We start from the raw sequence: 461,373 nt of genomic DNA on the forward strand, positions 1-461,373 counted from the left end.
GACCCTGGACTGCGGTCGATGAGTTGATCATCGGCTTGTTCGAGCGTCACCTGGTCCGGGCGGGCGGTCTGAGAGCCGCTGGGGCGCTCCCCGGACTTGCCATCCTTGAGCCTCTGCCAGACACGGAGCCAAACTTCTTGCTCCGGACCTGGCAGGTCAGCGGCGATGAGGAAGCTCTCGACTAGCTTGCGGCTGGGTAGGCTCGTTCGCTGCAGGGCAGCGCACAGCGTCGATGGAGCTACGCGCTTGGGGAGATGCTCCGTCCGCTGGGCGACCTCCCGGAAGGAGAGGCCTGACCACTCGCGAAGCTTCTTCAGCGCGTCCACATACTCATCCGGAGTAGAGGCTTCAGCCGGATCAGGGGCAGGCAGGTCTTGGCTACGAGGCATCTGGCGCTGGTTCGCCCCCCGGCCTGCTTCGGCGCCGGCGAGGGTATTCCTGCGAGCGATCCACTCGTCTGGGTCACCACCACAGGCCGTCACGAAGGCTTTCAGGAGGTTGGGTGATGGGAGGTTGTGGCCCTGGTCGGCGCCCCAGACTGCGCTCTTTGAGTAGTAACTGCTGAGGGCGATAGCGCCGTAGCTGAGCTTGGCCTCTTGACGCAGCTTGCGGAGGTCGTACCCAAACTGGGCGATCGCGCTAGTCTCCGGGCTGGCCGGATGCTGTTCTTGATTTTTCATTGTAGTTGCCGCCATACGCAGGGTGACCCTCTGTCGCCCTGGCGCAGCGGAGTCAGTCCTCCCGTGTCCGACGGCCGGGCTGACTGGTGGCACCGCCCTGTCGGTGAGCCATGCGTCGGCGCTCCAGAGCGAGACGTGCCGGCGCGCGAAGCGTCACGGAGAGGTTCTGAAGCGGGGAGGCGAGATGACCGTTGGTCCCGGTCATCCGGTTGGGAACCGCAGTGCCGGAGCCCGCCAACTCCTGCCACCGACGGTACGGGTTGCGCTGTACAGGCGACAACGCTGTCTCCTTCGGATGTAGTGGAGGGCTGAGGGATGCACGCTCCGTAGTACTCCGCCCTGCGGTGGTTGGTCCTCCGCTGCAGGGTGAAGTGGTGCCCCGGTAGATAGAAATAGCAACGTGAGGACTGGTCGGGTAGGTGTTCACCGTTCGTAAACAGTTGTACGAGCCGTAAATGACAGTTTTGTCCGTTATGACCTGCCTGTGTTGTAGGTCCGTAACCATCGCTGCGGAACGCTCCGGGTGAACGCCGTGTCGTTCAGGCCGGTGTTCCGAACGCCCACTTCGAACCGGTTGACTACTTCCGCCGGGCGGAACCTTGACTTGAGAATTGCAGCGCGCTCAGGTGCGCCGTTCGTTGCATGCACAGGCGGCATGTTCCGGTCGGCCTCCTGTCCAGCAAGTGGAGGTAGATGAGCGCGGTGGGCAGCTGTTGGTCCCAGCTGCCCGTGCGGAGCGTGACGGATGCTTCCGGGGAGGGCAGTCCGTCGAAGACGTTCCGGCAGTCTACGGTCGGGAAACCACCCCCCGCTCGACCGCAGTCGCTGTCCGCACCCCATTCCTCGGTCGCCGTGCCTGGGTCGACGTCGGGTGGAAGCCCAGGCCCGGCGGCGACCCCCGGATCGCCTCGTTGGCGGCCCACTTCCGGCCACGCACCTCACCCCCAGGGTGGTCCGGTAGAGACAATCGATCAATCGGCCATTGATCAAGTGCAGTGTTCCGGACTGTACTGCCTGGTCAACCGACCGCACCAGTCACGAATGACCCTCTCGTTCGCTGGTGCCCTACCTGGACCTTTCCGTCCGAATAGGCGCTGGGCGGTTGCGTGGAACTTCCATGCGGATCAGGGCGCGAGTCCGTCCTCTGAGTGCTTGACGACACGGTGGCGGCTCAGGCGCTATGCACCGCAACTCGATGCTTGGTTGTAGCCGTGGCCCGCACGAGGGTGTAAGCAGCATCCGTGAGCAGCAGTGGCGGTCGCGGATGGAACCTCGGAGTGAGGCAACGCCGGCTGGTATGTGCGAACCTGATCATGTCCGAGCCCTGGGCAGACGGTCACCTCGTTCGGCCGCTCGCCGGTTCGCCCCGAACCAGGCACGGGGTAGGCCAGCGGCCATCCGCATCTACCGCGTCCAGCCACCACCAAGATCAACCTATGTCAACGGCGGACTGGGACTGGCTCTGGCGCACATTTTGTGATTGCTCCTGGCCGTCGCTCAGACTGCTGCGAGGACGCGTTTGCGGAGGAGGTCGAGGTTCGCGCGGCCGTACATCTGCCGTTTGATCGTCTTGATCCGGTTGACCTGGCCTTCGACTGGGCCTGAGCTCCAGGGCTGGGTGAGGCCGGCGACGACGGCGTCGCGGTCGCTGACCAGGCCAGCGGCGAAGCCGCGGAGTTCGGGGTATCCGCAGTTCCGGGCGCGGTCGATCCAGGTGTCGAGGTGGTGTCCGGTGCCCTGGTGGCGGACCAGTGCGGCGAACCCTCGGGCGAGGTCGGCGATGGTGTCGAGGTCCGGGCAGCGGCTGCGGGCGTCGGCGAGATCAGCGCGGTCGTCGTCGGTGAGTTTGTGGCCGGGTCGCATGATCCAGCCGGTGATCCGCCGGGCTGACGGCACCCGGACGGTCACGGGGGTGGGTCGGGTGCGATTCGTGGCGAGCCAGTCCCGTAGTACGCGCAGGCTGCCCTGGTAGCCGCGGGCCAGGATCTCGGCGTGCAGGTCGGCTGTCTGGTGGACGCCGTCGGTGAGTCGTTGCCGCAGGTAGGGGTGGAACGGGGCGAGGACGCTGGGTCGGCTGCTGGTGTTCGGGCCGATCAACGCCTCAGCGGTGGCGGCGCGGGCGTACCTGCGGGCGGTCCTGACGTTCATGTCGAGCCGGCGGGCTGTCGCTTTGATCGAGAGTCCTTCGGCTCGTAGGGCGTGTACGGCGGCGTGGCGGTGGCGGGTGTTGTCCGCCCGGCGTCCCGTCTTGGCCGGCTCGCCCAGGGCGGCAGGTGCGGCCAGGGCAGGTGTCGGGTCGGTGTGTGTCTGCAGGCACCGGCGGTGTCCACGGACGACCTTCTCGACGGTGTCGCTGAGGTTTTTGAGCAGGTGCCAGCGGTCGGCGATCTGGATCGCGTCCGGCGCACCCTTGCGGGCGCCCTCGGCGTAGCTGCCCCCACGATCCCGGCAGATGGCCTGGACTCCGGGGTGCTCGCGCAGCCAGTCGGCGAGGATGTCGGCGGTGCGGTCGGGCAGCACGTCGATCGGTCGGCGAGTGTGCATGTCGAGCAGCACGGTGGCGTAGCGGTGTCCACGACGGCGGGCGAAGTCGTCCACGCCCAGCACCGTCGGGGTGACCAGTTGCGGGTCGGGCATCCGCCGGATCATCCGGATCAACGTCGTACGGGACACGGACACCGTCAACCGCTGCGCCAGTCGGCTGCCCGGCCGGCCACCCAACGCCACGGCGACCGCTTCCAGGTCGCCTGCCGCCTCGACGGTGTGCCGGGCGTACCGTCGGGTCAACCCGGGCACCTGCTCGACGAACGTCCGCCGCCGACACCCGGCGTTCATGCAGGCGAACCGGCGGACCGTCAACGCGACCAGCACCTCGTGGCCGCCGAGTCTGACATCAGCCAACCGCCGCAGGTAGCGACCGTGCACTGTGGTCGACCATGTGCCGCAGGCTCCACACGCCGCCCGTACCGTTCGCGTCGCCGCGTTGATCCTGACTCCGGCGGCCCGGACCACCACCGCCTCCAACCGCAGACCAGCCAGATGCGGGAGCAACGCCGCAATGATCTCCACCCGGGCACCCAACCCGACCTACCAGCGAGCACGACTCACAAAATGTGCGCCAGAGCCAGTCTCAGCGCGTCGTCGACAACCTAAGCTGCGTGGCATTGAGGCCAGCATCGCCCGGGATCGAACATGACTTCGCGGTGGTTGCGCCTGCCGATTGCCGGCAAGGAGCGGTGGCCTTGTCGCATCGGCCCGCCACTGTGACGAGCATGGCGGCTGTTCGGGTGCGACGCCTGGTATGCCCCACCCACGGCTGCCGACAGACCTTCCGCGAGCAGACCCCCGGAATCCTGGCACGCTACCAACGACGCACCAACCGGCTGTCCCAGCACGTCAAGGCCGTCGTCACCGAACTGGCGGGCCGAGCAGGGGCACGACTACTCGCGGCCCTCACCATGGGGCTGTCCCGCCACACGGCCCTGTGGACCCTGCTGCGCATCCCGCTACCCACCGCACGCACGCCCCGGGTGATCGGCGTCGACGACTTCGCCCTCCGCCGCAGGCACCGCTACGCCACCGTCATCATCGACGCCGAGACACACGACCGCATCGACGTACTGCCCGACCGCGCCGCCGACACCCTGGAAGCCTGGCTGCGCGAGCACCCCGGGATCGAGGTCGTGTGCCGTGACGGCTCCGCCACCTACGCCCAGGCCATCCGCCGCGCCCTGCCCGACGCGGTGCAGGTCACGGACAGGTGGCACCTGTGGCACAACCTGTGCGAAGCCGCCCTCAGCGAGGTGAAGGCGCACAGCACCTGCTGGGCCGCCGTGCTGGACGCACCGGTGTACGACGGGCCCCGCGCGCAGACGACCCTGCACCGCTGGCACCAGGTCCACCACCTGCTCGACCAGGGCGTGGGCCTGCTGGAATGCGCCCGCCGCCTCCAACTGGCGCTCAACACCGTCAAACGCTACGCCCGAGCCGACCGACCCGAACGGATCCTCCGCGTCCCCAAGTACCGGCCCAGCCTCGTCGACCCCTACCGGGAGCACCTGCGTACCCGCCGGGCCGAGGACCCCGCCGTCCCCGTTGCGCACCTGTGCGACCAGATCAAGGCCCTCGGCTTCACCGGCTGCCTGAACCTGCTGCACAAGTACATCAACCAGGGCCGCGCGGACGCCGACCGCAGTCACATCTCCCCACGCCGGCTCGCCCGGATGATCCTGACTCGACCCGCCACCCTCACACCCGACCACCGCGACCTGCTGGCACGGCTGACCGCGGCCTGCCCCGAGATGACCGAACTCGCCGCCACGGTCGGGCGCTTCGCCGCACTCCTGACCCCTCACGCAGGAAACACCGACCGGCTCTCCCGCTGGATCGACCAGCTCCGCACCGTCGACCTGCCGCATCTGCACTCCTTCACCCGGGGCCTGGACCGCGACCGCGACGCCGTGAACGCCGCGCTCACACTGCCGTACAGCAACGGCCCCACCGAAGGCGTCAACACCAAGACCAAACGCATCGCACGCCAGATGCACGGACGAGCAGGCTTCACCCTGCTCCGCCACCGCATCCTCCTCGGATAGCGAACACGTTCCGTCACCACCGGATGTAAGCCAGGGCCGTTGTTCTTACAGACCCGTGACCTCAGACTGAGGTCCACGCCTGGTAAAGGCTGCCGTTACAGTCCATCACGCGGACGCCCTGCGAGATGCTGCCATCGAGGCAGCGGCCACTTTGCACGTGGCGGACGGGAGAGTTGGTGGATCCCCTGTCCCAGCGCTGGTAGACGCTCCCATTGCAAGTGATCACCCGGAGTCCCTGCGAGACGCTGTAGTCAAGGCACCGTCGGGTCTGCTCGTGCTGTAGCTCCAAGGTGATCCCCCATCCCTGGTACGTGCTCCCATTGCATGTATTGAGGCGGAGTCCTTGTGAGGCGCTGTAGTCCAGGCACCGCCCGCTTTGTGAATGGATCTTGGGGACGAAGACGGGTCCAAGACGCTTGGCCGCCGTCCACCCAGGAGACGCGGTGAGCGGGGTTACGGTCGTGACTTGCCACTGCTGGTACAAACTGCCGTTGCAGGTGATCAGTCGGATGCCCTGCGAGACGCTGCCGTCCAGGCATCGCCCGCTCTGGACGTGCCGGAGCTGCTGGCTGGTGATGCTCCAACGCTGGTAGGTGCTGCCGTTGCAGGTGATCAGTCGGATGCCTTGCGAGACGCTGCCGTCCAGGCATCGCCCGCTCTGGACGTGCCGGAGCTGCTGGCTGGTGATGCTCCAACGCTGGTAGGTGCTGCCACCGCTGCAGACGTTCAGTCGCACGCCTTGCGAGACGCTGCCGTCCAAGCACCGTCTGCTGCTTTGCGGTTGGCTGATGTACGAGAAGGGCGCGGCCTGCGCCTGCGGCGCAAGGTGGTCGCCTTGAGACGAGGCCCGTGCGGGTGTGTTACCGGCGACCAGTGCCGTGATGATCGACAGGGCCAAGATGCCCCAGCGGGTGAAAGTCTTTGACATGGATCCTCCTTGTTAATCATGGATTTTGTCTGAGGTCAACAGGATGCGGGCATACCCTGGCAGCGCCATCAACCTTGGTTGGGGCAGGCCGTATATGGTCCGCCGTCGTCCGACATTTCGGTGGTCATTTGAATGGCGAGCTCGGATGGTCACAAGCTAGAGACCTGTCTCACTCGGTGCCTTTGGCTCAGCGTCTATCGCTGATCAGGGCGCAGCTGGGGTCGGCAAAGGCTCGGAAGTGGTCGGCGTGGCTGGCCGCAGTATGCGAGTCGGTGACCAAGCCTGGGCCGGATGGTGGTTACGAGCCACCCGTACGACATCATGTGGGGTCGGCGTCCCGGTCGGTTAGCCTTCGGTGTCATGACCCCAGGATCTGTGCAGGTGCGCCGAGGTGGCATCACGGTACCCACCGAAGTGTTTGTCTACCATCGATGGTTTGTGGTCACCGGCCCGATCCGACGTGCGCAGATTCCCGGTTGGTCCGCCTGATCCATGATCCTTCTTGAACGTGATCACGAGCAGGTGCGAATTCGGGAGCTCGTCGCTGGTCTTGACTCAGGGATCGGGGCCACCGTGCTGGTCGAGGGTGCTCCTGGGATCGGCAAGTCGGCGCTACTGGTTAGTGTGTGTGAGGAGGCTCGGCGGCGGCAGGTCACGGTTCTCGCAGCGCGCTGCGGCGAACTTGAACGGGACATGCCGTTCGGCGTCGTACGACAGCTGTTCGAGCCGGCTCTGCGAACCGTCGCTGCGGCGGACCGGACGGACGTCCTCAGCGGTGCGGCCCAGCTCGCTGCTGTGGTGTTCGAGAACCGCTCAACTGCTTCCGACGCACCGGTCGGCGATGTCGTACACGCTCTCTACTGGTTGTGTTCGAATCTCGCGGAGCGGGGACCGCTGCTGCTGGCGGTCGACGATGTCCACTGGGCCGATGAGGCGTCGCTGAGGTTCCTCTCTCACCTGGCCAGACGCGTCTCGCACCTACCGGTGCTGCTGGTGCTCGCCACGCGCCCGGCTTGGCGGCAAGGCCGGTCACTGGCTGCCCAAGTGCTGAGCGGCATCCCATCGCACTTCCTGCCCCTGGCTCCGCTGAGCAGTAGAGCCGTTGGCGCGATGATCCGTGAGTCCCTGTCGCAGGACGCGGAGGAGGTCTTCTGCGAGGCGTGTACGTCGGCCAGCGGTGGCAACCCCTTCCTGGCCATCGAGGCGATCAAGACGCTTCGCGCGATCGGCATCGCTGCTCGGGCAAGCGACGTGCATCACCTGGAAGCCCTGCAGTCCGACTTCATCACGAGATCCGTACTTGAGCGCATCACCTCGGTGGGGCCCCGGGCTCTGCCGCTGGCCCGAGCAGTAGCGGTACTTGGTGGCTCGGCAACTCTGCATCGGGCCGCGACACTCTCCGGTGCCGCTAGTGGGATGGCAGACGCCTCGGAGCAGGCGGGTTCCGCCCAGGCCGCGATGATCATCGACCTACTTGTACGGGAAGGTGTCCTTGCCCCGGGGCTACCCCTCGGCTTCGTGCATCCGTTGGTCCGCACTGCGGTCTACACCGACATCAGCGGTCCGTTGCGCGCCCACCTCCACAGGGAGGCGGCCCTATTGCTGGCGGAGGAGGAATTGGCGCCCGAACATCTCGTGCCTCACCTCCTCGCGTGCGAACCCTTGCGCGACCCCTGGGTGTCCGCCGCCCTACATGCTGCGGCGCGGGCCGCCCTTGCTCGCGGTGCCATCGAGAGCGCCATCAAGTGCCTGGAACGGGCACTGGTTGAACCGCCCGAACCATCCGTCCATACCTCGATACTCGTCGACTTGATTCGGGCACTGGTTCGGTCGAACCGGCTCGACGCTGCCGCCGACCGGCTGCAATCGCTCCTGAACGCACCCGGCGTCACAAACGTCTCCGCCGAGACCGCAGTGGAAATCGGCACGCTGCTGGTGATCGCGGGGCGGCGCTACCACGGCGGCTACTTGCTGCGGTATGCGCAAAGCGCGGCGGGCGACAGCCCGGACATCGCCACCCGAGCCCTCGCAGCTGCCGCCTTCGGTGGTCTCACCGCCATGGATCCACCTCACATGTGGATCCAACAGCTGGAACAGGCGCTGCCCGACCTCTCAGGCAGGACAGACGCCGACCGGATGGTGTACGCGACACTCGCGTTCCTTGCTGCCGCGACCGGCGACCGCCCAGCAGACGAGGTCGTCCGCCTGGCATCTATCGCCGCGACCGGCCCCTTGCCGGCCAGGAGCTTCGGCATGCTCGCCAATCTGGCCGGGGCGGCGCTCGCCATCTCGGGAGACGGCCACCACGCGCTCCAGTTACTCAGCGAGGGGATCGACGCCGCCCGCCAGTTCGGGGACATCGCCACGTTCGGCTATCTCCTGGCCCTCCGGTCACATACCGCGATCGAAGTCGGGCAGCTCATGGAAGCCGAAGCTGACGGCCAGACAGCGGTCGAGATCTACCAGGAACGCCCCGAGGAGCTTCCACTCGCTGCTGCGGTACTCGTCGACGCGCTCGTCGCCCGTGGGGAGACAGCGGCTGCTCAGCAGCTACTCACCACCCTGGGCCTCGAAACGCACCTCCCGCTGAACTGGCTGATCTCCCACTTCTTCCACCTGGCCCGAGCCCGGCTCCGTCTCCAACAGCGCCGCCCGGCCGATGCGCTCGCCGACCTGACCATCTGCGGCGACGCACTCACCGCCGCCGGCTACACCAACCCGGCCTTCGCCAACTGGCGCTCCGAGATGGTTCAGGCGCACCTCGCCATTGGGAACACCGCCACGGCTCGTACCCTCGCCGCCGAGGAACTCGACCTCGCCCGGCGGTTCAAGGACCCATGCTCACTTGGCATCGCCCTACGCACGGCCGGAATGGTCGCGAAGGGCACTGAACGCGTCGCCCTACTCCACGAGGCCGTAAATACCCTCGAAAGCACCTCCGCGAGGCTCCACCACGCACATGCCCTAGTCGAGTACGGCGCTGCGTTACGCCGCGCCGGCGAACGCATCGCCGCCCAGGACCCGCTACGCCAAGCCCTCCACCATGCCAAGCGCTGCGGGGCGCAACCGCTGGCCAGCCGGGCGATCGAGGAACTGACAGCCGCAGGGGCCCGCCCCCGCCGCGCCACCCTGTCGGGATCCGACGCCTTGACCGCCCAGGAACTCCGCGTCGCCCGCCTAGCCGCGCAGGGCGCCACGAACAGAGACATCGCCCAGCAACTCTTCGTCACCCGGCGCACCATCGAAATCCACCTCACCAGCGCTTACCGCAAACTCAACATCACCTCTCGCCACCAACTCCCAGCCGCGCTCGCAACACCCAAGTGAGGCCTGACATTGGCGCGCAGGGCTTCCGAAGGAGGTGTTCATATCAGCACCGAAGCAGTAACGGGAAAAGCTCTGTGCTCCCGCCGGCCGAGGTGTTTGCGCTGTTCAGGTGCAGTGACCCGGGTGGGCGGGGGAGCGTTGGGCAATGTCTGTCGGGGTGATCGGGAAGTCGCGGGTGTGGTGCTCCCGGCTGTCCTGCCTGGCGGGTTGGATCATGGGGTGCGGCGACCGGGCGTGAACGGCGTCGAACGGATGTCAGCGGCGCTCAGGGGACTCGTCGTGACCTGCCCGAACCGCGTTTGAGCAGGTCGCGGCCGGTGTCCGGGCAATGTTGACACGGAAGAGGTCACTGGTTCAAACCCAGTATCGCCCACCAGCTGTACGAGCACGTCACGTGGCCCGTTGCCGGACATCCGGTAACGGGCCTGCTGCTGTCGCGGCCCTTACCGGGGGAGCGCAGGGGGAGCGGGTTCGCTCCCCAGGGGTTACCCCGCCGGCCGGTTGCAGCCAGCAGGCCGTCCTGCAGGCCCAGGCCAAGATCGGAGAAGCTGTCTCCTCGGCATGGCCTGGGCCTGCTGGCAGAGCTGGTCAGGCCGCCGGGAATTTCCAGGTGCGGCCCAGTGACGTGATCAGTGACTGCTCGACCGGGAACGACTCGCCGAACGCGGTGCCCACCACGGTGGCGGTCCGCCGCTGCGTGACGTAGCGGGTGCCCTCCTCGTCACTCCAACATTCCTCAACCACCTCGCCGGTTCCGGTCCAGGTGATCTTCACGCTGGTCGTATCCGTGGTGGCCGGGGCGTTCGTGCACGACTCCGGGCGTTCGCCCTCTTCGTCGACCGGCCCGTACGTGCACGTCCGGACGGTCTGCGAGTAGGTCACCACCCCGGTGGCCGAGGCACCCTGCAGCGACATCCTGGCCCGTGACGGCGTCTGGTCGTACGTGTGCCGGAAGATCGTCTCACAGGTCTCCAGGCCAGCGGATTCGGTGCAGGAGCGGGACCAGTATTCGACGTCGAGCTGGGCCACCCCGTCGATGCGGCTGAGGTCGACGGTCAGGGTCCGGCTGGTGCCCGGGTCGTCGAAGCCGACGTGTGCGCTCTCGGAAAGCGTGGGGGCTGGCGCGGCCGTCGCGGGGGTGGCGAGGGCTGCCGTGAGGAGAGCGGCACCGATCGGCACGAGGACATGGCGGAGCAGGGTCATCGGGTCTCCATTGGGGAGTGTCGAGGAGACCCGAATGTAATCGTCGGGTACGACTGGAACGGTCCGACCCGAGGTGTGGCACCTTCTCGATCGCCGGTTCTTGATCTGACCGGGTCTGCTTGCTGGTCGCCGCACCATATAGATCAACGTACATCGATTGACAGATTCTTGTCCGGTCGGGACACTTTCTGCAACGCGACCCTTCGTGCATGGCGTCGGGTCGTCGTTGCGGGAGGGTCGGATGAGGATCATCGGTCGGCGCCTGGTCGCGGGAGCGATCGCCGCCGCTGCCGCTGTCGCCGTCGGTGGCATCGCCACCTCGGCGTACGCCGCCACAGGGTGCCGGGTGACCTACACGGTCACCAGCCAGTGGCCCGGCGGATTCGGTGCCAACGTCGCCGTGACCAACCTCGGTGACCCGATCAGCGGTTGGCGGCTGACCTGGTCGTTCGCCGCCGGACAGCAGGTCACCCAGCTCTGGAACGGCTCCGTGAGTCAGGCCGGCACCCAGGTCACCGTCGTCAACGCGGCGTGGAACGGCAACCTCGCCACCGGAGCGGGCACCGCGATCGGTTTCAACGGATCGTGGAACAACGCCAGCAATCCGGCCCCGACCGATTTCGCGCTCAACGGCACGCCGTGCACAGGTAGCGTGACCCCGTCGGGTTCACCGTCCGCGCCGCAATCGCCGACGCCGAGCTGGACGCCGAGTCCGACGCCCACACCGAGCGGCACGCCGTCGCCGCCGACCTCGCCCACCCCGAGTACGCCGCCCGGCGGCACGGAGCCGACAATCGTGCCCGACCCATCCTGGACGTGCAACATGCCCACCGGCATCGTGTCACCGACGCGGGGGCGACTGGTGCTTCGCGTGACAGGCCAGCTCGGTGCCGTCCGCGAGGTGGGGACCACCCCGTACGGCCAGCGCCGCCTCCTCGACGTGACGGGCGGATCGTTCGTCGGGGATCGGCTCAGCGGCAGCGTTCTCACCGGCGGGCTCGACCTGGAGCTCACCCTCACCAACGGATCGCTGGAGGTCGAGCAGATCAACGTGCTCCGCGCCAGTGACGGCACCCTCATCTATCTGCGCAGCTGCGGTGTCGCCCCCGCCGGCGACGCCCCGGTCCGGATCGTTCCCGACTTCGAGGCACCGAACTCCAGCCCGTACGCCTGGCTGAACACCGGCACGTTCGTCGGCACCCGGGTGGTCGACACCACGACCAACACCCTCGTTCTCACCATCTACGACGTCGCCGGCGTCTCCCCGACCGAACCGCGGATCCAGCTCACGGATCCCGCCGGTCTGCCCCACCAGAGCTGGAACTGCGCGACGGGCAGCGGTACGCGGGGCGCCAGCGTGTTCACCGCGTCGGTCACCCTCGGCTCCACTCTCGCGGTCGGTGCCAGCAAACGCGGCACCCGTACGATCATCCCGATCACCGGTGGGACGCTCAGCGGTCGGGTGACCGGGTCGATCCTCGCCGGCGGGGCCGACTACCAGCTCAGTGGCTCGACCACCACCCTGGACGCCCGGTACACCTTGGCGACCAGTGACGGCGAGCTGATCCTGGTCCGCAACTGCGGGCAGTTCGGCCGGCTGGTGCCGACCTTCGAGACCCGGGCGGCCGGCCCGTACGCCTTCCTCAACGCCAACACCTGGCTGAGCTCCGACCCGGGCTTCGCGCCGGGCGGGGTGAGTATCACCTTCTACGAACGCCGCTAGCGTACGTTGGCGGAGCTCATCCGCTGCGGCTGTGCGGACCCGGCACCGCCGGGGGCACACCGTGCCGGGCCGGTCGGGTTGCCGTCCACCGTGACCTGGGACCAACCGCTGCTCTGGTAGCCCTCGGTTGCCATGATCATGTAGCCCATGGTGGTGCCGAGGCGCATCCCGGCCTGGGCCCACGCGTCGAAGTGGTCGCCGGTGTCGATGGTGCCGGCGGAGCGCTTCTGCTGGCGGACGCTGTAGTACCGGTAGTACGGCGTGCTGCCGACGCCGAGCTGCGCGCGGTAGATGTCGTAGGTGCCGCCCTCGCTGACGACGGTGCCCATCGGCGTGCCGGTCGGTCGGTAGGTGCCCCAGTTCTCCACGATGTAGTACTCGGTGAGCGGGTTGGTCGTGTACCCGTAGAGGGCCAGGTACGAGTTGCCGCCCGGGTGGAAGGTGCCGCAGTAGTCGAAGGTCCGCCGGCCGCCGGTCGCCCACCCCTTGCCGCCGAACCAGTTGTTGATGCCGGTCCAGCGGGCGCTGTACTGCCCCTGTGGGCCCAGGACCATGGTGCTGTCGCCCATGTCCTTCCAGTAGGCGTAGAAGTAGCCGTCGTGGGTGCCGGTCTGGTTGGTGGTGATGACCGGGCCGGTGCCGGCCGCGTCAGCGTGGGCGGTGCCGGCCGGTGCGGTCACCGTGACCGCCAGCAGGGCGGCGCAGGCGGTGCTGACCAGCATGCTGATCCGGCCGCGCCGGCTGCGGGTCGAGCTGGCACCGGGTGTCTCGCTCATCTCTTCCACCGTTCTCTCCACTCGGTCGGCCAATGGGGGAGCAGGCATTGCAATTGATGAACATCAATTGCAATGTGGCCAAGTGTCGATGGCGTCCCGGCGAGGTGTCAACGGTCGACTAGGGACCCGTCGGGGCGGGAGCGGCAGTGCAGCCCGGATCCGCACCGACGGCCGGCACCGGATCGGCCAGTGCGCCGTCGCGCAGCGACACCGCCCGGTCGGCCAGTTCGATCAGCGCGGGATCGTGCGTGGCGACCACCGCGGCCATGCCACGGGCCCGGACCAACGACCGGATCAGGTCCATGATCGACCGGCCCGTCTCGGAGTCGAGCTGGGCGGTCGGCTCGTCGGCGATCAGCAACGGCGGGTCGTTGGCGAGCGCGCGGGCGATCGCCACCCGCTGCTGCTGACCGCCGGACAGCTCGTACGGTCGCTGTCTCGCCTGGCCGCCGAGGCCGACCAGCTCCAGCAGCAGCGCGACCCGCTGTTCGCGTTCGGCGTACGACACCTTCGCCAGCCGCAGCGGCACCCCGACGTTCTCCGCCGCCGACAGGATCGGGATCAGACCGAACGACTGGAACACGAAGCCGATGGTCGACCGACGCAACTCCACCAGCTGCGCCTCGGTGGCGGCGGACACCTCGCGGCCGGCGACCCGCACCGTGCCGGCGGTCGGCTGGTCCAGCCCGCCGATCAGGTTCAGCAGGGTGGTCTTGCCGGCCCCCGACCGGCCCTGTACGGCGACCAGCTCGCCCCGGCTCACCCGCAGCGAGACGTCCCGCAACGCGTGCACCACCCGACCGCCGCCGTGGAAGTCGCGGCTCACGCCGTCGACCCGGACCATCTCGTCGCTCACCGTTGCTCCTCCGTCGCGTCCGTGTCACCGGAGCGGACCTCGACATGGTCGGGTTCCAGGTTCAGCCGTACCCGGTCCCGCAGCGACAGCGCGTCGACGAACGCGGCCGGTAGCTGGAGCCGACCGCTACGGTCCAGCACGGCGTACTCCTCGGTGACGGTCTCGGTGACCCCGTCGCGACCGATGCGGGCGGACCTGCGTACCTCGGAGGCGGTCCGGCCGTCGCGGATCGCGACGGTCCGGCGGACCTGGCCGGCGACGGCGCGGTCATGGGTGACCACGACGATGGTGACCCCCAGCTCGGCGTTGATCGTCCGCAACGCCGCGAAGACCTCCCCGGCGGTGGCCTCGTCCAGCTCGCCGGTCGGCTCGTCGGCGAAGAGCACCTCCGGGTCGTTGGCCACAGCCACCGCCACCGCGCAGCGTTGCTGCTCGCCTCCGCTGAGCTGATCCGGCCGTCGATCCGCGCGGTCCGCGACCCCGACCAGCTCCAGCAGCTCACCGGCCCTGGTCCGGGCGGCCCGGCGCCGCGCGCGACCGGCCAACGTCATCGGCAGCGCGACGTTCTCCCGGGCGGTCAGATACGGCAGCAGGTTGCGGCTGGTCTGCTGCCAGACGAAACCGACGGTGTGCCGTCGGTACCGCAGCCGGGTGGCCGCCGACATTCCGAGCAGGTTCACCCCGGCGACCCGGGCCACCCCGGCGGTCGGCGTGTCCAACCCGGACAGGATGTTCAACAGCGTCGACTTGCCTGAGCCGGAGGCGCCGACGATGGCGAGCAGCTCGCCGCGCTCGACCGACAGGTCCAGGCCCTGCAGGGCGACGACCTCGATCCCGTCGGCCTTGAAGATGCGGACCAGGCCCTCGCAGACGATGTGCCCGCCGAGCCGGTCCATCCCGCCGGCCCGGACGGCGGCCCGCTCGGCGGCCCGTCGCTGCAACTGTGCCAGGTCTGGCGTGTCGGTCGTGGTCAACGGTCGTCTCCTCCCACCCGCAGCACCCGCCCGAGTCGGGTGCTGCGGTGCACAAGATCGTCGGTCGTCAGGGCCGCCGCGAGTCCGACGGTCACGCTCGCCAGCACGCCGATGATCACCACCGGATCGAAGCGCGGCGGCGCGGCCACTCCGGCGGTGAACGCCGCCAGGCCCAGGGCCGGATCGAGCAGGCGGGGGAGGACCACCCCGACCGCGCCGCCGGCCACCACCGCCGCGCCCACCACCGGTACGAGTTCGTACACCAGCAGCAGCTGCCCCTGCCGGCGGGACAGCCCCATCGTGCGCAGCCGGGACAGCGCCCGCCCCCGGGCCGTCGACCCGGCGAGCACCGCCAACCCGACGGTGACCAGCGCCAGCACCACCGCACCGACGGTGCCCAGCGTGAAGACCAAGGTGAGCAGCTCGTTCGCGCCGGTGCGTTCCAGCGCCTGACGGTGTGCCGACCAGGTGGTGAGCGTGGCCGGCTGGGGCAGATCGTCGGGGGCGCTGCCCGCCACCTCGGCGATCCGCTGCCGCTGTCCGGCGTCGGCGAGGGCGACCACCGCGGCCGGGTCGAAGCCGTCACCGGCCAGCAGATACCGTTGCGGCACGACCGGCTGGTACGGCGGCACCGTCAGCGCCTGCATCGGCAGCACGACGAATCCGCGGGCATCCACCGGCAGCCCCGCGAAGCCGTCGGCGACGGCCGCCACCGAGAAGCCGTGCCGGCGCCCCTGCACGTCGACCAGGACCTCCGTGGTGCCGTCGGGCAGATCCTCGGCCAGCAACCGCGCGATGTCCGGTGAGACGACCGCCGGCACCGGACCGCCGGCCGGGTCCGCCACGGCGTCGCGCAGTACGGCCGGTAGGTCGAGCCGGACCCCGCTGACCTCGGCCACCTCCGCCAGGGCGGGTACGTCGACCACCAGCACCTGGGCCTGGCCCAGCTCCTGGGCCGAGGTGCCGACGGCGGCGACGAGTTGCCGGTTCGTCGCCAGCACCGCCGGCGCGACCGCCGCCACCCCGGGCAGTGCGGCGAGTTCGTCACCGGTGCCCACGGCGAAGCCGAAGCCGGTGACCACGGCGTCCCCGGCGACCTCCCGGTCGCTGACCCGGTCCCGGGTGTCGGTGATGGTGGTCGCCACCACCGCGCTGAACAGACCGACACTGACGGCGGTCACCAGCACGGCCAACGGACCAGGAGTGACCGGCGCGCCACGCCCCGCGCGGGCCAGCCCGAGGAAGAACACCGCTCCCCGGGCACGGGCGGCGAGCCGATCCAGCTGCCGTAACGGCCACGGGAGCGTCCGCAGGGTGACCAGCGCCGCGCCGACCGCGAGCAGCACCGGTACCGAGACCAGGAACGGGTCGACGCCGTCGTCGGCGGCGAGGCCGCGCCGCCGCAGCAGCCACAGCCCGCCGACGGCCACCAGCACCACGCTCAGTTCGGCGGTGAGCCGACCTGGCGAGGACCGCCGCCGGGCCAGATCGCCCCGGTCCGCGCCGACCGCCGACGGCGTACCGCCGCGTCGGACCGTGCCGGCGGCGGCGACCACCGTACGCACGGTCAGCAGCGCCGGCACGGCCGCGGTGGTGACCGCCGCGACGACCAGCAGCAGTGGCAACTCGCTGGCGCCGGGGCGGCCCGGCACGGCCGAGCCGAGCAGCCAGCCGGCGACGACCGCGGCCGGTGCCACCACGACGGACTCGACGAGGACGTACCGGCCGAGGGCCGTCACCGCCGCGCCCCGGGCCCGCAGCAGCGACAGTTCGTCGGCGCGGCGGCGCAGCTGCAGGCCGGCGGCCAGCCAGATCAGTCCGAACACGCAGGCGAACAACCCGGCACCGACGATGGCCAGCAGCGCCCGCGCGGCGCGGACCTGCCCGTCGAAATCGGCCAGTACGGTGTCGAGCGAACTGGTCAGCGTGGTCCCGTCCGGTGGAGTACGGCGGGCGGCGGCCGCCGCACTGGCGAGCGGCCCGGTGTGCGTGGCGTCGATCCGGTCGGTCGCGATCCGGTACCGCCACTCGTACCGGACGATGCCCAGCGTGCGGGCGGCGGCGTCGAGCCCGGTCCAGTCGGTCACCGCCGCCACGTACCAGGGATCCCGGTCGAGGACCGGGCGCAGCGGCGCCAACGCGTAGGTGAGGTCGTCCCAGACCGGGTCGGCGGCGTCCAGCGGCTCGAACAGCCCGACCAGTTCCAGCCGTGCGGTGTTGTTGCCCGCGCCGCCGGAGATCCGCAGCACGTCGCCGATCCGCAGGGACAATGTCTCGGCCGCCTGCCGGGACATGGTGATCTGGGTGGGCGCGGCATCACCTGCCGCGCCGGTGTCACCCGGGGACGCCGGCCACGCTCCGGCGACCAGCCGCGACGCCTCCCGCACGCCGGTCTGGGCGCGGAGCCCGAACACCGGCGGCGGGTTGCGCCGAAACGGTGGCGCGTCCCCGAGGGCGTCGACGCCGTCCGGGCCGATCGCGGCGGCGTACCAGGCGGAGCCGACCAGCTGCGGGACCGGTTGCGGCAGTTCGTCGCGCAGCGTACCGGTCCGCCGCTGCCCGGCGGCGGAGTCGACCGGTGGGGTGACGATGCCGGGGCCGGGGGCGATGGTCGGCCGTTCGGTGAGGACGAGGTCACGGGCCAGGTGCGGCATCGCGGACAGGTGTGGACGCAGCGCCTGGTCGACGGCGGTGTTGGCCGCCCGCGGCACCGCCGTCACCATCGTGGCCGCCACCATGCCCAGCGCCGCGAGCAGCGCGATGTGGCCGGCGTACGCGCGGAGCCGGCGGCCGAGGGCGCTCACCGGTCGCCACCCGCGTTCAGGAGAGCGACGTCGATCCGGTCGCGGAGTCCGGCGGTGACCAGCAGACCCGTCGCCGACGCCAGCACGAGCAGACCGACGGCGGTCGCGGCCACCGGCAACCAGGGCACCGCCAGCACCGGCTCCGGTGTCGGTCGGTCGGCCGCCGGGGTGAGGATCACCAGTGGCGCCGTCGTGGCCGCGACGGCCAGGCCGACCACGACGCCCACCAGTACCCCCATCGCGGCCAGGAACGTCTGTTCGGCCAGCAGCGCGCGGGCCAGCATCCGACGACCGGCTCCGAGGGTACGCAGGACCGCCAGCTCGGCGAGGCGTCGGCGGGCGGTGGCCCGCAGGTCCACGACCAGGCCGATGCCGGCGAGCAGGAGCGCGCCGAGCGCGGCGGCGAACAACGCCGACTGGGCACCGACCCGGTACGGGTCCTTGGCGAGGTCGTCGGCGACGGCCCGCCGGTCGAGCACCTGCAGTCCGCCGAGGGCGGCGGCCGCGGCGGTCACCTGGTCGGCGGGCTGCGACCCGGTCCGTACCCACCACTCCTGCGGGTGTCGCACCACGCCGTGTCCGTGGAACAGCCGCGCTGCCAGGGCGGGCAGATCGGCCAGTACGGCGGCGGGGGCGGTGTCACCCGGCAGGGCCTGCACGACGCCGGTGATCCGGACCGGCACCTGTGCGCTGGCCAGGAACAGCCGGGTGTCGTCGCCCACGGTCAGGTCGAGTGCGGTCAGCGTGGCCGGGGTCGCCAGCACCGGTACCGGCTCCGGCGGCAGTGCCCGGGCCACCCCGATCCGGATGGGTACGGCCCGCCACGTCGAGCTCACCGTGCTCCGCGACTGATAGTCGGCGGTCAGGGCGTCGCCTGTGGACCGGACCGGCTGCGCCTCTGCCCCGGCGTCGACGACCTGCCAGTCCGTGTCGGCCAGCGGCAGCGGTACGCCGTCGGCGGGTCCCGCCGCGGACACCGCCCGCAGCTGGGCCAGCCGCCAGGTCAGTACGGTGCCGGGCACGCCTTCGCCACTGGCCTGGAAACCCGCCAGGCTGACCGGGCCGGCGTCGGTGGGCACCTCCACGGCGAAGCGAAGTGGTGCCCGGTCGGCGCTGACGCCGAGCGGTATCCGGCGGTATCCGGCGGCGGTGGCGAACACCGCGTAGCTGCGGATCCGGGTGGGCCGGTCATCGTCGGTCTCGGTACGGAGCGTGGTGTCGATCCGGCCGGTCAGCCGGACCGCGTCGGCGGGAAGTTCCGTCACCGGCGCGGTGGCCCGGTCATGGGTCACACCGCTCAGCAGGGCGGCGGCGGAGCCACCGGCGAGGTCGTCGCGGACCCGCAGCACCCCGGCGGCCGCCGCGGTGTCGATGGCGACCAGCGACGCTGCGGCGGCGACGGGACCGAGCCGCAGGGTGTCCCGCCAGGTGGGCAGTACGGTCGGCTCGCCGGGCAGGTCGGCGAGCTGCCCGAGCCGACCCTCCGGCGGGAAACCCGCCGTCTCGACGAGCCGGAGGTCGGCACCGACCAGGTGGTCGGCCTGGTCGGCCAGGGACCGTCCAGCGGTGCTCGACAGACTCCAGGCAAGCGTGCTGACCGCGACGGCCAGGGCGAGCAGCAGCACCGGCCCGGCGTGCGGTCGGCGGCTGGCCTGCCAGGTGCCGAGCAGCGCGGCCGGCCAGGTTCGCCGGTCGAGCAGTCGTTCGGCGAGCCGGGCCGCGACCGGGAGCAGCCGCAGCGCCAGTACGGTCCCGGCGAGCACCGCCAGCGTCGGTGTGGCGGCCAGCAGCGGGTCGATGCCGAGGCCGGCGCCGGTAGCGGTCAGCGGGGACGCGTACTGGCGTAGTTGCAGCCAGGCCAGCACGGCGAGGCCGACGAGGGCGAGGTCCGCGCCGGCTCGTTGCAGGACCGCCCGTCGGGGCCGGGAATGTGCTGCCAGCTCACTGGTGTACGTGCCGCCGCCGCGCAGCGCCGGTGCGACGATCGCGAGGATGCAGCCCACCGCCGCCGACCCGGCGACCAGCCAGGTGGCGCCGTCCAGCTGAGGCTGCAACCGCAGGCCGGCGGCGGTGACGGCGGGCAGCCGACCGGCGTACCCGACGATCATGACCGCGACGGGGGGCGCGATCAGCGCGGCCGGCAGCACGACCAGGGCCGCCTCGTGCAGCGCCATGCCGGCCAGCCGGCCGGGTCCACAACCCCGGGCGCGCAGCAACGCCGTCTCGTCGCGCCGGCGCGCGACGAGCAGCAGGGCGACCAGCAGCAGGGTGTAGCCGGCGAGCATGGCCACCAGCAGCACCGGCGTCACCAACGCCGACGCACCGACCAGTCTCGCCCGGTGCAGCCGGTCGATGAGCCGAGGCAGGTCGGTGTCGACCGACGCCGCGGAGCCGAGTCCGGTGATCTCCGGTAGCTCCTGCGGCACTTCGACCGCGGCGGCCCGCAGCGGGCGGAGGTCGGCGTTGGTCAGCCCGGTCAGGTCCGGGTCGATCAGCCAGGCTGCCGACGCGTTGGCGGAGAAGTGGGTGTCGAAGTCGGTACGGTGCACGACCAGCGGACCGTAGGTGCTGCCCACGGACTGTGCGGTGGCTTCATTGCCGGTGCCGGTGACCGCGTCGGGGGCCAGCCGCCAGAAGGTGTCCTGTGGGTCGACCGCTCGCCAGACTCCGGTGACCTGCAGATCAGTGGTGCGGCCGGTGATTCGGTCCAGGATCGCGACCCGGTCCGACACCTCGATTCCGAGCAGGTCGGCGGTGGGCTCGGCGAGCGTGGTCTGGATCAGGGCACCGTCGCCGGCGGCTGATCCTGCCGGCCAGGTCCCGGCGACGAGCGTGGCGTACGTGGTCAGGTCGTCGAGGAAGCCCACCGAGGCGTAGACGACGCCGTCGGCGTCCGGGGTGGCCTCACCGGTCGGGCTGGTGAACTGGCGTCCGGTGGCGTAGCCGGCGGCGGTCACCACCGTGGGCCGGCCACCGACCCCGTCGGCCACGGCCGCCCGGAGTGCGGTGTCGCGCTGGGCGAGCTCCGTCGTCGACCGGCCGGCCGGTCCCCGCACCAGGATCGAGCGCTCCCGGGTCGCGGCGGAGTCGACGGCGGTACGGGTGCCGGCGTCGACCACCTGCCGGCCGTACCCGGTCAGACCGGTCAGCGCGACGATGGCGAGCGACGCCGCTGCGGCCGCCGCGAGCAACAACCCCGCTGCTGCCCGGGCCCGCCGGTGGACCAGTCCCATCGATCCTCGCTCGGTGTCGGCGGCGGACCTTTGCCGGCGGCCGTGGACGACGCCGGTGCCCGCGACGGGGCATCCGCACTCCCTTCTTGATGCGGTGAGTGGGACCGAGGGTTCGCGTGGATCGTCCCCGTGACGTGATCATGCTCGGATCGTGACCCGACCTCGTCTGAACCGAGATGGACTCGTTGTCGAAGGTGTGCAGCGGCACTGCGGGTGCCGGGTCCGCGACGCGATCCGGCCCAGGACGCAGCGGTCCTGGGCCGGAGTGGTGCAGGGTGCGTCGGTCAGACGATGTTGATGTCGCTGCACCACATGTACGTCTGGTCCATGTGCGACGCCTTCCAGATCACGAAGAGAACGTGGTTTCCGGAGCGCCCGGCCGGGACCGAGACGTTGAACGAGATGTTCTGCGACGGCGCGTAGCGGCCCGTCGTCGCGATCAGGTCGAGGTTGCCCCACCCGACACGCTGGGTGGCCGGGTTGAACCCCTGCTTGGTGACGTAGGCCCGGAAGTAGTCGGCACCATGGCTGGCCTGGTCGTAGAGCTGAACCGTGAAGTTACGGCCGACGGTGGTCGTCCGCCATGCTCCGGGCTGGTTCAGGCTGTCGTTGCGGGAGAGGGCGTTGCTGCACAGCTGCCCGTCCGGGGTGCGGGCCTGGTACTGGCCGCCGAGGCCGTCGCGCAGCGCGCTCATCCAGTTCCACATGGTGTCGGGGTTGGCCTGGAACGCGCGGTAGCACATCGGGTCCTGCTGCTGCATCGCCGGGTTGGTGTGCTGGTTGCCCCAGCTCTTCCAACACTGGTAGGCGCGGCTTGCCGGGTTGATGATCGTGCCGTGGGCCTGGGCCGCACCGGTCCAGGGCAGCATGGCGACCATCAGGGCCGACACGAGGACGAGCACTCGCAGGGACTTGCGGGCGGGGGTCCGGGTGGGTCCGTCGGACCGGTCGGACGTGAGTAGACGCACTGTGGATCCTCCGTTTCTCGGGACGAGATCGGGTGGGAACGCTCCCACCAAACTATGACATCCATGGATTCAAATATCAATGATCATCTATGTCTAATCTTGACGGGTTCGCCCGACCGACGGGTGGGGGCAGGTGTGGCCTGCTGGCGGAGAGTCGGTGCTCGTACCGGTGGACCAGGTCAGATCCCGGCTGCCGCGTCGTAGCGACGGCGCAGGTCGGCGGCCTCGGAGTCGGTCAGCGCCTCCGCGATGGCCAGCTCCGCGTACTTCTGCGGGAACATCTGCCGTAGCCGGTCGACGAACATGACGTCGGCGGTGGCCTCGACCACCTGGATGCCCGGGGGCTCGGTGGACATGTCCAGGATCAGCGGGCCGGCCAGTTTGACCGCCACGTCCCAGGGTCGTTGCGGCTCCGCGACTCCGCAGAGGTGGAAGCCGTAGACCGTCCGCACGTCGGCGAGCGTGGTGACGTCGGCTGGCTCGTAGCCGTACACGCGGACTCCGCAGATCACCGTCTGCTGCTCCGTGGCGGCCGCCAGTTCGACGGCGTGGCCGGCGTGGTTGTGCTGCTGCGGATCGGCCTGCTCGAGCAGGACGCGCATCCGGGTCTCGATCTGGCCGACCAGATCCGCCGGTGTCGCGTCCCGGTCGGCGCCGTCGGTCAACGCGACCGCACCGGCCGCCGTCGCCAGCAGGATCGCCACCACCCACACCGCGCGGTTGCGGTACCACCCCGCGAAGATCTTCTGGAAAGCCATCGGTTGCTCCTCACCCTGGTAGCCGGTTGTGGTGCGCTGGCGAACTGCGTCGATGTCGTGGCGTCGGGCCATCGAGGTACCCGGTGGATGCGCGTGGGCTCGGCAACGGCTGGCGGTCGTGGCCTCGACTGCCGGTGGGCCTGGGTGGAGTCGGGCGTCCCGGCACCGGCGGAGGCGCGGTGGTCCGGGCGCAGCCACGGTGGTCCCAGCGGGGGCGGGTGGTCCCGGTGATGGCGCTGCCCGCTCGGTGCCGTCCGCCGCCCTGTTGCAGCTCCCGCGTCTGCCGTTGCTCAGCGCGGTTGCCCCCGTGCTGCGGCGATATGAGCTATTTCAGCATGCACCGGCTTACCCTGCAACATCGATGATTGTCGACATCCGACAAGTTTGGTGCATGCTGTCGACAGTCGACGGTCATGCCCCTGGTGACGTCGTGTGGGCTGAGCGGTGTGTCAGCCGTCGGGCGTTGCTACATTGATGAGTGTCGCTCAATCTGAGAGGTGTGTGCCCATGAAGCTCAGATCCGTGGTCGGTGCCGTTCTCGCCGCAGCACTGGCGGCGACCGGGCTCGCCGCAGTGGCGACGGCCGCCACCGTCCCCGCCGCCGACCGGGCCACCGGCCTGCTCGCCCTCGGCGACTTCGACTTCTCCCGGCCCGAGGTGGTCGCGACCGGCCTGACGGTGCCCTGGGGGATGGACTTCCTGCCGGACGGCAGTGCGTTGGTCGCCCAACGCAGCACCGGCCAGGTCGTGCGGGTCCGGCCCGGCATGCAGCCGCAGCCGGTCGTGACGATCTCCGGCATCACACCGGTCAGCGAGGGCGGACTGCTCGGTCTCGCGGTCTCGCCGACCTTCGCCCAGGACGACTACGTCTACGTCTACTTCACCACGGCCACCGACAACCGGATCGCCAGGTTCCGGCTCAGCGCGCCGCAGAACCAGCAGCCGATCCTGACCGGGCTCGTCCGGGCGAGCATCCACAACGGTGGCCGCATCGCGTTCGGCCCGGACGGAATGCTCTACGCCGGGGTGGGCGACGCCGGTCAGACGGCCTCCGCGCAGAACCCGCAGAGCCGCAACGGCAAGATCCTGCGGATGCGTCCCGACGGGACGGTCCCGGCGGACAATCCGACGCCGGGCTCGCTGGTCTACAGCCTGGGGCACCGTCACGTACAGGGACTCGCGTGGGACGCCCAGGGCCGGCTGTACGCCACCGAGTTCGGACAGAACACCTGGGACGAGGTGAACCTGATCGTCGCGGGCGGCAACTACGGCTGGCCGACCGTCGAGGGCAGGGCCGACGATCCCCGGTTCCGGGACCCGCTGCTGGTCTGGACCCCGGCCGAGGCGTCGCCCAGCGGTGCCGCGATCGCCGGGAACCGGCTGTACGTGGCCGCGCTGCGCGGAAACCGGCTGTGGAACGTACCGCTCGACGGAGCCGGTGGGGTCGGCACCCCGACTGCGGAACTGATCGGCGCCTACGGTCGGCTGCGCACCGTCGAGTACGGTCCGGACGGCTGGCTCTGGGTGACGACCAGCAACCGGGACGGCCGGGGGACGCCGGCGGCCACCGACGACCGGATCCTGCGGTTCCCGCCCGTCGACGCCCCACCGACCACCGCGCCACCGACGACCGCGCCACCGACGACCGCGCCGCCGACCACCGCGCCACCGACCACCGCGCCACCGACGACCGCGCCGCCCACGACCGCACCACCGACCACCGCGCCGCCGGTCGGCGCGTGCAGCGTGTCCTGGCAGGTCAACCAGTGGAGCAACGGCTTCACCGCCGACGTGCGCGTCACCAACCGGGGCGCGTCGGTCAGCGGCTGGACGCTGACCTGGACCTTCCCCGGCAACCAGCAGATCACCAACGGGTGGAACGCCCAGATCGGCCAGTCGGGTCAGCAGGTGACGGCGCGCAACGCCGCGTGGAACGGCAACCTGCCGGCCAACGGTACGGTGAGCTTCGGTTTCCAGGCGACGTACAGCGGAAGCAACCCGCGTCCGTCGGACTTCCAACTCAACGGCGCCCCCTGTCAGGTGGTCTGACGGAAAAGCGCCAGTGTCGGCCTGGTCGGGTGTGCCTGCTGCCCTGACCAGGCCGAACTTAGTTGGTATCTTGACGTTAATCGATGGCGGCGCTACCTTTCCGGTACGTCCGGGCATGACGTCACCCCGCGAGTCGACCGCGTGGTGACCCAGACCGGAAGGAAGCCGTACCGATGCACCGACCGCACCCACCCCGGCGCCGGCACGCCCGGCTGGCCGGTGCCCTGGCGGCCCTGGCGGCGACCCTGACCAGCGCCGTCCTCGTCGCGCCCATTGTCGCCGCCCCGGCCGCGTACGCCGCGACCGTCGACACCTCGACCTGGTACGTCCTGCTCGCGCGGCACAGCGGCAAGGCCCTCGACCTCTACGATCTCGCCACCACCGACGATGCCCCGATCGTGCAGTGGGCCCGCAACGACGGTGCCTGGCAGCAGTGGCGGTTCGTCGACTCCGGGGACGGCTACTACCGGCTGCGGTCCCGGCACAGCGGTAAGGTGCTCGACATCCGTGGTTCCTCGACAGCCGACGGCGCACAGGTGGTCCAGTGGGCCGACCTGAACCGGGCCAGCCAGCAGTTCCGGCTCGCCGACTCGGCCGGCGGGCACGTCCGGCTGATCAACCGGCTCAGCGGCAAGGCACTGGACGTCTGGGAACGCTCGACCGCCGACGGTGCCCGGGTCAGCCAGTGGACCGACTGGGACGGCCAGAACCAGCAGTGGCAACTGGTGCCGGTCGGCACCGTCGGCGGTACGACCCCGCCACCGACCACGTCGCCGCCGGCGACCTACCCGGCCCCGATGCGGGTGGCCGGCGACGTCGGCGTGCACGACCCGACGATGGTGCGCCGCCCGACCGGCGGCTACCTGCTCGCCCACACCGGCACCGACATCGCGCTGAAGACCTCCACCGACCGGGTGACCTTCCGCGACGCCGGTGCGGTGTTCCCCGGCGGCGCGCCGTGGACCACCCCGTACACCGGTGGTAGCCGCAACCTCTGGGCACCGCACCTGACGTACCGCAACAACCAGTACCACCTGTACTACTCGGCCTCCACGTTCGGCTCGAACCGGTCGGCGATCTTCCTGGCCACCAGCCCCACCGGGGCGTCCGGCAGCTGGACCGACCGGGGACTGGTGATCGAATCCCGGACCAGCGACGACTTCAACGCGATCGACCCGCACCTGACCGTCGACGAACAGGGCCGCTGGTGGTTGAGCTTCGGCTCCTTCTGGTCCGGCATCAAGATGATCGCCATCGACCCGGCGACCGGCCGACGCGCCGACGCGACGGTGCACGCCCTCGCCGGCCGGGGCGGGGCCGCGATCGAAGCGCCCACGCTGATCCGCCGAGGTGCCTACTACTACCTGTTCGTCTCGTTCGACCGGTGCTGCCAGGGCGCGGCCAGCACCTACCGGGTGATGGTCGGACGCTCCACCAGCGTCACCGGGCCGTTCGTCGACCGCTCCGGCACCCCGATGACCGCTGGCGGCGGCACCCAGATCCTGGCCGGACACGGCGCGATCAACGGCCCCGGGCACCAGGACGTGCTGACCGACACCGACGGTGACTACCTCGTCTACCACTACTACGCCGACAACGGGGCCGCCCTGCTCGGCATCAACCGGCTCGGCTACGACGCGGCGGGTTGGCCGTACCTCTACTGACCGGGGTCACTCGGCCACGGACAGGTCGATGGTGTGCGCCGCGTGGTTGGCCTTCGCCGCCAGGTACCGCACGTTCGCCGCCGACACGTGCACGCCGGTCGGGATCTGTTCGCTGACGGTGACCCCGAGCTGGGTGAGTTGTGCCGCCTTGTCGGGGTTGTTGCTCAGCAGCGCGACCCGTCGGACGCCGAGCGCGATCAACATCTGCGCGGCGACCGTGTAGTCCCGCTCGTCCTCGCCCCGGCCCAGCGCCACGTTGGCCTCGAACGTGTCCAGCCCGGCGTCCTGCAGCGCGTAGGCGTCCAGCTTCGCGTACAGCCCGATGCCGCGCCCCTCCTGACGCAGGTAGAGCAGGAAACCACCACTGGTGGCGATCCGTTCCACCGCCTCGCGCAGCTGCGGACCGCAGTCGCACCGCTGACTGCCGAAGGCGTCACCGGTCAGGCACTCGCTGTGCGGGCGTACCAGGGGCGGTTCGCCACCGTCGTCGGCCCGGTCCAGCACCTGGCGCCAGTCGCCCAGCCCGAGCGCGACGTGCTCGCGCCGGTCGGCCAACCCGTCGAAGGTGAACACCCGGGCCTTGGTGGTGTAGCCGTCGGCGAACCGCAGCGGCACCGTGACCTGCCGACGGACCGCAGCGGTCGACGGTACGGCGACCGTCGGGCCGGCGGTGAGCTTACCGTTGACAGGTGCGTGGGGCGGCGGTTCAAGCATCGGTACTTCCTCTTCGGTGACGGGGCTGCGGCGACGTCGACATCGGCATGGCCGAGGTCGGCGCGTGGGCGGTACGGAAGAATGTGTGCCGGCCTCACCTGCAGGCTATCTGTCGATCGACGCGGAGGAGCCATCAGTGGTTGAGCGACCCTACGTCCTGCTCAGCTGCGGCATGTCGATCGACGGGTACCTGGACGACGCCGCCGGCGAGCGGCTGCTGCTGTCCAACGACGCCGACTTCGACCGGGTCGACGCGGTGCGGGCCGACTGTGACGCGATCCTGGTCGGGGCGGGCACGATCCGTCAGGACGACCCGAGGCTGCTGGTCCGCTCGGCGGACCGGCGCCGCCGGCGGCAGGCCCGGGGGCAGCGGCCCACCCCGCTGAAGGTCACCGTCACCGGACGCGGCGACCTGGACCCCGAATCGCGGTTCTTCACCCACGGGGACGTGGACAAGCTGGTGTACTGCGCGACCGGCCATCTCGACCGTGCCCGGCGACGGCTGTCCGCCGTCGCCACGGTCGTCGACTGCGGCGACCCGGTCGACCTGGTCCGGGTCGTCGGCGACCTGCACGAGCGCGGCGTCGGGCGGCTGATGGTCGAGGGCGGCGGCCGGATCCACACCCAGTTCCTCACCGCCGGGCTGGTCGACGAACTGCACCTGGTGGTCGCCCCGATCTTCGTCGGCGACTCGCGGGCACCCCGGTTCGTCGGTGACGGCCGGTTCCCGTGGCACGCCGACTCCCGGGCCACCCTGGCCGAGGTACGTCAGATCGGCGACGTGGCGCTGCTGCGCTACGCGATGTCGCCCCGGTTCGGCGACCGGTAGCCGGCGCACCGCCGCCGCCACCGTCGCCGGTCGCGTCACGTCGCAGGCTGCGGTCGCAGCCGTACCCGCAGCCGTCCGACCGGGACCTTGCGCAGCCCGCGCAGGGTCAGCACGGCGGCCCCCGGCAGGCTCGCGGTCAGCGCCAGCAGACCGTAGACGACGGCGACCGTCAGCCCCAGCTCCGCGCCGAGCCCGGCCGCGCCGAACGCCCAGGCGGTCGCCCCTTCGCGCGGTCCCCAGCCGCCGACGTTGAGCGGCACCGCCATCGCGAGAAAGGCCAGCACCATCAATGGCAGCAGCAGGTGCAGCGGCGCGGTCGCCCCGGCGGCCCGGGCGGCGACCAGGAAGGTGGCGAGGTGACCGGCGAGCGCCACCACGGACAGCAGCAGCACGCCCGGCCAGGTCCGTCGGGCCAGCAGCCCGCCGCGCAGATCGGCGGCGGTACGCCGAAGGGCCCGCCGCCACCAGCCGACCGACGTCGGCTCGTCCGCCGGCTTCAGCTGGCCTGCCGGTGCGGCCCGTGCCGCCCGTACGGATCGCGTGGTCGCCCGCCGCCGCAGCACCGCGCCCACGCCGAGCGTGACCGCGACCAGCGCCACCGTGGCCACCGTGAGCTGGGCGGCGGTGACCACACCTGCCGGCACCGGCACCGGCAGGGTCAGCAGGACACCCGCGGCGACCGCGAACAGCACGACCTGACCGGCGGTGCGCTCCAGCACCACCGCTCGGACCCCGCCACCGACGTCGGAGACCGTACGGCCGTGCCGGACCGCGCGGTGCACGTCACCGAGCACCCCGCCGGGCAGCGCCGCGTTGAGGAAGATCGCCCGGTAGTAGTCGGCGACGGCGGTGCGTACCGGCAGCCGTAGCCCCATGCCCCGGGCGACCAGACACCAGCGGGCCGCGCTGCAGACCGTACTGAGCAGGCCGATCCCGACGGCGAGCAGCAGCGTCTGGGCCTCGATCACCCGTACCCCGTCGAGGAAGGCCCCGGTGCCGAGCCGCCAGACCAGTACGGCCAGGATCGCGATTCCGCCGACCAGCCGCAGCCAGGGCCAGATCCTGCCCATCACGCCGCGCCACGGCCGATGCCGGCCGTACGCCACGGGCTGATCGCCCTGTGCATGCCTGTCCTCCTCGGTGAGCCTCCGATGTCAGATACGCGGCGACGACGCCTGCGGTTCACCTCGGCACCACCAGTAGGTCACGGTGCTCGACGGTGACCTGCAGCTCGCCGGCGGTAGCGGCGGCGAGCCGGCGCTGCCGGTAGCCGCCGGGCCGGCCGGCCAGTTCCGGCTGCTGCTCGTACGCCGCCGCGATCCAGCCGTCGAGCCAGCGGGAGGTCAGCTCCGCCTGCTCGGGGCCGAGCCGCCAGGGACTGGGCCGCACCAGCACGCTCGCCCCGCGCCGGGTGAACGCCTCGGTGGCGGCCTCCACGGCGTCCGGGCCCAGCAGTGGCCGGCCGGCGCTGTGCCGACGCTGGTGGTCGTTGAACGCGGCGGACAGCGCGTCGTCGAGCGGGTCGGCCGGGTGCATCCGTACCTCGCCGACCACCGTCAGGGTCAGCAGCGCCGGGCAGCCCACCGCCAGGATGGTCGCCGCCAGGGTGTCGACCTCGTCGCGGGTGAGCAGGTCCAGCAGCGCGGAGGCGGTGACCAGCCCGGCGTCGGCGAGGTCGTCGGCGGTGAGCGCCGTGACGTCGTCGCGGCGGACCGTCGCGGTGACCGGTGCGCCGTCGGCAGCCGCCGGGGGCATCGCGGCCTCCGCGTACCGCAGCAGTTCGAGGTCGCGGTCGTGCAGCACCCAGTGCTGCTGCCCGGCCAGGCGCGGCGCCAGCCACCGGCCCATCGACCCGGTGCCGCAACCGAGGTCGTGCACCTCGGTCCGGGTGCCGCCGGCGAGCAGCCGGCCCAGTTCGGCGACCAGTTCGGTCGACCGGGCCTGCGCGTCCGCCGGTTCCCGCAGCCCCAGCCAGGCCGGGCTGTACCCGGACGACTCGATCGTCTCCACATGCGCTCCCTCCGCCGCTGACGCGGCGCCGTGACGTTGTGGCGCCGGATCCGTGCGTGCCGGATCCATGGCACCGGGTGTGGTGCGGCCCTGGTGCGGCCTCGGTGCGGCCGACGTCAGCGCCGCCGCAGGTCGTGCAGCACCGCGCCGATCCCGGCGGCGGTCCGCGCCCAGTTGGGCAGCGTCGCCCGCCGCCGCACCGCCGCCGCCCGCAGCCGCTTCCGCCAGTCGGCGTCGGTCAGCCAACGACGCACCGCCGCGCCGAGTGTCGCCGGGTCGCCCGGTGGCACCAGCAGCCCGGGCAGGCTGCCGTCGCTGTCCTGGCCGAGGGCCTGCGGCACCCCACCCACCTCGCTGGCCAGCACCGGGATGCCCCGGGCCAGTGCCTCGGTGACCACCATGCCGTACGTTTCGGCGTACGAGGCGAGGATCAACAGATCGGCGTCGGCGTAGCTGCGGGCCTGCGCGGCACCGTGGCGGGGGCCGGTGAGCGTGACCCGGTCGCCGAGGCCGTGGCGGGCGATCCGGTCGCGGACCCGCTCGACGTGCCCGGCGGCGTCCAACGCCCCCACACACCGGCAGTTCCAGTCCAGGTCGGCGACGGTGGCCAGTGCGTCGACCAGCACGTCGTGGCCTTTGCGTGGGGTGACCGATGCGACGCAGAGCAGCCGGCGGCCGGCCGGATCCGCAGCGGTCAGGTCAGCGGGCGCGACGCCGGGCACCGCCACCCGGACCCGGTGCGCGGGCAGTCCGTGCCGCTCGGCCAACTGCCGCGCGGTCCAGTCACTGGTGGCGATGACGGCCGACGCGGCGCCGAGCACGGCGCGTTCGGCCCGGTCCAGGTCGGCGGCGTCGGCGGGGTCCAGCCCGGTCTCGTCGGCCAACGGCAGGTGCACCAGCACCGCCAGCCGCAGTCGGTCGGCGTGCGGCGTGACCACCTCGGGCACCCCGCAGGCGACCAGCCCGTCGAGCATTACCACCGTCGCGTCCGGCAGCCCGGCGAGCGTCTCGCCCAGCGCGGCCCGGGCCGTCGCGTCCGGGCGCGGCCACCGACCGGGCAGCGCCACCTCGCGGACCGGCCAGCCGGCGGCGACCAGCTCGGCGCAGACCTGCCGGTCGTAGACGTTGCCACCGCTGGGCGTCGCCGGATCGTCCACGTTGCCGGGCAGGAGCACGACGACCATCCGGGTCAGAGCGCCCGCTCGTAGCTCGCCCACGCGACGTGCGACTCGTGCAGCGTGACGCTGATCCCGGCCAGGCCGTGGGCCCCGGCGCCGAGGTCACCGGCGTGTACCCGGTCGGCCAGTCGGTCGGCGATCAGCTTGGCCAGCCACTCGGTGGAGGTGTTGACCCCCGCGAACGCGGGTTCGTCGTCGAGGTTGCGGTAGTTCAACTCTGCCAGTACGGCCTTGAGCTGCTCGGTGGCCAGGCCGATGTCGACGACGATGTTGTCGCTGTCGAGGTCGGTGCGCTTGAACGTCGCGTCGACGACGAAGGTGGCCCCGTGCAGTCGTTGCGCCGGCCCGAACACGTCACCGGTGAAACTGTGGGCGACCATGATGTGGTCACGGACGGTGACGCTGAACATTTCTCATCCTCCAGTCGGGTAACGGATCACATGGCACGACGCCGGTAGCTCGCCGGCCGCGAGCCGGGACAGCACCCGCGGCAGGTCGGCGAAGTCGCTCTCGCCGGTCAGCAGGGCGTCGAACCGGTCGTCGGCGAGCAGGTCCAGGGCGACGGCGAGCCGGCCGGCGTACCCGCGCCGGTCGCGGCGCGCCGGCGACACCAGGCCGACCTGGCTGCTACGGACGGTCAACCGGCGGGAGTGGAAGTGCTCGCCGAGCGGTACGGTGATCGGGCGGTCGCCGTACCAGCTGAGGTCGACCACCGTGCCCTCGACGGCGAGCAACTCCAGCGACCGGGCCAGCCCGGCAGCCGTGGCGCTGGCGTGCAGCACCAGGTCGCAGTCGCCGGTGGCGGTGTCGGGGTGGGCGAACCCGACGCCGAGCGCGGCGGCGACCCGCGCCCGGTCGGGGTCGACGTCGACCAGTTCGACCCGGACGCCGGGGAATCCGGCGGCGAGCGCGGCGACCGTCGCACCGACCATCCCGGCGCCGACCACGGCGATCCGGTCGCCGAGCAGGGGAGCGGCGTCCCACAGCGCGTTGACTGCGGTCTCCACCGTGCCGGCGAGCACGGCGCGGCGGGCCGGCACGGTCTCCGGCACCACGGTGACCGCGTCGGCCGGCACCACGTAGCGGGTCTGGTGCGGGTAGAGACAGAAGACGGTACGCCCGACGAGCGTGGCCGGGCCCTGCTCGACCCGTCCGACGTTCAGGTAGCCGTACTTGACCGGGGCGGGAAAGTCGCCCTCCTGGTACGGGGCGCGCATCACCGCGTACTGGCTGGGTGGCACCTCGCCGCGGAAGACCAGCGTCTCGGTGCCCCGGCTCAACCCGCTGAACAGGGTGCGGACCAGCACCTCACCGGGGCCGGGCGGGCCGACCTCGACCGGTCTGATCTCCCCGTCGCCGGGCGCGCGCAGCCAGAACGCGTGGTCGCGCGGTGTCATCGGCGTCCCTTCGTCGTCCCGGCCGGCCTCGGTAACCATACGCAGGACACGCAGGGTGACGAATGGTGATCGATCAGCGCGTCCGTCCGCCCGGTCGTGCGTCGTGGCCTTGACGGACGGCACGCGGCAGACGACCATCGGGAATTAAAGTGATTCTGATCAATGTAACGGGGGTAATTCAATTGCGACGGATCATCGCCGCGCTGGTCGCCGTCCTCCTGACCGTCACCGGCACGGTGCTCGGGTTCGCGCTGCGCCCGGCGCACGCCGCGCCCGCCTGCACCGTCGACTACCAACTGACCCGGGAGTGGTCCAGCGGCTTCGTCGCCGACCTCACCCTGACCAACCTCGGTGCCCCGCTGTCGAGTTGGGTACTGCAGTTCCGACTGGCCTATGGTCAGCAGGCCGACTACGAGCTGTCGGTGCTTCCACCAGGGGTCCGGATGAACACCGTCTTCGGCCCGGTGGTGCTGTCCGCCCCGGACGGTCCCGAACTGCCCACCGGCGGCACCGTCCGGATCCAACTCGGCGGGCACTACCAGGGGGACAACCCGGCCCCGTCGGAGTTCCTCTTCAACGAACTGCGGTGCAACGCCGCCGACCCGACTGCCAGCCCGCCACGGCCCAGTCCCGAACCGAGCTACCTCCATCCGCCGACCGTGGCGGTGACCAGCCCGCTGCCGAACGAGGTGTTCCCCGCCCCGGCCAGCATCCCGGTCACCGCGGCCGTCACCCCGGCGCCGGGCCGGCAGATCACCAAGGTGGAGTTCCACGCCAACGGAACCCTGCTGCACACCGACGTCACCGCGCCGTACGGCTTCATCTGGCGGGGAGCCGCCGCGACGGAGGTGCTGCGGATCACCGCCACCGCGCAGGACGACACCGGCTCCCGGGGCTCCGCTACGGTCCGTGGGCTCCGGGTGATCGATCCGGTGCCCGCCGGCGCGGCACCGCCGCTGGTCGTGTCGGGCAACCGATTGGTCACCCTGGACCGCGCTGCCCGGCCGTACCAGCTGCGCGGCGTGGTCCGGGCCGGCGCGCACGCGCGATGTGTCGCCGGGACCGGCATCTGGGACGGACCCGCCGACGACGCGTCGGTCCGCGCCATCCGCAACTGGCGGGCCAACGCGGTACGGATCCTGGTCGACAGGACCTGCTGGCTCGGTACGGCGGCGGAGCCCTCGCCGTACCAGGGATCGGCCTACCGGGCCGCGATCGTCGACTACGTTCAGCGGTTGGCCCGGCACGGCGTCACCCCGATCATCGCGCTGCACGGTGCCAGCACCGGTGACGCCAAGGACTTCTGGGGGAGCGTGGCCCGGCACCTGGGTACCGACCGTTCGGTGCTGTTCGATCTGCGGTCCACCGGGTACCCGCCGGCCGACGACGCCGACCCGGCGACCGCGTGGCGCTGCTGGCGCGACGCGACCGACTGCGGTACCGGAGTGCCGTACCCGGGCATGCAGGAACTGGTCCGGACCGTACGGGTCTACGGTGCCTTCAACACACTGCTCGTCGGTGGCCTCGACGAATCGAACGACCTGCGCGGCTGGCTGGCGTACCGGCCGGACGACCCGGCCGGCCGCAATCTCGCCGCCGCCTGGCGGGTCGACGACGACGCGGCCTGCGCCACCCCGACCTGCTGGCAGCAGCAGGTCGCGCCGGTCGCCGCCGAGGTGCCGGTGGTCGCGGTCGAGGTGAGTGAGGACACCGGCGGGCACCGGTTCGTCGGTACGGCGATCGACTGGCTCGACGAGCGCCGGATCGGCTTCCTCGCCTCGGTGTGGCACACCGGCGGCTACCCGGGCGTACCGCCGTTGATCCGTGACTACGACGGCCGACCGACCCCGTACGGGGTCGGGGTGAAGGATCGTCTGCGTCGGTGACGCCGACCGGCCCAGGTGGTTGCCGGGTACCGCCGCCGCCGGGGACCACTCGGGGCAGCGGATTGCGGTAACCTGCCCCGTCGTCGTCCGGATCGATGCTCCGGTCGGCGGCTCAACCCCCACCTCGGCCCGGCGGTGGTGCCGGCCGGGAGTTCATTCTTGGAAGGAAACACAATGTCGCAGACCATGGCGGGGCCGGCAACCGAGCAGAAGTCCTGGCTCGTCGCGCTGCTGCTCAGCTTCTTCCTCGGTGGGTTCGGTGCGCACCGGTTCTACGTTGGCAAGATCGGTACCGGCGTGCTGATGCTGGTCACCTTCGGTGGGCTGGGAATCTGGGCCCTGATCGACTTCATCATGATCCTGATCGGCAAGTTCAGCGACAAGCAGGGCCAGCCGCTCGCCAAGTGACCCACGACGGCGATCGGGCCGACGCGCAGCCGGCCACGGCTGCGCGTCGGCCCGATCCCGACACAGATCAGCTGACCGGGTCGCCTCCCCGCCACGGGGAGACGACCCGGTCGTGCGTCACCCCAGTGCGACGACGACCGCGCCACCGCCGAGCGCGGTGGTGGTGGCGTTGGTCCGGCTGTCGTAGACGACCGTCCCGGTGGCCGTGTCGGTGATCCGGATCCAGAACCGGTCCTTGCCACCGTCGCCCGGTGCGGGCTCCCGCAGCGCCTCGTCGTTCAACCCGACCATGTACGTGTAGTCACCGGCACCGTTGACGGTGCCCCGACCGTTGAACCGCACCTGCGGCCCGTCGACCACGTACCCCCGGTGGCGGGTGGCGGCGAACTCCCAGTCCCCGAGCCGCAGCCGCAGCGCCACCGCGCCCGGCCCGGTCGCGTCCGGACCGGCCGCCGCGACGAAGCCGAACTCGGCCCGCCCGGCCACCTGTTCGTCCGCGACGTACGCCCCGGCAGGCGAGGTGAACCAGCCGGATCCGGCGACGTGCCCGCCGTCGGCACGGTGCACCGCCACGTAACCGGCGGCCAGGGTGTGCGCGGCACCCCGGTCGTCGATCACCGTGACCGTCGGCCGGTACACGCCCGGCTCGGCGTAGCGGTGGCCGGCGACACAGGTGGACCCGTCGAGGGTGCCGGTGCCGGTGGCACCGTCGCCCCAGACCAGGACACACCGGTGGGTGTCGTCGGCACCGGAGTCGGTGAAGGTCGCGGTGACCCGTACCTCGGTGCCGGCCGCGACCGGCCCGGCCGGCCCGGTCGCGGCGGTGACCACCGGGGCGGTGTTGATCGGCCGGATCGGCGCGACGCTCTCCAGGGTCGGCACCACCGGGACGATGGAGCCGTCGGCGGCGAACTCCAGCCGGTCGATGGTGGTCTCCCGGTGGGTGCCGTCGCCGTCGGGGATGGCGAACCGGTGGTACGCGACGTACCAGTCGTCGGTGCCCGGCACCCGCACCACCGAGTGGTGCCCGGTGCCCTTGATGCCCAGCGACAGGTCCTTGCGCAGGATCGTGCCGCGCCGCTCGCTCCACGGCCCCAGCGGCGAGTCGCCGACGGCGTACGCCACCTGGTAGTCCTCGCTGCGGGTGTCGTTCTCCGACCACATGAAGTAGTAGCGGCCGTCCCGCTTGATGACGAAGGCGCCCTCGTTGTACCCGGCCGGCCGGTGCGAGGTGACCTGCGCCGGATCGAACGACACCATGTCGTCGTTGAGCTCGACCTGGTAGGCGTAGCCGTTGCCCCAGTACAGGTAGGAGCGGCCGTCGTCGTCGGTGAAGACCGCCGGGTCGATCATCTGACCGGGGTACGTCCCGGCCGGCACCAGCGGCTCGCCGAGCGCGTCGCGGAACGGCCCGGTCGGCGAGTCGGCGACGGCGACCCCGAGGTGCTTACCGGTGTCCCCGGTGGCCTTCCCACCGCTGAAGTAGAAGTACCACTTCCCGTCGCGTTCGGCGATGGTCGGCGCCCAGGCGCTGTTGTCCGCCCAGGAGATGTCCGTCTCCAGATCCAGGATGACTCCGTGGTCGGTCCAGTTCACCAGGTCGGCCGAGGAGAACACCGAGAACTTGGTGCCGCTCCAGCCGGCGAACCCGTCGGTGGTGGCGTAGAGGTAGAACCGGTCGCCGAAGACCGCGATGTTCGGGTCGGCGTACAGGCCGGGCAGCACCGGGGAGCGCATCAGCCGGGCCTCGACGGTCCAGGTCGCGGTGGCACCGTCGGCTCCGGTGACCGTGTACGTCACCGGTGCGCTCAGGTCCCGGACGGTGCCCGACGCGGGTGCGACGGTGGCGCCGGGGGCCAGGGTGAACTCCGGTGCCAGGGCGGTCAGGTCGGCGTCCGGGCGGACCGGCAGGATCACCCGACGGTCGTCGGTGTCGACGATCGCGTCGACCTTGAGCTGCGCCAGGGTCGCGCCGGTGATCGCCGCCGGGTCGCCGCCGAGGGCGTACACCTCGTCGGCGGTCAACGCCCGGCCGTAGATCCGGAAGTCGTCGACCTCGCCGGCGAAGTACGGGTCGGCACCGTACAGCGACCGTCCGATGTATCCGGCGTGGTCGCGGGTCGCGTCGTGCAGGTCCGCCGGGCGCACGCCCACGTCGGTGGCCCGGGCGATCGCGACGCCGTCGAGATACATCACGGCGGTACGGCTGCCCGAGTCGACGGTCACCGCGAGGTGCTTCCACTCGCCGCCGGTCAGCGCCGCCGACGCCCGCAGCTGCTTCTCGGCCTGCCAACTGCCGGTGGTGATCGCCGAGAACAGTACTCCGCCGCCGTTTCGGGGCGTGCTGAACAGGTAACGGTCGCTGTTCGGGCCGAGCCCGTAGATCCACTGGTTGGCGGTGCTGGAGGCGTCCCATTTGACCCAGGTCGCCACGGTGGTGCTGGTGACCCCGGCGAACACGCCGTTGGGGATGGTGACGTACGGCGCGGTGGTGGAGTTGTTGGCGCCACCGCTCATCCGGAACGAGCCGCCGTGCACTCCGGTGCCGAAGGCGGGGGTCCGTTCGTAGCGGCCGTGCCGGCCCTGGCCGGAGGAGTCGGTGGCGACGCTGCCGCCGGTCTCGTCGAACGCGTAGTGCACCAGCAGTCCGTCGGTCGGCTCCGGCCCGGGGTCCGGTCCGTACGCGGCGAGCAGCGCGTCGTACTCGGCCTGGGTGACCGGCAGCACGGTGCCGTGCCGGGGGCTGGTCGGCAGCGCGTAGTCACTCGACGGCGTCCACACCCCGGAGGCGAGGTCGGTGGTCTCGAACGGGATGTAGCCGCGCCCGCCGAACTCGTCGATGAACAGGTACCACTTCTCCTCGGTGTTCGACTTGAAGATCGTCGGTCCCTCGCCCTGGGACATCGCGTCCCGGCCGATGCAGTCGGCCAGGAACTCCCAGCCGGTGTCGCGCAGCGACGTCGACGTCTCGGCCAGGATGAACTTGCTGCACGGCGTCGACGACGAGTTGTTGCGTTCGTCCTTGGTGAACCGGTAGTAGACGCCGTCGTGGTCGATCACCGTCGAGTCGATGACCGAGTAGCCGGGGTCGACCCACACCTGCGGCTCGGAGAAGGTGTGGAAGTCGCGGGTGGTGGCGTACAACATCTTGTTGTAGGTGTTGCCGGTGTGGTCCGGGTCGTCGTCGGCGTACAGCTTGGAGGCCCAGAAGACGACGTACGCGCCGATCGTGGGGTCGTAGTACGCCTCCGGTGCCCAGGTGTTGCCGGCGGTGTCCGGGGAGACCTGCACGAGTCGCTGGTCGGTCCAGTTGACCAGGTCGGTGGACTCCCAGACCATGATCGACTTGCTGCCGTGGCGCTGCGCGCCGTCCCAGTTTCCGTTGCCGTGGATCCGCAGGTCGGTGGCGATCTGGTAGAACTTGTCGCCCTCCGGGGAGCGGATGATGAACGGGTCCCGCAGGCCCTGCTCGCCCAGCGTGGAGGTCAGCACCGGCCGGCCGTCGTTGAGCTGCTGCCAGTGCAGCGGGTCGTTGCCCTGGCTGAGCGCGAAGTAGACCTGCTCGCCGGTGGCGGTGCCCTCGCCGGTGAAGTAGCTGAACAGGTAGCCGGTGCGGTCGGCCGGTGCCGGCAGCGCGGGCACGGTGGCGGTGAACTCCCGGGTGGCGCTGGCCGCGTTGCGGGTGACGGTGGCGGTCAGAGTGACGGTGGTGCCGCCGGCGCCGGGTGCCGGTCGGTGGACCACCCCGTCGGTGGCGATCACCGCCGGGTCGTCCGACGCCCAGGTCACGGTCGTGCCGTCGGCGCCCGTCGTGGGCAGGGTCAGGTTCCCGCGTACGTCGTCGACGTCGTGCACGGTCAGCGCCGCAGCGGCGGCGGCGACGATCCGCGCGTCGTCGAATTCGGCCAGTACGGTCACCTCGAACGTCTTCGTGTCGGTGACCGACCCTCGGGCCAGGGTCGCGGTGAGGGTGGCGGTGGCGTCCGGCTGCCCCAGCGCCGGGCGGGTCACCCGACCGGTCGTCGATACCACGTCGGGGTCGCTGCTGGCCCAGGTGATCGTGGAGCCGGCGGCGCCGGCGGTCGGCAGGGTCAGGTCGGCGGTGACGGCGCTGGTGTCGCCGAGGTCCAGTGCGGCCGTGTCGTGGGCGACGACCCCGGCGGCCGCGCGGGCACCGAGCGCCGCGGCCTCGTCGGCGTCGACCGCCCGGTCGTAGATGCGGAAGTCGCGGACCCGGCCGTCGAGGTAGCGGTCGGCGGTGTAGACGGAGCGTCCGATGTAGTTGGCGGTGGTGGCGCCGCCGCCGATCGAGGCGGGGGTGATGGTCACCGCGGTGTTGCGGCCGACCTCGACACCGTCCTCGTAGAGCACCCCGGTGCTGCCGGTCTGGGTGTAGGTGAGGTGCTTCCAGACGCCCCGGGCGAGGTTACGGGCGGGGGCGGGCCGGGTGTTCTGCTCGGTGGACCAGTTGCCGCTGGCGATCGCGGTGCGCAGCTGGTCGCCGGTGGCGAACAGGTAGCCGTCACCGGTGCCGCCGCTGGTGTTGCCGAGCCCGTAGATGAAGTACGGCGTGGCCTGCGCCGGGTCGACGTACACGTCGAACGCGACGGTCACCGAGGTCAGGTCGCGCAGGACGTCGTCGGGCAGCCGTACGTAGGTGTCGGTGCCGTTGAACCCGAGCCCGCCGTCGCCGGACCAGTCGGTGGCACCGTGGACGGTGCCGTGCCGGGCGTTGCCCGAGGCGTCGGTGGCGACCGTCCCGGCGGCGGCGTCCAGCTTGTACCACAGCACGAGGCCGTCGGTGAGCTCGGCGGCGGTGGCGGCGGTCGGTCCGGCGGCCAGCAGACCGGCGGTCAGGGCGAGGGTGGCCAGGGACGCCAGCGCTGTTCGCGCCGGTCTGACGGCCGGCGGTCGGGCACGTCGGGGCATAGGGTGTTCCTCCTGATCGGTCCAGGCATGCGGTGGACGGTCGGTCCCCCAACACGCGCCGAGCTCGATGGATGTTTGCGTTAACATCACGGGGTGCGGTGCTGCCAGGTCGTCGAACGGTCACAGGGCTGGGCCGCCGGACGGGGGCGACAGACGGGCGGCGCTGCCGGCTCTCTCCCCGAGATGCCGGTCCTGACCTCGCCCGATTCGTCGCTGTCACGTGGCGGTTGCGAGAGTGTTAACCGCCTCGACCCTCGACGTCAAGGGGCAACCTCGGCCCACGACCCGCCACCGACCACCGATCAGCCAGCCATCCGGTGAACTGATCGGCGTCGGTCACCCGTACCGGAGGGTGTGCGGACGAAAGAGTTGGTGGCCTGCCCCCGTGATCCGGTCGACCGGCTCGGCCCGGCTGGTGTGAGAGGCGTGGTGATCCGCTGGCTACGGCTGGTCGCCGCCGACGCCGAACTTGCCCCGTACCTGATCGGGATCGACCGACCACACCTCGTGGGCCGTCTCACCGAGCAGCTCGGTGCCGCCTTCGGCGGCCCGGTGGCCACCCGGCGGCCCACCGGCGGGCACTGGCGGCGCCTCGGCCTCACCGAGGAGCAGCACCTGCGGGTGCTGGACTACCTGGCGGCGAGCCTCTACCGGCACGACGTACCGTTCGACGTCATCGTCGTCGCCCAGCGGATCGCCGCCGGGCGCGGCTGAGCACTGGCGGGAGCCGGGCACTGCTGATACGGCCGCCTCGGGCGACTGACCGCAGGCTGGCGGGTGGCATCTAGCATCCGCATCATGAGCTACCCCCCGCCCCCCGCGTCGCCGCCCGAGCCGAAGTCCGGCCGGGGCAGGCGCACCACGATCATCGTCGTGGCGATCGTGCTCGCCGTCGTCCTGCTCTGCTGTGTCGGTGCCGCCGGCGTCGGCTTCTGGCTGTACCAGACCATCTCGGCGGCCACCACCCCGGTCCGGGACGCGGCCAGCGCCCATCTCGACGCGCTGCGCGCCGGCGACCACGCCGAGGCGTACCAGCGGCTCTGCGCCCAGCAGCAGGCCCTGCTGACCGAGGCCGAGTTCGTCGACCGGGAGTCGGCCGGCCCGCAGATCACCGAGTACGACATCGTCGGCACCACCGTGTCCAGCACCAACGGACAGGCCACCGGCGTGGTCACCGTCGACATCACCGACGACAGTGGCGCCGAACGCCAGGAAGTGATCACACTGGTCGAGGAGAACGGCCAGTGGCGGGTGTGCTGATCAGCCCGACCCGGTGACACGGAGGGCCAGATGATCGAGAACTTGCTGCCGACCGCGGTCATCGCCCGCGAGGCGTTCGACGACACCGTTCCGGTCACCCTGTACCCCGAGGAGGAGGCGGCGCTGGGCACCCCGGTCGACAAACGTCGCCGGGAGTTCGGCACCGCCCGGCGGTGCGCCCACGAGGCCCTCGCCGAGCTGGGCTTCGTCGGCGTCGGGGTGCCGGCCGGACCCCGCCGGGAGCCGCGCTGGCCGGCCGGCGTCGTCGGCAGCATCACCCACTGCGCCGGCTACCGGGCCGCCGTGGTCGCCCGGTCCACCGACCTCGTCACGGTCGGCATCGACGCCGAGCCGCACGAGCCGCTGCCGGCCGGCGTGCTGGACAGCATCACCGTGCCCGACGAGTTGACCTGGCTGGCCGCCCGCCGCGCCAGCCACCCGCAGGTGCACTGGGAACGGCTGCTGTTCTGCGCCAAGGAAGCCGTCTACAAGGCCTGGTACCCGTTGGCCCAGCGGTGGCTCGGCTTCGAGCAGGCGTACGTCGAGGCGACCCCCGGCGCCGATGCCGCCGCCACCGGCGGTGACTTCACCGCCCAGCTGCTGGTCCCCGGGCCCGAGCTGCCTGGCGGCGGCCAGCTGACCGGCTTCACCGGCCGGTGGCTGGTCCGCAACGGCCTGATTCTCGCCGCGATCAGCGTCCCGGCCGCGCCCGCCGCTTGACCGAGACACCACCCCAGAACGCCAACCCGTCGATGTGGATCCTCGGCCCACCCGGGCTGCCCAACCCGGCTGCCCGCTGATCGAAGCCACCCATCAGTCCGAGGCCGTTGATCGACACCTCGGCGTCGTCCGGCACCACGATGTCGATACCCCCCATGATCGCCCAGGCCCGGATCCGGATCACGTTCGCGTCGAACTGCGCCTCCCGCAGGTCGATGCGGCCGCCGCCCCAGAACGCCAGCGCCCGCAGGACGCCCGGTGCGGCCCACCGGCCCCGCCGGTCGAACCCGCTCATCACCGCGACCGCCCAGGTCGCCGGGCGGGACACGGCGACGTCACCGCCGCCACGGCGCGCCACCGCGTCGGAGACCGCGCGGGGGATGTCCCGGGTGAGGGGCTCCAGATCGGCGTACGTGCGGGCCGCGTACACCCGGGTGAGCCGCTCGTCCAACTCGGGCAGGTCGATCCGACCCTCGGCCGCCGCCGCCCGCAGCACCTCGGCCACCCGTTCACGGTCGGCGTCGGAGGCCCGCAGCCGCTCGGCGGGCAGCCGGTCAGGAACGTCGTTCACGTCGTCAGGGTACCGACCGCCGCCACCCCTGACGCCTCGTCGAGCACCCGGGTCAGCACCTCGGTGTGCAACGGGAACGCCAGCTCGACCGGCTCGGTCGTCACCAGCCACTCGGTCGCCTCGTCGGTCGGCGCCGACACCGGCAGCGCCTGCGCGGGCCGGGGCGGCAGCATGCCGAAGATCAGCAGACTGGCGCCGCTCGGCACGCTGCGCACGTCGTAGAGCCGTACCTGCTCGGCCGCGCCGTCCAGCCCGGTCTCCTCGCGCAACTCGCGGACCACCGCGGTACGCCAGTCCTCGCCGTACTCGATGAAGCCGCCGGGCAGCGCCAACTGCCCGCGCGCCGGCTCGATGTCGCGGCGCTGCACCACCACACCGAGCCCCTGCGTGGTGACGACCGGGACCACGGCGACCGCCACCGGCGTCGGATTGCGCCACACCAATTGCCCACAGTGGCCACACTGGCGGGGCCAGCCGGCGTCGGGCGGATAGCCGGCACCACAGGACGAGCAGAACGAGTACGGCACACCAGTCACAGCGCCCGACGATACGCCTGCCGTGACCCCGTGGCCTCTGTCACCTATCCGACCGGCGCGCGGCACCCGGCGACGGTCGCCATCGGTGATCCTGACCGTAGCGATCGCGCGGGGGAGGTGCGTGCCGGATGCTGTTGAGCGCCGCGTGCCCGGTCCGGGAGACCGAGCGGGACTGGATCGACGGGTCGATGTCCTGGCTGATTCGCGAGTTCGGCGAGCCGGCGCTGCGCGGGCCGGTCGTGCTACCCACCGACGAGTTCTTCCCCGGCGCCTACCACGGCAGCGAGGCAGACGTGGCGGCCGTGCTGCACGGCGTAGCTCGGCACATGGCAGTCGACCCCGACCGGGTCGAACTGGTCTTCGAGCCGGACGACGACACCGAAGCAGCGCTACTTGCCAGCCTGCCGGCGTACGCGCAGGCCAGCTCCGGCGCCGCTGGTCACTACGTACGCCGGGGTGGCCGGGGCGTGATCACCATCGCCGGGGCGCAGGCCCGCCAACCGACGGCGCCGACCACGAGCCGCTCACCGACCTCACCACCGTCTTCTTCGGACTCGGCATCTTCACCGCCAACGCCGCCTTCGACCACCGGGGCCGGGCCGGCGGCTGGCAGTCGAGCCGGCTCGGCTACCTCACCGAGCCGATGTACGGCTACGCCCTGGGCCGGTACGCCTGGCTGCGCGACGACCTGCCGCCCCGCTGGGCCAGGTACCTCGACACCAATCCCCGCAGCTACCTGCGGCGGTCGCTGCGCTACCTGGCCCGTCGGCGGTAGCTGCGGCACCCGGCCCGCCGCCGGTAGCCTGCCCCGATGCGGCACACCCTGGAGCCGGACGCCCGGACCCTGCACGGCTACTTCTCACCCGACCATCCGCCGGTGCTCACCATCGACCCCGGTGACACGGTCACCGTCCGTACCCTCGACTGCTGGTGGTCGGCCGGGCCGTACCCGGGTGGACCGCACGACCAGCGGCCCCGGCACGCCGCGTACCGGCCGGGGTTCGGCCATGCGCTGGTCGGACCGGTCGCGGTCCGCGGCGCCCGGCCGGGGACGACCCTGTCGGTACGGATCGACGAGGTGGTGCCGGCCAGCTGGGGCACCACGCTCGCCGGCAGCGCGTCGACCCCGCACAGCGACCGGTACGGCATCGCCGGCACCGAGACGGTCCACGCCTGGCAGCTGGACCCGGTCGCCGGCACCGGCCGCAACCAGCTCGGCCACACGGTGACCCTGCGGCCGTTCCTCGGGGTGCTCGGCATGCCGCCGGCGCAGCCCGGCGAACACTCGACGATCCCGCCCCGGCGCTGTGGCGGCAACCTGGACTGCAAGGACCTGGTCGCTGGTAGCACCCTGCTGCTGCCGGTCAGCGTCGACGGCGCACTCTTCTCCGTCGGCGACGGACACGCCGCCCAGGGTGACGGCGAGATCTGCGGTACGGCGATCGAATGCCCGATGGACCGGGTGCGGCTCACCATCGACCTGGTCGACGACCAGCCGCTGACCGGCCCGGTGGCCCGGGTCGACGGTGCCTGGCTGACCCTGGGTCTGGGCGACACGCTCGACGCCGCCACCGCCGACGCCCTCGACGCGATGATCACCCTGATGGCCCGCCGGCACGGACTGTCCCGGGGCGACGCGGTCGCCCTGGCCAGCGTCGTCGTCGACGTACGGGTGACGCAGATCGTCAACGGCGTCGTCGGCGTGCACGCCCGACTCGCCGACGACGCCCTCCGCTGACGGTGCCGGCGGCCTCAGCTGGGCGGTAGCAGCGACGGGCGGCGGCGGGCGGCGAGGTCCTCGACCCAGCCGAGGGCCAGCACCACCGCGACCAGCAGCACGGTGCCGACGCCGAGAATGGTCGACTTGCCGGCGTAGAGGCCGGCCAGGGTGAGCAGCCCGGCGGCGGCCCACAGCACCGGCAGATGCCAGATGTAGATGGTCACCGCGCGGGCGTTGATCATGCGGATGAGTCGGGCCAGCCACGGCACCTGGGCCAGCCAGTCCAGCCGGGGCCGGGCCCGCATCAGCAGCAGCACCACCGCCCAACCCCAGACCAGCCCGCCGAGCTGGTCGTCCTCGCCCCGGTCGGCCAGCCACATCATCGCGCCGAGCGCCAGCACGCCGACGCCGAGCACGTACCATCTCAGCGACACCCGGTCGAGCAGCCCGGTGTGCCGGGCGTAGCCGATCAGCCAGCAGCTGCCGTACGCGGCCATCGACCAGATCACGTCGGTGACCGGGTTGACCGGCAGGTCGACCAGCGGCGACGTCAGCAGTACGGCGAGCCCGGACAGGCCCAGCAGCGCGCCGACCGGCCAGCGGCGGAACACCCACCACAGCAGCGGGGAGAACAGCACCAGCCACAGATAGGCGCGGATGTACCACAGCCCGAGGGAGAACGGCCCGCCCCACTCGCCGGACGGCGGGTTGCGTAGCGGCACCACCCACCAGGTGACGTCCGGCAGGCTGGGCCGCCAGCCGAACAGGACCATCAGCGGTACGGCGACCACGGCGAGCGCCCACAGCGGTGGCAGCAGCCGGCGCAGCCGGGAGCCGACCACCCGCAGCGGCGCGCCCCGGTCCAGCGACACGGCCGTGAGGTAGCCGGCCAGCGCGAACATCACCGGCATCGCCGGGAACGCCATCGGCAGCCAGGTCAGCCACAGGCTGTGCAGCAGGTAGACCCGCAGGATCGCCAACGCCCGCAACGCGTCGATGTACGGGCTGCGCTCGCGTGCCCGGACCGGCGTACGCGCCGAGGGAGCGGTCCCCTCGGAACGATCGCTCAGGGACCCGCTGACACGCATAGCGCCCGAACCTAGCCCGGGAATCTGGGTGTTCCCGCAACATACGGTTGCGCAACGGCGACGATCCGGTTAATGGCGGCGGTGGATCGTGCCGAACTGGTGGCCGGGGGTGCGGGGTGTCCGATCGGGCACCCCGCACCCCCGGTCGACCTACCGCTGCCGCACCGTCAACTCCACCGGCACGGTCGGCACCGGGTACGGGGTCTGCGCCCGCAGCGCCACCGTGGCGATGTACCGGCCTGGCCCGTCGACCCCGGTCGCGGCGTCAGCGGTGAACCGCAGCGTGACGGCCTTCGACGCACCCGGTGCCAACGTGAAGCTGGCCGGCCGTACCCGCAGCCAGGGCACCTCGGCGGGCGGCGCGCAGCCGTCCGCCGCCCCGGACCACCGGGAGATCGATGGCAGCGCCGCCCACTGCGGCGACATGCCGCCGATCGCCAGACCGCCGCAGGCGCCGGCACCCCGGAACGCGGCGTGCCCGGTCGGGGCCAGCTCCTGCCAGGCGTCGGCCACCGGGTCGTACCCGATGGTCCGGTCGGTGATCTCCCCGGCGGAGAGCATCCCGCCGGCCAGCACCAGGCGACCGGCCGCCACCGAGTACGCCATGCTGGTCACGTGCTCCGGCATGGCCGCGCGGGCCGACCAGCGGTCGGTGTCCGGATCGTAGGCGAGGGTGTCGGCGTAGTCGCCGTCGTGGCTGAACCCGCCGGCGCAGTAGATCCGCAGGTCGATCGCCCCGCAGGCATGCCACGCCACCTCGTGCGGGTAGTCGGCGCGGGCCCGGAACGTGCCGGTCGTCGGGTCGAACGCCAGCACGTCGGCCGATGCCCGGCACAGCTCGTCCCGGCAGCCGCCGACCAGGTAGATCAGCCCTTCGACGACCACCGCCGCGGCCGCCGCCCGAGGTGCCGGGTTGGTCACCCCGGCGAGGGTCTGCCACACCCCGGTCGCCGGGTCGAACACGTCGACCGCCGACTGTGGCCGGAACTCGGTGTCCCAGCCGCCGAACACGTACACCTTGCCGTCGACCGCCGCCACCGCCGGTTTGCCCCGGTCGCGGGGCAGGTCCGGCAGCCGTTGCCAGCTGTCGGCGGCCAGGTCGTAGGCCCACGCCTGCCGGGTCGTGCCCAGGTGGGTGCCGCCGCCGATCGAGTAGACGATGCCGTCGAGCACCACGGCGGCGTTGTCGGACAGCCCGTCCGGGGCGTCGGCCAGCCGCTGCCACGGCGGCTGACCGGACAGCGGCGGCGTCGCCGCCGGGGCGGGGCGCGCCAGCACCTCCACCGTCACCGGCGCGGTCCCGGTGTTGCGGACGGTGAACTCGGCGCTGCCGCTGCCGCCGTCCGTCAGCTCCGCCTCGACCGGTGCGCCGCTCACCGTCAACTGCCCGCTGCGCAGGTCGAAGTCGACCCGCCGGGCACCGCCGGCGACCACCGACGCGGTCCGCTTCCGCTGCTGGTACGGGGCCGCCTCAGCGACGAACGACCGCTGCTGCCCGGCTCCGCTGGCGAAGAACCAGTAGAACCCGTCCGGCACCGTCTCGTCGGCCGGGGTGGCCGCCGACGTGCCGTACTCGTCCGGGCGTTGCGGGTCGGCGACCCGCGCCCCGACGACCGGCTCCCCGGTGTTCGCGTCGCTGGTGAACCCGGCGATCAGCCCGCCCTCGACCGGCGTGCAGGTGCGGTCGACGATCGCCACGTCGTCGACCTGCCACCACCAGCTGTACCCGCCCCGGTAACGGAACCGGACCTGCACCTGGTCGGCGCCGGCCACCGGGGCCAGCGGAATCTCCACCAACCGCGGACCGCGCACGCTCTCGGTCACCTGGGAGACGTTGACCCATTCGGTGCCGTTGGTCGAGACGTCGATCGCGGCGACGTCGCCGTTGCCGGCGATCCGCGCGTCGGTGCGGAACCGCAGCACCGGGGCCGCGATCTGCGAGATGTCGACCATCGGCGTGTGCAGCAGGGTGTCCTGGCTGCGGCCGAGGCCGTGGCCGTCGCTGTCGACGATGGCGAACCCGCCGGCACCGCCGGTCAGGTTGCCCCGCTGGTGGTGGTCGGTGAAGGTCCAGCCGCCGCCGTCGGTGCGGTCCACGACCGTCCAGCCGGCCGGCTCGGTGGCGAAGTCGGCGGCGAACACCGTGGCGCCGGTGTCGGCCGTGTAGCCGGCGGCGGTGCAGGCGATGTGCGCCGCCACCGCCAGGTTCGCCGTCCGGGCCTGGCCGCCGACCGCCACCTCGGTGGTCACCGTCCGGTAGCCGGGGTACAGCGCGGTCACCGTCACCTGGTACGTGCCGTGCCGGGGCACCTGGACGGCGTACCGGCCGCTGGTCGGGTCGGTGAAGACCGGGCGGCCGGGCCGCCCGGCGATGTCGATCCGCGCGTACAGCGGCCAGCCCTGCCCGGAGCCGTCGGTGACCCGACCGGAGAGGGTGACCAGCGGCACCGCGTCGAGGGCGACGTCCAGATTCACCGGTACGGTGCCGACGGTCACCGGCAGCGTCCGGGTGGTCCAGCCGAATCCGGAGACGGTGAGGGTGTGTGTGCCGGCCGGCAGGTACGTCGCGTACCCGCCGGTGGGTCCGGTCTGCACACTGCGCCCGGCGACCGTCACGGTCACCCCGGCGACCGGGGAGCCGTCCGCCGCGTCGGTCACCGTGCCCGTCAGCCGGCCGGTCTGCGCGCGAGGCGACTGCGCCACCAGCTGGTACGCGTCCAGCCGGCCCTCGCCGGCCAGGTTGTTGTCCGCGACGGTGCCGCCGCACTCGGTGGCGTCGACGTCGATCGCGGTACGGTCCAGCAACGCGACCGTCGCGTCGTAGTCGTTACGCAGCGCCGGCGCGGCCGACCACAGCAGCGCGACCGTGCCGGCGACGTGCGGTGCCGCCATCGACGTACCGTCGGCGGTGCCGTACTGGCTGCCCGGGATCGCCGAGACGGTGCCGACGCCGGGGGCGGCGATGTCCGGCGTGATGTGGCCGTCCACCCCGGAGGCGCCCCGGCTGGAGAAGTCCGCGATCGTGCCGTCGACGTCGTGCGCGCCGACGGTGTAGACGCCCGGGTAGTCGCCGGGGGAGCTGGCGGTGTTGCACGCCGGCCCGTCGTTGCCGGCCGAGAAGACCGGGAAGATGCCGGCCGCCCGCCAGGCGGTGACCACCTGCTCGTACCAGAGGTCGGCCTGGCCGCCGCCCCAGGAGTTGTTCACGATGTCCGGTCGCAGGTCCGGGCGCGGGTTCTCACCGTTGCGGTCGGTCGGCGCCAACACCCACTGGCCGGCGGCCAGCAGCGCCGGGTCGGAGCAGCTTCGGGCCTCGCAGCCCTTCGCCGCGATCCACCGCGCCCCCGGCGCCACCCCGATCCGGGCGCCGGCGCCGTCGTCACCGACCATCGTGCCCACGGTGTGGCTGCCGTGCCCCTGGTTGTCGCAGGGCGTCGGGTCCGGGCACACCCCGGACGGGTCGAACCAGTTGTAGTCGTGGTCGAAGGTGCCGTCCCCGAGGTTCCCCCGGTAGCTGGCGACCAGCGCCGGATGGTCGAACTGGACTCCGGTGTCGATGCTGGCGATCACCACGGTCTCGCCGCGTACGCCGAACTCCGACCAGACCCGGGGCGCGCCGATCTGCTCCACCCCCCAGGTGGTCTGCGGGTCGTCGGCGACGGACGGCTGCGTGACCGGCTCGATCAGCTCGTGGCTGCGCACCGGTTCCACCCGCGCCACCTCCGGCCGGGCGGCGATCGCGTCGACCAGCGCCCGGTCCCCGGTGACCTGCACCGCGTTGGCGATCCAGAAGCTGGTGTGCGGCACCTTGCGCCGGGTCAGGTCGGCGGTCAGCTCTCGCTGGCTGCGCTCGGCGAACTCGGTCAACTGCTCGTACGCGACAGTGGAGCGCCGGGCCCGGTCACTGATCCGGGCTGCGGCGTCCAGGGTGGCCGTCTCTCGCAGGTAGACCATGAAGCTGGTGGTGCCGTCGGCGGCCAGGTCGGCCAGCAGTTCGGCACTGACCGCCGCCGGGGCGTCGCCGTTGCCGCCGATCGGGGCCGCCGACGCGGCAGGGGCTGCCGCGGTGGCGGCGGTGACGCCGAGCACGATCGCCAGCGTCGCGGCGACGGCCCGGGCGGTCACGGCGGCGTACCGGATACCCGCTGGTGGCGGGCCGGTGCGTCCAGGTGGATGGATCATCGTTCTCCTCACAGTGGTGACAGGCGGATCCCGCCTGCCGGCCATGCTCGGCGTGCCGATGACCAGGTGAAAGCACCAAGGTGGGCAATCGCCGGACAATCATGGGACAGCGGCGGCGCTGGGAGTGCTCCCATAGGGCCGTTGACGTGGGCCGGTTCACCCGGTTGGCTGGCCTCCGGGGACAGCTGGGGGGAGCAGCGGTGACGGGTGGCGAGGTGCCGTTGGTGGTGTGCGTGTCCACGGACCCGGCGGTACGCGAGCAGTTGGTGTCCCGCGTCGACGACCTCGGCGCCGTACTGATCGTCAACACCCTGACCGAGCTGCGGACCATGCTGCTGTCGGCGGCCGATGAGCCGGCGGTGGCTGCCGGTCCGTCGCGGGCCGGGCTGACCCGTCTCGGTGACCTGTTGCTTGATCCGGTCTCCACCGAGGTCACCTGGCGCGGCGAGGCACTGGCGCTCACCCCGTTGGAACGGGAGACGCTGCTGCGACTGGCCGGCCCACCGCTGCGGCTGTGGACGTACCGGCAGCTGTTCGAAGCGGTCTGGGGCGGCGCCTATCTGGGCGACCGGGCCGCGCTGCACGCCACCGTGAAACGACTACGGCGCAAGCTCGCCGCGTTGCCGAACGGGCCACGGGTACGCACCGTCCGAGGCGCCGGCTACCACCTGGTGTCCGAGTAGTCGGCGCGCCGGTTCGCCTGGAGTCAGTGCGCGCGTCCGCCCGCCGGTAGCTTGCAGAGCGGTTCCCCGGAGGCGATGTCGTCGAGCGCCTCGTGAAGCTCGGCGATGCGGCGCTCCGCTTCGGCGACGAGCGCCCGGGTGAGCCCTTGCCAGTCGGCCTCGGTCGGGTCGGCCGGCAGGGCGGCGAACAGCGCGACGATCTCCTGCACGCTGAGTCCGACCCGTTGGGCCACCCGGCAGATCCGCACCACGCAGGGGGCGAACTCGTCGTAGCGGCGCTGGTTGCCGCTGGTGCGGACCGAGGTCAACAACCCCTGACGTTCGTAGAACCGGATGGCGGAGGTGGCGACTCCGCTGGCTGCCGCGACCTCACCCACGCTCAGGGTCGCCGGGGAGACGGTGGCGTTGGACATGGGACACATCGTCGCTTGACTTCAACCATTGTTCAAGTTCTAGCGTCGGCTGCATGGAAACGGACAACGTCGCCGTCCCGAGCGGACCGCTGCGGGTAGGAGTGATCGCCGGCAGCACCCGCCCCAGCCGGCGGTCACCCGCCATCGCCCAGTGGGTGGCATCGGACAGCAGCCAGCCGGAGCTCCGCCTGGAGGTGATCGACCTGGCCACCTTCGCCCTGCCGATGCTGGGCGAGCCGCTCGCCGCCGTATTCGGCAGCTACGAACACGAGACCACCCGCCGCTGGGCCGCCGCGATCGCCAGCTACCAGGCGTACGTCATCGTCGTTCCCGAGTACAACGCCTCCTTCCCGGGCGTGCTGAAGAACGCCCTGGACCACCTGTACGCCGAGTGGAACGACAAGCCGGTGGCCTTCGTCGGCTATGGCATGTCCGGCGGCGGCCGAGCCGTGGCGCAGCTGCGTCAGGTGGCCGAGGAGCTACGGATGCATCCCGTCGCCACCTCGCTGAGCCTCACCCCTCATCAGGTCGTCGACGGCCGGTACGCGGCCAGGCCGGGCGATTCCGAGGCCCGCGCCCGCCTACTGGTCGAACTGGCGCGGGCGCTGCAGGCCGCGCCTGCCCGTGCCGGCGGGATCACCCGATGAGCGCAGTGGCACCGGCTGCGGTCGTCGACTGGCTGTCCACACACGCCCGACCCATGCGGCCGTACGGCGACACACCGTGGCGCGACGTCGTGACCGGCGTCGCCGACGGCTTGCTGCCGCGCCGAGCGGGCCGCGACGCGCCTGCCGCGCCGACGGTCATCGGCCTCGCGCCGACGACCCGGGAGAGTGTCGAGGTCAGCGAGCTGCAGGTCGACCTGCTCCAGGCGCTGGTGATCCGAGGCGTGCGTACCGTCGTCCTGCAGGACACCACCGAGATCGGTGCACGGCTCGACCGCTGGGCCAGGGCCGGAGACCGGTCGACGAACGGCCCCGAGGCGATCCTCGCCGACGCCTGGGGGCCGTGGCGCACCGAGTCGCTGCGCCGCGCACTGATCTGGTTACGTGTCCACAACGCCACCCACCCGGCAGACCAGGTGGAGATCCGCGGAATCACCCGTCCCACGGCGGAGCCCGCCGACTACGACCGGGTCCTCGCCCTGACGGCGGGCACCCGCGACCACGAGCGGATAGCGGCGCTGCTGGCGACGATCCGGGTCGCACACGACGGCGGCGAACACGTCGAGCGCGCCCACGGCAGGTGGACCGGTGCGCCCTTCGTCGACCTGGCCCGGCAGGCCCGGACCGCGACGGCAGAGGTGCTCGAACCCGGCTCCGACGCCACGACCCGTGCACTCGCGGCGCTCGACCGCATCGTGCGATTCCACGCCGCCCCACTCAGCCGGGGCCGCAGCGGCGACGACGAAGAGACGACTGCGGCAGACCAGCTCGTCGAACACCTGCGGGCCACCGGCCGGCGAGCCGTCGTCTGGGACGGGCTCGGTCACCTCGCCGCCCGGCGGACCAGCTTCGGCTCCCGACTCCGCGAACACCTCGGGACGGGCTACCGCTGCGCGCTGACCACCTTCGGGTGCGGCCGCATCCGGGACTTCCACCTGCCGGCACCCCGCCCCGGCAGCCTGGACCAGACGCTCGACCACGTCGCGGCCAAGCTGGGCGCGGGGTACGCAGTCGACCTGACCGCCGCGCCGAAACCCGAAGCCGTCGGGCGGTGGCTGGCCAGCCGGCACGCCGTACGCCTGATCTCGGGCATGTACCGCCCCGACGAGGACGAGCGGCACTACTTCGCGCTCGACGACCTCGCCGGATCCGTGGACGTCCTCCTGCACCTGCCGTAGATCCGTCCGGTCAGGTGGGTCGAGGATCCAAAGACGTAGGACTGATCCGATCAGTCCTACGTCGCGGCGGTCACCCGTGCGGCGATGACCCGGGCGCAGTCCAGCGACTCCAGGTGGCTGGTGTCCACCTCGATGTCGTACTCGACTCCCTGGTGGACTATCTCGGCCTGCGACACAGCCATCCCGACCACCCGATCACCACGGGCGATCTCCCGCGCCGCCGCGACATCCGCAGCACACCGCACCCCGACCGACAGCACGGTCAGGCCGTCCAGATATCGACGCGCCTGCTCCTGGGAGACGCCGCCGCCGAGGAAGACCTCGTCGATGATGATGTGCGCCCCGGCTTTCGCCATCGCCGCGACGCCCACCCGCCAGGCGTGCTGCAGCTCGTCGAAGCCGTCGCCGAGAATGACCTCGCCCTGCGCGCCGAACGCCACCATGGCCGGCGGCAACCGCTCGATCAGGTCGTCGACGCCGAGGCTGATCCACGGCTCAGGCAACAGGTGCTTGAGACACCGGACGATCCCGGATTTGCCGGAGCTGGATCCGCCGTTGAGCACGATGACCTGCGTCGCCATGTGGTCGGCTCGCCTTCTCCGTTGGGCTGCGGGGTGGCCGTGTTCGACCCTATCGAAGGTCCGGCCACCGGCCCGGCATGGTCGCTGACCGTGTGCCACCCTGAAGGCAGTGCTCGAGAAGCGGGAGAGTCAGCGTGCTGTTGCGCGACGTACGGCCGGACGATGTCGACGCGTACGTCCGGATGCGCTGCGACCCGGTGATGATGGCCGACCTCGGCGGGCCGCTGCCGGTCGACGGCATCGCGGCCAAGGTCGAGCGGGATGTCCAGTCGGCGGCCGCCGATACCCAGTGGATCAAGATAATTGTGCCGGACGGGGCCGACCCGGCTACGGTCGCCGGTTCGGTGGCTCTGTGGACCCATGACCTCGACGACGGGCCGGTGTCCGAGATCGGGTGGATGGTGCTGCCCGAGTTCCAGGGCCGAGGGCTGGCCAGGTGGGCGGCGCGTGCGCTGCTGCGCCGGGCTGCCGCCGACGGCCGTTGGGGCACCGTGCACGCCTATCCGGCGGTGACCAACGCCGCGTCGAACGGCGTCTGCCGTAGCCTCGGTTTCACCCTGCTCGGCGAGACCAGCGTGCCGTTCGCCGACCGTGTCATCCGGTCGCACCACTGGGTGATCGACCCCCGCGCCGACCTGGTCGACTGACTGTTGGACGCGCCGGACCGCCCTCGATCATGGTGCTGACTCTTGCTGCCCTGCAACGGCAGGGTTGTCGGGTTCGTCGGTCATGCGGGTAGGACCTGCATCTGGTAGGTGTGGCCGGTGGAGCGGCTGGTCACGGTGCGCATGACGGCGTACTCGACGGGTTGGCCGGTGGCGGCGCGGCTGATGCGGGTGAGGACGAGGAGTGGTTCGTCGGTGGGGATGTCGAGGAGTTCCTGTTCCTGATCGGTCGGCCGTCGTGCGGTGACGTGTTCGCTGACCTGGTGCGGTGTGAGGCCGAGGTCAGCGAGGACCCGTACCGCTCCGCCCTTGATCTTGTGGTTGTCGGCGAGTGGGGTGCCGGCGGCGATGGGCTCCGGGTAGTAGGAGTCGGCGAGTTCGACGGCGGCGAGTCCGAGCGCGCGTCTGACCTGTGTGTCCGCGTCGACGGTCTCGACGCCGAGAAGCTGTTGCGTGCCGACGCGTCCCCGGCCGGCGGCCTCGGCGGACCACGCGTCGTGCTGCTGCGCGACGAGGTACGGGTCTGAGCTGCTGGTCCAGCCTGGTTCTGTCATGGTTGCCTCCCGGTCGCTTCCTCCGATCATGGTGCTGATTGACGCTGAGACGGATAGGCGGCGGTCTCGACGAACTGTGCGACCGTGAGCAGGTCCCGCGTCCGGAAGTAGGCAACAGGGTCGTCATGCCACTGGTGTGTCGCAACGCGTTGTTGAAGCGCATCGATGGCGCTGATGAGCCGCTGGTGTTCGGCAGGTGTGAGTGTTCCTTCTGCTGCGAGGCAGGCGGTGACGGCGGAGTCGACTTCTGCGGCGATCGGATCTGGCCAGGTCAGCAGGGTGGGCATGCGCCTGCGTTTCCAGAACGTCAAGGCGTGTAGGGCTGCTTGCTGTGGTGCGCCGCACCAGTGTCGGGGGCCGTGGTTCGGATTCGGATCTTTCGGCTTCGGGCTCCGCTGCCCCTTCATGGCCCGGCCGCGAGTCGGAGGAAACCCCGGGTCGCGTGGAAGCCGATCGGTCGGTACAGCTGTACGCAGGATCGGAGCGCTGAGACGCGGCGTCGATGGGGTAGTGCTGGATCGCGTACGTGCCGGGCGTAGGCGTTGAAACTCACGTCGCTCGCTCACCCCTGCTGTCAGGCGGTCGTCGCCGGTGAGGTCGCGGCTTCCCAGAGGTGTTCAACGTGGTTGGCGTACTGGTCGAAGAGTCCGCCGGGGCTGCGGCGGCGGACGTGCAGGGTGGGGGAGGCGTGTCCGAGTTGGTCGGCGAGGTGGGTGCTGACGAGGGCTTCGTCGTCGAAGACCCAGACGGACAGGCTGATGTGGCGGTCGGTGTGGCGTACCTGTGGGGTGGGTTCGATCTTGGCGAGTTCGGCGGTGGTGATGTCGATGCGGGTGGAGATCGACAGGGCGGCGTCTTCGATGCGTTCGCGGTCGCGGGTGACGGGTGAGTCCTTGTGGCCGAGGAGGAAGCGCAGGTCGAGCCCGGATACGGCCTTGTTGCGCAGGGTGGCTGTGATGCCGGGGACCTCGGTCCAGAGGAAGTAGGAGGTGTAGCCGGCGCACCAGATGCGGAACGTGGCGCGGTGGACGAGGTCGTTCCACAGCTCCCGGGGGACGGCTGAGCGTGTCGGCCATGCGGCGCGGATCTCCCGGTCGTATCCGCGTTTGACCAAGCCAGACCAGATCACGTCTTCATCTTCTCTCAACACCTGGGCGACCTGCGACCGGTGGCGGGGGTGGGGAACGCGACCGCCGAGCCACCGGGCGACGGTCTTGGGGTCGACGCCGACCTTGCCGGCCAGGGTCGCCGGTGTCATGCCGTTCCGGCTCATCGCCACATGCAGCGCTGTGTTCATGGTTGATCACTCCTGGGACGTTTATGAACGTCCCTAGGTTACCTGACGTAGAGGTCCCGGCATCCCCTCCACACAGGAAGAGTCCACAACAGATCCTTCAACAGTCCTCCCCACGAAGGAGAAGCTCTTGACCAGGAACCAGAGCCCTCGCAGTAGGTATGGCGGGTTGCCGTACGTCGTTCGCAATGCAGGTCCGACGCCGAACCGGCCACCGTTGCCGCGACGGACGCCGGGCCAGACGGACATCGGGCGTGATCCGCGTTTCCGGCTGTTGGCCGCGCGTGGGGTGGCGTCTGCGCCGGATGCCGAGCGTCCGGTTGTTGACGCCGAGCAGGTGGTGCTGGATGAGGTGGCGGCGGCGATGCGGAACCGGCCGGGCGTCGACGTGTTGGGCCGGGCGCGGGAGACGGTCGCCGAGCACATGCCGAGTCGGTTGGCGGAGTGTCGGGTGTGTGACGTGGCGGCGTTCTGCCCGCCGTTCACCAGCGCGTTGGCGGTGTTGGACCGGTGGGATCAGGTCAAGGCGCGTCGGGTGCGGGCGGTGTTGCAGTACGCCGGGCTCTGGCCGGACGGGTACGTCCATGACGGGCGGGACGACTGATGGCCGACGGGGAACTCCTGCGGGTCGGTGACACCCTGCATCTCGGTAAGGCCGACTGGGTGTTCGGCGACCGGTCGATGACGGTCCGGGTCTCCGACATCCGGTACGGCCTCGATGACGGCGATTCCCCGGTGGTCGGCGTCCTTGCCACGATCACGTTGGCGGGGCGGGACGGGCGGATGGCTGCGATCGGCGTCTACAAGTCGGCGTTGACCCGTCCCGGTGTGTTGCAGCGGCACCGGCCGCCCAACGGTGTCGACCCCTTCCCGGCCGCGCGCCCGTACGACCCGCCCGTCGTTTCTGTGAGCCGGGGTCGGGCCGGTGGCGGCAACCACCAGCCCGACCCCATTCCAACCTGCGATGGAAGGTAGCTGACCGTGGACGTTTGTGCCCTGACCAGTGCCGTGTTGCTTGGCTTCCTCGCCGGGCTGTTCTCGTTCAAGGTAAAGAGCCGCTGGTGCCCCCGCTGCGGCGAACTGACCACCACCCAACTGCCGCACTGACAAGTTTGGCCACGATCGACCAGCGACGGCGAACGACTCCGCCGAATCCAACACGCAGCTACATCGGGTTGTGGGACGTTGAGCCGATCACGAAGAAAGCGGCGGCCGACCTGGGCGGCTCACGAGTAGACGTCCTTGCGGTGCCCCAAGGCGTGGATGGTCAGCTCGTCGCCGTCGAGACGGTATAGGACCTGATAGTCACCGACGCGTAGCCGGTGCCCTGATCCGTCGCGCATCTCGGTGGCATTCTGTGGTGCTGGGTTCACGCAGCCTCACCGCCGGCACGGTCGGCTAGCAGCGCTTCGACCTCGCGAGGGTCGACCCCGAGCGACTCCAGGGCCGCCGACAGTGGTACGAACTCTCCCTCGGCCCGGGATCGGGCGATCGTCGCGGCGTCCCGGCGGTCGCGGAACGCCTCGATCTCTTCCCACTCGTCGATGCCGATCAGCACGGCCACCGGCCGCTCGTACTTGGTGATGATGACCGGCTCGCCGGTCCGTTCCACGCCGTCCAGCACCCGACCCGCGCCGTCGCGGAACTCCCGCAGCGTAATCGTCGTCATGTACCGAACGGTACCGTGAGGTACCGCTTTCTTCGGGAATCCGCCCGCAAGCGGTGCTGGCTTGAGCTGGGTTAGGAGGATCAGTTGACGAAAAACCGGGCGACGCGCCGGTGCCGTCCCGGTTTTTCGTCAACTGATCATGGTGAGTAGGTGCGCGGTCGGCTGCCCGCCTCGGCTCAGGCGCCGCCGGGGTTGAGGGTCACGGTCAGCGGGGTGAAGTCGGCCCCGGTCACGTCCACGCCGTCGGCCTTCGCCGCTTCGAGCGCCTGGTTGATGTAGTCGTTGGTGTAGGCCAACCCCTCCGGCTCGGCGGTCAGCACCGTCTGGCCGTCCTGGTTCTTCGTGGCCAGGGACAACTCGACGGTACGGGCCCAGTCCGCCTCGTCGATCAGCCCGATCCCGCCGGTCGACGGCCAGATCAGCTTGTTGACCTCGTTGACCTGCCACAGCTGGTGGCTGGCACCCAGCGTCGACCCGGCCGCGACGGAGAGATCCCGGCACTCCTCCGGGTTGTCCCGGCAGTACGCCCAGCCCTTGATCGTGCCGGTGAGGAACTTGACCGTCTGCTCCTGGTACGCCGGGTCGTCGAGCTTGGTGGTGTCGGCCCAGATGGCGTCCTGCAGCATCGCGGTCCCGACCTCGTTCCAGTCGAGCACCGTGAAATCGTCCGGCGTGTACAGCTCACCGGTGTCCGGGTTCTCCGCCTCCAGCAGCTGCGCGTACTCGTTGTAGCTCATCGCCTGGGCGGCGTCGATGTCGCCGCGCAGCAGCGCCTGCATGTCGAACTGCTGCTGCACCAGGGTCACGTCCGACCCCGGGTCCAGCCCGGCCTGGGTCATCGCGGCGAACAGTTCGAACTCGTTGCCGAAGCCCCAGTTGCCGACCTTCTTGCCACGCAGGTCCGCGGGGGAGCTGATGCCGGAGTCGGCGAACGCCACCTGGTAGGTGCCGGAGCGAGCGAAGATCTGCCCGACGTCGGTGATCTCGGCACCCTGTTCCCGCGACGCGAGCGCCTTCGGCACCCAGGCGATCGCGTAGTCGGCCTGCCCCTGGGCGAGCACCGTCTGCGGGACGATGTCCACCCCACCTTCGATCAGCTCGACGTCGAGCCCTTCCTCCTCGTAGAAGCCCTTCTCGACGGCCGCGATGTAGCCGGCGAACTGGGCCTGGAAGAACCACTGCAACTGGACCTTCACCGTGGTGGTGCCGTCGGTGGCACCACCACCGGCGTCCGGTTCGGCGTCCGCCGTACCGCAGGCGCTGATCAGCAGCGCGGCACCCGTCAGCGCCGCCGCGGCGGCCAACCGTCTTCTCATGTCCGCTGTTCCTCCTGGTCGCGATGATGGAGCGGGGGACTACGGCGCGAGGACGGGTGCGCCAGGGGAGGTGGGGGTCACGGGGTCTGGCCGGTGCGCCAGGGCATCGCGAGGCGTTCCAGCAGCAGGGTCGCCAGGTAGAAGACCAGGCCGAGCAGGCAGGCGCCGACGACGAACGCCCAGGCCCGGGGGTACGCGGTAAGCGACGCCGCCGAGGTGATCCGCGCCCCCAGCCCGTCCTGCAGCCCGCCGAAGTACTCGGCGACCACGGCCGCGATCACCGCCAACGACGACGCCTGCCGCAGCCCGGTGAAGACGAACGGCAGCGCGCCGGGCAGCCGGACCAGCCGGGCGAACGTCGCGCCGCTGGCGGCGTAGCTGTCCATCAGCTCCCGGTGGATCGGCTGCACCTGGCGCAGCCCGCGCAGCGTGTTGACGAAGACCGGGAAGAACGCGACCAGGCCGACCACGATCCGCCGTGGCACGCTGCTGGCCGCGTCGAACATGTTGTTGAGCACCGGGGCGAGCGCGATGATCGGCAGCGCGTTGACCAGCGCCGCCAGCGGCACCGACACCTCGCTGAGCAGCCGCAGCCGGCTGACCGCCAACGCCACCAGCACCCCGAGCGTCGCCCCGGCGAGCAGCCCGATCAGCGCGTTGGTGCCGCTGGCCAGCCCGGCGGTCAGCACCACCGTACGGCTGGCCCAGAACTGTTCGGCGATCGCCGACGGGGCCGGCAGCACGTACGAGGCGACCCGGCCCAGCCGTACCGTCGCTTCCCACAGCGCCAGCCCGGCGAGCCCGACAGCGACCGGCGGCCCGGCCGCCCGCAACGATCTCACGACGCCGCCGGCCCGGCTGCCGCCGATTCCACAGCCGGAGCGCCGGTGCCGCGCAGCGCCCGGCGGACCTCGGTGACGGCGGCGAAGAACTCCGCCGACTGCCGGGTCTGCTCGGTGCGCTCGCCGAGGTCGACGTCGACGACGGCGGTGATCCGACCCGGCCGGGCCGACATCACCACCACCCGGTCGGACAGGTACACCGCCTCGGAGATCGAGTGGGTGACGAAGACGGTGCTGGTCGCGGTGCGGGCGCAGATGCCGAGCAGCTCGTCCTGCAGGCGTTCGCGGGTCATCTCGTCGAGGGCACCGAACGGTTCGTCCATCAACAGCAACGGCGGGTGTACGGCGAGCGCCCGCGCGATCGCCACCCGCTGCTGCATGCCGCCGGAGAGCTGGGCCGGGTAGTGGCCGGCGAAGTCGGCCAACCCGACCAGGGCCAGCATCTCGTCGACCCGTTCCCGCCGCTGCGCCCGCCGGACCCCGCGCAACTCCAACGGCAGTTCGACGTTGCGCCGCACGGTCCGCCAGTCGAAGAGGCCGGCCTGCTGGAAGGCGATGCCGTACTCCTGGTCCAGTCTGGCCTGCCGGGCGGGCTTGCCGTTGACGGTGACCGTGCCGGCGGTCGGGGTGATCAGGTCGGCGATCAGCCGCAGCAGGGTGCTCTTGCCGCAGCCGGACGGCCCGATCAGCGACACGAACTCGCCCCGGCCGATGGTCAGATCCACCCCGGTCAGCGCGGTGACCGCGTCGGCCCGGCCGGCGTTGAAGACCTTGTCGACTCCGCTGAGAGTCACCGCGTGTTCGGTGCTCATCCGGTCACCGCCACTCGCCGCTGGTGCCGCGTCAGCCCCAGCTCCAGCAGGGTCACCGTGGCGGCGACGACCAGGCCGAGCGCGGCGGCACCGAGGATCGCCGCGTACACCTTCGCCGGGGCGCTGGTCGCCTGCCGGGAGTACTCCAGGATCAGCCGGCCGATGCCGCCCCGGGTGCCGGTGGAGATCTCCCCGACGACCGCGCCGACCACGGCGGCCGCCCCGGCCAGCCGCAGCGCCGGGAACAGGTACGGCAGCGCGGCCGGGGCCCGCAGCTTCCACAGGGTGCGCCACCAGCCGGCCGCGTAGCTGCGCATCAGCTCCACCCCGGCGGCCGGCGGCGACTGCAGGCCGCGCAGCATGCCGACGGCGACCGGGAAGAACGCCAGGTACGCGGCGATCACCGCGACCGACATCCACGGCTGCCACGGGTAGGCACCGATCGACAGCCGCCCGCCCCAGCCGGCGATCACCGGGGCGAGGGCGACGAGCGGCACGGTCTGCGACAGCACCACGTACGGCAGCAGTCCCCGTTCGACGATCCGCAGCCGCTGCATCGCCACCGCCAGGATCAGCCCGACCAGCGTGCCGGCGGCGAACCCGACGCCGGTCACCCCGAGGGTGAACAGGCAGGCGTCGACGACGACCCGCCACACCGGCTGGCCGGCGGCGACGTCGACGGCACCGAGGCCGGCGACCACATCGGCCAGGTGCGGCATGGCGGCGTCGTCGGCGCGCGGCAGCAGCGGTACGCCGAACAGATCCGTACCGTCGGGGTCGCCGACCAGTTTGTAGCCTTCCCAGGCTGCGGCGGCGAGGGCGAGCGCCGCCAACGCGGCCCCGGCGACGCCGACCCGGCGCGCCCAGCCGCTGGTCGGGCCGATGGTCCGGCCGCTGGTCAAGACGCGACCACCTGGCGGTACGCGGGGATGATCTGCTCGCCGTACGCGGCCAGGGTTTCCTGCTTGGCGTCGTGTTGCAGGTAGACGGCGAACTGGTCGACGCCGAGGTCACGTAGCTCGGCGAGCCGCCGCAGGTGCTCGTCGACCGGGCCGAGCAGGCAGAACCGGTCGACGATCTCGTCCGGTACGAAGTCGGTGTGGGTGTTGCCGGCCCGGCCGTGTTCGGCGTAGTCGTAGCCCTGGCGGCCGGCGATGTAGTCGGTGAGCACCTTCGGCACCGCGCTGCCGTCACCGCCGTAACGGGCGACGATGTCGGCGATGTGGTTGCCGACCATGCCGCCGAACCAGCGGGTCTGCTCCCGCTGGTGGGCCAGGTCGTCGCCGACGTAGGCGGGGGCGGCGACGCAGAAGGTGACCGCGTCCGGGTCACGGCCGGCCCGCTGCGCGGCGGCCCGGACCGCGCCGATCATCCAGGCGGCGATGTCCGGGTCGGCGAGCTGCAGGATGTAGCCGTCGCCGACCTCGCCGGCCAGGGCGAGCGCCTTCGGCCCGTACGCGGCGACCCACACCTCCAGCGCCCCGTCGCTGACCCACGGCAGGGTGATGTCCCGGTCGCGGTAGCGTACGGTCCGCCCGGCGGCCAGGTCACGGATGACGGTGACGCATTCGCGCAGCTCGGCGAGGGTGGTGGGGCGGGCACCGAGGACCCGTACCGCCGAGTCGCCCCGGCCGATGCCGCAGACCGTGCGGTTGCCGTACATCTCGTTGAGGGTGGCGAACGTCGACGCGGTGACGGTCCAGTCCCGGGTGCTGGGGTTGGTCACCATCGGCCCGACCGTCACCGACGAGGTGGCGGCGAGGATCTGGCTGTAGATGACGAACGGCTCCTGCCACAGTACGTGCGAGTCGAACGTCCACACGTGACTGAAGCCGGCCTGTTCGGCCTGCTGGGCCAGCGACACCAGCTCCCGGCCGGGCGGGTCACACTGGAACACGACGCCGAAGTCCATCTGGCGTACCCCCTTCAGAGCAGGTAGTCCGACAGGCCACGGCGCAGGTAGCGGCCGTGGCCGGCGCGCCCGTGGTACGCCCCGTCGCCGCTGACCAGCACGGTGCCGCGCGACAGCACGGTGTCGACCTTGCCGGCGATCTCGAACCCTTCGTACGCCGAGTGGTCCATGTTCATGTGGTGGGTGGCCGCCGAGATGGTGGTCCGCCCGGCCGGGTCGTAGACGACGATGTCGGCGTCGGAGCCGGGGGCGATGACGCCCTTGCGCGGGTAGAGGCCGAACATTCGGGCCGGGGTGGTGGCGATCGTCTCCACCCAGCGGGCCAGGGACAGTTTGCCGTCGACGACACCCTGGTAGACCAGGTCGACCCGGTGTTCGACGCCGCCGATCCCGTTGGGGATCTTGGAGAAGTCGCCGAGACCGAGTTCCTTCTGGTCCTTGAAGCAGAACGGGCAGTGGTCGGTGGAGACCACCGCCAGGTCGTTGGTGCGCAGCCCCCGCCACAGGTCGGCGCGGTGTGGTTCGTGCTTGCTGCGCAGCGGCGTGGAGCAGACCCACTTGGCACCTTCGAAACCGGGCGCGCCGAGCTGGTCCTCCAGGGTCAGGTAGAGGTACTGCGGGCAGGTCTCGGCGAAGACGTTGCGGCCGGTGTCGCGGGCGGACGCGACGGCGGCGAGGGCTTCGCTGGCGGACAGGTGCACGATGTAGAGCGGGCAGTCGGCGGCGACCCCGGCCAGCGCGATGGCCCGGTGCGTCGCTTCGGCCTCCAACGCGGCCGGGCGGGTCAGCCCGTGGTGGACCGGGTCGGTCTCACCCCGGGCCAGGGCCTGACCGATGAGGACGTCGATCGCGATGCCGTTCTCCGCGTGCATCATGATCATGGCGCCGTTGTCGCGGGCCTTCTGCATCGCCCGCAGGATCTGCCCGTCGTCGCTGTAGAACACCCCCGGGTACGCCATGAACAGCTTGAAGCTGGTGATCCCCTCGGTGGCGACCAGCGAGTCCATCGCCTTGAGCGACTCGTCGTCCACCCCGCCGATGATCATGTGGAAGCCGTAGTCGACGTGGCAGTTGCCCTGCGCCTTGGCGTGCCAGGCGGCCAGCCCGTCGCCGACCACCTCACCGGCGCGCTGCACCGCGAAGTCGATGATGGTGGTGGTGCCGCCGAAGGCCGCGGCCTTCGTACCGGTGTCGAAAGTGTCGCTGGCGAAGGTGCCGCCGAACGGCAGCTCCATGTGGGTGTGCACGTCGACGCCGCCGGGGATGACGTACTTGCCGGCCGCGTCGAGGACCTCGACCCCGTCGGCCGGGCCGGCGCCGGGGGCGTAGATCGCGGCGATCGTCTCGCCGTCGACGAGCACGTCGGCGGCGTACGGCCCGGTGGGTCCGACGACGGTGCCGCCGGTGATCAGCAGACTCATGGCTTCCTCCGCCGGCTCAGGGCTGGACCAGGTCGCCGTAGGCGTCCGGGCGGCGGTCGCGGTAGAAGGCCCAGCGGTTGCGGACCGTCTCGATCAGACCGAGGTCGAGGTCCCGGACGATCAACTCCGGCTGGTACGGGTCCCCGGTGTCGCCGACGAACTTGCCTTCCGGGTCGACGAAGTACGACGTGCCGTAGAAGTCGTTGTCGCCGTAGTCGGCCTCGACGCCGACCCGGTTGATCGCGGCGATGAAGTACTCGTTGGCCACGGCGGCGGCCGGCTGTTCCAGCTTCCACAGGTACGACGACAGGCTGCGGCTGGTCGCCGACGGGTTGAACACGATCTGCGCGCCGGCCAGGCCCAGTGCCCGCCAGCCTTCGGGGAAGTGCCGGTCGTAGCAGATGTAGACGCCGATGCGGCCGACGGCGGTGTCGAAGACCGGGTAGCCGAGGTTGCCGGGGCGGAAGTAGAACTTCTCCCAGAAGCCTTTGACGTTGGGGATGTGGGTCTTGCGGAACTTGCCGAGGTAGCTGCCGTCGGCGTCGATCACGGCGGCGGTGTTGTAGAGCAGGCCGGCCTGCTCCCGTTCGTACATCGGCAGCACCATCACCATGCCGTGTTCGGCGGCGAGAGCCGCGAAGCGTTCGGTGGTCGGCCCGGGGATCGACTCGGCGTACGCGTAGTACTCGCTCTCCTGCACCTGGCAGAAGTACGGCCCGTAGAACAGCTCCTGGAAGCAGATGATCTTGGCGCCCTGGGCGGCGGCCCGCCGGACGTACTCCTCGTGCGCTTTGATCATGGATTCCTTGTCGCCGGTCCAGGCGGTCTGGACGATGGCGGCGCGGACGACTCCTGACATGGGCGGATCCCTTCTGCGGCACCGGTTTCGCGGCACCGTCGATCCACTGGAGAACAGCATGCTGATCCCGGCTCACCGGCCGTGATCTGCGCTTCCCGGCTGGCGAGAAGGTACGACTGTAACCACGCCGGCAATGGCAGACAATCATGTCCGTGTTACCGCTTGTTTCGGATGTGTTATGTGGTCGACCACTGTCGACGTGAGTCAATCTCTGGTGGGCCGGACATGACGACCGGGGCGGCGTCGCGACTCGCGACGCCGCCCCGGTCGGGGGGTGCTGGACTGGTACGCCGTCAGGAGGCGCTGCAGGTCACCGACGGGGTGCCGCCGGACGACGAGCCGATGAACCCGAAGCTGGTGCTGGCACCGGCGCCGAGGCTGCCGTTGTAGCTGACGTTACGGGCGGTCACCGTCGACCCGCTGGCCGAAACGGTGGCGTTCCACGCCTGCTGCACGGTCTGCCCGCTCGGGTAGGCCAGGGTCACCGTCCAGCCGCTGATCGCCGAGGAGCCGGCGGTCACCCGCACCTCGCCCTGGAATCCGCCGGACCAGGTCGAGGCGACGCTGTAGGTGGCGGTGCAGCCGGCCGAGCCGGGCGGCGGGGTGGTCGGCGGGGGAGTGGTCGGCGGGGCGGTGGTGGGCGGCGGAGTGGTCGGCGGGGCCGTGGTCGGCGGCGGGGTGCTGCTGCCGCCGAAGTTCACGTCGCTACAGAAGTAGTAGGACTGGTCGAAGTGGCTGGCCTGCCAGATGGTGTAGACCATGTGCCGGCCGGTGCGCCCCGGGGCGGTCGCCGGGATGTCGATCTGCACCCCGCTGGTCACGCTCTGCCAGCGCGAGGCCGGGGTGTTGCCGATCTGCGCGACGAGTTCCAGATCGCTCCACCGCAGGGCCTGGGTGACCGGGTTGAAGCCCTGCCGGGTGACGTACACCCGGATGTAGTCGGCACCGTGGCTGGCCCCGTCGAACAGTCGGACGTTGAACGAGTTGTTGATCGAGGTGGCCTGCCAGTTGCCGATGGTGTCCATCGCGTTGTAGCGGCCGCCCTGGGTGCGCCCGGCGCTGCAGAGCTGCCCGTCCGGGATGGCGCCCTGGTGGTTGCCGCCGACGCCTTCGCGGAAGAGGCCGTTCCAGTTCCACATGGCTTGGGGGTCTGCTTGCCAGGCCTGGTAACACATCGGGTCCTGGGTGGCCATTTCCGGTGCCATGTGGCGGTCGCCCCAGCGTTCGAAGCAGCCGTACGCGCGGGACGCGGGGCTGACGACCGAGCCGTGCGCGGAGGCGACGTTGGCCAGCGCGGTGGTGAGCAGCAGCGCGGCCGTGACAGCGACGACCAGGGCGTACAGCGCCAATGGTCGACGGACGGTGGTTGCGGACATCTGGAACTCCAACATCGGTTGGTTCGCACCGCGTCGACCAGCGGCTGACACCGGGTCCGCGCGGGCGCGAATGGGAACTGCCTGGATGTATGACCCCGACCGGAGTGCGCATCGACGCACCTCACGGTCCAGCGGAGAGTTGCCCTGCTCCCCGCGCAGCCGTCGACTCCCGAAGCCGTGCTGCCATGAGGCTGACAGTGAAATCGATTTTTGTCAATCATTGATGGGGTGTCGGTACCGGCCGGGGTGCGGTCACCGGTGACCGGGGCATCGACGGTGGTGCGCCGTCGATGCCCCGGCCGGTGTGTCGGAGTGTCGTTCAGAGGCCGATCCGGCCGGTGCCGGCGCCGTTGGTGACGACCGACTTGACCTGGCTCGCGGTGGTGAGGGTGTAGCCGTACGGGATGCCGGCGACGCTGCCGCCGGTCTGTCCGCTGCCGGAGTTGACGAAGTGGTTGTTACGGGCGACGAGGCTGCCGGGTCCCGAGGAACCTTCGCCGAGGTGGAACGGGTCGGAGGTGTTCTCGAAGTAGTTGCCTTCGACGAGGACGCCGGCGTTCATGGTGGAGGCGACGCCGTAGCCGCCGATGTTGCTGTAGAAGTTGTTGAAGACGTGGACCGGGTTGCCGAAGCGGACCCGGGGGTGACGCTGGTTGCTGCCGTCGAACCAGTTGTGGTGGTACGTGACCCGCAGGTGGCCGACGTCCTGGCTGGCGTTGCTGTCGGAGTGGCCGAGCAGCATCGACTTGTCGTGGCCGAAGACGCGGTTCCACGACACGGTGATGAAGTCTGAGCCGCGTTTGATGTCGACCGCGCCGTCGTACCCGTTGGTGAAGCTGTTGTGGTCGATCCAGATGTTGGTGGCGCTGCCTTCGACGTTGATGGCGTCGTCGTCCCAGTTACGGAAGTTGACGTTGCGGATGATGACGTTGCGGTTGCCGTTGATCGTGAACCCGCAGCCGGAGAGGGTGGCGCCGGAGCCGACACCGAGGATGGTCTTGTTGTCGCGGACCCGGATCATGCCGGAGCAGCTGATGGTGCCGGAGATCCGGATCACCGCCGCGCCGGAGGCGCCGACGGCGGAGGTGAGCGCGGACGCGCTGGTGACGGTGGTGGCCGATGCGCTGCCGCCGCCGGTGGTGCCGCCGTTCTGGGTGGCCCAGCCGACGATGCCGGTCGGGGTCTGGCCCGGCGGCGGTGTGGTCGGGGCGGGGTTGCCGCCGCCGACGGTGATCAGCTGCCACTGCTGGTTCCACCCGTTGAGGTCGGTGTAGCCGGCGAGGTAGCCGCCGTCGGCGGTGGACCACTCCCAGACGTCGATGGTCTTGTTGGAGTGCCGGTTGATGAACCGGACGTAGCCGCTGTCGGAGTCGGCGAGCCGCCAGTGCTGGCGGGTGGTGCCGTTGTCCGAGTTCTGCACCAGGCGGGTGCCGTCGCTGGCGTTGGGCAGTTCGAGGAACTTTCCGGAGTGTTCGGAGCGGATCTTGTAGTAGCCGCTGCCGACGTCGACGAACTGCCAGCGTTGGACGGCGGAGTCGTTGCGGCTCCACTGGCGGATCTCGGCGCCGTCGTTGGTCGCCCAGTTGTAGACGTCCATCGCCTTGTTGCTGTGCCGGCTGACGAAGACGTAGGTGGCGCTGGTGCTGACGGTGGCGGCGGATGCGGTGGTGATGCCGACGGCACCGATCGCGGCGGCGGCGATGGCGGCGGTGGCGCCGGCAAGGACGGCCAGCCGGCGTCGACGGCGGGTGCCGCTGGCGGCGGCGGTGGGTGTGGTCATCTGTGCGTACCTCCGGGACGGACCGTGATCGTACGGATCAGGGCTGGAGAAAGCGCTTTCCTCGCAGGGTATTGACATCTACCGATCAAGTCAACACGTCGGCCGGCCGGAACAGGGCACCCGAACAGGCCGTGTCGGCGTCGTCGCCAGGCACCCTGCCGGGTGATTTCCGACGCAACCGCCCGTGCCCCGCCGGCAAGACAGGGAAGCTCGCCTGGGTAGCGGACGACGGAGGTGGCGGATTGTCAGCGACCACGGAGGCCTTCTTCGCCGGTCTCGGTGCCGGCGCTCTCCGGCTGCCGCCGACGATCGACGCCACGCTCCGGTTCGACGTGCGGTACTCCGACCACACCGAGCAGTGGTGGCTGCGCTTCGCGGCCGGCACCGTCGCGGCCGAGCAGTCCGGTGCCGACGCGGACTGCGTCGCCGTCATCGACGGCCCGCTGTTCGAACGGCTACTACGTGGTGAGGAACGACTGACTCCGGCGTTCGTCCGGTACGCGTTCACCATCGAAGGCGACTTCACCATGGTGCCGGCCTTCGAGTGGCTGCTGCCCGACATGGTCGGTGCCCGTCACCCCCGACAACTGGCTCAGGGCTGGGGGAGAGCACGGTGAGGAACCTGAGCTACACCAGCATCCTCGACGGCATCATGTTCATGATCAGCGATGGTCGTGGTGACATCCTGCCCTCGACCGAGCTGCCGACCGGTCTCTTCTCCTTCGACATGAGGGTGCTCTCCACCTGGGACCTCACCGTCAACGGCGAGCGGCTCACCGCCCTGTCCATCGACGACCTGCAGTACTACGAGTCACGGTACTTCCTGGTGCCCGGCGAACCGACCCACTACGTCGACGCGAACCTCTCGGTGATCCGGCAACGCTCGGTCGGCGGCGGCCTGTTCCTGGAGCAGCTCACCGTCCTCAACCACCAGGAAGTGCCGGTGGACCTGCGGATCCGCCTCGACATCGGCACCGACTTCGCGGACATCACCGAGATCGCCGACGTACGAAAGAAGGGCAAGCTCTCGGTGGCCGTCGAGGAAGGCTCGCTGCACCTGCACTACCAGCGGGACAACCAGCGACGTGAGGTGGTCGTCTCCAGCAGCGCCGCCGCCGCCGTCGACGACCACGGCATGAGCTTCGACATCCGGGTCGGGCCGCACGACGCCTGGAACACCACCCTCCAGGTGGTGCTCTGGAGCCGAGGGGCCGAAGGGCGGGACATCCGGGAAGCGGTGCCCGCCTACGACACCCCCGCCAAGGTGGAGATGGGCAAAGCGCTCGAGGAGTGGCTGACCGCCGCACCTACCCTCACCTGCGACTCCGCGAGTCTCGACCAGGCGTACCACCGCAGCCTCACCGATCTCGCCGCGCTTCGGTACCGAGGCAACACCCGTGGCGAGATGACCTTCGCCGCCGGGCTGCCGTGGTTGATGGGACTGTTCGGCCGGGACGCGCTCATCACCTGTCTGCAGGCACTGCCGTTCGCTCCGCAGCTCACCCCCGGTGTGCTGCACACCCTCGCCGACGCGCAGGGCAGCCGGCTCGACGACTTCGCCGAGGAGGAGCCGGGCAAGATCCTGCAGGAGTTCCGGTACGGCGAGCGCGCCGGCTACGAAGAGATCGCCGCCTGCCCCTACTTCGGCGGAGCCGACACCACGCCGCTGTTCGTCATCGTGCTCGACGAGTACGAACGGTGGACCGGCGACGCCGAGCTCGCTCGCGAGCTGGAATTCAACGCCCGGCTCGCGCTCGACTGGATAGACGAGTACGGCGACATCATGGGCGACGGATACCTCTGGTACGCCTGCCGCAACGAACGGCTCGGCGTGCAGAACCAGTGCTGGAAGGACTCCGCCGACGGCATCTCCTACCACGACGGGCGGCTACCGGTCGGCCCCCGCGCCACCTGCGAACTGCAGGGCTACGCCTACGACGCGAAACGGCGCGGTGCCCGGCTGGCCCGCGAGATCTGGGGCGATCCGCAGTACGCCGACCGGCTGGACCGCGAAGCAGCCGAGCTGAAGAAGCGGTTCAACCGCGATTTCTGGATCTCCGACGGTAGCTACTTCGCGCTCGGCCTGGACGCCGACGGCAACCCGATCGACGCCTGCGCGTCGAACATGGGGCATCTGCTGTGGAGCGGCATCGTCGACCGGGGCAAGGCGCGACACGTCGTCAGCCACCTGATGAGCGCCCGGCTGTACTCCGGATGGGGCATCCGGACCCTCGCCGACGACGCCGGCCGCTACAGCCCGGTCGGCTACCACAACGGCACGGTCTGGCCGTTCGACAACTCGCTGATCGCCCTCGGCATGCGCCGGTACGGGTTCGACGAGGAGGCTGCCCGCGTCGCCGGTTCGATGATCGAAGCCGCACGCTTCTTCGACGGCCGGTTGCCCGGCGCGTTCACCGGCTACGACCGGACCTTGACGAAGTACCCGGTGCAGTTCCCCGCCGCCTGCAGCCCGCACTCCTGGTCCGCCGGAGCCGTGCTGATGTTCCTGCGGGTCATGCTGGGGCTGGAACCCAAGGGCGAGCACCTGATCGTCCGGCCACACCTGCCAAAGGACATCGGCCGCATCGAACTGCTGGACATCCCCGGCCGGTGGGGTCTGGTCGACGCCTTCGGCCGTGGCCACTGACCGGTGCGGTGGAGTACCGCGCCGGGTGACCGGGTACCGCGAAGCGACGAAGGAAAGGAACGCACCCAGGGGAAGGACGTACTTGTGACATCGACCCAGACCCGGACGACCGTCGCCGAGCTGGCCGGGGCGCACGGCCCCTTCGTGTCGCTCTACCTGGACACCAGCGGACCGGTCCCGGACGCCGCCCAGCAGGTGGAGCTGCGCTGGCGCGCCGCACGCCGCCGGCTCGCCGCCGCCGGAACGCCCGAGCGCCTGCTGGACGCGATCGAACCGTTCACGCGACGTGCCCACCCGGGCGGAGACACCCTCGTGGTGATCGCCGACGCCGCACAGGTCCGGCTCGTCCGGCAACTGCCGACTCCGCCGTCGGTGGAAGTCGCCACCTACGGTCCGGTCCCGCACCTGCTGCCGCTGCTGCGCTGGGAGCAGCGGCAGCTGCCGGTCCTGGTGGTGGCGACCGACCGGATCGGTGCCGAGATCGTGGCCATGCAGGCCGACGAGGTGGACCTCGCCGACACGGTCACCGGGGAGACGCTGCACATCACCCGGTCACAACCCGGCGGCTGGTCGCAGCGGCGGTTCCAGCAACGGGCCGAGGACCGCTGGGAGGCCAACGCCACCCTGGTCGCCGATCGGCTGGCCGAACTCGTCGACGAGATCCGGCCCCGGGCGATCGTGGTGACCGGCGACGTCCGTGCGGTGCAGTTCCTGCGGGACACGTCGTCGCCACGGGTGGCCGAGCTGCTGCACGAGGTGCAGGGCCCGTACGACAGCACGGACGCGGCGGTCGAACAGGCCGCCGAGGTGGTGCGTCGACTCGCCGACGCCGACGTCGCGGCGGCGGTCGAGACCTTCCAGCGGGAGCGCGGCCAGGCCGACCGGGCGACCGGCGGCGTCTCCGACACGCTGAACACCCTGGCCCGTCACCAGGTCGACACCCTGCTGCTGGTCGACGACCCGCAGCTGCTGGCCCGGCCGGCGTACACGGGTGAGAAGCCCGACCAGGTCGGCGCCACCGTCGGCGCGGTGAGCGCGCTCGGCGTCGACGAGCCCGTCCCGGCACCGGTCGGCGACGTCGCCACCTGGGCCGCGTTGGCGACCGGTGCCCGGGTGGTCGCCGTACCGACAGATCTCGCCGACCAGGTGCCCGACGGCGTCGGCGCGATCCTGCGCTACACCACTTGACGTCGACCCGCCCGGATCGGTGACCGCGACGGGGCGGTGACCGATCCGGATCGGTCACGCGCCGGCTCAGCGGTGGGAGTGCGGCCGGGCGACCAGCACCGGGCAGTGTGCGTGGTGCACCAGCGTCTGACTCACCGAGCCGAGCAGCAGCCCGGTGAACCCGCCCCGACCACGGGAACCGACGACGACCAGGCCGGCCGTCCGGCTGGCCTCCACCATCACCGCGTCGGCCTCCACCCCCTCCAACGGGCGTTTCTCCACCGCCAGGTCGGGGTGGCGGCGGCGGACCGCCCCCGCGGCCTCGTCGAGCACCTCGTCGGCCTCGGCCCGGGCGGCCTGCGCCGGCGCGGGAAACTCGCCGCTGTCGCGCATCGAATTCGGCCACCACACGTGCAGCAGCGTCAGGCCCACCCCCCGGGCGACGGCCTCGTCGGCGGCGATGAACAGGGCGGTCTCCGCGTGCGCCGACCCGTCGACGCCGACCAGCACCGAACCGTCGGCGTCGTCCGGCGCGTCCGGCGGACGGACCACCAGCACCGGGCAGTGCGCGTGCCCGGCCACCTGGGAGCTGACCGAGCCGAGCAGCAGCCCGGTGAACCCCCCGAGACCCCGGCTGCCGACCACCACCAGCTCCGCGTGCCGTGACTCCTCGATCAGGGTGGGTGCCCCGCCGGCGGCGACCTGCCGGGTCTCGACCACGAGCCCCGGCCACTGCGTGCGCAACTGCGCCGCGGTCTCGGCCAGCATCCGCTCGCCCTCCTCGTTCGGGCCCGGTAACTCCCCGTCGTAGGGGTTGATCGGGATCCCGTACCCGAAGGCGTGCAGGTATCCGTGCACCAGCACCAGTGGCGCGCCGTGGCGTGCCGCGGCACCGGCGGCGTGCCGGGCCGCGCACAGACTCGCTGGCGAACCGTCGACACCCACGACGATCGGGTCAGTCATGTTTCCTCCAGGACCGTGTCGATCACGTCGGCCGTGTCCCGACGCGGCGTCGGTCGACCTGGCTGACCGTATCCGATCCGGATGACCATCTGCGGGGAACCGAACCTGCCGAGCGCCAATCGCAGCTGCTCCCGGGCCTGGGCCACCTCGATCGGCTGGGACAGCATCGACGCCGCCAGACCGGCGTCGGTCACCGTCAACAGCACCCGCTGCAACGCCTGCCCGGCGACGATCTGGTCGCTGGGCGTGTTGCCGGCGGCGCCGAGCACGGCCACCAGCGGCTCCGACTCGAAGTCGCGTCCGGGCACCCGCAGCCAGTCGCCGAACGGCCGCTGCGGCAGCAGGTCCTGTGGCTCGGCGACCGGCCCACCGGAGATCGCCGGCACCCCGTCCGGCGCGGGGTAGTGCCGGGTCAACCGGGCCACCTCGGCCTGGTAGGCGGGATCCCGGTCGAGCACCCGGTGGGCGCTCATCGCGATCTCCGCGATCGCGCCGACCGCGGTCGAGCCGATCACCAGCTCCAGCCAGCCGTCCTCGGCCCGGGCGGCGTCGATGAGCCGTTGCCGGATCGGCGGCGGCACCGGATCGGGCCGGAACGGCAGCCGGTTGCTGTGCCGGCGGGGGATCGCCGCGTGCAGCCGGCACTCCGTGGGGGTGGCGGCGTGCGGGGCCGCCGGCACCAGCCGGGCCAGCAGATGCGGATCGGCCGGCTCCGGACGGAGTCGGACCTGTGCGGGTGTGCCGCCGACCGCCAACGCCAGCCGCAGGTTGTACAGGGCCGCGCCGCAGCCGATCCGGGCCGCCCAGCCGGTCGGGTCGCAGGCCGGCAGCAGCCGGCTCTGGTCGAGTCGTACCTCGATCGCACCGTCGGCCAGCCGGAACCGCCACGGCTGGTAGTTGTGCAGTGACGGGGCGCGGACCGCCGCGGTCACCGCGGTACGGAGCTGCTCCAGGGTGAACGTGGTGGTCAACATGCCTACACGATCCGCCCTGCCCGCCGGCGGCGGCAGGGTCGGATGTCCCGGATTCATGGGCCCCCCGCCCCGCCGGACCCCGCCACGCGGGACCTTCGACCCTGGCAACCGGATGCGCAACCGGGTAGAAACAGGGGATGATCCGCGTGTTCCTGCTCGACGACCACGAAGTGGTCCGCCGTGGCCTCGCCGACCTGCTGCAGAGCAGCGGTGACATCGAAGTGATCGGCGAGTCCGGCTCAGCCCAGGAAGCGAGTCGGCGGATCCCGGCGCTGCGGCCCGACGTGGCGATCCTCGACGCCCGACTGCCCGACGGCAACGGTATCGACGTCTGCCGCGACATTCGGGCCGTCGACTCCTCGATCAACGGGCTCATCCTCACTTCGTACGAGGACGACGAGGCGCTGTTCGCCGCGATCATGGCCGGCGCCGCCGGCTACGTGCTCAAGCAGATCCGCGGCACCGACCTGGTCGACGCGGTGCGGCGGGTCGCCGCCGGCCAGTCGCTGCTCGACCCGGCGGTCACCCGTCGGGTGCTGGAGCGGATCCGCAGTGGCGTCGAGGAACCGCACGAGCTGAAGTCCCTCACCGAGCAGGAACGTCGGATCCTGGAGTACGTCGCCGAAGGGCTGACCAACCGGGAGATCGCCGGCAAGATGTTCCTGGCCGAGAAGACCGTCAAGAACTACGTCTCCAGCCTGCTGGCCAAGCTCGGCCTGGAGCGGCGGACCCAGGCGGCGGTCCTCGCCACCCGGCTGCTCGGCCCCCGCCACTGAGCGACGGTCAGTCCCGCAGCGGGACCGTCCAGGTCAGGAGCGTGCCCCGGGGGTCCGCCGTGGCGATGGTGAACGTCCCGCCGTGCTGCTCGGCGCGCTGACGCATGTTCACCAGCCCGCCCCGGGCGGCCGCCGGGTCGACCCCGACGCCGTCGTCGGCCACCGTCAGCTCGACGTGGCCGTCGAGCACCCGTACCCGCACCATGACCCGGCTGGCCCGGGCGTGGCGGACCACGTTCGACAGCGCCTCCCGCAGCACCGCCAGCAGGTCCGGGCGGACCGGATCCGGCACGGCGCTGTCCACCGGGCCGGACAACTCCAGCGCGGGCCGGAACCCGAGGCCGTCGGCGGCCAGGTCGACCGCCTCCCGCAGCTCGGTCCGCAGTGCGGCGCTCATCGGCGTACGCAGCTCGAAGATCGCCCGGCGGATGTCGCGGATCGTGGAGTCCAGGTCGTCGACCGCCGCGTTGATCCGTTGCCCGATCTCCGGCCGGCCGGTCAACGGCATCGCGCTCTGCAGCTGCAGCCCGGTGGCGAACAGCCGCTGGATCACCACGTCGTGCAGGTCGCGGGCGATCCGCTCGCGGTCCTCCAGCACCACCAGCAGCTCGCGTTCCTCCTGGGCGCGGGCCCGTTCCATGGCCAACGCCGCCTGCCCGGCGAAGCTCGCCAGCAGCGGCAGGTCGCCGTCGGCCGGCACGGCCGCGTCGGCGCGGTGCGCCACCACCAGTACGCCGTGCATCGTGTCGGCCACCGTCAACGGTGACACCACGGCGGGGCCCGTGGTGACCGGCACCGGCCAGGGTGCCGCCTTCGCCAGGCTCTCCACCATCCGGTGTTCGCCGCTGGCGACCGCGTCGGCGAAGCTCGTCTCGCCGGCCGGCAACGCCGCGCCGACCAGACCCGGGACCGTCCCCTGCGCGGAGTCGACGACCTCGACGGTGAACTGGCCGGCTTCGTCGTCGTTGACCAGTACCAGCACCAGTTCCGCCTCGGCGACCTCTCGGGCCCGCCGCGCCACCAGGGTGAGCGCGTCGGTACGGCGTACCGTGCCGAGCAGCACACCGGTGATCTCGGCGGTGGCCGCCAGCCAGCGTTCCCGCCGGCTGGCCAGCTCGTAGAGCCGGGCGTTCTCGATGGCGACGCCGGCTGCGGCGGCCAACGCCACCACGATCTCCTCGTCGTCGTCGGTGAACTCGGCCGCCCCCTGCTTCTCCGCCAGGTACAGGTTGCCGAAGACCTGGTCGCGGATGCGCAGCGGGACGCCGAGGAAGCTGTGCATCGGCGGGTGGTGCGGCGGGAAGCCGTACGACCGGGGGTGGGTGGTGATGTCCGGCATCCGCACCGGTGCCGGGTCGTCGATGAGCAGGCCGAGCACGCCTCGGCCATGTGGCAGGTCACCGATCGCGGCGTGGGTGGCCGGGTCCACGCCGTGGGTGACGAAGTCGACCAGTTGCCGGTCCGGTCCGATCACCCCGAGCGCGCCGTAGCGGGCACCGGCCAGTCCGCACGCCGCCTCGACGATGCGTCGCAGCGTGCTGTGCAGGTCCAGGTCGCTGCCGATGCCGACCACCGCGTCGAGCAACGCCCGGAGCCGTTCCCGGCTGGTGACGACCTCGCCGACCCGGTCGAGCATCTCCTGCAGCAGCTCGTCCAACCGGACCCGCGACAGCGGGGTCAGACCCAGCGACGGCAGGTCGCGGTGTTCCTCGGGCGGGGGGATGGCGGCCACGACCACGATGCTAGCCGGCGCCTACCGCCCCGGTCAGTCCTTGTCCTTGGCGACCCGGACGATCGCCAGCGGGCAGTCGCTGCGGTACAGCAGCGCGTTGCTGACCGAGCCGAGCAGCAGACCGGTGAAGCCGCCCCGGCCACGCGCGCCGACGACCAGCAGCTGCCCCCGGGACGACTCCTCGACCAGCACCTTGGTGGCCCGGCCCTCGACGGACAACTGTCGTACGGTCAGCCCGGGGTGCCGCTGGCGCAGCCCGGCGACCGATTCGGCGAGCACCGCCTCCTCCTCGGCGCGCAGCGCCGCCGCGTCGTAGACCAGCGGCTGCATGTCGCCGGGGCCGATCGACGGCGGATGGGTCCAGGTGTGCACCGCGAGCAGTTCGGCACCGCGCAGGCTGGCAGCTTCGGCGGCGAACTCGACGGCCCGTTCGGACAGTTCCGAGCCGTCGACGCCGACGATCACCGGCCCGTCCGGCTCGCCGCTGCCCCGGGCGACCAGGACCGGGCACTCGGCGTGGGTGGCCACCTGGGAGGCGACGGAGCCGATCAGCGCGCCGGAGATCGGCCCGAAGCCCTGGTCGCCGAGGACGACCAGGGCGGCCGAGCGCGATTCGGCCAGCAGCACCGGGGCGGCCGATCCGTCGATCACCTGGGCGGTGACGGGGACCTGCGGCGCGGTGGCGGCGGCGGCCGCCGCGGCCTCGTCGACGATCTCCTTGGTGTACCGGCGGATCTCGTCCTCCGGCGGCACCGCCGGGGCCAGGCCCATCGGCGCCTGCATGACCGGCCAGGCGAAGGCGTGCACGATCCGCAGCGGCCGGTGCCGCAGCGCGGCCTCGCGGGCGGCGAACCGGGTCGCCCGCACCGCGGACTCGGAGCCGTCCACCCCGACGAGTACGGGTGCCTGGGTGTCCATGGTTGTCCTCCTCAAGGTGCGGTGTCGTGGACCTCGCTGGTGTCGACGACCTGCGCGGTCGGCATCCGGGGGGTGTGCGGCGGACCGGCGTGGTCCGCGCTGGCGATGCCCAGCCGCAGGACCAGGTACGGGTAGCCGAGCTCGGCCAGGATTCCGCGCAGGGTCTGCCGGGTGGCGGTGACCTCGACCGCGCCGCTCAACGGCACCACCGACACGCCCAGCTCGGTCGCGGTCAGCCAGGCCGCCGACAGCGCCTCCCCGGCGGCCAGCCAGCCGGCGGGGGAGTCCTCGTCGCCGAAGAGCAGCGCGTAGACGGCGGCCCGGTCGTGGCCGGGGCCGACCGGCAGGGTGCCGACCCGGCCGAAGTCGCGTCCGGGGACGGTGGTCTGCGCCTGACTGGCCGGTAGGACCTGCTCCGGCAGCCCGGTGCCGGCCGGGGTGGCCAGCCCGGTCCAGTAGTCGAGCTCGCCACGGATCTGCGGATCCTCGGACTCCAGCTCTTCGGCACGGCTGGCCGCCGCGGCCAACTGCAGCACCTGGTCGGAGGAGAGGATCTGCATCCGTACGGCGGTGCCGGCGGCGGCGGTGATCGCGGTGACCGACGCCACCGGCAGCGGCTCGTCGCTGACCGGCCGCCGGTCGGTGTGCCGGGTCTGCATCGCCTGGACCATCCGCATCACGTCGGGCTGCACCGCGATGCGCTGGGTCGGCCGCAGCACCGCCAGCAGGTCCTGGTCGTCGCCGGCGGGCAACCGGTCCACCTGTGCGGTCCATCCCTGGGCGGCCACTGCGATGCGGGCGTGGTGCAGCGCCGCACCGCAGCTGAGCACCAGCAGCCGGCCCTCCGGGTCGGTCGCCGACAGTTGACGGCTGCGGTCGGCGTACAGCTCGAGCCGGTCCGGCCGGACCCGCCAGCGCCACGGCTGGGTGTTGTGCACCGACGGCGCGTAACCCGCAGCGGCGGCGGCCTGCGCCAGTACGGCGGCGATCGGCCGGTCGGCCCCAGCCTCACCGGCCTCCGTGGTGGTCGGGATTCCGGCGCTGGTCGCCTCGTCCATCTGCTGCCCTTTCTGGTCAGGTCTGCTCCACGGCCGGTCGGTCGGCGGCCGGGTGCGGGGAATCCGGACCCGAACTACCTCCGTTCCCGCTCCGGGACAGATGTAACACCAGCGCGGGCAGCGCCGCGAGTGCGGTGCAGCCGGCCAGCTCGACCAGGGTGAGCGACTCGGTGCCCAGCAGCGCCTGCAGCGGGCCGAGATACACCCCGGCGAGTTGCAGCACCGCAGCGGCGGCAACCGCGACCGGCAGGGCGGGATTGGCCCGGCGTCCGCCCGGACCGGTGGCGGACCGGCGGGCCCGCACGGCGAGGGCGACACCGAGCTGCGCCAGGCCGAGGGTGACGAAGATCATCGTCTGCCAGGGGCGGCCCGAGTGGTAGGCGACGACCCCGACGGCCAGGGTGACGGCGGTGATCGCCGCCCCGATCGCGGCGATCCCGGCGAGCAGCCCGGCACCGAGCACCGACTCGGTGGGCGGACGCGGCGGCCGGCGCAGCACGTCCGGCTCGGCCGGTTCGGCGCCCAACGCCACGCCGGGAACTCCGTGGGTGAGCAGATTGATCCAGAGGATCTGCGCCGGCAGCAGCGGCAGCGCCAGCCCGAACAGCGGCCCGAGCAGCATCACCGCCAGTTCGGCCGCACCGCCGGCCAGGGCGTAGCGCAGGAACCGGCGGATGTTGTCGTAGATGCGCCGTCCCTCGCCGACCGCGGTCGCCACCGTGGCGAGGTTGTCGTCGACCAGTACCAGGTCGGCGGCCTGCCGGGCGACGTCGGTGCCGGTGCCCATCGCCACGCCGATGTCGGCGCGCCGCAGCGCCGGCCCGTCGTTGACGCCGTCGCCGGTCATCGCCACCACGTGCCCCTGGGCCTGCAGCGCGGCGACGACGGTCAGTTTCTGCTCCGGCTGGATGCGGGCGAACACCCGGGCGTCGGCCGGGCCGTCCGGGTCGGTGGCGACCGGGTCACCCGGCGAGTGGATACCCAGCTGGCCGCCGATGGCGGCGGCGGTTCCCGGATGGTCGCCGGTGACCAGCAGCAGCCGTACCCCGGCGGCGGCGAAGGTCCGCGCCACGGCCGGGGCGTCCGCCCGGATCGGGTCTCCGACGCCGAGCAGCCCCAACGGCCGCAGCCCGGCGGGGTGGGCCGGGTCCGGCGGGGTCGCCGCGACGGCGGCGGCGACCGCCAACGTCCGCAGCCCCTGTTCGGCGAGGGCATGCGCGTGCCCCAGCAGCCCGCCGAGGGCGTCCGGGTCGGCGGTGGTGACCTCGGGGGTCAGCACCGTCTCCGGGGCACCCTTGCAGACGGTCAGGTACCGCCCGTCGCAGGTGCGGTGCACCGTGGTCATCCGCCGATGTGCCTGGTCGAACGGGTGCTCGGCGACGCGTGGCCAGGCCCGGCGTACGTCGTCGGCGGTCAGTCCGGCCCGGCCGGCGAAGGCGACCAGCGCCGCCTCCAGCGGATCCCCGACCGCCCGCCAGTCGGGGGTGTCGTCGTCGGGTGCCCGCAGCTCCGCGTCGTTGCACAGCAGCACGGCGCGGGCCAGCTGCCGTAGGTCGTCCGGCGCGACGCCGACCGGTTCGGCGGTGTCGGCATCGGTGCCGGCATCGGTGCCGACACCGTCGTGGTGGCGGCTGATCCGACCGTACGGCTGGTAGCCGACCCCGGTGACCGCGTACCCGCCGACCGGGGTGACCACCTGCTGCACCGCCATCCGGCCCTCCGTGACGGTGCCGGTCTTGTCGGCGGCGACGACCGTCACCGACCCGAGGGTCTCGACGGCGTGCAGCCGGCGCGGCACCGCGCGGACCTTGGTCATCCGGTGCGCGCCGAGCGCCAGGGCCAGGGTCAGCACGGCCGGCAGCGACTCGGGCACCGCCGCGACGACCAGGCTGACGGCGGTGACCGCCAAATCGGCGACGGGCTGACCGCCACCGAGTCCGATCAGGAACACCAGACCGGACAGGAGAATGGCGGTCGCCCCGAGCACCCGGCCCAGCCGGGTCAGCCGCAGCTGCAGCGGGGTCGGCCCGGGCCGGGTGTCGCGCATCAGAGCCGCCATCCGGCCGAGGGCACTCTCCGCGCCGGTGCGGGTCACCACCCCGGTGGCCCGCCCGGCCACCACGACGGTGCCGGCGTGGGCCGGCTCTGCGTCGCCCAGGCGGACCGGCACCGACTCGCCGGTCAGCATGGACTCGTCGCACTGCAACCGGTAGGCGTCGGTCAGGGTCAGATCGGCCGGGACGATGTCGCCGGCGGTGATCCGCACCAGGTCCCCGGGGACCAGTTCCGCCGCCGGCACCACCTGGTCGACGCCGTCGCGGCGGACCCGGGCCACCGGTGCCGCCAGCCGGTCCAGGGCGGCGATCGCCCGGTCCGCCCGTACCTCCTGCACCACGCCGATGGCGGTGTTCACCACCACCACGAGCAGGATCACGGCGGTGTCGGGGTAGTCCGCCAGCGCGGTGGTCACCACCCCGGCGGCGAGCAGGAGCGCGACCAGCGGATCGGTCAGCTGACGGGCCACCCGGCGGGCCAGCCCGACGCGGGCCGGACCGCCGACGACCACGTTCGGCCCGTACGCGGCACTCCGGCGGGCGACCTCGGCGGCGTCGAGCCCGGCGGGGTCGACGTCACCGGGGTCGACGGCCGGACGGGTGTCAACCGACACTGGTCGCCCCCGCGACGCCGACCGGCCAGCTCGATGCGGAGTCGAGCAGCTCGGCCAGCGGTCGGCGCGGCACCGGCGGGCTCAACGGGCCGTAGCCGATGCGGATGATCGCCTGCGCGCGCCGCCCGTCGGCGCCGCCATCGAGCAGGTCCCGCAGCTCGGGGTACTCCAGTGGCTGGGTCATCAGGGTCGTCGACAGTCCGCGTACCGTCGCGGTCAGCAGCACCCGCTGCAGCGCCTGCCCGGCCCGCAACCAGTCACGGGGGCCGTCGGCGGTGGTGTACAGCACGGCCAGCACCGGGGAGTCCTCGAAGGCGGCGACCCGCCGGCGCCGGGCCGGCCAGACCAGGCCGAAGTCGCGCACCGGCACGGTGCGGGGGACCGGCCACGGTCCGAATGCCTGCGGCGGTACGCCGTCGAGCCGACCTGGCCGCTCCCGGGTCCACCGCTCCAGCTCCACCCAGTACGCCGGATCGGCGCGTCGCCGGTCCTCGGCGGTGCCGATCAGAGCCACCACCGAAGGGCCGGCCAGCGGGTCGACCACGGCCAACCGGCCGTGCTCGGTGCGGGCGGCGGCGACGAGCTCGTCGAGCACCTCGGGCGGCACCGGCAGGTCGGTGAAGGGCCGCCGGTTGGTGCGCCGGTGGGCGACGGCGCGGGCCAGCAGCCGGACCGTCTCGTCGGCATCGACCGGCGCGCCGACGGCGATCCGGGCCAGCAGGTCCGGCTGTCCCGGTTCGGGCAGCAGCCGCAGCACCGGGGTCCGCCCGTGGGCGAGCATCGCCACCCGCAGGTTGAACACGGCGGCACCGACGCTGATCGTCAGCTCCCGCCCGTCCGGGTCGATCAGGTCGACCTGGCGTTGCCGGTCGGCCAGGACGTCGACGCCGTCGGGGTGCGGCCGGAACCGCCACGGCTGGCTGTTGTGCACCGACGGCGCGGCGCCGGCCGCTTCCAGACAGGCCGCCATCAGCGGGCCCGGTCGGCCGTTCCAGCCCCATCCGGTGTTCATCGCCACCCACCACCCTTTCTGCGCGAACCGCCTCACCCGCCTTTACTGTCGTCCAGATCGCCGCGGCCGGGCAGGGGCGTTGCGCCGCAAGCCGGCAGGCACTGCGTCCCGCCCGGGCGGGACCTCCGACCCTGTCGCCGACGGTGTGTCGTCGGCTGCCATGGAGGTCCGTGGTAGCTGCCACGGGGGTGCCTGCGAGGCGGAGGTTGGAGCCCGATGATCCGGACCATCGATCTGCTCGACGACCATCCGTTCCTGGCCGGGCTGCCCCGGCCCTGGCTGGAACGGCTGTCTTACCAGGCCCGCCCGGGGGTGCGTCACCCCGGTCAGCGGATCTTCCAGCAGGGCCGGGCGGCGGACCGGTTCTGGTTGCTGCGCTCCGGTGAGGTCACGCTGGATTTCCCGGTGCCGGGCCGGGGCGACATCGCCATCGAGACGATCACGGCCGGCAGCGTGCTGGGCTGGTCCTGGCTGTTCGCGCCGTACCGGTGGGAGTTCGGCGCGGTCGCGGTGGCGCGGACGTTGACCATCGAGTTCGACGCGGCCGGTACCCGCCGGCTGATCGCCGAGGACGACGCGCTCGGTCGGGAGCTGACCACTCGGTTCATGCGAGTGGTGGTCGACCGGTTGCACGCGGCCCGGACCCGGTTGATCGAGCTGTACCAGCCGGCACCGCCGTCGGTCGGTGAAGTGACCGGTGGGTAATCGGACCCGGTGTGCGAACGCTCCCGGCACCCCCCTCGTTGGAAGCGTGTCTGCCAAGCCGGAGCTCAGGGCGCGGTTCAGCATGATGCATTGTCTCGACAGGCATCGATTCAGCTGATGGGGTGACGGCCGGGCTCCCGGACCTCCCCGCTGCGCGCCGTGCCTCGGCTGGCCGCCACGTCGTCGAGGGGAGACAGATGAGCAACGAGTACGCCACCCGGCACCTGCCCGTGGTCGTGATCGGCGCCGGCCCGGTAGGTCTGGCCGCCGCCGCCCATCTCGCCGGGCACCGGGTCCCGTCGGTGGTGCTGGAAGCGGGCGACACCGCCGGTGCCGCGATCCGCAACTGGCAGCACGTACGGCTGTTCAGCCGTTGGCGGGACAACATCGACCCGGTTGCCGGCCGGCTGCTCGACACCGCCGGCTGGCCGGCGCCCGATCCGCTGCGGTACCCGACCGGGGCCGAGCTGATCGACGACTACCTGCTGCCACTGGCCGACCTGCCTGTCCTGGCCGACCGGATCCGCTACGGCGCCCGGGTGACCGGCATCGCCCGGCTGGGGATCGACCGGCTGGCGGGCGCCGACCGGCTGCCCGGCACCGACCGGGCCGACACCCCGTTCGTCGTGCGCCTCGACGACGGAACCGAACAGCTCGCCCGGGCCGTGATCGACGCCTCTGGGACCTGGCACACCCCGAACCACCTCGGCGGCGAGGGCCTGCCCGCCCTCGGCGAGTCGGCCGCCGCCGCGTACCTGGACTTCGCCCTGCCCGACGTGCTCGGCACCGACCGGCCGGCGCACGCGGGTCGACACACGGTCGTGGTCGGAGCCGGCCACTCCGCCGCCAACACCCTGCTCGACCTGATCGACCTCGCCGGTGCCGCGCCCGGCACCCGGATCACCTGGGCGGTCCGGCGGGTCGACGCCGACCCGGTGTTCGCCGCCGACGACGCCGACGCTTTGCCGGCCCGGGGCGCGATCGGTACCGGGCTGCGCCGACTCGTCGACACCGGGCGGGTCACCCTGGCCGCCGGCTTCGTCACCCACCGGGTGGAGCGGTGCACGGCGGCCGGACCGGTCCGGCTGGTCAGCCGCGACGGCCGGTCGATCGTCGCCGACCGGGTGGTGGTCGCCACCGGGTTCCGCGCCGACCACCGCCTCGCCGCCGAGCTGCGTCTGGACCTCGACCCGGTGCTCGGCACCAGTCGGGGGCTGGCCGCCCTGCTCGACCCCGACCGCCCCCGGGGCGGGCCGGCACCGGCGCACGGGGTGGCCGAACTGCGCCATCCCGAGCGCGGCTACTTCGTCGTCGGCGTCAAGAGCTACGGCCGGTCGACGGGGTTCCTGATGGCCACCGGATACCGCCAGGTGCGACAGGTCACCGCCGCGCTGGCCAGCGGACCCGCTGGCGACCGTCGCGGCACCAGCCATCCGTTGCGCTGGCCGCCGGTGTGGCCGCGCCGTACGGCGGCCACCACCGGTCGCGCCGGCCGGTCCGTAGCCGACCTCAGTAGACGGTGATACCTCAGTAGACGGTGAGGCCACGGTCGCGGAACTGTCGCCGTACCCGCTGCAGGAGCGCGTCGTCCGGCGGCGGGGTGTCGGCCAGCGGAAAGTCCAGGCCGAGCTCGGTGTACTTGTGGGCTCCGAGCCGGTGGAACGGCAGCACCTCGACCCGCTGGACGCTTGCCAGGCTGGCCGCCACCTCGGCCACTCCGGCCACGTTCTCCTCCGCGTCGGTCAACCCGGGCACCAGCACGAACCGGATCCAGATCGGGGTGCCCCGGTCGGCGAGCCGGCGGGCGAACCGCAGCGTCGGGTCCACCCGGCCGGTCCGGGTCACCCGCCGATAGGTCTGCGGGTCGGACGACTTGATGTCCAGCAGCACCAGGTCGGTGACGTCGAGCAGCGCGTCGTCGGCCCGGGCCCCGAGGAACCCGGAAGTGTCCAGAGCGGTGTGCAGCCCGGCGTCGTGACACCGGCGCAGCACCGCGCGGACGAAGTCCGGCTGCATCAGCGGCTCACCGCCGCTGAGCGTCACCCCGCCGCCAGCGACCGAGATGAATCGCTGGTAGCGCAGGACCTGCGTGACCAGCGCGTCGTCGGTGGTCGGGGTGCCGCTGCGGCGAAACCAGGTGTCCGGGCTGTGGCAGAACTGGCAGCGCAGTGGACAGCCGGCGAGGAAGGCGACGAACCGGGTACCGGGGCCGTCCACCCCGATCGACACGTCGTAGGAGTGGACCGCCCCGGTGGTGGTCATGTCACAGCTCGCCGTGGAAGGTCCGGGAGATGACGTCGCGCTGCTGCTCGGTGGTGAGCCGGACGAAGTTCACCGCGTACCCGGAGACCCGGATGGTCAGCTGTGGATACCGTTGCGGATGCGCCATCGCGTCCTCCAGGGTCGCCCGGTCGAGCACGTTGACGTTGAGGTGGAAGCCGCCGCCGTCGGTGTAGCCGTCCAGCACGCCGACCAGGTTCGCCACCCGCTCCGCCGGGGTGCGGCCCAACCCGGCCGGGGTCACTGTGGTCGTCAACGAGATGCCGTCGCGGGCGCAGTCGTAGGGCAGCTTCGCCACCGACATCGCCGCCGCCACCAGTCCGTGCCGGTCCCGGCCGTTCATCGGGTTGGCTCCCGGGGCGAACGGTTCCCCGGCCCGGCGCCCGTCCGGGGTGTGCCCGGTGTGCTTGCCGTAGACCACGTTCGAGGTGATGGTCAGCACCGACAGGCTGTGTTCGGCGTCGCGGTACGCGCGCTGCCGGCGCAGCTTCGCCATGAACGTCTCGACCAGCCAGACCGCGATCTCGTCGACCCGGTCGTCGTTGTTGCCGAAGCACGGGAACTCGCCGTCGACGACGTAGTCCACTGCCAGCCCGGTCGGGTCGCGCAGCACCTTGACCCGGGCGTGACGGATCGCCGACAGGCTGTCGGCGGCGACCGACAGTCCGGCGATCCCGCAGGCCAGGAAGCGGTGCACCGGGTAGTCGTGCAGCGCCATCTCCAACCGCTCGTACGCGTACTTGTCGTGCATGTGGTGGATGACGTTGAGCGCGGTGACGTAGGTCGCGGCCAGCCAGTCCAGTGTCCGGTCGAACGCCGCGACGACCTCGTCGTAGTCGAGGTACTCGCCGCCGACCGGCGGGGTCTTCGGCGCGACCTGCTCGCCGGTGACCTCGTCGCGACCGCCGTTGATGGCGTACAGCAGGGCCTTGGCCAGGTTGGCGCGGGCGCCGAAGAACTGCATGTCCCGCCCGACCCGCATCGCCGACACGCAGCAGGCGATCGCGGTGTCGTCGTCGTACCAGGAGCGCAGCGTGTCGTCGTTCTCGTACTGGATGGCGCTGGTGTCCAGCGACACCTGGGCGCAGAACTGTTTGAACCCGTCGGGCAGCGACGGCGACCAGAGCACGGTCAGGTTCGGTTCCGGGGCCGGCCCGAGGTTGTACAGGGTCTGCAGGTAACGGAACGTGGTGCGGGTGACCAGGGTGCGTCCGTCGGCGCCGGTGCCGCCCAGCGACTCGGTCACCCAGGTAGGGTCACCGGAGAAGAGCTGGTCGTACTCCGGGGTGCGCAGGAACCGGATGATCCGCAGCTTGATCACGAAGTCGTCGATCAGCTCCTGGGCGCCCAGCTCGGTCAGTTGGCCGGAGTCGATGTCGCGCTGCAGGTAGACGTCGAGGAAGGTGGCGGTCCGGCCGAGCGACATCGCCGCCCCGTTCTGCTCCTTGCAGGCGGCCAGGTACGCGAAGTACAGCCACTGGACGGCCTCCCGGGCATCGGCGGCGGGCCGGGCGACGTCGTAGCCGTAGGCGGCGGCCATCTCGGCCAGTTCGCCCAACGCCCGGATCTGCTCGGCCAGCTCCTCCCGGTCGCGGATCACCTCGTCGGTCGAGGGCACCAGGTCCAGCGCGGCGCGGTGGGCGCGGCGTTCGGCGACGAGCCGGTCCACTCCGTACAGCGCGACCCGCCGGTAGTCCCCGATGATCCGACCGCGCCCGTAGGCGTCGGGCAGCCCGGTGATGATGTGCGACCGGCGGGCCTGCAGCACGTCGGCGGGGTAGGCGTCGAAGACGGCGTCGTTGTGGGTCTTGCGGTACGCGGTGAAGACCCGGTGCACCTGCGGGTCGGCGTCGTAGCCGTACGCGGCCAGGGCGTTCTCTACCATCCGCAGACCGCCGTGCGGCATGATCGCCCGACGCAGCGGTGCGTCGGTCTGCAACCCGACGATCAGTTCCCGCTCCTTGTCGATGTAGCCGGGGGCGTGCGCGGTGATGGTGGACGGGGTCGCGGCGTCGACGTCGTAGATGCCCCGGTCGCGTTCCTCGACGAACATCTGGCTCAGCCGGTCCCAGATCGCCCGGGTCCGGTCGGTCGGGCCGGCGAGGAAGCCGGCGTCACCGGTGTACGGGGTGTAGTTGGCCTGGACGAAGGCGGCCACGTCGACCGTGTCCCGCCAGCGGTGGCCCGCGAAGCCGCGCCACGGGTCGCGGGCTCGCGGGTCGTGGATCTGTTCGGTGCCGTCGCGGAGCTGTTCGGCGAACATGTCAAGCCTCCATCATGGATGATCGCTCAGGCGGCCGCGCCCAGCGCGGTCGGTCGGGTCGGGGCGGTCGGTCGGGTCGGGAAGACCGGCCGGGCGGTGGTGGTCCGTGCCACGTCGGGGGTGCGGACCACCACGAGCTGTGCCGCGCTGCCCCGGACGGCGCGGGTGCCGTCGAGCCGACGGCGAAGGGCACCGGTCAACCGTCCCGGTGTGCCCGGGTTGCCGCCGACGACGAGCAGGTCGGCACCGGCGGCGGCATGTGCCAGGGCGGCGTCCGGTTCGGCGTAGATGATCTCCCGGACCACCAGCGGTGCGGTGTCGAGTCCGGCCAGTGCCGTGGCGACCGCGTCGCGCTGCATCCGGTGCAACCGGACCTGACCGGCCGGCAGGGTGCCGTCGGCCCTGGCCACCGCCCGGTCCACGTCCGGCCACGCGGTGACCACCAGTACGGTCGCGCCGCACCGTCCGGCCCGGCGTACCGCCCAGGCCAGTGCGGCCCGGGCGGCCGGGGACCGGTCCAGCCCGACGGTGATCCGGCGCGGGTCCATGGCGGCGCCGCCTCAGTGCGATCCCGCCAGGACAGCGGTCTCGCGGACCACCGCCACCGGACTGTGCGAGTGGTGCAGCAGTTGCTGGGACACCGAGCCGAGGAGCAGCCCGGTGAAGCCGCCCCGGCCCCGGGAACCGACGACCACGAGGCTGGCGGTGCGGGTGGCGTCGACCAGGACCCGCCCCGGGCTGTCGCCGACCGCCTCGACGGTGATCGCGAGCTCGGGGTGCTTGTCCCGCCACGGGGCCACCTCGTCGTCGAGCAGGGCACGCTCGGCGGCGACGATCTCCCGTGGGTCGAACGCCGGCGGCTGCCAGCGGGGCACCGGCGGGCTCCAGGCCCGCAGCACCCGTAGCCCGAGGCCCTGACCGGTCGCCTGGTCGACAGCGAAGCGCAGCGCGTGCAGGGACGCCTCGGATCCGTCCACCCCGACCACGACCGGGCCGTCCGGGTGGGGCTTCCCGCGTACGACCACGACGGGGCAGTGCGCGTGGGCGGAAACCGCCACGCTGGTCGATCCGAGCAGCAGGTCGGCGAAGCCGCCGTGCCCCCGGTTGCCGACGACCAGCAGGGCCGCGTCGCGGGACTTCTCGCGGAGCCGGATCGCGGCGGGTCCGTCGAGGACGACGGTGGAGACCTCGGCTCCCGGGTGGGCCTCGACGGCTTCGGCGGCCGCCACCTGCAGCATCGTCTCGGCGTCGCGGCGCGATGCCGCGTCCGGCCAGACCTCGGGAGCGGAGATGATCGGGGCTGTGCCGGGCGGCCATTCGAACGCGTACCCGAGCACGACCGGGGTCGCGGTCCGGACTCCCTCGGCGATGGCCCAGGCGAGAGCGGCATCGGCGCTGGCCGAGCCGTCGTAGCCGACCAGTATCGGGCGGTTCATCCTGATCGCCTCCCGTCAGCTGCTGGTGCCGGTCGCCGACGCGGTCAACACCGGCACGGGGATGACCACGACCGGGCAGGTGGCCTTGCGGACGCATTCCTCGCTGACCGAGCCGAGCACCGTGTGCTGCAGCCGGCTGTGGCCGTGGCTGCCCAGCACCAGCAGGTCGGCGGAGCGGGCCGCGAGGGTCAGCACCTCGGCGGCGCGGCCCTCGTGGACCTCGCCGACGACCGGCACCGCCGCGCCGTGGCGCGCGGCCAACGCGGCGAGTTCGCTGTCGAGCAGATCGTTGGCGCGCTGACGCTCCTCGATCGGGCTGACGGCGGTGCCGCCGTCCCAGCGCCAGGCGATGACGGCGCGCAACGCGCCGCCCCGGTTGGTTGCTTCCTTGGCTGCCCAGTCCAGTGCCCGGCGGCCTCCCTCGGAGCCGTCGACGCCGACGACGATCAGGTGACTGGCGCTCATCGTTCTCACTCCTTCAATCGCACCTGCCTACAGTCCACACCGGGTGCCGGGTGGGGGGCAGGTGCGAAAGGCCCGCCGTTGCGGGACTGGGGTCCCCCCGGCCGCTCGACATCGACCGGCCGTTGTGCCGGTGTGGCCGCCCGGTGGGCAGTGGTCGGGTGCGGCGATGGCACCGGGTCTGCGGCGGTGGGTGCCGGGTCCCCGGCCGGCCGATCGGTGGCCGGCGATCCGGTGGCCGGCCGATCGGCGGCCGGGTCCCCGGCTGTCGGCGATCCGGCGGATCCGGCGGTCGGTGATCCGGCGGTGAACAGGGCGAGCAGTTCACCGACCAGGTGGTCGCGTTCGGCCGGGTGCCGGAACGGCACCTGCGGATTCACCGTGTACTCGTTGCGTCGCCCCACCCGGTGCCGGGTCAGATAGCCGGCGGCCTCCAGATCGGTCACGATCGTGTGCGCGGCGCGTTCGGTGATCCCGACCCGGGCCGCCACGTCCCGCAGCCGGGCCTGCGGGTCGCGGGCGATGGCGAGCAGGACGTGGCCGTGGTTGCTGAGCAGGGTCCAGGCCGGAAGGCGCCACGTGTCGGGGGTTGTCACAGCGTAATCATATGAGTACCAATACGTGAACATCGTCCACATCGACGATGCTGCCCGACGGCCCCGCCATCGGCCTACCCGGACAGCCGCCGCGCCCGTAGCATCCGCGCCCACCAGGGACGATGCCCGTCCGCCACGACCCGGGGCCCGGCACCGGGCAGTCCTTTGAGGCTCACCCAGCCGCCCGGACCCATCGTGATGCTACGCACCGTCGGCGGGCGGCGGCGGCTGGCGGCCACCGCCGCCACACCCGCGCTCACCGCGGTGAGCACCGTGGCGGCGAGCACCGTGGCGGCGATCCGGTCGGCGGCCACCACCGGCCGGTAGCGGACCCGGCCGGCGGTCACCACGAACACGCCGAGCGGCCGCCCGCCCCGGCTCACCGGGATCACCGTCGTCGGGTCCGCGCCGCCGGTGCCGAGCACCGGGCCGAACGGACCGTACGGCGCGCCGTCGCCACCGGTGTCCGGGCCGGTACGGGGCGGCTCGACCACAGCTGTGCTCATTTTGCTGCTCTCCTCGGGTGGTGCCCGCCGGGGCCGCGGGTACGCGGCCCCGGCGGACGGGGTGTCACCGGGTGTCGGAGCGGTGGGCCAGGCGCACCGCCGCACGTCCGGCCTCCAGCCGGGCCAGCGGCACCCGGTACGGCGAGCACGAGACGTAGTCGAATCCGGCGTCGTGGAAGAACCGCACCGAGTCCGGGTCGCCGCCGTGTTCACCACAGACCCCGATCTCCAGGTCCGGCCGGGTGGCCCGGGCGTCGGCGACGGCGATTCCGATCAACCGGCCGATGCCGGCGGTGTCGATCGACTCGAAGGGCGACACCGGGAAGATGCCGAGTTCCAGGTAGCGCCCGAAGAACGCCCCTTCGACATCGTCGCGGGAGAAGCCCCAGCCGAGCTGGGTCAGATCGTTGGTGCCGAACGAGAAGAAGTCCGCCACCTCGGCGATCGCGCTGGCGGTCAACGCCGCGCGGGGGACTTCGATCATGGTGCCGATCGGGATCGGCACCAGCGTGTCGAAGTCGGCGAGCAGCGCCTCGGCCTGCTCGCGTACCGCCTCCAGCTCCTGGACCGCACCGACCAGCGGCACCATGATCTGCGGGCGGGGGTCGCCGCCGAGGCGCAACCGCGCCACGGTGGCCTCGGCGATCGCCTGCACCTGCATGGCGAACAGCCCTGGCACCATCAGTCCGAGTCGGACGCCGCGCAGGCCGAGCATCGGGTTGGCCTCGTGCATCCGCCGGACCGCCGTGAGCAGCCGCCCGTCGTGCCCCGGGTCCTCGCCGCGTGCCTCGGCGCGGGCCACCCGGGCGGTCAACTCGTCCAGGGCGGGCAGGAACTCGTGCAGCGGCGGGTCGAGCAGCCGGATGGTGACCGGTTGGCCGTCCGCCTCGGCCAGCAGCGCCTCGAAGTCCTGCCGTTGCAGCGGGCGCAGCGCGGCCAGCGCCGCCTCGCGTTCGGCGTCGGTCTCGGCGAGGATCAGCCGCTCGACCAGTTCCCGACGGTCGCCGAGGAACATGTGCTCGGTACGGCACAGGCCGATCCCGGCGGCACCGAACGCCCGGGCCCGGCGGGCGTCGGCGGCGGTGTCCGCGTTGGCGCGCACCCCGAGCCGGCGGACCACGTCGGCGTGCCCCAGCAGCCGGTGCACCGCCGCCACCAGCGGATCCGCCTCGGGGGTCAGCTCACCTTCGATGTAGCGCACCACCGGTGACGGGTGCACCGGGACGGCCCCGGCGTAGACCGCACCGGTGGCACCGTCGATCGAGATCAGATCGCCGGTACGCAGTACCGTCGGCGCCGCCCCGGCCGGGTCGGCGATGGTGATCTCCCCGGCGGTCGCGTCGACGGTCAGCGCCTCCGCGCCGCAGACGCAGGTGCGGCCCATGCCCCGGGCGACCACGGCGGCGTGCGAGGTCTTGCCGCCCCGACTGGTCAGGATGCCGGCGGCGGCGATCATCCCGGGCAGGTCGTCCGGGTTGGTCTCCCGGCGTACCAGGATGACCTGCTCGCCCCGTCCGGCGGCGGCGACCGCCGCGTCGGAGTCGAACACCACCCGGCCGACGGCCGCACCCGGAGCGGCCGGTACGCCCACCGCGAGCGGCGCGGGCGCGGCGGCGGCGTCGAACCGGGGGAACATCAGCTGCCCGAGCTGGGCACCGCTGACCCGGTCCAGCGCCTCATCGAGGTCGATGACCCCCTCGTCGACCAGTTGCGCGGCGATCACGAAGGCGGCCTCGGCGGTCCGTTTGCCGACCCGGGTCTGCAGCATCCACAGCGTGCCCCGTTCGATGGTGAACTCGACGTCGCACAGGTCGCGGTAGTGGTGCTCGAGGGTGTCCATGATCGTCATGAGCCGGTGGAAACTGCGCGGGTCGATCTGCTCCAGCTCTTGCAACGGGACCGTGTTGCGCACCCCGGACACCACGTCCTCGCCCTGGGCGTTGGCCAGGTAGTCGCCGTACACGCCACGCGCGCCGGTCGCCGGGTCACGGGTGAAGGCCACCCCGGTGCCGGAATCCGGGCCCCGGTTGCCGAAGACCATCGCCATCACGTTGACCGCGGTGCCGAGGTCGGCGGGGATCCGTTCCTGACGGCGGTAGAGCACCGCGCGCGGCGAGTTCCACGAGTCGAAGACCGCCCGGATCGCCAGGTCGAGCTGTTCGTGCGGCGACTGCGGGAAGTCGCGACCGGTGTGCTGGTGGAAGACCTTCTGGTACGCCTCGACGAGGCTGCGCAGCTCGGCGGCGCCCAACTGCGGATCGGCGGTGACTCCGGCGGTGCGTTTGACGGTCTCCAGCTCGGCGGCGAACAGTTCGTCGGGTACGCCGAACACGGTGCGGCCGAACATCTGCACGAGCCGGCGGTAGGAGTCCCAGGCGAAGCGTTCGTCGCCGCTCTGGGCGGCCAGTCCGTGCACGGTGGCGTCGGTGAGCCCGATGTCCAGGACGGTCTCCATCATGCCGGGCATGGAGTACCGGGCGCCGGAGCGCACGGCGAGCAGCAGCGGATCGTGCCGGTCGCCGAGCCGTTTGCCCAGCCGTGCCTCGATCGCCCGCAGGTGCCGGTTGACCTCGTCGAACATTCCGGCGGGCGGTGCGCCGGCGGCGAGGTGGGCGCGGCAGGCGACGGTGGTGATGGTGAACCCGGGGGGCACCGGCAGCCCGAGCCGGGTCATCTCCGCGAGGTTCGCGCCCTTGCCGCCGAGCAGATCGGTCAGTTCCCGGTTGCCTTCGATGAAGTCGTAGACGAATTTCGGCATGGCGCCCGCCTCCTCATGCGGTCGGCGAATCCTTCTCCTTCCGTGGTAGCAGCGCCGTCGACGGCCGGGACAGGGCCGGACGGGCTGGTAGACGGGGCCAAGGTCCTGCCGGTCGCGGCCGGTGTCAGTCGCCGGCCGGCGGCGGTGGGGCGCATTCCCGCACGATCGCCGTGTCGCAGCGGGCATGGTGCAGCACCGCCTGGCTGACCGCGCCGAGCGGCACCCGCAGCGGATGGTCGCCACGGGCCCCGACGACGACGAGACCGGCCTGTCCGGACCGCTCGACGAGGACCCGGGCCGGCGGGCCGTCGACCACCTGCTGGCGCACGGGTACGTCCGGGTGCTTCTCCCGCCAGGGTGCCAGCGCCGTGGCGAGTTCGTCGGCGGTGCCGGCCGAGGTGTCCGCCCAGCCGGGTTCGCTCTCGCCGGCCCGGACCACGATCAGGTCGGTGCCGCGCTGCGCGGCGGCGTCGAACGCGAAGCCGAGCGCGCGTTCCGAGCCCGCCGAGCCGTCCACCCCGACCAGGACCGGCGCGGTGGCCGTCGCTGTCTGTGGCTGTGCCCGGGCGACCAGCACCGAACAGTCCGCCCGGGCGGCGATCTGCACGGCCAGCGCGTCCAGCGGCAGGCAGGTCCAGCGGGCCAGGTCACCGTCACCGATCACCACCAGCGACGCCATCCGCGACTCCCGCAGCAGGGCGGTGGCCGGGGCGTTCTCGGAGATCTCGGTCAGTACGTCGATCCCGGCGGCGACGTCGGTGGCGACACCGGCGGCCCGTTCGACGAGCGCGTGGGCGTCGGTTTCGGGTTGCTCGTCGCTGTCGGACAGGTCGTCGGGGATCCAGCCGAGTGCGTACAGCAGCCGCAGCGGGCGGTGCTGGCCGGCCGCCTCCCGGGCGGCCAGCCGGACCGCCGCCCAACTGGAAGGGGAGTCGTGCACCCCGACCACGATGCGGTCGTGGCCCGGCGCGGTCTGCCGCTGCATCGGTGCTCCTTTCGCCGGTGGTGCCCGGTCGGTCCGGTGCTGGTGGCGCGCCCGGCCGGTGGTCGATGAGGGAGCCTGCCTGCGAGGGTAGCCCTGGGTGACCCTGCTGGGGGGCGATTCCGGTGGACCGGGCAGGATGGCGGCCATGATCTGCGCGGTCGTGTTCGACATGGATGGCGTGCTCGTCGACACCGAGCCGGTCTGGGAGGAGGTCCGTCGTGCCTACGTGGCGCGCGCCGGCGGCCGGTGGCTGCCCGAGGCCCAGAGCCGGCTGATGGGGATGAGCACCCCGGAGTGGTCCGGCTACCTCGACGCGGATCTCGGCGTCGGGCGGGGTGCCGGGCTGGTCGCCGACGAGGTGATCGACGAGATGGCCGCGCGGTACCGGGCGGAGCTGCCGTTGATCTCCGGCGCGGTGGCGGCGATCCACCGGCTGGGCTCCCGGTTTCCGCTCGCCCTGGCCAGCTCGTCGCCGCGTCGACTGATCGACCAGGTGCTCGCCAGCGCCGGGGTCACCGACGCGTTCCAGGCCACCGTGTCGACCGAGGAGTGCGCCGCCGGCAAGCCCGATCCCGAGGTGTACCTGGTGGCGGCGCGGCGGCTCGGGGTGGACCCGGCCGCCTGCTGCGCGGTGGAGGATTCCAGCAACGGACTACGGTCGGCGACCGCAGCCGGGATGGCGGTGGTGGCGGTGCCGCACCGGAAGTACCCGCCGGCACCGGATGCGCTGGCCGGGGCGTCGCTCGTCGTCGACCGGCTCGACGAGTTGACGGTCGACCGGGTACTCGCCCTCGGCGACGAAGTGCGTTAGATTTAACAGCATCGATATGTCGTGGCATCGTCGATAGGCTGTCGTCCCGACTTCCGCCGAGGATCTCCCATGCGCGTGCTGTCGTTCCTGCACCGGTCCGTCGCTGTCGTCGCCCTGGTCGTCGTCGGCCTCGCGGCCGCACCGGCCCCCGCCTCCGCCGATCCCACCCAGGCCCAGCCCTTCGCCGTCGACTCCGGCGACCGGTGCCGGTACGGCCAGGCGGAGGGCGTGTTGGCCTGGCGGTTCTCCCGGCCGCCGGTGTATCCCCAGGTCGACGTCAAGGGCACCCTGGTCGACCATCCGTTGCCGAGCCCGATCGTCGACCAGCGGTGCGGCGACGACGGGTACTACAGCTACCTGCGGCTGACCGCGTACAACGGTCGGACCGTGCTTGACGAACAGGCCGTACGGGTGGACAACGGCACGGTCCGCTTCGGTCTCACGCTCGGTGAGGCGACCGGCGTGAGTCACATCGACCGGGTGACGGTGCAGGTCTGTCGAGTGGCCCTCCTGCTGCCGGAGCGATTCTACTGTGGCCCGGTCGCCGACCACTTCCCGTACCCCGTCACGCGCTGACGTCTCCTGACCTGTCGTCGGAGGGACGACTGGGTGGCCTGTCGGCCGGGCGTCAACCTGAGTTGACGAATCCGTGCTGTCAATCTAGGTTGACATCATGAGTCAGGCAACCGAGCTCGCCGCCGCAGCCGGCAGTTCCGACCCCCGGGTCGGGTTGCGGGCTGTCCATGCGCTGCGCCGGCTGTTGGAGACCCTGGAGGTGATCCAGGTCGACAACGCGCGCCGACACGGCTGGTCATGGCAGGAGATCGCCGACGTCCTGGAGGTCAGTCGGCAGGGCGTCCACAAGAAGCACGCCGGCCGAGTGGTGGCCGGCCCATCCAGAAAGGCGTGATGTTCGAACGGTTCACCGACCGCACCCGCACCCCGGTCCGCGCCGCCCCGTCGGTCCTGGTGGCGTCGTCAGCCGGGTGGCGCCTTCAATCGGCGGGCACGCAAGATCATTGAGCTGTCGTCGCGCGAGGTGCTGCGGCTCAAGCATCGGCACATCGGCACCGAGCACATTCTGTTGGCCATTGCCCGCAGTGGCCCCAGCGGCGCCAAAGAAGCCATTGTAGCCGCCGGTGTCGATCCGGCTACATTGGATCAGTTCGTGCTGAACGCGCTGCGGCCGGCGGCCTGACGACCGCACCGGCCGGGCCGTCGGCGATGGTCGGCATCCTCTAGACTCCACTGCGGCAGCGCTCCCAGCCGGTCGCGTTCCGACCGACCGACCCCCCTCGGAGGATCCCGTCGTGAGCATTGAGGAACGAGCCCCGGTCGGGGTGGACACGACCCGACCGAGCGTCGCCCGTGTGTACGACTACATGCTCGGCGGCAAGGACAACTTCGCGGTCGACCGCCAAGCCGGGCAGATGGCGCTGCAGATCACCCCGGACGGCCCGCTGGCGGCCCGGGCCAACCGGGGCTTCCTGCGTCGGGCCGTACGCCATCTGGTCGCCGAGGCCGGCATCCGGCAGTTCCTCGACATCGGGTCGGGGCTGCCGACCCAGGGCAACGTGCACGAAATCGCCCACGAGATCGACCCGCAGACCCGCGTGGTCTACGTGGACAGCGACCCGATGGTGCTGGCGCACGGTCGGGCGCTGCTCGCCAGCTCCCCGATGACCACGGTGATCCAGGCCGACGTCCGGCATCCGGAGCAGATCCTGGACAACCCCGAGGTCCGGTCGATGATCGACTTCACGCAGCCGGTCGGGGTACTGCTCCTGGGGATCCTGCACCACCTCGCCGACGACGAGGACCCCGGTGCGGTGGCTGCGGTCTACCGTGCCGCCGTCCCGTCCGGCAGCTACCTGGCCATCTCGCACTTCCACGATCCTGGCGACGCCCATCCGGACGCCTCGAAGAAGGCGTTGATGGTGGAGAAGATCTTCAACCAGACGATGGGCACCGGCCGGTGGCGTCGCCACGACGAGATCGTCGGGTACTTCGGTGACTTCGAGCTGCTGGAGCCAGGCGTCACCGCGCTGCCGGACTGGCGGCCGGCACCGGACGACGAGCCGTCGGAGCAGACCGACACCTACTACACCTTCGTCGGTGGGCTCGCCCGCAAACCTTGACCCGGTCCCGGCCGGCACCCGCTGCGGTGCGGGGCCGGTCAGCGCAGCGCCACGTTCAGCACGATCGTGGCGACGACCGACAGCAGCAGCGACACCAGCAGCATCAACAGACAACCGATGCCGCCGCCGAGCGGCCGCACCTCGGTGTTTCCGATCCTCATTCGGTTCGGCTACCCGGCGACCGGGCAGGTCAACCCTGATCATCGCGCCGGTCTGCGGCATCTGCGCGCCGGTGTACCGGCGCGCAGACGCCGTGGGCCGACCCATGTTAGCGTCCGACAACGGGCCGACCGGGCGTGCGCAAGCGTCGATGCGCGAACGCCGTCACCGGCCCGCTGGCGTGGCGCGGCCCTCCCGCGTCGGCAGGCGGAAGGGTGTGCTGATGGCTGACCGACCGGTGACGGTGCACATCGATCCGGCGTTCCGGATCGCTCCGGTGAGCCGGCGGACGTTCGGCTCCTTCGTCGAGCACATGGGCCGCTGCGTCTACGGCGGTCTCTACGAGCCCGACCACCCCAGCGCGGACCCGGTCGGGCTGCGCCGGGACGTGCTCGACCTGGTTCGGGAGCAGGGGGTGACCGTGGTCCGCTACCCGGGCGGCAACTTCGTCTCCGGCTACCACTGGGAGGACGGGGTCGGGCCGCGCGATCAGCGCCCGACCCGGCTCGACCCGGCCTGGCACAGCGTGGAGACCAACGCGTTCGGCCTCGACGAGTTCATGACCTGGGCGCAGGCGGCGGGTGTCGAACCGATGCTCGCGGTCAACCTCGGCACCCGCGGCCCCCGCGAGGCGCTGGACCTGCTGGAGTACGCCAACCATCCGGGCGGCACCCGACTGTCGGACCTGCGCCGGGCACATGGGCGTGACAGGCCCTACGGCATCCGGATGTGGTGTCTGGGCAACGAGATGGACGGGCCGTGGCAGCTCGGCCATCAGACCGCGCACGAGTACGGCCGGCGCGCCGCCGAGACGGCCCGGGCGATGCGCATGATCGACCCGACGCTGGAGCTGATCGCCTGCGGCAGCTCCGGGCCGGACATGCCGACCTTCGCCGCCTGGGAGGCCACGGTCCTGGAACACACCTACGATCAGGTCGACTTCGTCTCGGCGCACCTCTACCACGAGGAGCGCGACGGTGACCTGGCCAGTTTCCTGGCCTCGTCGGTCGGCATGGACCAGTTCATCGACGACATCGTGGCGACCTGCGACCACGTCCGGGCGCGGACCCGCAGCAGCAAGCGGATCAACATCTCGTTCGACGAGTGGAACGTCTGGTACATGCGCGACTTCCTCGCCACCGGGGTGCCGACCGAATGGGTGCAGGCGCCGCCGCTGAGCGAGGACGACTACACCGTCGCCGACGCGGTGGTGGTCGGATCGTCGCTGATCACGCTCCTGCGACACAGCGACCGGGTGACGGTCGCCTGTCAGGCGCAGCTGGTCAACACGATCGCCGCGATCCGGGCCGAGCCCGGCGGCCCGGCCTGGCGGCAGACGATCTTCTACCCGTTCGCGCTGACCGCCCGGTACGCCCGGGGCACCGTACTGCGGGTGGAGTGCACGTCGGCGCCGACCACCGACACCGCCCGGTACGGTGACGTTCCGCTGCTGGATGTCGTCGCCACCTACGACGACGACGCCGGCGAACTGGTCGTCTTCGCGGTGCACCGGGGTCAGCGGGAGCCGGTGACGGTCGACGTGGACCTGCGCGCCTTCCCCGGTTACCGGCTCGCCGAGCAGGTGGTGCTGCACGACCCGGATCTGTACGCCCGCAACACCTCGGTGGAGCCGGACCGGGTACGGCCGCAGGCGGTGTCCGGTGCCGCTGTCGACCAGGGTCGGCTGGCCCTGGCCCTGCCGCCGGTGTCCTGGACGATGCTGCGCTTGACGATGGTCGATGCCACCGCGTAGGTTCTCCTTAACCGGTTAAGAGAGCGAGCCGGTGCCCCTCTCTGTGGTGGGGAGGATGCCCGTGACGCCGCGCGCGAGCACCCGCCGGCCGTCACGGGCTCCCGGCCACCTGACGATCTCCGCCAGGTCTGCCTTTCCGGCGCCCCGGCGGTGCTAGGTTCGGTGTCAGCAGCCCCCCGCGAGCGGGGGTTGCTGTGCACACTGACTGGCTCGAGCAGCTGTTGTCGATGGACGACGCGCTCATCTACCTGCTGGTCTGGCTGCTCGTCTTCGCCGAGGACGCCCTCTTCATCGGGTTCGTCTTCCCGGGCGAGACCGCCGCGATCCTCGGCGGAGTGGCCGCCAGCCTGGGCACCGTTTCGCTGCCGGGCATCGCCGTGGTCGTCGTCAGCGCCGCGATCGCCGGCGACACCGCCAGCTACCTGATCGGCCGGGTGTTCGGCACCCGGTTGCTGCGGCTACGGTTCCTGCGTCGGCGGCAGTCCTGGGTGCAGCGGGCCCAGGACCAGCTCGCCGCCCGTGGCGGGATGGCGGTGTTCATCGGCCGGTTCGTCACGTTCTTCCACGCGGTCATGCCGGCGCTGGCCGGGGCGGCGCGGATGCCGTACCGGCGGTTCTTCGCCTACAACGTCGCCGGGGCGCTGATCTGGGGGATCGGTACGGTGGCGATCGGCTACCTCGCCGGCACCTCGTACGCCGCGATCGAGCGGGTGGCCGGGCGGGCCGCCGCAGTGGTGGTCGCGGTGCTGGCGCTCAGCGCGTTCGTATTCTGGCGGGTCCGGTCGGCGCGGCGCGAATGCCGTCCCGACCCCGCCCACGCCGATCCGGCCGGCGCTGGCCCAGCGGACACCGATCCGGCCGGCTCCGGTGCGGCCCGGCAGGGGCGCACCCGTGGTGGACGCCCCTGCGACCTTGGCTGACCAGCCGGAGTCGGCCGGCCGGCACATTCCGTTCGGCTCAGCTGATCAGTTCGACCATGCGTAGGCCGTCCGCCGTCGGCGGGGACAACGCCAGGTCGCCGATCTCCTCGATCGGCACCCACCGGATCGCGTCCGCGCTACCGCCGACCTCGGTGATCACCGGGTCGCCCGGCCCCACCTCTGCGGAGTGCAGCAGGCCGACCACGTGCCAGTCGGTGCCGTTGCGGTGGGCCGAGTACGAGCGCACGTCCATCAGCCGGGATCCGGTGACGTCGAGGCCCGCTTCCTCCCGTAGCTCGCGGGACAGCGCGTCGCCCGGTTGCTCACCCGGGTCCAGACCACCGCCCGGCAGGTGCCACGCCCCAGGGGCGAACACCGGGGACGCCTCGGACAACCGGCTCAGCAGCACCGAGGAGTCACGCACGATCACCGCGTAGGCGCCGACACGCAGACGGGGACCTTCACTCACCGTACACCTCCAGGTCGTAGCATCATCGGCTCGCCACCGCCGGAGGACGGGTGCCGTGACCTGCGTCGACGCCGGTCCGACGGTGGCCGGACGGAGTACCCGCCCGGCCACCGGTCACACTCTCGGTGCGGTCGCCGACCTGCACCAGCCGCAGGTCGCGGCCGGCGGCACGCCCCAGTTGCCTACAGGGCGTTGCAGGCTACCGGCGGGATGCTGTTGGTGCCGGTCCAACTGCCGATGAAGCCGAACGTCGTGCTCTGCCCGGCGCCGAGGGTGCCGTTGTAGCTGACGTTGGTCGCGGTCACCTGGGACCCGCTGCGGGTCACCGTGGCGTTCCATGCCTGGTTCACGGTCTGTCCGTTGGCGTAGGTCCAGACCACCCGCCAACCGGTCGTGCCGGACCCGCCGGCGGTGACGCGTACCTCACCCTGGAAGCCACCCTGCCACTGACCGACGATCGTGTACGTGGCGGAGCAGGCGCCGGCCGGCGGCGGAGTGGTCGGGGGTGCGGTGGTCGGGGGTGCGGTGGTCGGGGGTGCGGTGGTCGGCGGCGCGGTCGTCGGGGGTGCGGTGGTCGGCGGCGCGGTCGTCGGGGTGGCGCCGCTGTAGATGGTCGCCTCCCGGGCGGTCTGCCGGATTCCGTTCGCGCCGTTGAACAGCCGCTGGCCCCAGGAGGTCAGGGCGCCGACGTTGAAGTTCGTCACCATGTCGAGGTACTCGACGCCGCCGCTGTTGCCGCTCCACGACCAGCCGAGCCAGCCGATGCCGTGCTGCTGGGTGTACGACAGGATGGTGTCCTCGTCGGGGTTGCCGTCCGAGTGGTTGTGCCCGAACTCGCCGACCGCGATCGGCAGCCCGGCTGACCGGAACCGCCCGAGGTAGTCGCTGATCTCGGCGGCGGTGTCGAAGACGCCGTACATGTGGATCGAGAAGAGCAGGTTGCGGGCCGGGTCGGCGTTCCATACGGACTGGGCGTTGTCACGCATGGTGAAGGTCCAGTCCTGCCCCCAGTTCGGCGCGTCGACCATGATCGTGTGCTCGAAACCTGCGGTCCGCAGCCGCTGGACGGCGCTGGTGGTGTGACTGGTCCAGTTCTGGTACCCGCTGTTGCCGAACGGTTCGTTGCCGATGTTGATGATCACGTAGTTCTCCTGGCCGCGCAGGACGCTGGCCAGGCTGATCCAGTAGTCGACGGCGGATGCCAGGGTGGCGGCGGCCCCCTCCTCGCCGTACCCGGTGGTGTCGTGCACCTCCAGTACACAGATCAACCGGTTCGCCTTGCACAGCGAGATGACGTTCGCGACGTCGGCGGCGTCGTTGCGGGTCCACCGGTGACCATTGCTCAGCACGACCCGGACGGAGTTCGCGCCGAGGGACTTGATGTTGGCGAAGGAGCTTGTCTGGCTGGCGTACCAGGTGTGCGCGTGGTTGACCCCGCGCAGCACGAGCGGCGAGCCGTTCGCCTCGACCAGCCGGCCGCCGCTGATGTGCAGGCCGACGGCGGCGTGGGCGGGTGGGACGAGTACGACGATGGAGGCGACCAGGGCGAGGAGCGTCGCGGCCGCGACGCTGAGACGTGTCTTCATGACCTACCTCGGGTAGAGGCCCGTGCCATCACGGGCGGTGAGACACCCCGCTGACCTCGGTCAGCGTGATGTCGGCAACTACCCGGCCCTTCGCGCAGGCATCAGATTAGACCGATGTCTTCCCGCTACGCAACCGGTTAAGTTGGTCCGGTCGCTGGGTGCGCCTTGCCGTCGTCGCTCACCTGCCTCCGCATACGACTACCGGCACCGACCCGGGGCGAACCCGCGTCGGTGCCGGTAGTGGACCGGTCAAGTCGCCCGCCCGGTCAGCGGGTGTCGGTGGCCACCTCGTAGAGCCGCTCCGGCGTCACCGCGCCGGCCAGGATCCGGCCGTCGTCGGTCAGCAGCACGGTGAACAGTGCGCTGGACAGCAGCCGGCCGCTGCCCCACGCCCCGTCGACCTGCGGCAGGTCGCCCAGCATCTGCAGCGCCTCGGCCCCCTCGGCGGACTCACCGGCCCGCTGCTGAGCCTCGGCACTCACCTCGGCCGGCGGTGCCACGACCACGACGGTGCCCCAGCCCTCGCCGACCGTACGGACCGCGCTGTCGTCGGCCGCGAAGGAGTCGAGGAGCTCCGGCAGCCCCGAGTCGGCGTCGTCGCCGCCCGGCAGCCCGTCCGGTCGCTGCCCCGGCCCGTCACGGCCGGCGTCGTCCTCGCCCGCCTCGGTCACCTCGGTGCCCGGCGGCGGGTTGAAGGTGAACTGCTCCGCGTCCGGCCGGTCGAAGCTGACCTGGGTGAAGGCTGTCTCGATCGCCGCCCGCTCGGCACCGACCGGGTAGACCGCGAAGCGCAGCGGCACGTACTCGACCGAGTCGATCGCGATCCGGATCTCGTCGACCAGCGACGAGGTGTCCCGCGGGTTCAGCACCAGCTCGTACGCCGTGCGCCCGGCGATCTCCGCCGCCCGGCCCACCGAGACCTCGGTGCTCGGGTCGATCGCCGACAGCACCTCGCTGGCCGCCGCCTGCGGGGTGACGTACGCCTCGGGCAGGGTCGCCGGGTCCACCTCGGCCGCCTCCTCGGGCAGCTCGAAGTGGGTGGCCTGCTTCTCCTGGCTGGACCAGATCCACACGTCGCGTCCGTTGCGGATCACGTCGGTCTCGCCCAGGGTGCGCACCATGGCCAGGCGCGCCTGGTCGGGTCCGGCGTACCAGACCCGTACGGTCTGCGTACCGTCGATCAGCGAGGCGAGGCCCGCGCCGCCGGCCTGGCCGAGCAGGCCCAACGCTCCCGGCAGCCCCAGCTCGGCGCGGTGCACGACCGTTCCGGACATGCCGTCCACCTGGGCCGTCTGCAGATCGACCAGCAACTGCTCGGCGCTGCGCGGCGGCAGCACCGGGTCGGCCGACGCGGCCAGCGTGCCGACGGCCGCGCCGCCCCCGATGAGCACCGCCGCCGCAGCCGTGGGTACCAGCCAGCGCATAGCCGGCCGGGTTGTGAATACCGACATCTTCGGCACCTCCTGGGACCATGCTGCACCGGACGGGCTGAGACGACGCTGAGAGCGGGGGCTCAAGCTGTGAACGCCCTCAGCTCGGACACCGCCGGGTACGGCGGACCGGGTACCCATGATGGCACCCTGGACCGGTGCGGGTGCTGGTGGTGGAGGACGAGGTCCGGCTGGCTGACGCCCTGCGGCGAGGGCTGCAGGAGGAAGGGTTCGCCGTCGACGTGGTGACGAACGGTCCGGCAGGGCTGGAATCGGCCAGGTCCGGCGGGTACGACGCGATGATCCTGGACGTGATGCTGCCGGGGCTGTCCGGGTACCGGGTGGTGCGCCAGTTGCGGGCCGAGGAGAACTGGCTGCCCGTACTCATCCTTTCCGCGAAGGACGGGGAGTACGACCAGGCGGACGGCCTCGACTGCGGTGCCGACGACTACCTGACGAAACCCTTCTCGTACGTCGTCCTGCTGGCCCGGCTGCGGGCACTGCTGCGGCGCGGTGCCCCGCAGCGGCCGGCGGTGCTCACCGTCGGCGAGCTGAGTCTGGACCCGGCGCGGCGGCGGGTCACCCTGGCCGACGCCGAGATCGCGCTGACCGCCCGGGAGTACGCCCTGCTCGAGTACCTGATGCGCCGGGCGGGGGAGGTGGTCTCCAAGATCGAACTGCTCGACCACGTCTGGGACGCCAGCGTCGACACCGCCCCCAACGCGGTCGAGGTCTACGTCGGCTACCTGCGCCGCAAGATCGGTCGGGACCGGTTGGAAACCGTCCGGGGCGCCGGCTACCGGCTCCGGCCGTGACCGGGCCACCGCCCCCGCCGACGCGCCGCGCGCACTGGCGCCTGCGACTGAGCCTGCGATCCCGGCTGGCCGTCATCAGCGTGCTGGGGCTGGCCGCCGGGCTGGTCGCCGGCGGGTTCGGACTGACCGCCGTACTGGCGCTCGCACTGGAAGGCAGCGCCGACGCCGACGCACGGACGACGGGTGAGGCGGTGGCCCAGTTGGTGGCCGCCGACGCACTGCCCGACCCACTACCGGTCGCCGGCAACGAGGTACGGGTCCAGGTGCTCGACGACCAGGGCCGGGTGCGGGCCGCGTCGATCGGTGCCGACCGGCTCGTCCCCATGCTGTACGCCCAGGAACGCGACGAACTCGCCGCCGACCCCGGCGACGCCCTGGTGATTCCCGGTGACCGGCTCGGTCTGCAGGGGCCGGTCCGGGTGATCGCGGTGCCCACCGACGGCGAGGATCCGGGGACCGTCCTCGTCGGGCGGTCCATCGCCGACATCACCCGCAGCGTGGCGCTGGTGCGGCTGATCGTGCTGCTCGCCGTTCCGCTGCTGGTGGCAGGGGTCGGCGTGATGGTGTGGCGGGCGGTCGGCGCCGCGTTGCGGCCGGTGGAGAGACTGCGCGTCGGCGCCGCGCGGTTCACTGGCGGGGAGCGGTCCGGTCGGCTGCCGGTGCCGGTCGGCGGCGACGAGATCCACCGGCTGGCGGTCACGCTCAACGACATGCTCGACCGGCTGGCGGCGGCCCGGGCGCGGGAACGGTCCTTCGTCGCTGACGCCGCCCACGAGCTGCGCAGTCCGCTGACCAGTCTGCGGACGCAGCTGGAGGTGGCGCAGCGGCTCGGGGCCCGGGCAGACTGGCCGGTGCTGGCCGAAGGGCTGCTCGCCGACAGCCAGCGGCTCGGTCGGCTCGTCGACGACCTGCTGCTGCTGGCCCGGGCCGATCAGGAGCCGACGGGTGAGCCGGGAGCGTTGCTGGGTCCGGTCGGACCGGTGGAGCTGGGCGAGCTGATCGCGCAGGTGACGGCCCGCTATCCGCAACCACCGGTACGGGTGGTGCCGCCGACGCAGCCGTTGTGGACCGCCGGCGACCCGGACGCGCTGGGGCGGGTGCTGGCGAACCTGCTGGACAACGCGGTCCGGCACGCCCACAGCCGGGTGCTGGTGACGGCCCGGCCCGGCGACGGCGGCTGGCATGAGCTGTTGGTGGTCGACGACGGCCCGGGGATCGCGGCGGCCGACCGGCAACGGGTCTTCGACCGGTTCACCCGACTCGACGACGCCCGGGCCCGCGACGCCGGCGGAACCGGACTGGGGCTGGCCATCGTGGCTCAGCTGGTCCGCCGACACGGTGGCACCGTCGACCTCGCCGACGCGGAGACCGACCGCGACACCAGTCCGGACCGCGACACGGAGCCGGACCGCGACACGGAGCCGGACCGCGACACCGGGCACCGGGGCCTGCGGGTCCGGGTCCGGCTACCGGTCGACCTCGGCGACGTCGACCCGGTCGACGTCGACTGATCAGCGACGGTCGGGGTGGGCGTGGCCGTCGGTCACCGGGCCTGGCCACGATCGGTGCAGACCGGTGCGGCCTGGCCGATCACGTCCGCCGAGTAGACGACCGCGACGGTGAAGCAGTAGTCGATCGACTGGTCCAGCCCGTACGCCACGAAGCTGTTCGATCCGGCGGGCAGGGTCATGAACGCCCGGGGCTCCTGGTCGCTGCTGCCTCCGGAGATGAGCACCTGCCCCTCGGCGCCGGCGGGATAGGTCCAGGTCAACGTCACGCTGTCCCGGTTGTCCCGCATGCCGACCTCGCTGGGCGGGGTGCCGGGTGCCGGTGGTGGCGGTCGTTCGCTGGCGGGAGCGGCCGGCGTACCGGCCGCCGAGGGCGCGGTCGTCGGCGACCCGGTGTCACCGACCAGGCTGACTCCGGCGACGACGGCCGCGGCACCGAGCAGCACCACCACGACGCCGGTGAGCACGAGCACCGGTGCACGTGGTCGCGGAGGGCTCGGCGCGGGCCGGGGGACCGGCACCAGATGTCCGCGTTGACGCCGTACCGGTAGCCGACTACGGCGGTCGGGCAGCCGACTGATCTCGCGTCGAGGTAGCCGCGACAGCGTCCCCGACGACGAGGTACGACTGCCGGTGCCGCCCTCGGCGGCCGCCGATCCGACGACGAGGGGCCCGTCCCCGGGCAGCCGTCCGCTGTCGGGGTGGACGTCGGTGCCGTGGCCGTTGTGCTCCGGATCGGCGGCGACCTCGTCGCCGTACGGGCCGGTGGGTGCCTCGGTCGTGGTGGAGGCCGACCAGTGGCCGGCCGAGTGGGGTGCCCGGGGATTCGGCACGAACGCGGGGACGTCCGGGGGGAACGGTCCGGGCGAGGCCCCGCCCCGGTCGGCCGTCGCCGACCCGTCGCCGTCGGGCGGCTCGGCGGGTGCGCCGCCGGTGGCCCGGTAGCGGACCGGGCCGAACGGGCTGACCGGGCCGGACTCACCTGCCGCCGGCGGCGCCGGCGGTGGTTCGTCGTCGCCGGCGAGCTCCGGCGGCCACCAGGGTTCGTCAAAGAGCCACCGGCCGCCGTCGGCGTCGGGATCCGTCCCGGCGTCGGCGTCCGGGCGCTGGCCACCGGGCGGTACGTCGACCGGCACCCGGGGCGGCGGAATGGTGGCCCGGCCGTTCTCGGTCGCTTCCGGCCCGAATTCGTGTGCCGCCACCCCGGGCGGGTCGGTCGACTCCGGCCCAGGTCCGTGCGGCGGGTCCAGCGGGCCCGTACCGTCGTCGGGTCGCTCGTCGGTGCTGCCGGTCGCCGGCGCGGCCTGCGCCGTCGCGTCGGAGCGGGTCTCCTCCGCCAACCAGCCGGTGGGCGACCAGACCGGGTCGTCGGCGTCGGTCCGGACCGGGTCCCGCTCGATCCAGCCGCGATGTGCCCAGGGCGCGTCGGTGTCGAACTCGGGCAGCGGCGGTGGCGGCGCTGGCATGTCGAGCCAGGGCGGGTCGATCCGGTGCCGGGCACCGCCGCGACCGGACGTGTCGCTGTGGACCGGATCCTGGGTGCTCTGGGGTTCGGGCTGCTCGGACCAGAACGTCGGGGCGAGCGTCGGGTCCGCCAGTTCGGCCGAGGGCGGCTCCGGTTCGATCCAACCGGCCTGCGCCCAGGGCGGATCGGCGTGCGTCCAGGGCAGCTCGTGCCGGTCGGCGGCCTGCGCGTCGGTCGCCATCTGGTCGTCGGCCGTCGAGCGGCCGTCGGCCGTCGGCCGTCCGTCGGCCGGCGGGTGTCCGTTGGCTGTCGCGGGTGCGCCGATGGTGTGGTCAGGCGGTGGATCGGCCGGCGTACGGGGAGCCGGCGGCCCGCCCGGCCCGCCGGAGTCGCCGCCGCCCGGCCCGGGTGCGTCGTCGGGCAGCACCGGCACGTCGTCGTGGGCAGGACCGTCGCCGCCGCAGCGGTGGGTGGCGTCGGCGGGCGACTCCGTCAGCGTGCGTACCTGGTCGGTCAGCGGGTGGTCGGCTGGCAGGTGGGCCCGGCACAGGTCGACGGCGAGGGAAAGACTCATGTCGGACTCGGTGAGTCGGCCGCAGTCTCGCTGCATCGCACCGAGTCGGGCCAGCATCCTGATCCCGGCCGGGTGGCCGTCCCCGTAGACCTCGCGGTGCAGCTCCCAGGCGTCCTCCAGGCGGTCCCGCGCGATGTCGCACTGGCCCCGGGCGAACTCGACGGTGGCGAGGTCGGCGTGCGCGGCGAGGACCCGCAGTGATTCCGGGCCGTCGATCGCGCAGAGTTCGTCGATCACCTCCCGGTACAGGTGGGCGGCGCGGGCGTGGCTGCCGACCCGGTGCAGGACGGCGGCGAGGGTCGCGGCGGCACCGATCGTGCGTTCGTCGGTCAGGCCGTGCATCCGCTGGTTGGCCGAGTACGCATAGGCGGCCCAGCCGCGGGCCGCCGGGGCGTCACCGAGTGCCACCAGTACCCGGGCGAGTAGGCCGGCGGCGTCGGCCTGCTCGGCGCTGGCGTTCGCCGGGCGGGGGTCGGTGTCGGCCAGCGCGGCGGCGAGCAGATTCCGCGCGGCGGGTAGGTCGCCGACGCCGATCAGGCCGTGCGCCTGCGTGGTGATTTCGCCCAGGCCGAGAGACACGTCCCATCGTGCGTGTCCGACGACGGTCAGTACAAGGGTCTGATGTGGGACAGTTCGCTCATGATGGCGGATTGTTACCCGTCAGATGCTTGACTAACGCTTCGCTGATGTTCCGCAGCTGATCGACCTGATCCGGCGTGAGCTGGTCGAACAGGTGTCGACGGACCGCCTCGACGTGGCCGGGCGCGGCTGCGGCCAGGGCGGCGAAGCCCGGTGCGGTCAGTACCGCCAGCTGACCGCGTCGGTCGGTCGGGCAGTCCTCGCGGCGTACCCAGCCGTACTCCTCCAGCCGGGCCACGGCGTGCGACAGGCGGCTGCGCGAGGAGTCGGTGGCCTCGGCCAACTCGCTCATCCGCAGCGTGCGCCCCGGCGCTTCGGACAGCCGTACGAGGATCTGGTAGTAGGCGTGCGGCATTCCTGCCTGGCTCTGCAGCTCCCGGTCCAGGGTCGCGTTGAGGGCGCGGGTGGCGTGCAGGTACGCACGCCAGGTGCGCTGTTCGTCGTCGTCGAGCCAGCGGGTCATGACGCCCATCATACCGATAGTTGTTGAGTGTTCAACTAAATCGCGCTACCGTTCGTGACATGGGAATCCACCGCCTCAACCACGCCGTACTCTTCGTCGCCGACCTCGACCGCAGCCTGGCCTTCTACCGTGACGTCCTCGGCTTCGCGGTCGTCCCGATGACCCCGGACGGGTTCACCGGTGCCGCCTTCCTGCAGGCGCCCGGGTCCACCAACGACCACGACCTCGGCCTGTTCGAGATCGGCCCGCACGCCGGACCCTCCGGCGCCGGGCGCAGCACCGTCGGCCTCTACCATCTGGCCTGGGAGGTCGACACCCTGGACACTCTCGACGCGCTCGCGACCCGGCTCGCCGCCGCCGGGGCGCTCGTCGGCACCTCCGACCACGGCACCACCAAGAGCCTGTACGGCAAGGACCCCGACGGGCTGGAGTTCGAGATCGTCTGGCTGGTGCCGGCCGATCAGCTCGACGAGCAGGCGCTCACCGCGCGCAAGCGGATCCGACCGCTGGACCTGGGTCGGGAGAAGCAGCGGTACGGCGGCCAGACCCGGGGCGGCGTCGGCGTGTCCGTGCCCGGCTGACCAGCCTGCCGGCAGCGACCGTGAGGGGTGCCGGTAGAACGGTACGCATGACACCCGACCGGTTCGACGCCGTCCACCGCGAACTGCTCGCCCGCCATCTCGGCACCTGGGTGCCGGCCGCCCTGCGGGAGTCCCGGCGGGCCACCTTCGTCCAGGCGTACCAGGGGGCCGACCGGGGCGCGGCCGACGGGGCACTGCGGGCGGTGGCCGCCGCAGGTCCGCGCCCCGACCGGCAACTGACGATCGTCACCCTCGCCGGAGGGACACCGGACCCGGTCGACCTGCCGACCCGCCTCGGCGCCGCCGAAGCGGACCTGCCCCGGACCGTGGCACTGCACCTGCTGGCCGGCGGCCCCGCGATGATCCCGGTGGCGTTGACCGCTGCGACCGCCGCCCGGGCACCACTGTTCTGTCATGTCGACCTGGCCGGCGCGGCCGCACCGGAGCCGCCGCCGTGGGCGGCGCTGACCGTCGGGCGCCCCGCCGAGCTGCTGATCTGTGGCGCACCACCGTCGGTGTCGCTGCGCGCGACCCTGACCCGGGCGGGTTTCCCGCTGGTCACCGAGGTCGAGATCGTGCCGTCGGGCGAGGGCGCGACGCCGACCCTGATCGCCTTCGCCACCGGGTCGGGTCGGCGGATCGAGGCGTTCAAGGACGCCCTGTGGGGGGTCGAGGAGCTGGCCGGGGCGACGCTGCGGCTCCCCGGCGAGCAGGCCGGTACGCCGCTGCCGGCACCCGCCCACGGGGCAGGGGACCTGGGACCGTTGCGGCACGCGGTGCTGGACCTGCTGGCCGCCGAGGGCCCGCACACCGTGGCCGAGTTGCGCAGTGTCGCGGTGACCCGGACGGTCTACCGGGCGGCGCACGTCAACCGGGCGCTGGGCGAGCTGCTCGATGCCGACCTGGTCCGGCGGGAGCCGGCGGCCGGGCGGCTCGGCGGCGACGTCCGGATCAGCGCGCTGCCGGCTGCCGGCCCGCCCGTTCGATCCAGCGTTTGACCAGCAGCGAAGCGCCGGTGGCGAGGACACCGACACTGAACAGCATCTGTACGCAGACCGCGGCCCTAGCAAGCTGACCATTGGCGTGCACGTCGCCGTACCCGACGGTGGTCAGGGTGCCGATGGCGAAGTAGAGCGCATCGGTCTTGGTGGTCATGTTGACGAACTGGCCGGGGTCGCTGAAGGAAATGACCAGGTCGGCGAGGGCGAACGCGATGACGCCGCCGACCAGGGTGATTGCCAGCCGGGCGAGCCGTACGTCGGACGGGTCGACGGTGATCTGCCGGCGGATCTGAAGCAGCACCATCGTCGCGACCAGCACGACGCCGACGGTGGTGATCACGGCGCGGATGACACGGTGCACGCCGGAGACGTCGGGTTCGATCGGTACCAGGTAGTAGAGCGCGACCATCAGCAGGCAGATCAAGATGGTGTGCCACACCTCGGCCCGGCGCCGGCGTTGCTCAGCCTGCGACGGATCGGCCGTGGACCGCTCGGTCCCGGACGGCTCGGTCCCGGACGGCTCGGCCGTGGCGGACGGCGCATCCGGTGTTCCGGAGTTTTCGGACATAGAGTAATTATCGCCACAGGTGGTCGGGGTGCGGCGAGGAACTCTCGTCACACCCCGACCATCTGCGGCCCTCTGCCACCCGTGTCACCGGTGGGCCACCACCGCCGGGCCGGGCGTCAGCTGCGGGACTTGTCCTGCTTCCAGGAGAACGGGCCGGGAAGGTCGTAACGGTGGGCCCTCGCCCGCGAGTTCCACGACCACTTGCCGATCCGGATCGTCCACGAGGAAAAGCCGTTCTCCGTGAAGTTCAACTGCAGCGGACCGAAACGCTTCCGCTTGCGGAACATCACACCCATCGCCCTGCTCCCTTCGATCGCCGACTACGGATGGCGTCGACAATTCCCGGGCGCGTCGATCGGCAAACGCGTCCTCTGTGTGCGGTCGCGCCCGTCGGTGCCCCGCTGCGGGCGAGGGCCGCTAGCGTGACTCCCAGGCGTCCGGCTTCAACGTCAACTTGCGCACGTGCGCCGGCATCCGACCACTGAGCACCTCGGCCAGGCTGACCTCGTCGACGACCTCGCGCACCGCCGCCCGTACCGCGACCCAGAGCCGGGGCAGGTTCTCGGCGGCACCGTCGTAGCGGGTCTCCTCCGGGCGCAGGCCACGCACGCCCGCCAACGGCCCGTCGACGGCCCGCAGGACGGTCCCGATCGTGATGTCGCGGGGCGGCTGGGTCAAGGTGTAGCCGCCCTCCGCGCCGCGCTGGGCGCGGACCACCCCGCCGCGTCGCAGGTCGGCCAGGACCGCTTCGAGGAACTTGCGCGGCATGTCCTGCTCGGCCGCGATCGCCTGGGTGGACATCAGCGTCGGGTACGCCGCAGCCAGGATCAGTGCTGCCCGTACCGCATAGTCGCCCCGCGCGGAGATCTGCACGCCCCCATCATGCCGGTTGTCGCGACCAGCTCGGCCACCGGAGGGTGCTCGCCGACTTTCGCGCGGAACGTACCCGGAGTGCAGCCGGCTTCGCGTTGAAAGAACCGTCCGAAATTCGTCGGCTCGCCGAAACCCAGGCGCTGTCCGATCTCGGCGACCGGCAGATCGGTGGCGGCGAGCAGCCGTTTGGCCTGCAACGTGACGCGGTCGTCGATGACCTGTTTGGCGGTACGCCCGGTCACGCTCAGGCTTGCCCGGGTGAGGGTGCGCACGGCGCAGCACAGTCGTTCGGCGTACTCCTCGACCCGTCGGGTCCGAGCGTGGTCGCGTTCGACCTCCAGCTGGAAACGGCGGAAGGTGTCGCCGCGCGCCGAGGCGTCGCCGACCGGGTCGACCTGTGGGTCCTCGTCGGTGAGCAGGGCGACCCGCAGCAGGATCACCTGCAGTTGGTGTCGCAGCAGGTCGTCGACCAGGGGGGAGCGGCGTGGCCGGCCGCTGTCCACCACCAGTTGGCTGACCTCGTTGATCAGCGCGTCGGCGTCCTCGCCGACGAGCTGCCAGTACGCGGGCCGGTCCGCCGCCGCCGGGTCCGCCGGCCCGTCCACGGTCCACCGCACCACGATCGCGTCGAGCCCGGCCTGACCGCCCGACCGGGTGACCTGGCCGGCCCGGGCCCGCAGCAGGGTGCCCGGTCGGCAGGGGTACGGAACAAAATCGATCTCGTGGCTGCCGTGACCCGCAGTCACCAGCACCAGCTCCTCGTGACTCAGAAGTCGAGGTGGCGGTGGCTTTCTGGTGTCATGTGTGCTACCCAGCGTAGTTGCGCTGATCTCCCTGCCCAGTGGCTCCGGCGAGTGGGTCGGAGTCCGGCGGGCGGGCTGATCGGGTGGAACCATCGCCTCGACGGTAGCCGGCTCGTGCCACCGGCGCATCCGCTGCGACCGGTGGCTCGGGCATCGGCCGGTTCGACAGCGCCATCGGCGGCGGGAGTACGGCGCATCGCCGTACTCCCGTCACGCGAAACAGCCGGGCTCGCCGCCGTGACCGGCGGGAACCGACCGTTCCGATCACCGTCCGGCGAGTAGCCGGTTGACCGCGGTGTCCACGTCCAGGTGTTCGGACTCGCGACCGCGGGGCACCACCACGTACGTGCGGCGCAGGAAGCGGACCAGGACGCTGCGGGGCACCTCGAACAGCGCGTTGCCGTCCGGCGAGCTCAGGGCGAGCGCGACGTAGTCGCCGCGCGGGGTCGCCCATGGCCAGACCCGGACGTCGCCGATACCGGCCGGTTCGTCCAGTCCGGTGACCAGCAGTTCGCGGGCGAAGGACCAGCTGACCGCCTCGCCGCCGGCCGACTCCGCGTGGAACAGCACGTGGACGGCGTACGGATCGGTAGGTTCATAGCGCAGGCTGGCCCGGACCGGCAGCGCGGTAGCGTCCGGCGCGATGAGCCGCAGTGACGTCTCGACCTCGACGGTCGTTGGTCGGATGACACTCATGGACGTTCTCCCCCCGGCACCGCTGCGGGACGCCCGCCCCGCTTTCCCCATACTCAGGTCCTGCATTTGATTACGCTCCGTCTAACGCTGATCTCACCCAGTAGAGGGAAGCGGCTCCGGGATGCACCAAGAATGTCTTGTTTAGGTGGGTTGTCCGGTTCTGCTTGGGTAACTGGATGTGTCCGGCGTCGGGTGGTCTCGGACGTCGACTCACTCCGGTAACGTCCAGTGGTGCCCTGTGGTGACGGGGCGGGCGACAATGAGGGGCAAAATGGCCATAAAACCCTCCTCCGCGAAGCGGATGACCGAGAATTCAGCGCCGGGTCACGCGCAGTACGAACCTGCCGACGACGCTGAGGGCGAGGCCGGGCCGAAAGGGGTACGCGTGGAACCGGAGTCGCACCCACACTCCAACGGGCACCACAGCGGCGCCGCCTCGGCGGTCGGCGTCGTGGACCGGCCGGGTCCGCAGGCCCCCCGTACGCCCACCGGCCTGCGCCACCGGGTCCGGGTCACCCTGGCGCTGATCCGGTCCAACCCGACCGGCCGGATCGCGTTGAAGGTCGGCGTCGGTGTCCTCGGGGCCCTCGTGGTGATCCTCGGCCTGCTGCTCATCCCGTTGCCCGGTCCGGGCTGGCTGATCGTCTTCGGCGGCCTGGCGATCTGGGGCGTCGAGTTCCACTGGGCGAAGCGCCTGCTCGCCTTCGCGCGCCGACACGTGCAACGGTGGACCAGATGGGCCGCCCGGCAGACCTGGCCGGTCCGGCTGGGCCTCGGTGGTGTCGGCCTGGTCTTCGTCGGTGTCGTGCTGGCGATCTCGCTGAAGGTCGGCCTCGGCATCGACGTGATCGCGAGCTTCCTGCGCTACCTCGCCACGAACTGACCCCCGCCACCCCGGATGTGCGCCAGGGCAGGACGATCAGGTACAGTCGTCCGCGCTGAGGGCGATTAGCTCAGCGGGAGAGCGCTTCGTTCACACCGAAGAGGTCACTGGTTCGATCCCAGTATCGCCCACCATCGATATAGCCAGCAGAGGCACCCCGGACCGGGGTGCCTCTGCTGCTGACTGGCCTACTCCGGACCCTCAGCCGTCAGCGGATCGTCAGCGAACGCCTCTCGGATACGCTTGTCACGACCATCCGACTGATGGGTGTAGAGGTTCAAGGTCGTCGAGGGCTTCTCGTGGCCCATGACCGCCTGGACGTCGTTGACGGGCACGCCGCGCGACACCAGCTCGGTCGCGTAGGAGTGCCGCAGGTCGTGAAAGCGCAATCCGCCTGGTGCCAGCTTCGCTACGTGCGCAATGGCGTCCCGCTCAGTCGTAAACTCGGCGGTCCACTCGATGCCTTCGGAGTCGACCCACGTCGCACGCCACTTGAAGTGACCCATCCGGTCGATCCGTCCGAGTAGTCCGGCCCGGACCAAGGACGGACGCCAGACTCTCGCCCGGAACAGGGTCCGTCTGAGCGGACCTCCGGTGCTGTTTGTGAACACCTCGCCGATCGGACCAGCCGGGAACGCCTCCCGATGTGCGCGGAGAATCTCCGTGGCGAACTCCGGCAGGGGGACGGCGCGGCGACCCGCACGCGACTTCGGGTAGGGCTTCACTGTCACCGATCCGGCAACTTCGACCGCGACGCGAACCACGCTCGCGGTTCCGGCATCGAGGTCTAAGCACTCCCACCGAAGTCCGGTGCACTCGCCCCAGCGAAGTCCGGTGCCGCCGGCCAGCGCGACCAGTGCGCGGTAACGATCCGGAACGGCAGGCAGGAGTCGGGCGACCAGATCGGCGCGCGAGATTATGCGCTCATCCATGTCCTTCTTCCTGCGGGGTGGCACCTTGACTCCCTCGCAGGGGTTGACGCCGATTAGCCGGTCACGGACGGCCGAACGCAGGATCGCCGAGGTCAGCCGGAAGCATTCCGCCACCGTGGCGGGGGAGCGTCTGCGTGCGACGTCGGACACCCATCCCTGTACGGCCGTGTAGTCGATGCTGCCGATCGGAACGTCTCGCCAGCGGGGCAGCACATGCGTGCGCAGGATCGAGATGTCTCGGGCCATCGTGGCCAACTCGCCGTTGCGCGCTTCCTGCCACCTGTCGGCGTACTTGCCGAACCGGAGACGTCCGGCGTGTGGGTCGACGTAGGTCCCTCGGGTGATGGTGGATTCGGTGTCGGCGAGGAAGGACGCAGCGGCCTTCTTGGTCTTGAAGGTCTTGGCTTTCTGTTTGCCGGTGGCGTCGCGCCAGTTGGCGCGGTAGGTGCCTGCGGGTGTCTTGATGATGTGTCCCACGGGTGGGTGGTCCTCCGGTTCTGGTCGGGGTCAGTGGTGGGTGTCGGTGGTGGGTTGGTTGAGCCAGTCGTGGAGTCGGCGCTTGGGGACGACCCACCGGCCGCCGAGTCGTACGGCGGGGATCTGGCCGGTTCGGGCGAGTCGGTAGGCGCTTCCTGGGGAGATCGCGAGCAGTCGTGCGGTTTCCTGGATGGTGTAGACGGCCGGGGGTTCCTGGTGGGGTTCGGCGGGGGTGACCGGTTGGCGGGGTGCGCGGAACGGGAGCACGGTCATGGGGTCGTGTTCCTTCCAGGGGTAGCGCTGGATTCGCTGAGGAGTCGGGTGGCGGTGGCGCACGGGCGTTCTGGTTCAGGAGGGCTGAAACATCTCCGCATCTCCGCATCTCCGCAAACATGGCTGTGAGCTGGGGAAACGGGTGCGGAGATCTCCCCAGTTGGTGGGGTGGGATCTCCGCAGTGGGGGGTTCATCTCCGCAGTTGGTTGCGGAGATGCGGAGATCGACGGTGGTTGGTGGTGGTGTTCTCCGCAGGGTGTTTCCGCTGGTGGGTGCCTGTTTTCGCGGAGATGCGGAGATGCGGAGATGCGGAGATGTTTCAGCGGGTCTTCCAGGGCTGGCGGCTAGGGCTGGTGGTGTTCGACCCAGAACACGGCGCGGTCTCCCCGGTCGCTGCGGCCGGCGCGGATGACGTGGTGGCCGCGCCAGCGGCCGGCTTGTCCGGTGAGGAGTCGGCCGAGTTGCAGGGGGTTGGGGAGGCGTCCGCTGCTGGTGGTGATGAATTGGCCGTCCCAGTTGTCGATGGTTTCCCCGGCGGCGGTGTCGGGTTCGGCGTCGCGGCGCAGTTCGGCGGCGGTCATGGGCCGGCCGCCGTGGCGGTCGTGCCAGCAGGTGAGGAACGCGCGCCAGCGCGTTTCGTCTTCGTCGATGCCCCGGACTTCGCTGGCGTTGGTGAGGAAGCCGTCGATGCCGTGGTGGTGGAGGAACCCGCCGAGGGACTGTGCCCAGGGGGTGAACTGGCGCATGGTGACGCCGGTGATCCGGGGTGCTCCCTGGCTTGTCCAGTCGAGGACGAGGACCAGGAGGTGCCAGAGGACGGTGAGTTGGTTGGCGGGTGCGGTGATCCACTGGTCGAGGTGGGGGATGCCGAATCCGGACTGGTCGCGGAGTTCGGGTTGGGGCATGTCGGGGTCGAGGTGCACGCGGACGGTGCGGGATGCCATGTCTCCGCCGACTTGCAGGTTGTTGCCGGTGGCCATCCATAGCCGGTCGTTGACGGTGGCGATGTTGCGGGACGCGCCTAGCTGCCGGTCGGACCAGACGCCGGTGGTGACGAGTTGGGCGAGTACGGCGGAGTCGATGACGGTGCCTTCGGCGAGGTTGTCCCAGATCACGACGCCGACCTGTTCGGCGAGTACGGCGGTGATGGACTTGCGCAACTCCTCGTCGGAGTAGGCCCACGGCATGATGCGCTGGCCGTAGAGCATGCCGGGGCCGGCGGTGAGGATCGTCTTGCCGGATGAGGGCATGGTGGCGTCGATGAGGGCGAACGGCGTTAACGACCTGGTGAAGTGCCGCAGGATCGGGGTAGCGAGTAGGGCTACGTAGTTGGCGCGGTCGGCTGCCGATGACCAGGGGAAGTCTCGGAGGAACGCGCCGAGGAGGAATCGGCGGGCGTCGGCGACTTGGTCGGCGGTGGGGTGGTCGGGCACGGGCGGCAGGGTGACTTTCGCGGCGAGGTAGAGGCCGGTGGCGGGGTCGTAGCCGGGTTGCTGAAGGAGGGTGCCGTCACGTCGTAGGACGGGTGCGCCGATGATGCCGCGTAGTGGTGGGACGCCGGGCCAGGTCTTGCCGGCGAGGACGCTACCGAGGATGTCTCGGGGCGGGGTGGTCTCTTCTTCGTAGGGTTCGGGGTTTCCTCCGGCGTCTTTGCGGGTTTTGAGTCGGTAGACGTAGGCGTGTTCGGCGAGGGCGGCGGCGAGGCTGGCGGGTGTGAGGGTGCTGGCGGTGACGGGGAGGGGTGAGTCGTCGTCGGCGGCGGTGGTGATGCCGCCGGAGACGGCTTCCATGTGGACGAGGGACCCGGCGGACACGTAGGTGTCGGGCAGCAGCCCGTCGACCAGCGCGGTTTTGAGTACGCGGATGGTGTCGGGTCCGGAACCGACTTGGAGCCGGGTCGTGGTCATACGTGGTCCTCCGTTCTCGACGGGGTGGGGTTGGTTAGGCGGCGACGGTGCGGGGTCGGTGTGCTCCGGCGCGTAGGCCGGAGGTGATGGTGCGGGCGATTTCTCGGTCGGTGAGTGGTGTGCGGCCGGGTAGGGATCGGGCGGCGGGTTCGAGTGCGGCGCGTACGTCGCTGTCGGTGAGTGCGCCTCCGGCGACGAGTTGGCCGAGGGCGACGGCGGACAGGTAGAGGGCGTGGTTGCGTTGTCCTTCGGGTGCGGCGGTGAGGTGGTCGATCTGGTTGCGGATGGCGGCGGTGAGGTAGGCGGCGCGTCGGCCGCTGCCGAGGTCGACAGCGACGGGTTGCTGTGGCGGCAGCGGCACGGGTCGGAGTAGGCGGGTGAGCCAGTCGGGTAGTGGGGCGGGGTCGCAGTCCACGAGGACCTGGTAGGGGCGGCCGGCGGCGGTGGAGCCGGCGGCGACGACGTAGCCGCCGTTGGCGCGGGTGTCGACCAGCCAACCGAGGCCGCCGCTGGTGTTCCGCAACGCGGGGCCGGCCGGGTGTTGGTAGTACAGGTGGGTACCGCCGCGCCCGGTCGACACGGCGTAGGTGGGCTCTATGCCGCCGCCGTGCTGGTCGGCGAGGGCGGTGAGCACGTCGAGCCCGGTGGTGTCCGGCCCCCATTGGTCGGGTGGGGTCTGGTCGGGTTTGCGGGTGTCGCAGTCGATGACGACCAGGCCGGAAGGCCCACAGGCGACGCCGACGCCGTAGGGGCGTTGTGTCCAGGCGCGGCGGATGCGGCCGGGGTCGGTGGTGGCGCGTTCCTGCCAGGTGACGTGCCGGCCGGCTGCCCGGCAGCGCGGGTCGGTGTGGTCGCAGCGGTCGGTGTCGTGGTCGGGGAACGCGGGCAGTTTGCTGTCGGGTCGCAGGGGGAAGACGTGCCAGCCGCGTGCGGCGTGGTCGAGCGCGGCGGCGAGCAGCTCGGGCATGGGCGTCTCCTCACGGGTCGGCGCGGCGGCCGGGGCCGAGGCACCGGCTGCGGCGGCGGGTGTGGGGTTGCGGCAGGCGTGGCACAGCGTCCGTCCGTGTGGGCCGTAGCGGACGGTGGGTGCGTGGCAGGCGGTGCAGGCGCCGACGACTTGTCCGGTGCCGACCCGGCCGGCGGTGACGGTCCAGCCGGCGGCTTCGTAGGCGGCCACGGCGGCCGGGGTGAGGGTCGGGGACTGTGACGCGCGGGGCCGGACCATGCCGGCGGGCATCAGGCGGCCCGCCGGAACAGGTCGGCCTGGTCGTGGTGGCCGGCGGTGGGTGGGCAGTGTCCGCAGTAGGGGGCTGGCCGGGTGTGGTCGCAGCCGTCGCATGTGCCGTAGTCGCGCATCCGGTCGGCGAGGAGGTTGCCGCAGCGGCGGCACCGGTCGTGCCGGCCGGCGGCGGTCGGGTGTCCGCAGCCGGCAAGCGGCCGACCGGGCGGGCCGGTGGTGGCGGCGGTGGCGGGCTGGTGGGTGTCGGCGGCGGGTGGGGTGATCGCGGTTTCGGCGCACGTTTTGTGGCAGGGCTGCCGGTCGTAGGGGTCGGCCAGCATGGCGGGCTGTCGGCAGAGCCGGCAGGGCCGGGGCGGGTCGAGGACGGTGGCGTGTCGCCAGTCGAGCAGCGACGCGACGCCGGTCCACACGTCGATGACGTGGGCAACCACGTCACCGCGTCTGCGGAGCCCGGCGACCAGGTGTCCGGCGCCATCCGGGCCGTCGATGACCAGCCGCCCGGCGGGGTCGCGGTCGATGACGACCCCGGCCCGCCGGGCAGCGGCCAGGAGTTCAACCGCCGGTGCTGGCATCGCCGTCGCCCTGGTCGTCGTGGTCGTCCTCGGGCCAGCAGACGGGGCAGAGGACAGCGTCGCGGTGGGCGGCCCAGGAGATGGTGACCTGGGGGAACACGGTCGCGCGGGTGGCGGGTTCGTCGCCGCAGTTGTTGTCGGTGAGGCAGGCCGGACACAGCCGGGCGCGTTTCGTGGTGGCCGGCTCCCCTGTGACGGGGTTCGTGTCACCGATCGGGATCTCGACCAGCGCGGTGACGATCCGGTGGACGGTCACACCGGGCCGGAACGCGCCGATGGTGCAGACCGACCAGCCGCCGCCGCCCTGGCGGGCCATGCCGGCCGGGATCGGCCGGCCGCTGCTGGTCGTGGTCGTGGTGGTCATCAGGGATCTCCAAACGGGTGTCACAGACGGGTCGGGGTGGGGTCGAGGTGTTCGCCGGTGATGGACTCGACCAGGGCGGCGATGAGGTCGCGGGCGGCGGGTGGGGTGACGGCGTTGCCGAGTTGCCGGACGCGTTCGCGTTTGTTGCCGAGGACCTGGTAGCTGGTGTCGAACGCCATGGCGGCCTGGATCTCGTGGGGTTCGAGCATCCGGAAGGTGCAGTCGTCGACGGTGATCTCGGCGCTGACGAGGGCGTTGCGGTCGACGGTGGTGATGGTGCCGGCGGGCTGATTCACGGGTCGGGCCGCGCCGTTGCTGTAGTAGGGCACCAACAGGTGATCGAAGCGGATCAGGGACTGCACCGACGACGCGGTCTGCGTGCGTAGCGGCTCGGTGGTGGGGGTGGACATCTGGCCCTGGTCGCCGCGTGCGGTCATGTTCCGCATGACGAGGGCGTGATGGTTGCCGGCGGCGGTGACGGTGTCCAGCGGCGCGACGGCGGCGGGTTTGGCGGTGTTGTTGGCCCGCATCGGCACGACCAGGGCTTCGGCGTCTCCGGTGGCGCCGACCATGGCGTGGTTCGACCCGTCGGCGACGATGGTCGCCAGCGGCTGGTCAACGGCGACGGTCCGGGGCCGGTCGGAGCGCAACAGGGTGAGGAACGGCGGCGTCGCGTACCGTTTCAGGCCGGCTTCGATGCGGGCGACGGTCTTCGCGGCGAGGGGCCGCGTCCGGTCGCCGATGCGTTCACCGGGCAGTGTCCAGTCGATCGCGGCGGCGGCCGGCAGCACCCTCGGGTGTAGTTCGGTGTGGCAGCGGGGGGTCGGGCAGCGGTAGACGTACTGCTGCCGGTAGCAGCCCCACGGCGAGTCCGGGCGTTTCCACGCCTGCACCGCGCGGACGGTGCGGTCACAGTGGGGACACCACGCCTGGGGGCGGGTCCACCGGTCAAGGTCGGGGCAGCGGTCACCGTCCAGGTGTCCGAGGCCGTACCAGCGGTTGCGGGACTGGGGTGCACCGTCGCCCATGGCCTGGGCGAACATCGAGTTGAGGTAGACGAAGTGCAGGCAGTAGCCGGCGTGGCGTAGCGCGGTGACCCAGGCGTCGTAGTACATCCACTGCCGGACGTCGACGACGTTCTCGACGACGAACGCCCGGTACGGCCTGCCCCGGAGCTTCATCGCCTCGACGAACCGGCAGACGTCCCACATGGTCGCCCGTGACCGTTCGGCGGCGTCGTCGGGCAACCCGGGGTCGAACAGGTCGGGTTGCCGGTCGGCGCGGCGTGCGCCTCTGGCCTGGGAGTGGTTGGTGCACTCCGGGGAGGCCCACAGGATGTCGGTGGCCGGGTAGCGGCGCGGGTCGGTCTGGGAGATGTCGGCGCAGTCGTGGTCGGCGTCGGGATGGTTGGTGTTGTGCGTGTCGACGGCCAGCCGCCAGTGGTTGGCGGCCATACGCACACGCACACCGGGAACCTGGACCGCGCCGGAGCTGGAGCCACCGGCACCGCAGAACAGGTCGGTGATCGTCAGCATCGGTCAGCCCTTCGTCGACGCGGCGTGCCTCGGGTGGGGCCGGGCCAGCGCGGCGGCGCGGCCGACCATGGTGCGGGTGTCGGCGAGCAGCCCGGCCAGCTGCCGCCGGGCGGCGGGGTTGCTGTCCGCGAGGGGCACGCTCAGCGTGACGTCGGCGTGTTCCCGGCCGCTGGCGGACTTGACGCGGGTCAGGACCGCGACGCCACCGCCGTCGAGGTGGATCGTCAGCGACGGGGCGCGGTGCTCGGCGAGGTTGCACCGGTGGTCGCGGGCGCACCAGTCGGTGTGCGGCGTTGCCCGGCGCTTCACCGGGCCACCTTCACGGGCTGGTGCCAGAAAGCGGCCGGGCAGCCGCCGGACATGGTGGCGTCGCGCCACTGCGCGGCGACGTTCTGGCGGGTGATCGTGGCGGCGCAGTGCCGGCAGGTCGACGTCTGCGGTGGTGGTGTGTTGCTGGTCGTGGTCATCGGGTTCCCTTGTCGTGGAGAGCGCGGAGGTAGTTGAGGACGCGGCGGCCGGGTCGGATGGTGCGGCCGTCGCCGTCGCAGCGGCGGCAGAGCCGGAAGTGCCGGCCGAGGGGTGAGGGGCGGCGGCCGGTGCCGTGGCAGCGGCGGCAGTGCCCGAACGGGTAGAGCCAGCACAGCAGCCCGTAACCGACGGTGACGGCGGCGAGGGTCAGCACGAGTAGGCCGATGTGGATGGTGGTGGTGGTCGCGGTCGCGGCGAGGGTGGGCACCGGGCAGCCTCCGGGGCGGGTTTTCGGGTATCAGGGCTGGTGGGGGCGACCCGCGACCGGTGGCCGTATGCGCTGACCAGGCCGGTCGCGGGTCGAGTCGCGTTGCCGCGACCGGTCGCGGGCGGGCCGCGACCGGTCAGGCAGCCTTACGACGGGCGATCGCGGCGTCGATGTCGTCGGCTTTGGCTCCCTTGAGTGCCTTACCGGACCGCTTGACGTCTACGCTGCGTACACCGAACGCCCGGACCTGAGCGGAGATCGCTTCGGCGGTGGTGTCGGCGTACGCCTCGGGGACACGGGCGGCGAGGCGGGCGGCGATCTCTTCCCACTGCGCCCCGGTCTCGCCGGGTTCGATCACCGCGCGGACGTCGGCGAGGACGTCCCGCGTGAGGCGGGTGACGTCTTCCCCGGCGGCCATCCCGGACAGCGTCCCGGCCGCCTCGCGTAGCTTCCGGGCGGCGGTCAGGATCTTCTCGGCGTCGTCTGCGTCAGCGAGGTAGGTCCGCACGGTGGGGGTGGCGTCGGACGCGCCGCGCAGGATGCCGACGCCCTTGTAGGAGGGCAGCAGCGTCGAGGAGTCGTAGCCCTCGGAGTTCGCCCCGGCCCCAAGGACGAGGTCGGACACCTGCCACGACCCGGTACGCAGACTGAACCGGACCTGGTGGTTGTCGCGGAAGCTGATGAACTGCTGGGCCACCTGACCGGCACCGACCCCGGACGGGCGTTGGGTGGCGTCGACGAAGATGACCCCGGCGGCCGGGGCGACCTTGACCAGGTAGACCAGCAGACCCGCGATCTCCTTCGACACCTCGCCGAGGTCGAAGTACTCCTGAAACTCGTCGAGCACGACCATCCGCACCGGCATCCGGTACTTGGGGTCGCGGGCGATCTCACGGGTCAGCTTGCCCTCGGGGCAGATGTCGACGGGCAGCTTCGACAGCCGCTCGTAGCGGTCCTGCACGTCGGCTTTGATCTCCCGCAGCGCTTCCACGACGATCTCCGCCGGGTCGCCGTCGCGGGTCATCGCCAACCCGAACGCGTACCGGTCGGCGACCAGGGCGAACTTGCGCCAGTCGGGTTTGCCGCCACCGTCGAGGACGGTCAGCTTCACGTACGGGTCCAGGGCGGCGTAGAGGGCCAGCAGCCGGGCGGCGAACGTCTTGCCCTGCCTCGGTTGCGCGCCGATCAGCACGCTGTTCCACATCAGGTCGACGGTGACCTTGCCGCCGCGTTCGTCGAGGCCGAACGCGGCCGGCTGCCAGATGTCGGTGGCCTTGCACCGCAGCAGCGGCGTCCGGCCGGCACCTTGGGCGAGGGGGTCCCGGTCGGCCACCCACAACGTGTGGCGCCGGTGCGAGGACGGGTCGCGGGTGATGAACACCTGCGACACGGCGACGTCCAGGCCGGACGCGATCGCACCGCGTGCCTTCACCGCGTCGTCGAACGTCTTGCCGTACGGCAGGTCGATCGACACCTGAGAGCCGGTGCCGGACGGGTCACGGGCCATCGTCGACCCGAACCCGATCTGCTGATGCGCCTTGTCGGGGTGGCCGAGGCCGGCGGCGTAGTAGGCGCGCAGGATGATGTCCGGGTTGACCCGCCGGAACCGGCCCGACACGGTGGCCGGGGTGATGATCGGCCGGTCCGCCGGCCGTCCGATCCGGGCCAGCCAGGCGACCGCGCAGCCGCCGACAGCGGCGGTCGCCCACCACGGGGCGGCGGCCCACAGCAGCGGTCCGGCCACGCCGACCGTGACCGCTTCGACGACCAGGACCAGGCCACGCCACGCGCGGGTGGCCTTCACCTCCCGGTGCAGCTTCTGCCACGCATGCCAGTCCCCGGCGTCGGCGGCGCGCTGCCGTAGCCCGGTCTGCTCCGCCAGCCACCACCACCGGATGTGCCGGCCGGCGAGACGGGCCGCGCCGACCGACGCCCAGAACGCGGCCAGCACGGCGTACCGGGGGGACCGGACCGCGTGGTAACCGGCCCGGTAGGCGACCAGACCGGCCGCGTCGCGCACCGTGGCGCGGATGTTGACCCAGTTCGCCAGCTGGGCCGGGATGATCGGCCGGCGACCGTCCGGCCCGGCCGACACCGGCGGCGGGTCGACCAGGGTGCCGCCCGGTTGCGGCGACTCGTCCAGCACCACATCGAAGTGCGTGCCATCCGACCCGGCACGGGGGCTACGCCGGTCCCGGACCGCGTCCAGGTCCACAACCTCAGCACCCGGCCCGCCACCGGCGGCGGGGGTAGTCAGATCGGCTTCCGCCGCCGACCAGTCGAAACGGTCATCGTTCGGGGACGTCATGATGAGGGTTCCTCCATCAGATGGTTGGTGGAAGGGGCCGGCGGCACAGCACGGTTTTCCAGGCCATGGGCTGTGCCGCCGGGATCCGACAACCGGCGGTGCCGGCTTGTGCTGGTCAGTTCTGCCGCTGCGTCCGGCCGCCCTCGCGCAGGACCTCGTACGTGCGACGGCGGACCGGCGCGATCAGCTGGCGGATCTCGTCGTTGCTCGCCCCGGCCGGCACGGTGATGCCGGCCGCCTTGGCCTGTTCCCGGAGCATCCGCCGCTCGGTGGAGTTGTCGGCCATCTCGGTTCCTCCTTCGCCCGGCGCTCTGCCGGTCCCACCGGCGGCCCGTACAGGGGCGGGCCGCCGTAGGCACCGTCAGCGACGCCACCAGGGGACGGACTGTTCGGCCTCGATCACCCGGCTGTTCGCCTCGACGATCTCCGGCGTCACGTCTTTGCTCGTGCTGCTGACCCGCTCCAGCTCGGCGCGGGCGTCCCGGTGCCGCTGGATCGCGGCCTTCCTGTCGTCCTTGCTGCTCACGGCCTTCCCCCTCTCGCTGCCGGCGCTCTGCCGGTCCCCTTGCCGACCCGGCCACCGGGGGCCGGGTCGACGCGGGCACCGTCAGCGCTGCTGGCGCATCCCGTCGGACCAGGTCTGCGCGTACTGGCCGGTGGTGGAGGCGATGAAGACGCCGTTGTCGCGGACCTTCCCGCCCTTGCCGGGCTTGTCCTTCGGCTTCTTGTCCTTGGCCTTGCTCATACGGGGGTCACTGCTCCTTGCAGGTGTGGTTGACCAGGGCAGACCGGGCGGGTCAGTCCCGCACGCCGCAGCACGGGCACTGGCGGGGGTCACGCGGCGGGCAGGCGCAGCCACACGTCCAGCACTTACCGCCCCGGTGGGCGCAGCTGCACTTGCATCCGGCGGGCTTGGCTTGCAGGTTCACGGCGGTGCTCCTTCCGGTGGCCGGCGCTCTGCCGGTCCCCTTGCCGACCCGACCGGGGCCGGGTCGACGTGGGCACCGTCAGCTGCGGACACCGGCCAGCAGCGCGTGAACGTGCGCGGCGGCGATCAGCCGGTCAGCGTTGGCCGGGGCGTTCAGCCCGTACCAGCCGCCGCGTTCGACGGTGGCCGTCCTGAACCCGCCCGCCGCAGCGTCCGGCCGGCTCGGGGTGAGCATGTGCGCCTGGTTGAGTAGGTCGACGGCGGTCCGGTAGTGCTCGTCGGCGGTCATCGGCGTGGTCATCTCAGGTCTCTCCATTCCTGCCGGCGCTCTGCCGGTCCCCTTGCCGACCCGACCGGGGCCGGGTCGACGCGGGCACCGTCAGGCGGCGATGACCAGGGCGGACAGGAACAGGAACCCGACATGCCACGACTGGTCGAGCGCGTACGCGCCGGTCCCAAGTGAGGGGTTGTCGTCGCGGTCGGGACGGGGCGCGCCGAGTCGGTAGAAGTCACCAGACCCGCACCACTCGGCGACGCGACGCAGTGGGGTGCGCCGGTCGGCGAGGTAGTGGGTCAGGCCGTTGACGGCGGTGCCGGCCAGCAGCGCCACCGGGTCGGGCCGCCACCCGGTCGCGGCGGCGAGCAGCGCCAGCGCGGCCCATCCGGTTGCGAGGTAGGTTGCGACGTGCGCGGCACACGCGGCGCGGCCGCGCCAGCCGGGCAGGCCCTTCGTGTCGGCCTGGTGCTGCGTCTGAATCCAGTGGTCGGCGACCTGATGTGCCGTGTAGAGGGCGACGTACACGGCGGCGACCAGGGCCAGCCTGCCGGCGGTGTCGGTGTTTGAGAACATGGGGATTCCTCCCGAGAGGTCTTCGGGCTGATCGGGGTTGGGGCCGGCGGCACAGCACTGGTTCCTAGGCCGTTGGGCTGTGCCGCCGGGCGGGGTCAGGTGCAGGCGGGGGTGTCGTCGTCGGCGTGTACCGGGGCGGGCCGGTCACCCCACGGCCGGCCGCCGGTCGGTGGTGGTGCGGGTCGGGTCGGCCGGCCGCATCCGGGACACGGGGTCATCGGGTGGTCTCCTTGCGGCTGGTGACCATGAGGGCGGCGGACGCCATGACCATGAGTCCGTCGACCGCGAGGGGGCCGATGGCGACGGTCATCGGGTCTTCGCCGAAGTGGGCGAGTAGTCCGGACAGGTGCCGGTAGGACACGACGGCGGCGACCAGGGCGACCGGCAGCACACCGACGACGCGGGCGAAGAACCACCAGAAGCCGTCGCCCCAGGCGATGCGGGTCAGGATCTCGACCGCGACGAACAGGGCGATGGGCCAGAACACGCTGATCGCGATGGCGAGCGGCGACGGGGACCAGTCGACCGGGGCCGTCCAGCCGTCCGGCGCGCCGGGCGGCGGTTTCGGAAGGTAGGTGTGTGCCACGTTCGCCGCGATCGACACCACCCCGCCGAGGGCGACACCGACGTAGGCCCACACCCGGCCGGGGGCCGGTCGGCGGCGACGCCGACCGGCGTCAGCCGCCGCCGGGGTGATCTCCGGAACTGGTTCTGCGGCAACCGTGGCCAGCGGAGACGGCGGCGGCGGGGTGTCGGTGGCGAGCGTCGGCGGCGTCGGGGTGATGCCGACAGTGGGTATGGCGTCCGGGTCCGGTCCTGCGTGGTCGCCGGTGGTGTCGGCGGCCGGTGGTGCCGGGTCGGCGGTGGGTGGGGCGAGGTCGGCGCGAAGGCTGTCCAGGATCACGCCTGCCTTGCGGTGACCCACGCGCAGTTCGGTCTTGATGCGGTTCTGGGAGGGCAGCGCGCCGAGTCGGGCGGCCAGGTCTCGTGCGGCCGGCATCAGGTCGGCCACGGCGGGCGGGTAGACGCTCGGTGGTGCGGTCATCGGGTGTTCCTCCTCACCGGGGTGAGTCGCCAGTGGGTGACGGTGTAGGCGCCGGTGATGCCGGCTTCGGCCGCCAGGTCGGCGGCGACCTGGTCGCGGATCTGCTCCGGGGTGGTGCCGGCCGGGACGGGCACGGTGCCGTCGGTGAAGAACCACTCCTGGCCGGCTTCGATCTCGATCTCGTAGACGCCGGTCATCAGCTGGTCACCCCCGCGAGGGCGGTCAGGGCGGTCGTGGTGTCGGTGTCGAGTGGGGTGGTGGTGGGGTGCTCCATTGCGTGGGCGGAGATCTTCCAGCCGTGCCAGGTCGGCCAGGCGGCCAGCGACCGGTAGGGCCGGCCGTCGGTGAGGGTGCCCTGGTGTTCGATCGGCTGGCCGGGGGTGTCCAGGCCAGCGGCGGTCAGCCAGGCCCGAAGGTCGGCGATCGTGTCGAAGTCGACGCTGAGCTTCCCGTCGCCCAGGTCGCGGATGGTGTTCGGTGCGCCGGTCAGCAGCAGCGCGGCCATGACCGCGCGGCGGGGAATCCGGGTGGCCGTCGGGGCGTCAGTCATTGCCGGCCGCCTGTCCCGCCCGGCGGGCGATCCGGTCCGCCGCCCGCTGGCCGGGGCTTCCGGCCGGCAGCTGGGCTTCCCTGGTCGCGGTCACCGCGATCGACGGGCACAGCCCGCACCGGCCGGTGTTGTTGCAGGTACACGCGTTGCGGTCGTACCGGGTACGGTTGAACATTCGAGCGGACCTCCAAGTCCGTGTTCGGACCAGGGGCGCAACCACGGTTTCCAGGCCGAGGCGGTTGCGCCCCTGGGGCATGTATGAGGACCGTCCCCGGCGTCGGGAACGGGGCAGAGCCATCACGCGGCCAACCGCACCGGCATCACCGCAGCGACACCCAGAGCGGCGGCCACACGCATCACCCGCGACTCGGCACGCCGCAACCGGCGGCGGTCCAAGACGGACGGGCCACCACCAGCGGCAAGCGCGGCAATCTCAGCGTCCACCAGGTCAAGCTCAGCCGCGATCAGCGGCCACTCGGCTTCGATCGCGGCCAGGTCCTCCGGGGACGGGTCGGCGCGGTCAGACAGGTCGTGAGACATGAACGGTCGACATTCCTCTCAAGGTCAGCGACGCAGCCGGCGGCGGGTAGCACCCGAACAGCCACGACACGTCGACTCATCGGGAGCCAGCGGCGAAAGCGCTCCGCAGCGGCCGCAGGTACGCCACACAGCGGACTTCCGGGACGAAACACGAACAGACGACGCGATCGACGTCATGCGGCTCACCTCGCTACAGGTCAGGTAGGCAGGTTGGGAATCCTGGGGACACCGGGTGTGGCCGCGCCCTCTGTAACGCGGCCACACCCGGTGTGGGGAGATCGAAACCAGGCGAGATGCCTGGTCACGCGGGCACCTTTGGCCCCGCGCACGGTCGCCTTACCAGCGGAGGCGACGGCCATCTGCAGTTGTCAATGAGCCACTGGTCTCGGTGGATGCGGGCGCGCGTCACCGCTAGGTGCCGCCTTCCCTGCAGGGCCACCGACCGAGATTGTCTTGGGACAATCGCTGTGGATAGTCTGGGGACAATCGCGTCACGATGTCAAGAGTTGTCTTGGGACAATCCTGTAGGAGGGTGTTGACCTTGCCCGTGCACTCGCGCTATCTAGACATAGCGGAAAAAATTCGCGAACGGATCGAGGCTGGGGAGTGGGAACCCGGTGCCCGGCTGCCCCGCCTAGATGACTTCGCGGTGGAGTACGGAGCCAACCGCGACACGGTGGGGCGGGCGATCGCAGCCCTAGAGACGGAGGGCTATGTGTGGGCGGTGCAGGGCCGAGGCATCGCGGTACGCCACGGCACGATGCGACCCCGGCGACCGCGCGGGGACCTCGTCAAGCGCAACGAGCAATCCACCGGCTACTCGTTCCCATCCGCGAGCAGTCAGGAGGTCTGGGTTCGTCACGGCGAGGCTGTAAACGAACCGGCCCGGTTGGATAACCCGCGACTGGCCAAACTTCTCGGGGTTGAACCGGGGTCGCGGGTGTTGCGCCGATTCCGAGTGACGGGACCCGCGTCGGAAGCACCGTTTCAGATCAATACGTCCTGGATTCACCCACGGGTGGCAGATATCGTATCTGGTCTCGACGCAAACCCGGCCGCTGGTGAATGGCTCTATCACATTGAGAAGGCTGGCCATTGGCCGATTCAATGGATGGAGATCCATCGTGCCCGAATGCCTCGAAAGGATGAGGCCGGGCTATTGGAGATTCCGACCAGCCTGCCTGTCTTGGAGATTGTCCGGGTTGGGACATCAGGATCTGACGGCAAGCCGGTCGAAGTAACGGAGTATGTCGTAGCAAGCGATCGGGTGGAGACCGTGCATGTGCTTCGTCGGGACGCTGGTGCGCAGGTTCCCTGGCCGGATGAATCTGACAGTGAGGTGCACGCATGACGGGTGCGACCGTTGCATGCCGGGCGGCCGGTCGGACGCATGTCGGATACGTCCGGTCGCGCAACGAGGATTCCTTCTATGTCGGTGACTGGCTCTACGCCGTAGCCGATGGTCTCGGTGGTCATGTAGCGGGCGACTTGGCTAGCGCGACCGCGATGGAGGCGTTCTCCTCGTACGACCGTTCGGTTTCACCGGCGAACCTGGCGGACGCTGCCGGCCAAGCGGTCGAAGCTGCTGGTCTGGCAGTGCGGCGAGCGGTGCGGAACGCTCCTGAGGTCGCAGGGATGGGCACCACTCTGGTTGGGTTGCTGCATTCTGGGTGCAATGCGGTTCTGGTTAACCTCGGTGACTCGCGTGCGTACCTGTTGCGACGCTCCGGCTTGCGGCGTGAGCTAACCCGAATGACCGAGGATCACGTCTACGGCAACTTGGTGTCAGGTGCTCACCTGGTCCCGATGCTCCCGGAGCGAATTACCCGCTTCATTGATGGGCGCACGGAAGGGCGATCGGCTGACCTTACGCCCATTGATCTGCAGGTGGATGACCGCATCTTGCTCTGCTCGGACGGACTCAGTTCCTACGTTCCCCACGAGTCGATAGGCGAAGCGTTGTGTTCGCCTGCACCCACGGAAATCGTTGCGGATGACTTGGTCACGCTTGCTCTCGACCACGGGGGTCACGACAACGTGACGGTGGTCGTCGTTGACGTCGTTGCCAACGGATCGAGTGAGGGGGCATAAGGGGCGAGGGCGGTCGGCCGGGTCGGGTCGTCAGCGAAAAGTCAGCAACATCAACGACAACCGTTGACAAACGACATGACGCGGTGACGCGGGAAGCAAAGGGGGCGGCAAGGATCGACAACCGCCCGAACGGGACGTCAAGCAGTAACAGCCTTCACACCGAAGAGGTCACTGGTTCGATCCCAGTATCGCCCACTTCATCAGAGGCACCCCGAAGCGGGGTGCCTCTGTTTCTGCCCGAGGTGCCGCGACCAGGCGGTCGAACCGGCACCCCTGACCGGCGACCGCAAGGTGACGAGTCTTCCCGCTCGTCGCGGCGCCGGGCCTCGATCGCGGCGCGCGTCGGCGAGCGTCTGGTAGCGCCCGTCCTCGATGTCTCCCACACCTTTTCCGGATGTCGTCGAGCGCGCCTGGCGTCGAGAGGATGGATTCAAGTGACCAGAATCGGGACCACAAGGCGTGGCGTCTCGCGTGGCGCCCGAGTGTCGTCGAATCCGGGTCGGCGCCATCGTGGGCGCGGTGGTGTCGGAACCGCTCAGTTGAGGGTCGGTGAACTGTCCTCCGGCCGGTAGTCGAACCAGTCGAACGCGGCACTGCCGGCGGTGACGTACATGCCGACGACCCGTCCGGTGAACCCGGCGGCGACCTCGGTGGACAGGTACCGCCCGTCGAGTTCGGCGAGTACCACCGGGCCGGCGTCACCGGCGATCTCGAAGCTGACCATGTCACTGCCGGCCGGCCGGACCCCGAACGGGGCACCCGGTGCCGCCGCCTCGGCCGCCGACGTCACCGTCGGAGGCAGCAGGTGGCGGGTCCTGGTGGCGATCGTCAGGGTGACGTCACCGGCGGGGACCGGATGTTCGCCGAACGTCTGGCGGAACGGTCCGACCCGGCCGACGACGCGCGCCACCCCGTCACCGACCTCCAGGTCGTAGTGGTGGGCCTCGTCGATGCGCAAGGTCAGACCGGCCCGGCTGGTGCCGGGGTCGAGCCGGACACTCACCCGGCAGTCGTGGTGCCGCTGCCGGTACGCCACGACGGTGGCGCCGCTGCGGTCCAGTGTCGTGCCGGCGGCGTGCAGGGTGAGCCAGCCCGGGCGTTCGGTCAGTGACCAGCAGGTGGGCGGGCGCTCCCGCAGCGACACCCAGCAGTGCGCCAACCGGGTGTCGTCGAAGTCGTCGCGGTAGCCGCCCTGCTCGACGGGGGCGGCCAGGGCCGGCGCGGTGCCGGCGGGGGCCACCATGGTCTCCTCGACCGGGTCGACGACGGGCCAGCCCTCGACCCACCGTACCGGTGCCAGGAAGGTTTCCCGGCCGAGCACGTGGTACGGCGGCCACTGGCCCTTGGCGCGGATACCGAGCAGGACCATCCACCAGCTGCCGTCGGCGGACTGGACCAGGTCGGCGTGGCCGGTGGCCTGCACGGTGCGGTCGGTGCCCCGGTGGGTGAGGAACGGGTTGTCCGGGCCTGGCGCGAACGGCCCCCGGATGTCGCGGGACCGGGCGATCGAGACGGCGTGTCCGGTGTGCGTGCCGCCCTCCGAGACCAGGAGATACCACCAGCCGTCGATCCGGTACAGGTGCGGCGCCTCCGGGTACTGGCCGCCGCTGCCCGACCACATCGCCACCGGACCCTCCAGGACCGCGCCGGTCGTCGGGTCGATGCGGTACGACTGCACCCCGGAGACGGTCAGCCAGCAGTCGCCGTTGTCGTCCCAGGCCAGCGACGGGTCGACGTGGGGCAGGTCGAAATGGACCGGATCCGACCATGGCCCGGCCGGGTCGGTCGCGGTGACGAGCAGGTGGCGGCCGATGCTCACGTTGGTGGTGACCATCCAGAACCGGCCGTCGTGGTGCCGGATGGTCGGCGCGAACACGCCGCCGGAGGCGTGCGTGTCGGCCGGCAGCCGCAGCTGGTCGGGACGGTCGAGCACGTTGCCGATCTGTCGCCAGTCGACCAGGTCCCGGCTGTGGAAGATCGGTACGCCCGGGAAGTACTCGAAGCTCGAACAGACCAGGTAGTAGTCGTCGCCGACCCGGCAGATGCTCGGGTCGGGGTGGAAGCCGGCGACGATCGGGTTACCGAAGGTGCGCGTACTGACAGGGGGCTCTTCGGTCACTGCGGCGGTCACCTTTCGTCGGTACGTGGGCCGTCCGAACCGGCCTCCTCGACGATGCCACGATTTTCATCGATGGTCATCGACGAGGGGGTGGTGGACTATCCGAGTTGACGCACCGAGTCGAGGCCCAGCGAGCGGTTCAAGCGGCCGGTCAGGCGGGTCACCGCGCCGCGCGGCAGCACGCGGGCGGCCCAGGTGGAGGGACGGTCGGCAGCCCGACCGGGGTAGGACACGGTGCGGCCCCGGGCCAGGTCGTCCAGGATGCGGGCGGCGACCTGTCGGGCCGGAATGGCGCCGGCAAGGGCGCCCTGAGCCGTCGTGCCATCGAAGAACGAGGTGGCGGTGGCGCCCGGGTGGGCGGCGACGACGCGGACGCCGGTGCCGCGCGTCTCCTCGGTGAGGGCCTCGGTGAAGTGGAGCACGAACGCCTTGGTGGCCGCGTAGACGGCCTGGTAGGGCATGGGCTGGAAGGCCGCTGTGGAGCCGACGTTGACGATGGTGCCGGTGCCACGGGCGGTCATGGCGGTGCCGACGGCATAGGTCAGGGCGAGCAGGCCGTGGACGTTGAGGTCGACGGCGTCGCGGGCGGCGTCGAACGGGCTGGCCAGGAACGGTCCGGCGGGGCCGGCTCCGGCGTTGTTGATCAACAGGTCGATCGGGGTGTCCAACGCGGCGATCACGCGACCGGCGCCGTCGGACGCCGCCAGGTCGGCGGCCACCGACCGCACCCGTACGCCGTGGGCGGTGCGCAGCGTGGCGGCGAGCTCGTCGAGGGCCGCGGCCGACCGGGCGACCAGCACCAGGTCGGCGCCCCGGGTGGCCAGCTCCTCCGCCAGGGCCGCGCCCAGGCCCTTGGACGCACCGGTCAGCAGGGCGGTGGTGCCGTTGAGCGGTGGGAGGGCGAGGCGGCGTCGCTGCAGCTGGTCGGCGAGGAGCGTCCGCAGCGGCCCGCGCGACGCCGGGGACTCGGTGCCGTGGGCGTACTGCGCCAGGCGGTGGCGTACCAGCGCCTGTTCGGCACCGGCGGCGAGGATCCTGTCGCGCCACTGAACACGTACGGTGCCCACCTCGGCGTCCTGACCGGCGAGCCAGCGCCGGGGTGCCGACGGGTCGACGGCGAGGGCGCCGCCGACACCGGCGACGGCGGCACCGCTGGCGAGGACCTTCTCGACGGCCGCGCGCCGCCGCAGGCCGCCGGTGAGCATGATCGGCACAGGGGCGTCGGCCAGGATGCCGGCGGCGGCCTCCAGGAAGTACGCCTCACGGGCCAGGGTCCGGCCGTCGGAGGGGTGACCGTTGACGGCCAGGCTCTCGACTGAGCCGCCGGAGAGTTCGACCAGGTCGACCCGGTGCCGGGCGAGCATCGCGACCACCTGACGGGCGTCGTCCTCGGCGAAGCCGCCGCGCTGGAAGTCGGCGGTGTTCAGTTTGACGGCGACGGTGAAGTCGTCGCCGACGGCGGTGCGTACGGCGTCGACGACGTCGAGCAGCAGGCGGGCCCGGTTGTCGAGGCTGCCGCCCCAGGCGTCGGTGCGGCGATTGGTCAGCGGGGAGAGGAACTGGCTGAGCAGGTAGCCGTGCGCGGCGTGCACCTCGACGCCGTCGAAGCCGGCTTCCCGGGCGAGGGCGGCGGACGTGGCGAACCGCCCCACGGTCTCGGTCAGCTGTGCCTCGGTCATGGGCGTGGGGCGGGGGTAGAGCCGTGACCAGCGTCCGGCGTCGATCGGGACGTCGGAGGCGGACCACGTGCGGACGGACGAGCCGGGGACCAGCCGTCCGGGGTGGTTGATCTGCATCCAGGCTCGGGCGCCACCGGCCTTCGCGGCGTGCGCCCAGCGTCGGAAGCCGTCGAGCGGGGTGCCCTCCTGCAGCAGGACGTCGCGTGGGTCGGCCATGGCGCGTCGGTCGATCATCACGTGCCCGGTGATCAGGAGCCCGGCGCCGCCGTCGGACCAGCGACGGTAGAGGCGTTCGAGGCGGTCGTCGGGTAGGTGGCGGTCGCCGGCGAGGAACTCCTCCATCGCGGCCTTGGCGATCCGGTTGGGCAGTGCGGGGCCGTGGGCCAGGGTCAGTGGTGCTGCGGGGTCGGTCATGACGTCCCTTTCTTCGAATGTGTGCGGTGTATACATACGCGACTGTGTGTACAGTGTCAACATGGGTCGGAGCACGTACCATCATGGAGACTTGGCCGCCGCCCTGCTCGCCGCCGGTCTCGACCTGCTGGAGACCGACGGCGCCGACCGGCTCTCGCTACGGGCCGTCGCGCGGGCCGCCGGCGTCTCCCCGAACGCCCCCTACCGGCACTACGCCGACAAGGACGACCTGCTCGCCGCGCTCGCCTGCCACGGCTGCGACGACCTGCTACACCGCATCAACGGCGTCACCGGCGACACCGCCCGGGAGCGGCTCGTCGGCATGACCCAGCAGGCCGTCCGGTTCGCCCAGGAGCGACCTGAGGTGTTCCGGTTGATGGCCGGCCACCTGTGCAGTCAGCGCCCGGCGGTCGTCGAGGCACTGGGCCGGGTCCGGGTCGCGGTCCTCGTCGCGGTACGCGGCCCCGGCGACGAGCCGGTCACCGCCGCCGAGGAGGCGTTCTACACCGGGCTGTGGGCGCTGATCCAGGGGCTGAGCGCCCTGCTGGTCGAGGGGAGCGTGCACCCCCGGGCCGGCGAGGACCTCGACGCGTACGTCGCCCGCGTCGTCTCCGCGACCGTCGCCCATCTCCCCGAGTGACGACGGTGGTGCGCTCGCCGGCATCCGGTGTGCCCCGTCGGCGCGGCGGTGCAGGATCAGCCGCGGCGTACAGGGTGCGGCCGACCCGACGGGCCGTCCGCACCGGTGATCATCGACAGTGACCGGTCAGGTCAGGTCGCGCAGATCGCGTACGCGCGGGTGTACCAGTTGCCGGGGATGCCGGTCGGGTCCTCCAGCGAGATGTCGACGGCGCTGGTCAGCGTGGCGTCCGGGTAGACGCCGGTGTGGATGGCCTGGCCCACCCCGCCGTTGGTCTCGGCACCGAGGCCGTGCAGCCGCTTGCCGGCCGGGCACGAGGCACCGACCACCTTGTCGGTGGAGTTCACCGCCGAGGTCGTGGTGACCAGTTGCAGTCCGGGCAGCGGGTTGGCGCAGACGCCGTACGACCACAGGCTCCAGCTGCCGGCGTAACCGGCCTCGTCCTCGTAGCCGGTGACCGTGGCGCTGGTCAGCGCCGTGTTCGGGCGCAGGTCGTCGATCACCACGTTGCCGGCACCGTTCAGGGTGCGGGCACCGACACTGATCAGCTGCTTGCCGGCCGGGCAGGTCGCCGTCGCGGCCTTGTAGCTGTCGGAGTTGCTGGCCGTCTGGAAGCTGACGTACTGCAGCCCGGCCGGGGCCTGGCCGCAGATGCCGTACGCGTGCACCTGCCAGTTGCCGGCGTAGCCGCCGTTCTCGGCGGCCCCGGCGGCGAACCGGTCGCTGCTGCCGAGGGCCTGCAGCCGGGTGAACCCGACCTGCCGCCCGCCACCGTTGATGAAGCCGCCGCCGCCGAGGATCCGGGTGCCCGCCGGGCAGACCGCGAGTGCCTCCTTGCTGCTGGTCGAGTTGTTGGCGCTGACGCCGCTGACGAAGACCAGGCCGGGCACCGCCGACGCCGGAGCGGCCACCGCCACCCCGACCAGGGTGCTTGTGGCCACCACCAGCGCGGCCAGCGTGAGTCGTACCAGTCGATCGTTCACTGTGTTCTCCCTTGTCGTGGGATCTGACACAGGTGAGAGCACGAGGTGGCCCGGCCGCCAACAACTTCCCGCAAGATCCTTTATGGGCGGCCGGGCCGGTGGTCCACTGGCGGCCACCCACCCGGACGTCGACGTTGATCCACTGCGCCCCATCGACTCGACACGCCGATGCCGAGTCAGCTGGCCCGCATCCGATCCCCGCCCGCATCGCCAAGCGCAGAGGCACCCCGGTTTTCGTCGAGCTCGGCAAGTGGCTCGCCGCCCGCGGGTGGTGGCCACCTGCGGCGGCTGGCCGTGCGGTGGCCCGGCTGGCGCGGGTTGCCGGCCGAGCACCGGGATGGTGTACCTGGTTGACGGTGGCGCGGGCGGCACTGCACCTCGGTGGCCTGGTCGCGGCGAGCCGGTTGCCGGCGTGGCCGGGTTGGCCGTGACACTCGGGCTGACCCGGTGAGGCTGTTGCGCTCGGCTGAACCGCTGCTCTAGGGTCTCGCGGAAAGCGCTTGCCGACCCAGCGAGGAGGGCGCGTGCCGGCGACGAGCCCGAAGATCCACAGTGGCATGTGTTCGGTCACCCTGCGGCAGGAGTCGGCGCTCGCCGTACTCGACGTCGCCGCCCGCGCCGGCCTGCACCGCATCGAGTGGGGAGCCGACGTGCACGTACCGCCGGGGGAGATCCGGGCCGCCGCCGACGTGCGCGACGCCGGCCGGGACCGGGGCGTCATGGTCGCCTCGTACGGCTCCTACCACCGGGTCGGCTCCGACCCGGCCGACGACTTCCCGGCCGTACTCGCCAGCGCGGTCGCGCTCGGCGCCCCCCGCGTCCGGATCTGGGCCGGCGCCCTCGGCTCGGCGCAGGCCAGCGCCGACCAGCGCCGCGCGGTCGTGACCGCCACCCGGGCCGCCGCGCAGCGGGCCGCCGACGTCGGTGTCACCCTGGCCTTCGAGTACCACTCGGGCACGTTGACCGACACCGCCGCGTCGACGCTGCGGCTGCTCGCCGAGGTCGATCATCCGGCGGTACGCACGTACTGGCAGCCGCCGCTCGACCTGCCCGACGCCGCCGCCGTCGCCGACCTGCGCCAAGTGCTGCCCTGGGTCGACGCGGTGCACGTCTTCTCCTGGTGGCCGCGCTACGAGCGGCTGCCGCTGACCGCCCGCGACCGGCTCTGGTCCGACGTCTTCGCGGTGCTACGCGCTGCCGGCCGCGACTTTGACGCCCTGCTGGAGTTCGTGGTCGACGACGACCCTGATCACGTCGCCACCGACGCCGCGTCGCTGGCGCGGCTGGCCTCCGCTGATCACCATGCCCGCTGAGTCCGGGTCGCCTACAGCGGCGGCCGGGTCCGGGCCCGGACCGCTTGTCCGCCGGTGGGCGGAGATGTCGCCGCAGCTGCGGACAGCGGCGTTGGGCCGGGCCCGGCAGACGTTCGACATCGGCGACACCGGTCGGGCGGCCTGGCCGCACGTCGACGACGCCACGGTACGGGCCGTCGTGGCCGCCGCCGAGGCCGACCGGGGCACCGACTGGCCGCGACTGCTGCTGTCCGACTACGCCCGCTACTGGCGCGACGGGATCCGCACCGCGTACGAGCAGCCTGCCGGCGAACTGCGTCGGCGTACCGCCACGGCGGCGCTGGCCGCCGCGCTGCACGGCCAGCCCTACCTCGACGAGGCCGCCGACGGGCTGCTGCAGTTGTGCGAGCAGAGCACCTGGTGCTGGGCCGCCCACGAGCGGTTCGCCACCGAGGCCGGCCAGGTGGTACCCGACACCGACCGGCCGTTCCTGGACCTCGGGGCCGCCGAGACGGTCGCCGTACTGGCCTGGGCCGACCTGATCCTCGGCGCGGCGCTCGACGACCGGGTGCCGGGGCTGCGCCAGCGGATCCGCCGGGAGACCCGGGCGCGGGTGGTCGAGCCGTTTCTGGGCAGCCGCGAATGGCACTGGCTCGGCCTCGACGGGCACCTGCACAACTGGAACCCGTGGATCCACGGCCACCTGCTGGCCGCCGCGCTGTTCCTGGTCGACGATCCGCCGACCCGGGAGCGGGTGGTGGACCTGGTCGTCGACGGACTCGACCGCTACCTCGGCTCGCTGCCCGCCGACGGCGGCTGCGACGAAGGGTACGCGTACTGGTGGAACGGGCCGGCCCGGCTGGCCGAGGCGTTGGACCTGCTCGACCGGGTCCTCGACGGACAGTTGGACCCGTGGCGGTGGTCGCCACTACCGCAGCTGGCCCGCTACCCGCACCGGATGGCTCTCGGCGACGGCTGGTACGTCAACGTCGGGGACGGGCCGGCCCGGCCGAGCACCGCGCAGCCGTGGCAGGTACTGCACCGGTGGGGCAGGGCCACCGGCGACCAGCAGGTCGTCGACCACGCCGCCAGCCACCGGGTCCCGGGTGAACCCGCCGTGACGGTGGACGCCGGGCTGGGCCGGGCGGTGCTCGGCCTGACCGATCCGCAGTGGACGGCCCAGCCGCCCGCCGCCCCGCCGCTGCCCGCCACCACCTGGCTGCCCGACCTGCAACTGCTGGTCAGCCGGGAGCGGGCCGGCAGCCCGCGCGGGCTGACCGTGGCGGTCAAGGGCGGGCACAACGACGAGAACCACAACCACAACGACGTCGGCTCGTACCTCGTCGCGCTCGACGGCGCACCGGTGCTGGTCGACCTCGGCCAGCCCACCTACACCGCGATCTCCTTCACCGACCGCCGCTACGAGCAGTGGGTCACCCGCAGCGAATGGCACAACCTGCCGGTCGTCGGCGGCCACGGGCAGGCTGCCGGCCGCGCCTTCCGGGCCTCGTCGGTCGTCGTCGACACCGGCGTCGACGCCGACGCGCTGCGGCTCGACCTGGCCGCCGCGTACCCGCCGGAGGCCGGCTGCCGGTCCTGGCGGCGGCAGGTACGGCTGGACCGCCGCCAGTCGACGGTCACCGTCACCGAGCGGTGGCGGGTCGACGACCCCGCCGACCTGCGGCTGCACCACGTCGTCGCCGGTGAACCGCTGACCCACACCGCCGGTCGGCTCGCCGTCCGGGCGCTCAACGGCGCGGTGGCCGTGCTGGGCTGGGATCCGCGGCTGGGCGCCGGCCGTCTGCAGCGGCAGCCGGTCGACGACCCGCTGCTGCGCGACTGCTGGGGCGACGCGGTGCACCGGCTGGTCCTCGTTCTGCCGGCCCGCCCGAGCGGGTCCGTCACCGTGACCGTCTCCGGAGGCTCCGATTGACTGCCGACGACGAGTTCGCCGAGGAGCAGATCGCCGACGACCGGCGGCTGTCGCCGTACACCGGTTACACCCGTGCGCACTGGGCGGCGGCCGCCGACCGGATGCTGCTGGCGCTGCGCCGGTACGCCTCGCCCGACCACGCCCGGATCGACCTGCCCGGCCCGGCCAGCGCGTACGGGCCGGACAGCGATTCGCTGGAGGCGTTCGCCCGGTCGTTCCTGCTGGCGGCGATCCGGCTGCGCGGCGAGGCCGGCGCCGACCCGCACGGGCTGGCCGACTGGTACGCCGCCGGGCTGCGCGCCGGCACCGACCCGGCCTCGCCGACCGCCTGGCCGCGTCCGGACCGGTTGGATCAGGCCAAGGTCGAGGCCTGCTCGATCGCGCTCGGTCTGCACCTGACCCGGCCGTGGCTGTGGGACCGGCTCGACGAGGCGACCCGGCAACGTACCGTCGACTGGCTGTCCACCGTCGTCGGTCAGCCGTATCCGCCGATCAACTGGGTGTGGTTCCAGATCGTCGTGGAGACGTTCCTGCGCGCGGTCGGCGGCCCCTGGTCGGTGCAGGACATCGAGTCGGGGCTGGCGGTGCACGAGTCGCTGTACCGGGCTGACGGCTGGTACTCCGACGGCCCGGAACGGTCCTACGACCACTATGTCGGCTGGGCGTTGCACGTCTATCCGCTGCTCTGGGCCGATCAGGCCGGCGACGGGTGCCCGGACGACCTGCGCCAGGTGTGGCGGCAGCGGCTGTCGGCGTACGTCGACGACGCCCTGCGGCTGATCGGCGCCGACGGCGCTCCGCTGATGCAGGGCCGCAGCCTCAGTTACCGGTTCGCCGCCGCGGCGCCGCTGTGGGTGGCGGCGATGACCGGTGCCACCGACGCGCCGGCGGGGCAGTTGCGGCGGGCGGCCAGCGGGATGCTGCGGTACTTCCACGAGCACGGGGCACCGGACCGGCGGGGGCTGCTGACGCTGGGCTGGCACCGGGAGTGGCCGGCGATGGCCCAGTCCTACTCCGGGCCCGGGTCGCCGTACTGGGCGGCGAAGGGGATGCTGGGGCTGGCCCTGCCGGCCGACCATCCAGTATGGATGGAAACCGAACGGCCGTTGCCGGTCGAGCGGGCGGATCTGCTGGTGGCGGTGCCGACGCCGGGCTGGCTGATCGCCGGCACCCGTCGCGACGGCGTGCTCCGGGTGGTCAACCACGGCACCGACCATTCGGTGCCGGGCGACGAGCGGGCCGACTCGCCGCTGTACGCCCGGCTCGGCTACTCGACGGCGACGATGCCGCCGCTGACCGGCGAAACCGTCGGCGACCCGTCGGACAACTCGGTCACGATCGTCGACGCCGACGGCCGACGCGGCCACCGCAACGGGTTCGTGGCGCTCGACTGCCGGGTGGTCGACGGGGTCGGCCAGGCGGTCTCGCGGGCCGCGACGCACTGGGTCGACACCGCCGGCGACACCGGACCGGACCATGGATCGGGCCGCGCCGGCCCGGTCCGCCGGGGGCCGGTGGTGACGATGGCCTCCCTGATCCGGGGCGCGGTGGAGGTACGGCTGGCCCGGCTCGACTCGACCGAGGGTCTCGACGTCGGCACCGTACTGGAGTGCAGCGGCTGGCCGGTCGCGGGTGACGTACCGCCGCAGGCGCGCATCGGCGTCGACCCCCCGACGTGCGTCGTGGCCGGTGCCGCGGTCATCTCCCGGCTGGTCGGCCTGGCCGGCTTCACCCATGCACTGGTACGCCGGGAGCGGTCCACCTCGCCGTTGGGTGACCAGGTGGCGGTGCCGGTGCTGCGGACCGCCGCGCCGCCGGCCGTCGGCCAGGTGTACGCCGCGGTGGTCATGCTGGCCGGCGCGCAGGCGGACACCCCCGGCCCGCTACCGGCCGTGACGGTGACCGCCGGCCCCGACGGGGACACCGTCGCCGTCCGCTGGCCCGACGGGCACCTCTCGACGCTGCTGCTGTCGTCCGCCCCCGGCTGAACCGTTCGTGCTGTCGACGGCGCGGGGTCAGCGGGCCGGCCGGGGCGTGGACGAGTCACGGATCACCAGGTCGGGGGTGATCAGCACCCGTTGTGCCGGTCGGCGGCGGCCCTCCACCAGCCGGGCGACCATCAGCTCGACGGCGACCCGGCCCACCTGGTGCTTCGGCGGCCGTACGGCGGTCAGGGCCGGCTCGGCCAGGTGCGCCACCTCGTCGTCGTACGACACCAGGGCGAGCTGGTCGGGGATGGCCAACCCCTGCTCGGCGCAGTACTGGGCCACCGACATGGCGTCCGGGTCGCCGTGCACGATCAGCGCGCTCACCCCTTCGCGTCGACACCGCCGCAGCACGTCGCCGATGATCGTGCGGTGGCCGGGCGCGTCCAGCGCCACCGCCTCCCGGATCACCAGGTCGGCGGGGAGGCCGAGGTCGGCGCAGGCCAGCGCCCAGCCCTGGGCGAGGTGGGCGGAGGTGGGGCTGCCCTTGGACAGCACCAGTCCGATCCGGCGGTGGCCGTGGGCGTGCAGGTGACGTACGGCGATCTCCAGCCCGAGGGCGTGGTCGCTGCGGACCCATTCGAGCTGCTGGCGGGTCGGTGTCCAGCGGGGAGTCTGCCGCTCGACCAGGATGGTCGGGACCGGCAGGTCGCCGATCCAGCGGATCATGTCGGCGGCGCCGTCGCCGTCGAGGCTCGGTGCCAGCAGCAGCCCCTGCACCTGCTGCGCGTCGATCAACCGGGTGATCTGCCGGCGGTCCTCGGCCAGGTCGTAGCTGGATCCGCGCAGCTGGATGTGCACGCCGAGGGAGGCGGCCGCGCTGCGGGCCCCGGTGACGATCTGCGGCCAGTAGTAGTCCAGCGACGGTACGACCATGCCGATGGTGAACCGGGTCGGTGCCACCCGGGGGCGTCGTGGCGCGGGCCCCAGCTGGGTGGGCAGGGTCGCGCCGCCGTGCACCTTGGTCAGCAGCTGGCTCTCGGCCAGGGCGGCGATGTCCCGCCGTACGGTCAGTTCGCTCACGCCCAGCAGCGGTGCCAGGTCCTTGACCCGGACCGCGCCGTGGCGGCGCAACTCCTCCAGCAGCCGTTCGCGCCGCTGCAGGTTGAACATCCGGTCCGCCGGCACCGTACCGCCTCCCGTCGATGTTCGATTCCGATCGTTTCCGAACGAGTAGGAACGACTGGTAGCGACCCTGTTCGGCGAAGGTTAACCATGTCACATCGGCGAATCCAAGTGGTTCTCACGACGACAACCGTCGGCCGGAGATTCGTCACCGAGGAGACACGTTGCCGGTGCAGCCCCCGCCGCAGGCCCTCGTCGTGATGGACCGGGACTCCTACCGGGCGCACTTCGACGGGCCCCGCCTGCAGCGGCTCGGCCAACTCGTCGACCTCGCCGAGCCGGTCTGGGTCGACGAACTCGACTCGCCGTCGGTGCGCGAGCGGCTGGCGACCGTCGAGGTCCTGCTGACCTCGTGGGGGGCGCCCCGGTTGACCTCCGGGCGACTCGCCGCCGCGCCGGCGCTGCGGGCGGTCTTCCACGCCGCTGGCAGCGTCCGGTCACTGGTGAGCGACGAACTGTGGCGCCGGGGCATCCGGGTCAGCACCGCGGCCGACGCCAACGCCGTCCCGGTGGCCGAGTACACCCTCGCCGCGATCATCTTCGCCGGCAAGAAGGTGCCGTTCATCGCGGCCGACCCCGACGGGGCGTACCGGGGCTGGAGCCACCACCACGGCCACGGCGACCTGTCCAACTACCGCCGGACCATCGGAGTGGTCGGCTTCTCCCGGATCGGCCGGCGGGTGGTGGACCTGATCGGCTGCCTCGACACGGCACGATGCCTGGTCGCCGACCCGTACGCCGACCCGGCCGAGGTCGCCGCGGCCGGGGCGACCCTGGTCGACCTGCACGAGATGCTGCCGCACAGCGAGATCCTCACCCTGCACGCGCCGGAGCTGCCCAGCACGTACCGCATGATCGGCGCGGCCGAACTCGCGCTGCTGCCCGACCACGCCACGGTGATCAACACGGCCCGGGGGAGCCTGGTCGACCCGGCGGCGCTCGCCGCCGAATGCCGATCCGGCCGGCTGTACGCGATCCTCGACGTCACCGACCCCGAGCCGCTGCCCGCCGACGCCGCCCTGCGGGCGGCCCCGAACGTCATGGTCAGCCCGCACCTGGCCGGATCGCTCGGTACGGAGATCCGCCGCCTCACCGACCACACCCTCGACGAACTCGCCCGGTGGACCACCGCCCAACCGCTGCACGCCGAGGTCACCGCCGAGGCCTTCACGCTGCACGCCTGACCGTCACCCGCACCCGTCCCGTCCACCCGACTCACCCCCCGCACCCCGCACCCCGCCAGTTAAGGAGTCACCACATGAACCGACGTCTCACCGGGGCGGCAGCCGCCGCCACCGCCCTGCTCCTGGCCACCGCCGGCTGCGGTGGCGGTGACGAACCGACCGTCGGCAGCGACGGCCGGCAGGTCCTGACCGTCGCGCTGTGGAACTACGACAGCACCCCTGAGTTCGCGGCGCTGATCGAGGGGTTCGAGGCCGCCCACCCGGACATCGACGTGCAGCCGGTGGACATCCTCGCCGACGACTACGCCGAGAAGGTCACCACCATGCTCGCCGGCGGTGACCAGACCGACGTACTCACCATGAAGAACGTCACCGATTACTCCCGGTACGCGCTGCGCGGCCAGTTGGCGTCGGTGGCCGACGAGGCCGCCGCGCTCGACGAGAGCAAGTACCTCGGCCTGGAGCCGTTCGACATCGACGGCGACTACTTCGCGCTGCCGTACCGGCAGGACTTCTGGGTCCTCTACTACAACAAGGCGATGCTGGCCGACACCGGTGCCGACCTGACCAACCTGACCTGGGCCGAGTACGCCGACCTGGCGAAGCGGCTGACCAGCGGCAGCGGCCAGGACACCGTGTACGGCACCTACCACCACACCTGGCGCTCCATCATCCACTCGACGGCGGCGGCGCAGAGCGGCGGTGACCTGATCGGCGGCGAGTACGGGTTCCTCAAGGACCGCTACCAGATGGTGCTCGACCTGCAGGCCGCCGGTGCCACGATGCCCTGGGCGACCGCGTCGACGCAGAAGGTCCAGTACCACACGATGTTCTCCACCGGCCAGGCCGCGATGCTGCCGATGGGCACCTGGTACGCCGCCCGGCTGATCGAGGAGAAGAAGGCCGGCAGCATCGACGTCGACTGGGGCATCGCCCCGCTGCCGCAGGTCACCGAGGGCGGTCCGGTGACCACGTTCGGCTCGCCGACCGCGTTCGCGGTCAACAACAAGGCCCGCAACGCCGACGCCGCCCGGACCTTCGTGGCCTGGGCCGCCGGCCCCGAGGGCGCGGCCGCGATCGCCAGCATCGGCGTCTACCCGGCCTACTCCGATGAGACGATCACCGAGACCTACTTCGGCGTCGAGGGCATGACCAACGACGAGGTCGCCCAGGCGGCGTTCCAGCCCGACGAGGTGATGCTGGAGATGCCGGTCAGCGAGAAGTCCTCCGACGTGGACGTCATCCTCACCGAGGAACACGAGCTGATCATGATCGGCGAGCGGTCCGTCGACGACGGGCTCGCCGAGATGGGCAAGCGGGTCACCTCCGAGGTCGACTGACCCCCGTCATGGCGATCCACACCCCGATCGACACCGTACGCACCCCGGTGCCCGGCGGTTCGCCGCCGGGCACCGGGGCGGCCCGTCGGCTGCGCCGACGCAACACCCTGGCCGGCTGGAGCTTCATCCTGCCGAACTTCATCGGCTTCGCCGCGCTCACCCTGGTGCCGGTGGTCGCCGCCCTGGCGCTGGCCTTCATGGAGTGGAACTCCTACAGCAGCCCCGAATGGGTCGGGCTGGACAACTTCCGCCGGATGGTGGGCAGCGAGACGTTCTGGACCGCGCTGTACAACACCACCTACTACGCGCTCGGGCACATCCCGTTGACCCTGGTCGCCGCGCTCGGCTTCGCCGTACTGCTCAACCGGGCGATGCGCGGCGTCCGGTTCTTCCGTACGGCGTTGTTCTTCCCCTACATCACCGCCCTGGTCGCGGTGGCCGTGGTGTGGAACATGCTGTTCAACCCGGACGCCGGGCCGGTCAACCAGCTGCTGCGGGCGATCGGCGTCGACAACCCGCCCGGCTGGACCACCTCGACGACCTGGGCGATGCCGGCGGTCATCATCACCAGCGTCTGGCGGGACATGGGCTACTACATGGTGCTCTACCTGGCCGGGCTGCAGACCATCCCACCCGAGCTGTACGAGGCCGCCCGCACCGACGGGGCGTCGGCCTGGCAGCGGTTCCGGCACATCACCGTGCCGTCGCTGCGGCCCACCACCTTCTTCGTCCTGATCATGTTGACCATCTCCAGCTTCAAGGTGTTCGACCTGATCCAGGTGATGACCGAGGGCGGTCCGGGCCGCGCCACCCTGGTGCTGTCCCAGTTGATCTTCCGCGAGGGCATCACCCAGGGCCGGTTCGGCTACTCGTCGGCCATCGCCATGGTGCTGTTCGTCATCGTCCTGGTGATCACCGTGGTCCAGTTCCGGCTGCAGCGAAGGGGTGAACAATGAGCCTCACGCTGCTGCGGCGGGCCGTCGGGCAGATCCTGCTCACCGTCCTCGGCCTGGCCGTCCTGGTGCCGTTCGCCTGGATGCTGGTCTCCTCGGTCAAACTGGACTCGCAGGTGCTGACGGTGCCGATCCAGTGGATCCCGCAGGAGTTCCACTTCGACAACTACCTGCGCATCTGGGACCGCATCCCGCTCGCCACCTACCTGTACAACTCGATGTTCCTCAGTGTCACCATCACGTTCCTGCAGGTGCTGACCGGCAGCTTCGCCGCGTACGGCTTCGCGAAGATCAGCTTCCCGGGCCGGGACCTGCTGTTCCTCGCCTACATCGCCACGATCGCCGTGCCGTGGCAGGCGTACATGGTGCCGCAGTACATCATCATGGAACGGCTCGGCCTGGTGAACACCCACCTGTCGCTGATCCTGCTGCAGGCGTTCGGCGCCTTCGGCGTGTTCCTGATGCGCCAGTACTACCTGACCATCCCCGACGAGCTGACCGAGGCCGCCCGCATCGACGGGCTCAGCGAGTACGGCATCTGGGCCCGCATCGTGCTGCCGCTGTCCAAGCCGGCGCTGGCCAGCCTGGCGCTGCTCACCTTCGTCAACACCTGGAACGACTACATGGGACCGTTCATCTACCTGACCAGCAACGAGCTGTGGACCGTACAGATCGGCCTACGGACTTTCATCGGCCTCTACGAAGCCGAGTACGCCATGATCATGACCGGTTCGGTGCTGTCGATCCTGCCGATCCTGGTCGTCTTCCTGCTCGGCCAGCGCTACTTCGTGCAGGGCATCGCCACGAGTGGGTTGAAGTGAGCGCGGCCGGGGTGCGCCAACCGCTGCGGCCGTCGCTGGCCGCGCGGGTCAACGTCGGCGCGGACACCTGGTCGGTCATCTGGTCGCTGGTGCACCGGGTGCTGGTGGTCAACCTCGGGCTGGCCATCACCAACCTGCCGCTGCTGGTCGCGCTCGCCGTCGTCGCCCAGCCGTGGCGCTACCCGGTCTTCTTCGGGTTGCTGGCGCTCAGCGTCGGGCCGGCGGTCGCCGCCGCGTTCGGCTACCTGCGGCAGGCCGAGGACGACGACCGGGCACCGGTACGTGAGTACTTCCGCGCGTACCGGCGGAACTTCGCCGCCGCGCTGGCCCGGTGGGCGGCGGCCACGGCGCTGATGGCGGTCCTGGTGACCGACATCGTCTGGCTGCACGACGCCGGCGCTGCAGCGGTGCTCGTACCGCTGCTGGTCGTCACCACCGTCGTGGTCCTCGCCGCGACGGTCCTGCTGCTGGCCCTGGTCGAGCTGGCCCCAGGCCTGGGCGTGCGGGCGGCCGTCCGGGCCGCGGCCTGGTCGGCGGTACGCCGGACACCGTTGAGCCTGCTCAGCCTGGTCGTGCTGCTGGCCGCCCTGCTGTCGGTCAACCAGGCACCGCTGCTGGCGCTGTCAACACTGCCCGGCTGCGCGCTGCTGGTCGTCTGGGTCAACAGCCGCGCCGCACTGACCCCCGCCCTGCCGTAGCCCTAGTGATGAGAACGGCGTCACCGCTGCGCGAAGTGGTGACGCCGCCCTCGGCGGATGATCAGGACGTGGCGATGGTGGCCCCGTACTCGGCGAGGCTGTCCATGATGTCGACGTACCAGATGACGCTGGAGCCCGCGACGGTGCCCTGGTAGATGGGGCAGACGGTATCGAGCACCCCGGCGCTCAGCGTGCCGCGCGCATTGACGGAGTAGCCGTCCTCCCGCACGGTGTAGACAGGGCCGCCGAGCCGGTCCGTGGTGAACACACACCCGCCGTCGGACTTCTCCGCTCGGACCAGCGGCCCGATCAGATAGCCGATGTCGACATATTCGCCCGTCGCCTGCACCTGCATGTCGCAGAACTCGTCGTACTCACGCATGGTGCAGACGTAGTTGCCGACGTGACTGCCGTGTGCGTCGTGGACCCGACGGCCAGCGGTGCCGCGAGGCCAGTACATGAGGTTCTGGGGCCGCCACGATTCGACGAGCAGGAGGTCCTTGGCCTTGTTGGTGCCGAAGATGTCCCCGTGGGACATGTAGCTCACCGTCGTCTGATCTCCGTCATCACCGCACTGGCCGGAACTGACGATGTGCTTGTTGCTTCCGTAGTTGACGGTGAAGCCGAGAGTGCAGCTCAGTTGCGCGTCGACGTTCCGGAACTGGAAGCCGCCGCCGAACGGCGGCATTGTCGCAATCTTGTTCGAGGGTTCGTCGCCGGCTGGCGCCACACCGGCCGTCACCACCTGTCGGCTGTCGCCGACGATGCCGCTGCCATCTGCTCGCGGTGCGGCCGACGTGAGCCGGCCCTCGGTGACCGCTTCCCGGGCCAGGGCGGACAGCTCCGCCTCGGTATGGCGCGCCGGCCGGATCTGGACCGGCACCAGTTGATCCCGTGCGAGGCTGTGCACCGCTGAAGGCACCGACCCCTTCCAGTAGAGGTGGACCGCGCGGTCGGCCGGGTCGGCGGTGAGGCCGGCGTAGCCGGTGCCTTCTGTGTCTCGCAGGGCCTGCAGAGCGTCCGCTGCGACGTTGAGCTTGTCCTGCATGGTGAACAGCTCGGCCCAACTAGCGAAACCACCTGGGATGTCCATTGCCCTGACCGCGGCGGGCTCGATGTCCTCCGCAACCTGCGGGTGGGCCGCCGCCGGTGCTGGCGCTGCGGCGAGCAGTGCCGTGATCGTCAGGACGGCGGTCAGCCGGCCCGATCCGAACGTGCGTGATGCGGCGCTGCGGTGACCTCGCATTGATCGTCTCCATCGACAAGGGATTCGGCGAGCACCTCCACCATATGTTCGTATAGTGATCACATCAACACTCAATGTCATCCCACTGTGGATCATCGAACGTGGCCTGCATGGAAAGCGTGCGGACCGGATCGTCGGCCCTTGAGCTCCGCGAGGAGATCTTTCCGGCGAGGAGTTGCCTGGCCGGACCCGGTCCTCAAACGTGTGTTCTAAAGTCCTGCTCAGTCGCTGTCCTGGCGGTTGATTGACGGGGTCGTGAACCCTCTCGCCAGCGTCGATGTGACAACTAGTTGGCAATTTACGTGAAGCTCACGGCCATTTGTTAATGACGGCACTCCTGGTATTGTCGCCGGATCTGCTTGTCGATCGACGGGAGCACTCCGTGCAGGTCATCGCGATCATGAACTACAAAGGTGGTGTCGGCAAGACGACACTAACGGCAAATCTGGGTGCCGATGTTGCGAGTCGTGGGCACAAGGTGCTACTGATCGACCTTGATCCGCAGGCGAACCTTACCTTCTCTTTCTACAGCGTAGACCAGTGGCGGGAGGAGCTCAGCAAGGACGCGACGATCATGCGGTGGTATGAGGGGGAGATGCCGGGCCGTGAGGTCGAACTGCAGGATCTCATCGTTACGCCGCCTCGGGTCAACGCGGAACTGGAGGAGTCGGGGGGTCGACTCGACCTGATCTCCTCGCACCTGAAGCTCATTGACATCGACCTGCGACTCGCTGCGCGCCTCGGCGCCGGTACCACCCTCGGTGAGTCCAAGCGTAAGTTCCTCGACCTGCACGGATGTCTCGCGCGTGCGCTCCGGCACGAGGAGTTCGAGCGGTACGATCTCGTCCTCATCGACTGCGCGCCGAACTTCGGCCTGGTCACCAAGACTGCGATTGTCGCCAGCGACCATGTCCTGGTGCCGGCCAAGCCCGACTACCTGTCCACGCTCGGCATCCAGTATCTGGCCAGCAACTGTGACGAACTGGTCGCAGAGTACAACGATTATGTCAATCACGGCGCCGCAAAGAATGACAGTGACAGGGCTATCCGGACCAGGTATCTCGGGGTGGTCTTCACAATGGTGAAGTTCCACGCCAAGAAGCCAATCGGTGCTCAGCGGTACTACATGGAAGATGTTCGCCTCAACAGCGACATCCTGCCGCTAAACGGCATGATCCGGGACAGCCCTCGGTATTTCGGCGACGCAGGGGAAGGTGGTGTGCCGGCCGTGCTGCGTGCGCCGGTTACCGACGACGTGGTCGTCGAGTTCCGCAAGCTGACCACGGAGATCCTCGACTCTGTCGGAACGGGGGCAGCACGGTGAGGGACATCGAGCTGCTGCTGAGAGCGCAGGCGAGCATGGCGACGTTCCTCGCCGATTTGCCGAGCGACCGGCTCCTAGCCCTGGTCGAAGGGCGTGCCCGCCTGGCGCTGCTGGACCTTCTCAGCGACGCGGCGACGACGACCGCCGAACCGCCATCTGCCGTACCCGTCGCCGCGCCATCGGTCGAGCCTGTCGCCGTACCGGGGGCTGAGCCCGCGCCCGCGCAGGTCACCCGGCGGCCGCCGGGCAGTCGCAAGCAGACGCTGCCGGACGAACTGTTCGACGCCGGTGCGGTGGTGACGCAGCTTCGCGCCTGCCAGACGATCGACGAGGCCACTGAACGGCTCGCGGCACTCAAGCTCAAGAAGACTCGGTTGCAGGAGATCGCAAAGACGCTCAACGTCCCGTCGAGCGGCAGGATGGACGAGGTCGCCAAGCGGATCCTCAACCTCCTCGTCGCCGGTCGTGGCAAACATGCCAACCTGCGGCGAGGCTGACGGGGCGGATGAACGGAATGAGCGACAGCCAGTGGGAACCCCGCGTCGGGCCGACCCAGCGAACGACCTATCTGCTGGGCGGTCGTCGGGTTCGGGTGAGCGACTTGCTGCGCGCCGGTCTGCTGCGGCCAGGTGCGCGGCTACGGTTCGTCCGTCGGCGGGTCGGCGAGACCTACCACGCCGAGATCATCGAGAACGGCCGCATCCGGCTTCCCGACGGCCAGGAGTTCTCCTCACCGTCGGGAGCAGCGATGGCCGCCGCCGGAATGCGGGCGGTGGACGGCTGGCTGGCGTGGACAGTCGAGGAGAACGGGCGCCCGCTGGACGCATTGCGCCAGGAACTGCTCGACCGCGCTGCGGCGGGTCCGCCTGATGAGCCCGGTGTCGAGGGATTCGACCGGAGGGTGCATCAACGGCTTCGGGAAGCACGCCAGCGGGCGGAGGAGAACCAGCCCGAGCAGTTCTCAGTTCGCGAACTGCTGTCATTGTGGGGCGCCAAGGATCGTGGTGACCAGATCGGCCGGATCGAGGACGATCTTGCCAACCATGGGCTGGTGACCTCGCCGAGCTTCCGCAAGGTGACGCTGGACTCGACCGTACGGCTGGTGGTGGCATCCGGCGACACCGACGACTCACCGGCTGCGGCAGCAGGTCCCGTAACAGTGGCAGGGCCTGCGGACGACCTGGACGACGACCCGATCGGGCTGACCGTCGGCAACCTGCCGTCCGCATTGGGTGGGCTGAAGCACGTCGCGCCCAACGCCACCTTCGACGAGGCCATCACCAAGATGCTCCTCAACGGCTACTCGCAACTGGCCGTGCTCAACGGACCACGCAACCTTCGGGGCGCAGTCACCTGGCAGTCCATCGCCCACGCTCGTCATGCCGACCCGAACGCGAAGCTGACCGACGCGATCGATCCCGAGGCCGTCGCCGTACGCTACGACCGCGAGTTGATCGACGTGCTGCCCGATCTGCGGCGTGGCGGCTACGTGTTCGTCCGCGCCGAGGACAACGTGGTTGCCGGCATCGTCACGACCGCTGACGTGGTGCAGGCGTACGGCGAGATGGCAATGCCCTTTTTTCAGATCGGCGAGTTGGACCGGAGCCTGCGTCGGATCATCACCCGTCGGGTCGACCTCGATCAGGTGGGCAAGCTGTGTAACCGTTCGGTCAACTCCTTTGACGACCTCAGCATGGGTGACTACCTGCGGGTCCTGGACGACACGAGCGTCTGGAGCACGTTGGGTTGGCCGCTCGACCGTCGGACGTTCATCGACCGACTGCACGAGATCCGGCATATCCGCAACGACGTCATGCATTTCAACCCGGACCCGCCACCGCCCGACACCATCGACAAGCTGCGCAAGGTCAACAGCCTGCTGCGGCATTACGGTGAGCTGGCCTGACCGACGTCACCGCTGGCCCTTGGGACAAATGCCGCTCCGCTGACGTGGTCCCCTGGCAGAACCGTGTGTCAAAAGAGGATCGTGTAAGTAGAGGGGTACGGTCGGACATGGTGGCGCTCGGTTCGGCCGCGCCCCTCCACGCCGCCCGCTAGGGAGCCGCGACGATGATCATCGTTGATCCACGCTGGCCGACCACCCTGCGTGCCTTGCGTAAGCAGTCTGGTCTCTCCTATCGGGAACTTGGACGACGGGTCGCCTACTCGTCCAGCTACCTGTGCGAACTCGAAGCTGGCCGCAAGACGCCGACGGTTCAGGTCGCCAGGCACCTCGACGTCGCACTCGGCGCGGGCGGTCGATTGGCGCAGCTTGTCGTCGACGACGCGGGGCAACTCGACGACGACCAGCGTTCCCGTCTCGCGGCCGGCGACACCAGTGCCGCCGCAGCAGAGGCACTGGCGGTGATTCTCGCCCAACATCGGCATCTCGAAGATGCCGTCGGATCGGCTGCGGTCGTCGACGCCGCAGCCGCGCACCTGGCTGCGGTCGAGCAGTTGACTTCCAGCGCCACCGGGGCTGGTCGAGCCAGGCTGCTGCATCTCGTCGCACAGTCCGCGCAACTGGTCGGATGGCTGCAGATGACCCTTGGCCGGTACGCGCAAGCCCGTCGAGTTCTCGCTCAGGCCGAAGCAGCGGCAGTGGCTGCGGGGGACGTCGACCTGACCGCTCTCGTGATCAGCTTCCAGGGACATCTGGCGGAACTGTGCGGGCGTCCGGCGGAAGCTGCGGAACTGTCCCGAGCGGCGCTTGCTGGCGGCACCGAGGTCTATATCGGTGAGCGGGTCTACGACACACTTCAGCTCGCTCGGGCCGTGGCACACGTGGACGGCCGGCGCGCAGCGACTGAGACAATCCGAGAAGCTGATCAACTCGGTGCGGAGTTCGAGATCAGTGGCGGTGACCCGCCGCCGTGGCACTACTACCGGTCATCCGCCTTCCTGACGATGGAACGCGGCCTCGTACACGCGATCCATTCCGGCGTCGACCGGCATGCCGCCGATGCCGCGATCGCCGACCTGACCGCTGGTCTTGCTGCCCTTCCAGATGAGCAACGGCACGCGGAGTGGGCCGGTGACTACCTACTCGCGTTGGCCGACGTGCATTCGGCGATCGGCGACCGGAAAGCGGCGACCCTTGCGTTGGACGAAGTCGCTGTGGTCGCCGACGCCACCGGGTCGGCACGTCTGCGTCAAGCTGTTCGCAAGCGGCCGGCGAACGGCTGAACAGTAGACCTCACTGAATGTGCCGGGCAGGCTACTGGCAGAGGTTGTGCCGTCGCGTCCCACATCGGGGTTGTGAGTTCGGCGGCGGCGCGGCCTCGCGTTAGCTGGGCCCGACGTGTACCCGTGATCGCCTTCCCGCGTCGGGCCCGCCTGCTGGGCGGCGGCTCGGGGTCGACGTGGAGAGCCACCTCGGGTCGCCGCCCTCCAATTCTCGTTGAGGGGGCGTTGTGTTCGGGAAGTGGTTTCAACGTGCGGACGTACCGATGGACGTGGTGTATCCGGTGCCAGGTCGGCGGCGGTACGCCGACCGTACGGTGCCACCGTCGGACCGTCGGCCGGCGACCCGTACGGATCGGGCGCAGCACCGGGGCGGTAACGCCGGCCGGCACTACCTGCCATGAGGACACCCGCAACCGGTAGGGAGCCGGTGCACGAGCCCGTACGGCCGTCGTGGTGCTGCGCGGTCTGTCCGGACGGGACGCCGTGGCCGTGTCCGCCGGGCCGGACGCAGTTGGCGGAGGCGTACGTCGGGGAGCCGGTCGCGTTGTCGGTCGACGTCGGCGAGCTGCTGACCCTGGCCGCCGAGGAGGCCGGTATCACCGACCCGGCCGAGCTGTACGAACGCTTCGTCTCCTGGACCTGGATCGACGGGACCTGGATCGACGCGGGTGGGCGGCCGTGAGCGTGGCGGTGGGGCGTCGGGTCGCCCTGTGGCGGGTACGCCGGCAGATGACCCAGCAGGTGCTCGCCGACCGGATCGGCCGGTCGAAGAGTTGGGTGGAGAAGGTCGAGCGTGGTGTCCGGCGGTTGGACCGGTTTTCGCTGATTCGGCAGGTCGCCGAGGTGCTGCGGGTCGACCCGGCGGAGTTGATCGGCCCGGACCGGCCATCGGAGCATGGCGGGGCGGTCGACGGGGTGGCGGCGGTCCGGGCGGCGCTGGCCAGCTACGAGATGTTCACCGCCGCCGACAGCGGACCGGCCGTGGAACGCGAGGTCACGCAGCGGGTCGAGCACGCGTGGTCGACGTACCAGCATGGGGATTATCCCCGGCTGCTGCGGATGACACCGGAGCTGCTGGACGCCGCTCGGCGGCTGCACGCCACCCGGCCTGGGCCTGGGCCTGGGGCGGAGCTGTTGGTGCGGGCGTACCGGGTCGTGGCGCTCGTGCTGGTCAAGGTCGGCGAACCCGAGCTGGCCTGGTTGGCGGCCGATCGGGCGCTTGCCGTGGCCGGCAGCGATCCGGTGCTGGCCGGGTCGGCGGCGGTGCCGCTCGGGCAGGCGCTGCGCGGGTTGGGCCAGGACCGGTTGGCGATGACGACGACGGTCGCCGCCGCCGACCGGGTCGCTGCGGCATCGGTCGAGTGCGGCACGGTGTACGGGACGTTGCTGCTGCAGGCCGGGTTGGCCGCCGCCGGCTGCGGCGAAACCCGCAGCGTCGGTGAGCTGCTCGGCCGGGCCGCTGACGTTGCCGGCCGCATCGGCGACGGGCTGGACTACCGTACGGCGAGCTTCGGCCCGGCGGCCGTCGAGCTGGCGCACGTCGTGGCGGCCGTGGAGTCGGGCGACGCCCGGCAGGCGGTACGCCGACACGAAACGGCCACCCGGCGGCAGGCGTGGCGCGGGCTGCCGGCGGAGCATCGGGCGGCGTACCTGGTGGATGCCGCGCGGGCGTACCTCGACCTCGGTGACTTCGCCGGGGCTGGACGGTGGTTGGTCGAGGCGGACCGCGTCGTACCGGCTGAGATCCGCTGCCGGCCCTCCGTCCGTACGGTCGTGGCGGAGATTGCCCGGTGCGGGCCGGACACTGCCGGCGTCGCCCGGCTGGCGACGGCGCTCGGGCTGACGACCGGCACCTCACGACCAGGGAACCTGAATGACCGCCTCGCAGGTCAGCGGGTGAAGACAGCGTCGGGGTCGTAGCGGGCCACGGTCCGGCGGAGCCGGTCGAGGTTGGTGCCGTGGTAGGCCGGGTCCAGCGGGGACCGGTCGGGCTCCGGATAGTTGGGGTAGATCAGGCCCGACCCCCACGGGTGGGCGAGCGCCCTGGACCGGTCCACCCAGCGTCGGGTGTCCCGCCGGACGGCGTCGGTGGTACGGCGGACCGCGTAACCGGTGTGCCGGAGGATGAACCGGGCCCGGCGGTGCACGAACGCCGTCGCGTGCGGGGCGACCCGCCCGTAGGCCCCGCCCCACGGGATGAACTCCAGCTCGCGGGACTGCCCAGCGGCCCGGTCGGCCACCAGGTGCTCGACCAGAGCCGCGACCGCGTCCGGCGGCAGCGTCCGGTCGAAAAACTCCGAGCGGCACAGCCGCCGGCCCGCCGAGACGCCCCACGGCGGTCCGGTCACCTCCAGGTCGTCGGGGCTCTCCGGGTAGCTCACCGCAACCGCTGCCGCCGCCGGCAGCTCGCGGATCTCGACGTGCTCCGGGTCCGGGGCGAACCGGTCCAGGAAGCCGGTGCCGGTGCCGACGCTCATGCCGAACACGGCCACGTACGGCTCGTCGGCCGGGTCGTGCGGGCCGACCAGAACGGACTCGCAGTTGACCTCGTCGGGTGCCTCCGGTGCCCAGCCCAGCCAGGTGCCGATGACGTCCACCGCGTGGCGCACCGGCCAGCGGCACTCGAAGAACGTCGCCGGCACCGCCGGCCGGGCGCGCAGCACGAACGTGGTGACCACGCCGAGCAGGCCGCCGCCGGCGCCGCGCAACGCCCAGAACAGGTCCGGCTCGCGGTCGGCGTCGCACCACACGGTACGGCCGTCGGCGAGCACCACCTCGGCGGCGACCAGATGATCGCTGCCCAGGCCGTACAGCCGGCCGAGGCTGCCGTACCCGCCGCCGAGCACGGCACCGCCGAGTCCCACGTCCGGGCACCAGCCGGCGGAGACGGTCCGCCCGTCGGTGGCCAGCCGCCGCCGCATCTCGCGCATCCGCAGCCCAGGGCCGGCGGTGACCAGGTCGCCGTCGCGCCGCAGCTGTCGCAGCCCGCCGAGGTCCAGCAGCAGCCCGTCGGTGCTGCACCGGTCGGCGAAGCTGTGCCCGCCGCTGCGTACCGCCACGTCGAGCCCATGGGCGCGGGCGAACGCGAGCCCGGCCCGGACGTCGGCGGCGGCGGCCGCCCGCACCACGACCTGCGGCAGCCGTTCGTCGAGCTGGGCGAGGAACGGCAGCCGGCAGTCGACGTACTCCGGGTCCTCCGGCGTCGACAGCGTGCCGGACAGCTCGTCGGCGAGCCGGGTCAACGCGGCTGCAGCGACAGCCATGGGTCCTCTGCCATCCGGGCCTGCAGGGTGGACAGCTCGGCGTACCGGCCGCCCAACGCGAGCAGCTCCTGGTGGCTGCCCTGCTCGACGATCTCGCCGTCGTGCATCAGGTAGATCCGGTCACAGTTGCGCACGCTGGCCAGCCGGTGGGTGATCAGCACGACGGTGCGGCCGGCGGCGAGCCGGCGCAGCGCCTCGTAGACGGCGTACTCGGCGCGGGCGTCCAGCGGCGCGGTCGGCTCGTCCCAGATCAGCACCGGCGCGTCGCGGAACAGGCCCCGGGCCACCGCGAGCCGCTGCCACTGGCCGCCGGACAGGTCGACGCCGCCGGTGAACGCGGTGGTCAGCAGCGTGTCCCAGCCCTGCGGCAGCGGGTCGACCACCTCGTCGGCGAGCGCCTGGCGGGCGGCCCGGCGCAGCGCCTCGTCGTGCGGGTCGGCCCGGTCGAACCGTCCCATCCGGACGTTGAGTCGGGCCGAGTCGGGCCAGCGGACCGGGTCCTGCAGCACCATCATCACCCGGTCGGCGACGGTGGCCGGGTGCAGCGTGGCCAGGTCGGTGCCGTCCCAGGTCACCGACCCGGCGGTCGGCCGGTACAGCCCGGCAATGATCTTCGCGAGGGTGGTCTTCCCGGAGCCGTTCTCGCCGACCAGCGCCACCGTCTGTCCGCAGTGCAGGGTCAGGTTCACCCCGTGCAGCACCGGCGCCGAGCCGGGGTAGTGGAAGCCGACGTCGCGCAGCTCGATCCGCTGCGGGGCGGCCGGTGCCGCCGGCCCGGCCGCCGCCCGGGTACGGGTGACCGCGTCGGCGAGGAACGCGTGGAAGTCGGCGACGTACAGGCCCTGCTCGAACAGTTGGTCGGCGGTGCGCACCAGGCGGGCAAGCGCCGCCACGGCTGTCCGGGTGGCGATCAGCGCCGTGCCGGCGACGGCGAGCGGGATCCATCCGGCGTCGAGCAGCAGCCACAGGGCCGCGAACACGCCGCCGAGCGCGACACCGGCCAGGGCACGCCCCCGGGCCCGCGCCCGTACCTGAGCCGACGCGACCGCCACCTCCTCGTCGCGGACCAGGTCGGCGGCCTGCCGGTACCGGGTCAGCACACTGTCCTGAGCCTGGGTGGCGCGCACCTCGGCGGCCGGTTCCCGTTCGGTCGCCAGGTCGGTCACCATCGACACCCGGCGGTTCAGCGCGACCAGCCGGGCGTTGCTCGCGTAACCGAGCCGGGCCGCCCGCAGCGCCGCCCACCCGTCCGGCAGTACGGTGACCAGCAGGATCGGTAGCAGCACCGGGTGCAGCACGGTCAGGCTGACCGCCGCCGCGGTGACGGCCAGCAGCGCGCCGATCGCCTCGACCAGGTTGTCGACGATCCGCTGCAGGTAGAGCAGGCCCCGGTCGCGGGCCCGGAACATCCGGTCGAGGAACCGCGGATCGTCGAACGCGGTCAGCTCCACCGCCAACCCGGCCGCGACGAGCCGTTCGTCGGCGAGGCGACGTACCGCTGGGGCGATCCGGGCCTGGGCCAGGGTGGCCGCGATCTCCAGACCGGCCCGGGTGGCGAAGGCCAGCACCACGAGGGCGAGCGCGGGCACGGCCGACTCCAGCCGGGCCCCGGTCGGCCCGGCCGCGAACAGCCGCTCCAGCACACCGGCTGTGGCGACCAGCCCGTACGTGGTCGCGACCCCGGCGACGAGGTGCAGGACCAGGACGGTCACGGCCGCGCGCGGGGCCGCCTGCCGGATCAGCCGCAGGGCGGGACCGAGCGCGTCCGGCAGCCCTCGGATGACCTGCCACGGACCCAGCTCGTCGGTCGGGGTCTCCAACCGCCAGTACGGTGCGGTCACCTCGGACATCGCGGCGCGCCCGCCCTACGCCAGCCGACCCGGGGGACCGGGATCGGGCAGCAGCACCGACGGCAGCGGGCACTGCGGATGCATCCGCAGCAGCTGGTAGCCGATGCCGCCGATGCCGTGCAGCAGACCGGGCCGGAACGCGTCCCGGTTGGGGCCGGCCACCGCCCCGAACTCCTCGATCCCGGTCAGCACCCGGGCGTCGAGCTCGTCGGCATCGACCTGCGGCGGGGCCACGTCGGCGGCCATCGCCGCGCGCAGCAACTCCCAGGTGCCGAGTTCGCCGTGACAGAGGGTGTGGTTGGCACCCATGCCCGCCGGCCAGCTCGCCGCCGCAGCCCGGCGCAGCATGTCGGTCCAGCGGTCGCGGGTCGGCGCGTCAGGGGAGCGGCGCAGTTGGTCGGCGGCGACGATGCCGATGCCGACCGATCCGTGGCACCACGCCGCAGCGTCGGTCGGCCGCTCCGGCTTGCGCATGTCCAGCCAACCGGGCAGGCCAGGGTCGTAGAGCGACTCCTCGTAGCGGAACGCCGCCGCCGCCAGGTCGTGGCAGCCGTCGAGGTGGGACAGCGCCCAGCCGATGCCGGTGGCGCCGTGCGACACCCCGCCCAGGCCGTCGGTGGCGAACGGACCCGGCCACCACGCCGCCGTCGGAAATGCCTGGGCGTCGCCGCTGGCCGGGCTGCTGCCGCCGGTGGGGCCGGCCGGCCGGGCGGCGGCCCGCAGGTGTTCACCGATCGCGCCGGCCGTCTCCACCCAGCGGGCGTCGCCGTCGAGCTCGGCCAGCCGCAGCAGCGGCACGATCGCTCCGGCCGGCCCCCGCAGCAGGTCGTATGCATCGGCGGCCCGCACAGCGGGCGGCACCAGCGCGGCGACCGCCCGCGCCCGGCGCAGCGCCTCGTCGGCCATCGGTTCGCCAGCCATCGGTTCGCCGGCTGTCACACCGGCGGACACCGGCCCGTCGCCGAGGAGCTGACGAAGCAGCAGCCAGGCCCAGATCCGGGCGCCGAGCCCGACGTAGCCGCCGGCCGGGTCGGGCCGGATCGGGATGCCGGTGGCCCGGTCCGCCTCAGTTTGGTCCTCGGCGGCCCGCATGCTGGCCAGTACGGCGTCGAGCAGTTCGGCGGCCCCGTCGACCGGATCGGCGCGTCCCGCCGCCACCTCGTGCCGGTACGCGGCGAGCAGCACCGCGATCCCGGCGGTGCCGAGATACATGTCGGTGGGCAACGGCTGCACCGCCCAGCCGGCATTGGCCACGATCACCGGCGCGATCCAGGTGGCCGTCCGGTCCGTGCCCCGCACGGCGGTGGCGAGCAGGATGCGGACGACGTCTGCGGCGAGCGCCCGCCGACGTCGGTCCAGATCGTTCGGACGCACCAGCCGGGGGACCAGCGGCGGGCCGGGCGGCGCGGGTGGCGTCTCGCTCAGATAGGCGCTGATCAGCGCGGACCGTAGCACCTGGCGGTCCAGCTCCTGGTCGGCCTCGCGCCAGCGGCGCAGCGCGTCGCCGATGAGCTGTGTGCTCGCCTGCATGGTGAACATCGGGATGTCCCCGACGAGCAGGTCGGCGACCTCGGTGGCGACGACCTCGGGCTCGTCGGGCGCTGCGGCGGCGCGTTGCCCGTGCCGGATCAGCAGATCGGTGACCGTGGCCCGGGCCGCCGGCTCGTCGTGCAGCGAGGTCGGGTGCCACAGCATCCGGGCCAGTTCGGCGTACGTCTCGGTGTCGCGGCGGACGACGCGCACCTCGCCGCCGACGAACGCGGTGAGCAACGGGTCGAGCCGGCCACTCCGGTCCATTTCCCGCAGCCGGTCGGTCAGCTCGTCGAAGGCGTCGCACACGTCGCCCCAGAATCGGGCCAGGACCGGCTCGGCGCTCGGCTGGTTGGCGGCCTCGGGGGGATCGAAATCGGCGTACGCGAGGCGGACCTGGTCGGTGCCCTCGTCGACCAGCACCGGTACGGACACGTTCGGCTGCTCGCCCTTGAGGCCGCCGGCCCCGGACGGATCCAGCCCGCGCCACGCCAGCGCGACGCCCCGTCCGGGCAGCAGTCCGGTGCCCAGCACCGACGAACTGAGTGCACGGGCGGCCCGGTCGGTGGCCAGCCCGTACCCCGACGGGAGCAGCGGCGGCTGCGGGGTGAACAGGGTCTCGCAGTCGACGACCACCGGCACCGGTCCGGCGGCGATCAGGTTCTCCGCGTGCAGGTCGCTGCCGCCGAGCATGCGCATGATGGCGGTCCACTGGCCGAGTCCCCGGTAGAACGTGTGCAACTCGTCGTCGTCGGCGCAGTAGCGGTGGGCGACGTGGGCGGCCCAGCCGTACCCGTCGCGGGCCAGGACCGCGGGCACCCGGATCCGGGTGGCTGCCGGCTCGTCGGGCAGCAGCCGGGCGACGAGCCCGGCCAGCGCCGCGTCGACGTGCAGGGACCGCGGCTTGTATACGACCGGTCCGGTGGCGCAGCGGACCACCGCGACGCTCTGCCCGCCGCGGTGTGTGTCCCCGGAGCCGAACTCGACGTCGATCAGCGTGGCGTCGCCCGGCGGCAACACCGTGGGCGGCAGATCGGCCCGGTCCGCCGCGAACCGGTACGCGAACGCCGTCACCGCCCGGCGGGCGTTGGTCAGCACCGTGCCGACCCGCTGGCGCAGCGTCGGGAAGCGGGCGTCCAGCGACGGCCAGAATCCGTCGGCGGTGGCCAGTTCCAGCCAGTGTTCCCACCGGGCACGCGGGTCCGGCCCGGCCAACCTGCCGGTGATCCGCGCGGCGTGCACGTCCAGCACCAGGGCCCGGGTCACCTTCGGGCGAACCGCTTCGCGCCACGCCCGGGTAGCGGCGGCGACGATCGCCTCCCGTTCGCCGGCGCCCAGGTCAGGGACGTCCCTGAGCTGGACCGCCAGTCGCTCGACTGCCGGCACGACCAGACGGTCCAGAACAGGGTCGAAACTCGCTGTCATCCGGCCCGGTACCACCGCTGCCGGCGGGTCGACCGGGCCATCCGGCCCCACCGTCACCAGCACGGACTCGCTCGTCGCCGTCGGCGCCGTGGTATCGGTCATGGCCGGATCAGCAGCACTGAACGGGCCGGGAGCCGGTGCAGGAACTGCAGTTGGTGCCGCACCCACTGGTGGTCATGGTGATGTCCTGCACGGCGTAGTCGCCGCTGGTGAACAGCTGGCCGGCCGGGTTCTCCCAGCCGTCGACCGGTGTACCGGTCAGCCACCGGGTGACGATCTCCTCGGCCAGGGCCGGGTCGAGGTCGAGCTGCGTCGCGGTTGGCATGATGACACTCCCTTGTTGATCGATACGTAGGTGTGATTGTTCGGCGGTGTCCTTGCCGGTGGCTTCCGCGCCGCTTCCCGCATACTTCCCACACCGCTCCCACGCGGTTCCCGCGCTTCGGCTTCGCCTCTACGGTGGGTATCTGGGTCCTACACCACCGGGAGTTGGGTTGGAAGTTCGGGTCCTGGGGCCGGTCGAGGTTCTCATCAGAGGTACGCCGGTTCACCTCGCCAAGCGCCAGCACCGCCTGATCCTGGGAATTCTCGGCATCGAGGTCAATCGGACAGTCCCCAGTGAGCAGCTGATCGAGCTACTGTGGCCGGGCCGGCCACCGGCCCGGCCGCGGGCCGTGCTGCACAGCCGCCTGTCGGAGCTGCGGGCGCTGCTGCGCGCGGCCGGCGACGGCCCGGTCCACCAGTCGGTTGCCACCGGGGACGACGGATACGTGTTACGGATCCCCACCCCGGCGGTCGATGCTCACCGGTTCGGGGAGTTGATCGTTGATGCCCGGGGAAGTACTTCCGACCTGCGGGCGCGCGACGTGCTGCGGCAGGCCCTCGGACTGTGGCGTGGGCCGGTCCTGGGCGGCTGGTCGCTGGCCGGACCGGCCGGCGCCCTGGTGAGCAGCCTCGAGGCGGCCCGGTTGACCGCGATCGAGGACCTTTACGAGGTGGAGCTGCGGTTGGGTAACCACAGGTTGATCGCGGACGAACTAGCGGCGTTGTCGGCCGCACATCCGACCCGGGACCGGCTGACGTCGGCAGCGATGCTCGCGCTGCACCAGTCCGGACGGAGCGCCGAGGCGGTCAGCGTCTATCACCAGCGTCGGGTCTGGCTCTCCACGGAGCTGGGTGTCGACCCGGCGCCGGCGCTGCAGCAACTTCACGTCGCCGTGTTGCGCCACGATCCGGCCTTGGAGCAGGTGTCACGCCCGGATCAGCTCGACCGCCCGGCCTGACGCAGTACCCGGAGCAGGTCTTCGACCAGGTCCTCGGCGCTGGCCCGGCCCTTTCCGTCGGCCGCGAGGTGGCCGGTGATGGACAGGTCGGCGGCCCCGTGCGCCAGCGCGCGGACCAGGGCTGCGGCGCGCTCCGGGTCGCCGGCGGGCAGGGCCCCGGCGGCCTGGGCCTCGGCGGTCAGCTCGACGAGTCGCCGCCAGGTGGCGCCGGCCCGCTCGTGCAGGTCCGTCGAGGCGTTCATCGACCACCCGTATACCAGCGCGAACCGACGGGGATGGTGCTGCGCCCAGCGTACGTAGTCGAGCAGGACGCGCCGCAGCAGCGCGGCGGCCTCGGTCCGGGGCGTCGGTGTCGCCGTCATGACGCGTTCGAGCCGGTCGAACTCCTGGATGGCGACGGCCTCCAGCAGGGCCTGCTTGTCGGTGAAGTGCTTGTACGGCGCGTTGTGCGACACGCCGGCCCGACGCCCGACCTCCCGGAGGGTGACCCGCTCGGGGCCACCCTCGTCGATCAGCGCGGTCGCTGCGGCGACCAGGTCGTCCCGGGTGCTCATCGTCCGATCCTAGATGAGGTTGACGCTGTCAACCTGGCGACGTACGCTCGGGTTGACAACGTCAACCTGTCGAAGGGCTCACTCCGATGAGAACCGTCGTCATCACCGGGGCCACCACCGGCCTCGGACTGCGCGTCGCCGCCCGGCTCGCCGCCCAGGGCTGGCACGTCGTGCTCGGTCACCGGTCGGAGAGCCGGGGGGAGCAGGCGGCCCGGCAGATCCGCCGCCGGACGCCCGGGGCGAGCCTCGAACTGCTCCGGATCGACCTGGCCGACCTGCGATCGGTCGCGGACGCCGCCGGGGCACTGCGCCGGTCCGGGCAGCGTCCGCCACTGCACGCCATCGTCGGCAACGCCGGCATCCAGGTCGTCGACGGGGTACGCCGGTCCGCCGACGGCTACGAGCTCACCTTCGCCACCAACCACCTCGGTCACCACCTGCTCGTCACCGGACTGCTCGACGACCTGGCCGCCGGGGCCCGGATCGCGATCGTCAGCAGCGGCACCCACTGGCGGGAGAAGGGCATGGGCTTCCCGGAGCCGCGTTGGACCAGCGCCCGCGAACTCGCCGACCCGTCCGACGCCGACTCGACCCCGACGGCGGGACGGGTCCGCTACTCCACCTCGAAGCTGGCGAACATCTACTTCGTCTACGAGCTCGCCCGCCGACTGGACGGGCGGCCGATCAGCGTCAACGCGTACGACCCGGGCCTGATGCCCGACACCAGCCTCTCCCGCGACTACCCGGCGCTCGCCCGGGCCGGCTACCGGATGGCCGCCCCGCTGATCAGCGCGCTGCTGCCCGGTGCCCGCAGCTCCCGGGCCTCCGCCCGACACCTGACCGACCTGGTCGCCGAGGCCCGGTTCGACGGCACCACCGGCGCCTACCTGGAGGGTCCGAAGATCGCCCGGTCCTCGCCCGAGTCGTACGACGTCGCCCGGGCACAGCAGCTCTGGACCGACAGCGAGTGGCTGATCGCCCAGGCGCTCGCCCGCCGCTGAGCCGAGCGGGCGGCATCGTCGCCACCGGCTGGGGCGGACTGGACGCGGCGGGCCTACCGGACAGTGTCCTGCCCACCACACGCGGGCACCCCACGACTGGTTGTTCCCCGGGTGTCCGCCGTGGTGCATCACCGCGCGGTGCCGGCACCATCGGTGCGGCGCTGCGCATCACGGCCGAGGACGGCGTCGCGAGCGCGGTCGCGTGGATCGAAGCCGCGGTGGCCTGACCGTCGGTGGGTGCTCGATGCTCACGGACCGGAGTCGGGCCTGGGGCGGACGATGAACCAGATCGCGTGCACCTCCTGGTCGCTGCGGTTCTCCAGCAGGTGCGGGCGGGACGAGTCGAACACCATGCTGTCCCCGGCGCTGAGCACGACCTCCTGGAAGCCGACCTGGCAGGTCAACTCACCCTCCATGATGTAGGCGTGCTCGTGGCCGGTGTGCCGCTGGAACCGGCCCGACACACTGGACTTCGCTCCGGGCGGGTAGGTGACCCGCAGGAACTCGGTGCCGGAACCGGTCGCCAGGCCGAGCTGCTCCCAGACGACACCGCTGTCCATCTCGATCCGTCGGCCCTGGTCGCGGCGCACGATCGCCACCTCGGTGTCCAGCCGGGCCTCGATCGTGGCGGTGGCGGGGACCGGCGCGGAGCCGTTCGGCGACGGTGGGGTGTCGAACAGGTCGACCATCGACATGTCGAGTGCTTCGACGATCGCGTACAGCGTGCTCACCGAGGAGCGGGACCGGCCCGTCTCGACCAGTGAGAGCATGCTCGCCGAGACGCCGACCTTCTTGGCGAGCGCCCGCAGCGACATGCCGCGCGCTTGGCGGGCGGCGCGGATCCGCCCACCCAGGTCTTCCGCCTCAGACAATGTCAAGCCACCCCAAACAGCCCAATCAGTCGATCCCAGTGAATCTACCCGATCGCGCCCGCTGTCGGCTAGCTGATGCCGGGATTGCGGTGAGTGTTGTTGAACGAAGTGTTGATTGAGGCTTGACGCGGACGTGGTGTGCGTCTCATCCTGGGCAGGCACATTTCCTGGACGAGTCACCTGGGTTTCAAAGACGTTCACGTAGTTCGACGAAGGGACGGCACCGATGACAGGCAACGTCCTGCTCACGGGAGGAATAGTTGTCACGTGCGCCGGGTCAGACGAGGTGCTCTGGCCGGCGGACGTACTGATCGACAACGGGGTGATCACGGCCATCGGCCGTGACCTACCCGTCGGCGACGCACAGCGGGTGGACGTGTCCGGGCGCATCGTCATGCCCGGGCTGGTCGACACCCACCGGCACACCTGGCAGGCGGTAGTCCGCAACATCGCCTCGGACTGGACCCTGGACCAGTACCTGGTCGGCCTGCATGTCGGGCTGAGCCGCTACTTCCGGCCCGAGGACACCTACGCCGGAACGCTGATCGGCGCGCTGGAAGCGCTCGACGCCGGCATCACCACCCTGCTCGACTGGTCACACAACCTCTTCACACCCGACCACGCTGATGCCGCCGTCGACGCCCTGACCGACGCCGGACTCCGCGCGGTGTTCGCCCACGGCGGCGGCGCGCAGCAGTGGGGCGGAGTGATGCCCTCACCGGTGCCACACCCCGAGGCCGACGTACGTCGGCTGCGCGCCGGCCGGTTCGCCGACAACACCGGCCTGGTCACCATGGGGCTGGCGCTGCGCGGACCGCAGTTCAGCACCCTGGAGGTCACCAAGGGCGACTTCCAGCTCGCCCGGGAACTGGACCTGCGGGTGTCGGTGCACGTCGGTGACGGACACTGGGGCAAGATCAAACCGATCCACCAGATGAACGGCGAGGGCCTGCTCAGCGACCAGGTCACCTACGTGCACTGCAACACGCTCGCCGACGACGAGCTGCGCCTGATCGCCGACACCGGCGGCACCGCGTCGATCGCCCCCGACGTGGAGATGCAGATGGGGCACGGCTGGCCGGCCACCGGGCGGCTGCTCGACCTCGGCGTACGGCCGTCGCTGTCAGTCGACGTGTGCAGTTCCATCGGCGGCGACATGTTCACCACCATGCGTACCGCCCTCGCCGTGCAGCGGGCCACCGACAACAGCGCCGCGGTCGCGGCCGGCGAGGCACCCGAGCGGGTCCGGCTGTCCTGCGCCGACGTGCTGCGCTTCGCCACCATCGAGGGCGCACGGGCCAACGGGCTGGACGCGGTCACCGGCTCGCTGGAGGTCGGCAAGGCGGCGGACATCGTGATCCTGGCCGGTGACTCGCTCGCTACGATGCCGATGAACAACCCGGTCGCCTCCATCGTCTACGCCGCTCACCCCGGAATGGTCCGCGACGTGCTGGTGGCCGGCCGGTTCGTCAAGCGCGACGGCAAACTCGTCGGAGTGGACCTCGACCGGCTGCGCGGCCTCGCTGAAGCCTCCCGCGACCACGTCATCTCCTCTCTCGACGGCGCGTCGATCGGCGGCGGCTGGCAGCCCGACCCGAAGCTGCTGCTGGCATGAGTGCCCAGACCGTCGCCGGCGCGCCGGCGACGTCGGCGCCACCGTCCGTACGGCTGGCCGACCCGTTGCGGGTGCAACTCGCCGGCTGGCCCGCGAGCCGCGCCCTGGCCGCGGTCATGGTGCTCTTCGCCGCCAGCGCGATCATCTCGCCGGCCAGTGTCGGCAGCACGGCGCTGCTGGCCATGCTGCCGTTCGCCGCGCTGACCATGGTGGTCTCGCTCGGTCAGACCCTGGTCGTGCAGCAGGCCGGCCTCGATCTGTCGGTGGCCGGCGGCATCGCCCTCGGCGCGCTCGTCGTGGCCCGCTACGGCGGCGCGGACGCTCTCGGGCTCGCGCCGGCGATCGGGCTGGCACTGCTCCTCGCCGCGGTCGCCGGCCTGGCCAGCGGGCTCGTGGTGACCTATCTGGGGCTACCCGCCCTGGTCGTCACGCTGGCCATGAACGCGGTGCTGCTCGGCTTCGTGCAGTACCTGTCCGGCGGCTACAGCGCCCAGGTCGCCGAGTCGTTCGCCGGCTTCGCGGTGGGCCGTACCCTCGGCCTGCCCAACCTGCTCTACCTGGCGGTGGCGCTGGTCGTCGTCGCCCAACTCGTCCTCAAGACCACCGTGATCGGCCGCCGGTTCGAGCTGGTCGGCGCGAACCGGCGGGCCGCGCACGCGGCCGGCATCAACACCCGGCGCTACACCGTCGCCGCCTACCTGCTGTCCGGGCTGCTCGCCGGGGTCACCGGGGTGCTGCTCGCCGGCTTCCTGCGCACCACCACGCTCAGCGCGGGGGACAGTTACCTGCTGCCGTCGGTGGCCGCCGTCGTGCTGGGCGGCACCGCACTCACCGGCGGCCGGGGAAGCCTCGTCGGCACCGCACTGGGCGCGCTGTTCCTCGGCCAGCTCAACCAACTCGTGCAGACGTACAGCCAGACGGCCGCGATCCAGAACATCGTCCAGGCCGTGATCATCGGCGTGGGCGTGGTGGTCCAACTCAGCCTCGCGGCGCGGCTGCGCCAACGGGCGATCAGACGTACCAGCGGATAACCCATCCCGTCGAGTCGAACCCGTCGGCGGTGATCTCCGCCGTCCGGCCCACTGCGGCCGTATCCAGATGAATTTTCACTCTATTTCATGATCCTGATCCATCATCAAGTCAGGAGAATCCCGATGACACGAACGACGAACCCGCGCCGTAACCGGCGGTCGGCAGCCGTCACCTTGTTCGCTACCGCCTGCCTCACCATCACCGCCTGCTCGTCGACCGCCGCCCCGAACGAGGAGACCGGCACCGACGGCGGCACCGTCGCCATCGGCAACACCGGCCCGCTGTCCGATCTGATCGACATGAGCGAGGTCTGCGGCGACGAACCGGTCACCGTCGGACTGGTCGACGGCTTCGGCACCAACTCGTGGTCGCGGATCCTCCGCGCCGAGATCGAGGACGAGGCACAGAAATGCCCGGCGATCGAGGGCGTCGAGTACGCCGCCGGCCGCGGCGACCTGCAGGCCACCCTGTCGGCCATCACCGGCATGACCGCCAAGGGCGTCGACATCCTGCTCGTCGTCCCGTCAGCCGGACCAGGCGCGTCGCACCTGCCGGCGATCCAGGCCGCTCACGCCGCTGGCGTGGTCGTCGTGCCGATCGCCGCCGACCCCACCGGTACGCCCGGCACCGACTACTTCGACTACGTCGACTGGGACACCCGGCACGACGGCGTGTTGTGGGCACAGTGGATGGTCGACCAGCTCGGTGCCGAGGGCGGCAACGTCGTCCTGCTCGGCGGCCCGGCCGGCAACGCGGTCAGCCAGCAGGAGCTCGAAGGCATCAACGAGGTCTTCGCCACCGCCCCGCAGATCAACGTACTGACCCCGGAGCCGGTCACCACCAACTGGGACCCGGCCATGACCCAGCAGGCGATGGCCGGCCTGCTCGCCAAGTACCCGCAGATCGACGGCGTGATCAGCGACTACGGCACCGCCACGATGGGCGCCATCCGGGCGTTCCAGAGCGCCGGCCGGCCGCTGGTGCCGATCGCCACCACCGACGACAACGAACTGAGCTGCCTGTTCGACGACGCCAAGGCCGACAACCCGGACTTCGAGTTGGCCACCGTGTCGGCCCGTACCTGGATCGGCCGGGTCGGGCTGCGCAAGGCGCTCGCGCAGATCAACGGCCTGGACAACCAGGAACCGTCGCTGATCCAGCTCAGCCTCTACGAGGACTCCACCGGAGCCGCCGACGGCGCGGTCACCCCCGCCGACGCCTGCCAGCCGGCGCTGCCGCCGGGTGCCTCGCCCTCGTCGCAGCTGTCCGCCGACGACCTCGCTGCCTTGTTCGAGGGCTGACCCATGTCGACGTCGGTCCGCCACGACACCGTGTTGGCCCTGCGCGGGATCGTCAAGACCTATCCGGGCGTGCGCGCCCTCGACGGGGTCGACCTGACCGTGCGGGCCGGCGAGGTGCACGCCGTCCTTGGCGAGAACGGGGCCGGAAAGTCCACCCTGGTCGGGGTCGCCGCCGGCGCGGTGGCCCCGGACTCGGGCACCATCACCCTGCTCGGGCGGGAGCACCGGCGGCTGACCCCGGCGCTGGCCCGTGACGACGGCCTGGCGCTGGTCTACCAGACGCCGGTGCTCGTCGGCAGCCTCACCGTCGCCGAGTCGATGCTGATGCTGCTGCCCGAGCGGGTCCGGCCCGGCGTCGACCAGGTGGCCGCCTGGACCCGCCGCCACCTCGACGAACTCGGCCTGCCCATCGACGCCGCCACCCTGGTCGCCGACCTCACCCCACGCCAGGCGCACCTGGTCGAGATCGCCGCCGCGCTTGGCAGCCAACCGCAGGTGCTCGTCCTCGACGAGCCCACCGAGGCGCTCGGGCCGGACGAAACCGAGTGGCTGTTCGAACAGGTCCGCCGGCTGGTCGCGGCCGGCGGGGCGGTCGTCTACATCACCCACCGGATCCCGGAGATCCGCCAGATCGCGCAGCGGCTCACCGTGCTGCGCGACGGCCGGGTGGTCGACAGCGGCGACGTCGGGACGCACACCGACGAGGAGATCGTCGAGCTGATCGTCGGGCGCTCACTGGAGACCACCTTCCCGCCAAAGGCCGACCTGCCCACAGCCGGTCCGACCACAGCCGGGCAGGCCGACCCCGACCCGCCGCTGCTGGCCTTCGACGGTCTCACCGGCACCGGGTTCCGGAGCGTCGACGGCGGGGTACGCCGCGGCGAGATCCTCGGCCTCGCCGGGGTGGAGGGCAACGGGCAGCGGCAGTTCCTGCGGGCGCTCGCCGGCCTGGTGCCGGCGAGCGGCCGGGTGGCGGTCGACGGCCGGCCGGTACGGCTGACCGGGCCGGCCGCAGCCGCCCGCCACGGCATCGTCTTCCTCTCCGGCGAACGGCTGGCCGAAGCGATGTTCGGCCAGCTCAGCGTCCGGGAGAACGTGGCCGCGACGCACCTGCCGGCGGTGTCGATCGGCAGGGTGCTGCCCCGGCGGAGCGCGGAGCGGCAGACGGTGGCCGCCGCGGTGACCTCCCTGCGGGTCAAGACGGCCACCCTGGACAGTCCGGTCGGCGCGCTGTCCGGCGGCAACCAGCAGAAGGCGCTGCTGGCCCGGGCGGCGCTCGGCGAGCCCGCCGTACTGCTGGTCGAGGACCCCACCCAGGGCGTCGACGCCGGTGCCCGGGTGGAGATCTACCGGGTGCTGCGCGAGCTGGCCGCGCGCGGCGCCGCCGTGGTGGTGCTGTCCACCGACGCGGTCGAGCTGGAAGGGCTCTGCGACCGGGTGCTGGTCTTCTCCCGGGGCCGGGTGCAGGCCGAACTGGCCGCCGACACGCTCTCCGAACGGCACGTCACCGGCGCCGCCGTGCTCGCCACCGAAGCGGCGGTCGAGCACGGTGCCAACCGGACTCGCCCGCCCCGGCGGCGGCTGTTCGGTGGCGAGACGCAGACCCTGGCCGTGCTGGCGATGACCGTCGTCTGCGGAGCGGTCACCGCCGCGGCCTCGCCGGCCTTCCTGAGCCTGATCAGCCTCCAGCAGCTGCTGGTCGCCGCGGCGTCGCTGGCCCTGGTCGGCCTCGCCCAGCTGGTCGTCGTCCTCACCGGCGGGATCGACCTGTCGGTCGGTTCGACGGTGGCGGTCGCGGTGGTCGCCGTCTCCTTCTTCGCCGACGGCGCGCCCGCCGTCTTCGCCGTCGGGATCGTCGCGGCTCTCGTCGCCGGCATCCTGGTCGGCCTGATAAACGGGACCCTGGTGACCGCCGTCGGGCTGCCCCCGGTGGTGGCCACGCTGATCACCGGGATCGGCGTACTCGGGGTGGCGCAACTGCTGCGGCCACTGCCCGGCGGAGCGGCCAGCGGCGCACTGCGGACCCTGCTCGGCACCACGATCGCCGGCGTACCGCTGACCTTCCTCGTCGCGGTCGCCGCCGGCGTCGCCGGGCACCTGCTGCTGCGCCGCTCGCGCCTCGGCCGGGCGCTGCGCGCCACCGGCTCCGACCCGGTGCGGGCCGCGCGGATGGGCGTCGACACCACCCGGACCAAACTCACCGGGTACGCCACCGCCGGCGCGCTGGCCGCGCTCGGCGGGGTGGTGCTGTACGCGCAGACCGGGGTCGGCAACGCCGCCGTCGGCCAGGCGCTCACCCTCGCCTCCGTGGCGGCGGTGGTACTCGGCGGGGCGAGCATCTTCGGCGGCTCCGGTTCGGCGCTGGCCACCCTCGCCGCCGCACTGTTCCTGCAGACCGTGACCAGCGCGATCAGTTTCCTGTCGTTCAGCCTCGCCTGGCAGTTCTGGATCCAGGGCGTCCTGGTGGTGGCCGCCGCGTCGGTCCCGCTGCTGCGCAGCCGGCGGCGTCGGCGGGCCGTCGTCGCGCTCGCCGCCGACTGAGGCCGGCAAGCCCGACCGGGGGCCCGCAGACCCGCGTACGAAGAAGGGGGATCAGCACATGTACCACGTGACCCGGATGGACGACGAGCGGGCGGTCACCCCGCCCGACTACGCCGAGCACAGCACCGGCTTCCGCCGCCAGGACCTGATCGGCAGGGAGACCGGCTCGCACCACATGACGATGAGCACCGGCATCCTCGACCCGGGCGGCGCGATCGCGGTCACCGTCCACTCGTACGAGAAGAGTCTGTGGATCTGGTCCGGTGAACTGACCCTGACCATGCTCGGACAGCGACTGACCCTGCGGGCCGACGACTGCGCGTTGGTGCCGGTGGCGGTGGCGCACCAGCTCACCGCCGGCAGCGCCGGTGCCCGGTGGTTGGAGACGTCCGCGCCGGTGCGGCTGCTCCCCGGCGACCACCGTCGGGACACCTTCTTCGTCCCCGGTGAGCTCACCGGCGGCGGCGATCTCGGCGGCGTCGACCTGCGCGACCCGCGTAACCGGCACTTCTTCCGCTTCGACAGCGACTCGATGGACCTGCGCCGGCTGGCCCGGGGCAGCGACCCGAACGCCCCGGAGGTGTCCGCCAGCATGGCCACCGCGCTGCTCGCGTACAGCGGTATCGGCATCCGGATGCTCGCCGACCAGCGGGTCGGCGCGCAGCTGCACACCATGTTCATGGTCGAGTACCAGCCGACCGCGGTCGCCCACCCCCACGACCACCCGTTCGAGGAGGCGTACGTGTTCACCGAAGGGCGCACCGAGGCGGTGGTGGCCGGCGGCGTCGAACTCAGCCTCGAACCCGGCGACGTGCTGTGGACCGGCTCCGGCTGCGACCACGCCTTCTACAACCGCACCGACGGGCGGACCCGGTGGATCGAGACCCAGTCGCCGCAGCCGCCCGCCCAGCACTCCTACCGGTTCAACCGGGACTGGGAGTACCTCGACCAGAAACTCTGCGCCGGAGTCCGGGTCGACCCGCGCTCGGCCGAGGCCGGACCGGACGACATCGGGACGGCACCGCGATGAAGGTCGGCCAACTGGGCACCGGGCGGATGGGCACAGCGATCGCGCGGCGGCTGATCGACGCCGGCCACCAGGTCACCGTCTGGAACCGCACCGCGGCCAAGGCCGGCCCGCTGGTGGAGCAGGGAGCGGTACGCGCGGCGACGCTCGCCGAGCTGGCCGCCTGCCCGGTGGTGTTCGTCTCGGTCTCGTCCTCCGAGGACCTGCTCGCCGTGCTCGACCCCGGCGACGGGTTGCTGTCCGCAGCCGACACAGCACTGCGGACCGTGGTGGACTGCTCCACGGTCGCGGTCGACGCCTCCGCCGCCGCCCGCGCGGCCTGCGCGCGGGCCGGCGTGGCGTTCCTCGCCGCGCCGATCAGCGGCAACCCGGAGGTGGTCGGCTCCGGGCGGGCCTGCCTGGTCGCCTCCGGGCCGGCGGGAACCTTCGCCGAGGTCGAGCCGCTGCTGCGGGCCGTCGGCCGGATCGTCGTGCACGCCGGGGAGCAGGAGCAGGCCCGGCTGGTGAAGCTGGCCCACAACCTCTACCTGGGCGCGCTCGCGCAGGCGCTGGTGGAGGTCACCACCCTGGTCGAGAAGGCCGGCACCGACCGCCGGGCGTTCCTGGACTTCCTCGGCAACGCCGTCGTCGGCTCCGAGTGGGTGCGCCAGCGTACGCCCGATCTGGCCAACCGGGACTGGACGCCCACCTTCACCGGCGTACTGCTGCGCAAGGACCTCGACCTCGGCCTGGCCGCCGCCCGCGAGCACCAGGTGCCGATGCCGGTGGTGTCCATGGTGCACCAGTTGGTGCAGCAGGCCATCGGCCACGGGCACGGTGAGCGGGACCTGCTGGCCCTCTACGAGATCCAGGCCGCCGCCGCCGGCCTGGCCGACCACCAACCGCTGGCCGACCACCAGTCGCCGTCGCTGGACGACCGCCAGCCGCACGAAAGGAACACCTGATGAGCACCGCCACCTTCGGGTTGAACGTCGTCGACTGGGAGGCCCGGGTCGACCCGGCCCGGCTGCGCCGCGAGCGGCTGGCGCGGCTGCGCCGCCAGCTCGACGCGTCATCGGTCGGGGCGCTGCTGACCTTCGACTTCCACAACATCCGCTACATGACCGCCACCCACATCGGCACCTGGGCGATGGACAAGCTGATCCGCTTCGCGCTGCTGCCGCGCGGCGGAGAACCCGTGCTGTGGGACTTCGGCTCCGCCGCCCGCCATCACGAGCTGTACGCGCCATGGCTCGACTACCGGGGCGCGACCGACGGCGAGGGCCGCCAGATCGCCCCGGCCGCGCAGGGCACCAGCGGATCCCGGGCCGGCATCTCGGTGCTGCGCGGCGCATTCCACCCCGACGCCGGCATCGCCGAGGCGGTCGCGGACAAGATCTACGCCGAACTCGACCGGTACGGGTTGACCGACGCCCCGCTCGGCGTCGACATGCTCGAACTGCCGATCCTCACCGCATTGCAGGCCAGAGGCATCGAGGTCGTCGACGGCCAGCAGGTCTTCCTGGAAGCCCGGCGGATCAAGACCCCCGACGAGATCGCTCTGCTCACCACGGCCGCGTCGATGGTCGACGCCGCCTACGACGACCTGTACGCGTTCCTGCGCCCCGGCGTGCGGGAGAACGAAACCGTCGGGCTGGTCGCCAAGAAACTGTTCGACCTCGGCTCGGAACAGGTCGAAGGGGTCAACGCGATCTCCGGGGAACGCTGCTCGCCGCACCCGCACGTGTTCAGCGACCGGCTGATCCGCCCCGGCGACCCGGCGTTCTTCGACATCCTGCACAGCTTCATGGGCTACCGCACCTGCTACTACCGCACGTTCGCGGTGGGCAGCGCCTCCCGGGCGCAGGTCGACGCCTACCAGCGGTGCCGCGACTACATGGACCAGGCGATCGAGCTGGTCAAGCCGGGTGCGACCACCGCCGACATCGTCTCGGTCTGGCCGACCGCCCAGGAGTTCGGCTTCGCTGACGAGGAGGCCGCGTTCGGCCTGCAGTACGGCCACGGCGTCGGACTGTCCATCTGGGAGAAGCCGATCTTCAGTCGGCTCGTCTCACTGGAGTACCCCGAGGTGATCGAGGAAGGCATGGTCTTCGCGCTGGAGACCTACTGGCCGGCCGCCGACGGGTGGGGCGCCGCCCGCATCGAGGAGGAGTTGGTCGTCACCGCCGACGGCGCCGAAGTGATCACCAAGTTCCCGGCCGAACAGCTGCTCGTCGCCGGTCAGCGCTACTTCACCACCGGCGGCGCGCTGCCGCTGCAACGACACAGCCAGTCGCACATCAACAACCGGCCCGGCGCGGACGGAGCGGACCGATGACCCTGCCGCTGCAACACCACCCGTACGGTGAACACGACGCCGTACTGCCGCCGGGCGACGTGACCCGGCACGACAGCGCACCGATCGACCTGGACACCCGGCTGCACCTCTACCGGCGTCAGCAGGAGATGCGCCAGTTCGAGAAGCGGGCGTACGACCTGTTCATGCGCCAGCTGGTGAAGGGCACCAGTCACCTGTCGCTGGGCATGGAGGCGATCGCCGCCGGGTTCGGTGTGGCGATGCGCCCCGACGACTACAGCTTCGCCACCTACCGGGGCCACGCGCACACCCTGGCCCGGGGCGTCGGGATGACCCCGGTGCTGGCCGAACTGCTCGGCCGGGCCAACGGCCTGCTCGGCGGCAAGGGCGGCTCGATGCACCTGACCAGCGTCGAGCACGGCATGATGGGCTCGTACGCGATCATCGGCGCGCACCTGACGATCGCCAACGGCGCGGCCTGGTCCGCCCAGTACCGGGGTTCCGGGCAGGTCGCGGTCTGCTTCTTCGGCGACGGCACCACCAACATCGGGGCGTTCCACGAGGCGCTCAACTACGCCGCCGTGTACCGGCTGCCGGTGGTGTTCGTCTGCGAGAACAACCTGTACATGGAGTACACCGTCACCAGCGACATCACCGCGGTGCGCCGGCCGGCCGCCGACCGGGCGGCGGCGTACGGGATGACACCGGTCGAGATCGACGGCAACGACGCCGACGAGGTCTACCAGACGGCTGTGGGGGCCCTCGCCCGGGCCCGGTCCGGCGCCGGGCCGTCGCTGGTCGAGGCGGTCACCTACCGCCACGGCGGGCACTCCCGCGCCGACCCGGGCAAGTACCGGCCGGCCGCCGAGGTGGACGCATGGAAGGCGTACGACCCGGTGACGATCTACCGGGGCCGGCTGCGGCGTCTCGGCGTCGACCCGGCGCACCTCGACCGCATCGACAAGGAGGTCGCCGACGCGGTCGACGAGGCGACCGAGCAGGCCAGCGCCGGTGAGCTGCCCCCACCGGGCAGCGCGATGACCGAGCTGTGGGCGGATGGAGGATCGTCATGGCGCAACTGAGCTACCGCGAGGCGGTCGCCCGGGGCATCGCCCAGGAGATGGACCGCGACGAGCGGGTGGTGCTGGTCGGCGAGGACGTAGCCGGTGCCGGCGGGGTGTTCAAGACGACAGCCGGGCTGCTCGACCGGTTCGGGCCGCGCCGGGTGGTCGACACCCCGATCTCCGAGCAGGCCATCCTCGGCGCGGCGATGGGCGCGGCGATGACCGGGCTGCGCCCCGTCGCCGAGATCATGTTCTCCGACTTCTTCGCGGTCTGCTGGGACATCGTGGTCAACCAGATCGCCAAGACCCGGTACATGACCAACGGTCAGGTCAGCCTGCCGCTGGTGATCAAATCCGGTAATGGCGGCAGCCTGCGGTTCGGCGCCCAGCATTCGCAATCGGTGGAGAACTGGGCGATGGCCGTACCCGGCCTGAAAGTGGTCAGCCCGTCCACCCCGACCGACGTGATCGGCCTGATGGCCGCCGCCGTGCGCAGTGACGACCCGGTGCTGTTCTTCGAACACAAGGGACTGTACTCGGGTCGCGCCGAGGTACCCGACGGCGAGATCGTCGACACTCTCGGCACCGCGAAGATCCGCCGGTCGGGCCGGGACGCCACCGTCGTCGCCCTCGGCCTGATGGTGCCCCGGGCGCTACAGGCCGCCGACGAACTCGCCGGGCGGGGCATCGACGTCGAGGTCATCGACGTCCGGTCGCTGGTGCCGCTGGACGTGACCACCATCCTGGACTCGGTACACCGCACCGGCCGGCTGTTCACCGTCGAGGAGAACCCACGGCTGCTCGGCTGGGGCGCGGAGATCGCCTCGATCGCCGCCGACGAGGCGTTCTGGGACCTGGACGGGCCGGTCCACCGGATCACCACCCCGCACATTCCGCTGCCGTCCGCTGATTCCCTGGAGGATCTGGTCATCCCGTCGGTGGCGAGCATCGGGCAGACCATCGAGAAGGTGCTGCAGTCGTGAGCCGCCAGCAGCACAGCCCCCGGGTGCGGCGGCTCGCCGGCGAACACGGCGTCGACCTGGCCGGCCTGCGCGGGACCGGTCCGGCCGGTCGGGTACGACCCGCCGACGTGCTCGCCGCCGCCGGCCGGCCGGTCACCCCGTCGGCGTTTGCGGCTGCCGCCGTACCGACCACCGCCGTCGTGCCGCCGGCCGACTCCGGCCGTACGGTGGCAGCCGCGCTGGTCGAAGCCCAGCTCGGAGCCGTCGACGACCGTCCGGTCGGGCCGCTCGCCGCCGTCGCACTGCTCCGGGCGCTGCGCCGCACCCCGCTCGCCGACGCCGACGGGCGGCACCTGGCGGTGATCGTCGACGGCTCGGACGGCAGGCATGGCGTACGGGTGCTGCGCGACGCCGGGGACCTCAACCCTGCGGCCGTTGCCCGCCGGCTCGCCGACTCGAACGGCCTCGCCGAGGAACCCTCCGGCACCACAGCCGGCGATGGACCGGCACCGGCGGTCGCGCTGCGCGACAGCGCCGCCGCCGGCCTGCTGCATGAGGTCCCGCAGCTGCCGGCCGGGCTGGCGGCGGTGGTCAGCGTCGGGACACCCGTCGAGCGACCCACCGTGGTGCGCCACAGTGGTCAGCCGATGCTGGCCATCGGCGCGGTCAGCACCGTCGGCATCGTCCACGACCCGGCGCGGATCGCACCGGCCGCCGCCCACGCGCTGCTCAGCACCGTACGCGCAGAACTGGAAACCTTGCGCTCGACGACGAACAGGAACGGATGACCATGCCCATCGCCACCGTGAACCCGGCCACCGGCGAGACCGTACGGACGTACCCGTCGATGAGCGACGACGAGATCGAGCAGGCCCTCGCGGCGGCGGACGCCGCCCAGCCACCGATGCGGGCCGCCGGCTTCGCTCAGCGGGCGTCCTGGCTGCGGGCCGCCGCCGACCTGCTCGACGCCGACGCCGCAGACCTGGCCGCCACCCTGACCCTGGAGATGGGCAAACCGATCGGCGCGGCGCTGGCCGAGGTACGCAAGTCGGCCGCCGGATGCCGGTTCTACGCCGAGCAGGCTGAACGGATGCTCGCCGACGAGCCGGTCGACCCGGCGCGGGTCGGCGCGCGCAGCGCGTACGTACGCTACGAACCGCTCGGCGTGGTGCTCGCCGTGATGCCGTGGAACTTTCCGCTGTGGCAGGCGCTGCGGTTCGCCGCGCCAGCGCTGATGGCCGGCAACGTCGGCCTGCTCAAGCACGCCTCCAACGTGCCGCAGACCGCGATCTACCTCGGGGAACTGTTCACCCGGGCCGGGTTCCCGGCCGGGGCGTTCCAGAGCCTGCTGATCGGCGCGTCGGCGGTGGACCGGGTGATCCGCGATGACCGGGTGGCGGCGGTGACGTTGACCGGCAGCGAGGCGGCCGGCCGGGCGGTGGCTGCCGCCGCCGGGCAGGCGCTGAAGAAGACGGTGCTGGAGCTGGGCGGCTCGGATCCGTTCGTCGTGCTGCCGTCGGCGGACGTGGCGCGGGCGGCGTCGGTCGCGGCGCGGGCCCGCTGCCAGAACAACGGGCAGTCGTGCATCGCGGCGAAACGGTTCATCGTGCACCGGGCGGTGCTCGACGAGTTCACCGGTGAGTTCGTGGCCCGCATGGCCGCCCTGGTGGTCGGTGACCCGGCAGATCCGGCGACTGAGGTCGGCCCGCTGGCCACCGCGCAGACCCGCCAGGACGTGGCCGACCTGGTCGACGACGCGGTGGCCCGGGGAGCGACCGTGCTGACCGGCGCGAAACTGCCGGACGGGCCGGGCTGGTTCTACCCACCGACAGTGCTGACCGGCGTCGACCCGACCATGCGGCTGTACGCCGAGGAGGCGTTCGGCCCGGTCGCGGTGATCTACCCGGTCGACTCCCTCGACGAGGCGATCGCGGTGGCCAACGACACCGCGTTCGGGCTCGGCGCGGTGGTGTGGACCGACGACCAGGCCGAGCAGCGCCGCTGCGTCGACGAGTTGGCGGCCGGCAGCGTCACGGTCAACGGGATGACCGTCTCCTATCCGGAGCTGCCGTTCGGCGGCATCAAGACCAGCGGGTACGGCAGGGAGTTGTCGGTGCACGGCATCCGCGAGTTCTGCAACGTCAAAGCAGTCTGGCAGGGCTGACCGGGCTCGTGACGAGCACCGCGTCTACCGGCGGCGAGATCCGCCGGCCGCCGGCCGCCGCCGTCCGGCCCGGTACGTGCCGCGTACGGGGTTGTCGTTCAACAGGACCCTCCGGCGATCTGCGTTGACGATGATCGGTCCTGTTCATTTGCGACCATCTTGGGTCGTTGAGTTCGGTGGCCGGTCCCGGACTATCGCCACGACGGGCCGTTTGGCCGGACCTGGGGTGCACCGGGCCGCGCGATGTGGTCGATTGTGGTCGTCAGCGATCGGATCTGAACTATTCCTGTCATTGACGCGCATCTTCGACCGATTTACTGTCGCGTGACCAACCGTGCACCTGACTGAAACACGTGGTCGGCAGAGGGGGCATCCATGAGGCGTAGACGTGTCACGACCGTCACCGCGGCCCTGCTCGCGTGCGGGATGGTCGCGCCATCGCAACTGATCCCCAGTACGCCGGCCGTCGCCGCCGCCGCAGCCGTCGAGATCACCGTGGACGCGAGTCTCATCGCCGCTGACAACGTCAACGGCCTGACCTTCAAAGGGTTCGGCGTACTGAGCGCGAACAGCACCAGCGCGGTGCTGATGGACTACAAGGCCCAGCACCCCGAGGTGTACGCGCGGCTGCTGCGGATCCTGTTCGGTGGCGACCGTCCGATCATGAGCCACGTCAAGATCGAGATGGGCAACGACCGGAACAACTCGACCGGCTCCGACCCGGCCACCATGCGCTGGGAGACCGAGCCGGCGAACGTGACCCGGCACCCCGGCTTCCAACTGGCCGCCGACGCCAGGAAGGTCAACCCCGACCTCAAGGTCAGCATCCTGCGGTGGAACGCGCCAGCCTGGGCGGACACCAACGCGAAGATCTACACCTGGTACAAGAACACCATCCTGGCGGCCCACCGCGAGTACGGCTTCATGGTCGACTACGTCAACCCCGGCGTGAACGAGCACGCCGCCGACCTGACCTGGACCAAGCAGTACGCCCACCAGGTGCGCACCGACACCACCGGCTACGTGAGCGACGATCCCGGGCTGGCCGGATTCCGCCCCGGCGAGGCGGAGCTCTACCGCCGGATTCAGCTCGTCATCTCCGACGAGGTCGGCGTCGGCACCTTCGGCGGCGCGATGGTCAGCGACGCCGAGCTGCGTGACGCGGTCGCGGTCGCCGGCTACCACTACAACACCGACGACGACGGGCAGCACAACTTCACCCGGCTCGCCGAGCAGTACGACAAGGAGATCTGGAACAGCGAGGCGCAGGCGACGTTCAGCAACTCGTCGTTCCGGCCGAACAACAACACGCCCGACCCGACCGTGCCGGGCACCGGCCTCGGCGGAACGGGCAGTGCGCTGGAGATGGCCAACACCATCGTCAAGGGCTTCGTCAAATCGCGGCGGACGCACTTCGTCTACCAACCCGCCATCGGCTCGTTCTTCGAGGGCGGCCAGTACTCCTTCAAGGAACTCGTCTCCGCCCGTGACCCGTGGTCGGGTTGGCTGCACTACGACGCCGGACTGGCCGTACTGCAGCACTTCACCAGCTTCGCCCGCACCGGCTGGGAGAACGACGCCAACACCGCCGGGATCTGGCGGGTCGTCCCGCAGGCCAGCGCCTCCACCGCCACCGGCACCAACCCGGTCGTCGGGCGCAACGGTCAGCCCAACTACCTGACAATGGCGGCACCGGACGGGTCGGACTTCTCGACGGTGATCGTCAACGACTCCGAGTACCCACGGACCTACGAGATCACGCCGGTCGGCTTCGACCTCGACGCCGACCCGACCCTCGCCGTCTGGCAGACCACGGCGGCCGGCGCGGGTGAGGCGTTCAATGCCCACCACAAACGGCACGTCGCCGACGTCGCGCCAGGTGCGGCCGGTGCCTACCCGATCAACGTCGCACCCTACTCGATCGTCACCGTCACCTCGCTCGACGTCACCGACGATCCGGAGTGGACGGCCCCGCTGCCGGTCGAGGGCGAGCGTACGGTGCTCGACGCCGACCCGGCACACGGCGTGCTGTGGGCCGACGACTTCGACTACGCCGGCAGGACCGTGCCGGTGATCGGTCCGGGCGGCCTCGTCACCGGTCAGACCGAGAGCTTCATCGACTCCCGGGGCGGCGACACGGGTGCCATCCCGCTCTACACCTGGGACCGCAACGGCGCATTCGAAACGGTCCGCACCAGCGACGGGAACCACGTGCTGCGCCAGCAGCTCGACCGGGCGGCGACCGGGGTCGGCGGTGCCTGGAACAACGCCGACCCCGTCACCGGCATCGGTGATCTGCGCTGGACCAACTACCAGGCGGGCGTCGACGTGCGGTTCGACCGGGGACCGGCGTCCGACAACTACGCGGCCGTCGGCGCCCGCTCGACCGGCGGCGGCAGCTCACACAGCCTGAGCGGTACGCCGTACGCGCTGCGGCTGGCCTCCGACGGCACCTGGCAGTTCCGCCGCGTCGGTACGACGATCTCCAGCGGGACCGTCGCCGGATTCGACGCCACCGCCTGGCACCGACTGGCGATCCGGGTCGCCGGTCACCAGATCACCGGCTTCGTCGACGGCGACCAGGTGTTCAGCTGGACCGACGCCACGCCGTACCTGTCAGGCCGGGTCGACCTCGCCAGCGGCTTCCACCACACCCGGTTCGACAACCTGACGATCGAGCGGGTGCCGGGCCACCTGCCGTACTACCGCGAACTCCTCGACAACCTGGAGATGACGGACCTGGCCGACCCGCCGGCCAGCATGCTCGACTACGGCGGAAGCTGGCGGCACGCCAACGGCGGCGGCATGTACGAGTACCAGCGTTCGTCGTCGACCAGCCAGGCGCCCGGTGCCACCCTCGCGTACACGTTCACCGGGTCCGGGCTCGACGTGACGGGACCCAACGACGGCAGCGCCCGGCTCGACGTCCGGGTCGACGGCGAACTCGTCGCGACGAACCTGGCGACCCGGCCGGCCACCAACTTCCAGCAGACCGTCGCCCTGCGCGGCCTGCCGTGGGGTCGGCACACCGTGACCATCGAGGTGATCGCGGGAAGGCTGGTGGTCGACGCCGTCGGTGTCCTCGGCGCGCCCCCCGCCGAGCCGGCGGCGACCGCGGCGGTCGGCCAGGCGTTGGCGGCCGCCTCGCGGATCGAGCGCACCGCCGACTTCACCGACCAGGACTGGGCGCTGCTGCAGACCACCATCGCGATGGCCGGTCGGGCGTTGGCCGACCCGGTGGGCTACCGCCTCGACGCCGAGGGCGCCGGGCAACTCGTCTCCCGGCTCCAGGCGGCCAGCTACCCGCTGGCCAACCGGGTGGCCGCACTTCCGCAGGTGTGGCGGGCGACGTACCTCGGCCAGGCGCCGGGTGACCTACCGGCGACGCTGCCCGCCAGGCTGACCGACGGCAGCACCAGGGACCTGGCGGTGACCTGGGATCTCGCCGGACTCGACGTCAGCCGGCCCTGGACGACGGTCGCGGTCCGGGGCAGCCACGGTGCCGCCACCACGACGGCCTGGGTCGAGGTCGTGCCGAGAGGGTTGCGCTACTTCGCCGACGTCAACGGCACCGCCGCCGGCACGCTGGGGTACGACTCGCCGGCCCACGCGGCCGTCGCCGAGCTGCTGGGTGACGACCTGCTCAACGCCGTACCCGATCAGGTGTTCGACGGCGGCGCGACCTGGGGCCTCGGGGCGCACAACGCCGCCGGCGTCCGCGACATCCAGTACAAGGGGATCGTCGCCGGCGACTACAGCAAGACCACCACCACCGGCGTGTTCACGGCCAACCAGGTGGGGGCGACCCTCAGCTACACCTTCGACCTGCCGGCGGGCCGCCACGCGATCGTCGCGGGCAGCCACTCCTGGTGGCCCGGCAACAGCCGCAGCTACGACGTCCTGTTGGACTACGACGGCAGCGCCCACCGGGTCGACTCGCAGGTCACCCTCGATTCCGCCACCCCGTCGCGGGTGTCGAGCTACGACATCGACCTGGCCGCCGATGGACCGGTGACGATCCGGCTGCGGGCGACCACCAACCAGTCGCCGATGCTGTCGTGGGCCGCCGCCGTCGAAGGTGTCCACTCCGTGTCGTACGACCTCAACGGCGGCATCGGGACGGTGCCCGAGACCCGCAGCGGACTACTGTGGTCCGACGCCGGCCTGGACGTGCCGGGGACCGGTCTGCACCGGCCGGCGTTCGCGTTCGCCGGCTGGAACACCGCGCCCGACGGCACTGGCACCGCGGTCACCCCCACGACCGCCGTCTCGGCGCTGGCGCAGAACGCGGCGACGCTCTATGCGCAGTGGGCGCCGGCCGTACCTGCCTGGGAGGCGTCGCAGGTCTACACCGAAGGCGACCTGGTGCACCACGCAGGCCGGGCCTACCAGGCCCAGTGGTGGACGAGGAACCAGACACCGGGCAGCGCGGCGTGGGGCGCCTGGGCCGAACTCGGCGCTCACCGGCACTGTGCCGGCGGGTTCCATCCGGAATGGACGTCGTCGTGGATCTACACCGGTGGCGAGACCGTCGTGCATGCGGGGCAGCTGTGGACCGCGCGGTGGTGGACCCGCAACCAGCAACCCGCCGCCTCTGCGGGGAGTCCCTGGACGCGGGTCGGCGGCTGCTGACGTCGCCCCGCCGCGCCGTCGACCCCCCGCTGCCCCGTCGCCACCCCGCTCCGCGCGTCGGTCCTGGCGGACCGGTACTGCGGCATAGCAGTATTCCTCTGAGGAATGAATATTCCTCAGAGGAATACTGCCCGGACCGGTATCCCGATGGTTCCGGTCGCGCGTAGTAATGGTTCCGACACCCAGCGCCGTCGGTCGACCCTTTGGAGAGGCACAGTGAAGGTTCACCACCTCAACTGCGGAACCATGCGACTGCCCGCCGCGCCGCTGGTGTGTCATGTGCTGCTCGTCGAGACCGACAACGGGCTGGTCCTCGTCGACACCGGCCACGGACTCGACGACATCTCCAGCCCGGGGCGCCGCATCGGGCCGGCGCGGTGGGTCGTACGGCCCGTACTCGACCCCGACGAGACGGCCGCGCGGCAGGTCGAGCGCCTCGGCCTACGGCGTGACGACGTACGGCACATCGTCGTCACCCACTTCGACGCCGACCACATCGGCGGCCTCTCCGATTTTCCGCACGCGACCGTGCACACCACCGCCGACGAGGTACTCGGGGCCCTGACCCCGCCGACCTCACGCGAGCGGCGTCGATTCCGGCCCGCCCAGTGGGCGTACGGTCCACGCATCGTCGAACACGGCGCGACGGGCGAGCCATGGCGGGGATTCGCCGCAGCGAAGCCCCTGGACGAGATCGCGCCCGGGATCGTCCTGATTCCCCTGCCCGGTCACACCCGGGGCCACGCCTGCGTCGCGGTCGACACGGGCGACCGCTGGCTGCTCCACGCCGGAGACGCCTTCTACCACCCGGGCAGCATCGACGGGCATGGCGGCGTGCCGTTCGCCCTGCGGGCGCTGGAGACCCTCATCGCGTACGACCGGGTGCGGGTGCGCGACAACCATGCCCGCCTCGCGGACCTGCGGTCCCGCGCGGACCCGGACCTGACGATCTTCTCCGCCCACGACCCGGTGGCGTTCGCGCAGCTCAGCGCCGGCGCAGCGCCGCGTCGAGGTGGTCGAGATGGTGGGCGACCGGGCCGACGGTGAGCATGCCGCTGCCGGCCCCGGCCAGCTCCCCGGCGGCCGGTGCGAGCGCGCTGCGGGCGCGGCGCATCACCGTACGGTCGCCGAGCGCGATCGCGGCCCGGGCGGTGAGGCACCACAGGGCCTCGAACAGCAGGTCGCGTGGCGGTTCCGGGGTCTGCCGCAGCGCGGTCGCGGCGTCGGCCGCACGCCCTGCGGCCAGCAGGACGAGCGGGCGCGCCCACGGCCCGTAAGGCCCCCGGTCGGTGTCGTCGTCGACACCGACCGGGTCGTCGCGCCAGACCCGCAGGCACAGCAACGCCAACGGGAGCAGGCCCCGCTCGACGCCGGGCATGCCGGCGGTGGCGAGCAGCGCCGCCGCGTCCCGGTAGGCGGCCTCGACGGTGGCCGCCGCCGACCCGGTCGCGGCCAGCCGCAGCGCCCGGTACCACCGGGTGAACACGCCGACGAGCGGACGGTCGTGCCGCTGCGCGAGCCGGTCCGCCGCGCAGGCGTGCGCGTCACCGGCGGCGAAATCCGCGAGTGCGCCACTGGCCTGCATCCGGACGAGGTGACCGAGGATCTCGTAGGACGCCAGACCGTGCCGGGCGCCGACCGCGACCAACTCGGCACCGATCCCGTCGCGCTCGGATGCCAGACCGGCCCGGTGGAAGGTCTGCATGAACACACCATTGAGCGCGAACGCCAGCAGGCCCGGGTCACCCAGTTGGCGGGCGATCCGTTCCGCCTCGCGGGCCGCCTGCGGCCCCCGGGATCCGCCCACGCCACGCGACTCCACCGCGACCGTGGCCAGCAGCCGGGCCCGGGTGGCGTCGGACAGGCCGGGACCGGCCGTGGCCAGGGCCCGTTCGGCCGCCGCGACGATCTGCGCCGCCTGCGCCGGGTCGTCCGACCGAGGCCAGATCGCCGGTACGTCGTACCCGCCGATCACCTGGCCGGTGAGCTCGGGATCGGCCAGCTGCTCAGCCACGACGATGGCCGTCATCCGCTGCCGTCGCGCCGCTTCGAGGCCGCCGGCCCCGGTCACGGCGAGACTGCGCAGCAGGCCGACCGTTGATTCCAGCCGGGACCCGGAGCTGACCGGCACCGCCCGGTCGTACGCCGCCGCAGCCTGGGCCCAGAGCCGGTGCGCTCCGGCTGTCCGCTCCTCGACCTGCCCGCTCTGGCGCAGCATGTCGGCCTCCAGCTGCCGCAGACGCGGGCCAGGATCGACGCCGAGCTGCTCCGACAGCAGGTCGCGGGCCCGGCGGAGGACCGCGAGCGCGTCGCCCTGGCGGCCCGCCCGGTACAGCGCCAGCGCCAGCAGCCGCCACGCCTCCTCCCGCCACGGATGCCCGGCCACGTGGGCGTCGAGATCCGGTACGGCCTCGGCGGCCCGCCCGAGCTCCAGCAGCGCTGCGGCCCGCTGCTCGACCGCGTCGAGCCGGAGCTGGTCGAGGCGGGACCGTTCGACCCGCGCCCACGGTTCGTCGAATCCGGCGTACGCGGGCCCGCGCCACCAGCCCAGCGCGCGGTCGAGCAGGTCGAGCGCCACGTGCGGAGCGGCCGTGGCCGCAGCCGCGACCGTGTCGCCGAACCGCCAGGCGTCGACGGAGTCCGGCGGCGGCCGCAGCGCGTACCCGGGGCCCTCGGTGACCAGCAGCCGGGCGGGCTGACGGGGTGGCCGGTGCGGCTCCAGGGCGCGCCGCAGCGCCGCCACGAAGGTACGCACCGCGCTCACCGTGCCCGCTGCGGGCTCCGGCCACAGGTCGTCGACGAGGCGGTCGACCGGCACGACCCGACCCCGGGCGACGACGAGCCGGGCCAGCACCGCCCGGTGCTTCGGCCCTTTCAGGTCGATCGGCGTGCCGACGTCGTCCCAGGCCGTCACCGGCCCCAGAACACCGAAACTGACCTGCACCGACCGGACCGCCCTTCTGCGCCTGCGGTCAACGTAGCGCGCTCATCGGTTGCTCATCGGCGGCCGGCACGCTGGCCTGGTCCACCGATGAGGAGAAGGGGCCGTCGTGACTGTTGTCATTCCTGAATTCGACTACCAGCGTGTCGCGGTCGCCGACGACGTGACACTGAACGTCGCGGTCGGCGGTACGGGCAGCCCGATCGTGCTGCTGCACGGTTTTCCGCAGACCCACGTGATGTGGCGGCACGTCGCCGTCGACCTGGCCGGCGACCACACCGTGATCGTGCCCGACCTGCGCGGCTACGGTGCCAGCGACAAGCCCGAGGCGGTCGACCGCGCCACGTACGCCAAGCGGACCATGGCCGCCGACGTCGTCGCGCTCGCCGGTGCACTCGGCCACGAACGGTTCGCCCTGGCCGGACACGATCGCGGTGCCCTGGTCGCCATCCGGGCCGGCCTGGACCACCCCACCCGGATCAGCCACCTCGCCTCGCTCGACGTGCTGCCGACCCTGGACATGTGGGACGTGCTGCACGGCTCCACCGCCGCGGTCGCGTTCCACCTGTACCTGATGGCCCAGCCGCCCGGCCTGCCCGAGGAGATGATCAGCGCCAGCGCGGACGCCTTCTTCGGCTACTTTCTCGACCTGTGGGTCCGCGACCCGCAGGCCATTGCCGCCGACGTACGGGCGGAGTACCTGCGGGCCTCGCGCGAGGCGGTCGCCTCGATCGTCGCCGACTACCGCGCCTCAGCCGACATCGACATCGAGCACGACCGGGTCGACCGGGCGGCCGGCAACCGACTGACCATGCCGGTCACCGTCGTGCAGCAGGACTGGGGTGCCGCACTGGGGTTCGACGCGGCGGCGCTGTGGCGTACCTGGGCCGACGACCTGACGCACCGCACCACCTCGGCGGGCCACTTCATGGCAGAGGAGGCACCGGACGAGATCATCATGGTGCTGCGCAGCATGCTCACCCGGTGACCAACAGTCCGCCGCCTCCCGACGGACTGCCATATCAAGGTAAGGTGTTTGTATGGCGATGAAGAAGGTGACGGTCACTCTGCCGGAGGAACTGGTGGAGGCGCTGGGGGCAGCTGCCCGGGAGGACGCTGTCCCGCTGTCGCGGTTGGTGGCAAGCGCGGCGGAACGCGAGCTTCGTCGCCGGGTGGGTCGTCGCCTGGTCGCCGACTGGCAGGCTGAGCATGGCGCCTTCAGCCCCGAGGAGCTTGCCGCAGCGCGGGCGGAAATGGCGAACGCCGACGCCCAGATGTTCGGCGTGTCCGGGACTGCGGCGGCGTGAGTTTCCCGTATGTCTACGACACCGGCGTGCTGCTCGCGGTGGAGCGCAACGACCGACGAATGTGGGCGATTCACCACTTGGCGCTGGAGGAGGGGCGGCGTGTGATCGTTCCCTCGGTCGTCGTGGCACAGGCCTGGCGCGACCCTCGGCGACAGGCCCAACTCGGCCGGTTCCTGCACAGCTGCGAGGTGGTCCAGCTGGGGTTCGAAACGGCGAAGTCCGCGGGCCAGCTGTGCGGTAGGGCACGCACCGCGGACATCGTCGATGCGACCGTGGTGACAGTCGCCCTTGCCTGCGGTGCAATCGTGTTCACCAGCGACCCGGACGATGTCACCGAGTTGGCAGCCGCGTCCGAGGTCAAGCCAGGGCTGGTCGTCCGCCGGGTCTGATCGGCTGACCACCTGGCGCGGACGTGACGTGGGTACGCCCGTACCGCTGGGGTCGGGCGGCGGCAGGGGGCCGCCGGCCCGGCCCGAGGACGGCCGGGCCGGGCCAGCGGTGCTTCAGCTCGCCGTGCAGGTGGGGGTCATGCCGGTTCCGCTGCCGTTGCCTTGGAAACCGAACTCGGTGACCTGGCCGGGGGTGAGCCGGCCGTTGTAGCTGACGTTGGTGAATCGGACGGCACCGGTGTTGCCACTGGCGGTGGCGTTCCAGGTGTTGGTGACGCTGGCGCCGCCGGGCAGGGTCATGGCGACGGTCCAGCCGTTGGTGCCGCCGGAGCCGGCGGTGACGCGGACGGTGGCGACGAAGCCGCCGGTCCAGGAGTTCAGGGAGACGGTGGCGGTGCAGCCGCCGTTGCCGGGCGGCGGCGTGGTCGGGCCGGGCGGGGGAGTCGTGGGCCCCGGCGGCGGGGTGGTCGGGCCGGGCGGGGGAGTGGTCGGCCCGGGCTGGCCGCCCTGGAACTGGGAGAAGAACTGCCAGATCTCGCGCTTGGTCCAGGTGTTGACGCCACTTTCGTTGTAGGTGCCGTCCACCGGGCCGGGCATGTGGCCGTTGTCGTACGCGGCCCACTGGACCGGGTACCCGGCGCGGCAGCCCGAGTAGGCGGTGGTGATGTGGGTCCGGCTGCCCTGCGCGGGTTCCCGTGGGCTCTGCTGGGCGCAGCCGTTGTTGCGCACGAACGTGTCCCGCAGCGAGCGGCCCATCGAGATGGGCAGGACGTTGTCGGTGATGCCGTGCAGGCCGAAGTAGGCTACGGGCTGGGTGCCGCCGCTGCAGCCGCTGATCAGCCCGCCGGAGATGACCGCGACCGCCCGGATCTGGTTCGGCCGGGCGCAGGCGAGCGCGTAGCTCATCCCGCCGCCCCAACTGAAGCCGAGAGAGAAGCGCTGCGTCGTGTCCACGCAGAGATCGCTCTCGATTCGCTAAACCATGTTGTCGAAGAAGATGACGTCCTCGCCGCCGTTGTTGGCCCAGCCGTTGCCGAGGCCCTGCGGTGCGACCAGGATGGCGCTGTTGTTCGACTGCTCCAGCTGACCGTAGTAGGACCAGGCGGCGCCACTGGTGCCGCCGGAGTCGATCTCGTTGGCGGTGCCGCCGCGCCAGTGGTACGCGAAGATCAGCCGGTACTGGCGGGTGTTGTCGTAGTTGGCGGGTAGCCGCAGGATGAAGCTACGGTTCGTGCCGTTGCTCTGGATCGTGTGGGTCCCGTTCCGCAGCGTCGGCGTACGGCCGCATCCGGCGCTCGCGGCGGCGATGCCGACGTCGGCGGCCGACACGGCGGATCCGGCGCTGGTGGTCTCTGCGCTGGCGGAACCGCCGACGAGTGTCATGCCGCCTGCGGTGATCGCGAGTACCGCCGCGAGCGCGACGGGCCCGGCGGTGGAACGAATTCTTGACATCGCAACTCCCTTGCCTGATCAGGCACGAATGGGTGGATGTGGATGACGACGTGGTGCGCTGGCCGTCGGTCGGCGGGCTGGCTGGCTGGTCGGCGAGCGGTGGTGGTCGCGCCGGCCCGAGGGCGGACAGCATCCCTACTCGACGCCCGGCAGGCCCTGGGGCGGACGCCCGGATCCGCAGGGTCTGGCAGATGGCTCGCCCGGTGAGCCATGGACCCGTTCCCGTCAGCCATCGATTGTGATCGATAACACTGGGTTCGTCAAGCTGGGTCGGGCCGGCTGCGGGCCGGGTCCGCCAGGGAAGTCGCTCGACCGCCCTGGAGCGCCGTGAGCGCTAACATCCGCAGCCCGGAGACGCCGGTCACGGTGGGTTTGGTCGGCCCGCCCTGGGGCAGATGAGTCGACTGGACACCCTACGCGAGTGAAAGGAGCCGAAAATGGCAACGACACTGCAGGGCAAGCGAGTCGCTTTCCTGGCCACCGACGGGGTCGAGGAGGTCGAGTACACCCAGCCGCGTGAGGCGGTCGAGGCGGCCGGCGCCGCAGTCGAACTCGTGTCGATAAAGTCGGGCGAGATCCAGGCCTTCAACCACCTGAACAAGTCGAAGACGTACCCGGTGGACGTCACTGCGGACAAGGCGGACCCGGAGTCCTACGACGCGCTGGTGCTGCCCGGCGGGGTGGCGAACCCGGACTTTCTCCGGGCCGACCCCGACGCGGTCGGCTTCGTCCGGGCGTTCTTCACCGCCGGCAAGCCGGTGGGCGCGATCTGTCACGGGCCGTGGACGATGATCGATGCCGAGGTGGTACGGGGACGCACCCTCACCTCCTGGCCGAGCCTGCGCACCGACCTGACCAACGCGGGGGCGACCTGGGTCGACGCCGAATGCCACGTGGACAACGGACTGGTCACCAGCCGTAAGCCCGACGACCTGCCGGCGTTCTGCGCCAAGCTCGTGGAGGAGATCGCCGAAGGCAGGCACTGAGTGGCGGGTACGGGCGCGCCGTTGAGCCCGTACCCGCCACTGCGCCCGCGGGTGCGTCGGACCGCTACGGGCGGTCCGACGCACCGACGGGGGACAGGTGCCGGGCGTACGCCTCGGTGGTGAAGAACGCCGGCAGGTCCTCGCCGAGCGCCGTCTCCTCGACGATCCGGGCCGCCGCCTCGGCCCGGTCGCGGTCCGGGCCGTCACGCCCGTCGACCAGGTCGGCCAGCTCCTCGGCCAGGATCGACCGGACCAGGTCGGTGGTGACGCAGCCGCCGTCGGCCAGCGGGGTGCCGTGCTGGCACCACTGCCACACCTGACAGCGGGCGATCTCGGCGGTCGCCGCGTCCTCCATCAGGTTCCACAGCGCCACCGCGCCGGCACCGCCCAGCCAGGCGTCGACGTACCGCAGCGCCACCGCGACGTTGGCGCGGACCCCGGCCGCGCTCACCTGGCCCGGGGTCTTGTCGACGGCGAGCAGGTCGGTCGCGGTCACCGCCACCTCGTCACGTAGCCGGTCGATCTGGTGCGGCCGGTCGCCGAGCACCGCGTCGAAGACCTCCCGGCAGGTCGGCACCAGACCTGGGTGGGCCACCCAGGAGCCGTCGAAGCCGTCGCCGGCTTCGCGCTGCTTGTCCGCCCGCACCTTGCCCAGCGCGGCCTCGTTGATCTGCGGGTCCCGGCTGGGAATGAAGGCGGCCATTCCGCCGATGGCGTGCGCGCCGCGCCGGTGGCAGGTCCGCACCAGCAGTTCGGTGTAGGCCCGCATGAACGGCACGGTCATGGTCACCTCGGCGCGGTCGGGCAGGACGAAGTCCGGCCACTGCCCGAAGTTCTTGATCACGCTGAAGATGTAGTCCCACCGGCCGGCGTTCAGCCCGGCGGAGTGTTCCCGCAGTTCGTAGAGGATCTCCTCCATCTCGAACGCGGCGGTGATCGTCTCGATCAGCGTGGTCGCCCGGATGGTGCCCTGCGGCAGGCCAAGGTAGCGCTGGGCGAAGACGAACACGTCGTTCCACAGCCGCGCCTCGCGGTGGCTCTCCAGCTTCGGCAGGTAGAAGTACGGGCCGGCACCGGCGTCGAGCTGCCGGCGGGCACAGTGGAAGAAGTACAGCCCGAAGTCGACCAGGCTGGCCGAGATCGGCCGACCGTCGACCGCGATGCCCTTCTCCACCAGGTGCCAGCCGCGCGGGCGGACCACGATCGTGGCCAGTTCCTCGCCGAGGGCGTACCGCTTGCCCCGGTCGTCGGTGAAGTCGATCCGCCGGTCCAGGGCGTCCATCAGGTTGAGCTGCCCGCCGATGACGTTGCGCCAGGTCGGGCTGGTGGCGTCCTCGAAGTCGGCCAGCCACACCTTCGCGCCCGAGTTCAACGCGTTGACGGTCATCTTCCGGTCGGTCGGCCCGGTGATCTCCACCCGCCGGTCGACCAGGCCGGGCGCGGCGGGCGCGACCCGCCAGGACTCGTCGGCGCGGATCTGTGCGGTCTCCGGGAGGAAGTCCGGCAACTGGCCGGAGGCGTACCGGGCCCGTCGGGCCCGCCGGGTGTCCAGCAGCGCCACCCGCCGGGCGGCGAACTCGCCGTCCAGGGCGACCAGGAACTCCAGCGCCTCGGCAGTGAGCACTTCGTCGAACCGGTCGGCCATCGGGCCGAGAATCTCGTACCTCACGCGAACTGCTCCTCTTCGGTCGAGCCGCGTAGCGCGGTGGTCTCCGCGGCCGGGTTGAGCACGGTGCTGATCAGGTCGAAGTAGCCGGTGCCGACCTCCCGTTGGTGCTTGACGGCGGTGTAGCCGGCCGGCTCGGCGGCGAACTCACGCTCCTGCAACGACACGTACGCGCTCATCCCGTCGCTGGCGTAGCCGCGCGCCAGGTCGAACATCGAGTAGTTCAGCGCGTGGAAGCCGGCCAGGGTGATGAACTGGAACTTGTACCCCATGTGGCCCAGTTCCCGCTGGAACTTGCCGATGGTGGCGTCGTCGAGGTGCTTGCGCCAGTTGAACGACGGCGAGCAGTTGTACGCCAGCAGCTGGTCCGGGTACTCGCTCTTGATCGCCTCGGCGAACCGGCGGGCGACCTCCAGGTCGGGGGTGCTGGTCTCCATCCACAGCAGGTCGGCGTGTGGCGCGTAGGCGAGCCCGCGGGCGATGCACGGCTCGATGCCGTTGCGCACCCGGTAGAAGCCTTCGGCGGTGCGCTCGCCGGTGACGAACGGCTGGTCCCGTTCGTCGATGTCGGTGGTCAGCAGGGTGGCGGCCTGGGCGTCGGTGCGGGCGATCACCACGCTCGGCACCCCGGCGACGTCGGCGGCGAGCCGGGCCGCCTCCAGGGTGCGGATGTGCGCCCCGGTCGGGATCAGCACCTTGCCGCCCAGGTGGCCGCACTTCTTCTCGGCGGCCAGCTGGTCCTCCCAGTGCACCCCGGCCGCGCCGGCGGCGATCATGGCGGTCATCAGCTCGTACGCGTTGAGCACGCCGCCGAAGCCGGCCTCGGCGTCGGCCACGATCGGGGCGAGCCAGTCGGTGGCCGGGCTGCCGGCGCCGGCCGGTCCGGCACCGCCCTCGCCGCTCTCGGCGGTGTCGATCTGGGCGGCCCGCAGCAGTGCGTTGTTGATCCGGCGGACCACCGCCGGCACCGAGTTCGCCGGGTAGAGGCTCTGGTCGGGGTAGGTGTGGCCGGCGAGGTTGGCGTCGGCCGCGACCTGCCAGCCGGAGAGGTAGATCGCCTTGAGCCCGGCCCGGACCATCTGCACCGCCTGGTTGCCGGTGAGCGCGCCGAGCGCGTGGACGTAGTCCTCGCTGTGCAGCAGTTGCCACAGCCGTCTGGCGCCGTGCCGCGCGAGGGTGTGTTCCTCGGTGATCGCGCCGCGCAGCCGCACCACGTCGGCGGGGCGGTAGCTGCGCCGCACGCCGTGCCAGCGCGGGTCGGTGTCCCATTCGTGCTGCAACTGATCGACTGCGTTCTGCATCGTCGTCTCCTTGTCCGGTGGCGTGTCGCCCACTGTGGCGCAGCCCCGGCGGTCGGGTCGAGACACGGAAGAAGCCAATTGTTGAAAAGTTCTCAGCCGATTTTGCCAACTTGCTAATTGTCCTGTTGGCAGCCGTGTTAATGCCGGTCCGCAGCGTGTTAACGTGTGCGAATAGTGTTCGGCGGCGACTCGGGAGGTGCGGGCGGTGACCAAGACCTTCGCCGGTGCCCGGCTGCGCCGGATGCGCGAGGAGCGGGGCATCAGCCAGACCGAGCTGGCCCGGCAGCTCAACATCTCCGCGAGCTATCTCAACCAGATCGAGCACGATTCCCGACCGCTGACCGTCGCCGTACTGATGCGGATCACCGAGGTGTTCGGCGTCGATCCGACCAGCTTCGCCCCGCACGACACCCCGCGCCTGGTCGCCGGGCTGCGTGAGGCGCTCGGCGCCCGCGCCGGGATCGGCGAGCTGACCGAGTTCGCCTCCCGGCTGCCCGAGGTGGCCGAGGCGGTCATCGACCTGCACCGGCGCTACCAGCAGGTCGACGAGCAGCTGTCCGAACTGGTCGGCGACCGGGAACGGCTCGGCCACAGCCCGCACGACCAGGTCACCGAGTTCTTCTACCGGCGGCAGAACTACGTTCCGGCGGTCGACGAGGCGGCCGAACGGCTCGCCGGGCAGATCGGCATCCGCCGGGGCGAGGCCCGCACGGCGTTGCAGGACCGCCTCGCGCAGCGCCACGGCGTACGGATCTCCCGCGACGACGCCGAGTCCCTCGGCGGTGAGCTGCACCGCTACCGACCGCAGACCCGGACCCTGCACCTGTCGACCTCGCTGCGCGCCGGGCAGGAGGCGATCCGGATGGCCGCCCAGATCGCTCTGCTGGAGTACGCCGACGTGATCGACGAGATCATCGAGGAGGAGGGGTTCACCGACGTCCAGACCCAGATCCTCACCCGGGTCGGGCTGGCCAACTACTTCGCGGCGGCGCTGGTCCTGCCGTACGAGCAGTTCCTCACCGCCGCCGAGCAGCGCCGCTACGACATCGACCTGCTCACCGAGCACTTCGCGGTGGGCTGGGAGACCGTCTGCCACCGGCTCAGCACCCTGCAACGGCCCCGTGCACGCGGGGTGCCGTTCTCGTTCGTCCGGGTCGACCGGGCCGGCAACATGTCCAAGCGTCAGTCCGCGACCGGGTTCCCGTTCTCCCGCACCGGCGGCACGTGTCCGCTGTGGAACGTCTACGAGGCGTTCGGTTCGCCGGGCCGGGTGGTCACCCAGATCGCCGCGATGCCCGACGGCCAGCGTTACCTGTGGATCGCCCGCACCGTCATCCGGCACAACGGCGGCTACGGTCAACCCGGCAAGGTGTACGCGATCGGTTTGGGCTGCCAGACCCGCCACGCCGGCCGGCTCGTCTACTCCGCCGGGATGGACCTGCACGCCGCCGACGCGGCCACCCCGATCGGCCCCGGCTGCAAGACCTGTGAGCGGATGACCTGCCCGCAGCGGGCCGCCCCACCGATCAGCCGCCAGCTCGACGTCGACGTCAACCGCAGCACTTTCATCCCGTACCCGCTCAAGGACTGAGCCGGGCGCGGGCCCGCGCCGGCGGCGCGCCGACCGCCGCGACCAGGCCCTCCAGGGCGAACGTCGCCGCGCCGAGACTGACCGGGTTGCCGGCGACCCGGCCCAGGGTGATCTCGGCCGCCGCCAGCGGCCGGCGCAGCGCGTGCCGGGCGGCCTGCGCCCGGACCCCGTCGAGCAGCGCCGGCCCGAGCCGGGCCGCGACCCACCCGCTGAGCGCCACCACCTGCGGGTTGACCAGGTTCACCAGGTCGGCGACGGCGACCCCCAGGTGGTACGCGGTGTCGGCGACGACCGCGAGCGCGGTCGGATCCGCAGCCGCCACCCCGGCGGCGAGCGCGTCGATGGTGGCGGTCTGATCGTCGGTCCGCAGCATCGGGCTGGCCGGATCCCGCTCGCGCAGGTGGGCCACGATCCCGGGGGCCCCGACGTACGCTTCGACGCAGCCCCGGGCCCCGCAGTGGCAGGCCCGCCCGTCGGGGACCAGCCGGGTGTGCCCCCACTCGCCGGCGCTGTTGGTGGCACCCCGGTAGAGGCTGCCGCCGAAGGCCAGGCCGGCGCCGACACCGGTGCCGAGAGTCAGTACGGCGACGTGGTCGCGCCCCCGGCCGGCCCCGAACCACAGTTCGGCGACGACGCTGGCCCGCAACGGGTTGTCCAGGTGCAGCGGCAGGTCGAGGCGCGCGGGCAGGTCCAGCGCGGCGGCGAGCAGACCCCGCAGTGGTACGTCGTGCCAGTTCCAGTTGGGCGCGAACGCGCTGACCCCGCCTTCGCGGTCGACCTGACCGGGCACGCTGACCCCGACGCCGAGCAGCCGGCGGCGGGCGACACGTCGGTCCCGCAGCACCGCGTGCACCCCGGTGACCACGTGCGCGACGACCTGCTCCGGCCGGTTCTCCGCCGGGTGCAGCCGGTCGGTGTGGCTGGCCAGCACGGTCAACGTCGGGTCGAAGGCGTCGACGTGCACGTACGTCTCGGCGACGTCGACGCCGACGAGGACGCCGCCGGCCGGGTCGACCGCGACCAGGCCGCGCGGGCGGCCGCCGCCGGAGTCCTGGAACCCGACCTCGGTGAGCAGCCCCAGGTCCAGCAGTTGGGTGACGAGGGTGGAGACGGTGGCCTGGCTCAGCCCGGTCTCGGTGGCCACCTCCTGACGGGACACCGCGCCGGCGGCGAGGATCTGCCGCAGCACCTCGAACCGGTTGGCGACCCGGATGTCCCTGGAGGTACGCCGCACCATCGCCCACCCCCGTCCGCCCTCGCCGTACGCCGCCGCACCCAGTGTGCCGGTCGTGGCGGCGACGTACGGCAGGTGGGCGGCGCTAGACCACGCCGACCCGCTGGAACTGCTGGTTGGCGGCGGTGCCGCAGGTGTACTGGATCACCCGGGCGCTGTCGGCGGTGGAGTAGCCGGCGACGTCCAGGCACTTGCCGCTGTGCCGGGCCACGATCCGCAGGTGGCCGGAGCCGACGTCGACCAGTTGCCACTGTTGGTCGGTGCGGCCGGCCTGGCAGGCGTACTGGGCGATGGTGGCGTGGTCGGCGGTGGAGCCACCGGCGACGGTCAGGCAGCGGTCGCTGTGCCGGGCCACCAACTGGTGGTAGCCGGTGCCGAGGTCACGCAGCTGCCAGTGCTGGTTGCCACCGTTGTGGCAGCCGTACTGGGCGACCTCGGTGGCGTCGGCGGTGGAGGCGTTGAGCACGTCGAGGCACTTGCCGCTGTGCCGGGCCCGCAAAGTCTCGTAGGCGTACCCGCCGCCGACGCCGGTGACCTGCCCGGTGACGGTGTCGATGCTGACCTGCGGATGCCAGCTCATGCTCAGTGTCCGCGCCGACGGGAAGGTCAGCGGCAGCCAGACGTAGCGCGACTCGTTGACCCGGCCACCCCAGGCGCTGGCCCACCGGTCGCCGAGGTAGAGGTAGGAGGTGGTGGCGGTGCCCTGCACCGGCAGCACGTACGCCGGCTGGGAGCCGTAGGTGATGCTGTCGCCGAGGTTGGTCGGTGCCGTCCAGGTGCCGGTGATGGCGGTGGCGGTGGCGTACCGGGCCTGGTTGGGCTGCCAGCCGGTGGCGCCGGAGGTGACGAGGAAGTAGACACCGTCGCGTTTGAACATCGCCGGTGCCTCGCGGTAGTTGCCCGGCCAGAGGGTCTGGACCAGGGCGGCGACGCCGGTGTAGTCGGGCGTCAGCCGGTAGATGTTCAGGTCCGCGTTGACCCGGGTCGAGGAGATCAGGTACGCGGTGCCGTCGTCGTCGCGGTAGACGGTCATGTCCCGGGAGTCGTAGCCGAGCGGCCGGAAACTGCCGAGGTACGTGTAGTTGCCGTCGACGGTGTCGGAGGTGGCGACCGCCACCCGGGCCTGGCCGTAGTCGACGCCGTTCTCCCAGTGCATCCAGAGCACGTACTTGCCGGTGGCCGGGTTGTAGAGGATCTTGGGCCGTTCGATGTTGGCGACCGCCAGCTCCGGGCTGCTGGACTGGCGCAGCACGTGGTTGCGCAACTCCCAGGTGCGCAGGTCGGTTGACCGGTAGACGGAGACGTACCGGAAGGTGTGGTCGTCGTGGCGGTTCTCGCCGAACCAGTAGTAGTGGGCGCCGACCTTGATCATGCCGCCGCCGTGGGCGTGCACACCGGCGCCGGTGGTATCGGTGAACTGGGTGCCGTTGGTGACGGTCACCGGCGCGGCGGCGGCCGGTGCGGCCATCAGGGCGAGCGGGGCGAGCAGCGCGACGCAGGCGGCGGCGCGGGCGACGGCGGCGGCGCGGGCGACGGGCCGTGGGTGGGGGAGTTGGCCGGGGTCGACGGCGCGGGGTACGGCAGGCACGGGCTGCCTCCTTCGGTGGGGTGGGGCCGATGTGACGTGCGAGGACGGCCGGACGGCACATCTATTGACCCTTAGATTAAGTAATTGAGCGATGAAAGTCGATGGTGTGGGAGTGGGTCCGGGCGCTGCTGGCATCGTGACGGTGAGCGGTCGGCCCATTGTGGGCCACGACACCCGTCTTATAGTTGAATGCTCAACCGATGTCGTCGTACGGTCGACCCGGCCGTCACCACCTCGACCCGACAGGAGCGTCCGGTGTCCGACCTACGCAAGACCGCGACCAGCGCCGAGCCGCTGCACCCGCTGCTCGCCGAGCGATGGAGCCCCCGCGCCTTCGACCCGGACCACCAGCTCACCGACCGGCAGATCACCGCGCTGCTGGAGGCCGCCCGGTGGGCGCCGAGCGCCGGCAACAGTCAACCCTGGCGGTTCGCGGTCACCCGTCGGGGCAGCGCCGCCCACGCCAGCGTGCTCGACACACTGGATCCCGCCAACCAGGTCTGGGCGCACGCCGCCGCCGTGCTGATCGTGGTCGCGGCGCAGTCGGTCACCGCTGACGGAGCCAGCCGCCCCTGGGCCGCCTACGACACCGGCCAGGCGGTCGCGCACCTGTCCGTCCAGGCCCAGCACGAAGGACTGGCCGTGCATCAGATGGGCGGTTTCGACCGCGACCGGCTCGCCGCGCTGCTCGCCCACGACCCGACGGTCACCCCGCTGTCCGTCGTCGCGGTCGGTCGCCGCGCCCCGGCCGACGGCCTCGACGATCTCGATGCCTCCCTCGGCGAGCGCGAGCGTGCCCCGCGACAGCGACTTTCAGTGACCGATCTGATGCTCACGGTGGGTCCGGCCCTGGTTGCCGACCACCGTTGACCGGGTCGGTCACGGCATCGCACCCACCCGACTTGACCTGGGTCGCTAGCATTCGCGGGACCTGGAACTTGCCGGAAGGGGAGCCGTGTCACGGGTCCAGCAAGGAATACGTACCGCCGCCCAAGCAATCGCTCAGGGTGGTGATCCCCGGCAGATCGCGATGGCGGAGCTGCAGCGTCGAGGGGCCGCCGTGACCGGCGGGGCCGGTCAGCCCACCGGGGCCGGCCGGTCCGGCGCAGGCAACCGGGGGCCGTTGGCCGAGGACGGGATGGACCCGGTCGACTTCCCGGCCGCCCGCGACCTCGGCGGCAGCATCGACACCGTCATGGAGCAGCGCCGGGTTCCGCTCGACGACGCCGGTGAGGTGCTCAACCGCAGCGAGCAGCGCCGCGACGAGTCCGGGCAGGCGCACGTCATCTGCCCGATGGTGATCCCCCGTGGCCGGTCCCTCGCCACCATGCTGCCGGTGTCGCTGCTGCTCGTCCTCGGCGCGCTCGCCGCCGTCGTCATCTGGGCCGCCGGTGGCAGCGTGCTGTTCAACCCGTTCTTCGGCATCCATTACTGGCTGCTGTCGTTGTTCGCCGTCGGCTTCGTCTGGTGGCGCCAGGGCATGGTGATGGTGCCCGACGGCTGCGCCGCGCTGATCACCCGCTTCGGCAAGCTGGAGCAGGTCGTCGGCCCCGGTCGGGTGATCCTGCTGAACCCGTGGAAGCGGGTGTCGTACATCGTCAACACCACCCGCGAGTACCCGTTCAACGCCCCGGTGCGCGAGGCCCCCACCAAGGGCGGGGTGAAGGCCTCCATCGACCTGTTCATCCAGTTCCGGATCAGCGACCCGGTCGAGTTCGTCTACACCCTCGGCGCGGTGCGCGGCTTCGAGGAGAAGCTCAGCAACGCGGTCAGCGAGACCATCCGCAGCCTGATCTACGAGCAGGAGGCGGCCGAGATCTACAACATGGTCGGCGAGGACACCGGCCGCCTGCTGGAACAGCTCAACCAGCAGTTCCGCCCGGCGGTCGAGTTGACCAACGCCAACATCACCCACGCCGAACCCTCCGACCGCGAGTACCGGATGGACCTGGCCGCCCCGGAGATGGTGCGGGTCGCCAAGGACGCCTACACCCACCAGTACGCGCTGCAGTTGCGCAAGGAGCAGGACGAAGGTGACCTGACCAAGGAGCTGGCCACCCTGCAGGAGACCCTGTCGGCGATCCAGGCCGACATCGCCCAGTACCAGGCGCAGATGGATACCGCCGTCGAGCGGGAGACCAACCGGGCCGAGGCGCTGGCCCGCCAGCGCTACGTCTCCGCCGAATCCGAGGCGCGGGCCAACGCCGCGTTGCTGGAGGCCCAGGCACTGGACATCCGGGCGGTCACCGCCGCCGAGGCCCCCGAGATCCTCGAATACCGCTACCAGCGTGAGGTGCTCGACACCCTGGAGGAGATCGCCGACCACCTGCCCCGGCTGGTACGCATCGGCGGCTCGGCCGACCCGAACGGCGCGGTCGGCGTGGACCTGCTGAAACTGGCCCGCGAAATGGTCGGCGAGCGGGGCGCGGAGCTGTTCAGCGACACCGACATGGCCGCCATGCGGACCCGGCTGGCCGAGGTCGCCGCCCGCATCGCCGAACGCGAGCCGGAGATCGCCGCACTGCGCGAGGCCGACCGGCCGACCGTCACCACCGTCGATACCAACCCGCTGACCCCCGGTACGCCGGAGCTGACCGACGACGCCACGGAGGTTCGGCCGTGATCAACAAGTTCGCCAGTGGCCGTTCGGTGATCTCCGAGGCCGTCGCACCCTGGAGCGAGCTCGCCCAACTGTTGCGTGGCGGCGACGCCGGCAGCCTCGTCCCGGTGGTGATCCCCAAGCACCGCCGTCGGCTCGGCTGGATGGTGCCGCTCTGGCTCGGCCTGCTCGCCCTGCTCAGCGGGGTGATGTTCACCGTACGCGGCGACGACGGGCTGATCGGTGCCGCCTACGGCGCGCTCGCCGGCGCCAGCTGGGCCGTCGGGGTGCTGTTGCTGCTGCTCGGCGCGCTCTGGTGGTGGCGCTCGTCGATCGTGGAGATCGAACAGGGCACGCACGGCGTCCTGACCCGGTACGGTGCGGTGACCCGCACGCTGGAGCCGGGCCGGCACTACCTGTGGCACCCGTGGTCCCGGGTCGACTTCGTCGTCGACGTCGCCACCGAGATCCCGTACTCGGCGCCGGTGATGGCCTGCCCGACCCGGGAGAACGTGCCGCTGCGTTCGATCGAGTTCTTCATGAAGCTGCGGATCACCGATGCGGTGCTGTTCGTGCGGACCATCGGCGCCGGCAACTTCGACCTGGTGCTGTCCAGTGCCGTGCAGGACGCCATCCGGCAACGGGCCCGCCAGGTGCAGACCGAGCGGGCGTACGACCTGCGCGGCTCCGACGTCGCCGACATGCAGGAGCTGCTCAACCGGCAGCTGTCCCGCTACGGGGTACGGATCACCGGCTGCAACATCCCGGACGTGCAGCTGCCCACCCAGTACCAGCAGCACCTGGCCACCCGGGAACGGGTCGCCAAGGAGCACGCCGCGTACGAGCAGGAGTGGGGTCTGACCCGCAAGCGGCGCATCGACAGCCTGCAGATGGACATCGAGCGGGCCAAGAAGGTGCGCGACGCCCGGTTCGTCGAGGTCAAAGCAGCCCTGAACAAGGCCCGGGAGCAGGTCGCCCAGCTGTTGGAGCAGCAGGAGACCAACGCCCAGCGGGTCCGGTTCGAGATCGAGACCCGGGGCCGCAGCGGGCTGATCGCCGCCGAGAACGAGGCAAAGGCACAGCGGCGACTCGCCCAGGCGTACCGGGACAACCGGGCCGTGCTCCAGTACGAGCTGGCGCTGCGGCGTCTGGAGGTCGGTGCGGAACTGGCCAACAAGGCCCCGCAGCCGGTGGTGGTGCGCACCGACGGGGCCGGCGGTGGTGGCATCGACACCTCCGCGTTGTCCACCCTGCTCACCGCGCAGCTGCTGCCGCGCGCCGCCGCGTTGCCCACCAGCGGGAGCGCCGCCGTGGAGCAGCAGGACAGCTGACCGCCGCCCGGTGCGGGTGGGGCGACACCGACCCCACCCGCACCGGGGATCCGGGTACCGTGCGGCACGGGACCGGACTCGGGAGGTCGAGGTGACGACAGTGGACGGATGGGGTGGCGGCGTGTTCGTCAACCCGGTGATCCCCGGCTTTCATCCGGACCCGAGCGTCTGCCGGGTCGGCGTCGACTACTACCTGGTCTGCTCCAGTTTCGAGTACTTCCCCGGCGTACCGGTCTTCCACAGCCGCGACCTGGTCCACTGGCGGCAGATCGGCAACGCGTTGGAGCGCCCCGACCAGCTGACGATCCCGGCGGCGACGCCGTCCTCCGGCGGGGTGTACGCGCCGACCCTGCGCCACCACGACGGCCGGTTCTGGCTGATCACCACGAACGTCGCCCCCGGCGGTGGGAACCTGCTGGTCACCGCGACCGACCCGGCCGGACCCTGGTCCGACCCGGTACGGCTGCCCGGCGTTCCCGGCATCGACCCGGACCTGGCCTGGGACGACGAGGGCACCTGCTGGTGCACGTACGCCGGAGTCGGCCAGGTGCGCATCGACCCGGCGACCGGTGCCACGATCGGCGACCCGCGCCGGCTCTGGTCCGGCACCCCTGGGGCGCAGGCACCGGAAGCCCCGCATCTGTACCGGATCGGCGACCACTGGTACCTGCTGATCGCCGAGGGCGGCACGGAACGCGGCCACGGCATCTCGATCGCCCGTGGCCCGGCGCCGGACGGGCCGTTCGTGCCGTGCCCGACCAACCCGATCCTCAGCCACCGCAGCACCGACCGGCCGATCCAGAACACCGGCCACGGTGACCTGGTCGAAGGGCCCGACGGATCCTGGTGGCTGGTGCTGCTCGGCACCCGGCCGGGCGGTGGCACCCCCGGTTGGCACGGACTCGGCCGGGAGACCTTCCTCGCCCCGGTCGACTGGGTCGACGGCTGGCCCGTCGTCGGCGACCTGGTCGAACGGATGCCCGCGCCGCCCTGGCCGGCGGTGCCGGCACCGCTGCCGCCGGTACGCGACGACTTCGACAGCGCCTGGTTGGATCCACGGTGGATCTCCGTACGGTCCCGGCCGGACGACGTCTGGTCGACGAGCGATCCGCCGGGCTGGCTGAGCCTGCGGGCACGTGGCGCGTCGCTCGACGACCCGGACGTCACCTTCGTCGGCCGACGTGCCAGCGTTCGTTACCGTGAACCGGTGACCCCAGCGCGTCAGGCCGGCATCGCCCGCCTGGGCATCGACTTCGGGTTCCTCCAGCACGGTGGCGGTGCTCGCGTCGCCGCACCGGGAGCCGCGTCCGTTGCTGTTCGACGGTTCACCGCTGCTGCCCTCGGCGGTCTGCCTCGACCCGACCGGACGCGTCCTGGTCGGCCGGGACGCGTACCACACGGCGATGTCGATGCCGGAGGCCTTCGAGCCGTACCCCAAGCAGCGGGTCGACGACGAGTCGGTTCTGCTCGGCGGGACGGAGGTCGCGGTGTCGCGGCTGTACCGGGCAGTGCTGGAACGGGTGGTCGTCGAGGCACGGCACAGCGCCGGGCAGCCGGCGGGCGCGCCGATGGAGGTCGTGTTGACCTGCCCAGTCGCCTGGGGGCAGCGTCGCCGGGCCATCGTGCGGCACCTGGCGGCGGCGCTCGGCCACGGCGACGCCTGGCAGCGGCTGGACCGACCGACGACCACGCCGGACCCCGGCTCCTCGCCGACGCCGACGGCGAGCCCGTCGCCCAGCTACCCGCCCGGTGCCGACCCGTGCCTGACTGACGCCTCGCCCGACGGCGGCGCCGCCGTCGGGCGCCACTCACCAGCCGCGCGCCCGCCACGCCGGCAGCGCCGGCCGCTCGGCGCCCAACGTCGAATCCCTGCCGTGCCCGGGGTAGAACCAGGTGTCGTCGGGCAGCCGGTCGAACAGCTTGTGCTCCACGTCGTCGATCAGCGAGGTGAAGTCGCGCTGGTCGCCACGGGTGTTGCCGACCCCGCCAGGGAACAACGAGTCCCCGGTGAACAGGTGGGCGACTCCGTCGGGGTCCCGGTGGAGCAGGGCGATCGACCCGGGGGTGTGCCCGACCAGGTGGACGACCTCCAACTCGCCGTCGCCGACGGTGATCCGGTCGCCGTCGGCGACGGTGGCGGTGACCAGCGGCAGGCCGTCGGCGTCGGCCGGGTGGGCCAGTGACGCCGCGCCGGTCGTGGTCACCACTTCCTCCAGGGCCACCCAGTGGTCCATGTGCTGATGCGTGGTGACCACGGTGGCCAGCCCCGCCGGGCCGGCCAGCTCCAACAGCCGGGGTGCCTCGTTGGCCGCGTCGATCAGCAGTTGCTCGCCGGTACGCCGGCAGCGCAGCAGGTACGCGTTGTTGTCCATCGGGCCGACCGCGACCTTGGTGATGGTCAGGGTGGTCAGTTCCCGGGTGTCCGGCGGTCCGCCGACGGTGACGTCTCCCGAGTAGGACACCGCAACCTCCTGCTGGTCGTGGCCCGGCGGAATTGGGTTTCCCGGGCTGCCGGGTGAAGGCTACCGTTGCTCCGACGCGTCAGGCAGAACTCGTGGGAAGGAGGTGATGGCGACCGTGCCCGTGTGCTGCGGTACGCCCGCCCGTCCTTTCCTCCGGTGCCGACCGGCCGTCACGGCCGGCCGGTGCCCCTCGACCTGACAAGGGTTCCCCATGACGTTCGACCTCGCGTCCCTCGGTTGGGACGCCTCCTACGACCGTGCCCTGACCACTGTCGACGCCGGTGACCGGCCAGGCCGGGTCACCCGGGTGGACCGGGGCGTGTGCACCGTACTGACCGCTGACGGTCCGGTACGCGCGAGCATCGCCGGTGCCGTCCTGACTGCGGCGGCCGCCGACCCGGTGGCGCTGCCCTGCGCCGGGGACTGGGTGACCGTGCGGCGGTGGCCGGACCAGCGGATCACCGCGCAACGGGTGCTGCCCCGGCGGACCATGCTGGTCCGGCGTACCGCCGGGAAGGACTCCACCGGCCAGGTCCTGGCCGCCAACATCGACACCGCAGCGGTCGTCGAACCGATGCATCCGGCCCCCGACGTGGGCCGGGTCGAACGGTTCCTCGCGCTCGCCTGGGAGTCCGGGGCCGCACCGGTGGTGCTGCTCACCAAGTGCGACGCCGCCGCCGATCCGGCGGCGGTGGCCGGGTCGTTGTCCGCCGTGGCGCCGGGGGTGCCGGTGATCGCGGTGAGCGCGCAACGCGGCGACGGGCTGGCGCAGGTCCGCCCGTACGTGGCCGCCGGGCGCACCCTCGGTCTGCTCGGCCCGTCCGGCGCCGGCAAGTCGACCCTGGTCAACGCGCTCGCCGGGGCCGAGGTGATGGGCACCCAGCAGATCCGTCGGGTCGACGGCAAGGGCCGGCACACCACCACGTACCGGGCGTTGATCCCGATTCCGGGCGGGGGTGCGGTGCTGGACACCCCAGGGGTGCGGGCGGTGGGGCTGCTGGACGCCGCCGACGGCCTGGACGAGGCCTTCGCCGATGTGGCGCAGTTGGCGGCGCAGTGCCGGTTCGTCGACTGCGGGCACGGCCCCGAGCCGGGTTGCGCGGTGCGGGCCGCGTTGGACTCCGGTGAGCTGCCGGTGCGTCGTTGGGAGAGCTGGCAGCGGCTGCAGCGGGAGGTGGCCTACGAGATGCGTCGCCGCGACGTCCGGTTGGCCGCCGCCGAGCGGGCCAAGTGGAAGCGAATAACCAAGGAGCACCGGGGACGACACCGACCGGCCTGAGTACCCGGCCGGCAGCTCACCGCCCGGTGAGCTGCCGGCCGGCGGTCAGCCGCCGGTGGGGTGCTCGCGCAGCCAGTCGTCGACGGTGTCGGCACGGATCGCCGCGTAGAGGGAGGCGGCCACCTCGTCGTCCGGGAACACCACGCTCTGTCCGGCCCGCTGCCCGGTGCCCGACGAGGGGGAGGTGAGCATGGTGAGGTCGGCGCTGCGCAGCTGGCGCAGCGCCCACACCGTGTCGAACACCGAGGTGGCCTCGTCCACGCTGACCGCGTCGGCGGTGGCCCGCAGGAAGTCGTCGAGCCGGCCGGGGTCGGTGAGCAGGCCGCTGCTGCGGGCCTGGTCGAGTACCGCCGCGATGATCTCCTGCTGGTGGCGCATCCGGGTGAAGTCGCCGTCGGCGAACTGCTTGCGCTGGCGGGCGTAGTCCAGGGCGGTCTGCCCGTCCATGTGCTGCAGGCCGGGGGTGAACTGCCGGTACGGCGGGTGGACCGAGGTGAACGGCTCGTCGACGGCGAGGTCGATGCCGCCGACCGCGTCGATGATGTCGGCGAAGCCGCCGAAGTCGATCAGCACGACGTGGTCGATGCGGACACCGGTGAACGCCTCCACGGTCTGCACCAGCAGCGGCGTGCCGCCGGTGGCGTACGCGGAATTGATCTTGTCTTCCCGGCCGTCTCCGGTGCCGTCCGGGTCGGGCACCCGGACCCAGGTGTCCCGGGGGATCGAGACCAGCTGCACGCTGTCAAGCTGCGCCGGCAGGTGGGCCAGGATGATGGTGTCGGTGCGGGAGCCGCCGGTGTCGGGGTCGCGGGAGTCGCTGCCGACGATCAGGAAGTTCCGTGCCTGCTCCACGGCCTTCACCGGCCGCTGCGCCTCGGGCAGGGTGTCGAAGATCTCCACCTTGTCGACCCGTGACTCGACCGAGCGGGCGTACAGCCAGCCGGCGGTCGCCGTACCGCCGATCACCAGCAGCAGCGACAGCCCGACGATCAGCGCGGTCAGGCGCAGCCAGCGCAGGCCGCGCCGGGGGCGCGGCGGCGGGGTCGGCGCGGCGTCCGGGGCCGGTGGATCGGTCGCCGTGGGTGGCACGGCGGGCGGGTCGTCGCTGTTCGCGACCGGTGACGGCATGGAATCAGACGGTACGTCGCGATCGGTCCCGTCGACACTGCCGGCTCGGCTGATCCCTGCTGGTCCGGCCCGGTACGGGGGAGGGGCCGACCCGTCCCACCCCCCGATCGGACGGGCCGGCCCGCTGACGCGTGGAGGAACCCCCGACTCCACGCGAGGTCAAAGGTGACTTGACCAATATGTGGAGTATGCCGGTTGTTGTGGCTGTCGGGGCGGGATTCGCCCGGACCGGTCGGGCCGTACCCCGATCGGGGGACCCGTACCGTGGCCGGCGCTGCCGCAGCCGGCGCCCTCGCCGAGTGCGGGCGTCAGGCGCGTCGGGGAAACTTGTCGGACCCCGGGGCTACAGTTGCCGCTGGCGTGCGACGTGTCGACCGGGCCCCAGCGCCCCTGGGCCCCGGCGATCCGCGCACCACCCGCTCAGCACACCCTCGGTCGTGCTGCCGTGCACCGCACGGCGCAGTCGACCGGACCTGATACGCACACCTCTTCACAGGAGCAGGCGGACCGTGGCCGACCGATTGATCATCCGTGGCGCGCGCGAGCACAACCTTCGCGACGTCAGTCTCGACCTGCCCCGTGACGCGCTGATCGTGTTCACCGGCCTGTCCGGCTCGGGCAAGTCCAGCCTCGCGTTCGACACCATCTTCGCCGAAGGGCAGCGGCGGTACGTGGAGTCGCTGTCGTCGTACGCCCGACAGTTCCTCGGCCAGATGGACAAACCGGACGTCGACTTCATCGAAGGGCTGTCGCCGGCGGTCTCCATCGACCAGAAGTCGACCTCCCGCAACCCCCGGTCGACCGTCGGCACGATCACCGAGGTCTACGACTACCTGCGACTGCTCTTCGCCCGGGTCGGTGAGCCGCACTGCCCGGTCTGCGGCGAACGGATCTCCCGGCAGACCCCGCAGCAGATCGTCGACCGGGTCCTGGCCATGCCCGAGGGCACCCGGTTCATGGTGCTCGCGCCGGTGGTGCGCGGCCGCAAGGGCGAGTACGTCGACCTCTTCGCCGACCTGCAGGCCAAGGGGTACGCCCGGGCCCGGGTCGACGGCGTGGTGCACCCGCTGACCGAGCCGCCGAAGCTGAAGAAGCAGGAGAAGCACACCATCGAAGTGGTCGTCGACCGGCTCACCGTCAAGCCCAGTGCCCGCCGGCGGCTGACCGACTCGGTGGAGTCGGCGCTCGGCCTGGCCGGCGGCATCGTGCTGCTCGACTTCGTCGACCTCGCCGAGGGCGACCCGGGCCGGGAACGCCGCTACTCCGAGCATCTGGCCTGCCCCAACGACCACCCGCTGGCGATCGAGGATCTGGAGCCGCGGGTCTTCTCCTTCAACGCCCCGTACGGAGCCTGCCCGGAGTGCGTCGGGCTGGGCACCAAGAAGGAGGTCGACGCCGAGTTGGTCGTCCCGGACGAGGAGCGCACCCTACGCGACGGCGCGATCGCGCCGTGGTCCGGCGGGCAGACCCAGGAGTACTTCGCCCGGTTGCTCGCCGCCCTCGGCGAGGCCGAGCACTTCGACCTGGACACCCCGTGGCGCAAGCTGCCCAGCCGGGTGCAGAAGACCATCCTGTACGGCTCCGACGACCAGGTGCACGTGCGCTACCGCAACAAGTACGGACGGGAGCGTTCCTACTACACCGGCTTCGAGGGTGTGGTGCAGTGGATCGAGCGTCGGCACACCGACACCGAGTCGGAGTGGTCCCGGGACAAGTACGAGGGCTACATGCGCGACGTGCCCTGCGGCTCCTGCGGCGGGGCCCGGCTCAAGCCCGAGGTGCTGGCCGTCACCGTCGCCGGGCGCAACATCGCCGAGGTGACGGCGCTGTCCGTCGGTGACTGCGCCGACCTGCTGGCCGGGCTGACCCTGACCGACCGGCAGAAGCTGATCGCCGAACGGGTCCTCAAGGAGATCAACGCCCGGCTGCGGTTCCTGGTCGACGTCGGCTTGGACTACCTGTCGCTGGACCGTGCCGCCGGCACCCTCTCCGGCGGCGAGGCGCAGCGGATCCGGCTCGCCACCCAGATCGGCTCCGGCCTGGTCGGAGTGCTGTACGTGCTCGACGAGCCGTCGATCGGCCTGCACCAGCGGGACAACCACCGGCTGATCGAGACCCTGGTCCGGCTGCGGGGGCTGGGCAACACGCTGATCGTCGTCGAGCACGACGAGGACACCATCCGCACCGCCGACTGGATCGTCGACATCGGGCCGGGCGCCGGTGAGCACGGCGGCCGGATCGTGCACAGCGGTCCGGTCGACGACCTGCTCGCCAGCGACGAGTCGCTGACCGGGGCGTACCTGTCCGGTCGCAAGGTCATCCCGGTGCCGGCCAGCCGACGACCGGTCACCGCCGGGCGGGAGCTGGTGGTGCACGGCGCACGGGAGCACAACCTGCGCAACCTGACCGTGCCGTTCCCGCTCGGCCAGCTCATCGCGGTGACCGGGGTCAGCGGGTCGGGCAAGTCGACCCTGGTCAACGACATCCTCTACACCGTGCTGGCCAACCAGATCAACAACGCCCGGCTGGTGCCGGGCCGGCACACCCGGATCAGCGGGCTGGAGCACGTGGACAAGGTCGTCGGGGTCGACCAGTCGCCGATCGGGCGTACCCCGCGGTCGAACCCGGCCACCTACACCGGGGTGTTCGACCACATCCGCCGGCTGTTCGCCGAGACCACCGAGGCGAAGGTACGCGGCTACGGGCCGGGGCGGTTCTCGTTCAACGTCAAGGGAGGCCGGTGCGAGTCGTGCTCCGGTGACGGCACTATCAAGATCGAGATGAACTTCCTGCCGGACGTCTACGTGCCGTGCGAGGTCTGCAAGGGCGACCGGTACAACCGGGAGACCCTCGAGGTGCACTACAAGGGCCGCACCATCGCCGAGATCCTGCAGATGCCGATCGAGGAGGCCGCGGAGTTCTTCGAGGCCATCCCGGCGATCCACCGGCACCTGAAGACCCTGGTCGACGTCGGGCTGGGCTACGTGCGGCTCGGTCAGCCGGCGCCGACGCTGTCCGGCGGCGAGGCCCAGCGGGTCAAGCTCGCCTCCGAGCTGCAGAAGCGGTCGACCGGACGGACGGTGTACGTCCTCGACGAGCCGACCACCGGGCTGCACTTCGAGGACATCCGTAAGCTGCTGACGGTGCTGGCCGGCCTGGTCGACAAGGGCAACACCGTGGTCGTCATCGAGCACAACCTCGATGTGATCAAGACCGCGGACTGGCTGATCGACATGGGGCCGGAAGGCGGGCACCGGGGCGGCACCGTGGTGGCCACCGGCCGGCCGGAGGAGGTCGCCGAGGTGGCGGAGAGCCACACCGGGGCGTTCCTGCGCCCGGTCCTCGGGCTCACCGGTGCTGCCGGTGGGTCGGCCGCCGCCTCCGCCCGCGCGGCCAAGGCCAACGGCGCGACCGGCCGCACGACCGGCGGTTCGACCAGGGCGAAGCGGGGCTCCGGTGCGCGACGCGCGGCCGAAGCGGTCGTACAGCATTGACACAGCGGCCGTACAGCGGTCTCCACGGCTGCCCATGGATCATGGTTCTACCGTCATATCGGGATGAACCGTTCGTGGCGCGTCGCCGTGTCTACTGGCGTGGCTGCGGACGACCAGCCGTGGCAACCAATGAGGAAGGGCTTCCGCATGACTGAGCACCAGACGACGACCGACGCCGTCCCGACCAGCCGTCGCGCGCTGCTGATCGGCGCCGGTGGGGTCGGCGCGACGGTCGCGCTGGCCGCATGTGGCACCGGCGACGACGACACCCTGGGCAACGGCGGCGCGAACGCTCCGGCCGGCACCGGCTCCACCGACGGCACGGACACCGACGGCACGGACACCGGTGGCGACACCGGTTCCGGCGGCGAGGGCCTGACCACCAGCCAGGTCCCGGTCGGCGGCGGCGTGATCCTCGCCGCCCAGGGGGTCGTGGTGACCCAGCCCGCCGAGGGCGAGTTCAAGGCGTTCAGCAACATCTGCACCCACCAGGGCTGCCCGGTGGCCAACCTCGACGGCGGCACGATCAACTGCACCTGCCACTTCAGCAGCTTCTCCATCGAGGACGGTTCGGTGGTCTCCGGCCCGGCCCCCTCGCCGCTGGAGGAGAAGACGGTCACCGTCGACGGCGAATCCCTCACCGTGGCCTGACGTCCCGGTCGGCCCGCCGACCACCCGGCCGTGGCCCGGTGGTCGGCGCAAGGCACCCAGACGGCCCACGGCCGCCCGGCGCGTGCGGCGCCGGGCGGCCGTGGGCGCTCGTACTGTCACAGGTCTGGACTACCCTTCACGGCGATGCCAGATCCGTCCAGCTACCGTCCCGCCCCGGGCACGATCCCGGACGCCCCCGGGGTCTACCGGTTCCGCGACCCGACCGGCCGGGTGATCTACGTCGGCAAGGCCAAGAGCCTGCGCAGCCGGCTCAACTCCTACTTCGGCGACCTGTGGCAACTGCATCAGCGCACCCAGCAGATGGTCACCACCGCCGCGTCGGTCGACTGGGTCACTGTCGGCAGCGAGGTCGAGGCACTCCAACTGGAGTACCTCTGGATCAAGGAGTACGACCCCCGGTTCAACGTCCGCTACCGCGACGACAAGTCCTACCCATACCTGGCGGTCACACTCGACGAGGAGTTCCCCCGGCTGCAGGTGATGCGCGGCGCCAAGCGCAAAGGGGTGCGCTACTTCGGCCCGTACTCGCACGCCTGGGCGATCCGCGAGACCCTCGACCTGCTGCTGCGGGTCTTTCCCGCGCGGACCTGCTCGGCCGGGGTCTTCCGGCAGGCCGGCCACGTCGGGCGGCCCTGCCTGCTGGGTGACATCGGCAAGTGTGCGGCCCCGTGCGTCGGGCGGATCGACGCCGCCGGGCACCGGGCGATCGTCGACGAGTTCTGCGACTTCATGGCGGGCCGGACCGACACGATGGTGCGCCGCCTGGAACGCGAGATGCGCGACGCCTCCGACGCCCTGGAGTTCGAGCGGGCCGCCCGGCTGCGCGACGACGTCGCCGCGCTGCGCAAGGCCATGGAGAAACAGACCGTCGTGCTCGGTGACGGCACCGACGCCGACGTGGTGGCCTTCGCCGAGGATCCACTCGAAGCCGCCGTGCAGGTGTTCCACGTCCGGGGCGGTCGGGTACGCGGCCAGCGTGGCTGGGTGGTGGAGAAGGTCGAGGAGCTGACCACCGCCGACCTGGTGCACCACTTCTGCACCCAGGTGTACGGCCCGGAGCAGGGCGAGACCGACGTACCACGGGAGCTGCTGGTGCCCGAGTTGCCGGCGGACGCCCCGGCGCTCGCCGACTGGTTGACCACCCGCCGGGGCAGCCGGGTCACCCTGCGGGTGCCGCAACGCGGTGACAAGCGGGCGCTGATGGAGACCGTCGCCCGCAACGCGGGGGAGTCGCTGACCCGGCACAAGCTGCGCCGGGCCAGTGACCTGACCACCCGGGGCCAGGCGTTGGAGGAGATCGCCGAGGCGCTCGGGCTGGCCGCCGCGCCGCTGCGCATCGAGTGCTTCGACGTGTCGCAGATCCAGGGCACCGACGTCGTCGCCAGCCTGGTGGTCTTCGAGGACGGCCTGCCGCGCAAGGCGGAGTACCGCCGGTTCGCGGTCCGGGGCGCGACCGACGACCTGTCGGCGATGAGCGAGGTGCTGCGTCGCCGGTTCGCCCGTCACCGCGCCCCAGCGGAGCCGGCGGACACCGTGCCGGAGCAGGCAGACGGTACGCCGGAGCCGTCGGGCAGTACGCCGGAGCCGGCGGAGACCGCGCTGGAGTCGGTCGCCCCGGCGGTGGACCCGCAGACCGGCCGGCCGCGCCGGTTCGCGTACCCCCCGCAGTTGATCGTGGTCGACGGCGGTGCACCACAGGTGCAGGCCGCCGCGACGGTCCTGGCCGACCTCGGCATCGACGACGTGGCGCTGTGCGGGCTGGCCAAGCGCCTGGAGGAGGTGTGGCTGCCCGGCGACGACTACCCGGTGATCCTGCCCCGTACCTCCGAAGGGCTCTACCTGCTGCAACGCATCCGCGACGAGGCGCACCGGTTCGCGATCAGCTACCACCGGCAGCGGCGGTCCAAACGGATGGTCGCCTCCGGCCTCGACCAGGTCCCCGGCCTCGGCGAGGTGCGCCGCAAAGCGCTGCTGCGCCACTTCGGGTCGGTACGGCGACTCGCGGCGGCGACCGTCGAGGAGATCACCGAAGTCCCCGGGATCGGCCGGCGGACCGCGGAGACGATCATCGCTGCGCTCGCCGGGTCGCCGGATAGCGGCGCGGATCGCCCGTAGAATCCCTTCCGTGGTGTCGACCGCCGCGCATCTGGCGCGCGGCGCACCCGCAGGCAGGAGGATCGTGAGGCAGAACAGCCTGAGCCCGGGCGACGACCTGGCCGGCAGCGCCGTGCACGACGGCGAGCCGGCCGCCCCGGGCGCCGAGCAGCACGAGGCCCGGCTGGTGGTGGTGACCGGGGTGTCCGGTGGCGGCCGGTCCACCGTCGCCCGCGCGTTGGAGAACGTCGGCTACTACGTGGTGGACAACCTGCCGCAGGCGCTGCTGCTGGACATGGCCGAGCTGGCGATGCGTGCCGGTGGCGCGGCCCGGCGGACCGCCATGGTGCTCGACGTGCGCAGCCGTGCCTTCTCCACCGACCTCGCCGGGGCGATCCGGGCGCTGAAGGAGCGTGGCTACCAGCCACGGGTGGTCTTCGTCGACGCCGCAGCCGACGTGCTGATCCGCCGGTTCGAAAGCGTCCGGCGGTCCCATCCGTTGCAGGGCGACGGGCGGCTGGCCGACGGGATCGCCGCCGAGCGGGAGCTGCTCGCCGAGGCCCGCGACCAGGCCGACGTGATCATCGACACCTCGCACCTCAACGAGAACCAGCTGCGCCGGCGGGTCGAGGAGCTGTTCGCCGGCGAGGACGCCCGTCGGCTGCGGGTCACCGTGCTGTCCTTCGGATTCAAGTACGGCCTGCCGCCGGACGCCGACTTCGTCATCGACGCGCGGTTCCTGCCCAACCCGTACTGGGTGCCGGAGCTGCGCGAGTACACCGGCCGGGAGGCCTCGGTCAGCGGGTACGTGCTCAGCCAGGCCGGTGCCGACGACTTCGTCCGCAACTACGCCGAGCTGATCAACGCCACCACCGCCGGGTTCGAACGCGAGGGCAAGCGGTACCTGACCGTCGCCGTCGGCTGCACCGGCGGCAAGCACCGCAGCGTGGCGATCGCCGAGGAACTCGCCGTACGGCTGCGGCAGGCCCGGCTGTCGGTCAACGCGCAACACCGCGACCTGGGGCGCGAGTGACCGTACTGCGGGTGGTGGCCTTCGGTGGCGGGCACGGGCTGGCCGCCTCGCTGCGTGGCCTGCGGCACGCCGCCGCCGGCCTGGACCTGGACCTCACCGCGGTGGTAACCGTCGGCGACGACGGCGGGTCCAGCGGCCGGCTGCGGGCCGACCGGGGCGCCCTGCCCCCCGGCGACCTGCGGCAGGCGCTGGCCGCGCTGGCCGGGCCGGACCCCGCCGAGCAGTTGACCGCCGAACTGTTCCAGCACCGGTTCGTGCCGGTGCCGGGCGAGGCACCCGGCGAACGCGCCGATCCACTCACCGGGCACGCCGTCGGCAACCTGGTGCTCTGCGGCCTGATGGAGCTGCTCGGCGACCCGGTGGCGGCGCTCGACCACGTCGGCCGGCTGCTCGGCGCGACCGGACGGGTGCTGCCGATGTCCTGCGACCCGGTGGCGATCGAGGCCGACGTGCGCGGTGGCGACCCGCGCAGACCCACCGACGTGGTCACCGTCCGGGGCCAGCACGCGGTGGCGGTCACCCGGGGCCGGGTGGAGTCGGTGCGGCTGCTGCCCAAGACGCCGACCGCCTGCCGGCCGGCGATCGCGGCGGTCGAGGCCGCCGACTGGCTGATCTTCGGCCCGGGCAGCTGGTACACCAGCGTCATCCCGCACCTGCTGGTGCCCGACCTGGCGGCGGCGATCGTGGCCAGCCCGGCCCGTCGCCTGGTCACCCTCAACCTGGCCGCCGAGAAGGAGACCCTCGGGCTGTCGGTCGCCGACCATCTGGCGGCGCTCAGCTGGTACCTGCCGCAGCTGCGGGTCGACACCGTCCTCGCCGACGGGGTGGCGGTGGGCGATCCCGACCCGGTGGCCCGTGCGGCAGAATCGCTGGGTGCGCGTTTGACGCTCGCCCCGTTGGCGGTCGCCGACGGCAGCCCCCGGCACGATCCGGTCGCGTTGGGTGCCGCCCTGGTGCCTGTCCTGGGCTCCGCTCGTTAAGCACGTACGTATCGGTACCCGCCGTCAACCCGGCCCCCGTGAGGTGAATGACTATGGCGATGACCGCTGCCGTCAAGGACGAGCTCAGCCGGGTCGACGTACCCAAGCCGTGTTGCCGCCGCGCCGAGATGGCGGCGCTGCTGCGGTTCTCCGGCGGGCTGCACATCGTCGCCGGCCGGGTCGTCGTCGAAGCTGAGCTGGACACCAACGCCGTCGCCCGCCGGCTGCGGCGCGAGGTGGCCGACGTGTACGGCTATCCGAGTGAGATCCACGTCCTGAGCCCGAGTGGGCTGCGCAAGGGCAACCACTACATCATCCGGGTGGTCAAGGACGGTGAGGCGTTGGCGCGCCAGACCGGGCTGCTCGACGTGCGGGGCCGCCCGGTCCGTGGCCTGCCGCCGCACCTGGTGTCGGCCAACGTCTGCTGCGCGGTGTCGGCCTGGCGGGGGGCGTTCATGTCGCACGGCTCGTTGACCGAGCCGGGGCGCTCCAGCGCGTTGGAGATCACCTGCCCGGGTCCGGAGTCGGCGCTGGCGCTGGTCGGCGCGGCCCGCCGGCTCGGCATCACCGCCAAGGCCCGGGAGGTGCGCGGGGTCGACCGGGTGGTGGTCAAGGACGGTGACGCGATCGCCGCGCTGCTCACCCGGGTCGGCGCGCACGCCAGCGTGCTGGCCTGGGAGGAGCGGCGGGTACGCCGGGAGGTGCGGGCCACCGCGAACCGGCTGGCCAACTTCGACGACGCCAACCTGCGCCGCTCGGCGCGGGCGGCGGTCGCCGCCGCCGCCCGGGTCACCCGGGCGTTGGAGATTCTCGCCGACGACGCGCCACGGCACCTGACCTCGGCCGGGCGGCTGCGTCTGGAGCACCGCCAGGCATCGCTGGAGGAGCTGGGGGCGCTGGCCGACCCGCCGCTGACCAAGGACGCGATCGCCGGCCGGATCCGGCGGTTGCTCGCCCTGGCCGACAAGCGGGCCCGCGACCTGGGCATTCCGGACACCGAGGATGCGGTGACGGCGGAGATGCTCGTCGGGTGAACACCTGTTGTGTAACCGGGTGACGGGACGCCCCGGCGCAACGCGGCACGGGCTTCTCGGATAGGGTCGCAGTGTACGGCGACGGGGCCGGCACCCGGCTCTCCCGCCGCGACCACCGCCTCGGGTGTCCCGCCCGAGCCGCGTACGGCTGCGGCGTGACCGGCCGGATCATCTGATCGGCGCCCGGCCCGCCACGCGGTCGGCGCACACCAATCCGTCCGGCTCCTGCCCGGGCGGGCGAGAAGCAAGGAGATGGGACCTGTGACCATCCGGGTTGGCATCAACGGCTTCGGCCGTATCGGCCGTAACTTCACGCGGGCGGTCCTCGCCTCCGGCGCGGACATCCAGATCGTCGCCTTCAACGACCTGGGCGACACCGCGACCACCGCGCACCTGCTCAAGTACGACAGCATCCTGGGCCGGCTGCCGTACGAGGTGAAGGCCAGCGGCGACGAGATCACCGTCGGCGGCCACACCATCAAGGCGCTGGCCGAGCGGGACCCGGCCAAGCTGCCCTGGGGCGACCTCGGCGCCGACGTGGTGATCGAGTCGACCGGCTTCTTCACCGACGCCACCAAGGCCAAGGCACACGTCGACGGCGGCGCCAAGAAGGTCATCATCTCGGCTCCGGCCAAGAACGAGGACTTCACCGTCGTGCTCGGCGTCAACGACGACAAGTACGACCCGGCTCAGCACACGATCATCTCGAACGCCTCCTGCACCACCAACTGCCTCGCCCCGATGGCCAAGGTGCTGCAGGACACGTTCGGCATCGAGCGTGGTCTGATGACCACCATCCACGCGTACACCCAGGACCAGAACCTGCAGGACGGGCCGCACAAGGACCTGCGTCGGGCCCGGGCCGCCGCGCTGAACATCGTGCCGACCTCGACCGGCGCCGCCAAGGCGATCGGCCTGGTACTGCCGGAGCTCAAGGGCAAGCTGGACGGCTACGCGCTGCGGGTGCCGATCCCGACCGGCTCGGCCACCGACCTGACCGTCACCGTCGGCCGCGAGACCACCGTCGAGGAGGTCAACGCCGCGGTCAAGGCCGCTGCGCAGGGCCCCCTCGCGGGGATCCTCACCTACACCGAGGACCCGATCGTGTCGGCGGACATCGTCACCGACCCGGCGTCGTGCATCTTCGACGCCGGCCTGACCAAGGTGATCGGCGACCAGGTCAAGGTCGTCGGCTGGTACGACAACGAGTGGGGCTACTCCAACCGCCTGGTGGACCTGGTCAAGCTGGTGGGCGCGTCCCTGTGAGCCAGGTAGCCACTCTCGACGATCTTCTCGCCGAGGGTGTGTCGGGTCGGCGCGTGCTGCTGCGCGCCGACCTGAACGTCCCCTTCGAGAAGGACAACCCGGGGGTCATCGCCGACGACGGCCGGATCCGTGCGGTGCTGCCCACCCTGACCGCGTTGCGGGACGCCGGCGCGGCCGTGGTGGTCTGCTCCCACCTGGGCCGGCCCAAGGGCGCCCCGGACCCGAAGTACACCCTGGCCCCGGTCGCCGCCCGCCTCGGCGAGCTGCTCGGCACACCGGTCGCGTTCGCCACCGACACCGTCGGTGACTCGGCGCAGGCCACCGTCGCCGGCCTGACCGGCGGGCAGGTCGCGCTGCTGGAGAACCTGCGGTTCAACCCGGGGGAGACCAGCAAGGACGCCGGCGAGCGGGGCGCCTTCGCCGACCAGCTGGCGGCGTTCGCCGACGCGTACGTCGACGACGCGTTCGGCGCCGTGCACCGCAAGCACGCCAGCGTGTACGACGTACCGGCGCGGCTGCCGCACGTCGCCGGCCTGCTGGTGCACCGCGAGGTCGAGGTGCTCGGCAAGCTGACCGGCGCGCCGGAGCGGCCGTACGTGGTGGTGCTCGGCGGGTCGAAGGTCTCCGACAAGCTCGCCGTGATCGAGGCGCTGCTGCCGACCGTCGACAAGCTGCTGGTCGGCGGCGGTATGTGCTTCACCTTCCTCAAGGCCCAGGGCCACGAGGTCGGCAAGTCGCTGCTGGAGACCGAGATGGTCGACACCTGCCGTGAGCTGCTGGAGCGGGCCGCCGGCAAGATCGTGCTGCCGGTCGACGTGGTGGCCGCCGCCGCGTTCGCCGCCGACGCCGACCACGACGTGGTCGACGCCGCCGCGATCCCCGCCGACCGGCTCGGCCTGGACATCGGTCCGCGCAGCGTCGCCGCGTTCGCCGAAGCCCTGGCCGGGGCCCGGACGGTGTTCTGGAACGGCCCGATGGGCGTGTTCGAGCTGGCCCCGTTCGCCGCCGGCACCCGGGGTGTCGCCGAGGCGATCACCAAGGTCGACGGCTTCACCGTCGTCGGTGGCGGTGACTCGGCGGCCGCGGTGCGCACCCTCGGCCTCGACGAGTCCGCCTTCGGGCACATCTCGACCGGCGGGGGCGCCTCGCTGGAGTACCTGGAGGGCAAGACCCTTCCCGGCATCGCCGCCCTGGAGAAGTGAGAGCAGTGCCTGAGACCGTTGCCCGCCGGCCGTTGATGGCCGGCAACTGGAAGATGAACCTCAACCACCTGGAAGCCATCGCGCTGGTCCAGAAGCTGGCGTTCAGCTTGAACGAGCAGCAGCTGACCGACGTCGAGGTGGCGGTGCTGCCGCCGTTCACCGCGCTGCGCAGCGTGCAGACGCTGATCGACGGCGACAAGCTGGCCATCGGCTACGGCGCGCAGGACCTGTCGCCGCACGCTGGTGGTGCCTACACCGGTGACATCTCGGGGGCGATGCTGGCGAAGCTGGGCTGCCAGTACGTCACCGTCGGCCACTCGGAGCGGCGGGCGTACCACCACGAGGACGACGCGGTGGTCAAGGCCAAGGTGGCCGCCGCGCTGGCGAACGGGATCACCCCGATCCTGTGCGTCGGCGAAGGCCTGGACGTGCGGGAGGCCGGCGGCCACGTCGCGCACTGCCGCGACCAGGTCGACGCCGCGCTCGCCGGGTTGACCGCCGAGCAGGTGGTCAAGGTCGTCATCGCGTACGAGCCGGTCTGGGCGATCGGCACCGGTAAGACCGCCACCCCGGCGGACGCCCAGGAGGTCTGCGGCGCGATCCGGGCCCGGCTGGCCGAGTCGTACGACCGGGCCACCGCCGACCAGACCCGGATCCTCTACGGCGGCTCGGTCAAGGCGGCGAACATCGCCGCGATCATGGCCGAGGTCGACGTCGACGGCGCGCTGATCGGCGGAGCCAGCCTGGACGCCGAGGAGTTTGCCCAGATCGTCCGGTTCCCGGAGCACGTGAAGCGGTGACCGGTCGGCTCCGGGGCATGTCGCCCCGGAGCCGGTCGGCGCCCGGGTGCGCGGACCGCTATCCTTGGTGAGCCTGTGCTCCGCCGCCGCACAGGCTCGCCTGGTTCGTCCCCCGGAGCCACGGCGACCGTCATGAGAGGACTGACCGCTACCATGCCGATCGAGTTCGCCTACGTATTGATCGTGTTGCTGGTGATCACGAGCGTGATGCTCACCATGCTGATCCTGCTGCACAAGGGCAAGGGCGGCGGCATGTCGAGCATGTTCGGTGGTGGCGTGAGCACCAGCCTCGCCGGGTCGTCGGTGGCCGAGAAGAACCTCGACCGGTACACCGTACTGACCGGCATCGTCTGGTTCGCCTGCATCGTCGGTCTGGGTCTGTGGCTCAAGGTCGCGATGAACGCGGGTGTGTGATCCGTCGCTGCCCGTCGTAAGATTTCGCGCGGCCCGTTGATACGGGTCGCGCTTTCTTTTTGCTGCATCCGCTTCACCGGCGTCGCACCACGGCCTCGTGCCGTGGTGACACCCCCTTCCGACGACAGGAGCGACCTCATGGCGAGTGCTCACACGATCCGGGGCAGCCGGATCGGTGCCAGCCCGGCCCGGCCGACCGAGCGGGCGCAACCGGCGCCCCGGCGGCAGACGACCTACTGGTGCGCCAACGACCACACGGTGCAGATCAGCCTCGCCGTGGACGCGGCCACCCCGGAGACCTGGGAGTGCCCGCGCTGCGGGCTGCCCGCCGGGCAGGACCAGCAGAACCCGCCGGCCCGGCCGCGGACCGAGCCGTACAAGTCGCACCTGGCGTACGTCAAGGAACGTCGCAGCGACGCCGACGCCGAGGCGATCCTCGCCGAGGCGCTCGCCGCGGTCCGCGCCCGACGCGGCGAGGTCTGACGACTGGTGCGTCGCGGCGCCGCGTCACCGTCCGAGTGCCGGCGATGCCCACAACGGGCTGGTGAAGTCGTTTATGCCCTAGCGTCGCGGGTAAGCGCCGGGCCGGCAACTCTGGTAACTGGCTGCTGCAGTGGCGGCTACGGCCAGGTGTGGAAGGGTCAGGCATGGCCGGCGCGACGCAGATCCTTGTCCTCGGCTACAAGCAGCCGGAGCTTCCGGTCGGGATAAGGGAGCAGATCAACCAGCTCCGGTCGAACTCGGCCGTCCGGCTGGTCGATGTCTATGGGTTCAACAAGGCCGGTAATCGCGTCATCACGGAGCAGGCGGTGAGCGGACTCGACGACTGGGACGGCGTCATCATCAAACGGATCCTGGAGTCGGCGAGCGCCTCCAGGGGTGCTGCAGACTTACTCCGTGGACAGCACAGGGTCCCTGGTCCCCGGGAGTCAGATCCCCGATCTCAAGTCCAGTGTCCCGCCGGAAACCAACGTCGTCGTTCTTCTTATCGAGCACCTTTGGGCGAGTGCGCTCGAAAGCTGTATGCGGGAAGGATCCGCCACTCCGCACGCGGGTGGATGGGTCGGTCCGTCGGTGCTGGAGCAAGCCGGTGTCGACCTGCATGAGGAGGCCGACTGACCGCTGACCCGGTCGGCGACGGGTGCCGGTGAGCGGGCTGGCGCTTAGCCGGCGACCGGCACCAGCGCGGCGATGCCCGACGCGGCTGGTCCGTCTCATCTGTCCCTTGGTCGGTACGCTCGGCAGTGGTAGTTTCGCCGTCAGTCACTAAGTTGACCGACGCGGTCGCAATGCATCATCCTCTCCACGTGAGGTGGGCTTCCTGCTTCGGGCACGGACAGGGGACACGACGTTGATCAACCAGACCTTGACGTACGCCAAGCATCACACGCCCGATCCCGTACGCGTGGCCGCGCGGTGGGCCATGCTGGAGACGCAGAACGCGAGAAGTCGTCTCACGGTCCCGGTGGCCGCCCGGTGCGAATACGACAACGTCTACCACTGCACGGTGCGCAAGACCGCCAGTCAGTGGGTCAAATCGCTGCTCAGCGACCCGGTGGTCTATCGCTATTCGGGGTTGTTGCCGTTTGACCAGCGGGTCAGCCGACGGCGTTACCCGAACGCCGTTCCGACCGGCCGTATCGTTTCCTCACTGTTCATCTCCCGCTACGGGTTCGACGACCTGCCCAAGCCGGAGAAGTACCGCGCGTTCTTCATCCAGCGGGACCCGCGCGACGTCGTCGTGTCGAGCTACTTCTCGCTGCGCAGCTCCCACACCCCGATGGGCGACGTCCTGCTGCACCGCAAGGTCCTCCAAGAGCTACCCGCCAAGGAAGGGCTGCTGTACGTCATCGATCACCTGACGAAGGTGAACCTGTTCTCCGCCATGCGCTCGTGGGTGGTCGCGCCGAGCACGGAGACCGTTCGGTTGTTCCGCTACGAGGATCTCGTCGGCGAGCGGCAGGCGGACGAGTTCGATCAGCTGCTGCGGCACTGCGGTATTGCCATCCCCCCGGCCGAGCTGACCGCGTTGCTCGACCGGCACGGCTTCTCCCGGATGCGTAAGAAGCGCCGGGAGGCCGGCCCGACCGCCCACTACCGCAAGGGCAAAGCGGGGGACTGGCTCAACCATTTCGACGACGACACCCACGATGCCTTCGTGGCGGCCACCGGCAACCTCGTTGAGCTCTGCGGCTACCCGAGCCGGGAGGAGTCGCTCCGCGCGCGTGACGCGTCGCAGTGACGGTCGCTGCTGACCACCGTCGTCGGGTCGACGGCGGTCAGTCTGCGGCCGGCACCAGTACGGTCGTGCCTGACCAGCTGATGTGCGCGTTGCTGATGTGGTGCCACGGTTCGCCGTTCTCGTCGAGGCCGGTCAGTTCGGCGAGGTAGTGGCCGAAGCCGTACCCGCCGGCCCGCAGGGTGGCGACCGCCCACGGGTGGAGCTGGTCGGCGACGCGGTCGGGGTGGCGCTGGTCGAACGGGACTTCGATGACGCCGAGCAGGTCGTAGCGTTCGTCGGCGCCACCGGGGTCGACCACCCGGCACAGCGAGAATCCGTACCGTTCGCGCTGCTCACCGTCCACCCACACCAGTTGTCCGGCCACTGTGTCCTCCATGATCATTGTTTGGATGCTGAGGTGAACGAAGCATCGCGCTAAAACTCGCTTATATCAACCCCTTGTGTTGTTCAGGATCACCTGATGTGATGTCGTGGTCACCATCCAATCGCGAGGGAGGCCACCGATGGCACGTGCACCGAGGACCCGCAAGGCACCCGCCAACCCCGCCATGTCGCCCACCGTGCAGGCGATGGAGCTCGGTATCCGACTGCGCGAGCGTCGCGAGGAGTTGGGCATGACCGCTGTCGGCGTCGGCCGCAGCAGCGGCATCACCCAGGCGTACGTCTCCGGAGTGGAGATCGGCAAGGTCAAACTCCCCGCCGACCGGCTCGCCCAGCTCGTCAAGATCTACGAGATCGACGACCAGGAGGCGACCGAGCTGGAAGCGCTGCGGGTCGGTGCGATGGCCCGCGCCTGGTGGCACACGTACAAGCAGCTCTTCCCGGCCGAGTTCCTGCGCTTCCTCGGCTACGAGGCCGGCGCCGACCACGTCCGCACCTACCAGAGCGAGCTGATCGACGGCCTGCTGCAGACCGAGGTGTACGCCCGTGCGATCCTGCGCGGCGGCAACACCTACGTCCGGCTCACCGAAACCGAGCAGCGCGTCGAGGTGCGGATGGCCCGCCAGCGCCGGCTCGCCGAGGACCCGCCCCTGCGGATCACGGCGATCTTCGGCGAAGGTGCGATCCGGCAGCAGGTCGGCGGCCCAGCGGTGATGCGCGCCCAGCTCGACCACCTGGCCGACCTGATGACCCGGCGCCCGGAGCAGTTCCAGATCCACATCGTTCCGTACTCGGCCGGCGCCTACCCGGCGCTCGGTGCGCCGTTCCAGATCCTGTCGTTCCCGTCGACCCGGGTGCCGGATCTGGTCTGGCAGGAGGTGCTGACCTCCAGCGACATCATCGACCAGTCCACCCGGGTCGCCGACTACACGATCACCTTCGGGGAGACGCTGGAGCGGGCGTTAAGCTTCAAGGAGTCCCTCGCCCTGATCCGCCAGGTCGCCCAGGAGATGGCATGACCGAGCACACCCCCACCCGTGGCTGGTTCAAGTCCACGCGCAGCGCGAACAACGCCGCCTGCGTCGAGGTCCGGCTCAGTGCCGACACCATCGGCGTACGCGACTCCAAGGACGTCAGCGGCCCGGCGCTCGCCTTCGACCCCGCCGCCTGGACCGGCTTCCTCACCACCCTCAAGGCCGCCGCGCCGGGCTCGTAGCGTCTGCGGCTATCGCCAGAACCGCAACCGCCGCCTGCGCCACGGAGTCGCGGCGTAGGCGGCCAGCCCGGCACCCAACAGCGCGGCGCTGAGCGCGAGGCTGGGCACATCGTCGTACGGCCGGGCGCTGAACTCCCACCACCGGTACTGATCGTTCCCGCCGAATCCCCAGTACCACAGGACGACGGCGACGACCGAGGGCAGTGTCCAGGCCAGCCGCCAGCCGAGGACCGCTCCGGCGAGCAGCGCCAGGCCGAACCAGGCGATCCACCCCCGCGCCATGATCGCAACGACGGCCGGCGGCGTGGTCAGTGCGGAGATGCCCAGGAAGATCACTGCGGATCCGGTGCCCAACCCGGCGAGGTAGAACCGCTGCATGGACCGTAGCCGTCGGGTGGCTGCCAGCTCCAGGCCAGCGAGGGGACTGGCCAGCCCGATGACCGGCAGGACAGCGGCACCCATGACGAGCAGCCGCCACATTGGGACGAATGCCGTGTCGTGTTCGACCGCCTGAGGTAGCGGTGCCTCGACCATGCCGAACCAGGTCACGAGCGCACCCAGAAGGACCATGCCGGCGAGGACGGTACGTGCCGGCCGAACCGAGAGAAACAGCCTGACCGGTACGGCGCCTGTGGGCACCTCAACGTCCCGGCTGGCAGTAGCGCCCATGGATGTACTTCACCTCTTCGTCCGCCCATCGAAACTGATCGGACAGGGAGTCGCCGTTTGCGATCTCGCGTCCATCCGACCAGGCTTCCTGCGTGTCCGCAGGTGCGTTGGTCTGGTAGTCCGGGCTGCTCTCCCCGGCCAGATACGCCTCCAGCCAGGCCCCAAGCGCCTCGAATCGCCTCCGGTCGGGCGGGCTCAGATCGTTCCAGGCGCAGGAATCAAACTTGAAAGTCGACGAAATTATCGCCGTACCGATGTCGCCCGAGAAGGACCACGAACTTCCCTCGAAAATGTAGAAAATCGGCGGTGCTCCATTGTAGCTGAGGTGGCACTGCCCGTCGGGCAAGCGAATCCAGGCTTTCTGTATACCGGCCTGATTGATGCGTGGCGGGCGGACGAAGCTTTCCGGCAGCAGATCGATCCGCGCGCTTACCTCTCGCAGCTGGGGAAGGTACTTCTCGTGCTCCGGCCAGATGCACAAGGTGGTCGTGCCTTCGACGCACGCCACGTCTTCTCCTGGTTGCTTCCGGTCGGTCACCGCATCCGTGGCGACCAGGGCTACGACGAGCGGTAACACCGCAGGGACCAGCAGCAGGGTCCTCCGCCGTCGCAGCGCATGGGAGGCCGGTAGGCAGAGAAGCATCAGCAGTAGGACGGTGACCGACGCCAGCCGTAGGGCGAGTGCTCCCGGGTCGACTGTCATCTCCGGCCGGCCGGAGATGACGACGAATCCGAACCGGTCGAGAAACGCGGTCAGGAACAGGAATCCCAGTGCCGCCGTCAGTGCGGCGAACATCGAACCGAGCAACTTCCCGCACGCCCAGCCGAGCGCGGTCGAGGCCAGAATTACGAAGATTCCCAGGAAGGCGTAGCCCAACCAAAGATGCACGCCGGGTGGAAACGTCCGAGCCGTGATCATGAAGGCGACGGCCTGACCGACCAGGTACGGGACCAACAGGACGATGACGGTAGCGCCCAACCGGTTCGCTTCCAGCCGGGCCGGATGGACCCGCGAGGCCGTCAGCTGCTCCATGATCCGGTGTCGCTTCGGCGCGCTCGCTGCCCACGCTGCCGCACCGGCGCCGACCACACCGAGCAGGTACGCGGGAGCCAGCGCTGCCGCGCCGGTCTCCGGCCAGACGCCGATCCAGTGGCGGTTGCGGAGGAACAGCACCGCCAGTTCGATGGCGACGAACACTGGCAACGCCCACCGGACCGGAGAGTTCCGGACGTGCAACCACAGCCCGCTCACAGGCTTCGCTCTCCTTCGGGCAGTAGATGCATGTACGCCCGCTCCAGCGGGGAGTGCCCCGGGAGCCCGTCGTGGCCCAGCGCCGCCAACTCGGTGACCGAACCGTCGAACTGTGCCGATCCACCATGCATCACGATCACCCGGTCGCAGACGGCCGCGACATCGTCGATGAGGTGGGTGCTGAGCACCACCACCGTGTCCCGCAACTCTGCGATGATCTTGCGGAACTGGAGTCGTTGGCGTGGGTCCAGGCCGACGGTGGGCTCGTCGAGCAGCACCACCTGCGGACGTCCGACGATCGCCCATGCGATGCCGGCGCGCTGGCGCATACCGCCGGAGAGACTGCGCATCCTCGAGCGGCGTCGGTCAGCCAGGTCGACCATCTCCAACGTCTCGTCGACCGCTTGCCGCCACTGGCCCGCCGGCACCCCACGCATCCAGGCCGCATAGGTCACAAAGTCGACGACCCTCATCAGCGGGTCGAACCCGAAGTCCTGCGGTAGATAGCCGATGCGGTCTCTGATCTTGCGGGCCGACCGCTCGTCGTCGATCTCGAAGTCGTCGATGCGGATCCGGCCGTTGCGTGGTGGCATGACGGTTGCCAGCGTCCGCAGCAAGGTTGTCTTTCCCGCGCCGTTGGGGCCCAACAGCGCGGTGATCCCGGGCTGCAGCGTGACGCTGAGGTCGTTGATGATGGTCGACTTCCCATAGCCCTGGGTCAGCGCATCGAGCACGATCGTCACCTGGCGACTCGCCTTCAAATATCTGAGGATTGGCAGAGCAACTGTTGGCTTGTTGGATTCGCGCCAGACCAGGCCGGGCAGTCGGACCGGCCACAGTAGGCACGTTGGCCCTGGCAGGATAGACCCGTCGGGAGACAATCGTCTCGGTCAGGAGGCGACATGGCTGAACGTGACTTCGCGCGAGCCCGGTTCATGCCGTCGGGCAGCAGATACGATGTCGGCGGATCGGGCCTTGCCGTCCCGGCGGAGCTGGCCGCATCTCACGCTACCTACTTCGGTGAGGCCGGGCGGGCCTGGATCGCGGCGTTGCCGCACCTGGCGGCAGCCACCATGGACCGGTGGGGGCTGCGCCCTGACGGGCCGGCGAGCTGCGGTGCGATCGCCCTCGTGCTGCCCGTCGTACAGGCCGACGGGTCGCCGGCCATGCTGAAGCTGCAGCCGATCGACGAGGAGACCGTCGGCGAGCCGGTGGCGCTGCGGGCCTGGGGCGGCGACGGCGCGGTCCGACTCCTACGGCACGACGCACACTCCGGCACGATGCTGCTGGAACGACTCGACGCCGACCGTACCCTGGCAGTCGTCCCCGACGACCTGACCGCCCTGCGGATCCTCAGCCAGCTCCTCGCCCGGCTGACCTCGGTGGCCGCGCCGCCCGCCGTACGCCGCCTCGCCGATGTCGCCGCCGGCATGCTCGACCGGGTGCCGCAGGCGCTGGTACGGCTACCCGCCGCCGACCACCCGCTCATCCGGCGGTGCGCGGCAGCCGTCCAGGAGTTGCTGCCGGAGGCCGGTGACCGACTACTGCACTGGGATCTGCACTACGACAACGTCCTCGCGTCCCGGACCGACTCGTCCGGGTTCGGCTCGGCCGCGTCCGACAGTCGAGAGCCGTGGCTGGCGATCGACCCGAAGCCACTCGCAGGCGACCCCTGCTTCGAACTTCTCCCCGCCCTGCACAACCGGTGGGACGACGTGGTAGCCACCGGCGACGTGCCGCGTGCGGTCCGGAGACGCTTCGACCTGACGACCGAGATACTGGGCGTCGACCGGGAGCGGTCGGTCAGTTGGACGCTTGGTCGCGTACTGCAGAACCTGCTCTGGGAGTCCGAAGCCGGCGGCCAGGCGTGGCACAGCGCGCCCGACCGCGCCATCGCCCGTACCCTGCTGCGCGAGCGGTGACGGAACGTTCTGCCGCCGATCAGCGGGCCGTGTCGATGAGACGTCGTAGCGCGGCGTGGGCGGGCGGACCCCACGTCGGCTTGCCGGCGGGCCGGCCGTGCAACCCGGCGTCGCCGATCAGGATGCCGCCCAGGGCGCGGGCCATCGCCCAGCCACGAGCGCGGCGCTTCGTCGCGGCGTCCAGAATCGGCTGGTACGCCGCGTAGAAGTGGTCGATGCTGTCGTCCGGAAGCAGGATCCATCCGGCAGCCAGGTCGTACGCCGGATCGCCCGCACAGAGGTCGCCGAAGTCGACGACGCCGCAGATGGTGCCGTCGGCGGTGAGAATGTTCGCCGGGTGCAGGTCCGCGTGCAGCCACAGCGCCGGACCCGACCATCCTGGTGCGGCGACCGCGTCCCGCCAGACAGCGTGGACGGCCTCCGGGTCGTCGATCAGCCCACGCTCGGTGACCTCGGCGAGTCCGTGGGTGAACTGGTCGGTGTGGTCTGCCAACGGCCCACCCCGACCGCCACCGCTGCCCGTGGGTGCGCTGTCGGGAGCGGGTCGGTGCAGCGCGGACAGGAACGCTGCCAGGGACTCAGCAGCCGCCCGGGCTCGGGTGACCGGGGCGCGGTCGGCGGGGGTACCCGGCACCCAGGTGGTGACGAGCCAGGGCCGAGGGAACCGTGCGGTGGGCTCGCCGAGCCGCTGCGGTACGGGGACCGGCAACGGTAGATGCGGTGCCAAGGCGGGCAGCCAGGCGTACTCCTTGAGTAGCAGCGCGTCCGCCGACCCGGTCGCCCACGGCAGCCGGACGGCGAGATCCTCACCGAGGCGCCACATCTGGTTGTCCCAGCCCCGCGCAGCCAGCCGGACCGGCCGGTCGGCGAGATCGGGATACTGGTCGCGGAGCAGACCCCGGACCAGCTCCGCGGTGACCTCGACCTCGACGTGGTCCACGGCGAGTAACAGTAGTGCCACAGCTCTTCACCTGTTGAACCCAGGCAGGCGCTGCAGGCCCCGGATGACAGGTCGTAGCGGCGGTCCGGGTTGGCGTCTAGTGCGGTTTACTTGATCTGTCTATCAAGCTAGGCTAAGCTACGTGAAGCGGGTTGACCTAATCAAAAAGATCGGCGCCGCCGCAGCCGGTGTGGGCGTGGAGTTCGAGCTACTGCGTGAAGGCGGGAGTCATTCGATCTTTCGGTGCGGCGGCCAGAAGGTTGTGATACCCCGACATCGGGAAATCAACGAATACGCGGCACGGGGCATCATGAGCGATCTCGACGATCAAATCGGGGAGGACTGGTGGAAGTGACGACCTACTCCGTGGTCTGCCGGCGGGTCGGCAACTGGTGGGCCATCAGCGTGCCTGAACTCAAGGGCGTGCACACCCAGGCCCGGCGACTCGACCAGGTCGCTGCGATGGCTCGAGAAGCGATCGCGTTGCTGCTGGACGTCGACCCGGACAGGGTGGAAGTCGATGTTCGTCCTGAACTTCCCGGTATGGTTTCGGTAGCTCTGGACGCCAGGCGGGAAGCCCGGGACGCGGACGAGAGGGCCGAACGAGCGACCGCAACAGCGGTGCTGGCGCTTCTGCGTGACGGCTATACCGTCCGGGATGCAGGCGCACTTCTCGGACTGTCACCCCAACGTATTTCGCAGATCGCCGCACGGAACACCACTACCCCTACGTCATCGGCGGCATAAGCTCGGTCGCCCGGCTTGACGCGGGCGGGGGTTCGGTCCGTGTGGTCCATCGACGGTCGATGCTGCCGAGTAGCGCGTCCTGGTGATCGGCGAGGTGGGCTGGCAGGGGCAGCGGGACGAATCGGCAGGTGAACTGCAGCTCGCGGTCCAACCCGGCACCCGTCACGGTGTGCTGCCAGGCATCGGGGATGTGGTCCGGGGCCTGTAGGTGAAAGTAGGTGGTACGACGGGGCTGGCCGGTCTCGGGATGTGGCTTGTCCTCGCTCCCGATCTTGTGAACCACGGTGACGCCGGTCAGGCCGGTCTCCTCGGCGACTTCGCGAAGCACCGCGTCGTGTAGCTCCTCGCCGGGCTGCACACCGCCAGCGGGCACCTGAGTGCCGGCGTCAGGGAAGTCGATGTGGTCGAAGACCAGGAGCTGCGCACCGCTGCCGGTGGTCCGGATGACGTATCCGGCGACGCGGATCCGTGTGGTGGGCCTCATCGGTACATCGTGCACGGCCGCGAGCTACATAACGGGTTGTCTTGATGGTCGCCCTCCATACAGAGCTGTGAAGGCAGAAAGTTCCCGTCGCTGTACGGTTTCCACGTGCGTGCGCCGGTGAACGTGACGATCTGGGATGGTCCGGCTGCAGCGGCACCCGCGATTCTGATCCACGGCACGCTCAACTGGGCGGCGTCGGCGTTCGAGCGGCAACGGCCGTTGGCCCGACACCGGCGGGTGCTGCTGCCGGACCGACGGGGCTACGGCGACAGCCCGGACCTCGACGATAATCAGGTGACCAGCGACTACGCCGTCGACGCGCAGGACGTCGTCGCTTTGATGAACGGCGGCGTCGATCTGGTCGGCCACTCGTACGGCGGCACGGTGGCGATGATCGCCGCAGCGGCGCGGCCCGACCTGGTCCGGTCGTTGACGCTCATCGAGCCGTGTGCCCACCGGATCGCCTCGGAGGATCCGTCAGTCGCCGCAGTGGTCCAGGACGCGCGCGAGTTCATGGCTGATGCCCGCAGGCGGTCCGCGCGGCGGTATCTGGACCTGGTCTACCCGGCTGGGCAGCCGCGTCCGGAGCCGGCGGATTGGCTGGAGCGGGCGGCCCGGACCGCCCTGAACGAACGTCCGTGCTGGCTGGCGGACCTGGCCACCCAGTCGCTGGCGGATGCCGGGTTCGCGAAACTGGTGATCGTCGGCGACTGGGGTACGGTCTCCGGCGGCTACCGGCCCGGCATGGCGCAGGTGATGGAGAAGGTGGCGGCGACGGTTGCTGACCGGATCGGAGCTCGCCTCGTCCGGGTCTGCGGTGCCGCGCACGAGCCCCACCGCGAGCAGCCCGACGCCGTCAACAAGGTGCTCGAACAGCTGTGGTCAACCGGATGAGGCGGTAGTCCGCTCCATCTGCCGGTGACCGATCGGATGCGCGTGAGCTGACATGCCGTCGGCGTGTCGTGTCGATGGCACGTAGTGGATCACGGCTGGGCCGGCCGTCGACCCGTCGAAGGCGTCGGCTCGGGCGGGTGCGCCGGTGGCGTGCCGGCGCACCCATACCGGGGTGGGGAGGGCCCGGTCAGAACGGGCTGAGTATGACTCCGGCGGAGCGGGGGTCGCCGTCGTGGACGAGGGACTCGAACGCGCCGACGTCGTCGAAGGCGAACGCGTACGCCTTTCCGTCACGCATGTTGGCGTGGATGATCCGGGCGTACTGGTTGGTCGGGGTGTTGCGGTAGAACTCGGCGGCGTTGGTGCTGGGCTGGGTGTGGATGGTGCCGAGGGTGCCCCGGTTCAGTGCGGCGCACAGCGTGCGGGAGATCGGCCCGACCACCTGGTCGTTGGGGGCGGGCAGGTCGCCGTCGCAGCCCCACACGCTTGCCGACGAGGGTCGGTTGAACGAGGCGACGACCTGGCCGGCGCTGTTGGTGAAGGTCATCACCCGGCCCGAGGTCCGGCCGAAGTAGCGGATGTCGGGGCGGTCGCCGAACGGTACGACGGTCAGTGTCCGGCTGGTGTACGCGTTCCACGCCGAGGTGATGTAGGAGTCCAGGTAGGTGGGGCTGAACAGGCCGGCGCCGGCGGCTTTGCCGGGTGCGAGCACCCGCAGCACGGTGCCGTCGCCCCGGGTCTGCACGGTGTTGGCCCAGCCGGACTGGGCGCGGACGCCGTTGATGATCGCGTTGCGGCCGCCCGCGACGACGTCGCCGGTGCGTTTGGTGACGCCGTTGGCACCGGTCACGGTGACCGCGTGCGGCACCGCGAACATGTCCACCTGGGAGCTGTTGAGCCACAGGCCGGCGTCGTTGTAGGTGAACTCGCTCCAGTCGAACAGGATGTCGCGGTTGGGGTCGCCGCCGGCCCAGGGGGCGGGCTGGACCAGGCCGGTCGGGGTGAGGAAGAACTTCAGTTTCTCCCCGAACGAGAAGTAGACCCGGCCGGAGAAACCGCGCGGGAAGCGGATCGTCGCGCTGGCACCGTTGGCCGGTCCGGCGATCGAGGCGTCCGGGGCGGGCGACGGTGGGATCTGCCCACCGGACCAGGGGATGAACGTGCCGGCCTGGTTGACGTACCCGAGGCGGCCGGAGGAGAGCTGTACGCCGATCACGTACAGGTGGACGGACCCGGCCCGGCCGGTGCTGTTGGTGACGGTGACCGGTAGCAGCGCCGGTCCGACTGCCTGGGCGGGGGTGGCGGCGACGAGGCCGGTCGGGACGGCGGTGAGCAGGGCGGCTGCGACGGCCACCAGCTTTCTTCGGACAACCATGAGGGGCTCCTCTGGTCAGAGGTCGGACGGGGTCGAACGGGGTCGGACGAGTGAGAGAGCGCTCTCCGAGAAGAGTCTTACTGTTAACACTGTTTGTCAATAGATGTACGGCGATGTGGCGACCTGGGTGTCGACGCTGCTATCCGGTCGGGGAGGGTGCACCGAACCCTGCTAGTTTCTGCCCGTGAGCCAGGCAGACGGACCACCCACCGTTCCGCGCGTCGTCCGTAACGACTGGTCGTCGGTCTCGGCGCCCGAGCTGGCGGGCTGGCGGCCGACGCTGCCCGTGAGCGTCGTCATTCCGGCCTTCAACTGTCAGCCGACCCTCGATCTGACGCTGGCGTCGCTGAGTCGGCAGACGTACCCGGCCGACCTGCTCGAGGTCGTCGTGGCCGACGACGGCTCCGATCCACCGTTGACCCTGCCCCCGATCCGGCCGGCGCGGACGAGGATCGTCCGGGTCGGTGCCGACGGCGTGGCCGGCTGGGGGCGGGCCGCCGCGCTGCGCTGCGGCGTCGCGCACAGCTCCGGTGAGATCCTGCACTGGCTGGACGCCGACATGATCGTCTTCCCGGAGCACGTGGCGGCTCAGGTCCGCTGGCAGCACGTGCTGCCGTACGCGGTCACCCTCGGCTACAAGCGCTTCGTCGAGCCCGACGGCGACGGGCGGTGGCCGTCGGCGGAGACGGTCGCCGCGACGCTGGACCGGGGCGCGGCGGCGGAGCTGTTCGGTGACCGGGCCAGCGAGCCGCACAGCTACGTCGAGCGCTACATCAACCAGACCGACCAGCTCCGCATCGCCGACCACCACGTCTTCAAGATCCACGTCGGGGCGACCGCCGCGCTGCGCCGCGACCTGTACGAGCAGGCCGGCGGCTTCGACGCCGACCTGCGCCTCGGCGAGGACACCGAGTTCGGCTACCGCCTCGCCCAGGCGGGTGCGGTGTTCGTGCCGGAGCCGGCCGCGCGCAGCTGGCATCTCGGGCGTACCCATGTCATGCGGGCCCGCCAGGAGGTCGCCCGCTGGAACCGCCCGTTCTTCGCCGACCGGGTCCCGTACCCCCGCACCTGGCGCAAGGTGGGCGGGACGTCCTGGTCCGTGCCGCTCGCCGAGGTGGTCATGGCCGTCGGTGACGAGCCGCTGGAGCGGGTACGGGCGGCCGTCGACTCGGTGCTGCGCGGCACCGAACACGACATCCGGATCACCCTCGTCGGCCCGTGGGACCGGCTCGACGACGCGCGGATGCGGGTCCTCACCGACCCGTCGCGCGACCTACGGCTGATCGCCGCGACGTATCGGGGTGAACCACGGGTCCGACTGGCGACCGAGCCGCCCACCAACGTCTTTCCCACCCCGTACCTGCTCGACCTGCCGGCCACGCACGGCCTGGCACCGGAGGCGCTGCGGCGGCTGATCGACGTCGCCGACCGCTACCAGGCCGGCGTGGTCCGGGTCGATCCCGACCACCCCGATGCGGAAGGGAAGGTAGGCGTACAGCTGTGGCGGACCGCCGCGCTCGGCCGGGCCCGGTGGGTGCGCTCCGCCGACGAGCCGCTGTTCGACGCGGTCACCTCGGTGTACGGGCACCGGGACGTGACCGCCGAGGCGGTCGGTGTCGCCGACCTGACCCGGTTCGACGCGGCCGACCTGGCGGGCGGCATGCCCCGGCTCACCGGGCGGGGCCGGGCACCCGCCCTGGTGCCGACGACGGTCGAGGTGGCGGGCGTACGGTCGTTGGCCAGGGCCACCGTGGTGGTGGCGTGGATGGCGGGGCGGCGGGTACGGGCGACGCTGCGGGTGCCCGACCGGCCGACCCGTGGTGGCACCCGGGGCCGCTGAGAAGGGCTGGACCGGTCGACTACGACTGCAGGGTGTCGGCGTCGGCTGGCTGCTGCTGCGTGGTGAGCGGTCGCGCCGGCTGCGCGGTGATCGGGTCCGCCGGCTGCGCGGGCTGCGGCTGCGCGGCGAGCGGCTGCGCGGGCGGCCGGTGACCGCGTTTGAGCACCATGTCCCGCAGGGTACGGCGCAGGTCCGGCGGAATCAGCCAGATCTGCGCGAACGTGAGGTAGTCCAGCATGCCCGGCCGGCCATGCTGCCGCGCTTCGCGCAGCAGCGTGGTGAAGACCTTGCCGCTGCGGGTCGGTGCCGCCATCGAGCTGATCACGCTCATCGTGAGCGCCGCGTACGCCCGGGGTGTCATCAGCGGGCGGCTGCGCCGCAGCCACTCGAGCTGCGCCTGCCACGGTGAATGCAGGCTGATCCGGGGCCGGTTCTCGTCCTGGTGCCAGATGACCAGTGCCTCGTCGGCGAAGACGAGTGCGACGTCGTCGTGGCTCAGCGCCCGCAACGACCAGTCGAGCTCCTGCATCCGGGGCACCGCCGGATCGAACGGCACCCGGCGGAACAGGTCGGTCGGGGCCATGATCGTCGACGTCTGGATGAACCCGTCACCGTGGAACAGCCCCCGCCGGACGGTGAAGTACTCACTGAGCGGCTCGTCCGGTGCGGGTAGCCGCCGGGGGATGACGAACTCGGCCCGGGGGGTCCGGTTGATCAGCCGGCTCGCGACGATCGGCAGCGGCGCGGACGCCGTACGCGCGACGTCGAGTTGGGCGGCGAGCTTGCCGGGCAGCCACTCGTCGTCGTCGTCGAGCAACGCCACCCAGGGCGCGTGCGCGTGCTGGACGCCGACGTTGCGCGCCGCCGGCGCGCCGCCACGCTCCGGCAGGCCGACCACCCGGATCCGGGCGTCGGCGATCGCGTCGAGGGCGACCACGGTCGCCTCGTCGGGCCCGTCGACCACCACGATCACTTCGATGTCCTCGACACTTTGCGCCAGCGCACTGCGCACGGCACGGGTGACGAGATCCGGACGGCCGTGCGTGGGGACGACCACGCTGACGGTTGGCGTGTTGAGCATGCGTCGACCTGCCAAGGTTGCGGTTGAGCAGCTACGGGCGATTGCGCGGGGCTGTCCTGTCGAACGGAACCTGGCCCGGGTCAGTCATGGGCGATGTTCGCGGCCGTGTACGACCATTGGGTGAAGCCCAGACAGGCAGCAGGCGTACAGATCGGGAATCACACCCGGTCTGTACGCCTGCGTCGTGCTCTGCGCTGCGGAACCCGTCCGCTAGCTGTCAGCCGGCCGGCTCCGGCGCTGATCCGTCCCCGGCCGCCTCGTTCCCCGCCGCGTCGACCTCGGCGGCAGCCGCCTGGTCGAGCAGCCACCAGGTACGCCGCACGCCGCGTACCCCGGACGCCGGCACCGCGACGGGGTCGGCGCCGCCGTACGCCTTGGCGACCGCCGTCGCCTTGTCCGCGCCGGCCGCGACCAGCCACACCTCGTCGGCGGTGTTGATCGTCGGCAGGGTCAACGTGATCCGGGTCGGCGGCGGCTTCGGGCTGTTGCGGACCGCCGCCACCGGTCGGGTCTCGCCGGTGACCGGATGGTCGGGGAAGACCGAGGCCACGTGCCCGTCCTCGCCGACGCCGAGCATCAGCACGTCGAAGCGGGGCAGCGGGGCCGTACCCGGGCCGGCGGCGACCCGGTCGAGCACGGCGGCGTACCGGGCGGCGGCGGCCTCCGGATCGTCACCGTCGGGGCCGTCCGACGCCGGCATCGCGTGCACCCGCTGCGGGTCCAGCGGCAGTACGTCGAGCAGCGCATCGCGGGCCTGGGTCTCGTTGCGGTCCGGGTCGCCGGCCGGCAGGAACCGTTCGTCGCCCCACCAGAGGTCCACCCGGGACCAGTCGACCGCGTGCCGGGCCGGCAGTTCGCCGACGGCGCGCAGCACGGCCGCCGCGACCCGCCCGCCGGTGAGCACCACCGACGCCTCACTCCGGTCGGCCTGGGCGTCGATCAGCGCGACGACGAGCCGGGACGCCACCGCGCTGGCCAGCACGGTGGCGTCCGGGTGGACCACGAGACGGGAGCCGCCGCTCACGAGCCGCTCCGCGCCGGTTCGGCCGCGACATCCGCCGACGGTGCGCCGGCCGCCGGCTCCGTGACCTTCGCCGGGTCCTTCCAGATGTGCACCCGCTTGGCGGGCCGGGCTGGCAGATCCGCCAATCCGGCGAGGGTGCCCAGCGCCTCCGAGTAGACCTGGTCGGCGTCGAGCCGGCGCAGCTCCTCGGCGAGTTCCTCACCCAACGGCCGGCGCACCAGCGGCATGTGCCGCTCCGGCTGGCCGGTGCGGGTGAACAGCGCCGAACTGTCCTCGCGGACGATGCTCAGTCCGTCGCCGTTGGCGCAGCGCAGCTCCACCGAACGCATCCGGGGATGCGCGGTGGTCTCCTCCCAGCGGGGGGTGATGCCGAGCCGGGCGGCCAGCCAGCTGATCATCAGCGCGGCGGTCGGGTCGGCCCGGGGCGCGGTCACCGTGGCGCCGGTGATCTGCGCCTCGGTGGTGTCGAACGCCCCGGCGACCAGGGTGCGCCACGGGGTGATCCGGGTCCAGGCCAGGTCGGTGTCACCCGGTGCGTAGTCGACCGCCCGCTGCAGCAGCGCCTGCACCGGGTTCGGGGCCTGCGCCGAGTCGGTGATCCGCCGGTCGGCGACCACCCCGAGGTAGTCGTTGGCGATCTGCTCCGGCGGCTCACCGTGCCACCAGGTGACCACCGGTACGTCCGGCACCAGCAGCGGCATCACCACCGACTCGGCGTGCAGCGCCAGCCGGCCGGAGGTCCGCATGACGACTGCCTCGCAGGGGCCGAGCCGGCCGCCGACGACCACTTCGGCGTCGAGCCGGCTGCGTTTGCGGTCGATGTCGGCGCGGACCACCACGAGCAGCCGGCACGGGTGGGCGGCGGCGGCGATGGTGGCCGCCGCCTCCGCCTCGCGTACCCGCTTCTCGTCGACCACGACGATCAGGGTCAGGGCCATCCCGCTGGCCACGCCGCCGGCGCTGCGCCGCTCGGCGGCCAGGGCCTTGACCACCTCGTTGCCGGTGGTGTCCCACAGGCTGATCATGCTCTCCTCCAGGACCGGCCCTCGCGGGCCAGCATCTCGTCGGCGGCCCGTGGGCCCCACTCGCCGGCCCGGTACTGCTCCGGCCGGGTGCCCTGCCAGGCTTCTTCGAGGGGGTCGATGACCCGCCAGCTCTGCTCCACCTCGGCCGCGTCCGGGAAGAGCGTGCGGTCACCGATCAGCACGTCGAGCACCAACCGCTCGTACGCCTCCGGGCTGGCCTCGGTGAACGCCTCGCCGTACTGGAAGTCCATGGCGATGTCGCGGACCTCCATGGTGGTGCCCGGCACCTTGGCGCCGAACTTGAGCACCACGCCTTCGTCCGGCTGCACCCGGATGACCAGCTGGTTGCTGCTGAGCATCTCCACGTCGGTGCGGTTGAACGGCAGGTGCGGTGCCGTCTTGAACATCACCGCCACCTCGGTGACCCGTCGGGGCAACCGCTTTCCGGCACGCAGGTAGAACGGCACCCCCGCCCACCGGCGGTTCTGGATGCCCAGCCGCATCGCCACGTACGTCTCGGTGGTCGAGTCGGCCGGCACGTTCGGCTCCTCCAGGTAGCCGACCGCCCGCTGACCGGCCACCCAGCCGCGCAGGTACTGCCCCCGGACGGTGCCGGCCGCCACGTCGTCGGGCAGGCTGATCGCCCGCAGCACCTTCAGCTTCTCGGCCCGGATCTCGGCGGCGTCGAAGCTGGTCGGCTCCTCCATGGTGACCAGGGCGAGCAGTTGCAGCAGGTGGTTCTGCACCACGTCGCGGGCAGCGCCGGTGGCGTCGTAGAACCCGGCGCGGCTGCCGATGCCGACGTCCTCGGCCATGGTGATCTGCACCGAGTCGACGTACTTGGAGTTCCACAGCGGCTCGAACAGGTTGTTGGCGAACCGCAACGCCATGATGTTCTGGACGGTCTCCTTGCCCAGGTAGTGGTCGATGCGGAACACGTCGTCGCGGGTGAAGACGTCGTCGACCAGGTCGTTGAGCGCCTTCGCCGACGGCAGGTCGTAGCCGAACGGCTTCTCCACCACCACCCGCCGCCAGCCGCCGCACCGCTCGTTGTCGGCCATGCCGGTACGCGCCAACTGCTTGAGCACCTGCGGGAACGCCGACGGCGGGATGGAGAAGTAGAACGCCGCGTTGCCGTGGATGCCGTGCGAGTGGCGCAACCCGTCCAGACAGTCCGACAGCTTGTCGAACGCGGCGTCGTCGTCGAACGAGCCGCCGACGAACTTGATGTTGCCGGCCAGCCGGGACCAGACCTCCTCGCGCCAGGGGGTACGCGCGTACTCCTTGGCCGAGTCGTGGGCCAACGACTCGAAGTCGCCGTCGGTCCAGTCCCGCCGGGCGAAACCGAGCACCACGAAACCGGGTGGCAGCAGCCCCCGGTTGGCCAGGTCGTAGATGCCGGGGAGCAGTTTCTTGCGGGCCAGATCACCGGTGACGCCGAAGATCACCAGAGCGCAGGGCTCCGGGATGCGCGGCAGCCGCCGGTCCTGCGGGTCGCGCAGGGGGTTCACGTCGCCTCCTCAGTCCGTTCTCCGGACCAATTGTCAGCCGGGCAGGTTTCGAATCGTGTCCAGGAGTTGGGCGACGCCGGCGGCCCGATCGGTCAGGTGCAGCCGCAACAGCGGACGGTCCCGGCCGGCCAGGGCCTGGCGGTCACCGGCGGCCTGCGCCGCCTGCAACTCACCGAAGCTGTACGGCCGACCCGGCACCGGCAGGTCGTCGGTGACCGCGCCGGTGATCTGCAGGAACGCGCCGACCTGCGGCCCGCCCTTGTGGTACTGCCCGGTGGAGTGCAGGAACCGTGGCCCCCAACCGAAGGTGACCGGCCGGCCGCTGGCGGCGGCCAGCAGCGGGCGCACCCCGGCGGCGTCGGCATCGCCGAACCGGTCCAGGTAGGCCATCACCGCGAGGTAGCCGTCGGTGCCGGTGCCGTCGAGCAACCAGCGCAGCGCACCGGCCAACTCGCCCGGTACGCCGTCGGGTCCGTACACCTCGATCGCACCCTCGACGAACGACGGTGCCTCGGTCGGCGGGCCGGCCGACAGGATCCGGTTGGTGTTCTCCTTGGACTCGGTCACGTTGGGCTGGTTGAACGGGTCGATGCCGAGGACCCGGCCGGCGATCGCGGTGGCGTACTCCCAGACCAGGAACTGCGCGCCGAGCGGACCGTTGACCGCGAGGTCGGGCCGGACCCCGCCGCCGGGCACCCCGCCCGGCTGGCCCGACCCGCCGTAGGTGACGGTCAGCACGTCGGGGCCGGTGGCACCGGGGGAGTCCGGGGCCTCGACGACCACCGGCAGGATGCCCACGCCGTCCTTGCCGGTCGACTCGGCGACCAGCTGCTCGATCCAGTCACCGAGCCCCTCGATGCCGCTGCCGTCGGAGATCAGCGCGATCTTGTCCCGGCCGGTGGTGGCCGCCGCGCCCAGGGCGGCGCCGAGCGCCAGCCCCGGGTTGTCGCGGTCGCCGCCGAGCGCGGCGGACAGCTCCTGCGCCTGGTCGAGCAGTTCGACCACGTCGACGCCGGCCAGCGCCGACGGGACCAGGCCGAACGCGGTCAGCGCCGAGTAGCGCCCGCCGACCTCCGGGTCGGCGAGCACGACGAACGCGCCCATCTCCTCGGCGACGGTGGCCAGCGGCGAGCCGGGGTCGGTGACGATCACGAACCGCCGGCCTGCCTCGGCCTCGCTCAGGCCGGCGTCGAGGAACGCCTGCCAGTACGCCCGGCGGTGGCTGTCGGTCTCCACCGTGCCGCCGGACTTGCTGGCGACCACCACGACCGTACGGTCCAGCCGGTCGCCGAGCGCCGCCCGGACCTGGTGCGGGTCGGTGGTGTCCAGCACGGTCACCGGCTTGCCCATGGTGCAGGAGATCACCTCGGGGGCCAGCGACGAGCCACCCATCCCGGCGAGCACCACGTGGTCCAGGTCGCCCAGCTCGGCCCGCAGCTCGGCGAGCTGCGGCAGCAGGTCGCGGCTGCGGGTGAAGGTGTCCAGCCAGCCGAGCCGGATCTTCGCCTCGGCTTCGGCGTCCGGACCCCACAGGCTGGAGTCCTTGCCGACCAGCGAGGCCGGTACGCCGTCGGCGACCAGCGCCCCCCGGGTGGACGAGGCCGCCGAGGCGTCGACCGCCTCGGCGCCGTACACGCTCAGCCCGGCGGCGGCCTCCACCCCGCCGTCGAAGAAGTCGCTCATGCGTTGCCCCCGGCCCGCTTGGCGGCGGCGGCGTTGTCCTTCGCCGCCGCGTTGGGCTCGCCGGCGCCGGCCGCCGCCGCGTCCAGCGACGAGCGCACCCCGTCGAGCAGCTCCTGCCAGCTCGCCTCGAACTTCTGCACGCCCTCGGACTCCAGGGTCTTGACCACGTCGTCGAGGTCGACGCCGACGGCGGTCAGGTCGTCGAGGACCTGCCGGGCCGCCGGGTAGGAGCCGGTGACCGTGTCACCGCGGGTCTCGCCGTGGTCGGCGTAGGCGTGTACCACCGACTCGGGCATCGTGTTGACCGTGCCGGGGGCGATCAGCTCCTCGACGTAGATCACGTCCCGGTAGGCCGGGTTCTTCGTGGAGGTGGAGGCCCACAGCGGGCGCTGCGGGTGGGCGCCGGCGTCGGCCAGGGCCTGCCAGCGCGGCGAGGAGAAGATCTCGGCGTACCGCTCGTAGGCCAGCTGGGCGTTGGCGATGGCGGCCTTGCCCTTGAGTGCCTTGGCCTGCTCGCTGCCGATCTTGTCGAGCCGCTTGTCGACCTCGGTGTCGACCCGGGAGATGAAGAACGACGCGACCGAGCCGATGGTGGTCAGGTCGTGGCCGTTGGCCTTGGCCTGCTCCAGCCCGTCGAGGAATGCCTCCATCACCGCGACGTAGCGGTCCAGCGAGAAGATCAGCGTGACGTTGACGCTGATCCCCTCGGCCAGGGTGGCGGTGATCGCCGGCAGCCCGGCCTCGGTCGCCGGGATCTTGATGAACAGGTTCGGCCGGTCGACCAGCCACCACAGCGCCTTGGCCTCGGCGACGGTCTCGGCGGTGCGGTACGCCAGCCGGGGGTCGACCTCGATCGACACCCGGCCGTCGACGCCGCCGCTGGTCTCGTACGCCGGCCGCATCACGTCGCAGCCCCACCGGACGTCGTAGGTGGTGAGCATCCGCACCGCCTCGTCGACGCTGACGCCCCGGGCGGCCAGGTCACGCAGCTGCCAGTTGTACTCGTCGGCGTTGGCCAGGGCGGCGGCGAAGATGGTCGGGTTGGTGGTCACGCCGGCGACGTGCTTCTCGCGGCGCAACTGGTCCAGGTTGCCGGTGCTGAGCCGTTGCCGGGACAGGTCGTCGAGCCAGACCGCCACGCCTGCGGCGGTGAGCTCAGCCAATCGGTCCGTCATCTGGAGCCTCCTCAGTTTCCGGTGGTGGTGCCGGTGATGGCGCCGACCCGGGTCAGCGACGCGTGCGCCGCCGCGACCACGGAGTCGGGCGTGAAGCCGAACTGCTCGAACAGCACCTGATACGGAGCACTGGCCCCGTAGTGTTCAATGCTGACCGATTCGCCACAGTCGCCGAGCAGCCCACGCCAGGACATGTCGATGCCGGCCTCGACACTGACCCGGGCCTTGACCCCGCGCGGCAGCACCGATTCGCGGTACGCCTCGTCCTGCTCGGCGAACCACTCCTGGCAGGGCATCGACACGACCCGGGTGGGAGTCCCCTCGGCTTCGAGCCGCTCGCGGGCGGTGAGCAGCAGCTGGACCTCCGACCCGCTGCCCATCAGGATCACCGCCGGCTGGGCGTTGCTGGCCTCGGCCAGCACGTAGCCGCCCTTGCGGACCCCTTCGGCCGAGGCGTAGACGTCCCGGTCGATCACCGGTACCGCCTGACGGGTCAGCGCCAGCGCGGTCGGCCGGTCGGTGTGCTCCAGCGCGACCCGCCACGCCCAGGCGGTCTCGTTGGCGTCGGCCGGGCGGACCACGTCCAGGCCGGGGATGGCGCGCAACGCGGACAGGTGCTCGATCGGCTGGTGGGTGGGGCCGTCCTCGCCGAGACCGATCGAGTCGTGCGTCCAGACGTAGATCACCGGCAGCTTCATCAGCGCGGCCAGTCGCACCGCCGGGCGCATGTAGTCACTGAACACCAGGAAGGTGCCGCCGTACGGACGGGTGCCGCCGTGCAGCGCGATGCCGTTGAGGATCGCCCCCATGGCGTGCTCGCGGATGCCGAAGTGCAGGGTGCGGCCGTACTCGTGGCCGGGGAACTCCTTGGTGGCGTACTCGGCCGGGACGAAGGACGGCTCGCCCTTCATCGTGGTGTTGTTGCTCTCGGCCAGGTCGGCCGAGCCGCCCCACAGCTCGGGCAGCTCGGCGGCGAGCGCGCTCAGCACCTTGCCGGAAGCGGCCCGGGTGGCGACGCCCTTGGGGTCCGCCGGCCAGTCCGGCAGCGCGTCGGCCCAGCCGTCCGGCAGGGTACGGGTGGCGAGCCGGTCGTGCAGCGCCTTGCGCTCGGGGTTGGCCTGCGCCCAGGCGTCGTACTTCGCGGTCCACGCGGTGTGTGCCTGCCGGCCCCGGTCGAGGACCTCGCGGATGTGGGCGAGCACCTTGTCGTCGACGGCGAAGTGCTGGGCCGGGTCGAAGCCGAGGATCTCCTTGGTGGCGGCGACCTCCTCGGCACCGAGCGCCGAGCCGTGGATCTTGCCGGTGTTGCGCTTCTTCGGTGCCGGCCAGCCGATGATGGTCCGCAGCGCGATGAACGACGGGCGGTCGGTCTCGGCACGGGCGGCGGTCAACGCGGCGTACAGCGCCTCGACGTCCTCGTGGTACTCGCCGTCACCGGCGGTGCCGGCCCGCCAGTCGACGGTCTGCACGTGCCAGCCGTACGCGGCGTAGCGCGCGGCGACGTCCTCGCTGAGCGCGATGCGGGTGTCGTCCTCGATGGAGATCTGGTTGTCGTCGTAGATGACGGTCAGGTTGCCGAGCTTCTGGTGCCCGGCCAGCGCGCTCGCCTCGTGGGTGATGCCTTCCTCGATGTCACCGTCGGAGGCGATGACCCAGATGTTGTGGTCGAAGACCGACTCACCGGGCGCGGCGTCCGGGTCGAGCAGGCCGCGCTCGCGGCGGGCCGCCATCGCCATGCCGACGCCGTTGGCCAGACCCTGGCCGAGCGGGCCGGTGGTGGTCTCGACGCCACGGGTGTGGCCGTGCTCCGGGTGCCCCGGGGTCAGCGACCCCCACTGCCGCAACGCCTTGAGGTCGTCCAGGCTCAGCCCGTAACCGGAGAAGTAGAGCTGGATGTACAGGGTCAGGCTGGAGTGTCCGGCGGAGAGCACGAAACGGTCCCGGCCAGCCCAGTCCGGGTCACTCGGGTCGTGTCGCATCACCCGGTTGAACAGCAGGTACGCCGCAGGGGCGAGGCTCATCGCGGTGCCGGGGTGGCCGTTGCCGGATTTCTCCACGGCGTCGGCGGCCAGCACGCGGGCGGTGTCGACCGCGCGGCGGTCGAGGTCGGACCAGTTCAGGGGGGCATCGTTCGGTGTTGCAGCCACGGTGGGTGTGCTCCTCGTCCAGCAGGTAGGCGGAACCCTCGTCACGACCCTATCGAGCAGGGTTGAACGCGCGCCCGCCGATCTCGACAACCGGATGGTCACCGAGGGTCGACGACCGGCGGTGGAACCTCCGGTCGACTGCCGGGGGGTACGTGTCGTGCCCGGTAGAACGGCTGCCCGATGTGACGACGGGCACCGGTCATGGGTCGGCCGGGCTGGGAAAATACCTGCGCGTAGGCTGTCGGACGTGCGCCGGCCGGTTGGTCGGGCGCCAGTTGGAAGGTCACCCGCGCCGACGCCGGAAGGTGCAGCCCGTGAGCATGGTCACCGAGCGCCCCGCCTACGATCGGGCGCGGGGCGCGTCCACCACCAGCGCCGAACTGGACCGGGTGCGTGGGGTCCAGCCGGTAGCCGGGGTGGACGCGGCGACCGGGCTGGACGCGGCGGTCGACGGTACGGTGCCCGTCACGGGCAGCCGGGACCTGTTGGCGGTGGTCCGGGCGTACGTCTCGCTGACCAAGCCGCGGATCGTCGAACTGCTGCTGGTCACGACCGTGCCGACGATGATGATCGCCGCCGGTGGCATGCCGCCGCTGTGGCTCGTCGCGGTGGTGCTGATCGGCGGCGCACTGGCCGCCGGCGCGGCGAACGCGCTGAACTGCTTCATCGACCGTGACATCGACCAGCTGATGCGGCGGACCAAGCGTCGGCCGTTGCCGACGCACGTGGTGACCCCGCGGCACGCGCTGGCGTTCGGGCTGACCCTCGCCGTGGTGTCGGTGACGCTGATGGCGGTCTTCACCAACTGGCTCGCGGCGGGCCTGACGTTGGCCGCGATCGTCTACTACGACCTGGTCTACACGCTGTGGCTCAAGCGCAGCACGCCGCAGAACACCTTCTGGGGCGGCGCCTGCGGGGCGGCGCCGGTGCTGATCGGCTGGGCCGCGGTCACCGGCGGGTTGTCCCCGGTGGCGTGGGGACTGTTCGCCGTGGTCTTCTTCTGGCAACTGCCGCATTTCTACGCGTTGGCCATCAAATACAAGGCGGACTACGCCCGGGCCGGCATCCCGATGCTGCCGGTGGTCGCCTCGGCCCGGCGGGTCAACGTCGAGATCATCCTGTTCACCTGGTTGACGGTGGCCTCGTCGTTGGTGATCTGGCCGCTGGGCATGTCGCTGCTCTACGCGGTGCCGGCGGCCGTGGTCGGCGCGATCTTCCTGCTGGAGGCGCACCGGTTGCACCGGCGCTCGGTGCGGGGTGAGCCGCTGCGGCCGATGCGGCTGTTCCACTGGTCGACCACGTACCTGACGGTGCTGTTCGTCGCGGTGGCGCTGGACGCGCTGGTCTGACCGAGCCTTCGTTCAGGTCGGCTCGACGACGCTCTCAAGACCTTTGTCGCTTTTCATCCTCTTTGCTGTTCGTGGTTTGTCCTGTTTGATGGAATAAATCACCATCAACTGCCAGTGCGAGTTTCTAAACGTACGGGTAATTGGAGTCACAAAAAGCCGACATCCGATCGGCGAAACCCGTTCGCTCTGCTTACGCTTCGGCTATGGCAGATGGTTCCGATACGACGCTGGCGACCGAGTCCGTCCCGACGGACGCGCCCTCCGGCCTGGTCGCCGGCATCCGCTCCTTCGCCGCCGGCCACGGTGGTGCGAAGGCGGTCATCGAGTACGTCGGCAAGCGCGGCGCACGGATCGTCCTGGTAGGTGGGGACGGCGAGTGGGGTGACCACTTCGCCGACGGCACCGACGTGGCCCGTGCCGCCTGCCTCAAGGCGGGGGTCGAGGTGGAGAACGAGTGGGAGCGGGAGCTGATGGACCAGATGCGCCCGAGCAACGACCTGTGGCGGTCGATGGCCAAGCGCAGCCTCGCCCGCTGACCGCCGCCGAGGGCTGATCGACCCGTACGTACCGTCCTGCACAACGACCGACGACCGGGAGCGTGACTGGCGAGCACCCGCCGGACGCGACCGGAGAATGACGAGAAGAGTGCGGCCCGGGCCATCGGCCCGGGCCGCACTCGTGTCCGCTCTGCCGGCGACGCTAGACGCTCGTCGGCAGCCGGGCCGGCGGCAGCGGCACCGGGACGGCTGTGGTGGCGCTGTCGGCACCCCAGCCGATCGCCTGGAACGCCTGTGGCCGGTGGGCCCGCAGCCACATCGCCCACCCGGTGCCGGCCAGCGCCGCCAGGGCGTACCCGGCAGGAAACCACCACCGCAGCGGCGACGTGTCCGGGATGCCGAGCAGGTCACCGAAGCTCGTGACCGTACCGATCAGGATCAGCCCCAGGGCCACGGTGGCCGTGCCCGGGGCCCACCAGCGCCGCCAGGCCGACTCGCCGCGCGGGTGGCCGAGGAAGTAGCCGATGACCGCCACCGAGGTAGCGGTCATCAGGATCAGCACCCCCAACCCACCGGTGACGGTCAACCAGAAGAACAGGTGGGTGATCGGGTCGAGGCCGGCGAGCGGGTAGGCGACGATCACCACGAGGGCCAGCCCGCTCTGGGTGAGTGAGCCCAGCTTGGGGGCGCCGGTACGGTGGTTCGTCCGGCCGAGGGCGGCCGGCAGCACCCGCTCGCGGCCGAGCGCGAACAGGTACCGGGCGACGGTGTTGTGGAACGCGAGCAGGGCGGCGAACAGACTGGTCAGGAAGAGCAGCCGACCGGCGTCGACGACGGTCTGCCCGACGTGTGGGCCCACCAGGACGAACATCAGCTCGGTGCCGTGCCGGCGAGCCTGGTCGACGACCTCGTCCGCGCCGGCGGCGACCGACATGGCCCACGCCGAGCCGGCGTAGCAGGCACCGGTGATCGCCACCGCCAGGTACGTCGCCCGGGCCACCGTCCGGCGCGGGTCACGGGTCTCCTCGGCGAAGACGGTGCTCGCCTCGATGCCGACGAAGCCGGCGATCCCGCCGACCAGCATCGCCGCCACCCCGGGCGTGAGCAACTGCCCGGGGTCGAGGGTCCGGGCGTCGACGACGCCGTCAGCGGGATGACCGAGCATCACCAGGCCGTACCCGACGATGACGGCGAGCTCGGCCAGCAGCAGGCCGGCCAGCAGCCGGCCGTTGAGGTCGACCCGGGCCAGACCCAGCGCGGCGATGAGCAGCCAACCGGCGAGGGCGCCGGCCCACCACGGCACGGTGGCGCCCGCGACGGCCGCCACCTCGGCGGCGACCACGCCGAACGCGCCGTACAGGCCGATCTGCATCGCGTTGTAGGCGACCAGCGCGACGAACGCCGCCGCGATGCCGGGGACGCGGCCGAGTCCGTGCGCGACGTAGCTGTACATCGCGCCGGCGTTGACGACGTGGCGGCTCATCGCCACGTAGCCCACCGCGAAGATGGCCATGACCACCGCTATGAGCAGGTACGCCATTGGTACCGCCGTGGTGCCGGTGACCGCGAAGCCGGTGCTGGCGCCGCCAGCGACCACGGTCAGCGGCGCGGCGGCGGCGAGAACGAAGAAGAGCACCTGGGGTACTCCGAGCCGGGACCGGGCCAACGTGGCGGCGACGGTGCCCGGTCGACGGGAACGTAATTGGGACACGCGGGAACTCCGAGGGAGGATCGGCGTCGGGGAGGGCGCGCGGAAGGCGGAGGTTGCTCCGTGGCTCGCCGCGCGAGCAGAGCGGGCGGACCGGCGGGCGCGGATCGTCCCGCGGTCCGGCCACCCTCGCGCGAACCAGGGGCGCGGCAGCCACGGCACGGGGGAACCTCGGCTGCCGCACCCGGATCGTCGTGCCGGCGGCGATGCTCCGGCACCTGCGTAGCCTTACCGGTACGTTCCGCTATGAGGAGAGGTCAGCGGTATTCAGCCGTCTTCAGACCGGTCGGTCCCGGCGGCGTGGTGGCCGGGTCACGGTCGTGTGGTGGTGTGGTGGCCGGGTCACGGTCGTGTGGTGGTGTGGTGGCCGGGTCACGGTGGTGTGGTGTGGTGGCGTGGTGGCCGGGTCACGGTCGCGCGGCGGCCAAGGGGCGGGCGTCGTGGTCGGTGGCCGCAGCAGCTTCCGGCGTCGCCTCTGCGGCCTCTGCCGCCCGCCCGCGGGTCGACCAGAGTGCCGCCAGGGTGGCCAGCCAAACCAGGCAGGCACCGAGCATGTGGGCGCTGACCAGCGCCACCGGCAGGTTGGTGAGGTACTGCACCACGCCGATCAGGCCCTGGGCCAGCTCGACGACGAGGAGGACCGTCGCCGCGCGTACCGCCGGGCGTCCGGCGCCGACCGCGCGCAGCGCGAACCACCAGGCGATCGAGAGCCCGATCAGCAGCGCCACCGAGTCGGCGTGCAGCTGGGACATGGCCTGCGGGTCCAGCCCGGTGCGCCCGGCGTCGGCGTCGCCGGCGTGCGGACCGCTACCGGTCACCACGGTACCGAGCACCAGCACCGCGAAGCTCACCGTGACGATCACGAAGGCGAGGTGACGCAGCGGCCGGGGCACGGTGTCGGCGTCGGTGCGGCCGTCGTCGCGGGCCCGTCGCCAGAGGGTGTACGCCACCGCCAGCGCCACCATCGACAACATGAAGTGCAGTGCGACGACCCACGGGTTGAGCTGCACCCGGACGCTGATCCCGCCGATCACGCCCTGCAGGATCACCAGGCCCAGTACGCCGAGCGCCGGCCCACGCAGGTCCGCCCGCCGGGGCCGGGCCGTCAACACCGCGAACAGGGTGGCGAGCGCGATCAGACCGACCAGGATGCCGAGCACCCGGTTGCCGAACTCGATGACGCCGAGGATGCCCATCTCGGGGGTGGTGACGTACGAGTCCTCGGTGCAGCGGGGCCAGGTCGGGCAGCCGAGCCCGGATCCGGTGAGTCGCACCCCGCCGCCGGTCACCACGATCGCCACGTTGGCGATCAGCGAGGCGAGGCTGAGCCTGCGTACCAGGGCGGGTGAGGCGAACTGCCGGCGGGAGTCGGTCACGGTACGCAATCGTACGCATGTGGCCGACGCCACAGCGGCGCGGTGCGCGGCCGGACGACGGGCGCGGGTGGGTGCCGGTGCCGCCCTCGTCGCCTGCGGTGCGCGCCCGCCCGGGTACGGCCCGCCGGCATCGGCCGTCCGGGCACTTCCGGCGGCGGTGCGGTGGATCACCGGCAGCCTGTTTGCGGGTGCCCCCGGAAATACGTAACGTTGGCGTAGTGAAAAACAGGGTGGGTCTGCCGGTGGGCGGGTCGACGACCGGTGCGGTCGTCGCCGGCCCGGACGGGCGTACCCGTGACCGGCTGGTCACCCTGTTGCTGGAGCGAGGTGCGGCCACCGCCGCGCAGCTCGGTGCGGAGCTGGGCCTGAGCCCGGCGGCGATCCGCCGGCACCTGGACGCCATGCTCGCCGACGGCGACGTGGTGGCCCGCGACGCGCCGGCCCGCAGTGACCGTCGTCGGGGCCGCCCGGCGAAGGTCTTCCGGCTGACCGACACCGCGCGCTCCCGTCACGGGCGCTACCGCTACGACAGCATGGCCGCCGCGGCGCTGCGCTGGATCGCCGGCCACGGCGGCGACGCCGCCGTGGAGGAGTTCGCCGCCGCCCAGGTGGCAGGCCTGGAGGCCCGCTGCCGGGCGGCCATCGACCAGGCGGGTGACGATCCGCTGGCCCGCGCCGAGGCACTCGCCGAGGCGCTCAGCGCGGAGGGCTACGCTGCCAACGCGTCCACGATCGCGTCCGGGGGGCAGTTGTGCCAGCACCACTGCCCCGTGGCGCATGTGGCGGCCGAGTTTCCCCAGCTGTGCGAGGCCGAGACCGCGGTGATCTCGCGTCTGATCGGCACCCACGTGCAGCGCCTGGCCACCATTGCCCACGGTGACGGAGTGTGCACCACGCACATTCCGGACCCACGCCGGGCGGAGGCCACCTCGACCGGTGTCGCCGCGACCTTGCGGCACGCACCCGACCGTTCCACACCGACCAACCACGTCACCAGCACTGTGAGGACAGATAGATGACCGAGCAGACCGTCGCGCCCATCTCCCAGGAGGAGCACCTCGCGGCCCTCGGCCGGTACGAGTACGGCTGGGCCGACCGCGACGTGGCCGGTGCCGCCGCCACGCGAGGGCTCAACGAGGCGGTCGTGCGCGACATCTCCGCCAAGAAGAGCGAGCCGCAGTGGATGCTCGACCTGCGGCTCAAGGGTCTGCGGCTGTTCGGCCGCAAGCCGATGCCGGCCTGGGGTGCCGACCTGACCGGGATCGACTTCGACAACATCAAGTACTTCGTGCGCTCCACCGAGAAGCAGGCCACCAGCTGGGAGGAACTGCCGGAGGAGATCAAGAACACCTACGACAAGCTGGGCATCCCGGAGGCCGAGAAGCAGCGGCTGATCGCCGGCGTCGCCGCCCAGTACGAGTCGGAGGTGGTCTACCACAAGATCCGGGAGGACCTGGAGGAGCAGGGGGTCGTCTTCCTCGACACCGACACCGCTCTCAAGGAGCACGAGGACCTCTTCAAGGAGTACTTCGGCACCGTCATCCCGGTCGGTGACAACAAGTTCGCCGCGCTGAACACCTCGGTCTGGTCCGGCGGATCGTTCATCTACGTGCCGAAGGGCGTGCACGTCGAGATCCCGCTGCAGGCCTACTTCCGGATCAACACCGAGAACATGGGCCAGTTCGAGCGGACCCTGATCATCGTCGACGAAGGTGCCTACGTGCACTACGTCGAGGGCTGCACCGCACCGATCTACTCCTCCGACTCGCTGCACTCCGCCGTGGTCGAGATCATCGTGAAGAAGAACGCCCGCTGCCGCTACACGACCATCCAGAACTGGTCCAACAACGTCTACAACCTGGTCACCAAGCGGGCCGTCTGCCACGAAGGCGCGACCATGGAGTGGATCGACGGCAACATCGGTTCCAAGGTCACCATGAAGTACCCGGCGGTCTACATGACCGGCGCGCACGCCAAGGGCGAGGTGCTCTCGGTGGCGATGGCCGGCGAGGGGCAGCACCAGGACGCCGGCGCGAAGATGGTGCACGCGGCCCCGCACACCTCCTCGACGATCGTCTCCAAGTCGATCGCCCGGGGCGGCGGGCGCACCTCCTACCGTGGCCTGGTCCAGGTCCTGGAGGGTTCGCAGCACAGCCGGTCCACGGTCAAGTGCGACGCCCTGCTGGTCGACGCGATCTCCCGGTCGGACACCTACCCGTACGTCGACATCCGCGAGGACGACGTGGCCATGGGGCACGAGGCGACCGTCTCCAAGGTCAGTGAGGACCAGCTGTTCTACCTGATGAGCCGGGGCCTGAGCGAGGACGAGGCGATGGCCATGATCGTGCGTGGCTTCATCGAGCCGATCGCCAAGGAACTCCCCATGGAGTACGCCCTGGAGCTCAACCGCCTCATCGAGCTGCAGATGGAGGGCGCGGTCGGCTGACCCGACCCTGCCCGTACCCGTCGCCTGTGCGCACCGGCCGTTGACAAGCCGGTGTGCACCGGCCGTCGAGAAACCGCCGAGAACAGGAAGAGATGACTATTCAGGCCTCCGCGCCGCCGAAGACCAAGTCCCAGGCGCTGCGCTCACACGACGTCGCCGACTTCCCGGCCATCACCGGCCTGGAGGAGGAGTGGCGGTTCACCCCGCTCAAGCGGTTGCGCGGGCTCGCCACCGGGACCCCGGCGGCCACCGGGTCGGTCACCCACCGGTACGCCGACCTGCCCGCCGGCGTGACGGCGCGCCGCGTCGACCGCTCCGATCCCCGCATCGGCAGCGTGCTGACCCCGTTCGACCGGATCAGCGCGCTCGCCTACGGGCTCGCCGCCGACGCACTGCTGGTCGAAGTGGCCCCCGAGGCCACCCCGGCGCAGGCCGCGGTGGTCCGGGTCAGCGGTGACGGCACGGACGCGATCGCGTACGGCCACACCCTGGTCGACGTCGGCCGGTTCGCCGAGGCGACGCTGGTCCTCGAGCAGGTCGGTGCGACCACGTTGGCCGACAACGTCGAGGTGATCGTCGGTGACGGTGCCGCGCTGACCCTGGTCACCGTCGCGGACTGGGCGTCCGACGCGGTGCAGGCGCAGCACGTGAAGTTCCGGATCGGCCGCGACGCCCGGGTCGTCCACGTGCAGGTGACCCTCGGTGGGGACCTGGTCCGGCAGTTCACCAGCGTCGAGTACACCGCCCGGGGCGGCGACGCCGAACTGTTCGGCCTCTACTTCGCCGACGCCGGCCAGCACCTGGAGCACCGGCAGCTGGTGGACCACACGGTGCCCGACTGCCGCAGCAACGTCGGCTACCGGGGGGCGCTGCAGGGCGCCAGCGCGCACACCGTCTGGGTCGGCGACGTGCTGATCCGCGCCGAGGCGACCGGCACCGACACGTACGAGATCAACCGGAACCTGCTGCTGACCGATGGCGCCCGCGCCGACTCGGTGCCCAACCTGGAGATCGAGACCGGCGAGGTGGCCGGGGCCGGGCACGCCAGCGCCACCGGCCGGTTCGACGACGAGCAGCTGTTCTACCTGATGGCCCGGGGCATCCCGGAGGCCGAGGCCCGCAAGCTGGTGGTCCGGGGCTTCTTCGCCGAGCTGGTGAACAAGATCCCGGTCGCCGAGCTGCGGGATCGGCTCGGCGACGCCATCGAGCAGCGACTCGTGCGCGCCGAAGCGGTCGCCGAGGCCGGCGCCGAGACCACCGGCGCCCCGGCTGTGACCGGTGCCGGTGTGACGCCGACCGTACCGGGCCAGCCCGGAGTGGTCGCCGAGGAGATCCGCTGACCATGTCCGACCTGATCCGGGTCTGCGCCACCGCCGAGATCCCGTCCGGGTCGGCGGTCAGCGCCGACATCGACGGCGTACCGGTCGCCGTCGTGCACACCGACGAGGGCGCCTTCCACGCGGTGCACGACCAGTGTTCGCACGCCGCGGTCGCCCTCTCCGAGGGCGAGGTCGACGGCTGCACCCTGGAGTGCTGGCTGCACGGTTCCCGGTTCGACCTGCGGACCGGGCAGCCCACCGGCCTGCCCGCCACCGAACCCGTCCCCGTCTTTCCCGTCGAGATCCGCGACGGCGACATCTACGTCAGTCTGACGCCGAGCAATGGAGTAGCCGTACCATGAGCGTTCTGGAGATCCGCGACCTGCAGGTGTCGGTCAAGCTGCCGGAAGGCGAGCTCAAGCCGATCCTGGCCGGGGTGACGTTGACCATCCGGTCGGGGGAGACACACGCCATCATGGGCCCGAACGGCTCCGGCAAGTCGACGCTGGCGTACTCGATCGCCGGCCACCCCAAGTATGAGATCACCGGTGGTGAGGTGCTGCTCGACGGCACCGACGTGCTGGCCATGTCGGTCGACGAGCGGGCTCGTGCCGGGCTGTTCCTCGCCATGCAGTACCCGGTCGAGGTGCCCGGGGTGTCGGTGGCGAACTTCCTGCGTACCGCCAAGACCGCGGTCGACGGCACCGCGCCGAAGCTGCGCACCTGGGCCGGTGAGCTGCGCGGTGCCATGGAGCGGCTGCAGATGGACCCGGCGTTCGCCCAGCGCAACGTCAACGAGGGCTTCTCCGGTGGCGAGAAGAAGCGGCACGAGATCGTGCAGCTGGAGCTACTCAAGCCGAAGATGGCCATCCTCGACGAGACCGACTCCGGGCTCGACATCGACGCGCTGCGGGTGGTCAGCGAAGGGGTCAACCGGGTACGGGAGGCGGGCCAGACCGGTCTGCTGCTGATCACCCACTACACCCGGATCCTGCGCTACATCAAGCCGGACTTCGTGCACGTCTTCGTTGGCGGCCGGATCGTCGAGGAGGGCGGCCCGGAGCTGGCGGAGAAGCTGGAGGCCGAAGGCTACGAGCGGTACGTCGCGGGTGCCGGCACGGCTGCGGCCTGACCGACCGCGCCGGGACCACCTCACGATCCGTGCAGAAGGGCGGCGTCGAGCCGATGAGCACCATAGCCATCCCCCGGGACACGCCGGCCCCCGACGGTCCAACCGTGTTGGACGTCGATGCGGTCCGTGCCGACTTCCCGATCCTCGGCCGGCAGGTCAACGGCCACCCGTTGGTGTACCTGGACAGCGCCAACACCTCGCAGAAACCCCGCCAGGTGCTCGACGCGCTGTCCGACTACTACCAGCAGCACAACGCCAACGTCGCCCGCTCGGTGCACACTCTGGGCACCGAGTCGACCGAGGCGTACGAGGGTGCCCGGGCGAAGCTGGCCGCGTTCATCGGCGCGGCCAGCCCGGACGAGGTCGTCTTCACCAAGAACTCCACCGAGGCGATCAACCTCGTCGCGTACGCCTTCGCCAACGCCTCGACCGGCGCTGGCGCCGGCACCGACCCCCGGTTGCGGCTCGGCCCCGGCGACGAGGTGGTGATCTCCGAGATGGAGCACCACTCCAACATCGTCCCCTGGCAGTTGCTGTGCGAACGCACCGGTGCCACGCTGCGCTGGTTCGGGCTGACCTCCGACGGTCGACTCGACGAGTCGGACCTGACCGGGCTGATCACCGAGCGGACCAAACTGGTCTCCCTGGTGCACATGTCGAACATCCTCGGCACGGTCAACGACCTGTCCGCCATCACCCGCCGGGTCCGGCAGGTCGGTGCTCTGCTGCTGCTGGACTGCTCCCAGTCGGTGCCGCACCGGCCGGTGGACGTGGCGGCGCTGGACGCCGACTTCATCGCCTTCACCGGGCACAAGATGTGCGGGCCGACCGGGATCGGGGTGCTGTGGGGCCGGGCGGCGCTGCTCGCCGTGATGCCGCCGGTGCTCGGCGGCGGCTCGATGATCGAGACGGTGTCGATGAGCGGATCCACGTTCGCCCCGCCGCCGGCCCGGTTCGAGGCCGGTACGCCGCCGATCGCCCAGGCGGTCGGTCTCGGCGCCGCCGTCGACTACCTCACCGCGCTGGGCATGCCGGCGGTCGCCGCGCACGAGGAGCGGATCACCGCGTACGCCCTGGACGCCCTGGCCACCGTGCCGGGTCTGCGGATCGTCGGCCCGCCGACGCCGGCCGGGCGGGGCGGCACGGTGTCGTTCGCGCTGGACGGTATCCACCCGCACGACGTCGGACAGATCCTCGACGCCCAAGGCGTGCAGGTCCGGGTCGGCCACCACTGCGCCCGCCCGGTCTGCGTCCGCTACGGCGTCCCGGCGACGACCCGGGCGTCGTTCTACCTCTACACCACGACCGGCGAGGTGGACGCGTTGGTGCGCGGTCTGGAACAGGCGCGGAAGGTCTTCGACTGATGGAGCTCGACCAGCTGTACCAGGAGATCATCCTGGACCATTACAAGCGTCCGCAGGGGCGTGGCCTGCGGGAGCCGTACGCGGCGGAGGCGCACCACGTCAACCCGACCTGCGGCGACGAGATCACCGTACGGGTGAGTCTGGCCGACGACGACCGGCTCGGGGTGTCCCACGACGGCCAGGGCTGTTCGATCAGCCAGGCGTCGGCCAGCGTGCTGTACGAACTGGTCGACGGGCGGTCGGCCGACGAGGCGTTCGCCGTGCACGGTGCCTTCGTCGAGCTGGTGTCCGGCCGTGGCCAGGTCGAGCCGGACGAGGATGTGCTGGGTGACGGGGTGGCGTTCGCCGGAGTGGCGCGCTACCCGGCCCGGGTGAAGTGTGCGCTGCTGCCGTGGATGGCGTTCAAGGACGCCGCGGCACGCGCCGGTGTGGGCGCGAGCCCGGAGGTGACGCAATGAGTGCCGAAGAGACCATGACCGAGGCGACGCCGGCAGCGGAGTCGGCCAACGGCGCCGGTGCGCCGGACGGTGCCGGGGCTGCCGGCGGTGCGACCCCGGCGGCCGGGGCCACCCCGGCCGGTCGGCCGGCGCTGGCCGACATCGAGGAGGCGATGAAGGACGTCGTCGACCCGGAACTCGGCATCAACGTCGTCGACCTCGGCCTGGTGTACGGCCTGCACGTCGACGACGACAACGTCGCCACCATCGACATGACGTTGACCAGCGCGGCCTGCCCGCTGACCGACGTCATCGAGGAACAGGCCCGCCAGGCGCTGACCACCGGACCGGGCGGTGGCCTGGTCTCCGACATCCGGATCAACTGGGTCTGGCTGCCGCCGTGGGGGCCGGACAAGATCACCGACGAGGGTCGGGACCAGCTGCGGGCCCTGGGGTTCAACGTCTGACCCGACGACACCCGACGGCGGGGGTGGGCGGTCCTGGTCGGACCGCCCACCCCCGCCGCTCGTCGGGCCTTACCTGCCGTACACCTCGAGTTCGTAGAGCGAGTAGCCGTACTGGCTGCCCCGGGTGACGCCGACCAGCCGCAGGTACCGGGCCGTGGTCACCGGGAAGGCGGCCACGTCGGTGCCGCCGTCGCCGACGGCGGTGGACCAGACGGTCCGCCAGTCGTCGCCGTCGGCAGAGACCTCGATCCGGTACGCCCGGCCGTAGGCCGCCTCCCAGTGCAGCACCGCTCGCCCGACCGGGCGGGCACTACCCAGGTCGACGCGGATCCACTGGTCGTCGGACCAGTCGCTGGCCCAGCGGGTGCCCCGGTGGCCGTCGACCGCCCGGCCGACCGGGTTGCCCAGCTGGCTGCTGCTGGCGCTGACCGGTCGGCCGGCGGCCAGGTTGGTCACGTCGTCGCCCCGGCCGGCCGGGAAGGACACCACCTGCTGGTAGGTGGGGCGGTTCTGCCAGGCGATCAGCGCCTGGTTGATGCCACCCAGCGGGGAGTGCACGATCGCGTCGGCGCACCACTGGTCGCCGGCGGCACAGTGCGCGTCGCCCGGATAGGTGGTCGTCGCCGGTTCGGCCAGCGCCGCCCGCAGGCTGTCCAGCAGCACCTGCCGGCACGCCGCCGGTGACCCGCCGCCGCAGAAGGTGTCGCCCAGCCCGGCCGCGACCGGCTCGCCGAGCACGGCGCGCAGGTCCTTGTCGACGTAGCCCCACCAGCCGTACTGGAACGACGAGCCCTTGTGGGTCTGCGCCGAGTTGGCCGAGGTGGGCAGTTGGGAGACGTCGCCGCGCTGCTGCCCGGACGGCGACTCGTTGATCATCAGCGCGTCGATCAGCGACCGGTAGAGCTGGTCACCGAGTCCGGGCCGGAACTGCGCCCGGACCAGCAACGGCCACCACGCGTCGAGCACCCGGATCGCCTCGGCATGCCGGTAGACCTTGCTGCCGGCGGCGGTCTCCACCCGTAGCGCGCCGTCGGCGTGCCAGGCCCGTAGCGCCGCGATCGCCTCGGCCAGGGCCGGATCGGTGACCGGCTGGCTGTCGAGCACCCGCAGGACGGTGCCGAGCACCTCGGCGCCGCGCAGGTCGGTCAACCCGGCCCGCTGCACCAGGGCCACCACGTCGGCGCGGTCGAGCGTGCGTCCGGCCGCCACGGCGGCCCGGACCGGTACGTCGAGCAGGTCGCCCCGGTGCACGGCGCCGAAGCTGAAGTTGCCGTCGGCGGCACCGAAGTCCGTGGCCTGCTTGTTGTTCCAGCTGACGTAGTAGTCCTGGTCGATCGACTGCGGCTTCGACGACGCCGGGGCGTACCGGGCGGTGTTGGTGGCCGGGTCGTAGTCGAGCCACTCGTACGCCGGTTCGGCCCGCATCGGCAGGTTCGGGTCGGCCCCGGGGGTGCGGACCGGGTTGCGCCCGGAGGTGAACATCGCGGACTCGGTCGAGTTGACGTAGAACCAGTTGAAGGCGAACTCGACGTTGTCGGCGGTGTCGATGAAGTCGGCCGCGGTGCCCATCACGGCCGGGTCGTTGAACATCTGGAACCCGATCGCCGAATCTGCCTCGTGCCGGTAGGTGGAACGCAACTGGGTGAAGGCGTGCGGCTGGCCGTCGACCAGCGCCCGCCAGCCGACCAGGCCGAGCTGGGTCCGCCAGGTGACCAGCCGGTACGACCCGGCTGGGGTGGGGTCGGCGACGGTGGGCGACCAGCGGTTGACGTGCGACAGCTCCTCCATCGCCAGGCACTGGCCCCGGTACCGGTAGTGGTTGCTGGCCAGCGTCGGGGCGGTACCGTCGGGGCTGCACAGCGGTACGGCGTACGTGTCGGTGATGTCGTGGATGGACGAGGTGGCACTCCACGCGTAGTCGGATCCCCGGCCGAGCAGGACGTAGAGGTTGAGTCCGGCGAACGCGACGCCCCGGGCGCTGATCCCTGGTCCCTGCAGTTCCTGGACCATCAGCAGTTGCGGGGCGAAGTAGCCGGTCTGCGGGCCGAACACCGCGATCGGGTGCCCGGTGGCGGAGTGCTCGGCTCCGATCACGACCGCGTTGGACATGCCACGCGGGGCGGCGCCGATGGTGAGCCCGGCGAGGGCGGCGGCACCGGCGGTGGACCCGTCGTCCGTCGCCGTCGGGACGGCCGAACCGGTCGGGTCGGTGACCACCGGCTCCACCCGCGCGGTGCCGGCGTCGGGCAGCACCACGCTGGTGGCGTCGGTCGGGCTGGCCCCGTACGGGAAGCTCTGCCCGTCGTGCAAAGTCAGTACCGTCTCCGGGTCGTTGGCGGCGCGGAACCCTTCCCACACCCGGTCCCCGGCGACCGGTCCGTAGCGGGCCTGCGCGGCCACCCGGACCAGGGCCGACTGCATTTCGGTGCCGCCTCCGCCGCCGAAGAGTCCACCGATGACCCCGGCGATGGCGATCAGGTCGGTCAGTTGGAACGGTTCCGGCCCGCCGGCGTTGGTGATCGCGTCGAGGTGCCCGGTGAGGACGTACTCGCCGGGGCAGTTGCGCGCGGCCATGCAGTCGCTGATGTAAGCGTTGACGCCGGCGACGTAGGCGGTGACGTCCTGGTAGAGCAGCTCGCCCCGGTCGCCGCGCTGACGCAGCGCGGTGACCTGCGCGTCCAGGTCGGCCTGGGTGTACGGCGCGGTGCGCCACAGGCTCTGCTCCAGCTCGCGGTTGCCCGGGGCGCCGCCGGCGAACGAGGTGAGGGTGCCGCGTCCGACGTGGCGTAGCAGGTCCATGGTGAACAGTCGGTCCTCGGCTCCGGCGTAGCCGGCACCGTACATCGTGCCGGACCGGGTGGTGCCGGTGACGTGCGGTACGCCGGTTGCCTTGTCCCGCACGACGGTCACGTCCGAGCGGGGCTGGTAGCTGCGGGCGACCTGTCCGGCAGGTACCCCGAACGACGCGTCGGTGAAGAAGGTGTCGATCTGCTCGTCGGCCAGGCCGGCGTAGCCGTAGACCAGTCTGGCGTAGCGGTCGAGCTGGTCCCGGGCGTGCGGCGGGTAGGTGCCGAAGGCCTGGTGGCCGAGGATGTCGACGAGGGTGGCGTTGCCGTTCTGCCCGGGCGGCAGGATGTCGGCGCACTCGTCGAGGCAGTAGTCCACGGTGGTGGACGCGGCGGCAGGGGACTGGTCGGGGGCGGTCACCGGGGCTGGGGTGTCCGTTGACGGGGCGGCGGTGGCCGGCACGGCGAGTGCTCCGCCGCCGAGCACGGCGGCGGTCAGGACGGCGACCACGGGTCTGGCGAGTCCGGTGCGCAGGGGCATGTACGCCTCCATCGGTGGGCGGGGGTGGACCCCCGATGGTCAGAAGTGAAAAAAATTCAGTTACTGGATGGTAGCCAGGTGCCGTGCCGGTGCGGAAGATTTAGCTGGCTCGATTATTGTCGGGCATTTCCTGCCAGACTGAGCAGAAGGGACACCCGATGCGCAGACCTCGACCGTTGGGGCGCCGCCGGACCATCGGCGGCCTCGTCGCGACACTCCTGATCAGTGGCGGACTCGCCACCGGTCCGGCGCCCGCCGCCGCGACGGCCGCCGCCACCGACCCGGCGACCCCCGCCACCGACCCGGCCGCCACCGGCACCGTCTCGGTGCTGACCTACAACGTCGCCGGCCTGCCGGCCTGGCTCTCCAGCGGCAACCCCGCCGTCAACACCCGACCGATCGGGCAGCGCATCGGCGCCTACGACGTGGTCCACGTGCAGGAGGACTTCAACTACCACGCCGACCTGTACGCCGCCAACGACCACCCACACCGGACTCCGACCAGTGGTGGGGTGCCCTTCGGAGACGGCCTCAACACGCTGTCGCACTACCCGTACTCGGACCTGACCCGGGTGCGCTGGAACACCTGCAACGGCACGGACTGCCTCACCCCGAAGGGCTTCACCCGCACCCGGATCCGGCTGGCCGAGGGCGTCCACGTCGACTTCTACAACGCCCACCCCAACGCCGGCAGCACCGACGCCGACCTGGCCGCCCGCCGGGCCAACATCAGCCAACTCACCGCCTACATCCTGGCCAACTCGGCCGGCAACGCGGTGGTCGTCGCCGGTGACACCAACACCCGGTGGACCCGGTCCGGGGACAACATCCGCGACCTCGTCAGCGCCGCCGGGCTCACCGACGCCTGGGTTCAGGCCGAGCGCGACGGCGTGCCACCGGCCGCCGGCAGCCCGGCTCTGGTCTGCGATCCGGCGCTGGTCACCGCCGCCTGTGAGGTGGTCGACAAGATCCTCTACCGGGGCAACCGGCTCATCGATCTCGACCTGGTGAGCTACGCCAACGACAACGCCGCGTTCCTCGACTCCGCCGGCCGGCCGTTGTCGGACCACTATCCGATCGCCGCCACCCTGCGCTGGACTCTCGCCGGCGACCTGCGGATGAGCGACGACTGGGGCGGCCCGCACGGCACCCCGTTCACCGACGTGGACCAGGTCCGCCCCGGCGGCCAGGTCGGCCGGATCGCCGTACGGGGCGGAGCCCGGCTGGATCAGGTGTCGCTGACCCTGTCCGACGGGCCGACCCTGACCCACGGCGGTGCCGGCGGGAACCTCGTCGGCCTGGACCTGGCCCCGGGGGAGTACCTCACCCAGGCGACGCTGACCCGGGGACAGCGCGACGGCCGGACCCGGGTGTTCTCCGCGCGGTTCGTCACCAACCTCGGCCGGGTGCTGGCCGCCGGCACGCCGACCAGTGACACGGTCACCTACGTCGCCCCGGCCGGCTGGCAGATCGGCGGCTTCCACGGCCGCGCCGGCAGCGAGGTCGACCGGCTCGGGATGATCTGGACCCCGGCACCGGCGTCGCCTTAGTGGACCAGGCTGACCAGGGCCCGCTTGAGGTAGCCGTCGTGCCGGTTGTCCACCCAGCCGACCGCACTGATCGGCCGCCCCTGTTTGCGGGCCTCGTCGCAGTAGTCCAGCACGTCCGACGCGGGCTGGTAGTCGGTGACTGCCAGCGCCGCGTTGGCGCGTAGCCGGTACGCGGCGTCCTCGGCGTCCCGTACGGCGATCCGCCCGTCGTCGTCGCGGCGCGCCGCGACCGTGATCTGCCAACCGAACAGCTGCACCAGCACGATGCCAGGGGGAGCGTCGGCGGGGATGCTCACCTCGGCGTTCGCCCGGGCCAGCGCCTCGGCGACCTCCCGCTGGTAGGTGCCCGCCCAGGCGGCCTGGGCCTGCTGCGGACGCATGACCGACAGCAGTTCGGTCTGCTGGTCGGTGGGTAGCGCGGTGAGCAGCGCGGCCATGGTCGGCTGCGGCAGCCGGTCGGCGACCGCGCGGACCTGCTCGACGGGGAGCCGGCTCAGCACCGCCACCGCCTCGGCGGTAGGCAGGCTGCGCGCGTAGTCGCCCAACTGCTCGGTGCTCAACAGCCTCATCAACTTGGCCCGCAGGTCGTCGCTGGCGGCGGGGAGGAGCCGGATCAGGTCGGACGTCGTCAGTTCCGCGACTGCCACCGGGATCCGGTCGGCGGGCATCGCCGCAAGCAACCCGACGGCCTGTCGCGGTGAGGTACTGCGGACCATCGCGATGAGCTGGGTTATGGGCATCATCCCACCGGGCAGCATGAGTGTCGTCTCCAGGGAGTCAGGTGATCGTTACGCGCGCCTGATGTGCCTAACATCCCTGGCCAGCACGTCGCATCAACCCGTCGGCGGAGTTGTACGGCGTTCGGCCAGGTTTCGGTGGCCTCGCCCGGCGGCATCGCGAGCGTTGCTTCGCTAACCTGCCGGGAATGATCCCCCGGCCGCCCCGCCTGTCCCACCCGTTCACCCGGCAGGGTGCCACGGTCGGCGCGGTGCTGGTGCTCTGGGGCGCGGTGACCGCCGGGGTCGCCGGACTGTTCCTCGGCAACCGGCAACCCCCGGAGGTGGCGGCGCGGACCGCCGCCGCGACCTTCGTCAGCCGCCTCGGCCAGGCCGCTCCGGCAGCGGCCTACGACCTGCTCTGCGCGCCGACCAGGGCGAGGCTGGACCGGGCCGACTTCACCCGGTGGACCCGGGGGCTGCAGATCGCCGACCACTGGGTGGGCGCGGCCCGGCCGGGCCCCGAGGCGACCTCGGCGGTGGTCGGAGTCCGGCTGACCGGGCCCTCCGGCGCCGCCCGGGTGGTGGAGTTCACCGTGGTGGCCGAGCGGGGCACCTGGCGGGTCTGCACCGGCCCGTGGTGACCGGGCCGGGTCGGAACCCGGCCGCGGTGCAGCTCGGCCGGGTCGGCGGGCTGGTCACCGTGCGCCGACGGTAATCGGTTGGGAGCCGTGGAGCACCCGACGGTACTATGGGTCCGTGCTGCTCTGCGAAGGCTGAACCGCCCCGCGCCGACGGTCGACGACCTGTCGGCGCTTTGTCATGTCCGCGAGTCAGCCCTCGACATCAGGAGCGAGTCACCGATGATCACCGCAACCGGCCTGGAACTCCGCGCGGGGTCGCGAATCCTGCTCTCCGACACCACGCTGCGGGTGCAGCCCGGCGACCGGATCGGCCTGGTCGGCCGCAACGGTGCGGGCAAGACCACCACGCTCAAGGTCCTGGCGGGTGAGGGACTGCCGTACGCCGGACAGATCGAGCGGCGTAGCGCCGTCGGCTACCTGCCGCAGGATCCGCGTACCGGCGACCTGAACGTCACCGCCCGCGACCGGGTCCTGTCTGCCCGGGGGTTGGACACCCTGATGTCGCAGATGGCCGAGCTGGAGGCCCGGCTCGCCGAGGGCGGCACGGACGAGCGGCTGGTCCGCCGGTACGGCACCCTCGAGGATCAGTTCGCGTCGCTCGGCGGGTACGCGGCCGAGGCCGAGGCGGCCCGGATCTGCGCGAACCTCGGGCTGCCCGACCGCGTCCTCGGACAGACGATCGGCACCCTCTCCGGCGGTCAGCGGCGACGGATCGAGCTGGCCCGGATCCTGTTCCGGGACGCGGCGGAGAACGGCGGCGGCATCCTGTTGCTCGACGAGCCGACCAACCACCTCGACGCCGACTCGATCACCTGGCTGCGGGGCTTCCTCGGCGGGCACAAGGGCGGGCTGGTGGTGATCAGCCACGACGTGGATCTGCTGGACGCCGTCGTCAACAAGGTGTGGTTCCTCGACGCCACCCGATCGGTTGTCGATCTGTACAACGTCGGTTGGGCGGCGTACCAGCAGCAGCGGGAGACCGACGAACGGCGCCGGCGGCGGGAGCGCGCCAACGCGGAGAAGAAGGCCGGGGCGCTGCTCGCCCAGGCTGACAAGATGCGGGCCAAGGCGACGAAGACGGTCGCCGCGCAGAACATGGCCCGGCGTGCCGAGAAGCTGCTCGCCGGGCTGGAGGACGAACGGGTCGCGGACAAGGTGGCCAAGGTCCGCTTCCCGAGCCCGGCACCGTGCGGCAAGACCCCGCTGACGGCCGCGGGCCTGTCGAAGTCGTACGGCTCGTTGGAGATCTTCTCCGGGGTCGACGTGGCGGTCGACCGGGGTTCGCGGGTGGCGATCCTCGGGCTCAACGGTGCGGGCAAGACGACTCTGCTGCGGATTCTCGGTGGCCTGCTGGAGCCGGATTCCGGTGCGGTGCACGCCGGGCACGGGCTGCGGCTCGGCTACTACGCGCAGGAACACGAGACCCTGGACGTCGACCGGTCGGTGCTCGACCACATGCGCAGTGCGGCCGTGGAGCAGTCCGATACCGACCTGCGAAAGATACTCGGCGCGTTCCTGTTCAGCGGTGACGACGTGAACAAGCCGGCCGGGGTGCTCTCGGGTGGGGAGAAGACCCGGCTCGCCCTGGCGACGCTGGTCTGTTCCGGTGCGAACGTATTGCTGCTCGACGAGCCGACGAACAACCTGGATCCGGTCAGCCGTGAACAGGTTCTGGACGCCATCGCCCGGTATCCCGGTGCCATCGTGCTCGTCACCCACGACCCGGGCGCGGTGTCGGCACTCAAGCCCGACCGGGCGATTCTGTTGCCGGACGGCGACGAGGACGCATGGAGCGACGACCTGCTCGAACTCGTGGAACTTGCATGAACAGGTGTTCCTCGGTGCCCTCATCTTGTATCGGTGAACGTCATTATCGGATAGCGCGAATTGCATGAACACGGCTGGTGTGGCGGCTGTCGCCGGAACAACCGGGGCCGCCGGCGGGGATTCTCTCAGGGTGCTGTATCGGGTAACTGACACGGTCGTGCGTGTCGGTTGGCGAACAGTTGATATCTGGCGCATGATCGTTGGAGGCGGTCTAATAGGTGGGACCGCATCGAACCACACAGTCTGGGACGTGAGGAATCAACATGGCAGCCACCGGCACAGCCGCCACCACCGAGAAGGGTCGCCGGATCGTCGGAGCCGAGCGTCAGACCCTGGCCAAGGATCTCGTCAAGCGCTACACCTCCGGGGAGAGCATCCGCGCCCTGGCGGCCTCCACCGGCCGTTCCTACGGCTTCGTCCACCGGGTGCTCACCGAATCCGGCGTGCAGCTGCGTCAGCGTGGCGGCGCTCGGCGTCGCAAGAAGGGATGACCGCACCTGCGTGTCGCGTTCTCCGTCACGACGGTCAGAGCCCCCGTTGACCGTGACCGACGGCGTACGCCTCGACTACGACGGGCCGGTTGCGACGGTGACGTTGGACCGGCCCGACGTGCTCAACGCCCAGACGCCCCACACGTGGCGTGCGTTGCGTGACATCGGCCGGGAGTTGCGCGGCGACACACGGGTGGTGGTGGTCCGCGGCGCGGGCCGGGGCTTCTCCGCCGGCCTCGACCGGCGAGCCATCGAACAGCTCCGTACGTCGTTGGCCGACCTTCCGGCGGACCGGGCGGCCGAGAAGATCGCCGGCTTCCAGGAGGCCTTCACCTGGCTGGGGCGACCCGACCTGATCAGCGTTGCTGCGGTGCACGGCCCGGCGGTCGGCGCGGGATTTCAGCTCGCACTCGCCTGTGACCTGCGGATCGTTACCGAGGACGCCCGACTGCGGATGGCCGAGGTGACCCTCGGGCTGGTGCCCGACCTCGGCGGGACCCGTCGGCTCGTCGAAACGGTCGGCTACGCCCGTGCGGTGGAGATCTGTGTGACCGGCCGGTGGGTCGACGCCGCCGAGGCGCAGCGGCTGGGGCTGGCCAACCTGGTGGTGCCCGGCGCCGACCTGTCCGCCGCGGTGGCGGACCTGGTGGCCGCCGTACTCGCCGGTCCACGCGACGCGGTGGTCGAGATCAAGGCGCTGCTCGCCGGGGCGACCGACCGCAGCCCGGCGGACCAACTGCGCGCCGAGCGCGACGCCCAGGTCCGTCGGATCCAGGACCTGGCCGGGACCGGCGAATGACTCACGGCGGTGGCCGGTCCGTCCGATCCCTCGACCGGTAAGGCCCGGAGAGGGAATACGGTAGTTACCTGCAATCGTTGTCGGAGGCATCGGGGACACTGGTGCCCGGAGACGGTTCGACCCGACCGGGGACACGTCCGCGACCGGGGCGACACGGAAGGTGGGGGTGGCCGGTTTCGATGGCTGGTGGTGGCGGTGGGATGGGCGGTCCGGGCGGCATGGGAGCCAGCTGGAGCATGCTGCGCTCGATGCGCGACGGTGACCAGGTGCGTGCCCACCGGGTCAGTCGGGGCACCACCCGACGGATCGTCGCCTTCGCCGGCCCGTACCGCCGGGACATCGTCGTCTTCCTGGTCACCGTGGTGCTGGCCGCCGGCATCGGGGTCGCCACCCCGGTCCTGGCCGGCAGCGTGGTCAACGCGATCACCGCCGGCGGGACCGACGCCGGCGCGACCGTGGTACGCCTGGCGTTGTTCATCGCCGGGCTCGCCGTCGCCGACGCCCTGCTCTCCCTCGCCCAACGCTGGTACGCCGCCCGTATCGGTGAGGGCATCATCCTCGACCTGCGCACCCGGGTCTACGACCACGTCCAGCGGATGCCGCTGCAGTTCTTCACCCGCACCCAGACCGGCGCCCTGGTCAGCCGGCTGAACAACGACGTGATCGGTGCCCAGCGGGCCTTCACCTCCACCCTGTCCGGCGTGGTCAGCAACGTCATCCAGCTGGTGCTCACCGCCGCCGTGATGTTCACCCTCTCCTGGCAGATCACCGCCCTGTCGCTGGTGCTGCTGCCGATCTTCATCGTGCCGGCCCGCCGGGTCGGCCGCCGGTTGGCCGAGATCACCCGCGAGTCGTACGACCTCGACGCCAAGATGAACGCCACGATGACCGAGCGGTTCGGGGTCGCCGGGGCGCTGCTGGTCAAACTCTTCGGCCAGCCCGACGTGGAGGCCCAGCGGTTCGCCGAGCGGGCCGACCGGGTCCGCCAGATCGGCATCCAGTCCGCGATGTACTCGCGGACCTTCTTCGTGGCGATGCTCCTCGTCGCCTCCCTGGCCCAGGCCCTCACCTACGGCCTCGGTGGATGGCTGGCCGTCACCGGGGCGGTCAGCGCCGGCACCGTCGTGACCCTCGCCCTGCTGCTGACCCGGCTGTACGGCCCGCTCACCGCCTTGTCCAACGTCCGGGTCGACGTGATGAGCGCGCTGGTCTCCTTCGACCGGGTGTTCGAGGTGCTCGACCTCGCCCCGTCGATCAGCGAACGCCCCGACGCCGTCGCGGTGCCGGCCGGTGCCGGCCGGTTGGAGTTCCGCGACGTCCGGTTCCGCTACCCGAGCGCGGCCGAGGTGTCGCTCGCCTCGCTGGAGGACGTGGCGACGCTGGACCGCACCACCGCCGAACCGGTGCTGCGCGGGCTGTCGTTCACCGCCGAGCCGGGCCAACTCGTCGCGCTGGTCGGGCCCTCCGGCGCCGGCAAGAGCACCACCGCGATGCTGGTTCCCCGGGTCTACGACGTCACCGACGGTCAGGTCCTGGTCGGCGGGGTGGACGTACGGGACGCGACCCTCGCCTCGCTGCGGGACACCATCGGTGTGGTCACCCAGGACTCCCACCTGTTCCACGAGACGATCGCCGAGAACCTGCGGTACGCCCGACCGGACGCCACCGACGACGAACTGTGGGCGGCGTTGCGCGGCGCGCAGGTCGAGGAGTTGGTCCGCGCCCTGCCGGACGGGCTGGACACCGTGGTCGGCGAGCGCGGGTACCGCTTCTCCGGCGGCGAGAAGCAACGCATCGCGATCGCCCGGCTGCTGCTCAAGGCACCGTCGATCGTCATCCTCGACGAGGCAACCGCCCACCTGGACTCCGAATCCGAAGCAGCGGTGCAGCGGGCGCTGTCCGTGGCGTTGACCGGCCGTACGGCGTTGGTGATCGCCCACCGGCTCTCCACGGTCCGCGACGCGGACCAGATCCTGGTGCTCGACGAGGGCCGGATCGTGGAGCGGGGCCGGCACACCGAGCTGATCGGTGCCGGCGGGCTCTACGCCGAGCTCTACCGCACCCAGTTCGCCGTCGCCGATTCACCGACGCCGTACACCGACGACACCGGCCCGGATCCGGTCTCGCTCGCCGGGGCGCGGCGCTTCCCGATCGATGCCGAACCGGGCGGCTGACTAGGCTGTCGGGATGCGACCCCCGCGACCGGGGCCGCTGCGACCAGTGCGGTGGACACCGGCTCGACGAGGCGTTGCAGTGCCTCGACTGTGGCCAGCCCGGCGGGTTGTTCGGCCAGCTGGTCCGGGAACGCCTGCAGCGACACCGCGGGTGAGCCGCCGGTCGTGGCTCACCCGGCCGTGACGGCACGCCGCAGGTCGGCGAACGCGGCCGCCAGGTCGTCCAGCTGATAGCGGGCGTTGAGTCCACTCGGATTCGGCAGCACCCACAGCTGGGCGCCGGCCAACGTCTCGGCCTGCCGGCCGATCACCGCCCGGGGGCGGTCGAACCCGGCACGGTACGCGGTCACCCCGACCACCGCGATCCACCGGGGCCGCAGCTGCTCGACCAGCCGGGTCAGCCGCTGCGCGCCGGCGACGAACTCGTCGGGGCGCAGTTCGTCGGCGCGCGCGGTGGCCCGGGGCACCACGTTGGTCAACCCGAGGCCGAGGGCGGGCAGGAGCCGGTCCTCTGTCGGGTGCAGTTGCCGGTCGGTGAACCCGGACCGGTGCAGCGTCGGCCAGAACCGGTTACCGGGCCGGGCGAAGTGGTGCCCGACCGCCGCCGAGTACAGGCTGGGGTTGATCCCACTGAACAGCACGTCGAGGTCCGGGCCGACGACGTCGGGCAGCAGCCGCCCGGCACCGCCGGCCGCGATCCGCGCGATCACGGGTACGGCAGCGCGCCACCGTCGACCGGGATGGTCAGCCCGGTCAGGTAGCTGGCCGCCGGGGACAGCACGAACGCGGCGACCCGGCCGAACTCCGCCGGATCGCCGAGCCGACCGAGCGGGATCGCGGCCTGCGCGTCGGCGCGGGCCTGCTGCGGATCCGGGGCGGCGGCGAAGAGCTCGGCGTTGCGGTCGGTCATGATCCGGCCGGGCAGCAGGCTGACCACCCGTACGCCGCGTCGGGCGTACCGGTCGGCGAGCTCCTTGCCGACGGCGGCGAGCCCGGGGCGCAGCCCGTTGGAGATGCCCAGCCCCGGCACCGGCATCCGGACCGAGGTCGACAGCACCAGCGCGACCGCGCCGCCGGCTGGCAGCGCGTCGGCGACGGTCCGCACCATCCGTACTGTGCCGAGGAAGACGGTCTCGAAGGCGTCCCGCCACTGCTGGTCGTCGACGGTATCGGCGTCGCCGGGCGCCGGCCCGCCGACCGACACCAGAGCACCGTCCAGCCGCCCGAAGCGGTCGGTCGCCGTGTCCACCAGCCGCTGGGCGTCCTCGAGTGCCGCCAGGTCCGACGGGACCGCGACGGCGTGGTCCGGGCCGCCGAGCCGGTCCACGGCAGCCGCCAGCCGGTCGGGGTCGCGGGCTCCGAGGACCACCCGGGCACCGTCGGCGACCAGACAGGCGGCGGTGGCGAACCCGAGTCCTCGGGACGCGCCGGTCAACACGTACACCCGGTCGGTGAGGCCCAGATCCATGCCGGCGATCCTGCTACATCCCGCCGCTGCCGCCGTCGGCGGGTCCTACCGTGCGGCGCGTCCTCGTCGGCGGCCCTGGCCAGCGGGGGTAGGCCGGCGCAGCAGCCGTACCCGACCGGCGACCTGGACCACGACGCCGTCCGGCGTCCGACGCAGGGCCGGCCACCAGCGGGGCCGGGGCCCGGAGCGGCCATCGTAGCGCCAGCGGACCTCGGCGGCGGCGAGTGCGGTCCGGGCGGTCGCCGGAAGCTGTCCGTCGTCGGCCAGCCGGCGGGCCAGGTCCCAGCCGTCGCGCCAGCCGCCGACCGGCGGCCGGCCCCGCGCCCAGTCGACGAAGACGGCGGGCCACCGGTCGGCGAGCGAGTGGACCAGGTCGGGCCAGTGCCGGGCCAGCTCGCCGGCCCGCTTGTGCAGCAGCGCCCGGCGGGCCACAGCGAGCCGGTGCCGGTCGAAGCCGACCGGGTCGGCCGCGCCCGCCACGAGCGCGGCGACCAGCGCCCGCTGGGCGGCGGCCAGTCCGTCGGCACCGCCGGGCGGGCCGCCGTCGGGTGCGGGCCCGACGCCGGTACGGGGCACCGACCGGCTCACGTGACCGGTGCCAGTCCGGCCGCCACCGCGACCGCGTCCAACTCGGCGCGCAGCTGGGCCGCCGGCGGATAGTGGCCGTCGCGTTCCAGCAGCACCGCCGGCGGTCGACGGCGGGCGGACAGGTCGGCGAGCAGCCCCAGCACCTCGGCGGGCACCGCGTCGGTGTGCGTGTCGTGGTAGATCCCGTCGTGGTCGGCGGCACCGCCGGCCACGTGCAGGTAGGCGATCCGGTCCAGCGGCATCCGCTCCAGCACGGCGAGCGGGTCCTGCCCCCGGTTGCGGGCGTTGGCGTACACGTTGGCGACGTCGAGCAGCAGCAGCGCGTCGCAGCGGTCGAGGATCTCGGTGACGAAGTCCGGCTCGTCGAACTCGTCGTCGGGCCAGTCGAAGAGCGCGGCGATCGGTTCGAGGGCCAGCGGCACCGGCAGGTTCGCGCGGGCGCGGGCCACGTTCGCCACCACCGCGTCGACGGCGGCCCGGGTCCGTGGCAACGGCAGCAGATGACCGGCCTCGACGCCGCCGGCCCGCACGAACGCGATGTGCTCGCTGACCAGCGGGGCGTCCAGCAGCTGCGCGACCCGGGCCAGTCGGGTGACCCGGGTCGCCTCGACCGGCTCGGCACCACCGAGGGAGAGCCGTACGCCGTGCGGGACGACGGCCACGCCGCGTGCGCGCAGCGCGGCCAGCTGCGGGTCGATCGGCCGGTCCGGGTCGACCGACTCGGCGATCACCTCGGTGAACCGCAGTCCGGGCAGCGCCGCCACGACTCCGGCGATCTCCGTACGCCAGCCGATGCCGACGCCGTACGGTCCGGTCATCCGCCGCACCCGCCGCAGCCGCCACCGCACCCGCCGCCGCCGTCACCCCCACCACCGTCGCCACCGCCGCCGCCGTCGCCCCCACCGGAGTTGGTGGCGTTGCGCTGGATCTCGGCGGTCTGCGCGAAGTCCGGATCCATCGTCCACAGCGCTACCGCCCCAAACAGTGCGACCCCCATCGCGGCATCGGCCGCGCCATAGGTGGCGTACGAAGGCCGGTTGCTGGGCGCGAGGTGCCGGTGCCGGCGGGCCAACTCCGCCAGGGCCCGCCGGCCGGCGGCGGTGACCGCGGGGACCTTGATGGTCAGGAAGAGTCCGATCGGGACGGTCAGGGCCAACAGCAGCATCAGGTAGCCGATCGGGCGGCCGGTCGACATTCCGGCGATCAGCCGCAGTACGCCGACGCCCGCCAGCACCAGCATCGCGGCGCCCAGCCAGCGGGCGGTGGCGCGGCGGGCCGGCGGGACCAGCAGGTCACGGTCGGCCAGCCGGCCGTACAGGCGGTCCAGGCTCTGCCGTACCCAGACGTTGTCCGACAGGTCACGGACCCGGCGCTGCTCGTGGGCGCAGCGGTGGACGGTCGCGGTGAGATCGTCGGCGCCGGCCGGGAGCGGTCCGGGCGCGCTCAGCCTGCCACCGGGGGCGACGTCGATCGCCCCGGCGCTGCGTAGGGCGCCGAGGGCGGACTGCACGGCACGCTGGGCACCGCCGGTGAGGTAGGCGACCTCGGTGCCGGTGAGCTCACCTGACCGGGTCTGCTCCCGGCCGGCCAGCGCCAGCAGCCGGTAGGCCACGTTGACCAGCAGCAGAATCGCCGCCGTGAATCCGAACAAGGCCAGGAAGGTGGGGCCGGGGATGCCCCAGGTGTCGCCGGACGTCATTACGCCTCCGAGGTGTGCGACAGTTCGTCTCCACACGGCGTGATCGGGGTCGTACCGCGCCGTGTGGCCTCAGTGTGCGACAGCCGCGCCAGTCGGCCGCGACGACTCAGCGCCGGGGGCGGCGTACCGCCTCTTCGACCAGGTCGAGCACGGCACCCAGGTCACCGGCCGGTCGGCCCATCGCCAGGTGCAGCACCAGCCCGTCGTAGGCCAGCTCCAGGAACCGGGCCAGCACGTCGATCGGTACGTCGTCGCGCAGCACCCCGGCGTCGCGTTGCCGCCGCAGCCGGTCCCGGGTGGCCTCGGCGATCGCCGCCGACCGGGCCGTCCACCGGCGGGCGAAGTCGGGGTCGGTACGCAGCCGTCGGGACACTTCGAGCTGGCTGCCCAGCCAGCCGGCGGTGTCCGGCGCGGCGGAGCGGTGCAGCAGATCCCGCATGACCTGGACGAGGCCGTTGCGGGCCACCGTCTCGACCATGGCGGCCGCGTCGTCCTCGGCTACGGCGAGGAACAGGGAGTCCTTGTCCCGGAAGTGGTGGAAGATGGCTCCCCGGGACAGGCCGGTCGCCTCCTCCAGCCGCCGTACGGTGGCGCCCTCGTACCCGTGCCGGGCGAAGCAGACCCGCGCCGCGGCGAGGATCTCCTGGCGACGGGCATCGAGTTGGACCTGGCTCACCCGGGGCATGATGTGATCGTGTCAGGTGGGCCGACCTGGTGCAATCCGTACGTACGGCTTGTTAAGTCTACGGTTTAACACAGCGGGACTGTTCCGCGATACGTGCTGTCGCGTAAGGTGCGCCCGTGCCACTCCTGCTCCTGGATCTGGACAACACCCTGCTCGACCGGGCAGGGGCGTTCCGCGTGTGGGGTCAGGAGTTCCTGAACTCGATCGGCGCCCCGTACGACGACATCGACTGGCTGATATCCGTCGACGCCGACGGGTTGACCGACCGCTGGGACCTCGCCGACGCCATCCGTGACCGGTACCAGCTGCGGGTCTCGGTGGTCGACCTGGTGGAGGAACTGCACGACGGGGTGGTCGCGCACAGCCGGCTCGATCCGTTGGTCGCCTGCTCGCTGCGGATCGCCAAGGACGCCGGGTGGGTACCGGTCGTGGTCACCAACGGTGCGGTCCGCCAGCAGGAGGCGAAGATCCGCCGGACCGGGCTGGACCGTTACGTGGCGGACTGGGTGATCTCCGAGGCGGCCGGGGTCAGCAAACCCAACCCGAGGATCTTCGCGCTGGCCGCACAGAGCGTCCGGATGCGGCTGCGCGGGGCCTGGATGGTCGGCGACAGCCCGGAGGCCGACATCGGTGGTGCCGCGGCCACCGGGCTGCCCAGCGTCTGGCTGCACCGGGGCCGCAGCTGGCTCGACGACCGGTACGCGCCGACGCGTCAGGCGTCCGGCGTCATCCCGGCGGTCGCCGCCGTGCTCGCCGGCTGAGCCCGACCGGCGCTTCGGCTGAGCCCGGCCGGCGCTTGTGCTGAGCCCGGCCGGCGCTTGTGCTGAGCCCGGCCGGCGCTTGTGGCTGAGCCCGGCCGGCCGCATCGGAGGCGGCCGACCGCTGCGGTCACTGTAGGTAGCTCTCCACCTCGCCGGTCGGGCGGGGCTGGACCGCATCCGGGTCACCCCCGGACTCGCGGGCGGCCCTACGCCGCCGCAACAGGTCCCAGCACTGGTCGAGCGCCTCCTCCAGCGCGCCCAACCGGGCGTGCTCCTCGTCGGCGGACAGCTGCCCGGCGGTGTACCGGGTACGCAGTTCGTGCTCCTCGTCGACCAGTTGGCGGATGCGGGCCAGCAGCGTCCTGTCGTCCATGCCCCGAGCTTGGCACACCACGACGGTGGGCGGTGACCGGAACCCCGGTCACCGCCCACCGTCACCGCGTCGTCAGCTCAGCTGGCGAGCATCTTGCGCAGCACGTACTGCAGAATGCCGCCGTGCCGGTAGTAGTCGGCCTCGCCCGGGGTGTCGATGCGGACCACGGCGTCGAACTCGACCCCGGTGTCGGTCCGCACCGTCACGGTGCGCGGCGTGGCGCCGTCGTTGAGGGCGTCGACGCCGACGATGTCGATCGTCTCGGTCCCGGTGAGCCCGAGCGACGCCGCGTCCTGCCCGACCGGGTACTGCAGCGGCAGCACCCCCATGCCGATCAGGTTGGAGCGGTGGATCCGCTCGTAGGACTCGGCGATGACCGCCCGCACGCCGAGCAGCATGGTGCCCTTGGCTGCCCAGTCCCGCGACGAACCGGACCCGTACTCCTTGCCGGCCAGCACCACCAGCGGTACGCCGGCCTGCGCGTACGCCACCGAGGCGTCGTAGATGCTGGTCTGCTCCCCGGTCAGGTGGTTGACGGTGAACCCGCCCTCGACGCCCGGCACCAGTTGGTTGCGCAGCCGGATGTTGGCGAAGGTGCCACGGATCATGACTTCGTGGTTGCCGCGCCGCGACCCGTAGGAGTTGAACTCGTGCCGGGGTACGCCGTGCTCGGTGAGGTACCGGCCGGCGGGGGAGTCGGGCTTGATCGCCCCGGCCGGCGAGATGTGGTCCGTGGTCACCGAGTCGCCGAGCTTGGCCAGCACCCGGGCACCGGCGATGTCGGTCACCGGCTGCGGCGTCGGCGCCATGCCCTCGAAGTACGGGGGCTTGCGGACGTAGGTCGAATCGTCGGCCCAGGTGAAGGTGTCCCCGGTCGGGGTGGGCAGCGACTGCCACCGTTCGTCACCGGCGAACACGTCGGCGTACGCGGCGCCGAAGCCGGCTGCGCCGATCGCACCGGCCCGGACCTGCTCGATCTCGGCGTTGCTGGGCCAGATGTCGCGCAGGTACACCGGCTCGCCGTCGGATCCGGTGCCCAACGGCTCAGTGGCCAGGTCGATGTCCATCGTCCCGGCCAGGGCGTAGGCGACCACCAGCGGCGGCGAGGCCAGGTAGTTCATCTTGACGTCCGGGTTGATCCGGCCCTCGAAGTTGCGGTTGCCGGAGAGCACCGACACCACCGTCAGGTCGTGCTCGTTGACGGCGGCCGAGATCTCCTCGGGCAGTGGGCCGGAGTTGCCGATGCAGGTGGTGCAGCCGTAGCCGACCAGGTGGAAGCCGAGCTTCTCCAGGTACGGGGTGAGCCCGGCCCGCTCGTAGTAGTCCATGACGACCTTCGAGCCCGGTGCCAGGGTGGTCTTCACCCACGGCTTACGGGCAAGGCCCCGGTCGACGGCGTTGCGGGCCAGCAGCGCGGCGCCGAGCATCACCTGCGGGTTGGAGGTGTTGGTGCAGGAGGTGATCGCAGCGATCACCACCGCGCCGTGGTCGAGCTCGAACGAGGTGCCGTCGGCGCCGGTGACCGTGACCGGCTTGCTGGCCCGCCCGCCGGCACCGAGCGAGGCGCTGATCAGCTCGTGCGGCTTGTCGGCCGGGTCGTCGGCACCGTCGGCGGCCGGCGGGTCACTGGCCGGGAACGACTCGACGCTGGCCTCGTCGGCAGGACCGGCCACGGCCGGCGTCGGGTCGCTGGAGACGTAGTCGGTCAGTGCGGACCGGAACATCGTCTTGGCGCTGCCCAGCGGCACCCGGTCCTGCGGGCGCTTCGGCCCGGCCAGGGACGGCTCGATGGTCGACAGGTCGAGCTCGAGGCGCTCCGAGTAGTGCGGCTCGGCGGCCGGGTCGTGCCACAGGCCCTGTTCCTTGGCGTACGCCTCGACCAGGGCGACCTGGGCGTCGTCGCGCCCGGTGAGCCGCAGGTAGTTGATGGTCTCGGCGTCGATCGGGAAGATCGCGACGGTGGAGCCGTACTCGGGTGACATGTTGCCGATGGTGGCCCGGTTGGCCAGCGGTACGGCGCTGACGCCGGGGCCGTAGAACTCGACGAACTTGCCGACCACGCCGTGCTGGCGCAGCATCTCGGTGATGGTGAGCACCAGGTCGGTGGCGGTGGTGCCGGCGGGCGCCTCGCCGGAGAGCTTGAAGCCGACGACCCGGGGGATCAACATGCTGACCGGCTGGCCGAGCATCGCCGCCTCGGCCTCGATGCCGCCGACGCCCCAGCCGAGCACCCCGAGGCCGTTGACCATCGTGGTGTGCGAGTCGGTGCCGACGACGGTGTCCGGGTAGGCCTGCCCGTTGCGCTCCATGATCGTGCGGGCCAGGTACTCGATGTTGACCTGGTGCACGATGCCGGTGCCGGGCGGGACGACCTTGAACTCGTTGAACGCGGTCTGGCCCCAGCGCAGGAACTGGTAGCGCTCCTTGTTGCGGCCGTACTCCAGCTCGACGTTGCGGGCGAACGCGTCCTCGCGGCCGAACAGGTCGGCGATGACCGAGTGGTCGATGACCAACTCGGCCGGGGCGAGCGGGTTGACCTTGGTCGGGTCGCCGCCGAGGTCGCGGACGGCCTCCCGCATGGTGGCGAGATCGACCACGCAGGGGACGCCGGTGAAGTCCTGCATCAGGACCCGGGCCGGGGTGAACTGGATCTCCACGCTCGGTTCGGCGCCGGGATCCCAGGACCCGAGTGCCCGGATCTGCTCGGCGGTGACGTTGGCCCCGTCCTCGGTGCGGAGCAGATTCTCCAGCAGGATCTTCAGGCTGTACGGCAGGCGTTCGTGACCCGCCACGGTGTCGATCTTGAAAATCTCGTAGCTCGCGTCGGCGACGCGCAGCTGGCTCTTCGCACCGAAGGTGTCGAGGCTCGCCACGTCGGACTCCTTACCGCTGGTCCCTGGTCGTCCTGGCAGTCTTTCGTACGGATTACCGCGTCGTTCGGGTGAGGTAACACTTACCCCGACTGCGGATCGCAATAAAACCGTACGTCCGTCTTGCTACTGGCGCAACCCCGGCCCCCGGCCGGCCGCCGGGGAGGGTTTGCCGCAGGAGGCGGGTGGGCAGATGAGGTCGGGTGGACACCTCGACCGACCTGGACGCGCTGACCGACTTCTTCGACCGGTACGGGGCGGCCGTGACCGCTGGCGACATTCCTGAGTTGGCCGCCTGCTTCGCGTCGCCGGCGATGGTGGTCGCCGACACCTACAGCTTCTCCTTCTCGTCCCCGGCCGCGGTCGCGTTGTCGTTCGTCGGCGCGGCCGCCGACTACCAGGTGCGCCGGATCGTCGCCGCGCATACCCGCTTCCATGACGTTCGGCAGGTCAGCGCTGCCCTGGTGGCCGTCGAGGCCGAGTGGGAGTACCTCGACGCCGAAGGCCGGTCCGTGCCGGGTCGGCGATTCCACTACCTGTTGCGGGTCGGTCGCGATGGGGTGTGTATCTGTACTGTTACCCCACTCGACTAACTAATGAGTAACTAGCCCTTTTGCGTGCCGGGTCAGGATCGCTACTCTTCCGCGGGACGCTGTCGCGCTAAGGGGGTCAACGTGGACGGCAAGCACGCTTCTCGAGTCGTGTGGACGCCGTCGAACGTGATCGCAATGGCACCGTGGGTAGTTGTCCTGAGTGGACTGGCTGTCATGACGGTCATCTTCCTCGTGGCCGCCGGGTGCGTACCGATGCAGACGCGGGCGATCGGGGAGGCGCCGCCGCCGGTGAACGATCGACCGGCCCCCGAACCTGAACCCAGAGTGCCCGCCTCGCCGCCTGCGGTGAACACCGGTGGCCAGTTGGTCGCCGTCGCGCCACCGCCGTCCGGCGAGGCGATCCTCGCCCCCGCGCCGCCGTCGTCGACACCCCCCGCACCGCCCACACCGGACATGATGCCGTCGCCCACCGGTCCGGCCCTGGCCACCGTCCTGCCACCCGGCGTCACCGCGCCGGCGCGGACCACCCCGCCGGCGCCGCCGGCCAATCCCGACGTGATCGGCCAGTACCGGGTGCTGCAGCAGTTCGGCGACGCCTTCATTGCCGAGGTGCTGGTGGTGAACACCTCGCGGCGGGATCGTGACTGGACGGTCACGCTGAGGTTCCCGGACAACGTCGGCCGGCTGTACGCCGCCTGGGTCGAGGGTGCGCCGCAGGCGACGCTACGCCAGTCCGGCCGTGACTACGTCTTCACCAGTTCGGTCCCGGTCGCGGCCCGCTCGTCGGTGCCGCTGCGGTTCCACTTCCAGCGCCACGGCGGTGGTGCCACCCCGCAGCGGTGCGCCGCCAACGGCGCACCGTGCCAACTGCGCTGATCCGTCAACGGCGCACCCCACCGCACCCCGCTGCATCCCACGCACCGCACCGCACCCCACCTGTGCCTGCCCCACCATCAGCTTGCAAGATATTGCAGAATCTTGCAGCAAGAGCTAGCGTGCGCTCATCATCAACCGGAAGGCTGTCGATGGAAGCCGCACCCTGTCGTCCACGTGCGTCCCGCCTGACGCCGTACGCCCTCGCCGCCGTACTTGCCGGAACCCTGCTCGGCGTACCGTCGCCTGCCACTGCCACTGCCACTGCCACTGCCACCGCCGGCCAGGCCGTTCCGCCGGCGGTCGGCGCACCACAGTGGAGCGCCGAACCGTCGGCGGCGACCCTCGCCGCAGCCCCCGGCGACCGGGGCCGAGCCGAACAGTTCTACTTCCTGCTGCCCGACCGGTTCGCCAACGGCGATCGGCGCAACGACCGCGGCGGCCTGCGCGGTGACCGGCTCGTCACCGGTCACGACCCCACCGACAAGGGTTTCTACCAGGGCGGTGACCTGCAGGGCGTGATCGACAACCTGGACTACATCCAGGGCCTGGGCACCACCGCGATCTGGCTGGCCCCGGTCTTCGCCAACCGGCCGGTGCAGGGCAGCGGCGACGACGTCTCGGCCGGCTACCACGGCTACTGGATCACCGATTTCACCCGGGTCGACCCGCACTTCGGTAGCACCGCAGACCTCAAGCGGCTGGTCGACCTCGCTCACCGGCGCGGCATCAAGATCTACCTGGACGTCATCGTCAACCACACCGCCGACGTCATCTCCTACGCCGAGGACAACTACACCTACGTCGACAAGGCGACCGAGCCGTACCGGGACGCGCAGGGGCGCCCGTTCGAGGACCGCCACTACGCCGACGGCACCCGTGCCTTCCCCGACGTCGACACCGACGGGTTCCCGTACACTCCGGTCGTCGACCCCGCCGACGCCCGGGTCAAGGTCCCCGCCTGGCTCAACGACCCGACGATGTACCACAACCGGGGCGACAGCACCTTCGTCGGTGAGAACAGCGAGTACGGCGACTTCTTCGGCCTCGACGACCTGTGGACCGAACGCCCCGAGGTGGTCCGCGGCATGACGAAGATCTTCGCCGACTGGATCCGCGACACCGGGGTCGACGGCTACCGGCTGGACACCGTCAAGCACGTCAACCTCGACTTCTGGCCCCAGTTCAGCCGGGGCATCGACGCCGCCGCCGCCCGCGCCGGCAAACCCGACTTCTTCATGTTCGGCGAGGTCTACTCCGCCGACGCCGAGGTCACTTCGACCTACGTCCGTCGGGGCGGCCTGCCGGCCACCCTCGACTTCGGTTTCCAGGAGGCGGCCCGCTCGTACGTCGCGGCCGGTGGCTCCGCAGCCGACCTGGCCGACCTGTACGCCGACGACCCGCTGTACGCCGCCCGCGACACCGACGCCGGCCGGCTGCCCACCTTCCTCGGCAACCACGACATGGGGCGGATCGGCACCTTCGTCGCCGACGGCGGCACCGACCCCGCCAGCCACCTCCGTCGCGACCTGCTCGCTCACGAGCTGATGTTCCTCACCCGGGGCCAACCGGTGATCTACTCCGGAGACGAACAGGGCTTCACCGGCGCCGGCGGCGACAAGGACTCCCGGCAGACCATGTTCGCCTCCCAGGTCGCCGACTACCTCGACGACGATCTGCTCGGCACCGACCGCACCCACGCCGAGGACCAGTTCGACCGCCGTCACCCGCTCTACCGGGGCATCGCCGCACTCGGCAAGCTGCGCGCCGCCCACCCGGCGCTGCGCGACGGCATCCAGGTCACCCGGTACGCCGCCGACGGTCCCGGCGTGTTCGCCTTCTCCCGCATCGACCCGGCCGACCGCGTCGAGTACGTCGTCGCCGTCAACAACGCCACCACCGCCCAGCAGGTCACCGTCGACACCTGGTCACCCGGCACCACCTTCACCAGCGTCCACGGCCGGCACCGGCCGGTGCGCACCGACGCCGACGGGCGGATCACGGTCACCGTACCGGCGCTGTCGGCGATCGTGCACCGGGCCGGTGCCCCGATCCCGGCGCCAGCCGGCGCACCGACTGTCTCGATCGGCGCCCCCGCCGACGGCACCGCCGTCGCCACCCGGGCCGCCGTCACCGCCGAGGTGACCGGCGACCCGCTCGCCGAGGTCACCGTCGCCACCCGGATCGGCACCGGCCCGTGGACCCTGCTCGGTCGGGCCCGGCACGCCCCGTACCAGGTGCACCACGACCTCACCGGGTTGGCAGCCGGCACCCGGATCGAGTACAAGGCGGTGGTGCGTGACAGCAGACACCGGACCGCCACCGCCAGGGCCACCGCGCTGGTCGGCACCCCGCCGCAGGCCGCCGCCCGGGACTGGCTCGTCGTGCACTACCAGCGCACCGACGGCGACTACGCCGACTGGGGCCTGTACACCTGGGGCGACATCGACCCGGACTGGCAGACCACCTGGCCGGCCGGCCACCCGTTCGTCGGCGAGGACAGCTACGGCCGGTTCGCCTGGGTGAAACTCGCCCCCGGAGCGAAGTCGGTCGGTTTCCTGGTCGTCGACGCCGACGGAACGAAGGACGTCGACGTCGACCGGACCGTCGACGTTGGTGCCACCGGCGAGGTGTGGGTCAGACAGGGCGACCCCGCGCTCTACCCGACCCGCCGCGACGCCACCGGCGAGGCCGACCCGCCGGCCGACGACGGCGTCGCGGTGCTGCACTACCGCCGGGCCGACGGCGACTACACCGGCTGGGGGTTGCACGTCTGGGACGGCGCCGCCACCCCCACCGACTGGGCCGATCCGCTGCCGCCGGCGTCGCGGGACGACTTCGGCGTCACCTTCCGGGTGCCGCTGGTCGACGGCGCAACCGGGCTCAGCTACATCGTCCACCGGGGCGACGACAAGGACCTGCCGACCGACCAGCGCCTCGACTTCGCCGCCGTCGGACGTGAGGTGTGGCTGCTCGCCGGCGACCCCGACCGGCTGCTGCCGCCGGTCGCGACCATCGGCCGTGACCTGGACCTGACGACACAGCGGGCGCACTGGATCGACCGGTCCACCATCGCCTGGGCCACCGGACCGACCGACGGCAAACGCTACGACCTGGTCTGGGCCCCCGACGGCGGGCTGGCCGTCGACGGCGACTCGCTCACCGGCGACCACCGGTCCATCCTGCTGACCGCGCGACCCAACGGACTCACCGAGGAACAGCGCGCCAAGTTCCCGCACCTGTGGGCCTACCGCAGCTTCGGCATCGACCAGCGGGACCGGGACGAGGTCGCCGCCGCGCTGCGTGGCCAGGTCGTGGTCACCGAACGCGACCACGAGGGCAACCTACTGGCGGTCACCGGCGTACAGCTGCCCGGGGTGCTCGACGACGTGTACGCCGCAGCCACGACCGCCCCGCTCGGCGTCGGATTCACCGGCCGGCGGCCCACCCTGTCGGTCTGGGCGCCGACCGCCCGGACCGTCGCCCTGCAGTTGTACGACACCCCGACCGCCGCGCCCCGGACCGTGACGATGCGCCGCGACGACCGGACCGGGGTCTGGTCGGTACGCGGTGAACCGTCCTGGTACGGCCGCTACTACCGCTACCAGGTCGACGTCTGGCAGCCGGCCGCCGGGCGGATGGTGACCGCCTCGGTCACCGACCCGTACGCGGTGGCGCTGGCCGCCGACTCCACCCACGGCCTGATCGTCGACCTGGCCGACCCGGCACTCGCCCCGGCCGGCTGGGCGCGGCTGCGCAAACCGGCGGCAGTGCCGACCAGCCGTACCCAGATCCAGGAGGTGTCGGTCCGCGACTTCTCCATCGCCGACGACAGCGTCCCCGCCGGCCGGCGTGGTACGTACCTTGCGTTCACCGATGCGCGTACCGCGGGGATGCGGCACCTGCGGTCGCTGGCCGACGCCGGCGTCACCCACCTGCACCTGCTGCCGACCTTCGACTTCGCCACCATCCCCGAGCGCCGGGCCGACCAGGCGGCGCCGGACTGCGACCTGGCCGCGCTGCCGCCGGACTCGCCCCGCCAGCAGGAGTGCGTCGCCGCCGTCGCCGACGCCGACGGCTACAACTGGGGCTACGACCCGCTGCACTACACGGTCCCGGAGGGCGGCTACGCCACCGACCCCGACGGTGCCGCGCGTACCGTCGAGTTCCGCCGGATGGTCGCCGGGCTCAACGCCGCCGGGCTGCGGGTGGTGCTGGACGTGGTCTACAACCACACGTCGGCGGCTGGTGTGGACCGGCACTCGGTGCTCGACCAGATCGTGCCCGGCTACTACCACCGGCTGCTCGACGACGGGTCGATCGCCACCTCCACCTGCTGCGCCAACACCGCTCCGGAACACGCCATGATGGGCCGGCTGGTTGTCGACTCGGTCCTCACCTGGGCCAGGGCGTACAAAGTGGATGGCTTCCGGTTCGACCTGATGGGCCACCACCCGAAGGCGAACATCCTGGCGGTCCGGGCGGCGCTGGACAAGCTGACCGTCGCCCGCGACGGCGTGGACGGCCGCGCGATCCTGCTCTACGGCGAAGGCTGGGACTTCGGCGAGGTCGCCGGCGACGCCCGGTTCGTCCAGGCCACCCAGCTCAACATGGCCGGCACCGGGATCGGCACGTTCACCGACCGGCTGCGTGACGCGGTCCGCGGCGGCGGCCCGTTCGATGCCAACCCCCGTGTGCAGGGCTTCGCCAGCGGCCTGTTCACCGACCCCAACGGTGATCCGGTCAACGGCAGCCGTGCCGAGCAGGAGACCCGGTTGCGCCAGCAGCAGGACGTCATCAAGGTCGGCCTGACCGGCAACCTGGCCGGTTATGCGTTCACCAGCGCCACCGGGGACCGGGTGACCGGAGCGGACGTCGACTACAACGGTGCACCGGCCGGGTACACGGCGGCACCGGGGGAGGCGGTCAGTTACGTCGACGCCCACGACAACGAGATCCTCTACGACGCGCTGGCGTACAAGCTGCCCGCCGGCACCTCGGCCGCCGACCGCTCCCGCGCCCAGGTGCTCGCCCTGGCCACGGCCGTTCTGGCCCAGGGCACCGGGTTCGTCACCGCCGGCAGCGAACGGTTGCGGTCGAAGTCGCTGGACCGCAACTCGTACAACTCGGGGGACTGGTTCAACCAGATCCGCTGGGACTGTGCCGACGGCAACGGGTTCGGCGCCGGGCTGCCGCCGGCCGCCGACAACGCCGACAAGTGGCCGTACGCCGGCCCACTGCTGGCCGACCCGGCGCTGGTCCCGGACTGCGCCACGATCGGCCTGACCGCGGCCCGGTACGCCGAACTGCTGCGGATCCGTGCCTCGTCGCCGGTGTTCGCTCTGGAAACCGCCCGTGAGGTGCAGCAGCGGGTCAGTTTCCCGCTGGCCGGCCCTGCCGAAACGCCAGGGGTGATCACCATGCGGCTGCGTTCCGCCGGGCTGGACCAGCGGTGGCGGTCGGTGACGGTGGTCTTCAACGCGACGCCGCAGACCGTTCGGCAGCGGCTGCCCGAGCTGCGCCGGGCAACGGTGGAGCTGCACCCGGTGCTGCGGGATTCGGCCGACCCGGTGAGCCGTCAGGCCGCCTTCGACTCCTCGACCGGCACCTTCACTGTGCCGGCCCGGACCGTCGCGGTCTTCGTCCAACCCCGCTGACCCACGCCGCACCCCACGCCGCCCCTGCCCTTCTCCGCGATCTTGCACTTATCGATAGACGAAGCCGACAAATCCTCTCGATAACTGCAAGATCGTCGGGGCGGGGCGGGGCGGGGCGGGGCGGGGCCGGGCCGGGTTGGGAGCGGGTGCAGTCAGTCAGGGTCAGTCAGGGTCAGTCAGGGGAGGAGGGGGAGGCGGGGGCCGGCGTCGCGCTGGGCGGCCAACCAGGCTTCCACCTCGTCGGCCTGGCGGGGCAGCCCGGCCGACAGGTTCACCGCACCGGCGGCGGTGACCAGCACGTCGTCCTCGATCCGGATGCCGATGCCGCGCAGTTCCTCGGGCACCAGGTCGTCCTCCGGCTGGAAGTACAGGCCGGGCTCGACTGTCAACACGTACCCCTCGCCGAGTTCGCCGTCGCGGTAGCGCTCCTTGCGGGCCCGGGAGCAGTCGTGCACGTCGATGCCGAGCATGTGACCGAAGCCGTGCAGCGTCCACCGACGGTAGACAGTCGACTCGGACTCCATCGCCTCGTCCACGCTGACCGGCAGCACCCCCAGTTCCGCCAGGCCCTCGGCGAGCACCCGCATGCAGGTCTGGTGCACGTCGCTGAACTTCACCCCCGGCTTGATGAAGTCCATTCCGGCCTGCTGTGAGGCGTACACGATGTCGTAGACGTGCCGTTGCAGTGCGGTGAACCGCCCCGACACCGGCAGCGTACGGGTCACGTCGGCGGTGTAGAGGTGCTCGCCCTCCACGCCCATGTCCATCAGCAGCAGTTCACCCGGACGGGTGACGCCGTCGTTGCGGACCCAGTGCAGGATCGTCGCGTGCGCGCCGGCGCCGACGATCGACCCGTACCCGACGTCGTTGCCGTCGTGCCGGGCCCGCAGCGCGAAGATCCCCTCCAACAGCCGTTCGGCGACCGGCCGGTCGGCTGGCAGCACCCGGGCCACGTCCTCGAAACCGCGTACGGTGGCGTCGATCGCCGCCTGCAGCTGGGCGATCTCCCACTCGTCCTTGACCAGCTTCAACTCCGAGATCACCGCCGCCAGCTCACGGTCGCGGGCCCCGGCGTCGTCACCGCTGTCGTACGGCAGCACCGCCGCGTCCACCCGCGCGTCGAAGCCACGCAGCACCCGGGTCCGGCCGGGGGCGCAGCCGGCCAGCGCCGCCGGCAGCTCACTCAGCGGTGCCGTCGTCAGCCCCAGCTCGGTCGACTTCTCGGCCAGGGTGCGACGCCGGCCCACCCACAGCTCACCGTCGCGGCTGCGGAAGAACTCGTCGGTCTCCCGGGACGAGCGCTGCCGGGTGTACAGCACCGCGTCGTGGCCGCCTCCGGTCGGGTGCAGCACCAGCACACTGTCCGGATCATGGTCGCCGGTCAGGTACACGAAGTCGCTACCCGGGCGGAACGGGTAGTCGGTGTCGTTGGCCCGGACCTTCTCCACCCCGGTCGGCACGACCACGGTCTCGCCGGTGAACGCCGCCGACAGCGCCGCCCGGCGGCGGGCGTGGTGGGTGATCTCGGCGCGTGGCGTCAGCGGCAACGTGTCGTCGCGCCAGCCGGTCCGCATGAACTGCAGAAGCTTCTCGGGGAAATCCGGGTCGTGCGATTCGGTACGGGGCTGTTCGGCGACCACCTCGGCAGCCATCTCGGTCGGCGTACCCTCGACCGGGCCCATCACCGCGTCGGCGGCCGGGATCGCCGTCGGGTCCTCGGTCGGGGTCGCCGTCGGGTCGGCGGTCTGGTCCTGTGTCATCTGGTCCTCCCACGGTTGGGCGTACTCGACGGTACCGCGTGAGCGTCGCGTGGAAAGATGTCTGCCATGTGCGGACTCCTGGCCTTTTTCAGCGCTCGCGGTGACGCCGGCGCGCACCGCGACGCGATCGCCCACGCGTTGGAATGCCTGCACCACCGTGGCCCGGACGAGACCGGGGTCGAAGTGATCGGCGACCCGACCGGGCGGTGGGCGGACGCGGTCTTCGCACACAAGCGGCTGGCCATCATCGACGTGGCGTCCAGCCAGGAGCCGCTGGCCTACGCCGACGGCCGCTACCTGCTCACCTTCAACGGCGAGATCTACAACTACATCGAGCTTCGCGAGCAGTTGATCCGCGAGTTCGGCGCCCAGTTCGCCACCGCCGGCGACGGCGAGGTGATCGTCGCCGGATACCACTACTGGGGCGAGAAGGTGCTGCACAAGCTGCGCGGCATGTTCGCCTTCGTCATCTGGGACCGTCAGCAGCGCCGCGCCTTCGGCGCCCGGGACTACTTCGGCATCAAGCCGCTGCACTACCTGCAGACCCCGGACGGCATATACCTCGCCTCGGAGAAGAAGGCGCTGCTGCCGTTCTCGCCCGCCGCCAACGCCGGTGACGCCGGCGTCGACACCGCGAACCTGTCGCACTACCTGACCCTGCAGTACGTGCCGGAACCGCGCACCCTGCACCAGGGAATCAGCCGGATCGGCTCCGGGGAGTGCCTGACCTGGTCGGCGCCGGCGCTGGACCCGTCGGGTGCGTTGCCGGGCCCGGCCGGTGGGGTGCAGATCCGCCGCTGGTACCAGCCGATCTTCCGGCCGGCGCCGACACCGGACCCGCAGCGGCTCTACGACGAGATCCGCGAGACCCTGCGGGAGAGCGTCCGGATGCACATGCGGGCCGACGTACCGGTCGGGGCGTTCCTGTCCAGCGGCATCGACTCGACCGCTGTGGTGGCGCTGTCGCGGGAGTTCAACCCGAACATCCTGACCTTCACGGTCGGCTACGACGTGCCGGGCTACTCGGAGATCGAGGTCGCCCAGGACTCGGCCCGGCACCTCGGCGTCACCACCATCCCGACGAAGATCGGGCCGCAGGACATGATGGAGGCGTTGCCCCGCATCGTCTGGCACCTGGACGATCCGGTCGCCGACCCGGCGCTGGTGCCGCTGTACTTCGTCGCGAAGAAGGCCGCCGAGCACGTCACGGTGGTGCTCTCCGGCGAGGGCGCGGACGAGTTCTTCGGCGGCTACACCATCTACCGGGAACCGCTGTCGCTGGGCGCCGTGCACAGCTTGCCGGATCCGATGCAGAAGGGGCTGCGTGCGGTCTCCAAGGTGATCCCGCAGGGGGTCAAGGGCAAGAGCTTCCTGGAGCGTGGCACCACGCCGATCGAAGAGCGGTACTACGGCAACGCCCGGATGTTCACCGAGGAGGAGAAGCAGCACCTGCTGCGCCGTTACGACCCGTCGGTGCGCTACACCGACGTGACCGCGCCGATCTACGCCGAATGCGCCGAGCTCGACGACGTCACCAAAATGCAGTACGTCGACCTGTACACCTGGCTGCGCGGCGACATTCTGGTCAAGGCGGACCGGATCTCGATGGCACACTCGCTGGAGGTGCGGGTGCCGTTCCTGGACAAGGAGGTCTTCGACGTCGCGGCGAAGATCCCGGTGGAGCTGCGGCTGCCGCCACGGTCGGACGCCACCAAGTACGCGATGCGTCAGGCGCTGGCGACCGTGGTGCCACCGGCCATCGTCAACCGCCGTAAGCTCGGCTTCCCCACCCCGACCCGGGTCTGGCTGCGCGGCGAGATGTACGAGTGGGCCCGGCACATCTTCGCCACCTCCGGTGCCGGCGACCTGCTCGACCTGTCGTACGCGATGCGGCTGCTCGACGAGCACAAGCGGGAGGAAGCGGACCACTCCCGCAAGGTCTGGACCGTGCTGATCTTCTGCATCTGGCACGCGATCTTCGTGGAGCGGTCGCTGGACCCGGGCATCCAACGCAACCAGTCCGCCCTGCTGACCAAGCCGGTGGTCGGCTCGATGGTCGCCTGACCGCAGCGCCGCCGACCAACGGACGGTCCGTACCGGGGTCTGCGGGGGGTGACGCCGCGTGACGCGCCGGGGCCCGGCTGCTGGAGTGCAGCCGGGCCCCGGTTCTTGCGGTGTCGGATCAGGACGCCGAACAGGTCACTGCCGGTGTGCCGGACGTGCCGCTGGCGGTGAAGCCGAAGGTGGTGGAGGCGTTCGGAGCCAGCGTGCCGTTCCACGCCGCGTTGCGGACGGTGATGTTCGACCCGCTGACGGTGTGGGTGCCGCTCCAGACGCTGTTGATGGTGACCCCGCTGCCGAGGTTCCAGCTGGCGCTCCAGCCACCGATGCTGGAGGTGCCGTTGTTACGGACGGTCACCTCACCCTGGAAGCCGCCACTCCACGAGCTGACGGTCCGGTAGGTCGCCGAGCAACCGCCGGACGGAGCCGGGGTGGTGGGGTTCGGGCCGGGAGTGGTGGGGTTCGGGCCGGGGGTGGTCGGGTTCGGGCCGGGGGTGGTCGGGTTCGGGCCGGGAGTGGTGGGGTTCGGGCCCGGCGTGGCCGGGTTGCCCCGGATGCCGGTCACCTGGCCGTTGCCACCGTCGAAGACCACGTCCGAGCAGCCGTAGAAGTTCTCCTGGCTGTCCGAGCGCACCCAGTGCGAGTAGATGATGTGCTGGCCGCTCTTGTTGCTCGGCAGCCGGCCGCTGAAGTAGTAGTGGCCGTCGTTGGTGCCGACCGCGCCGCGCTGCGGCGGGTTGGTGACGGTCAGGAACGGGGTCTCCTCCAGGTCACTCCAGGCCAGCGGCCGGTTCGGGCTCCAGCTGTCCTTGGTGATGTAGAAGTAGAACGTGCCCGGGTGGTGCGCCCAGTTGCTGTACTTGAACTCCATGGTGGCGCCGGCGGTCAGGTGGGTCAGCGGCCAGTCGTTGCGGGCCAGGTTGTACCCCGAGAAGCCGGAGTTGCCACCGCTGCACAGCTGCCCGTCCGGGATGAACCCGGCCTTGCGGCCGGCCGCGTCCGAGCGCAGCACGCTGAACCAGTTGTACAGCGAGTTCGCGCCACTCTGGTTGACCGCGGCGGCGCAGGCCTGGTTGGTGGGGCGAATCTGACCGGTCTGGTCGAGGCCGTCCACCCAGCACAGGTAGGTCCGGCTGCCCGGTGTCATCGCGGCACCGTGTGCGGAGGCCGCGTTGGGGGTCACCACGGTCAGTAGACCGGCGGCGAGCGCGGAGGCGGCGGCGACTACCGCCACTCTGCGAAGAGCTTTCACCGAGAACTCCTTTGTAAAACCAGTCCGCGAGGAAAAGTGCACACCTGCGGACACGGTGATGGGGTCCGACGTATGCCAAACGCCCGAACATGAGGTGCGCGGCATCGGGGTCGGCCGTGCCTGGGCACGGCAGGGACTCCCATGCCGTCCGATGGACGTGTGCGCGCTCGCGTAGCTCCCGGCGAGTCCGAACAACGGCGCGTCAGCCCCCACGCCGCTGCGGGTAATCGATATCCCATCACACATCGACGAGAAGCGCAATAGTTCACCCTCGATGTCCGCCCGCGCTGCAGCAGACCACTGGTGAGCTGGGAGAATCCCTCACGGCAGTCGGCAACTGGAGGAGAATCATGCGGTACGCGGTGGTGCTCGGCGAGGCACTGATCGACCTGCTCGACGGCGAATGCGACGGCGAGCCCGTCTACCGTCAGGTCATCGGCGGCGCGCCGCTGAACGTGGCGGTCGGCGTCGCCCGGCTCGGCGGGACCGTCGAGTTCGCCGGGGCGCTCGGCGACGACGCGCTCGCCGAGCGGATCCGCCGATTCCTGCGTACCGCCGGGGTCGGCGACCGTGCCCTGACCACCGTCGCCGCGCCGACCACCCTGGCCGTGGCCACCTTCACCGGTGCCGAGCCCGACTTCCGCTTCTACGGCGACCCTCCCTCGTACGGCCTGCTCGACCCGGCCCACCTCGACGCGCGCCTGATCGCCGACGCGACCGTGCTCTACTGCGGCTCGATCGCACTGCTGACCGAGCCGACCCTGACCGCCGCCCGGCAGGCCTGGGCCGGCACCGGCGGGCTGCGGGTCTTCGACCCGAACGTCCGGCCCCGACTGCTGCCCGACGCCGCGTCGCTGGCGGCGTACCGGCAGGTCGTGGCCGGCTTCGCGGCAACCGCCGACCTGGTCAAGCTCAGCGCCGCCGACGCCGAGGTGCTCTACGACGGGGCGGACCCGGTGGCCGCCGCCGCGCTGCTGCACGACCTCGGCACCGCGACGGTGGTGGTGACCAGGGGCGCGGCCGGCGCGCTGGTCAGCGCCGGCGGCGACGTGGCGACCATCGACGCGCCGACGGTCGCCGCGGTCGACGCCACCGGCGCCGGTGACTCGGTGATGGGTGCCCTGATCGCCGAACTGCTCGACACCGGGATGCCGGCCGACACCGCCGGCTGGGCCGACCGCGTCGGTTTCGCCCTGCGGGTCGCCGGCCTGGTCTGCGAGTCGCCCGGCGGCGCGGTCGCCATGCCGACCCGGGCCGCCGTCGCCGCCCGGTTCAGCTGACCACCCATCCTCGATGATCTTGCAGTTATCGAGAAGATTTCTCTGATTTGTCCAACAATAAGTGCAAGATCGCGGTGAGTCACCGGCTCAGGTGCGGTTCGCCAGTTCCGCGTAGCCCCGGGTGACCGCGACGGTCGCGGTCGCCACGTCGAACGGTGCCTGGGCGGCCACCCGGTCGACCGGGGCGCCGTCGGCGTGGCCGTCGCGGATCAGCCACTCCAGCGCCACGAGTTCGGCGTGCTGGGCCCGGACGAACCCCGTGTCGACGCATGCCCCGTGCCCGGGCACCACCACGCTCGACGGCCCGAGTCGGCGCAGCACCGCCGCGAGCGTGTCCGGCCACTCCAACGGGTAGCCGTCGTCGAACGACGGCGGTGCCCCCTGCTCGACCAGGTCGCCAGCGACCAGCAGGTCCGCGTCGACGACCCGCACCACCAGGTCACCGATGGTGTGACCGCGCCCCGGATGCCACAGCTCGACCACCCGGTCACCCAGGTCCAGCGTCGCGCTGCGGGTCACCGTACGGTCCGGGGGACGGACCACGACGTCGCGCAGCTGCGCGGCGAGTCGCGGGTCGTCGTCGGCCATTTCCCGGTACGCCTCGTCACGGACCACCTCGACCGGGCGGCGCAGCAACCGGGCCGCCTCCTGATGTGCCCACACCGGTGCGGGCGGGTCACCGGCGACCACCTCGTTGCCGAAGCAGTGGTCGAAGTGGTGGTGGGTGTTCACCACCGACCACGGCAGGTCGGTGACCCGGCGGGCCGCCGTGACCAGCGCGGCGGCCTCGGCCGGCGTACTGCCGGTGTCGACGATCACGGCGGCGGCACCGCCGACGATCAACGTCGAGTTGACGTCGAGGCGTTCCCGGCGGAGCACGTACACCCGGTCGCCGACCTCGACGAGGTCACCGCCGCCGGTCACAGGGCCCGGCCCCCGGTCGGATCGTCCCCGGACCGGGGCGTCGGCGTCCGGTCGAACGCCCGCTCGACGAAGCGGTGCCGGTCCACCAGCATCCGCTCGATGCGGCCCTGGGCGACGGTCGTGCCGCCTTCGGTGACCACCACGTCGAAGACCAGCCGTCGGCCGTCGACCTCGGCGAGGCGGGCCATCGCGGCCACCGCCCGGCCGACCGGTGTCGGGGCGCGGTGGTCCAGCTCGACGCGGGTGCCGACGGTCGTCATCCCGGTCGGCAGCGCGGCGGCGGTGGCGGCGACCGTCGCCGCCTCGGCCAGCGCGAGCAGCCGGGGGGTGCCGAGGACCGGTACGTCGCCGGAGCCGACTGCCTGGGCGGTGTCGGAATCGGTCACGGTCAGCTCCACCCGGGCGGTCGCGCCCAGCGTGAACCTGGTCTCCGGCGTCTGTCCCATGGCTCCTCAGCCTAGGTCCTCCACCGGTGCCGGAGCATGCAGGTCGACGGTCGGGCCGGTCGCGTCGGCGCCGGCGATGTCGCCTCCGGCCGGCCCGGTGCCGCCTCCGGCGGGTCCGGTGTCGCCGGCGGTGCTCTGCCGGACCACCATCGTGAACGGCGGCTGTACGTCGTACGGTGGCCGCACCGGCCGCTGCTCGATCCGGTCGACCAGGCGCCGCACCGCCAGCCGCGCGATCGCTGCCTTGTCCGGCGCGATGCTGGTCAGGCTGGGACTGGTGTACCGACCTTCCTCGATGTCGTCGATGCCGACCACCGCGATGTCGTGCGGGATGCGCCGGCCGGCGTCCAGGGCGGCCCGCATCGCGCCGATCGCGATCAGGTCGTTGTAGGCGAAGACCGCGTCCGGGGGCTCGGCGTGGGCGAGCAGCGCCCGCATCGCGGCGTGACCGTCGGCTCGGCCGAACCGGTCGGTGACCGCGATCAGTTCCGGTCGGGCGGCCAGCCCGGCGGCGGCGAGCGCCTGGCGGTAGCCGTCCAGCCGCAGCTGCGCCGACTGCCGGTCGTCGTGGCCGTGGGCACCGATGAAGGCGATCCGGCGACGGCCGAGCGCGATCAGGTGGGCCACCGCCTCCCGGCTGGCCGCGACGTTGTCGATGGCGATGTGGTCGTGCCGCACGTCGGTGACGCCCTCACCGATGAGGACCAGCGGAAGGGCGCTGCGCCTGGCGAGCACCTCGGCGCGGCCGATGCGCACCGGGCTGAGGATCAACCCGTCGACCACGTTGCGGCGGGAGCCGCCGAGCAGCGCCAACTCCGTGTCGCGGACAGCGTCGGTGCTCTCCACGACCAGGGTGTAGCCGAGCGCGGCGGCCTCCCGGATCGCGATCTCGGCCAGTTCTGCGAAGTACGGGTTGGTCAGCTCGGGAATGGCCAGCGCGATCAGCCCGGTGCGGCCGCGCCGCAGGTGCCGGGCGCTGAGGTTCGGAGTGTAGCCGAGCTCGTCGATGGCCCGCTGCACCCGGCGTCGGGTGGCCTCCGCGACGGGTCGGTAGCCGTTGACCACGTTGGAGACGGTGGCCAACGAGACGCCGGCATGTTCGGCGATGCTCCGCAGACTGACGCCCATCCAGTGATCCTGGCACATATCGACGAGCGGGGATTGACGAGATCGCTACCGGATGTCTATAACGTTATAGAGATTCGATGTAGCTCGATGCGACTCTCGGCTCGATCCCGTCCCCGGCCCGTCCACCCGATGGAGACGACATGAGATCGCCCCGTACCCGTTTGACCGCCCTCGTCGCGGCGGCGGCCACCGCCGTCGGCGCGCTCGTCGCACCCGAGACCGCCGTCGCGGTGCCCGCCCGGCCCGCGCCACTGACCACCCCGTGGACCGCCCAGGCACTCGACGGCACCCCGCTGCCCGAGTACCCCAGGCCGCAGATGACCCGCCCCGACTGGCGCAACCTCAACGGCGAATGGCAGCTGCGGCAGTCCACCACCGACGACCCCCCACAGTTCGGCGTCGACCTGCCCGAACGGGTCAACGTGCCGTTCCCGGTCGAGTCGGCGCTGTCCGGCATCGGCCGGGCCGCCGACGACGACCGGCACCACCTGACCTACCGGCGCACCTTCACCGTCCCGGCCAACTGGACCGGCCGGCGGGTGCAGCTGCACTTCGGCGCCGTCGACTGGCAGTCCACCGTCTGGGTCAACGGCAGGCGGGTCGGCGGCCACACCGGGGGCTACGACGCCTTCAGCTTCGACATCACCCGGGCGCTGCGCCGCGGCCCGAACGAACTGATCGTCACGGTCTGGGACCCGACCGACAGCCGCCAGCACGGCAGCCTGCCGCCGATCGGCAAACAGACCCGCACACCGGGTGGGATCTTCTACACGCCGGCCTCGGGCATCTGGCAGACCGTCTGGCTGGAACCCACCCCGACCACCTCGATCAGCGACGTCGACCTGCGCCCCGACCTGGCCAGCAACACCATCCGGGTCCGGGTCGCCACCCGGGGCAACGCCACCGGCCACACCGTCCGCGCCGAGGCCCTCGCCGGTGGGACCGTCGTCGGTGCCGCCACCGGCGGGTTCAGCGAGTTCGCCGTACCGGTGCCGAACGCCCGCCTCTGGTCCCCGGACGACCCGTTCCTCTACGACCTGCGGGTCACTCTGCGTGACCGTCATGGCCGGGTCGTCGACCGGACCACCCACTACTTCGGCATGCGGGAGATCGGCGTACGGATGATCGACGGGGTGCCGCGACCGACTCTCAACGGCGAGTTCGTCTTCCAGCTCGGCACCCTCGACCAGGGCTACTGGCCCGACGGCGTCTACACCGCACCGACCGACGAAGCGCTCGCCTTCGACCTGCGCAGACACAAGGACCTCGGGTTCAACATGGTGCGCAAGCACATCAAGGTCGAACCGCAGCGCTGGTTCTACCACGCCGACCGGCTCGGCCTACTGGTCTGGCAGGACATCCCGTCGCTGACCGCCCAGGACGTCGACCCGACCGACGCGCAGCAGGCCCAGTTCGAGGCCGAGGCGCGTGAGATCGTCGGCGAGCACCGCAATTCGCCGTCGGTGGTCGCCTACGTCGTCTACAACGAAGGCTGGGGGGAGCGGGCCCTGGCGGACACGATCCGGGTCGGCCAGGCGGTCAAGGACCTCGACCCGACCCGGCTGGTCAACACCCACAGCGGGTACAACTGCTGCCAGTCGCTGGGCAACCCCGGCAACGGCGACATGGACGACTGGCACGTCTACGTCGGACCCGGCGCGCCGGCGCCGACCGGCGGGCGGATCTCCGTGCTCGGCGAGTTCGGCGGCCCCGGGCTGCGGGTGCCGGGCCACGAATACAGCCCCAACGGCAACTTCCAGGCGTACGAGTGGCAGCCGACCCCGGCCGCGTTGACCGACCGCTACGTGGGTCTGATCCAGGGCGCCACCAACCTGATGGTCGGCCGAGGGCTCAGCGCCGCCGTCTACACCGAGATCACCGACGTCGAGGGCGAGCTGAACGGCTTCCTCACGTACGACCGGCAGGTGGTCAAGATGGACGAGGCCCGGGTACGGGCGGCCAACCTGGCGCTGATCGCCACCTCGCGGGCGCTGCCGTCGCGGGCACCGGTTGCCCTGCCGTTGGACACCCGCCAGTCGCTGCGGGTCACCACACCCGGTTTCACCGACCGCTACCTGCGGCACCGCGACAGCCTGGCCTACACCGACGTGGTCACCGCCGACAGCCCGCAACTGCTCAAGGACGACGCGACGTACGCGATCCGGCCCGGTCTGGCCGACCCGGCGTGCTACTCCTTCGAGTCGGTGAACTTTCCAGGCCAGTATCTGCGGCACGCCGACTCCCGGGTCCGCAACTCGCCCGACGACGGCACCGCGCTGCTGCGCGCCGACGCCACCTGGTGTGCCCGAGGTGGGCTGACCGGCAGCGGTGTGTCGTTGGAGTCGTACAACTATCCGGGCTCGTTCCTGCGCCACTACGCGGCCGAGATCTGGCTCAGCGACGGCGCGGGAGGCCCTGGCTGGAATTCGCCGACCAGCTGGACGGCGGACGTCACCTGGGAGGTAACTCCCGCCTGGGCCCCGTAGCCGGTCGACCCCCGTTAGCCGACCCCGGGCCGCTCGACCCTGGGTGGCTGATCTGTCACCCAATGTCACCTCGGCGCAGGCAGGTACGGGTCCAGCCGGTATTCCTGTGAGGAATAGTTATTCCTCACAGGAATACCGGCTGAAGTGCATACATGTACGCCGGTTCCCTTCGCCGGACTGCTGTCGCCATTGCGGACGACGTACCGGTTACCGTCGGAGGATGTCGGAACTTTCCAGCACGACGGCGGTCGACGAGGTGGCGGGGTGGCTGGCCGCCGCCCGAGGGGTACTGGCGTTGACCGGGGCCGGCATCTCCACCGACTCCGGGATACCCGACTTCCGGGGCCCCAACGGCGTCTGGACCCGGGACCCGGAGGCGGCCAAGCTGTTCACCCTCGACGCGTACGTCGCCGACCCGGCGATCCGGCGACGGTCCTGGATCGGCCGCCGGGACCATCCGGCCTGGTCGGCGCAGCCGAACGCCGGCCACGCGAGCCTGGTGGAGCTGGAGCGGTCCGGCCGGCTGGCCGCGATCGTCACCCAGAACATCGACGGCCTGCACCAACGCGCCGGCAACAGCCCGGACAAGGTGATCGAGATCCACGGCACGATGTCCGAGGTCGAGTGCCTGAGCTGCGACGACCGGACCGGCATGGACGAGGCGCTGGCCCGGGTCGCCGCCGGTGAGGACGACCCGGACTGCCGCCTGTGCGGCGGCATCCTGAAGGCGGCGACGATCTCGTTCGGCCAGTCGTTGCACGGACCCACCCTGCGCCGGGCGGTGCGTGCCGCCGAACGCTGCGACCTGCTGCTCGCCGTCGGGACGTCGCTGACCGTGCAGCCGGCCGCCGGGCTGGTGGAGATCGCCGCCGAGGCCGGTGCCCGGGTGGTGATCGTCAACGCGGCGACGACCCCGTACGACGCGATCGCCGACGCGGTGCTGCGTGAACCGATCGGTACGGTGCTGCCTGCCCTCGTCCGCCAGCTGATCTAGAAGGATCTGGCCGGTGTATCGACCATGATCCTTCTAGATCGACGGTCGTGGCTCGGCCGGCGGCTCGGTCGGTGCCGCCGGCTCAGCCGGCGGGTGCGGTTCGGCGGGCGGGGCCGGCTCAGCCGGCGTGCCGCGGGCGGCGCGCGCCCGCTCGGTGAGCTGCTCCGCCAGCCACCACGCCTCTGCCACGTCGCGGTCCTTCGCGTAGGCGCTCGGTCCGCCGGCGGTGTCGGCGTAGACCGTGGCCAACCCGAGCAGTCGCTGCAACGGACCCCGGAGCACCCGGACGCTCTGCATCCGCGCGTACGGCACGACCAGCATCTGCCGGGTCAACAGCCCACTGCGGACACTGAACACGTCGTCGGCGAGCCCGGCACCGAGTTTCGGCTGCGCCAACGGGTTGAGCCAGCGGGCCCGCCGGGGCGGCGGCGTCATCGTCAACGTGTCGAGCGCGATGCCGGGCAGCACGTCGACGAGGATGCGGTTCGCGGTGGCCAGGTCACCGACCGGCAGCAACTGGTCGGACTGGTTGCTGGCGCCCTGGGTGTCCGGTGCGGCGTAGCCGGCGACGTGCAACCGCATCCGCAGCCACTTCTTCCTACGCCACAACAGCGGCCAGGTCACCCCGATCGCCTGCAGCCGGTGCAGCGGCACGGTCTGCGACCGGGTCTCGGTCAGCCCGTGGCGGACCCGCAGCCCGACCTCGTCGCGGGCCAGCCGGAAGTTCCAGTCGTTGAGCACCCGCCGGATGGGCTGCATCAGCACGCCGGCGGTGGCGGTCAAGGTGCTGGCGACCGCGATGAACGACCAGGTGACGTCCATCGCGAACTGGGTGATGACGAAGGCCACCCCGAACGGCAGGAACATCGTCTGCGGGGTGAGCAGCTGACTGATCAGCAGGTCCCGGTTGGTGACGGTGTGCAGCAGCCGGCCGGGTGGGGGAGCCGACGGGTCGGGCAGGCTGGCCGGCGTACCGTCGTCTGTGGCCGCAGCCGGCACGGACCCGGCGGGGGCACCACGGCCGGCGAGCGCGAGCAGCCGGGCCCGCAGCGCGGCGGCGTCCGCGACGGTGAGGTACGCCAACGGCGCCTCGGTCTGGCCGCCGCCGACCACCTCCAGGCGCAGCTCGGCCAGGCCGGTCAACTGGGCGAGCAGCGGCCGGACCACCTCCACGGCCTGCAGTCGCTCCAACGGGATGGCCCGGGTCCGCCGCCACAGCAGCCCCTCGTGGATGCGCAGCTCCCGGCCGACCACGTGGTAGCCGGTGTTGTACCAGCTGACCACCGCTATCGCCAGGTAGCCGAGCAGGCAGAGGACGACCAGCAGCGCGAAGCGGCCGAAGCCGACCCGGCCGAGCGTCTGCCAGGAGAGTCCGGCGATGATCACCGCCAGGGCCCGGCTGCCCTTGAGTACCGGGCTCAGCGGGTGCAGCCGCTGGCGTGGCTCCTCCGGTGGCACCGGCGGCGGAAAGACCTGCCCCGGCAGCGGGTACGGCACCGGTCCGGTCGGCGGGGGGTAGGGCACCGGCCCGGTCGGCGGGTGCGCCGGTGGCTGGGTCACAGCCCTTCCGCCCGGACCTCGCCGAGTGCGGTCAGCCGGTCGCGTAGCCGGGACGCCTCCGCCGGGCGCAGCCCCGGCACCCGGGCGTCGCTGGCCGCCGCGGCCGTGTGCAGTTGCACCGTGGCCAGGTCGAAGGCCCGTTCCAGCGGGCCGGCGGAGACGTCGACGAACTGCATCCGGGCGTACGGCACGATCGACAGCCGCCGCACCAGCAGTCCGTGGCGCACCAGCAGATCGTCGTCGCGTTCGGCGTACCCCCAGGCGTGGACCGCTCGTATGGTCGTCACCACCCGCAGCACCGTCAACAGCACCGCTGCGGCGAACCCGACGCCGATGAACCAGAACCCGGTCAACGCCCAGCCGATTCCGAGACCGACCAGCAGGAAACTCATTCCGATGGCCAGCCGGATCAACTCGACCCAGATCAGGTCGCGGGAGACCGGCTGCCACTGCACCGTGTCGGGCCAGGGCTCCAGCGGGCTGATCGGGGCTGCCGGAGCAGCGGAGGGTTCACTCACCCTTACGAGCGTAGGCGATCAGCCAAGCGGTGCCACCTCACGGAGGAATCCGCGCGCCCGCAGGAAGTCGCCGAGGCGGTCCTGATGCTGCGCGCAGGCCAGCCAGGTCTTGCGCCGGTCGGGGGTGTGCAGCCGGGGATTGTTCCACCGCAGCGCCCACGTCGCCGCCGCGCGGCAGCCTTTGGCCGAGCAGATCAGTGGGTCGGCGGGCGCGCTGTCGGCGGAATCGGAAACTGCGGTCACACGCCGAGTGTAGAAAGCCTGATTGGCGTAAGCGCCGGGCGGCCACGGGGGAAGCCGCCCGGCGACGGCTGAATCGTACACACGCCGATCCCCCTTGTGTCTACCCACCTGACGGTGCTTTCTCGGCCCCTGCCCATAGGTTCGAGCCGGCGTGCGACGCTTAGGGCGGCACGACCCTTTCGACCGACGACGCCAGAACCACGCTGTGGAGGACCGGTGGCCCAGCCGACCACGCCCGAATCATCGACCCCGACCGGTGCCGGGCCGCAACCCGGCGCGAGTCCGGCGACCGACGCGACCCTGCTCGAACGGGCGATGTTCGAGGTCAAACGAGTGATCGTCGGGCAGGACCGGATGGTCGAGCGGATGTTCGTCGCGCTGCTGGCCCGAGGGCACTGCCTGCTCGAAGGGGTTCCCGGCGTGGCGAAGACCCTCGCTGTGGAGACCCTCGCGACCGTCGTCGGTGGGTCCTTCGCCCGTGTCCAGTTCACCCCGGACCTGGTGCCGGCCGACCTGGTCGGCACCCGCATCTACCGGCAGTCCAGCGAGAAGTTCGACATCGAACTCGGGCCGGTCTTCGTCAACTTTCTGTTGGCCGACGAGATCAACCGGGCACCGGCCAAGGTGCAGTCGGCGTTGCTCGAGGTGATGAGTGAACGGCAGGTCTCCTTGGGTGGGCAGACCCACCCGGTGCCCGATCCGTTCCTGGTGATGGCCACCCAGAACCCGATCGAGCAGGAAGGCGTCTATCCGCTGCCGGAGGCGCAGCGGGACCGGTTCCTGATGAAGATCGTCGTGGGCTACCCGACCGATGCCGAGGAACGTGAGATCGTCTACCGGATGGGCGTCGAGGCGCCGCAGCCGAGCGTGGTGTTCTCCCCGACCGACCTGATCGACCTGCAGCGCAAGGCCGACAAGGTCTTCGTACACAACGCCCTGGTCGACTACACGGTACGGCTGGTGCTGGCCACCCGGTCGCCGGCCGAGCACGGCATGCCCGACGTCGCCCAGCTCATCCAGTACGGCGCCAGCCCCCGTGCCTCGCTCGGCATCGTCCGCGCCACCCGCGCCCTGGCGATGCTGCGGGGCCGTGACTACGCGCTGCCGCAGGACGTGCAGGACATCGCGCCCGACATCTTGCGACACCGGCTGGTGCTCAGCTACGACGCGCTCGCCGACGACGTGCCGGCCGACCACATCGTCGGACGGGTCATGTCCACGGTGCCACTGCCGACGGTCGCCCCCCGGCAGAACGCGACCGCGCCGCCGGGTGCCGCGCCGCCGGGTGCCGGGCAGCCGGGTGTCGCTGGGCAGCCGGGAATGCCGCTGCCGTCGGGCGGTCCGGTGGCGCCACAGGGCGTCGGCCCGTGGCCCGGACAGCTGCCGTGACCGCACCCGCCGACCGGTCCGAGGCGGTCCTCTCCCGGCTCTACCTGACTGTCACCCGCCGGCTCGACGGGCTGCTGCAGGGCGACTACGTGGGGCTGCTGCCCGGGCCGGGCAGCGAAGCCGGCGAGTCCACCGAGTACCGCCCCGGTGACGACGTTCGGCGGATGGACTGGCCGGTCACCGCGCGGACCACCGTGGCGCACGTCCGCCGTACCGTCGCCGACCGGGAGTTGGAGGCCTGGATCGCGGTCGACCTGTCGGCCAGCCTCGACTTCGGCACCGCCCGCTGCCTCAAGCGGGACCTGGTGGTCGCGGCGGCGGCCGCGATGGTGCACCTGAGCGCCCGAGGCGGCAACCGGGTCGGTGCGGTGCTCGGCACCGGTGCCCCGGCGCAGGGCGGGTCGACGCGTCGGCTGCCCGCGCGTACCGGCCGCAAGGAGGCACACGGGCTGCTGCGGGCGATCGCCGGCACACCGTCGCGGCCCGGCCGCAGCGACCTCGGTGCCCTGATCGACATGCTCAACCGGCCACCGCGTCGCCGTGGTGTCGCGGTGGTCATCTCCGACTTCATGGCCCCGCCGCACCAGTGGGGCCGGGCGGTCCGCAAACTCGCCGTCCGCCACGACGTGCTCGCCGTCGAGGTGCTCGACCCGGTCGAGTTGGCGCTGCCCGACATCGGTGTGGTGGAGTTGACCGACCCGGAGACCGGCATGCTGCACGAGGTGCAGACCGCCGACCCCCGACTGCGCCGACGCTACGCCGAGGCCGCTGCCGCGCAGCGGGCCGAGATCGCCCAGACGCTGCGCGGTGCCGGTGCCGCGCACCTGCGGCTGCGTACCGATTCGGACTGGCTGCTGGACATCGTCCGGTTCGTCGCCGGGCAGCGGCACGCCCGTACCCGTGGCATCGCCCGCCCGGCCCCCGCCCCGCGCCCGGAAAGCGAAGCTCGATGATCCGTTTCCTGCAGCCGTGGTGGCTGCTCGCCCTCCTGCCGGTACTCGCCATCGCCGGCGTGTACGTCTGGCGGCAGTTCCGCCGCAAGGCCTACGCGGTGCGGTTCACCAACGTGGACCTGCTGCGTACCCTCGCCCCCAAGGGCCTCGGCTGGCGTCGGCATCTGGCCGCCGGCGCGTTCCTGCTCAGCCTGCTGGTGCTGGCCTCGGCCCTGGCCCGGCCGTCGATCGACGCCGAGGAGTCGCTGGAACGGGCCACCGTCATCCTCGCCATCGACGTCTCCCTGTCGATGGAGGCCGACGACGTCGCGCCGAGCCGGATCGAGGCGGCGCAGCAGGCGGCCAAGGAGTTCGTCGCGGAACTGCCGGAGGGGTACAACATCGGGTTGGTCGCGTTCGCGAAGTCGGCGAACGTCCTGGTCGCTCCGACCAAGGACCGGCCGGCGGTGACCCAGGCGATCGACGGGCTGGTGCTGGCCGAGGCGACGGCCACCGGCGAGGCGGTCTTCACCTCGCTGGAGGCGATCCGGATGGTGCCGACCGACGGTGCCCAGGGGCCGCCGCCGGCGCGGATCGTGCTGCTCTCGGACGGCTACCGCACCTCAGGTCGGTCCGTCGAGGAGGCGGCGGCCTCGGCGGCCGCCGCCAACGTGCCGGTGTCGACGATCGCGTTCGGCACCGACGACGGCCAGGTACGCATCGGCGGCCAGGTGCAGCGGGTGCCGGTGGACCGGTTCGCCCTGGCGGAGCTCGCCGAGGCGACCAGCGGCTACTTCTACGAGGCGGCGACCGCCACCGAGCTCAGCCAGGTGTACGAGGACATGGGCTCGTCGATCGGGCAGCGGACCGTGCCCCGGGAGATCACCCAGTGGTACGCGGCCCTGGCGCTGCTGCTGGCGCTGGGCTCGGCGGCGCTGAGTCTGGTGTGGACGTCGCGGCTGCCGTGAGCTGCCCGAGCTCGGGTGGGCCGGGACGGGCTGATCCGGCCGGCCGGTGGCGTGGCCACCGGCCGGCCGGATCCTCACCTGGCACTGCTGGCCAGCACGAAGATGACGGCGATCCAGACGGCGGCCAGGGTGAATCCCAACGGGGCGACGTAACGGTTCATCGTGGGCGGGCTCCGGCGACGGGGCGGTCACCCCGAGGTCGGGGTGACCGGCAGGCGGGCTGACGGGCGACACGGGTGGACCGCACGGGTGCACCGGGAGCCGCGCCGCTGTCAGCGCGCTCGACCGGTGACCCGGCGACGACTCGGAGGATCGCTATCTCGCACAGCGATCACCTCCACAGGTCGTCCGGGCGTTGAACCGGGCAAGAGCGTACACCCGGGCCGGCGCGTCGGCACAATCCGCAGCAGCGCGATCAGTGCGACCGCGAGAATCGGCAGATGGACGGCCCGGTCGGCGAGCCAGCCGGGACCGTCCGGCGGTGTGTGCAGACCGGCGACCGGGCTGCCGTCGGCGATCCACAGTGCGACGAACGTCGACCCGACCAGCACCGGCTGGTGCCACAGGTAGATGCCCATCGCGTGCCGGTTCACCGCTGCGACCGGCGCCCACCACCGGGCGGTGGTGTCGATCCGGCCCCGCAGGTGCCGCAGCGCCAGCGTGGCGGCACCGAGCTGCGCGGCCACCAACGCCAGGGTCGCCAGCGACGGCGGGTTCAGGTTGGACCGGTCCTGGCCCGGCAGGCCCACCGCGCTGGCCGGGTACCCGCCGACCACGGTCAAAGCCAGCAGCACCGCCACCCCGCCGATGAGCAGGCCGACGGCGTACCGGGTCGGCGGCGGCCCGTACACGGCCAGCAGCCCACCGGCGAGGAACGGCAGGGCCCAGGCGGCGACGACGGCCAGCATCGGCGGCAGGTGCCCGGCGTCGGCGGCGACCACGATGGTGACCGCCGACAGCGCGGCCGGTGTGACGGTCACGAAGGCCCGCTCCGGGCTGTGCCGGACGCCGCGCAGCAGTGGGCCGCAGAGCGCCCGCAGGACCAGCAGCACCGCGAGGAACCACAACGGACTGACCGCCAGCTTCGCCACGGTCACCAGGCTGTCGGTGGGCGCGCCGACGAGATAGCCGACGACCAGTGCCAGCGCCAGACCTGCGGCGAATCCCAGCAGCGGAGCGCGCAACGTCCGCAGCGATCCGCCACGCCCGTGCGACCCGCCGCCGTGCGACCCGATGCTACGGGTGGCGGCGAATCCGGCGGCGAAGAACAGCAGCCCGAGGGTCTGCGGCAGCCAGGTCAACGGATTCAGCCAGGGCATGTCGATCAGCGGGCTGTCGACGCGCAGCAGCCCGTCGCCGGTGAGTACCAGGGCGGTCACCCACCAGTGTCCGGCGACGATCCCGATGATGGCCAGCGCCCGGACCAGGTCGACGACTGGCTCCCGCCGTGGGCGCACCGGATCCGCCGATCGCGCCGGGCCCGGTGGCACCGTAGTCGGCGCCGTGGCTTCCGGTGGCGCGGTGGCTTCCGGTGGCGTCGTCAGGCTCATCGGCTGCGCCGGGTTCATCGGGCCACCGCCGTGAGCCACGTGCCGGACCGGGTCGGGTCGGCGGCGAGCAGGTCGGCGACGGCGTCCAACGTGCCGCTGCCGGGCCGCAGGTAGCCGTCGTGCCCGTCGACACCGTCGGTCGGCAGCGGCCGGGCGCCGAACGTCGGGTCCGCCGGTGCCGTCCCGTGCCCGAATCCGGCCCACCGCACCGCCGGTACCCGCCGAATCCAGTCGTCGGCGGCAGTGGCGTGCCAGACCTCGGCGCCGGTGCCGAGGTCGGCGACGTGCGCCGCGCCCATCCCGGGGGCAGCGAGTGCGACGAGATCGGTGACACAGCCGTCGAGCCGTGCTGCGGCCAGCCCGGCCACCAGCGCGCCGTAGCTGTGCCCGATCACCACGACGGAGGCGGCCGGCTGGCGTCGGCACAGGTCGGCGACGAATGCGATCAGCGCGGCCGCACCGGCCTCGGCCCGACCCCAGCGCAGTGCCGCCGGCCCGAACCCTTCCGGCGGGTCGTAACCGAGCCAGGCGACGACGGCGGTACGCGCCTCGCGCCGCTGCGCCGCTGCGTACAGCACCCGGGCCTGCACCGCTGGTGCGCGGTGGGTGACTCCGCCGAGGCCTCGGTCGAACGTGGCCAGGGTGTTGTCCGTGCCGGGGATCAGCACCGCGATCCGACGGGCGGTCGACAGGTCGCCGACGGCCTCGACGGCGGTGCCGTCACCGGTGGCATCGAACGCCAGGAACTGCCGTCCGGCGGTGTCCGGCCAGAGTGCGGCCTGCCCGGCCGGCGCGGTGGCCAGCGTGGCGCCGCACATCGTTGCGAGGGCGATCAGACGGATACGCATACCGATGAGCCTGCGGCGCGGGTGTGTCCGCCCGCGTCGTGCCGCGGAGCCAGGTTCGGCGTCGTACCAGGGGGCTATTCGCCGGCGGTGACCAGTCCCGACTCGTAGGCGACGACGACCGCCTGTGCCCGGTCGCGGACGCCGAGTTTGCTGAGGATCCGTCCGACGTGGGTCTTGACCGTCTGCTCCGCCACGACCAGGTCGGCGGCGATCTCGCCGTTGGACCGGCCCCGGGCGATCAACCGCAGCACCTCGGTCTCCCGGTCGGTCAGCGAGGTCAGCGACACCGGTCGGGGACGGTGCTGCCCGGGGCGGGTGGCGAACTCGGCGATCAGTCGGCGGGTGACCGACGGCGACAGCAGCCCCTCGCCGGCGGCCACCACCCGTACGGCGTTGACCAGGTCGGCCGCAGGCGCGTCCTTGAGCAGGAACCCGCTGGCCCCGGCCCGCAGCGCTTCGTAGACGTAGTCGTCGAGGTCGAACGTGGTGAGGATCAGCACCCGGGGCGGTTCGTCGCGGGACCGCCCGTCGAGCAGCTGCCGGGTGGCGGCGATCCCGTCCAGCACCGGCATCCGGACATCCATCAGCACCACGTCGGGGTCGAGGCGGCGGGCCGCGCTGACCGCGTCGGCTCCGTTGGCGGCGTCACCGACCACCACCAGGTCCGGTTGGGCACCGAGCAGAGCACCGAAACCCTGCCGGACCATCGCCTGGTCGTCGGCGATCAACACTTTGATCATGTCGTCCTTCGCTCGTCGCCAGCACGCTACCCGGTGGGCCGGTCCGGGTCAGCGCCGCCGTCGGCGTCAGCACCGGTGGTGCCGTCGACGGCGGTGTCGGTCGGGCGGTACGGCAGCCAGGCGGTGACCACGAAGCCGGTCCGGCCGTCCGGACCGGCCGTGAAGGTGCCGCCCAGCAGCTCGGCCCGTTCCCGCATCCCGATCAGCCCATGCCCCCCGGTGGAGCGTTCCCGACCGGCGGCCAGCTGGGCGGGCCCGTTGCTGACCCGTACCACCAGCCGCGCGACCGTGGTCCGCAGCTCGACGCGGACCTTCGCCCCGGGTGCGTGCCGCCCGGCGTTGGTCAACGCCTCCTGCACGATCCGGTAGGCCGCCAACCCGACCGGTTCGGCCACGGTGTGCGTGGCCAGGCGCGGGTCCGTCTCCAGTGCGACGTCGAGTCCGGCCCGGCGGGCGGAGTCGACCATCTCGGCGACGTCGGCCAGGCCGGGCTGCGGGCTGCGCTGGGCCCGTTCGGTTTCGCTGCGCAGCACCCCGAGCAGCCGGCGCATGTCGGCGAGCGCGCTGCGGGCGGCACCGGCGATCGCGGTGAACTCGTCGCGGGTCGGCGTGGTCATCCCGGCCAGCCGGTACGGCGCGGTCTCCGCCTGCACGGCGATCATCGACATGTGGTGGGCGACGACGTCGTGCATCTCCCGGGCGATCCGGGCCCGTTCCTCCAGTACCGCCCGCCGCTGCTGCTCCTGCTGGGTGACGACGGTCTGGCTGGCCAGCGCGTGCTGGCTGGCGCGACGTCGGCGTACCTGGTCCGCGACCGCGACGACCAGCGCGATCAGTCCGACCAGCACGTACATGACGTCCGAGCCGGTGAACACGAGTACGGGCAGCGCGGTCACCGCTCCGGCCGTCGCCGAGACCCGCAGCTCGGCCCGCAGGGCGAGAGTGGCCAGTACGGACAGCAGGGCCAGCAGCTGGAAAGGGCTCCACGGAATCCCGTACGGATACAGGACCATGCCGGGGAACAGCAGCAGGAACGAGACCTGCCAGGCCCGCAACGGCCGGAGGTAGGCGAGCGCCGCCGGTGCGACGCTGACGAAGCCGAGGACCGGTCCGAGTGGTCCCGGCAGGTGACTGATCTCGTGCAGGTCGAGCATCGCCACCGCGCTGAGGAGCAGGAACAGGGCGAACGCCAGCCATCGGCCGGCTGCCCGCCACCGACCGGGTGGGGCGGTGGCGGGCAGCGGCGGATAGTCCGGCCCCCAGATCAGCTGACGCCACGTCTGCCGGACCTGCCCGATCGCACTGGTGCTCACGGCTGTCACCATCGCGAGGCTACGACCGGATCGGCCGCCTGTCGTGACACCAGGGGGCTAGTACCCCCGGGTTACTGCTTACCCGGCGGTAGCACCTAGTCTCCAAAGCCGGATCATTCATGACGAGGGGGGAACGTGGCCCGTACCGTACTGGTCACCGGCGGTAACCGAGGAATCGGCCTGGCCATCGCGCAGGCGTTCGCGAAGCAGGGCGACCGGGTCGCGGTCACCTACCGGTCGAGCTTCGACGAGCAGTCCGGCCTGCTCGGCGTCCGCTGCGACGTCACCGACGCCGACTCCGTCGACCAGGCGTTCAGCGCGGTCGAAGGCGAGCTCGGCCCGGTCGAGGTGCTGGTCGCCAACGCCGGCATCACCGACGACACGCTGCTGCTGCGGATGTCCGAGGAGCAGTTCACCTCGGTGCTGGACACCAACCTGACCGGTGCGTACCGGTGCGCGAAGCGGGCCTCGACGAAGATGCTGCGGGCCCGCTGGGGCCGGCTGATCTTCATCTCGTCGGTGGTCGGCCTGCTCGGCTCACCCGGGCAGGTCAACTACGCGGCCAGCAAGGCCGGACTGGTCGGCATGGCCCGGTCGATCACCCGCGAGCTGGGTGCCCGCAACATCACCGCCAACGTGGTCGCCCCGGGCTACGTGGAGACCGACATGACCGCCGCGTTGCCCGAGGACCGCAAGGCCGAGTACCGCAAGGCGATCCCGGCGGGCCGGTTCGCCGCCGCCGACGAGGTGGCCGCAGCGGTGACGTGGCTCGCCGGTGACGGCGCCAGTTACATCTCCGGGGCGGTCATCCCGGTCGACGGTGGCCTCGGCATGGGCCACTGACGGCAGCTCCGCCCATCGCATCCCGGGTCCATCGGCTTCACCTTCCGGCTCCACCGACCACTGATCACCGACCATCGAACGGAGAACCCTGTGTCCGCACTGCTGGCCGGTAAGCGGCTGCTCGTCACCGGTGTCATCACCGACCAGTCGATCGCCTTCTCGGTGGCCAAACTGGCCCAGGAGAACGGCGCCACCGTCGTGCTGACCGGGTTCGGCCGGATGTCCCTGGTCGAGCGGATCGCCAAGCGGCTGCCCGCCGAGGCCCCGGTGATCGAGCTGGACGTGACCAACGTCGACCACCTCGCCGCCCTGCCCGACCGGGTCCGCGAGCACGTCGACGGCCTCGACGGGGTGGTGCACTCGATCGGGTTCGCCCCGCAGAGCTGCCTCGGTGGCGGATTCCTCGACGCGCCCTGGGAAGATGTGGCCACCGCGCTGCACGTCTCCACCTACTCGTACAAGTCGTTGGCGATGGCGGCGCTGCCGCTGATGCGCCCGGGCGGCGCGGTCGTCGGACTCACCTTCGACGCCACCCTGGCCTGGCCGGTGTACGACTGGATGGGCGTGGCCAAGGCCGGCCTGGAGTCCGCCTCCCGGTACCTGGCGCTGCACCTGGGGCCGAAGGGCATCCGCAGCAACCTGGTCTCCGCTGGTCCGCTGCGCACGATGGCGGCCAAGTCGATCCCCGGGTTCGAGGCCTTCGAACACGCCTGGACCGAGCGGGCGCCGCTGGGCTGGCAGTTGACCGACCAGGAGCCGGCCGCGCGGGCCTGCCTGGCGTTGCTGTCGGACTGGTTCCCGGCGACCACCGGTGAGATCGTGCACGTCGACGGGGGTTTCCACGCCATCGGGGCGTGACCGGCGGGCCGACCGGCGGAGCGATCCGGGGTGCGCCGCCGACGGCGCGCGTCGGACCAGGAACAATGGCGTCATGGCGTACGACGCATTGGTCCTGCTGTCGTTCGGCGGCCCGGAAGGGCCCGACGACGTGCTGCCGTTTCTGCACAACGTCACCCGGGGGCGCAACGTGCCGCCGGAGCGGCTCGCCGAGGTCGCCGAGCACTATCAGCACTTCGGCGGGGTGTCGCCGATCAACCAGCAGTGCCGGGACCTGCTCGCCGCGATCCGGGCCGACCTCGCCGCGCACGGCGTCGACCTGCCGGTCTACTGGGGCAACCGGAACTGGCATCCGATGCTGGCCGACACGGTGGCCCGGATGCGCGACGACGGGGTGCGCCGCGCGCTCGCCTTCGCCACCAGTGCCTACGGCGGCTACTCCTCGTGTCGGCAGTACTGGGAGGACATCGCGGCGGCCCGGGCGGCGGTCGGCCCGGACGCTCCGGTGATCGACAAGCTGCGCCAGTTCCACGACCACCCCGGGTTCGTCCTGCCGCACGCCGAAGCGGTCCGGGCCGCGCTGGCCACCCTCGACCCGGCGGTACGCCAGCGCACCCGGCTGGTGTTCACCGCCCACTCGATTCCGACCTCGATGGCTGCGGTGGCGGGCCCGGAAGGTGGGCGATACCAGGCCCAGCTGGCCGAGACCGCCCGGCTGGTCGCCGCCGAGGCTGCCCCCGACCTGCCGTACGACCTGGTCTGGCAGAGCCGGTCCGGGCCGCCGCAGGTGCCGTGGCTGGAGCCGGACGTCAACGACCACCTGCGGGACCTGGCCGGGCAGGGCGTCACCGCCGTGGTGGTCAGCCCGGTCGGGTTCGTCTCCGACCATCTCGAAGTGGTCTGGGACCTGGACACCGAGGCGGCGGCGACCGCCAAGGAGCTCGGGTTGACGTACGTGCGGGCCGGCACGCCGGGGACCCATCCGGCGTTCGTGTCGATGGTGCGTGATCTGGTGCGCGAACGGCTGAGCCCGGACGGTACGGTGACCCGGCAGCGGCTGGGTACGCTGCCGGTCTGGGACACCTGCCCGGTGAACTGCTGCACTTCCGCGACCACCCCCCGGAGACCGTCGTGACCGACCGCAAACCCGTCGAGAGCTGGCTGACCGACATGGACGGCGTGCTGGTGCACGAAGGCCAGCCGGTCCCTGGCGCACCGGAGTTCATCAACCGGCTACGTGCCTCCGGCAAGCCGTTCCTGGTGTTGACGAACAACTCCATCTACACCCCACGTGACCTGCAGGCCCGGCTCACCCGGATGGGCTTCGACGTGCCGGAGCAGGCGATCTGGACGGCGGCGTTGGCGACCGCCCAGTTCCTGGCCGACCAGCGGCCGGGCGGCACCGCGTACGTGATCGGCGAAGCCGGTCTGACCACGGCGATGCACGCGGTCGGTTACATCCTGAGTGACTACGCCCCGGACTACGTCGTGCTGGGGGAGACCCGGACCTACAGCTTCGAGGCGATCACCAAGGCGGTCCGGCTGATCAACGACGGGGCCCGGTTCATCTGCACCAACCCGGATCCGACCGGGCCGTCGACCGAGGGTGCCCTGCCGGCGGCCGGTTCGGTGGCGGCGATGATCTCGAAGGCGACCGGGGTGGAGCCGTACTTCGTCGGCAAGCCGAACCCGATGATGATGCGGTCGGCGTTGAACACGATCGACGCGCATTCGGAGAGCACCGCGATGATCGGTGACCGGATGGACACCGACGTGCTCTGCGGGCTGGAGGCCGGTCTGCAGACGATCCTGGTGCTCACCGGGATCAGCAACCGGGCCGACATCGACCGGTACCCGTACCGTCCGTCGCGGATCGTCCCGTCGGTGGCCGACCTGATCGACGAGGTCTGAGCACCGCCGCCCTTGCATGATCGCGACGATCTTGCACTTATCGATGGACAACTCGGACAAAAGCTCTCGATAACTGCAAGATCGTCGAGGGTGTCAGGGGCGGGGGTCAGGGCTGTGTCGCGGGGGCCAGGGCTGCGTCGCGGGGGTCAGGGGCGTAGCGGGGCGTTGCAGGCGGCGACTAGGGCCCGCCGGCAGGCGGCGGTGAGCGGTCGCAGCGCGGCATCCCGCTGCTGCGCCTCGTAGCCGTTGACCGCGCCGCCGGGAGCCGCGTGCTCGGCCAACGCCAGTACCTGGTCCAGCACACTGGCGCGGGCGAACAGCCGACGGGCCCGGGGGTCGAATCCGGGCGGCAGGTCCATGCCGCCGTCGGGCCGGCGCAGCGCGGCCAACGCGCCGGCCAGTTCCGGTCGCCAGTGGGCGATGTCCAGCCGGGTCAACGCCGTGGTCGCCTCGGCCAGGGCGGCGGACAGGTCGGCCTCCGCCTCGGCCGGGCCCGGCTCGGTGCGCCCGCCGCCGGGCAACTCGTCGGGCAGCGGGTAGACCCGCCAGAGCACCGTCTCGAAGGTCACCCCCGACCCCGAGGTGTGGCTGCGGACCTCCGGGATGACACCCAGGCCCCGGGCCACCACCGCTTCACCGGCCAGCAGCGCCGCGCCGGTGAACGCACCGGGGCCGGGCAGCCCGCGCGGGTCGCCGGGTGCCGGCAGGACCAACCGGATCTCGTCCGGCGCCAGCTTCGCGAAACAGGGCAGCGCGTCGCGCAACGGCAGGTCGGTCCAGGCTCCGGGCGCGTCGGCGACCAGATGCTCCTCGTCGCCGGCTATCTCGTCGGCGATCTCGTCGTACGGCACCAGCCCGGCGCGCCATGCGCGGACCCAGGCCACGAATCGGCTGGACCGGCGCGCCCCGAGGGTGGCCGCGCCTACTGCGGGGGACATGCAGGCTAGGGTACGTGCCGCCGCCCCGGTTGTCTCGACTCCGCTGGCGGCGCACCCTGTGGCGCGTCGTCGTGCCGGGTGCCGCACCCCTGCGGCGCGTCGTCGTGCCCGGTGCCGCCCGGCGGGGTTAGCCTGCCGCGATGGATGGCGACCGGCGGTACGGAGACGACGTCCTGGCGGGCAACTGGCGCCGTCGGCGCGCCGTTCCCGTCCTGGACGCGGAGTTGGACCTGGTGGTCGAGGACGCCGACTCCGGCTTCTGCGGGGCGGTGGTGGGTTTCGAGTCCGGTGCGGTGACCCTGGAGGACCGGCACGGCCGGCGGCGGCACTTTCCGCTCGAGCCGGCGGCGTTCCTGCTCGACGGCCAGCCGGTGACGTTGCGGCGCCCGGCCCGACCCGCCGCCGCCACGCCCCGGCAGCGCCAGCGCACCGCCTCCGGCTCGATCGCCGTCGGATCCCGGCCGGCCCGGGTCGCCCAGGCCAGCCGGATCTGGGTCGAAGGGATCCACGACGCGGCTCTGGTGGAGCGGATCTGGGGCGACGACCTGCGGATCGAAGGTGTGGTGGTCGAGCCGCTGGACGGCATCGACGCGCTGGCCGACGAGGTCGCGACGTTCGCGCCGGGGCCGCAGCGGCGCCTCGGGGTCCTGGTCGACCATCTGGTGCCCGGTTCGAAGGAGAGCCGCCTCGTCGCCGCGGTCACCTCGCCGTACGTGCTGGTGACCGGGCATCCGTACGTGGACGTGTGGCAGGCGGTGAAACCGGACCGGGTCGGGCTGCGGCAGTGGCCGCAGATCCCGCCCGGCCAGCCGTGGAAGGAAGGTGTCTGCGCGGCGGTCGGGGTGGCCGAGCCGGCGCAGATGTGGCGGCGGATCCTCGGCGCGGTGCGCAGCTACCAGGACGTGGAGACACCGTTGATCAACGCGATGGAGCGGTTGATCGACTTCGTCACCGTACCGCCGCAGTGAGCCGACCGCCCGTTGCGGTAGTGCGGCGGCGGCCGGTCAGCCGAGGTCGTCCGGGTCGCGGGTGAGGACGAAGGTGGCCAGGTCCAGCGCCGTCGGGGTGCCGGTCGGGCCACGCCGTACGGTGAGGATCTCGCCCTGCTGGGCGCCGCTGCGGCCCTGCCAGCGGTCCACGCCCGCTGCGGCGAACCGCGACGTCACCGGCTGCACCGGCCCGAGCAGGGTGAGGACCAGCTCGGCGGCGTCGGCGTTCCAGGAGAGCTGCATCTCCCGCCCCATCCACCACCACCGACCGCAGATCGCGTCGATCTCCGCCGGCGGCGGGGTGCCCGGCCGCCACGGACGAGGCGCGGCCGGTTCCCGGTCGAGCACTCCGGCCAGCACCCGCAGCCCCAGCTCACGAATGGTGCCCTGGGTGAACCCGTACGAGTTGGCGAAGGCGACCACGCCGGTGCCGGTGGCGCGGTGTACGGCGAGCAGCGCCACGTACCCGGGCATCGAACCGCCGTGCCCGGCGAAGACCCGCTCCCCGACCCGGTACAGCTCGGGACCGAGCCCGTGGCCGCCGGTCCACCGCTGCGGGTCGTTGATCGCGACCGGTAGGCACATCTCCGCCATCGTGTCGGGGTCGAGCACCGCCGGGTCCGGGTCGGCGAGGAACGCCGCCCACCGGCTCAGGTCGTCGACGGTGGACCAGAGCTGGCCGGCGGGGGCCATCGCTCCGGTGTCGGTACGGGGCTCCTCGCGCAGCGTGCCGTGCCACGGGTGCACCACGTAGCCGGCGGCGTACGGGGCGGTGGGGTGGTAGGTGGTGCGGGTCATGCCGAGCGGGTCGAGGAGGTCGGTGGCGACCAGTTCGCTCCACGGCGTGCCGGTGATCCGGTGCAGAGCGGCACCGAGCAGTCCGTACGCCAGGTTCGAGTAGTGGTACGTGCGGTGCGGCGGGAAGGCCACCTTGTCCGGTCCGAGCCCGGCCAGCAGGGTGGCGACGTCGGTGCCGGTGGTGCGTTCCCACCAGCCGTCGCTGTCCGGTTCGCGTTGCAGGCCGGCGGCGTGGCCGAGGAGCTGGCGCAGGGTGATCCGCTCGAACGGGGTGTCGGGCAGGTGGTCGCGGAGCCGGTCGTCGAGGTCGAGCCGACCGGCGTCGCGGAGCCGCAGCACCAGGGTGGCGGTGAGGGTCTTGGTGATCGAGCCGATCCGGTACTGCAGGTCGGGGTGGGGTGACGGGTGGTCACCGGCGGATGCGACGTGCACCAGCCGCCGGCCCCGGAGCACGCCGAGGACGACGGAGGGTGCCCGGCCGTACGACTGGGTCTCGGCGACCGCAGTGTCGATCATGCCGGTGGTGCCGGGGGAGAGGGACGTGGACACGCTCACAACACTCCTGTACGTGGTGACCTGACAGCGGTGTGTCGCTCCCGTTTGGCCCGGCTCGAAATATGCCCGATATGTCGATTCCGCGGTCGCCGCTGGTGCGCATACATGTCACGATCGGTATGTGGAACCCGTCCTGTGGATCGTATTGGGCGTCGTGCTCGCGATCGCGGAGTTGTTCACCGCGACGCTGTTCCTCGTCATGTTCGCCGCCGGCGCGTTCGCAGCGGCGGTCGCGGCGGCCCTGGGGGCACCGGTCGCCGCACAGGCCCTGGTCTTCGCCGCGGTCTCCGCGTTGACCGTGCTCGCCGTCCGGCCGGTCATCCAGCGGCACCGCACGGCGGCGCTGACCAGCGGCGACGAGCCGTTCGGAGTCGCGGCGATCGAGGGCGCCACGGCGCTGGTGCTGGAGCAGGTCGACGCCGACGGCGGCCAGGTCAAGATCGACGGAGAGCTGTGGAGCGCCCGGTCCTACGACGGGATCGGGGTCTTCACCCCCGGACAACGGGTACGGGTCATCGAGGTCAAGGGCGTCACCGCCCTGGTCTGGCGCGACGACGTCATCGGCGGCGACGTCATCGGCGGCGACGCCACCGGCGGTGACCTGACCGGCGGCGACGCGCGGTAGCGGAACACCTCCACCGAAGAGGGTGAGCGACGATGGACATAGCGATCGCGGTACTGGTCGGGGCGATCGCCCTGATCACGGTCATCACGTTGATCCGGGCCGTCCGGATCGTGCCACAACAGCGGATGGACGTGGTCGAACGACTCGGCCGTTACCAACGCACCATGACGCCCGGTCTGAACCTGCTGGTCCCGTTCGTCGACACCGTCCGCGCCAAGGTCGACATGCGCGAGCAGGTGGTCAGTTTCCCGCCGCAGCCGGTGATCACCTCCGACAACCTGGTGGTGTCGATCGACACCGTCCTGTACTTCAAGGTGGTCGAGCCGCGCGCCGCCACCTACGAGATCGCCAACTTTTTGCAGGCCATCGAGCAGCTCACCGTCACCACGCTGCGCAACGTGATCGGTTCGCTCGACCTAGAGCGCGCGCTGACCAGCCGGGAGGAGATCAACCGGCACCTGTCCGGGGTCCTCGACGAGACCACCGGCCGGTGGGGCATCAAGGTCACCCGGGTGGAGATCAAGGCGATCGAGCCGCCGCCGAGCATCCGTGACTCGATGGAGAAGCAGATGCGCGCCGAGCGGGACCGCCGCGCCGCGATCCTCACCGCCGAAGGGCACAAGCAGTCGCAGATCCTCTCCGCCGAGGGCGAGAAGCAGGCGTCGGTGCTGCGCGCCGACGGTGACCGGCAGGCCCGGATCCTGCAGGCCGAGGGGCAGGCGAAGGCGATCCGTACCGTCTTCGACGCCATCCACCAGGCCAACCCGAGCCAGAAGGTGCTCGCCTACCAGTACCTGCAGGCGTTGCCGCAGATCGCCAATGGCCAGGCCAACAAGGTGTGGATCGTGCCGGCCGAGCTGACCAAGGCGCTCGAAGGCCTCGGTGGTGCCCTCGGCGGGCTCAGCCAGATGGTCGGCGACGCGCCGTCGCAGCAGGTCGACTCCTCTGCCGTGGAGCGGGAGGCGGCCGAGGCGGCCGAGGCGGCAGCCGCCGAGGCGCAGCGGGTCAACGACGAGGTCCGCGCCGCCGAGCAGGTCAGCAGCGGCGGAAACGCCCGACCGGCCGGGCTGCCCGCGCCGGAGCCGGTGCCCGCCTCCGAACTGCTCGGCCAGTTCGACGCCAGCCAGACCCGACCGGAGGCCGAACGCGGCTGAGCCGCTGAGCCGCGCATGCACCGACCGGTCGATCGCTGACCGGGACCCGCACACCTACCGGACGCGCACACCTACCGGTGGAAAGACGCGCACACCTACCGGTGGAAATCCGAGCGACTCCCGCATATGTGTCCGGTGCGGCTGACACGATCAGGCCGTCAGTGACGATCACGCCGGGGCCCGACCGGGCCCCGGCAGCGCGGGAGGACGACACCATGACGCGCGCCGTCAGGAACACCCGGCCACGGACCAGTGCCGCTGCGGCCAACCGGTCGGGACCGATGCGGGTGGTCTCCCGCAGCGACGCCGGGATCGCCGTGGTCGCCGCCGCCGCACCGGAGCACGCGCCCACCGGGCCGGCCACCAACGCCGCCTGGGCCTGGTCGGTACGCCGGTTCACCCGGGTGGCCATCTGGGCGTTGCCGCTGTACGCCGTCGCCTTCGCGGTGAGCAGCCTCAGTGGCCTGCGCGGCGGCAACCCGGCGCCGGACCTGGTCGACGGGCGGCCCGCGTACCTGATCGCCTGGGTGGTGGCGAGCTGGCTCGGCCTGGTCGCGCTCGTCGCGATCGCCGGCATCCACGCCGCGGCCCGCAGCCGTGGTACGGCGGTGGCGGCGCTGCTGACCGGGCTGGCCGGCGCGGCACTGATGGTTCCGTTCGCCGGACTGCCCGACGGCACCGTGGTCTACGGCACCTCGGCCCGGTCGCTGGCCCTGGTCGGCGCCGCGCTCTACAGCCTGGGCTGGTTCCTGGCCGGCGCCGCCGTGCTGCGGTCGGAGCTGTTCAACCGGCTCGACGGCTGGCTGCTGATCGTGGCGTCGCCGCTGCTCGGCTTCATCGGGCTGTTCTCCGGCCCGCTGCAGACCGTCGGCGCGGTCTTCGCGTTGACCGCCGGTATCGGCCTGGCCTGGTCGGCCGGGCGGATGGTGCCGAGCGTGCAGGCGGCCCCGAACGCCCCGGCCCGCGCCTGAGGCGTCCGGGTCGGTCAGATCAGGCGTCAGGGGGACCGGTCAGGGCGGTCAGGGCGGCTCGGTCAGGGCGGGTCGTCGCGGCACAGTTCCCAGAACGCCACCGCCGCCGCCGTGGCCACGTTGAGCGAATCGACCCCGCGCCGCATCGGCACCGACACCCGTACGTCGGCGGCCTGGATCGCCGCCGTGCTGAGCCCCGGCCCTTCCGCGCCGAGCAGCAGGGCCGGGCGGGCCCGCTGGCCGGCGTCGAGCCGCTGCACGGCCACCGCGTCCGGCGTCGGCGTCATCGCGAGCAGGTGGAACCCGGCGGTACGGATGGTGGCCAGCGCCGCCGGCCAGGCTGTCGCCCGGGCGTACGGCACCGCGAAGACCTCACCCATGCTGACCCGTACCGACCGCCGGTACAGCGGATCCGCACAGGTTGGGGAGAGCACCACCGCGTCCATCCCGAGTGCCGCCGCGCTGCGGAACAGCGCGCCGAGGTTGGTGTGCGTGTTGATGCCTTCGCAGACCACCAGCCGACGGGCAGTGGCGAGGACCTCGTCGAGCGCCGGCAGCGGACGGCGGTGGAACGAGGCCAGCACTCCCCGGTGCACGTGGAAACCGGTGATCGACTCCAGCACCGCCGGGGTGGCCGCGTAGACCGGCGTCTGCTCCGGCAGCTCGACCAGCTGGTCGAGGCGTTTGGCGTCGATCAGCACCGACCGTGGTCGGTAGCCGGCCCGCAGGGCCCGCTCGATGACCAGTTCGCCTTCGGCGATGAACAGTCCGTTCGGCGGCTCCCACCGGGTCCGCAGCTCGACGTCGGTCAGGGCCCGGTAGTCCGCTATCCGGTCGTCGTCGGCGTCGGTGATCTCCGCTACTGGCACACCGGAGATTGTGCCCGGTGCCCCAGGTACCGTCGTGCGGGTGTTCCCTACCGTCGGCGAGGTGCTGGCTCTCGAACCGGTCCGGCACGGCGGCCCCCGGGTGGTGGCGGCCGAGGAACGCCTGGACCGGCTGGTCCGCTGGGTGCACGTGACCGAGGTGCCGGACATCGCCAGCCTGCTGCGCGGTGGTGAGCTGGTGCTCACCACCGGGATCGGGTTGCCGGCCGACGACGCGGGGCTGCGGGCCTTCGTCGCCGAGCTGGCCGACGTCGGCGTCGCCGGACTGGTGGTCGAGCTGGGGCGCCGCTACCACGGTGGGGTGCCCAAGGTGATGGTCGCCGCCGCCGCCCGGCACGGGCTGCCGCTGGTCGAGCTGCGCCGGGCGACGCCGTTCGTGCTGATCACCGAGGCGGTGCACGCGCTGATCGTGGATGCCCAGTTGGCGCAGCTGCGAGCCACCGAGGAGATCCACCAGCGGTTCACCGAACTGTCGGTCGAGGGCGCGGAGGCCGCCGAGGTGGTCCGGCAGGCGGCGGAGCTGGCCGGCGCCCCGGTGGTGCTGGAGAACCTGGCCCGGCGGGTGCTGGCGTACCACAGCGCGGGGGAGAACGCCCGGTTGCTGCTCGACGGCTGGGAGCAGCATTCGCGGCGGATCCAGCCGGCGGGGCGGACGGCGTACCACGCCGACACCGGCTGGCTGGTGACCATGGTCGGCGCGCGGGGTCAGGACTGGGGTCGGCTGCTGCTGCGTTGCCCCGGTGCGGGGCCGGACGGGGCAGGCGGGCCGGACGGGGCGGGTGGGCCGCCGACGCGGCTGTCGATCCTGTTGGAGCGGGCGGCGTCGACGTTGGCGTTGGGGCGGCTGATCCGCCGCGACGCCGACGGGCTGGAGCGGCAGATCCACCGTACGCTGCTGACCGCCCTGCTCGACGGCTCGCAGCCGGCCGACGAGGTGGCAGTGCGGGCCCGGGCGCTCGGCGTCGACCTGGACCGCCGTCACCTGGTCGGGCTGGTCGTCCGGTTCCGGGATCCGGATCCGGATCCGGCTGCGGGGCCGGCCGTGGCCGCCGAGGCGGGAGCGGAGCTCGTCGCCCGGCCGGCGTCGGCCGCCGCCGCCGAGGCGGTCCAGGCCCGGCTGCGCGATCTCGCGGAGTCGGTCGGTCTCGCGGTGCGCGAGGCCGGGCTGGCCGGGCTGACCAGCCCGCTGGACGATCACGCCGTCGGCGTGCTGCTGGCGGTACGCACGGCGGCGCTCGCCGACGCCGCGCTGGACAACTTCCTGGCGGCGTTGCGCCGGTTGCGCCGTTCGGAGCCGGCGCCCGTGGTGGTGGCGGCCGGCAGCGGGGTCGACGGCATCCGGGAGGCGCGTCGGACGTTGGTGGAGGCCCGGCAGGTGGCTGAGGCGGGGCGGCGGGACCGGCGGGCCGATCAGGTGCTGCGGCTGCCGGACGTCGGCCTGACCGGACTGCTGTATCTGTTGCGGGAGGAACCCCGGTTGCAGGTGTTCGTCGAGCGGGAGCTGGGTGCGCTGTTGGCGTACGAGGCGCGGCACCCTCGGGAGCAGCTGCTGGCGACGTTGCGCGCGTACCTGGAGCATGGCCGCAACAAGTCGGCGGCGGCTGCGGCGGTGCATCTGTCCCGGCCGGCCTTCTATGAACGGTTGACCCGGCTGGCGCGGATCCTCGACGCCGACCTGGAGTCGGTGCAGGTGTGCCTGTCGCTGCACGTGGCGTTGCTGGCGTTGGAGGCGGTCCGGGCGCGCCCGCTGGCCTGATCCGGGCCGAAGGTCCTACCCGTCCGGGACCCATGACTGGTCGACACATACCCCCGGGGGTATATGGTGGGGAGCGTAGCCCGCTTCGCTTCCGCGATCAGGAGGTCTCGATGTTCTTCGCCCAGTACTACCTGGACTGCCTGTCCCAGGCGTCCTACCTCATCGCCGACGAGTCGACGAAACGCGCTGTGGTGGTCGACCCCCGCCGCGACGTCAGCGAGTACCTGGCCGACGCGCAGGCGCACGGGTTCACCATCGAGGGCGTCGTGAACACCCATTTTCACGCCGACTTCATCGCCGGCCACCTGGAGCTCGCCGCGCGCACCGGCGCATGGATCGGCTACGGCCAGCGGGCCGAGGCCGACTACCCGATCCGCAAGCTGGCCGACGGCGAACGGATCAGCCTGGGCGACGTGACCCTGGAGATCATGGAGACCCCGGGGCACACTCCGGAGTCGATCAGCATCCTGGTCTACGAGCACGCCACCGACCCGGTCGCGTACGGGGTGCTCACCGGTGACGCGCTGTTCATCGGCGACGTCGGTCGCCCGGATCTGCTCGCCTCCTTCGGTGTCACCGCCGAGGAGCTGGGCCGGATGCTCTACGACAGCGTGCAGCACAAGCTGATGGCCCTGCCGGATCCGGTGCGGGTCTTCCCGGCCCACGGCGCGGGATCGGCCTGCGGCAAGAACCTGTCCACCGAGCGCTCGTCGACCATCGGTGAGCAGCGGGCCACCAACTACGCGTGCGCCCCGATGGACGCCGCGCAGTTCCTGGCGATCGTCACCGCCGGGCAGCCCGCCGCGCCGGCGTACTTCGGCTACGACGCCGTACTGAACCGTCAGGACCACGCCCTGTTCGACGTCACCGCCGCTCCCACACCGCTGAGCCCGGCGGAGTTCGCCGCCGGTCAGGCCGCCGGCGCCGTCGTGGTCGACGCCCGCGACCCGCAGGAGTACGCCGCCGGCCACCTGCGGGGTGCGCTCAACGTCCCCGCCGACGGCCGGTTCGCCGAGACCGCCGGCAGTGTGCTCACCCCCGGTACGCAGATCCTGGTGGTCGCCCCGCAGGACCGGGAGGAGGAGATCGTCACCCGACTGGCCCGGATCGGCTTCGACACCGTCGCCGGCTACCTGCGCGAGCCTGAGCAGGCGTTCCTGCAGATGATCGACCAGTTGACCCGGGCGAGCCGGCTGACCGTGGCGCAGCTGGCGGCCGCACGCGCCGGCGCGCATCCGCCGGTGGTGCTCGACGTGCGCAACGCCGGGGAGCGCTCCGCCGGGGTCGTCGACGGCGCGCTGCACATCCCGCTGGCCGAGCTGTCCCGGCGCATCGACGAGGTGCCGACCGACCGGCCGGTGGTGGTGCACTGCGCCGGCGGTTACCGCTCCTCGGTGGCGGCCAGTGTGCTGCGGGCCGCCGGTCACCCGGACGTCTCCGATCTGCTCGGCGGCTACCAGGCGTGGCAGGCGGGCCAGGCGGGCCAGGCGGCGCAGTCGGGCCAGACGCTGCGCCAGCCGGTCGGCGCGGCCTGACCAGTCGGCCCTGCCTGATCGTTCGTCCACCCTCGACTCAGTGGAAGGATCATCATGACCACGGACACGACCAGCACCGCCGTACCGGAGCCGACCCGGCGGTTGCCGCTGATCGGCGACCCGGCGCCGGACTTCGCGGCGGAGAGCACCCACGGCCCGGTCCGGCTGGCCGACTACGCCGGCCGTTGGCTGGTGCTGTTCAGTCATCCGGCCGACTTCACCCCGGTCTGCACCACCGAGTTCGTCGGCTTCGCCGAACTGGCCGACGAGTTCGCCGCCCGGAACGTGGCGCTGCTCGGCAACTCGGTGGACTCGGTCTTCAGCCACCTCGCCTGGACCCGGTCGATCCACGAGAAACTGGGCGTGCGGATCCCGTTTCCGATCATCGCCGACCTGGACATGGCGGTGTCCCACGCGTACGGGATGCTGCACCCGAACACCTCCGGTACGGCGGCGGTCCGGGCGGTCTTCGTCATCGACCCCGAGCAGGTGGTCCGGGCGGTGCTCTACTACCCGATGAACGCGGGTCGGATGATCCCGGAGATCCTGCGGCTGATCGACGCGCTGCAGACCTCGGACCGGGACGGCGTGTCCTGCCCGGCCAACTGGCGCCCCGGGGACGACGTGGTGCTCGGTGCACCACGGACCGAAACCGACCTGGATGCCCGGTTGGCCGACGATACGGTCAAACTGTCCGACTGGTATCTGGCAACTCGACCGGACCGGGGCGGATCCGGTTCCTGAACCCGGAGCACCGGGTGGGTCGGCCGGCCCGGACACGGACCGGCGGACCCACCCGGTGCGCTCCACGTCGGCACGCAGCCGTCAGGTCAGGCAGAGGGCAGCCGTCAGGCCAGGGAGAGGAACAGCTTCTCCATCTGTTCGAGGTTGGCCTTGCGGTCGGTCGCGTCGGCGTCGGGGTCCATGCACTGTTCGAGCCCGCTCGCGATGACCTTGAACCCCGCCCGGTCGAGCGCCCGGGAGACGGCGGCGAGCTGGGTGACCACCTCGGCGCAGTCACGACCGGACTCCAGCATCGCGATGATGCCCCGGATCTGGCCCTCGGCCCGCCGTAGCCGCTTGACGACCTCGGCGGTCGTCTGCTCCTCGACCTGCATCGGCTGCTCCTCCCACTCAGGTTTCCAACATACACCCGGGGGTATGCCTTGCAGTGGCCCGGTCAGTCGAACATACTGGAGAAGCGATACCCCCAGGGGTATACGTCGAGAGCGTGAGGAGCGCCCAGTGGAACTCGTTTCTTTCCGTACCCCAGGCCTCGGCGACCAGTCCTACCTCCTGATCCACGAGGGAAAAGGGGTACTGGTCGACCCACAACGTGACATCGACCGGTTCCTCGACGCCGCCGCCGAACGCGACGTCGACCTCCGGTTCGTCCTGGAAACGCACCTGCACAACGACTACGTCTCCGGCGGCCCCCAGGTGGCCCGGCGCACCGGCGCCGAGCTGGTCCTGCCGGCCGGGGCCGCACCGACCTACCGGCACACCCCCGCCTTCCACCTCGAGGACATCAAGGCCGACAACCTCACCCTGCGTCCCGTGCACACCCCCGGGCACACCCCGGAACACACCAGCTACGTGGTGCTGATCGACGACGAACCGGTCGCCGTCTTCTCCGGCGGCAGCCTGCTCGTCGCCGCCGCCGGGCGACCCGACCTGCTCGGTGCCGACCGGGCCCGCACCCTGGCCCGGCTGCAACACGGGTCCCTGCACCGGCTGGCCGGCCTGCCCCGGGCCGTCGAACTGCTGCCGACCCACGGCGAAGGCTCGTTCTGCACCACCACCGGCGCCGGTCGGTTCACCTCCACCATCGGTGACGAGGTCGACACCAACCCGCTGCTGGGCATCGGCGACCCGGAGGCCTTCGCCGACCGGCTGCTCGCCGCGCCGATGCCGATACCGGCCTTCTACCAGTACATGGGCCCGGCCAACATCCGCGGCGGCGAGCCGATGCCGCCGGTCGCCGTGCCCGAGATCGCCGCCACCGCGCTGCCGACCGACGACGGCACCCAGCTGCTGGACATCCGGCCCCGTCCGGCCCAGGCCGCCGGCCTGGTCCCCGGCTCGGTCGGGATCACCCTCACCGACGACTTCGGCAGCTGGGCCGGCTGGCTGCTGCCGTACGGCACCCCGCTGGTCCTGATCGCCGCACCCGACCAGGACGTCACCGAGGCCGTCGTCCAGTTGGCCCGCATCGGGCTCGACACCGTGCGGGCCGTCCACCGGCCGGCCGCCGACGCCGACCTCGGCCCCGGGTACGAACTGCTCGACATCGACACCTTCCGGCAGCGGCTGACCGCGCCCGACGCCCAACTGCTCGACGTACGGATGCCGAACGAACGCGCGCAGGCCAGCTGGCCCGGCGCGGTCGAACGCTTCCTCGCCGACCTGGTCACCGACGGCATCCCCGCCGCCCTCGACCCGCAGCGGCCGGTCCTGGTCGCCTGCGGCACCGGCCGGCGGGCCGCCATCGCCGCCAGCCTGCTGGTCCGCGCCGGCTACCGCGTGGCAGTCCTCGACGGTGCCGGCGTCGCCGACCTCGTCGACAGCTGACGCGCGACCCGCACGACCCGCTCCGCACACCTGACCCGCACCGCACCTGATCCTGGCCGACCTCTTCCTGGAGACACCATGCCCCCCACCAATCCGACCATCGACGTCCCCGCCGCCCGGGCCCTGCTCGCCGACAACCCGGACACCCTCGTCGTCGACGTGCGGACCCCGGCCGAGTTCGAGACCGCCCACATCGACGGGGCGATCAACCTGCCGCTCGACCAGGTCGACGCCCACCTGAACCGGATCGTCGCCGACGCCGGCGGCCGGATCCTGCTGATCTGCCAGTCCGGCAACCGGGCCCACCAGGCCTGCGGCAAGCTGGCCCGCGCCGGCCTGGACTCCGCGACCGTGCTGACCGGCGGGATGGGTGCCTGGATCGCCGCCGGCGGACCGGTCAACCGGGGCCGGCAACGCTGGAGCCTGGAACGTCAGGTGCGGCTGGTCGCCGGCGCCATCGTGCTGGTCGCGGTGCTGGCCAGCATCTGGTACCCGCCGGCCCGCTACGTCGCCGGTGCCATCGGCGCCGGGCTGACCGTCGCCGCGCTGACCAACACCTGCGCGATGGGCATGCTGCTGGCCCGGCTGCCGTACAACCGGGGCGCCGGCTGTGACGTCGACGCGTCGCTGACCCGGCTGAGCCGGGCCGGCGCGGCGAGATGACCGGCGCCGCGTACCCGCGCCAGGCCCGCACCGGGCCGGCGCGGGCCCTGCCGATCCTCGGCTGGCGGCGCGGCTACGACCGCCAGGTGCTGCGTCACGACCTGATCGCCGGCCTGACCGTCGCCGTCATGCTGGTGCCGCAGAGCATGGCGTACGCCGCCCTGGCCGGCATGCCACCGGTCACCGGCCTCTACGCCGCCACCGTGCCGGTCCTGGTGTACGCCCTGCTCGGCACCTCCGGCTCGCTCGCCGTCGGCCCGGTCGCGATCACCGCGCTGATGACCGCCACCGCTCTGGCACCCCTGGCCGACGGCGATCCCGGCCGGTTCGCCGCCCTCGCCGGCCTGCTCGCGCTGCTGGTCGGCGTCATCCAGGTGCTGATGGGGGTGCTGCGCCTCGGCGCGCTGGTCAACTTCATGTCCCACTCGGTGCTGTCCGGCTTCACCTCGGCCGCCGCGCTCGTCATCGCCGCCAGCCAGCTCAAGGACCTGCTCGGGCTGCGGGCCGAGCGTGCCGAGAACCTGCCCGGCATCCTGGCCAGCCTGTGGCGGGCCGCCGCGACGATCCACCCGCTCACCGTGGCGGTCGCCGGGGTCAGCATCGCCGGGCTGCTCCTGCTGCGCCGATACGTACCGAAGCTGCCCGGCGCGTTGCTGGTCGTCGCCGCCGTCACCGCGGTCAGCGCCGTCCTGGCCCTCGGCGACCGTGGCGTACCGATCCTGCGGGACGTGCCGAGCGGGCTGCCGGTGCCGGACCTGCCGTCGATCGCCCTGGCCGACGTACGGGCCCTGCTGCCGGCGGCGGTCGCGATCGCCCTGGTCGCCTACATGGAGGGCATCGCGGTGGCCAAGTCGCTGGCCGCCCGGTCCCGCCAGCACGTCGACCCGAACGCCGAACTCGTCGCCGTGGGCGCGGCGAACGTCGCCGCCGGCGCCTTCCACGCCTTCCCGGTGGCCGGCGGGTTCTCCCGCAGCGCCGTCAACTTCTCCGCCGGGGCCCGCACCCCGGTCGCGTCGGTGGTCACCGCCGCCGTCGTGGCGGCCACCGCGCTGCTGCTCACCCCGGCCTTCCACCACCTGCCCAAGGCGGTGCTCGGGGCGATCGTCGTGGTCGCCGTACTCGGTCTGGTCGACCACCGGGGTGCCTGGACGGCCTGGCGGACCCGGCGGGCCGACGGGGTCACCCTCGCCCTGACGTTCCTGGTCACCCTGGTCGCCGGGGTCGAGGCAGGGCTGGCCGTCGGCGTCGGGTTCAGCCTCGTGGTGTTCCTGCACCGGTCGGCCCGGCCGCACACCGCCGAACTCGGCCGGGTCCCCGGCACCGCGACGTTCCGCAACGTCGCCCGCTACCAGGGGCTGGTCACCGACCCGCAGGTGGCGGTGCTGCGCATCGACGGCCCACTGTACTTCGCCAACGCCGAGTACCTCGCCGACCAGCTGTCGGCACTCGCCGAGGACCGCCCGTCGCTGCGCGCCGTGGTGCTCGACGCCAGCGCGATCAGCGACGCCGACACCGACGGGGCGCACACCCTGGCGCAGGCCCGGGACCGGCTCGCCGGCCGGGGCGTGGCACTGCACCTGGCCACCGTGCGTGGCCCGGTCCGGGACCTGCTGACCCGCTCCGGCCTGTGGCCGGCGATGCGGGAGGCCGGCCAGCTGCATCCGGAGGTGGCCGACGCCGTCGACGCGACCGCCGGTACGCCGGCCGGCAGCGACCGGACACCCCGCCTGCCGCAGGAGGTGTACTGACCATGCCGGACCGGTTCGCCACCGTGGTGACCTGCATCGACGGCCGGATCCACGGGCCACTCGGCCAGTGGGTCCGCGACCGGCTCGACGTCGATCACCTCGACCTGATCACCGCGCCGGGCGCCGACCGGGTGCTGGCCACCGCCGACCCGGCGGAGTTGACCCGGCTGCTGGACGCGGTCGGCGTCTCCCGGACCGCGCACGGCAGCGGCACCCTGGTGCTGGCCGGGCACGCCGACTGCGCCGGCAACCCGGTCAGCGAGGCCGAGCACCACGATCAGCTGCGCCGGGCCGCCATCCGGCTCGCCGCGCGCCTGCCCGAGCTGCGGATCCTCGCCGTACACACGGGCAGCTGCGGTACCGGATGCTGGCAGCCGCACCTGATCGACGATCGGGCACCGGCCGTCAACGCCACCGACCTGGAAGCCTGCGACTGATCGGGCCTTCGGCAAGCGCCATCAGTCGCGGGCGACGACCGGGACAACGGATGCGACGCGATCGATCGACGGGGCGACCACGTCGTCCGGGGTGCCCGGCACCGACTGGTAGGCGCCGATGTCGCAGAAGACCACGCCCGGCCCGCGCCGGGGCGTGCCGTGTTGGTCGACCCCGTCGCAGAGCGGATGCTCGACCGCGATGGCGTTGCGGAGTACGCTGCCCTCGCTCAACGCGTGACTCAGCGTCATCCCCTGCTGGGCCAGCGGAAGGAGCCCCATCTGCTCGCGGGGCACCGGCCTGCCACAGGTGCCGTCGTCACTGACGGTGAACTCCAGCCCGGGGTGCTCCGGGTCCACCACGCCGATGAGGACGCAGCTGCCGCCAGCGTTGCCGGCGAACACCGAAGCCTGCATGCCCAGCGCGTTGTTGAAGCTGACGAGGGCAGGGCGACCACGGTTCCCGGCGACTGTGGCGTGCGTGAGGAGCACCGGCCCGCCAGTGGCAAGAATGGCGCTTCCGTAGGAGCCCTCGGCGGTGTTCCCGGAGACGGTGGAGTCGTCGATCGTCAGCTGGCCGGGCCAGGCGAGGATTCCGCCACCGCCGAAGCCGCCCGTACCGAGCTGCCGGTTCTCCGTGATCGCGGACCGTCGGATCGACGCCTTGTGAGTCGAGATGCCGCCGCCACCCGTGCGGGCGGAGTTGACGGTCACCACGCTGTCGACGAGGGTGATCTCGCCTGTGGAGTCGATGCCGCCCCCGCGATGGGTGGCCGCGTTGAACGCCACCCAGACCCGGGTGAGGGAGAGTACGCCGTCGCTGCGGATGCCGCCGCCGGACGGGTCCGAGTATCTGTCGCTGGTCGCCAGCCCGTTGGTGACGGCGAGGTCGGAAAGGGAGAGCTGCCCGCCCAGACCGGGGTGCTCGATCACCCGTCCGGCAGCCCGGCCATCGAGGACGGTGGCCAGCGTCCCGGAACCGATGATGCTGATCCACCGCGCGCCGGAGACGACGACGTTCTCCTGGAACCGGCCCGGGCCGATCCGGACGATGCCGTCGATCGCCAGCTGCCGCATGGCGTAGCTGACGGTGCGACATGGACTGACCTGTGGACAGGTGCCCACGTCCACGCCGGTGATCGTGACCCACACCTGGGTCGGGCTGGTTGCGCTCGCCGCGGTGGCGGTGGCGGTCATCGCGCACACCGCCGTCACCACGGCCGCGAGCATCCTGCCAGCGAACAGTCTCATCGGTGCCTCCCCGGCCGATCGTCACATTGTGCCGGGACCCGATCTCTGACAGGTCACGCCGTCGGCCATCGGACAGCGCACCGCGAGCGGTCAGAGCAGCGCGGTGAGGACCTTCGCGTACGCCGCCGGCACGTGGTGCGGACCGCCCGGCAGCAGTACGTCGGAGGCGTCGACCGCCGGCCACGCCTGCTCCGGCACCGCCGCCATCAGCTCACCGACCAGCGGGGCGTCCCGCCACTGCGACGAGGAGGCGAGCATCCGCAACGCGACCAGGGACTCCTCGACCTCACCGACGCACTCGAACGGCTTGTGCCCGTCGACGCCGATCAGCTCCCGGAAACCGGCCAGCTGGGCCGGGTCGGCCAGCAGGTCGACACCGAAGATGCCGACCAGCCGGTCGCGGTCCATGAACGGCGCGAACGCCAGGAACACGAACCGGCACTTCGGGCACGCCCCGCACCAGCGTTCACTGCGGTCACGCAGCTTGAAGGCCGCGTTGCAGCTGGTCACCACCGGGTCGTAGCCGGTCGACGCCGCGTACAGCTTGGCGATGTGCAGCTCGGACAGGGTCCGCAGCAGCGAGAAGTACGGCTCGGTCAGCCCGGCGTGGCCCTGCAACGCGGCCCGCAGCAGCCCCTCGGCCTCGACGCCCTTGGACCACTGGTGGTTGATCTCGTGACCGTTCCAGATCAGGTTCGGGTCGGACGCGGACCGCTCGTTGGACATCACCACCGGGCCGAGCCCGTGCAGCACCGCCGTACCGACCGCGATCAGCGAGTTGATCGCGGTCACCGGGATGTGCCCGTTGTACGCCCCGGCCGCGTTGAGGTCGAACAGCCGCGGGTCCAGCACCCGGCGGGCGGCCAGCGCCGGCAACCCGGAGGCGGCGTTCACCGCCACGATCACCGGGTTCGGGTTGACCGAGAACGGCACCGGGTCGAAGCCGGCCCGGCGCAGCGCCTCCAGCGTGACGATCGAGTCCTTGCCGCCGCCGACCGCCGACAACGGCCGCCGGTCGGCGGTGTCCACCGGTGTCGGCGGGGTCGGCACCCCGTCCGGCACGACGGGGGAGAGGTCGAGCACGTGCGGCAACGCGTTGCGGTACGCGTACTCGGCCAGGCCCTTGGTGTAGACGGCGGTGACCAGCGCGACCGCCTCGGCCCCCAGCGGCGCCGGCGCCACCAGCCGAGGCGGGGCCGCCGCCTTGTAGTAGCTGACCCCGGCGACCAGGTGCAGCAGCTCCAGCACCCGGCGGAACGTCGACCCCGGCCCGTTCGGCGGCGGGGTGGCCCCCTGCGGCATCGGGAAGGTGATCCGCTCGACGAAGGTCAGCTCGCCGCCGTCGTCGCCGGTGAGCGCGTAGCCCAGCTCGGCCACCCCGGTCACCGGGTCGAACTCCAGCGTGGGGAAGGTGAACGCGGTGAATCGTCCTAGCTCGTCACGGGTCACCCGTACCTCCTCCACTGATCACCGACCAGACATACTAGTCCCGGTTTGCGCCCCCGATCCGGCGCCTGATGACATGCTTCGCAGTGGAGGAGATGACCGGTGCGCCTGGCTGACCTGCGTGGCCGATCCGTCGCGGTGTGGGGCACCGGCCGCGAGGGACGGGCCGCGGTGACCGCGATCGCCGCCCAGTCCCCGGCCGGGCTGGTCGCCGTCGACGACAGCGCGACCGCCGCTCCGGCGGACTGGGACACCGGCACCGCGCCGCTGCACACCGGCGAGGACGGCTTCGCCCGACTGGCCGCCGCCGACGTCGTGGTCCGCTCACCGGGCGTGCCGCAGACCCACCCGTGGGTGGTACGGCTGCGTGAGCGTGGTGTGCCGATCACCGGCGGCACCGCGCTGTGGATGGCCGACCACGCCGCCCGCACCGTCGGTGTCACCGGCAGCAAGGGCAAGTCCACCACGTCCAGCCTGATCAGCCACCTGCTGACCGCACTGGGGCGGCCCAACGCATTCGGCGGCAACATCGGCGTACCGCTGCTGGCGATGCCCGAGGCCGACCTGTACGTGCTCGAACTGTCGTCGTACCAGTGCAGCGACCTGACCGACTCGCCCCGGATCGCCGCCCTGACCTCGCTGTTCCCGGAGCATCTGGACTCGCACGGCAGCGAGGAACGCTACTACGCCGACAAGCTCAACATCATCGCGCACGGTCCGGAAACGATCATCTACAACGGTATGGATCCCCGGCTCGCCCGGCGGCTGCTCGGGGTCGAGGCGACCGCCGCCGGACTGCCCGACGGCTACCACGTGGCACCCGGCCCGGACGGCCGGCCGCACCTGCACCGGGCCGCCGAGCCGCTGTTCGCCCGCGCGGCGCTACCGCTGGCCGGCCGGCACAACGAAGGCAACCTCTGCGTGGCGTTGGCGGTGCTCGAAGCGCTCGGCGTCGACTGCGTCGCCGACCGGGACGCGATCGCCGACGCGGTCGCCGGCTTCGCCGGCCTGCCGCACCGGCTCGCCGAGATCCCCGACCCGTCCGGGCTGACCTTCGTCGACGACAGCATCTCCACCAGCCCTTACTCGGCGATGCACGCGATCGACGCGTACGCCGGCCGCCCGCTGACCGTCATCGTCGGCGGCACCGACCGGGGGCTCGACTACACGCCGCTGCGCGAGCACCTCGCCGAGTCGGAGCTGACGGTGATCGGCGTACCGGACAGCGGGCCCCGGATCCTCGACACCCTGGCCGGGCTGCCCGGCGTCCGTACCGCGCACGCCGCCGACGTCGCGGCGGCCGTACGGCTGGCCCGTGAACTCACCCCGGACGGCGGGGTGGTGCTGCTGTCCCCGGCCGCCCCCAGCTACGGGCATTTCCGCAACTTCGAACACCGCTCCGAGGTTTTCGCCGCCGCCGTCCGCGACACCGCCCCCGCAGTGGGCGCGCATTCGGAGTAGTGGCGAATTGACTGTGCGTGACCAACCGGTGGGCTGATGCCGATTCCGCCAGTATTCCTCTGAGGAATAATCATTCCCTACAGGAACAGTCGCAGGTCGCGATATGTCTCCCGCCCTGCCATCCCAGGCGACACCGCAGTTCCGGGAGGTTCCGTGTCGGGACCGTCCGGTCTCGGTGCTATACACAGCAGCATGCTTCGCGATCGGACAATCGCCTGTCTGCTGTTCGCTGTCGCCTTCTTCGGGCTGGTGATGCAGTGGATCTATCCGTTCAGTGACATTCCCGATGCGGTGGGTATCGCCATCACCCTGGTCGCGGTGGCGAGCCTGTTCACCGGCGTACGGCTGTGGCTGCGCTCGTCGCGGCAACGCCCCGACGGCGACGACGTGGAGATGGAGTCGGACGGGACGGCAGACGTGGGCTCAGACGCGGGGGCGAGCGGCTCGGGCGACTGACGCCGAGCAGCGAAGTGTCAGGTCGGGCCGGGTCAACCGCTACACGATGGCAGTTGCCGACGCCGACCCACGGTGAGAGGGTGCACCCACCGACATAACCGGGGAAGGGTGGCGCCACCAGATGACCGCCGACGACCTGCTGGCCCGGCACCGGGCCGTCATGCCCAGCTGGATGCCGATCTACTACGCCGAACCCCTGGAGATCGTCGCCGGCTCCGGCCGCCGGGTCACCGGCGCCGACGGCCGCAGCTACCTGGACTTCTTCGGCGGCGTACTGACCAACATGATCGGCTACGACATCCCGGAGATCCGCGACGCGGTGCAACGCCAGCTCGCCACCGGCATCGTGCACACCTCCACCCTGTACCTGATCCGCCATCAGGTCGAGCTGGCCGAACGGATCGCCGCGCTCTCCGGCATCGCCGACGCCCGGGTCTTCTTCACCAACTCCGGTACCGAAGCCAACGAAGCGGCGCTGCTGGCCGCCACCAACTACCGCCGGTCGCACCAGATCCTCGCCGTCCGCAACAGCTACCACGGCCGGTCGTACGCGACGATGGGCATCACCGGGCACCGCAGCTGGTCGGCCAGCGCCCTCAACCCGCTGCAGGTCGCCTGGCTGCACTCCGGTGACCGGCTGCGCGGCCTGCTGGCCCGGCTCGGCCCCGACGCCCAGCTCGACGCCGCCGTCGAAGACCTGCGCGAAGTCCTCGCCACCCAGACCGCCGGCGACGTCGCCTGCCTGATCGCCGAGCCGATCCAAGGCGTCGGCGGCTTCGTGCACGGCCCCGACGGGCTGCTCGGCGAATGGAAGAAGGTCCTCGACGAGTCCGGCATCCTGCTCATCTCCGACGAGGTGCAGACCGGCTGGGGCCGCACCGGCGAACACTTCTGGGGCTACCAGGCCCACGGCGTCGTACCGGACCTGCTGACCTTCGCCAAGGGCATCGGCAACGGCTTCGCCCTGGCCGGCGTCGTCGGCCGCGCCGACGTCATGGACGCCGTACCGGCGATCTCGTTCTCCACCTTCGGCGGCAACCCGGTCAGCACCGCCGCCGGCGTCGCCGTCCTCGACTACCTGCGCGACCACGACCTGCAGGCCAACGCCGCCCGCACCGGCGAGCTGCTGCGTACCGGGCTGACCGAGGCGGCCGCCGCACATCCGATCGTCGGCGAGGTACGCGGCAAGGGCCTGATGCTGGCCGTCGAGTTCGTCCGCCCCGGCACCCGCGAGCCGGACCCGGCCGCGACCACCGCCGTGTTCGAGGCCTGCCGCGCCGGCGGGCTACTGGTCGGCAAGGGCGGCCTGTACGGCAACGTGCTACGGATGGGGCCACCGTTGACGCTCACCGACGACGAGGCCCGCGAAGGGCTGGCGATCCTGGTCGACGCGATCGCGTCGGTGTCGGCGACTGCCGTGGCAGGTGCCGCGTGAACCGGATCCCACACTTCGTCGACGGTGCCTGTACCACTGTGCTCGAAGCCGGCGGCGACGGTCGCCACGGTGAGGTCTTCGACCCGGCGACCGGGCAGGTCGCCGCCACCGTCGGCTTCGCCACCGCCGCGCAGGTCGACGCGGTCGTGCAGGTCGCGGCGCGGGCTGCCCGCGACTGGCGGGACGTGTCGCTGTCACGGCGGGCCAGCGTGCTGTTCGCCTTCCGGGAGATCATCAACGCCCGGCGTGACGAACTCGCCGCCGTGATCACCGCCGAACACGGCAAGGTCCTCGCCGACGCCGCCGGCGAGGTGCAACGCGGCCTGGAGGTCGTCGAGTACGCCTGCGGCATCCCCACGCTGCTCACCGGCGGCTACAGCGAGAACGTCTCCACCGAGGTCGACTCGTACAGCCTGCGCCAGCCGCTCGGCGTCGTCGCGGTGATCTCGCCGTTCAACTTTCCGGCGATGGTGCCGCTGTGGTTCGTGCCGATCGCCGTGGCGTGCGGCAACGCCGTCGTGATCAAACCGTCCGAGAAGGACCCGTCGGCGGCGGTGCTGCTCGCGCAGTGGTTCACCGAGGCCGGCCTGCCGCCCGGGGTCTGCAACGTGGTGCACGGCGACCGCGAAGCCGTCGACGCACTACTGGACCACGGAGGCGTACGGGCGGTGTCGTTCGTCGGCTCGACCCCGGTGGCCCGGCACGTCTACACCCGGGGCACCGCTGCCGGCAAACGGGTGCAGGCACTCGGCGGGGCGAAGAACCACATGGTGGTGCTGCCCGACGCCGACCTCGACCTGGCCGCCGACGCGGCGGTCAACGCCGGCTTCGGCTCGGCGGGGGAGCGGTGCATGGCGATCTCCGCCCTGGTGGCGGTCGAACCGGTCGGCGACGACCTGGTCGCCCGGATCGTCGAACGACTCGGCAAGGTCCGTACGGGTGACGGTCGCCGGCCCGGCTGCGACATGGGGCCGCTGATCACCGCCGCGCACCGGGACCGGGTCGCCGGTTACGTGGCCGCTGGTGCCGCCGACGGCGCGAAGATCGTCGTCGACGGCCGGGGCGTGTCGGTCGACGGCGACGCCGCCGGCTTCTGGCTCGGGCCGACCCTGCTGGACCAGGTGACCCCGCAGATGTCGGTCTACACCGATGAGATCTTCGGCCCGGTGCTGTCGGTGCTGCGGGTCGACTCGTACGACGCGGCGTTGGAGCTGGTCAACGCCAACCCCTACGGCAACGGTACGGCGATCTTCACCAACGACGGCGGTGCCGCCCGGCGCTTCCAGCACGAGGTGGAGGTCGGGATGGTCGGCATCAACGTGCCCATCCCGGTGCCGATGGCGTACTACTCGTTCGGAGGTTGGAAGGCGTCGCTGTTCGGCGACAGCCACGCCCACGGCCGCGACGGTGTGCACTTCTTCACCCGGGGCAAGGTGGTGACCAGCCGTTGGCTCGACCCCCGCCACGGCGGCGTCAACCTCGGCTTCCCCACCCAGACCTGACCGGCCCGGGTCCCGCCTGGGGTTGACCGTCGCCGATAGCATCCGGGCTGTACACAGGAGCCGGTGCGAGAGGCGATCGGATGGCCGACGGCGAGGCACGCACCGTTACCACTGCCGAGTTCCTTGACGAGCTGGTCGCGGTCACCCGGCAGCGCGACGCGTCGACCCACCTTTACCTCAACCTCGAAGTCGGCGGCCGCATCTGGGTGCAGTGGGAGCAGCCGGGCGTCGACCACCCCCGCCGATACCAGGTCGTCGACGACGCTGGGCCGGCCTGCCCGCACTGCACCATCATCGACGCCGTCGCACGGCTGGCGCCGGTGCTGCCGCTCGACGCGCTGCGCCTCGCCCGGTCAAAGCCCCAGTACGAAGCGGTCCTGGCCACCGGGCGGCTGCCGTCGCTGGCGTTCGGCCGGCGCTCATGGGACCCGACGGCCAGCTGGGCCGGCGACTGCCACGCCGCCGCCGGTGACCCACACACGCCCGCCGACTGCGTCGTCCATTGCAGACCTTCCGACACGGCAGACGTCGGCGATCCGCTCACGATGGCCGACCCGCTGCCGCTGGCCGTACAGCAGCAGTATCCCGACCCGGAGACGGCCGTCCGCGACGTCGCGGCCCGGCTCGCCGTGGCCCGGGACTGGCGCGACGCCGCCGAGGAGGTCGCCGGCGGGCGGGCCGAGACCGAGGGGACCCGGGCGTTCCTGGCCCGCTGCCCACTCGCCCTGCCGGTGTCGGACGCGATTGTCCTCGCGTTGCGGCCCGGCGAGCCGGCCAGCTCCAGCACGCTGCTCGACCTGCTGGGTGCCGCAGGTGGAAAGCTGGGCGGTGCCAGCCTGGCCGGGCAGCGGTATCACCGCTTCGCGTGCCTGGTCCCCGAGCCGACGACGGGCCGGTTTCCGACCTCCGGCGGGTCCTTCGACGTGGCGTACGGCGAACCGATCCGTACGCTGCGGCTGCCAACCGGGAGCGCACCGTTGAGCCGACGCGGCCGTGGCATCCTGCTGCTGTTCGAGGCCCGCCACACGATGAACGTCCACGCCGTACCCGTCGGCCCCGGAAAGCCTCCCGGTTACTGGCAGTCCGAAGCGGCACTGCACGTCTTCGAGTTCGGCCTACTCAGCGCCCTTGGCGGCGGATACGAGACGGCGGTGAACGTCTTCCTCGCCAAGCTGCGCCGCACCGGGGACCTGCTCGACCGCCCGGAGCGGGTGCTCAACCGGCGGCAACGCAAGGCGCTGGCCGAGCCGTTCGGCAACATCGATGACTTCGAGCTGCACCTGTGGGCTTCGGTCGCCTACCGCAACGCGACCTACCTCGCCCTGGGCAGTCAGGAAGCGTTCGCGGAGCACCTACGAAGCCAGGACCAACTCCGGACCCGTGGACAGTAGACCGGACAGGGGGCTTCGCTGAGCAACAGACAGGATCTGGACAAGGCCGAACGCGACGCTCGATCGCGCGAGATCTTCATCTGGCAGCGGTACGGACCGGTGCTGTACCGGCTGCGCCTGCTCTTCTTCGCGGTCGTCACCCTTGCTGTGGCGTACGTGTTTTCGCTCATTTACCTCACGGCTGTTTCCTTCTACCCGGGCACCGGTTCAATTCGTCCGTACGGCCCGACCGAGCGGCCGGTCCAAGCGACGGTCGAGGAGTGTCGTCGGGTAGGTCCGGTCAGCACTCATGGGCTGGGCTACTGGTGGGTCTGCCTGATCAGGGTCGAGCGAGAGGGTGAGCAAAGCGTCGAGGCTGCCGTAGGTCGTTCTATTGTCGGCCCAGAGCAGATAGGGAAAGTCGTCGCCCTCAACGAGGCGTGCTATGATCCGGAGCGGGCCGAATGTGGTTACGGTAAACCGGTTCCTGAAATACTCGGTTTTCTCTATGGGTGTTTTCGAATTATTGGTAGGACATTTGGGTTTTTCCTACTTTTTATGGTTGTACTCTATCTGTTCCGGGCGGTCGTGGGCGCCCCGACCTATTTCCTGCTACTTGATAAATGGCGAGAAATGAAGAATGGGCCTGGCGCTAAGCGGGTCGGGGCAACGGTGACAGCCCGGCAGGGTGAGAACATGACGTTGAGCGGTCGCGACGAGATCGATTCGCTGCTACGGCAACTGGATGATCCGGTGCACCTGGAGCGGCCGGCCGGGTTTGACTACGCGGCCGAGCAGGCTCGGTTCGCGGCGCTCGTCGCCGATGTGGAGGCTCGCTTCGGTTGTGTCTGCACGGTCGACGCTGGCATGAACGTCCAGGACGCCAGCTATCTCGGGCAGTTGGAGATCCCGGCGTCCGCGACGGCCACAGAAACCGAGATCTTCGTTCGGGTGAGCAACTTCGGTGGGCTGGCTCTGCTCGGTGCCGAACGTCCCGGCGTCCACGACGATGAGGAGACCCGGATTCTCATCGCGTATGCAGACTGGCGGAATGTTTTGGAGGTCCTCACCAACCATGGCTATGTAGTCCTGTTGGAGGACGCCTTGTCGCGTCCCTACGACGGCACGAGCGATGCGTTGCGCCGCGCATACCAGACGCATCCGGCCACGTGGTTCACCCGCTATTTCGACTACCTCTGAGTGCGATTCGGCACCGGATCGTGGATGCCCTGGTCCCCGGTTTCAGTTTTGAAGATGGGTAATTCGGACATGTCGCAGCTCTCCCCCCGGGCGCTGCCTTTCGTTGGTGCAGCCAGGCGGTGTTGCCGGCTCCCGTACGGGAGCCGGCAACACCGTCGTGAGGCGGGTCAGCGGGGGAGTGCGCCGGTCTGCAGGGCGGTGGTGAAGGTGCCCCACTGGGCGGTGCTGAACGTCAGGGTGGGGCCGGTGCGGTCCTTGCTGTCGCGTACCTCGGCGTGGCCGGCGTGCCGGCGGGCCTCGACGCACTGACCGCCGTTGCCGCCGCTGCGGCTGGAGGTGAACCAGGGGGTGTCAGGCTTCATGCCAGGTGCTCCTCGATCGGGATCGACTGCTCGCGGATCTCGCGGAAAATCCGACGGTACTCGGCCAACTCTTCAGGACGCTCCAGGTAGCGGGAGCCGAGATGGGTTTCCACGTAGGCGATGTCGGGGTCATCGGGGTCGGCGAAGTCGAGCAGGGTGAACGGGCTGACCATCGCGGCATGTGCACCGGCGGACCACGGCAGGACCCGGATCTCCACCCGTACCCGTCGACCGACGCTGGCCAAGTGGGCGCGCTGCTCGGCCATCACCGCCGGACCGCCGACCTCACGCGCCAGGGCACCAGCACCGAGAACCGCGACGATCCGGGCCGGCTCGGCACGGTCGTAGTAGGAGATCTGCCGATCCAGCCGCAGCGACACCAGCCGCTCGATCTGCTGCTCGGACGCCTGCCGGTCGGCGGCGCGGAACACCGCGCGCATGTAGTCCGGCGTCTGGAGTAGACCATGGACCAGCTCCGGATCGTAAAGCTGGATCTCGGTGGCGGCGGCTTCGAGCCCGAGATACAGGCGGAACCAGTCTGGTACGGCGTCGCCGTGCGACTCCCACCAGCCCTGCTCGTCGCACGCCGCGGCGAGCCGGGTCAACGCGTCCGTCGTCTCCGGATCGGCACCGTAGAACCAGCACAGACCCCGTACGGTGTTCATCTTGACCGGGAACTTGCCGTTTTCGATGCGCCACAACGTCGTACGCGAACAGACCTTCGCCCGCTCCACCTCCTGTTCGGTGCGGGACGACTCCTCCCGCAGCCGGCGCAGTCGCCGCCCCAGCTGACGACGCACCACAGTCGGTCCGGTGACCGGCATCGCTTCACCTTCCTCTCATCCGACACACCCACCACCCGTGCCAATGTTCCAAAATGAAACACCGAGCCGGGTCGGTCGCCGAAATCGCACGTCAGAGCCGTGACTGATCGGCGTCCACGATCGAGTCTGCCGTACGTGGGCGGAAAATGTGGTCCGCCACCGGGGCGGAATCTACGTGGGTTCGAGAAAGAGTTGATCAACGCTGTTCATCGGTCGGTCGACCTGACAGATCATCCGCACCGCTCACCCTGCCCTGCCGGTGAGCTGACGTGACGCCCGTTGATCAGCTTCCGGCCGGTGCCGGGCGGCGGCGATACACCGACGTTCGGATGATTGCCGATTCGATCAACGCTTCGCCAGGATGAGTGCCGACTTCTCACGTTAGGCGGGTCATTGATCCTTTCGCTCTCGGAGATGCCGACTGGTCAGGTGGTGTGGATCAGGCACCTTCGCATGAGCGACTGGGACCGCGTGGTAGCGAACTCGCCGGATGCTCCGGCCGTCGTCGTTCAGCGTACCGTCGGGTCGGCGAGCCAGCAGGCGACGGTCGCCGCCGTCCTCGACGAGCTGGAGGCCACCGCCGGCCAGCTGTTTCCCGCCTGGCTGCCAGGGGCCGAAGGGATCACGACGTCTGCCGGTGCCGCGCCGGTCGCCGTACGCAGGCTCGCTGTCGCCCACGCCGCCGCGACCGCCCAGTCCGGCCCGTTCCTCGCCGACCTGGCCGCCGCCGCCCTGACCGGGTCGACCGCGCACACCCGCCGGCATCCGCCCGAGGTGCGGGCGCGCGGACTGGCCCGGGTCATCGCGGCCAGCTTCGACCGGCCAGGGTGCGCGCTGGTGCTGCGCCCGCCCGATCACCTCGACGAGGCGGCGACGCTCGCGCTGGCCCAGGCGGCACAGTGGCTGGTCGACCGCGGCCGGCTGACCGTGTGGATCGACAGCGATTCGCCGTACGGCATCGACAGCCCGCCGCGCGCGACGGAGCCGCCGCGCGCCGCAGCGTCACCGCCGGCCCGTCCGCGCCGTGAGCCGCGCGGCAGCGCTCGACCGACGCCGAGCGTTGTCGGCAAGCCGCATCCGGCCAGCCGCGCCGAAGTGGAGCTCGAAGCCGCCCTGGCCCGCCGGTCCTGGGCCGCCGGCCGCGCCTGGAACCACACCGTCCGACCCGGTCCGCTGGTCAACCCCGTCCGGGTCGACCTGCTGTGGAAACGGGAACGGTGCGTCGTCGAGATCGACGGAGACGACCACCGTACGCCGGCCAAGTTCACCGAGGACCGGCACCGCGACGTGATGCTCCAGCTCAACGGGTACGCCGTACTCCGTTTCACCAATACCCAGGTGCTCGACGACATCGACAACGTGCTCGTGCTCCTGCAACAGTTCCTCACCAACCGTCGACGCACCGGGAAGGGCCTTTGAACATGTCGGACGAGAAGTTGACCATGGTCGAGACGTCGGCGCTGCTGATTCTCCTGGCCGAGGCCGGCCCGGTGCCCAACGCCAGCCTCACCAACGATCATCGCTGTGAGCTGAAGAAACCCTCCCGGGAAAAGCTGGCACGGTTGAAACTGATCGAAGTCGGCGGTACGCCGCGCCGGCTCGTCCTGACGTTGAGCGAAGCGGGTTGGCGGCGCTGCCGCACCGAACTTGCCGCCGGATCGCCGCCACCCGGTTCGGGTGCCATCGGCGGCGCGCTCTACGCCGTACTCCTGCGGTGGGATCGTTTCCTGACCGCGCAGCGGCTCAGCCTCGGCGAGTTCGTGACCGCCTCGAACACCCTCGCCACCGAGGACCTGCCGGCCGTGCCCGCCGCGCCGACAGCCGCCGCGCCGGCAGCGGATGAGCCGTCCGTCGAGGAACGGGTGCGGGCTTCGTACCACAAACTCGCACCCCGGGCCGGCGACCTGGTCAACCTTGCCGACCTGCGCGACCTGGTCGACGACCTCGACCGCGCCGACGTCGACGCGGCCCTGCGCCGGCTGCACCGCCGACCCGGCGTCACCCTCGTGCCGGAAGCCAACCAGAAGGCCCTCGACCCGCGGACCCGGGCCGCCGCCGTGGTGATCGGCGACCAGCCCAAACACATGATCACCATGGCGGCGTCATGACCGAAGCGGCGCTGAAGGCACTCACGCATCTGCAGTTCAGCTACACCCCGACCATGAACGACGTCTGGCGGCCGGCGGCGTCCCACGTCGACGGGCTGCACACGGACGTGCTCCGGAGCATCCTCGACGGCCTGGCGCTGGCGAAGAAGAACCCGGACACCAGCCCCATCGGCGTCGCCGTGCAGGGCCAGCGCGGCGTGGGCAAGACGCATCTGCTCAGCCGGGTCCGCGAGCTGACTCAGCTCGACGGCGGCTACTTCTTCCTGATCAACCTGCTCGACGCCAACGCCTTCTGGCACAGCGTCGCCGTGTCCATGGTCGATGGTCTGCACCAGCCGGTGGACGACGACGGCACCACCCAGCTACAGATGTTCCTGCACCGGCTCGTCGAAGGCCTCGAACTGTCGATCGTGACCCGGATGGCGGTGACCGGCCGGGCCCCGATGACCGTCGACCGGCTCAACGAGTTCGTCGCCGCCCTGAGCTGGTCGAACCGTCGGATCGGGATCGGCTGCCGGGACACCGCCCGCGCGCTGGCCCTGCTCGCCGGCATCGACCCGCGAGCGCAGGACGTCGCCAACTCGTGGCTGCTCGCCGGCGAGGAGGCCGAGGCCGGTGAACGGCTCGCCTGGGGCATCCGGCCGGGCCGGCGGCTGCCGCAGGAGATCGTCTCCGACGTGTCGCGCCTGCTGGCGCTGACCGGACCGTCGGTCATCGCGGTCGACCAGGTCGACGGCCTGATCGCGCAGGTCGCCAACCGCAGCCACGTCTCCGGGTCGCCCAGCACCGGGGCGGAGGAGGACGGCTGGCGGGCGGCGGTCTCGATCGACCAGGTCGCCAGTGGCCTGATGGAGCTGCGGGAGCTGACCCATCGGACGCTGACGGTGCTGTCGCTGCTGCCCGTCTCCTGGGCGTTGATCAAGAGCAACGCGGTCGACACCGCCCAGGACCGGTTCCGGGAAACCGCCCCGCTCGAGTCGATCCCGGACGCCGACATCGGCCGGACCCTGGTCGAACGCCGGCTCGCCGCGCACTACGCCGAAGTCGGGTTCGTGCCGCCGTACCCGAGCTGGCCGGTGCGGCCCGAAGCGTTCGCCGACGCCGCCGATTTCACCCCGCGCCAGCTGCTGATCAACGTCGAGAAACACATCCGCGCCTGCGTCCGCGACGGCGTGGTCACCGAAATGACCACGCTCACCGCGCTCACCACTGCCGCCGCCGAGACGCCGACCGCCGAGGCGAAACCGACTCCGACGAGGCCGACGACACCGGGCGCTGACGGCTCGTCGTTGGGCACGCTCGATCAGCGGTACGCCGAACTGCGCGCAAAGGCGCAGGTAGCCGGACTGCTCGACCCGACCAACGAGGACACCCAGGTACCGCAGCTGCTCGCCGCCGGGCTGCGCGCCTGGGTCTGGGAAAGCGCGGACACCGACTTTGAGCAGGACACCATCCCGGCCCGCCGGCCGGTGCTGCACGCCCGGCTGCGGCGCACCCTCGACGACACGACCGGCGACGAGGCGCACTGGGCGTTCCGGGCCATCGCCGCCCAGCACTACAACGCCGAGCTGTCCCGGCTGCGCAACGCGTGCGTCGCCGCCGGGCTGGCCCACGGGGTCGCCAACCGGCGGCTGTTCATCCTGCGCAACGACGAGTGGCCGCGGACCCCGGGGCGGCGTAGGGCGGTGGACAAGTTCATCGCGGCTGGCGGGCGGACGCTGCCGGTCACCGAGGACGACCTGCGCAGCCTGGTCGCGTTGCGGACACTCCTCGCCGAGGAACCGGACGGACTGCAGGACTGGCTGGCGGACCGGCGCCCCGCCTCGCGTACCTCGTTGTTGTCGGCCGCGCTCGTTGACGTCTCCCGCGAACCGGCCGCACCCGACGGACCTGGTCGCGAGTCGGTCGCCGTCGACGGTTACGGACCGTACCTGCGGGTCGGTGCCGACTTCGATCACGGCGATCCGGTACGGGTGGAGCTGGCCGCGCTGCGCAAGCACGTCGCGATCTTCGCCGGCTCGGGATCCGGCAAGACCGTCCTGATCCGGCGACTGGTCGAGGAGTGCGCGTTGCTCGGCGTATCCGCGATCGTCCTGGACCCCAACAACGACCTGGCCCGCCTGGGCGACCCGTGGCCGCAGCCGCCAGCGGCGTGGGGTGACGGCGACGCGCGGGCCGCCGCCGACTACCTGGACGCCACCGACGTCGTGGTGTGGACGCCGGGCCGCGAGGGCGGCCGACCGTTGACGTTCCAGCCGCTGCCCGATTTTTCTGGTGTCCGCGACGATCCGGACGAGTTCACCCAGGCGGTGGACAGCGCAGTCGACGCGTTGGCCCCGCGCGCCAAGGTGGCAGCCAGCACAGCCAAGGCGATGCGCGGGCAGGCCGTGCTGCGGCAGGCGTTGCGCCACTACGGCCGGCACGGTGCCACGGCGACCCTCGCCGGGTTGATCGCCCTGCTCCGCGATCTGCCCGACGGGGTGAGTGAACTGACCGGAGCGGCGGCGATCGCCGCCGACCTGGCCGAGAATCTGGAAGCGGCGCGGATCAACGACCCGATGTTCGGCGGTACGGGGGAGTCCGCCGACCCGGGCACGTTGCTGACCCCGGCCCCGGGCAAACGTGCGCGCGTCTCGGTGATCAGTTTTGTCGGACTGCCGGGGGAGGAGAAACGGCAGGGCTTCGTCAACCAGCTTCAGCTCGCACTGTTCTCCTGGATCAAACGGCACCCGGCCGGGGACCGGCCGCTGGGTGGGCTGCTGGTGATGGACGAGGCGCAGACCCTCGCGCCCTCCGGGCCGATCACGCCCTGCACCCGCAGCACACTGATGCTCGCCTCCCAGGCCAGGAAGTACGGTCTCGGCCTGGTCTTCGCCACCCAGGCGCCGAAGGGTCTGCACAGTCAGATCCCCGGCAACGCGGCGACGCAGTTCTTCGGGCTGCTCAACGCGCCGGTGCACATCGAAGCGGCCCGGGAGATGGCCCGGTTCAAGGGCGGCGACGTGCCGGACATCTCCCGGCTGAGCAGCGGGCAGTTCTACGTCGCCGTCGAGGGGCAGCCGTTCCGCAAGGCCCGTACGCCGCTCTGCCTCACCCACCACCCGGCTAGCCCGCTGACCGCCGAAGACGTTCTCACCCGCGCCCAGCAGAAGAATGTCGCCACCAGACGATAGGGTGTCGCCCGCCGAGTAATCCCCTATCGACGCTTCAGTATTTCCGTCCTCGGTGAGTGCTGTCCGCGTCGACGCAAATGTGAAAGGAATTCTGAGTGCGTTCGTTGGATCTTGATGTGTTGCTGGCCGCCGGGTCGCCCGGTGGGTCGAGCTGTCTGACGTCGACGACCATGTTGGAGCCGGCCGGTGGCCGGCACACCTCGGTCGCGCCGGCCAAGTTCGCCCCCGAGCGCGGGAAGGGGTCGGTGTACGCGTACGAGCAGCGCTTCCTCGGTGACGAGAGCCGCTACGCCGCGATCATCGACTCCAAGCAGTCCCAGCTCAACCGGGCAGAGCAGGCCCTCGCTCAGGCTATCGAGGACGGACACCCGCTGCTGTCGCGGGTGCCGCACGTGCAGGTCACCTACGAGCGGGACGGCGCGGTCGAGCGCTACTACGACCTGACACTGCCGCACCGGGTCTTCGACGGTCACATTCGCGCCGGCACGATCGACGGGGTGCCGACGACGCAGACGGCGACGTACCGGGCGGTGCGGGACGCGAGCCCGGCCAACGCGCGAGCGCTGCTGGAGACCAGCCCGATCACGCTGGTCTTCGGCGGCTGGGATTCGAGTCGACGCAGCCGGCAGGGCCGGTGGCGCAGCGCCCTGGTCGGCGAGATCGTCGGCTTCGTCGCGGCGAGCCGGGACGAGACTGGCGCCCTGACCGAGCCCAAGCCCGGCCGTCGGGGCGGGGCGCGGGTCGATCCGGTCGGTATGCAGATCAACCTCGACAAGAAGACGATGACCGAGACGGTGAACCGGCAGCAGGCCGAACTGAGCCCGGTCACGCATAGCAAGATCCTCAAGGCAGCTGGTGCGATCAAGGCCGGCACCAGGGAGTCGGCGTCCGCGCTCGGCCTCGGTGGCATCCCGCCGACCCTGGACCAGCTGGCCGGCGTCGCCTGCGACACGATCATCCGTACGCACGTGTTGTCCTTCGCGACGCTGCGGCAGATGCGCTTCGGTGCCGGCGTCGACGGCGACGCAGCCTGCCGGGCGCTGCTGGCCGCGTTGGCGCTCAACGCACTCGCCCGTTCCGATGCCGAGTTGTGCCTGCGGGCCAACTGCGACCTGGTCGAGGCCGAGCAGCCGAAGGTCCGGCTCGACCAGCGCGGCGGATCGTTCGCCGACGTCGAGCCGCTGAGCATCGACGCCGCCGACCTGCTGCTCGGCGAGGCCCTCGCACACGCCGAGAAGGTCGCCGACATCACCTGGTCGGGTCTGGCGATGCGGGTCGACGGCAACCCGGACATCGTCTCCGGCGCGGTCGAAACGGGTGACGGCGAGTGAGCTTCGCGATCGTCGCCGAGCCGGTCCTCGGCGTCTACAAGGGGCACATCGGCAGTGGCGAGCTCGACCCGCTGCCGTCGCCGGCCCGGCTGCACGCCGCCCTGCTCTGCGCTGCCGCCCAAGGGGTGCGGGCGGTCCCCGACGGTGACAGTCTGCAGCCCTGCGACACCGACCGGGAGGCGCTGCGCTGGCTGGAGGCCAACCCGCCGGACGGCATCGCCGTGCCGCAGACCCTGCCCAACGGCGGGGCGGCGACGGCGTACCGGCAGGAGGGTCTGATCGTCAAGGAAGGCCGCGGCCCGCTGGCGGCGAAGCTGGTCGGTAAGCCGGCGGTGACCGGTGTCGCGGTGACCGGACGGTACGCATGGACCTGGGAGCAGCCGCCGCCGGAGCCGGTCGCCGCCGCGCTGGCCGCGCTCTGCCCGGAGGTGCCCTACCTCGGCACGACCGAGTCGCCGGTGCGCCTCGTCGTCGCCGAGGCCGAGCCGACGCACCGCCTCGACCCCGACGCCGACCTGTTCACCGGCGACGGGCTCGACCTGGCGGTAGCCGTCGCCGGCCGGTCGGACGCCCTGGAAGCGGCGCATCGGGAGACGTCAGCCGCGCCGCCGCTGAAGTCCGACGCGCACAGGTCGAGTGAGAAGACGGTCGCGCCGCCGACGGTGACCGCCGGCGTCGAACTCGGCCGGTACGCCCGCACGGAGCAGTCGCCACCGCTGACGCCGTGGACGTCGGTGCTCCTGTTCGGCATGGAGAAGCCAGTCCCGCCGGAGCTGCGGGTGCGGTACGCGGTCGCCGTACACCGGGCGTTGATCTCGCTCGTCGGCGACGGTGCCCCCGCGATCCTCACCGGAGCGTACGCGGACCGCGCGCCGCAGCCGGCGAACCGGTGTGCGATCCAATTCGTCGGCCCGGACGCGCCGCACGTCGGCGGCACCGCGCTGGCGTTGCTGCTGCCCCGCGACGCCGACGACATCGACCTGACCCTGATCCGGATGGCGGCGCACCACCTGCGGCAGGTCAAGGTCGCCGCCGGCCCGTTCACGGTCAAGCCGCCGGTCGAAGTCGCGGCCGACGAGTTCTGGCCGGAGCCGGCCGCCGGCACGCAGCGCTGGTGGCAGACCGACCCGGTCGCCGTACCGGAGAGCCGGCCGCCACGCGGACGCGTCCGCGCCTGGTCCCTCACCGACGCCGCCGCGCTGTCGGTCGCCCTGGTCTGGCGCGACGAGTTCGAAACGGTGCCGGACCGGGGAGAAGCCCGCTACGAGGCGTTGGCCCGGGCGGCGTCCGCGCGCGGGGTCCGGGTCGAATCAGCGGTACGGGTGATGGACGGCGACGTCAGCCGCTACGTCCACAAGGTGCACCAGGACACGATCATCCAGCCGTACCGGGCGGTGCTCAACCTCGGCAACCTGACCGGCCCCCGGACGATCGCCGCCATCGGGCAGAGCCGGCACCTCGGCGGCGGCCTGCTGGTGCCCCGGGACCTGCCGGAAGCCATCGCCCGACGGCTGGCCCGGTGAGCGTCGACCGCGCCGACTTCGGCGCCTTCTTCGCCGCCGTCCGTGGCGGGCAGCAGCCGTTCCGCTGGCAGGAGCGGCTGCTCGACCACCTGTTGACCACCGGCCGCTGGCCGGACCAGCTGGTCGCGCCGACCGGGGCCGGCAAGACCAGCGTCATCGACGTGCACGTGTTCGCGGTGGCGCTGATGGCCGCCAGCCACCCCGTACGGGTGCCGCGCCGGCTCGCCCTCGTCGTCGACCGCCGGGCCCTCGTCGACGACCAGCACGCACACGCGACGGCGATCGCCGACCTGTTGGCGACGGCCCGGGGCGGCCGGACCGTGCTGGCCCGGGTCGCCGCCGCGCTCGACTCGCTGCGTACCGGGCAGGTGGACCCGACCGCGAGTCCGCTGACGGTGGCCCTGCTGCGCGGCGGGGCGCCGCCGTCCCGGTCCTGGCTGGACGAACCGGCCGGTGCCGCCGTGCTCTGCGCCACCCCCGACATGTGGGGTTCGCGGCTGCTGCTCGCCGGGTACGGGTCGCGGGCGCAGGCCCGGCCTCGGGAAGCCGGCCTGCTCGCCTTCGACACCGTCGCCGTCGTCGACGAGGCGCATCTGTCCCGGCAGCTGGTGACCACCGCCCGCCGGGTGGCCGAACTGGCCGCCGTCGCCGACGAACCGCTCGGCGTACCGGTGCTGCAGGTCGTCGAGACGACCGCCACGCCGCACGCCGACGCCGGGGTGGCGGTCGGCGTCGAAGCCGACGACCTGGCCGTGGACGCGCCGCTGCGGCAGCGGCTGACCAGCCCGAAGCCGGTCACCCTGGTGCCGGTCCCGGCCTGGCCGATCCCGAAGACCGGCCCGGCCTTCAAAGCGGGCGTCGCGGCGCTGGCCGACGAGGCAGCCCGGCTGCGTGAGGCAGTACGGCTGCGTGAGTCAGTACGGCTGCGTGACACGCACGGCGGGACGGTCGGCTGCTTCGTCAACAGTGTCGCGGTTGCCGCCGCCGTCGCCGCCGAACTGCGCGCACGTGGCCTGACCGTCGAGTTGATCTGCGGGCGGCTGCGGCCGTACGACGTGGACCGGTTGCGACCGCCGGCGTCGAACCTGCTCAGCCTCGGCGGTGATCCGACGGTCGATGTCCTGGTCAGCACCCAGAGTCTCGAAGTCGGGGTAGACCTGGATCTGGCCGCTGCCGTGACCGAGCTCGCCCCCGGTGGGGCGCTCGCCCAGCGGGCCGGCCGGGTCAACCGGCTCGGCCTCCGTCCCGTCACCGAGATCAGCGTGCTGGTGCCGGCCGGCGAGCTGCCCGACGCGGCCCAGTCCGGGCCGTACCAGCGGGACGACCTGGCGGCCGCTCTCACCTGGCTGGCCGGGCGGGCCGCCGACCCGGCGGGCCTCGCCCCATGGGCGCTGCGCGACCCCCGGCCGCCGGCCCCGGCCCTGCGGCGCGACCTGCTGCAACGACTGGAGCTTGCGCAGGCGTGGCAGCTGGCCCGGACCAGCGACGACCTCGCCGCCGCCGCACAGGACGACCTCGACCTGTGGCTCTCCGACGACCTCGACGCCCCCGACCACGAGTTCGGCATCGTCGTGCGGCGGGCGCTGCCGGCCGACGCCGCCGACGCCGTACGGCTGATCGAAGCCCTGCCGCCCCGCCCGCACGAGGTGTTCCCGGTGTCGATCAGGCTGGCGACGGAGATCTGTAAGCGGCTGAATCCGGGATCGGTGCTGGTCCGGCCCGGAGAGCCCGCACCCCGTCCGTTGACTGAGGACGAGCGGATCCGCCCCGGTGACGAGCTCGTCATCGACGACAAGAACGAGCTGTTCACCTCCAAGGTCGTCGACCCGGACGGCACCGATCGGGTCGACGACGTGCTCGACGCCGTCGACGACCCGAAACCCGGCCAGGTGGTGCTGCGGATCGAATCGAATACGGCCGCGCACCGCCGATTGCTCGACGCCGTCGCCGCGACCATCGTCGACCAGGACGCCCCGGAGACTCCGGGTGCCGCCGAACTGGATCCGATGGAGGTCGCCCAACTGCTGCGGGTGCACCGCGACGAGCTGACGCCGCGCCCGATGGCGGTCGCAGCGGCCGCCCTGCTCGACCGGCCGGACACCGAACGGGCCGGGGCCGAGGTCATCCCGCACTGGCAGGAATCCGACGACGGCAAGCCCCAACTCGCCCGGTTGATCGTCGTTGACCTGCGGAAGGCAACCGATGACGACGAGTTGCGCCAGACGTGGACCCCACGCCGTCGCAGGGTGTCGCTTCGCCAGCACGCCGAGGCGGTAGCGGACCGGGCCGAAACGGTCGGCGACCGGCTCGGCATGGCCCCCGAGTTGGTGGCGGTGCTGCGCCTGGCCGGCTTGCACCACGACGACGGCAAATCAGACAAAAGGTTTCAAATGTGGCTCAATGCCGACCTGGCGGAGCCGCTGGCCAAGAGCGGTGTGCGGGACGCACGGATCATCCGGCGGCTGCGGCAGAAATCCGGGCTGCCGACCGGTTGGCGCCACGAACAGCTCTCCGTCGTCCGGGCCTGGCCGACGCTGTCCAACCAGGACGACGCCAGCCGGGAGCTGATCGCCCGGCTGGTCGGCACCAGCCACGGACACGGTCGGCACGGCTTCCCGCACACCGCTGGGCAGCTCGTCGGCGACACCGACGCTACCGCCGTCGACCTGTTCGACGAGGGCCGGTGGGACGAACTGATTGAACGAACCCACCGCCGGTGGGGGGTGTGGGGCTGCGCCTACCTGGAAGCGCTGCTCCGCGCCGCCGACGGGCAGGTCTCCGCGGAGGGCTCATGACCGACTTCGTACTGCCGCACGCCGACCCGTACACGATGTTGTCGCACATGGCGCTGTACGGGCTCGCCGCCATCGTCGAAGACGCCGGCCTCGACGACGTCCGGCTCTCCTGGACGCCCGGCATGAACAGCCGCCCGGTGCTCAGCGCCCCGCAAGCCGACCCGGAGACGATCGGCGAGATCGTCCGCCGGCACGCCGCCCGGCACGACGACCCGGACGCCTGGCCCAGCCGGCAGCTGCGCGACGGCGAGCAGCGAGCGCTAATGAGCCCCCGGATCAGCGTCATCACCACCGGCGACGGCTGGCGTGACCTGCAGCACCGCCGGCATCAGGTGCTCGACCAGCTCACCGACGCGCGGGCGCTGCTCGACCTGCGGCTGATCGCCGCACTCGGCGAACCGGCCTACTGGAGCCACAACCGCAAAGGTGACCGGCTGCAGGACGACGGCGCCAGCCGACTGGAGATGCAGCCGCGCAACCAGGGCTCCGAGTTCGTCGGCAACCGGCTCCGGCCCCTCGCCGCAGCGGTCGCCGCCCGTACCGCCGAGGAGGTCGCCGACGGGCTGGCCGGCCGCCGGGTCCGCGACGAGATCGCCAAAGACAAACCCGACAGCCGTACGCCGACCGGCTTCGCCGCCCCCGGACCGACCGACAACGCCCTCGCCTGGTGTGCGCTCTGGGGCATCTCGCAGTTCCCGATCGCCCAGCGGGTCGACGCGACCGCCACCACCAGCGGCCACATCGGCCGGGCAACGGGCCGCTGGTTCTGCGTACCCGTGTGGGCCGGGCGGTGGCGCACGGCCCGGCACCGGACGGTCCTCGCCAGCGGGCAGCTGACCCGTTTCGCGGCGGCCGGACTGTCGTCGAAGCCGCCGGACAGCGAACCGGTCGGCGGCGAGCCCGCCCGAGCGTGGCTGGCCGCCCGGGGCGTCACCGCCGTCGTCCGCTTCCCGGTGCAGCGGTTCGGCAGCGACAGCGCCCCCGAACGCCGGGCCATGCGCGGCGAGCTGCTCAAGACCGACAAGCCACTCGTCACGAGACGCTGACGATGACGACGCCGGAACTGCTTCCGATCAGCCTGGTGGCGCACCAGGCGTTCTGCCCACGCCGGGCCTGGCTGGAAGCAGCCGGCGAGGCGACCGACACCCATCAGGTGCAGGTCGGCGTTCAGGCCCACACCCCGGCCGACGACCCGACCGGATCCCGGTCCCGGCGCTACCGGGCCGTCGACGTGGTCAGCCACGACCTCGGGGTGTACGGGCGCTGCGACACCGTCGAGCTCGACGACGACGCCGCGATGACCGTCGTCGAACACAAAGCCACCCCGGTGCGCCGCCGCCCGGAAGTCACCGAACCGATGCGGATCCAGGTGGCGTTGCTCGCTCGGGCGTTGGCGGACATGGGCTACCCGGTGGCCGGGCAGGCCGTCTACTTCACCAACCACCGGGTACGGGTCGACATCACCCTGTCGCCGGCGGATGTCGCCGCCGCCCGGGAGATGGTGGCGGCAACCGTGCGTACGCTCGACGCCGCGCAGGCCCCGCCGCCGTTGGAGAACGACCGGCGCTGCTCCCGCTGCTCACACATCAGCGTCTGCCTGCCCGACGAACGCCCACTCGCGCCGGTGACCCGCCGGATCGTCGTCGCCGACCCGGACACCCAGGTGCTGCACCTGACCACGCCCGGCTCACGGGCGTACGTCGAGCGTGGCCGGATCGAGGTCAGCAAGAGCGGCGAGAAGCTCGGGTCGTTTCCGATCGAACGGGTGCAGGGCCTGGTGGTGCACGGCAACGTCGACCTGTCCAGCGGCCTGATCCGGGAGATCCTGTGGCGCAGCCTGTCCGTGGTGTGGTGCACCAGCACCGGCCGGGTCACCGGCTGGGCCCGGCCAGCGCAGGGACCTAACGGCGGCCCGCGACTACTGCAGCACGTCGCCTCCCACAACGGGCGTATTGACCTGGCCCGCCAGTTCGTCACCGCGAAGATCGCCAACCAGGCGACCCTGCTGCGCCGGCTCGGCGACACCCCGGAGACGGTGACCCGGCTGCGCGAGCTGCAACGCGCAGCCCTCGACGCGCCGTCCCTGGCCGACCTGTTCGGCATCGAAGGTGAGGCCGCCGCCGGCTATTTCGCTCAGTTCCTCACCATGTTCCGGCCGAAGGTCGTCGAGGCGGAAGCGCTGACCTTCTCCGTACGGACCCGACGCCCGGCCCGCGATCCGATCAACGCCGCGTTGAACCTCTGCTACGGGCTGCTGACCGCCGACGTGCTCCGGGCTGTCGTCGCCTGCGGGCTCGACCCGCACGCCGGGTTCCTGCACAGCAGCGGACGCAACAAGCCGGCGTTGGCCCTCGACCTGGTCGAGGAGTTCCGGGCAGCCGTCGCCGACTCGGTGGTCGTCACCGCATTCAACAACGGCGAGATCCGCGCCCGCGACTTCACCACGGTGCTCGGCACCACCCGGATCAGCGCGAACGGACGGAAAGCGCTCATCGCCGGTTACGAACGCCGGGTAACCGGCACGTTCCGGCATCCGATCTTCGGCTACGAGGTGACCTGGCGACGCGCGATGGAGATCCAGGCGCGGCTGGTGCTCGGCGTGATCGACGGGACACAGCCCCGCTACGAGGGGATCAAGATCCGATGAGCCTCGACGACGTACGGCGCTACATCGTCGCGTACGACGTCTCGGACGACGTCCGCCGCACGCGGGTGGCCAAGAAGCTCGAATCGTACGGCGACCGCGTCCAGTACAGCGTGTTCGTCGTGGATGCCCGTCCGGCGAAGATCCTGCGGCTACGGGCCGAGCTGACCGACATGATCAACCAGGGTACGGATTCCATCCTGTTCTGCGACCTGGGTACGCTGCGGGAGCGCGCCAGCCGGTCCCTCGACGTGATCGGCCAGGGTCGGCCGATCACCGGCCACGGCCCCGCGATTCTGTAGCCCCGCCGTCCGCCCTACCGCTGCCCGCCGCGAAGGGTCCGTCGTGACGGCCGTGAGCGCGGACCCTTCGCGGAGCTGTTTTGCCTGTTCAGAGTTCATTCGATAGTGGACGGAAGTGGCGGTTGGAGCCCTGCGAGGCCCTCCGTCGACGGACCCTTCGCGAACCCCTCGCTCCACCGCAGGTCGGGAGGGGTAAGATTCGGACCCAGTCGCAGCTCTCTCGGGAGCTGCCCTTCATTGAGGCGGCGTCATGGTCTGGGGCGTAGCGGTGCTGATCGGCGTGGTCGCAGCTCTCTCGGGAGCTGCCCTTCATTGAGGCAAGGCAGGCGCGTCCGCGATCCGTCCGGGCCGAGTCGCAGCTCTCTCGGGAGCTGCCCTTCATTGAGGCCGGGGCAAGGGCCGCGACCGGGTGCAGCTGTCGATGTCGCAGCTCTCTCGGGAGCTGCCCTTCATTGAGGCAACCCGACCCCGCTGGCCCTGCCGTTCGCGTTGCTGTCGCGTCGCAGCTCTCTCGGGAGCTGCCCTTCATTGAGGCATCTCGACGGTGCGATCACTCAGGCCGGCGGCCTGGTCGCAGCTCTCTCGGGAGCTGCCCTTCATTGAGGCCGTGGCCGGCAGGACGGCGATGTCCGACGGCACGCGTCGCAGCTCTCTCGGGAGCTGCCCTTCATTGAGGCGCCGCAGGCCACGACCCGACATCGGTCGACGGCTACCTGTCGCAGCTCTCTCGGGAGCTGCCCTTCATTGAGGCTGTGCATCTCCTTCGGGAGGGAAGCGGGGCGCGGCGTCGCAGCTCTCTCGGGAGCTGCCCTTCATTGAGGCGCGGCGGTGGCGTAGCGGGCGGGTCGCTGCCGCAGGTCGCAGCTCTCTCGGGAGCTGCCCTTCATTGAGGCGTGGCGGTCGGCCTGGTGGTGAGGATGAGAGGGCGTCGGTCGCAGCTCTCTCGGGAGCTGCCCTTCATTGAGGCACCCTGACGCTCACCGCTACGTGGTGACCTTGCGGGTCGCAGCTCTCTCGGGAGCTGCCCTTCATTGAGGCATCCCTCATGGCTCGCGCATAGGCGGCATCCACCACGTCGCAGCTCTCTCGGGAGCTGCCCTTCATTGAGGCCCGGCGAACGCCGGGTCGCTGATCGAGTAGACAGCGTTGGTCGCAGCTCTCTCGGGAGCTGCCCTTCATTGAGGCGCCGGCAACTGGAACGACGGAATGCGCCAGCAGCGGAGTCGCAGCTCTCTCGGGAGCTGCCCTTCATTGAGGCTGGGCCGGCGGTGACCGGGACTACCCGTACGCCGGTCGCAGCTCTCTCGGGAGCTGCCCTTCATTGAGGCTGACCTGGGAGGCGGTGACAAGTGGCCGCCCCGACGTCGCAGCTCTCTCGGGAGCTGCCCTTCATTGAGGCGGCCTGGGCGAGTACGCCGCGCACACCGATGAGGAGATGTCGCAGCTCTCTCGGGAGCTGCCCTTCATTGAGGCCGGGTCGGACCCCAGGCACGCGCGGCCCGGCTCGCCAGTCGCAGCTCTCTCGGGAGCTGCCCTTCATTGAGGCGGCCTGGGCGAGTACGCCGCGCACACCGATGAGGAGATGTCGCAGCTCTCTCGGGAGCTGCCCTTCATTGAGGCCTCGGCTGATGCCGGAAACGATCCTCGCGGGTCGCAGCTCTCTCGGGAGCTGCCCTTCATTGAGGCAACGCGAACCACCAGTTCGCCGGGGCGCCGACCGCCGTGTCGCAGCTCTCTCGGGAGCTGCCCTTCATTGAGGCTGCGTGCCGGCGCCGACGGCCAGGCCTGCGGTGGCGGTCGCAGCTCTCTCGGGAGCTGCCCTTCATTGAGGCTTCGCCGATATCGCTGCCGGTGTGGCGGTGGAGGAGTCGCAGCTCTCTCGGGAGCTGCCCTTCATTGAGGCGTCCGGGCCACCTCGCCGCGCTGCGCCAGCTGCGCGTCGCAGCTCTCTCGGGAGCTGCCCTTCATTGAGGCCGAGCGAGCGCGGCTAGGTCGCGGGCGTACAGCGGTCGCAGCTCTCTCGGGAGCTGCCCTTCATTGAGGCGCCCAGGCGTGCCGCCGTCCCTCGGCCGGTGGTCGGTCGCAGCTCTCTCGGGATCTGCCCTTCATTGAGGCAAAGCACCACCACGTAAGCAACCAGCATTGTCACTAGGTCGTAGCTCTCTCGGGAGCTGCCCTTCATTGAGGCATCTTCTCGATCCACGCCGCCCGGCTGGCCTGCTGTCGCAGGTCGCAGCTCTCTCGGGAGCTGCGCTTCATTGAGGCCTGATCGCGTACGACGTCTCCGATGACGTCCGCCTGTCGCAGTTCTCTCGAGGGCTGCCCTTCATCGAGACGGGGACCAGCCGGTTCCGCTCCAGCGCAGCGGAAGCGGTGCCGTCGCAGCTTTCTCGGGAGCTGCCCTTCGTTGAGGCCCGATGCAGCGACGCGCTCGGCCACCCCCCACCCCACTCTCGACAGCCATTGTCACCGCCGTTGAGAGTGAGCCCTCGCGGACGCGTGTCCCGTGTCGCCGACCTGGTGAACGTTCGTGGTCAACGGCACTATCCACTGCAGGGCGGTGGGGGGCACCTCGGGTACCGGGGCAGCCCCCACCGCCGTGGGTTGGGGTGTCAGTGGGGGAGCGCGCCGGTTTGCAGGGCGGTAGTGAAGATGCCCCACTGCGTGGCGGTGAAGGTGAGGGTGGGGCCGGTGCGGTCCTTGCTGTCGCGTACCTCAGCGCGGCCGGCGTGCCGGCGGGCCTCGACGCACTCGCCGCCGTTGCCGGCGCTGCGGCTGGAGGTGAACCAGGGGGTGTCTGGCTTCATCGTAGGTACTCCTCGATCGGGATCGACTGGTCGCGGATCAGCCGGAAAACTCGACGGTACTCCGCCAACTCCTCCGGACGCTCCATGTAGCGAGCGCCCATATGGGACTCGACGTAGACCACGTCCGGGTCGTCGGGGTCGGCGAAGTCCAGCACAGTGAAAGCGCCTGCGAACGCGGCGTGGGCACCAGCGGCCCCGGGCAGGACGCGCACTTCCACCCGTACCCGTCGACCCACGCTGGCCAAGTGGGCGCGTTGCTCGGCCATCACCGCCGGGCCGCCGACCTCGCGGGCCAGCGCTCCTTCGCCGAGGATCGCGACGATCCGGGCCGGCTCGGCCCGGTCGTAGTAGGAGATCTGTCGATCCAGCCGCAGCGACACCAGTCGCTCGATCTGCTGCTCTGGCACCCTCGGGTCGGCGGCCCGGAACACCGCCCGCATGTAGTCCGGCGTCTGCAACAGGCCGTGGACCAAATCGGGATTGTAGTTGTGGATCTCGGTGGCGGCGGCTTCGAGGCCGATGTACAAGCGGAACCAGTCCGGCACGGCGTCGCCGTGTGACTCCCACCAGCCCTGCTCGTCGCACGCGGCGGCGAGCCGGGTCAACGCGTCCGTGGTTTCCGCGTCGGCACCGTAGAACCAGCAGAGACCTCGTACGGTGTTCATCTTGACCGGAAACTTGCCGTTCTCGATGCGCCACAACGTCGTACGGGAACAAACCTTGGCCCGCTCCACCTCCTGCTCGGTGCGGGCCGCCTCCTCCCGCAGACGGCGCAGTCGTCGCCCCAGTTGACGACGTACCACAGTCGGTCCGGTGACCGGCATCGCTTCACCTTCCTCTCATCCGACACACCCACCACCCGCGCCAATGTTTCAAAATGAAACACCAGGCCGGGCCGTACGCCGGATTGTCACATCACAGTGGAGACAGACCGGCGTACGCGATCGATTCTGCCTTATCGGGAGGGGAAACGCGGGCCGCGACAATGGTGAATTCGACGGAGGTCGTGATGGGATGGATGAGCCATACGGGCTGCCATGTGCTGCGGCAGGTCGAGTGCCGCAGGCTGCGGCAGGAGGGCACACGTAGGCTGCGCTCAGCGGTGGAAGCTAGGGCGAAGGGAGGGCGGCAAGATGGATCTTCATGAAGACTTGCCGGCGGACTGCCTGTTCTGCCGGCGAGACGATAGGCAGCTCAACTGCGTCTCGCACGAGAACGCGACCTGCTTTGCCCGGCTGGACAACTTCCCGGCGGCGGAGGGGCACACGGAGATCGTCCCGAAGCGTCACATCGAGTCGTTCTTCGGCCTCACCCCGCAGGAGGTGCGGGACGCGTACGAACTGATCTTGGTGGTGCGCGACGATCTGGCCGCGCGGCTGCGACCGGATGGATACACGATCGGGATCAACGAGGGTCGCGCGGCCGGGCGCAGCATCGACCACCTGCACATCCATGTGATCCCGCGCAGATTCGGCGACGTCGAGGACCCGGCCGGCGGCATCCGGCAGATCCTGCCGAACTGCGACCCTCAGGCTTGGGCGGCGGCGACGGCCGCCGCGCTCGACCGGCCCGGTCCGCTGCCGCGCTGAGCGGCGTGCGCGCGCCGGACCGGATCAGCGTCGTGCCGGACCACACTGACGCAGCCGGCGAACTCACCCCTCGCGGTTCGACATGCTGCGGCAAGAGCCCACCCGGCCGGTGACGCGACCGGTCACAGGGACGGTCGTTTATCACTGGAAGCATCGTTGACTGCCACATCTTCCTCACCGCCGCCGACGCGATCCGGCGGGAAAGCCGCCGCGCCCGGCACCGGGCGCAGCCGGGCTTGACACCACGTTTCTGCCGGCAGTCGCCGTGCTGCGGGCAGTCGTTCACCATCTGGGAGCGCGCCGATGACCTCGCAAGCCAGCTTCTCCGATGAACCGACCCGGGTCGCCGCGCTCGTCGGCGCATTCCTCACCGGCCAGTCCGGTTCGGTCCTCGGGGACAGCCACGGCCCGCACGCCACCCTCACCGCCGGGGCCGACACCCGCGACGACTGCGCGATCTACGACCTCGACGGGCCGGTCACCCTCGTCGTCGGATCCGACTACGTACGCGGCCCGAAGTTCGCCCTCTACGAACACGGCCTGCTCACCAACGTCGACATCGGCTACTACCTGGTCGCCGCCAACGTCAGCGACATCGCGGCGATGGGTGCCGCGCCGATCGGCGTACTGACCGTCGTGCGCTACCCCAACGACCTCGACGACACCGGGTTCCTCGACGTCATGGCCGGCATCCACCAGGCCTGCACCGACTTCGGCACCCTCAACGTCGGCGGCGACATCGGCAACGCCGAACGCATCGTGCTCTCCGCGTCCGCGATCGGCATCTGCCGTACGGGCAGCGCCCTGACCCGCCGTGGCGCGCGACCCGGCGACCACCTCTGCGTCACCGGCCCCTGCGGGGTCCTCGGCGCCGCCGTCGCCTACTTCCCGAAACGTGCCGTCAACGGGTGGGCGCTGCCCGACAGTGTCGAAGCCGACCTGCTCGACAGTTGGCGGCGGCCCCGCGCCCGGGTCGCCGAAGGCCGGCTGCTGTCGACCGGCGGCTACGCGACCGCCTGCCAGGACACCTCGGACGGCCTGCGCGCCACGATCGAGCAGCTCGCCGCCGCCAGCGGTGTCGGCTTCACCGTCACCGCCGACGACATCGCCGTCCACCCCGCCGTCAGTGCCGTCGCCAAACTCACCGGCACCGACGACCTCACCCTCGCAATGAGCGCGTCAGCCGACTTCCAGCTCGCCTTCACGGTGCCCGACGACCGGCTCGACGCCTGCCGGGACACCTTCGACCGCAACGGTCTCACCTTCGACGTCATCGGCCGCGCCACCCCACCCGAGGACGGTGTCAGCCTGCTTACCCGGGACGGCAGCAGGACCGCCCTGCCCGGCGTCGCCTGGAAACATCAGAGCACCGACATCAGCACCCTCGTCACCGGCGGCGGCGCCCCGGGCGCCCCGGCGCGGTGACCGCCGTGCCCGCCGTGACCGCCGGCTGGTCCGGCACCGCCCAGGTACGCCGCTCCTACGCGGCCCTGGCCGAGCACTACACGACAATGACGGCCGACTACGGCCGGTTCCCTGGGCTGCGACAGGAGCTGACGGACTTCCTGACCGCGCTCGGGCCAGGGCCGGTGCTCGACCTCGGCTGCGGCGCTGGTCGCGACGCCGACCTGGTCGCCGGCACCGGCCGGGCCGTCGTCCTCGCCGATGTCACCCCGGAGCTGCTGCGCGCGACCACCGTGCGGATCGCCGTCGACGCTGCTGTCTGCTGCGACGCGCTCGCCCTGCCGCTGCGGTCCGCGACCTTCGCCGGTGTGATCGCCAGCGGGGTCCTGCTGCACCTGCCCCGGCAGCACACGGTCACCGCGCTCGACAACATCCGGCGGGTTCTGCTGCCCGGCGGCAAGGCGCTGATCAGCATGAAACACGGAGGCCGCGACGGCTGGCGCAGCACCGACGACTTCCCGGCCCCGCGCTGGTTCACCTACTACGAGCCGGAGGATTTCGCCGCGCTGTGCCGCAGGGTGGGGCTACGCGTTGCGCAGCTGGACGTCAGCAGCCGCAAGGACTGGTTCACCGCGACCACCGAGCGGCCCGAGCTGTAGGTTCCGCTGTGGATCACCGCGGCGAACGATCGGTGCCTGCCCTCAGGAGAGGCCAGAGTGGACGGGCGGTACCATCCACACCGTACGTCTACAGGCCGCTTATGGGACTGGTCTCACATTGCGAAAGCTCGGACAGGTAGGGACATAGACAGCTTCCGTCATTAATTGATCGACTGGTATTCTTATCTCCCAGATCGGCCAATGGAGGAGTCGATGAAGCTTCGCTTTCTGTCCACATCGAGCAACGCTGGATCTTGTCCGACGCTCTACGAGACCGATACCGGGGACATCGTCGTCCAAGGCTATGAGTTGACCGACCCGGAGGCGCTTTCCCAGCTCCGTGACGTGCTGCCGGGTGAGAATTTTGTCGTAGTTCCGCGTTCGCTCATGTCCTGGTTCGAGGGCCAGAGTAGCGAATGACGGTGATCGTCGACGACCCTGATGCTTTCCAGAAACTCTTTCTGGGCTTCGAGCATGTCGCCTTCAAGTTCGAGGTGCGAAGATCTTACGGGGTGCAGGCCGAGGATCTTCCATTCCAGGAATTTCTGGCCGGCCGGGACCCGGGCATCGAATGGCTTCGAGGCTGGCTCGACCTGATGGCGTCGCAGACCTCGACCGGGAAGCGGGTGGAACGCGTCCGAGTCGTCGATGATCCACCGAGCGACTTCCTCCGTTTCGAAATTTCCATCACCCCGTACAACCTGGCTGTGGGCGAGGACATTCGATACATCGATCGCGACGTGGCCGACGCGTTGGACCTCCCGCACCATGACTTCTGGCTTTTCGACTCGCGCAAACTCGCGGTCCTGCACTTCGGCGACGACGACACGTTTCTCGGCTTCGAGACAGTCGACGGGATCGACGACATACTCCAGCACTGCTACTGGCGCGACGTGGCATGGACGCGCGCGACCAGGTTCGCCGACTACCGGTCGTAATGACGCGATGCGAGGTGACCGTCCGCGGCGAAGCGAGGGAGGTGCAGGCATGTCGAGCTCACTGTGGGTCGGTGACCTCGTCCGGTTACGGGCGATCGAACCCGATGACGATGGCTACTACCTGGACTTTGCTGAGGACACCGAGGACGAGCGGTCCGTGTTCCGGGTCGAGCCGCCGCGCTCGACCGCGCAGCTCCGGCAGGAGATCGCCGCTGTCGGCACCTGGCAGCCCGGAAGTGACTGCTTCGCGCTGGCCATCGAACGGGTCGACAACCCGGGAATGATCGGGGCGATCTCGACCCGCGACACGGACCCACGCAGCGGCAGCTTCAGCTACGGCCTCGCTATCGCGCGGGACCAACGGCGCCACGGCCATGCGACGGAAGCCGCACGAATCCTGCTGCGCTACATGTTCACGCAACGGCGCTACCACAAGTGCCTTGTGGACATTCACGCTACCAACGTCGCTTCGCTGCGGCTGCACGAACGACTGGGATTCGTCGTCGAAGGGCTACTTCGCGAACAGGAGTACTTCGACGGCAGGTATCAGGATGTCGTACTGATGGGACTGCTGGGTCCCGATTTTCCTGCCACGCGTGGCGGAGCCGAGGTGCCATGAACCCGGCGCACGGCAACGCCGATGCCGACAACGACTTCGCCGGGGGCGCCGGTGCGGTTGTCCAGGCCGCGCAGATATCCGGTGGCGTGCACGTCCGGGTCACCGACGTTCCGCTTCCCCCGCCGCGCCAACTGCCACCCGCCACGAAAGGGTTCATCGACCGGGAACTGCATATCCGGCAGCTCGACTCGCTACTCGACGAGACAGATCTACGGACCAGTGACGGCAGGCTCCCGGTCGTGACCATCTCGACCGTTTCAGGTAGCGCCGGGGTCGGCAAGACCGCGCTCGCGGTCCACTGGGCACACCGGGTGCGCGCCCGGTTCCCGGACGGGGACCTCTACATCAACCTGCGCGGCTACGATGCGGTGCCGCCGTTGACCCCGCAGGAGGCCCTGGACGGATTCCTGCGGGCGCTCAACGTACCGCCGGAGAAGATCCCGACGGACCTGCCCGGACGGACCGCGCTCTACCGGTCGCTGACCGACGGACGCCGTATGCTGGTGCTGCTGGACAACGCGTCGACCGCCGAGCAGGTGCGACCGCTGCTACCCGCCTCCCCGACCTGCATGGTGATCATCACGAGCCGGGACAGGCTTTCCGGTCTGGCGGTGCGCGACGGTGCGATCCGGGCGGTGCTCGACGTGTTGACCGACGACGACTCCATCCGGCTGTTGCGCGAGACGACCAGCCCGGAGCGCATCGACGCCGAGCCTGCGGCGGCCCTGCGGCTGGCGGAACTCTGCTCGCGGCTCCCACTCGCGCTCCGCATCGTGGCCGACCGCGCCGTCAGTGACCCGGACATGAGCCTGGCCGATCTGGTGACGGAGCTGGAGGAGGAGAACGGTCGGCTCGACGCACTGTCCGTGCCCGGTGACGAATTGTCCGCCGTCCGTACCGTCTTCTCGTGGACCTACCGGTCGCTCGACCCCCCGGTCGCGCGTACCTTCCGGTTGTTGGGGCTGCATCCGGGCGCGGATGTCTCGTTGTCGGCCGTGGCGGCACTGACCGGGCGTCCGGTGTCGGAGGCGCGGCGGCACCTGGACTCGTTGGTCGGGCTGCACCTGCTGACCCGGATCGCGGGGCACCGGTACCGGTTGCATGACCTGCTCCGGCTCTACGCGGCGGAACGGGCGCAAGCGGACGAGCCACCCGCCGAGGTCAAGGCCGGGCTGGCGCGGATGTTCGACTGGTACCTGGTCCGGGTGTACGACAGCTATCGCAAGATCCTCCCCCAGGGTCGACCGATCCCGGGCCTGACCGGCGTCACCGCTGACGGGCAGCCCCCGTTCGCGACGCTCGACGAGGCGCTGCGCTGGTCCGAGCAGGAGCGCCTGAACGTACTCGACGTCATCCGCCTGGCGCACGACACCGGGCACTGCGACGTCACCTGGAAACTCGCCGCCGCCTCGATGGCGTTCTTCGAACGACGCTCCTACTGGCGAGCCTGGATCGACAGCCATCTGCTGGCCCTCGACTGCACCCGCCACCTGGCGGACCGATCGGCCGAAGGCTTCATGCTGCTGCTCCTCGGCGACGCCTGGTGGGACCGCGGCGACACCGACGAGGCACTGCGCTACTACTCGGCAGCGCGGGACGCGGCCCAGCAGGTCGGCGACAGCTGGACAGCAGGCTACGCGCTGCGCGGCTGCTGCCTCGCCTACGAGGACTCGGGCCGCTTCGACGAGGCGGTCGCGTGCGCCGAGGGTGCGTTGGAGATCTTCCGCGATGCCGGCGAGGACCGGGGCGTCGGCCTGTCCTTGATGAGCCTCGGCAACGGCCACCGCAACATGCTCCGGTACGCCGAGGCGATCGCGTCGTACGAGCAGGCCATGGAGATCTTCCGGACGATCGGAAACCGTTGGAGCGAGGCGCTGGTCGAGCTGCAGCTCGGTCGCACCCTGACCGACGTGCCGGAGCCTGTCGCGGCGCTGGACCACCTTGCCCGCGCTCGCGAGTTGTTCGCGGCGGCCGGCGATCCCCGCCACGAGTGCATCACCCTGGTGTACGTGGGCGACGCGCACGCGGCGGACGGAGACCGGACCGCAGCGCGTCAGGCGTGGTCGGCGGCGCTGACGACGCTGATCGGATTGGACGACCCGCTGGTCGTCGAGGTGCGGCGGCGGATGGAGTCGGCTGAGGAAAGGACGTGAGCGATGATGGACGACCCGATCCTGACCGCTGTCGCGGCGGCGCTGGCGACGGGCGCAGCCGCCGAGGTGACAGCTGGCGGCAAGGCCGCGTTCACGGCACTGGTCCGGCTCGTCCGGCGGAAGGCTGCCGAGCAGCCCGCCACCGGGAACGCACTCGACGCAGCCCAACGTGAGCCATTGGACGGTCAGCGGATCGCGGAACTACGCGCCGCGCTGACCACAGCCACACTCAACGACCAGGTTTTCGCCGCCGAGCTGCACCGGCTCTGGGCTGAGGTCAGGGCCGCGCGGACAGCAGACGACCACAGCCGGGCCAGCAACACGATCTCCGGCCCGGTACGCGGCCCGGCGGTGCAGGCACGTGACATCCACGGCGGCGTGCACTTCGGCCCCGGAGGATGAGAAGCGGCAGTGGATGGTCAGCGGGTGGGCTGCGGCCGGCTGCGGATGCACGCGTCGACCTCGCCGTGGAGTTGGCGATGACGGTGCAACAGGCTGTCGGCTTGACCTGCCTTGCCCAACCCGCCCAGGGCGGCGGCTGCATCCACGGATTCGCGTAGCAGCTCGGGCAGGGTGCGGGGGAGCAGCGCGGCGTCGGCCGTACTCAGCTTGCGCTTCTGGGCGTGCGCGTCGGCGGCCTCGGCGATGACCGCGTCCGCGGCGGTCGCGGTGCCGTGGGTGATCGGAGCACGATCACGGGCCCTGTTGAGCAGCAGAAGGATGTGCGCTGGCCATGCCTGCGCCACACCCCGGTCCTTGATCTTGTTGTCTCGCAGATCCTCGCGGAACTTACGGTACGTCCCGCCCTTGGTGTCCTTCGGATTGGTGGCGGCGATCGATGCTTCCAGGGCGTCGGCGGCGAGGACCAGCAGCCGGATGCGGGCAGCCTGTGTGGTCGCCTGGTCGAGGGCCGCGTGGACGAGTTCCAGCCGCTGGACGGCCAGTCCCTTGGTCCAGCTGGTGTCGGTGGCGCTGGCCGACGCCTGTCGGCGGCCGTCAGGTGGCTGGCGGCTGGCGAAGGCATCGGCCAGACGTCGTGCCTGGTCGGTGACGTCCGCGCCGATCGCGGACGCGGCCAGCAGCCGCCACGCGACGTCCAGTTCCAGGGAGAGCAGCGCCCGTTCGGCGGCGATGAGCAGCGGCAGGTCGCCACCGGTGATGGCGGGCCACAGGTGGACGTCGCGGTAGCCGCCGGGGAGGGTGGGTGCGGCGTTCTCCCGGACGAACAGCGGAATGCCGTGGCGGGCACCGATGAGGCGCAGGGCGCGGATAAGGGCGAGGACCACCGGCTTGTGACCGGTGGGGACGAGCAGCAGCGCCCCGGTCTCGCGGGTGACCCGGCCCTCGATGGCGCGCTCGACGGCGGTGTCGTCGATGTCGGTCAAGCTGATCGGCTCGATCCAGCTTTCGCCTCTGGCCGTCCGCGTGACGCTGTGCGTGATCTTGGTGATCGATGCGGCGTCGGCCGTGGCGACGTCTCGGCTGCCCTGGCCGTCGTCGACGGCGAAGATGACGGCGCGCAGCCGGGTCTCCCGCATGCCGAGGAATTCCGAGACCGCTGGCGGGATTGCGTCGCGCAGCTGGTCCCCGACCAGCCCGCCGGTGGTGCCGCCGCGTGGGGTTCCAGCTGGCCAGACCGCCAGTACGGTGTCTGCCGGGGCGACCGGCGGCTCAGGCAGGCCGGCGTCGCTCCAGCCGTCACCGTCGACCGCGAACCGGGTCAGGTAGTCACCGATGAAAGTGGCGTCGCAGGCGGTGGGCGGGCGGAGGTTGTGGCTGCCCCTTCCGACGTTCTGCAGCGAAGCGACCTCGGCTCCGTACAGCCACCGGTAGGACGGCAGGTCGACGGAGGCGCAGATCACCGGGTCGTCGTGATGGCTGTGCGCGATCAGGCCAAGCTTCGCGCCGAGGGTTCGCCAGCCGTTGTCGTACTTGTGGAGGAGGTCTTCGGCCCAGGGATGGTCGGTCCGGTCGAGTTCCAGCAGTTCCTCGTAGCGACTGACGACGTAGCGGCGGACGGCGAGGCTGGCGGTGCCGTCGCGGCGGACGACGGCGTCGGCGAGCACCGCGCGCAACGACGCGGTGTCGTGTGCGGCGAACCCTCGGTCGTGGCGCTCGGCGGCCCGGCGGACAAGGTCGTGGCCGTCGTCGGTGAGCTCGACCATGGGCGGATCGGTCCGGGCGAGGTCCGCGAGGGCCTGGAACATGCGCCAGCGGACCAGGACGCCGGCAACCGGGTCACGGTCGAGCCGGCCCAGTGGGTCGACGATCTCGTACGGGGCCCGGCCGCTGGTGACGATCATCCGCCAGGGGATCCCCGCCTGGGACAGCGCGGTGAGCACGCCCATGGCGAGGGTGGTGGAGCCGGAGCCCCAGGTCACGACCGCTTCGGTGTAGCGCGGGGAGCGGTCGAGGTGGGCGGCGACGGCGCGGATGACGTCCACTTCGGCCAGGCCTTCGATGGTGGCCGTCGCGATGGCGTGGATGGTCGCGTCCTCCCTGGTCCGGGCGCGCAGCACCTCGGCGAGAGTCTGGGCGATCGGCGCCGTGTCCAGGTCATCGGGTGGCTGCTGCCGGGTGCCGATCAGCATCACGTCGAGGTCCGGGGTCTCGGTGAGTCTGGTCAGGGCGCCGAGCAGTGGGCTGGGTGCGGCAGTACGCGGGTGGTCGTCCTCCCATGTTCCGTCGGTGAGTAGTCGCCGGGCTGCGGACGGCCCGGCGGGGCCGGCGGCTGTCGCGGCGAGTTGTCGGCAGCGATCTCGGACCCGGTCGGCGCGGATGGTCTTGGGGGTGGGGCCGTCCGGCTCCGGTGACGGTCGCCAGGATGCCGATGACGGGGGAGTTCGGGTCGTCGTGGCCGTACCGGATGTCGGAGACCCGGACCCGCATGGCGCGGTCGCCGTACACCCAGTCGGATTTTCCGAGGTGCAGGTTGTCGCCGACCCGCAGCAGTTCCTCAGGCACCGGTGCCGTCCTCGCGGGGCTGCTGCTGACCCGGTGACCACAGGCCGGACAGGTGTAGCACGGCGCGTACCCGGCGGGCCTTGGCGGGATCCCAGCGTTGGACGATCACCAGCGCGCGGAGGAACGGCTTGCAGGGTGCGGCGATGTCGCAGCGGCGGCATTCGCCGAGCCGGCTCGGCAGGTGCACGTTGAGCGCGTCGAGGGCCTGGGTGAGAGCCCGCTGGGCGGCCGGGCTGCGGGGTGCGGTGGGCGCGTCGGCGAGCGCGCCGGTCGGGGCCGCCGTAACGCCGCGCGCGGTGGTCAGGCGGAAGCGGGCGTCCTGGTCGACGTCCGTCTGACCGGGGGTACGGCGGGGCAGCGGTGGCCGGTTCGGAGTGGGGTCGGAGTGTGGCGGCGTGCCGATCGAGGTGTACCGGGCGAGGCGCGGCGTGCCGCCGATACCGTCGTTGCGAAACACAGTGGATCTCCCTTGCGGTGGAGATGTGCGATCCTTTCCTGATCCACCCTGGACTCCGTCGGGGAGTTGTGGAAGATTGACGTCGGGCAGCGAATCGGACGCTTCTTCAATCCTGAGGGGAAGGATGAGGAAAGATGAGTGGCTACAACGCGTTGGCGCGGATCTTGAAGTTCGCTCGGAATCAGGCGGGGATGACGCAGGAACAGTTGGCGGCACGGATAAACGTCTCGTCGTCGTTGATCGCGAAGTTCGAGACGAGTCGCCTCATCCCGAAGCCGGACACCGCGCGGCAGCTGGACGCGCTGTTCGACTCGGGCAACATGTTCCAGGAGCTGGCAGCGGAGGCCCGCGCCAACTTCGGCCAGCCGGTCTGGGTCCGCCCGTGGCTGGAGCACGAACGCAACGCCACCATGATCCGGTCGTTTCAGCCGCTGATCGTGCCGGGCCTGCTACAAACCGAGGAGTACGCCGAAGCGATCCTGACGGACGGGGGCAACCGTGTGTCGGACATCGAATCGGCAGTGGCTGCGCGACTGGCGCGGGTGGCCGTGCTGCACCGCGCCGACACACCGTGTCGGTTGTTCGCGGTCCTCGATGAAACCATGCTGCGCCGCCCGATCGGTGGGCCGGAGGTGATGCGCGAGCAACTTCAGGCGATCATCAAAGCGTGCGCGGAGCCCAACGTCGAGGTGGCCGTGGTGCCCTCTTCAACTGGAACCTACCCGGGCCTGAACGGCCCGTTGGTTCTCGGCACGGTCGATGGTCGCACTGTTGCCATTCTGGACAGCCCGTTGGGCGGTCAGGTGGTCGAGGAACCGGATGAAATCGCGCTGTTGGAGGAGCTCTGGGAGGCGATCCGGGGCTACGCTCTGCCTCGACAGGCGTCGCTCGATTTGATCATGGAGGCAGCCGAGTCATGGAACTGATCGACGCTCCACGCTGGCGTAAGTCCAGCCGCAGTAACGGCCAGGGTGGTGACTGTGTGGAGGTAGCCGACAACCTGGCTGGTCGGGTGCTGGTGCGGGACTCGAAGGACCAGGCTGGTCCGGTGCTGACGTTCGGCCCGGCCGCCTGGCGGTCCTTCGTGGCCGGGGCGGTCGCGGCGGCGGGCGCGGGCTCCCAGTAGACCTCGACCCGGTGGCCGTCGGGGTCGAGGCATGTGAACACGGCGTACCCGGGTTCGTCGTACTCCTCGATGATCTCGACCCCGTCGGCGCGCAACCGGCCGCGCAGCGTGCGGACCGCGTCGGGCCGGCGCATGCGGAAACCGGAGTGGCGCAGCGACCGAAACATTGACGTACGGCGTTCGACGGCCTACGTTGCATCTCACTGTAAGCGCTTTCCCGGCGGAGGTGTGATGCGACGGCGAGTGGTGCTCGCGGCCGGTGCGGCGGCGCTGATTCCTGGCCTCGGTGCCCTGGCGGGCCCGCTGCCGGCGGCCGCGTCGACCCGGCGGCGGATCGTCGTCGCCGCCGACGGCCGGGGCGACGTGACGACCGTCCAGGCGGCGGTCGACGCGGTCCCGGCCGGCAACACCGCGCCGTTCCACATCGACGTCCGGCCCGGTGTCTACCACGGGCAGGTGATCGTCCCGGCGGACAAGCCGCACATCGTGCTGCGCGGGCTCGGGCGCGACCCGGCCGACGTCGTGATCACCGACGACCGCGCCAACGGCACCCCGAAGCCGGGCGGCGGGACCTGGGGCACCTCGGGCAGCGCCTCGGTCACACTGGACGGTGCCGACTTCACGGCGGAGAACCTGACGCTGAGCAACTCGTTCGACGAGGCCGCCCACCCGGAGATCACCAACCGGCAGGCCGTCGCGGTGCTGACCCGCGCCGACCGGATCGCCTTCCGGGGCGTGCGGTTCGTCGGCAACCAGGACACGCTGTACGTCAACAGCCAGTCCGCCGCGACCGTCGCCCGGGTGGCGCTCGACGGCTGCTACGTCGAGGGCGACGTCGACTTCATCTTCGGCCGGGCCACCGCCGCCTTCACCCGGTGCCACATCCATTCGCTGGACCGGGGTTCGGACAGCAACAACGGGTACGTGACCGCCGCGAGCACCGCGATCAGCAACCCGTACGGTCTGCTCTTCGACCGGTGCCGGTTCACCGGCGACGCCGCGCCGGGCACGGTGTACCTCGGCCGACCGTGGCACCCCAGCAACGATCCGGACGCGATCGGGCAGACCGTCGTCCGCGACAGCGTGCTCGGCGCGCACATCAAGGCCGCGCCGTGGACCGACTTCGGCAGCTGGCCGTGGCGGGAGGCCCGCTACTTCGAGTACCGCAACCGTGGCCCCGGTGCGGGCGTCACCGACGACCGCCCGCAGTTGACTCAGGAGCAGGCCGCCGCGTACACGCCTGCCCGGGTCCTCGCCGGGGCGGACGGCTGGCGACCGTTCTGCTGACCGGGACCCTGACCCTGACCGGGATCGCGGTCAGTCGGCGAGGAAGTCGTCGACGTGTCGGACCAGCTCGGCCCAGGCGGGTTCGGCACCGGACAGCAGATGGTTGGTGCTGTCGAGCAGCACCAGTTGGCTGTCGTCGATCAGCGAGGCGAGTTCCCGCGCGTCGGCGGCGGGGATCCGGGTGTCGCCCCGGGAGTGCAGGATCAGCGTGGGGCAGCGGACCTGGCGGGCCAGCGGGAAGACGTCCATCGTGGCGAGGATCTCGAAGAAGCGGACCATGTTCTCCGGGGACGTCGTCCGTTGGGTGAAGGCGAGGTAGGCGTCCCATTCGGCCGGGGTGGCGTTGGGCAGGAACTGGGCGGCGTAGGCGCGCAGGAAGGCCGGGTCGGCGGACTGCCAGGCGACCGTGGCGAGGCTCAGGTCGACGTCGGCGACCCGGCGGTCCAGGTCGGTGCGGGCACGCGCCTGCCGGCCCCGGGCGTGGCTGCTGATCAGGATCACCCGGCTGACCCGGTGTGGGCGTAGCGCCGCGTAGGCGATGGCAGTGGCGGCGCCCTGCGCCACGCCGATGAGCGGGAAACGGTCGTAGCCGGCGGCGTCGGCGACGGTGTCGAGGTCCTCGACCCACACCTGCGGTGCTGCCGACGGTGGGCACCAGTCGGACATGCCGCAGCCCCGGTCGTCGTAGCGCAGCGCCCGCCGACTGGGCCGCAGCAGGTCCCGGCGCCAGTGCTGCCACATCGGGTCGCGGCGGTCGAGGCCGAGGTGGGTGAGCCAGTTGGCGGTGGAGACCAGCGGTGGCCCGCTGCCGGTGACGGTGTACGCGAGTTGGGCGCCGTCCCTGGTCTGGCAGAACCGGACGGCATCGTAGTTTCCTCGGGCGGCGGCGGTGGCGACGGCCGGGGCGACGTCGGCGACGAACTGGTAGCCACGCCGGTGGACGGTGCGGATGATCTCCTGACCGCCTCCGGTGTCGCCGACGGCCTGGCGGGCGGCGTGCAGGGCAGCGGTGATCGCGGATTCGCTGACGGGGTGTCCGGACCAGACGGTGTCGAGGAGCTGCTGTCGGGTGACGACCCGGTCGCGGTGCGCGGCGAGGTGGCACAGCAGCTCGATGGCGCGGGGTTCGGCGCGGACCTGCTGGCCGTGGTAGCGCAACTGCCGGCCGTCCAGGTCCAGCTCGTACGGGCCGAATCGGAGTCGCGCGTGTGCCACCGCCGGAGCATAGCGGCCGCAGGGTTGTGGTTTGGCTGACCTTGCGCCGTGCGGCGGTACGGCTCAGCCGGGTGACTGGATCGGCGCGGGCATGTCCGCACCGGTGCCGGGGATGTCCTCGATCGTCTCGACGGTCCGGCCGGTGTCGCTGACCGCGCTGACCGTCCGTACGTCGGCGTTCGACGGCCACCAGGCGACGAACCATTCGCCGGAGCGTGAGGCGGTGACGCCACGCCCGTCGGTGGTCTCGACCCGCACGTCGGCGACATCCGGATGCGTCCGGCCGGCCAGCAGGCGGGCGTGCCCGGACCGTCCATTGATCTGCGGTACGGCGACCACGTCGAGCTGTTCACCGCGGGCGACCGGCGACAGGTCGCCGATGCCGGCGAGTGTTTCCTTGGGAAGGTTGACGCAGTATCCGTAGCTGTTGTCGTCGGCGAACACCACGGCGGTAGCTTCCCCTCGTTGTTCGACGATGACCCGTTCGGTGGGGATGCCGTACTCGTCGGCGCGGGGTATCTGGGCGAGTCGCTCGGTGCATTCGGTTTCGGCGGCGGACGCGATGGCACCGTCGGGCTGGGCCGGCTCAGCTGTCCACGACGCGAAAGTCGACTGGTCGGAGTTGCAGCCTGCCGCAGCACTCAGCAGGGCCGCCGCGCATGATATGACGGCGACGTTCTTGAATGTGTCGGGCACCGGTTCCTGCCTTCCAGTCGTTTGCGTCGCAGAGCGTGCAGGGAACCACACCATGGCGCAGAAGAATATCGTGTCCAGTCAGCTTGGGAAGCCTGTTCCGTCGATCCACCACACCCCGCCGGACGCTCCGAACCGCATCCTGTCCCAGACGGTGACATGCCACATGCAGCCGCCCTCCCAACCGAGGTACGCCACACAGGTGTTCCAGTCGACGCGCAGGTCGGCGACGTTGTAACCCACGCCGTAGGCCGGCTGCTTGCTGCAGTCGTAGTAGTGGTAGGACGGCCACCAGGACGCGCCCCAGCAGTCGCCGCCGGTGCGTGACGTGATCCAGCTGCCGTCCCCGCACCACGATTCGCTGCCGTAGACGGCGAGCGCGTCGTTGTCGAAGCCTCGGTGCCACTGGTATTCCCAGCAGGCGGCGGCGCCGACGTCGCCCTGTTGCAGGGACTGGCGACGTGGTGCGACCGGCTCGCTGAGCGTCCCGACCTGCGCCACGTCGACCGCGTCGACGGCGAATTCGCGCAGTGCGGCCGGCCGTCGATCCTTGAGGGCTGTCGCCTCCTCGGCGGTGACCGATCGGAGCAGGTGTCTGGTGCCGTCGGCTGTCGACCAGGTGACGGCCGGTTCGCCGGGTTCTGGTGCCTGGACGAACCAGACGCGATCACCGCTGTCGGCCGGGCCGGAATCGGCGTACGCCGGCTGAGCTGCGATGGTCACCCCGGTGATGACCGTGATCGTAGCGATTGCCAATAGCCTTCGTGACAGTTGCACGGAACCTCCAGTGGCGGAAGTGATCATTTGGGCACGGAGATTATGGTGCGGTGCGGCTCCCTGGCGCTTTTCTCGAAGCTATCAGTCCATCCGGTGGTGGGGCGCCGAACCCCGCTCCGGCCGCTACATTGTTCCAATGTGGCCAACTACAGAGAGTGGTCATGGGTGTGTGATCGATTTGACGGGGGCCACTCTGGTCAGTGCTGACGAGCATTGTGTCGTCGCATTTGGCGGCACACAGAGTGTGCGACTTTTGCGAGATCAGCTCACTCCTTTGTCTTCATACGGTGAATGGCCGGGCGCGGTGCTGGCGCTGCGGGTGGTCGTGCTGGTGACTGTGGTCGGCCGGGGGACGGCCGTCGACCGAGGGCGGTTCGGGGTGGTTCGGGGTGGTTCGGGGTGGAGCTGACTGGCTGTCGCTGGTCCGTGGTAGCGCTCCCGGCGGGTAACGGTTTGAAAACTTCGCCCACGGTCTTGACACGGAGGGGGTGTTAGTAAGAACTTTTACCACTAACAGTTAACAGTCTTTCCCGAAAGGTCGGTGCCGATGGCCGGGCACGAGGAGCAGAGCCTCGCGGGGACCGCGGTGGCCGACGCCCCCGGGCCGGCGGACTCGGTGCTGGCCCGCATCCGGCTCACCGACGTCACCGGCGCCCTGCGCCGGGTCGCCGACCAGGTGCTCGCCGACCCGGCCGGGGCCGCCCGCGCCACCATCGTCGAGCTGGCCGAACGCAGCGGTACGTCACCGGCGACGGTGACCCGCTTCTGCCGGGCACTCGGCTTCGACGGCTACGCTGACCTGCGGCTCGGCATCGCCGCCGAGACCGGCCGGGCCCGTGCCGCGGGCTGGACCGTGGACATCGGACGGGAGATCCAGCCGGGTGACCCGCTCGACCGGGTGCTCGGCCAGATCATGGCCGCCGACACCCAGGCGATGAACGACACCGCCGCCCTGCTGGATCTCGCCGAGGTCGAGAAGGCCGCCAACGCCGTCGCCGCCGCCAGTCGGGTCAACATCTTCGGTGCCAGCGGCAGCGCCCTGGTCGGCGAGGAGATGCAGTTCAGTCTGCACCGCATCGGCGTACCGGCCTGGGCCTGGACCGACCTGCACAACGGTCTGGCCAGCGCGGCGCTGATGCGCGACGGCGATGTGGCCCTGGGAATCTCGCACACCGGCCAGACCCGGGAAACCATCGAGATGGTCGCCGAGGCCGGCAGCCACGGCGCGACCACCGTCGCGTTGACCAGCTTTCCCCGCTCCACCCTGGCCGAGCTGGCCGACATCGTCCTGCTCACCGCCACCCAGGCGACGACCTTCCGGCCGGACGCGCTGTCCGCCCGGCACCCGCAACTCGTCGTGCTCGACCTGCTGTACGTCGCCGTCGCGCAACGGACCCACGACCGGGCGCACGCGGCGTTCCGTCGGACCGCCCGTGCCGTCGACGGTCACAAAGCTGTTGATGGCCATAAAGCCATGAACCCGATCATCCACCGCCCCGCCGAAACCCCCAGCTGAGGAGCGAAGATCATGTCCCTTTTCCCCGACTCCGCCCGGATCCCGTCCGCAGTCGCCGGTGCCTCGGTGCGCCGACGGACCCTGCTGCGCCGGGCCGCCGCCGCCGGCCTGCTCGCCGGCCCGGCCGCCGGTCTGCTCTCCGCCTGCGCCGGCAGTGACCCGGGCGCCGGCACGGAGACCGGCACCAAGAGCCCGGACAACCCGTTCGGCGTCGCCGACGGCAGCAGCGTCGACGTCGTCGTGTTCAACGGCGGACTCGGTGACGAGTACCCGGAGTTCGACAAGACGCTCTTCGTGGCCAAGCACGACAGCGTGACGGTCAACCTCAGCTCCACGCAGAAGATCAAGACCGAGCAGCAGCCGAAGTTCTCCACCACCCCGGCCGACCTGATCAACAACTCGGGTGCCGACCTGATGGCGATCGACACCCTGATCAACGAGGGTGCGCTGACCGAGCTGACCCCGCTGCTGGACGCGCCGAGCTGGGACGACCCGGACGTCAAGGTCCGCGACACGCTGCTGCCCGGCACCGTCGACGACGGTACGTTCGATGGCCAGTTCTTCCAGCTCAACTACGCGTACACGGTCTTCGGTCTCTGGATGGACCAGGCGTTGTTCGACCGTAACGGGTGGGCGGTGCCGACCAGCTTCGACGAGTTCTTCGCCCTCGCCCCGAAGATCAAGGCGGCCGGGGTGGCGCCGTTCGCGTTCGCCGGCAAGTACCCGTACTACATGCGGTGGCCGATCATGACCTGGATCTGGCTGGCCGGTGGCCGTCAGGCCGTCGTCGACATCGACAACCTGAAGGAAGGCGCGTGGCAGACCGACGCGGTCACCGCCGCGATGAGCGCCGTCGAGAAGATGGTCAAGGACGGCTACACGCTGACCGGCAGCGACACGCTGACCCACACCGAGTCGCAGCAGGCCTGGCTGGACGGCAAGGCGGCGTTCCTGCCCTGCGGCACCTGGCTGGAGAACGAGATGCGCTCCACCATCCCGACCGGGTTCCAGATGAAGATCGTCCCGGTGTGGAGCGTCGGCGCGAACGATGCGGCCCCGTACGGCACCGTGCAGGCCGGCTCCGGCGAAGGCTGGATCGTGCCGAAGAAGGCCGCCAACGCCCCCGGCGGGATGGAGTTCCTGCGGGCCATGCTCTCCAAGGAGGGTGCCAGCAAGTTCGCCGAGCTGACCAGCTCGCTCGCCTCGGTCAAGGGCTCCGGCGACAACGTCACCACCTCCACGGCGCTGACCTCGGCCAACGAGATGATGACCAACGCCCCCGGCGACCTGGTGTCGTTCCGGCACCCCGACTGGTACGCCGACATCGACAAGGTGGAGCAGAACGCCATCGGTGAGCTGATGGCCGGGCGGATGACCGCCGCGCAGTTCCAGGCGGCCCTGCAGGAGGCGTCCGACGCGGTCGCCGCCGACGACGCGGTCAACAAGTTCACCCGGTCCTGACCCGGCCCTGAACCCGGCACGGCGGCCCGGTACGTCGGCCCAGGAAGGAAGCGACAGGTCATGCGGCACGGGAAGGCCCGGTTCGTCACCGGGTTTCTGGCACTGCCGGTAGCGCTGTACGTGTTCTACGTCGTCTGGCCGTACGCGCAGGCGGTCGGCTACTCGATGACCAACTGGGGTGGCTACTCCGACACCCAGGAGTTCGTCGGGCTGGCCAACTACGTACGGCTCTTCGGCGACGAACTGATCCACAAGGCCTTCTGGCACAACGTGTTCTTCCTGGTCACCCTGCCGCTGTTCACCATCGCGCTGGCCCTGTTCCTGGCGTTTCTGCTCAACGTGGGCGGGCGGGGGGACAGGGCCGGCGTCCGGGGGGTACGCGGATCCGGCATCTACAAGATCATTTTCTTCTTCCCGCAGGTGCTCTCCCTGGTGCTGATCGCCATCATGTGGGGCGCCATCTACCGGGGCGACAGCCAGGGACTGCTCAACGGCATCCTGATCCGGATCGGGCTGGTCGACGCCGAGACGCCACTGAAGTTCGTCTCCGACCCGACACCGTTCCTCGGCGTACCGGCGGTGCTGTGGTGGCTGCTGCTGATCGCCGTCTGGGGCGGCGTCGGCTTCTACATGGTGCTCTTCTCCGCCGCCATGCAGTCCATCCCCAAGGACATCTTCGAAGCCGCGATGCTCGACGGCGCCAGCCGGGTCACCAGCTTCCTGCGGATCACCCTGCCGCTGCTGCGCGACAGCATCTCGGTGGCCTGGGTCTACCTCGGCTTCATCGCCTTGGACATGTACGCCCTGGTCTTCATGATGACCCCCAACCAGGGCGGCCCCGACCACGCCAGCGAGGTCTTCGCCTCGGTCATCAACTTCACCGCCTTCAACAAGGGCCAGTTCGGGTACGCCTGCGCCATCGGCGTCGCCCTGGCCATCTTCACGCTGCTGCTCGCCGCCGTGCAGCTACGCATCACCCGCCGCGAGCGGATCGAATACTAGGGAGGGCCGCGCGATGAGCACTGTCACCAATCCACCGACCGGCGCGGCCACCCCGCCACCGCCCACCGTCACCGGCGGCCGCCGTACCGACCGGGCCCGGCCGCCCCGGCCGCCCCGGCGGGCCGGCGCGGTCTCCGACAGCTTCTTCAACGGCTTCTCCCACCTGTTCCTGCTGGTGTGGGGCGCCATGGTGGTGCTGCCGCTGCTGTGGGTGGTGATGTCGTCGTTCAAGGACGACGCGCAGATCATCCGCGACCCGCTGTCGCTGATCCCGGACCAGCTGCACTGGGACAACTTCTCCCGCGCCTGGGTCGACGGCGGCATCGGCGACTTCTTCCTCAACACCGTCGTCATCGTCGGCGGCGGCGTCTTCCTGACCATGCTGCTCGGCTCGATGGCCGCCTACGTGCTGGCCCGCTACGAGTTCACCGGCAACCGGCTCATCTACTACATGTTCCTGTCCGGGCTGACCCTGCCGGTGTTCATGGCCGCCGTGCCGCTGTACAAGGGCGTCTACAACACCGGCGTCGTCCTGCCGCTGCTCGGCCCGAACAGCCACCTCATGCTGATCCTGGTCTACACCGCCTGGTCGCTGGCGTTCACCGTCTTCTTCATGCACTCGTTCTTCAAGACCCTGCCGGACACCGTCGCCGAAGCCGCGATGGTCGACGGAGCGTCGCACTCGACGCTGTTCTTCCGGGTCATGCTGCCGATGGCCCGACCGGGCCTGATCAGCATCGGCATCTTCAACGTCATCGGCCAGTGGAACCAGTGGTACCTGCCGTACCTGCTGATGCAGCCCAGCGGCGGCGAGGCCAAGAACCAGGTGATCGCGCAGGGCCTGATCGACCTGTCGGTCAACCAGGGCTACAAGTCCGACTGGTCCGGCCTGTTCGCCGGCGTCACCATGGCCATGCTGCCGGTGCTCATCGTCTACCTCGTCTTCCAACGGCAGGTGCAGGCCGGCCTCACCGGCAGCGTCTCGAAGTGATGCCGTAGCGACCGGCCACGAATGTCACCGGTGCCGGTCAGAATGACCAGGTGCTGGTGGCGGTGACGGCGGGACCTGGCGGCGGCGGAGCACTGCGCCCGCTGCGACCCGACGGGCAGCCGGCCGGCCCGGTCGAGCAACTGCCCGACCTGGCCGGCGGCGTCGCCACCCGGACCGGCACCACCGACGCTGCCGGTCCGGGCGGCGGCCCCGCCACCGACGCCGACGCCCAGCGGGGGCCCGGGGTCACCGGCGGGCCGCCCCGGTGGCTCTGGGCCGCGACCGGCGCGATCTACCCGGGCCTGCTGCGCGCCGGCGTACGGGTCGACCGTTGCCACGACGTCGAGTTGACCGAGGCGCTGCTGCTCGGCCACGCCGGCCGCTGGGGTGAGCCCCGGTCGCTCGCCGCCGCGTACGCCCGGCTCACCGGCGCGCCGGTGCCGCCCGACCCGCCGACGCACACCGCCGAACCACCCGGGCACGGCCAGCCGGCCCTCTTCGATGACCTGCCGGCGGCGGCGAGAGTCGCCGACCCGCTCGACGCGCTGTGCCGGGTCTACGCCGACCAGCAGCGCCGCGTCGCCGCCACCGAACGCCCCGACCGGTTCCGGCTGCTGGTCGCCGCCGAATCGGCCGGGGCGCTGGTCGCCGCCGAGATGGGCGCCACCGGGCTGCCCTGGCGGGCCGACCGGCACGACGCGCTGCTGACCGAGCTGCTCGGCCCGCCGTCGCCGGTCGGTGGGCAGCCCCGTCGGCTGGCCGAGCTGTCCGCGCGGATCGCCGCCGCGTTCGGCGTACGGCAGCTGCACGCCGACTCGCCGGCCGAGGTGCTGCGCGCCTTCGCCCGTGCCGGCATCAGCCTGCCCAACACCCGCGCCTGGGTGCTGCGCGGCGTCGACCATCCGGCCGTGCCACTGCTCATCCAGTACAAGGAACTGCACCGGATCTGGACCGCGCACGGCTGGGCGTGGCGCGACGCCTGGGTGCGCGACGGCCGGTTCCGCCCCGAGTACGTCCCCGGCGGGGTCGTCTCCGGCCGCTGGGCGACCCGGGGTGGGGGTGCGCTGCAGATCCCCAAGGTGGTCCGGCGGGCCGCCGTCGCCGACCCGGGCTGGACGTTCGTCGTCGCCGACGCGGCCCAGCTGGAGCCACGGGTGCTCGCCGCGATGTCCGGTGACCGCCGGCTGGCCACCGCCGCGGCCGCCGGTGACCTGTACGCCGCGTTGGCCCACGACGCGTTCGGCGGCGACCGGGACAAGGCCAAGGTGGCGCTGCTCGGCGCGATGTACGGCCAGACCGGTGGTGCCGCCGTGCCGGCGTTGGCGGTGCTGCGCCGCAACTATCCGGTCGCCTTCGAGTACGTGGAGGCCGCCGCCCGTACCGGTGAATCCGGCGGACTGGTCCGCTCCTGGCTGGGTCGGACCTGCCCGGCCGCCGGCACGGTCGGTCTGGCCGACCCCGGCGTGGGCGAGCCCGCCGGCGATCCGACGCCGGTCGAGCCGCCCGGTGCCGGCGCGCGGGCCCGTGGCCGGTTCACCCGCAACTTCGTCATCCAGGCCACCGCCGCCGAGTGGGCGCTGATCCTGCTCGCCACCGTCCGTCAGGCGCTCGCCGGCACCGCCGCCGAGCTGGTCTTCTTCCAGCACGACGAGGTGGTGGTGCACTGTCCGGCGGCGCAGGCCGACGACGTGGTCGCGACGCTCGAGCAGTGCGCGCGCCGGGCGACCGCGATGCTGTTCGGCGACACGCCGGTCCGGGTGCCGTTGGACGTGGCGGTCGTCGACTGCTACGCCGACGCGGCGTGATCATGTCAGCTGGTCGCGCGTGATCACGCCGGCGGGCGGCCGGCCGACACCTGATCGGGGACTGATCGTTGGGACCGTTGTGCGTTCCATCGAGCCGGTGGCGGCGAACCCGCCGTGACCGGTTCGCCCGGCACAGCCTGTCGGGCAGCGTTGCGGGGGTGGCTCAGCTGAGTCGGATCGCGGGGATGATCATTGCAGCCGGTGGCGGCCGGCGCATCGGAGGACCGGAGGCCCTGCTGTACCGGGGCGACCAGTTGCTGGTCGAACGGGCGCTGGGACTGGTCCGGGAGACCGGCTGCGACCCGGTCGTGGTGGTGCTCGGCGCCGCCGCTGAACAGGTGCGCGAGACCGCCGACCTGACCGGTGCCACCGTCGTGGTGAACCGGGCCTGGGGTACCGGCCTCGGGTCGTCGCTGCGGGTCGGTCTGGGCGCGCTCAGCGACGCCGACGTCGAGGCGGTCGTGGTGTTCCCGGTGAACATGCCGGGGATCACCGCCGACGCGCTGCGCCGGGTCGCCGCGTTGCCGTACCCGGAGACGCTGGTCTGCGCCACGTACGCGGGCACCCGCAGCTATCCGATGGTGTTCGGCCGCCGGCACTGGGCGGCGATCGCCACCCTGGCCAACGCCGACGGGGGTGCCCGGCCGTACCTGCTGGCGCACACCGGCGAGGTGATCGACATCTCCTGCGACGGGGTGGCCGAGGGCGGGCTGGTGGACACCCCCGAGTCGGTCGAGGAGTGGGGGCTGGCGGTACCGGTGCAGCGCACCCCGGCCTGAGGCGCGGCGCACCGGCCTGAGGCGCGGCGCACCGGCCTGAGGCGACCCGCCCACGCCCGGTCGGGACCTGGCCGCTGCCGGGTCGGAGCCGGTCAGCCGCCGGTGAAGCGTCGGGTGATGGTCGGGATGGCCAGGCCGACGATGGACAGCAGCGAGATGACGGTGAACGCGGTGCGCAGCACCACCACCTCGAACTTGCTGCCGGCCCGGATGGAGAAGCGGTCCGAGGGGCCGATCATCGTCCACATCCGTCGGCGGATCGGGATCGGCCAGAGGATCGGGACGCCGGCCCGGGTGACCAGGTCGCCGAGGATGTGCACGAAACAGCCCACGCCCATGGCGAAGCCGAGCATCGGGTAGCCGCGGTCACCGGGCAGGTGCAGATAGGTGAAGTACGCCGCGCCGGCCGACACCAGGGTCACGATGACCCAGCCGGCGCGCTTCGCCCACTCGTCGAACAGGCCGCGCAACGCCAGGCCGATCATGAAGAACAGGATGCCGATCACCGCCCACTTGCCGTACGCGGCGCAGAGCGCCGTGGTGCCCCAGCCGACCAGTACGGTGAACGGGATCGTGTGGGTCAGGGTGCGGTGGCCGTTGTTGCGGTGCGGGTCCTTGCTGAGTTTCGTCGCGTGGTAGACGCCGAGGGAGATCTTCTCGATGACCTCGGCGGCGAACAGCGACACCACCCCGAAGGTCCGGGCGACCGTCGCGCCACCCTGGTTGCGGGTGACCTTGCCGGACAGGTCCAGGTCCGGGAAGAGCGCGCCACCGGCGCAGACGGCGGTGCCGACCGCGATCATCAGCGGCGACTGCTCGTAGCCGGCGAACTGGTCGAGCGCCCAGGAACCGGCGAGCCACACGGTGGCACCGGACAGCGCGTGGGACGGACCCATCATGGCAGAGCATCCTCCAAGGTCATCTTCTCGGCGGAGGTCACTCTGTCATGCGCGCGGGTGGTGGTGTGCACCGCACCCACCACTTAGGGCCGGCCGACGGCCGGTGAGAGTCCACAGTGGGCCAGGTCAGAGCACCCGGGTGACACCCTCGGTGCCGACGCGCACGTCGAGCAGATCCGGGTCCATGTTGACGCACAACACCACCGAGGCGCCGACCGCGAGCGGCGCGAGCAGCCAGAACAGCGGGTGCTCGTGCTGGTCGGCATCGACGAGCACCCGGTCACCCGCAGTGATGTCCTGCTGCTCGGCGATCCCCAACGCGACCGTACGCCACTGTGCGTAGCTGGTCCCGTCGACACTCGCCGGGTCACCGGGGCTGATCAGCGCGTACTGCGGGGCCAGCCCGGCGTACCGGGCCGCCTCGGCGAGGAAGTCCCGGTAGCCCTCCGGCGGCGGGGCACCCGGTGTGGCCCGGGCACCGACGTCGAGCACGAACCGGTGCCGGGCGTCGGGCACGTCCTCCAACCAGTCGTCGACCCGGCCGCGCGCGGCGAACACCGCGTCCAGCGGCTCGTCCGCGCCCGGCTCCAGTACCGGCAACCCGGCGGTCGCGGCCAGCCGGATCGACACCGACACCCCGATCGACCAGGCACCGAGCAGCACAGCGGCGCTCTGCCAGTGCGGTGGCAGCAGCATCGCCGCGCGGTCGCCGGCACCGAGGCGGCACCCGTCACGCAGCAGCGCCGCCGTCCGGGCCGCCCACGCCCCGAGCGCCGTCGCCGACAACTCGGCGCGCTCCCCGGTCGCGTCGTCGTAGCACGTCAGCAGCGGTGCGCCGGCGTCAGCTGGCAGCCGGCGCCGGCCCGGGGCACTGGCGAGAACGGATGCGTCCATCACAGACTCCACGGTCGGTGCGGGCTGGTCGCTGCCGACCCTACCGGGTGGACGTGCCAGGCACCCGCAACCGTGAGGCTACGTGGCGCAGTCGCGGCCAGGTCGGCGTCACCGACCGCTGCGGTACGCCGACGACCCGACGCAACAGCCGGTCGGCCTCGTCGGCGTCGATCCGTCGACGTGGGTCCCGACGCAGCAGCCCGGCCAGCACCGGGCGCAGCGGCCCGGCCCGGGGCGCCGGGTCGGGCGGGGCGGTGGCCAGCGCCGTCAGGGTCGCCATCGGAGTGGACCGGGCGTACGGGGCGTGGCCCTGCACGGCGGCGTACAGCGTCGCGCCGAGCGACCACAGGTCGGCGGCCACGCTCGACACCCCGTCGCGGGCCCGCTCCGGGGCGATGTACTGCGGTGAGCCGAGCACCAGCCCGGTACGGGTGAGCGATCCTTCGTCGTCGAGGGTGGCCAGTCCGAAGTCGGTCAGCACCACCCGGCCGTCCTCGCCGATCAGCACGTTGTGCGGCTTGACGTCGCGGTGCAGCACGCCGCAGGCGTGGGCGGCCCGCAGCGCGGCCAGCACCCGCCGGCCGATCGCCGCCACCCGTACCGGGGGCAGCGGGCCGTCCTCGGCGACGACCTGGTGCAGCGAACGCGACCGGACGTACTCCATCACGATCAGCGGGCTGGCACCGACGTTGCGGACGTCGTAGATGCGGACCACGTGCGGGTGGTTGAGCCGGGCGGCGCTACGGGCCTCGCGCAGCGTACGGTGGCGCAGCGCGTCTTGTTCGGCGTCGGTGAACCCGGTCGGCGGGTGCAGCTCCTTGACCGCGACGTCGCGGTGCAGGGCCTCGTCGCGGGCCAGCCAGACGCGACCCATCCCGCCACTACCGATCGGTCGGACCAGCCGGTAGCGGCCCGCGATCAGGTCCGGTCGCACGATCCGGTCTCCTAACGTCAACCCGCGACTACAAAAAGTAGTCGCGGGTGTGGCGTTGCTGTATCAGCTGGAAACCCGGCGAACTTCCACCGTTTCGCTCCGGCGGAATACCGTTTCGCTCATCCGACCAGCCGGTTCGCGCGGACCAGCGAGCTGATCGCGCGAACCGGCCGCCCGGCGGCTGTGCGCTGCCCGGCGGCAGTGCGCGCTACGACGCCGCGCCGGCGGCGGCGAGCAGGTTCCCCTCCGGCACGACGACCTTCCGGGCGCCCCCGGCCAGCTGGGCGGCGGCCCGCCGGGTGTTGAAGCCCGGCGCCTCCCGGACCGCCGTGGCGTACGTGGCGGCGGTCTGCGCGGCGATCGTCGACCAGCCGTACTTCCTGGTCACCTGCTCACGGGCGGACCGGGCCACCCGCCGGGCGAAGATCTCGTCGGACAGCAGCGCGTGCACCGCCTGAGCCAACCCGTGGGTGTCCTGCGGCCGGAACGTCGTACCGGTCACACCCGGCTCGACGATCTCCGCCAGGCCGCCGGTGGCCGACACCGCCAGCGGCGCACCGGCCGACGCCGCCTCCAACGCCACCATGCCGAACGGCTCGTACAGACTCGGCACGACCGTCGCGTCGGTGGCCCCCAGCAGCGCGGGCAGCTGCGACTCGGTCATGAAGCCGGCGAAGTCGATCAGGTCGGCGACGCCGAGCCGCTCGGCCTGCGCCTGCAGCTCACCCCGGTACGGGCCGTCACCGGCGATCACCACCCGCATCCCGGGGTGGCGTTGGCGCAGCCACGGCAGGGCGGCGATCAGATGCTGGACACCCTTTTCGTAGACCAGCCGGCCGGCGAACCCGACCAGCGGACCGTCCGCCGCGTACCGCTGGCGGGCCGCCGCGACCGCCCGCGCCGACGAACGCCACACCCGGTCGTTGACCCCGTTGGCGATCACGTCCACCCGCGACGCCGGCAGCTCCAGCAGGTGGCTGACCTCCCACCGCATGTACTCCGAGCAGGCGATCACCCGGCACGACTCGTGGCCCAGCCAGTGTTCGATGGAGTGGATGGACTTGTTCATCTCGTCGGGGAGCCAGCCCTGGTGGCGGCCGGCTTCGGTGGCGTGGATGGTGGCGACGAGGGGGATGTCGAGGTGTTCTTTGAGGGTGATGGCGGTGTGGGTGACGAGCCAGTCGTGGGCGTGGATGACGTCGTATTCGGCGGACTGGGTGGCGCGTAGGGCGGCGCGGGTGAGGGTGTGGTTGAAGGCCATGGTCCAGGCGAGGAGGCTGGGGGTGGCCAGGGGGAACAGGGGTGGGTCTTCGGCGGCGCGGATGATGCGGACGCCGTCGGCGTATTCCTCCAGGGGTGCGCCGGGGGCGTGGCGGGTGACGACGGTGACCTCGTGGCCGGCGTTGGCCAGGGCGACGGAGAGGGCGTGGACGTGTCGGCCGAGCCCGCCGACCAGTACCGGCGGGTACTCCCAGGACAGCATCAACACCCGCTGCGACCGTGGTGCACGGATGTCGATCACGTCGGCGGTAGGTGACATCGACAGACCCCCCTCAATATGGTCGGTGCCGGGCATGCGTGATCAAACACCATTAACGGGTGCTCACGCATCTTTGGGTTGCCGACAATCCTGCCGGCATCGGGATAACCAGGGAAGACATTCGCGTTGCGCTGATGTAACGGCAGCGGATCAGTCGGGTCGGACCCGCAGGAGTTCGGCCACCGACCACGCCTGGAACGGGCAACCCGTCGCGCCGTGCGGCGGATCCCCGTCAGCCGTTTCGCTGACCGAGCCCAGCCCGTACTCGCTCAGGTGCGCGGTCAGCCCGGTGAACACGTCGGAAACGTCCAGCCCCGCCCGGCGGGCCGCCGACACGTACGGACCGATCAGCCACGGCCAGACCGTCCCCTGGTGGTAGGCGCCGTCGCGGCGGGCCGGCCCACCCCGGTGCGCACCGAGATAGCCGGCCGAGTCCGGGGCCAGGCTGCGCAACCCCAGCGGCGTCAGCAGCGCCGCGCCGATCGCCCGCAGCGCCGCCGGGTCCGGCTCCAACGGGGCGTACGGCAGCGACCAGGCGAGCAGCTGGTTGGGGCGCAACGCGTCGTCGTCGGCGTGCGGATCCCCACCCAGTGGATACTGCGCCGGAGTGTCCAGCACGTCGTAGAGCCACCCCGACGGGGCCGGATACCGGGACCGGAACGACTCGTACGCCTTCGGGTGGACGGTCGCCGCCGCCCCCGGGTCGCCCTCCACCAGCTGCGCCAGCTCCGCCACGACGGCCAGCCCGTTGACCCACAACGCGTTGACCTCGACCGGTTTGCCCTCGCGGGAGGTGATCGGCACCCCGTACACCCGGGCGTCCATCCAGGTCAACGCCTCACCGGCCGCACCGCCGGTGAGCAGCCCGTCGGAGGAGTCGACCCGGATGCCGTACCGGGTGCCGCGCAGGTGCGCCGCCACCACCTCGCGCAGCGCCGGCAGCAGCTCGGCGGCCAGGTCCAGGTCACTGGTCGCGGCGACGTGCCGGTCCACCGCGTGCAGGAACCACAGCGTCCCGTCGACGGTGTTGTACTCCACGTGCCCGGTGTCGGCGGTGTTCGCCAGCATCCCCTCCGACAGCGTCGCGGCGTAGCCGCGCAGCAGCTCACGGCCCTCGTCGGCGCGTCCGGTGGCCAGGAACAGCCCTTCGTAGGAGGTCATCGTGTCCCGCGACCAGGTGCCGAACCACGGGTAACCGGCGACCACGTCCGGCCCGGTCGACGTGCGGACGATGAAGGCGTCGGCGGCCAACGCCAGCGTGGCGTCCACCGCGTCGGCCGGCTTCGCCGCCGCCACCACCGCCCGGTGGCGGACCCGGGCGGCCTCGACGATCACCGCCGCCGGCTCCGGCCGCCGGTCCAGGTGCTCGGCCCAGGCGGTCACCTCCGCGGTGTCACCAGGGGAGTCCAGCGTGGCGGTGAAGGTGCCCGCGTACCACAGGTCCTCCTCGGCCAGCAGCCCGCGCGCCGCCTCCTCGCGGTGATGGACCCCGTCCCACCAGTTGCCCGCCGGCACCCAGTCCGGGCCGTGCAGCCGGAACGCCCCCTCGACGACCACCCCACCGTCGACGTTGTCCATCTTCGGTGGGGGAGCGTCGCCGTGCCGCTCGCCGTGCGCGTCCCGCCAGGTGGTCACCGCAGACAGGGTCAACGTCACCGGGCCGCCGCTGACCAGCCGGTGGGTCACCGCCACACACGGCGAGCCGTGCGTCATCGCGACCTCACGCTCGATCACCACGTCGCCGACCCGCCACCGCCAGCGCGGCACCCCGTCGGTCAGGTCGAACCGCTCCAACAAGGTGTGACCGGGCGGGTCCACCACGCCGGAGGCCCACTCGTGCACCCCGAGCCGGACCTGCGCCCCGGACGGCAGCGTCACCGCCGGATCCAGGCTGACCAGCCCCACCCGCCGGGCCGCCGGCGTCGCCCCGGCCACCACCAGCAGACCGTGGTACCGCCGGGTCCGCAGCCCGTTGACGGTACCCATCGCATAGCCGCCACGACCGTCGGTGACCAGCCACTCGCGGGCGGCCCCGGCGGTCAGATCGCCGCAGACCTGCGGTCCGAAGCTGATGTCGAGCAATGTTCCTCCAGGGCAGATCAACCGACGGACGGGGCAGTGGTGTCGGGCACCGACGCTGGTGTGCCGACAAGGTGACGGTCCGACAAGTGCCGGAAACACGTCCCAGGAAGAATGACCCTCATGGTCAACTCCAGGCGGACGTATCGTGATCCGGAGCGCACCCGATTGGCGGAAGCCGACGCGGGCGAGCAGCCGTGGCGGGCGTGGGGACCCTACGTGTCAGAACGGGCATGGGGCACGGTGCGGGAGGACTACAGCGAGCACGGTACGGCGTGGGACTACTTTCCGCATGATCATGCACGATCGCGGGCGTACCGCTGGAACGAGGATGGCATGGCCGGCGTCTGCGACGACCGGCAGACCTTCTGCTTCGGGCTGGCCCTGTGGAACGGGCAGGACCCGATCCTCAAGGAACGCATGTTCGGACTCGGCGGCGACGGTGGCAACCACGGGGAGGACGCCAAGGACTACTGGTGGTACGAGGACTCCACCCCGACCCACTCCTGGATGCGCTGGCGTTACCACTATCCGCAGGCCGCCTTCCCCTACGATGACCTCGTCGCGGTCAACGGTATGCGCGGCCGCGACGAGACCGAGTATGAACTGGTCGACACCGGCGTGTTCGACGACGACCGGTACTGGGCGGTAACCGTCGACTACGCCAAGGCCGGACCGACCGACCTGTGCATCGAGATCACCGTGGCCAACCGGGGCGACACCGACGCCCGCCTGCACGTACTGCCCAGTCTGTGGTTCCGCAACACCTGGGCGTGGGGGCTGCCCGGCCGCGACCAGATCCCGGTGCTCACCGGCGAACGCAACCGGCTCGTCGGCCACCACTGGGTACTCGGGCAGTTGGTGCTGCAGGGCGACGGCAACCCCACCCCGCTGCTGTGCGACAACGACAGCAACGCCGAGCGGCTCTGGGGACTGCCGTCACGCACCCCGTACCCCAAGGACGGCATCAACGACCACGTCGTCGACGGCGCCGACACCGTCAACCCCGACCGGACCGGGACCAAGGGCGCGCTGCACTACGTCCTCGACGTACCGGCCGGCGGCGAGGACCGGATCCGGCTGCGGCTGACCTTGACCGCGCCCCCACCGGGCAACACCCCGCCGCCCCGGCTCAACCTCGGCGCCGGCCACGCCGCCGTCCTGGCCGCCCGGCAGGCCGAAGCCGACCGTTACTACGACACCGTCATCCCGGCCGCCGCCACCGACGACGAACGCCTCGTCGCCCGCCGGGCCTTCGCCGGAGTGCTCTGGGGCAAGCAGTTCTACCACTTCGACGTCGCCCAGTGGCTCGCCGGCGACCCGGCCAGCCCGCCGCCGCCGGAAGGCCGCGCCCACGGGCGCAACGCCGCCTGGTGGCACATGAACAGCTTCGACGTCATCTCCATGCCGGACCCCTGGGAATACCCCTGGTACGCCGCCTGGGACCTGGCGTTCCACTGCTCCACCCTGGCCCGGGTCGACCCCCAGTTCGCCAAGGACCAGCTGCTGTTGCTGCTGCGCGAGTGGTACATGCACCCCAACGGGCAGATCCCCGCGTACGAGTGGGCGTTCGCCGACGTGAACCCGCCGGTACACGCCTGGGCCGCGCTGCGGGTGTTCGAGATCGACGGCCGGCGTGACTTCGAGTTCCTTGCCCGGATCATGCACAAGCTGCTGCTCAACTTCACCTGGTGGGTCAACCGCAAGGACATCAACGGCAACAACGTCTTCGAGGGCGGCTTCCTCGGGCTGGACAACGTCGGCCCGTTCGACCGCTCCGCCGCCCTGCCGGTCGCCGGCGTCCTGGAGCAGTCCGACGGCACCGGGTGGATGGCCACGTACGCGCTGAACATGCTCGACATGGCGTTGACCCTGGCCGTGCACGACCACACCTACACCGACATCGCCACGAAGTTCCTGGAACACTTCGCCTACATCGCGGCCGCCGCCTACGACCAGGGGCTGTGGGACGAGGAGGACTCGTTCTTCTACGACCAGCTGCGGCTGCCCGACGGTGACACCCTGCCGCTGAAGGTCCGGTCCGTGGTCGGCCTGCTGCCGTTGGCCGCCACCACCACCCTGCATTCGGGCACCATCGCCCGGCTGCCCGAGCTGGGCGCCCGGCTGCGCTGGTTCCTGACCAACAAGCCGGAGTACGCCGACGTGATCGGTGCCCGCCGGCTGGCCGGCGACGGTCGGCAGCACCGGCTGCTGTCGATGGTCGGCCCGGACCAGATCGTGCGGATCCTCGCCCCGATGCTCGACGAGGAGGAGTTCCTCTCCCCGTACGGGCTGCGCACCCTGTCGCGGCGGCACCTCGACGAGCCGTTCACCGTCTCCCTCGGCGGGCAGGACTTCACCGTCGGCTACGAGCCGGCCGAGTCGGCCAGTGGCCTGTTCGGCGGCAACTCCAACTGGCGTGGCCCGATCTGGATGCCGACCAACTACCTGCTGGTCTGCGCGCTGCGCGACTTCGCCACCTTCTTCGGCGACGACCTGCTGATCGAGTACCCGACCCGGTCGGGCACCAAGCGCACCCTCAACGCCATCGCCGACGACCTGTCGCACCGGCTGATCTCGCTGTTCCTGCGCGACGGGTACGGCCGGCGGCCGATCTACGGGGCGGCGGAGAAGTTCCAGCAGCACCCCGACTGGCGGGACCTGATCGCCTTCCCGGAGTACTTCCACGGCGACAACGGCGCCGGGCTGGGTGCCTGGCACCAGACCGGCTGGACGGCGCTGGTCGCCGACCTGATCCTGACCGTGCGCGCCGACCGACCCGACGGTCCACCCGACTGATGCCCGACCATTGATCGGCGTCGGGCGTCCGCTGCCGGCCGGCGCAGGCGGGGGCGACGGGTCAGGCGGACGCGGCCGGGCGGCGGGCGAAGGCCGGCGCGTGCTCAGGGCGCGGCCCGATGCCGATCAGGTAGGCCGGCAGCAGGGTCACCTGTGGCAGCCGGCGGGCCAGCGCGAGCACCGGTGCCGGTGGACCGGCCCGCCGACCGGCCAGGATCGGCTCCACCAGGTTGCGGTGCATCGCCCGCTGCACCGACTGGACGGCGGCCGTCGGCAGGGCCCGGCGGGCCCGGACCCGGTCCAGCTCGGCCGGGCTGACCCGCCCTTGGCGCAGCGGCCCGGCCAGGCGGGTCGCTGCGGCGACCGCGTCGGCGACGGCCAGGTTGATCCCGACCCCGCCGACCGGGCTCATCGCGTGCGCCGCGTCGCCGATGCAGAGCAACCCGTCGAGGTGCCAGCGGCGCAGCCGGTTCACCCGTACGTCGAGGTGCTTGACGTCGTCCATGCCGGTCAGGGCGTCGACCCGGTCGGCGAGCCAGGGAGCGATCGCCGCCACGTCGCGCCGGAACGCCTCGACACCCCTGGCCCGTAGCTGTGCGTCGACGCCCTTGCGGCCGACGTACGCGATCTGCAGATGGCTGGTGCGGGCAATCACCACCAGGAACGCGCCCCGGCCGGCGGCCGGCAGCAGCCCCGGCAGCTGCTCGCCGTCGTACCGGGGCAGCCGGAACCACCAGGCGTCGATCGGCACCGGAAACTCCCGTGGCCGCAGGCCCGCCGCCTGTCGGACCGTCGACCACCGCCCGTCGCAGGCCACCGTCAACGCCGCGTGGATCTCGTCGATGCTGCCGTCGGCGGTCCGCACCCGCACCCCGGTGATCCGGTCGCCGTCGCGCAGCAGCCCGGTGACCTCGGTGCGCATCCGGATCGTGAAGGTCGGCTCCTCGGTGGCGGCCTCGGTGAGCAGGTTGAGCAGGTCCCACTGCGGCACCATCGCGATGTACGGGTGCGGGGTCCGCAGCCGACGCAGGTCGCCGACGACGACCTGTCCACCGTCGCCGGTCGGGAAGGCGACCTGCTCGATCCGGCTCTGCGGCAGGGCGGCGAAGCGGGCGCCCAGGCCGAGCTCGTCGAGCAGCCGCATCGTGGCCGGGTGCACGGTGTCGCCCCGGAAGTCGCGGAGGAAGTCGGCGTGCTTCTCGCAGACGACGACCCGCACCCCGGCGCGGGCCAGCAGCAGGCCGAGCATCACCCCGGCCGGCCCGCCCCCGGCGATCACACAGTCGACGGTTCGCGTCATCACTACCTCCATCGATTTCATCGGACGTTGAATTCGACGATAGCGCGCCCGGCGGGGGCGGCAGGTCAGCCGATGAGGACCGGGAGCAGAGTGAGCGAATTGACCGCGCCGTGCACCGCGACGATCGCCCAGACGGCGCGGTACCGCGACCACAGGTAGCCGAGGAACAGGCCGAGGCCGCCGTTGAACATCAGCACCACGGCGACCGTGTCGCCCGGCGGCCCGTCGCCGAGTCGGTGGGTGTGCATCGCCGCGTACAGCAGCGCGGTCGCGGTGATCGCCGGCCAGCGGCCGGACAGCGCCTCCCACCGGGTCTGCAACAGGAGCCGGTAGAAGACCTCCTCCAGCACGCTCGCGGTGAGGAAGGTCAGCAGCATCGCCGTGACCAGTACGGCCGGGTCGTATGCGCGGTAGCCGGACAGGTCGGCCGCGCCGGCCAGTGGGCTGTAGTAGGCCAGCCACCCCCAGGCGGCGACCGCTGGCACCGGGCCCAGCCAGTACCAGCGTGTCGGCACGGCCCGCCGGTGCTCCCGGCCGCCCGGCGGCGGTGCCGGCCAGGCCCGCAGCACCCACCAGGCCCCGCCGAGCAACATCGCGACCTTCACCGGTCCGTACCAGACACTCCCCGGACCGAGCAGCAGCGCCAGCCCGGCGAACGCCACCGCGATCGCGGCCAGGCCGAGCACCTGCCGGGCGATGGCCGCCCGGTCCTGCGCGGGCGCCGGCCGTAGGGTCGGCAGCCGCGGCGGCACCAGCCTGGTCAGCGCCATCCCGACGGCCAGCGGCAGCAGCACCGCGAGGACCGACACCGGCGAGGCCTCGGCGTCCGCCGAGGTCGTCACCTCGGTACGGCCGGTCGCCAGCAGCCACAGCGGTGCGCCGCCGATCACCGCCAGACCCAGCCCGGTCACCAGGTGGCGCGGGGTCACGGCGCGCAGCGTCATGGCACCGAGGCTAGCCAGCGGCCGCATCCGGGCGTCCCGGCCGTGTCCCGTGCGTGCCGGCCACGGCCCGGGCGCACGGGTAGGGTGGCCGGCATGGCTGTCACCTCAGAGATGGTGCCGCTGGGCACCCCGGCCCCCGACTTCGCGCTCACCGACCTCGCCGGCCAGGTGGTCCGGCGCGACGACTTCGCCGAAGCACCGGCGCTGCTCGTCGCGTTCGTCTGCAACCACTGCCCCTACGTCCAGCACATCGAGACGGTGCTGGGCACAGTGATCGCCGACTTCCCGTCGCTGGCCGTGGTCGGCATCTGCACCAACGACGCCGACGCCTATCCCGACGACGCCCCGGCGAAGCTCGCCGAGCAGGCCCAGCGGGCCGGCTGGCGGTTCCCGTACCTGGTGGACTCCACCCAGCAGGTCGGCCGCGCCTACCAGGCGGTGTGCACTCCGGACTTCTTCCTGTACGGCGCCGACCGGACCCTGGCCTACCGTGGTGCGTTCGACGACTCGACCCCGGGCAACGGCAAGCCGGTGACCGGTGCCGCGCTGCGGTACGCGATCGAGGCGGTGCTCGCCGGCGCGGCGGTGCCCGAGCCGCACCAGCCCAGCATGGGCTGCTCGATCAAGTGGCGGTCGGAGGCCGGCCACCGGTAAACCCCGGCCGGTCCCCGCGCGTCAACCGGCCATGAGCCGTCTACGTGCACCGATGATCGTCTGTCTCGTCGCCCTGGTGGCCCTCGCCGGCTGTGGCGGGGCCACCGGGCAGGAAGCCGCCGACCGGACCGGGCCCCCACCGAGCTGGTCCTGGCAGGACAGTGGACCACCACCGGACGGCTCCCGGCCGCCGGACCGACCGGGCGGACCGGAGGTGGAGTTGACCAGGGCCAGTCCGGACAGTCCGAGTGCGACGACCACCGACGTCTACCGCACCCGGTACGGCTGGGCGGTGCCGGCCGCTCCGGTCGTCGTCGGCCACGAGGTGCGGCCACCGGTGGCCCGGTGGCCGCAGCCGCCGTTGCCGTACCTGGTCGAGATCGACGCGGCGGCGCACCCGGCGGCCGTTCCGGCCTTCAGCCGGGTGACCTTCGCCTTCCGGTCCGGCTTCCCGTCGTACGAGGTCGGATACGTGCCGACGGTCGTCCTCGACGGCAGCGGTGACCCGCTCGACCTGCCAGGGAACTGCTACCTGCAGGTCCGGTTCGTCACCGCCCAGGCCCACGACGAGCAGGGGCGGATGTCGGTACGCCGGTCGCCCCGACCGGAACTCGACCTGGGTAGCCTGCGTGGGTACGGCTTCGCCGGTGACTTCGAGGGCCGGGTCACCTACGGTCTGGGTATCCAGGCCGGCGGTGACTCCGACCAGGTCCCCGCGGTACGGATCGCCGAACGCACCCGCGACGGCCTGTACGTCGTCGCCGTGGACGTCGCCCACGGCTGATCGGAAGGTGGGCAGGTGGCCGACGTGGTGGTGGTCGGTGCCGGGATCATCGGGCTGACCTGCGCGCTGCGGTTGCAGCGGCGCGGCCTGCGGGTCACCGTGGTGTACGCCGAACCGCCCGCCCGGACGGTCTCCGTGCTGGCCGCCGCCGTCTGGTACCCGACCCGCACCGACGCCGGACCGGCCGTGCTCGACCAGGCCGGCCGCACTTTCGACGTGTTCGCCGGACAGGCCCGTGACCGGGTGCCCGGTGTGACGATGCGACCCACCCGGATGCTGCTGCGCGCCGGGGTCGACGGACCGCCGTGGTGGGGCCCGGCCGTGCCGGACCTGCGGTACTGCGCCGTGGTGGCGGCGTCCGACCCGGCACCTGCGGCGCCCGGCCCGGTGGTGACGGTGCCGCCGACCAATGCTGGCCCGGTGGTCGCCGAGTGGCGCTGTACCGTGCCGGCGGTGGAGATGCGCCCGTACCTCGACTGGCTCGTCGATCGGCTCGTCGCCGGTGGGGCCGTGCTGCGGCAGCGTCGACTGGCGACGTTGGCGCAGGCGGCGCAGTTCGCACCGGTCGTGGTGAACGCGTCCGGGCTGGCCGCCGGTCTGCTCGCCGACGACCCGGCGGTGCACCCGGTACGCGGGCAGGTCGTGGTGGTCGCGAATCCGGGCGTCACCACGTCGGTACGCGACGAGGCGCACCCGGACGGGCCGACGTACGTCCACCCCCGCGCCCACGACGTGGTCCTCGGCGGCACCTTCGAGCCCGACGCGGCCGCCGCGCCGCCCGATCCGGCGACCAGCCGGGCGATCCGCCGGCGGTGTGTCGCGCTGGTCCCGCAGTTGTCCGGTGCCCCGGTGCGCGGTGAGTACGTCGGCCTGCGTCCGGCCCGTCACGGTGGTGCCCGCGTCGGCGTCGACCCCGCCCCGCCGCCCGGCGTGACCCGGCTGGTGCACTGCTACGGCCACGGCGGTGCCGGGATGACGTTGAGTTGGGGCTGCGCCGATCAGGTCGCCGCGCTCGTCACCGGTCAGGTCGACTGATCCGGCACGCGGTCGGTCCGTCCGACCCCGCCTGCGGTCAGGTCGGTTGACCCTGCACGATCGCGGCGGCGAGCCGGCAGAACTGCGCCATGTCCGGCTGGAAGCTGGCGGCGATGTCCGGATGCAGGGCGGCGCGGGTCTCCTCCAGCAGCGAACGGCACACCTGCTGCTCCGGCTCACCGGCGTACCGTTCCCGGACCCGCTCGGAGGCCAGCCGGACCGCCGAGGTCAACTGCTTCTCCAACGGATCGTGCAGGTGCCGGGTGGGTGCCGGCAGGCTGGCGGGATCCAGCTTCACCTGCGGCTGGGGTACGACCTGCGACTCGGACATGGCGCTCCCTTCCGGCGCTGCGGTACCCGCGACGCACCGGCCGGCAAACCTGCCCCGCTAGTCGAGCGCGGCCACCTTCACCTGGTACGACGGTTCGTCGGCCGGCTCCTCCCGGTAGTTGATCTGCTGGATCTGCCGGTCGTCGACGAACAGCGCCACGTCGACGAGCACCCCGAGGTGGGCGACCGAGCCGGGCGGCACCCGGTGCTTGTCCTGCAGCACGTCGCCGATGCCGCAGAGGAAGTTCGTCGCGTCACCGAGGTGCTGCTCCGGTGGCCGTCGTACCACGACTTCGAGCGCGACCGGCGCGGTCAGCGGGGTCCAGCCGGTGCGCTGGGCGGCGTCGCACGCGGCGGTGAGCAGTGTCCGCACCCGGGTGGCCTGCCGGCTGCCGGCGGTGAAGATCGACAGAGCGGGGCTGCGCAGCGGTGGCAGGCCGGGGACCTCGAACGTCAACACGGGCGCCGCGGGGTCGCGCATGGCGTACCTCCTTGATGGACTGACAGTGCGGTCCACGCCGGTCCGGCGGACAGCCGCCGGACCGGCGCGGGTCGACGTCGCCGGCGACCAGGCTGTAACGAAAACTACCCACTTCGTTAACGCCTCGCCCAGGGTCCGTTCGTTCACAATCCCGGATCCAGAGTGGTGAGCGGCGGTAGTGGACGTTCGACCGCGTCCGGGCACCGCTGCCGACCGACCGACGTCAGCCGCCCGCTGTCGTCAGCGCAACCGCCGTGGTGATCGCAGATGGTCGCCGTAGCTCCGCAGGCTGTCGAGCAGCGACCAGACGGTCCGAACAGTTCACTTGAATTCGGTCCGTCACAGTCCGGGTAGCCGGGCGGGGTCCGAGGTTTGCCACCGCGGCAAACGGGTACCGCGGTAATCGGGCAGCCCCGAGCCGAACCCGAAGGAGTGACCCATGGAGGATCCGATCAAGCTGTCGGTGATCTACTACAGCGCGACCGGTACGACGTACAAGATGGCCCTGACGGCGGTCGAGGCCGCGGAGAAGGCCGGCGCCCAGGTACGCCTGCGCAAGGTACGCGAACTGGCCCCGGAGGAGGCGGTCCGGTCCAACTCCGGGTGGCACGCCCACCGGATGGAGACCGAGGACGTCATGGAGGCCGAGATCGACGACCTGGCCTGGTCGGACGCGGTCATCTTCGGCACCCCCACCCGGTACGGCGTGATGGCCGCCCAGCTCAAGCAGTTCATCGACGGCAGCGGACCGCTGTGGGCCAAGGGCGCGCTGGTCAACAAGGTGTTCTCCGGGTTCTGCTCGACCGCGACCGCACACGGCGGACAGGAGGCCACCCTGCTGTCGCTGTACACGGTCGTCTACCACTGGGGCGGGATCGTGGTCACCCCCGGCTACGTCGAGCCGAGCCAGTTCGTCGGCGGCAACCCGTACGGGGGCTCCCACACCAGCAACAACGGCGAGGTCCCGCCGGACGAGGCGGCGTTGACCGCGACCGCGCTGACCGCCCGTCGGGTGGTCGAGATCGCCACCGCGGTCAAGCGGGGCCTGGCCGCGACCTGACCCCGCCCGACCGCTGCACCGCCTACCTCGCGGACAGCCCCGTGGGGAGCAGCGCCACGAGCAGGTCCCGCAGGATCGCCACGCCGTCCGGGCTGAGCACCGACTCCGGATGGAACTGGACGCCGGCGAACGCCGGCCCGACCAGCGCGTGCACGGCACCGTCGGTGGCGTCGCGGCACAACCGCACCGGGCCGTGCCCGGTGACCAGCCGATCGGTCGGCGCCGTCGCCGTGTAGCTGGAGTAGAAACCGACCCGCCGACCCACGCCGAAGAAGTCGATCTCACGCTGCAGACCCTGGTACGGCGAACGCCGGCGGGTCACCGCCAGGCCGAGCCGGTCGGCCAGCACCTGATGCCCCAGGCAGACGCCGAGCAGTGGCTGCCGGCGATCCAGCGCGGCGTCGACGACGTCGCGCAGCACCGCCATCCGGCGTGCCGCCGGATCCCGCGGATCCCCCGGGCCGGGACCGGCCACCAGCACCTGCGCCGCGACCAGTTCAGCGGCGTCCACTGTCTCCCAGGACGCCACCCGGACCCGCAGGCCCAACGCGCGCAGCAGGTGGGCGAGCATCCCGGTGAAGCTGTCCTCGGCGTCGACCACGAGCACGTCCCGGTCGCGCAGCCGGGGATCGACCAGCGCCCCCGGGGCACGCTGATCGAGCCAGAAACCGGCCAGCCGCGCGTTGCGGGCGGCCAGCGCGCGCACCACGTCGGGGTGTTCCGGCCGGTCGAGCGTGGCGACCACCCCGGTGGCCGGAGCGGCACCGGCGCCGTCGGCGGCGTCCCCCCGAACGGGCACCTCGGCCGCGTACCCGCTTCTCGCCTGGCCGGCCACCGGCGGCCCGGACCGCAGGCCGAGCGAGGCGAGTACCGCCGAGGCCTTGGCGTGGGTTTCGGCGACCTCACCGGCCGGCGTCGAGTGCCGTACCAGGGTCGCACCGACCGGCACCCGCACCTCACCGTCCATGGTGATCTCGGCCGCCCGGATCAGGATCGGCGCGTCCACCGTCTGCGCGCCGGTGTCGTCGTGGCCGAGCAGGGCCAGTACACCCGCGTAGTAGCGCCGCCCACCCGGGGTGTACCGGGCGATGACCCGGCAGGCGTTCTCGATCGGGCTGCCGGTGACCGTCGGCGCGAACATCGTCTGCCGCAGCACCTCGCGCACGTCGTGGCAGTTGCGGCCGGCGAGCAGGTACTCGGTGTGGCTCAACCGGGACATCCGTTTGAGGTACGGGCCGATGACCTGGCCGCCGTGTTCGGCCACCGTCGCCATCATCTTGAGCTCCTCGTCGAGCACCATGTATAGCTCCTCGACCTCCTTGGGATCGTCGAGGAACGCCAACAGCGTGGCGACGTCGGGCTCGCCAGACGGGTGCCGCAGCGTGCCACTGATCGGATTCATCATCGCCAGGCCGTCGCTGACGCTGACGTGCCGTTCCGGGGTGGCACCGACGAGCACCCGACCACCGGTGTACACCAGGAACGTCCAGTAGGCGCCGCGCTCGTCGCACAGCAGCCGCCGCAACGCGCTGAACCCGGCCGACAACGCGGCGGTACGGTCCCGCCCGGCCAGCGTGGCCCGGTAGGTGCGGTGCAGGACGAAGTTCGCACCGGCACCGTGGCCGATCTCGTCCCGCAGTACCCGGGCGACCAGCTCCGCGTACTCGTCGTCGTCGACGTCGAACCCGCCGCCGGTGGTCGCGACCGGTGCGTCGGGCAGGGCGGCGACGACGTCACGTACGGGCACCCGCTGACAGCTCGACACCCTGATGCACTCCATCGGCACCCCGTCGTCGACATGGGCGAAACCGCGTTCGGCGAGCTGCCGGTAGGGAACCACCGCCAGGGTCGCCGGGCCGGTCGTACCACCGGGTTCGAGTGGGATCTCCGCCAACCGGTCGACCTGGTGGGCGGTGCCGACCAGCACCTCCACGTGGTCGGCGTCGCCGCGGCGCAGCAGCGCGAAGGGGCCGGGACCGGGGTCGACACGGGTGGCGGCCGGACCAGGATCCGCGCCGGCGCCGGCGCCGGCGCCGACCGCGGCCAGCAGGCGGGACAGGTGATCGTTCATCGGGTTCCCCTCGGGTGCGGGGCCGGCCCGACGAGAACGTGGAACCGGTGGGAGATCCCGGACGGCCGCCTCGACGGGCGGCCGGATGGATGCGCGCTAGACGCGGGTCAGGGCCGCCTGATCGGCGGGCCACCAACGGCGAGTGAGCGCGAGCATGGCGAGAGCATACCGGTCGGGTGTCGCGGCTGGGTACCGTAACCGACGATGAGCATCCTCGCCCTGGACCTCGGCACCTCGTCGGTGCGTGGCCTGATCCTGGACAACGCCGCCGTACCGCAGCCGGACGCGTTGGCCCGGCGCCGGGTCGCGCTCGCGGTCGACCGGGACGGAGCCGCCACCCTCGACCCGGCCGACTACCTCGCCGCCCTCATCGACTGTCTCGACGACCTCAACGCCGCGGGCCAGCTCGACGGCGTCGAGCTGGTCGCCACGGCCGCCCAATGGCATTCGGTGCTGCCGCTGGACGTCACCGGCGCACCGATCGGTCCGCTGATGACCTGGCTCGACACCCGCCCGACCAGCCCACCCGGGTCGGTCGGGCCGGCCGACGCCGACGACTTCCACCAGCGCACCGGCGCCTGGTGGCACCGGTTCTACTGGACCGTCCGGCTGCCGTGGCTGCGCCGGCACTGGGGTGGCCGGCCGGCACGGTTCGTCGGCCTGCCCGAGTACGTACTGGCCGGTCTGCTCGGAGCCGCCCCGATGTCGGTGTCGCAGGCGTCCGGCACCGGGATGCTCGACCTGGTCACCATGACCTGGGACGACGAGGCCGCCGAGTTGGCCGCCGTACGCCCCGGAGAGCTGCCGGAGCTCGCGCCGGCGCACTGGCGCGGTCAGCTGCGCGAGGAGTTCGCCCGGCGGTGGCCGGCCCTCGCCGGTGTGCCATGGTCACCGCCGATCGGCGACGGTGCCGCCTCCAACATCGGCTCCGGCTGCCTCGACCCGACCCGGGCGGCGGTCACCGTCGGCACCTCGGCGGCGGTGCGGCTGGTCCAGCCCGCCGGGGCCGGTGTGCCGCTGCCGCCGCTGCCCGACCAGTTGTGGCGCTACCGCGTCGACCACACCCGGATCGTCACCGGCCGGGCCTACTCCGCCGGGGGCAACCTGTTCGGCTGGGCCAACCGGGAGCTGCGGCTGCCCCAGGGCGCGGAACTGGACCAGGCCCTCGATCTGATCGAACCCGGCGAAGGGGTGCCGGCGGATCCGCGCTTCGGCGGTGACCGGCCGCCCGGACTGGCCCCCGCCGGAGTCGGCGAACTACGGGGACTCGGCTTCGGCACCACGGCGGTCGACATCCTCGCCGGCCTGATGGAAGGAGTCTGCCGGCAGGTCGCCGGCGACCTCGACCAACTGGAGTCGATGGTGGATGCTCCGGTGTCGGAGGTGGTCCTCGGCGGCGGCGCGCTCGCCGCGTCCGGATGGTGGCGTCGGGCGTTCGGCGCGGTTCTCGCTCCGCGGCAGGTCAGCTACATGCCGGAACCGGAGGTAGGTGCTATCGGTGCCGCCCTCGTCGCTCTCGGTCGACATGACGGCCCAGGGCCGGCCCGGGACATCGGCCGGACGGACGATGGTGACTCGGCGAGTAAGCTACCCGCCAGTCAGCCACTGTATCCTTCGTGAGTCTTCCCGCAGGTCGCCACGTTGACAGCGCAACCTGGCCTGGTTGGATGGACTCCGCTCCTCGGCCTGGCCGGTGCCGGGGAAACTGCGAGGAGGCGTGGTGGTTGCTCCCGGTGACCCGTCCGACAACATGGTGTCCAGTCCACGCCGCCGTCCGCTCGACACCGACGGGGTGACCCCGCACCGACGACGACTGCGCCTGCGCCCCCGCGACTGGCGGATGGGGGCGAAACTCGCCGCCGTCCTCGTCGTCCCCTCGGTGGCGTTCCTCGTGGTCGCCTCGGTCCAGACCGGTTCCCTGGTGGGGCAGGCGACCGTGCTCAACGAGTTCGCCGACCAGGTCCGGGTCAGTGAGCAGGCCACCGCGTTGATCCACGAGTTGCAGCAGGAGCGGGACCGGTCAGCCGGGGAACTCGCCGCCCGCGAGGGCGGCGCGTCGTTCGACCCGCAGGCCAGCAGCGAGGCGCTGCAGGAGCACTACGACGCCGTCGACCGGCGTATCGCCGACTTCCGCGCCGTGGCCGATTCCCAGTCCGGCGGTGACGCCGCCTGGCAGGTGGCGTACAGCACGGTCCTGGAGTCGCTGTCGCAGTTGGTGCCGCTGCGGGCCTCGATCGCCAGCGGCGTGGTCGGCGCCGATACGGCCTTCGGCAACTACACCCGGGCCATCGAGGCGTTGCTGACCCTGATCGCCGAGCCGTCGCCGGGCCTGGACCGACCCGAGCTGACCCAGGCCGTGCTGCGCAACGTCCAGCTGTCCCGGGTGAAGGAGATGAGCTCGCGGATCCGGGCGCAGCTCTACGCCGCCGCCCGGGCCGGCGGGTACGGCCCGGAGGCTCTGGTCGAGTTGACCGACCTGCGGGCCCAGCAGCTGACCTTGTTGGCCGACTTTCGGATCACCGCCACGAGCAACCAGATCGCCCGCTACGAGCAGGTGACCGCTGACCCCCGGTTCGTCGCCGCCGTACAGATGGAGGAGACCACCATCGCCAGCGGCTCCGGCCCGGCGGCGGTGCTGGAGCCCAACGGGTGGTGGACCGCCAGTCAGGACCGTCACCAGCTGCTGCGGCAGATCGAGTCGACCGTGCTCGGCGACGCCATCCGGCTGGCCGACTCGCGCAGCGACCAGCAACTGCAGCGCACCCTTCTGGTCGCCGGCGCGGTACTCAGCGTACTGTTGATCGCCCTGCTGACCTCGGTGCTGATCGGCCGGTCGATCGCCCGGTCGCTGCGGGCGCTGCGCGGCCAGGCGTTGCAGGTCGCCCAGCTGGACCTGCCGGAGGCCCTCGAACGGCTGCGTACGGTGGACGCGGGGGTGCCGCAGATCGACGTCGCGCCGGCGGCGGTCCGGACCCGCGACGAGATCGGCGAGGTGGCCGAGGCGTTCGTCGCCGTGCACCGCAGCGCCGTCACCGTCGCGGTCGAGCAGGCGGTGATGCGTCGCAACGTCAACGCGATGTTCGTCAACCTGGCCCGCCGCAGCCAGGTGCTGGTGGAGCGGCAACTGGAGCTGCTCGACGAACTGGAACGCGACGAGAGCGATCCGGACCAGCTCGAGTACCTGTTCAAGCTCGACCACCTGGCGGCCCGGATGCGCCGTAACGACGAGAGCCTGCTGGTGCTCGCCGGCACCGAGGCCAGCCGGCGGTGGGGCCGACCGGTGGCGTTGTCCGCCGTCACGCTGGCGGCCGCCGCCGAGATCGAGCAGTATCCGCGGATCCGCCACGACGTCGAGGAACGGCTGCACATCGTCGGGCACGCGGTCGGCGACCTGGTCCACCTGCTCGCCGAACTGCTGGAGAACGCCACCGCCTTCTCCCCGCCGTACACCAATGTGCACGTCACCGGGCACGAGTACGCGCCCCAGGCGGTACTCATCGAGATCACCGACGAGGGCATGGGGATGTCCGCCGAGGCGATCGACCAGGCGAACGTGACGTTGGCCGAGCCGCCCGCCGCCGACGTCGCCGCCTCCGAGCGGATGGGTCTGTTCGTGGTCAGCCACCTGGCGGCCCGGCTCGGCGTACGGGTGCGACTGCGGGCCGCCGCGCGGGGACTGGTGGCCAACGTCTGGCTGCCGGCGGCGGTCCTCGCCCCACCACCGGAGCAGGACCTGCCGTACGCGGTGCCGTCGGGACGTAAGAACACCGACTATCCGACCCGGGAGATCCGTGCGGTCGGTGCGGCCGCCCGGGCTCTCCCGGACGAACCCGTCGCGGGCCGCCCGCCGGCGATCGTCGGCGCCGGATTCGGCCCGGCGTTCGCCGCGCCGGCACCCCGCCAGCCCGGTGCGGCCGAGCCGGTGACGCCGTCCGCTCCGCCGGCCGTCGCCGGGCAGCGGCTCGCGGTGGCACCCCAGCAGCGGGCGGCGTTGCCGGCCGGCCCGGCCGGTGCCCCCAGCCGGGCGACGCCAACCCGTCGGACCGGTAAGCGTCCCACCTCGGCGCGGGCCGAGGACATCCTCGCCTCGGCCGGCGGCGTAGCGGTGACCGGCACCGGCAGTGTCTGGTGGGAGCGGCAACGTGGGCCGGTCGCCCCGCTGCCGCCGACCCCTGCGCCGCCGGTGGTGCCGGTCACCGCCGGGACCAGCGACAAGGGCCTGCCGGTACGGGTGCCGATGGCCTCGCTGCCGGTCGCGGCCGAACCCGTACCGCCTGCTCCGCAGGTACCCCGAGACGAACCGGACCCGGACGCGGTGAGCAGCATGCTGTCGAGCTTCTACGGCGGCGTGCGACGGGCCGAGTCCGAGGATCCCGGTCAGATGACCCTGGCGCCGGCCGGCCGCCGTGTTGAGGAGGAACGACAGTGAGAACGCTGAGCCAGGAGGCACGCGACCTCAGTTGGTTGGTGAGCGCGTTCGCCGAACGCGTGCCGGGAGTCGCCCACGCCATCGTGGTGTCGTCCGACGGGCTGCTCGTCGCGGTCTCGGACCACCTGCCGCGGGACCACGCGGACAAGCTCGCCGCGGTCACCTCCGGCTTGATGAGCATCACCACGGGTGCCGCGCAGATGTTCGACAACGACGTGGTCAAGCAGACCGTGGTGGAGATGGGCCGTGGCTACTTCCTCATCATGAACATCCGGGACGGCTCGATCCTGGCCACCCTGGCGGCCAGCGACGCCGACATCGGCGTGGTCGGCTACGAGATGGCGCGGCTGGCCAAGCAGGCGGGGGAGATGCTGACCCCGGCGTTGCGCGCGGAGCTGCAGCAGGCCCTGCCCCGCTGAATCGGCTCGGCCAGCTGGCCCGGTGGTGTCCGCCGACTCGGTCGTCGGACCGGTGACGCGCGCCGGTTCAGTCGCCGGCCTGGGCCACCAGTGCGGCGAGCATCAGGTCCAGGCTGATCGAGACGTCGACGTCGACGGTGCCCGCCTGCCGGTGGTCGGCGAGTCGGGTCCGGAGCTGACCCACCTGGCCGCGTAGGTGCTCGGTGGTGGTGCCGTCGGCGACCACGAGCCGCAGCTGGTCGACGGCCGTACGCAGGTCGGCGGCCGCGTCGGCGCGGACCGATCCGGTCGCGGCGGCGTCGGCGACGGCCAGGTCGAACTGCTCGACGACCGACGCCGCTGCCACCAGCAGCTCGGGTGCGGCCAGCCCTGGACCGGCCGGCGTGGCCGACGTCGATGGGGTGCCCGCCGCCGACGGTGCCACCTGGCTGTCCTCGACCGGTGTCGGGGCGATCAGGAACGCGGCGGCGACGACCGTGGCCGCCATGAGCGCGGCCGCGCCCGCGCCAGCCAGGCCGACCGTGGTCAGCGAGGGCCGGTGACCGGGGCCGTCGGCGGCGCCGGCCGGCCCGAGGTCCGCGTCGACGGCAGGTGACCGGGCCGAGGCGACCCGGGACGGTCGGGTGGCGACGACCCCGGCCGGGCCGGCCACCCCGGTGGCTCGAGTCCGTTCGACCAGGGTCCGGTCACCGCGACCGGCTGCTCTGTCGACGCCCGGCCGGGGCGTCCTGTCGACGCAGCCGGGCCGGGCCGCCCTGTCGCCGGGGGCCCGCATCGGCACGTCGACCACCACACCGAGCAGGGTGTGCAACGCCGACGCGACCTCGGCGGCGCTCGGCCGGGCCGCCGGGTCGCGGCGCAGGCAGGCCAGGCAGAGGTCGGCCGCCGCCGGCGGTAGCCCAGGGGCGGCCGGCCGGACCGGGGTGGCCGCCCGCCGCAGCTGCTGCGCCGCTTCCGCCCAGCTGCGCGCCGGTGACGGCGGCGTACCGGTCAGCATCTCGTAGTACAGGACGCCGAGGGCGTACACGTCGGCGGCCGGATGTGCCGGGCCGTGGCCGAGCAGCTCCGGAGCGGCGTACGTCGGGGTGCCGAGCAGCCAGCCTGCCTCCGACGCGGGCGGGTCGTCCGGCGCCGGCGTTCCGTCGACGACGGCGGCGATGCCGAAGTCGAGGATCTTCGCCCCGGTGGGGGTCAGCATGATGTTGCCGGGTTTGACGTCGCGGTGCACCACACCGATCCGGTGGGCGGCGGCCAGCCCGCTGGCGACCTGCGCGGCGAGCCATCCGGCGGCCGGCCAGGGAAGCGGCCCGTCGGCGAGGCGTGCGGCCAGATTCTCCCCGTCCACCAGTTCGAGCACCAGGTACGGGATCACCTCGTCGCCGGCCGGACACGCTTCGCCGTAGTCGTACACCTGGGTGACGTGCGGATGGGTGATCCGGGCTGCGGCACGGGCCTCCTGCCGACAGGCCGCGCGTACCGCTGGGGCGACCGGCGGTGTCAGGGCCTTGACCGCGACCGCCCGGTCGAGCAGTTCGTCGTCGGCCCGCCAGACCTGCGACATGCCGCCCAGCCCGATCAGGTCGGCGAGCACGTACCGGCGGTCCAACCGCAGACCGGGCGCGAACACCATGACCACAGTGTGTCGCCGTGACGACGCGGTACGTGGGCGTTCTTCACGACCGGCCGCCGGGTTCCACCGGAGGGTGGACCCTGCGGAGGAGGAGGGTGGACCCTGCGGAGGAGGAGGGTGGACCCTGCGGAGACGGAGGGGGAGACCCTGGCGTAGACCGGCGGCCGGTGTCGAGCGGGCGGCCGTAGGTCAGACGGCGTGCTCGGCGATCACCCGTCGGTACCAGTGCGCGCTGCGCTTGAGGATCCGTCGTTGACTGGGATAGTCGACGTAGATCAAGCCCCAGCGCTGCTCGTACCCCTCGGCCCATTCGAAGTTGTCCATCAACGACCAGACGTGGTAGCTCTCCACCGGCACCCCGGTGCCGATCGCCCGGTGCACGGCGGCGAGATGGTCGCGCAGGAACAGGATCCGGCCCGAGTCGTCGACGGTGCCGTCGGCCCCGACACGGTCCGGGGTCGGCAGCCCGTTCTCGGTGATCGTGATCGGCACCGCGCCATAGTCGCGGTGCACCCTGGTCAACACGTCGAACATGCCGTCGGGGTAGATCTGCTGCCAGTCCGCCTCGGACGTCGTCCACCGGCCCACGGTGGTGCCGTCGGCGGTGACGTAGAACGGGGTGTAGTACTGCACCGCGAGCAGATCCACCGGCGCTGCGATGATCTGCAGATCACCGTCGCGGATGCCGCGGGCCATCCGGCTGTCCGGGCCGAGGTCGGCCAGGACGTCGGCCGGGTAACTTGCCTGGAAGATGGAGTCGAGGTAGAGCCGGTTCTCGTACCCGTCGTAGAGGCGCGCTGCGGCGGCCGCGCCGGCGCTGTCGTCGGCGGGATAGCACGGGTGCAGGTTCAGCGCCGGGCCGATCCGGCACGCCGTACGGCTGGCGCGTAGCGCCTGCACCGCCAGGCCGTGCGCGAGTTGCAGGTGATGGGCGACCAGGTAGGCGGCGTCCGGGTCGGGCAGGCCGGGCGCGTGGTGTCCGGTGAGGTACCCGTTCTGCACCACGGTCTTCGGCTCGTTGATCGTCAACCAGACCCCGACGGTGTCGCCGAGTGCCCGGAACAGGATCTCCGCGTACTCGGCGAACCGGTACGCCACGTCGCGCGACTCCCAGCCGCCGGTGTCCTGCAGGGCCTGGGGCAGGTCCCAGTGGAACAGCGTGGCCATCGGCGCGATGCCCCGGTCGAGCAGGCCGTCGACCAGCCGGCGGTAGAAGTCCACGCCGCGTTGGTTCGGTGCGCCGGTGCCGTCGGGCTGAATTCGGGGCCAGGAGATGGAGAAGCGGTAGCTGTGCAGCCCGAGATCGCGCATCAGATCGAGGTCGGCGTCGTAGCGGTGGTAGTGGTCCGCGGCAAGGTCGCCGTTGTCGTCACCCCGGATGCGGCCGGGGGTGTGGCTGAAGGTGTCCCAGATCGATTCGCCACGGCCGTCCTCCTTGGCGCCACCTTCGATCTGGTACGCCGATGTCGCCGCGCCCCACTGGAAGCCGTCCGGGAAGTGCAGACCCAGCGGTCGCTCCGGGGCGGGCCGCAGTTGCTGCGGCGGCTCGGCGGCGGCCGGACCGGCGGCGGAGCGTTCGGCCCGGCGCTGCAGGTGCCGGCGGGAAAGTGCGGCCATCGGGACTCCTCGACAGTGGTATCCCTTCCACTGCTGATGCGGCACGGGCACGGTATGCCGGACGGGGTCGCGTGAGTGGGGGATTCGGCTGACTGTGAACGGGCGAGGGGGCGGCCTCGCCGCCGGGTGCGGTGGACCGGGGCGCCGTACGGGCGGGCGTGTGACGGTCCAGGCGTCGGCCGGACGGCGGCCCGGGTTGCCGGGTCGACCGATTCCCCGGGGTGATCGGAAAACTAGTGTGGGGACGGGGAGGGCAACCCCCGTCCCCACCATCAGTTGCTTTCACGCACGAGCGGTTTGGCGTCCAGGTCGTGCGTGACGCGCGGGAGCCGGGCCACGCGAGTGGCTCTGGATCCACCTCCTCTCCCGGGTGGTGTCCGCAACTGTCGGCGGAGTCCGGGCTGGCCCGCCGGCAGTTGTGCGTCCGGTAGCGGCACCCCGCCTCCGACGGCGGCGCACCGCAAGCGCGGTGTAGCATCAAGTGTTGCCACGTCTGTCGATGGAAGCGCTCCCATCGACGTTGGTTTTGGACTGTAGTCCCCGTCACGGGTTTGTGAAAGACCCAAAACGAGATCGAAACATGTCGGTGGCGTGTGTGGTGGGGGTGGCCGGCGTCCGCCTGGGTGGCGAACGCCCAGCTCGGACCGGCGGGATCCACGTCCGGCGGCCGGATCGTCGATGTTGCCACTTGCTGCGGGAGCGCTCCCATGTAACACTGTCGACCATCGCGGTGGGAGCCAGCAGACCGCGCGACAGGGGTAGCCGAGGGCATCCGACGTCACGTCGGTACGGCACACCAGGTACATGTTCCGGAGCCGCCGGTGAGGCGCTTCCGGCCGTACGTCGACCCCGGTCCGGGACGGGAGCCACCAACCAATCCGGCGCCATGCGTCCCACGCGCTGCTCCACGACATCGCCCACCGCGCATCAGGCGCCAAGCCGAGCCGTACCCCCACTGTCTCGGCCTGGTTCGCGAGGAGAACCCCGCACATGAGATTGACCGCTACGAGACGACGGCTGGCGATGCTGGCCGCCGGCGCGATGGTCGTCGGAGGTGTCGCCGTCGTCCCCGGCGTCGCCAACGCGGCCACCGCCTGCAACGTCGTCTATGCGACCAACGACTGGAACAACGGCTTCACCGCCAACGTGACGATCGAGAACCTTGGCGACCCGCTGACCGGCTGGACCCTGCGGTTCACCTTCCCCGGTGGCCAGCGGGTGACACAGGGCTGGTCGGCCAACTGGACGCAGTCCGGCAACGTGGTGACCGCCACCAACGCCGGCTGGAACGGCAATCTCGCCACCGGCCAGTCGACCAACATCGGCTTCAACGGTAGCCACACCGGGTCGAACCCCAAGCCGACCTCGTTCTCCATCAATGGTGTGACCTGCAACGGCGCCCAGCAGAACCAGCCACCGACAGTCGGCCTGACCGTCCCGTCAGGACCCTTCACCGCCCCCGCCGACGTGCCGCTGACCGCGACCGCGAGCGACCCCGACGGCACCATCGACCGGGTCGAGTTCTACCGCAACGGCCTGCTGGTCAACACCGACACCACCAGCCCGTACCAGTACGTCCTGGAGGACCTGCCCGCCGGCAGCTACACGGTCCAGGCCCGGGCCTACGACAACGCCGGCGCCTCCGCGACGGCCGAGCGGGCCTTCACCGTCGGCCAGGCCAACCCCGGCCCGACATTGGTCGCGACCCCGTCGTCGGTCAGCGTGGACGAAGGCGGCAGCTCCACCTTCAACCTGCGGCTGAGTTCGGCGCCGACCGCCAACGTGCCGGTCACCCTGGCCATCGCCGGTGACAGCAGCATCACCCGGTCCCCGTCGTCGGTCACCCTCACCCCGAGCAACTGGAACACCGGGGCGACGGTCACCGTGTCGGCCGCCGAGGACGAGGACACGGTCAGTGGTACGGCCACGATCACCGCGTCGGCGAGCGGAATCGCTCCCCTGTCCATCGTGGTCACCGAGATGGACAACGACTCGACCGGTGGTGACAACGACTACATCGAGCGCTTCCTGGAGCAGTACGGCAAGATCAAGAACTCCGGGTACTTCAGCCCCGAGGGTGTGCCGTACCACTCGATCGAGACGTTGATCGTCGAGGCACCGGACCATGGCCACGAGACCACCTCCGAGGCGTTCAGCTTCTGGATCTGGCTGGAGGCCAGCTACGGTCGGGTCACCGAGAACTGGGCACCGTTCAACAACGCCTGGACGGTGATGGAGCGGTACATCATCCCCGGCACGGCGGACCAGCCCACCGCTGGCGTCGCCGGCACCCCGCAGTACGCCGCCGAGTACCTGCAGCCGAACCAGTACCCGTCCCGACTGGACCAGAACGTACCGGTCGGCGTCGACCCGCTGCGCAACGAGCTGCAGTCGGCGTACGGCACGGGACAGATCTACGGCATGCACTGGCTGCTCGACGTCGACAACGTCTACGGCTTCGGTCGCTGTGGCGACGGCACCAGCCGGCCGGCGTACATCAACACCTTCCAGCGTGGCCCGCAGGAGTCGGTCTGGGAGACCGTCCCGCAGCCGTCCTGTGACACCAAGGCCCACGGCGGCCCGAACGGCTACCTCGACCTGTTCGTGGCCGAGGACAACGCCCCGGCGTCGCAGTGGAAGTACACCAACGCCCCGGACGCCGACGCCCGCGCGATCCAGGCCGCCTACTGGGCACTGATCTGGGCCCGTGAGCAGGGTAAGCAGGCCGACGTCGCGGCGACCGTGGCCAAGGCCGCCCGGATGGGTGACTACCTGCGGTACGCGATGTTCGACAAGTACTTCAAGCGGATCGGCAACTGCGTCGGCGCTTCCACCTGCCCGGCCGGCACCGGCAAGGACTCGGCGCACTACCTGATGTCCTGGTACTACGCCTGGGGTGGTGCCACCGACACCTCGGCGGCGTGGTCGTGGCGGATCGGATCCAGCCACAACCACTTCGGCTACCAGAACCCGTTCGCCGCCTGGGCGCTGACCAACGTGCCCGAGCTGCGCCCGCGTGGTGCCACGGCGAACCAGGACTGGACGCAGAGCTTCAACCGGCAGATGGAGTTCTACCAGTGGCTGCAGTCCGCTGACGGCGCGATCGCCGGTGGTGCCACCAACAGCTGGAACGGCTCCTACGCCCAGCCGCCGGCCGGCACCCCGACCTTCTACGGCATGTACTACACGGAGCACCCGGTCTACCACGACCCGGGCAGCAACGAGTGGTTCGGCATGCAGGTCTGGTCCCTGCAGCGGGTCGCCGAGGTCTACCACGTCACCGGTGACGCCCGCGCCAAGCAGATCCTGGACAAGTGGGTGCCGTGGGCCATCTCGCACACCGACATCGGCACCGGCGGGGACTTCTCCATCCCGTCGACCATGGAGTGGAGCGGCGCGCCGGACACCTGGAACGCGACCAACCCCGGCGCCAACAACAACCTGCGCGTCGAGGTCGTCGGCTACGGGCAGGACGTCGGTGTCGCCTCCGCCTACGCCCGGACCCTGATGTGGTACGCGGCGCGGTCGGGTAACACCGCCGCCCGGGACACCGCCAAGGGCCTGCTGGACGCGTTGCACGCCAACGCCGGCCCCAAGGGTGTCACCACGGTGGAGACCCGTGGCGACTACCGCCGCTTCGACGACGTCTACAACGCCTCCACCGGGCAGGGCCTGTACATCCCGAACGGCTGGTCCGGGACCATGCCCAACGGTGACGTGATCGAGCCGGGCAAGAGCTTCCTCGACATCCGGTCCTTCTACAAGGACGACCCCGACTGGCCCAAGGTCGAGGCGTACCTCAACGGTGGACCGGAACCGCAGTTCGAGTACCACCGGTTCTGGGCACAGGCGGACCTGGCGATGGCCTACGCGGACTTCGCCCTGCTGTTCCCGGACAACTGATGGACCGGTGTCCGGGTGGGCGGCCGGCCCCGCCCACCCGGACACCTCACCACCGCATCACCGCATCACCGCATCACCGCATCACCGCATCACCGCATACCATCCGCCCCACTCGCGGTCGGGCACTCCGGTGACGGAGCGCCAGGACCGCCCGCAGACGGCCTGATTCCCACGGTCAGGCCCGCCCGTGGTGGGTCGGCCGGGACTGGACAACGCAGCGGTCCCGGTCGGCCCACCACACCTTCGTGTGGACGACACGCCGGCAGGCAGCCGTCGGAAACCTCGCGTCAGCGCCGGTAACAGCGCCAGCTGAACGGATCCCGGCGGTCACCGGCCTCGGCGTACGCCGGTTCCCCGTACCGCGTCACGCAGGCCTGACCGACGTCGAGGTCGCGGTCGTCACTGGTCCACGGCCGGACACACTCCCAGTCGTTGCCGGACCCCGGCCAGCTCCTGGGCCAGGCCATCCACGGGCCGCCGAAGCGCTGCTTGCAGTAGTCGTCGAGCATCCGGCGCAGATCGTCGTCGCTGTCGGGGCCGAGCCGCACCGGCGCGGCCGCCGGGGGAGCCGCACTGGTCGGCGGCGGCGTGGGCACCAGAGTCGGCGCCACAGGAGGGGCCGCCGACGACGGCGGCCGGGCGACGCCCTGCGGGTCACCCGCCGGTGCCGCCGGTTCGCCGTCGCGGCCCGCCCCAGCCGCCGGTGACACCTCAGTCGTCTGCGGGGTCGGCGGCGGTGCGGACTCGCTGACCGTCGGTACCGGTGGCGACGGGGTCAGCGACGAGTCCGCCGGAGTCCAGGTCAGTCCGCTGCCGGACACGAATGGCGCCGAGCAGAGCAGCACCACCGTCGCGACCGCGCCCGCCGCCGCCACCCACCCGTACCGCCGGACCACCGCGATGAACCGGTCCGGCTCGTCCGGTGGTGCTGTCGGCATCGGCCGGCTCGACGCGCCCGCCGGGGCCGGTGCAGGGGCCGGGGTCGGGGCTGCTGCGGTGGTGACGCCCACCGGCTCCGGCTCAGGCACCGGTTGTGGTGCCGGCGGCGCCGGTTGTGGTGCCGGCGGTGGGTCGGCCGACGCGGCTGCAGGGGCCGGCGAGGCCGAACGGTTCGCCGCCGGCGCGGACCTGGGTCGGACGACCGGCTGCTCCACGGTCGGCTCGTTGAGCCCGTCAGCCGCACGGTCCTCCGGACCACCCTGCCGCTGCGGTGGACCGCCCGGCCGGCGGACGATCGGTTGTTCGGCCGTCGGCTCGTCGTAGCCCCCGGCGGCCACCCGGCCGCCGAGCACGTTCAGCTCGACCGTCGGTTGAGCGAGGGCACCTTCCGCGGCCGGGCCACCGCGTCCAGCGGCACCAGCGGGGTCAGCGGGTTTCTCGGCCACGAAACGCCGGCCTCCTCGGACAGGGACATTGGGACAGCGACGTCACTCTAGTCACACCCGTGGGGCGGTGGTTCAGGCGGCGAGCCTGTCGGCATCCGCAGATCGGCCGACCGGTCCTCGCCGGACGGTCCGGTGCCGGCACCCGGGCGGCCCGGTCCCTGGACCGGTCAGTGGGGCAACATCGCCCGAGCCCTGGTCGGGGGCAGCGTCAGGTGCCCGGCCGGGAAGCACCGTCGGCGGTGTCGATCTCGGCGGCCGGCTGCCGGGCCGGCCGGGGTGTCGTGACCGGTGCCGTGGCCGGCGACGAGTCAGCGGGGGACACCGCACCGGACCGGGGGTGACGCAGTCCAGGGTGCGTGGCCGGCAGCGACCGGCGGACCACCCACCAGCTCACTGCCAGGCAGGTGGCGACCAGCGGCCAGCTCAACCCGGCCCGGGCGACCACCAACGCCATGACCTGGTCGGCGAGGTAGAGCGGGACGAAGACCGCGACCCGAACGACGTACTGACCGACCCACACCCAGCTGCCGCGACCGTACGCCCGCAGCAGCTCCGGGTCGCGTCGCCACCGGCCGCGCTGGCCCAGCACCCCACCGACCACCACACCCAGCAACGGCCAGCGCACCACGATGCTGACCATCCAGACCAGCGCGCTCGCCGCGTTGGACAGCACCTGCAGCAGGAAGAAATCGGTGGCCCGGCCGGTGTAGAGCGCGATGATCGCCGCCACGCAGACCGCGAGCAGCCCGATCAGTACGGAGCGGGGCCGGTCGTCACGGCGCAGCCGCAGGGCCGCGATCAGCACACCGGTCGCGACCGCCGCGATGACGCCGATCCAGATCGACTGCCCACCCAGCGCCCACCCGAGCCCGAACGCCACCGGCGGCGCGGTCGCGTCGATCGCGCCCCGCCGACCGCCGAGCAGCTGTGCCAACGACTCTGTCCGGGTGTCCTCCGACGTTGCGGTCATCGTTCCGCCTCCCGCCCACCAACGCTTAGGTAAGCCTAACGTCAGTGGTGACCGCGCCGGTACGTCGGCGACCCTCGTCGGTGCCAGCGCAACGGCCCCGGATGCAGCGACCAGAGGATCCGTCGCCACCACGGGCGGCGCGACCGCAACGCTGTCACGTACTCGGTGGCGTACGTCCCGGCCTGGGCCGCCTGCGTCTGGTCGGCCTGCCCGGGCGCGAACGTGGCGAGATTCACCACTTCGGCGAGCGGCGCCAGGTTCGGCAGCGGCCCGCCCGGCAGCGACCCGCTGTGCCGGGTCACCTCACTGGCGGACAGATGCGCGCCGGCCGGATGACCGGCGAGCCGCAGGGCGTCGACCACCTCCAGCCAGGCACCGGCGATCCGGTCGGCCGGTGCCCCGACTGCCAACCGGTGCCGCCGCTGCCGGCGGCGCAGCGCCAGCAGCGCGACGGTCCCGCCGGCGACCGTGGCGACGATGACGCCGCCGACGGTGGCGATCAGCCATCCGTCGCCACGCGCGGGGGGCGGCCCGCCGGCCGCCGCCGACGGGGGAGTGGGCGCCGCGTCGACCTCGGGCAGCGACGTCGGCTCCACCGGCGGCGTCGACTCGACCGGTGCCGGCCGGAAATCCTCCTCGACCGGGCGGGGGGTGGTGTCCGGTCGGGGCAGCGGATCGAACGGTACCCAACCGACACCGGCGAACAACACCTCCGGCCAGGCGACCGCGTGCACACCCTGCACCGTCCCGCCCCCGGGCGGCCCCACGAACCCGACGACGACCCGGGTCGGCAGACCCATCAGCCGACCGAGCAGGGCGTACGCGGTGGCGAACTGCTCAGAAGTGCCACGTTGGCCGCCGGCATCGCGCGGGCCGAGCAGGAAGAAGCCCAGATTCGGGTACGCGTGCCCGCTCGGCGCGTCGGCGACCAGCCGGTAGTGCTCGGCGAGGAACTGTTCGGCGGCCAGCGCACGCTGATACGGTGCGCCGTTGTCCTCGGCGAGCTGCCGGGCCAGCCGGCTGATGTCGGCTGGTACGCCGTCGGCGACCCGCAGCACCCGCGCCACCGACTCTCCGGAGGGTACGTCGGCCGTGGTCAACGTGTTCAGCGCCGGCCGTGGCGGCACCGACTCGACCTCGTAGGTCACCCCGGCGGCGAGCCCTTCCGGGTGCAGCAGGGTGCCGCTGGACGCGTCGTAGGCGATCCGGATCCCGTCCACCCGTGACGGCGTCGGCATCGCGGGCAGCAGCCGACCGGTCAGCTGCGCGACGGTGATCCGCTGGTGGACCGGCCGACTCTCGGCGTCCGCCAGCGTGATCGGGTCCGACGGGGACTCCGGCAGGACCCGGCCGGCGTTGCGGTAGGTGCCACCGACCCGCCAGGTCACCCCGTCGTAGTCGTGCAGCACCGCCAGCCGTAGGCGTGCCGGGCCGGCCTGCACCGCCGGCCCGCCCGGCACCTCGCCGCTGTCGCCGCCGACGGTGACCTGTACGTCGAACAACGGCTGGTCCGGGTTGAGTGCCCAGCCGGAGATCCGGCTCAACGGATTCTCGTCGAGACTGTCCACCTGCGGTGGGGTGACGTAGCGCCGGGGATCGACGCCGGTGGTGGAGATCCGGGCGACCAGCACCGGGGCGGTCAGCGCCACCACGAGCAGCACCGCACCGGCGCCGGCGGCGGACAGCACCGCCGAACGCAGCCGCAGCGCGCCGACCCTCGTCGGCGTCGGCCGGCCCTCGCCCGACGCCGACGCGACGCCTGCCCGCGCCGCCGCCGTCCCACCGTCGCGCGCCTCGGCGGTGAGAGCCAGGCCGAGCGCCGTCGCCGCGATGAAGCCGACCGCCGGCCAGTGCGCCGGCTCGGCGTTCGGGCCGACGACGAACACGGCGGCGCCGAAGAGCACCACCGGTGGCAGACAGCCGAGCAGCATCCGCCGACCCCGGACCGCGAGCTCGGTCGCGGTGAAACCGGCGAGCCAGCTGGCGACGATCGGCACCAGCACCGTGTCCGGCACCGGCTCCATCGGGATCATCGCGGTCAACAGCCGGGGGACACCGTTGACCGCTGCCTCGGCCAGCAGCGCCGACACCGGACCGGGCAGCTCGGACCGACGTGCCGTCCACCAACCGGCGGCCAGCAGGTAGCCAGCCATCGACACCACCGACAGCGGAGCCACCTGCCAGTTCGGCAGTCGCCGGGCCGCCGTGCCGACCACGACGGCGCTCCCGCCGGCCCCGGCGACGAGCCAGGCGGCCGTCGGCCCGTCGTAGATCCGCCCGAGCAGGGCCGCCGCGCACCCGATCAGCACGATCAGCACCGCCGGCACCGCCAGCCGATCGACCACACCTCTGCGCCGGACACCGTTCACCGGGCACCCACCGCGTCCCAGCCGGCGGCGAACTCGGCACCGTCGGCGGCGTCGACGACCAGGACGCCGGCGAGCGGCACCGTGCCGGCTCCGGCTACCGGGTCCGCCGTACCCGTGATCCGACCGACCAGCACCACCGGGAACACCGCCTTCAGGGCCCCGACCCGCGCGACGGCCTCGCCGTCGCCGGCACCGGTCAGGTAGACCAGTGTGTCGCCCGGCCGTTGCTGACGCAGCTGGTCGCAGACCTGCCGGACCGGGTCGGGCCCGACGAGGCGCCCGGCCGGGGCCAACGTAACTGCGGCCAACCTGTCCAGCGGGTGGCCGTCGACGGGCGGCTGGTCCACCACCATCCGCAGCAGCACCGGCAGTTCCGCCCGGATCGCGGCGTCGACGACCGACGCGGCGGCCTCGCAGGCCGCCTCGAAGGTCAGCGAACCGTCGCTGGTGCTGTCCGGGTGAGCGAGCGTCCGGTTGTCCAGCAGCACCACCAGCCGGGGCAGGCTGGTGTCCACCTGCTCACGCACCATCAGCTGGCCGATCCGGGCACTGGTGCGCCAGTGGACCCGGCGGAGCTCGTCGCCGACGACGTACTCCCGCAACGAGTCGAAGGTGATGCTGCCGTGCGGGACCCGGTCGATCTGCCCGTCGAGGCTGCGGGCGACCCCGGCCGGCACCGCCCGCAACGGGTGCACCTGCGGCCGGACCCACACCTGGACCGGGTCGCCGTACCGACGGGCCAGAGTGACCAGCCCGAACGGATCCCGGCGCGACACCCGCAGCGGGCCGACCGTCAGCACCGCGCGCCGGTCGGTCGGCACGGTGTAGCGCACCGTCGTCTGCGCCCCGGGCCGGAGTCTGACCAGCGGCACCGTGAGCCAGCGCGGTCCGCAGCGCTCCTCGGCGAGCAGACTCGCCGACCCCCAGCGGCGCTGGTTGTCGACCACCAGGGTCGCCACACACTCCTCGCCCCGGTTCACCCGGTCCGGCTGCACGCTGCGGCGTACCGCCAGACGCGGCTGCCAGGACACGGCGCCGGCGGCGTAGCCGATCACGACCAGCCCGGCGGTGCCCAGCAGCACCAGCTCGGCGTAACCGAGCACAGAGCCGACGGCGGTGAGCAGCGCCGATGCGACGCCGAGGCCGAGACAGCGGGACGTGACGGTCATGGCGGCCGGGCTCAGACCGGCGTCGGCGCGGGCTGACCCGAGGGCAGCGGCACCGGTACCGCGCGGATCGCCTCGGCGAGCACCTCGGCGGCGGTGACGCCCCGCAGTTGGGCGTCGGCGGTGAGCAGCAGCCGATGGGCGAACACCGGCTCCACCAGTGCCTTGAGATCCTCCGGCAGGACGAAGCCGCGCCCGTTGACGAGCGCGTACGCGCACGCGGCACGGGTCAACGCGATCACCCCCCGTGGACTGACCCCCACCCGGACCTGAGGATGCGACCGGGTGGCGGTGGCCAGCCGGACGGCGTACCCGTAGAGCGGGTCGGCGATGTGCACCCGCTGGGCCAACCGAATCAGCTCACCGACGGTGGCGGTGTCGGTGACCGCCTCCAGCGCATCGGGGGAGCGCAGCGTGGCCCCACGGAGCACCTCGATCTCGGTCTGCTCGTCCGGATAGCCCACCGACAGCCGGACGAGGAAACGGTCCAGTTGCGCCTCCGGCAGCCGGTACGTGCCATCCATCTCGACCGGGTTCTGGGTGGCGACGACGAGGAACGGCCGGGGGACGGCGTGCCGTACCCCGTCGACGGTGACCGTCCGTTCCTCCATCACCTCCAGCAGCGCGGACTGGGTCTTCGGGGAGGCCCGGTTGATCTCGTCGGCGATGACGATGTTGGCGAACACCGGCCCCGGGTGGAACTCGAAACCCTGGGTCGACTGGTTGAAGATCGTCACCCCGGACACGTCGGCCGGCAGGAGGTCGGGGGTGAACTGGATGCGCCGCCAGTGGCCGTGCACCGTGGCGGCGATCGCCCGGGCCAGCGTCGTCTTGCCCACTCCCGGTACGTCCTCCAGCAGCACGTGCCCCTGGGCGAACAGGGCCGTCAACGCGAGCCGGACCACCTCGGGCTTGCCCAGCACCACGGTGGCGATCCGGTTGGCGAGGCGGGTGGCGACCGAGGCGAAGCCGGCCACCTCGGACGGGGTCAAGGGTGCGGTCGCGGTCACGGGGTCGTTCTCCTCGCCGAGCGGATCGTGGCCGGTCGGGTGACCGGCTGGGCGTGCTGGGCCAGGGCGGGCCGACCGGACCACCCTGGCCGGGTGGTCAGCAGGTGGGCAGAGCGTTCAGGTTGTCGCCGCCGGCCAGGTTCAGCCAGGCCCATGGGATGTAGTTCTGGCCGGAGTACTCGACCCGGATCCACCAGGTGCTGGCCTTGTTCCCGTTGTAGATCCAGGCGTCGACATGCTCACCGGAGCGCCGGCACAGCGCGGTCAGCCGGGTGCCGTTGGGTACCCAACCCACCTGACGATCGTTGTCCTGCTCCGGCACGGAGAAGATCTCGTTGCCGTTGCGACCGGCCACGTCGGAGTCGCAGTACGTGCGCTGTTCGCCGTCCGGTCCGTTGACACAGGTAGCGGTCCCCTGCAGGGCGGCCGTCGCCCGGGTGTGGTTGGCGGTGCCGGTGCCGGCGGCGTTGCTGGCGCGGACGGTGAGGGTGTACGACCGCCCCGGCCACAGCCCGGTCACCCGGATGCTGTCGCACCCGCCGGTGACGGTCTGCCCGCCGTCGACCCCGGCACTGCAGCTCGGCTGCCCGCCGCCGGCGTCGACGGTGAAGGCCAGGGTCACCGAGTTGGTGTCGGCGGTGGCCCCGGTGACGGTGACCTTCGGCGGTGCGACGGTCCGGGCGGTGGTGGTGACCGCCGGTCCGTCGCCGGCCTCGTTGACCGCGTGGACCGACACCGGAACGTCGGCACCGTCGCCGAGCCCGGTGACGGTGACCCCGGTGCCGTCGGCGACGTCGGTGCGTCGGTCCCCGGCGACCACGACGTACCCGGTCACCGGACGGCCGTTGCCGGCCGCCGGCTGCCAGCCGACCCGGATCGCGCCGCGCTGGTCGGCGACGGTGGTGGCGGTCACCACCCCCGGTTCACCGGGAACCGTGAACGGCACGACCGAGTTGCTCAGCGGCGATGCCGTCGAGTGGGCACCCTGGTCAGTGACGGCGACGACGGTGAACGCGTACTGCGTGCCGTAGTCGAGGGTGCCGGGCGCGACGACCAGTTCGGTGCCGTCGGCGTCGCCAGCCGGTGCGTCGGCCTGCGCGGACACGGCGGTGACCGCGTACCCGGTGACGGTGTTGCCCTGACCGTCGGCGGCCGGCCAGCTCACCAGGACCGAACCGTCCGGGCGGGCCTCGGCTGTGACACTGGTCGGGGCGTCGGGAACCGCAGCGGTGGGCACGACCGGATTGGACTCCCGGCGCGGGCCGACGCCTTCGGCGTTGACCGCGTGTACGGAGAACCGGTAGGTCTCGCCGTTGGTCAGCCCGGTGACGTCGAACGACCGCTGGTTGGCACCGACCTCGACGGTGGTTCCAGCACCGGTGATCACGTACCGCAGGATGCTCGCGCCGTTGTCCGGCGCCGCGCGCCAGGTGATCCGCGCCGTGGTGTCCCCGGCGGCGGCGGTGACGTCGCGCGGGGCGCCCGGCGGGCCGACCGTCGGTGCCGGCGGCGGTGGCGGTGGCGGTGGCGCCGGTGGCGGGTCACCGCCGAGGATGTCGTTGGCGTACTTGTCGACCTCGTGCACCTGGTGCTGGTCGGTGACGACCCGGGCGGTGGCCGCGTCGGGCGCGTTGATGAACAGATGGTTCTCCCGGACCTCCAGCTCCAGCGGCCCGGCCGATTCGGGGATGCCGATCGTCGTCGACGCCGCGCCGGAGGCGTCGAAGGCGTAGACCTCACGGGCGCGTTCGTCGGCACAGTAGATCCGGCCGGCCCAGGCGACCGCGGCCCGCAACGCCGTGCCCTCGCCCGGCACCGTCAACTCGCTGACCGCGCCGGCGGGGTCGATCATCAGCACCCGACGTCGCTCCGGCACGGTCACCACGAGCTGATCGCCGGCGGACCGGGTCGGCATGATCCCCGGACCCCGCAGGTCCAGACGGACCTCGCGGGTGGTGTCGCCGCGCAGCAGGGTCACCGTGCCGGCCGTGCGGTTGAGCACCGCGACCCCGTCGTCGAGTGCGGACAACGCGAGCTCGTTGCGGGGCGGCGCGACGGCGACCGTCCGGACCAGGGTGGGCCCGGGCAGCCCGGTGGTGGCGTCCGGGGCCGTCGGCGTCGCCACCGGCAGGGAGGAGTCGAAGACCGTGGCCGGAGCGCCCTGCGCGGGCGCCTCCGGCAGCGGGGCGGCGGTGATCGCCGACACGGTGCCTTCGCTCGGCACCCCGATCCACAGTCGTCCGGCCCCGTCGAAGTACCCGCCGGTGATCCCCGGGGGGTAGCGCACCGGTTCACCGACCGGCTGCAGCGACCTCGGGTCGATCTGACGGACCACCCCCTGCACCGCGTCGACGATGAAGGCCGCGTCGTCGTGCAGGGCGACGCTGACACCGAGGCCGGTGGTGCTGCGGGTCGTAGCGCTGATCTGCAGGGTGGCGAGATTGAGGGAGCTGATCTGACCGGTCGCGAGGTCGCGCAGGACGAGGAACTGGTCGGTCTGGACGATCTGCATCTGATGGCTGCGGGAGTCGGCGACCTCCACCCGGGTGTCGACCCGTCCGGTCAGCCCGTTGACTCTGGCCAGCTCGCTGCGCGCGGAACTCCACAGCCAGGAACTCGCGTCGTAGCCGGCGACCGCGTGGTCGGCGGCGCCGAGCCCGAGCACGGTCAGACCCATCCCGGCGATCAGGGCCGTCACCGTACCGATCGTGACCAGCGCGCCCCTGCCGCGCAGCGGCCGCCGGACCGCCGCCGCAGTGCCCTGCGTGATGCCTCTGCCGGTACGCGACACAGTCGCTCGCCTCCCGTGACGTCGCCGGATCGTCCGTTGTGCCCCATTGTCGGCCGCCGTTGCCCTGTCGCCACTGCCGATCACGTCGGACGACGCGTACACCCAGGCTGGCCGCAGGCCATCCTATGGGCCCTGCGGTCAATGCGTAAAACCCGCGCACCCGCCCTGTGGACAACTGTCGGACCCGGTCCGCCGAATACGTACGGCATTCACGTCCATGCAGGCCAGCCCGGGGATCCCGGCGCTCAGTCCGGATTCTGGCGACCCGTGCACACCTGATCGGACGGTAGGTACTCGTCGGCAGAGTAGACAGCCAGCACCGCGAAGCAATAGTCGGCTTCGGGATTCAGACCGTTGACGGTGAACGTCGTCGTGCCGGGTGGAACCGTGGCCAACGCACCGAGTTGCTGCCCGCTGCGACCACTGGCCACGATGAACGGCACCGTTCCGGCGGTCGGATCGGTCCAGTTGACCGTGATGGCCGTGCGGTCGTCGACGAGCCGTACCCCGGTCGGTGGGTCGGCCGCCGCGTCCACCGGGTCAGACCCTTGCGGTGTCCCGGCCGGGCTGGTCTGCCGGTCGAGCAGGACCGTCATCCCCACCATGACCACGACGACGGCGGCGATCACTGCGGCCGCCGCAGCGCCGATCGCCACCACGGCCGGTACGCCGGACGTGCCTCGGACGTTCGGTGCCGCAGGGGCGGCGACGGGGTCGGGTGGCAGCGCGAGCGGCTGGCCCGGCGCGGCCGGCGCGAGGGCGTGACCCGGTCGGGGCAGCCCTACGGGCGGCTCCGACGGTGCCTGTCCGGGTGGCGGTACCTGTCCGGGTGGCGGTGCCTGTCCACCTGACAGTGGCTGCTCGGGTGGCGGTGCCGGTGGTGCCTCCGGCGACCACTGGCGGAGATGGCGCAGCGCCTCGGTCACCTGCCAGTGGTCGGCGCCGAGCACCGCCGCGCCGACGCTGGCGACCCGCTTCATGTTGCGGCGAGCCTCGTGCCGGTTGCCGAGCTCGTCGGCGACCAGGCCCAGGTCGAACGCGATGGCGAGGATGGCGGGATGGGTCTCGCCGAGACGGCGTTCGCCAGCGGCCAACGTCTCCTCGAGCACCCGGCGGGCCGCCGACGGATCACCCTGGGTCCGGTACAGGTTGGCAAGCAGGTGGCCGGTGCGCAGCACCTCGGGGTCGTCGTCGCCGAAGGTGCCGCGTCCGGCGGTCAGCGCGCGATGCAGGTAGTCGACCGCGCCACGTAGCTCGCCCGCGTCGCGCATCGCGCCCGCAGTTCGACGCACCTCGGTGAGGGGGGAAGGTTGTGCCACGCCGCCATGCTGCCGGTCGACCACCCCGTCGCGCCAGCGCCACGCGCCATGCTCGACGCGAACAAACATCGTCCTGACTGATGACACAGTGCTGACTCCGGCCGGACCGACGCGGTGGGACGGGTCTGCGGAGTCGGTTGCGGTGGCGACCCGGCGGCACACCCGGGTCTCGGGTGATCCGACTGACGCGCGAGGCTGTGCGGACAGCTGTCCGACGGTGTCCGTCGCCCGCACGTTCCATGATGGACAGCTGGTGTTCACTGGTCGCTGCGGTCGGTCAGCTCTCGGTCAGTTGGCTCGAAACTGACCGCGCAAGATCCAGTTTGTTGGTCGCGGGAATTCACACCGCCGTAACTGAACGCCGCTAGGTTTCTCCGAGGAGTGACATCCAGGGATGGAAAATCTTCGCTCCAGGCTGCCGTGACGACACGATTCTCCGGCGGTCAGCACAGTATCCGCCGACCACTGCCCACCGAGCGGGAGTCTGATGAGTACTGCACTCGAGCCGCGCGATCTGGTGATCGCCTACGACCCGTGCGGCCACATCGAGTCGAGCCCACGCATCGCTGGTGCGGTGCGCCGGGGCGGCGGAATCGGCGTGCTCGACCTGGCTGACGGGTCGGCACGCCCCATGCGGGCGTTGGACCAGCTCGTCGCCTGGTCCGCTGAGCCGGTCGCGGTCCGTGTACCGGCCAACTGCCTGGCCTCGCTCGACCAGGTCGAGCAGGTCACCGGCGGCCAGATCGACCTGGTGGTGGTCACCGGCGAACTGCCGTGGCGCCTCGACCAGCTGGTGGCCCGTTACCGGGTGCTCGCCGAAGTGACCAGTCTCACTGCCGCCCGTGCGGCGGTCGGGGCCGGCGTGCACGGCCTGATCGCCAGGGGCATGGAGTCCGGCGGCGAGGTCGGCGAGCTGAGCACCTTCATCCTGGTGCAACAGTTGGTGGCGGCCGACCTCGGCGTACCCGTCTGGGCCCTGGGCGGCATCGGTCCGCACACCGCCGCCGCCTGCGTGGCCGGCGGCGCGGCCGGCGTCGTGCTGGACACCCAGCTCGCGCTGATGCCCGAATCAGACCTGCCGACGGACGTGATGGCCACGATCCGCCGGATGGACGGATCCGAGGCCGTCCTGGTCGACGGCTTCCGGGGCGTCGCCCGGACCCCCCGGCGGCCCGGCACGACCGGTACGCCGCCCCGGGCCGACCTGCTGCCCGTCGGCCAGGACGGCTGGCTCGCCGCCGAGTTCCGTCGACGCTGGGCCGACAGCGCCGCCGCCGTACGGGGTCTGCGGGCCGCCATCGTCGAGGCCGTGACCGACGGCACCGCCGCCGACGTGCTGCGACCCGACGGCCCCCTGGCCCGGGCCCTGGGGTTGCGCGTGCCGGTCGCCCAAGGGCCGATGACCCGGGTCAGCGACGAGGCCGGCTTCGCCGCGGCGGTCGCCGCCGACGGAGCCTTGCCGTTCATCGCGCTGGCGCTGGCCACCGCCGAGCGTACCGAGGAGATGCTCACCGCGACCGCCGCCCGCCTCGGTGACCGACCGTGGGGTGTCGGCGTGCTCGGGTTCGCCCCCGACGACATCCGCACCGCGCAACTGGAGGTGATCAGGCGGGTCCGCCCCGGGTTCGCGATCATCGCTGGCGGGCGGCCGCCTCAGGCCAAGGAGCTGGAACGGGAAGGGATCCGTACCTTCCTGCACGTGCCGTCGCCCGGCCTGCTGCGGCAGTTCCTACGGTCCGGGGCACGGCGGTTCATCTTCGAAGGCGCCGAATGTGGCGGTCATGTCGGGCCACGGGCCAGCTTCCCGCTGTGGGAGGCGCAGCTGGCCGTCCTCGCCGAACATGTCGACGCCGTCCCGGCCGAGCAGGCCGCCGACCTGCAGGTGTTCTTCGCCGGTGGCATCCACGACGACCGCTCGGCGGCGATGGTCGCCGCCATGGCGGCACCACTGACCCGGCGCGGGGTGCAGGTCGGGGTGCTGATGGGCACCGCCTACCTGTTCACCAACGAGGCGGTCGACCACGGCGCGATCCGTCCGGCGTTCTCCCGGATGGCCCGCTCGGCGACCCGTACCGCGCTGCTGGAGACCGCTCCTGGCCACGTCACCCGCTGTCTGCACAGCGACTTCGTCGACGACTTCCATGCCCTGCGGGTCGAGCTGGAGTCGGCCGGTCTGGCCAACCGCCAGATCTGGGAGCACCTCGAACTGCTCAACGTCGGGCGGCTGCGGATCGCGAGCAAGGGCAAGAAACGCGACGGCGACGCCCTGGTCGACGTCGACGAGGCCACCCAGCTCAGCGAAGGGCTGTTCATGGCCGGGCAGGTCGCGGTGCTGCGCGACAGCGAGACGACCGTGGCCGAGCTGCACCGTACGGTCACCGACCAGGCAGCGGCCTTCCACCAGAGCCGTGCCGGGGCGCTGCGCGACGCCTGGGCCGCGCCGGCACAGGAACAGGACGCCGCGCCGCTGGACATCGCCGTCGTCGGGATGGCCTGCATGCTGCCGAACTCGCCGGATCTGGCGGCCTTCTGGCGGACGGTGCTCGACAGCGTCGACGCCGTCACCGAGGTACCGCCACACCGTTGGAACCCGGACATCTACTACGCCCCCGAGGTCGGTCCCGGCCAGACCGGTCGGATCAGCGTCTCCAAGTGGGGCGGTTTCCTCGCCGAGGTGCCCTTCGACGCCATCGCGTACGGGATCCCGCCCGCCGCGTTGGCCAGCATCGACCCGACCCAGCTGCTGGCCCTGGAGGTCTCACACCGCGCCCTGGTCGACGCCGGCTACACCCCCGGTCGCGACGGTGTCGACCACTCCCGGACCGGTGTGATCTTCGGTGCCGAGGCCGGCAGCGACATGGGGCACGCCCAGACGCTGCGGACGATGCTGCCGGCGTACCTGGCGGACGTCCCCGCGGAACTGGCCGACCAGCTGCCGACGGTGACCGAGGACTCGTTCCCCGGCATCCTGGCCAACGTCATCGCCGGGCGGGTCGCCAACCGGCTCGACCTCGGCGGACCCAACTACACGGTCGACGCGGCGTGCGCCTCGTCGCTGGCCGCCATGGACGCGGCCTGCAAGGAACTCGCCTCCGGCGGCAGCGATCTGATGATCTGCGGTGGCGCGGACCTGCACAACGGCATCAACGACTATCTGATGTTCACCTCGGCGCACGCCCTGTCGCCGACCGGCCGCTGCCGGTCCTTCGACAGCACCGGCGACGGCATCGCGCTCGGCGAGGGCGTTGCCGCCGTCGTGCTCAAGCGGCTGTCCGACGCCGAGCGGGACGGGGACCGGATCTACGCGGTGATCAAGGGCCTGGGCGGCTCCAGCGACGGCCGGGCACTCGGCCTGACCGCACCACGGGCGGACGGCCAGCGGCGGGCGTTGGACCGCGCGTACCGGCAGGCCGGGGTGTCCCCGGCGCAGGTCGGCCTGATCGAGGCGCACGGCACCGGGACCGTCGTCGGTGACCGCACCGAGCTGGAGACGTTGACCACCGTGTTCAACGAGGCCGGCGCGGCACCGGGCAGCTGCACCCTCGGCTCGGTCAAGTCGCAGATCGGCCACACCAAGTGCGTCGCCGGACTCGCCGGTCTGATCAAGGCATCGCTGGCGCTGTACACCGGGGTACGCCCACCGACCCTGCACCTGACCCGGCCGAATCCGGCCTGGCACCCCGACCACAGCCCGTTCGCCTTCTACACCCAGGCCCGGCCGTGGGCGACGCCGGCGGCCGAGCGGATCGCCGGGGTGAGCGCGTTCGGCTTCGGCGGCACCAACTTCCACGCGGTGCTCGCCGCGTACCCCAACGCCCCGGAGCCCCGGCACGCCCGGGACGACTGGCCGGCCGAGCTGTTCTGCTTCCGCGCCGGCGACCGGGCCGGTGCCCAGCCGGGCATCCGGCAGCTGCTGGCCACCATCGACACCCGCGACGCCATGGGCCGGCGCTGGCGGCTGCGTGACCTCGCCGCTGCCCAGTCCCGCGAGTGCGAGACCCGCTCCGGCCCCGTGCAGGTCGCCGTCGTTGCCAGCGACCTCGACGAACTCGCCGGCCTGCTGCGGCGGGCGCTCGACGGCGACCACGACCCGGCTAGCGGCCTGCACCAGCCGGCCGCCACCCACACCGGCGGCAAGGTCGCGTTCCTGTTCCCGGGCCAGGGCAGCCAACGGCCCGGTGCTCTGGCCGACCTGTTCGTGGCCTTCCCCGAGCTGCGCCGGTTCCTCGACCTCGGCCGTGATCTGGCCGGTCCGCTGTTCCCACCGGCCGCCTTCGACCCCGACGGTGACCGTGGCCAGCAGGAGCGGGTCCGCGACACCCGGGTCGCACAACCGGTGCTGGGAATCGGCGGGCTGGCCATGCACCACCTGCTCGGCCGGGTCAACGTGCGTCCCGACCTGGCCGGCGGACACAGCTACGGCGAACTGGTCGCCCTCTGCGTCGCCGGCGCGTTCGACGACCGTACCCTGCTGGCGCTGAGCCGGCAGCGGGCCGAGGCGATCCTCGCGGCGGCCGGTACCGATCCCGGCACCATGGCGGCGGTCGCCGCCACCGCTGACCGGATCAGCGAGGTCCTGTCAGCGGCGGGACTGTCCGACGAGGTCGTCCTGGCCAACCACAACGGGCCACAGCAGGTGGTGATCTCCGGACCCACCTCGGCGGTGCGTCAGGCGGTGACCGCGCTCAAGGCGGGCGGTGTCTCAGCGCGGCCGATCCCGGTGGCCTGCGCGTTCCACAGCCCGGTAGTGGCCGGCGGCGTGCCGGCCTTCCGGTCCGTCCTGGCCGGGCACCGGGTGGCCGCGCCGGCTTTCCCGGTCTGGTCGAACCGCACGGCCGACAGCTATCCGACCAACCCCGAGGCGGTACGCGACGAGCTGGCCGGCCAGATCGCCGCGCCGGTGCGGTTCGTCGACGAGATCGAGTCGATGTACGCCGCCGGCGCCCGGATCTTCGTCGAGGCCGGCCCGGGCAAGGTTCTCAGTCGGCTGGTCGACGCCGTACTGGGCGACCGGCCGCATCTGGCCGTGGCCGTCGAGGGACGGCGCACCGGCGGGCTGCGCGGTTTCCTGTCCACCCTCGCCGAGCTGGCGTGCGCCGGTGTCCCGGTGCAGACCGACTGGCTGTTCCGTGGCCGCCGGATCGCCGAGGTCACCGCGTCAGCCTCGTCGAGCCGGCCGATCTGGACGGTCGACGGGCAGCTGGTACGCGACCAGCACGGCCGGCCGCTGCCTGGCGGCATGACGCCTCCCCGACAAATCAAGGAGCTGTCGATGACTGCATCCACCGAGGCCGGAAACGGCCATGCTCACGGCAACGTGTCCGGTGACGGTAACGGCAACGGTGTCACGCACGTGGCCGGCAACGGTAACGGCAACGGTGTCACGCACGTGGCCGGCAACGGTAACGGCAACGGCGTCGCGCACGTGGCCGACAACGGCAACGGGATCAGCCATCCTCTGGGCGCCGGTGACGGTGTCCGGCACGTCGCCGGCGCCATGGCCGGCTACCGGGACGGGCGCGACGAACTGATCAGCGAGTTCCTGCGGACGAGTCGGGACCTGATCGCCTCCCAGCGGGACGTGCTGCTGGCGTACTTCGGGGAGCGGCCGGCAGCCGGCAACGGGTGGGTCGAACCCGCGGCGTACCAGTCGATGGTTGCCCAGCCGGCGATCGCCGCGCCGAGCCGCTATCCCGAGGTGGTGGTGCCGCCCAGCGCGCCCCCGGTGACGGACGTGCCGGACGTGCCGGCCATCCCGGCGTCGCCTGCCGTCTCGTCGGCTCCGCCGGCACCCGCGGTCCGCTCGGCTCCACCGGCACCCGCCGTCCAGCCCGCTGCGGTGCCGCGTGCGGAGGTGGCCGCGGTCACGACGGTCCACGGCAGCGCCGTACCGGCCGTGGCCGCCAAGCCGGTAGCGGCCCCTACGGGCCTGGTATCGACGGCAGCGACGGTGACCGCGACGGTCGCGGTACGGCCGTCGGTGCCGTCGGTGGAGGTGGCGCAGTTCCAGGAGGCGATCCTGGCGGTGTTGAGTGAGCGGACCGGGTATCCGGTGGATCTGATCGAGTTGGATCTGGATCTTGAGGCGGATCTGAGTATCGATTCGATCAAGCGGGCTGAGGTCGCGGGTGAGGTGGCGACCCGGTTGCGGTTGTCGGTGGATGGTGACGAGTCGGAGTTGGAGGATCTGGTGCGGGCCCGGACGGTCCGGACCATGGTGGCTTGGCTGGCCGAGAAGATGGCGGCTGCACCCACCGCCGTCGCATCGCCGGCGCCGGTGACCGCACCTGATCCGGCACCTGTCGTCACGGCACCTGTCGTCACGGCACCTGCGGTCTCCGTGCCGACGCCGACGCCGGCTGCGGCACCGGTTCCGGCGTCGGTGCCGTCGGTGGAGGTGGCGCAGTTCCAGGAGGCGATCCTGGCGGTGTTGAGTGAGCGGACCGGGTATCCGGTGGATCTGATCGAGTTGGATCTGGATCTTGAGGCGGATCTGAGTATCGATTCGATCAAGCGGGCTGAGGTCGCGGGTGAGGTGGCGACCCGGTTGCGGTTGTCGGTGGATGGTGACGAGTCGGAGTTGGAGGATCTGGTGCGGGCCCGGACGGTCCGGACCATGGTGGCTTGGCTGGCCGAGAAGATGGCGGCTGCACCCACCGCCGTCGCATCGCCGGCGCCGGTGACCGCACCTGATCCGGCACCTGTCGTCACGGCACCTGCGGTCTCCGCGCCGACGCCGACGCCGGCTGCGGCACCGGTTCCGGCGTCGGTGCCGTCGGTGGAGGTGGCGCAGTTCCAGGAGGCGATCCTGGCGGTGTTGAGTGAGCGGACCGGGTATCCGGTGGATCTGATCGAGTTGGATCTGGATCTTGAGGCGGATCTGAGTATCGATTCGATCAAGCGGGCTGAGGTCGCGGGTGAGGTGGCGACCCGGTTGCGGTTGTCGGTGGATGGTGACGAGTCGGAGTTGGAGGATCTGGTGCGGGCCCGGACGGTCCGGACCATGGTGGCTTGGCTGGCCGAGAAGATGGCGGCCGACCAGGCACCCGAGGCGGCTCCCGCAGCGTCGGCTGCCGTGCCTGCCGGCCCCGACCGCGGTACCGCGCCCCGTCGACTCGTCGCTCGGCCGGTGCCGGCCACCGGCGCGGTCGTCGCGCCCGAGGCCCTCGCCGGCGCCCGGTTCCTGATCACCGGAGGGTCACCGGCGCTGGCACCGCTGGCCGAGCAGCTCGCCCAGCGTGGCGCGGCAGGTGCCACCGGATCGATCCACGCCGGCGGAGCGGACCAGGTGGCCGGCTACGACGGCGTGATCATCCTGGACGGGCTGAGCGACAGCGGCGGACCGCTGCTGCCCGGCATCTTCCCGTTCATCAAGCAGGCCCTCGCCGCAGGTGTGCGGTGGCTGGTCGCCGCCGGCACCGCAGGTCCGCGTACCGACGGGTTCGCCGGTCTTTTCCGCACCATCAGCCGTGAGTACCCGCAGGTCTCGGCGACCTACCTGGAAGTACCGGCGGGCGCCGACCACAGCCGTCTCGCCACCGGTCTGGTCACCGAACTGCTCAGCGGTGGGCAGACCCCGATCGTCACCTGGTCGACGACCGGGCGGCAGACCGTCGACCTGACCTCGGTCGATCTCGGCCCGCTCGCCGCAGGCGGTGCCGGGCCCGCCGGTGACGGTGCCGCCGAGGCCCAGGCGATCGGTCTGGACCAGGACTCGGTGGTGGTGCTGGTCGGCGGTGCCCGAGGCATCACCCCCTGGTTCGCCCGCACTCTGGCCGCCGCAAGCCGGTGCCGCATCGAACTGGTCGGCCGGACCCCGCTGCCGGAGGAGACGGAACCCCCGGCGTTGGCCGCCGCTGCGGACAAGCCGGCGCTGCGGGCCGCGCTGGTGGCCCAGGGGATGCGGGCACCGGCGGAGATCGATCGCGCGGCGACCGCGATCCTCGCCGCCCGGGAGGTCCGCGCGACCCTGGACGAGCTTCGGGAACTCGGCAGTCAGGTGCGCTACCACAGCCTCGACGTCACCGACGCCGACGCCACCCGGCAACTGCTCAAGGAGATCCAGGGCGAGCGGGGACGCATCGACGGTCTGGTCTACGCGGCCGGCCGGATCGAGGACAAGCTGATCGCCGAGAAGGACCCCGCGTCGTTCGACCGGGTGTTCCAGACGAAGGTGCAGGGCGCGGTGACGGTGCTCGACGCACTGCGCGACGGTGCCGACCCGCGTTTCGTGGTGCTGTTCGGCAGCATCGCGGCTGCGTACGGCAACCGGGGTCAGAGCGACTACGCCGCCGCCAACGACGCGCTCGACCGGATCGGCGGCCGCTGGGCAGCCGACACCGGCGTGCGCTGCCTGACCGTGCACTGGGGCCCATGGGCGCCGGGCTCCGTACACGGCGGGATGGTCAGCGCGGAACTGAGCCGGGAGTACGCCCGCCGGGGCATCGACCTGATCGATCCCGAGGAAGGCGCGCTGAGTCTGCTGCGTGAACTCGCCTGGGGCGACCCGGCGGTCACCTCCGTGGTCTACACCGCCTCGGGATGGTGAACCGGATGTCGGACCTGACTGACCCCCACCAGACCATCGCGATCGTCGGCATGGCGGCGCTGATGCCCGGTGCCCCCGACCTCGACGCCTACTGGCGTAACCTGGTCGACGGCGTCGACGCCATCACCGACGTGCCGCCGCACCGGTGGGACGACGAGTTCTACGATCCGGAGCAGGCCCACCGACCGGACCGGTTGTACTGCCGGCGGGGTGGCTTCGTCGACGACTTCGCCACCTTCGAGCCACTGCGGTTCGGCATCATGCCGACCTCGATCGGCGACATCGAACCGGACCAGCTGATCACCCTGCAGGTGGCGGCCGCCGCGATCGACGACGCCGGCGGCCAGGACCGCCTGCCGGATCGGGACCGGATCGGCGTACTGCTCGGCCGGGGCGGGATCCTGAGCCCGGCACAGGCGCGGTACGCCCAGCGGGTCCGGATGTCCAGCCAGGTCATCGGCATCCTCAAGGAGCTGATCCCCGACCTGCCGCCGGAGAGTCTCGACCGGGTCCGGCGCAAGTTCGACGAACGGCTCGGCCCGCAGCAACCTGAGGGCACGATCGGGCTGGTGCCCAACCTCGCCGCCTCCCGGGTGGCGAACCGGCTGAACCTCCGTGGTCCCTCGTACACCATCGACGCCGCCTGCGCCTCGTCGCTGATCGCGGTCGACCAGGGCATGACCGAACTGCGGGCCGGCCGGTTGGACGCGGTGCTCGCCGGCGGTGTGCACCACGTGCACGACATCAGCTTCTGGTCGGTGTTCAGCCAGCTCCGGGCGCTGTCCCGGCAGGGTGAGATCCGTCCGTTCGACTCGTCGGCCGACGGCCTGCTGATCGGTGAGGGCACCGGGATCGTGGTGCTGAAACGGCTGGCCGACGCGCTGGACGCCGGTGACCGGGTGTACGCGGTGATCCGTGGCAGCGGCGTCTCCAGCGACGGTCGGTCGGCGAGCATGTTCAACCCGGCGAGCAGCGGACAGTCGCTGGCCATCCGGCGGGCCTGGCAGGCCGCCGGGCTGGATCCGACCGCGCCGGACGCGCTCGGCCTGCTCGAGGCGCACGGCACCGGCACGCCGACCGGGGACGCCGCCGAACTGGTCACCGTCGCCGAGGTGTTCGGTGGGTACCAGGGTGGGCCACGGCCGGTGATCGGCTCGGTCAAGTCGATGATCGGGCACACCATGCCGGCGGCCGGGATCGCCGGTCTGATCAAGGCGACCCTCGCCGTGCACCGGGGTGTCCTGCCACCCACCCTGCACTGTGGGCAGCCACGGGAGGAGATGGCCGCGACCCGGTTCGCGCCGATCGCCGCCGCCCAGCCGTGGGAGAGCGACGGACCGCGTCGGGCCGGGGTCAACGCGTTCGGCTTCGGTGGGATCAACGCCCACCTCATCGTCGAACAGCCGCCGTCCGCCCCGTCGGCCTGGGCGGCCGTGCCGAACGGTACGGCCGGCCAACCGGCCCGCCCGGCCGCCGTCGAGGTCGCCGAGCCGGACCAGGTGGTGTGGTTGGCCGCCGCCGATCCGGCCGGCCTCGCCGCGCTGCTGGACCGCGACGATTCGGTGGTACGGCGTGACGGTGCCGCGTTCGCCGAGGGTCCGCAGGCCCACGCCGCGCCGCCGTGCCGGATCGGGGTGGTGGACCCGACCGACAAGCGGCTGGCCACCGCCCGCCGCGCGGTGAGTCGGGGGGAGCCCTGGCGGGGCGCCCGGGACATCTGGTTCACCACGGCTCCGCTGCTGACCGCCGGCGGGAAACTGGCGTTCGTGTTTCCCGGCCTGGAGGCCGAGTTCACTCCACGTACCAAGGATCTGGCCGCGCACTTCGGTCTGGCGGACCGGGAGTGGTCCGCCGCTGACCTGGGCCGGCACGGTGCCGGTCTGATCGAGGTGGGCAAGTTCCTCGACGAGGTGCTCGGCCGGATCGGGATCCGCCCGGACGCGGTCGCCGGGCACAGCATCGGTGAGTGGTCTGCGGCGGCGGTGACCGGGCAGGTCAGTACCACCGACATGGACGGCTTCCTCAAGTTGTTCGATGCCGATTCGGTCGCGGTGTCCGGCTACGTCTTCGCCGCTGTCGGCGCCGGTGCCGACCAGGTGACGCCGGTGCTCGGCGACTATCCGGGAGTGGTCCTGTCGCACGACAACGCGCCCGCGCAGTCGGTGGTCAACGGCCCCGAGGAGCAGGTCGACCAGCTGGTGAACGAACTACGTCGGCGCAACGTGCTGTGTCAGAAGTTGCCGTTCCGGTCGGCCTTCCACACCCCGGCGTTCGCCGACGGGTTGCGGTCGATCGGGGCCGCCCTGCAGTCCTGGCGGGTGCATCCGACGACGGTCCCGGTCTGGTCGGCGACCCTGGCGGCGCCGTTCCCCACCGACGAGCAGCAGGTCAACCAGATCTTCGTCCGGCACATGATGGAGCCGGTCTGGTTCCGGCAGCTGACCGCCGCGATGTACGACGCCGGTTTCCGGGTCTTCCTGCAGGTCGGCGCGGGACAGCTGGCATCGTTGGTCAGCGACAACCTGCGGGGTCGGGAACATCTCGCCATGCCGGTCAACGTGGGTCACCGTACCGGTCTCGACCAGCTGCGCCGGGTCGCCACCGCGCTGTGGGTGGAGGGTGCGGCACCAGACCTGCGGGTGCTGCGGCCACCCGCCGCAGCCGCCGCCCCGGCGACGCCGGCACCGGCTGCTCCGGCGCGTCGTGGGCCGAAGATCCAGCTGGACCTGGGCGGTCCGTTGGTGCGCCTCGGACCGGGTGCAGACACCCTGCTCGGCCTGGCCGACCGGCCGACGCACCAGTCGTCCGGCCCGCCGGTCGGCCAGGCGCGGCCGCCGGCCAGCGCCGCGCAGGAACCACCCGTACCGCCGGTCGGGCCCCGCCCCTCGGCCGAAACCGAGCCGTCGGTCGCCGCGCAGCCGTCGGTCGCCACGCAGCCGTCGGCTGTCGCCGAGCCGTCGGCCGGTTCGCTCACCGCGTTGCACCGGCTCGCCGGCCGGTCCAAGGCCGCCGCGGAGCTCGCCGCGCTGCTGCGGGACACCGCGGACGGCGCAGTGACCGTGCTGGACGCCGCCACCCGACCCGCCGATCCGGCACGGGTGCCCCCAGCGCCGGTGTCGCCGACCGTGCCGGCCAGGTCGGCCGCCGTACCGGCGACCGACGCCCGGTCGGCCGCCGTACCGGCCGTAGCCGGGCCGACCACGCCGGTGCCGGCACCGAAGGTCGTCCCGCCGCCCCGCACCGAGATCGCCCGGACCACCCTGCGGGTCTCCGTGCAGACCATGCCGTACCTGCTCGACCACTGTTTCTTCGTGCAGCCGGCCGACTGGCCGAACCCCGAGGACCGGTGGCCGGTGGTGCCGGCGACGACCGTCGTCGCGCACATGATGGACGCGGTCGCGCAGGCCGTTCCCGGTCTGCGGGTGGTCGGCGTGCGGGACGCCCGGTTCAACCGGTGGACCATCGCCGCACCGGCGCAGGACGTCGAGATCGTGGTCCGGGCAGCCGGCCCGGACTCGTACGCGGTGAACTTCGGCAGCTTCGCCCGGGCGACGGTCGACGTGGCCGCGGACTATCCGGCCCCGGTCAGCGCACCGTGGACGCACGACCCGGCCACCGAGACCGCTCCCCGGATCAGCGCCGAGGAGATGTACGCGGAGCGGTTGATGTTCCACGGTCCCCAGTTCCACGGGGTGACCACGGTGCACGCCCTTGGCGAGATGCACGTACGCGGTGTCGTCACCGCGCCCGTCCCGCCGGGCGCACTGCTGGACAACGCCCTGCAGCTGATCGGAAACTGGCTCATCACCACGCAGCCGATGCGGACCGTGGCGCTACCGGTCGGTCTCGGCCACGTCCGGTTCTTCGGCCCGCCACCCGAGCCCGGCACGGCGTTCGAGTGCGTCGCCCGAGTCCGATCGATCGACGACGCTCAACTGGTCGCGGACACCCAGCTGTCCGTCGGCGGCCGGGTCTGGGCGCAGATCGACGGCGCGGTCGACCGTCGATTCGACAGCCATCCGCAGGCGCGGCCGGCCGAACGGTTCCCGGAACGTTTCCCGATGTCGGTGCGACAGCCGGAAGGGTGGACCGCCGTCTTCGACTGCTGGACCGATCTGGTCACCCAGTCGATGGCCGCGCGGGGCATCCTCGGCACCGCCGCGTCCGTCGACTACGAGCGACAGCCGGGGAAGGCCCGCAAGCAGTGGCTGCTCGGTCGGATCGCGGCGAAGGACGCGGTGCGGTTCCGGCAGTGGGACGCCGGGCACACCGACGTCTACCCGATCGAGTTGACCATCGCCAACGATCCGAACGGCCGGCCGCGCGTGGACCTGCGCCCCGGTCGGGGGCTGCAGGATTGCGACCTGTCCCTGGCGCACTGCGCCGAGGCCGCCGTGGCGATCGCGGGTCCGGCCCGGTCGGCGCCGGACGGCCCCGGGGTCGGTATCGACATCGTCGAGGTCACCGACCGACCGGCCAGCACCGTCGACTATGCCCTGTCCAGTACGGAGAGCGCGTTGCTCGACCAGGTCTGTGCCGGCGGGGACCGGCAGTTCTGGTTCGCCTGCTTCTGGGCGGCCAAGGAAGCCGCCGGCAAGGCGGAGGGAACGGGACTGGACGCGGCGCCCCGCCGGCTGCGGGTGGTCGCCGTCGACGCCGGCACCCTGCTGGTGCAGGTCCCCTCCGGCAGGTCCTACCGGGTCACCTGCCGGAGTCTGGAGAACCCACCCGATCTGCCGCAGCGACGCTACGTCGTCGGTTGGACCTGGGGCCCGGAACCTGCCCGGCATGCCTGAGCTCGGCCCTGACGGAGGTGCCGACGAGCCGATCGGCGTGCCGACAAGCTGACTGCCGTCCCGACAAGCTGACCGACGTCCCGACAAGCCGACTGACGTCCCGACAAGGAGACCCGCATCATGCCCGCCGACCACGACACCATCCTGACGGAGATCTCGCAGATGCTGCGCGCGGTGCTGCCCGGGATCGATCCGGACGAAGAGATCACGATGGACACCAGCTTCCGTGACGACCTGGAGATGGAGAGCATCGACGTCATTTCGCTGGCCGGGCGGCTGCAGGCCCGGTACGGCGACTCCGTCAACTTCGCTCAGTTCGTCGCGGGGCTCGACGTGGACTCGCTGCGCGCGCTGCGGGTCGGTGAGCTGGTCGGGCACATCTCCGCCGCGCTGGACGGACCGCCAGCCACGGTGGCGCAGGTGGCCGGCCAGTGACGATGATCCAGGTCAACGGCCTGGTGACGCACGTCCAGGAACTGCCGGCGGTGGCGGCCGGTCCGCCCGCCGGGGCAGCTGCCACCGACCTGGACGGCGGTCCGCCCGCCGATCCGGGTGGCGGTCCGCCCGCCGATCCGGCGGGCGGTCCAGTTGCCGAAGCTGTTGCCGGCCGGCCGGTCGCGGTCCTGATCCACGGTATCGGGCCGGACAGCCTGGCCAGCTGGTATCTCAGCCTGGCGCACCCACTGGCCGATGCCGGGTTCCGGGTGATCATGTACGACCTGCGGGGCCACGGACGGACCGAGCGACCGCCGACCGGCTACCGGATGGACGACCTGGTCGACGACCTGGTCGGGCTGCTGGACCGGCTCGGCGTCGACGTACCGGTGCATCTGCTCGGCAACTCGCTGGGCGGTTCCATCGCCTTCGGATACGCGGCCCGGTACCCGGACCGGGTCGCCTCGATGGTCGCGGTGGAGTCGGCGCCTGCCACCGCACAGTGGCTCGCCCGGGTGGGCCGGCAGCTGGTCCGGGCCGTGCATCCGGAGGGAGACGGCGGTCCGTTGGCGACGGCCACCCGTGGCGGTGAGCGGGGTGCCCGCTACGCCGCGGCGGTCCGCCAGCTCGTCGCCGCCACCACCGCCGGTCGGGACCTACCGGCCAGCACCCCCGCCGATCCGGCGGCGGTACGGGCGATCACCTGCCCGGTGCTCGGCATCTTCGGTAGCGACTCGTCCGCTGCCGATCTGGCGCCGGCACTGGTCGAACTACTGCCGCAGACCGAGCTGGCGATCGTTCCCGGGCACCGGCACGCGGTGCTGATCACCGCCCGCGACCAGGTCCGCGAACTGGTGCTGCCCTGGCTCGCCCGGCAACTTGCCGACACCGGGCAGCCCGCCCTGCGCCGTTGACGTCGTCGTTCTCACCCAGGAGGTTCCGATGCAGTTCGAGGCGCCCGGCCGGGCGATCATCATCAGCAGCGGGCGGTGTGGCTCCACGCTGCTGTCCGACCTGATCGTCGAGGAGCCGTCGACCCTGTCCGTCCAGGAGTTCTTCATGGCCACCCCGTCGTGGGCGAAGGCCACTGAGCCGATCACCGGGGCGGCGTACTGGCAGGTGCTGAGCAGCCCGAAGCCGGAGCTTGCCACCCTGTTCGCCATCGGCCTGCCGCCGAAGGAGGTCCGCTACCCGGCGGACGGCAGGTGGGCCGGCAACCTGACCGAGCTGCCGCAGCTGCTGGCGATCACCCTGCCGAAGCTCACCGACGATCCGGACGGCCTGTTCGACCAGCTCGCCGGGGAGGTACCGGACTTCCCCGAGCAGCCCTTCGTCGACCACCACCGGATGTTCCTGGACCTGCTCGCCCGGTTGACCGGCCGGCGCCGCTGGGTGGAGCGCTCCGGCGGGTCCAGCCAGATCGCCCCGTACCTGCTGCGGTCGTTCCCGGACACCAGGATCGTCTATCTGACCCGCAACTGGGCGGACACGGCGCGGTCGATGAGCCGGCACTCGTCGTTCCAGCTCATCCAGCTGCGGCTGGAGTTCGTCTCCCGGTGCGGCGTGGACCCCTTCCAGATGGGTCCGGACCAGCGGGTGCCGGCGGATCTCGAGCATCTGCTACCCGACCGGATCACCGCCGACCTGCTCCGTGAGCGGGGCGAGGACAGCACCCGTTACCTCGGGCTCTGCGCGTTCATGGCGGCACAGGCGGAGCAGGCACTCGCCGACAACCCGCCGGCGCACCTGCTCACCATGACCTACGAGGACCTGGTCGCCGACCCGGAGCCGCAGTTGGCCCGGCTCGGTGAGTTCCTGGAGTTCGACGACCCGTCCGGCTGGGCCCGCCAGGTCGCCGGCCGGGTGGGCAAGGGCGCGGTACGGCAGACCGCAGCCGTGTGAACAGCAGACATCCGCACCAGCCAACCACAGTAGAGGGAGAAGTGTTTGATGCGTAGGTTGCGCCCATCCGCGAGCCGGTCGGTTGCCGCCGCCGTGCTCGCTGGGCTGCTTCTGGCCGCCGGTCCGGCCGCCGCCGCACCGGTGGCCGGTACCGACTCGGCAGCCACCACTGACGGCAGGCACGGTGGACACCACGGCGGGACCCGCTACCAGAGCACCCTGCTGGCCAAGGCATCGGCCGACGAGTGTTTCGTCGACATCGGCGTCGACTATCCGCCGGGACCGCCCTGCGAGGTAGGGCAGCCCAAGGTCAACCAGGCCTACGTCTGGGGACTGACCCGCTACAAGGACCGGTTGTGGTTCGGCACCGGCGCCAACCCCAACTGCCTGACCAGCGGGAACAACCTGCGCAACACCCAGCCGACCCGCAACGCCGACTGGGTCTGCGAGTACGGCCAGAGCCAGATCGCCCGGGCCAATCCGGACCTGCCGCCAACTGTCGGTGACCACCGCGCTCCCCGCGTGTACACCTACGACCTGAAGCGGCACAGCATGGTCGAACGTACTGGCGACCTGCGCGGGGCCTCACCCGACGACGAGGCCCGGCTGCTGCGGACCGTCGGCTTCCGGGCCGCCGGCAACCACCGCGGGGTGGTGCTGCTCGGCGGCCCGGCGCTCGGTGCCACGATCAACCTGTTCGCGTTCGACGCGGACACCGGTGCCTACCTCGGCTCGCGGAACTTCACCGAGTACGGCAACATCCGGCACTTCGTCATCGCCGACGGCGAGATGTACGCCGGGGTCGGGGTGGGCCCCAACGGTGGTCAGCGCGGGCTGGTGCTGCGGTGGACCGGGAGCAAGTCCGACCCGTTCAGCTTCCTGCCGGTGGCGGACCTGCCGGCGCAGGCGGTCGACCTGACCGTGCACCAGGGCCGGATCTTCGTCACCACCTGGCCGGGCGCGGAGGACACCCAGTCGTTCGGCCCGGGGCCGGTGTCACCGACCGCCGGCACCGCCGACGAACCTACCGACGAGGAACCGGTCCCGGCGAACATCGCCGGGGTCTGGATGAGTCCGAAGCTGTCCGCGAACGGACCCGGCCTGGACAGCCGGGACGTGGACGGGTGGACCCGGGTGTGGCACGTGATGGAGTACGAACCGGACCCGGTCGTCGCCCGCACCTACGGGTTGGGCGGGATCGCCTCCTACGGTGGCTACCTCTACTGGGGGACCATGCACGTGCCCTTCAAGTCGACGACGGTGCACCTGGCGGTGTATCCGCCGACCGACGAGCAGGGGGTACGGGACTCGGTACGCAACACCCAGCGCGCGATCGGCATCTTCCGGGGGAGTTTCGGTCATGGCCACGGCCACGCCCACGGGCAGCACGGTGGCGGACACGACCGGGTCGACCTGCTCTACGGTGCCAGTGAGCTGCCGGCCTACGACCCGGCGGCCGGCGACGGTACCGGCGTCTGGGCCAGCACGTCGACCGGTTACACCCCGCTCTACGGGGCGTCCGGGTTCGACAACCCGATGCTCAACTACACCTGGAAGATGGTCGTCGCCGGTGGCCGGCTCTATGTCGGCACGATGGACTGGAGCTACCTGGCGAAGGAGTTGCAGCAGGAGGAGCCGCCACCGCCGACCGCCGCCGCCCGCACCGGTGACGACGACGATGAGGAGGAACTGGCCTTCGGCGCAGACCTCTGGGTCTTCGAGTCGCCGCACCACTCCGCCAAGAAGGTGGACAACGCGGGTCTCGGTAACTACCTCAATTACGGCGTACGTAGCATGGTGGTGGACGGGTCCACGGTATACCTCGGTATGGCCAACCCGATGAATCTGCGGACAGATCCGACAGATGACGTCCCTGAGGGCGGCTGGGAGTTGATCAAGTTGACTCCGAAACACCACCACCACTAACAGAAGCAGGTGAGCGATGTCGCGGTTCCGACGCCGGTCGACGGTTCTGGTCGTCACGGGAGTCCTCTGGACACTCGTCGCAGGCTGCACGTCGGCGTCGGACCCGGCGCCACCGACATCGGGTGCCACCCCGCCGTCCGTGGACGGCGGGGTGGCCGCTCCGGTCGACACCCCACCGGTCGGCTCGTCGGCGGGGTCGATAACCGTCGGCGGGTACGAGCGGACCTACCGGGTGTACCGTCCGGCCAGCGTCGCCGAGACGACGTCGGTCCCGGTCGTCGTCATGCTGCACGGCCTGCTCGGCAGCGGGCGGCAGGCCGAATCCTGGTACGGCTGGAACGCCGTCGCCGACCAGCACGGGTTCGTCGTGGTCTACCCGGACTCCCGTAACCGGGCCTGGGCGGTGACCGAGGAGTGCTGCGGTGCCTCGGCCCGCGACGGCGTCGACGACGTCGGGTTCGTCCTCGCCCTGGTGGAGTCGCTGGGGCAGCGACTCGCCTTCGATCCCGACCGTCACTACCTCGCCGGCATGTCCAACGGCGGCATGCTGGCCTATCGGATCGCCTGCGACAGCTCGACCTTCGCCGCGGTGACCGGGGTGGCCACGACCATGCTCGGTGACTGCCCGGCCCCGGAGCCGATCTCCGTTCTGCACATCCACGGCACCGGCGACGAGACGATTCCCTACACCGGGGGGCCGGGCCGCCGTGACGGCGCCGGCAACGGCCGGGTGCCGGACAAGGTCGACGGCCCCGCTATACCGGATCTCGTGGGCCGGTGGCGGCAGGTCGACGAGTGCGGTGCCGCGCGGACGACCGCACAAAACGGAGTCACCACCTCGGTGGCCGACTGCGCCGGGGGCCGCGGCGTCACCCTGATCACCATCGACGGCGCCGGACACCAGTGGCCGGGCTCCGAGATGTCCGCCGCGGGCCGGCTGCTCGGCCTGGACCCGCCCGCTACCGAACTGGACGCCACCGCGACCAGCTGGCAGTTCTTCGCCTCGCATCCCAGACCCGCCTGAGCAGGAGAGCAGATGCCCAGTACCGGCACCCATCCGTTGGTCGACGGTCGCGCCGCCGACGCGACCCCGGCCGGCGAGTCCGGCGTCCTTGCCGCCGGCCTGGCCGGCCAGCGCGGCGCCGGCCCGGCCGTCGAGGTCGTCGATCTGGTCAAGCGGTTTCCAGGCCAGGACCGCAACGCCATCGACTCGCTGTCGTTCGCGGTCCACCCCGGTGAGGTCTTCGGCCTGCTGGGGCCCAATGGCGCCGGCAAGTCGACCACGGTCGGCGTGCTCACCACGACGATCCGGGCCAGCTCCGGTACGGCCCGGGTGGACGGCGTCGACGTCGTCCGGCACCCGGTGGCGGCCCGGACACGGTTCGCGGTGGTGCCGCAGTACAACAACCTGGACCGGGCGTTGACTCCCCGGCAGAACCTGCTCAGCCACGCCGCCTACCACGGGGTGCCCCGGGCCGAGCGGCGCAGCCGGGCCGACCGGTTGCTGACCGAGTTCGGTCTGGACAAGCAGGCCGACTCGCGGGTCGACTTCTTCTCCGGCGGAATGTCCCAGCGCCTGATGATCGCCCGGGCGCTGATGCACGACCCCCGGGTGGTCTTCCTCGACGAACCGACCAACGGGTTGGAGCCGCAGGCCCGACTGCTGATCCGGACCCGGATCCGGCAGCTGCGCGAGCGCGGGGTGACCGTCGTGCTGACCAGCCACGAGATGACCGAGGTGGCGGAGCTGGCCGACCGGGTGGCGATCGTCGACCACGGCCGGCTGCTGGCCCTGGACACCCCGGCCAACCTGGTACGCGGGGTGGCCGGCCGGGCGGTGCTCGATCTGGCCCTGCGCCCCGGGCCGGGCGACGGGGCACAGGATCTGCTCACCGCGCTCACCGCGCTCGACGGTGTCCGTACCGGGGAGATCACCGCCGGCGGTGGCGCGGCTGCCGGCCCGACGGGCCGTGGTGGTCCCGGGCCGGCCGGGCTGGCCGCCGACCCGCGGATCGCGGCACGTGTCGCCGCCGCCAGGTCCGATCCGCGTAAGGCGGCGAAACTCGCCGCCGCCCGCAACGATCCACGGTTCGCCGCGCTGTTCGCGGCCGCACCGGCCGCCGCAGCCGACGGGCCGACGGGGGAGATCCGGCTGCGGCTGCACCTCGACGCTGATCCCGCCGCCGTGCTCGGACCGGCGTTGACGGTGCTGACCGACCGCGCGGCCCAGTTGACCGACGTGCACATCGGCAAGCCCGGCCTGGAGGACATCTTCCTGAGCCTGACCGGTAAGGAGATCCGTTGAGCCTGGCCGAGGTCACCCCCGTACCGGATCACGCCACCGCGCCGTCGGCGCCGGTCGCTCCCGGCCGACCGCCGGTCGCGCGGGCATTCGGCGCGATCCTGCTGCGGGACCTGTTCGTCGCCGGCAAGGACATCTGGTTCGTCCTGGCCCAGGTCCTGCTCACCCCGCTGTTCATGTTGTTCATCTTCACCCGGGTGCTGACGATGCAGGGCATCGTCGGCGCCGGCTTCGCGGACATCCTGCTGCCCGGCACGGTCGCGCTCGCCACCTTCACCACGTCGCTGCAGAGTGTCGCGGTGCCGCTGGTCAAGGAGTTCGGGTTCACCCGCGAGATCGAGGACCGGCTGCTGGCACCGCTGCCGACGACGTTGGTCGCGGTCGGCAAACTGGTGGTCGCGACCCTCCGGGGGCTGTTCGCGGCGGCCGTGGTCTACCCGCTGGGTGCGCTGGTGGTCGGCGCTGCTCCCGGCAGCTGGTCGGCGCTGCCGTTGTCGGTGCTGGTGGTGCTGCTCGCCGGGTGGGTGGGTGCGGGGCTGGGCATGATGTTGGCGACGGTGCTGCCGCTGCAGCGGATCCAGGCCACCTTCTCGTTGTTCGTGACCCCGATCATCTGGACCGGCTGTGTGCACTATCCGTGGCAGCGGTTGGCCGAGATGCCCTGGTTCCAGGTGGCCACCGCGGTCAACCCGATGACGTACGCCGCCGAGGCGCTGCGCGGCGCACTGGCACCGCACGTCACCCACCTGCCGATCGGGCTGTGTCTGCTGGTTCTGACGCTGGTGGCGGCCGCCGTCACGGCCGCCGCGCTGGCCACGTTCACCCGCCGCGCGCGGCGCTGATCGCCATGCGCGGCGCGCGGATCTGCGGCGTGCGCCATGGGGAGGACGTCAACAGCTGAGCCGGTAGACCCGTCGGGCGGTGTCGGCGAAGACCGCCCGACGCTGCGCCGCCGGTAGCCCCGCGCAGGCCGTGTGGACGATGCCGAGCCAGCGGCGGTAGCCGGTGGCGAGCGTGGCGACCGGCCAGTCGCCGCCGAAGAGGCATCGGTCGGCGCCGAAGCGGCGCAGCGCGTGTTCCAGGTACGGCAGCAGATCCGCGCCGACCCAACCGGGCGTGGACTCGGTGGCCAGGCCGGAGAGCTTGCAGACCACGTTCGGCAGGTCGGCCAGGCGGGACAGATCGTCGCGCCACGAACCGGTCGGTCCGGCGGCGACCGGCGGCTTGCCGACGTGGTCGAGTACGAAGGTGACCTGCGGTACCCGGGCCACCAGCAGCGTCACCTCGGCCAACTGGTGGTGCCGGACGCAGAGGTCGAAGCAGAGCCCGTTGGCGGCGAGCAGCCGCACACCATCGACGAAGTCGTCGCAGACGCTGAAGCCGGGAGCCTCGTCCTGGATGTTGCGGCGCACCCCGGTGACCAGCCGACGGCGGCCCAGTGCCGCGACCTGGGCGGCCGCCCCGCCGCCGCGTTCCAGTGGCGCGTGGGCCACGACGGCCCGCAGCACGGGCCACTCGGCGGCGAGCTGCTCCACCCAGTCCACCTCGGCGTCGGCGTGTCGGTCGGTGCGGCCCGCTTCGACGAAGACCGCAGCCTCCAGCCGGAATCCGGTCTGGTCCAGACCTGTGGTGGCGACCTGCAGATCCGCCGGCAGGTAGCTGCGGTGCAGGCTGGGCACCTGGGCCAACCACGGATAGTCGAGCCGGGCGGGATCCCACAGGTGAAGATGCGAATCGACGACCTCGACCAGGTGGTCGGGAGTCCGGTGGTCGGTCGTCGTCGCGTTCATACGGCTCCCGTCGCCGGCCATGGGGTCGGCAACGATCCTTCCGTACCGGGTGCGTGGGGTAAAGGAGCAACGGACAGCAACCTGCTTATCAGGATTTAGCTCATCTAAGGGCGGCTTATCAGGTTAGTGTCGGGCGAGCACGGGCGGAGGGGCGGTCATGGCTGAACAGATCACGGCCGGTACGCGTCCGGCGTCGCATACCCGCCCGATCGCCCCTGGGTCGACCGGTGGATTTCCCGGCCCGGTGCGGCCAGCGGTCCCCGGCAACTCGCTGGCCCGGCTGCTGCGCAGCACCGACGCCAAACAGATCGGGCTGCTCTACCTCGTCACCTCGTTCGGCTACTTCGTCGTCGGCGGTGCGATGGCCCTGCTGATGCGGGCGGAGCTGGCCCGACCCGGAATGCAGGTGCTGTCCCCGGAGCAGTACAACCAGCTGTTCACCATGCACGGCACGATCATGATGCTGCTCTTCGCCACCCCGTTGGTGTTCGGCTTCGCCAACTACCTGGTGCCGTTGCAGATCGGTGCCCCGGACGTGTCGTTCCCCCGGCTCAATGCCCTGGCCTACTGGCTCTACCTGCTGGGTGGGCTGCTGGTCATGGGCGGCTTCCTGACTCCGGGTGGCGCCGCCGACTTCGGCTGGTTCGCGTACACGCCGTTGAGCCTGACCGAGCACACCCCCGGAGTCGGTGCCAACATGTGGATCGTCGGGCTGGTGATCTCCGGACTCGGTACGATCCTCGGCTCGGTGAATCTGATCGCCACCATCCTGACGCTGCGGGCCCCCGGCATGACGATGTTCCGGATGCCGATCTTCACCTGGAACATTCTGATCACCGCGCTCCTGGTGATCCTGGTGTTCCCGTTGCTGGCCGCCGCCCTGTTGGCGCTGCTGGCCGACCGGCTGCTGGGCGCGCAGGTCTACGCGCCGGCCACCGGTGGCCCGCTGTTGTGGCAGCACCTGTTCTGGTTCTTCGGTCACCCGGAGGTCTACATCGTCGCGCTGCCGTTCTTCGGCATCATCAGCGAGGTCATCCCGGTCTTCTCCCGCAAGCCGATCTTCGGCTACAAGGGCCTGGTCGCCGCGACGATCGCGATCGCCGCGCTGTCGATGAGCGTCTGGGCGCACCACATGTTCGGCACCGGCCAGGTGCTGTTGCCGTTCTTCTCCCTGCTCAGCTTCCTCATCGCCGTCCCCACCGGAATCAAGTTCTTCAACTGGATCGGCACGATGTGGAAGGGCCAGCTGACTTTCGATACCCCGATGCTGTTCGCCGTCGGTTTCCTGGTGACCTTCCTGCTCGGCGGGTTGACCGGCGTCCTGCTGGCCAGCCCGCCGGTGGATTTCCACGTCACCGACAGCTACTTCGTGGTCGCTCACTTCCACTATGTGCTGTTCGGCACGATCGTGTTCGCCGCCTTCGCCGGCGTCTACTTCTGGTTCCCCAAGATGACCGGCCGACTGCTCGACGAGCGGCTCGGCAGAGCGCACTTCTGGACGATGTTCATCGGGTTCCACCTGACGTTCCTCGTGCAACACTGGCTCGGCGGCGAGGGCATGCCCCGCCGGTACGCCGACTACCTGCCCAGCGACGGGTTCACCACGCTCAACATGATCTCCACGGTCGGGTCGTTCGTCCTCGGTGCGTCGACGTTGTTCTTCATCTGGAACGTCTGGAAGTCCTACCGGTTCGGGGAGATCGTGACCGCACACGATCCGTGGGGTTTCGGCAACTCGCTCGAATGGGCCACCAGTTGCCCGCCGCCGCTGCGCAACTTCGACCGCCTGCCCCGGATCCGGTCCGAGCGGCCGGCGTTCGAGGTCAAGTACGGCACCCTCGTCGCCGATCTGGGCCGGGACCTGCCGCAGCGGGACACCGCGCCACCCCAGCACCTGCTCGACGAACTGCACCGCGAGCGGGCCACCGACCGCGCGGTCCGCCCCGGGACGGCACCGGCGGCCGACCTGACCACGACCCGGCCCGACCCGGTGACGGGTGCCCGCGCCATCGAGGTGCCCCGGCCGGAGCGACTGCGCCGGCCGAGCTTCGAGCACACCACCGAGCCGCGCAACATGCTCGGCGCCGAACGCGACCCGCACGAACAGCGACCGTCGCCGGCCACCGGCGACGGACCCCCGGATCGGTCCTGACCCGAAACCGCCACGGCGGCGGCCGGCCGCCGCAGCACCGCACCACAGCGCCGTGGGCCACCACGGTAGGAAGGACGACAATGGTCCGCACCAGCACCGCGACCACCGGCCGGGCCACCGCCCGGCAACCGGTGCAGTCCGCCGCGGCCGCCGTCGGCGGGGTCTTCCTGCTCATCGGGGTCGCCGGCTTCATTCCGGGCATCACCACCGAGTACGGCGAGATGAGCTTCGCCGGGCACGACTCGCACGCCTATCTGTTCGGCCTGTTCCAGGTGTCGGTGCTGCACAACATCGTGCACCTGCTGTTCGGGGTCGGCGGGTTGGCGTTGGCACGCACCGTGTCCGCCGCACGTCTGTACCTGGTCGGCGGCGGCGCACTCTATCTCGTCCTGTGGCTGTACGGGCTGGCCATCGACCACGCCAGTGCGGCGAACTTCCTGCCGGTCAACCACCAGGACAACTGGCTGCATCTCGGTCTCGGGCTCGGGATGCTGGCCCTCGGTCTGTTGTTCAACCGGCGTCCGGTGATCGGCCGGTGATCGGCCGTTCTGCGCGGATGCCGGGTGGCCACTGCCAGCTGAGCTGGCCGTTGCGCTAGCCTCCGTTCCCTGGCCGTGCCGACTGGCGCGCAACGCCCGAGGAGGCGCAGATGTTCGAGGAAGTCGCGGGGATTCCCGCCCATCCGTTGCTGGTGCACGCCGCAGTGGTCTTCGTTCCCCTGCTGGCACTGCTGGCGGTCGGGTACGCGCTGGTGCCGTTCATCCGGCCGCACACCCGGTGGGTGCTGGCCGCGCTGGCGGTCGTCGCGCCACTGGCCGCCCTGGTGACGAAGCTGTCCGGCGATGCATTCTTCAACCGGATGGACGCCGCCGGCCGGATCACCGAGGGTTTCTACCCGGTCATCCAGGAGCACGAGCAGCTGGGGAATCTGACGCTGGTCGCCGCGCTCGTGCTGGCTCTCGCTACCCTGGCCCTGGTGTACCTGGTGGGACCACGGGTCGTCGCCACGGCGCACGGCGCCGCGAGCTCCGGGGTACGGGGAAACCGGGTCCTGGTTCTCGTGGTCAAGGGTGTGGTGATCGTGGCGGCCGGGGTAAGTCTCTACTTCGTCGTGCGCGCTGGCGATTCGGGTGCCAAGGCGGTGTGGACCGGCTACTGACAGTGGTGGTCCGCTGAACGGGTCGGACCTCAGGTCAGTTTCACGCCGTCGGGGAGAAATCTTGCCCCTGTCGGTGAACTGTTCGTGCCGAATCGCCGTTGGTGGGGATGTGGCACCGATGCGGGCGGCACCGGTGACCAGTCGGCGACGGAGGAACAGTGACGGTAGGCGTAGGGAACGAAACGGTCCGTTCGGTGCATGCCCCGAGCGTCGGTCTGCTGGCGCAGATCGCGGTGCTGATGACCCTGGCGGCGACCAGCGGACTCGGGGTCGCCGGCTGGTTGGCAGGTCTGACGTACGGGGCCGCGACCTGGGCGTTGCTGATCCGGGCGATGCAGCAGCCGGATGTGACCGGATGGGGCCCGGCGGACACCGTCACCCTGGCCCGGGGCACGCTGGTCGGCGCGGTCACCGCGCTGGTGGCCGACTCCTTCTTCCGTCCGGTGCCGCTGTGGGTGCTGGTCGCGTTGGCCGCGGTGGCGCTGGCGCTCGACGGCGTCGACGGTCAGGTCGCCCGGCGGACCGGCACCTGTTCGCGGCTCGGTGCCCGCTTCGACATGGAGACCGATTCGGCGCTGGTCCTCGTGCTGAGCGTGTTCGTCGCGGCCACCCTGGGTTGGTGGGCGCTGGCGATCGGGGTGTTCCGGTACGTCTTCGCCGCCGCCGCGTGGGTGGCACCCTGGCTGCGGGCACCGCTGCCGCCCCGGTTCAGCCGTAAGACGGTGGCCGCGACGCAGGGCACCGTCCTGGTGGTGGCCGCCGCCGGTATCGCGCCGACGATGGTGACGGTCCTCGTTGCGGTGGTTCTGGCCGCGCTGCTCTGGTCGTTCGGCCAGGACGTCCACTGGTTGTGGCGGCACCGGAAACCGCCGGTCGAGCCGGCCCACGCCGAACAGCGGCAGATGGAACAACGGCACCCCGAGCTTGCCCCGTTCGACAATGCCCCGTTCGAGCGGTCGCAGGTCAACAGGTCACAGGTCGCGTTGTCACGCTGACGTCGTCGAACCGCCCGGTCAGCCGGCCGTTGTCGGCAGTACCGCGTAGACGTCACCGGCGTTGGCAGTGTGCGGCAGGTCCCGCAGATGCCCGGCCATCTCCTCGGCGGACACCCAGCGGTCGAAGCTCAACTGCTGGGTCTCGCCGAGCGCGAGATCGTAACGGTAGTCGCCGAGCGTGGCGAGTCGGCGCAGACAACGCAGCGCGCTGTCCCGCTGAATGGTGGTGAACTCGAAGGACAGCGCCGGCAGCGGCACGGTCAACCCGGCGAGGACGGCTTCCTCGAACCCCTCGACGTCGATCTTGACGAACGCGGGCCGGCCGTGGGTGGCGATCAGCTGATCCAACGTGGTCGTCGGTACGTCGAGTTCGGCGTCCCAGACCTGGTCGGCCCAACCGCCGGCACCGGCGGCGGCGCCGACGAACGCGGCCGAGGCGGTGGAGACCGTCGGGTTGGCCGAGTTGATGAACATCCGCACCGATCCGACCACCTCGCCGCAGGCGGACTCCAGCACGGTCACCGCCGGGTCGTCGGCGTAGACGACCCGTACGGCGCGGGCACACAACGGCTGCGGCTCCAGTGCCACGACCTGCGCACCCAACCGCCGGAAGCTGCCCACCCGGTCCCCGACGTGCGCCCCGACGTCGAACACCAGATCGCCGGGAGCGACGAAGCGCCGGTAGAGCCGGTCCATGGCGGCGTCGCGACCCGGGTCGCCGTAGTAGAACTCCAGCGAGCGGCGCAGCCCGGCCAGCTGTGGATCGGCGGCCAGGGCACGGGCCGCCACGTCCGGTCGTGGCAGGTCGGCGGCGCTCATCGGGCCATCGTACGGGCCAGGAACGCCAGCTGGGCCCGCTTGTCCGCCAGCTCCAGCTGCGTGTCGAAGACGAAACCGAGCCGCTTCCACCGGCGCAACGCCGGCTCGTTGCGGACGTCCGGTTCGATGACGATCCGCTGGTGCCGGGGGTCACCGAACAGGTATCCGGTGAACGCGGCGGCGACGGCGTCGGTGAACCCGGGGATCCGACGCCGGGCCGGGGCGAGGAACAGGTGGATTCCGATGTCCCCGTCGCGGACCGGGTAGTGCTCCCCGAGCGGGTCCTCGGCCGGCTCGTAGGTCTGGAAGATCCCCACCGGTTCGTCGTCGACGCTCATCAGGTAGGCGTGGTGCGAGTCCAGGCTGTCGATGAACCGGTAGATCTCGCCGACCTGTTCCCGGGAGTGCCGGGTCATCCCCCAGAACCGGGCGCGGGGCTCGGTGACCCATCGGTACACCAGGTCGAGGTGCAGGTCGGGGTCGAGCACCGTCAGGTCGAACCGGCCGATACCCGGTAACTGGCGGGAGTGGACGGTGGCCAGCATCCGCCGCCGCACACCGTCGACGCCGACGCTGTCGACCCCCGGGCCGCCGGTGGCCGGCGTCCACCGCACCCGGGCGACCGGGACCAGGTCGCCGGCCGCCCAGCGGGGCAGTTGGTCGGCGAAGTGCCGGTCGTCGGGTCGGCCCGACGCGCCGAACGGCACCACCCACCGGCTGGCGTCCGGATCGGCGAGGTCCCAGACGTAGCGGGCCACCGGCCCACGCCAGCAGAGGTCGGAGACCCCGGGAACGCTGGCGGTGGCCAGCACACAGTCGGTGTCGCCGGCGAGCGGTACGGGTGGGCCGAGAGCGCTGGCCGCCGGGTCGACCGCCGCCGGCAGCACCCGGACCGGATGCAGCCGGTGCCGCTCGCCCCAGGTGCCGGGCTCCGGGCCGGCGGCCACCTCCGTCAGCGCCGCCAGCGCGCAGCGGGCCGGGTCGCCGCCGAGGCGGGCAAGCCCGTCGATCACTCGTTCCAGGGCCAGTCCGATCCGGCCCACGGGGTCGGTCCAGGGGGCGAACAGCGGGTCGTAGCCGGTGTCGGCGCGCAGCGGCCGTAGACCCGGCTCGTCGGACAGGTGCCGGGTCAGCGCCGTCCGCCAGGCCGCGAACGCGCCGGCCCCGGTGCTGTCGGCGGCCATCCGCCCGTCCCAGTCGAGCAGCCGTGCGCGCAGGCCGCGTACCGGCTCGGGTTGTCCGGTGAGGTCGAGACCGCGCAGCAGCCGGCGCAGCCCGGCGGCCGGGGCCACCGGGTCGGTCTGCACCGCCTCGGGCGCCGTACCGGCAGCGACCAGTTCCCTGATGCGCCGGGCCCGGTACGGCGGTGCGAAGTCCACTCCGAGGTGTGCGGTGTCCCCCCGCCGGTCGTTGGCGTTGACGGCGACCGACTCGACGTCGGCGGCGGGCAGCGTGGCGTACCCGTCGCGCCAGGCGTACCGGGGTGCCCAGCCCGGCACCGGCAGCAGCCGGCACCGGTCGTCGCGCTCCGGCACCCGGCCGGCCACCAGCCGGCGTACGCTGCCGGACCGGTCGGCGACCAGCACACTGTTGACCGGCTCCACCCAGTGCCGCAGTGCCTGTTCGACGTCGGCGGCCCGGCGGGCGCGCAGCAACGGCAGCAACGCCTCGAACCCGAGCGCCCCGTCGGCCCGGCTCGGTGTGCGCAGGCTGATCGCCTCCCCGGTACGCCGGTCGATGTCGACGACCGGCCCGCGCGGGGTCTCGATCACCTCCACCTCGACCGGCGCACCGTCACGTACCTCGATCAGTTCGGTGTGCGCCGGCACCGGAGTCCAGCCGTCGGCTTGGCGGACCAGGACCTGACCGTCGACCCGGCGCAGCTGTTCGCGGTAGAGGTCCTGGTAGTCGGCCATCGCGTTGGTGATCGCCCAGGCGACCGTGCCGGCGTGACCGAAGTGCGGCAGCCCCGGTACGCCGGGGAAGGCGAACCCGACGACGTCGAACTCCGGGCAGGTCAGCTGCACCTGCTGGTAGACGCCGGGTAGCTCCAGGATCCGGTGCGGATCCCCGGCGATCACCGGTCCGGTCGTGCCGGGCCGTCCGGTGACCGCCCAGGCGTTGCTGCCCGACGACGCGGGTGGCTCCATGGCGAACAGGTCGACGGCTGCCGGGCCCAGGGTGGCGGTGACGTGCGCCCGCCACAGCTTGCTGGGGAAGGTGCCGAAGAGCACGTGCTGTACCAGGAACACCCCGAGCGGGGTCCACGGCTGCCAGGTGCCGGCGGTGGTGCCGGTGGCGGCGAACTCGGGGGCCGCCGCCGCCCCTTCGGCCAGCCCGGCGTTGACCCCGTCGACGTACGCGCTCAGCCAGCGTCGGGTCGCCGGGTCCAGTCGCCGGTAGCACCGCTGGGCGGTGTCGTCGAGGCGGACCCGGCGGGCGAACCGGTCCCAGGCGACCTCGGCCGGGCCGAGCCGGGCGGCCAGCGCGCCTTCCGAACGCCAGCGTTCGACCTCGATCTGCCAGGCCCGGTCGGTCGCGGCGGTCCGTCCCTGCAGGTACGCCAACTGGTCGACGTCGTCGGCCCACAGGTGCGGTACGCCGTACCCGTCGCGGTGCACCCGGCCGACGGGGTCCGCTGGCGGTGCGCTCATCGGGTCGGCACCGCCACGGTGGCGAGCGGGTTGTCCTGTGTCCCGGCATAGATCAACGACCCGGCCTGGTCGGTGAGGTCCACCATCTGCAGGGTGTTGCGCAGCTGCAGCCGGTTGAGGCAGGAGTGCCGGAACGTCGGGGCGAAGAAGTCCAGCCGGTCGCGCAGCTGCGGATGGTCCGCGCCGTGGGTCCGGACGCAGTCGGCGACCAGCCGCCAGAACTCCCCGGCCGGCAGGACCCCGTCGGCGTCCAGGATCGCGGCGAGGAACCGTAGGAAGCCGTCGAAGACGTCGGTGAAGATGGCCAGCACCCGGAACTCGTCGTCGACCGACATCCGGATCCGTTCGACGGCGGCCGGCAGCGGCCGGTCGTGCAGGGCGACGACCTCCTCCCCGATGTCTTTCATGAAGACCCGGACCGGGACGTGGTCCTGCAGCACGAGAATCAGGTTCTCCCCGTGCGGCATGAACGCCAGGTCGTAGCCGAGCAGGCAGTGCAGCAGCGGTCGCAGGTAGGCGCGCAGGTACCGGGTCAGCCAGTCGGTGGCCGTCAGCCCCGACGCCGCGATCATGGCGGTCGCCAGATGCGCGCCGTCGCGGTCGCGGTGCAGCAGGCTGGCCATGGTGGCCAGCCGCTGCCCGGGGGCGATCCGGGGGACCGGGCTCTCCCGCCACAGCGCGGCGAGCATCCGCTGGTACGCCGATACCGGTGCGCCGCTGCGGTGGTACGCGTCGCCGGTGTAGCCGACGGACGCCAGTTCCCGCAGCACCTCGAACCCGCAGTCGCGCAGCGTGTCGTCGGCGGCGACCAGGTCGGCGACCCAGTCGTTGATCGGCGGGGTGGCCCGCATGTACGCCGGGGACAGCCCGCGCATGAAGCCCATGTTCTGGATGGACAGTGCGGTCTTGACGTAGTGCCGGTGCGGCGCGTCGATGTTGAAGAAGGTACGGATCGACTGCTGTGCCCGGTACCGGTCCGGGCTGGTGCCGACCGGGACGATGGCCCGGGCCGCCACGTCGGCGGCGAAGGTGATGCCGACCTTGTGTTCCCACTGCCACGGGTGCACCGGCAGGTACCGGTAGGCGTGCGGGTCGAGGCCGAGGTCGCGCAGCCGGTCGGCGAACCGGTGCAGCGTGTCGGCGCCCAACTCGGCCAGGTAGTGCGCCTGCTCGTCGACGCCCCGCCCGGCGGTGAAGGTGCTCAGGTCCCGGCGGACCGCGAGCCAGACCAGCCGTACCGGGGCACCTGCCTCCGGCGCGTAGGCCGCGTGGTCGGTCAGGCCGAACCCGATCCGGCCGTTGTTGGCGACGAACAACGGGTGACCCTCGGTCATCGCCGATTCGATGGTCTGGAAGTCCGCGTGCACCAGGTCGGCGGCGCGTTCCCGCCGATGGTGGTGTTTCCAGGCGGCGCCGGCCAGGGTGGCGCTGATCTCCTCCAGGTAGGTGCCGAGCAGCTTCGGTGGGATGCCCAGTGTCTCCTGCAGTTCGATGATCAGGTCGAGGGCGTCCGGCGGTGCCGGCGCGCCGTCGACCTCGCGGGTCACCGTCGCCGGGTCGATCAGCCAGTGGTCCAGGGCGTAGCGGCGGGCCCGGAACCGGTAGTGGATCCGTTCGGCGGTGGTCAGCAGGTAGCTGCCGCCGTCGGCGGCGGCCGGCACGGACCCGTCGGGTCGCGGCTGGATCAGCCGCTCGTGGCTGAACTCGGCGATCGCCTTGGCGACGAGATGGCGGTGGGCGACCGCGATGGTGGCGGGGTCGAGGTGCGCCGGTGGGGTCATCGACGACGCGGACCGGTCTTTGCCGGCTGCCGGCGGGCCGGCTGCCGGGTCGCCAGCCGCCACGCCGGCACCGGGCGCACCGCCGAGCGGGCTGGCGGCGAACGCGGCCCGGGTGCAGAAGCTGAGCCTGGCCTGCTTGTCCGGCAGCGGGATCAGCCCTTCGACGACGAAGCCGGCTTCGGCGTTCTTGGCGGCGATCGCCTCGTTGCGGACGTCGGGTTCGACGACGACCCGCAGGTGCGCCGGGTCGGCGAAGATGAACGCCAGCACGGTACGCATCACCGCCGAGGTGAGTCCGTGCCGCTGCCCGCCGGCCGGTGGCGCGACCAGCACGTGCATCCCGACGTCGCCGGGCCGGACCGGGTAGTGGGTGGCGAGTTCGCTGTGCGCCGGCTCGTAGGTTTCGGCCAGGAACAGCGGCTCGCCGTCGAGTCGACCGAGCCAGGCGTGGTGGTGCGGGTCTGCGTCGATGCGCTCGTACTCGCGCCGGACCGCGTCGAGGTCGGCATCGGGCATTCCCCAGTAGACGGACCGGGGATGGGTGATCCACGCGTGCAGATGCCCGGCGTACGACGTGACGTCGAGTGGCTCGACGGTCATGGTGCCCAGCGGACCGGACAGTGAGAAGGTGATCATCGGCTCAGCGCCTCCTGCCGGTGGGCCGGCGTCGGTGTGTCCGTGGCATCGGGCGCCGTCGACGGCGCGCCGTCGGGCAGCGCGCCGAAGTGCTGGAAGGCGATCCGGTGCTCCACGGGGTAGACCTCGCGGCCGAGCATGTTCGCGATGATCACCGAATTGCGGTACGGACCCATGCCCAGGTCGGGCGCGGTCAGGCTGTGGGTGTGCTCCTCGGCGTTCTGCACGAAGATCTCCCGGTCGGCGTGGTCGACGCTGTAGCCGACGGCCACGTCGAATCGGCCCCGCCCGTCCCACCGGATCCGGTCGCGGACCGGGTCGAGAAAGGCCGGTACGGCCGGCCGGTAGCCAGTGGCCAGGATCAGCCCTTCGGTGTCCAGCGTGAAGTGGCGGTCCTGTTCCTGGTGGTGCAGGGCGAGTCGGTACCGTCCGGGCCCGGCGTCCCATTCGGCGCCGGTCAACGCCGTCCCGGTCAGCAGGGTGGTCGGCACCGGCCCGGCCACGTCCTTGCGGTACAGGGTGTCGAAGATGGTGTTCACCAGGTCACCGCTGATGCCCTTGTAGAGGCTGCGCTGGTCCCGGTTGAGCCGGTCGCGGCTGGCCGGCGGCAACGCGTGGAAGTAACGGACGTACTCCGGCGAGGTCATCTCCAGGGTCAGCTTGGTGTACTCCATCGGGAAGAACCGGGGCGAGCGGGTGATCCAGTTCAGCTGGTGACCCCGGGTGTCGATCTCCTCCAGCAGATCGAGGTAGATCTCCGCGGCGCTCTGCCCGCTGCCGACGATGGTGATCGACTCCATCTCCTGCAGCCGGGCCTTGTTCGGCAGGTAGTCGGCGCTGTGGATGGCCGGGCCGGGCAGGTCGCGCAGCACCGCCGGGCGGTACGGGACGGTGCCGATGCCGAGCACCAGCCGCCGGGTCCGCAGCGTCTCGACGGTCCCGGTGCCCGATTGCCGTACGTGCACCAGGTAGTCGCCGCTCGCCGCGTCGTGGGTGACCTGTTCGACCCGGTGGCCGAACCGGATGGCGGGCAGCTGCGCCGCCGCCCACCGGCAGTAGGCGTCGTACTCGGCGCGCAGGGGGTAGAAGTCCTCGCGGATGTAGAACCGGTAGAGCCGGCCGGTCTGCTTGAGGTAGTTGAGGAAGGAGTACGGCGAGGTCGGGTCGGCCATGGTGACCAGGTCGGCCAGGAACGGCACCTGGATGCTGACGCCGTCGATCATCAGCCCGGGGTGCCAGGCGAACTCGTCGCGTTGCTCCAGGAACACCCCGTCGAGTTCGTCGAGCGGCGCGGTCAGGCAGGCCAGCCCGAGGTTGAAGGGGCCGAGGCCGACCGCGACGAAGTCATGCGTGCGCATTGGCGCCCACCTCCGTGGCGATGGCGGCCGGCGGGGCGGGCAGGAGGGCCGGGTCCCATTCGGCGTCGAGCAGTTCGGCGCCGGCCCGGCGGATCAGATCGATCACGGTACGCAGATCTTCCACTGTCGTGTTGGGGTTGAGCAGGGTGAACTTGAGCCAGTAGTGGCCGTCGATGGTGGTGCCGGCGACGATCGCGGCACCGTCACCGAACAGCCGGGCCCGCAGCCGGGGCAGCAGTCGGTCGCAGTCGGCCTCCGCGAGCCAGCCTGGTCGGTAGCGGAACAGCACGGTGCTGAGCACCGGCCGCATGGCGACCTCGAAATCCTCCTGCGCGGCCAGTTCGTCGTGCGCGACCCGGGCCAGGTCGACGACCCGGTCGAACATCTCGCCGAGCTGCTGGGCACCGATGGTGCGCAGGGTCAGCCACAGCTTCAACGCGTCGAAGCGGCGGGTGGTCTGCAGGCTCTTGTCGACCTGGTTGGGCACGGTCGCCGTACGCGGATTGAGGTAGTCGGCGTGGACGGCGATCCGCCGCATGGTCGCCGCCTCCCGGACCACGATGGCGCTGCAGCTGACCGGCTGGAAGAAACTCTTGTGGAAGTCGACGGTCACCGAGTCGGCGTGTTCGATGCCGTCGAGCAGCGCCCGGCGCCGGCCGGAGACCAGCAGGCCACAGCCGTACGCGGCGTCGACGTGCAGCCACACGGCGTACTCGCGGCAGACCGTGCTGATCGCGGCGAGCGGGTCGACGCAGCCCCGGTCGGTGGTGCCGGCGGTGGCGACCACCGCCATCGGGACGAGGGCCTGGGCGCGGAGCAGGTCGACCGCGGCGCGCAGCGCGACCGGGTCCATCCGACCGGTTTCGTCGGTGGCGACCGGTACGACGGCGTCGGCGGCCAGCCCGAGCAGCCGGGCGGACTTGCCGACGCTGAAGTGGCTCTCCTGGGTGGCCAGGATCCGCAGCCGGGGGAGCACCGCGTCGCGGCTGATCCCGGCGGCGGCGCCCCGATCGCCGGGGGGATGCCCGCCGTCGGATGCCCGGGCCAGCCGGTCCTCCCGGGCCAGCAGCAGCCCGTGCAGGTTGGACTGGGTGCCGCCGCTGGTGAAGACGCCGTCGGCGGTGGGGCCGAAGCCGATCCGCTGCGCGGTCCAGTCGATCATCCGGCGTTCGATCAGGGTGCCGCTGGTGCTCTGGTCCCAGGTGTCGACCGAGGAGTTGACGGCGGCGAGCAGCAGTTCAGCGCTGAGCGCGGGAATCGCCACCGGGCAGTTCAGGTGCGCGAGGTAGGTGGGTTCGTGGAACCAGACCGCGTGGTCGAGGTAGAGCGCGCCGATCTCGTCGAGCACGGCCCCGGTGGTGCCGAGCGGCGTGTCGAGATCGACGCGGTCGACCATCGCCTGCAACGTCGCGACACCGGCCCCGGAGTACGGCTGGCGGACCGTGCGGACGCGGTCGGCGAGCCGGCCTGCGGTCTGGTCGATGCTGGACACGTAGGCGTCCACCGTGTGCCGGCCGAAAAGATGTGGGTACATGGACCCCTCCAAGACCGCCTCCATAAGGGTAACCTAACCTAACTTAGGCGAGGCTACTGGGAGGGTCGGTGAAACGGAACCGGGCACGTGCTGTCGGCGCGACATTCAGTGGATCTCGACTCCGGCCCTACCGTCTCGGCGACGGCCTCGCCGAGGACCACCACCTGCGAAAACGGGTCAACGGCAGGGCTCGTCGAGCCGGTTGTGACCTGCGTCCCATCGAACGGATTCGACACCAGGAGGCCACGTGAGCACGCTGGTCCAGCCGGGCGCGACCACCGGGCACCCGACCCCGCCGGCAGCTGACGGGCGGTTGCGGACGCTGACCGCGCTGTACGTCACCCAGTTTCTCGGCTTCGGGTTCATCACGATCGGGCTGACCGGCATCCTGCGAGCCGGCGGCACCTCGCTGGAGACGCTCGCGCTGCTCAACCTGATCGGTCTGATCTGGCCGGTCAAGTTCCTCTGGGCACCGGTCGTCGACCGGTACGGGCCCCGACGCGGCGGCCACTACCGGTCGTGGCTGCTGGTCCTGCAGTCCGGCATGGTGCTCACCCTGCTGGCACTGCTCGCGGTAGACCCGGCCACCGGGCGGATCGGCCCGATCGTACTGATCTGCGCGATGTTCGTGTTCCTGTCGGCGACCCAGGACATCGCGGCGGACGCCCTCGCCGTCCGGCTGCTGCGCCGCCGGGACCGGGGTGCCGGTAACGGGATTCAGGTGGCCGCCAGCTACGTCGGCAACATCCTGGGCGGTGGTGCCTGCGTCGTGGTCTACGACCGGTTCGGCTGGGCCGCCGCCGTCGGGCTGCTCGCCGGGCTCACCGCCGTCGGGCTGCTGGTGGTGTGGCGGTTCCGTGAGCCCGACCGGGTCGCCCGGCCGGCCGGCACCCGTCAGGCGTACGGCGCGCTGCTGTCCGTGCTGCGCCAGCCCGGCTGCCGCAGCTGGGTGCTCGGTGTGGTGCCGCTGCTCTACAGCGGGGCCGGCGCCGCCTACGGGATGGTGTCGCCGGCGCTGGTCGACGCCGGCTGGCCGCTGCAGCGGATCGGCTTCGTCACCGGCGTCGTCACCAGCGTGCCGGCGGTGATCGCCGGTCTGGTGGCCGGCGGCCTGGTCAACCGGATCGGCCGGACCGGGGTGCTGCTGGTCGGCGGTGCCTCGCTCGCCGCCGCGACCACGCTGCTGCTGCCGATGCTGACCGGGCGGGCCCCGACCGGGTTCACCACCGTGGCACTGTGCTGTTTCATGGCGGCGTACACCGTGGCCAACGTGGCGCTGTACACCGTCAACATGGACTACTCACGGCCGGCGTCCGGCGGCACCGACTTCACCGTACTGTCGTCGTTCGGCCTGATCTGCTCCTACCTCGCGGCGGCGCTGGGCCTGGCCGTCGCCGCCCGGGCCGGCTACCCGCCCGTCGCGGCGGTCGCGATAGTGTTCATGCTCGCTGGCGTCGTCATGGGGCTGCGTCACCAACGGCGTCATCCGCCGGTGCCGGCCGCCGGGTGAGCGCGGTCACCAGGGCAGCGGCCGGACGAACATGGCGTGCTCTCGCCAGCCGGGGAACGGCACGAGGTTGCCGACGTGCTGCCAGCCGAGCACCCGCATGGAGCGCAGCACCCGGCTGTTGGAGTCGGCCACCGCCAGCGATGCCCGCTCCTCGGTCCGGCTCGCCAGCAGCTGGGAGAAGAGCGGCACCCCGGCCTGCTGACGCTGGAACCGTGGCAGCACGAACGCCTCGCAGACGGCGAAGGTGCGCCCCGGCCACTCGCGTACCAGCTCGGGGTCGGTGTCCGAGTGCAACTCCCGCCACCACAGCGTCTCCGGCGGCAGCGGGCAACCCATCACGGTGCCGACGGCCCGACCGGCGGCGTAGGCGACGGTGGCCGCGAACCCGGGGGCCTGCGCCGTCCATTCCAGTCGCTGCTCCACCGACGGCTCGGTGTGGTCGATCAGGTGCAGGTCCCGGGCGTGCACCTGCCGGTAGACCGCGGCCAGTTCCGCGATGTCCACCTGCTCGGTCAGCACTACGCGAACCTCCGGCGAACCGTTCGGCCCGTTGTCGTCGACGTTCATCTCCACTCCCTGTCAGGTTAGGCTTACCTAATCTACGGAGCGGCGACAGCAAGATCAAGCGCGGCGGTCAGCACCGACCGTCAGGACGTCGGTGGGTACGGGATGTGCGGGCCGTGGTCCCGGCCGGCGGAGCAAGCGGTGAACGGCGATGCCGGTCGCGGCGAGCAGGACGAGGTTGCGGGCGGCCAGCAGCGCGACCCCCGGCCAGGCCGGATCACCGATCACGTCGGCGTAGAACCACGGGAAGTACGCGCTGGTCAGCGCGGTCGCCACGACGATCAGGACAGCCGGGACCCGCAGGGTGGTGTCCCGCCGGGTCAGGCAGACCGCCGCCAGCCCGAGCAGCCAGAGCAGATACTGCGGGGAGAGGACCCGACTGGTGACGACGGTCACCAGCACGACCAGCAGCGCCAGGTCGAACCCGGTGGTGACCGTCCAGTCCGTACGTCGGCGGCCGGTCAACCACCACCAGCCCAGCACCCCGAGTGCCACCAGGGTCGACCCGGTCAGCACGGTGGCGACGACCGAAGCCACCGGGTGGACGAACTCCATCGATCCGTACACGTAGGACACCGTGAGCTCCGGCCGGATCAGCCGGGTCACCGCGAAAGCGGTCGCGGCCACCGACTCCACCTGCAGCCCGCGATCGGCCTGGTTGCCGGTGAACCCGGACCAGGCACCGGCGTAGGCCAACGTCAGTGCGGCGCCGGAACCGACCAGCGCCACCCCGAAGCCGACCGCCACCGGACGCAGACCACGCAGTGGCCGGGCGGCGATCAGCAGCATCGCCGGCCAGACCTTGACCAGCGCGCCGACGGCGAGCACCGCGCCGGCGAGCACCGGCCGACGCAGTAGGAAAGCCAGCGCGACCACCGCCGGGGCGGTGACGAAGATGTCGTACCGGGCGTAGGGCAGCAGGGTCAGCAACGGTACGGCGAGCACCCAGTAGACCGCCCCGTCGAGCCGGTTGCCCCGGCGGGCCAGGTGGATCAGGGCGAGTGTCACCGCCAGGTCCGCGCAGAGCGCGAACAGAACGAAAACCGTGGTGTACGCCTGGACCGAGTCGCCGGCGAACTGGCGGATCGCGACGAACAGCGCCGCCGCGCCGGGCGGATACTGCCACATCGGATCGTCGACGGGCACCTGCCCGGTGCGCAGATCGTCGCTCCACCGACGGTAGAGTTCGACGTCGGCGAACACGTCACCGGCGTCCAGTCCGGGAAGCAGCCCGGCGGTTACGGCGAGCAGACCGGCGCGGCTGACCAGCCAGGCGATCGCGGTGGCGACGAGCAGCCAACGGCGTCGTCGGGTGGACTCCACCGCCTTACCCGGCCACCGTCGCCGAGGGCGGGGTGTCCAGCCGTGGGCCTGGTCGGCCCCGCAGCACCCGCAGCGCGACGCCGGGTCGGGCCACCGCCGACAGCGGCGCCACCAGGTGGAACACGTCGGTGAGCGCCTTCAGCACGTACGGATCCCGGTTGGCCACGTCGGCCGCGCGGTCGAGATACCACCGCGACAACCGACCCCCACGCGCTGGCTGGTCGCCGACGGTCGTCGGGTACCGCAGGTCGGCGCCGGTGGCGATCAGCCAGGCGGCCTCGCTGCCGGCCGCCACCTTTACCTGCGCCGCCCGGTCGAGCCGACCACCAGTGGTCTGCAACTGTGCGGCCAGGGTCACGCCGGCCTGGGCGGCGACGCTCATCCCCTGCCCGTAGACCGGGTTGAAGGTGCAGGCGGCGTCACCGACCACCGCGAACCCGTCCGGCCAGCGGGGCATCGCCTCGTACCGGCGACGGCGGTTGCCGGTGTCACGGAACCCGTGGATGGGGGAGTCGGGGGTGGCGTCCTTGATCGCCTCGTACAGCACCGGGCTGCGCAGCCCTCGGGCGAACTCCAGAAAGCCGGCCTCGTCGGTGGGTGGGCAGTCGCCGCCGAGACCGCCCAGGGTCACCATCCACCGGTCGTTCTCGATCGGATAGATCACTCCGCCCCGGCCGGTGGTCGGCGGCTGCGGCATCAGCACGATGTTCTTCCACCCGGCGGCGACCCGTGGCGCCAGGACGTACCGGCGGCTGGCGTACCCGAGTCCTGATTCGACCGTGATCTCCTGGGGACGGCCGTACCCCAGCCGGTCGAGCCACCGGGGGGTGTGCGAGCTGCGGCCACTGGCATCGATCACCAGATCGGCGTCGAGTCGCTGCACCTCGTCGCCGGTGCCGCCCTGTCGAGGCGTGCCACCGGTGCCACGCCGGCGCAGTTCGACGCCGGTGACCGCGTCGCGGTCAGCGGCACCGAGTAGACCCACCACCTCGTGACCTGGCAGGAAGCGCACCCGGGTGTCGGCGACCAGTCGCCCACGTACCGTCCAGTCCAGCCGTTCCCGGCTGATGCCGACCAACCGGTGGGTGGGTGGGAAGCGGTCCCGCCAACCCGTCGCACTCAGGTACAGGATGTCGGTCGGGTTGGCCACCTCGACCGCGCCGGCCCGTCGCAACTCGTCGAGCAGTCCGGGAAAGAGCTGGTCGAGCGCCTGCTGCCCGGCGGTGACCAGCACGTGCAGATGGTGCGCCTGCGGGACGCCGGCGCGTACCGTCGGCCCGTCGGGGAACCGGTCCCGGTCGACGACCGTCACCCGGTCGACGTGGTCGACCAGCGCGCGGGCTGCGCACAGACCGGCGAGGCTACCACCGATGACGACGGCGTGACGGGCGGCGACTGTGGATTGCGACATGCCTCCATCGTCGCCTATCGCTTCGGGTCGGCGGTCGCGGCGTCCCCTGTGTCGCGTACCCGGTGCAGGCGCCGGTACAGCGGAGCGAGGCGACCGTGCAGGTCACGGTAGACGGCGAAGATGTCGTCGTAGCGGGCGCGGTGCGCGGGGGTGGGCGTGAAGACCCGGTCGGTACGCAGCAGCGCCGGGATGTCGTCGAACGCCACCGCCCCGGTGCCGACCGCACCGATCCAGCCCGCGCCCCGTACGTTCACCTTCACCGGGTCGGGATCCCGGCGCACCTGCACGTCGAGCACGTCGGCGAGGATCTGGCACCACGCCGTCGACCGGGCACCGCCGCCGGTGACGGTGAGGGTGGTCATCGGGGCGCCGAGGAATCGGCCGACCGGCCCGGACAGCCACCGGGTGTTGAACGCCACCCCTTCGAAGACGGCCCGCAGCAGGTCGGACCGGTTGGTGTCCAGGGAGATGTTGAGGAACCCGGCGCGCAGGTCCGGGTCGTCGACCGGGGCGCGTTCGCCGTACAGCCACGGCATGTAGAGCACTCCGTTGGCACCGGCCGGCACCGTCGGGATGATCACGTCGAACGCGTCGAAGATGGACCGTTCGTCACGGCTGAGATGCCCGGCACCGATCAGCGGGTCGTCGTACTCGACGATCTTGTCCTTCAGCCAGGTCAGGTTCGCCCCGGCGGTGGCCTGCAACGCGGTCATCAGGTAACGGTCGCCGATCGCGCAGGGCACCGAGGCGATCTGCGCGACCGGGTCGGTCTTCTTCGCCCGCACGTGGGCGGCGATCCACGACGACGTGCCCAGGTACAGGTGCGGGTCGTTGTCGGCGATGGTGCCGGCACCGACCGCGGCCGCGGTGTTGTCGATCGCACCGGCCACCACCTGGACCGAAGCCGGCAGGCCCAGCTGCGTGGCGGCGGCCGGCGACAGCGTGCCGATGACGTCGGTGCAGGCCACGATCGGCGGCAGCTTGTCGGCGTCGATGCCGCAGTCGGCGACCAGGGCGGGGGAGTAGCGGATCCGGTCCGGCCGGCGGTTGTCGGTCACCCAGGAGGTCAGGATCGAGTCGACGGTGGCCACCGTGCGACCGGTCAGCTTGAGGTTGATCCAGTCCAGCGCGTTGAGAAACGTCGCGGTCCGCGCGTACACCTGCGGCATGGTGTCGCGGACCAGCAGCATGTGCGCGGCCGGGTCCTTGCCGGTGGGCGAGGGCATGCCGCCGGTCAGCCGCAGCCAGCGGACGATCCGCCGCAGCGACATCCCCTGGTACGCCGGGAAGCCGCCGAACTGGCGGCGCAGATGCGCCGCGCCGCGCATGTCCAGCCAGGTGATGCACTGCGTCAACGGCTGCCCGGCGGCGTCCACGGCGATGGTGCCCTCACCCTGGCTGGAGGAACAGACCGTGGTGACCGCGCGCAGATGCTCCGGGTGGGCGCGACCCAGCTCGGCGACGACCTCGATCAGCGCGGCCCACCACGCCTGCGGATCCTGTTCGGCACCACCGCCGGGCAGCACCCGCAGCGGCACCGCGTACTCGGCCCAGCCGGTCACCGTACCGTCGGCGGCGACCAGCGCGGCCTTCATCCCCGAGGTGCCCAGATCGATCGCCAGCACCTGCGGCGGGACGGCCGGCATCCCGTTCAGACCCCTTCTACCTGTGCGAACACCCGGTCGAACCGCTCCAGCGCGGTGTCGATCACCTCGTCGGTGTCGGCCATCGAGGTGTACATCCGGGAGCCGGCCAGGGTGACGATCCCGTGCGCCGTGTACGCCGCTCCCATCTGCTCCATCAGCCGCTTGCGGGCCTTGTTCTCCTTCAGCAGCTTGATCGGATTACGCATGTCGAGCAGCATGACGCCACTGCACTCCAGATGCACGATCGACCCCTGGTTGTACGCCACGTACGGCAGCCCGTAGCGGTCGATCAGCCGTTGCAGCCCCCGGGTGAGCCGGTCGCCGGCCCGCCCGGCGATCACCGGGGCGTTGGTCCGGGCCATCTCGGCGATGGCGAAGTAGCCGGCCGCGCAGGACAGCGGATTCGCCGACAGGGTGCCGCCGACCTGGATGTGCGCGCCGCTGCGGCCGTCGAGTCCGGAGCCGAAGACCGCCATCACATCGGACCGGCCACCGACGCCGCCGGCCATCGGGTAACCGCCGGAGACCGCCTTGCCGAACACGGTCAGGTCAGGGGTGACGCCGAAGTAGCCGGCCGCGCCGCCGAGCCCGGTACGGAATCCGGTGACGACCTCGTCGAAGACGAGCAGCGCGCCGAACTCGTCGCACAACTCACGGACCTTGGCGTTGAAGTCGTGGGGCACGGGGCGGGTACCGGACTCGGGGCCGAGCGGTTCGACGATCACCGCCGCCGTACCGCCGCGTACCCGGTTCTCGATCAGTTTGCGGCGCAGCTGGCCGAGGTCGTGCGGGAACGCCTCGCGGGTGTTGGCGGTGGCGCCGAACGGGATGCCCTTGGCGTTCATCCGGTACGTGCCCGGCACCCGCAGCCCGTACACCATCGTGTCGGACCAGCCGTGGTACGCCCCACCGACCTTGATCACCACGTTCTTGCCGGTGAAGGCGCGGGCACCGCGTACCGCGGCCATCACCGCCTCGGTGCCCGAGCCGAGCGACCGGTACATCTCGATGTGCGGCATGTACCGGTGGATGATCTCGGCGAGCTTCAGCTCGTACTCGTGGAACAGCCCGGTGACCGGCCCCGACTCTTTGACCACCGCGGCGACCTGCTCGTTGACCGGGCCGTAGTTGCTGCCCAGGATCGTCGGGCCGCCGGCCTGCAGGAAGTCGATGTAGGTGTTGCCGTCGCGGTCGGTCAGGTAGGCGCCGTCGGCCGCGTCGATCGCCAACGGGAACGGGTAGTTGAAGGCCAGGTTGTGCTGCACCCCGCCAGGAATGCGCCGTTTGGCCCGGTCGGTGATCTCCTTGCTGGCCCGGCAGCGGTCGTTGAAGTAGCCGAGCACGTCGAGCATCGCGTCGTGGCGCAACCCGCGCACCGGCTGGGCGACCAGGGCCTTGAGCCGGCGCATCGTGTCGTCGACGTCGAGGTACTCGGTGATCGCGTAGCCGAGTCGCGCGGACTCGCTGCCCAGTGTCTCGACGGCGGTGGTGTCGGCGGTCGGCCGCCCGGCGGCGGCGATCTCGGCCGCGATCGCGTCGGCGCTGGGCAGCTCTTCCTCGACCGGCACCCGCACCGGCGGCACCGACTCGGTGATCTGCGCGGCGATCCGCTTCTCGTCGGCGCGCAGCTTGGTGAAGGCGATCTCCCGGATCGCGGTCGGGATGGTGTAGACCTTGCCGGACTCACTGGTCAACGCCAGCAGGTAGGCGATCGAGACCTTCTCCAGCAACGCCATGTTGAACACCGCGCGGTCCGGGTCGGTGCCCAGCGCGACGACGCCGTGGTTGGCGATGATGAACGCGTTGTCGCCGCTGGCGACCTTCTTCTGCACGTTGCGGGCGAGGAAGCCGGTGCCGGACGGGGCGTAGTCGACGATCGCCACCTCGCGGCCGAGGAAGCGCACCTGTTCGTCGGTGAGCGCCGGGATCGGCCGCCGCAGGAACGCCAGGGCCGAGGCGTACGGCTGGTGGGTGTGCACGATCGCATTGACGTCGGGCCGCTGCCGGTAGATGTTGGCGTGCATCCCGGCCTCGATCGACGGGGCGAGATCGCTGCCGGTGCCGTCGGGTACGTGCGTACCGTCGAAGTCGACCAGGCAGATGTCCTCCACCCGCATCCGGTCGTAGTCGTAGTTGCTCGGCGTGACCGCGTAGAGACGGTGGCCGGGCACCCGCACCGACACGTTGCCCTCGGTGGCCTTGAGGTAGCCGCGCTCGAGCATGGTCCGGCACATGTCGACGACGTGTTGGCGGGAGGTGCGGTGCAGCGTCACGGTGGCCTCCGGGTTCGCGGTGTCGTCCTTCATCCTCGCCCGGAATCGGCGGCGGACCACCGTCGCGCGGGCAGCACGATCGACCCGGCGCTTTGTCACCATGTGACAATCAGTCGGGATCCGCCGGCCGGTTCGCGCCGGTCGGTACCGGCAGCGCTCCCCGGGCGTTGTCACCGGATGACAGGATGATCGGGTGCAGGCAGCGGCAGTCACGGCGACGCCCTGGCGGCGGCTGCCGCCCGAGCTGACCGGCGCGATGCGGGCGCGGCTACCGGCGATGGCCGCCGCTGTCGCCGCGGCGGTCACCGATCTGACCCCGGGGTTCGCCGGGGCCGCCGACGCCAAGTTCCGCGCCGACGTGCGGACGGCCGTCGACGTGGCGCTGAGTCACTTCCTCGACCTGATCGGCACCGCCGACCCGGCGTTGCCGCCCGGAGTGCGGCAGGTCTTCGTCGCCCTCGGCGCGGCGGAGGCCCGCGAGCAGCGGGGCCCGGAGTCCCTGCTCGCCGCCCTGCGGGTGGCGTCCCGGCTGCTGCTGCGCCAGCTCGGTGAGGCCCTTGCCGAAGTACGCCCCCTCGACGTGGCGGCGTTGGTCGACGCCGCCGACGCGGTCACCGGGTACGTCGACGAACTGGCGGCGGCCAGCACCGAGGGGTTCGCCCGGCAGGTGCGCGAGCAGTCCGGCGAAGGGGACCGGCTGCGTCGCCGACTCGCCGACGTCCTGCTCGCCGGTGGCACGGCACCGCCGGTGGTGACGGCCGCCGCGTACCGCGCCGGCTGGCCGGACCTGGACATCGTCGTCCCGGTCGTCCTGCCGGCCCGACACGCCCGCGACGCGCGGTTCCGCTTCGGTGCCGACGGAATCGTGGTCGAGCGGGGCCGCGACGCCGTGGTGCTGGTACGCGCCGGTGCCCGTACCAGGCGTTCGGAGCTGGCCGACACCCTGCGGGGGCGCGGTGCGGCCGTCGGCCCGGCGCTGCCGTGGCAACAGCTGCCGCAGGCGGTACGGCTGGCCGAACTCGCCGCGACGGTCGTCGGCGCCGAACCGGTGGACGTCGTGTTCGTCGAGGACCACCTCACCGCGTTGGCGATCGGCGGTCAGCCCGACGCGTTGACGGTGCTCACCGCCCGCCGACTGGCACCGCTGGCGGCGCTGCCGGTCGACCAGCGTGCCGAGCTGCTGCGGACCCTGCACAGCTGGCTGCGGCACTGGGGCGCCCGCCGGGCCGTGGCCGCGGAGCTGTTCGTGCATCCGCAGACGGTCAGCTACCGGGTCAAGCGGCTGCGGGAGCTGCTCGGCGAC

380 protein-coding genes, 1 tRNA gene, 7 pseudogenes and 1 CRISPR repeat array (2 of these 389 cut by a window edge) are annotated in these 461,373 nt (G+C 71.5%); of the genes and pseudogenes, 199 read left to right on the forward strand and 189 right to left on the reverse strand.

What is annotated here, in order from left to right:
- Together O7623_RS00310 and O7623_RS00315 are read right to left on the reverse strand one after the other, a co-directional pair.
- Positions 1–695, reverse strand: partial view of a hypothetical protein gene (locus tag O7623_RS00310; protein ID WP_282226554.1) — the 5' portion only. 229 nt of this gene lie to the left of the window's left edge; only the first 695 of its 924 coding nucleotides appear in the window; it begins with the start codon at positions 693–695; the stop codon falls past the left edge of the window.
- 1,482 nt (positions 696–2,177) lie between these two features.
- Entirely contained in the window at positions 2,178–3,749 is a 1,572-nt protein-coding gene (locus O7623_RS00315; protein WP_282226555.1) for an ISL3 family transposase, read from the reverse strand.
- Positions 3,750–3,961: 212 nt separating this feature from the next.
- Between O7623_RS00315 and O7623_RS00320 the strand changes: the two are divergent.
- Positions 3,962–5,275, forward strand: a pseudogene (locus tag O7623_RS00320) (ISL3 family transposase); the annotation flags it as partial.
- Between the two features lie 61 nt (positions 5,276–5,336).
- Here the strand turns inward: O7623_RS00320 and O7623_RS00325 are convergent.
- Positions 5,337–6,203 (reverse strand): ricin-type beta-trefoil lectin domain protein, encoded by an 867-nt coding sequence (locus tag O7623_RS00325; RefSeq protein WP_282226556.1) that lies wholly within the window; start codon positions 6,201–6,203, stop codon positions 5,337–5,339.
- Between the two features lie 492 nt (positions 6,204–6,695).
- Between O7623_RS00325 and O7623_RS00330 the strand changes: the two genes are divergently transcribed.
- The gene (locus O7623_RS00330) at positions 6,696–9,530 is read left to right on the forward strand and encodes an AAA family ATPase (protein WP_282226557.1); all 2,835 of its coding nucleotides are present in this window, start codon (positions 6,696–6,698) and stop codon (positions 9,528–9,530) included.
- Positions 9,531–10,118: 588 nt separating this feature from the next.
- Here O7623_RS00330 and O7623_RS00335 read toward each other — a convergent pair.
- Positions 10,119–10,733, reverse strand: a complete 615-nt coding sequence (locus O7623_RS00335) for a hypothetical protein (RefSeq protein ID WP_282226558.1) — start codon at positions 10,731–10,733, stop codon at positions 10,119–10,121.
- Positions 10,734–10,974: 241 nt separating this feature from the next.
- Here O7623_RS00335 and O7623_RS00340 point away from each other — a divergent pair, with 241 nt between their 5' ends.
- Positions 10,975–12,456, forward strand: a complete 1,482-nt coding sequence (locus O7623_RS00340; RefSeq protein ID WP_282226559.1) for a DUF3237 family protein — start codon at positions 10,975–10,977, stop codon at positions 12,454–12,456.
- On the opposite strand, the gene O7623_RS00345 is transcribed toward O7623_RS00340, so the two are convergent.
- The 7 genes from O7623_RS00345 to O7623_RS00375 all read right to left on the reverse strand — a co-directional run bounded on the left by O7623_RS00345 (position 12,453) and on the right by O7623_RS00375 (position 22,825).
- A complete protein-coding gene (locus O7623_RS00345) occupies positions 12,453–13,232 on the reverse strand; it encodes a glycoside hydrolase family 11 protein (protein WP_282226560.1) in 780 nt (259 codons plus the stop codon). The genes O7623_RS00340 and O7623_RS00345 overlap by 4 nt on opposite strands.
- 118 nt (positions 13,233–13,350) lie before the next feature.
- On the reverse strand, positions 13,351–14,076 hold the full coding sequence (locus O7623_RS00350) for an ABC transporter ATP-binding protein (protein WP_282229672.1): 726 nt from the start codon (positions 14,074–14,076) through the stop codon (positions 13,351–13,353).
- A gap of 8 nt (positions 14,077–14,084) precedes the next feature.
- The gene (locus O7623_RS00355; RefSeq protein WP_282229673.1) at positions 14,085–14,984 is read right to left on the reverse strand and encodes an ABC transporter ATP-binding protein; all 900 of its coding nucleotides are present in this window, start codon (positions 14,982–14,984) and stop codon (positions 14,085–14,087) included.
- Between the two features lie 74 nt (positions 14,985–15,058).
- A complete protein-coding gene (locus O7623_RS00360) occupies positions 15,059–17,866 on the reverse strand; it encodes an ABC transporter permease (RefSeq protein ID WP_282226561.1) in 2,808 nt (935 codons plus the stop codon).
- Positions 17,863–21,099 carry an FtsX-like permease family protein gene (locus tag O7623_RS00365; protein WP_282226562.1) on the reverse strand — a complete coding sequence of 1,079 codons (3,237 nt, stop codon included), beginning with the start codon at positions 21,097–21,099 and terminating at the stop codon, positions 17,863–17,865. Before O7623_RS00365 ends, O7623_RS00360 begins: the two co-directional genes overlap by 4 nt.
- A gap of 284 nt (positions 21,100–21,383) precedes the next feature.
- Entirely contained in the window at positions 21,384–22,067 is a 684-nt protein-coding gene (locus O7623_RS00370; RefSeq protein WP_282226563.1) for a lytic polysaccharide monooxygenase, read from the reverse strand.
- Between the two features lie 179 nt (positions 22,068–22,246).
- The gene (locus tag O7623_RS00375; RefSeq protein WP_282226564.1) at positions 22,247–22,825 is read right to left on the reverse strand and encodes a hypothetical protein; all 579 of its coding nucleotides are present in this window, start codon (positions 22,823–22,825) and stop codon (positions 22,247–22,249) included.
- Positions 22,826–23,332: 507 nt separating this feature from the next.
- On the opposite strand from O7623_RS00375, the gene O7623_RS00380 reads away from it, so the two are divergent.
- Together O7623_RS00380 and O7623_RS00385 are read left to right on the forward strand one after the other, a co-directional pair.
- The gene (locus O7623_RS00380) at positions 23,333–24,874 is read left to right on the forward strand and encodes a PQQ-dependent sugar dehydrogenase (protein ID WP_282226565.1); all 1,542 of its coding nucleotides are present in this window, start codon (positions 23,333–23,335) and stop codon (positions 24,872–24,874) included.
- Between the two features lie 173 nt (positions 24,875–25,047).
- Positions 25,048–26,538, forward strand: a complete 1,491-nt coding sequence (locus O7623_RS00385; protein WP_282226566.1) for a family 43 glycosylhydrolase — start codon at positions 25,048–25,050, stop codon at positions 26,536–26,538.
- A gap of 6 nt (positions 26,539–26,544) precedes the next feature.
- Here the strand turns inward: O7623_RS00385 and ribA are convergent, their stop codons facing one another.
- A complete protein-coding gene (gene ribA / locus O7623_RS00390) occupies positions 26,545–27,252 on the reverse strand; it encodes a GTP cyclohydrolase II (protein ID WP_282226567.1) in 708 nt (235 codons plus the stop codon).
- Positions 27,253–27,388: 136 nt separating this feature from the next.
- Here ribA and O7623_RS00395 point away from each other — a divergent pair, with 136 nt between their 5' ends.
- Positions 27,389–28,081, forward strand: a complete 693-nt coding sequence (locus tag O7623_RS00395) for a dihydrofolate reductase family protein (RefSeq protein ID WP_282226568.1) — start codon at positions 27,389–27,391, stop codon at positions 28,079–28,081.
- A gap of 35 nt (positions 28,082–28,116) precedes the next feature.
- Here the strand turns inward: O7623_RS00395 and O7623_RS00400 are convergent, their stop codons facing one another.
- The 5 genes from O7623_RS00400 to O7623_RS00420 all read right to left on the reverse strand — a co-directional run bounded on the left by O7623_RS00400 (position 28,117) and on the right by O7623_RS00420 (position 32,666).
- Entirely contained in the window at positions 28,117–29,151 is a 1,035-nt protein-coding gene (locus O7623_RS00400) for a lysylphosphatidylglycerol synthase transmembrane domain-containing protein (protein ID WP_282226569.1), read from the reverse strand.
- A gap of 112 nt (positions 29,152–29,263) precedes the next feature.
- Positions 29,264–30,091, reverse strand: coding sequence for a methyltransferase domain-containing protein (locus O7623_RS00405; RefSeq protein ID WP_282226570.1), 828 nt, complete (start codon positions 30,089–30,091; stop codon positions 29,264–29,266).
- 116 nt (positions 30,092–30,207) lie between these two features.
- Complete coding sequence (locus tag O7623_RS00410; RefSeq protein WP_282229674.1) at positions 30,208–31,284, reverse strand: glycosyltransferase family 4 protein; 1,077 nt, start codon at positions 31,282–31,284, stop codon at positions 30,208–30,210.
- Positions 31,281–31,679 carry a 6-carboxytetrahydropterin synthase gene (locus tag O7623_RS00415; RefSeq protein ID WP_282226571.1) on the reverse strand — a complete coding sequence of 133 codons (399 nt, stop codon included), beginning with the start codon at positions 31,677–31,679 and terminating at the stop codon, positions 31,281–31,283. The genes O7623_RS00410 and O7623_RS00415 overlap by 4 nt, the downstream gene beginning before the upstream one ends.
- Before the next feature lie 3 nt (positions 31,680–31,682).
- Complete coding sequence (locus tag O7623_RS00420) at positions 31,683–32,666, reverse strand: zinc-binding alcohol dehydrogenase (protein ID WP_282229675.1); 984 nt, start codon at positions 32,664–32,666, stop codon at positions 31,683–31,685.
- A 182-nt stretch (positions 32,667–32,848) separates the two neighbouring features.
- On the opposite strand from O7623_RS00420, the gene O7623_RS00425 reads away from it, so the two are divergent.
- Both O7623_RS00425 and O7623_RS00430 read left to right on the forward strand, forming a co-directional pair.
- Positions 32,849–34,552, forward strand: a complete 1,704-nt coding sequence (locus O7623_RS00425) for an Ig-like domain-containing protein (protein WP_282226572.1) — start codon at positions 32,849–32,851, stop codon at positions 34,550–34,552.
- Between the two features lie 174 nt (positions 34,553–34,726).
- Positions 34,727–34,960: a TM2 domain-containing protein gene (locus O7623_RS00430; RefSeq protein WP_282226573.1), complete on the forward strand. Its 234-nt coding sequence runs from the start codon at positions 34,727–34,729 to the stop codon at positions 34,958–34,960.
- A 117-nt stretch (positions 34,961–35,077) separates the two neighbouring features.
- Here O7623_RS00430 and O7623_RS00435 read toward each other — a convergent pair whose 3' ends face one another.
- The gene (locus tag O7623_RS00435) at positions 35,078–39,889 is read right to left on the reverse strand and encodes a family 43 glycosylhydrolase (RefSeq protein ID WP_282226574.1); all 4,812 of its coding nucleotides are present in this window, start codon (positions 39,887–39,889) and stop codon (positions 35,078–35,080) included.
- Positions 39,890–40,315: 426 nt separating this feature from the next.
- On the opposite strand from O7623_RS00435, the gene O7623_RS00440 reads away from it, so the two are divergent.
- The 3 genes from O7623_RS00440 (at position 40,316) to O7623_RS00450 (ending at position 41,869) form a co-directional block, all read left to right on the forward strand.
- Complete coding sequence (locus O7623_RS00440) at positions 40,316–40,603, forward strand: globin (protein ID WP_282226575.1); 288 nt, start codon at positions 40,316–40,318, stop codon at positions 40,601–40,603.
- Positions 40,604–40,687: 84 nt separating this feature from the next.
- Positions 40,688–41,149, forward strand: coding sequence for a DUF4878 domain-containing protein (locus O7623_RS00445; protein ID WP_282226576.1), 462 nt, complete (start codon positions 40,688–40,690; stop codon positions 41,147–41,149).
- A gap of 30 nt (positions 41,150–41,179) precedes the next feature.
- Complete coding sequence (locus tag O7623_RS00450; protein ID WP_282226577.1) at positions 41,180–41,869, forward strand: 4'-phosphopantetheinyl transferase superfamily protein; 690 nt, start codon at positions 41,180–41,182, stop codon at positions 41,867–41,869.
- Here the strand turns inward: O7623_RS00450 and O7623_RS00455 are convergent.
- Both O7623_RS00455 and O7623_RS00460 read right to left on the reverse strand, forming a co-directional pair.
- Positions 41,841–42,440, reverse strand: a complete 600-nt coding sequence (locus tag O7623_RS00455; protein ID WP_282226578.1) for a DUF1707 domain-containing protein — start codon at positions 42,438–42,440, stop codon at positions 41,841–41,843. The two genes, O7623_RS00450 and O7623_RS00455, sit on opposite strands and share 29 nt — an antisense overlap.
- On the reverse strand, positions 42,437–42,976 hold the full coding sequence (locus O7623_RS00460; protein ID WP_282226579.1) for an NUDIX domain-containing protein: 540 nt from the start codon (positions 42,974–42,976) through the stop codon (positions 42,437–42,439). Before O7623_RS00460 ends, O7623_RS00455 begins: the two co-directional genes overlap by 4 nt.
- Before the next feature lie 643 nt (positions 42,977–43,619).
- Between O7623_RS00460 and O7623_RS00465 the strand changes: the two genes are divergently transcribed.
- Together O7623_RS00465 and O7623_RS00470 are read left to right on the forward strand one after the other, a co-directional pair.
- A complete protein-coding gene (locus O7623_RS00465; protein ID WP_282226580.1) occupies positions 43,620–43,751 on the forward strand; it encodes a hypothetical protein in 132 nt (43 codons plus the stop codon).
- 36 nt (positions 43,752–43,787) lie between these two features.
- Positions 43,788–44,714 carry an acetamidase/formamidase family protein gene (locus O7623_RS00470; RefSeq protein ID WP_282226581.1) on the forward strand — a complete coding sequence of 309 codons (927 nt, stop codon included), beginning with the start codon at positions 43,788–43,790 and terminating at the stop codon, positions 44,712–44,714.
- Positions 44,715–44,728: 14 nt separating this feature from the next.
- Here the strand turns inward: O7623_RS00470 and O7623_RS00475 are convergent, their stop codons facing one another.
- Together O7623_RS00475 and O7623_RS00480 are read right to left on the reverse strand one after the other, a co-directional pair.
- Positions 44,729–45,784: an acyltransferase gene (locus O7623_RS00475; RefSeq protein ID WP_282226582.1), complete on the reverse strand. Its 1,056-nt coding sequence runs from the start codon at positions 45,782–45,784 to the stop codon at positions 44,729–44,731.
- 150 nt (positions 45,785–45,934) lie between these two features.
- A complete protein-coding gene (locus O7623_RS00480) occupies positions 45,935–49,966 on the reverse strand; it encodes a S8 family serine peptidase (protein ID WP_282226583.1) in 4,032 nt (1,343 codons plus the stop codon).
- A gap of 200 nt (positions 49,967–50,166) precedes the next feature.
- Here O7623_RS00480 and O7623_RS00485 point away from each other — a divergent pair, with 200 nt between their 5' ends.
- On the forward strand, positions 50,167–50,649 hold the full coding sequence (locus O7623_RS00485; protein ID WP_282226584.1) for a winged helix-turn-helix domain-containing protein: 483 nt from the start codon (positions 50,167–50,169) through the stop codon (positions 50,647–50,649).
- A 23-nt stretch (positions 50,650–50,672) separates the two neighbouring features.
- Here O7623_RS00485 and O7623_RS00490 read toward each other — a convergent pair whose 3' ends face one another.
- Positions 50,673–51,062: a MerR family DNA-binding transcriptional regulator gene (locus O7623_RS00490; protein WP_282226585.1), complete on the reverse strand. Its 390-nt coding sequence runs from the start codon at positions 51,060–51,062 to the stop codon at positions 50,673–50,675.
- A gap of 53 nt (positions 51,063–51,115) precedes the next feature.
- Between O7623_RS00490 and O7623_RS00495 the strand changes: the two genes are divergently transcribed.
- Positions 51,116–51,709 carry an NAD(P)H-dependent oxidoreductase gene (locus O7623_RS00495; RefSeq protein ID WP_282226586.1) on the forward strand — a complete coding sequence of 198 codons (594 nt, stop codon included), beginning with the start codon at positions 51,116–51,118 and terminating at the stop codon, positions 51,707–51,709.
- The gene (locus O7623_RS00500; protein ID WP_282226587.1) at positions 51,706–52,905 is read left to right on the forward strand and encodes an erythromycin esterase family protein; all 1,200 of its coding nucleotides are present in this window, start codon (positions 51,706–51,708) and stop codon (positions 52,903–52,905) included. The genes O7623_RS00495 and O7623_RS00500 overlap by 4 nt, the downstream gene beginning before the upstream one ends.
- A gap of 56 nt (positions 52,906–52,961) precedes the next feature.
- On the opposite strand, the gene O7623_RS00505 is transcribed toward O7623_RS00500, so the two are convergent.
- Positions 52,962–53,486: a chloramphenicol phosphotransferase gene (locus O7623_RS00505; RefSeq protein ID WP_282226588.1), complete on the reverse strand. Its 525-nt coding sequence runs from the start codon at positions 53,484–53,486 to the stop codon at positions 52,962–52,964.
- Positions 53,487–53,620: 134 nt separating this feature from the next.
- Here O7623_RS00505 and O7623_RS00510 point away from each other — a divergent pair, with 134 nt between their 5' ends.
- Complete coding sequence (locus tag O7623_RS00510) at positions 53,621–54,133, forward strand: GNAT family N-acetyltransferase (protein WP_282226589.1); 513 nt, start codon at positions 53,621–53,623, stop codon at positions 54,131–54,133.
- 80 nt (positions 54,134–54,213) lie between these two features.
- Here the strand turns inward: O7623_RS00510 and O7623_RS00515 are convergent, their stop codons facing one another.
- The 3 genes from O7623_RS00515 to O7623_RS00525 form a co-directional block, all read right to left on the reverse strand.
- Entirely contained in the window at positions 54,214–54,705 is a 492-nt protein-coding gene (locus O7623_RS00515) for a UTRA domain-containing protein (RefSeq protein WP_282226590.1), read from the reverse strand.
- Between the two features lie 26 nt (positions 54,706–54,731).
- Positions 54,732–54,992 carry a hypothetical protein gene (locus O7623_RS00520; protein WP_282226591.1) on the reverse strand — a complete coding sequence of 87 codons (261 nt, stop codon included), beginning with the start codon at positions 54,990–54,992 and terminating at the stop codon, positions 54,732–54,734.
- Between the two features lie 287 nt (positions 54,993–55,279).
- Entirely contained in the window at positions 55,280–56,002 is a 723-nt protein-coding gene (locus tag O7623_RS00525) for an XRE family transcriptional regulator (protein WP_282226592.1), read from the reverse strand.
- A gap of 334 nt (positions 56,003–56,336) precedes the next feature.
- On the opposite strand from O7623_RS00525, the gene O7623_RS00530 reads away from it, so the two are divergent.
- Genes O7623_RS00530 through O7623_RS00540 form a run of 3 tightly spaced genes read left to right on the forward strand, consistent with a single transcriptional unit; the run spans position 56,337 to position 57,106 of the window.
- Positions 56,337–56,603, forward strand: coding sequence for a hypothetical protein (locus O7623_RS00530; protein WP_282226593.1), 267 nt, complete (start codon positions 56,337–56,339; stop codon positions 56,601–56,603).
- Positions 56,603–56,974: a hypothetical protein gene (locus O7623_RS00535; RefSeq protein WP_282226594.1), complete on the forward strand. Its 372-nt coding sequence runs from the start codon at positions 56,603–56,605 to the stop codon at positions 56,972–56,974. Before O7623_RS00530 ends, O7623_RS00535 begins: the two co-directional genes overlap by 1 nt.
- Positions 56,975–56,980: 6 nt before the next feature.
- Positions 56,981–57,106, forward strand: coding sequence for a hypothetical protein (locus tag O7623_RS00540; protein WP_282226595.1), 126 nt, complete (start codon positions 56,981–56,983; stop codon positions 57,104–57,106).
- Positions 57,107–57,225: 119 nt separating this feature from the next.
- On the opposite strand, the gene O7623_RS00545 is transcribed toward O7623_RS00540, so the two are convergent.
- The 11 genes from O7623_RS00545 to O7623_RS00595 form a co-directional block, all read right to left on the reverse strand.
- Positions 57,226–57,372: a hypothetical protein gene (locus O7623_RS00545; RefSeq protein WP_282226596.1), complete on the reverse strand. Its 147-nt coding sequence runs from the start codon at positions 57,370–57,372 to the stop codon at positions 57,226–57,228.
- Entirely contained in the window at positions 57,369–57,668 is a 300-nt protein-coding gene (locus tag O7623_RS00550) for a type II toxin-antitoxin system Phd/YefM family antitoxin (RefSeq protein WP_282226597.1), read from the reverse strand. The genes O7623_RS00545 and O7623_RS00550 overlap by 4 nt, the downstream gene beginning before the upstream one ends.
- A gap of 176 nt (positions 57,669–57,844) precedes the next feature.
- Complete coding sequence (locus tag O7623_RS00555) at positions 57,845–58,984, reverse strand: ABC transporter substrate-binding protein (RefSeq protein WP_282226598.1); 1,140 nt, start codon at positions 58,982–58,984, stop codon at positions 57,845–57,847.
- 77 nt (positions 58,985–59,061) lie between these two features.
- Positions 59,062–59,826, reverse strand: coding sequence for an ABC transporter permease subunit (locus tag O7623_RS00560; protein WP_282226599.1), 765 nt, complete (start codon positions 59,824–59,826; stop codon positions 59,062–59,064).
- A complete protein-coding gene (locus O7623_RS00565) occupies positions 59,823–60,638 on the reverse strand; it encodes an ABC transporter ATP-binding protein (RefSeq protein WP_282226600.1) in 816 nt (271 codons plus the stop codon). Before O7623_RS00565 ends, O7623_RS00560 begins: the two co-directional genes overlap by 4 nt.
- A complete protein-coding gene (locus O7623_RS00570) occupies positions 60,635–61,540 on the reverse strand; it encodes an ABC transporter permease subunit (RefSeq protein WP_282226601.1) in 906 nt (301 codons plus the stop codon). Before O7623_RS00570 ends, O7623_RS00565 begins: the two co-directional genes overlap by 4 nt.
- On the reverse strand, positions 61,537–62,550 hold the full coding sequence (locus O7623_RS00575; protein WP_282226602.1) for a TIGR03842 family LLM class F420-dependent oxidoreductase: 1,014 nt from the start codon (positions 62,548–62,550) through the stop codon (positions 61,537–61,539). Before O7623_RS00575 ends, O7623_RS00570 begins: the two co-directional genes overlap by 4 nt.
- A gap of 14 nt (positions 62,551–62,564) precedes the next feature.
- Positions 62,565–63,971 (reverse strand): dihydropyrimidinase, encoded by a 1,407-nt coding sequence (gene hydA, locus O7623_RS00580; protein ID WP_282226603.1) that lies wholly within the window; start codon positions 63,969–63,971, stop codon positions 62,565–62,567.
- Positions 63,972–63,987: 16 nt separating this feature from the next.
- Positions 63,988–64,830, reverse strand: coding sequence for a nitrilase-related carbon-nitrogen hydrolase (locus O7623_RS00585; protein WP_282226604.1), 843 nt, complete (start codon positions 64,828–64,830; stop codon positions 63,988–63,990).
- A 293-nt stretch (positions 64,831–65,123) separates the two neighbouring features.
- The gene (locus O7623_RS00590) at positions 65,124–66,206 is read right to left on the reverse strand and encodes a lytic polysaccharide monooxygenase (protein WP_282226605.1); all 1,083 of its coding nucleotides are present in this window, start codon (positions 66,204–66,206) and stop codon (positions 65,124–65,126) included.
- A gap of 319 nt (positions 66,207–66,525) precedes the next feature.
- A complete protein-coding gene (locus O7623_RS00595) occupies positions 66,526–67,986 on the reverse strand; it encodes an RICIN domain-containing protein (RefSeq protein ID WP_282226606.1) in 1,461 nt (486 codons plus the stop codon).
- Between the two features lie 242 nt (positions 67,987–68,228).
- Here O7623_RS00595 and O7623_RS00600 point away from each other — a divergent pair, with 242 nt between their 5' ends.
- The 3 genes from O7623_RS00600 to O7623_RS00610 all read left to right on the forward strand — a co-directional run bounded on the left by O7623_RS00600 (position 68,229) and on the right by O7623_RS00610 (position 71,821).
- Entirely contained in the window at positions 68,229–68,603 is a 375-nt protein-coding gene (locus O7623_RS00600; protein WP_282226607.1) for an SCP2 sterol-binding domain-containing protein, read from the forward strand.
- Between the two features lie 35 nt (positions 68,604–68,638).
- Positions 68,639–70,633: a glycogen debranching N-terminal domain-containing protein gene (locus O7623_RS00605; protein ID WP_282229676.1), complete on the forward strand. Its 1,995-nt coding sequence runs from the start codon at positions 68,639–68,641 to the stop codon at positions 70,631–70,633.
- An 84-nt stretch (positions 70,634–70,717) separates the two neighbouring features.
- Positions 70,718–71,821 carry a Vms1/Ankzf1 family peptidyl-tRNA hydrolase gene (locus O7623_RS00610; RefSeq protein ID WP_282226608.1) on the forward strand — a complete coding sequence of 368 codons (1,104 nt, stop codon included), beginning with the start codon at positions 70,718–70,720 and terminating at the stop codon, positions 71,819–71,821.
- A gap of 66 nt (positions 71,822–71,887) precedes the next feature.
- Here O7623_RS00610 and O7623_RS00615 read toward each other — a convergent pair whose 3' ends face one another.
- Together O7623_RS00615 and O7623_RS00620 are read right to left on the reverse strand one after the other, a co-directional pair.
- A complete protein-coding gene (locus tag O7623_RS00615; protein ID WP_282226609.1) occupies positions 71,888–72,763 on the reverse strand; it encodes a universal stress protein in 876 nt (291 codons plus the stop codon).
- A complete protein-coding gene (locus O7623_RS00620; protein WP_282229677.1) occupies positions 72,760–73,734 on the reverse strand; it encodes a nitroreductase family protein in 975 nt (324 codons plus the stop codon). The genes O7623_RS00615 and O7623_RS00620 overlap by 4 nt, the downstream gene beginning before the upstream one ends.
- A 140-nt stretch (positions 73,735–73,874) precedes the next feature.
- Between O7623_RS00620 and O7623_RS00625 the strand changes: the two genes are divergently transcribed.
- The gene (locus O7623_RS00625) at positions 73,875–74,513 is read left to right on the forward strand and encodes a response regulator transcription factor (RefSeq protein WP_282226610.1); all 639 of its coding nucleotides are present in this window, start codon (positions 73,875–73,877) and stop codon (positions 74,511–74,513) included.
- 7 nt (positions 74,514–74,520) lie between these two features.
- On the opposite strand, the gene O7623_RS00630 is transcribed toward O7623_RS00625, so the two are convergent.
- The 5 genes from O7623_RS00630 to O7623_RS00650 all read right to left on the reverse strand — a co-directional run bounded on the left by O7623_RS00630 (position 74,521) and on the right by O7623_RS00650 (position 81,901).
- Positions 74,521–76,149 (reverse strand): GAF domain-containing sensor histidine kinase, encoded by a 1,629-nt coding sequence (locus O7623_RS00630; protein WP_282229678.1) that lies wholly within the window; start codon positions 76,147–76,149, stop codon positions 74,521–74,523.
- 129 nt (positions 76,150–76,278) lie between these two features.
- The gene (locus O7623_RS00635; protein ID WP_282226611.1) at positions 76,279–77,163 is read right to left on the reverse strand and encodes a universal stress protein; all 885 of its coding nucleotides are present in this window, start codon (positions 77,161–77,163) and stop codon (positions 76,279–76,281) included.
- A gap of 11 nt (positions 77,164–77,174) precedes the next feature.
- Positions 77,175–78,221, reverse strand: a complete 1,047-nt coding sequence (locus O7623_RS00640; RefSeq protein ID WP_282226612.1) for a nitroreductase — start codon at positions 78,219–78,221, stop codon at positions 77,175–77,177.
- Between the two features lie 16 nt (positions 78,222–78,237).
- On the reverse strand, positions 78,238–80,889 hold the full coding sequence (locus O7623_RS00645; RefSeq protein ID WP_282226613.1) for a cation-transporting P-type ATPase: 2,652 nt from the start codon (positions 80,887–80,889) through the stop codon (positions 78,238–78,240).
- Positions 80,879–81,901, reverse strand: coding sequence for a nitroreductase family protein (locus O7623_RS00650; protein WP_282226614.1), 1,023 nt, complete (start codon positions 81,899–81,901; stop codon positions 80,879–80,881). Before O7623_RS00650 ends, O7623_RS00645 begins: the two co-directional genes overlap by 11 nt.
- 216 nt (positions 81,902–82,117) lie before the next feature.
- Between O7623_RS00650 and O7623_RS00655 the strand changes: the two genes are divergently transcribed.
- A complete protein-coding gene (locus tag O7623_RS00655; protein WP_282226615.1) occupies positions 82,118–82,606 on the forward strand; it encodes a cyclic nucleotide-binding domain-containing protein in 489 nt (162 codons plus the stop codon).
- Between the two features lie 197 nt (positions 82,607–82,803).
- The gene (locus tag O7623_RS00660) at positions 82,804–84,129 is read left to right on the forward strand and encodes an FAD-dependent oxidoreductase (protein ID WP_282226616.1); all 1,326 of its coding nucleotides are present in this window, start codon (positions 82,804–82,806) and stop codon (positions 84,127–84,129) included.
- Between the two features lie 4 nt (positions 84,130–84,133).
- On the opposite strand, the gene pflA is transcribed toward O7623_RS00660, so the two are convergent.
- From pflA to O7623_RS00705, 9 genes and pseudogenes are all read right to left on the reverse strand, one after another.
- The gene (pflA, locus tag O7623_RS00665; RefSeq protein WP_282226617.1) at positions 84,134–84,868 is read right to left on the reverse strand and encodes a pyruvate formate-lyase-activating protein; all 735 of its coding nucleotides are present in this window, start codon (positions 84,866–84,868) and stop codon (positions 84,134–84,136) included.
- Between the two features lies 1 nt (position 84,869).
- Positions 84,870–87,149: a formate C-acetyltransferase gene (gene pflB, locus O7623_RS00670; RefSeq protein ID WP_282226618.1), complete on the reverse strand. Its 2,280-nt coding sequence runs from the start codon at positions 87,147–87,149 to the stop codon at positions 84,870–84,872.
- A gap of 26 nt (positions 87,150–87,175) precedes the next feature.
- Positions 87,176–87,697 carry a universal stress protein gene (locus O7623_RS00675; protein WP_282226619.1) on the reverse strand — a complete coding sequence of 174 codons (522 nt, stop codon included), beginning with the start codon at positions 87,695–87,697 and terminating at the stop codon, positions 87,176–87,178.
- Positions 87,698–87,709: 12 nt separating this feature from the next.
- Positions 87,710–88,585 carry a universal stress protein gene (locus tag O7623_RS00680; protein WP_282226620.1) on the reverse strand — a complete coding sequence of 292 codons (876 nt, stop codon included), beginning with the start codon at positions 88,583–88,585 and terminating at the stop codon, positions 87,710–87,712.
- Between the two features lie 15 nt (positions 88,586–88,600).
- Positions 88,601–89,050: a universal stress protein gene (locus O7623_RS00685; RefSeq protein WP_282226621.1), complete on the reverse strand. Its 450-nt coding sequence runs from the start codon at positions 89,048–89,050 to the stop codon at positions 88,601–88,603.
- A 287-nt stretch (positions 89,051–89,337) separates the two neighbouring features.
- Positions 89,338–89,643, reverse strand: a pseudogene (locus O7623_RS00690) (helix-turn-helix domain-containing protein); the annotation flags it as partial.
- A gap of 74 nt (positions 89,644–89,717) precedes the next feature.
- Positions 89,718–90,149 (reverse strand): hypothetical protein, encoded by a 432-nt coding sequence (locus tag O7623_RS00695; protein ID WP_282226622.1) that lies wholly within the window; start codon positions 90,147–90,149, stop codon positions 89,718–89,720.
- A gap of 64 nt (positions 90,150–90,213) precedes the next feature.
- Entirely contained in the window at positions 90,214–92,907 is a 2,694-nt protein-coding gene (ppdK, locus tag O7623_RS00700) for a pyruvate, phosphate dikinase (RefSeq protein WP_282226623.1), read from the reverse strand.
- Between the two features lie 124 nt (positions 92,908–93,031).
- A complete protein-coding gene (locus O7623_RS00705) occupies positions 93,032–93,892 on the reverse strand; it encodes a universal stress protein (protein ID WP_282226624.1) in 861 nt (286 codons plus the stop codon).
- Between the two features lie 145 nt (positions 93,893–94,037).
- On the opposite strand from O7623_RS00705, the gene O7623_RS00710 reads away from it, so the two are divergent.
- The 5 genes from O7623_RS00710 (at position 94,038) to O7623_RS00730 (ending at position 96,841) form a co-directional block, all read left to right on the forward strand.
- Positions 94,038–94,703, forward strand: a complete 666-nt coding sequence (locus tag O7623_RS00710; protein ID WP_282229679.1) for an HAD family phosphatase — start codon at positions 94,038–94,040, stop codon at positions 94,701–94,703.
- A 69-nt stretch (positions 94,704–94,772) separates the two neighbouring features.
- Positions 94,773–95,279: a hypothetical protein gene (locus O7623_RS00715; protein WP_282226625.1), complete on the forward strand. Its 507-nt coding sequence runs from the start codon at positions 94,773–94,775 to the stop codon at positions 95,277–95,279.
- 97 nt (positions 95,280–95,376) lie between these two features.
- A complete protein-coding gene (locus O7623_RS00720; protein ID WP_282226626.1) occupies positions 95,377–95,613 on the forward strand; it encodes a helix-turn-helix domain-containing protein in 237 nt (78 codons plus the stop codon).
- Between the two features lie 129 nt (positions 95,614–95,742).
- Positions 95,743–95,901 carry a Clp protease N-terminal domain-containing protein gene (locus O7623_RS00725; protein WP_282226627.1) on the forward strand — a complete coding sequence of 53 codons (159 nt, stop codon included), beginning with the start codon at positions 95,743–95,745 and terminating at the stop codon, positions 95,899–95,901.
- A gap of 112 nt (positions 95,902–96,013) precedes the next feature.
- Complete coding sequence (locus tag O7623_RS00730; RefSeq protein ID WP_282226628.1) at positions 96,014–96,841, forward strand: SAM-dependent methyltransferase; 828 nt, start codon at positions 96,014–96,016, stop codon at positions 96,839–96,841.
- A 38-nt stretch (positions 96,842–96,879) separates the two neighbouring features.
- On the opposite strand, the gene O7623_RS00735 is transcribed toward O7623_RS00730, so the two are convergent.
- A complete protein-coding gene (locus O7623_RS00735; protein WP_282226629.1) occupies positions 96,880–97,002 on the reverse strand; it encodes a hypothetical protein in 123 nt (40 codons plus the stop codon).
- 221 nt (positions 97,003–97,223) lie between these two features.
- On the opposite strand from O7623_RS00735, the gene O7623_RS00740 reads away from it, so the two are divergent.
- On the forward strand, positions 97,224–98,753 hold the full coding sequence (locus O7623_RS00740; RefSeq protein WP_282226630.1) for an alpha-N-arabinofuranosidase: 1,530 nt from the start codon (positions 97,224–97,226) through the stop codon (positions 98,751–98,753).
- A 194-nt stretch (positions 98,754–98,947) separates the two neighbouring features.
- Positions 98,948–99,673 (forward strand): DedA family protein, encoded by a 726-nt coding sequence (locus O7623_RS00745; protein ID WP_282226631.1) that lies wholly within the window; start codon positions 98,948–98,950, stop codon positions 99,671–99,673.
- Positions 99,674–99,710: 37 nt separating this feature from the next.
- Here the strand turns inward: O7623_RS00745 and O7623_RS00750 are convergent, their stop codons facing one another.
- The 3 genes from O7623_RS00750 to O7623_RS00760 form a co-directional block, all read right to left on the reverse strand.
- Positions 99,711–100,142 carry an NUDIX domain-containing protein gene (locus O7623_RS00750; RefSeq protein ID WP_282226632.1) on the reverse strand — a complete coding sequence of 144 codons (432 nt, stop codon included), beginning with the start codon at positions 100,140–100,142 and terminating at the stop codon, positions 99,711–99,713.
- A 182-nt stretch (positions 100,143–100,324) separates the two neighbouring features.
- Positions 100,325–101,728, reverse strand: a complete 1,404-nt coding sequence (locus O7623_RS00755; protein ID WP_282226633.1) for a cellulase family glycosylhydrolase — start codon at positions 101,726–101,728, stop codon at positions 100,325–100,327.
- A 266-nt stretch (positions 101,729–101,994) separates the two neighbouring features.
- Entirely contained in the window at positions 101,995–103,179 is a 1,185-nt protein-coding gene (locus O7623_RS00760) for a hypothetical protein (RefSeq protein WP_282226634.1), read from the reverse strand.
- A gap of 137 nt (positions 103,180–103,316) precedes the next feature.
- Between O7623_RS00760 and O7623_RS00765 the strand changes: the two genes are divergently transcribed.
- Together O7623_RS00765 and O7623_RS00770 are read left to right on the forward strand one after the other, a co-directional pair.
- The gene (locus O7623_RS00765) at positions 103,317–103,973 is read left to right on the forward strand and encodes a response regulator transcription factor (RefSeq protein ID WP_282226635.1); all 657 of its coding nucleotides are present in this window, start codon (positions 103,317–103,319) and stop codon (positions 103,971–103,973) included.
- A 41-nt stretch (positions 103,974–104,014) separates the two neighbouring features.
- The gene (locus tag O7623_RS00770; protein WP_282229680.1) at positions 104,015–105,484 is read left to right on the forward strand and encodes an ATP-binding protein; all 1,470 of its coding nucleotides are present in this window, start codon (positions 104,015–104,017) and stop codon (positions 105,482–105,484) included.
- 1,964 nt (positions 105,485–107,448) lie between these two features.
- Here O7623_RS00770 and O7623_RS00775 read toward each other — a convergent pair.
- Both O7623_RS00775 and O7623_RS00780 read right to left on the reverse strand, forming a co-directional pair.
- Positions 107,449–108,099 (reverse strand): annotated as a pseudogene (locus tag O7623_RS00775) (tetratricopeptide repeat protein); the annotation flags it as partial.
- Positions 108,100–108,157: 58 nt separating this feature from the next.
- Positions 108,158–108,631 (reverse strand): MarR family transcriptional regulator, encoded by a 474-nt coding sequence (locus O7623_RS00780; RefSeq protein WP_282226636.1) that lies wholly within the window; start codon positions 108,629–108,631, stop codon positions 108,158–108,160.
- 50 nt (positions 108,632–108,681) lie between these two features.
- Between O7623_RS00780 and O7623_RS00785 the strand changes: the two genes are divergently transcribed.
- Together O7623_RS00785 and O7623_RS00790 are read left to right on the forward strand one after the other, a co-directional pair.
- Positions 108,682–109,203, forward strand: coding sequence for a VOC family protein (locus O7623_RS00785; protein WP_282226637.1), 522 nt, complete (start codon positions 108,682–108,684; stop codon positions 109,201–109,203).
- 47 nt (positions 109,204–109,250) lie between these two features.
- Positions 109,251–110,201: a hypothetical protein gene (locus O7623_RS00790; protein ID WP_282226638.1), complete on the forward strand. Its 951-nt coding sequence runs from the start codon at positions 109,251–109,253 to the stop codon at positions 110,199–110,201.
- Here the strand turns inward: O7623_RS00790 and O7623_RS00795 are convergent.
- The 5 genes from O7623_RS00795 to O7623_RS00815 form a co-directional block, all read right to left on the reverse strand.
- On the reverse strand, positions 110,155–110,823 hold the full coding sequence (locus O7623_RS00795) for a potassium channel family protein (RefSeq protein WP_282226639.1): 669 nt from the start codon (positions 110,821–110,823) through the stop codon (positions 110,155–110,157). The two genes, O7623_RS00790 and O7623_RS00795, sit on opposite strands and share 47 nt — an antisense overlap.
- Positions 110,824–110,888: 65 nt before the next feature.
- The gene (locus O7623_RS00800; RefSeq protein ID WP_282226640.1) at positions 110,889–111,068 is read right to left on the reverse strand and encodes a DUF4236 domain-containing protein; all 180 of its coding nucleotides are present in this window, start codon (positions 111,066–111,068) and stop codon (positions 110,889–110,891) included.
- Between the two features lie 121 nt (positions 111,069–111,189).
- Positions 111,190–111,645, reverse strand: a complete 456-nt coding sequence (locus tag O7623_RS00805) for an Rrf2 family transcriptional regulator (protein ID WP_282226641.1) — start codon at positions 111,643–111,645, stop codon at positions 111,190–111,192.
- The gene (locus tag O7623_RS00810) at positions 111,600–112,391 is read right to left on the reverse strand and encodes a helix-turn-helix transcriptional regulator (RefSeq protein ID WP_282226642.1); all 792 of its coding nucleotides are present in this window, start codon (positions 112,389–112,391) and stop codon (positions 111,600–111,602) included. Before O7623_RS00810 ends, O7623_RS00805 begins: the two co-directional genes overlap by 46 nt.
- A 321-nt stretch (positions 112,392–112,712) precedes the next feature.
- The gene (locus tag O7623_RS00815; RefSeq protein ID WP_282226643.1) at positions 112,713–113,144 is read right to left on the reverse strand and encodes an SsgA family sporulation/cell division regulator; all 432 of its coding nucleotides are present in this window, start codon (positions 113,142–113,144) and stop codon (positions 112,713–112,715) included.
- A 451-nt stretch (positions 113,145–113,595) separates the two neighbouring features.
- Here O7623_RS00815 and O7623_RS00820 point away from each other — a divergent pair, with 451 nt between their 5' ends.
- Complete coding sequence (locus tag O7623_RS00820) at positions 113,596–114,027, forward strand: TIGR02611 family protein (RefSeq protein ID WP_282229681.1); 432 nt, start codon at positions 113,596–113,598, stop codon at positions 114,025–114,027.
- Between the two features lie 59 nt (positions 114,028–114,086).
- Positions 114,087–114,161: transfer RNA gene (locus tag O7623_RS00825), tRNA-Val, on the forward strand.
- A 54-nt stretch (positions 114,162–114,215) separates the two neighbouring features.
- Here the strand turns inward: O7623_RS00825 and O7623_RS00830 are convergent.
- The 21 genes from O7623_RS00830 to O7623_RS00930 all read right to left on the reverse strand — a co-directional run bounded on the left by O7623_RS00830 (position 114,216) and on the right by O7623_RS00930 (position 128,285).
- On the reverse strand, positions 114,216–115,436 hold the full coding sequence (locus O7623_RS00830; protein ID WP_282226644.1) for a site-specific integrase: 1,221 nt from the start codon (positions 115,434–115,436) through the stop codon (positions 114,216–114,218).
- A 30-nt stretch (positions 115,437–115,466) separates the two neighbouring features.
- A complete protein-coding gene (locus tag O7623_RS00835) occupies positions 115,467–115,709 on the reverse strand; it encodes a helix-turn-helix domain-containing protein (protein ID WP_282226645.1) in 243 nt (80 codons plus the stop codon).
- A gap of 345 nt (positions 115,710–116,054) precedes the next feature.
- Positions 116,055–117,617 (reverse strand): hypothetical protein, encoded by a 1,563-nt coding sequence (locus O7623_RS00840; protein ID WP_282226646.1) that lies wholly within the window; start codon positions 117,615–117,617, stop codon positions 116,055–116,057.
- Positions 117,618–117,651: 34 nt separating this feature from the next.
- On the reverse strand, positions 117,652–118,584 hold the full coding sequence (locus O7623_RS00845) for a bifunctional DNA primase/polymerase (protein ID WP_282229682.1): 933 nt from the start codon (positions 118,582–118,584) through the stop codon (positions 117,652–117,654).
- Positions 118,585–118,853: 269 nt separating this feature from the next.
- Positions 118,854–119,429 carry a hypothetical protein gene (locus tag O7623_RS00850; protein ID WP_282226647.1) on the reverse strand — a complete coding sequence of 192 codons (576 nt, stop codon included), beginning with the start codon at positions 119,427–119,429 and terminating at the stop codon, positions 118,854–118,856.
- On the reverse strand, positions 119,410–119,793 hold the full coding sequence (locus O7623_RS00855) for a hypothetical protein (protein ID WP_282226648.1): 384 nt from the start codon (positions 119,791–119,793) through the stop codon (positions 119,410–119,412). The genes O7623_RS00850 and O7623_RS00855 overlap by 20 nt, the downstream gene beginning before the upstream one ends.
- A gap of 20 nt (positions 119,794–119,813) precedes the next feature.
- Positions 119,814–121,328, reverse strand: a complete 1,515-nt coding sequence (locus tag O7623_RS00860; RefSeq protein WP_282226649.1) for a DNA cytosine methyltransferase — start codon at positions 121,326–121,328, stop codon at positions 119,814–119,816.
- Positions 121,329–121,331: 3 nt separating this feature from the next.
- On the reverse strand, positions 121,332–121,637 hold the full coding sequence (locus tag O7623_RS00865; RefSeq protein ID WP_282226650.1) for a hypothetical protein: 306 nt from the start codon (positions 121,635–121,637) through the stop codon (positions 121,332–121,334).
- Complete coding sequence (locus tag O7623_RS00870) at positions 121,634–121,795, reverse strand: hypothetical protein (RefSeq protein WP_282226651.1); 162 nt, start codon at positions 121,793–121,795, stop codon at positions 121,634–121,636. The genes O7623_RS00865 and O7623_RS00870 overlap by 4 nt, the downstream gene beginning before the upstream one ends.
- Entirely contained in the window at positions 121,792–122,064 is a 273-nt protein-coding gene (locus O7623_RS00875; RefSeq protein WP_282226652.1) for a hypothetical protein, read from the reverse strand. The genes O7623_RS00870 and O7623_RS00875 overlap by 4 nt, the downstream gene beginning before the upstream one ends.
- Before the next feature lie 136 nt (positions 122,065–122,200).
- Complete coding sequence (locus O7623_RS00880; RefSeq protein ID WP_282226653.1) at positions 122,201–124,372, reverse strand: cell division protein FtsK; 2,172 nt, start codon at positions 124,370–124,372, stop codon at positions 122,201–122,203.
- A gap of 115 nt (positions 124,373–124,487) precedes the next feature.
- Complete coding sequence (locus tag O7623_RS00885) at positions 124,488–124,658, reverse strand: hypothetical protein (protein WP_282226654.1); 171 nt, start codon at positions 124,656–124,658, stop codon at positions 124,488–124,490.
- A 75-nt stretch (positions 124,659–124,733) separates the two neighbouring features.
- Positions 124,734–124,898 (reverse strand): hypothetical protein, encoded by a 165-nt coding sequence (locus O7623_RS00890; RefSeq protein ID WP_282226655.1) that lies wholly within the window; start codon positions 124,896–124,898, stop codon positions 124,734–124,736.
- A gap of 81 nt (positions 124,899–124,979) precedes the next feature.
- Positions 124,980–125,117: a hypothetical protein gene (locus O7623_RS00895; RefSeq protein WP_282226656.1), complete on the reverse strand. Its 138-nt coding sequence runs from the start codon at positions 125,115–125,117 to the stop codon at positions 124,980–124,982.
- A gap of 262 nt (positions 125,118–125,379) precedes the next feature.
- Positions 125,380–125,601, reverse strand: a complete 222-nt coding sequence (locus O7623_RS00900) for a hypothetical protein (protein ID WP_282226657.1) — start codon at positions 125,599–125,601, stop codon at positions 125,380–125,382.
- Positions 125,602–125,679: 78 nt separating this feature from the next.
- A complete protein-coding gene (locus O7623_RS00905) occupies positions 125,680–126,150 on the reverse strand; it encodes a DUF3307 domain-containing protein (RefSeq protein ID WP_282226658.1) in 471 nt (156 codons plus the stop codon).
- Positions 126,151–126,364: 214 nt separating this feature from the next.
- The gene (locus O7623_RS00910; protein WP_282226659.1) at positions 126,365–127,195 is read right to left on the reverse strand and encodes a DUF2637 domain-containing protein; all 831 of its coding nucleotides are present in this window, start codon (positions 127,193–127,195) and stop codon (positions 126,365–126,367) included.
- Entirely contained in the window at positions 127,192–127,392 is a 201-nt protein-coding gene (locus O7623_RS00915) for a hypothetical protein (RefSeq protein WP_282226660.1), read from the reverse strand. Before O7623_RS00915 ends, O7623_RS00910 begins: the two co-directional genes overlap by 4 nt.
- Positions 127,392–127,745 (reverse strand): hypothetical protein, encoded by a 354-nt coding sequence (locus O7623_RS00920; RefSeq protein ID WP_282226661.1) that lies wholly within the window; start codon positions 127,743–127,745, stop codon positions 127,392–127,394. Before O7623_RS00920 ends, O7623_RS00915 begins: the two co-directional genes overlap by 1 nt.
- Complete coding sequence (locus O7623_RS00925) at positions 127,738–127,920, reverse strand: hypothetical protein (RefSeq protein ID WP_282226662.1); 183 nt, start codon at positions 127,918–127,920, stop codon at positions 127,738–127,740. Before O7623_RS00925 ends, O7623_RS00920 begins: the two co-directional genes overlap by 8 nt.
- A 122-nt stretch (positions 127,921–128,042) precedes the next feature.
- Positions 128,043–128,285, reverse strand: a complete 243-nt coding sequence (locus O7623_RS00930; RefSeq protein WP_282226663.1) for a DUF6284 family protein — start codon at positions 128,283–128,285, stop codon at positions 128,043–128,045.
- 496 nt (positions 128,286–128,781) lie between these two features.
- On the opposite strand from O7623_RS00930, the gene O7623_RS00935 reads away from it, so the two are divergent.
- Together O7623_RS00935 and O7623_RS00940 are read left to right on the forward strand one after the other, a co-directional pair.
- On the forward strand, positions 128,782–129,636 hold the full coding sequence (locus O7623_RS00935) for a GntR family transcriptional regulator (protein ID WP_282226664.1): 855 nt from the start codon (positions 128,782–128,784) through the stop codon (positions 129,634–129,636).
- On the forward strand, positions 129,633–130,376 hold the full coding sequence (locus O7623_RS00940; RefSeq protein WP_282226665.1) for a protein phosphatase 2C domain-containing protein: 744 nt from the start codon (positions 129,633–129,635) through the stop codon (positions 130,374–130,376). The genes O7623_RS00935 and O7623_RS00940 overlap by 4 nt, the downstream gene beginning before the upstream one ends.
- Positions 130,377–130,911: 535 nt before the next feature.
- Here the strand turns inward: O7623_RS00940 and O7623_RS00945 are convergent.
- Together O7623_RS00945 and O7623_RS00950 are read right to left on the reverse strand one after the other, a co-directional pair.
- Positions 130,912–132,495 (reverse strand): glycoside hydrolase family 43 protein, encoded by a 1,584-nt coding sequence (locus O7623_RS00945; protein ID WP_282226666.1) that lies wholly within the window; start codon positions 132,493–132,495, stop codon positions 130,912–130,914.
- 98 nt (positions 132,496–132,593) lie between these two features.
- Positions 132,594–134,588: an SDR family NAD(P)-dependent oxidoreductase gene (locus O7623_RS00950; RefSeq protein ID WP_282226667.1), complete on the reverse strand. Its 1,995-nt coding sequence runs from the start codon at positions 134,586–134,588 to the stop codon at positions 132,594–132,596.
- Between the two features lie 61 nt (positions 134,589–134,649).
- Between O7623_RS00950 and O7623_RS00955 the strand changes: the two genes are divergently transcribed.
- A complete protein-coding gene (locus tag O7623_RS00955; RefSeq protein ID WP_282226668.1) occupies positions 134,650–135,228 on the forward strand; it encodes a TetR/AcrR family transcriptional regulator in 579 nt (192 codons plus the stop codon).
- 131 nt (positions 135,229–135,359) lie between these two features.
- On the opposite strand, the gene O7623_RS00960 is transcribed toward O7623_RS00955, so the two are convergent.
- Positions 135,360–136,211 carry a hypothetical protein gene (locus O7623_RS00960; RefSeq protein WP_282226669.1) on the reverse strand — a complete coding sequence of 284 codons (852 nt, stop codon included), beginning with the start codon at positions 136,209–136,211 and terminating at the stop codon, positions 135,360–135,362.
- 524 nt (positions 136,212–136,735) lie between these two features.
- Here O7623_RS00960 and O7623_RS00965 point away from each other — a divergent pair.
- The 3 genes from O7623_RS00965 (at position 136,736) to O7623_RS00975 (ending at position 141,424) form a co-directional block, all read left to right on the forward strand.
- On the forward strand, positions 136,736–137,524 hold the full coding sequence (locus O7623_RS00965; protein ID WP_282226670.1) for a TIM barrel protein: 789 nt from the start codon (positions 136,736–136,738) through the stop codon (positions 137,522–137,524).
- 64 nt (positions 137,525–137,588) lie between these two features.
- The gene (locus tag O7623_RS00970) at positions 137,589–139,436 is read left to right on the forward strand and encodes a heparinase II/III family protein (RefSeq protein ID WP_282226671.1); all 1,848 of its coding nucleotides are present in this window, start codon (positions 137,589–137,591) and stop codon (positions 139,434–139,436) included.
- Positions 139,433–141,424, forward strand: coding sequence for a DUF2264 domain-containing protein (locus O7623_RS00975; RefSeq protein ID WP_282226672.1), 1,992 nt, complete (start codon positions 139,433–139,435; stop codon positions 141,422–141,424). The genes O7623_RS00970 and O7623_RS00975 overlap by 4 nt, the downstream gene beginning before the upstream one ends.
- A gap of 27 nt (positions 141,425–141,451) precedes the next feature.
- Here the strand turns inward: O7623_RS00975 and O7623_RS00980 are convergent, their stop codons facing one another.
- Positions 141,452–142,549: a substrate-binding domain-containing protein gene (locus O7623_RS00980; RefSeq protein WP_282226673.1), complete on the reverse strand. Its 1,098-nt coding sequence runs from the start codon at positions 142,547–142,549 to the stop codon at positions 141,452–141,454.
- A gap of 167 nt (positions 142,550–142,716) precedes the next feature.
- On the opposite strand from O7623_RS00980, the gene O7623_RS00985 reads away from it, so the two are divergent.
- The 5 genes from O7623_RS00985 to O7623_RS01005 all read left to right on the forward strand — a co-directional run bounded on the left by O7623_RS00985 (position 142,717) and on the right by O7623_RS01005 (position 147,542).
- A complete protein-coding gene (locus O7623_RS00985; protein WP_282229683.1) occupies positions 142,717–143,730 on the forward strand; it encodes a hydroxyacid dehydrogenase in 1,014 nt (337 codons plus the stop codon).
- A gap of 74 nt (positions 143,731–143,804) precedes the next feature.
- A complete protein-coding gene (locus tag O7623_RS00990) occupies positions 143,805–145,070 on the forward strand; it encodes a sugar ABC transporter substrate-binding protein (RefSeq protein WP_282226674.1) in 1,266 nt (421 codons plus the stop codon).
- An 8-nt stretch (positions 145,071–145,078) separates the two neighbouring features.
- The gene (locus tag O7623_RS00995; protein ID WP_282226675.1) at positions 145,079–146,026 is read left to right on the forward strand and encodes a sugar ABC transporter permease; all 948 of its coding nucleotides are present in this window, start codon (positions 145,079–145,081) and stop codon (positions 146,024–146,026) included.
- Positions 146,023–146,844, forward strand: coding sequence for a carbohydrate ABC transporter permease (locus O7623_RS01000; RefSeq protein ID WP_282226676.1), 822 nt, complete (start codon positions 146,023–146,025; stop codon positions 146,842–146,844). The genes O7623_RS00995 and O7623_RS01000 overlap by 4 nt, the downstream gene beginning before the upstream one ends.
- Positions 146,841–147,542 (forward strand): DUF624 domain-containing protein, encoded by a 702-nt coding sequence (locus O7623_RS01005; protein ID WP_282226677.1) that lies wholly within the window; start codon positions 146,841–146,843, stop codon positions 147,540–147,542. The genes O7623_RS01000 and O7623_RS01005 overlap by 4 nt, the downstream gene beginning before the upstream one ends.
- A 61-nt stretch (positions 147,543–147,603) precedes the next feature.
- On the opposite strand, the gene O7623_RS01010 is transcribed toward O7623_RS01005, so the two are convergent.
- A complete protein-coding gene (locus O7623_RS01010; RefSeq protein ID WP_282226678.1) occupies positions 147,604–148,590 on the reverse strand; it encodes a hypothetical protein in 987 nt (328 codons plus the stop codon).
- 580 nt (positions 148,591–149,170) lie between these two features.
- Here O7623_RS01010 and O7623_RS01015 point away from each other — a divergent pair.
- The 7 genes from O7623_RS01015 to O7623_RS01045 all read left to right on the forward strand — a co-directional run bounded on the left by O7623_RS01015 (position 149,171) and on the right by O7623_RS01045 (position 155,218).
- Positions 149,171–150,112 (forward strand): AAA family ATPase, encoded by a 942-nt coding sequence (locus tag O7623_RS01015; protein WP_282226679.1) that lies wholly within the window; start codon positions 149,171–149,173, stop codon positions 150,110–150,112.
- Complete coding sequence (locus O7623_RS01020; RefSeq protein WP_282226680.1) at positions 150,109–150,609, forward strand: hypothetical protein; 501 nt, start codon at positions 150,109–150,111, stop codon at positions 150,607–150,609. Before O7623_RS01015 ends, O7623_RS01020 begins: the two co-directional genes overlap by 4 nt.
- Positions 150,610–150,626: 17 nt before the next feature.
- A complete protein-coding gene (locus O7623_RS01025; protein WP_282226681.1) occupies positions 150,627–152,018 on the forward strand; it encodes a hypothetical protein in 1,392 nt (463 codons plus the stop codon).
- A gap of 164 nt (positions 152,019–152,182) precedes the next feature.
- Positions 152,183–153,298 (forward strand): helix-turn-helix transcriptional regulator, encoded by a 1,116-nt coding sequence (locus O7623_RS01030; protein WP_282226682.1) that lies wholly within the window; start codon positions 152,183–152,185, stop codon positions 153,296–153,298.
- A gap of 263 nt (positions 153,299–153,561) precedes the next feature.
- Entirely contained in the window at positions 153,562–153,699 is a 138-nt protein-coding gene (locus tag O7623_RS01035; RefSeq protein ID WP_282226683.1) for a hypothetical protein, read from the forward strand.
- Positions 153,696–153,980, forward strand: coding sequence for a hypothetical protein (locus tag O7623_RS01040; protein ID WP_282226684.1), 285 nt, complete (start codon positions 153,696–153,698; stop codon positions 153,978–153,980). The genes O7623_RS01035 and O7623_RS01040 overlap by 4 nt, the downstream gene beginning before the upstream one ends.
- Positions 153,977–155,218: a helix-turn-helix domain-containing protein gene (locus tag O7623_RS01045; RefSeq protein ID WP_282226685.1), complete on the forward strand. Its 1,242-nt coding sequence runs from the start codon at positions 153,977–153,979 to the stop codon at positions 155,216–155,218. Before O7623_RS01040 ends, O7623_RS01045 begins: the two co-directional genes overlap by 4 nt.
- Here the strand turns inward: O7623_RS01045 and O7623_RS01050 are convergent.
- The 4 genes from O7623_RS01050 to O7623_RS01065 all read right to left on the reverse strand — a co-directional run bounded on the left by O7623_RS01050 (position 155,188) and on the right by O7623_RS01065 (position 161,691).
- The gene (locus O7623_RS01050) at positions 155,188–156,561 is read right to left on the reverse strand and encodes an FAD-binding protein (protein ID WP_282226686.1); all 1,374 of its coding nucleotides are present in this window, start codon (positions 156,559–156,561) and stop codon (positions 155,188–155,190) included. The two genes, O7623_RS01045 and O7623_RS01050, sit on opposite strands and share 31 nt — an antisense overlap.
- Entirely contained in the window at positions 156,537–158,411 is a 1,875-nt protein-coding gene (locus O7623_RS01055) for an ABC transporter ATP-binding protein (RefSeq protein ID WP_282226687.1), read from the reverse strand. The genes O7623_RS01050 and O7623_RS01055 overlap by 25 nt, the downstream gene beginning before the upstream one ends.
- Positions 158,412–158,426: 15 nt before the next feature.
- Positions 158,427–161,366 carry a type 2 lanthipeptide synthetase LanM family protein gene (locus tag O7623_RS01060; protein WP_282229684.1) on the reverse strand — a complete coding sequence of 980 codons (2,940 nt, stop codon included), beginning with the start codon at positions 161,364–161,366 and terminating at the stop codon, positions 158,427–158,429.
- A 109-nt stretch (positions 161,367–161,475) separates the two neighbouring features.
- Complete coding sequence (locus O7623_RS01065; protein ID WP_282226688.1) at positions 161,476–161,691, reverse strand: DUF6229 family protein; 216 nt, start codon at positions 161,689–161,691, stop codon at positions 161,476–161,478.
- A gap of 169 nt (positions 161,692–161,860) precedes the next feature.
- Here O7623_RS01065 and O7623_RS01070 point away from each other — a divergent pair, with 169 nt between their 5' ends.
- Entirely contained in the window at positions 161,861–162,649 is a 789-nt protein-coding gene (locus O7623_RS01070; protein WP_282226689.1) for an AfsR/SARP family transcriptional regulator, read from the forward strand.
- Here O7623_RS01070 and O7623_RS01075 read toward each other — a convergent pair.
- Positions 162,628–163,203: a TetR/AcrR family transcriptional regulator gene (locus O7623_RS01075; protein WP_282226690.1), complete on the reverse strand. Its 576-nt coding sequence runs from the start codon at positions 163,201–163,203 to the stop codon at positions 162,628–162,630. The genes O7623_RS01070 and O7623_RS01075 overlap by 22 nt on opposite strands.
- An 86-nt stretch (positions 163,204–163,289) precedes the next feature.
- Here O7623_RS01075 and O7623_RS01080 point away from each other — a divergent pair, with 86 nt between their 5' ends.
- Positions 163,290–164,204: an SDR family NAD(P)-dependent oxidoreductase gene (locus tag O7623_RS01080; RefSeq protein ID WP_282226691.1), complete on the forward strand. Its 915-nt coding sequence runs from the start codon at positions 163,290–163,292 to the stop codon at positions 164,202–164,204.
- Positions 164,205–164,452: 248 nt separating this feature from the next.
- Here the strand turns inward: O7623_RS01080 and O7623_RS01085 are convergent, their stop codons facing one another.
- Complete coding sequence (locus tag O7623_RS01085; RefSeq protein ID WP_282226692.1) at positions 164,453–165,076, reverse strand: cupin domain-containing protein; 624 nt, start codon at positions 165,074–165,076, stop codon at positions 164,453–164,455.
- Positions 165,077–165,302: 226 nt separating this feature from the next.
- Between O7623_RS01085 and O7623_RS01090 the strand changes: the two genes are divergently transcribed.
- The 13 genes and pseudogenes from O7623_RS01090 (at position 165,303) to O7623_RS01150 (ending at position 184,757) form a co-directional block, all read left to right on the forward strand.
- Entirely contained in the window at positions 165,303–166,691 is a 1,389-nt protein-coding gene (locus tag O7623_RS01090; protein WP_282226693.1) for an amidohydrolase family protein, read from the forward strand.
- On the forward strand, positions 166,688–167,722 hold the full coding sequence (locus tag O7623_RS01095) for an ABC transporter permease (RefSeq protein WP_282226694.1): 1,035 nt from the start codon (positions 166,688–166,690) through the stop codon (positions 167,720–167,722). Before O7623_RS01090 ends, O7623_RS01095 begins: the two co-directional genes overlap by 4 nt.
- 123 nt (positions 167,723–167,845) lie before the next feature.
- Entirely contained in the window at positions 167,846–169,024 is a 1,179-nt protein-coding gene (locus tag O7623_RS01100; RefSeq protein WP_282226695.1) for a substrate-binding domain-containing protein, read from the forward strand.
- A gap of 3 nt (positions 169,025–169,027) precedes the next feature.
- Entirely contained in the window at positions 169,028–171,565 is a 2,538-nt protein-coding gene (locus O7623_RS01105) for an ATP-binding cassette domain-containing protein (RefSeq protein WP_282226696.1), read from the forward strand.
- Positions 171,566–171,623: 58 nt separating this feature from the next.
- Positions 171,624–172,595 carry a cupin domain-containing protein gene (locus O7623_RS01110; protein WP_282226697.1) on the forward strand — a complete coding sequence of 324 codons (972 nt, stop codon included), beginning with the start codon at positions 171,624–171,626 and terminating at the stop codon, positions 172,593–172,595.
- Positions 172,592–173,536, forward strand: coding sequence for an NAD(P)-dependent oxidoreductase (locus O7623_RS01115; RefSeq protein ID WP_282226698.1), 945 nt, complete (start codon positions 172,592–172,594; stop codon positions 173,534–173,536). The genes O7623_RS01110 and O7623_RS01115 overlap by 4 nt, the downstream gene beginning before the upstream one ends.
- Positions 173,536–174,909 (forward strand): M24 family metallopeptidase, encoded by a 1,374-nt coding sequence (locus O7623_RS01120; RefSeq protein WP_282226699.1) that lies wholly within the window; start codon positions 173,536–173,538, stop codon positions 174,907–174,909. The genes O7623_RS01115 and O7623_RS01120 overlap by 1 nt, the downstream gene beginning before the upstream one ends.
- On the forward strand, positions 174,906–175,970 hold the full coding sequence (locus O7623_RS01125; protein ID WP_282226700.1) for a thiamine pyrophosphate-dependent dehydrogenase E1 component subunit alpha: 1,065 nt from the start codon (positions 174,906–174,908) through the stop codon (positions 175,968–175,970). The genes O7623_RS01120 and O7623_RS01125 overlap by 4 nt, the downstream gene beginning before the upstream one ends.
- On the forward strand, positions 175,958–176,935 hold the full coding sequence (locus O7623_RS01130; protein ID WP_282226701.1) for an alpha-ketoacid dehydrogenase subunit beta: 978 nt from the start codon (positions 175,958–175,960) through the stop codon (positions 176,933–176,935). The genes O7623_RS01125 and O7623_RS01130 overlap by 13 nt, the downstream gene beginning before the upstream one ends.
- Positions 176,936–176,949: 14 nt before the next feature.
- Positions 176,950–177,057, forward strand: a pseudogene (locus O7623_RS01135) (E3 binding domain-containing protein); the annotation flags it as partial.
- A gap of 647 nt (positions 177,058–177,704) precedes the next feature.
- Entirely contained in the window at positions 177,705–179,078 is a 1,374-nt protein-coding gene (locus O7623_RS01140) for an NADP-dependent succinic semialdehyde dehydrogenase (RefSeq protein ID WP_282229685.1), read from the forward strand.
- 375 nt (positions 179,079–179,453) lie between these two features.
- Positions 179,454–183,710, forward strand: coding sequence for a carbohydrate-binding protein (locus O7623_RS01145; RefSeq protein WP_282226702.1), 4,257 nt, complete (start codon positions 179,454–179,456; stop codon positions 183,708–183,710).
- 216 nt (positions 183,711–183,926) lie between these two features.
- Positions 183,927–184,757, forward strand: a complete 831-nt coding sequence (locus tag O7623_RS01150; protein ID WP_282226703.1) for an MBL fold metallo-hydrolase — start codon at positions 183,927–183,929, stop codon at positions 184,755–184,757.
- Here O7623_RS01150 and O7623_RS01155 read toward each other — a convergent pair.
- Positions 184,696–186,624 carry a BTAD domain-containing putative transcriptional regulator gene (locus O7623_RS01155; RefSeq protein ID WP_282226704.1) on the reverse strand — a complete coding sequence of 643 codons (1,929 nt, stop codon included), beginning with the start codon at positions 186,622–186,624 and terminating at the stop codon, positions 184,696–184,698. The genes O7623_RS01150 and O7623_RS01155 overlap by 62 nt on opposite strands.
- Before the next feature lie 136 nt (positions 186,625–186,760).
- Here O7623_RS01155 and O7623_RS01160 point away from each other — a divergent pair, with 136 nt between their 5' ends.
- From O7623_RS01160 to O7623_RS01170, 3 genes are read left to right on the forward strand one after another with little or no spacing between them, the layout of a single operon-like run.
- Positions 186,761–187,639 (forward strand): alpha/beta hydrolase, encoded by an 879-nt coding sequence (locus O7623_RS01160; protein ID WP_282226705.1) that lies wholly within the window; start codon positions 186,761–186,763, stop codon positions 187,637–187,639.
- 52 nt (positions 187,640–187,691) lie between these two features.
- A complete protein-coding gene (locus O7623_RS01165) occupies positions 187,692–187,958 on the forward strand; it encodes a hypothetical protein (RefSeq protein ID WP_282226706.1) in 267 nt (88 codons plus the stop codon).
- Complete coding sequence (locus O7623_RS01170; RefSeq protein ID WP_348775120.1) at positions 187,955–188,347, forward strand: PIN domain-containing protein; 393 nt, start codon at positions 187,955–187,957, stop codon at positions 188,345–188,347. The genes O7623_RS01165 and O7623_RS01170 overlap by 4 nt, the downstream gene beginning before the upstream one ends.
- 114 nt (positions 188,348–188,461) lie before the next feature.
- On the opposite strand, the pseudogene O7623_RS01175 reads toward O7623_RS01170, so the two are convergent.
- Positions 188,462–189,799, reverse strand: a pseudogene (locus O7623_RS01175) (cellulose binding domain-containing protein).
- 437 nt (positions 189,800–190,236) lie between these two features.
- Between O7623_RS01175 and O7623_RS01180 the strand changes: the two are divergent.
- Positions 190,237–190,785, forward strand: coding sequence for a type 1 glutamine amidotransferase domain-containing protein (locus O7623_RS01180; protein WP_282226708.1), 549 nt, complete (start codon positions 190,237–190,239; stop codon positions 190,783–190,785).
- 64 nt (positions 190,786–190,849) lie between these two features.
- Here the strand turns inward: O7623_RS01180 and aceB are convergent, their stop codons facing one another.
- The gene (gene aceB, locus O7623_RS01185; RefSeq protein ID WP_282226709.1) at positions 190,850–192,454 is read right to left on the reverse strand and encodes a malate synthase A; all 1,605 of its coding nucleotides are present in this window, start codon (positions 192,452–192,454) and stop codon (positions 190,850–190,852) included.
- Positions 192,451–193,752, reverse strand: a complete 1,302-nt coding sequence (gene aceA, locus O7623_RS01190) for an isocitrate lyase (RefSeq protein WP_282226710.1) — start codon at positions 193,750–193,752, stop codon at positions 192,451–192,453. Before aceA ends, aceB begins: the two co-directional genes overlap by 4 nt.
- 205 nt (positions 193,753–193,957) lie before the next feature.
- Here aceA and O7623_RS01195 point away from each other — a divergent pair, with 205 nt between their 5' ends.
- The gene (locus O7623_RS01195; RefSeq protein WP_282226711.1) at positions 193,958–195,343 is read left to right on the forward strand and encodes a short-chain fatty acyl-CoA regulator family protein; all 1,386 of its coding nucleotides are present in this window, start codon (positions 193,958–193,960) and stop codon (positions 195,341–195,343) included.
- Here O7623_RS01195 and O7623_RS01200 read toward each other — a convergent pair.
- Together O7623_RS01200 and O7623_RS01205 are read right to left on the reverse strand one after the other, a co-directional pair.
- Positions 195,333–196,580 (reverse strand): ROK family transcriptional regulator, encoded by a 1,248-nt coding sequence (locus O7623_RS01200; protein ID WP_282226712.1) that lies wholly within the window; start codon positions 196,578–196,580, stop codon positions 195,333–195,335. The two genes, O7623_RS01195 and O7623_RS01200, sit on opposite strands and share 11 nt — an antisense overlap.
- A gap of 82 nt (positions 196,581–196,662) precedes the next feature.
- Entirely contained in the window at positions 196,663–198,165 is a 1,503-nt protein-coding gene (locus tag O7623_RS01205; RefSeq protein ID WP_282226713.1) for an RICIN domain-containing protein, read from the reverse strand.
- A 255-nt stretch (positions 198,166–198,420) separates the two neighbouring features.
- On the opposite strand from O7623_RS01205, the gene O7623_RS01210 reads away from it, so the two are divergent.
- From O7623_RS01210 to O7623_RS01225, 4 genes are all read left to right on the forward strand, one after another.
- The gene (locus O7623_RS01210; protein ID WP_282226714.1) at positions 198,421–199,035 is read left to right on the forward strand and encodes a nitroreductase family protein; all 615 of its coding nucleotides are present in this window, start codon (positions 198,421–198,423) and stop codon (positions 199,033–199,035) included.
- A 160-nt stretch (positions 199,036–199,195) separates the two neighbouring features.
- Positions 199,196–200,788 carry an SPFH domain-containing protein gene (locus O7623_RS01215; protein WP_282226715.1) on the forward strand — a complete coding sequence of 531 codons (1,593 nt, stop codon included), beginning with the start codon at positions 199,196–199,198 and terminating at the stop codon, positions 200,786–200,788.
- Entirely contained in the window at positions 200,785–202,095 is a 1,311-nt protein-coding gene (locus O7623_RS01220) for an SPFH domain-containing protein (protein ID WP_282226716.1), read from the forward strand. The genes O7623_RS01215 and O7623_RS01220 overlap by 4 nt, the downstream gene beginning before the upstream one ends.
- Positions 202,096–202,186: 91 nt before the next feature.
- Positions 202,187–203,866: a family 43 glycosylhydrolase gene (locus O7623_RS01225; RefSeq protein ID WP_282226717.1), complete on the forward strand. Its 1,680-nt coding sequence runs from the start codon at positions 202,187–202,189 to the stop codon at positions 203,864–203,866.
- Between the two features lie 37 nt (positions 203,867–203,903).
- Here the strand turns inward: O7623_RS01225 and O7623_RS01230 are convergent, their stop codons facing one another.
- A complete protein-coding gene (locus O7623_RS01230; RefSeq protein WP_282226718.1) occupies positions 203,904–204,557 on the reverse strand; it encodes an MBL fold metallo-hydrolase in 654 nt (217 codons plus the stop codon).
- A gap of 211 nt (positions 204,558–204,768) precedes the next feature.
- Between O7623_RS01230 and rsgA the strand changes: the two genes are divergently transcribed.
- Positions 204,769–205,836, forward strand: a complete 1,068-nt coding sequence (gene rsgA / locus O7623_RS01235; RefSeq protein ID WP_282226719.1) for a ribosome small subunit-dependent GTPase A — start codon at positions 204,769–204,771, stop codon at positions 205,834–205,836.
- 45 nt (positions 205,837–205,881) lie between these two features.
- Here the strand turns inward: rsgA and O7623_RS01240 are convergent, their stop codons facing one another.
- A complete protein-coding gene (locus O7623_RS01240; protein WP_282226720.1) occupies positions 205,882–206,964 on the reverse strand; it encodes an LCP family protein in 1,083 nt (360 codons plus the stop codon).
- Positions 206,965–207,473: 509 nt separating this feature from the next.
- Here O7623_RS01240 and uvrA point away from each other — a divergent pair.
- From uvrA to O7623_RS01300, 12 genes are all read left to right on the forward strand, one after another.
- The gene (gene uvrA / locus O7623_RS01245; protein WP_282226721.1) at positions 207,474–210,458 is read left to right on the forward strand and encodes an excinuclease ABC subunit UvrA; all 2,985 of its coding nucleotides are present in this window, start codon (positions 207,474–207,476) and stop codon (positions 210,456–210,458) included.
- Between the two features lie 147 nt (positions 210,459–210,605).
- Entirely contained in the window at positions 210,606–211,109 is a 504-nt protein-coding gene (locus tag O7623_RS01250; protein WP_282226722.1) for a Rieske 2Fe-2S domain-containing protein, read from the forward strand.
- A 144-nt stretch (positions 211,110–211,253) separates the two neighbouring features.
- On the forward strand, positions 211,254–213,245 hold the full coding sequence (gene uvrC, locus O7623_RS01255) for an excinuclease ABC subunit UvrC (protein WP_282226723.1): 1,992 nt from the start codon (positions 211,254–211,256) through the stop codon (positions 213,243–213,245).
- 112 nt (positions 213,246–213,357) lie between these two features.
- Entirely contained in the window at positions 213,358–214,257 is a 900-nt protein-coding gene (gene rapZ / locus O7623_RS01260) for an RNase adapter RapZ (RefSeq protein ID WP_282229686.1), read from the forward strand.
- Positions 214,254–215,237: a uridine diphosphate-N-acetylglucosamine-binding protein YvcK gene (gene yvcK / locus O7623_RS01265; protein ID WP_282226724.1), complete on the forward strand. Its 984-nt coding sequence runs from the start codon at positions 214,254–214,256 to the stop codon at positions 215,235–215,237. The genes rapZ and yvcK overlap by 4 nt, the downstream gene beginning before the upstream one ends.
- Before the next feature lie 53 nt (positions 215,238–215,290).
- The gene (gene whiA / locus O7623_RS01270) at positions 215,291–216,271 is read left to right on the forward strand and encodes a DNA-binding protein WhiA (protein ID WP_282226725.1); all 981 of its coding nucleotides are present in this window, start codon (positions 215,291–215,293) and stop codon (positions 216,269–216,271) included.
- A 261-nt stretch (positions 216,272–216,532) separates the two neighbouring features.
- The gene (gap, locus tag O7623_RS01275; protein ID WP_282226726.1) at positions 216,533–217,537 is read left to right on the forward strand and encodes a type I glyceraldehyde-3-phosphate dehydrogenase; all 1,005 of its coding nucleotides are present in this window, start codon (positions 216,533–216,535) and stop codon (positions 217,535–217,537) included.
- Entirely contained in the window at positions 217,534–218,739 is a 1,206-nt protein-coding gene (locus O7623_RS01280) for a phosphoglycerate kinase (protein WP_282226727.1), read from the forward strand. Before gap ends, O7623_RS01280 begins: the two co-directional genes overlap by 4 nt.
- Before the next feature lie 35 nt (positions 218,740–218,774).
- Positions 218,775–219,539, forward strand: a complete 765-nt coding sequence (tpiA, locus tag O7623_RS01285; protein ID WP_282229687.1) for a triose-phosphate isomerase — start codon at positions 218,775–218,777, stop codon at positions 219,537–219,539.
- Between the two features lie 153 nt (positions 219,540–219,692).
- On the forward strand, positions 219,693–219,953 hold the full coding sequence (gene secG, locus O7623_RS01290; protein WP_282229688.1) for a preprotein translocase subunit SecG: 261 nt from the start codon (positions 219,693–219,695) through the stop codon (positions 219,951–219,953).
- 138 nt (positions 219,954–220,091) lie between these two features.
- On the forward strand, positions 220,092–220,436 hold the full coding sequence (locus O7623_RS01295) for an RNA polymerase-binding protein RbpA (RefSeq protein WP_282226728.1): 345 nt from the start codon (positions 220,092–220,094) through the stop codon (positions 220,434–220,436).
- Between the two features lie 868 nt (positions 220,437–221,304).
- Positions 221,305–222,195, forward strand: coding sequence for a sulfotransferase domain-containing protein (locus O7623_RS01300; protein WP_282226729.1), 891 nt, complete (start codon positions 221,305–221,307; stop codon positions 222,193–222,195).
- A 37-nt stretch (positions 222,196–222,232) separates the two neighbouring features.
- Here the strand turns inward: O7623_RS01300 and O7623_RS01305 are convergent, their stop codons facing one another.
- On the reverse strand, positions 222,233–222,577 hold the full coding sequence (locus tag O7623_RS01305) for a hypothetical protein (protein WP_282226730.1): 345 nt from the start codon (positions 222,575–222,577) through the stop codon (positions 222,233–222,235).
- Positions 222,578–222,698: 121 nt separating this feature from the next.
- Between O7623_RS01305 and O7623_RS01310 the strand changes: the two genes are divergently transcribed.
- Together O7623_RS01310 and O7623_RS01315 are read left to right on the forward strand one after the other, a co-directional pair.
- Positions 222,699–223,595 (forward strand): helix-turn-helix transcriptional regulator, encoded by an 897-nt coding sequence (locus O7623_RS01310; protein ID WP_282226731.1) that lies wholly within the window; start codon positions 222,699–222,701, stop codon positions 223,593–223,595.
- Positions 223,592–223,792: a DUF397 domain-containing protein gene (locus tag O7623_RS01315; RefSeq protein ID WP_282226732.1), complete on the forward strand. Its 201-nt coding sequence runs from the start codon at positions 223,592–223,594 to the stop codon at positions 223,790–223,792. Before O7623_RS01310 ends, O7623_RS01315 begins: the two co-directional genes overlap by 4 nt.
- Positions 223,793–223,801: 9 nt before the next feature.
- Here O7623_RS01315 and O7623_RS01320 read toward each other — a convergent pair whose 3' ends face one another.
- The 3 genes from O7623_RS01320 to O7623_RS01330 form a co-directional block, all read right to left on the reverse strand.
- The gene (locus O7623_RS01320) at positions 223,802–224,362 is read right to left on the reverse strand and encodes a hypothetical protein (protein ID WP_282226733.1); all 561 of its coding nucleotides are present in this window, start codon (positions 224,360–224,362) and stop codon (positions 223,802–223,804) included.
- Positions 224,363–224,432: 70 nt separating this feature from the next.
- A complete protein-coding gene (locus O7623_RS01325) occupies positions 224,433–225,713 on the reverse strand; it encodes a hypothetical protein (RefSeq protein ID WP_282226734.1) in 1,281 nt (426 codons plus the stop codon).
- Complete coding sequence (locus O7623_RS01330) at positions 225,710–226,447, reverse strand: ATP-binding cassette domain-containing protein (RefSeq protein ID WP_282229689.1); 738 nt, start codon at positions 226,445–226,447, stop codon at positions 225,710–225,712. The genes O7623_RS01325 and O7623_RS01330 overlap by 4 nt, the downstream gene beginning before the upstream one ends.
- A gap of 168 nt (positions 226,448–226,615) precedes the next feature.
- Here O7623_RS01330 and O7623_RS01335 point away from each other — a divergent pair, with 168 nt between their 5' ends.
- Positions 226,616–227,635 carry an aminoglycoside phosphotransferase family protein gene (locus O7623_RS01335; protein WP_282226735.1) on the forward strand — a complete coding sequence of 340 codons (1,020 nt, stop codon included), beginning with the start codon at positions 226,616–226,618 and terminating at the stop codon, positions 227,633–227,635.
- Between the two features lie 19 nt (positions 227,636–227,654).
- Here O7623_RS01335 and O7623_RS01340 read toward each other — a convergent pair whose 3' ends face one another.
- Positions 227,655–228,575: an aminoglycoside phosphotransferase family protein gene (locus O7623_RS01340; protein WP_282229690.1), complete on the reverse strand. Its 921-nt coding sequence runs from the start codon at positions 228,573–228,575 to the stop codon at positions 227,655–227,657.
- Between the two features lie 142 nt (positions 228,576–228,717).
- Between O7623_RS01340 and O7623_RS01345 the strand changes: the two genes are divergently transcribed.
- Both O7623_RS01345 and O7623_RS01350 read left to right on the forward strand, forming a co-directional pair.
- A complete protein-coding gene (locus O7623_RS01345) occupies positions 228,718–228,930 on the forward strand; it encodes a type II toxin-antitoxin system HicA family toxin (protein WP_282226736.1) in 213 nt (70 codons plus the stop codon).
- Positions 228,921–229,322 (forward strand): type II toxin-antitoxin system HicB family antitoxin, encoded by a 402-nt coding sequence (locus O7623_RS01350; RefSeq protein ID WP_282226737.1) that lies wholly within the window; start codon positions 228,921–228,923, stop codon positions 229,320–229,322. The genes O7623_RS01345 and O7623_RS01350 overlap by 10 nt, the downstream gene beginning before the upstream one ends.
- On the opposite strand, the gene O7623_RS01355 is transcribed toward O7623_RS01350, so the two are convergent.
- On the reverse strand, positions 229,303–229,806 hold the full coding sequence (locus O7623_RS01355) for an NUDIX domain-containing protein (RefSeq protein WP_282226738.1): 504 nt from the start codon (positions 229,804–229,806) through the stop codon (positions 229,303–229,305). The two genes, O7623_RS01350 and O7623_RS01355, sit on opposite strands and share 20 nt — an antisense overlap.
- A gap of 105 nt (positions 229,807–229,911) precedes the next feature.
- On the opposite strand from O7623_RS01355, the gene O7623_RS01360 reads away from it, so the two are divergent.
- Positions 229,912–230,700, forward strand: coding sequence for an alpha/beta hydrolase (locus O7623_RS01360; RefSeq protein ID WP_282226739.1), 789 nt, complete (start codon positions 229,912–229,914; stop codon positions 230,698–230,700).
- 187 nt (positions 230,701–230,887) lie between these two features.
- On the opposite strand, the gene O7623_RS01365 is transcribed toward O7623_RS01360, so the two are convergent.
- Positions 230,888–232,075 carry a beta-1,3-glucanase family protein gene (locus tag O7623_RS01365; protein ID WP_282226740.1) on the reverse strand — a complete coding sequence of 396 codons (1,188 nt, stop codon included), beginning with the start codon at positions 232,073–232,075 and terminating at the stop codon, positions 230,888–230,890.
- 184 nt (positions 232,076–232,259) lie between these two features.
- On the opposite strand from O7623_RS01365, the gene O7623_RS01370 reads away from it, so the two are divergent.
- Positions 232,260–233,915, forward strand: a complete 1,656-nt coding sequence (locus tag O7623_RS01370) for a glycosyltransferase (RefSeq protein ID WP_282226741.1) — start codon at positions 232,260–232,262, stop codon at positions 233,913–233,915.
- 19 nt (positions 233,916–233,934) lie between these two features.
- On the opposite strand, the gene O7623_RS01375 is transcribed toward O7623_RS01370, so the two are convergent.
- The 7 genes from O7623_RS01375 to tkt form a co-directional block, all read right to left on the reverse strand.
- On the reverse strand, positions 233,935–234,996 hold the full coding sequence (locus O7623_RS01375; protein WP_282226742.1) for a glycosyltransferase family 2 protein: 1,062 nt from the start codon (positions 234,994–234,996) through the stop codon (positions 233,935–233,937).
- Positions 234,997–235,213: 217 nt separating this feature from the next.
- Positions 235,214–236,020, reverse strand: coding sequence for a 6-phosphogluconolactonase (gene pgl / locus O7623_RS01380; protein WP_282226743.1), 807 nt, complete (start codon positions 236,018–236,020; stop codon positions 235,214–235,216).
- Complete coding sequence (locus tag O7623_RS01385) at positions 236,017–237,045, reverse strand: glucose-6-phosphate dehydrogenase assembly protein OpcA (protein WP_282226744.1); 1,029 nt, start codon at positions 237,043–237,045, stop codon at positions 236,017–236,019. The genes pgl and O7623_RS01385 overlap by 4 nt, the downstream gene beginning before the upstream one ends.
- Positions 237,042–238,556, reverse strand: coding sequence for a glucose-6-phosphate dehydrogenase (gene zwf / locus O7623_RS01390; protein WP_282226745.1), 1,515 nt, complete (start codon positions 238,554–238,556; stop codon positions 237,042–237,044). Before zwf ends, O7623_RS01385 begins: the two co-directional genes overlap by 4 nt.
- A 33-nt stretch (positions 238,557–238,589) precedes the next feature.
- On the reverse strand, positions 238,590–240,239 hold the full coding sequence (locus O7623_RS01395) for a glucose-6-phosphate isomerase (protein WP_282226746.1): 1,650 nt from the start codon (positions 240,237–240,239) through the stop codon (positions 238,590–238,592).
- A complete protein-coding gene (tal, locus tag O7623_RS01400; protein ID WP_282226747.1) occupies positions 240,236–241,414 on the reverse strand; it encodes a transaldolase in 1,179 nt (392 codons plus the stop codon). The genes O7623_RS01395 and tal overlap by 4 nt, the downstream gene beginning before the upstream one ends.
- 11 nt (positions 241,415–241,425) lie before the next feature.
- Positions 241,426–243,561, reverse strand: a complete 2,136-nt coding sequence (gene tkt / locus O7623_RS01405) for a transketolase (protein ID WP_282226748.1) — start codon at positions 243,559–243,561, stop codon at positions 241,426–241,428.
- A gap of 416 nt (positions 243,562–243,977) precedes the next feature.
- Between tkt and O7623_RS01410 the strand changes: the two genes are divergently transcribed.
- On the forward strand, positions 243,978–244,910 hold the full coding sequence (locus tag O7623_RS01410) for a heme o synthase (RefSeq protein WP_282229691.1): 933 nt from the start codon (positions 243,978–243,980) through the stop codon (positions 244,908–244,910).
- Positions 244,911–245,113: 203 nt separating this feature from the next.
- On the forward strand, positions 245,114–245,446 hold the full coding sequence (locus tag O7623_RS01415; RefSeq protein ID WP_282226749.1) for a hypothetical protein: 333 nt from the start codon (positions 245,114–245,116) through the stop codon (positions 245,444–245,446).
- A gap of 163 nt (positions 245,447–245,609) precedes the next feature.
- Here the strand turns inward: O7623_RS01415 and O7623_RS01420 are convergent, their stop codons facing one another.
- On the reverse strand, positions 245,610–247,118 hold the full coding sequence (locus O7623_RS01420; protein ID WP_282226750.1) for an APC family permease: 1,509 nt from the start codon (positions 247,116–247,118) through the stop codon (positions 245,610–245,612).
- 404 nt (positions 247,119–247,522) lie between these two features.
- The gene (locus tag O7623_RS01425; RefSeq protein ID WP_282226751.1) at positions 247,523–248,491 is read right to left on the reverse strand and encodes a COX15/CtaA family protein; all 969 of its coding nucleotides are present in this window, start codon (positions 248,489–248,491) and stop codon (positions 247,523–247,525) included.
- A 230-nt stretch (positions 248,492–248,721) separates the two neighbouring features.
- Between O7623_RS01425 and O7623_RS01430 the strand changes: the two genes are divergently transcribed.
- From O7623_RS01430 to O7623_RS01465, 8 genes are all read left to right on the forward strand, one after another.
- Positions 248,722–249,510 (forward strand): ArsR family transcriptional regulator, encoded by a 789-nt coding sequence (locus O7623_RS01430; protein ID WP_282229692.1) that lies wholly within the window; start codon positions 248,722–248,724, stop codon positions 249,508–249,510.
- Positions 249,507–250,937, forward strand: coding sequence for a Fe-S cluster assembly protein SufB (gene sufB, locus O7623_RS01435; protein WP_282226752.1), 1,431 nt, complete (start codon positions 249,507–249,509; stop codon positions 250,935–250,937). Before O7623_RS01430 ends, sufB begins: the two co-directional genes overlap by 4 nt.
- A gap of 92 nt (positions 250,938–251,029) precedes the next feature.
- Positions 251,030–252,277, forward strand: coding sequence for a Fe-S cluster assembly protein SufD (sufD, locus tag O7623_RS01440; protein WP_282226753.1), 1,248 nt, complete (start codon positions 251,030–251,032; stop codon positions 252,275–252,277).
- A gap of 11 nt (positions 252,278–252,288) precedes the next feature.
- Complete coding sequence (locus O7623_RS01445; RefSeq protein WP_282229693.1) at positions 252,289–252,618, forward strand: non-heme iron oxygenase ferredoxin subunit; 330 nt, start codon at positions 252,289–252,291, stop codon at positions 252,616–252,618.
- Positions 252,615–253,388, forward strand: coding sequence for a Fe-S cluster assembly ATPase SufC (gene sufC / locus O7623_RS01450; RefSeq protein WP_282226754.1), 774 nt, complete (start codon positions 252,615–252,617; stop codon positions 253,386–253,388). The genes O7623_RS01445 and sufC overlap by 4 nt, the downstream gene beginning before the upstream one ends.
- A 53-nt stretch (positions 253,389–253,441) precedes the next feature.
- Positions 253,442–254,752 (forward strand): cysteine desulfurase, encoded by a 1,311-nt coding sequence (locus O7623_RS01455; protein ID WP_282226755.1) that lies wholly within the window; start codon positions 253,442–253,444, stop codon positions 254,750–254,752.
- The gene (gene sufU / locus O7623_RS01460) at positions 254,752–255,210 is read left to right on the forward strand and encodes a Fe-S cluster assembly sulfur transfer protein SufU (protein WP_282226756.1); all 459 of its coding nucleotides are present in this window, start codon (positions 254,752–254,754) and stop codon (positions 255,208–255,210) included. The genes O7623_RS01455 and sufU overlap by 1 nt, the downstream gene beginning before the upstream one ends.
- Positions 255,207–255,656, forward strand: a complete 450-nt coding sequence (locus O7623_RS01465; protein ID WP_282226757.1) for a metal-sulfur cluster assembly factor — start codon at positions 255,207–255,209, stop codon at positions 255,654–255,656. Before sufU ends, O7623_RS01465 begins: the two co-directional genes overlap by 4 nt.
- Before the next feature lie 69 nt (positions 255,657–255,725).
- On the opposite strand, the gene O7623_RS01470 is transcribed toward O7623_RS01465, so the two are convergent.
- Positions 255,726–258,983, reverse strand: coding sequence for a penicillin acylase family protein (locus O7623_RS01470; RefSeq protein WP_282226758.1), 3,258 nt, complete (start codon positions 258,981–258,983; stop codon positions 255,726–255,728).
- 158 nt (positions 258,984–259,141) lie between these two features.
- On the opposite strand from O7623_RS01470, the gene O7623_RS01475 reads away from it, so the two are divergent.
- Positions 259,142–260,533: a jacalin-like lectin gene (locus O7623_RS01475; protein ID WP_282226759.1), complete on the forward strand. Its 1,392-nt coding sequence runs from the start codon at positions 259,142–259,144 to the stop codon at positions 260,531–260,533.
- Here the strand turns inward: O7623_RS01475 and O7623_RS01480 are convergent.
- Positions 260,530–261,273, reverse strand: coding sequence for a hypothetical protein (locus O7623_RS01480; RefSeq protein ID WP_282226760.1), 744 nt, complete (start codon positions 261,271–261,273; stop codon positions 260,530–260,532). The two genes, O7623_RS01475 and O7623_RS01480, sit on opposite strands and share 4 nt — an antisense overlap.
- A gap of 185 nt (positions 261,274–261,458) precedes the next feature.
- On the opposite strand from O7623_RS01480, the gene O7623_RS01485 reads away from it, so the two are divergent.
- The 5 genes from O7623_RS01485 (at position 261,459) to O7623_RS01505 (ending at position 267,184) form a co-directional block, all read left to right on the forward strand.
- Entirely contained in the window at positions 261,459–261,893 is a 435-nt protein-coding gene (locus O7623_RS01485; protein WP_282226761.1) for a hypothetical protein, read from the forward strand.
- A gap of 219 nt (positions 261,894–262,112) precedes the next feature.
- Positions 262,113–263,720, forward strand: coding sequence for an ABC-F family ATP-binding cassette domain-containing protein (locus O7623_RS01490; RefSeq protein ID WP_282226762.1), 1,608 nt, complete (start codon positions 262,113–262,115; stop codon positions 263,718–263,720).
- A 263-nt stretch (positions 263,721–263,983) separates the two neighbouring features.
- The gene (locus tag O7623_RS01495) at positions 263,984–264,211 is read left to right on the forward strand and encodes a helix-turn-helix domain-containing protein (protein WP_123602399.1); all 228 of its coding nucleotides are present in this window, start codon (positions 263,984–263,986) and stop codon (positions 264,209–264,211) included.
- Between the two features lie 46 nt (positions 264,212–264,257).
- Complete coding sequence (locus O7623_RS01500) at positions 264,258–265,010, forward strand: enoyl-CoA hydratase/isomerase family protein (RefSeq protein WP_282226763.1); 753 nt, start codon at positions 264,258–264,260, stop codon at positions 265,008–265,010.
- A gap of 200 nt (positions 265,011–265,210) precedes the next feature.
- Entirely contained in the window at positions 265,211–267,184 is a 1,974-nt protein-coding gene (locus tag O7623_RS01505; protein ID WP_282229694.1) for an ABC transporter ATP-binding protein, read from the forward strand.
- A gap of 170 nt (positions 267,185–267,354) precedes the next feature.
- Here O7623_RS01505 and mug read toward each other — a convergent pair whose 3' ends face one another.
- The 6 genes from mug to O7623_RS01535 form a co-directional block, all read right to left on the reverse strand.
- Positions 267,355–267,894, reverse strand: coding sequence for a G/U mismatch-specific DNA glycosylase (gene mug / locus O7623_RS01510; protein WP_282226764.1), 540 nt, complete (start codon positions 267,892–267,894; stop codon positions 267,355–267,357).
- Positions 267,891–268,652 (reverse strand): SDR family oxidoreductase, encoded by a 762-nt coding sequence (locus O7623_RS01515; RefSeq protein WP_282226765.1) that lies wholly within the window; start codon positions 268,650–268,652, stop codon positions 267,891–267,893. Before O7623_RS01515 ends, mug begins: the two co-directional genes overlap by 4 nt.
- 45 nt (positions 268,653–268,697) lie before the next feature.
- Positions 268,698–269,228 (reverse strand): hypothetical protein, encoded by a 531-nt coding sequence (locus O7623_RS01520; protein ID WP_282226766.1) that lies wholly within the window; start codon positions 269,226–269,228, stop codon positions 268,698–268,700.
- A gap of 8 nt (positions 269,229–269,236) precedes the next feature.
- A complete protein-coding gene (locus tag O7623_RS01525; RefSeq protein WP_282226767.1) occupies positions 269,237–270,058 on the reverse strand; it encodes a DUF692 domain-containing protein in 822 nt (273 codons plus the stop codon).
- On the reverse strand, positions 270,055–270,939 hold the full coding sequence (locus O7623_RS01530; RefSeq protein WP_282226768.1) for a TIGR04222 domain-containing membrane protein: 885 nt from the start codon (positions 270,937–270,939) through the stop codon (positions 270,055–270,057). Before O7623_RS01530 ends, O7623_RS01525 begins: the two co-directional genes overlap by 4 nt.
- 106 nt (positions 270,940–271,045) lie before the next feature.
- Positions 271,046–271,624, reverse strand: coding sequence for a TetR/AcrR family transcriptional regulator (locus O7623_RS01535; protein ID WP_282226769.1), 579 nt, complete (start codon positions 271,622–271,624; stop codon positions 271,046–271,048).
- Positions 271,625–271,740: 116 nt separating this feature from the next.
- Here O7623_RS01535 and O7623_RS01540 point away from each other — a divergent pair, with 116 nt between their 5' ends.
- On the forward strand, positions 271,741–272,385 hold the full coding sequence (locus O7623_RS01540) for an HAD family hydrolase (RefSeq protein ID WP_282226770.1): 645 nt from the start codon (positions 271,741–271,743) through the stop codon (positions 272,383–272,385).
- A 127-nt stretch (positions 272,386–272,512) separates the two neighbouring features.
- Here O7623_RS01540 and O7623_RS01545 read toward each other — a convergent pair whose 3' ends face one another.
- Together O7623_RS01545 and O7623_RS01550 are read right to left on the reverse strand one after the other, a co-directional pair.
- Positions 272,513–272,758, reverse strand: coding sequence for a DUF2630 family protein (locus tag O7623_RS01545; RefSeq protein ID WP_282226771.1), 246 nt, complete (start codon positions 272,756–272,758; stop codon positions 272,513–272,515).
- 77 nt (positions 272,759–272,835) lie between these two features.
- Complete coding sequence (locus tag O7623_RS01550; RefSeq protein WP_282226772.1) at positions 272,836–275,631, reverse strand: aconitate hydratase; 2,796 nt, start codon at positions 275,629–275,631, stop codon at positions 272,836–272,838.
- 200 nt (positions 275,632–275,831) lie between these two features.
- On the opposite strand from O7623_RS01550, the gene O7623_RS01555 reads away from it, so the two are divergent.
- The 3 genes from O7623_RS01555 (at position 275,832) to pulA (ending at position 282,712) form a co-directional block, all read left to right on the forward strand.
- Positions 275,832–276,221 (forward strand): hypothetical protein, encoded by a 390-nt coding sequence (locus tag O7623_RS01555; protein ID WP_282226773.1) that lies wholly within the window; start codon positions 275,832–275,834, stop codon positions 276,219–276,221.
- A gap of 174 nt (positions 276,222–276,395) precedes the next feature.
- Positions 276,396–277,058, forward strand: a complete 663-nt coding sequence (locus O7623_RS01560) for a hypothetical protein (RefSeq protein ID WP_282226774.1) — start codon at positions 276,396–276,398, stop codon at positions 277,056–277,058.
- A 149-nt stretch (positions 277,059–277,207) separates the two neighbouring features.
- Positions 277,208–282,712 (forward strand): pullulanase-type alpha-1,6-glucosidase, encoded by a 5,505-nt coding sequence (gene pulA, locus O7623_RS01565; RefSeq protein WP_282226775.1) that lies wholly within the window; start codon positions 277,208–277,210, stop codon positions 282,710–282,712.
- A 176-nt stretch (positions 282,713–282,888) separates the two neighbouring features.
- Here the strand turns inward: pulA and O7623_RS01570 are convergent, their stop codons facing one another.
- Positions 282,889–284,364 (reverse strand): aminopeptidase P family protein, encoded by a 1,476-nt coding sequence (locus O7623_RS01570; protein WP_282229695.1) that lies wholly within the window; start codon positions 284,362–284,364, stop codon positions 282,889–282,891.
- A 174-nt stretch (positions 284,365–284,538) separates the two neighbouring features.
- Between O7623_RS01570 and asnB the strand changes: the two genes are divergently transcribed.
- Positions 284,539–286,536, forward strand: a complete 1,998-nt coding sequence (gene asnB, locus O7623_RS01575; RefSeq protein ID WP_282226776.1) for an asparagine synthase (glutamine-hydrolyzing) — start codon at positions 284,539–284,541, stop codon at positions 286,534–286,536.
- Between the two features lie 118 nt (positions 286,537–286,654).
- Here asnB and O7623_RS01580 read toward each other — a convergent pair whose 3' ends face one another.
- Positions 286,655–287,725: a lytic polysaccharide monooxygenase gene (locus O7623_RS01580; RefSeq protein ID WP_282229696.1), complete on the reverse strand. Its 1,071-nt coding sequence runs from the start codon at positions 287,723–287,725 to the stop codon at positions 286,655–286,657.
- Positions 287,726–288,135: 410 nt separating this feature from the next.
- On the opposite strand from O7623_RS01580, the gene O7623_RS01585 reads away from it, so the two are divergent.
- Positions 288,136–289,065: a carbohydrate kinase gene (locus O7623_RS01585; protein ID WP_282226777.1), complete on the forward strand. Its 930-nt coding sequence runs from the start codon at positions 288,136–288,138 to the stop codon at positions 289,063–289,065.
- An 87-nt stretch (positions 289,066–289,152) separates the two neighbouring features.
- Here the strand turns inward: O7623_RS01585 and O7623_RS01590 are convergent, their stop codons facing one another.
- Genes O7623_RS01590 through O7623_RS01600 form a run of 3 tightly spaced genes read right to left on the reverse strand, consistent with a single transcriptional unit; the run spans position 289,153 to position 291,563 of the window.
- Complete coding sequence (locus tag O7623_RS01590; protein ID WP_282226778.1) at positions 289,153–289,989, reverse strand: MBL fold metallo-hydrolase; 837 nt, start codon at positions 289,987–289,989, stop codon at positions 289,153–289,155.
- Complete coding sequence (locus tag O7623_RS01595; RefSeq protein ID WP_282226779.1) at positions 289,986–290,435, reverse strand: hotdog domain-containing protein; 450 nt, start codon at positions 290,433–290,435, stop codon at positions 289,986–289,988. The genes O7623_RS01590 and O7623_RS01595 overlap by 4 nt, the downstream gene beginning before the upstream one ends.
- A gap of 6 nt (positions 290,436–290,441) precedes the next feature.
- Positions 290,442–291,563, reverse strand: coding sequence for a LacI family DNA-binding transcriptional regulator (locus O7623_RS01600; protein ID WP_282226780.1), 1,122 nt, complete (start codon positions 291,561–291,563; stop codon positions 290,442–290,444).
- Positions 291,564–291,703: 140 nt separating this feature from the next.
- Here O7623_RS01600 and O7623_RS01605 point away from each other — a divergent pair, with 140 nt between their 5' ends.
- Together O7623_RS01605 and O7623_RS01610 are read left to right on the forward strand one after the other, a co-directional pair.
- Positions 291,704–294,049, forward strand: coding sequence for an AbfB domain-containing protein (locus O7623_RS01605; RefSeq protein WP_282226781.1), 2,346 nt, complete (start codon positions 291,704–291,706; stop codon positions 294,047–294,049).
- Positions 294,050–294,269: 220 nt separating this feature from the next.
- Complete coding sequence (locus tag O7623_RS01610; protein ID WP_282226782.1) at positions 294,270–295,043, forward strand: NAD-dependent deacylase; 774 nt, start codon at positions 294,270–294,272, stop codon at positions 295,041–295,043.
- Positions 295,044–295,076: 33 nt separating this feature from the next.
- Here the strand turns inward: O7623_RS01610 and O7623_RS01615 are convergent, their stop codons facing one another.
- The 3 genes from O7623_RS01615 to O7623_RS01625 are packed head-to-tail and all read right to left on the reverse strand — an operon-like array spanning position 295,077 to position 297,364.
- Positions 295,077–296,540 (reverse strand): PH domain-containing protein, encoded by a 1,464-nt coding sequence (locus O7623_RS01615; protein WP_282229697.1) that lies wholly within the window; start codon positions 296,538–296,540, stop codon positions 295,077–295,079.
- 59 nt (positions 296,541–296,599) lie between these two features.
- Positions 296,600–297,121 (reverse strand): PH domain-containing protein, encoded by a 522-nt coding sequence (locus O7623_RS01620; RefSeq protein WP_282226783.1) that lies wholly within the window; start codon positions 297,119–297,121, stop codon positions 296,600–296,602.
- Positions 297,122–297,139: 18 nt separating this feature from the next.
- Positions 297,140–297,364, reverse strand: coding sequence for a hypothetical protein (locus O7623_RS01625; protein ID WP_282226784.1), 225 nt, complete (start codon positions 297,362–297,364; stop codon positions 297,140–297,142).
- Between the two features lie 216 nt (positions 297,365–297,580).
- Here O7623_RS01625 and O7623_RS01630 point away from each other — a divergent pair, with 216 nt between their 5' ends.
- The 3 genes from O7623_RS01630 to O7623_RS01640 are packed head-to-tail and all read left to right on the forward strand — an operon-like array spanning position 297,581 to position 300,653.
- Entirely contained in the window at positions 297,581–298,753 is a 1,173-nt protein-coding gene (locus O7623_RS01630) for a MoxR family ATPase (protein WP_282226785.1), read from the forward strand.
- The gene (locus O7623_RS01635) at positions 298,732–299,706 is read left to right on the forward strand and encodes a DUF58 domain-containing protein (protein ID WP_282226786.1); all 975 of its coding nucleotides are present in this window, start codon (positions 298,732–298,734) and stop codon (positions 299,704–299,706) included. The genes O7623_RS01630 and O7623_RS01635 overlap by 22 nt, the downstream gene beginning before the upstream one ends.
- A complete protein-coding gene (locus O7623_RS01640) occupies positions 299,703–300,653 on the forward strand; it encodes a VWA domain-containing protein (RefSeq protein WP_282226787.1) in 951 nt (316 codons plus the stop codon). Before O7623_RS01635 ends, O7623_RS01640 begins: the two co-directional genes overlap by 4 nt.
- Positions 300,654–300,925: 272 nt before the next feature.
- Here O7623_RS01640 and O7623_RS01645 read toward each other — a convergent pair whose 3' ends face one another.
- From O7623_RS01645 to O7623_RS01660, 4 genes are all read right to left on the reverse strand, one after another.
- On the reverse strand, positions 300,926–302,221 hold the full coding sequence (locus O7623_RS01645) for an acyltransferase (RefSeq protein ID WP_282226788.1): 1,296 nt from the start codon (positions 302,219–302,221) through the stop codon (positions 300,926–300,928).
- Positions 302,218–303,051: an alpha/beta hydrolase gene (locus O7623_RS01650; RefSeq protein ID WP_282226789.1), complete on the reverse strand. Its 834-nt coding sequence runs from the start codon at positions 303,049–303,051 to the stop codon at positions 302,218–302,220. Before O7623_RS01650 ends, O7623_RS01645 begins: the two co-directional genes overlap by 4 nt.
- 74 nt (positions 303,052–303,125) lie before the next feature.
- Positions 303,126–303,791, reverse strand: coding sequence for a response regulator transcription factor (locus O7623_RS01655; RefSeq protein WP_282226790.1), 666 nt, complete (start codon positions 303,789–303,791; stop codon positions 303,126–303,128).
- Positions 303,792–303,817: 26 nt separating this feature from the next.
- Positions 303,818–305,104, reverse strand: coding sequence for a histidine kinase (locus O7623_RS01660; RefSeq protein ID WP_282226791.1), 1,287 nt, complete (start codon positions 305,102–305,104; stop codon positions 303,818–303,820).
- Between the two features lie 135 nt (positions 305,105–305,239).
- On the opposite strand from O7623_RS01660, the gene fabG reads away from it, so the two are divergent.
- The 4 genes from fabG (at position 305,240) to O7623_RS01680 (ending at position 308,695) form a co-directional block, all read left to right on the forward strand.
- Entirely contained in the window at positions 305,240–305,947 is a 708-nt protein-coding gene (gene fabG, locus O7623_RS01665) for a 3-oxoacyl-ACP reductase FabG (RefSeq protein WP_282226792.1), read from the forward strand.
- 90 nt (positions 305,948–306,037) lie between these two features.
- A complete protein-coding gene (gene fabI / locus O7623_RS01670; RefSeq protein WP_282226793.1) occupies positions 306,038–306,805 on the forward strand; it encodes an enoyl-ACP reductase FabI in 768 nt (255 codons plus the stop codon).
- 73 nt (positions 306,806–306,878) lie between these two features.
- Positions 306,879–307,919: a ferrochelatase gene (locus O7623_RS01675; RefSeq protein ID WP_282226794.1), complete on the forward strand. Its 1,041-nt coding sequence runs from the start codon at positions 306,879–306,881 to the stop codon at positions 307,917–307,919.
- Positions 307,916–308,695, forward strand: coding sequence for an HAD-IIA family hydrolase (locus O7623_RS01680; RefSeq protein WP_282226795.1), 780 nt, complete (start codon positions 307,916–307,918; stop codon positions 308,693–308,695). The genes O7623_RS01675 and O7623_RS01680 overlap by 4 nt, the downstream gene beginning before the upstream one ends.
- A 146-nt stretch (positions 308,696–308,841) precedes the next feature.
- Here O7623_RS01680 and O7623_RS01685 read toward each other — a convergent pair whose 3' ends face one another.
- Positions 308,842–309,633, reverse strand: coding sequence for a hypothetical protein (locus tag O7623_RS01685; protein ID WP_282226796.1), 792 nt, complete (start codon positions 309,631–309,633; stop codon positions 308,842–308,844).
- A gap of 140 nt (positions 309,634–309,773) precedes the next feature.
- On the opposite strand from O7623_RS01685, the gene O7623_RS01690 reads away from it, so the two are divergent.
- Complete coding sequence (locus O7623_RS01690) at positions 309,774–310,601, forward strand: DUF3097 domain-containing protein (protein WP_282226797.1); 828 nt, start codon at positions 309,774–309,776, stop codon at positions 310,599–310,601.
- Positions 310,602–310,637: 36 nt separating this feature from the next.
- Here the strand turns inward: O7623_RS01690 and O7623_RS01695 are convergent, their stop codons facing one another.
- A complete protein-coding gene (locus O7623_RS01695; protein WP_282229698.1) occupies positions 310,638–311,936 on the reverse strand; it encodes a serine hydrolase domain-containing protein in 1,299 nt (432 codons plus the stop codon).
- Positions 311,937–312,096: 160 nt separating this feature from the next.
- On the opposite strand from O7623_RS01695, the gene O7623_RS01700 reads away from it, so the two are divergent.
- The 3 genes from O7623_RS01700 (at position 312,097) to O7623_RS01710 (ending at position 314,725) form a co-directional block, all read left to right on the forward strand.
- Positions 312,097–312,600 (forward strand): NfeD family protein, encoded by a 504-nt coding sequence (locus tag O7623_RS01700; protein WP_282226798.1) that lies wholly within the window; start codon positions 312,097–312,099, stop codon positions 312,598–312,600.
- Positions 312,601–312,632: 32 nt separating this feature from the next.
- Entirely contained in the window at positions 312,633–313,754 is a 1,122-nt protein-coding gene (locus O7623_RS01705) for an SPFH domain-containing protein (RefSeq protein WP_282226799.1), read from the forward strand.
- Positions 313,755–313,969: 215 nt separating this feature from the next.
- Complete coding sequence (locus O7623_RS01710) at positions 313,970–314,725, forward strand: hypothetical protein (RefSeq protein WP_282226800.1); 756 nt, start codon at positions 313,970–313,972, stop codon at positions 314,723–314,725.
- A 62-nt stretch (positions 314,726–314,787) separates the two neighbouring features.
- Here O7623_RS01710 and O7623_RS01715 read toward each other — a convergent pair whose 3' ends face one another.
- A complete protein-coding gene (locus tag O7623_RS01715; protein ID WP_282226801.1) occupies positions 314,788–315,594 on the reverse strand; it encodes an RNA methyltransferase in 807 nt (268 codons plus the stop codon).
- A 40-nt stretch (positions 315,595–315,634) separates the two neighbouring features.
- On the opposite strand from O7623_RS01715, the gene O7623_RS01720 reads away from it, so the two are divergent.
- The 3 genes from O7623_RS01720 (at position 315,635) to O7623_RS01730 (ending at position 319,647) form a co-directional block, all read left to right on the forward strand.
- On the forward strand, positions 315,635–317,368 hold the full coding sequence (locus O7623_RS01720) for a PucR family transcriptional regulator (protein ID WP_282226802.1): 1,734 nt from the start codon (positions 315,635–315,637) through the stop codon (positions 317,366–317,368).
- Positions 317,369–317,478: 110 nt separating this feature from the next.
- A complete protein-coding gene (locus O7623_RS01725; protein WP_282226803.1) occupies positions 317,479–318,903 on the forward strand; it encodes an MBL fold metallo-hydrolase in 1,425 nt (474 codons plus the stop codon).
- Between the two features lie 54 nt (positions 318,904–318,957).
- Positions 318,958–319,647, forward strand: a complete 690-nt coding sequence (locus O7623_RS01730) for a peroxiredoxin (RefSeq protein ID WP_282226804.1) — start codon at positions 318,958–318,960, stop codon at positions 319,645–319,647.
- A gap of 104 nt (positions 319,648–319,751) precedes the next feature.
- On the opposite strand, the gene O7623_RS01735 is transcribed toward O7623_RS01730, so the two are convergent.
- The gene (locus O7623_RS01735) at positions 319,752–320,021 is read right to left on the reverse strand and encodes a metal-sensitive transcriptional regulator (RefSeq protein ID WP_282226805.1); all 270 of its coding nucleotides are present in this window, start codon (positions 320,019–320,021) and stop codon (positions 319,752–319,754) included.
- Positions 320,022–320,148: 127 nt separating this feature from the next.
- Here O7623_RS01735 and O7623_RS01740 point away from each other — a divergent pair, with 127 nt between their 5' ends.
- The 4 genes from O7623_RS01740 to O7623_RS01755 all read left to right on the forward strand — a co-directional run bounded on the left by O7623_RS01740 (position 320,149) and on the right by O7623_RS01755 (position 324,322).
- Positions 320,149–321,474 carry an MBL fold metallo-hydrolase gene (locus O7623_RS01740; protein WP_282226806.1) on the forward strand — a complete coding sequence of 442 codons (1,326 nt, stop codon included), beginning with the start codon at positions 320,149–320,151 and terminating at the stop codon, positions 321,472–321,474.
- 78 nt (positions 321,475–321,552) lie between these two features.
- Entirely contained in the window at positions 321,553–322,137 is a 585-nt protein-coding gene (locus tag O7623_RS01745; protein ID WP_282226807.1) for a rhodanese-like domain-containing protein, read from the forward strand.
- Positions 322,134–323,885 carry a sulfate permease gene (gene sulP, locus O7623_RS01750; RefSeq protein WP_282226808.1) on the forward strand — a complete coding sequence of 584 codons (1,752 nt, stop codon included), beginning with the start codon at positions 322,134–322,136 and terminating at the stop codon, positions 323,883–323,885. Before O7623_RS01745 ends, sulP begins: the two co-directional genes overlap by 4 nt.
- A gap of 2 nt (positions 323,886–323,887) precedes the next feature.
- Positions 323,888–324,322 (forward strand): carbonic anhydrase, encoded by a 435-nt coding sequence (locus tag O7623_RS01755; RefSeq protein ID WP_282226809.1) that lies wholly within the window; start codon positions 323,888–323,890, stop codon positions 324,320–324,322.
- A gap of 21 nt (positions 324,323–324,343) precedes the next feature.
- Here O7623_RS01755 and O7623_RS01760 read toward each other — a convergent pair whose 3' ends face one another.
- Positions 324,344–325,570: a choice-of-anchor Q domain-containing protein gene (locus O7623_RS01760; RefSeq protein ID WP_282226810.1), complete on the reverse strand. Its 1,227-nt coding sequence runs from the start codon at positions 325,568–325,570 to the stop codon at positions 324,344–324,346.
- A 90-nt stretch (positions 325,571–325,660) separates the two neighbouring features.
- A complete protein-coding gene (locus O7623_RS01765) occupies positions 325,661–327,019 on the reverse strand; it encodes a hypothetical protein (RefSeq protein ID WP_282226811.1) in 1,359 nt (452 codons plus the stop codon).
- Between the two features lie 99 nt (positions 327,020–327,118).
- On the opposite strand from O7623_RS01765, the gene murD reads away from it, so the two are divergent.
- The 6 genes from murD to O7623_RS01795 all read left to right on the forward strand — a co-directional run bounded on the left by murD (position 327,119) and on the right by O7623_RS01795 (position 334,440).
- Positions 327,119–328,477 carry a UDP-N-acetylmuramoyl-L-alanine--D-glutamate ligase gene (murD, locus tag O7623_RS01770; RefSeq protein ID WP_282226812.1) on the forward strand — a complete coding sequence of 453 codons (1,359 nt, stop codon included), beginning with the start codon at positions 327,119–327,121 and terminating at the stop codon, positions 328,475–328,477.
- 192 nt (positions 328,478–328,669) lie between these two features.
- Complete coding sequence (locus tag O7623_RS01775; protein ID WP_282226813.1) at positions 328,670–328,933, forward strand: hypothetical protein; 264 nt, start codon at positions 328,670–328,672, stop codon at positions 328,931–328,933.
- Positions 328,934–329,054: 121 nt separating this feature from the next.
- Entirely contained in the window at positions 329,055–330,368 is a 1,314-nt protein-coding gene (locus O7623_RS01780; protein WP_282226814.1) for an aminotransferase class III-fold pyridoxal phosphate-dependent enzyme, read from the forward strand.
- A 5-nt stretch (positions 330,369–330,373) separates the two neighbouring features.
- Entirely contained in the window at positions 330,374–331,870 is a 1,497-nt protein-coding gene (locus tag O7623_RS01785) for a CoA-acylating methylmalonate-semialdehyde dehydrogenase (protein ID WP_282229699.1), read from the forward strand.
- 80 nt (positions 331,871–331,950) lie between these two features.
- Entirely contained in the window at positions 331,951–333,261 is a 1,311-nt protein-coding gene (locus O7623_RS01790; RefSeq protein ID WP_282226815.1) for a hypothetical protein, read from the forward strand.
- A 99-nt stretch (positions 333,262–333,360) separates the two neighbouring features.
- Positions 333,361–334,440: a DUF6346 domain-containing protein gene (locus O7623_RS01795; protein ID WP_282226816.1), complete on the forward strand. Its 1,080-nt coding sequence runs from the start codon at positions 333,361–333,363 to the stop codon at positions 334,438–334,440.
- Positions 334,441–334,607: 167 nt separating this feature from the next.
- Here the strand turns inward: O7623_RS01795 and O7623_RS01800 are convergent, their stop codons facing one another.
- Both O7623_RS01800 and O7623_RS01805 read right to left on the reverse strand, forming a co-directional pair.
- Positions 334,608–334,802, reverse strand: coding sequence for a DUF397 domain-containing protein (locus tag O7623_RS01800; RefSeq protein WP_282226817.1), 195 nt, complete (start codon positions 334,800–334,802; stop codon positions 334,608–334,610).
- Positions 334,799–335,626 carry a DUF5753 domain-containing protein gene (locus O7623_RS01805; protein ID WP_282226818.1) on the reverse strand — a complete coding sequence of 276 codons (828 nt, stop codon included), beginning with the start codon at positions 335,624–335,626 and terminating at the stop codon, positions 334,799–334,801. The genes O7623_RS01800 and O7623_RS01805 overlap by 4 nt, the downstream gene beginning before the upstream one ends.
- Positions 335,627–336,079: 453 nt before the next feature.
- Here O7623_RS01805 and O7623_RS01810 point away from each other — a divergent pair, with 453 nt between their 5' ends.
- The 9 genes from O7623_RS01810 to cas2 all read left to right on the forward strand — a co-directional run bounded on the left by O7623_RS01810 (position 336,080) and on the right by cas2 (position 349,502).
- A complete protein-coding gene (locus O7623_RS01810) occupies positions 336,080–337,045 on the forward strand; it encodes a DUF559 domain-containing protein (RefSeq protein ID WP_282226819.1) in 966 nt (321 codons plus the stop codon).
- A gap of 2 nt (positions 337,046–337,047) precedes the next feature.
- A complete protein-coding gene (locus tag O7623_RS01815) occupies positions 337,048–337,734 on the forward strand; it encodes a hypothetical protein (RefSeq protein WP_282226820.1) in 687 nt (228 codons plus the stop codon).
- Positions 337,731–340,907: a DUF87 domain-containing protein gene (locus tag O7623_RS01820; protein WP_282226821.1), complete on the forward strand. Its 3,177-nt coding sequence runs from the start codon at positions 337,731–337,733 to the stop codon at positions 340,905–340,907. The genes O7623_RS01815 and O7623_RS01820 overlap by 4 nt, the downstream gene beginning before the upstream one ends.
- 95 nt (positions 340,908–341,002) lie before the next feature.
- Positions 341,003–342,238 carry a type I-U CRISPR-associated RAMP protein Csb1/Cas7u gene (gene cas7u / locus O7623_RS01825; RefSeq protein WP_282226822.1) on the forward strand — a complete coding sequence of 412 codons (1,236 nt, stop codon included), beginning with the start codon at positions 341,003–341,005 and terminating at the stop codon, positions 342,236–342,238.
- Complete coding sequence (csb2, locus tag O7623_RS01830; RefSeq protein ID WP_282226823.1) at positions 342,235–343,761, forward strand: type I-U CRISPR-associated protein Csb2; 1,527 nt, start codon at positions 342,235–342,237, stop codon at positions 343,759–343,761. Before cas7u ends, csb2 begins: the two co-directional genes overlap by 4 nt.
- Entirely contained in the window at positions 343,758–346,556 is a 2,799-nt protein-coding gene (gene cas3u / locus O7623_RS01835) for a type I-U CRISPR-associated helicase/endonuclease Cas3 (protein ID WP_282226824.1), read from the forward strand. Before csb2 ends, cas3u begins: the two co-directional genes overlap by 4 nt.
- On the forward strand, positions 346,553–347,602 hold the full coding sequence (locus O7623_RS01840) for a hypothetical protein (protein ID WP_282226825.1): 1,050 nt from the start codon (positions 346,553–346,555) through the stop codon (positions 347,600–347,602). Before cas3u ends, O7623_RS01840 begins: the two co-directional genes overlap by 4 nt.
- A 2-nt stretch (positions 347,603–347,604) precedes the next feature.
- The gene (cas1, locus tag O7623_RS01845; protein ID WP_282226826.1) at positions 347,605–349,203 is read left to right on the forward strand and encodes a CRISPR-associated endonuclease Cas1; all 1,599 of its coding nucleotides are present in this window, start codon (positions 347,605–347,607) and stop codon (positions 349,201–349,203) included.
- A complete protein-coding gene (gene cas2, locus O7623_RS01850) occupies positions 349,200–349,502 on the forward strand; it encodes a CRISPR-associated endonuclease Cas2 (RefSeq protein ID WP_282226827.1) in 303 nt (100 codons plus the stop codon). Before cas1 ends, cas2 begins: the two co-directional genes overlap by 4 nt.
- 208 nt (positions 349,503–349,710) lie before the next feature.
- Positions 349,711–351,916: direct repeats of the CRISPR family, unit length 36 nt; unit sequence GTCGCAGCTCTCTCGGGAGCTGCCCTTCATTGAGGC.
- Positions 351,917–352,114: 198 nt separating this feature from the next.
- On the opposite strand, the gene O7623_RS01855 is transcribed toward cas2, so the two are convergent.
- On the reverse strand, positions 352,115–352,309 hold the full coding sequence (locus tag O7623_RS01855; RefSeq protein WP_282226828.1) for a DUF397 domain-containing protein: 195 nt from the start codon (positions 352,307–352,309) through the stop codon (positions 352,115–352,117).
- Positions 352,306–353,133, reverse strand: coding sequence for a DUF5753 domain-containing protein (locus O7623_RS01860; RefSeq protein ID WP_282226829.1), 828 nt, complete (start codon positions 353,131–353,133; stop codon positions 352,306–352,308). Before O7623_RS01860 ends, O7623_RS01855 begins: the two co-directional genes overlap by 4 nt.
- A 309-nt stretch (positions 353,134–353,442) precedes the next feature.
- On the opposite strand from O7623_RS01860, the gene O7623_RS01865 reads away from it, so the two are divergent.
- From O7623_RS01865 to O7623_RS01900, 8 genes are all read left to right on the forward strand, one after another.
- On the forward strand, positions 353,443–353,898 hold the full coding sequence (locus O7623_RS01865; RefSeq protein WP_282226830.1) for an HIT family protein: 456 nt from the start codon (positions 353,443–353,445) through the stop codon (positions 353,896–353,898).
- A 303-nt stretch (positions 353,899–354,201) separates the two neighbouring features.
- A complete protein-coding gene (thiL, locus tag O7623_RS01870; RefSeq protein WP_282226831.1) occupies positions 354,202–355,323 on the forward strand; it encodes a thiamine-phosphate kinase in 1,122 nt (373 codons plus the stop codon).
- Between the two features lie 5 nt (positions 355,324–355,328).
- On the forward strand, positions 355,329–355,961 hold the full coding sequence (locus tag O7623_RS01875; protein WP_282226832.1) for a class I SAM-dependent methyltransferase: 633 nt from the start codon (positions 355,329–355,331) through the stop codon (positions 355,959–355,961).
- Between the two features lie 213 nt (positions 355,962–356,174).
- Positions 356,175–356,381, forward strand: coding sequence for a hypothetical protein (locus tag O7623_RS01880; protein ID WP_282226833.1), 207 nt, complete (start codon positions 356,175–356,177; stop codon positions 356,379–356,381).
- A gap of 2 nt (positions 356,382–356,383) precedes the next feature.
- Positions 356,384–356,899 (forward strand): DUF6879 family protein, encoded by a 516-nt coding sequence (locus O7623_RS01885; protein WP_282226834.1) that lies wholly within the window; start codon positions 356,384–356,386, stop codon positions 356,897–356,899.
- Positions 356,900–356,948: 49 nt separating this feature from the next.
- A complete protein-coding gene (locus tag O7623_RS01890; RefSeq protein ID WP_282226835.1) occupies positions 356,949–357,518 on the forward strand; it encodes a GNAT family protein in 570 nt (189 codons plus the stop codon).
- Complete coding sequence (locus O7623_RS01895) at positions 357,515–359,671, forward strand: tetratricopeptide repeat protein (protein WP_282226836.1); 2,157 nt, start codon at positions 357,515–357,517, stop codon at positions 359,669–359,671. The genes O7623_RS01890 and O7623_RS01895 overlap by 4 nt, the downstream gene beginning before the upstream one ends.
- Positions 359,672–359,674: 3 nt before the next feature.
- Entirely contained in the window at positions 359,675–360,073 is a 399-nt protein-coding gene (locus O7623_RS01900; protein WP_282226837.1) for a hypothetical protein, read from the forward strand.
- 17 nt (positions 360,074–360,090) lie between these two features.
- On the opposite strand, the gene O7623_RS01905 is transcribed toward O7623_RS01900, so the two are convergent.
- Together O7623_RS01905 and O7623_RS01910 are read right to left on the reverse strand one after the other, a co-directional pair.
- Positions 360,091–362,262: a hypothetical protein gene (locus tag O7623_RS01905; protein WP_282226838.1), complete on the reverse strand. Its 2,172-nt coding sequence runs from the start codon at positions 362,260–362,262 to the stop codon at positions 360,091–360,093.
- A gap of 365 nt (positions 362,263–362,627) precedes the next feature.
- Positions 362,628–363,092, reverse strand: a complete 465-nt coding sequence (locus O7623_RS01910; protein WP_282226839.1) for a hypothetical protein — start codon at positions 363,090–363,092, stop codon at positions 362,628–362,630.
- Positions 363,093–363,226: 134 nt separating this feature from the next.
- Between O7623_RS01910 and O7623_RS01915 the strand changes: the two genes are divergently transcribed.
- The 3 genes from O7623_RS01915 to O7623_RS01925 all read left to right on the forward strand — a co-directional run bounded on the left by O7623_RS01915 (position 363,227) and on the right by O7623_RS01925 (position 365,505).
- Positions 363,227–364,018: a Scr1 family TA system antitoxin-like transcriptional regulator gene (locus O7623_RS01915; RefSeq protein WP_282226840.1), complete on the forward strand. Its 792-nt coding sequence runs from the start codon at positions 363,227–363,229 to the stop codon at positions 364,016–364,018.
- A complete protein-coding gene (locus O7623_RS01920) occupies positions 364,009–364,218 on the forward strand; it encodes a DUF397 domain-containing protein (protein ID WP_282226841.1) in 210 nt (69 codons plus the stop codon). Before O7623_RS01915 ends, O7623_RS01920 begins: the two co-directional genes overlap by 10 nt.
- 231 nt (positions 364,219–364,449) lie before the next feature.
- The gene (locus O7623_RS01925) at positions 364,450–365,505 is read left to right on the forward strand and encodes a pectinesterase family protein (RefSeq protein ID WP_282226842.1); all 1,056 of its coding nucleotides are present in this window, start codon (positions 364,450–364,452) and stop codon (positions 365,503–365,505) included.
- A 30-nt stretch (positions 365,506–365,535) separates the two neighbouring features.
- Here the strand turns inward: O7623_RS01925 and O7623_RS01930 are convergent, their stop codons facing one another.
- The 3 genes from O7623_RS01930 to O7623_RS01940 all read right to left on the reverse strand — a co-directional run bounded on the left by O7623_RS01930 (position 365,536) and on the right by O7623_RS01940 (position 368,136).
- On the reverse strand, positions 365,536–366,720 hold the full coding sequence (locus O7623_RS01930; protein ID WP_282226843.1) for an alpha/beta fold hydrolase: 1,185 nt from the start codon (positions 366,718–366,720) through the stop codon (positions 365,536–365,538).
- 63 nt (positions 366,721–366,783) lie between these two features.
- Complete coding sequence (locus tag O7623_RS01935) at positions 366,784–367,416, reverse strand: hypothetical protein (RefSeq protein WP_282226844.1); 633 nt, start codon at positions 367,414–367,416, stop codon at positions 366,784–366,786.
- A gap of 78 nt (positions 367,417–367,494) precedes the next feature.
- Positions 367,495–368,136 (reverse strand): hypothetical protein, encoded by a 642-nt coding sequence (locus tag O7623_RS01940; protein ID WP_282226845.1) that lies wholly within the window; start codon positions 368,134–368,136, stop codon positions 367,495–367,497.
- A gap of 601 nt (positions 368,137–368,737) precedes the next feature.
- On the opposite strand from O7623_RS01940, the gene O7623_RS01945 reads away from it, so the two are divergent.
- The 6 genes from O7623_RS01945 to O7623_RS01970 all read left to right on the forward strand — a co-directional run bounded on the left by O7623_RS01945 (position 368,738) and on the right by O7623_RS01970 (position 375,744).
- Positions 368,738–369,706, forward strand: coding sequence for a MurR/RpiR family transcriptional regulator (locus tag O7623_RS01945; protein ID WP_282226846.1), 969 nt, complete (start codon positions 368,738–368,740; stop codon positions 369,704–369,706).
- Positions 369,707–369,718: 12 nt separating this feature from the next.
- The gene (gene ngcE, locus O7623_RS01950) at positions 369,719–371,167 is read left to right on the forward strand and encodes an N-acetylglucosamine/diacetylchitobiose ABC transporter substrate-binding protein (RefSeq protein ID WP_282226847.1); all 1,449 of its coding nucleotides are present in this window, start codon (positions 369,719–369,721) and stop codon (positions 371,165–371,167) included.
- 60 nt (positions 371,168–371,227) lie between these two features.
- Complete coding sequence (locus tag O7623_RS01955; protein ID WP_282226848.1) at positions 371,228–372,169, forward strand: sugar ABC transporter permease; 942 nt, start codon at positions 371,228–371,230, stop codon at positions 372,167–372,169.
- A 187-nt stretch (positions 372,170–372,356) separates the two neighbouring features.
- The gene (locus O7623_RS01960; RefSeq protein ID WP_282229287.1) at positions 372,357–373,160 is read left to right on the forward strand and encodes a carbohydrate ABC transporter permease; all 804 of its coding nucleotides are present in this window, start codon (positions 372,357–372,359) and stop codon (positions 373,158–373,160) included.
- 50 nt (positions 373,161–373,210) lie between these two features.
- On the forward strand, positions 373,211–374,965 hold the full coding sequence (locus O7623_RS01965) for a bifunctional 3'-5' exonuclease/DNA polymerase (RefSeq protein ID WP_282226849.1): 1,755 nt from the start codon (positions 373,211–373,213) through the stop codon (positions 374,963–374,965).
- Positions 374,966–375,150: 185 nt separating this feature from the next.
- Entirely contained in the window at positions 375,151–375,744 is a 594-nt protein-coding gene (locus O7623_RS01970) for a nucleotidyltransferase family protein (RefSeq protein WP_282226850.1), read from the forward strand.
- 92 nt (positions 375,745–375,836) lie between these two features.
- On the opposite strand, the gene O7623_RS01975 is transcribed toward O7623_RS01970, so the two are convergent.
- The 5 genes and pseudogenes from O7623_RS01975 to O7623_RS01995 form a co-directional block, all read right to left on the reverse strand.
- Entirely contained in the window at positions 375,837–376,643 is an 807-nt protein-coding gene (locus O7623_RS01975) for a metal-dependent hydrolase (protein WP_282226851.1), read from the reverse strand.
- A gap of 126 nt (positions 376,644–376,769) precedes the next feature.
- A complete protein-coding gene (locus O7623_RS01980) occupies positions 376,770–377,537 on the reverse strand; it encodes a TIGR03089 family protein (protein ID WP_282226852.1) in 768 nt (255 codons plus the stop codon).
- Between the two features lie 136 nt (positions 377,538–377,673).
- Positions 377,674–378,411, reverse strand: a pseudogene (locus O7623_RS01985) (serine/threonine-protein kinase); the annotation flags it as partial.
- A gap of 268 nt (positions 378,412–378,679) precedes the next feature.
- Positions 378,680–380,011, reverse strand: a complete 1,332-nt coding sequence (locus O7623_RS01990; RefSeq protein ID WP_282226853.1) for a glycosyltransferase family 4 protein — start codon at positions 380,009–380,011, stop codon at positions 378,680–378,682.
- A gap of 150 nt (positions 380,012–380,161) precedes the next feature.
- Entirely contained in the window at positions 380,162–382,093 is a 1,932-nt protein-coding gene (locus tag O7623_RS01995) for an amylo-alpha-1,6-glucosidase (protein ID WP_282226854.1), read from the reverse strand.
- 120 nt (positions 382,094–382,213) lie between these two features.
- Between O7623_RS01995 and O7623_RS02000 the strand changes: the two genes are divergently transcribed.
- Positions 382,214–384,889, forward strand: a complete 2,676-nt coding sequence (locus tag O7623_RS02000; RefSeq protein ID WP_282226855.1) for a glucosidase — start codon at positions 382,214–382,216, stop codon at positions 384,887–384,889.
- Between the two features lie 61 nt (positions 384,890–384,950).
- On the opposite strand, the gene O7623_RS02005 is transcribed toward O7623_RS02000, so the two are convergent.
- Both O7623_RS02005 and O7623_RS02010 read right to left on the reverse strand, forming a co-directional pair.
- Complete coding sequence (locus O7623_RS02005; RefSeq protein WP_282226856.1) at positions 384,951–386,189, reverse strand: FAD-dependent oxidoreductase; 1,239 nt, start codon at positions 386,187–386,189, stop codon at positions 384,951–384,953.
- 65 nt (positions 386,190–386,254) lie between these two features.
- Entirely contained in the window at positions 386,255–387,133 is an 879-nt protein-coding gene (locus O7623_RS02010) for a type II CAAX endopeptidase family protein (protein ID WP_282226857.1), read from the reverse strand.
- A 93-nt stretch (positions 387,134–387,226) separates the two neighbouring features.
- Between O7623_RS02010 and O7623_RS02015 the strand changes: the two genes are divergently transcribed.
- The 3 genes from O7623_RS02015 to O7623_RS02025 are packed head-to-tail and all read left to right on the forward strand — an operon-like array spanning position 387,227 to position 389,606.
- Complete coding sequence (locus O7623_RS02015; protein WP_282226858.1) at positions 387,227–387,787, forward strand: thioredoxin family protein; 561 nt, start codon at positions 387,227–387,229, stop codon at positions 387,785–387,787.
- A 52-nt stretch (positions 387,788–387,839) separates the two neighbouring features.
- Positions 387,840–388,571, forward strand: coding sequence for a hypothetical protein (locus O7623_RS02020; RefSeq protein WP_282226859.1), 732 nt, complete (start codon positions 387,840–387,842; stop codon positions 388,569–388,571).
- A gap of 15 nt (positions 388,572–388,586) precedes the next feature.
- On the forward strand, positions 388,587–389,606 hold the full coding sequence (locus tag O7623_RS02025) for an FAD-dependent oxidoreductase (RefSeq protein WP_282226860.1): 1,020 nt from the start codon (positions 388,587–388,589) through the stop codon (positions 389,604–389,606).
- Positions 389,607–389,643: 37 nt separating this feature from the next.
- On the opposite strand, the gene O7623_RS02030 is transcribed toward O7623_RS02025, so the two are convergent.
- Positions 389,644–389,937 (reverse strand): hypothetical protein, encoded by a 294-nt coding sequence (locus O7623_RS02030; protein ID WP_282226861.1) that lies wholly within the window; start codon positions 389,935–389,937, stop codon positions 389,644–389,646.
- A 57-nt stretch (positions 389,938–389,994) separates the two neighbouring features.
- A complete protein-coding gene (locus O7623_RS02035) occupies positions 389,995–390,417 on the reverse strand; it encodes a hypothetical protein (RefSeq protein WP_282226862.1) in 423 nt (140 codons plus the stop codon).
- A 439-nt stretch (positions 390,418–390,856) separates the two neighbouring features.
- Here O7623_RS02035 and wrbA point away from each other — a divergent pair, with 439 nt between their 5' ends.
- Entirely contained in the window at positions 390,857–391,477 is a 621-nt protein-coding gene (wrbA, locus tag O7623_RS02040; RefSeq protein ID WP_282226863.1) for an NAD(P)H:quinone oxidoreductase, read from the forward strand.
- A 22-nt stretch (positions 391,478–391,499) separates the two neighbouring features.
- Here the strand turns inward: wrbA and O7623_RS02045 are convergent, their stop codons facing one another.
- A complete protein-coding gene (locus O7623_RS02045) occupies positions 391,500–393,548 on the reverse strand; it encodes an anthranilate synthase family protein (protein WP_282226864.1) in 2,049 nt (682 codons plus the stop codon).
- A gap of 204 nt (positions 393,549–393,752) precedes the next feature.
- Here O7623_RS02045 and O7623_RS02050 point away from each other — a divergent pair, with 204 nt between their 5' ends.
- The 3 genes from O7623_RS02050 (at position 393,753) to O7623_RS02060 (ending at position 398,396) form a co-directional block, all read left to right on the forward strand.
- Positions 393,753–395,168 carry an FGGY family carbohydrate kinase gene (locus O7623_RS02050; RefSeq protein ID WP_282226865.1) on the forward strand — a complete coding sequence of 472 codons (1,416 nt, stop codon included), beginning with the start codon at positions 393,753–393,755 and terminating at the stop codon, positions 395,166–395,168.
- A 100-nt stretch (positions 395,169–395,268) separates the two neighbouring features.
- Positions 395,269–397,977, forward strand: coding sequence for a nitrate- and nitrite sensing domain-containing protein (locus tag O7623_RS02055; protein WP_282226866.1), 2,709 nt, complete (start codon positions 395,269–395,271; stop codon positions 397,975–397,977).
- A gap of 5 nt (positions 397,978–397,982) precedes the next feature.
- Positions 397,983–398,396 (forward strand): roadblock/LC7 domain-containing protein, encoded by a 414-nt coding sequence (locus tag O7623_RS02060; RefSeq protein WP_348775148.1) that lies wholly within the window; start codon positions 397,983–397,985, stop codon positions 398,394–398,396.
- Positions 398,397–398,463: 67 nt separating this feature from the next.
- Here the strand turns inward: O7623_RS02060 and O7623_RS02065 are convergent, their stop codons facing one another.
- Positions 398,464–400,026, reverse strand: a complete 1,563-nt coding sequence (locus O7623_RS02065) for a serine/threonine-protein kinase (RefSeq protein WP_282226868.1) — start codon at positions 400,024–400,026, stop codon at positions 398,464–398,466.
- A gap of 189 nt (positions 400,027–400,215) precedes the next feature.
- A complete protein-coding gene (locus O7623_RS02070) occupies positions 400,216–401,643 on the reverse strand; it encodes a GH1 family beta-glucosidase (protein WP_282226869.1) in 1,428 nt (475 codons plus the stop codon).
- Between the two features lie 990 nt (positions 401,644–402,633).
- On the opposite strand from O7623_RS02070, the gene O7623_RS02075 reads away from it, so the two are divergent.
- Positions 402,634–405,546 carry a glycoside hydrolase family 48 protein gene (locus tag O7623_RS02075; protein WP_282226870.1) on the forward strand — a complete coding sequence of 971 codons (2,913 nt, stop codon included), beginning with the start codon at positions 402,634–402,636 and terminating at the stop codon, positions 405,544–405,546.
- Positions 405,547–405,833: 287 nt separating this feature from the next.
- Here O7623_RS02075 and O7623_RS02080 read toward each other — a convergent pair whose 3' ends face one another.
- The 7 genes from O7623_RS02080 to O7623_RS02110 all read right to left on the reverse strand — a co-directional run bounded on the left by O7623_RS02080 (position 405,834) and on the right by O7623_RS02110 (position 416,556).
- The gene (locus O7623_RS02080) at positions 405,834–406,931 is read right to left on the reverse strand and encodes a hypothetical protein (protein WP_282226871.1); all 1,098 of its coding nucleotides are present in this window, start codon (positions 406,929–406,931) and stop codon (positions 405,834–405,836) included.
- Between the two features lie 208 nt (positions 406,932–407,139).
- On the reverse strand, positions 407,140–407,901 hold the full coding sequence (locus tag O7623_RS02085) for a DUF3159 domain-containing protein (RefSeq protein WP_282226872.1): 762 nt from the start codon (positions 407,899–407,901) through the stop codon (positions 407,140–407,142).
- Between the two features lie 41 nt (positions 407,902–407,942).
- Positions 407,943–410,270, reverse strand: a complete 2,328-nt coding sequence (locus O7623_RS02090; RefSeq protein WP_282226873.1) for a DUF3488 and transglutaminase-like domain-containing protein — start codon at positions 410,268–410,270, stop codon at positions 407,943–407,945.
- The gene (locus O7623_RS02095) at positions 410,267–411,439 is read right to left on the reverse strand and encodes a DUF58 domain-containing protein (RefSeq protein ID WP_282226874.1); all 1,173 of its coding nucleotides are present in this window, start codon (positions 411,437–411,439) and stop codon (positions 410,267–410,269) included. Before O7623_RS02095 ends, O7623_RS02090 begins: the two co-directional genes overlap by 4 nt.
- Positions 411,440–411,450: 11 nt before the next feature.
- Positions 411,451–412,446: a MoxR family ATPase gene (locus tag O7623_RS02100; protein ID WP_282226875.1), complete on the reverse strand. Its 996-nt coding sequence runs from the start codon at positions 412,444–412,446 to the stop codon at positions 411,451–411,453.
- A gap of 97 nt (positions 412,447–412,543) precedes the next feature.
- Positions 412,544–415,216, reverse strand: coding sequence for a fibronectin type III domain-containing protein (locus tag O7623_RS02105; protein ID WP_282229288.1), 2,673 nt, complete (start codon positions 415,214–415,216; stop codon positions 412,544–412,546).
- Positions 415,217–415,482: 266 nt separating this feature from the next.
- Positions 415,483–416,556 carry a tetratricopeptide repeat protein gene (locus O7623_RS02110; RefSeq protein WP_282226876.1) on the reverse strand — a complete coding sequence of 358 codons (1,074 nt, stop codon included), beginning with the start codon at positions 416,554–416,556 and terminating at the stop codon, positions 415,483–415,485.
- A 487-nt stretch (positions 416,557–417,043) separates the two neighbouring features.
- On the opposite strand from O7623_RS02110, the gene O7623_RS02115 reads away from it, so the two are divergent.
- The 9 genes from O7623_RS02115 to O7623_RS02155 all read left to right on the forward strand — a co-directional run bounded on the left by O7623_RS02115 (position 417,044) and on the right by O7623_RS02155 (position 437,307).
- Positions 417,044–425,104, forward strand: coding sequence for a type I polyketide synthase (locus O7623_RS02115; RefSeq protein WP_282226877.1), 8,061 nt, complete (start codon positions 417,044–417,046; stop codon positions 425,102–425,104).
- Between the two features lie 5 nt (positions 425,105–425,109).
- Positions 425,110–429,900, forward strand: a complete 4,791-nt coding sequence (locus O7623_RS02120; protein ID WP_282226878.1) for a type I polyketide synthase — start codon at positions 425,110–425,112, stop codon at positions 429,898–429,900.
- A gap of 120 nt (positions 429,901–430,020) precedes the next feature.
- Positions 430,021–430,335 (forward strand): acyl carrier protein, encoded by a 315-nt coding sequence (locus tag O7623_RS02125; protein ID WP_282226879.1) that lies wholly within the window; start codon positions 430,021–430,023, stop codon positions 430,333–430,335.
- Positions 430,336–430,337: 2 nt separating this feature from the next.
- The gene (locus O7623_RS02130) at positions 430,338–431,249 is read left to right on the forward strand and encodes an alpha/beta fold hydrolase (protein ID WP_282229289.1); all 912 of its coding nucleotides are present in this window, start codon (positions 430,338–430,340) and stop codon (positions 431,247–431,249) included.
- 28 nt (positions 431,250–431,277) lie between these two features.
- Positions 431,278–432,237 carry a sulfotransferase domain-containing protein gene (locus O7623_RS02135; protein WP_282226880.1) on the forward strand — a complete coding sequence of 320 codons (960 nt, stop codon included), beginning with the start codon at positions 431,278–431,280 and terminating at the stop codon, positions 432,235–432,237.
- A 48-nt stretch (positions 432,238–432,285) separates the two neighbouring features.
- Positions 432,286–434,163: a hypothetical protein gene (locus O7623_RS02140; RefSeq protein WP_282226881.1), complete on the forward strand. Its 1,878-nt coding sequence runs from the start codon at positions 432,286–432,288 to the stop codon at positions 434,161–434,163.
- A 139-nt stretch (positions 434,164–434,302) separates the two neighbouring features.
- Positions 434,303–435,187, forward strand: a complete 885-nt coding sequence (locus O7623_RS02145) for an alpha/beta fold hydrolase (RefSeq protein ID WP_282226882.1) — start codon at positions 434,303–434,305, stop codon at positions 435,185–435,187.
- A gap of 12 nt (positions 435,188–435,199) precedes the next feature.
- Positions 435,200–436,468 (forward strand): ABC transporter ATP-binding protein, encoded by a 1,269-nt coding sequence (locus O7623_RS02150; protein ID WP_282226883.1) that lies wholly within the window; start codon positions 435,200–435,202, stop codon positions 436,466–436,468.
- Positions 436,465–437,307: an ABC transporter permease gene (locus O7623_RS02155; protein ID WP_282226884.1), complete on the forward strand. Its 843-nt coding sequence runs from the start codon at positions 436,465–436,467 to the stop codon at positions 437,305–437,307. Before O7623_RS02150 ends, O7623_RS02155 begins: the two co-directional genes overlap by 4 nt.
- 48 nt (positions 437,308–437,355) lie before the next feature.
- Here O7623_RS02155 and O7623_RS02160 read toward each other — a convergent pair whose 3' ends face one another.
- Positions 437,356–438,255, reverse strand: a complete 900-nt coding sequence (locus O7623_RS02160) for an amidohydrolase family protein (protein ID WP_282226885.1) — start codon at positions 438,253–438,255, stop codon at positions 437,356–437,358.
- A 157-nt stretch (positions 438,256–438,412) separates the two neighbouring features.
- On the opposite strand from O7623_RS02160, the gene ctaD reads away from it, so the two are divergent.
- The 4 genes from ctaD (at position 438,413) to O7623_RS02180 (ending at position 442,561) form a co-directional block, all read left to right on the forward strand.
- The gene (ctaD, locus tag O7623_RS02165) at positions 438,413–440,407 is read left to right on the forward strand and encodes a cytochrome c oxidase subunit I (RefSeq protein WP_282226886.1); all 1,995 of its coding nucleotides are present in this window, start codon (positions 438,413–438,415) and stop codon (positions 440,405–440,407) included.
- Positions 440,408–440,487: 80 nt separating this feature from the next.
- Positions 440,488–440,946, forward strand: coding sequence for a DUF4383 domain-containing protein (locus O7623_RS02170; RefSeq protein ID WP_282226887.1), 459 nt, complete (start codon positions 440,488–440,490; stop codon positions 440,944–440,946).
- 110 nt (positions 440,947–441,056) lie between these two features.
- Positions 441,057–441,566 (forward strand): hypothetical protein, encoded by a 510-nt coding sequence (locus O7623_RS02175; protein ID WP_282226888.1) that lies wholly within the window; start codon positions 441,057–441,059, stop codon positions 441,564–441,566.
- 194 nt (positions 441,567–441,760) lie between these two features.
- Positions 441,761–442,561 carry a CDP-alcohol phosphatidyltransferase family protein gene (locus tag O7623_RS02180; RefSeq protein WP_282226889.1) on the forward strand — a complete coding sequence of 267 codons (801 nt, stop codon included), beginning with the start codon at positions 441,761–441,763 and terminating at the stop codon, positions 442,559–442,561.
- 18 nt (positions 442,562–442,579) lie between these two features.
- Here the strand turns inward: O7623_RS02180 and O7623_RS02185 are convergent, their stop codons facing one another.
- The 6 genes and pseudogenes from O7623_RS02185 to O7623_RS02210 form a co-directional block, all read right to left on the reverse strand.
- Positions 442,580–443,380 (reverse strand): FkbM family methyltransferase, encoded by an 801-nt coding sequence (locus O7623_RS02185; RefSeq protein WP_282226890.1) that lies wholly within the window; start codon positions 443,378–443,380, stop codon positions 442,580–442,582.
- Entirely contained in the window at positions 443,377–443,925 is a 549-nt protein-coding gene (locus O7623_RS02190; protein WP_282229290.1) for a GNAT family N-acetyltransferase, read from the reverse strand. The genes O7623_RS02185 and O7623_RS02190 overlap by 4 nt, the downstream gene beginning before the upstream one ends.
- A 75-nt stretch (positions 443,926–444,000) precedes the next feature.
- A pseudogene (locus O7623_RS02195) lies at positions 444,001–446,034 on the reverse strand (penicillin acylase family protein); the annotation flags it as partial.
- Positions 446,031–448,451, reverse strand: a complete 2,421-nt coding sequence (locus O7623_RS02200) for a GNAT family N-acetyltransferase (protein ID WP_282226891.1) — start codon at positions 448,449–448,451, stop codon at positions 446,031–446,033. The pseudogene O7623_RS02195 and the gene O7623_RS02200, both read right to left, overlap by 4 nt.
- Positions 448,448–449,809 carry a SidA/IucD/PvdA family monooxygenase gene (locus O7623_RS02205; RefSeq protein WP_282226892.1) on the reverse strand — a complete coding sequence of 454 codons (1,362 nt, stop codon included), beginning with the start codon at positions 449,807–449,809 and terminating at the stop codon, positions 448,448–448,450. Before O7623_RS02205 ends, O7623_RS02200 begins: the two co-directional genes overlap by 4 nt.
- Complete coding sequence (locus tag O7623_RS02210; RefSeq protein WP_282226893.1) at positions 449,796–451,343, reverse strand: aspartate aminotransferase family protein; 1,548 nt, start codon at positions 451,341–451,343, stop codon at positions 449,796–449,798. The genes O7623_RS02205 and O7623_RS02210 overlap by 14 nt, the downstream gene beginning before the upstream one ends.
- A 247-nt stretch (positions 451,344–451,590) precedes the next feature.
- Here O7623_RS02210 and O7623_RS02215 point away from each other — a divergent pair, with 247 nt between their 5' ends.
- Positions 451,591–452,853 carry an MFS transporter gene (locus tag O7623_RS02215; RefSeq protein WP_282226894.1) on the forward strand — a complete coding sequence of 421 codons (1,263 nt, stop codon included), beginning with the start codon at positions 451,591–451,593 and terminating at the stop codon, positions 452,851–452,853.
- A gap of 6 nt (positions 452,854–452,859) precedes the next feature.
- Here the strand turns inward: O7623_RS02215 and O7623_RS02220 are convergent, their stop codons facing one another.
- Genes O7623_RS02220 through O7623_RS02240 form a run of 5 tightly spaced genes read right to left on the reverse strand, consistent with a single transcriptional unit; the run spans position 452,860 to position 460,103 of the window.
- Complete coding sequence (locus O7623_RS02220) at positions 452,860–453,420, reverse strand: GNAT family N-acetyltransferase (protein ID WP_282226895.1); 561 nt, start codon at positions 453,418–453,420, stop codon at positions 452,860–452,862.
- A 54-nt stretch (positions 453,421–453,474) separates the two neighbouring features.
- Entirely contained in the window at positions 453,475–454,740 is a 1,266-nt protein-coding gene (locus tag O7623_RS02225) for a glycosyltransferase family 87 protein (protein ID WP_282226896.1), read from the reverse strand.
- Between the two features lie 4 nt (positions 454,741–454,744).
- Positions 454,745–456,151 carry an FAD-dependent monooxygenase gene (locus O7623_RS02230; protein WP_282226897.1) on the reverse strand — a complete coding sequence of 469 codons (1,407 nt, stop codon included), beginning with the start codon at positions 456,149–456,151 and terminating at the stop codon, positions 454,745–454,747.
- 14 nt (positions 456,152–456,165) lie between these two features.
- On the reverse strand, positions 456,166–457,797 hold the full coding sequence (locus tag O7623_RS02235; protein WP_282226898.1) for an FGGY-family carbohydrate kinase: 1,632 nt from the start codon (positions 457,795–457,797) through the stop codon (positions 456,166–456,168).
- 5 nt (positions 457,798–457,802) lie between these two features.
- Positions 457,803–460,103, reverse strand: a complete 2,301-nt coding sequence (locus tag O7623_RS02240) for an aminotransferase class III-fold pyridoxal phosphate-dependent enzyme (RefSeq protein ID WP_282226899.1) — start codon at positions 460,101–460,103, stop codon at positions 457,803–457,805.
- A 160-nt stretch (positions 460,104–460,263) separates the two neighbouring features.
- Here O7623_RS02240 and O7623_RS02245 point away from each other — a divergent pair, with 160 nt between their 5' ends.
- A protein-coding gene (locus tag O7623_RS02245; RefSeq protein WP_282226900.1) for a helix-turn-helix domain-containing protein crosses the window boundary here: on the forward strand, positions 460,264–461,373 show its 5' portion. Its footprint extends 66 nt past the window's final position; the window shows 1,110 of its 1,176 coding nt (coding positions 1–1,110); the start codon lies at positions 460,264–460,266; the stop codon falls past the right edge of the window.

The organism is Solwaraspora sp. WMMD791, assembly GCF_029581195.1.
Lineage (GTDB): Bacteria > Actinomycetota > Actinomycetes > Mycobacteriales > Micromonosporaceae > Micromonospora_E.

Coding starts and splice junctions, on each gene's coding strand:
- O7623_RS00325 (WP_282226556.1), bottom strand. CDS start 6,203: ATGTCAAAGACTTTCACCCGCTGGGGCATCTTGGCCCTGTCGATCATC.
- O7623_RS00330 (WP_282226557.1), top strand. CDS start 6,696: ATGATCCTTCTTGAACGTGATCACGAGCAGGTGCGAATTCGGGAGCTC.
- O7623_RS00335 (WP_282226558.1), bottom strand. CDS start 10,733: ATGACCCTGCTCCGCCATGTCCTCGTGCCGATCGGTGCCGCTCTCCTC.
- O7623_RS00340 (WP_282226559.1), top strand. CDS start 10,975: ATGAGGATCATCGGTCGGCGCCTGGTCGCGGGAGCGATCGCCGCCGCT.
- O7623_RS00345 (WP_282226560.1), bottom strand. CDS start 13,232: ATGAGCGAGACACCCGGTGCCAGCTCGACCCGCAGCCGGCGCGGCCGG.
- O7623_RS00350 (WP_282229672.1), bottom strand. CDS start 14,076: ATGGTCCGGGTCGACGGCGTGAGCCGCGACTTCCACGGCGGCGGTCGG.
- O7623_RS00355 (WP_282229673.1), bottom strand. CDS start 14,984: ATGGACCGGCTCGGCGGGCACATCGTCTGCGAGGGCCTGGTCCGCATC.
- O7623_RS00365 (WP_282226562.1), bottom strand. CDS start 21,099: ATGGGACTGGTCCACCGGCGGGCCCGGGCAGCAGCGGGGTTGTTGCTC.
- O7623_RS00375 (WP_282226564.1), bottom strand. CDS start 22,825: ATGGCTTTCCAGAAGATCTTCGCGGGGTGGTACCGCAACCGCGCGGTG.
- O7623_RS00380 (WP_282226565.1), top strand. CDS start 23,333: ATGAAGCTCAGATCCGTGGTCGGTGCCGTTCTCGCCGCAGCACTGGCG.
- O7623_RS00385 (WP_282226566.1), top strand. CDS start 25,048: ATGCACCGACCGCACCCACCCCGGCGCCGGCACGCCCGGCTGGCCGGT.
- ribA (WP_282226567.1), bottom strand. CDS start 27,252: ATGCTTGAACCGCCGCCCCACGCACCTGTCAACGGTAAGCTCACCGCC.
- O7623_RS00400 (WP_282226569.1), bottom strand. CDS start 29,151: ATGGGCAGGATCTGGCCCTGGCTGCGGCTGGTCGGCGGAATCGCGATC.
- O7623_RS00415 (WP_282226571.1), bottom strand. CDS start 31,679: ATGTTCAGCGTCACCGTCCGTGACCACATCATGGTCGCCCACAGTTTC.
- O7623_RS00420 (WP_282229675.1), bottom strand. CDS start 32,666: ATGACACCGCGCGACCACGCGTTCTGGCTGCGCGCGCCCGGCGACGGG.
- O7623_RS00430 (WP_282226573.1), top strand. CDS start 34,727: ATGTCGCAGACCATGGCGGGGCCGGCAACCGAGCAGAAGTCCTGGCTC.
- O7623_RS00435 (WP_282226574.1), bottom strand. CDS start 39,889: ATGCCCCGACGTGCCCGACCGCCGGCCGTCAGACCGGCGCGAACAGCG.
- O7623_RS00445 (WP_282226576.1), top strand. CDS start 40,688: ATGAGCTACCCCCCGCCCCCCGCGTCGCCGCCCGAGCCGAAGTCCGGC.
- O7623_RS00450 (WP_282226577.1), top strand. CDS start 41,180: ATGATCGAGAACTTGCTGCCGACCGCGGTCATCGCCCGCGAGGCGTTC.
- O7623_RS00465 (WP_282226580.1), top strand. CDS start 43,620: ATGTACGGCTACGCCCTGGGCCGGTACGCCTGGCTGCGCGACGACCTG.
- O7623_RS00470 (WP_282226581.1), top strand. CDS start 43,788: ATGCGGCACACCCTGGAGCCGGACGCCCGGACCCTGCACGGCTACTTC.
- O7623_RS00475 (WP_282226582.1), bottom strand. CDS start 45,784: ATGCGTGTCAGCGGGTCCCTGAGCGATCGTTCCGAGGGGACCGCTCCC.
- O7623_RS00480 (WP_282226583.1), bottom strand. CDS start 49,966: ATGATCCATCCACCTGGACGCACCGGCCCGCCACCAGCGGGTATCCGG.
- O7623_RS00490 (WP_282226585.1), bottom strand. CDS start 51,062: ATGTCCAACGCCACCGTCTCCCCGGCGACCCTGAGCGTGGGTGAGGTC.
- O7623_RS00495 (WP_282226586.1), top strand. CDS start 51,116: ATGGAAACGGACAACGTCGCCGTCCCGAGCGGACCGCTGCGGGTAGGA.
- O7623_RS00500 (WP_282226587.1), top strand. CDS start 51,706: ATGAGCGCAGTGGCACCGGCTGCGGTCGTCGACTGGCTGTCCACACAC.
- O7623_RS00505 (WP_282226588.1), bottom strand. CDS start 53,486: ATGGCGACGCAGGTCATCGTGCTCAACGGCGGATCCAGCTCCGGCAAA.
- O7623_RS00515 (WP_282226590.1), bottom strand. CDS start 54,705: ATGACAGAACCAGGCTGGACCAGCAGCTCAGACCCGTACCTCGTCGCG.
- O7623_RS00520 (WP_282226591.1), bottom strand. CDS start 54,992: ATGCCCACCCTGCTGACCTGGCCAGATCCGATCGCCGCAGAAGTCGAC.
- O7623_RS00525 (WP_282226592.1), bottom strand. CDS start 56,002: ATGAACACAGCGCTGCATGTGGCGATGAGCCGGAACGGCATGACACCG.
- O7623_RS00535 (WP_282226594.1), top strand. CDS start 56,603: ATGGCCGACGGGGAACTCCTGCGGGTCGGTGACACCCTGCATCTCGGT.
- O7623_RS00550 (WP_282226597.1), bottom strand. CDS start 57,668: ATGACGACGATTACGCTGCGGGAGTTCCGCGACGGCGCGGGTCGGGTG.
- O7623_RS00555 (WP_282226598.1), bottom strand. CDS start 58,984: ATGAGAAGACGGTTGGCCGCCGCGGCGGCGCTGACGGGTGCCGCGCTG.
- O7623_RS00565 (WP_282226600.1), bottom strand. CDS start 60,638: ATGAGCACCGAACACGCGGTGACTCTCAGCGGAGTCGACAAGGTCTTC.
- O7623_RS00575 (WP_282226602.1), bottom strand. CDS start 62,550: ATGGACTTCGGCGTCGTGTTCCAGTGTGACCCGCCCGGCCGGGAGCTG.
- hydA (WP_282226603.1), bottom strand. CDS start 63,971: ATGAGTCTGCTGATCACCGGCGGCACCGTCGTCGGACCCACCGGGCCG.
- O7623_RS00585 (WP_282226604.1), bottom strand. CDS start 64,830: ATGTCAGGAGTCGTCCGCGCCGCCATCGTCCAGACCGCCTGGACCGGC.
- O7623_RS00590 (WP_282226605.1), bottom strand. CDS start 66,206: ATGTCCGCAACCACCGTCCGTCGACCATTGGCGCTGTACGCCCTGGTC.
- O7623_RS00595 (WP_282226606.1), bottom strand. CDS start 67,986: ATGACCACACCCACCGCCGCCGCCAGCGGCACCCGCCGTCGACGCCGG.
- O7623_RS00605 (WP_282229676.1), top strand. CDS start 68,639: ATGTTCATGATCAGCGATGGTCGTGGTGACATCCTGCCCTCGACCGAG.
- O7623_RS00615 (WP_282226609.1), bottom strand. CDS start 72,763: ATGACTGACCCGATCGTCGTGGGTGTCGACGGTTCGCCAGCGAGTCTG.
- O7623_RS00625 (WP_282226610.1), top strand. CDS start 73,875: ATGATCCGCGTGTTCCTGCTCGACGACCACGAAGTGGTCCGCCGTGGC.
- O7623_RS00630 (WP_282229678.1), bottom strand. CDS start 76,149: ATGCTCGACCGGGTCGGCGAGGTCGTCACCAGCCGGGAACGGCTCCGG.
- O7623_RS00635 (WP_282226611.1), bottom strand. CDS start 77,163: ATGGACACCCAGGCACCCGTACTCGTCGGGGTGGACGGCTCCGAGTCC.
- O7623_RS00640 (WP_282226612.1), bottom strand. CDS start 78,221: ATGGACGAGGCGACCAGCGCCGGAATCCCGACCACCACGGAGGCCGGT.
- O7623_RS00650 (WP_282226614.1), bottom strand. CDS start 81,901: ATGAACACCGGATGGGGCTGGAACGGCCGACCGGGCCCGCTGATGGCG.
- O7623_RS00655 (WP_282226615.1), top strand. CDS start 82,118: ATGATCCGGACCATCGATCTGCTCGACGACCATCCGTTCCTGGCCGGG.
- O7623_RS00660 (WP_282226616.1), top strand. CDS start 82,804: ATGAGCAACGAGTACGCCACCCGGCACCTGCCCGTGGTCGTGATCGGC.
- pflA (WP_282226617.1), bottom strand. CDS start 84,868: ATGACCACCACCGGGGCGGTCCACTCCTACGACGTGTCGATCGGGGTG.
- pflB (WP_282226618.1), bottom strand. CDS start 87,149: ATGTTCGCCGAACAGCTCCGCGACGGCACCGAACAGATCCACGACCCG.
- O7623_RS00675 (WP_282226619.1), bottom strand. CDS start 87,697: ATGGACCCGCGCCGGATCACCGTCGGGCTGGACCGGTCCCCGGCCGCC.
- O7623_RS00680 (WP_282226620.1), bottom strand. CDS start 88,585: ATGAACCGCCCGATACTGGTCGGCTACGACGGCTCGGCCAGCGCCGAT.
- O7623_RS00685 (WP_282226621.1), bottom strand. CDS start 89,050: ATGAGCGCCAGTCACCTGATCGTCGTCGGCGTCGACGGCTCCGAGGGA.
- O7623_RS00695 (WP_282226622.1), bottom strand. CDS start 90,149: ATGAGCACAGCTGTGGTCGAGCCGCCCCGTACCGGCCCGGACACCGGT.
- ppdK (WP_282226623.1), bottom strand. CDS start 92,907: ATGCCGAAATTCGTCTACGACTTCATCGAAGGCAACCGGGAACTGACC.
- O7623_RS00705 (WP_282226624.1), bottom strand. CDS start 93,892: ATGCAGCGGCAGACCGCGCCGGGCCACGACCGCATCGTGGTCGGGGTG.
- O7623_RS00710 (WP_282229679.1), top strand. CDS start 94,038: ATGATCTGCGCGGTCGTGTTCGACATGGATGGCGTGCTCGTCGACACC.
- O7623_RS00715 (WP_282226625.1), top strand. CDS start 94,773: ATGCGCGTGCTGTCGTTCCTGCACCGGTCCGTCGCTGTCGTCGCCCTG.
- O7623_RS00720 (WP_282226626.1), top strand. CDS start 95,377: ATGAGTCAGGCAACCGAGCTCGCCGCCGCAGCCGGCAGTTCCGACCCC.
- O7623_RS00735 (WP_282226629.1), bottom strand. CDS start 97,002: ATGAGGATCGGAAACACCGAGGTGCGGCCGCTCGGCGGCGGCATCGGT.
- O7623_RS00740 (WP_282226630.1), top strand. CDS start 97,224: ATGGCTGACCGACCGGTGACGGTGCACATCGATCCGGCGTTCCGGATC.
- O7623_RS00755 (WP_282226633.1), bottom strand. CDS start 101,728: ATGAAGACACGTCTCAGCGTCGCGGCCGCGACGCTCCTCGCCCTGGTC.
- O7623_RS00760 (WP_282226634.1), bottom strand. CDS start 103,179: ATGTCGGTATTCACAACCCGGCCGGCTATGCGCTGGCTGGTACCCACG.
- O7623_RS00780 (WP_282226636.1), bottom strand. CDS start 108,631: ATGGGCGTCATGACCCGCTGGCTCGACGACGACGAACAGCGCACCTGG.
- O7623_RS00785 (WP_282226637.1), top strand. CDS start 108,682: ATGGGAATCCACCGCCTCAACCACGCCGTACTCTTCGTCGCCGACCTC.
- O7623_RS00790 (WP_282226638.1), top strand. CDS start 109,251: ATGACACCCGACCGGTTCGACGCCGTCCACCGCGAACTGCTCGCCCGC.
- O7623_RS00800 (WP_282226640.1), bottom strand. CDS start 111,068: ATGGGTGTGATGTTCCGCAAGCGGAAGCGTTTCGGTCCGCTGCAGTTG.
- O7623_RS00815 (WP_282226643.1), bottom strand. CDS start 113,144: ATGAGTGTCATCCGACCAACGACCGTCGAGGTCGAGACGTCACTGCGG.
- O7623_RS00835 (WP_282226645.1), bottom strand. CDS start 115,709: ATGACCGTGCTCCCGTTCCGCGCACCCCGCCAACCGGTCACCCCCGCC.
- O7623_RS00840 (WP_282226646.1), bottom strand. CDS start 117,617: ATGACCACGACCCGGCTCCAAGTCGGTTCCGGACCCGACACCATCCGC.
- O7623_RS00845 (WP_282229682.1), bottom strand. CDS start 118,584: ATGCCCGAGCTGCTCGCCGCCGCGCTCGACCACGCCGCACGCGGCTGG.
- O7623_RS00850 (WP_282226647.1), bottom strand. CDS start 119,429: ATGCCAGCACCGGCGGTTGAACTCCTGGCCGCTGCCCGGCGGGCCGGG.
- O7623_RS00855 (WP_282226648.1), bottom strand. CDS start 119,793: ATGACCACCACGACCACGACCAGCAGCGGCCGGCCGATCCCGGCCGGC.
- O7623_RS00860 (WP_282226649.1), bottom strand. CDS start 121,328: ATGCTGACGATCACCGACCTGTTCTGCGGTGCCGGTGGCTCCAGCTCC.
- O7623_RS00870 (WP_282226651.1), bottom strand. CDS start 121,795: ATGACCACGACCAGCAACACACCACCACCGCAGACGTCGACCTGCCGG.
- O7623_RS00880 (WP_282226653.1), bottom strand. CDS start 124,372: ATGACGTCCCCGAACGATGACCGTTTCGACTGGTCGGCGGCGGAAGCC.
- O7623_RS00885 (WP_282226654.1), bottom strand. CDS start 124,658: ATGGCCGACAACTCCACCGAGCGGCGGATGCTCCGGGAACAGGCCAAG.
- O7623_RS00895 (WP_282226656.1), bottom strand. CDS start 125,117: ATGAGCAAGGCCAAGGACAAGAAGCCGAAGGACAAGCCCGGCAAGGGC.
- O7623_RS00900 (WP_282226657.1), bottom strand. CDS start 125,601: ATGACCACGCCGATGACCGCCGACGAGCACTACCGGACCGCCGTCGAC.
- O7623_RS00905 (WP_282226658.1), bottom strand. CDS start 126,150: ATGTTCTCAAACACCGACACCGCCGGCAGGCTGGCCCTGGTCGCCGCC.
- O7623_RS00910 (WP_282226659.1), bottom strand. CDS start 127,195: ATGACCGCACCACCGAGCGTCTACCCGCCCGCCGTGGCCGACCTGATG.
- O7623_RS00915 (WP_282226660.1), bottom strand. CDS start 127,392: ATGACCGGCGTCTACGAGATCGAGATCGAAGCCGGCCAGGAGTGGTTC.
- O7623_RS00920 (WP_282226661.1), bottom strand. CDS start 127,745: ATGACTGACGCCCCGACGGCCACCCGGATTCCCCGCCGCGCGGTCATG.
- O7623_RS00925 (WP_282226662.1), bottom strand. CDS start 127,920: ATGTTCAACCGTACCCGGTACGACCGCAACGCGTGTACCTGCAACAAC.
- O7623_RS00930 (WP_282226663.1), bottom strand. CDS start 128,285: ATGTCTCACGACCTGTCTGACCGCGCCGACCCGTCCCCGGAGGACCTG.
- O7623_RS00935 (WP_282226664.1), top strand. CDS start 128,782: ATGTCAAGAGTTGTCTTGGGACAATCCTGTAGGAGGGTGTTGACCTTG.
- O7623_RS00940 (WP_282226665.1), top strand. CDS start 129,633: ATGACGGGTGCGACCGTTGCATGCCGGGCGGCCGGTCGGACGCATGTC.
- O7623_RS00950 (WP_282226667.1), bottom strand. CDS start 134,588: ATGACCGACCCCGCAGCACCACTGACCCTGGCCCACGGCCCCGCACTG.
- O7623_RS00955 (WP_282226668.1), top strand. CDS start 134,650: ATGGGTCGGAGCACGTACCATCATGGAGACTTGGCCGCCGCCCTGCTC.
- O7623_RS00970 (WP_282226671.1), top strand. CDS start 137,589: ATGTCGCCGCAGCTGCGGACAGCGGCGTTGGGCCGGGCCCGGCAGACG.
- O7623_RS00990 (WP_282226674.1), top strand. CDS start 143,805: ATGAACCGACGTCTCACCGGGGCGGCAGCCGCCGCCACCGCCCTGCTC.
- O7623_RS00995 (WP_282226675.1), top strand. CDS start 145,079: ATGGCGATCCACACCCCGATCGACACCGTACGCACCCCGGTGCCCGGC.
- O7623_RS01000 (WP_282226676.1), top strand. CDS start 146,023: ATGAGCCTCACGCTGCTGCGGCGGGCCGTCGGGCAGATCCTGCTCACC.
- O7623_RS01010 (WP_282226678.1), bottom strand. CDS start 148,590: ATGCAGGACAAGCTCAACGTCGCAGCGGACGCTCTGCAGGCCCTGCGA.
- O7623_RS01025 (WP_282226681.1), top strand. CDS start 150,627: ATGAGCGACAGCCAGTGGGAACCCCGCGTCGGGCCGACCCAGCGAACG.
- O7623_RS01030 (WP_282226682.1), top strand. CDS start 152,183: ATGATCATCGTTGATCCACGCTGGCCGACCACCCTGCGTGCCTTGCGT.
- O7623_RS01035 (WP_282226683.1), top strand. CDS start 153,562: ATGGACGTGGTGTATCCGGTGCCAGGTCGGCGGCGGTACGCCGACCGT.
- O7623_RS01040 (WP_282226684.1), top strand. CDS start 153,696: ATGAGGACACCCGCAACCGGTAGGGAGCCGGTGCACGAGCCCGTACGG.
- O7623_RS01050 (WP_282226686.1), bottom strand. CDS start 156,561: ATGGCTGTCGCTGCAGCCGCGTTGACCCGGCTCGCCGACGAGCTGTCC.
- O7623_RS01055 (WP_282226687.1), bottom strand. CDS start 158,411: ATGTCCGAGGTGACCGCACCGTACTGGCGGTTGGAGACCCCGACCGAC.
- O7623_RS01060 (WP_282229684.1), bottom strand. CDS start 161,366: ATGACAGCGAGTTTCGACCCTGTTCTGGACCGTCTGGTCGTGCCGGCA.
- O7623_RS01065 (WP_282226688.1), bottom strand. CDS start 161,691: ATGCCAACCGCGACGCAGCTCGACCTCGACCCGGCCCTGGCCGAGGAG.
- O7623_RS01075 (WP_282226690.1), bottom strand. CDS start 163,203: ATGAGCACCCGGGACGACCTGGTCGCCGCAGCGACCGCGCTGATCGAC.
- O7623_RS01080 (WP_282226691.1), top strand. CDS start 163,290: ATGAGAACCGTCGTCATCACCGGGGCCACCACCGGCCTCGGACTGCGC.
- O7623_RS01090 (WP_282226693.1), top strand. CDS start 165,303: ATGACAGGCAACGTCCTGCTCACGGGAGGAATAGTTGTCACGTGCGCC.
- O7623_RS01095 (WP_282226694.1), top strand. CDS start 166,688: ATGAGTGCCCAGACCGTCGCCGGCGCGCCGGCGACGTCGGCGCCACCG.
- O7623_RS01100 (WP_282226695.1), top strand. CDS start 167,846: ATGACACGAACGACGAACCCGCGCCGTAACCGGCGGTCGGCAGCCGTC.
- O7623_RS01105 (WP_282226696.1), top strand. CDS start 169,028: ATGTCGACGTCGGTCCGCCACGACACCGTGTTGGCCCTGCGCGGGATC.
- O7623_RS01110 (WP_282226697.1), top strand. CDS start 171,624: ATGTACCACGTGACCCGGATGGACGACGAGCGGGCGGTCACCCCGCCC.
- O7623_RS01115 (WP_282226698.1), top strand. CDS start 172,592: ATGAAGGTCGGCCAACTGGGCACCGGGCGGATGGGCACAGCGATCGCG.
- O7623_RS01120 (WP_282226699.1), top strand. CDS start 173,536: ATGAGCACCGCCACCTTCGGGTTGAACGTCGTCGACTGGGAGGCCCGG.
- O7623_RS01125 (WP_282226700.1), top strand. CDS start 174,906: ATGACCCTGCCGCTGCAACACCACCCGTACGGTGAACACGACGCCGTA.
- O7623_RS01130 (WP_282226701.1), top strand. CDS start 175,958: ATGGCGCAACTGAGCTACCGCGAGGCGGTCGCCCGGGGCATCGCCCAG.
- O7623_RS01140 (WP_282229685.1), top strand. CDS start 177,705: ATGCCCATCGCCACCGTGAACCCGGCCACCGGCGAGACCGTACGGACG.
- O7623_RS01145 (WP_282226702.1), top strand. CDS start 179,454: ATGAGGCGTAGACGTGTCACGACCGTCACCGCGGCCCTGCTCGCGTGC.
- O7623_RS01165 (WP_282226706.1), top strand. CDS start 187,692: ATGGCGATGAAGAAGGTGACGGTCACTCTGCCGGAGGAACTGGTGGAG.
- O7623_RS01180 (WP_282226708.1), top strand. CDS start 190,237: ATGGCAACGACACTGCAGGGCAAGCGAGTCGCTTTCCTGGCCACCGAC.
- aceA (WP_282226710.1), bottom strand. CDS start 193,752: ATGCAGAACGCAGTCGATCAGTTGCAGCACGAATGGGACACCGACCCG.
- O7623_RS01200 (WP_282226712.1), bottom strand. CDS start 196,580: ATGGTGCGGCGTACCTCCAGGGACATCCGGGTCGCCAACCGGTTCGAG.
- O7623_RS01215 (WP_282226715.1), top strand. CDS start 199,196: ATGGCGGAGCTGCAGCGTCGAGGGGCCGCCGTGACCGGCGGGGCCGGT.
- rsgA (WP_282226719.1), top strand. CDS start 204,769: ATGACGTTCGACCTCGCGTCCCTCGGTTGGGACGCCTCCTACGACCGT.
- O7623_RS01240 (WP_282226720.1), bottom strand. CDS start 206,964: ATGCCGTCACCGGTCGCGAACAGCGACGACCCGCCCGCCGTGCCACCC.
- O7623_RS01250 (WP_282226722.1), top strand. CDS start 210,606: ATGACTGAGCACCAGACGACGACCGACGCCGTCCCGACCAGCCGTCGC.
- uvrC (WP_282226723.1), top strand. CDS start 211,254: ATGCCAGATCCGTCCAGCTACCGTCCCGCCCCGGGCACGATCCCGGAC.
- whiA (WP_282226725.1), top strand. CDS start 215,291: ATGGCGATGACCGCTGCCGTCAAGGACGAGCTCAGCCGGGTCGACGTA.
- tpiA (WP_282229687.1), top strand. CDS start 218,775: ATGGCCGGCAACTGGAAGATGAACCTCAACCACCTGGAAGCCATCGCG.
- secG (WP_282229688.1), top strand. CDS start 219,693: ATGCCGATCGAGTTCGCCTACGTATTGATCGTGTTGCTGGTGATCACG.
- O7623_RS01295 (WP_282226728.1), top strand. CDS start 220,092: ATGGCGAGTGCTCACACGATCCGGGGCAGCCGGATCGGTGCCAGCCCG.
- O7623_RS01305 (WP_282226730.1), bottom strand. CDS start 222,577: ATGATCATGGAGGACACAGTGGCCGGACAACTGGTGTGGGTGGACGGT.
- O7623_RS01310 (WP_282226731.1), top strand. CDS start 222,699: ATGGCACGTGCACCGAGGACCCGCAAGGCACCCGCCAACCCCGCCATG.
- O7623_RS01315 (WP_282226732.1), top strand. CDS start 223,592: ATGACCGAGCACACCCCCACCCGTGGCTGGTTCAAGTCCACGCGCAGC.
- O7623_RS01320 (WP_282226733.1), bottom strand. CDS start 224,362: ATGGTCCTTCTGGGTGCGCTCGTGACCTGGTTCGGCATGGTCGAGGCA.
- O7623_RS01335 (WP_282226735.1), top strand. CDS start 226,616: ATGGCTGAACGTGACTTCGCGCGAGCCCGGTTCATGCCGTCGGGCAGC.
- O7623_RS01355 (WP_282226738.1), bottom strand. CDS start 229,806: ATGAGGCCCACCACACGGATCCGCGTCGCCGGATACGTCATCCGGACC.
- O7623_RS01365 (WP_282226740.1), bottom strand. CDS start 232,075: ATGGTTGTCCGAAGAAAGCTGGTGGCCGTCGCAGCCGCCCTGCTCACC.
- O7623_RS01375 (WP_282226742.1), bottom strand. CDS start 234,996: ATGCTCAACACGCCAACCGTCAGCGTGGTCGTCCCCACGCACGGCCGT.
- O7623_RS01385 (WP_282226744.1), bottom strand. CDS start 237,045: ATGATCAGCCTGTGGGACACCACCGGCAACGAGGTGGTCAAGGCCCTG.
- O7623_RS01395 (WP_282226746.1), bottom strand. CDS start 240,239: ATGAGCGACTTCTTCGACGGCGGGGTGGAGGCCGCCGCCGGGCTGAGC.
- tal (WP_282226747.1), bottom strand. CDS start 241,414: ATGACGGACCGATTGGCTGAGCTCACCGCCGCAGGCGTGGCGGTCTGG.
- O7623_RS01415 (WP_282226749.1), top strand. CDS start 245,114: ATGGCAGATGGTTCCGATACGACGCTGGCGACCGAGTCCGTCCCGACG.
- sufB (WP_282226752.1), top strand. CDS start 249,507: ATGACCGAGCAGACCGTCGCGCCCATCTCCCAGGAGGAGCACCTCGCG.
- sufD (WP_282226753.1), top strand. CDS start 251,030: ATGACTATTCAGGCCTCCGCGCCGCCGAAGACCAAGTCCCAGGCGCTG.
- sufC (WP_282226754.1), top strand. CDS start 252,615: ATGAGCGTTCTGGAGATCCGCGACCTGCAGGTGTCGGTCAAGCTGCCG.
- O7623_RS01455 (WP_282226755.1), top strand. CDS start 253,442: ATGAGCACCATAGCCATCCCCCGGGACACGCCGGCCCCCGACGGTCCA.
- sufU (WP_282226756.1), top strand. CDS start 254,752: ATGGAGCTCGACCAGCTGTACCAGGAGATCATCCTGGACCATTACAAG.
- O7623_RS01465 (WP_282226757.1), top strand. CDS start 255,207: ATGAGTGCCGAAGAGACCATGACCGAGGCGACGCCGGCAGCGGAGTCG.
- O7623_RS01470 (WP_282226758.1), bottom strand. CDS start 258,983: ATGCCCCTGCGCACCGGACTCGCCAGACCCGTGGTCGCCGTCCTGACC.
- O7623_RS01475 (WP_282226759.1), top strand. CDS start 259,142: ATGCGCAGACCTCGACCGTTGGGGCGCCGCCGGACCATCGGCGGCCTC.
- O7623_RS01480 (WP_282226760.1), bottom strand. CDS start 261,273: ATGCCCATAACCCAGCTCATCGCGATGGTCCGCAGTACCTCACCGCGA.
- O7623_RS01485 (WP_282226761.1), top strand. CDS start 261,459: ATGATCCCCCGGCCGCCCCGCCTGTCCCACCCGTTCACCCGGCAGGGT.
- O7623_RS01490 (WP_282226762.1), top strand. CDS start 262,113: ATGATCACCGCAACCGGCCTGGAACTCCGCGCGGGGTCGCGAATCCTG.
- O7623_RS01495 (WP_123602399.1), top strand. CDS start 263,984: ATGGCAGCCACCGGCACAGCCGCCACCACCGAGAAGGGTCGCCGGATC.
- O7623_RS01505 (WP_282229694.1), top strand. CDS start 265,211: ATGGGCGGTCCGGGCGGCATGGGAGCCAGCTGGAGCATGCTGCGCTCG.
- O7623_RS01515 (WP_282226765.1), bottom strand. CDS start 268,652: ATGGATCTGGGCCTCACCGACCGGGTGTACGTGTTGACCGGCGCGTCC.
- O7623_RS01525 (WP_282226767.1), bottom strand. CDS start 270,058: ATGACCGGACCGTACGGCGTCGGCATCGGCTGGCGTACGGAGATCGCC.
- O7623_RS01530 (WP_282226768.1), bottom strand. CDS start 270,939: ATGACGTCCGGCGACACCTGGGGCATCCCCGGCCCCACCTTCCTGGCC.
- O7623_RS01535 (WP_282226769.1), bottom strand. CDS start 271,624: ATGCCCCGGGTGAGCCAGGTCCAACTCGATGCCCGTCGCCAGGAGATC.
- O7623_RS01545 (WP_282226771.1), bottom strand. CDS start 272,758: ATGGACGACAGGACGCTGCTGGCCCGCATCCGCCAACTGGTCGACGAG.
- O7623_RS01560 (WP_282226774.1), top strand. CDS start 276,396: ATGACGGTCATCTTCCTCGTGGCCGCCGGGTGCGTACCGATGCAGACG.
- pulA (WP_282226775.1), top strand. CDS start 277,208: ATGGAAGCCGCACCCTGTCGTCCACGTGCGTCCCGCCTGACGCCGTAC.
- O7623_RS01570 (WP_282229695.1), bottom strand. CDS start 284,364: ATGGCTGCCGAGGTGGTCGCCGAACAGCCCCGTACCGAATCGCACGAC.
- asnB (WP_282226776.1), top strand. CDS start 284,539: ATGTGCGGACTCCTGGCCTTTTTCAGCGCTCGCGGTGACGCCGGCGCG.
- O7623_RS01585 (WP_282226777.1), top strand. CDS start 288,136: ATGCGGTACGCGGTGGTGCTCGGCGAGGCACTGATCGACCTGCTCGAC.
- O7623_RS01595 (WP_282226779.1), bottom strand. CDS start 290,435: ATGGGACAGACGCCGGAGACCAGGTTCACGCTGGGCGCGACCGCCCGG.
- O7623_RS01600 (WP_282226780.1), bottom strand. CDS start 291,563: ATGGGCGTCAGTCTGCGGAGCATCGCCGAACATGCCGGCGTCTCGTTG.
- O7623_RS01605 (WP_282226781.1), top strand. CDS start 291,704: ATGAGATCGCCCCGTACCCGTTTGACCGCCCTCGTCGCGGCGGCGGCC.
- O7623_RS01610 (WP_282226782.1), top strand. CDS start 294,270: ATGTCGGAACTTTCCAGCACGACGGCGGTCGACGAGGTGGCGGGGTGG.
- O7623_RS01640 (WP_282226787.1), top strand. CDS start 299,703: ATGATCCGTTTCCTGCAGCCGTGGTGGCTGCTCGCCCTCCTGCCGGTA.
- O7623_RS01645 (WP_282226788.1), bottom strand. CDS start 302,221: ATGAACCCGGCGCAGCCGATGAGCCTGACGACGCCACCGGAAGCCACC.
- O7623_RS01650 (WP_282226789.1), bottom strand. CDS start 303,051: ATGCGTATCCGTCTGATCGCCCTCGCAACGATGTGCGGCGCCACGCTG.
- O7623_RS01655 (WP_282226790.1), bottom strand. CDS start 303,791: ATGATCAAAGTGTTGATCGCCGACGACCAGGCGATGGTCCGGCAGGGT.
- O7623_RS01675 (WP_282226794.1), top strand. CDS start 306,879: ATGGCGTACGACGCATTGGTCCTGCTGTCGTTCGGCGGCCCGGAAGGG.
- O7623_RS01685 (WP_282226796.1), bottom strand. CDS start 309,633: ATGTCCCCCGCAGTAGGCGCGGCCACCCTCGGGGCGCGCCGGTCCAGC.
- O7623_RS01690 (WP_282226797.1), top strand. CDS start 309,774: ATGGATGGCGACCGGCGGTACGGAGACGACGTCCTGGCGGGCAACTGG.
- O7623_RS01695 (WP_282229698.1), bottom strand. CDS start 311,936: ATGATCGACACTGCGGTCGCCGAGACCCAGTCGTACGGCCGGGCACCC.
- O7623_RS01705 (WP_282226799.1), top strand. CDS start 312,633: ATGGACATAGCGATCGCGGTACTGGTCGGGGCGATCGCCCTGATCACG.
- O7623_RS01710 (WP_282226800.1), top strand. CDS start 313,970: ATGACGCGCGCCGTCAGGAACACCCGGCCACGGACCAGTGCCGCTGCG.
- O7623_RS01725 (WP_282226803.1), top strand. CDS start 317,479: ATGTTCTTCGCCCAGTACTACCTGGACTGCCTGTCCCAGGCGTCCTAC.
- O7623_RS01730 (WP_282226804.1), top strand. CDS start 318,958: ATGACCACGGACACGACCAGCACCGCCGTACCGGAGCCGACCCGGCGG.
- O7623_RS01735 (WP_282226805.1), bottom strand. CDS start 320,021: ATGCAGGTCGAGGAGCAGACGACCGCCGAGGTCGTCAAGCGGCTACGG.
- O7623_RS01745 (WP_282226807.1), top strand. CDS start 321,553: ATGCCCCCCACCAATCCGACCATCGACGTCCCCGCCGCCCGGGCCCTG.
- sulP (WP_282226808.1), top strand. CDS start 322,134: ATGACCGGCGCCGCGTACCCGCGCCAGGCCCGCACCGGGCCGGCGCGG.
- O7623_RS01755 (WP_282226809.1), top strand. CDS start 323,888: ATGCCGGACCGGTTCGCCACCGTGGTGACCTGCATCGACGGCCGGATC.
- O7623_RS01760 (WP_282226810.1), bottom strand. CDS start 325,570: ATGAGACTGTTCGCTGGCAGGATGCTCGCGGCCGTGGTGACGGCGGTG.
- O7623_RS01775 (WP_282226813.1), top strand. CDS start 328,670: ATGCTTCGCGATCGGACAATCGCCTGTCTGCTGTTCGCTGTCGCCTTC.
- O7623_RS01780 (WP_282226814.1), top strand. CDS start 329,055: ATGACCGCCGACGACCTGCTGGCCCGGCACCGGGCCGTCATGCCCAGC.
- O7623_RS01790 (WP_282226815.1), top strand. CDS start 331,951: ATGGCCGACGGCGAGGCACGCACCGTTACCACTGCCGAGTTCCTTGAC.
- O7623_RS01800 (WP_282226817.1), bottom strand. CDS start 334,802: ATGAAGCCTGACACCCCCTGGTTCACCTCCAGCCGCAGCGGCGGCAAC.
- O7623_RS01805 (WP_282226818.1), bottom strand. CDS start 335,626: ATGCCGGTCACCGGACCGACTGTGGTGCGTCGTCAGCTGGGGCGGCGA.
- O7623_RS01810 (WP_282226819.1), top strand. CDS start 336,080: ATGAGCGACTGGGACCGCGTGGTAGCGAACTCGCCGGATGCTCCGGCC.
- O7623_RS01815 (WP_282226820.1), top strand. CDS start 337,048: ATGTCGGACGAGAAGTTGACCATGGTCGAGACGTCGGCGCTGCTGATT.
- O7623_RS01820 (WP_282226821.1), top strand. CDS start 337,731: ATGACCGAAGCGGCGCTGAAGGCACTCACGCATCTGCAGTTCAGCTAC.
- O7623_RS01840 (WP_282226825.1), top strand. CDS start 346,553: ATGACCGACTTCGTACTGCCGCACGCCGACCCGTACACGATGTTGTCG.
- cas1 (WP_282226826.1), top strand. CDS start 347,605: ATGACGACGCCGGAACTGCTTCCGATCAGCCTGGTGGCGCACCAGGCG.
- cas2 (WP_282226827.1), top strand. CDS start 349,200: ATGAGCCTCGACGACGTACGGCGCTACATCGTCGCGTACGACGTCTCG.
- O7623_RS01855 (WP_282226828.1), bottom strand. CDS start 352,309: ATGAAGCCAGACACCCCCTGGTTCACCTCCAGCCGCAGCGCCGGCAAC.
- O7623_RS01860 (WP_282226829.1), bottom strand. CDS start 353,133: ATGCCGGTCACCGGACCGACTGTGGTACGTCGTCAACTGGGGCGACGA.
- O7623_RS01865 (WP_282226830.1), top strand. CDS start 353,443: ATGGATCTTCATGAAGACTTGCCGGCGGACTGCCTGTTCTGCCGGCGA.
- thiL (WP_282226831.1), top strand. CDS start 354,202: ATGACCTCGCAAGCCAGCTTCTCCGATGAACCGACCCGGGTCGCCGCG.
- O7623_RS01880 (WP_282226833.1), top strand. CDS start 356,175: ATGAAGCTTCGCTTTCTGTCCACATCGAGCAACGCTGGATCTTGTCCG.
- O7623_RS01890 (WP_282226835.1), top strand. CDS start 356,949: ATGTCGAGCTCACTGTGGGTCGGTGACCTCGTCCGGTTACGGGCGATC.
- O7623_RS01895 (WP_282226836.1), top strand. CDS start 357,515: ATGAACCCGGCGCACGGCAACGCCGATGCCGACAACGACTTCGCCGGG.
- O7623_RS01900 (WP_282226837.1), top strand. CDS start 359,675: ATGATGGACGACCCGATCCTGACCGCTGTCGCGGCGGCGCTGGCGACG.
- O7623_RS01905 (WP_282226838.1), bottom strand. CDS start 362,262: ATGCTGATCGGCACCCGGCAGCAGCCACCCGATGACCTGGACACGGCG.
- O7623_RS01915 (WP_282226840.1), top strand. CDS start 363,227: ATGAGTGGCTACAACGCGTTGGCGCGGATCTTGAAGTTCGCTCGGAAT.
- O7623_RS01920 (WP_282226841.1), top strand. CDS start 364,009: ATGGAACTGATCGACGCTCCACGCTGGCGTAAGTCCAGCCGCAGTAAC.
- O7623_RS01925 (WP_282226842.1), top strand. CDS start 364,450: ATGCGACGGCGAGTGGTGCTCGCGGCCGGTGCGGCGGCGCTGATTCCT.
- O7623_RS01945 (WP_282226846.1), top strand. CDS start 368,738: ATGGCCGGGCACGAGGAGCAGAGCCTCGCGGGGACCGCGGTGGCCGAC.
- ngcE (WP_282226847.1), top strand. CDS start 369,719: ATGTCCCTTTTCCCCGACTCCGCCCGGATCCCGTCCGCAGTCGCCGGT.
- O7623_RS01955 (WP_282226848.1), top strand. CDS start 371,228: ATGCGGCACGGGAAGGCCCGGTTCGTCACCGGGTTTCTGGCACTGCCG.
- O7623_RS01960 (WP_282229287.1), top strand. CDS start 372,357: ATGGTGGTGCTGCCGCTGCTGTGGGTGGTGATGTCGTCGTTCAAGGAC.
- O7623_RS01970 (WP_282226850.1), top strand. CDS start 375,151: ATGATCATTGCAGCCGGTGGCGGCCGGCGCATCGGAGGACCGGAGGCC.
- O7623_RS01975 (WP_282226851.1), bottom strand. CDS start 376,643: ATGATGGGTCCGTCCCACGCGCTGTCCGGTGCCACCGTGTGGCTCGCC.
- O7623_RS01980 (WP_282226852.1), bottom strand. CDS start 377,537: ATGGACGCATCCGTTCTCGCCAGTGCCCCGGGCCGGCGCCGGCTGCCA.
- O7623_RS01990 (WP_282226853.1), bottom strand. CDS start 380,011: ATGTCACCTACCGCCGACGTGATCGACATCCGTGCACCACGGTCGCAG.
- O7623_RS02000 (WP_282226855.1), top strand. CDS start 382,214: ATGGTCAACTCCAGGCGGACGTATCGTGATCCGGAGCGCACCCGATTG.
- O7623_RS02005 (WP_282226856.1), bottom strand. CDS start 386,189: ATGACGCGAACCGTCGACTGTGTGATCGCCGGGGGCGGGCCGGCCGGG.
- O7623_RS02010 (WP_282226857.1), bottom strand. CDS start 387,133: ATGACGCTGCGCGCCGTGACCCCGCGCCACCTGGTGACCGGGCTGGGT.
- O7623_RS02015 (WP_282226858.1), top strand. CDS start 387,227: ATGGCTGTCACCTCAGAGATGGTGCCGCTGGGCACCCCGGCCCCCGAC.
- O7623_RS02020 (WP_282226859.1), top strand. CDS start 387,840: ATGATCGTCTGTCTCGTCGCCCTGGTGGCCCTCGCCGGCTGTGGCGGG.
- O7623_RS02030 (WP_282226861.1), bottom strand. CDS start 389,937: ATGTCCGAGTCGCAGGTCGTACCCCAGCCGCAGGTGAAGCTGGATCCC.
- O7623_RS02035 (WP_282226862.1), bottom strand. CDS start 390,417: ATGCGCGACCCCGCGGCGCCCGTGTTGACGTTCGAGGTCCCCGGCCTG.
- wrbA (WP_282226863.1), top strand. CDS start 390,857: ATGGAGGATCCGATCAAGCTGTCGGTGATCTACTACAGCGCGACCGGT.
- O7623_RS02045 (WP_282226864.1), bottom strand. CDS start 393,548: ATGAACGATCACCTGTCCCGCCTGCTGGCCGCGGTCGGCGCCGGCGCC.
- O7623_RS02050 (WP_282226865.1), top strand. CDS start 393,753: ATGAGCATCCTCGCCCTGGACCTCGGCACCTCGTCGGTGCGTGGCCTG.
- O7623_RS02065 (WP_282226868.1), bottom strand. CDS start 400,026: ATGGTGTTCGCGCCCGGTCTGCGGTTGGACCGCCGGTACGTGCTCGCC.
- O7623_RS02070 (WP_282226869.1), bottom strand. CDS start 401,643: ATGGCCGCACTTTCCCGCCGGCACCTGCAGCGCCGGGCCGAACGCTCC.
- O7623_RS02075 (WP_282226870.1), top strand. CDS start 402,634: ATGAGATTGACCGCTACGAGACGACGGCTGGCGATGCTGGCCGCCGGC.
- O7623_RS02085 (WP_282226872.1), bottom strand. CDS start 407,901: ATGACCGCAACGTCGGAGGACACCCGGACAGAGTCGTTGGCACAGCTG.
- O7623_RS02095 (WP_282226874.1), bottom strand. CDS start 411,439: ATGACCGTCACGTCCCGCTGTCTCGGCCTCGGCGTCGCATCGGCGCTG.
- O7623_RS02115 (WP_282226877.1), top strand. CDS start 417,044: ATGAGTACTGCACTCGAGCCGCGCGATCTGGTGATCGCCTACGACCCG.
- O7623_RS02120 (WP_282226878.1), top strand. CDS start 425,110: ATGTCGGACCTGACTGACCCCCACCAGACCATCGCGATCGTCGGCATG.
- O7623_RS02125 (WP_282226879.1), top strand. CDS start 430,021: ATGCCCGCCGACCACGACACCATCCTGACGGAGATCTCGCAGATGCTG.
- O7623_RS02130 (WP_282229289.1), top strand. CDS start 430,338: ATGATCCAGGTCAACGGCCTGGTGACGCACGTCCAGGAACTGCCGGCG.
- O7623_RS02135 (WP_282226880.1), top strand. CDS start 431,278: ATGCAGTTCGAGGCGCCCGGCCGGGCGATCATCATCAGCAGCGGGCGG.
- O7623_RS02140 (WP_282226881.1), top strand. CDS start 432,286: ATGCGTAGGTTGCGCCCATCCGCGAGCCGGTCGGTTGCCGCCGCCGTG.
- O7623_RS02150 (WP_282226883.1), top strand. CDS start 435,200: ATGCCCAGTACCGGCACCCATCCGTTGGTCGACGGTCGCGCCGCCGAC.
- O7623_RS02160 (WP_282226885.1), bottom strand. CDS start 438,255: ATGAACGCGACGACGACCGACCACCGGACTCCCGACCACCTGGTCGAG.
- ctaD (WP_282226886.1), top strand. CDS start 438,413: ATGGCTGAACAGATCACGGCCGGTACGCGTCCGGCGTCGCATACCCGC.
- O7623_RS02170 (WP_282226887.1), top strand. CDS start 440,488: ATGGTCCGCACCAGCACCGCGACCACCGGCCGGGCCACCGCCCGGCAA.
- O7623_RS02175 (WP_282226888.1), top strand. CDS start 441,057: ATGTTCGAGGAAGTCGCGGGGATTCCCGCCCATCCGTTGCTGGTGCAC.
- O7623_RS02185 (WP_282226890.1), bottom strand. CDS start 443,380: ATGAGCGCCGCCGACCTGCCACGACCGGACGTGGCGGCCCGTGCCCTG.
- O7623_RS02190 (WP_282229290.1), bottom strand. CDS start 443,925: ATGCTGGCCACCGTCCACTCCCGCCAGTTACCGGGTATCGGCCGGTTC.
- O7623_RS02200 (WP_282226891.1), bottom strand. CDS start 448,451: ATGATCACCTTCTCACTGTCCGGTCCGCTGGGCACCATGACCGTCGAG.
- O7623_RS02205 (WP_282226892.1), bottom strand. CDS start 449,809: ATGCGCACGCATGACTTCGTCGCGGTCGGCCTCGGCCCCTTCAACCTC.
- O7623_RS02210 (WP_282226893.1), bottom strand. CDS start 451,343: ATGTACCCACATCTTTTCGGCCGGCACACGGTGGACGCCTACGTGTCC.
- O7623_RS02220 (WP_282226895.1), bottom strand. CDS start 453,420: ATGAACGTCGACGACAACGGGCCGAACGGTTCGCCGGAGGTTCGCGTA.
- O7623_RS02230 (WP_282226897.1), bottom strand. CDS start 456,151: ATGTCGCAATCCACAGTCGCCGCCCGTCACGCCGTCGTCATCGGTGGT.
- O7623_RS02235 (WP_282226898.1), bottom strand. CDS start 457,797: ATGCCGGCCGTCCCGCCGCAGGTGCTGGCGATCGATCTGGGCACCTCG.
- O7623_RS02240 (WP_282226899.1), bottom strand. CDS start 460,103: ATGAAGGACGACACCGCGAACCCGGAGGCCACCGTGACGCTGCACCGC.